General features: G+C 37.1%; 448 protein-coding genes, 1 tRNA gene, 7 pseudogenes, 4 riboswitches and 2 other annotated features (2 of these 462 running past the window's edge). Of the genes and pseudogenes, 80 read left to right on the top strand and 376 right to left on the bottom strand.

Annotation, left to right across the window (positions count from 1 at the left end; translation table 11 throughout):
* Both G8O30_RS05480 and G8O30_RS05475 read right to left on the bottom strand, forming a co-directional pair.
* Positions 1–176, bottom strand: the 5' portion of a protein-coding gene (locus G8O30_RS05480) for a DUF1659 domain-containing protein (RefSeq protein WP_239673973.1). It extends 49 nt beyond the left edge of the window; 176 of the gene's 225 nt are visible here — the first part of the coding sequence; the start codon lies at positions 174–176; its stop codon lies beyond the left edge, outside the window.
* A 54-nt stretch (positions 177–230) separates the two neighbouring features.
* Positions 231–425, bottom strand: coding sequence for a hypothetical protein (locus G8O30_RS05475; protein WP_239673972.1), 195 nt, complete (start codon positions 423–425; stop codon positions 231–233).
* Positions 426–591: 166 nt separating this feature from the next.
* On the opposite strand from G8O30_RS05475, the gene G8O30_RS05470 reads away from it, so the two are divergent.
* Positions 592–1,062 (top strand): DUF2621 domain-containing protein, encoded by a 471-nt coding sequence (locus G8O30_RS05470; RefSeq protein WP_239673971.1) that lies wholly within the window; start codon positions 592–594, stop codon positions 1,060–1,062.
* A 32-nt stretch (positions 1,063–1,094) separates the two neighbouring features.
* Here G8O30_RS05470 and G8O30_RS05465 read toward each other — a convergent pair whose 3' ends face one another.
* The 3 genes from G8O30_RS05465 to G8O30_RS05455 form a co-directional block, all read right to left on the bottom strand.
* On the bottom strand, positions 1,095–1,574 hold the full coding sequence (locus G8O30_RS05465) for a CcdC family protein (protein ID WP_239673970.1): 480 nt from the start codon (positions 1,572–1,574) through the stop codon (positions 1,095–1,097).
* 102 nt (positions 1,575–1,676) lie between these two features.
* Positions 1,677–2,036 (bottom strand): response regulator, encoded by a 360-nt coding sequence (locus tag G8O30_RS05460; protein WP_239673969.1) that lies wholly within the window; start codon positions 2,034–2,036, stop codon positions 1,677–1,679.
* Between the two features lie 137 nt (positions 2,037–2,173).
* A complete protein-coding gene (locus G8O30_RS05455; protein WP_239673968.1) occupies positions 2,174–2,881 on the bottom strand; it encodes a cytochrome c biogenesis CcdA family protein in 708 nt (235 codons plus the stop codon).
* 213 nt (positions 2,882–3,094) lie between these two features.
* Between G8O30_RS05455 and G8O30_RS05450 the strand changes: the two genes are divergently transcribed.
* Positions 3,095–3,283, top strand: coding sequence for an aspartyl-phosphate phosphatase Spo0E family protein (locus tag G8O30_RS05450; protein ID WP_239673967.1), 189 nt, complete (start codon positions 3,095–3,097; stop codon positions 3,281–3,283).
* A gap of 61 nt (positions 3,284–3,344) precedes the next feature.
* Here the strand turns inward: G8O30_RS05450 and G8O30_RS05445 are convergent, their stop codons facing one another.
* From G8O30_RS05445 to yneA, 6 genes are all read right to left on the bottom strand, one after another.
* Complete coding sequence (locus tag G8O30_RS05445; protein WP_239673966.1) at positions 3,345–3,557, bottom strand: YneF family protein; 213 nt, start codon at positions 3,555–3,557, stop codon at positions 3,345–3,347.
* Positions 3,558–3,626: 69 nt separating this feature from the next.
* On the bottom strand, positions 3,627–4,082 hold the full coding sequence (gene sirA, locus G8O30_RS05440) for a sporulation inhibitor of replication protein SirA (RefSeq protein ID WP_239673965.1): 456 nt from the start codon (positions 4,080–4,082) through the stop codon (positions 3,627–3,629).
* A gap of 244 nt (positions 4,083–4,326) precedes the next feature.
* Positions 4,327–6,333 (bottom strand): transketolase, encoded by a 2,007-nt coding sequence (gene tkt, locus G8O30_RS05435; protein ID WP_239673964.1) that lies wholly within the window; start codon positions 6,331–6,333, stop codon positions 4,327–4,329.
* Between the two features lie 117 nt (positions 6,334–6,450).
* Positions 6,451–6,684 (bottom strand): DUF896 domain-containing protein, encoded by a 234-nt coding sequence (locus tag G8O30_RS05430; protein WP_239673963.1) that lies wholly within the window; start codon positions 6,682–6,684, stop codon positions 6,451–6,453.
* A gap of 66 nt (positions 6,685–6,750) precedes the next feature.
* A complete protein-coding gene (locus tag G8O30_RS05425; protein WP_239673962.1) occupies positions 6,751–7,419 on the bottom strand; it encodes a YneB family resolvase-like protein in 669 nt (222 codons plus the stop codon).
* Positions 7,420–7,426: 7 nt separating this feature from the next.
* The gene (gene yneA / locus G8O30_RS05420) at positions 7,427–7,735 is read right to left on the bottom strand and encodes a cell division suppressor protein YneA (RefSeq protein ID WP_420844612.1); all 309 of its coding nucleotides are present in this window, start codon (positions 7,733–7,735) and stop codon (positions 7,427–7,429) included.
* Positions 7,736–7,902: 167 nt separating this feature from the next.
* Between yneA and lexA the strand changes: the two genes are divergently transcribed.
* Positions 7,903–8,523: a transcriptional repressor LexA gene (lexA, locus tag G8O30_RS05415; RefSeq protein ID WP_239674500.1), complete on the top strand. Its 621-nt coding sequence runs from the start codon at positions 7,903–7,905 to the stop codon at positions 8,521–8,523.
* Positions 8,524–8,632: 109 nt separating this feature from the next.
* Here the strand turns inward: lexA and glnA are convergent, their stop codons facing one another.
* The 4 genes from glnA to hflX form a co-directional block, all read right to left on the bottom strand.
* Entirely contained in the window at positions 8,633–9,967 is a 1,335-nt protein-coding gene (glnA, locus tag G8O30_RS05410) for a type I glutamate--ammonia ligase (protein WP_239673960.1), read from the bottom strand.
* Between the two features lie 32 nt (positions 9,968–9,999).
* Positions 10,000–10,368, bottom strand: a complete 369-nt coding sequence (locus G8O30_RS05405; protein ID WP_239674499.1) for a MerR family transcriptional regulator — start codon at positions 10,366–10,368, stop codon at positions 10,000–10,002.
* 262 nt (positions 10,369–10,630) lie between these two features.
* Positions 10,631–11,899, bottom strand: coding sequence for a methionine gamma-lyase family protein (locus G8O30_RS05400; protein ID WP_239674498.1), 1,269 nt, complete (start codon positions 11,897–11,899; stop codon positions 10,631–10,633).
* Positions 11,889–13,163 carry a GTPase HflX gene (hflX, locus tag G8O30_RS05395; protein ID WP_239673959.1) on the bottom strand — a complete coding sequence of 425 codons (1,275 nt, stop codon included), beginning with the start codon at positions 13,161–13,163 and terminating at the stop codon, positions 11,889–11,891. Before hflX ends, G8O30_RS05400 begins: the two co-directional genes overlap by 11 nt.
* A 183-nt stretch (positions 13,164–13,346) precedes the next feature.
* Between hflX and G8O30_RS05390 the strand changes: the two genes are divergently transcribed.
* Positions 13,347–13,967, top strand: coding sequence for a trimeric intracellular cation channel family protein (locus G8O30_RS05390; protein WP_239673958.1), 621 nt, complete (start codon positions 13,347–13,349; stop codon positions 13,965–13,967).
* A 12-nt stretch (positions 13,968–13,979) separates the two neighbouring features.
* Positions 13,980–14,372, top strand: coding sequence for a thiol-disulfide oxidoreductase DCC family protein (locus G8O30_RS05385; protein ID WP_239673957.1), 393 nt, complete (start codon positions 13,980–13,982; stop codon positions 14,370–14,372).
* A gap of 130 nt (positions 14,373–14,502) precedes the next feature.
* On the opposite strand, the gene G8O30_RS05380 is transcribed toward G8O30_RS05385, so the two are convergent.
* The 140 genes and pseudogenes from G8O30_RS05380 to G8O30_RS04690 form a co-directional block, all read right to left on the bottom strand.
* Complete coding sequence (locus G8O30_RS05380) at positions 14,503–15,864, bottom strand: alanine/glycine:cation symporter family protein (protein ID WP_338040670.1); 1,362 nt, start codon at positions 15,862–15,864, stop codon at positions 14,503–14,505.
* A 314-nt stretch (positions 15,865–16,178) separates the two neighbouring features.
* On the bottom strand, positions 16,179–17,141 hold the full coding sequence (gene spoVK / locus G8O30_RS05375) for a stage V sporulation protein K (RefSeq protein ID WP_239673956.1): 963 nt from the start codon (positions 17,139–17,141) through the stop codon (positions 16,179–16,181).
* A gap of 444 nt (positions 17,142–17,585) precedes the next feature.
* Positions 17,586–17,822, bottom strand: a complete 237-nt coding sequence (gene hfq / locus G8O30_RS05370; RefSeq protein ID WP_239673955.1) for an RNA chaperone Hfq — start codon at positions 17,820–17,822, stop codon at positions 17,586–17,588.
* A gap of 44 nt (positions 17,823–17,866) precedes the next feature.
* Positions 17,867–18,805, bottom strand: coding sequence for a tRNA (adenosine(37)-N6)-dimethylallyltransferase MiaA (miaA, locus tag G8O30_RS05365; RefSeq protein WP_239673954.1), 939 nt, complete (start codon positions 18,803–18,805; stop codon positions 17,867–17,869).
* 313 nt (positions 18,806–19,118) lie between these two features.
* Positions 19,119–19,373 carry a DUF2533 family protein gene (locus tag G8O30_RS05360; RefSeq protein WP_239673953.1) on the bottom strand — a complete coding sequence of 85 codons (255 nt, stop codon included), beginning with the start codon at positions 19,371–19,373 and terminating at the stop codon, positions 19,119–19,121.
* A gap of 12 nt (positions 19,374–19,385) precedes the next feature.
* Complete coding sequence (mutL, locus tag G8O30_RS05355; protein ID WP_239673952.1) at positions 19,386–21,212, bottom strand: DNA mismatch repair endonuclease MutL; 1,827 nt, start codon at positions 21,210–21,212, stop codon at positions 19,386–19,388.
* 16 nt (positions 21,213–21,228) lie between these two features.
* The gene (gene mutS, locus G8O30_RS05350; protein WP_239673951.1) at positions 21,229–23,811 is read right to left on the bottom strand and encodes a DNA mismatch repair protein MutS; all 2,583 of its coding nucleotides are present in this window, start codon (positions 23,809–23,811) and stop codon (positions 21,229–21,231) included.
* A gap of 90 nt (positions 23,812–23,901) precedes the next feature.
* The gene (locus G8O30_RS05345; RefSeq protein WP_239673950.1) at positions 23,902–25,371 is read right to left on the bottom strand and encodes an aminotransferase class V-fold PLP-dependent enzyme; all 1,470 of its coding nucleotides are present in this window, start codon (positions 25,369–25,371) and stop codon (positions 23,902–23,904) included.
* A 130-nt stretch (positions 25,372–25,501) separates the two neighbouring features.
* Complete coding sequence (locus G8O30_RS05340) at positions 25,502–25,891, bottom strand: hypothetical protein (RefSeq protein ID WP_239673949.1); 390 nt, start codon at positions 25,889–25,891, stop codon at positions 25,502–25,504.
* A gap of 63 nt (positions 25,892–25,954) precedes the next feature.
* The gene (locus G8O30_RS05335) at positions 25,955–28,120 is read right to left on the bottom strand and encodes a histidine kinase dimerization/phospho-acceptor domain-containing protein (RefSeq protein WP_239673948.1); all 2,166 of its coding nucleotides are present in this window, start codon (positions 28,118–28,120) and stop codon (positions 25,955–25,957) included.
* A gap of 12 nt (positions 28,121–28,132) precedes the next feature.
* Complete coding sequence (locus G8O30_RS05330; RefSeq protein ID WP_239673947.1) at positions 28,133–28,831, bottom strand: response regulator transcription factor; 699 nt, start codon at positions 28,829–28,831, stop codon at positions 28,133–28,135.
* Positions 28,832–28,961: 130 nt separating this feature from the next.
* Entirely contained in the window at positions 28,962–29,885 is a 924-nt protein-coding gene (locus G8O30_RS05325; RefSeq protein ID WP_239673946.1) for a hypothetical protein, read from the bottom strand.
* Between the two features lie 58 nt (positions 29,886–29,943).
* Positions 29,944–30,834 (bottom strand): homoserine kinase, encoded by an 891-nt coding sequence (gene thrB, locus G8O30_RS05320; RefSeq protein ID WP_239673945.1) that lies wholly within the window; start codon positions 30,832–30,834, stop codon positions 29,944–29,946.
* A complete protein-coding gene (thrC, locus tag G8O30_RS05315) occupies positions 30,831–31,883 on the bottom strand; it encodes a threonine synthase (RefSeq protein ID WP_239673944.1) in 1,053 nt (350 codons plus the stop codon). The genes thrB and thrC overlap by 4 nt, the downstream gene beginning before the upstream one ends.
* 1 nt (position 31,884) lies before the next feature.
* Positions 31,885–33,185: pseudogene (locus G8O30_RS05310) on the bottom strand (homoserine dehydrogenase).
* Between the two features lie 651 nt (positions 33,186–33,836).
* Positions 33,837–34,382, bottom strand: coding sequence for an outer spore coat protein CotE (gene cotE / locus G8O30_RS05305; RefSeq protein ID WP_239673943.1), 546 nt, complete (start codon positions 34,380–34,382; stop codon positions 33,837–33,839).
* A gap of 446 nt (positions 34,383–34,828) precedes the next feature.
* A complete protein-coding gene (locus tag G8O30_RS05300; RefSeq protein WP_239673942.1) occupies positions 34,829–35,260 on the bottom strand; it encodes a YlbF/YmcA family competence regulator in 432 nt (143 codons plus the stop codon).
* 2 nt (positions 35,261–35,262) lie between these two features.
* Positions 35,263–36,828 (bottom strand): tRNA (N6-isopentenyl adenosine(37)-C2)-methylthiotransferase MiaB, encoded by a 1,566-nt coding sequence (gene miaB / locus G8O30_RS05295; protein WP_239673941.1) that lies wholly within the window; start codon positions 36,826–36,828, stop codon positions 35,263–35,265.
* Positions 36,829–37,072: 244 nt separating this feature from the next.
* Positions 37,073–37,939: a 2-oxoacid:ferredoxin oxidoreductase subunit beta gene (locus G8O30_RS05290; RefSeq protein ID WP_239673940.1), complete on the bottom strand. Its 867-nt coding sequence runs from the start codon at positions 37,937–37,939 to the stop codon at positions 37,073–37,075.
* Positions 37,939–39,681 carry a 2-oxoacid:acceptor oxidoreductase subunit alpha gene (locus G8O30_RS05285; RefSeq protein WP_239674497.1) on the bottom strand — a complete coding sequence of 581 codons (1,743 nt, stop codon included), beginning with the start codon at positions 39,679–39,681 and terminating at the stop codon, positions 37,939–37,941. The genes G8O30_RS05290 and G8O30_RS05285 overlap by 1 nt, the downstream gene beginning before the upstream one ends.
* Before the next feature lie 142 nt (positions 39,682–39,823).
* Entirely contained in the window at positions 39,824–40,750 is a 927-nt protein-coding gene (locus G8O30_RS05280) for a dipeptidase (protein ID WP_239673939.1), read from the bottom strand.
* A gap of 203 nt (positions 40,751–40,953) precedes the next feature.
* A complete protein-coding gene (locus G8O30_RS05275) occupies positions 40,954–41,217 on the bottom strand; it encodes a stage V sporulation protein S (protein WP_239673938.1) in 264 nt (87 codons plus the stop codon).
* 134 nt (positions 41,218–41,351) lie between these two features.
* Entirely contained in the window at positions 41,352–42,155 is an 804-nt protein-coding gene (locus tag G8O30_RS05270) for a TIGR00282 family metallophosphoesterase (RefSeq protein WP_239673937.1), read from the bottom strand.
* A gap of 218 nt (positions 42,156–42,373) precedes the next feature.
* Positions 42,374–43,939, bottom strand: a complete 1,566-nt coding sequence (rny, locus tag G8O30_RS05265; protein WP_239673936.1) for a ribonuclease Y — start codon at positions 43,937–43,939, stop codon at positions 42,374–42,376.
* Positions 43,940–44,221: 282 nt separating this feature from the next.
* Positions 44,222–45,268, bottom strand: coding sequence for a recombinase RecA (recA, locus tag G8O30_RS05260; RefSeq protein WP_275576525.1), 1,047 nt, complete (start codon positions 45,266–45,268; stop codon positions 44,222–44,224).
* A gap of 410 nt (positions 45,269–45,678) precedes the next feature.
* Positions 45,679–46,923 carry a competence/damage-inducible protein A gene (locus G8O30_RS05255; protein ID WP_239673935.1) on the bottom strand — a complete coding sequence of 415 codons (1,245 nt, stop codon included), beginning with the start codon at positions 46,921–46,923 and terminating at the stop codon, positions 45,679–45,681.
* A 15-nt stretch (positions 46,924–46,938) separates the two neighbouring features.
* A complete protein-coding gene (pgsA, locus tag G8O30_RS05250; protein ID WP_239673934.1) occupies positions 46,939–47,526 on the bottom strand; it encodes a CDP-diacylglycerol--glycerol-3-phosphate 3-phosphatidyltransferase in 588 nt (195 codons plus the stop codon).
* A 31-nt stretch (positions 47,527–47,557) separates the two neighbouring features.
* Positions 47,558–48,445, bottom strand: coding sequence for a helix-turn-helix domain-containing protein (locus G8O30_RS05245; protein WP_239673933.1), 888 nt, complete (start codon positions 48,443–48,445; stop codon positions 47,558–47,560).
* An 18-nt stretch (positions 48,446–48,463) separates the two neighbouring features.
* The gene (locus G8O30_RS05240; RefSeq protein ID WP_239673932.1) at positions 48,464–49,255 is read right to left on the bottom strand and encodes a YmfK family protein; all 792 of its coding nucleotides are present in this window, start codon (positions 49,253–49,255) and stop codon (positions 48,464–48,466) included.
* A 173-nt stretch (positions 49,256–49,428) separates the two neighbouring features.
* Entirely contained in the window at positions 49,429–49,689 is a 261-nt protein-coding gene (locus G8O30_RS05235; protein ID WP_239673931.1) for a DUF3243 domain-containing protein, read from the bottom strand.
* Positions 49,690–49,759: 70 nt separating this feature from the next.
* Positions 49,760–50,470: an elongation factor P 5-aminopentanone reductase gene (gene ymfI, locus G8O30_RS05230; protein ID WP_239674495.1), complete on the bottom strand. Its 711-nt coding sequence runs from the start codon at positions 50,468–50,470 to the stop codon at positions 49,760–49,762.
* A 144-nt stretch (positions 50,471–50,614) separates the two neighbouring features.
* The gene (gene yfmH, locus G8O30_RS05225; protein ID WP_239673930.1) at positions 50,615–51,904 is read right to left on the bottom strand and encodes an EF-P 5-aminopentanol modification-associated protein YfmH; all 1,290 of its coding nucleotides are present in this window, start codon (positions 51,902–51,904) and stop codon (positions 50,615–50,617) included.
* Positions 51,901–53,175, bottom strand: a complete 1,275-nt coding sequence (gene yfmF / locus G8O30_RS05220) for an EF-P 5-aminopentanol modification-associated protein YfmF (protein WP_239673929.1) — start codon at positions 53,173–53,175, stop codon at positions 51,901–51,903. The genes yfmH and yfmF overlap by 4 nt, the downstream gene beginning before the upstream one ends.
* 221 nt (positions 53,176–53,396) lie before the next feature.
* On the bottom strand, positions 53,397–54,356 hold the full coding sequence (locus G8O30_RS05215) for an ABC transporter permease (RefSeq protein WP_239673928.1): 960 nt from the start codon (positions 54,354–54,356) through the stop codon (positions 53,397–53,399).
* 2 nt (positions 54,357–54,358) lie between these two features.
* Positions 54,359–55,402: an ABC transporter permease gene (locus G8O30_RS05210; RefSeq protein WP_239673927.1), complete on the bottom strand. Its 1,044-nt coding sequence runs from the start codon at positions 55,400–55,402 to the stop codon at positions 54,359–54,361.
* Positions 55,395–56,933, bottom strand: coding sequence for an ABC transporter ATP-binding protein (locus G8O30_RS05205; protein ID WP_239673926.1), 1,539 nt, complete (start codon positions 56,931–56,933; stop codon positions 55,395–55,397). Before G8O30_RS05205 ends, G8O30_RS05210 begins: the two co-directional genes overlap by 8 nt.
* A 265-nt stretch (positions 56,934–57,198) precedes the next feature.
* Entirely contained in the window at positions 57,199–58,287 is a 1,089-nt protein-coding gene (locus G8O30_RS05200; RefSeq protein ID WP_239673925.1) for a BMP family lipoprotein, read from the bottom strand.
* 45 nt (positions 58,288–58,332) lie between these two features.
* A complete protein-coding gene (locus G8O30_RS16245) occupies positions 58,333–58,674 on the bottom strand; it encodes a UTRA domain-containing protein (RefSeq protein WP_420844597.1) in 342 nt (113 codons plus the stop codon).
* Positions 58,674–59,057 (bottom strand): GntR family transcriptional regulator, encoded by a 384-nt coding sequence (locus G8O30_RS16240; RefSeq protein ID WP_420844596.1) that lies wholly within the window; start codon positions 59,055–59,057, stop codon positions 58,674–58,676. Before G8O30_RS16240 ends, G8O30_RS16245 begins: the two co-directional genes overlap by 1 nt.
* A gap of 466 nt (positions 59,058–59,523) precedes the next feature.
* On the bottom strand, positions 59,524–61,878 hold the full coding sequence (locus G8O30_RS05190; protein ID WP_239673924.1) for a DNA translocase FtsK: 2,355 nt from the start codon (positions 61,876–61,878) through the stop codon (positions 59,524–59,526).
* Between the two features lie 111 nt (positions 61,879–61,989).
* Positions 61,990–62,202, bottom strand: coding sequence for a YlzJ-like family protein (locus tag G8O30_RS05185; protein WP_239673923.1), 213 nt, complete (start codon positions 62,200–62,202; stop codon positions 61,990–61,992).
* Positions 62,199–62,933: a ClpP family protease gene (locus G8O30_RS05180; RefSeq protein WP_239673922.1), complete on the bottom strand. Its 735-nt coding sequence runs from the start codon at positions 62,931–62,933 to the stop codon at positions 62,199–62,201. The genes G8O30_RS05185 and G8O30_RS05180 overlap by 4 nt, the downstream gene beginning before the upstream one ends.
* Before the next feature lie 558 nt (positions 62,934–63,491).
* Complete coding sequence (locus G8O30_RS05175) at positions 63,492–65,204, bottom strand: ribonuclease J (protein ID WP_239673921.1); 1,713 nt, start codon at positions 65,202–65,204, stop codon at positions 63,492–63,494.
* 302 nt (positions 65,205–65,506) lie between these two features.
* Positions 65,507–66,385, bottom strand: coding sequence for a 4-hydroxy-tetrahydrodipicolinate synthase (dapA, locus tag G8O30_RS05170; protein ID WP_239673920.1), 879 nt, complete (start codon positions 66,383–66,385; stop codon positions 65,507–65,509).
* 30 nt (positions 66,386–66,415) lie between these two features.
* A pseudogene (dapG, locus tag G8O30_RS05165) lies at positions 66,416–67,635 on the bottom strand (aspartate kinase).
* 36 nt (positions 67,636–67,671) lie between these two features.
* The gene (gene asd / locus G8O30_RS05160; protein ID WP_239673919.1) at positions 67,672–68,715 is read right to left on the bottom strand and encodes an aspartate-semialdehyde dehydrogenase; all 1,044 of its coding nucleotides are present in this window, start codon (positions 68,713–68,715) and stop codon (positions 67,672–67,674) included.
* 151 nt (positions 68,716–68,866) lie between these two features.
* Positions 68,867–69,466 carry a dipicolinate synthase subunit B gene (locus tag G8O30_RS05155; RefSeq protein WP_239673918.1) on the bottom strand — a complete coding sequence of 200 codons (600 nt, stop codon included), beginning with the start codon at positions 69,464–69,466 and terminating at the stop codon, positions 68,867–68,869.
* Positions 69,463–70,356: a dipicolinic acid synthetase subunit A gene (dpaA, locus tag G8O30_RS05150; protein WP_239673917.1), complete on the bottom strand. Its 894-nt coding sequence runs from the start codon at positions 70,354–70,356 to the stop codon at positions 69,463–69,465. The genes G8O30_RS05155 and dpaA overlap by 4 nt, the downstream gene beginning before the upstream one ends.
* Positions 70,357–70,617: 261 nt before the next feature.
* The gene (locus tag G8O30_RS05145) at positions 70,618–71,850 is read right to left on the bottom strand and encodes a M16 family metallopeptidase (protein WP_239673916.1); all 1,233 of its coding nucleotides are present in this window, start codon (positions 71,848–71,850) and stop codon (positions 70,618–70,620) included.
* A 58-nt stretch (positions 71,851–71,908) separates the two neighbouring features.
* Entirely contained in the window at positions 71,909–72,859 is a 951-nt protein-coding gene (locus tag G8O30_RS05140; RefSeq protein WP_239674494.1) for a polysaccharide deacetylase family protein, read from the bottom strand.
* Positions 72,860–73,095: 236 nt separating this feature from the next.
* Positions 73,096–75,213: a polyribonucleotide nucleotidyltransferase gene (gene pnp, locus G8O30_RS05135; protein WP_239673915.1), complete on the bottom strand. Its 2,118-nt coding sequence runs from the start codon at positions 75,211–75,213 to the stop codon at positions 73,096–73,098.
* Positions 75,214–75,373: 160 nt separating this feature from the next.
* Positions 75,374–75,643, bottom strand: coding sequence for a 30S ribosomal protein S15 (gene rpsO, locus G8O30_RS05130; protein ID WP_239673914.1), 270 nt, complete (start codon positions 75,641–75,643; stop codon positions 75,374–75,376).
* A gap of 159 nt (positions 75,644–75,802) precedes the next feature.
* Entirely contained in the window at positions 75,803–76,750 is a 948-nt protein-coding gene (gene ribF, locus G8O30_RS05125) for a bifunctional riboflavin kinase/FAD synthetase (protein ID WP_239673913.1), read from the bottom strand.
* A gap of 23 nt (positions 76,751–76,773) precedes the next feature.
* On the bottom strand, positions 76,774–77,694 hold the full coding sequence (gene truB, locus G8O30_RS05120) for a tRNA pseudouridine(55) synthase TruB (RefSeq protein WP_239673912.1): 921 nt from the start codon (positions 77,692–77,694) through the stop codon (positions 76,774–76,776).
* A 163-nt stretch (positions 77,695–77,857) separates the two neighbouring features.
* Positions 77,858–78,196 carry a 30S ribosome-binding factor RbfA gene (rbfA, locus tag G8O30_RS05115; RefSeq protein WP_239673911.1) on the bottom strand — a complete coding sequence of 113 codons (339 nt, stop codon included), beginning with the start codon at positions 78,194–78,196 and terminating at the stop codon, positions 77,858–77,860.
* A 30-nt stretch (positions 78,197–78,226) separates the two neighbouring features.
* The gene (locus tag G8O30_RS05110; RefSeq protein WP_239673910.1) at positions 78,227–78,505 is read right to left on the bottom strand and encodes a DUF503 domain-containing protein; all 279 of its coding nucleotides are present in this window, start codon (positions 78,503–78,505) and stop codon (positions 78,227–78,229) included.
* Positions 78,502–80,682 carry a translation initiation factor IF-2 gene (gene infB, locus G8O30_RS05105; protein ID WP_239673909.1) on the bottom strand — a complete coding sequence of 727 codons (2,181 nt, stop codon included), beginning with the start codon at positions 80,680–80,682 and terminating at the stop codon, positions 78,502–78,504. Before infB ends, G8O30_RS05110 begins: the two co-directional genes overlap by 4 nt.
* A 13-nt stretch (positions 80,683–80,695) precedes the next feature.
* Positions 80,696–81,007: a YlxQ family RNA-binding protein gene (locus G8O30_RS05100; protein WP_239673908.1), complete on the bottom strand. Its 312-nt coding sequence runs from the start codon at positions 81,005–81,007 to the stop codon at positions 80,696–80,698.
* Positions 81,007–81,282, bottom strand: a complete 276-nt coding sequence (gene rnpM / locus G8O30_RS05095) for an RNase P modulator RnpM (protein WP_239673907.1) — start codon at positions 81,280–81,282, stop codon at positions 81,007–81,009. The genes G8O30_RS05100 and rnpM overlap by 1 nt, the downstream gene beginning before the upstream one ends.
* Positions 81,283–81,294: 12 nt before the next feature.
* Positions 81,295–82,431: a transcription termination factor NusA gene (nusA, locus tag G8O30_RS05090; protein ID WP_239673906.1), complete on the bottom strand. Its 1,137-nt coding sequence runs from the start codon at positions 82,429–82,431 to the stop codon at positions 81,295–81,297.
* Between the two features lie 108 nt (positions 82,432–82,539).
* On the bottom strand, positions 82,540–83,007 hold the full coding sequence (gene rimP, locus G8O30_RS05085) for a ribosome maturation factor RimP (protein WP_239673905.1): 468 nt from the start codon (positions 83,005–83,007) through the stop codon (positions 82,540–82,542).
* 350 nt (positions 83,008–83,357) lie between these two features.
* Positions 83,358–87,686, bottom strand: a complete 4,329-nt coding sequence (locus G8O30_RS05080; RefSeq protein ID WP_239673904.1) for a PolC-type DNA polymerase III — start codon at positions 87,684–87,686, stop codon at positions 83,358–83,360.
* A 94-nt stretch (positions 87,687–87,780) separates the two neighbouring features.
* Positions 87,781–89,481, bottom strand: coding sequence for a proline--tRNA ligase (locus G8O30_RS05075; protein WP_239673903.1), 1,701 nt, complete (start codon positions 89,479–89,481; stop codon positions 87,781–87,783).
* A 54-nt stretch (positions 89,482–89,535) separates the two neighbouring features.
* A complete protein-coding gene (gene rseP / locus G8O30_RS05070) occupies positions 89,536–90,801 on the bottom strand; it encodes an RIP metalloprotease RseP (protein ID WP_239673902.1) in 1,266 nt (421 codons plus the stop codon).
* Positions 90,802–90,816: 15 nt separating this feature from the next.
* Positions 90,817–91,959: a 1-deoxy-D-xylulose-5-phosphate reductoisomerase gene (dxr, locus tag G8O30_RS05065; RefSeq protein WP_239673901.1), complete on the bottom strand. Its 1,143-nt coding sequence runs from the start codon at positions 91,957–91,959 to the stop codon at positions 90,817–90,819.
* 87 nt (positions 91,960–92,046) lie between these two features.
* Positions 92,047–92,841, bottom strand: coding sequence for a phosphatidate cytidylyltransferase (locus tag G8O30_RS05060; protein ID WP_239673900.1), 795 nt, complete (start codon positions 92,839–92,841; stop codon positions 92,047–92,049).
* Complete coding sequence (locus tag G8O30_RS05055) at positions 92,838–93,650, bottom strand: undecaprenyl pyrophosphate synthase (protein WP_239673899.1); 813 nt, start codon at positions 93,648–93,650, stop codon at positions 92,838–92,840. The genes G8O30_RS05060 and G8O30_RS05055 overlap by 4 nt, the downstream gene beginning before the upstream one ends.
* A 280-nt stretch (positions 93,651–93,930) precedes the next feature.
* On the bottom strand, positions 93,931–94,488 hold the full coding sequence (gene frr / locus G8O30_RS05050) for a ribosome recycling factor (RefSeq protein ID WP_239674493.1): 558 nt from the start codon (positions 94,486–94,488) through the stop codon (positions 93,931–93,933).
* 2 nt (positions 94,489–94,490) lie between these two features.
* The gene (gene pyrH, locus G8O30_RS05045; RefSeq protein WP_239673898.1) at positions 94,491–95,213 is read right to left on the bottom strand and encodes a UMP kinase; all 723 of its coding nucleotides are present in this window, start codon (positions 95,211–95,213) and stop codon (positions 94,491–94,493) included.
* A 122-nt stretch (positions 95,214–95,335) separates the two neighbouring features.
* The gene (gene tsf / locus G8O30_RS05040; protein WP_239673897.1) at positions 95,336–96,217 is read right to left on the bottom strand and encodes a translation elongation factor Ts; all 882 of its coding nucleotides are present in this window, start codon (positions 96,215–96,217) and stop codon (positions 95,336–95,338) included.
* A 153-nt stretch (positions 96,218–96,370) separates the two neighbouring features.
* Positions 96,371–97,099: a 30S ribosomal protein S2 gene (gene rpsB, locus G8O30_RS05035; RefSeq protein WP_239673896.1), complete on the bottom strand. Its 729-nt coding sequence runs from the start codon at positions 97,097–97,099 to the stop codon at positions 96,371–96,373.
* 151 nt (positions 97,100–97,250) lie between these two features.
* On the bottom strand, positions 97,251–97,736 hold the full coding sequence (locus G8O30_RS05030) for a hypothetical protein (RefSeq protein ID WP_239673895.1): 486 nt from the start codon (positions 97,734–97,736) through the stop codon (positions 97,251–97,253).
* Between the two features lie 8 nt (positions 97,737–97,744).
* A complete protein-coding gene (locus tag G8O30_RS05025; RefSeq protein ID WP_239673894.1) occupies positions 97,745–98,059 on the bottom strand; it encodes a hypothetical protein in 315 nt (104 codons plus the stop codon).
* A gap of 25 nt (positions 98,060–98,084) precedes the next feature.
* A complete protein-coding gene (locus tag G8O30_RS05020) occupies positions 98,085–98,840 on the bottom strand; it encodes a FliA/WhiG family RNA polymerase sigma factor (RefSeq protein WP_239673893.1) in 756 nt (251 codons plus the stop codon).
* A 43-nt stretch (positions 98,841–98,883) separates the two neighbouring features.
* Entirely contained in the window at positions 98,884–99,192 is a 309-nt protein-coding gene (locus tag G8O30_RS05015; protein WP_239673892.1) for a hypothetical protein, read from the bottom strand.
* The gene (locus tag G8O30_RS05010) at positions 99,192–99,689 is read right to left on the bottom strand and encodes a chemotaxis protein CheD (RefSeq protein WP_239673891.1); all 498 of its coding nucleotides are present in this window, start codon (positions 99,687–99,689) and stop codon (positions 99,192–99,194) included. Before G8O30_RS05010 ends, G8O30_RS05015 begins: the two co-directional genes overlap by 1 nt.
* Entirely contained in the window at positions 99,682–100,323 is a 642-nt protein-coding gene (locus G8O30_RS05005; RefSeq protein WP_239674492.1) for a chemotaxis protein CheC, read from the bottom strand. The genes G8O30_RS05010 and G8O30_RS05005 overlap by 8 nt, the downstream gene beginning before the upstream one ends.
* A 14-nt stretch (positions 100,324–100,337) precedes the next feature.
* Positions 100,338–100,790: a chemotaxis protein CheW gene (locus tag G8O30_RS05000; protein WP_239673890.1), complete on the bottom strand. Its 453-nt coding sequence runs from the start codon at positions 100,788–100,790 to the stop codon at positions 100,338–100,340.
* Positions 100,791–100,847: 57 nt separating this feature from the next.
* Positions 100,848–102,857: a chemotaxis protein CheA gene (locus tag G8O30_RS04995; RefSeq protein ID WP_239673889.1), complete on the bottom strand. Its 2,010-nt coding sequence runs from the start codon at positions 102,855–102,857 to the stop codon at positions 100,848–100,850.
* A 15-nt stretch (positions 102,858–102,872) separates the two neighbouring features.
* The gene (locus G8O30_RS04990) at positions 102,873–103,946 is read right to left on the bottom strand and encodes a protein-glutamate methylesterase/protein-glutamine glutaminase (RefSeq protein WP_239673888.1); all 1,074 of its coding nucleotides are present in this window, start codon (positions 103,944–103,946) and stop codon (positions 102,873–102,875) included.
* A gap of 6 nt (positions 103,947–103,952) precedes the next feature.
* Entirely contained in the window at positions 103,953–104,828 is an 876-nt protein-coding gene (locus G8O30_RS04985; protein WP_239673887.1) for a MinD/ParA family protein, read from the bottom strand.
* A gap of 9 nt (positions 104,829–104,837) precedes the next feature.
* Entirely contained in the window at positions 104,838–105,971 is a 1,134-nt protein-coding gene (gene flhF, locus G8O30_RS04980) for a flagellar biosynthesis GTPase FlhF (RefSeq protein WP_239673886.1), read from the bottom strand.
* Positions 105,968–108,004 (bottom strand): flagellar biosynthesis protein FlhA, encoded by a 2,037-nt coding sequence (gene flhA, locus G8O30_RS04975; protein WP_239673885.1) that lies wholly within the window; start codon positions 108,002–108,004, stop codon positions 105,968–105,970. The genes flhF and flhA overlap by 4 nt, the downstream gene beginning before the upstream one ends.
* A gap of 24 nt (positions 108,005–108,028) precedes the next feature.
* A complete protein-coding gene (flhB, locus tag G8O30_RS04970; protein ID WP_239673884.1) occupies positions 108,029–109,114 on the bottom strand; it encodes a flagellar biosynthesis protein FlhB in 1,086 nt (361 codons plus the stop codon).
* Positions 109,111–109,890, bottom strand: coding sequence for a flagellar biosynthetic protein FliR (fliR, locus tag G8O30_RS04965; RefSeq protein ID WP_239673883.1), 780 nt, complete (start codon positions 109,888–109,890; stop codon positions 109,111–109,113). Before fliR ends, flhB begins: the two co-directional genes overlap by 4 nt.
* A 5-nt stretch (positions 109,891–109,895) precedes the next feature.
* Positions 109,896–110,165: a flagellar biosynthesis protein FliQ gene (gene fliQ, locus G8O30_RS04960; protein WP_239673882.1), complete on the bottom strand. Its 270-nt coding sequence runs from the start codon at positions 110,163–110,165 to the stop codon at positions 109,896–109,898.
* A gap of 15 nt (positions 110,166–110,180) precedes the next feature.
* Positions 110,181–110,846 (bottom strand): flagellar type III secretion system pore protein FliP, encoded by a 666-nt coding sequence (gene fliP / locus G8O30_RS04955; RefSeq protein WP_239673881.1) that lies wholly within the window; start codon positions 110,844–110,846, stop codon positions 110,181–110,183.
* A complete protein-coding gene (locus G8O30_RS04950; RefSeq protein ID WP_239673880.1) occupies positions 110,839–111,546 on the bottom strand; it encodes a flagellar biosynthetic protein FliO in 708 nt (235 codons plus the stop codon). Before G8O30_RS04950 ends, fliP begins: the two co-directional genes overlap by 8 nt.
* Before the next feature lie 19 nt (positions 111,547–111,565).
* Complete coding sequence (locus G8O30_RS04945) at positions 111,566–111,928, bottom strand: chemotaxis protein CheY (RefSeq protein ID WP_239673879.1); 363 nt, start codon at positions 111,926–111,928, stop codon at positions 111,566–111,568.
* A 25-nt stretch (positions 111,929–111,953) separates the two neighbouring features.
* Entirely contained in the window at positions 111,954–113,180 is a 1,227-nt protein-coding gene (fliY, locus tag G8O30_RS04940) for a flagellar motor switch phosphatase FliY (protein WP_239673878.1), read from the bottom strand.
* Positions 113,170–114,168, bottom strand: coding sequence for a flagellar motor switch protein FliM (fliM, locus tag G8O30_RS04935; RefSeq protein WP_239673877.1), 999 nt, complete (start codon positions 114,166–114,168; stop codon positions 113,170–113,172). The genes fliY and fliM overlap by 11 nt, the downstream gene beginning before the upstream one ends.
* Positions 114,169–114,202: 34 nt before the next feature.
* On the bottom strand, positions 114,203–114,637 hold the full coding sequence (fliL, locus tag G8O30_RS04930) for a flagellar basal body-associated protein FliL (protein ID WP_239673876.1): 435 nt from the start codon (positions 114,635–114,637) through the stop codon (positions 114,203–114,205).
* Complete coding sequence (locus G8O30_RS04925) at positions 114,627–114,851, bottom strand: flagellar FlbD family protein (RefSeq protein WP_239673875.1); 225 nt, start codon at positions 114,849–114,851, stop codon at positions 114,627–114,629. The genes fliL and G8O30_RS04925 overlap by 11 nt, the downstream gene beginning before the upstream one ends.
* A 51-nt stretch (positions 114,852–114,902) precedes the next feature.
* Positions 114,903–116,099, bottom strand: coding sequence for a flagellar hook protein FlgE (locus tag G8O30_RS04920; RefSeq protein ID WP_239673874.1), 1,197 nt, complete (start codon positions 116,097–116,099; stop codon positions 114,903–114,905).
* 76 nt (positions 116,100–116,175) lie between these two features.
* Positions 116,176–116,559, bottom strand: a complete 384-nt coding sequence (locus tag G8O30_RS04915) for a TIGR02530 family flagellar biosynthesis protein (RefSeq protein ID WP_239673873.1) — start codon at positions 116,557–116,559, stop codon at positions 116,176–116,178.
* A gap of 12 nt (positions 116,560–116,571) precedes the next feature.
* Positions 116,572–117,207: a flagellar hook assembly protein FlgD gene (gene flgD, locus G8O30_RS04910; protein ID WP_239673872.1), complete on the bottom strand. Its 636-nt coding sequence runs from the start codon at positions 117,205–117,207 to the stop codon at positions 116,572–116,574.
* Entirely contained in the window at positions 117,207–118,445 is a 1,239-nt protein-coding gene (locus G8O30_RS04905) for a flagellar hook-length control protein FliK (protein ID WP_239673871.1), read from the bottom strand. The genes flgD and G8O30_RS04905 overlap by 1 nt, the downstream gene beginning before the upstream one ends.
* Positions 118,446–118,449: 4 nt before the next feature.
* A complete protein-coding gene (locus G8O30_RS04900) occupies positions 118,450–119,037 on the bottom strand; it encodes a MotE family protein (protein ID WP_239673870.1) in 588 nt (195 codons plus the stop codon).
* 10 nt (positions 119,038–119,047) lie between these two features.
* Positions 119,048–119,494 (bottom strand): flagellar export protein FliJ, encoded by a 447-nt coding sequence (fliJ, locus tag G8O30_RS04895; RefSeq protein ID WP_239673869.1) that lies wholly within the window; start codon positions 119,492–119,494, stop codon positions 119,048–119,050.
* Between the two features lie 5 nt (positions 119,495–119,499).
* Positions 119,500–120,816: a flagellar protein export ATPase FliI gene (gene fliI, locus G8O30_RS04890; protein ID WP_239673868.1), complete on the bottom strand. Its 1,317-nt coding sequence runs from the start codon at positions 120,814–120,816 to the stop codon at positions 119,500–119,502.
* Complete coding sequence (gene fliH / locus G8O30_RS04885; RefSeq protein WP_239673867.1) at positions 120,813–121,598, bottom strand: flagellar assembly protein FliH; 786 nt, start codon at positions 121,596–121,598, stop codon at positions 120,813–120,815. Before fliH ends, fliI begins: the two co-directional genes overlap by 4 nt.
* Positions 121,591–122,604 (bottom strand): flagellar motor switch protein FliG, encoded by a 1,014-nt coding sequence (fliG, locus tag G8O30_RS04880; protein WP_239673866.1) that lies wholly within the window; start codon positions 122,602–122,604, stop codon positions 121,591–121,593. The genes fliH and fliG overlap by 8 nt, the downstream gene beginning before the upstream one ends.
* A 14-nt stretch (positions 122,605–122,618) precedes the next feature.
* Positions 122,619–124,214, bottom strand: coding sequence for a flagellar basal-body MS-ring/collar protein FliF (fliF, locus tag G8O30_RS04875; protein ID WP_239673865.1), 1,596 nt, complete (start codon positions 124,212–124,214; stop codon positions 122,619–122,621).
* A 146-nt stretch (positions 124,215–124,360) separates the two neighbouring features.
* Positions 124,361–124,672 carry a flagellar hook-basal body complex protein FliE gene (gene fliE, locus G8O30_RS04870; protein WP_239673864.1) on the bottom strand — a complete coding sequence of 104 codons (312 nt, stop codon included), beginning with the start codon at positions 124,670–124,672 and terminating at the stop codon, positions 124,361–124,363.
* A 29-nt stretch (positions 124,673–124,701) separates the two neighbouring features.
* Complete coding sequence (flgC, locus tag G8O30_RS04865) at positions 124,702–125,157, bottom strand: flagellar basal body rod protein FlgC (RefSeq protein ID WP_239673863.1); 456 nt, start codon at positions 125,155–125,157, stop codon at positions 124,702–124,704.
* Positions 125,158–125,159: 2 nt separating this feature from the next.
* The gene (gene flgB / locus G8O30_RS04860) at positions 125,160–125,552 is read right to left on the bottom strand and encodes a flagellar basal body rod protein FlgB (protein ID WP_239673862.1); all 393 of its coding nucleotides are present in this window, start codon (positions 125,550–125,552) and stop codon (positions 125,160–125,162) included.
* Between the two features lie 563 nt (positions 125,553–126,115).
* Complete coding sequence (gene codY / locus G8O30_RS04855; RefSeq protein WP_239673861.1) at positions 126,116–126,895, bottom strand: GTP-sensing pleiotropic transcriptional regulator CodY; 780 nt, start codon at positions 126,893–126,895, stop codon at positions 126,116–126,118.
* A gap of 62 nt (positions 126,896–126,957) precedes the next feature.
* The gene (gene hslU, locus G8O30_RS04850; protein ID WP_239673860.1) at positions 126,958–128,370 is read right to left on the bottom strand and encodes an ATP-dependent protease ATPase subunit HslU; all 1,413 of its coding nucleotides are present in this window, start codon (positions 128,368–128,370) and stop codon (positions 126,958–126,960) included.
* A gap of 17 nt (positions 128,371–128,387) precedes the next feature.
* Entirely contained in the window at positions 128,388–128,930 is a 543-nt protein-coding gene (gene hslV, locus G8O30_RS04845; protein WP_239673859.1) for an ATP-dependent protease subunit HslV, read from the bottom strand.
* A 12-nt stretch (positions 128,931–128,942) separates the two neighbouring features.
* The gene (gene xerC, locus G8O30_RS04840; RefSeq protein WP_239673858.1) at positions 128,943–129,839 is read right to left on the bottom strand and encodes a tyrosine recombinase XerC; all 897 of its coding nucleotides are present in this window, start codon (positions 129,837–129,839) and stop codon (positions 128,943–128,945) included.
* Between the two features lie 354 nt (positions 129,840–130,193).
* Positions 130,194–132,269 (bottom strand): type I DNA topoisomerase, encoded by a 2,076-nt coding sequence (topA, locus tag G8O30_RS04835; protein WP_239673857.1) that lies wholly within the window; start codon positions 132,267–132,269, stop codon positions 130,194–130,196.
* A 140-nt stretch (positions 132,270–132,409) separates the two neighbouring features.
* Positions 132,410–133,300 carry a DNA-processing protein DprA gene (gene dprA / locus G8O30_RS04830; protein WP_239673856.1) on the bottom strand — a complete coding sequence of 297 codons (891 nt, stop codon included), beginning with the start codon at positions 133,298–133,300 and terminating at the stop codon, positions 132,410–132,412.
* 230 nt (positions 133,301–133,530) lie between these two features.
* Positions 133,531–134,433, bottom strand: a complete 903-nt coding sequence (gene sucD, locus G8O30_RS04825) for a succinate--CoA ligase subunit alpha (RefSeq protein WP_239673855.1) — start codon at positions 134,431–134,433, stop codon at positions 133,531–133,533.
* 19 nt (positions 134,434–134,452) lie between these two features.
* The gene (sucC, locus tag G8O30_RS04820) at positions 134,453–135,613 is read right to left on the bottom strand and encodes an ADP-forming succinate--CoA ligase subunit beta (protein ID WP_239673854.1); all 1,161 of its coding nucleotides are present in this window, start codon (positions 135,611–135,613) and stop codon (positions 134,453–134,455) included.
* Positions 135,614–136,247: 634 nt separating this feature from the next.
* Complete coding sequence (locus G8O30_RS04815) at positions 136,248–136,520, bottom strand: EscU/YscU/HrcU family type III secretion system export apparatus switch protein (RefSeq protein ID WP_239673853.1); 273 nt, start codon at positions 136,518–136,520, stop codon at positions 136,248–136,250.
* Entirely contained in the window at positions 136,517–138,340 is a 1,824-nt protein-coding gene (locus tag G8O30_RS04810) for a hypothetical protein (protein WP_239673852.1), read from the bottom strand. Before G8O30_RS04810 ends, G8O30_RS04815 begins: the two co-directional genes overlap by 4 nt.
* A gap of 17 nt (positions 138,341–138,357) precedes the next feature.
* The gene (locus G8O30_RS04805) at positions 138,358–139,134 is read right to left on the bottom strand and encodes a ribonuclease HII (protein ID WP_239673851.1); all 777 of its coding nucleotides are present in this window, start codon (positions 139,132–139,134) and stop codon (positions 138,358–138,360) included.
* Positions 139,135–139,232: 98 nt separating this feature from the next.
* Entirely contained in the window at positions 139,233–140,105 is an 873-nt protein-coding gene (gene ylqF / locus G8O30_RS04800) for a ribosome biogenesis GTPase YlqF (protein ID WP_239673850.1), read from the bottom strand.
* 18 nt (positions 140,106–140,123) lie between these two features.
* On the bottom strand, positions 140,124–140,675 hold the full coding sequence (gene lepB / locus G8O30_RS04795) for a signal peptidase I (protein WP_239673849.1): 552 nt from the start codon (positions 140,673–140,675) through the stop codon (positions 140,124–140,126).
* 123 nt (positions 140,676–140,798) lie between these two features.
* Positions 140,799–141,143 carry a 50S ribosomal protein L19 gene (gene rplS / locus G8O30_RS04790; RefSeq protein WP_239673848.1) on the bottom strand — a complete coding sequence of 115 codons (345 nt, stop codon included), beginning with the start codon at positions 141,141–141,143 and terminating at the stop codon, positions 140,799–140,801.
* Between the two features lie 136 nt (positions 141,144–141,279).
* Positions 141,280–142,017 carry a tRNA (guanosine(37)-N1)-methyltransferase TrmD gene (gene trmD / locus G8O30_RS04785; RefSeq protein WP_239673847.1) on the bottom strand — a complete coding sequence of 246 codons (738 nt, stop codon included), beginning with the start codon at positions 142,015–142,017 and terminating at the stop codon, positions 141,280–141,282.
* The gene (gene rimM, locus G8O30_RS04780) at positions 142,017–142,535 is read right to left on the bottom strand and encodes a ribosome maturation factor RimM (protein ID WP_239673846.1); all 519 of its coding nucleotides are present in this window, start codon (positions 142,533–142,535) and stop codon (positions 142,017–142,019) included. The genes trmD and rimM overlap by 1 nt, the downstream gene beginning before the upstream one ends.
* A 4-nt stretch (positions 142,536–142,539) precedes the next feature.
* Positions 142,540–142,920 (bottom strand): YlqD family protein, encoded by a 381-nt coding sequence (locus G8O30_RS04775; protein ID WP_239673845.1) that lies wholly within the window; start codon positions 142,918–142,920, stop codon positions 142,540–142,542.
* Between the two features lie 339 nt (positions 142,921–143,259).
* Complete coding sequence (locus G8O30_RS04770; RefSeq protein ID WP_239673844.1) at positions 143,260–143,499, bottom strand: KH domain-containing protein; 240 nt, start codon at positions 143,497–143,499, stop codon at positions 143,260–143,262.
* Positions 143,499–143,771 (bottom strand): 30S ribosomal protein S16, encoded by a 273-nt coding sequence (rpsP, locus tag G8O30_RS04765; protein ID WP_239673843.1) that lies wholly within the window; start codon positions 143,769–143,771, stop codon positions 143,499–143,501. Before rpsP ends, G8O30_RS04770 begins: the two co-directional genes overlap by 1 nt.
* A 345-nt stretch (positions 143,772–144,116) precedes the next feature.
* Entirely contained in the window at positions 144,117–145,469 is a 1,353-nt protein-coding gene (gene ffh / locus G8O30_RS04760) for a signal recognition particle protein (protein ID WP_239673842.1), read from the bottom strand.
* A 14-nt stretch (positions 145,470–145,483) separates the two neighbouring features.
* Complete coding sequence (locus tag G8O30_RS04755; protein WP_239673841.1) at positions 145,484–145,816, bottom strand: putative DNA-binding protein; 333 nt, start codon at positions 145,814–145,816, stop codon at positions 145,484–145,486.
* Between the two features lie 401 nt (positions 145,817–146,217).
* The gene (gene ftsY / locus G8O30_RS04750; protein WP_239673840.1) at positions 146,218–147,213 is read right to left on the bottom strand and encodes a signal recognition particle-docking protein FtsY; all 996 of its coding nucleotides are present in this window, start codon (positions 147,211–147,213) and stop codon (positions 146,218–146,220) included.
* The gene (smc, locus tag G8O30_RS04745; protein WP_239673839.1) at positions 147,214–150,798 is read right to left on the bottom strand and encodes a chromosome segregation protein SMC; all 3,585 of its coding nucleotides are present in this window, start codon (positions 150,796–150,798) and stop codon (positions 147,214–147,216) included. It lies immediately after the preceding gene.
* A 32-nt stretch (positions 150,799–150,830) separates the two neighbouring features.
* Entirely contained in the window at positions 150,831–151,577 is a 747-nt protein-coding gene (rnc, locus tag G8O30_RS04740; protein ID WP_275576524.1) for a ribonuclease III, read from the bottom strand.
* A 200-nt stretch (positions 151,578–151,777) separates the two neighbouring features.
* Positions 151,778–152,011: an acyl carrier protein gene (acpP, locus tag G8O30_RS04735; RefSeq protein ID WP_239673838.1), complete on the bottom strand. Its 234-nt coding sequence runs from the start codon at positions 152,009–152,011 to the stop codon at positions 151,778–151,780.
* A 431-nt stretch (positions 152,012–152,442) separates the two neighbouring features.
* A complete protein-coding gene (fabG, locus tag G8O30_RS04730) occupies positions 152,443–153,186 on the bottom strand; it encodes a 3-oxoacyl-[acyl-carrier-protein] reductase (RefSeq protein ID WP_239673837.1) in 744 nt (247 codons plus the stop codon).
* On the bottom strand, positions 153,183–154,127 hold the full coding sequence (gene fabD, locus G8O30_RS04725) for an ACP S-malonyltransferase (protein ID WP_239673836.1): 945 nt from the start codon (positions 154,125–154,127) through the stop codon (positions 153,183–153,185). The genes fabG and fabD overlap by 4 nt, the downstream gene beginning before the upstream one ends.
* A 15-nt stretch (positions 154,128–154,142) precedes the next feature.
* Positions 154,143–155,126: a phosphate acyltransferase PlsX gene (plsX, locus tag G8O30_RS04720; RefSeq protein ID WP_239673835.1), complete on the bottom strand. Its 984-nt coding sequence runs from the start codon at positions 155,124–155,126 to the stop codon at positions 154,143–154,145.
* Positions 155,127–155,140: 14 nt separating this feature from the next.
* On the bottom strand, positions 155,141–155,704 hold the full coding sequence (gene fapR / locus G8O30_RS04715; protein WP_239674490.1) for a transcription factor FapR: 564 nt from the start codon (positions 155,702–155,704) through the stop codon (positions 155,141–155,143).
* 79 nt (positions 155,705–155,783) lie between these two features.
* A complete protein-coding gene (recG, locus tag G8O30_RS04710) occupies positions 155,784–157,817 on the bottom strand; it encodes an ATP-dependent DNA helicase RecG (protein ID WP_239673834.1) in 2,034 nt (677 codons plus the stop codon).
* A gap of 92 nt (positions 157,818–157,909) precedes the next feature.
* On the bottom strand, positions 157,910–158,788 hold the full coding sequence (sdaAA, locus tag G8O30_RS04705) for an L-serine ammonia-lyase, iron-sulfur-dependent, subunit alpha (RefSeq protein WP_239673833.1): 879 nt from the start codon (positions 158,786–158,788) through the stop codon (positions 157,910–157,912).
* A 45-nt stretch (positions 158,789–158,833) separates the two neighbouring features.
* Positions 158,834–159,496 carry an L-serine ammonia-lyase, iron-sulfur-dependent subunit beta gene (gene sdaAB, locus G8O30_RS04700; RefSeq protein WP_239673832.1) on the bottom strand — a complete coding sequence of 221 codons (663 nt, stop codon included), beginning with the start codon at positions 159,494–159,496 and terminating at the stop codon, positions 158,834–158,836.
* 90 nt (positions 159,497–159,586) lie between these two features.
* Positions 159,587–161,266, bottom strand: a complete 1,680-nt coding sequence (locus G8O30_RS04695) for a DAK2 domain-containing protein (RefSeq protein ID WP_239673831.1) — start codon at positions 161,264–161,266, stop codon at positions 159,587–159,589.
* A 16-nt stretch (positions 161,267–161,282) separates the two neighbouring features.
* Entirely contained in the window at positions 161,283–161,645 is a 363-nt protein-coding gene (locus G8O30_RS04690; RefSeq protein ID WP_239673830.1) for an Asp23/Gls24 family envelope stress response protein, read from the bottom strand.
* 283 nt (positions 161,646–161,928) lie between these two features.
* Here G8O30_RS04690 and rpmB point away from each other — a divergent pair, with 283 nt between their 5' ends.
* A complete protein-coding gene (gene rpmB, locus G8O30_RS04685; protein WP_239673829.1) occupies positions 161,929–162,117 on the top strand; it encodes a 50S ribosomal protein L28 in 189 nt (62 codons plus the stop codon).
* A 354-nt stretch (positions 162,118–162,471) separates the two neighbouring features.
* On the opposite strand, the gene spoVM is transcribed toward rpmB, so the two are convergent.
* The 17 genes and pseudogenes from spoVM to G8O30_RS04600 all read right to left on the bottom strand — a co-directional run bounded on the left by spoVM (position 162,472) and on the right by G8O30_RS04600 (position 180,189).
* A complete protein-coding gene (spoVM, locus tag G8O30_RS04680) occupies positions 162,472–162,555 on the bottom strand; it encodes a stage V sporulation protein SpoVM (protein WP_239674489.1) in 84 nt (27 codons plus the stop codon).
* 59 nt (positions 162,556–162,614) lie between these two features.
* The gene (locus tag G8O30_RS04675; protein WP_239673828.1) at positions 162,615–163,268 is read right to left on the bottom strand and encodes a thiamine diphosphokinase; all 654 of its coding nucleotides are present in this window, start codon (positions 163,266–163,268) and stop codon (positions 162,615–162,617) included.
* A gap of 3 nt (positions 163,269–163,271) precedes the next feature.
* Positions 163,272–163,940, bottom strand: a complete 669-nt coding sequence (gene rpe, locus G8O30_RS04670) for a ribulose-phosphate 3-epimerase (RefSeq protein ID WP_239673827.1) — start codon at positions 163,938–163,940, stop codon at positions 163,272–163,274.
* Between the two features lie 5 nt (positions 163,941–163,945).
* The gene (gene rsgA, locus G8O30_RS04665; protein ID WP_239673826.1) at positions 163,946–164,827 is read right to left on the bottom strand and encodes a ribosome small subunit-dependent GTPase A; all 882 of its coding nucleotides are present in this window, start codon (positions 164,825–164,827) and stop codon (positions 163,946–163,948) included.
* 15 nt (positions 164,828–164,842) lie between these two features.
* Positions 164,843–166,807, bottom strand: a complete 1,965-nt coding sequence (gene pknB / locus G8O30_RS04660) for a Stk1 family PASTA domain-containing Ser/Thr kinase (RefSeq protein WP_239673825.1) — start codon at positions 166,805–166,807, stop codon at positions 164,843–164,845.
* The gene (locus G8O30_RS04655; protein WP_239673824.1) at positions 166,794–167,561 is read right to left on the bottom strand and encodes a Stp1/IreP family PP2C-type Ser/Thr phosphatase; all 768 of its coding nucleotides are present in this window, start codon (positions 167,559–167,561) and stop codon (positions 166,794–166,796) included. Before G8O30_RS04655 ends, pknB begins: the two co-directional genes overlap by 14 nt.
* 7 nt (positions 167,562–167,568) lie before the next feature.
* Positions 167,569–168,657 carry a dual-specificity RNA methyltransferase RlmN gene (gene rlmN, locus G8O30_RS04650; protein ID WP_239673823.1) on the bottom strand — a complete coding sequence of 363 codons (1,089 nt, stop codon included), beginning with the start codon at positions 168,655–168,657 and terminating at the stop codon, positions 167,569–167,571.
* Positions 168,658–168,659: 2 nt separating this feature from the next.
* The gene (gene rsmB / locus G8O30_RS04645; protein WP_239673822.1) at positions 168,660–170,000 is read right to left on the bottom strand and encodes a 16S rRNA (cytosine(967)-C(5))-methyltransferase RsmB; all 1,341 of its coding nucleotides are present in this window, start codon (positions 169,998–170,000) and stop codon (positions 168,660–168,662) included.
* Complete coding sequence (gene fmt, locus G8O30_RS04640; RefSeq protein WP_239673821.1) at positions 169,993–170,946, bottom strand: methionyl-tRNA formyltransferase; 954 nt, start codon at positions 170,944–170,946, stop codon at positions 169,993–169,995. Before fmt ends, rsmB begins: the two co-directional genes overlap by 8 nt.
* Positions 170,946–171,428, bottom strand: coding sequence for a peptide deformylase (gene def / locus G8O30_RS04635; RefSeq protein WP_239673820.1), 483 nt, complete (start codon positions 171,426–171,428; stop codon positions 170,946–170,948). Before def (G8O30_RS04635) ends, fmt begins: the two co-directional genes overlap by 1 nt.
* A 163-nt stretch (positions 171,429–171,591) precedes the next feature.
* Positions 171,592–173,966: pseudogene (gene priA / locus G8O30_RS04630) on the bottom strand (primosomal protein N').
* Positions 173,963–175,186: a bifunctional phosphopantothenoylcysteine decarboxylase/phosphopantothenate--cysteine ligase CoaBC gene (gene coaBC, locus G8O30_RS04625; protein ID WP_420844594.1), complete on the bottom strand. Its 1,224-nt coding sequence runs from the start codon at positions 175,184–175,186 to the stop codon at positions 173,963–173,965. Before coaBC ends, priA begins: the two are co-directional and overlap by 4 nt.
* Positions 175,187–175,366: 180 nt before the next feature.
* Positions 175,367–175,582: a DNA-directed RNA polymerase subunit omega gene (gene rpoZ / locus G8O30_RS04620; protein ID WP_239673818.1), complete on the bottom strand. Its 216-nt coding sequence runs from the start codon at positions 175,580–175,582 to the stop codon at positions 175,367–175,369.
* A 1-nt stretch (position 175,583) separates the two neighbouring features.
* On the bottom strand, positions 175,584–176,198 hold the full coding sequence (gmk, locus tag G8O30_RS04615; RefSeq protein WP_239673817.1) for a guanylate kinase: 615 nt from the start codon (positions 176,196–176,198) through the stop codon (positions 175,584–175,586).
* Between the two features lie 9 nt (positions 176,199–176,207).
* Positions 176,208–176,465, bottom strand: a complete 258-nt coding sequence (gene remA, locus G8O30_RS04610; protein ID WP_239673816.1) for an extracellular matrix/biofilm regulator RemA — start codon at positions 176,463–176,465, stop codon at positions 176,208–176,210.
* A 63-nt stretch (positions 176,466–176,528) separates the two neighbouring features.
* Positions 176,529–177,401 (bottom strand): YicC/YloC family endoribonuclease, encoded by an 873-nt coding sequence (locus tag G8O30_RS04605; protein ID WP_239673815.1) that lies wholly within the window; start codon positions 177,399–177,401, stop codon positions 176,529–176,531.
* A gap of 109 nt (positions 177,402–177,510) precedes the next feature.
* Positions 177,511–180,189, bottom strand: a complete 2,679-nt coding sequence (locus G8O30_RS04600) for a calcium-translocating P-type ATPase, SERCA-type (protein WP_239673814.1) — start codon at positions 180,187–180,189, stop codon at positions 177,511–177,513.
* Between the two features lie 131 nt (positions 180,190–180,320).
* On the opposite strand from G8O30_RS04600, the gene G8O30_RS04595 reads away from it, so the two are divergent.
* A complete protein-coding gene (locus G8O30_RS04595; RefSeq protein WP_239673813.1) occupies positions 180,321–182,036 on the top strand; it encodes an Rqc2 family fibronectin-binding protein in 1,716 nt (571 codons plus the stop codon).
* Positions 182,037–182,091: 55 nt separating this feature from the next.
* A complete protein-coding gene (locus G8O30_RS04590; RefSeq protein WP_239673812.1) occupies positions 182,092–182,526 on the top strand; it encodes a hypothetical protein in 435 nt (144 codons plus the stop codon).
* Here G8O30_RS04590 and pyrE read toward each other — a convergent pair.
* From pyrE to G8O30_RS04370, 44 genes and pseudogenes are all read right to left on the bottom strand, one after another.
* Positions 182,512–183,165 carry an orotate phosphoribosyltransferase gene (pyrE, locus tag G8O30_RS04585; RefSeq protein WP_239673811.1) on the bottom strand — a complete coding sequence of 218 codons (654 nt, stop codon included), beginning with the start codon at positions 183,163–183,165 and terminating at the stop codon, positions 182,512–182,514. The two genes, G8O30_RS04590 and pyrE, sit on opposite strands and share 15 nt — an antisense overlap.
* Positions 183,149–183,877 carry an orotidine-5'-phosphate decarboxylase gene (gene pyrF, locus G8O30_RS04580; protein WP_239673810.1) on the bottom strand — a complete coding sequence of 243 codons (729 nt, stop codon included), beginning with the start codon at positions 183,875–183,877 and terminating at the stop codon, positions 183,149–183,151. Before pyrF ends, pyrE begins: the two co-directional genes overlap by 17 nt.
* Positions 183,849–184,781, bottom strand: coding sequence for a dihydroorotate dehydrogenase (locus G8O30_RS04575; RefSeq protein WP_239673809.1), 933 nt, complete (start codon positions 184,779–184,781; stop codon positions 183,849–183,851). Before G8O30_RS04575 ends, pyrF begins: the two co-directional genes overlap by 29 nt.
* Positions 184,778–185,533 (bottom strand): dihydroorotate dehydrogenase electron transfer subunit, encoded by a 756-nt coding sequence (locus tag G8O30_RS04570; protein ID WP_239673808.1) that lies wholly within the window; start codon positions 185,531–185,533, stop codon positions 184,778–184,780. The genes G8O30_RS04575 and G8O30_RS04570 overlap by 4 nt, the downstream gene beginning before the upstream one ends.
* Positions 185,533–188,727, bottom strand: coding sequence for a carbamoyl-phosphate synthase large subunit (carB, locus tag G8O30_RS04565; RefSeq protein ID WP_239673807.1), 3,195 nt, complete (start codon positions 188,725–188,727; stop codon positions 185,533–185,535). Before carB ends, G8O30_RS04570 begins: the two co-directional genes overlap by 1 nt.
* Entirely contained in the window at positions 188,714–189,811 is a 1,098-nt protein-coding gene (carA, locus tag G8O30_RS04560; RefSeq protein WP_239673806.1) for a glutamine-hydrolyzing carbamoyl-phosphate synthase small subunit, read from the bottom strand. Before carA ends, carB begins: the two co-directional genes overlap by 14 nt.
* Positions 189,805–191,091, bottom strand: a complete 1,287-nt coding sequence (locus G8O30_RS04555) for a dihydroorotase (protein ID WP_275576522.1) — start codon at positions 191,089–191,091, stop codon at positions 189,805–189,807. The genes carA and G8O30_RS04555 overlap by 7 nt, the downstream gene beginning before the upstream one ends.
* Positions 191,091–191,987: an aspartate carbamoyltransferase catalytic subunit gene (locus G8O30_RS04550; protein ID WP_239673804.1), complete on the bottom strand. Its 897-nt coding sequence runs from the start codon at positions 191,985–191,987 to the stop codon at positions 191,091–191,093. The genes G8O30_RS04555 and G8O30_RS04550 overlap by 1 nt, the downstream gene beginning before the upstream one ends.
* Positions 191,988–192,158: 171 nt before the next feature.
* The gene (locus G8O30_RS04545) at positions 192,159–193,460 is read right to left on the bottom strand and encodes a solute carrier family 23 protein (protein ID WP_239673803.1); all 1,302 of its coding nucleotides are present in this window, start codon (positions 193,458–193,460) and stop codon (positions 192,159–192,161) included.
* A 155-nt stretch (positions 193,461–193,615) separates the two neighbouring features.
* Positions 193,616–194,158 carry a bifunctional pyr operon transcriptional regulator/uracil phosphoribosyltransferase PyrR gene (gene pyrR / locus G8O30_RS04540; protein ID WP_239673802.1) on the bottom strand — a complete coding sequence of 181 codons (543 nt, stop codon included), beginning with the start codon at positions 194,156–194,158 and terminating at the stop codon, positions 193,616–193,618.
* Between the two features lie 188 nt (positions 194,159–194,346).
* Positions 194,347–195,255: an RluA family pseudouridine synthase gene (locus G8O30_RS04535; RefSeq protein WP_239673801.1), complete on the bottom strand. Its 909-nt coding sequence runs from the start codon at positions 195,253–195,255 to the stop codon at positions 194,347–194,349.
* A complete protein-coding gene (gene lspA, locus G8O30_RS04530; protein WP_239673800.1) occupies positions 195,239–195,724 on the bottom strand; it encodes a signal peptidase II in 486 nt (161 codons plus the stop codon). Before lspA ends, G8O30_RS04535 begins: the two co-directional genes overlap by 17 nt.
* Before the next feature lie 330 nt (positions 195,725–196,054).
* Entirely contained in the window at positions 196,055–198,838 is a 2,784-nt protein-coding gene (gene ileS / locus G8O30_RS04525; RefSeq protein ID WP_239673799.1) for an isoleucine--tRNA ligase, read from the bottom strand.
* Between the two features lie 101 nt (positions 198,839–198,939).
* Positions 198,940–199,153, bottom strand: a binding site (T-box leader).
* A gap of 75 nt (positions 199,154–199,228) precedes the next feature.
* On the bottom strand, positions 199,229–199,747 hold the full coding sequence (locus G8O30_RS04520; protein ID WP_239673798.1) for a DivIVA domain-containing protein: 519 nt from the start codon (positions 199,745–199,747) through the stop codon (positions 199,229–199,231).
* A gap of 108 nt (positions 199,748–199,855) precedes the next feature.
* A complete protein-coding gene (locus G8O30_RS04515) occupies positions 199,856–200,632 on the bottom strand; it encodes a YlmH family RNA-binding protein (protein WP_239673797.1) in 777 nt (258 codons plus the stop codon).
* Positions 200,633–200,809: 177 nt separating this feature from the next.
* Complete coding sequence (locus tag G8O30_RS04510) at positions 200,810–201,070, bottom strand: YggT family protein (protein WP_239673796.1); 261 nt, start codon at positions 201,068–201,070, stop codon at positions 200,810–200,812.
* On the bottom strand, positions 201,071–201,556 hold the full coding sequence (locus tag G8O30_RS04505; protein WP_239673795.1) for a cell division protein SepF: 486 nt from the start codon (positions 201,554–201,556) through the stop codon (positions 201,071–201,073).
* A 2-nt stretch (positions 201,557–201,558) separates the two neighbouring features.
* Positions 201,559–202,242, bottom strand: coding sequence for a YggS family pyridoxal phosphate-dependent enzyme (locus G8O30_RS04500; RefSeq protein WP_239673794.1), 684 nt, complete (start codon positions 202,240–202,242; stop codon positions 201,559–201,561).
* A gap of 3 nt (positions 202,243–202,245) precedes the next feature.
* Positions 202,246–203,061: a peptidoglycan editing factor PgeF gene (pgeF, locus tag G8O30_RS04495; RefSeq protein ID WP_239673793.1), complete on the bottom strand. Its 816-nt coding sequence runs from the start codon at positions 203,059–203,061 to the stop codon at positions 202,246–202,248.
* Positions 203,062–203,170: 109 nt separating this feature from the next.
* The gene (gene sigG, locus G8O30_RS04490; RefSeq protein WP_239673792.1) at positions 203,171–203,947 is read right to left on the bottom strand and encodes an RNA polymerase sporulation sigma factor SigG; all 777 of its coding nucleotides are present in this window, start codon (positions 203,945–203,947) and stop codon (positions 203,171–203,173) included.
* Positions 203,948–204,619: 672 nt separating this feature from the next.
* A complete protein-coding gene (sigE, locus tag G8O30_RS04485; protein ID WP_239673791.1) occupies positions 204,620–205,339 on the bottom strand; it encodes an RNA polymerase sporulation sigma factor SigE in 720 nt (239 codons plus the stop codon).
* 13 nt (positions 205,340–205,352) lie between these two features.
* Positions 205,353–206,300: a sigma-E processing peptidase SpoIIGA gene (spoIIGA, locus tag G8O30_RS04480; protein ID WP_239673790.1), complete on the bottom strand. Its 948-nt coding sequence runs from the start codon at positions 206,298–206,300 to the stop codon at positions 205,353–205,355.
* 335 nt (positions 206,301–206,635) lie between these two features.
* On the bottom strand, positions 206,636–207,787 hold the full coding sequence (ftsZ, locus tag G8O30_RS04475) for a cell division protein FtsZ (protein ID WP_239673789.1): 1,152 nt from the start codon (positions 207,785–207,787) through the stop codon (positions 206,636–206,638).
* A 51-nt stretch (positions 207,788–207,838) separates the two neighbouring features.
* The gene (gene ftsA / locus G8O30_RS04470) at positions 207,839–209,134 is read right to left on the bottom strand and encodes a cell division protein FtsA (RefSeq protein ID WP_239673788.1); all 1,296 of its coding nucleotides are present in this window, start codon (positions 209,132–209,134) and stop codon (positions 207,839–207,841) included.
* Between the two features lie 226 nt (positions 209,135–209,360).
* Positions 209,361–209,711 carry a small basic family protein gene (locus G8O30_RS04465; RefSeq protein ID WP_239673787.1) on the bottom strand — a complete coding sequence of 117 codons (351 nt, stop codon included), beginning with the start codon at positions 209,709–209,711 and terminating at the stop codon, positions 209,361–209,363.
* Between the two features lie 3 nt (positions 209,712–209,714).
* Positions 209,715–210,437 carry a DUF881 domain-containing protein gene (locus tag G8O30_RS04460; RefSeq protein WP_239673786.1) on the bottom strand — a complete coding sequence of 241 codons (723 nt, stop codon included), beginning with the start codon at positions 210,435–210,437 and terminating at the stop codon, positions 209,715–209,717.
* A 29-nt stretch (positions 210,438–210,466) separates the two neighbouring features.
* Positions 210,467–211,174 carry a DUF881 domain-containing protein gene (locus G8O30_RS04455; RefSeq protein ID WP_239673785.1) on the bottom strand — a complete coding sequence of 236 codons (708 nt, stop codon included), beginning with the start codon at positions 211,172–211,174 and terminating at the stop codon, positions 210,467–210,469.
* Positions 211,152–211,946: a cell division protein FtsQ/DivIB gene (locus tag G8O30_RS04450; RefSeq protein WP_239673784.1), complete on the bottom strand. Its 795-nt coding sequence runs from the start codon at positions 211,944–211,946 to the stop codon at positions 211,152–211,154. Before G8O30_RS04450 ends, G8O30_RS04455 begins: the two co-directional genes overlap by 23 nt.
* Before the next feature lie 42 nt (positions 211,947–211,988).
* Positions 211,989–212,894 carry a UDP-N-acetylmuramate dehydrogenase gene (gene murB / locus G8O30_RS04445; protein ID WP_420844611.1) on the bottom strand — a complete coding sequence of 302 codons (906 nt, stop codon included), beginning with the start codon at positions 212,892–212,894 and terminating at the stop codon, positions 211,989–211,991.
* Between the two features lie 489 nt (positions 212,895–213,383).
* Positions 213,384–214,484, bottom strand: a complete 1,101-nt coding sequence (gene spoVE / locus G8O30_RS04440) for a stage V sporulation protein E (protein WP_239673782.1) — start codon at positions 214,482–214,484, stop codon at positions 213,384–213,386.
* Positions 214,485–214,545: 61 nt separating this feature from the next.
* Entirely contained in the window at positions 214,546–215,895 is a 1,350-nt protein-coding gene (murD, locus tag G8O30_RS04435; RefSeq protein WP_239673781.1) for a UDP-N-acetylmuramoyl-L-alanine--D-glutamate ligase, read from the bottom strand.
* Between the two features lie 3 nt (positions 215,896–215,898).
* A pseudogene (mraY, locus tag G8O30_RS04430) lies at positions 215,899–216,872 on the bottom strand (phospho-N-acetylmuramoyl-pentapeptide-transferase).
* Positions 216,873–216,976: 104 nt separating this feature from the next.
* Positions 216,977–218,446: a UDP-N-acetylmuramoyl-L-alanyl-D-glutamate--2,6-diaminopimelate ligase gene (locus G8O30_RS04425; protein ID WP_239673780.1), complete on the bottom strand. Its 1,470-nt coding sequence runs from the start codon at positions 218,444–218,446 to the stop codon at positions 216,977–216,979.
* A 138-nt stretch (positions 218,447–218,584) separates the two neighbouring features.
* A complete protein-coding gene (locus G8O30_RS04420) occupies positions 218,585–220,507 on the bottom strand; it encodes a stage V sporulation protein D (protein ID WP_239673779.1) in 1,923 nt (640 codons plus the stop codon).
* A gap of 249 nt (positions 220,508–220,756) precedes the next feature.
* The gene (locus G8O30_RS04415) at positions 220,757–222,946 is read right to left on the bottom strand and encodes a penicillin-binding protein (RefSeq protein ID WP_239673778.1); all 2,190 of its coding nucleotides are present in this window, start codon (positions 222,944–222,946) and stop codon (positions 220,757–220,759) included.
* Complete coding sequence (gene ftsL, locus G8O30_RS04410; RefSeq protein WP_239673777.1) at positions 222,943–223,314, bottom strand: cell division protein FtsL; 372 nt, start codon at positions 223,312–223,314, stop codon at positions 222,943–222,945. Before ftsL ends, G8O30_RS04415 begins: the two co-directional genes overlap by 4 nt.
* Positions 223,315–223,331: 17 nt before the next feature.
* Positions 223,332–224,267, bottom strand: a complete 936-nt coding sequence (gene rsmH / locus G8O30_RS04405; RefSeq protein WP_239673776.1) for a 16S rRNA (cytosine(1402)-N(4))-methyltransferase RsmH — start codon at positions 224,265–224,267, stop codon at positions 223,332–223,334.
* A 46-nt stretch (positions 224,268–224,313) separates the two neighbouring features.
* Positions 224,314–224,745 (bottom strand): division/cell wall cluster transcriptional repressor MraZ, encoded by a 432-nt coding sequence (gene mraZ, locus G8O30_RS04400; protein ID WP_239673775.1) that lies wholly within the window; start codon positions 224,743–224,745, stop codon positions 224,314–224,316.
* A gap of 437 nt (positions 224,746–225,182) precedes the next feature.
* Positions 225,183–226,810: pseudogene (gene bshC / locus G8O30_RS04395) on the bottom strand (bacillithiol biosynthesis cysteine-adding enzyme BshC).
* A 75-nt stretch (positions 226,811–226,885) separates the two neighbouring features.
* Positions 226,886–227,272: a DUF3397 family protein gene (locus G8O30_RS04390; protein ID WP_239673774.1), complete on the bottom strand. Its 387-nt coding sequence runs from the start codon at positions 227,270–227,272 to the stop codon at positions 226,886–226,888.
* A gap of 4 nt (positions 227,273–227,276) precedes the next feature.
* Positions 227,277–228,155, bottom strand: a complete 879-nt coding sequence (locus G8O30_RS04385) for a 2-dehydropantoate 2-reductase (protein WP_239673773.1) — start codon at positions 228,153–228,155, stop codon at positions 227,277–227,279.
* Positions 228,156–228,286: 131 nt separating this feature from the next.
* The gene (locus G8O30_RS04380) at positions 228,287–229,792 is read right to left on the bottom strand and encodes an acyl-CoA carboxylase subunit beta (RefSeq protein WP_239673772.1); all 1,506 of its coding nucleotides are present in this window, start codon (positions 229,790–229,792) and stop codon (positions 228,287–228,289) included.
* A complete protein-coding gene (locus tag G8O30_RS04375; protein ID WP_239673771.1) occupies positions 229,789–230,007 on the bottom strand; it encodes an acyl-CoA carboxylase biotin carboxyl carrier protein subunit in 219 nt (72 codons plus the stop codon). The genes G8O30_RS04380 and G8O30_RS04375 overlap by 4 nt, the downstream gene beginning before the upstream one ends.
* An 11-nt stretch (positions 230,008–230,018) precedes the next feature.
* Entirely contained in the window at positions 230,019–231,344 is a 1,326-nt protein-coding gene (locus G8O30_RS04370; RefSeq protein ID WP_239673770.1) for an acetyl-CoA carboxylase biotin carboxylase subunit, read from the bottom strand.
* Positions 231,345–231,546: 202 nt separating this feature from the next.
* On the opposite strand from G8O30_RS04370, the gene G8O30_RS04365 reads away from it, so the two are divergent.
* On the top strand, positions 231,547–232,023 hold the full coding sequence (locus tag G8O30_RS04365) for an N-acetyltransferase (protein WP_239673769.1): 477 nt from the start codon (positions 231,547–231,549) through the stop codon (positions 232,021–232,023).
* A gap of 124 nt (positions 232,024–232,147) precedes the next feature.
* Here the strand turns inward: G8O30_RS04365 and G8O30_RS04360 are convergent, their stop codons facing one another.
* The 4 genes from G8O30_RS04360 to G8O30_RS04345 form a co-directional block, all read right to left on the bottom strand.
* Positions 232,148–232,717 (bottom strand): RsfA family transcriptional regulator, encoded by a 570-nt coding sequence (locus G8O30_RS04360; RefSeq protein WP_239673768.1) that lies wholly within the window; start codon positions 232,715–232,717, stop codon positions 232,148–232,150.
* A 109-nt stretch (positions 232,718–232,826) separates the two neighbouring features.
* The gene (locus G8O30_RS04355; RefSeq protein WP_239673767.1) at positions 232,827–233,576 is read right to left on the bottom strand and encodes an enoyl-CoA hydratase/isomerase family protein; all 750 of its coding nucleotides are present in this window, start codon (positions 233,574–233,576) and stop codon (positions 232,827–232,829) included.
* A gap of 95 nt (positions 233,577–233,671) precedes the next feature.
* Entirely contained in the window at positions 233,672–233,845 is a 174-nt protein-coding gene (gene rpmF, locus G8O30_RS04350) for a 50S ribosomal protein L32 (protein ID WP_239673766.1), read from the bottom strand.
* Between the two features lie 51 nt (positions 233,846–233,896).
* Positions 233,897–234,448, bottom strand: a complete 552-nt coding sequence (locus G8O30_RS04345) for a YceD family protein (protein WP_239673765.1) — start codon at positions 234,446–234,448, stop codon at positions 233,897–233,899.
* Between the two features lie 728 nt (positions 234,449–235,176).
* Here G8O30_RS04345 and G8O30_RS04340 point away from each other — a divergent pair.
* Positions 235,177–236,391, top strand: coding sequence for a nucleotidyltransferase (locus G8O30_RS04340; protein WP_239673764.1), 1,215 nt, complete (start codon positions 235,177–235,179; stop codon positions 236,389–236,391).
* A 113-nt stretch (positions 236,392–236,504) separates the two neighbouring features.
* On the opposite strand, the gene G8O30_RS04335 is transcribed toward G8O30_RS04340, so the two are convergent.
* Both G8O30_RS04335 and G8O30_RS04330 read right to left on the bottom strand, forming a co-directional pair.
* Positions 236,505–237,545 (bottom strand): SepM family pheromone-processing serine protease, encoded by a 1,041-nt coding sequence (locus G8O30_RS04335; protein WP_239673763.1) that lies wholly within the window; start codon positions 237,543–237,545, stop codon positions 236,505–236,507.
* Positions 237,542–238,330 (bottom strand): patatin-like phospholipase family protein, encoded by a 789-nt coding sequence (locus G8O30_RS04330; RefSeq protein WP_239673762.1) that lies wholly within the window; start codon positions 238,328–238,330, stop codon positions 237,542–237,544. Before G8O30_RS04330 ends, G8O30_RS04335 begins: the two co-directional genes overlap by 4 nt.
* Positions 238,331–238,517: 187 nt before the next feature.
* Here G8O30_RS04330 and ylbJ point away from each other — a divergent pair, with 187 nt between their 5' ends.
* On the top strand, positions 238,518–239,729 hold the full coding sequence (gene ylbJ / locus G8O30_RS04325; RefSeq protein WP_239674488.1) for a sporulation integral membrane protein YlbJ: 1,212 nt from the start codon (positions 238,518–238,520) through the stop codon (positions 239,727–239,729).
* Between the two features lie 79 nt (positions 239,730–239,808).
* Here the strand turns inward: ylbJ and coaD are convergent, their stop codons facing one another.
* From coaD to G8O30_RS04310, 3 genes are all read right to left on the bottom strand, one after another.
* On the bottom strand, positions 239,809–240,297 hold the full coding sequence (coaD, locus tag G8O30_RS04320; RefSeq protein ID WP_239673761.1) for a pantetheine-phosphate adenylyltransferase: 489 nt from the start codon (positions 240,295–240,297) through the stop codon (positions 239,809–239,811).
* A complete protein-coding gene (rsmD, locus tag G8O30_RS04315; protein ID WP_239673760.1) occupies positions 240,294–240,863 on the bottom strand; it encodes a 16S rRNA (guanine(966)-N(2))-methyltransferase RsmD in 570 nt (189 codons plus the stop codon). The genes coaD and rsmD overlap by 4 nt, the downstream gene beginning before the upstream one ends.
* Positions 240,864–241,443: 580 nt before the next feature.
* Positions 241,444–242,853, bottom strand: a complete 1,410-nt coding sequence (locus G8O30_RS04310) for a stalk domain-containing protein (RefSeq protein WP_239673759.1) — start codon at positions 242,851–242,853, stop codon at positions 241,444–241,446.
* Between the two features lie 142 nt (positions 242,854–242,995).
* Between G8O30_RS04310 and G8O30_RS04305 the strand changes: the two genes are divergently transcribed.
* Positions 242,996–243,382 carry a DUF7147 family protein gene (locus tag G8O30_RS04305; protein WP_239673758.1) on the top strand — a complete coding sequence of 129 codons (387 nt, stop codon included), beginning with the start codon at positions 242,996–242,998 and terminating at the stop codon, positions 243,380–243,382.
* A gap of 80 nt (positions 243,383–243,462) precedes the next feature.
* Here G8O30_RS04305 and G8O30_RS04300 read toward each other — a convergent pair whose 3' ends face one another.
* The 5 genes from G8O30_RS04300 to G8O30_RS04280 all read right to left on the bottom strand — a co-directional run bounded on the left by G8O30_RS04300 (position 243,463) and on the right by G8O30_RS04280 (position 245,380).
* A complete protein-coding gene (locus G8O30_RS04300; RefSeq protein WP_239673757.1) occupies positions 243,463–243,735 on the bottom strand; it encodes a YlbG family protein in 273 nt (90 codons plus the stop codon).
* A 77-nt stretch (positions 243,736–243,812) separates the two neighbouring features.
* Positions 243,813–244,256, bottom strand: a complete 444-nt coding sequence (locus tag G8O30_RS04295) for a YlbF/YmcA family competence regulator (RefSeq protein ID WP_239673756.1) — start codon at positions 244,254–244,256, stop codon at positions 243,813–243,815.
* A gap of 56 nt (positions 244,257–244,312) precedes the next feature.
* Positions 244,313–244,663 carry a hypothetical protein gene (locus G8O30_RS04290; RefSeq protein ID WP_239673755.1) on the bottom strand — a complete coding sequence of 117 codons (351 nt, stop codon included), beginning with the start codon at positions 244,661–244,663 and terminating at the stop codon, positions 244,313–244,315.
* Between the two features lie 42 nt (positions 244,664–244,705).
* On the bottom strand, positions 244,706–244,948 hold the full coding sequence (locus G8O30_RS04285; protein ID WP_239673754.1) for a YlbE-like family protein: 243 nt from the start codon (positions 244,946–244,948) through the stop codon (positions 244,706–244,708).
* 12 nt (positions 244,949–244,960) lie between these two features.
* On the bottom strand, positions 244,961–245,380 hold the full coding sequence (locus G8O30_RS04280; RefSeq protein WP_239673753.1) for a YlbD family protein: 420 nt from the start codon (positions 245,378–245,380) through the stop codon (positions 244,961–244,963).
* Between the two features lie 97 nt (positions 245,381–245,477).
* Between G8O30_RS04280 and G8O30_RS04275 the strand changes: the two genes are divergently transcribed.
* A complete protein-coding gene (locus tag G8O30_RS04275; RefSeq protein ID WP_239673752.1) occupies positions 245,478–245,969 on the top strand; it encodes a PaaI family thioesterase in 492 nt (163 codons plus the stop codon).
* 319 nt (positions 245,970–246,288) lie between these two features.
* On the opposite strand, the gene G8O30_RS04270 is transcribed toward G8O30_RS04275, so the two are convergent.
* A complete protein-coding gene (locus G8O30_RS04270) occupies positions 246,289–247,353 on the bottom strand; it encodes a CAP domain-containing protein (protein ID WP_239673751.1) in 1,065 nt (354 codons plus the stop codon).
* A 300-nt stretch (positions 247,354–247,653) separates the two neighbouring features.
* On the opposite strand from G8O30_RS04270, the gene G8O30_RS04265 reads away from it, so the two are divergent.
* Positions 247,654–248,013 (top strand): YugN family protein, encoded by a 360-nt coding sequence (locus G8O30_RS04265; protein WP_239673750.1) that lies wholly within the window; start codon positions 247,654–247,656, stop codon positions 248,011–248,013.
* Positions 248,014–248,239: 226 nt separating this feature from the next.
* Here G8O30_RS04265 and G8O30_RS04260 read toward each other — a convergent pair.
* Positions 248,240–249,585 (bottom strand): IS3 family transposase gene (locus G8O30_RS04260; protein WP_239671609.1). Its coding sequence is split into 2 segments (ribosomal slippage): positions 248,240–249,123 and positions 249,123–249,585, totalling 1,347 coding nucleotides; the frame shifts between segments, so codons are not numbered across the junction.
* A gap of 304 nt (positions 249,586–249,889) precedes the next feature.
* Here G8O30_RS04260 and ytvI point away from each other — a divergent pair.
* A complete protein-coding gene (gene ytvI / locus G8O30_RS04255; RefSeq protein WP_239673749.1) occupies positions 249,890–250,948 on the top strand; it encodes a sporulation integral membrane protein YtvI in 1,059 nt (352 codons plus the stop codon).
* 65 nt (positions 250,949–251,013) lie between these two features.
* Here the strand turns inward: ytvI and G8O30_RS04250 are convergent, their stop codons facing one another.
* The 7 genes from G8O30_RS04250 to cyoE all read right to left on the bottom strand — a co-directional run bounded on the left by G8O30_RS04250 (position 251,014) and on the right by cyoE (position 257,635).
* On the bottom strand, positions 251,014–251,481 hold the full coding sequence (locus G8O30_RS04250; RefSeq protein WP_239673748.1) for a DUF420 domain-containing protein: 468 nt from the start codon (positions 251,479–251,481) through the stop codon (positions 251,014–251,016).
* Positions 251,482–251,501: 20 nt separating this feature from the next.
* Positions 251,502–252,386, bottom strand: a complete 885-nt coding sequence (gene ctaG / locus G8O30_RS04245) for a cytochrome c oxidase assembly factor CtaG (RefSeq protein WP_239673747.1) — start codon at positions 252,384–252,386, stop codon at positions 251,502–251,504.
* 232 nt (positions 252,387–252,618) lie between these two features.
* Positions 252,619–252,948, bottom strand: a complete 330-nt coding sequence (gene ctaF / locus G8O30_RS04240; RefSeq protein WP_239673746.1) for a cytochrome c oxidase subunit IVB — start codon at positions 252,946–252,948, stop codon at positions 252,619–252,621.
* 3 nt (positions 252,949–252,951) lie between these two features.
* The gene (locus G8O30_RS04235) at positions 252,952–253,581 is read right to left on the bottom strand and encodes a cytochrome (ubi)quinol oxidase subunit III (RefSeq protein ID WP_239673745.1); all 630 of its coding nucleotides are present in this window, start codon (positions 253,579–253,581) and stop codon (positions 252,952–252,954) included.
* On the bottom strand, positions 253,578–255,473 hold the full coding sequence (gene ctaD / locus G8O30_RS04230; RefSeq protein ID WP_239673744.1) for a cytochrome c oxidase subunit I: 1,896 nt from the start codon (positions 255,471–255,473) through the stop codon (positions 253,578–253,580). Before ctaD ends, G8O30_RS04235 begins: the two co-directional genes overlap by 4 nt.
* A 20-nt stretch (positions 255,474–255,493) precedes the next feature.
* On the bottom strand, positions 255,494–256,570 hold the full coding sequence (gene coxB, locus G8O30_RS04225; RefSeq protein ID WP_239673743.1) for a cytochrome c oxidase subunit II: 1,077 nt from the start codon (positions 256,568–256,570) through the stop codon (positions 255,494–255,496).
* Positions 256,571–256,720: 150 nt separating this feature from the next.
* On the bottom strand, positions 256,721–257,635 hold the full coding sequence (gene cyoE / locus G8O30_RS04220) for a heme o synthase (protein WP_239673742.1): 915 nt from the start codon (positions 257,633–257,635) through the stop codon (positions 256,721–256,723).
* Positions 257,636–258,073: 438 nt separating this feature from the next.
* Here cyoE and G8O30_RS04215 point away from each other — a divergent pair, with 438 nt between their 5' ends.
* Positions 258,074–259,012: a COX15/CtaA family protein gene (locus G8O30_RS04215; protein ID WP_275576519.1), complete on the top strand. Its 939-nt coding sequence runs from the start codon at positions 258,074–258,076 to the stop codon at positions 259,010–259,012.
* Positions 259,013–259,061: 49 nt separating this feature from the next.
* On the opposite strand, the gene pyc is transcribed toward G8O30_RS04215, so the two are convergent.
* The 4 genes from pyc to glsA form a co-directional block, all read right to left on the bottom strand.
* Positions 259,062–262,502 (bottom strand): pyruvate carboxylase, encoded by a 3,441-nt coding sequence (pyc, locus tag G8O30_RS04210; RefSeq protein ID WP_239673741.1) that lies wholly within the window; start codon positions 262,500–262,502, stop codon positions 259,062–259,064.
* Positions 262,503–262,522: 20 nt separating this feature from the next.
* Entirely contained in the window at positions 262,523–263,731 is a 1,209-nt protein-coding gene (locus G8O30_RS04205; RefSeq protein ID WP_239673740.1) for an FtsW/RodA/SpoVE family cell cycle protein, read from the bottom strand.
* A gap of 173 nt (positions 263,732–263,904) precedes the next feature.
* Positions 263,905–264,186 carry an Fpa/YlaN family protein gene (locus G8O30_RS04200; protein ID WP_239673739.1) on the bottom strand — a complete coding sequence of 94 codons (282 nt, stop codon included), beginning with the start codon at positions 264,184–264,186 and terminating at the stop codon, positions 263,905–263,907.
* Between the two features lie 94 nt (positions 264,187–264,280).
* Positions 264,281–265,195, bottom strand: a complete 915-nt coding sequence (gene glsA / locus G8O30_RS04195; RefSeq protein ID WP_239673738.1) for a glutaminase A — start codon at positions 265,193–265,195, stop codon at positions 264,281–264,283.
* 99 nt (positions 265,196–265,294) lie between these two features.
* Here glsA and G8O30_RS04190 point away from each other — a divergent pair, with 99 nt between their 5' ends.
* Positions 265,295–265,795, top strand: a complete 501-nt coding sequence (locus G8O30_RS04190; RefSeq protein ID WP_239673737.1) for a peptidyl-prolyl cis-trans isomerase — start codon at positions 265,295–265,297, stop codon at positions 265,793–265,795.
* Positions 265,796–265,883: 88 nt separating this feature from the next.
* Here the strand turns inward: G8O30_RS04190 and G8O30_RS04185 are convergent, their stop codons facing one another.
* Complete coding sequence (locus G8O30_RS04185; protein WP_239673736.1) at positions 265,884–267,212, bottom strand: PhoH family protein; 1,329 nt, start codon at positions 267,210–267,212, stop codon at positions 265,884–265,886.
* 171 nt (positions 267,213–267,383) lie between these two features.
* Here G8O30_RS04185 and G8O30_RS04180 point away from each other — a divergent pair, with 171 nt between their 5' ends.
* Positions 267,384–267,998 (top strand): YhcN/YlaJ family sporulation lipoprotein, encoded by a 615-nt coding sequence (locus tag G8O30_RS04180; protein WP_239673735.1) that lies wholly within the window; start codon positions 267,384–267,386, stop codon positions 267,996–267,998.
* A 33-nt stretch (positions 267,999–268,031) separates the two neighbouring features.
* Here G8O30_RS04180 and G8O30_RS04175 read toward each other — a convergent pair whose 3' ends face one another.
* The gene (locus tag G8O30_RS04175) at positions 268,032–268,484 is read right to left on the bottom strand and encodes a pyridoxamine 5'-phosphate oxidase family protein (RefSeq protein WP_239673734.1); all 453 of its coding nucleotides are present in this window, start codon (positions 268,482–268,484) and stop codon (positions 268,032–268,034) included.
* Between the two features lie 112 nt (positions 268,485–268,596).
* Here G8O30_RS04175 and G8O30_RS04170 point away from each other — a divergent pair, with 112 nt between their 5' ends.
* The gene (locus tag G8O30_RS04170) at positions 268,597–268,797 is read left to right on the top strand and encodes a YlaI family protein (protein ID WP_239673733.1); all 201 of its coding nucleotides are present in this window, start codon (positions 268,597–268,599) and stop codon (positions 268,795–268,797) included.
* Positions 268,798–269,226 (top strand): hypothetical protein, encoded by a 429-nt coding sequence (locus tag G8O30_RS04165; protein ID WP_239673732.1) that lies wholly within the window; start codon positions 268,798–268,800, stop codon positions 269,224–269,226.
* A 252-nt stretch (positions 269,227–269,478) separates the two neighbouring features.
* On the opposite strand, the gene G8O30_RS04160 is transcribed toward G8O30_RS04165, so the two are convergent.
* Together G8O30_RS04160 and typA are read right to left on the bottom strand one after the other, a co-directional pair.
* Positions 269,479–269,784, bottom strand: a complete 306-nt coding sequence (locus G8O30_RS04160; RefSeq protein WP_239673731.1) for a YlaH-like family protein — start codon at positions 269,782–269,784, stop codon at positions 269,479–269,481.
* Positions 269,785–269,808: 24 nt separating this feature from the next.
* Positions 269,809–271,656, bottom strand: coding sequence for a translational GTPase TypA (typA, locus tag G8O30_RS04155; RefSeq protein ID WP_239673730.1), 1,848 nt, complete (start codon positions 271,654–271,656; stop codon positions 269,809–269,811).
* A gap of 104 nt (positions 271,657–271,760) precedes the next feature.
* On the opposite strand from typA, the gene G8O30_RS04150 reads away from it, so the two are divergent.
* Positions 271,761–271,946 (top strand): YlaF family protein, encoded by a 186-nt coding sequence (locus G8O30_RS04150; RefSeq protein ID WP_239673729.1) that lies wholly within the window; start codon positions 271,761–271,763, stop codon positions 271,944–271,946.
* A 106-nt stretch (positions 271,947–272,052) separates the two neighbouring features.
* Here the strand turns inward: G8O30_RS04150 and G8O30_RS04145 are convergent, their stop codons facing one another.
* Entirely contained in the window at positions 272,053–272,838 is a 786-nt protein-coding gene (locus tag G8O30_RS04145; protein ID WP_239673728.1) for an inositol monophosphatase family protein, read from the bottom strand.
* 234 nt (positions 272,839–273,072) lie between these two features.
* Positions 273,073–273,267: a hypothetical protein gene (locus G8O30_RS04140; RefSeq protein ID WP_239673727.1), complete on the bottom strand. Its 195-nt coding sequence runs from the start codon at positions 273,265–273,267 to the stop codon at positions 273,073–273,075.
* A gap of 163 nt (positions 273,268–273,430) precedes the next feature.
* Here G8O30_RS04140 and G8O30_RS04135 point away from each other — a divergent pair, with 163 nt between their 5' ends.
* The gene (locus G8O30_RS04135; RefSeq protein ID WP_239673726.1) at positions 273,431–274,036 is read left to right on the top strand and encodes a YktB family protein; all 606 of its coding nucleotides are present in this window, start codon (positions 273,431–273,433) and stop codon (positions 274,034–274,036) included.
* 239 nt (positions 274,037–274,275) lie between these two features.
* Positions 274,276–275,621 (top strand): IS3 family transposase gene (locus G8O30_RS04130; protein WP_239673725.1). Its coding sequence is split into 2 segments (ribosomal slippage): positions 274,276–274,738 and positions 274,738–275,621, totalling 1,347 coding nucleotides; the frame shifts between segments, so codons are not numbered across the junction.
* A gap of 134 nt (positions 275,622–275,755) precedes the next feature.
* Here the strand turns inward: G8O30_RS04130 and G8O30_RS04125 are convergent.
* Entirely contained in the window at positions 275,756–276,043 is a 288-nt protein-coding gene (locus tag G8O30_RS04125) for a UPF0223 family protein (RefSeq protein WP_239673724.1), read from the bottom strand.
* Positions 276,028–276,984 (bottom strand): NAD(P)H-dependent flavin oxidoreductase, encoded by a 957-nt coding sequence (locus tag G8O30_RS04120; protein WP_239673723.1) that lies wholly within the window; start codon positions 276,982–276,984, stop codon positions 276,028–276,030. Before G8O30_RS04120 ends, G8O30_RS04125 begins: the two co-directional genes overlap by 16 nt.
* Before the next feature lie 166 nt (positions 276,985–277,150).
* Here G8O30_RS04120 and G8O30_RS04115 point away from each other — a divergent pair, with 166 nt between their 5' ends.
* On the top strand, positions 277,151–278,626 hold the full coding sequence (locus G8O30_RS04115; RefSeq protein WP_239673722.1) for an aminotransferase class I/II-fold pyridoxal phosphate-dependent enzyme: 1,476 nt from the start codon (positions 277,151–277,153) through the stop codon (positions 278,624–278,626).
* A 144-nt stretch (positions 278,627–278,770) separates the two neighbouring features.
* Here G8O30_RS04115 and G8O30_RS04110 read toward each other — a convergent pair whose 3' ends face one another.
* Positions 278,771–278,905, bottom strand: coding sequence for a GapA-binding peptide SR1P (locus tag G8O30_RS04110; RefSeq protein WP_239673721.1), 135 nt, complete (start codon positions 278,903–278,905; stop codon positions 278,771–278,773).
* A 227-nt stretch (positions 278,906–279,132) separates the two neighbouring features.
* On the opposite strand from G8O30_RS04110, the gene G8O30_RS04105 reads away from it, so the two are divergent.
* The gene (locus tag G8O30_RS04105) at positions 279,133–279,498 is read left to right on the top strand and encodes a hypothetical protein (RefSeq protein ID WP_239673720.1); all 366 of its coding nucleotides are present in this window, start codon (positions 279,133–279,135) and stop codon (positions 279,496–279,498) included.
* Here the strand turns inward: G8O30_RS04105 and G8O30_RS04100 are convergent.
* The 6 genes from G8O30_RS04100 to G8O30_RS04075 all read right to left on the bottom strand — a co-directional run bounded on the left by G8O30_RS04100 (position 279,495) and on the right by G8O30_RS04075 (position 286,548).
* Complete coding sequence (locus G8O30_RS04100; protein ID WP_239673719.1) at positions 279,495–280,385, bottom strand: NAD-dependent epimerase/dehydratase family protein; 891 nt, start codon at positions 280,383–280,385, stop codon at positions 279,495–279,497. The two genes, G8O30_RS04105 and G8O30_RS04100, sit on opposite strands and share 4 nt — an antisense overlap.
* Before the next feature lie 171 nt (positions 280,386–280,556).
* Positions 280,557–281,966, bottom strand: coding sequence for a dihydrolipoyl dehydrogenase (lpdA, locus tag G8O30_RS04095; RefSeq protein WP_239673718.1), 1,410 nt, complete (start codon positions 281,964–281,966; stop codon positions 280,557–280,559).
* A gap of 4 nt (positions 281,967–281,970) precedes the next feature.
* Positions 281,971–283,281, bottom strand: a complete 1,311-nt coding sequence (locus G8O30_RS04090) for a dihydrolipoamide acetyltransferase family protein (RefSeq protein WP_239673717.1) — start codon at positions 283,279–283,281, stop codon at positions 281,971–281,973.
* An 88-nt stretch (positions 283,282–283,369) separates the two neighbouring features.
* Positions 283,370–284,347 (bottom strand): alpha-ketoacid dehydrogenase subunit beta, encoded by a 978-nt coding sequence (locus G8O30_RS04085; RefSeq protein ID WP_239673716.1) that lies wholly within the window; start codon positions 284,345–284,347, stop codon positions 283,370–283,372.
* 3 nt (positions 284,348–284,350) lie between these two features.
* Positions 284,351–285,466 carry a pyruvate dehydrogenase (acetyl-transferring) E1 component subunit alpha gene (gene pdhA / locus G8O30_RS04080; protein ID WP_239673715.1) on the bottom strand — a complete coding sequence of 372 codons (1,116 nt, stop codon included), beginning with the start codon at positions 285,464–285,466 and terminating at the stop codon, positions 284,351–284,353.
* Between the two features lie 476 nt (positions 285,467–285,942).
* Positions 285,943–286,548, bottom strand: coding sequence for a YkyA family protein (locus G8O30_RS04075; RefSeq protein ID WP_239673714.1), 606 nt, complete (start codon positions 286,546–286,548; stop codon positions 285,943–285,945).
* A 179-nt stretch (positions 286,549–286,727) separates the two neighbouring features.
* Here G8O30_RS04075 and def (G8O30_RS04070) point away from each other — a divergent pair, with 179 nt between their 5' ends.
* Positions 286,728–287,285 (top strand): peptide deformylase, encoded by a 558-nt coding sequence (gene def / locus G8O30_RS04070; RefSeq protein ID WP_239673713.1) that lies wholly within the window; start codon positions 286,728–286,730, stop codon positions 287,283–287,285.
* Between the two features lie 34 nt (positions 287,286–287,319).
* Here the strand turns inward: def (G8O30_RS04070) and G8O30_RS04065 are convergent, their stop codons facing one another.
* Positions 287,320–288,096: a Cof-type HAD-IIB family hydrolase gene (locus G8O30_RS04065; protein WP_239674486.1), complete on the bottom strand. Its 777-nt coding sequence runs from the start codon at positions 288,094–288,096 to the stop codon at positions 287,320–287,322.
* Between the two features lie 485 nt (positions 288,097–288,581).
* Between G8O30_RS04065 and G8O30_RS04060 the strand changes: the two genes are divergently transcribed.
* Complete coding sequence (locus tag G8O30_RS04060; protein WP_239673712.1) at positions 288,582–288,797, top strand: DNA-dependent RNA polymerase subunit epsilon; 216 nt, start codon at positions 288,582–288,584, stop codon at positions 288,795–288,797.
* The gene (rnjA, locus tag G8O30_RS04055) at positions 288,797–290,464 is read left to right on the top strand and encodes a ribonuclease J1 (protein WP_239673711.1); all 1,668 of its coding nucleotides are present in this window, start codon (positions 288,797–288,799) and stop codon (positions 290,462–290,464) included. Before G8O30_RS04060 ends, rnjA begins: the two co-directional genes overlap by 1 nt.
* Positions 290,465–290,505: 41 nt before the next feature.
* Here the strand turns inward: rnjA and G8O30_RS04050 are convergent, their stop codons facing one another.
* From G8O30_RS04050 to G8O30_RS04040, 3 genes are all read right to left on the bottom strand, one after another.
* On the bottom strand, positions 290,506–291,171 hold the full coding sequence (locus G8O30_RS04050) for a potassium channel family protein (RefSeq protein WP_239673710.1): 666 nt from the start codon (positions 291,169–291,171) through the stop codon (positions 290,506–290,508).
* Positions 291,172–291,309: 138 nt separating this feature from the next.
* Entirely contained in the window at positions 291,310–293,136 is a 1,827-nt protein-coding gene (locus tag G8O30_RS04045; protein ID WP_239673709.1) for an ABC transporter ATP-binding protein, read from the bottom strand.
* Positions 293,133–294,893 (bottom strand): ABC transporter ATP-binding protein, encoded by a 1,761-nt coding sequence (locus G8O30_RS04040; protein WP_239673708.1) that lies wholly within the window; start codon positions 294,891–294,893, stop codon positions 293,133–293,135. The genes G8O30_RS04045 and G8O30_RS04040 overlap by 4 nt, the downstream gene beginning before the upstream one ends.
* A 228-nt stretch (positions 294,894–295,121) precedes the next feature.
* Between G8O30_RS04040 and G8O30_RS04035 the strand changes: the two genes are divergently transcribed.
* Entirely contained in the window at positions 295,122–295,970 is an 849-nt protein-coding gene (locus G8O30_RS04035) for a mechanosensitive ion channel family protein (RefSeq protein WP_239673707.1), read from the top strand.
* Positions 295,971–296,276: 306 nt separating this feature from the next.
* Here G8O30_RS04035 and G8O30_RS04030 read toward each other — a convergent pair whose 3' ends face one another.
* From G8O30_RS04030 to G8O30_RS04010, 5 genes are all read right to left on the bottom strand, one after another.
* Complete coding sequence (locus G8O30_RS04030; protein WP_239673706.1) at positions 296,277–297,389, bottom strand: N-acetyldiaminopimelate deacetylase; 1,113 nt, start codon at positions 297,387–297,389, stop codon at positions 296,277–296,279.
* A gap of 135 nt (positions 297,390–297,524) precedes the next feature.
* Positions 297,525–298,235: a 2,3,4,5-tetrahydropyridine-2,6-dicarboxylate N-acetyltransferase gene (dapD, locus tag G8O30_RS04025; protein ID WP_239673705.1), complete on the bottom strand. Its 711-nt coding sequence runs from the start codon at positions 298,233–298,235 to the stop codon at positions 297,525–297,527.
* Between the two features lie 76 nt (positions 298,236–298,311).
* On the bottom strand, positions 298,312–299,184 hold the full coding sequence (locus tag G8O30_RS04020; protein WP_239673704.1) for a transcriptional regulator CcpC: 873 nt from the start codon (positions 299,182–299,184) through the stop codon (positions 298,312–298,314).
* Complete coding sequence (locus G8O30_RS04015) at positions 299,181–300,671, bottom strand: MDR family MFS transporter (protein ID WP_420844593.1); 1,491 nt, start codon at positions 300,669–300,671, stop codon at positions 299,181–299,183. Before G8O30_RS04015 ends, G8O30_RS04020 begins: the two co-directional genes overlap by 4 nt.
* Positions 300,672–300,919: 248 nt before the next feature.
* On the bottom strand, positions 300,920–301,174 hold the full coding sequence (locus G8O30_RS04010; RefSeq protein ID WP_239673703.1) for a YkuJ family protein: 255 nt from the start codon (positions 301,172–301,174) through the stop codon (positions 300,920–300,922).
* Positions 301,175–301,413: 239 nt separating this feature from the next.
* Between G8O30_RS04010 and G8O30_RS04005 the strand changes: the two genes are divergently transcribed.
* Positions 301,414–301,653 (top strand): glutaredoxin family protein, encoded by a 240-nt coding sequence (locus G8O30_RS04005; RefSeq protein ID WP_239673702.1) that lies wholly within the window; start codon positions 301,414–301,416, stop codon positions 301,651–301,653.
* Here the strand turns inward: G8O30_RS04005 and G8O30_RS04000 are convergent.
* From G8O30_RS04000 to G8O30_RS03980, 5 genes are all read right to left on the bottom strand, one after another.
* A complete protein-coding gene (locus tag G8O30_RS04000) occupies positions 301,633–302,199 on the bottom strand; it encodes a DUF3993 domain-containing protein (protein WP_239673701.1) in 567 nt (188 codons plus the stop codon). The genes G8O30_RS04005 and G8O30_RS04000 overlap by 21 nt on opposite strands.
* Before the next feature lie 133 nt (positions 302,200–302,332).
* Positions 302,333–302,569, bottom strand: a complete 237-nt coding sequence (locus tag G8O30_RS03995) for a hypothetical protein (protein ID WP_239673700.1) — start codon at positions 302,567–302,569, stop codon at positions 302,333–302,335.
* 46 nt (positions 302,570–302,615) lie between these two features.
* Positions 302,616–303,842, bottom strand: coding sequence for an EAL domain-containing protein (locus G8O30_RS03990; protein ID WP_239673699.1), 1,227 nt, complete (start codon positions 303,840–303,842; stop codon positions 302,616–302,618).
* A 288-nt stretch (positions 303,843–304,130) separates the two neighbouring features.
* Entirely contained in the window at positions 304,131–304,886 is a 756-nt protein-coding gene (gene fadH, locus G8O30_RS03985; RefSeq protein ID WP_239673698.1) for a 2,4-dienoyl-CoA reductase, read from the bottom strand.
* A 109-nt stretch (positions 304,887–304,995) separates the two neighbouring features.
* Positions 304,996–305,211, bottom strand: coding sequence for a hypothetical protein (locus tag G8O30_RS03980; protein ID WP_239673697.1), 216 nt, complete (start codon positions 305,209–305,211; stop codon positions 304,996–304,998).
* 148 nt (positions 305,212–305,359) lie between these two features.
* Between G8O30_RS03980 and G8O30_RS03975 the strand changes: the two genes are divergently transcribed.
* Complete coding sequence (locus G8O30_RS03975; RefSeq protein WP_239673696.1) at positions 305,360–306,220, top strand: metallophosphoesterase; 861 nt, start codon at positions 305,360–305,362, stop codon at positions 306,218–306,220.
* A 104-nt stretch (positions 306,221–306,324) separates the two neighbouring features.
* On the opposite strand, the gene G8O30_RS03970 is transcribed toward G8O30_RS03975, so the two are convergent.
* The 3 genes from G8O30_RS03970 to G8O30_RS03960 all read right to left on the bottom strand — a co-directional run bounded on the left by G8O30_RS03970 (position 306,325) and on the right by G8O30_RS03960 (position 309,267).
* Positions 306,325–308,418 carry a bifunctional diguanylate cyclase/phosphodiesterase gene (locus tag G8O30_RS03970; RefSeq protein ID WP_239673695.1) on the bottom strand — a complete coding sequence of 698 codons (2,094 nt, stop codon included), beginning with the start codon at positions 308,416–308,418 and terminating at the stop codon, positions 306,325–306,327.
* Positions 308,419–308,566: 148 nt separating this feature from the next.
* The gene (locus G8O30_RS03965; RefSeq protein ID WP_239673694.1) at positions 308,567–308,923 is read right to left on the bottom strand and encodes a fluoride efflux transporter FluC; all 357 of its coding nucleotides are present in this window, start codon (positions 308,921–308,923) and stop codon (positions 308,567–308,569) included.
* Positions 308,920–309,267, bottom strand: coding sequence for a fluoride efflux transporter FluC (locus G8O30_RS03960; RefSeq protein WP_239673693.1), 348 nt, complete (start codon positions 309,265–309,267; stop codon positions 308,920–308,922). The genes G8O30_RS03965 and G8O30_RS03960 overlap by 4 nt, the downstream gene beginning before the upstream one ends.
* A gap of 101 nt (positions 309,268–309,368) precedes the next feature.
* Here G8O30_RS03960 and G8O30_RS03955 point away from each other — a divergent pair, with 101 nt between their 5' ends.
* Positions 309,369–309,644, top strand: coding sequence for a hypothetical protein (locus G8O30_RS03955; RefSeq protein ID WP_239673692.1), 276 nt, complete (start codon positions 309,369–309,371; stop codon positions 309,642–309,644).
* Positions 309,645–309,847: 203 nt separating this feature from the next.
* Here G8O30_RS03955 and G8O30_RS03950 read toward each other — a convergent pair whose 3' ends face one another.
* Together G8O30_RS03950 and ppx are read right to left on the bottom strand one after the other, a co-directional pair.
* Complete coding sequence (locus tag G8O30_RS03950) at positions 309,848–311,938, bottom strand: RNA degradosome polyphosphate kinase (protein WP_239674484.1); 2,091 nt, start codon at positions 311,936–311,938, stop codon at positions 309,848–309,850.
* Positions 311,939–311,979: 41 nt separating this feature from the next.
* Positions 311,980–313,515, bottom strand: a complete 1,536-nt coding sequence (gene ppx, locus G8O30_RS03945; protein ID WP_239673691.1) for an exopolyphosphatase — start codon at positions 313,513–313,515, stop codon at positions 311,980–311,982.
* Between the two features lie 214 nt (positions 313,516–313,729).
* Here ppx and G8O30_RS03940 point away from each other — a divergent pair, with 214 nt between their 5' ends.
* Positions 313,730–314,194, top strand: a complete 465-nt coding sequence (locus G8O30_RS03940; RefSeq protein WP_239673690.1) for a YkyB family protein — start codon at positions 313,730–313,732, stop codon at positions 314,192–314,194.
* Between the two features lie 229 nt (positions 314,195–314,423).
* Here G8O30_RS03940 and G8O30_RS03935 read toward each other — a convergent pair whose 3' ends face one another.
* The 4 genes and pseudogenes from G8O30_RS03935 to G8O30_RS03920 all read right to left on the bottom strand — a co-directional run bounded on the left by G8O30_RS03935 (position 314,424) and on the right by G8O30_RS03920 (position 318,585).
* Entirely contained in the window at positions 314,424–315,326 is a 903-nt protein-coding gene (locus tag G8O30_RS03935) for a chemotaxis protein (protein ID WP_239673689.1), read from the bottom strand.
* Between the two features lie 150 nt (positions 315,327–315,476).
* A complete protein-coding gene (locus tag G8O30_RS03930) occupies positions 315,477–316,805 on the bottom strand; it encodes an MFS transporter (RefSeq protein ID WP_239673688.1) in 1,329 nt (442 codons plus the stop codon).
* A gap of 282 nt (positions 316,806–317,087) precedes the next feature.
* Positions 317,088–317,830: pseudogene (map, locus tag G8O30_RS03925) on the bottom strand (type I methionyl aminopeptidase).
* 227 nt (positions 317,831–318,057) lie between these two features.
* The gene (locus G8O30_RS03920) at positions 318,058–318,585 is read right to left on the bottom strand and encodes an RDD family protein (protein WP_239673687.1); all 528 of its coding nucleotides are present in this window, start codon (positions 318,583–318,585) and stop codon (positions 318,058–318,060) included.
* 144 nt (positions 318,586–318,729) lie between these two features.
* Between G8O30_RS03920 and G8O30_RS03915 the strand changes: the two genes are divergently transcribed.
* From G8O30_RS03915 to G8O30_RS03900, 4 genes are all read left to right on the top strand, one after another.
* A complete protein-coding gene (locus tag G8O30_RS03915; RefSeq protein ID WP_239673686.1) occupies positions 318,730–319,911 on the top strand; it encodes an aminotransferase A in 1,182 nt (393 codons plus the stop codon).
* Positions 319,912–320,065: 154 nt separating this feature from the next.
* Positions 320,066–320,614, top strand: a complete 549-nt coding sequence (locus tag G8O30_RS03910) for a CalY family protein (protein WP_239673685.1) — start codon at positions 320,066–320,068, stop codon at positions 320,612–320,614.
* Entirely contained in the window at positions 320,611–321,096 is a 486-nt protein-coding gene (locus tag G8O30_RS03905) for a signal peptidase I (RefSeq protein WP_239673684.1), read from the top strand. Before G8O30_RS03910 ends, G8O30_RS03905 begins: the two co-directional genes overlap by 4 nt.
* A complete protein-coding gene (locus G8O30_RS03900; RefSeq protein ID WP_239673683.1) occupies positions 321,086–321,613 on the top strand; it encodes a hypothetical protein in 528 nt (175 codons plus the stop codon). Before G8O30_RS03905 ends, G8O30_RS03900 begins: the two co-directional genes overlap by 11 nt.
* Positions 321,614–321,675: 62 nt before the next feature.
* Here the strand turns inward: G8O30_RS03900 and ptsP are convergent, their stop codons facing one another.
* The 3 genes from ptsP to G8O30_RS03885 all read right to left on the bottom strand — a co-directional run bounded on the left by ptsP (position 321,676) and on the right by G8O30_RS03885 (position 324,187).
* Entirely contained in the window at positions 321,676–323,394 is a 1,719-nt protein-coding gene (gene ptsP / locus G8O30_RS03895) for a phosphoenolpyruvate--protein phosphotransferase (RefSeq protein ID WP_239673682.1), read from the bottom strand.
* Complete coding sequence (locus G8O30_RS03890; protein ID WP_239673681.1) at positions 323,394–323,660, bottom strand: phosphocarrier protein HPr; 267 nt, start codon at positions 323,658–323,660, stop codon at positions 323,394–323,396. The genes ptsP and G8O30_RS03890 overlap by 1 nt, the downstream gene beginning before the upstream one ends.
* 269 nt (positions 323,661–323,929) lie before the next feature.
* A complete protein-coding gene (locus tag G8O30_RS03885; RefSeq protein ID WP_239673680.1) occupies positions 323,930–324,187 on the bottom strand; it encodes a hypothetical protein in 258 nt (85 codons plus the stop codon).
* Between the two features lie 148 nt (positions 324,188–324,335).
* Between G8O30_RS03885 and G8O30_RS03880 the strand changes: the two genes are divergently transcribed.
* Complete coding sequence (locus G8O30_RS03880; protein ID WP_239673679.1) at positions 324,336–324,707, top strand: PilZ domain-containing protein; 372 nt, start codon at positions 324,336–324,338, stop codon at positions 324,705–324,707.
* 55 nt (positions 324,708–324,762) lie between these two features.
* On the opposite strand, the gene G8O30_RS03875 is transcribed toward G8O30_RS03880, so the two are convergent.
* On the bottom strand, positions 324,763–324,957 hold the full coding sequence (locus G8O30_RS03875) for a hypothetical protein (RefSeq protein WP_239673678.1): 195 nt from the start codon (positions 324,955–324,957) through the stop codon (positions 324,763–324,765).
* Positions 324,958–324,968: 11 nt separating this feature from the next.
* Positions 324,969–326,189, bottom strand: coding sequence for an MFS transporter (locus tag G8O30_RS03870; RefSeq protein WP_239673677.1), 1,221 nt, complete (start codon positions 326,187–326,189; stop codon positions 324,969–324,971).
* A gap of 240 nt (positions 326,190–326,429) precedes the next feature.
* Here G8O30_RS03870 and G8O30_RS03865 point away from each other — a divergent pair, with 240 nt between their 5' ends.
* Positions 326,430–326,615: a YkvS family protein gene (locus G8O30_RS03865; RefSeq protein ID WP_239673676.1), complete on the top strand. Its 186-nt coding sequence runs from the start codon at positions 326,430–326,432 to the stop codon at positions 326,613–326,615.
* 47 nt (positions 326,616–326,662) lie between these two features.
* Here the strand turns inward: G8O30_RS03865 and G8O30_RS03860 are convergent, their stop codons facing one another.
* The 3 genes from G8O30_RS03860 to G8O30_RS03850 all read right to left on the bottom strand — a co-directional run bounded on the left by G8O30_RS03860 (position 326,663) and on the right by G8O30_RS03850 (position 328,099).
* On the bottom strand, positions 326,663–327,136 hold the full coding sequence (locus tag G8O30_RS03860; RefSeq protein WP_239673675.1) for a hypothetical protein: 474 nt from the start codon (positions 327,134–327,136) through the stop codon (positions 326,663–326,665).
* A gap of 14 nt (positions 327,137–327,150) precedes the next feature.
* On the bottom strand, positions 327,151–327,915 hold the full coding sequence (locus G8O30_RS03855; RefSeq protein WP_239673674.1) for a hypothetical protein: 765 nt from the start codon (positions 327,913–327,915) through the stop codon (positions 327,151–327,153).
* Positions 327,916–327,979: 64 nt separating this feature from the next.
* The gene (locus G8O30_RS03850) at positions 327,980–328,099 is read right to left on the bottom strand and encodes a DUF6254 family protein (protein ID WP_239673673.1); all 120 of its coding nucleotides are present in this window, start codon (positions 328,097–328,099) and stop codon (positions 327,980–327,982) included.
* 173 nt (positions 328,100–328,272) lie between these two features.
* Here G8O30_RS03850 and G8O30_RS03845 point away from each other — a divergent pair, with 173 nt between their 5' ends.
* Positions 328,273–328,947, top strand: coding sequence for a hypothetical protein (locus tag G8O30_RS03845; protein ID WP_239673672.1), 675 nt, complete (start codon positions 328,273–328,275; stop codon positions 328,945–328,947).
* A gap of 59 nt (positions 328,948–329,006) precedes the next feature.
* Here G8O30_RS03845 and G8O30_RS03840 read toward each other — a convergent pair whose 3' ends face one another.
* Positions 329,007–330,038: a YkvI family membrane protein gene (locus G8O30_RS03840; protein ID WP_239673671.1), complete on the bottom strand. Its 1,032-nt coding sequence runs from the start codon at positions 330,036–330,038 to the stop codon at positions 329,007–329,009.
* A gap of 263 nt (positions 330,039–330,301) precedes the next feature.
* On the opposite strand from G8O30_RS03840, the gene G8O30_RS03835 reads away from it, so the two are divergent.
* Positions 330,302–333,343, top strand: a complete 3,042-nt coding sequence (locus G8O30_RS03835) for an efflux RND transporter permease subunit (RefSeq protein WP_239673670.1) — start codon at positions 330,302–330,304, stop codon at positions 333,341–333,343.
* A gap of 40 nt (positions 333,344–333,383) precedes the next feature.
* Here G8O30_RS03835 and G8O30_RS03830 read toward each other — a convergent pair whose 3' ends face one another.
* The 7 genes from G8O30_RS03830 to phnD form a co-directional block, all read right to left on the bottom strand.
* Positions 333,384–335,081: a M3 family oligoendopeptidase gene (locus tag G8O30_RS03830; protein WP_239673669.1), complete on the bottom strand. Its 1,698-nt coding sequence runs from the start codon at positions 335,079–335,081 to the stop codon at positions 333,384–333,386.
* Between the two features lie 317 nt (positions 335,082–335,398).
* Positions 335,399–335,833 carry a MarR family winged helix-turn-helix transcriptional regulator gene (locus G8O30_RS03825; RefSeq protein ID WP_239673668.1) on the bottom strand — a complete coding sequence of 145 codons (435 nt, stop codon included), beginning with the start codon at positions 335,831–335,833 and terminating at the stop codon, positions 335,399–335,401.
* A 94-nt stretch (positions 335,834–335,927) separates the two neighbouring features.
* Positions 335,928–337,496, bottom strand: coding sequence for a bifunctional metallophosphatase/5'-nucleotidase (locus G8O30_RS03820; RefSeq protein ID WP_239673667.1), 1,569 nt, complete (start codon positions 337,494–337,496; stop codon positions 335,928–335,930).
* A gap of 66 nt (positions 337,497–337,562) precedes the next feature.
* Positions 337,563–338,360 carry a phosphonate ABC transporter, permease protein PhnE gene (phnE, locus tag G8O30_RS03815; protein ID WP_239673666.1) on the bottom strand — a complete coding sequence of 266 codons (798 nt, stop codon included), beginning with the start codon at positions 338,358–338,360 and terminating at the stop codon, positions 337,563–337,565.
* Positions 338,360–339,181 (bottom strand): phosphonate ABC transporter, permease protein PhnE, encoded by an 822-nt coding sequence (gene phnE, locus G8O30_RS03810; protein WP_239673665.1) that lies wholly within the window; start codon positions 339,179–339,181, stop codon positions 338,360–338,362. The genes phnE (G8O30_RS03815) and phnE (G8O30_RS03810) overlap by 1 nt, the downstream gene beginning before the upstream one ends.
* A complete protein-coding gene (gene phnC, locus G8O30_RS03805; protein ID WP_239673664.1) occupies positions 339,174–339,950 on the bottom strand; it encodes a phosphonate ABC transporter ATP-binding protein in 777 nt (258 codons plus the stop codon). Before phnC ends, phnE (G8O30_RS03810) begins: the two co-directional genes overlap by 8 nt.
* Before the next feature lie 134 nt (positions 339,951–340,084).
* Entirely contained in the window at positions 340,085–341,026 is a 942-nt protein-coding gene (gene phnD, locus G8O30_RS03800; RefSeq protein ID WP_239673663.1) for a phosphate/phosphite/phosphonate ABC transporter substrate-binding protein, read from the bottom strand.
* Positions 341,027–341,438: 412 nt separating this feature from the next.
* On the opposite strand from phnD, the gene G8O30_RS03795 reads away from it, so the two are divergent.
* Positions 341,439–342,170, top strand: coding sequence for a ZIP family metal transporter (locus tag G8O30_RS03795; protein ID WP_239673662.1), 732 nt, complete (start codon positions 341,439–341,441; stop codon positions 342,168–342,170).
* Here G8O30_RS03795 and G8O30_RS03790 read toward each other — a convergent pair.
* The 6 genes from G8O30_RS03790 to G8O30_RS03765 form a co-directional block, all read right to left on the bottom strand.
* Positions 342,153–342,395: an aspartyl-phosphate phosphatase Spo0E family protein gene (locus tag G8O30_RS03790; RefSeq protein ID WP_239673661.1), complete on the bottom strand. Its 243-nt coding sequence runs from the start codon at positions 342,393–342,395 to the stop codon at positions 342,153–342,155. The two genes, G8O30_RS03795 and G8O30_RS03790, sit on opposite strands and share 18 nt — an antisense overlap.
* Positions 342,396–343,009: 614 nt before the next feature.
* On the bottom strand, positions 343,010–343,543 hold the full coding sequence (locus G8O30_RS03785; protein ID WP_239673660.1) for a cupin domain-containing protein: 534 nt from the start codon (positions 343,541–343,543) through the stop codon (positions 343,010–343,012).
* Positions 343,544–343,555: 12 nt separating this feature from the next.
* Entirely contained in the window at positions 343,556–344,179 is a 624-nt protein-coding gene (locus tag G8O30_RS03780) for a methylthioribulose 1-phosphate dehydratase (protein WP_239673659.1), read from the bottom strand.
* Positions 344,176–344,850 carry an MtnX-like HAD-IB family phosphatase gene (locus tag G8O30_RS03775; RefSeq protein WP_239673658.1) on the bottom strand — a complete coding sequence of 225 codons (675 nt, stop codon included), beginning with the start codon at positions 344,848–344,850 and terminating at the stop codon, positions 344,176–344,178. Before G8O30_RS03775 ends, G8O30_RS03780 begins: the two co-directional genes overlap by 4 nt.
* Positions 344,841–346,037 carry a 2,3-diketo-5-methylthiopentyl-1-phosphate enolase gene (locus G8O30_RS03770; protein WP_239673657.1) on the bottom strand — a complete coding sequence of 399 codons (1,197 nt, stop codon included), beginning with the start codon at positions 346,035–346,037 and terminating at the stop codon, positions 344,841–344,843. The genes G8O30_RS03775 and G8O30_RS03770 overlap by 10 nt, the downstream gene beginning before the upstream one ends.
* A gap of 167 nt (positions 346,038–346,204) precedes the next feature.
* Positions 346,205–346,306, bottom strand: a riboswitch (SAM riboswitch).
* Positions 346,307–346,369: 63 nt separating this feature from the next.
* The gene (locus tag G8O30_RS03765; RefSeq protein ID WP_239673656.1) at positions 346,370–347,542 is read right to left on the bottom strand and encodes a pyridoxal phosphate-dependent aminotransferase; all 1,173 of its coding nucleotides are present in this window, start codon (positions 347,540–347,542) and stop codon (positions 346,370–346,372) included.
* Positions 347,543–347,667: 125 nt separating this feature from the next.
* Here G8O30_RS03765 and G8O30_RS03760 point away from each other — a divergent pair, with 125 nt between their 5' ends.
* The 3 genes from G8O30_RS03760 (at position 347,668) to mtnA (ending at position 350,999) form a co-directional block, all read left to right on the top strand.
* Positions 347,668–348,441, top strand: coding sequence for a carbon-nitrogen family hydrolase (locus tag G8O30_RS03760; RefSeq protein ID WP_239673655.1), 774 nt, complete (start codon positions 347,668–347,670; stop codon positions 348,439–348,441).
* A 73-nt stretch (positions 348,442–348,514) separates the two neighbouring features.
* A riboswitch (SAM riboswitch) is annotated at positions 348,515–348,674 on the top strand.
* 82 nt (positions 348,675–348,756) lie between these two features.
* A complete protein-coding gene (gene mtnK, locus G8O30_RS03755) occupies positions 348,757–349,947 on the top strand; it encodes an S-methyl-5-thioribose kinase (RefSeq protein WP_239673654.1) in 1,191 nt (396 codons plus the stop codon).
* Positions 349,944–350,999 carry an S-methyl-5-thioribose-1-phosphate isomerase gene (mtnA, locus tag G8O30_RS03750; RefSeq protein WP_239673653.1) on the top strand — a complete coding sequence of 352 codons (1,056 nt, stop codon included), beginning with the start codon at positions 349,944–349,946 and terminating at the stop codon, positions 350,997–350,999. Before mtnK ends, mtnA begins: the two co-directional genes overlap by 4 nt.
* A gap of 303 nt (positions 351,000–351,302) precedes the next feature.
* Here the strand turns inward: mtnA and G8O30_RS03745 are convergent, their stop codons facing one another.
* Together G8O30_RS03745 and G8O30_RS03740 are read right to left on the bottom strand one after the other, a co-directional pair.
* Positions 351,303–351,803, bottom strand: coding sequence for a methylated-DNA--[protein]-cysteine S-methyltransferase (locus tag G8O30_RS03745; RefSeq protein WP_239673652.1), 501 nt, complete (start codon positions 351,801–351,803; stop codon positions 351,303–351,305).
* Between the two features lie 10 nt (positions 351,804–351,813).
* On the bottom strand, positions 351,814–353,967 hold the full coding sequence (locus tag G8O30_RS03740) for a PAS domain-containing sensor histidine kinase (protein ID WP_239673651.1): 2,154 nt from the start codon (positions 353,965–353,967) through the stop codon (positions 351,814–351,816).
* Positions 353,968–354,258: 291 nt separating this feature from the next.
* On the opposite strand from G8O30_RS03740, the gene G8O30_RS03735 reads away from it, so the two are divergent.
* The gene (locus G8O30_RS03735; protein ID WP_239673650.1) at positions 354,259–355,995 is read left to right on the top strand and encodes a B12-binding domain-containing radical SAM protein; all 1,737 of its coding nucleotides are present in this window, start codon (positions 354,259–354,261) and stop codon (positions 355,993–355,995) included.
* A 305-nt stretch (positions 355,996–356,300) separates the two neighbouring features.
* Here the strand turns inward: G8O30_RS03735 and G8O30_RS03730 are convergent, their stop codons facing one another.
* From G8O30_RS03730 to G8O30_RS03720, 3 genes are all read right to left on the bottom strand, one after another.
* Positions 356,301–356,447: a hypothetical protein gene (locus G8O30_RS03730; protein WP_239673649.1), complete on the bottom strand. Its 147-nt coding sequence runs from the start codon at positions 356,445–356,447 to the stop codon at positions 356,301–356,303.
* Entirely contained in the window at positions 356,437–356,607 is a 171-nt protein-coding gene (locus tag G8O30_RS03725) for a hypothetical protein (protein WP_239673648.1), read from the bottom strand. Before G8O30_RS03725 ends, G8O30_RS03730 begins: the two co-directional genes overlap by 11 nt.
* A gap of 72 nt (positions 356,608–356,679) precedes the next feature.
* A complete protein-coding gene (locus G8O30_RS03720) occupies positions 356,680–358,029 on the bottom strand; it encodes a TrkH family potassium uptake protein (RefSeq protein ID WP_239673647.1) in 1,350 nt (449 codons plus the stop codon).
* Positions 358,030–358,260: 231 nt separating this feature from the next.
* Here G8O30_RS03720 and G8O30_RS03715 point away from each other — a divergent pair, with 231 nt between their 5' ends.
* Positions 358,261–358,458 carry an alpha/beta-type small acid-soluble spore protein gene (locus tag G8O30_RS03715; RefSeq protein WP_239673646.1) on the top strand — a complete coding sequence of 66 codons (198 nt, stop codon included), beginning with the start codon at positions 358,261–358,263 and terminating at the stop codon, positions 358,456–358,458.
* A 69-nt stretch (positions 358,459–358,527) separates the two neighbouring features.
* Here the strand turns inward: G8O30_RS03715 and G8O30_RS03710 are convergent, their stop codons facing one another.
* From G8O30_RS03710 to G8O30_RS03680, 7 genes are all read right to left on the bottom strand, one after another.
* Positions 358,528–359,574, bottom strand: a complete 1,047-nt coding sequence (locus tag G8O30_RS03710; RefSeq protein WP_239673645.1) for an anti-sigma-I factor RsgI family protein — start codon at positions 359,572–359,574, stop codon at positions 358,528–358,530.
* On the bottom strand, positions 359,575–360,285 hold the full coding sequence (sigI, locus tag G8O30_RS03705) for an RNA polymerase sigma-I factor (protein WP_239674483.1): 711 nt from the start codon (positions 360,283–360,285) through the stop codon (positions 359,575–359,577).
* A gap of 312 nt (positions 360,286–360,597) precedes the next feature.
* Entirely contained in the window at positions 360,598–361,359 is a 762-nt protein-coding gene (locus tag G8O30_RS03700; RefSeq protein WP_239673644.1) for a TerC family protein, read from the bottom strand.
* 199 nt (positions 361,360–361,558) lie between these two features.
* A riboswitch (yybP-ykoY riboswitch) is annotated at positions 361,559–361,654 on the bottom strand.
* A gap of 30 nt (positions 361,655–361,684) precedes the next feature.
* Positions 361,685–362,164, bottom strand: a complete 480-nt coding sequence (locus G8O30_RS03695; RefSeq protein ID WP_239673643.1) for a hypothetical protein — start codon at positions 362,162–362,164, stop codon at positions 361,685–361,687.
* 266 nt (positions 362,165–362,430) lie between these two features.
* A complete protein-coding gene (locus G8O30_RS03690) occupies positions 362,431–365,493 on the bottom strand; it encodes an efflux RND transporter permease subunit (RefSeq protein ID WP_239673642.1) in 3,063 nt (1,020 codons plus the stop codon).
* A gap of 232 nt (positions 365,494–365,725) precedes the next feature.
* Complete coding sequence (locus tag G8O30_RS03685) at positions 365,726–367,114, bottom strand: Na+/H+ antiporter NhaC family protein (protein ID WP_239673641.1); 1,389 nt, start codon at positions 367,112–367,114, stop codon at positions 365,726–365,728.
* Between the two features lie 260 nt (positions 367,115–367,374).
* Positions 367,375–368,955 (bottom strand): peptide chain release factor 3, encoded by a 1,581-nt coding sequence (locus G8O30_RS03680; protein ID WP_239673640.1) that lies wholly within the window; start codon positions 368,953–368,955, stop codon positions 367,375–367,377.
* Positions 368,956–369,226: 271 nt separating this feature from the next.
* Between G8O30_RS03680 and G8O30_RS03675 the strand changes: the two genes are divergently transcribed.
* The 3 genes from G8O30_RS03675 (at position 369,227) to G8O30_RS03665 (ending at position 372,217) form a co-directional block, all read left to right on the top strand.
* Complete coding sequence (locus tag G8O30_RS03675; RefSeq protein ID WP_239673639.1) at positions 369,227–370,009, top strand: DUF4397 domain-containing protein; 783 nt, start codon at positions 369,227–369,229, stop codon at positions 370,007–370,009.
* Complete coding sequence (locus G8O30_RS03670) at positions 370,009–370,650, top strand: class F sortase (protein ID WP_239673638.1); 642 nt, start codon at positions 370,009–370,011, stop codon at positions 370,648–370,650. The genes G8O30_RS03675 and G8O30_RS03670 overlap by 1 nt, the downstream gene beginning before the upstream one ends.
* A 346-nt stretch (positions 370,651–370,996) precedes the next feature.
* On the top strand, positions 370,997–372,217 hold the full coding sequence (locus G8O30_RS03665; RefSeq protein WP_239673637.1) for a NupC/NupG family nucleoside CNT transporter: 1,221 nt from the start codon (positions 370,997–370,999) through the stop codon (positions 372,215–372,217).
* A 124-nt stretch (positions 372,218–372,341) separates the two neighbouring features.
* Here the strand turns inward: G8O30_RS03665 and G8O30_RS03660 are convergent, their stop codons facing one another.
* The gene (locus tag G8O30_RS03660; protein WP_239673636.1) at positions 372,342–373,388 is read right to left on the bottom strand and encodes a GGDEF domain-containing protein; all 1,047 of its coding nucleotides are present in this window, start codon (positions 373,386–373,388) and stop codon (positions 372,342–372,344) included.
* Between the two features lie 83 nt (positions 373,389–373,471).
* A riboswitch (cyclic di-GMP riboswitch) is annotated at positions 373,472–373,550 on the bottom strand.
* 411 nt (positions 373,551–373,961) lie between these two features.
* Here G8O30_RS03660 and G8O30_RS03655 point away from each other — a divergent pair.
* Positions 373,962–374,447 carry a GNAT family protein gene (locus G8O30_RS03655; protein WP_239673635.1) on the top strand — a complete coding sequence of 162 codons (486 nt, stop codon included), beginning with the start codon at positions 373,962–373,964 and terminating at the stop codon, positions 374,445–374,447.
* On the opposite strand, the gene G8O30_RS03650 is transcribed toward G8O30_RS03655, so the two are convergent.
* The gene (locus tag G8O30_RS03650; RefSeq protein ID WP_239673634.1) at positions 374,444–375,673 is read right to left on the bottom strand and encodes a phospholipase D-like domain-containing protein; all 1,230 of its coding nucleotides are present in this window, start codon (positions 375,671–375,673) and stop codon (positions 374,444–374,446) included. The two genes, G8O30_RS03655 and G8O30_RS03650, sit on opposite strands and share 4 nt — an antisense overlap.
* 175 nt (positions 375,674–375,848) lie before the next feature.
* Between G8O30_RS03650 and G8O30_RS03645 the strand changes: the two genes are divergently transcribed.
* On the top strand, positions 375,849–376,325 hold the full coding sequence (locus G8O30_RS03645; protein ID WP_239673633.1) for a PCYCGC motif-containing (lipo)protein: 477 nt from the start codon (positions 375,849–375,851) through the stop codon (positions 376,323–376,325).
* Between the two features lie 197 nt (positions 376,326–376,522).
* On the opposite strand, the gene G8O30_RS03640 is transcribed toward G8O30_RS03645, so the two are convergent.
* Positions 376,523–377,479 carry a calcium/sodium antiporter gene (locus G8O30_RS03640; protein WP_239673632.1) on the bottom strand — a complete coding sequence of 319 codons (957 nt, stop codon included), beginning with the start codon at positions 377,477–377,479 and terminating at the stop codon, positions 376,523–376,525.
* 197 nt (positions 377,480–377,676) lie between these two features.
* On the opposite strand from G8O30_RS03640, the gene kynU reads away from it, so the two are divergent.
* The 3 genes from kynU to G8O30_RS03625 are packed head-to-tail and all read left to right on the top strand — an operon-like array spanning position 377,677 to position 380,571.
* Complete coding sequence (gene kynU / locus G8O30_RS03635) at positions 377,677–378,927, top strand: kynureninase (RefSeq protein WP_239673631.1); 1,251 nt, start codon at positions 377,677–377,679, stop codon at positions 378,925–378,927.
* Between the two features lie 9 nt (positions 378,928–378,936).
* Complete coding sequence (gene kynB / locus G8O30_RS03630; RefSeq protein WP_239673630.1) at positions 378,937–379,560, top strand: arylformamidase; 624 nt, start codon at positions 378,937–378,939, stop codon at positions 379,558–379,560.
* A gap of 30 nt (positions 379,561–379,590) precedes the next feature.
* Positions 379,591–380,571, top strand: coding sequence for a Gfo/Idh/MocA family protein (locus G8O30_RS03625; protein WP_239673629.1), 981 nt, complete (start codon positions 379,591–379,593; stop codon positions 380,569–380,571).
* A 165-nt stretch (positions 380,572–380,736) separates the two neighbouring features.
* Here the strand turns inward: G8O30_RS03625 and G8O30_RS03620 are convergent.
* The 4 genes from G8O30_RS03620 to G8O30_RS03605 all read right to left on the bottom strand — a co-directional run bounded on the left by G8O30_RS03620 (position 380,737) and on the right by G8O30_RS03605 (position 384,538).
* A tRNA-Val gene (locus G8O30_RS03620) sits at positions 380,737–380,809 on the bottom strand.
* Positions 380,810–380,991: 182 nt separating this feature from the next.
* Positions 380,992–382,947, bottom strand: coding sequence for a TRAP transporter permease (locus G8O30_RS03615; protein WP_239673628.1), 1,956 nt, complete (start codon positions 382,945–382,947; stop codon positions 380,992–380,994).
* Positions 382,944–383,432, bottom strand: a complete 489-nt coding sequence (locus G8O30_RS03610; protein WP_239673627.1) for a DUF1850 domain-containing protein — start codon at positions 383,430–383,432, stop codon at positions 382,944–382,946. The genes G8O30_RS03615 and G8O30_RS03610 overlap by 4 nt, the downstream gene beginning before the upstream one ends.
* Before the next feature lie 128 nt (positions 383,433–383,560).
* Complete coding sequence (locus G8O30_RS03605; protein ID WP_239673626.1) at positions 383,561–384,538, bottom strand: TAXI family TRAP transporter solute-binding subunit; 978 nt, start codon at positions 384,536–384,538, stop codon at positions 383,561–383,563.
* 294 nt (positions 384,539–384,832) lie between these two features.
* On the opposite strand from G8O30_RS03605, the gene G8O30_RS03600 reads away from it, so the two are divergent.
* From G8O30_RS03600 to G8O30_RS03590, 3 genes are all read left to right on the top strand, one after another.
* On the top strand, positions 384,833–385,555 hold the full coding sequence (locus G8O30_RS03600) for an alpha/beta hydrolase (RefSeq protein ID WP_239673625.1): 723 nt from the start codon (positions 384,833–384,835) through the stop codon (positions 385,553–385,555).
* Positions 385,556–385,622: 67 nt separating this feature from the next.
* A complete protein-coding gene (locus G8O30_RS03595; RefSeq protein ID WP_239673624.1) occupies positions 385,623–386,141 on the top strand; it encodes a YjcG family protein in 519 nt (172 codons plus the stop codon).
* Positions 386,138–386,572 (top strand): GNAT family N-acetyltransferase, encoded by a 435-nt coding sequence (locus G8O30_RS03590; protein ID WP_239673623.1) that lies wholly within the window; start codon positions 386,138–386,140, stop codon positions 386,570–386,572. The genes G8O30_RS03595 and G8O30_RS03590 overlap by 4 nt, the downstream gene beginning before the upstream one ends.
* Positions 386,573–386,664: 92 nt before the next feature.
* On the opposite strand, the gene G8O30_RS03585 is transcribed toward G8O30_RS03590, so the two are convergent.
* The 8 genes from G8O30_RS03585 to G8O30_RS03550 form a co-directional block, all read right to left on the bottom strand.
* Positions 386,665–386,943: a hypothetical protein gene (locus G8O30_RS03585; RefSeq protein ID WP_239673622.1), complete on the bottom strand. Its 279-nt coding sequence runs from the start codon at positions 386,941–386,943 to the stop codon at positions 386,665–386,667.
* 104 nt (positions 386,944–387,047) lie between these two features.
* Positions 387,048–387,305 carry a sporulation-specific transcription regulator SpoVIF gene (gene spoVIF / locus G8O30_RS03580; protein WP_239673621.1) on the bottom strand — a complete coding sequence of 86 codons (258 nt, stop codon included), beginning with the start codon at positions 387,303–387,305 and terminating at the stop codon, positions 387,048–387,050.
* A gap of 543 nt (positions 387,306–387,848) precedes the next feature.
* A complete protein-coding gene (locus G8O30_RS03575) occupies positions 387,849–387,974 on the bottom strand; it encodes a YjcZ family sporulation protein (protein WP_239673620.1) in 126 nt (41 codons plus the stop codon).
* Positions 387,975–388,082: 108 nt separating this feature from the next.
* Positions 388,083–388,439: a stage V sporulation protein AE gene (gene spoVAE / locus G8O30_RS03570; protein ID WP_239673619.1), complete on the bottom strand. Its 357-nt coding sequence runs from the start codon at positions 388,437–388,439 to the stop codon at positions 388,083–388,085.
* Positions 388,440–388,455: 16 nt separating this feature from the next.
* The gene (gene spoVAD, locus G8O30_RS03565; RefSeq protein WP_239673618.1) at positions 388,456–389,469 is read right to left on the bottom strand and encodes a stage V sporulation protein AD; all 1,014 of its coding nucleotides are present in this window, start codon (positions 389,467–389,469) and stop codon (positions 388,456–388,458) included.
* Entirely contained in the window at positions 389,466–389,939 is a 474-nt protein-coding gene (gene spoVAC, locus G8O30_RS03560) for a stage V sporulation protein AC (protein ID WP_239673617.1), read from the bottom strand. The genes spoVAD and spoVAC overlap by 4 nt, the downstream gene beginning before the upstream one ends.
* Positions 389,940–389,952: 13 nt before the next feature.
* Entirely contained in the window at positions 389,953–390,438 is a 486-nt protein-coding gene (locus tag G8O30_RS03555; protein WP_239673616.1) for a sporulation protein, read from the bottom strand.
* A 654-nt stretch (positions 390,439–391,092) separates the two neighbouring features.
* On the bottom strand, positions 391,093–391,440 hold the full coding sequence (locus G8O30_RS03550) for a DUF1360 domain-containing protein (RefSeq protein WP_239673615.1): 348 nt from the start codon (positions 391,438–391,440) through the stop codon (positions 391,093–391,095).
* Between the two features lie 134 nt (positions 391,441–391,574).
* Here G8O30_RS03550 and G8O30_RS03545 point away from each other — a divergent pair, with 134 nt between their 5' ends.
* On the top strand, positions 391,575–392,045 hold the full coding sequence (locus G8O30_RS03545) for a CotY/CotZ family spore coat protein (protein ID WP_239673614.1): 471 nt from the start codon (positions 391,575–391,577) through the stop codon (positions 392,043–392,045).
* Positions 392,046–392,090: 45 nt separating this feature from the next.
* Here the strand turns inward: G8O30_RS03545 and G8O30_RS03540 are convergent, their stop codons facing one another.
* From G8O30_RS03540 to mgtE, 5 genes are all read right to left on the bottom strand, one after another.
* Positions 392,091–392,507 carry a CotO family spore coat protein gene (locus G8O30_RS03540; RefSeq protein ID WP_239673613.1) on the bottom strand — a complete coding sequence of 139 codons (417 nt, stop codon included), beginning with the start codon at positions 392,505–392,507 and terminating at the stop codon, positions 392,091–392,093.
* Positions 392,508–392,796: 289 nt separating this feature from the next.
* On the bottom strand, positions 392,797–393,579 hold the full coding sequence (gene fabI, locus G8O30_RS03535) for an enoyl-ACP reductase FabI (protein WP_239673612.1): 783 nt from the start codon (positions 393,577–393,579) through the stop codon (positions 392,797–392,799).
* 85 nt (positions 393,580–393,664) lie between these two features.
* Complete coding sequence (locus tag G8O30_RS16095) at positions 393,665–393,928, bottom strand: DinB family protein (RefSeq protein WP_275576518.1); 264 nt, start codon at positions 393,926–393,928, stop codon at positions 393,665–393,667.
* Entirely contained in the window at positions 393,925–394,143 is a 219-nt protein-coding gene (locus G8O30_RS16090; RefSeq protein ID WP_275576517.1) for a DinB family protein, read from the bottom strand. Before G8O30_RS16090 ends, G8O30_RS16095 begins: the two co-directional genes overlap by 4 nt.
* Before the next feature lie 103 nt (positions 394,144–394,246).
* A complete protein-coding gene (gene mgtE / locus G8O30_RS03525; protein WP_239673611.1) occupies positions 394,247–395,608 on the bottom strand; it encodes a magnesium transporter in 1,362 nt (453 codons plus the stop codon).
* Positions 395,609–395,741: 133 nt separating this feature from the next.
* Between mgtE and prpE the strand changes: the two genes are divergently transcribed.
* Entirely contained in the window at positions 395,742–396,473 is a 732-nt protein-coding gene (gene prpE / locus G8O30_RS03520; protein WP_239673610.1) for a bis(5'-nucleosyl)-tetraphosphatase PrpE, read from the top strand.
* Here the strand turns inward: prpE and G8O30_RS03515 are convergent, their stop codons facing one another.
* The 4 genes from G8O30_RS03515 to G8O30_RS03500 are packed head-to-tail and all read right to left on the bottom strand — an operon-like array spanning position 396,474 to position 399,290.
* Positions 396,474–397,382, bottom strand: a complete 909-nt coding sequence (locus G8O30_RS03515) for an RluA family pseudouridine synthase (RefSeq protein WP_239673609.1) — start codon at positions 397,380–397,382, stop codon at positions 396,474–396,476.
* Positions 397,383–397,442: 60 nt separating this feature from the next.
* Positions 397,443–398,237 (bottom strand): NAD kinase, encoded by a 795-nt coding sequence (locus G8O30_RS03510; protein ID WP_239673608.1) that lies wholly within the window; start codon positions 398,235–398,237, stop codon positions 397,443–397,445.
* A gap of 37 nt (positions 398,238–398,274) precedes the next feature.
* Positions 398,275–398,895 carry a GTP diphosphokinase gene (gene yjbM, locus G8O30_RS03505; protein WP_239673607.1) on the bottom strand — a complete coding sequence of 207 codons (621 nt, stop codon included), beginning with the start codon at positions 398,893–398,895 and terminating at the stop codon, positions 398,275–398,277.
* A 26-nt stretch (positions 398,896–398,921) separates the two neighbouring features.
* Entirely contained in the window at positions 398,922–399,290 is a 369-nt protein-coding gene (locus G8O30_RS03500) for a UPF0738 family protein (protein WP_239673606.1), read from the bottom strand.
* A gap of 126 nt (positions 399,291–399,416) precedes the next feature.
* Between G8O30_RS03500 and G8O30_RS03495 the strand changes: the two genes are divergently transcribed.
* The 4 genes from G8O30_RS03495 (at position 399,417) to G8O30_RS03480 (ending at position 402,209) form a co-directional block, all read left to right on the top strand.
* On the top strand, positions 399,417–399,998 hold the full coding sequence (locus G8O30_RS03495; protein ID WP_239673605.1) for a CYTH domain-containing protein: 582 nt from the start codon (positions 399,417–399,419) through the stop codon (positions 399,996–399,998).
* 31 nt (positions 399,999–400,029) lie between these two features.
* Positions 400,030–400,650, top strand: coding sequence for a lytic transglycosylase domain-containing protein (locus tag G8O30_RS16085; RefSeq protein WP_275576516.1), 621 nt, complete (start codon positions 400,030–400,032; stop codon positions 400,648–400,650).
* Between the two features lie 349 nt (positions 400,651–400,999).
* A complete protein-coding gene (locus tag G8O30_RS03485) occupies positions 401,000–401,389 on the top strand; it encodes a globin domain-containing protein (RefSeq protein WP_239673604.1) in 390 nt (129 codons plus the stop codon).
* Entirely contained in the window at positions 401,379–402,209 is an 831-nt protein-coding gene (locus G8O30_RS03480) for a ClpXP adapter SpxH family protein (RefSeq protein WP_239673603.1), read from the top strand. Before G8O30_RS03485 ends, G8O30_RS03480 begins: the two co-directional genes overlap by 11 nt.
* A gap of 529 nt (positions 402,210–402,738) precedes the next feature.
* Here G8O30_RS03480 and pepF read toward each other — a convergent pair.
* The 11 genes and pseudogenes from pepF to G8O30_RS03425 form a co-directional block, all read right to left on the bottom strand.
* A complete protein-coding gene (pepF, locus tag G8O30_RS03475; RefSeq protein WP_239673602.1) occupies positions 402,739–404,556 on the bottom strand; it encodes an oligoendopeptidase F in 1,818 nt (605 codons plus the stop codon).
* A gap of 100 nt (positions 404,557–404,656) precedes the next feature.
* Positions 404,657–405,826, bottom strand: a complete 1,170-nt coding sequence (locus G8O30_RS03470) for a competence protein CoiA (protein ID WP_239673601.1) — start codon at positions 405,824–405,826, stop codon at positions 404,657–404,659.
* 81 nt (positions 405,827–405,907) lie between these two features.
* Entirely contained in the window at positions 405,908–407,419 is a 1,512-nt protein-coding gene (gene cls, locus G8O30_RS03465; RefSeq protein ID WP_239673600.1) for a cardiolipin synthase, read from the bottom strand.
* Positions 407,420–407,491: 72 nt separating this feature from the next.
* Positions 407,492–408,148 carry an adaptor protein MecA gene (mecA, locus tag G8O30_RS03460; RefSeq protein WP_239673599.1) on the bottom strand — a complete coding sequence of 219 codons (657 nt, stop codon included), beginning with the start codon at positions 408,146–408,148 and terminating at the stop codon, positions 407,492–407,494.
* Between the two features lie 261 nt (positions 408,149–408,409).
* The gene (gene spxA, locus G8O30_RS03455; protein WP_239673598.1) at positions 408,410–408,805 is read right to left on the bottom strand and encodes a transcriptional regulator SpxA; all 396 of its coding nucleotides are present in this window, start codon (positions 408,803–408,805) and stop codon (positions 408,410–408,412) included.
* A gap of 249 nt (positions 408,806–409,054) precedes the next feature.
* Positions 409,055–409,630: a GNAT family N-acetyltransferase gene (locus tag G8O30_RS03450; protein ID WP_239674482.1), complete on the bottom strand. Its 576-nt coding sequence runs from the start codon at positions 409,628–409,630 to the stop codon at positions 409,055–409,057.
* Positions 409,631–410,172: 542 nt separating this feature from the next.
* Positions 410,173–411,111 (bottom strand): ABC transporter ATP-binding protein, encoded by a 939-nt coding sequence (locus G8O30_RS03445; protein WP_239673597.1) that lies wholly within the window; start codon positions 411,109–411,111, stop codon positions 410,173–410,175.
* A 2-nt stretch (positions 411,112–411,113) separates the two neighbouring features.
* Positions 411,114–412,151 carry an ABC transporter ATP-binding protein gene (locus tag G8O30_RS03440; protein WP_239673596.1) on the bottom strand — a complete coding sequence of 346 codons (1,038 nt, stop codon included), beginning with the start codon at positions 412,149–412,151 and terminating at the stop codon, positions 411,114–411,116.
* A 14-nt stretch (positions 412,152–412,165) separates the two neighbouring features.
* Complete coding sequence (opp3C, locus tag G8O30_RS03435; RefSeq protein ID WP_239673595.1) at positions 412,166–413,185, bottom strand: oligopeptide ABC transporter permease; 1,020 nt, start codon at positions 413,183–413,185, stop codon at positions 412,166–412,168.
* Positions 413,182–414,114 carry an oligopeptide ABC transporter permease gene (opp3b, locus tag G8O30_RS03430; protein WP_239673594.1) on the bottom strand — a complete coding sequence of 311 codons (933 nt, stop codon included), beginning with the start codon at positions 414,112–414,114 and terminating at the stop codon, positions 413,182–413,184. The genes opp3C and opp3b overlap by 4 nt, the downstream gene beginning before the upstream one ends.
* Before the next feature lie 140 nt (positions 414,115–414,254).
* Positions 414,255–415,933 (bottom strand): annotated as a pseudogene (locus G8O30_RS03425) (peptide ABC transporter substrate-binding protein).
* A 370-nt stretch (positions 415,934–416,303) separates the two neighbouring features.
* On the opposite strand from G8O30_RS03425, the gene G8O30_RS03420 reads away from it, so the two are divergent.
* Together G8O30_RS03420 and trpS are read left to right on the top strand one after the other, a co-directional pair.
* Positions 416,304–416,648 (top strand): DUF3899 domain-containing protein, encoded by a 345-nt coding sequence (locus G8O30_RS03420; RefSeq protein WP_239673593.1) that lies wholly within the window; start codon positions 416,304–416,306, stop codon positions 416,646–416,648.
* A 36-nt stretch (positions 416,649–416,684) separates the two neighbouring features.
* Positions 416,685–416,905 (top strand) — a binding site (T-box leader).
* 58 nt (positions 416,906–416,963) lie between these two features.
* Entirely contained in the window at positions 416,964–417,950 is a 987-nt protein-coding gene (gene trpS, locus G8O30_RS03415; protein WP_239674481.1) for a tryptophan--tRNA ligase, read from the top strand.
* 138 nt (positions 417,951–418,088) lie between these two features.
* Here trpS and G8O30_RS03410 read toward each other — a convergent pair whose 3' ends face one another.
* From G8O30_RS03410 to G8O30_RS03370, 9 genes are all read right to left on the bottom strand, one after another.
* Entirely contained in the window at positions 418,089–418,853 is a 765-nt protein-coding gene (locus tag G8O30_RS03410) for a YjbA family protein (protein WP_239673592.1), read from the bottom strand.
* 395 nt (positions 418,854–419,248) lie between these two features.
* Complete coding sequence (gene opp4C / locus G8O30_RS03405) at positions 419,249–420,175, bottom strand: oligopeptide ABC transporter permease (RefSeq protein WP_239673591.1); 927 nt, start codon at positions 420,173–420,175, stop codon at positions 419,249–419,251.
* A 16-nt stretch (positions 420,176–420,191) separates the two neighbouring features.
* On the bottom strand, positions 420,192–421,154 hold the full coding sequence (opp4B, locus tag G8O30_RS03400; RefSeq protein ID WP_239673590.1) for an oligopeptide ABC transporter permease: 963 nt from the start codon (positions 421,152–421,154) through the stop codon (positions 420,192–420,194).
* A gap of 122 nt (positions 421,155–421,276) precedes the next feature.
* Entirely contained in the window at positions 421,277–423,010 is a 1,734-nt protein-coding gene (opp4A, locus tag G8O30_RS03395; protein ID WP_239673589.1) for an oligopeptide ABC transporter substrate-binding protein, read from the bottom strand.
* Positions 423,011–423,040: 30 nt separating this feature from the next.
* Positions 423,041–424,039: an ABC transporter ATP-binding protein gene (locus G8O30_RS03390; RefSeq protein WP_239673588.1), complete on the bottom strand. Its 999-nt coding sequence runs from the start codon at positions 424,037–424,039 to the stop codon at positions 423,041–423,043.
* Entirely contained in the window at positions 424,036–425,064 is a 1,029-nt protein-coding gene (locus tag G8O30_RS03385) for an ABC transporter ATP-binding protein (RefSeq protein WP_239673587.1), read from the bottom strand. Before G8O30_RS03385 ends, G8O30_RS03390 begins: the two co-directional genes overlap by 4 nt.
* A 166-nt stretch (positions 425,065–425,230) precedes the next feature.
* Positions 425,231–425,965, bottom strand: coding sequence for a DUF2268 domain-containing putative Zn-dependent protease (locus G8O30_RS03380; RefSeq protein ID WP_239673586.1), 735 nt, complete (start codon positions 425,963–425,965; stop codon positions 425,231–425,233).
* Positions 425,966–426,038: 73 nt separating this feature from the next.
* A complete protein-coding gene (fabF, locus tag G8O30_RS03375) occupies positions 426,039–427,274 on the bottom strand; it encodes a beta-ketoacyl-ACP synthase II (protein ID WP_239674480.1) in 1,236 nt (411 codons plus the stop codon).
* Between the two features lie 24 nt (positions 427,275–427,298).
* Positions 427,299–428,237, bottom strand: coding sequence for a beta-ketoacyl-ACP synthase III (locus tag G8O30_RS03370; protein WP_239673585.1), 939 nt, complete (start codon positions 428,235–428,237; stop codon positions 427,299–427,301).
* 161 nt (positions 428,238–428,398) lie between these two features.
* Here G8O30_RS03370 and G8O30_RS03365 point away from each other — a divergent pair, with 161 nt between their 5' ends.
* A complete protein-coding gene (locus G8O30_RS03365; protein WP_239673584.1) occupies positions 428,399–428,674 on the top strand; it encodes a hypothetical protein in 276 nt (91 codons plus the stop codon).
* Between the two features lie 225 nt (positions 428,675–428,899).
* Here the strand turns inward: G8O30_RS03365 and G8O30_RS03360 are convergent, their stop codons facing one another.
* From G8O30_RS03360 to G8O30_RS03350, 3 genes are all read right to left on the bottom strand, one after another.
* Positions 428,900–429,856 (bottom strand): BMP family ABC transporter substrate-binding protein, encoded by a 957-nt coding sequence (locus tag G8O30_RS03360; RefSeq protein ID WP_239673583.1) that lies wholly within the window; start codon positions 429,854–429,856, stop codon positions 428,900–428,902.
* A 180-nt stretch (positions 429,857–430,036) separates the two neighbouring features.
* Complete coding sequence (locus G8O30_RS03355) at positions 430,037–430,447, bottom strand: hypothetical protein (protein WP_239673582.1); 411 nt, start codon at positions 430,445–430,447, stop codon at positions 430,037–430,039.
* A gap of 15 nt (positions 430,448–430,462) precedes the next feature.
* A complete protein-coding gene (locus tag G8O30_RS03350; RefSeq protein WP_239673581.1) occupies positions 430,463–431,200 on the bottom strand; it encodes a hydrolase in 738 nt (245 codons plus the stop codon).
* Between the two features lie 134 nt (positions 431,201–431,334).
* Here G8O30_RS03350 and G8O30_RS03345 point away from each other — a divergent pair, with 134 nt between their 5' ends.
* Positions 431,335–431,514: a DUF2929 family protein gene (locus G8O30_RS03345; RefSeq protein WP_239673580.1), complete on the top strand. Its 180-nt coding sequence runs from the start codon at positions 431,335–431,337 to the stop codon at positions 431,512–431,514.
* Between the two features lie 84 nt (positions 431,515–431,598).
* On the opposite strand, the gene G8O30_RS03340 is transcribed toward G8O30_RS03345, so the two are convergent.
* Positions 431,599–431,778, bottom strand: coding sequence for a YjzC family protein (locus tag G8O30_RS03340; protein ID WP_239673579.1), 180 nt, complete (start codon positions 431,776–431,778; stop codon positions 431,599–431,601).
* 78 nt (positions 431,779–431,856) lie between these two features.
* Here G8O30_RS03340 and G8O30_RS03335 point away from each other — a divergent pair, with 78 nt between their 5' ends.
* Positions 431,857–432,675 carry an undecaprenyl-diphosphate phosphatase gene (locus tag G8O30_RS03335; protein ID WP_239673578.1) on the top strand — a complete coding sequence of 273 codons (819 nt, stop codon included), beginning with the start codon at positions 431,857–431,859 and terminating at the stop codon, positions 432,673–432,675.
* A 41-nt stretch (positions 432,676–432,716) separates the two neighbouring features.
* Here G8O30_RS03335 and G8O30_RS03330 read toward each other — a convergent pair whose 3' ends face one another.
* A complete protein-coding gene (locus G8O30_RS03330) occupies positions 432,717–433,025 on the bottom strand; it encodes a metal-sulfur cluster assembly factor (RefSeq protein WP_239673577.1) in 309 nt (102 codons plus the stop codon).
* Between the two features lie 152 nt (positions 433,026–433,177).
* On the opposite strand from G8O30_RS03330, the gene G8O30_RS03325 reads away from it, so the two are divergent.
* The 3 genes from G8O30_RS03325 (at position 433,178) to G8O30_RS03315 (ending at position 434,443) form a co-directional block, all read left to right on the top strand.
* A complete protein-coding gene (locus tag G8O30_RS03325; protein WP_239673576.1) occupies positions 433,178–433,990 on the top strand; it encodes a Cof-type HAD-IIB family hydrolase in 813 nt (270 codons plus the stop codon).
* A 97-nt stretch (positions 433,991–434,087) separates the two neighbouring features.
* Complete coding sequence (locus G8O30_RS03320) at positions 434,088–434,249, top strand: hypothetical protein (protein WP_239673575.1); 162 nt, start codon at positions 434,088–434,090, stop codon at positions 434,247–434,249.
* Positions 434,249–434,443, top strand: a complete 195-nt coding sequence (locus G8O30_RS03315) for a DUF3813 domain-containing protein (protein WP_239673574.1) — start codon at positions 434,249–434,251, stop codon at positions 434,441–434,443. The genes G8O30_RS03320 and G8O30_RS03315 overlap by 1 nt, the downstream gene beginning before the upstream one ends.
* Before the next feature lie 543 nt (positions 434,444–434,986).
* Here the strand turns inward: G8O30_RS03315 and G8O30_RS03310 are convergent.
* On the bottom strand, positions 434,987–435,832 hold the full coding sequence (locus G8O30_RS03310) for a YitT family protein (protein WP_239674479.1): 846 nt from the start codon (positions 435,830–435,832) through the stop codon (positions 434,987–434,989).
* 164 nt (positions 435,833–435,996) lie between these two features.
* Here G8O30_RS03310 and G8O30_RS03305 point away from each other — a divergent pair, with 164 nt between their 5' ends.
* From G8O30_RS03305 to G8O30_RS03295, 3 genes are all read left to right on the top strand, one after another.
* Entirely contained in the window at positions 435,997–436,851 is an 855-nt protein-coding gene (locus tag G8O30_RS03305) for a DegV family protein (RefSeq protein ID WP_239673573.1), read from the top strand.
* A 65-nt stretch (positions 436,852–436,916) separates the two neighbouring features.
* Positions 436,917–437,048: a DUF3941 domain-containing protein gene (locus G8O30_RS03300; protein WP_239673572.1), complete on the top strand. Its 132-nt coding sequence runs from the start codon at positions 436,917–436,919 to the stop codon at positions 437,046–437,048.
* A 55-nt stretch (positions 437,049–437,103) separates the two neighbouring features.
* On the top strand, positions 437,104–438,399 hold the full coding sequence (locus G8O30_RS03295) for an FAD-dependent oxidoreductase (protein ID WP_239673571.1): 1,296 nt from the start codon (positions 437,104–437,106) through the stop codon (positions 438,397–438,399).
* 331 nt (positions 438,400–438,730) lie between these two features.
* On the opposite strand, the gene G8O30_RS03290 is transcribed toward G8O30_RS03295, so the two are convergent.
* The 5 genes from G8O30_RS03290 to G8O30_RS03270 form a co-directional block, all read right to left on the bottom strand.
* Entirely contained in the window at positions 438,731–439,750 is a 1,020-nt protein-coding gene (locus G8O30_RS03290; protein ID WP_239673570.1) for a LacI family DNA-binding transcriptional regulator, read from the bottom strand.
* A gap of 32 nt (positions 439,751–439,782) precedes the next feature.
* A complete protein-coding gene (locus G8O30_RS03285) occupies positions 439,783–441,318 on the bottom strand; it encodes an alpha-amylase family glycosyl hydrolase (protein WP_239673569.1) in 1,536 nt (511 codons plus the stop codon).
* A 27-nt stretch (positions 441,319–441,345) separates the two neighbouring features.
* Positions 441,346–442,188, bottom strand: coding sequence for a sugar ABC transporter permease (locus G8O30_RS03280; protein ID WP_239673568.1), 843 nt, complete (start codon positions 442,186–442,188; stop codon positions 441,346–441,348).
* A gap of 1 nt (position 442,189) precedes the next feature.
* Positions 442,190–443,479, bottom strand: a complete 1,290-nt coding sequence (locus G8O30_RS03275; protein WP_239673567.1) for a carbohydrate ABC transporter permease — start codon at positions 443,477–443,479, stop codon at positions 442,190–442,192.
* A gap of 166 nt (positions 443,480–443,645) precedes the next feature.
* A complete protein-coding gene (locus G8O30_RS03270; RefSeq protein ID WP_239673566.1) occupies positions 443,646–444,935 on the bottom strand; it encodes an extracellular solute-binding protein in 1,290 nt (429 codons plus the stop codon).
* A gap of 377 nt (positions 444,936–445,312) precedes the next feature.
* Here G8O30_RS03270 and G8O30_RS03265 point away from each other — a divergent pair, with 377 nt between their 5' ends.
* The 4 genes from G8O30_RS03265 to G8O30_RS03250 all read left to right on the top strand — a co-directional run bounded on the left by G8O30_RS03265 (position 445,313) and on the right by G8O30_RS03250 (position 450,657).
* Entirely contained in the window at positions 445,313–447,082 is a 1,770-nt protein-coding gene (locus tag G8O30_RS03265; protein ID WP_239673565.1) for a glycoside hydrolase family 13 protein, read from the top strand.
* Positions 447,083–447,181: 99 nt separating this feature from the next.
* A complete protein-coding gene (locus G8O30_RS03260; protein WP_239673564.1) occupies positions 447,182–448,522 on the top strand; it encodes an MATE family efflux transporter in 1,341 nt (446 codons plus the stop codon).
* Positions 448,523–448,907: 385 nt separating this feature from the next.
* Positions 448,908–449,246, top strand: a complete 339-nt coding sequence (locus tag G8O30_RS03255) for a P-II family nitrogen regulator (RefSeq protein WP_239673563.1) — start codon at positions 448,908–448,910, stop codon at positions 449,244–449,246.
* A gap of 28 nt (positions 449,247–449,274) precedes the next feature.
* Positions 449,275–450,657, top strand: coding sequence for an ammonium transporter (locus tag G8O30_RS03250; protein WP_239673562.1), 1,383 nt, complete (start codon positions 449,275–449,277; stop codon positions 450,655–450,657).
* A 402-nt stretch (positions 450,658–451,059) separates the two neighbouring features.
* Here the strand turns inward: G8O30_RS03250 and G8O30_RS03245 are convergent, their stop codons facing one another.
* The 4 genes from G8O30_RS03245 to asnB form a co-directional block, all read right to left on the bottom strand.
* Positions 451,060–451,890 carry a phytoene/squalene synthase family protein gene (locus G8O30_RS03245; protein ID WP_239673561.1) on the bottom strand — a complete coding sequence of 277 codons (831 nt, stop codon included), beginning with the start codon at positions 451,888–451,890 and terminating at the stop codon, positions 451,060–451,062.
* Between the two features lie 6 nt (positions 451,891–451,896).
* Complete coding sequence (locus G8O30_RS03240; RefSeq protein WP_239673560.1) at positions 451,897–453,357, bottom strand: phytoene desaturase family protein; 1,461 nt, start codon at positions 453,355–453,357, stop codon at positions 451,897–451,899.
* Positions 453,354–454,859: a phytoene desaturase family protein gene (locus G8O30_RS03235; protein ID WP_239673559.1), complete on the bottom strand. Its 1,506-nt coding sequence runs from the start codon at positions 454,857–454,859 to the stop codon at positions 453,354–453,356. Before G8O30_RS03235 ends, G8O30_RS03240 begins: the two co-directional genes overlap by 4 nt.
* Positions 454,860–455,126: 267 nt before the next feature.
* Positions 455,127–456,977 carry an asparagine synthase (glutamine-hydrolyzing) gene (gene asnB / locus G8O30_RS03230; RefSeq protein ID WP_239673558.1) on the bottom strand — a complete coding sequence of 617 codons (1,851 nt, stop codon included), beginning with the start codon at positions 456,975–456,977 and terminating at the stop codon, positions 455,127–455,129.
* A 207-nt stretch (positions 456,978–457,184) separates the two neighbouring features.
* On the opposite strand from asnB, the gene G8O30_RS03225 reads away from it, so the two are divergent.
* A complete protein-coding gene (locus G8O30_RS03225) occupies positions 457,185–457,748 on the top strand; it encodes a DUF2777 family protein (protein ID WP_239673557.1) in 564 nt (187 codons plus the stop codon).
* Between the two features lie 147 nt (positions 457,749–457,895).
* On the opposite strand, the gene G8O30_RS03220 is transcribed toward G8O30_RS03225, so the two are convergent.
* Positions 457,896–460,865, bottom strand: coding sequence for a bifunctional diguanylate cyclase/phosphodiesterase (locus tag G8O30_RS03220; protein ID WP_239673556.1), 2,970 nt, complete (start codon positions 460,863–460,865; stop codon positions 457,896–457,898).
* A gap of 205 nt (positions 460,866–461,070) precedes the next feature.
* On the bottom strand, positions 461,071–461,373 hold the 3' portion of the coding sequence (locus G8O30_RS03215; RefSeq protein ID WP_239673555.1) for a YisL family protein. 63 nt of this gene lie beyond the right edge of the window; 303 of the gene's 366 nt are visible here — the last part of the coding sequence; the start codon falls outside the window, past its right edge; the stop codon is at positions 461,071–461,073.

Raw genomic sequence — 461,373 nt, 5'->3', positions numbered from 1 at the left:
AGTGGTCTAACTGTTAACGTTGCAAGTGCGTTTGCAATGGTGAAACAAGCTTCTTCTGTCACTGCTAAATCCAGGTAGGAAATTCGCTTTGTTTTAATAATCGTTTTACCCTTTTCATCTAATCCAGCATCGAAATAAAGTGTTAATGATGATCCTTTTTGTCTTTTTATTGCCATGTCTATCACCTCCTTTCGCTTCTTACATACAGATAAAATAAAAAAAAGGACACCCTAATGTAGTGTCCTTTCGTCTTTCAATGCTAAAATTCTACTGTGGAGTAGTTGAATCCTAACCAAATGCCCAGAAAAGCTTGGTGAGTGAGGACCTTCTTCCTGAAGTATTCGCAGCAAGACATCTATTTCTCTCACCATTTCTTCTAAGTTATAACTGGATTCCACTCTTGAGACAAAAGACTTTAATGTCATGAAGCTCGTCCTCCCTACAACTTCCACTTATACTGTATTCAATGTGTAAGCAATTGGAATGGACAAACCATCAAAATTATTGAATTAACCTTCTCTGAATGTGTTGTTGCTTATCTTCAAAAGATATTTGTATAATAGTAGTACAAACAATAAATTAGGTGATGAGATGAGTTTAAATGGATTCTTTTTATGGTTTATCCTTCTTTGGGTGGTAGTATTAATTAGTCTGTTTGCCATCGGTGGGTATTTTATGTTTAGAAAATTTCTTAAGAGAATGCCTAAACAAGATGGTTGGTCTGAATTAGATTGGCAAGAGCATTATATAAAAAATACTATACATCTATGGTCTAAGTCTGAAAAAGACTTGTTAGAAGAATTAGTTAGCCCGGTGCCAGAATTATTTAGAGACGTTGCAAGAGAAAGAATAGCCGGCCAAATAGGGAAGTTAGCATTGGAAGAAAATGCTTCTTCTATTACTAGAGCGCTGTTAATTAAAGGGTATATTGTGGCAACACCTAAGAGAGATCATAACTTTTTGCGAAAAAAATGTAAGGAACTACAAATTGACTTAACTCCTTACGAAGGTTTTTTTCAACAATCTCCAGAATTAGGGGTAACGTCAAAAATAGCTAAATAAAAAAAGAATGGGATATCCCATTCTTTTTTTATTTAGCTATTTAATGATTTGGATGGAATATTAGAAAAGAGCTTTTTGTATTGGATAAACATAGATATTCTCCAAGGTACAATCATGCCGAAAGCTAAGATCCAAAACATCCCACTTAATTCCCCAACGTTAATAGACTCACTAAGAATTATTTTTAACGTGATACGAAATAATAATAAGCCAATCAAAATAAACGCAAAAGCTTTAGATCTCTTTAGATAGATATCGTCCCCAACTACTTCAAATTTAGAAGATTTTATTAGAACAAAAGAAAAGAGAAGTCCAACTAGTAACGCTTCTATTATCTGGAGTGGCGATACTCGAAAAAACGGGAATATAAACATGAGAGAACCTGTGCTCATAAAAATAGGTGGTAGTATTATTCGCTTTGCATTAATCGGTCTTTCTGAAGCTTTCATGCGTATAAAAATGACTGCAGCTCCCATTACAATTGCTGCAATAGTTGATAACCATAAATACATTGTTTTCATCCTTTTTTCTAGGATCTGTACATTTTTTTAAAAAACGGTCTGAAAAACGAGAAGAGATCCAATGAAGTTGACTATTTTTTTCTTTGAAAGGAGTTAAGAAAGTACTCTTTTGATAGCTTCTAATACTCTTGATTCATCGAATGGTTTTACGATAAAATCTTTCGCTCCAGCTTCTATCGCTTCTACCACCATTTTTTGTTGGCCCATAGCGGAACACATGACAACTTTGGCAGAAGGATACTCCGTTTTAATGGTTTTTAAAGCATCAATACCTGACATAATAGGCATCGTAATATCCATCGTGACAATGTCCGGTTGAAGTTCTCGAAATAACTCTATGGCTTCTTGGCCGTTTTCTGCTTCTCCTACAATTTCATGATTACCATGAGATAACATATTGGTAAGCGTTAAACGCATAAATTTTGCATCATCCACTACTAATACTCTAGCCATTAGAGAACCTCCTTGCGCTCTTACTGAAATAGAAATGTTTTATTAAGAAAGTAAAATTAATTACCTCTATATACATCTCTCAATATACCAATATTTTCTGTTTATAATCAAGAAAAATTACGATTTTATCAAACAGGTTAAAATCCTGTAAAACCGCCAGTTAGTATAGTAAACCATGTTACAATAATTTGCATCCAATCAAAAAACAGTAAAATACCCATAAGCAGCATGATCGTTCCGCCAATTCTCATCATTTTTCTACTAGAACGTTGAATCCACTTTAACTTTGTAAGGAAAAATGAAAGAACAAAAAACGGAACAGCAAAGCCTAATACATAGGCTAACATATACCATATGCCTAAGGAAGGATTCGCAGCTGCTAAACCACTGACTGCAAGTAGAATCGGGCCTGAACAAGGAGTCCAACCAGCTGCAAATACTAAGCCTATTAAGGCACTTCCTAGATATCCTGTAGGTCTTGATGCAAAGTGAAATCTCTTTTCTTTCATTAAAAAAGAAATATTAAATACACCTAATAAAAATAAAGAAAAGAAAATAATCAAAATCGCACCTAATTGTCTAATTATATCATGATATTCACGGAACAATGAACCAATCAAGGACGTGGAAAATCCTAACGCAACGAAAATGACAGAAAACCCAACTAAAAAGAAAAATGTATGTATGATACTCTTTCGTCTAAACATTCCTTGGTCGTTTTTTAATTCATCTACACTAACACCTGTAATATAGGATAAAAATGCTGGGTAAATTGGCAAACAGCAAGGAGATATAAAACTTAAAAAACCAGCTCCGAATGCTAGCCAAATGGATAATTCATTCATGGCGTCCACCTCTTTCTATCATTATTTTACCAAAAAAACGATCCTATTATCGAAAGAATTTATGTGTCAATATCGTGAAGGTTTTTTACAAGATTTTATTCACTGGTATTTTTCATCCATTATCCTTTGATAAAGTGTAAAAGATTGGGTATAATAGATTTACAAAATTTGTAGGTGCTTTGACATAGAAATACGATGAAGGAGACTATCAACATGCGATCAAACAAAGAGTTAATGCAACAAATAGAAACGAAAAGAGCAGAACTGATAGTTGTCGCTACAAAAGAAGGTTTTAGTGCTCATCGTGCAGTAGAATTAAGTCAACAGCTCGACGTGTTAATTAATGAATTTAATAGAAGAACCTCTAAGAAGATTACAACTAAAACGGTTACGTCATTCTAATAGAACATAAACCTATTTATTGAAATAATAAAAACCCTTTCCAAAACGGAAAGGGTTTTTATTATTTCATTTGTTTATTCATTTGTGCCATCATTTGATTTATTTTCTTTTGTGAAGGCTTTTGCCCCATTTGCATCATCATTGTGCGAAGCATTTGTTCATTAATTGGTGGGTTTTGTTTTAAATAATTCATCATGTAGCGTCGAGCGATGAAAAATCCAATCACAACTCCGACCAAAATAGCAACTATTGCTACTAGTACATACCACAACATTCTTACTTCCTCCTTCAAACTGTCTGCTAACAAGTTTACTATTCCTTAAACAAATATACAAGATATGAACTAGATTTTCTCATGATAAAATGTCGTTTTTTCTTTTATTGGTTTTACCCAACCTACTTGTTCGTATTCCCAATCAACTACTAGTAAATGTTCGTCTAGTTTCCGTAATAATTCAAACAAGACTAACTCTTTGTATCTACCTCTCATTACTTTTAGTACCAACTGTCTTGGATGAAATTCTACAATTGCTTCCACTTCATGATCTTTCCCTTTTAATTCATAAGTAGGTAGTTGTGTTTGTGGTTGTATAGAAAATGAGCCATGCTGTTGTAATAAGCGTTCGATTGTAAAGAAAAATAGTGGCTTTGTTACAGCAGTAATTTGTTTTTCAATATGTGGTTTCATCCAATCAGAAGCTCTCCGATAGTGTTGAAATAAAGACAAAAACTTACTCTCTCTTCCGTAAAAAAAATAGGCAAATTCTTGTTCAATAGAATGAATATGATAGATTCTCATACTTCTTCCTCCTTATCTTCAACTAGTAACTCTAGTATAAAATAAGATGAAGAAGATTAATGTCACTTTACGATGTCAAAATCCATTCATTTTGTCGAACCGCATAAATTGATGAATGTAAACTGACTGCACAAACAAAAGGGTAGGTTTCATTTACTAATTATCAAAGAAAAAGACAGGTGAATCCATTAATGATTACACCTGTCTTTATGGTTTTAGTTCTAGGCTTTCAATTTAATATAAATTATTTTTGCAGTAATGCTTTTACTCTAGAAACAACGTTTTCTACAGTAAAGCCATACTCTTCTAAGATACGTTTTTCTGGAGCTGAAGCACCGAATGTATTGATGGCAAGAATGTCACCTTCATCTCCTGTGTAACGCTCCCATCCAAGTGGATTTGCCATTTCAATTGCAAGGCGCTTTTTCACAGATTTTGGTAGAACCGAATCTTTGTATTCTTGCGATTGCTCTTCAAAACGATCCCATGCAGGCATACTTACAACAGAGACACTAATTCCTTCAGAAGCCAATACTTTCTGAGCTTCTACAGCTAGTGGAACTTCTGATCCTGTAGCCAACAATAGAGCGTCATCGTTCTCTTTTCCAGAAGGAGAAACCACGTAAGCACCTTTCGAAACTCCATCTAAAGCTAATTCAGCAGTATGCTCTAAAGTAGGCAAGTTCTGACGTGATAATACTAATGCTGTTGGGCGGTCTGTCGAAGTAACTGCAACTTTCCATGCTGCAACCGTTTCATTAGCATCAGCAGGTCGAATAACAGATAAGTTCGGCATTGCACGAAGAGATGGTAATTGTTCAACAGGTTCATGAGTAGGTCCATCTTCTCCTACAGCAATACTATCATGTGTAAATACATATGTTACAGGTAAATTCATTAAAGCGGCTAAGCGGATAGCTGGACGTAAGTAGTCAGAGAAAACAAAGAATGTTCCGCCGAATACTTTTACTCCACCATGTAAAGCCATTCCGTTCATTGCTGCACCCATTGCGAACTCACGAACACCAAACCAAATGTTTCTACCTTGATAAGATGCAGGCATAAAATCTGCTTCGTTTTTAATCATTGTTTTGTTCGATCCAGCTAAGTCTGCAGATCCTCCGATGAAGGAAGGTAAACCTTTAGCAATTCCGTTTAGAACATCTCCACCTGAAGCACGTGTAGCAGTAGCCTTACCAACTTCAAAAGTTGGAATTTGCTTATCCCAACCTTCTGGAAGTTCTCCATTAATTGCTGATAATAGTTGATTTGCTAGTTCTGGATATTGTTCTTGGTATTGTGCGAATAGTTTGTTCCATTCCTCTTCTTTTACTGCACCCGGATCGACAATCGTTTCAGTAAATCGGTCATATACATCACTAGGCACATGGAAATCTTCATGTTCCCAACCGTATGTCTTACGAGTTAATGCTCTTTCATCCGTTCCAAGAGGAGCTCCGTGTGCAGATGAGCTGCCAGCTCGATTTGGGGAACCAAAACCAATAACTGTTTTCACTTCAATAAGTGTCGGACGTTCAACGTCTTGTTTTGCTGCATCCAGCGCTTTATTAATTTCTTCTAAACTGTTACCATCTTCCACTCGTAGTGTTTGCCATCCGTAAGCATCAAAACGTTGAAGTACATTTTCAGAGAAAGATTGACTTAAATCCCCATCTAGTGAAATATCATTAGAGTCGTACATGACAACTAAACGACCTAGTTTTAAGTGAGCTGCTAAAGAAGCTGCTTCAGCAGATACACCTTCCATTAAGTCCCCATCACCACAAATAGTATATGTAAAGTGATCAATCAGGTCATAGTTTGGTTTATTATATACTGCCGCTAAATGTCTCTCTGCCATTGCCATCCCAACTGCCATTGCGATCCCTTGTCCTAATGGACCTGTTGTTGCTTCAACGCCTGGAGTATGACCAAATTCTGGGTGACCAGGTGTTTTACTGCCCCATTGACGGAAGTTTTTTAACTCTTCCATAGATAAGTCGTAACCAGATAGATGAAGAAGGCTATAAAGAAGCGCAGAACCATGACCAGCGGATAGAACAAAACGGTCTCTATTAAACCATTTCGGATTTTTTGGATTATGGTTCATTTGTTGAGTCCATAAGGCATAAGCCATTGGCGCAGCACCCATAGGCATACCAGGGTGTCCTGAATTTGCTTTTTCAACTGCATCAATAGACAAATTCCTAATTGCATTAACTGCTACTTGATCTACTTGTGTGAATGACATGATAAATCCCCTTTCAAGATACATCTACATACCTAACTATGTAGCGATTTCCAATACTATTATACCCTTTAATATTAATAGAAAACAAAATCTCAACATGTAAAACATGTTGAGTGTTTATTGTAAGCGATTTTTCTTTTGACTTTCCACTACTTTTTTTGGAGTTACATCATCCCCATTTGGATCAATAACTTTTACATGCTCAATTGTGTCTCTCATAGTGGAACGAAAAACCTTTAGATATTCTTGTCGCAGTTCCTGTTGTTCTTTAGCTTCATCCTGACTTAATCCCGATGTCTTACTCTTCTTTGATAGTTCATTAATTCGATCTAATTTATGCTGCGGAAGCATACTAGCCCCTCCTATATTCATGTAGAATATCGTCATCGTAACGAAAAATACGTAGAAAGGCAAGATTTATGATTTTTTTTCTTGTAATGACTCCATTTTTTCTATGTATTCCAAATAACGTCTGTTTACAGTTGCCTTCGATACTGGATATCCTAATCCGCGTAATGTAGCTGCAATATCATTAAAAGACAATTTAGCTTTCCTTAATCGAACAATCTCTTCAATCGGAATGTCAATTCTTTCTCTACCTGCTTCATTACCTTTGTTGCCTAAGTTTCTAATTGGCTTATACCCGTTTTCTACCGCCTTCTTCATTCCTCTTTTAATTTTGGCATTGTGCAGCTTTCTTTGATACTCTTCTACCATCGAAACTATTTTCAATACCATTTCATCTGCATCAGATAATTGTAAATCACCCTGATTGGAAACCGTGTATAGTTTAATGTTATCTTTCATCAAAAGATGCAATAAAGCAATTTTAGCACTACCTCTACCAAGTCTTGTATCATCTTGTATTAGCAAACAATCTGCTTGTCTCAATTTAAACATTTCCATCATCTCAAATAATCCTTCACGTTCGAAATCATATCCACTAGCTTTTTCTTGAATGACTTGAATAACAGATAAATTGTGTTGTTTAGCCAATTCTTCTAATTCTGTTCTCTGCCTATTTAAAGATGATTCTTGTTCTTCATTTTTTGTACTAACTCTACAATAAATGATTGCATTACTCAAAAAACACTCATCTCCGTTCTTCACTAGTTGCGTAAACTATTTCTTTCTCCGTTACTTGAAATACGGGTACTCGTAAAATTTGACCAGCCTGTATTATATCATCCGTAATATTATTTTCTATTTTTATTAGATTAATAACTTCATGCGTTTCTCTAGAATTTTGATAAGAAGATGCAATCTCCCATAATGTATCACCTTCTGTAACGGTAATTGATTGGAAATCATGTTGATGTTTTTTATCTAGAAGCATAGGTCCTATTAAAGATAAAAAGAACAGTAAAGCTATCAGTGATATACAAGGTATATTGTTTTTCATAAAATTCATCACACTAATCCCTCCAAGAGAATGTTTGTTCGTATGTATAGTCTAAATATAATACGAACAAACATTCTCGTCAAGAACAAAATCGAACTTATGTTTGTACTAAATACGAACACGTGTTATACTAAGAGTATAATATGATACGAGACCGAGGTGCTATGATGACGAAATTAACGAAAAGGCAACAAGATATCCTTACATTTATAAAAGAAGAAGTTAAGGGTAAAGGGTATCCACCATCTGTTCGAGAAATCGGAGAAGCAGTTGGTTTAGCATCTAGTTCTACTGTTCATGGACATTTAGCTAGATTAGAAGCAAAAGGCCTAATTAGAAGAGACCCCACAAAACCAAGAGCAATCGAAGTAATTAATTTGGAAGAAGAATTAATTCCAGTTCCTAGAGTTACAAGCGTCCCATTAGTGGGTAAAGTCACTGCAGGTTCTCCTATTACTGCAATTGAAAATGTAGAAGAGTATTTTCCGTTACCTGAACGATTAGCACCTGCAGACGAAAATATCTTTATGCTTGAAATTATGGGAGAGAGTATGATTGAAGCCGGAATTTTAGATGGTGATTTTGTCATTGTTCGTCAACAGCATACAGCAAATAATGGCGATATTGTAGTTGCCATGACAGAAGATGATGAAGCTACCGTTAAAAGGTTCTTTAAGGAAAAAGACTTATTCCGTCTTCAACCAGAAAACTCTTCTATGGAGCCACTATTCTTACGCCAAGTAACGATCTTAGGAAAAGTCATCGGAGTTTACAGAGAGATATATTAATGTATAAGGTTATTCATAGCGAGGCATTGTTCTTTTGAACAGTGCTTTTTCTTTTACCTACAAAAGAGAAAGCCTCTCTGTAAACTACAGAGAGGCTTTCTACTATTTATTAATATTGCTTCATATATTGGTCGCGTTCCCAAGGGTGAACTGCTGTACGGAACATATCCCACTCAATTTCTTTTGCTTCAATAAAGTGTTCAAAGATATGCTCACCAAGTGCTGCAGTCATTGTTTCATTAGCTTTCAACTCATCTAACGCTAATGCAAGGGAACCTGGTAGATCTACAATTCCTGCTTCTTCACGCTCTTGTTTGTTCATAACATAAATATTACGATCAACTGGAGCTGGAGCCGATAATTTGTTCTTAATTCCATCAAGACCTGCAGCTAACAGAACTGCCATTGCTAAATATGGGTTAGCAGCTGGATCTACAGAACGTACTTCTACACGAGTAGAAAGACCACGTGAAGATGGAATACGAATTAATGGACTACGGTTACGTGCAGACCAAGCAACATAACATGGAGCTTCGTAACCTGGTACTAAACGCTTATAAGAGTTTACCGTTGGGTTTGTAACTGCTGTGAAGGCAGTTGCATTCTTAATAATACCCGCGATAAATTGGTAAGCTGTCTCACTTAGTTCAAGTTTACCAGTTGTATCGTAGAATGCATTTTCTTTACCTTTAAATAGAGATAAGTTAGCATGCATTCCAGAACCGTTAACACCAAATAGTGGTTTTGGCATGAATGTAGCATGTAAACCATGCTTACGAGCAATTGTTTTAACAACTAATTTAAACGTTTGAATATCGTCACATGCTTTTAAAGCATCTGCATATTTAAAGTCAATTTCGTGTTGACCTGGAGCTACTTCATGGTGAGATGCTTCAATTTCAAATCCCATTTCTTCTAGCTCAAGAACGATATCACGACGGCAGTTTTCTCCTAAATCTGTAGGTGCTAAGTCGAAATAACCACCGTTGTCATTTAGTTCTAGAGTAGGTTCGCCTTTTTCATCTAGTTTGAATAAGAAAAACTCAGGCTCTGGTCCAAGATTGAAATCAGTAAATCCTAACTCTTCCATTTCTTTTAACACTCGGCGTAAATTATTACGAGGATCTCCATCAAATGGCGTTCCGTCTGGATTATAAATATCACAGATTAAACGAGCAACTTTTCCTTTTTCTGCAGTCCAAGGGAATACAACCCATGTATCCAAATCTGGGTATAGTAACATATCAGATTCTTCAATACGAACAAATCCTTCAATAGAAGAACCGTCAAACATCATTTTGTTATCTAACGCTTTTTCTAACTGACTAACAGGGATTTCTACATTTTTAATTGTTCCTAAAATATCCGTAAACTGTAAACGAATATATTTTACGTTTTGTTCTTCAGCGAAGCGTCTAATGTCTTCACGAGTATACTTTGCCATTTGGTGGTTCCTCCTCTAATATCTGTTTAATTTTAATGAAAGAAGCGTGAAAGTTCTCCTTGTCTAATGGAATCTCGGGGATACTTTCCAGGCTGATACATTTCCTTTCGTAATAGCTTACGAAGTTCTTTATCAGATAATTCCTTTTGCTTACTTTCAGAATTTACAATTACAGGTTCTGTATTGCCAGGAATAAGTATACGCTTTATACCAGCCATATTAATTCCTTGGTCAATTAAATCTTTTATCTCCAATAAACGGTCAATGTCGTTTAAGGAGAATAATCGTCTGTTACCGTCTGTTCGCTCAGGAGTAATTAGTTCATGCTCTTCATAGTAGCGAATCTGACGTGCAGTTAAATCTGTTAACTTCATAACAGATCCCATGGAAAAAATGGCCATTGTACGTCTCAGCTGACTACTTCTCACTACTACATCCCTCCTTCGCTATGACGATAGTGTTAGTATATGATATGTAATAAATTATGTCAACTTCATGTTAGAAAATATAACATGACAATTTATTTACAACTATTTCAATCTTATCTTTATAGACAAAGACCCTATAGACTATTTAAAAATACAAGAAAGGTGCATTTAATAAATGCACCTTTCTTGTATAGTTTTAACTTTTATCTTAACTGATTTTATTACTTAAAGAGATTTAAAGTTCAATTAATTTTGTTTCCGCTAATCTATTTACTGCATGCATAACAGCCAATTTTACATGCTCATACGTTAATCCACCTTGTACGTATGCAAAATAAGGTGGTCTAAGTGGGCCATCCGCTGATAGCTCTATAGAAGCTCCTTGGATGAAAGTTCCGGCAGCCATAATGACATCATCTTCATAGCCAGGCATGTAAGCACCATATGGCGTAACATGCGAGTTAACCGGTGAAGCAAACTGGACTGCTTGGCAAAAGGCAATCATTCGATCTCTGTCATCAAACTGAACAGATTGAATTAGGTCCGTTCTTTTTGCGTCCCACTTTGGATATGTATGCAAGCCTACTGATTCTAAAAACGCTGAAGTAAACACAGCACCTTTTAATGCTTGACCCACAACATGTGGTGCCAAGAAAAATCCTTGATACATTTCTAGTAAACTATATAAAGACGCTCCCGCTTCTGCGCCAATACCAGGTGACGTCATTCTGAACGAACAAGCTTCAACTAAACTCTCTTTACCAACGATGTAACCACCAGTTTTAGCTATTCCACCACCAGGGTTTTTAATTAAAGAACCCGCCATCAAATCTGCGCCAACATGGCAAGGTTCTTCATCTTCTACAAATTCTCCGTAGCAATTATCTACAAAAACAATTACATCTTGTTTTATTTCTTTTACAAACTGAATCATTTCCTTAATTTGATCTATTGTAAAACTTGGTCTCGTTGCATATCCTTTCGAGCGTTGAATACCAATCATTTTCGTGTTTGGTCCAATAGATCTTTCAATCGCACTCCAGTCAGGCTCTCCTGTTGGTTGTAGGGAAACTGCGTTGTAGGAGATATTAAAATCCTGCAAGGAACCTACCCCGCTACCTCTAATGCCAACTATCTCTTCTAATGTATCGTATGGCTTGCCTGTTATATAAAGTAATTCATCCCCAGGTCTAAGAACCCCAAAGAGCGCAATGGAAATTGCATGCGTTCCAGAAATAATCTGGGGTCTCACCAATCCAGCTTCAGCTCCAAAAACGTTTGCATATATTTTTTCTAAGGTATCTCTTCCATGGTCGTCATATCCATAACCTGTTGTTGGAATGAAATGACCATCACTAACTTTATGTTCTTGAAAACTTTTTAATACACGATATTGATTTCTTTCTACTTGCTTGTCGATCTGCTTATGGACAGATTGAATTTTTTCTTCTACTTGATTACTAATACCTTCTAGTTGCTGACCATAGCCCCAATCATTCCACATCATGTTGATACTCCTTTTCTATCCTTGCAATCTCACCCCAGATAGGATGATTTTCTAGTGCGAACCCTTGACAATGATAACTTCTTTTCTCTTCATCATAATGTCTACTAGTTAAAATGGTTTCTTGCTTTAAAAGAGCATTTACCCTACCTTCTGAATCAGGAAGATAAAATCGGTAAGCTTTCATGGAAGAAACAACAGATTTTTCTATTCTTTTCTTTAACATTTCTCGGTCTTCTTCATTAAAAGCAGAAATCTGTATAGAGTCTATTCCTTCTGAAGGTATGAAGGAAGACAACTGTACATCTCTTTTATTATAAACCGTTAATTGAAGAGACTGCTCTACACCTAATTCCTCTAATAATTCTTCTACTGTTTTTTCATGTTGTACGTAATCTGCATTAGAGCTATCTACGACGTGAAGAATTAAATCAGCTTCTTTTACTTCTTCTAATGTAGAGCGAAACGCTGCCACTAAAGAAGTAGGTAGATCTTGAATAAAACCAACTGTATCTGTAATAAGCGTTGTATAACCACTTGGTAATACTAACTTTTTGGTCGTAGGATCTAAGGTCGCGAATAATTGGTTTTCTTCATAAACGTTCCCTTCCGATAACCTATTAAATAATGTTGATTTTCCAGCGTTTGTATACCCAACAATTGCTATTTGGTAAGTATTGTTTCGCTTTCTTCTATCGCGATATCTATCTCTATGACTCACTACCACCTGTAATTGTCTATTAATTTCATCAATCTTCTTTCTTATGTGTCTTCGGTCCGTTTCCAATTTTGTTTCTCCAGGACCTCTCGTTCCAATCCCTCCACCTAAACGAGACAATGACGTCCCCTGACCAGCCAGTCTAGGAAGCGAGTACTTTAATTGCGCTAACTCGACTTGCATTTTCCCTTCACGAGATTGTGCACGTTGAGCAAAAATATCTAATATTAACTGTGTTCGATCAATAACTCGAACTTCCAACTCTTTAGACAAATTTCTAATTTGAGAAGGAGAAAGTTCATCATTGAAAATGACAATATCAACTTCCAGCTCTTCTACCGCAGCTCTTAGTTCTTCTAATTTCCCTTTCCCTATATACGTAGCAGGGTGAACTCTATCTCGTTTTTGGATAAACGTCGTAATCACTTCACCATTTGCCGTCTCTGTTAGTCGAGCCAGCTCTTCCATTGAATAACCAAAGCGTTCGTCATTGTCATTTACTTGACAACCTACAAGAATCGCTTTCTCTAACGTCGCATCAACCAATGCGTTCCCTTCTTTCTCTTTCCAGACTATTTCACCATCATACCAAAATTATTAATAAAGCTCCATGTTTTCTAGTTAAACGTATCGTATCCATGATAAAATAAACTTTAGGAATTATCTTATCATGTAACTAACATCAGGAGACATCCCTCCAGTTGGTGTAGTGTCCAAGGAGGTCTCATCGTGACTTGGGAAGTATTTAGTATTTTAGGAACCATTGCTTTTGCTGTATCTGGTGCAATCATAGCTATGGAGGAAGAATATGATATTTTAGGAGTATATATATTAGGTATTGTAACGGCATTTGGTGGTGGAGCTATTCGCAACTTGTTAATTGGTGTACCTGTTTCAGCATTATGGGAGCAAGGTATCTATTTTCAAATTGCATTACTTTCTACAACGGCTGTCTTTTTATTTCCTAATAACTTACTAAAGCATTGGAGAAGGTGGGGTAATTTCTTTGACGCTATCGGACTCTCTGCTTTTGCAATTCAAGGCGCACTTTATGCAGATAATATGGAGCACCCACTAAGCGCTGTAATTGTAGCCGCAGTTTTAACAGGTAGCGGTGGAGGAATTGTGAGAGATTTACTAGCTGGAAGAAAACCAATCGTTTTGCGTTCTGAAATATATGCAGTGTGGGCAATTTTAGCTGGTTTATTTATTGGAACAGGTTTGGCTTCTTCCCCCTTTGAATTATATTTATTATTCGGTTTTGTAACTGCAATGAGAATTCTATCTTACACATTTAACTGGAGATTACCGAATAGGAGTCTACGAGCTGCACATACAAATCCCTCTTAAAGGAGAATCTTTATGAACAGAGTTGTTTTGTTTGATGGCGAATGTAACATGTGTAATTCTGCTGTACAGTTTATTATCAAGAGAGACTCACAAGCAAAATTTCTATTTACTTCTTTACAAAGCGAAAAAGGGAAAGAACTTTTACGTAACCACAAGTTAAGCATGGATTTAAATTCGATGGTGTATATAAAAAATAATAAGGCCTTCACTCGATCCACCGCTGTATTATTAATCGCCAGAGAATTAGATGGCTTATGGCCAATCACTAGTTGTGCATTCATTATTCCTGGATTTATTAGAGATTTCGTTTACCGTTATGTTGCAAAAAATAGGTTAAAATGGTTTGGCAAGAAAGATCTTTGTAGATTACCTACAGCCAAAGAGCGTGCTAGGTTTTTAGAGTAAAAGATATTGTCTAAGTACAAACAAAAAGGCTGGAACGAATTCGCATTCTCCGTTCCAGCCCTTTTTTATCCGATGTGTCTTTCTGATTGTTTTTCTTCTAAAGGTCTATCTCCCCAACTTTCTACACCCTTTAAACCAGGAATAGAATCTTTATAAAATTGAGGTATAACCCTTTTTTTCTTTGTTCTTGATAATCTTTTAATGCTTTAATAGCTATTGGAGAGATAAACAGAATGGATACTAAGTTTATGGAAGCAATAATGGCCATAAACAATTCTGCTAATGTCCAAACTGTTGCTAATGGGGCTAAAGCGCCATATGCAACCATTCCTAGAACTACTACACGATATGCAGTTAACACTTCTTTTCTATTATTTATATTAGTAATGTTTGTTTCACCATAGAAATAAGATCCGATAATCGTTGTAAACGCGAATAATAAAATACAAATCGCTACAAATTGTCCAGCCCAACCACCTAAATGTTCAGTAAGTGCTAACTGAAGTAATTCAATTCCTGTAGCATCTGTTTGTCCAAAAGCATCCGCCATTAAAATAATGACAGCAGTAGAAGTACAAATTAATAATGTATCTACATACACACCTAACGTTTGAATAATACCTTGTTTTGCTGGATGCGATACTGTTGCTGTTGCTGCTGCGTGAGGCGCAGAACCCATTCCTGCTTCATTTGAGAAAAGACCTCTCATTACACCCTGCATGACAGCTACACCAATTCCACCGCCTACAACCTGCTCTATCCCAAAAGCTTGCTTGAACATCGTCATAAGAACGGCAGGTATTTCTGTTACATTAAGAACCAATACTACAATGGATACCAGTAAATAAACAACCGCCATCACGGGTACAATTGTTGCAGATAATTTAGCAATTCGTTGTGTTCCTCCAAAGATTACTAATGCTGTTGCTACCGTTAAAATAACGGAACTTACAACTGGGCTAACAGAGAATGACTGATCAAATGCCAGCGCAATCGTATTGGACTGAACAGAATTAAAAATTAATCCAAAGGTAATTGCTACAAATACTCCAAATAATATTCCTAACCAACGCTTACCTAGTGCTCGTTCCATGTAGTAAGCAGGTCCACCTTTGAACCCTTGTCCATCTCTCACTTTATATATTTGAGCCAAAGTGGATTCTACAAAACTAGTTGCACCACCAAGAATTGCTACAAGCCACATCCAAATAATTGCTCCAGGTCCACCAATCGTAAGAGCCATCGCAACACCTGCCATGTTTCCTGTTCCAATTCTAGTAGCTGCTCCTATACAAAAAGATTGGAAGCTAGAAATTTCTCCCTTACCTCTATCTATAGCGGAATCTTCTGAAAATAATTTCCGAATATCTTTAAATAATCGTAATTGAAACCCTCTTACACGGATCGTAAAAAACAATCCAGCTCCAATCAGGAGAATAACTAACCACTTCGACATTAAAAAACCATTAATTTCTACAATCCATTGTGTCATATTCACACGCCCTTTTAGATGACTTTCGTGCTGTAACGCATATTCGCTGTCATGTATCGCATTATACATAGTCACGGAACACCTGTCTAGACAAATTGGCACTTTTCTAAAAATTAATGCATTTGGTAATAGTAACTAATTAGATTTAGTTCAAACTTCCTTTACTTAAGCTTTTAAAAAAAATAAAAAAAGACAGGTCACAGATCTGTCTTTTGGATAATAGTTAAATTTTATAATGCAATTCTTGATAACTCATCATAAAGGAGATTCATCTATTTGTATAGGTTAATCTATAACAATTTAGGAAATTTATACTACAAATCTCTTTTTTCTTCTGTTACCAAATTAAAATCTCTACTCCTTAACGTCATTAATTCATGGCGATCAAAACGATTTTCTACTAGTAATCTCATAGACTGTGCTCTAATTGCCTTTTCAATCACGTTTCTCACATATCTTCCATTAGAGAAGCCCGTAGGTCCAGTAGCGCTTTTGGTGTAGTAAAGATGTTCTTTCAGTTTTTTCTCCGCATCCTCACTCAATCTATATTCTTTATCCTCAAGCATTCTACTACTTATCTCCATTAACTGATCAATCGTATAATCTGGAAACTGAAAAACTACCGGAAACCTTGATTGCAAACCAGGATTTAAACTTAAGAAGTAATCCATCTCACGAGAATATCCAGCTAAAATTAAAATAAATTCATGCTGTTTATCTTCCATGTGTTTCACTAAAGTATCTATTGCTTCTTTCCCAAAATCTTTCTCGCCACCACGACTCAAGGAATACGCTTCGTCTATAAAAAGTATCCCACCCATTGCATTTTTTATTACTTGCCGAGTTTTTTGAGCAGTGTGTCCGATATATTCTCCAACAATATCTGCTCTTTCCACTTCTACAACATGCCCTTTAGATAGAACATTCATCTTTGCAAACAATTTACCAATTAACCTAGCTACTGTAGTTTTTCCTGTACCAGGATTTCCTTTAAACATCATGTGAAGAGCTTGTTTACCAGAACGAAGTCCAGCAGATTCCCTTACTTTATTTACATGTATCCAAGCATACACTTCTTTAATTAACTTCTTCATTTCTTCCATTCCTACTAATGTAGACAGCTCATCTTCTATTTCTTTTAAAGCAGCGTGTTGCACTGCGTGTTGTTTAACAACTTCATCTGAATGTTTTGGGAGTTCTTTTACTTTATTTCTTTTTTCAGACCCCAAAACAATACTTATTTGTCCATTATTTTTCATACGAAACGGTTGTTCCATCTTTCCACCTCACACCTTTAATCTGGATAGTATTTGAAGGATTGAATCCTTTAGCGTCGACTCGGTGTGACAAATCTCACCTTTCTTTGTCTGTTCTTGCGCTTTCCCGAGAAATAGTGAAAGATAGCCACTTTGTCTTATTTTATTCAAGCCATCAGAATTTCATTACATCTGAAGTATGGTAGCAAGAATATCAGTGAACATTAAGGGATCTCAAAATAAAAACAAATTTCACACTGGTCTAGTTACTTACATAATAAAAATACATGTTAGGCAAGGTGGAGTCACAATGTATGGATCCCTGTAAGAGTTGGAAGAAGAATTTTTACCAATAAATTAAAAAACAAAAAAACCGTGAAATTAATCACGGTTTTTTTGCTTCTATTCATAAGTCTTTGCAAAAATTTCAAAAGTAGCATGACATTTTTACAAAAGAACATCTTATTAAGATGAAGTATCTTCGTATTGGATAGAAACGTTTCGAGAAGGTGCAAAAGTTGAGATAGCATGCTTAAACACTAGTTGTTGTTTACCTTCAGACTCAAATAAAACAGTAAAGTTATCGAATCCTTTAATTAACCCACGGATTTGAAACCCATTTAAAAGAAAAACAGTTACCGGTGTTCCTTCTTTACGTAATTGATTTAAGAATTGATCTTGAATATTAACGCTTTGTTTCATGCGAACGCCTCCTAATCTCTCTCTACCCTTTACTTATTCTCTATCTATTTTGATTCTCCTTTAAAAATATGCAAAATTTCTTCATAAATTTCTCCGTGGGCTTTTTCATTTGTCAGATCAAACCATTGAACATCCATCTTATTTCTAAACCAAGTCAATTGTCTTTTGGCATACCTTCTGGACTGTTGTTTAATCAGTTCAATTGCTTCCTCTAGTGTATATTTCCCTTCTAGATAATCATACAACTCTTTATATCCAATAGCTTGAACGGATTGAACCTCATCCACACCAGCCTTCTTTAATGATTCCACTTCTTGTAACAGCCCTTTTGCCATCATTATATCTACACGTTGATTAATTCTTCTGTACAAAAGTTCTCTATCCATGGTAAGTCCGACAATCGGTGCATGATAAAGAGGAGCACTAACTTGATTTTGTTGTTGTTCACTAAGCGTCTTGCCTGTTTGATAAAAGATTTCTAGCGCTCGAATGACTCTACGGTGGTTGTTAGGATGAATCGCATCTTTTGCGGAAGGATCAATTCCAAGTAGCTCTTCGTAAAGTTTTTCTATCCCTTCTTGCTCACGTTTTTCTTCCAATTTTCTTCTAATCGTGTCATCTGTTTTCTCTTCTACAAATTGATAGTCATATAAAACAGCTTGTATGTATAAGCCTGTCCCACCAACAATTAACGGGAACTTATTTCTACTTTTGATCTCTGAGATTTTTTCTCTAACATCTCTTTGAAAGTCCGCAACAGAATATGACGCAGAAGGGTCTAGAAAATCAATTAAATGGTGAGGCACTCCTTCCATTTCATCTGAACTAATTTTCGCAGTCCCAATATCTAGCTGTTTGTAAATTTGCATAGAATCTCCACTAATAATTTCTGCATTAAGAGCTTTTGCTAATTTTATACTCATACTAGTTTTCCCTACAGCTGTAGGACCAATTATAATTCCAAAGTCAATTTCTTTCTTCATTTTTTCACTGCTTTCCAATTCATTAATGGTTATTATGCTATCACATTTAGTGATAAAAACGAATTCTTTGTAAGATGTTTTTTATTTTAATATGTAATTATAAAGATAGTAAAATAAATCATTTTTATTATATAAATTATTCTGAAAAAACTAATTTTTCGAATAGTTTTTAGTTGTTACTTTTTTTCAATAATATTTTTCGTGCATCCCGTTTTTTAATGTGAATAATCACCTAAATATAGACGACATCGCGTAACTAGGATTGAGTTGTAATGGATCACGCAAAAAAAACACCCGAGAAAATCTCGAGTGTTTATTTCTTCTCCACGTAATCACGGACCATTTTTTCCGTTACAACCAATCTTTGTGGCACAATTCCTTGCTTAGCTAGTTCATTAATTTTTTCTGTCCAAACATTTATGGCATCCACATTTATAGGATTACCAGCCTTACATTGTGCTATCGCTTCGTCAATTGCTTTTTCTCGTTGCGAATCTAAAAACGCAAATTGTTGAATTCTTTCATGCTGCTTTGCTGAATGAGCAGAAATTTCTTGGTGTACACTCATATTTTTTTCCTCCTATATAACTCGTTTAAACATTTTTTCTAACTCATACACGGAGAAAGATATAATAATTGGTCTTCCGTGCGGGCATGTGAATGGATCCTGAGAATCTCGTAATGTATCTAAAAGTTGTTGAATTTCATCATTTCGTAAATGATGATTGGCTTTTATAGAGGCTTTACAACTCATCATAATGGCTGTTTCTTCCCGTAGCTTTGCTATATCAACTTTTTTCGTTTGCTTCACTTGTTCTAAAATTCCTTCGACCATATCCACTTCTTCTCCCTTAGGAAACCATGTAGGATGTGCTCGTAAACAATAGCTATTATGACCAAAGTCTTCTAGATGAAGGCCGAACTTTTTTAAGATTTCTCTGTGCTCTTCCAAAGCCATCGCTTCACTTCCAGATACATCAAACGTTAGGGGGACCAGTAATTCTTGCACTTCATGGTCTACTTGGCCAATTTTATCTCGATAAAATTCGTATTTAATTCTCTCCTGAGCTGCATGTTGATCAACTAAATACAAACCTGTTTCATTTTGAGCAATGATATAGGTGCCATGCATTTGCCCAATAGGATATAGAGGCGGAATTCTTTCTTTATGATTATCCGGTTGCATTTCCATTTCCTGAACAACTAGTACATCTTCTAGAACTGGTTTTTCTTCTGGTTGATATACATCTTGTGATTCAGAAATAATATCCTTTTTCGGCGTTATTTCTACTTTTTCAACTTCAATAGGCTCTGTCTTTTGACCTTCTATTTGTTTATGATCCAATTCAAAACTAGGTTGTTCTGTTTTTGGTTGTTCTCTCGTCCGCTTTACATGAGGAGCAGTAGCAGATGGAATTAATGTTTCTTGTCGAAAAACGTCTTTGACTGATTGAGAAATTATCGCAAATAGTTCTTGCTCTTTACTAAGGCGAACTTCCATTTTAGATGGATGCACGTTTACATCTACAAGACTTGGATCCATCTCAATGTGTAGATGAGCTATGGGATATCTTCCTATTGGCAGAAGGGTATGAAATCCATCTTGTATAGCTCGGTTAATCATGCTATTTTTCACGTATCTCCCATTTACAATAGTGGATACATAATTACGTGATGCCCTACAAATTTCAGGTAAAGCTACAAATCCTTTGACTTGAAAGTCCAAAGATGAACCTTCAACATATCTCATCATTTTTGCAACGTTTAGCCCATAAATAGATGCTAGTACATGTCTAACATCCCCTTGTCCATTCGTCTGTAATAATGTCCGTTCCCCGTGACGAACTCGAAAGGATATCTCCGGGTGAGAAAGAGCTAAACGATTCATTACATCTGTAATTGTACCTAATTCTGTATGAATGGTTTTCACATATTTCAAACGTGCAGGTGTATTAAAGAATAAGTTCTCTACATGGATGTCCGTTCCTCTACGACTTGTGGTTTTATCATGTTGTTTTACAATTCCACCTTCAAGCTTCAGTAATGTACCAGCTGCATCACCAGTGCTTGTTCGAATGGTAAGATGCGAAACGGATGCAATACTAGGTAATGCTTCTCCTCTAAAACCTAAGGATTTAATACGAAACAAGTCACGTTCATCAACGATTTTACTTGTAGCATGTCTAGAAAAAGCAGTTAAGACGTCATCTTCTTGTATCCCAGATCCATTATCAATAATTCTAATGCTTTCTAATCCCGCTTCCACCAAGTCTACTTCTATGACCGTTGCTCCCGCATCAATAGAGTTTTCCACGAGTTCTTTCACTACAGAAGCGGGACGTTCTACCACCTCTCCAGCTGCTATCTTATTTGCTAAGGCGTCATCAAGCTGTCGAATAACTCCCATAGAAGTCCCCTCCTTTTCATTTCCTAGCTTTTTTCTGTAAAGCGTATAATGCATTCATTGCATCTAATGGTGTCATTTCCATTACGTTTAATGCAGTTAACTCCTTCATAATTGCATTTTCTTTACTAGAAGGTTTTTTTTCTAAAGATTTCGATTCTTCTTCTATGAATAGAGAAAGTTGTGATGGTTTTTCTTCTTTTGTCACTGCGATTTCTTTTTGGGCGTAATGTTCTTTGCCAGTTTCCAAAGAGTGGAGTATTTCTTCTGCCCGTTTAATGAGAGATTTCGGTAATTCTGCTAATTCAGCGACATGAATACCGTAACTTTTATCCGCTGCACCATCTCGAACACTGTGTAAGAAGACGACTTTTCCTTCATGCTCTGTAGCGCGTACGTGCACATTTTTTAGACCATGCAACTCGTTCTCTAAAGCAGTTAATTCATGGTAATGAGTGGAGAATAATGTCTTGGAACCAATATGCTCATGAATATGCTCCATCATTGCTTGAGCCAGCGCCATTCCATCATATGTGGAAGTTCCTCGACCAATTTCGTCAAACAGAATTAAGGAATCTTTTGTTGCATGAACAATGGCATTTCTCGCTTCTAACATTTCGACCATAAATGTACTTTGCCCTGATACTAAATCATCCGCCGCACCAATTCTAGTAAAAACTTGATCAAAAATTGGTAGCTGGGCTTCTTGCGCAGGGACATAGGAACCCATTTGAGCTAAGATGGAGATCAACGCTATTTGTCTCATATAAGTCGATTTACCAGACATATTTGGCCCAGTGATCAAGTACATGGAGCGTCCATCATGAAGTTTACAGTCGTTAGGAACATAGTTTTGAGAATTCATTACTTTCTCTACAACTGGATGACGTCCTTCTTTAATCATAAGACTGCCATCACTCGTAAACGTAGGTTTCACATAATGATATTTCTCCGCTACCGTAGCAAAACACTGTAAGACATCTAAAGTAGAAACTGTTTTCGCTAATTGTTGAAGCCTTGGAATAAACTCTTTTACTTGTTCTCTGATTTCTACAAATAAATGGTACTCTAGATCAATACTTTTTTCTTGAGCGGAAAGAATGACGGACTCTTTTTCTTTTAATTCAGGGGTAATGTATCTTTCTGCATTTGCAAGCGTCTGCTTTCGCTCATAACGATCATCGTTTAATAAAGAAATATTTGCTTTCGTAATTTCAATAAAGTACCCAAAAATTCGATTGTATCCTATTTTCAAATTCTTTATACCAGTTCGTTCGCGCTCTGTTTTCTCTAGCTCCGCTAACCAAGTTTTACCATTTGTACTAGCATCTTTATATTGATCCAGTTCATCGTTGAAGCCTTCTCGAATATACCCACCTTCTTTAATTGAGAGAGGAGGTTGCTCCACAATTGCTCTTTCTAACAGGTCCGTTAAGTCTTCACAAGGATCGATGGAAGAAACCAACTCATCCGCTACATCACTATTCAATGAATGAATAATGGAGGTAATCACTGGGATTTGTTGGAGTGATTTACGAAGTTGGACAAGGTCTCTAGCATTTACATTTCCAAATGCCACTCTTCCAGCAAGTCGTTCTAAGTCATACACTTCTTTCAATTGTTCACGCAAATCTTCTCTTTCAAAAAAGCGTTCTTTCCACAACTCAACTAGTTGAAGACGATACTCAATCGCATCCTTCGCTAACAACGGTCGATCCATCCATTGTTTTAAAAGACGACCTCCCATTGCTGTTTTAGTTTCATCCATTAGCCATAGAAGGGAACCTTTTCTTCCTTTTTCACGGATTGTCTCCGTTAACTCCAAATTTTTCTTAGAGAAATAATCAATCTTCACGAATTGCTTAGAAATAACTTGTTCAAATGGTTGCAAATGATCTAGTGATCTTTTTTGCGTTCGATATAGATAAGATAAGAGACGCTTTGCAGCTTCTTTAGCAGTTACTTGGAAAGTTGAATGTACGAGAGAGGATTCTACTAAATCATCTTCAAAGGAAACAATGATAGAGGTTCTCTCTTGTATAATCTTTGCTAAACTTTCCAAATCAGTAGAAAGTACTACTTCTTTTATTTCCAACAAAAGGAGTTCTTGCAGTAAGACTTCCTGTGTACCTTCCAATGAAAGCAAACGATTCTCTCCTGTAGTTAAGTCAGAAATTGCTACACCAAATGTGCTGCCATCACCCTTTTGAACCGCTCCCATAAAGTGATTTTCTTTATCATGAAGCCCAGATCCTTCCATAATCGTACCAGGTGTTATAAGCTGTACCACTTCACGTTTAACAACACCCTTTGTATGTTTAGGGTCCTCTACTTGTTCACAGATAGCAACTTTACACCCTTTGTCTAGGAGTCTTTCAATATAGTTTCTAGCTGAATGATATGGCACTCCACACATAGGAATTCTTTCTTTTCCACCACCATCTCGGCTAGTTAGTGTTATTTCTAGTAATTGAGATGCATCGATAGCATCTTGAAAAAACATCTCATAAAAATCACCAAGGCGGAAAAATAAAAACGCGTCTTGGTAATCTGCTTTTATTGATAAATATTGTTGAATCATCGGTGTATACTGCTGTGTCATATGATTACAACCCTTTCCGTTCTCACTTCTCAAATGTCAATTATAGCATAGTGAGCACTATTTTGGGCTGCGAAAGATTTCCTCTACTTATTACATAGTTGTTAACTCAAACCATGATTTCGTATTGATTTTTTCTTCGTTTCGATGGATGTATTCATTCGTTTTATTACAATAAAGATAATCGTTCTCTAAGTCTTCTAAATGATAAAGTATATATTTAATTGCATTACTTATATATTTCACTTCTTCATTTGTCATAGTTGGATGAAGAGAAATTCTTACCCAACCTGGCTTAGGCCGCTTATTACCATGGTCAATTTCTGACGTGATATAGTGTGACATTTCTTTAGATATCGAGAATAAATAATGACCATAAGTTCCTGCACAGGCACATCCTCCGCGCACTTGAACACCAAAAACATCATTTAATAGTTTCACCAACAAGTTATAGTGGCAATTTGGAGTAAAGACAGAGACAATTGGCAAACGATCTTTTCTAGTAGATTCTAATATAACCAAAGAATCTATTTGCTTTAAATGATGAAAGAGTAGATGTACTAATTCTTCCTCTCTTCTTTTAATGAATGTAGGATCCATTTGTTCTTTTAGTTTTACAGCGAGTGCTGCGCGAATGGCTTGTAAAATGCCAGGCGTTCCTCCGTCTTCTCTCGCTTCAATATCTTTTACGTATGATTTTTCTCCCCATGGATTAGTCCATTCAACCGTTCCTCCTCCTGGTTGGTCAGGGGTAGTATTTTTATATAAATCACTGGAGAAAACAACTACACCAGAAGCTCCAGGCCCTCCTAAAAATTTGTGAGGAGAAAAGAAGATAGCATCCAGCTTCTCCTCTTCGACAGCTGGATGCATAGTTATTGGCACATATGGTGCCGATGCAGAAAAATCGACAAAACATACACCACCATATTGATGCATCAACCTGGCCAAATCGTGATAATTCGTTTGAATTCCTGTTACATTAGAACAAGCGGTAAAAGAACCTATTTTTACTTTTCTGTTCTGGTATTTTTCTAAGGACTGTTCCAGGGAAGTTAGACATACATCACCATTCTTCGTAGCAGGGATAACCACCACTTCACATATTGTCTCTAACCAACTGGTATGATTGGAATGGTGTTCCATATGTGTGATAAAAACTATTGGTCGATCGTTTTCCGATAGTGGAACAAAAGATTGATACTTTTCGTGAATACAGAGTCCTAATATTCGTTGTAATTTACAAATTGCGCCAGTCATGCCTGTTCCAGTGAATAGTAATACGTCCTTATCCGCTGCACCTACATGTGACTTAATGATTTGTCTTGCTTCTTTATATGCTTCCGTCATGATGGTTCCAGTGATACTTGTTTCCGTGTGAGTATTTCCCATATATGCGCCGAACAAATAAGAGATTCTCTCCTCGATTGGTTCATATAATCTTCCACTTGCCGTCCAATCAGCATATAGAATTTTTTTCTTCCCATATGGACTAACGAATTCCGCCTCTCGACCAATGATTTGATTAGCTATTTGTTCATATACGCTTGTAGTATCTTTCAATGGTACACCTTCTTCCTAAAGAAAGTCTTATTCCTTATGTATGCTACTACGAACGAAAAACAGGCATGTCTCCCCCTAACAAAACAAAAAAGCTACCAAAACCTTCGACGAAAGGGCTTGGTAGCTAGCATTATTTCTTTTTATTAAAGAATACGGAGTATCCAACCCCACCAATATATAACAATAAAACTAAGTTAAACAATTTACCTGGGTACAGAATATCACTTGGCGCATTCCCCGTTACATAATGAAGGATAATACTTAGCGCCAATAATACTCCTACGATTAAGAACGTTATTTTCGAACTTGGCCACACATTAAAATTGGGATCATTATTTTTTAACTTATTTTCAATAAAGAAAGATCCAAACATTGCTACCGGAAACAGCATTAGTCCTATAGTCGACAACGTATTAGAAAATATTTGCTGCATCAAAGTAGGAAAATATTGCAAGACAACAAAACAGAAAAAGAAAAAAAATACATAGGATTGCGCAATTTTGTAGTATGTACGTATCATATACTCACCTCTCCCGTATTGTACCACAAGGGATTACAACATGGAGAGGTCGTTGTCTTTTACCTACAATGGCAAACGAACGGTTACTGTAAATAAATCACCATCTAACGTTACATCCAATGAACCATCATGTAATTCTGCGATAGATTGTGCAATCGCTAACCCTAGTCCAGAACCTTCGGTGTGTCTAGAAGTGTCCCCTCGTTTGAAACGTTGAACTAATTCATCAATATTTTCTCCAAGCTCATGGCTTGAAACATTCTTCATTGTTAAAATAAACTCCTGTCGCTCCACAGTTGCTTTTACATACACTCTAGTATTGCCTAATGCATATTTTGTTGCATTGATTAACAAATTATCTACTAATCTCCAAATCTTCTGTCCATCAACATATGCAAATGTTTCCGCTAGTGGTAAGGAAACACGTAATTCTAAATTAGCATCTTTTATTGCGTGTTCTTGTTCAGCAACAGCCTGTTGAATCAATTGCTTAAGATCTACTCTTTCTCGTTGTAATTCTACATTTCCACTAGACATCTTCGTTACTTCAAATAAATCATCTAACAGTTTCTTTAATCTTAAAGACTTCCTATCTAAAATAGAAATATAATTCGCTTTCTCTTCTTCCGTTCCTTCGCCTTTTTTCAACAAATCTGTATACGTGATGATTGCAGTTAACGGCGTACGTAAATCATGACTGACGTTAGAGATTAATTCTGTCTTTAGTCGTTCACTTTTTTGTTCATTGGCTTTAGAAGTTTGGATTCCGTTTTGAAGCTCATTTATGTTACGTGTTAATTCTTTTATGAGTTTGGTTCCTTTTAGTGGGATTGGATCTTTCACACCTTGTTGAATAATTACACCCGTTTGTTTCGTTAGTTTTCGTAGAACTCCTAATTGATATAGAACCCAAATAGTTGTAGGTAGCAGGATAAAAGCCATACACAAAAGATATACGACAAAAGCTTCGCCCCCATAACTTTGTGCTAACAACAAAGCAGTTCCAAAGCCCCAGCATGTAAAAACAAAGAGTACAATAAATACTTTTATTTCTACTAGTGACCATAATGGTAATGATCTTAAGCTATAGAAAAGGGTATATACATATGTGTCTTTCACTTTTCTATCGAAATTGTGCTTCGTATCTTCTACAATATTGCGGAAGATCGGTAAGGCAAAGAAGAGCCCTAATGATGAATAAAGTACTTTTTCACTTATCGATCTAGGTGTTAACCATAGCAATTCAAGTGGATAAAAAGCGTTAAAGAAAAACAAGTATGCAAACAACCAAAAAATTAAGAATTTAACATCTAGTTTATTGAAAACTCCACTCGTTTTTATAGGGTATAGCAACTCATGTCTTCCAAATTTCTTTACTAATATTAGCAGAGCAATGATACTGGTAAATAAGGTAATACTCAGAAGTATAAAATATGTTTTTGATTGTCTAAATTCTTCATAGTAAGGTAATAAATTATCCTTCATCATGGAATGAGAAATAGAAATACTGCCTTCAAATTTTCTTGTATTCTCTAGATTATAATAATCGTTTTCATTTTGAGCCCATTCCATCCAATAATAATCATTTGGATTTACCAATAACAATGGATAGGTAGTATTTTTGGTACTTCCATATAGTTTTTGATAATAGAGCTCTCCAGATTTAGTTCCATTAGAAAACACTCTGCCAGTGTCAATTTCCTTAAACTCATAGATGAAGTACGGGTATTGATTAAGTAAATCTTTCCTTCTATATTCTTTTTCTTTCGTTATTTTATCTATCTCTAAACTTAATTCATTTTTCATTTTTTCGATGACGACATCATCACTTGAAAAGTTTTCTTTTATAGCTTTTAACTTCTTATCTCGTTCCTCGACTAGCAGCTGTTTCGTATCTTCTTCCTTTTCCTCTGTTGCAATAGCAATCTGGTTTTCATATTGTTCTTTCACATTAGCTAATTGTGCATTCAAATCTCCATAGCGATATCGGTACTCCCTAATTTGCTCTTGCGATGGTGAAAAGTTCTCTACTAGTAAGTCTTTGTCAGGGATTGTTAAAGTGGAAGATATTAGTTCATCTATAAAATGGTTAACGTTTTCTTGAAATACATCGCTCTCGCTGTAGTCATTCTTCCAAACTAGTGAAATATTTTCCCAAAGTGTCACGGTGGAAATGGTGATTATGCTAATTAATAGTGAAAAAAGTATAGGTGCAACTAGTTTTTTCATAGGTCCTCCTTATTAACTTCGTTTTTCCATCTTATATCCCACACCCCAAACAACTTTGATGAATTCAGGATTTTTCGGATCACATTCGATTTTTTCTCTGATTTTTCTTATATGTACTGCCACGATGTTTTCAGCATTCAGGGCATTTTCTCCCCATACACGTTCATAAATTTCTGAAATAGAAAACACTCTTCCTTTATTCTTCATTAACAGCTCGGTAATCTTGTATTCTATCGGGGTTAGGTGAACAGCTTGGTCTTGTTTCATACATGTTTTAGCTTCTGAGTCTAAAGTAAGATCACCATTTTTCAACTCATTCGTAGCTACTTGATAAGATCCTAGCTGGGTAAAACGTCTTAAATGGGATTTAACCCTTGCTACTAGCTCCATTGGATGAAACGGTTTAGTCATGTAATCATCCGCTCCAACAGATAATCCCAATATCTTATCGCTATCCTCTACCTTTGCGCTTAACATAATGATAGGAATATTCTTGTCTTCACGTATTTTAAATGTTGCCGCAATTCCGTCCATTTCAGGCATCATCACATCCAGAATAATTAATTGAATAGAATCTGATTGGACAATTTGAAGTGCTTCCTTTCCATTGGACGCTTTAGAAACTTGAAACCCTTCATTTTTAAGATAAATCTCAATGCCGTCTCTAATATCTTGATCATCATCTACAACTAATATGTTGTACGTGCTCATATACCGCTCTCCTCTCTACATTCCTCATTATACAAGCCAAATCTTAACAATTGTTGAAGGAATTTATGAAGAAAGTCTTAACTTTAAGAAACATTTTTTAAACAAGAACAGCTTGAGGATCATTTAGTCCTCAAGCATCTCGCTTTTCATCTATTGATAGTGTAAATAAAAAGTTGATAAAACCTTTAGTAGTTTCCTGTAAAAAAACTTCTATATTTCCTTCTTGTATCCTAACACATCCGCTTACATCTTCTGGATCTAATCTTGGCACTTGTACATCATTTGTCATAAAGTTACCCGTATGAATAAACTTAGATCGCTGAGAATACCACTCCTCGGCTTCTTTCTTTGATAAGCTAGTATGAGTTTTATAAAAATCAACTACACGATCACCTATTGAATACTCTATTTGGCCACATGTTGAGCAGCGTTTCAAGTTACTTTCCGTTTGCAAACAAATAATTTCTATGGATGAAATAAGCAGAGTCACTCCAAGCTCTATATCACCCTTTTCGATAAGTTGCTTTTTCCCTTTTTGAAATAGTGTTAGAGCATGTTGAATAGTAGGTTTACATAATAAATTTATATTAAATCCAAGAGTTACTTCGTCCATTTCATCAGCAATTTCTATTAACTGTCTAAAAGCATTGCTTATAGGAAGGGATTGATATTGGGCATAGCTTTCCCATCTTGCTCGCAAAGAGATGGTTGTATCTCCAATAGGTATCTTCCAATTATCACTGTTTTTCGACTCCCATACTCTCGTTTTATCCATCATCCACTGTATTAAAGGGTGCGAAGATTTTAACGTTTCTCCTTTTTCGGAAAACCATTCTATAAAGTGGATTGTTCCTAATTTCTCATACTGAAGTTCTGCATGATAGAGTCTATCTTCTATACGTAAACTCCCTAATTGAATTCTTCTTATGCTTCCAAGTTTTTTAGGATTATAGTAAAACGTTGCAGATGAATCAAATTCTTTTATATATGTAAAAACAAACCATAACCACTCATTGGCATCTTCTATCGTTGTCGCATTCACGATAATTTGCACAAAAAAACCTCCGTCCTACTATTAATAAAATGGCTAGAACGGAGGTTTTTATTCTTTTTTACTTTATCACTACACCTTGTATGTCAACGGGCAAACAACGAATTTCGTATAATGGGAAATATTTTTGTACAGTTGTTGCTATGCTTTCACCTTGCCCTTTTTCTGTAATGACAAGTATACTTGGTCCTCCACCAGATAAAGCGACACCGAGCGCTCCATTAGATAGAAAACTGTGCTTTAAGTCTAACCAATGAGGGATAAAAGACTGTCGAAAAGGTTCATGAAAAACATCACTAGAGAAAACAGATTGAAGAGCTGGTAAATTATTTGTTGCTAAAGCTGCCACCAATACGTTCGCTAACGCACTTCCTTCAATACTAGTTACAAATGGAAAGTGAGATGGTAAAGCGTTTCTAGAGTCATCGGTTAATAATTCAAATGGTGGAATGGCAACAACAAAATCTATGTTTGGTGGATCTAATCTTGTATAATTCACCTTTCCTTGAACAAATGCACCTATAAAAAGTCCACCCGTCAGTGCAGGTCCCACATTATCAGGATGACCTTCTAATTCACTTGAAATCTGAATTTTTTCCTCCAATGTTAAATTTAATTGGCACATTTGATTTGCTAATTCCAATCCTGCTAGTAAGGCTGAAGAACTAGTTCCTAACCCTTTGGCTAAAGGAATGTCAGATCGTATGGAGATTCTACATGGTGGAAGCTCGACTTCATATCTTTCTGCAATTTTCAAAGCTGTTTGGACAATAAAATGTTCTTCATCGTTCGGTAAGTGTGCTAAATGCGGAGATTCCGCAACAACATGCCAGCGACTATATTTTTGTACTTCAAGCGTTAGGTATTTCCCTAACGCTATACCGACTGAATCAAAGCCAGGGCCCAAATTTGCAGAGCTTGCAGGCACTTGAATGGTTAGTTTCTTTTTCATGTGCTTGCCTCCAACCAAGCTTTCACAGCTTCTTTCGTCCCCTCGACTGTAAAGGTCTTACTTAATGAATAGTCGATAGCCGCTTCCGTGTCTTTTAAACCATTGCCAGTTAATATGGCAACTACTTGACTTCCTTTTGGTATTTCACCATTTTCGACTTGTTGGATGACACCTGCTACACTGCTACACGAGGATGGTTCTGCCAAGATACCTTCCTTCTTAGCGAGAAGTTGGTACGCTTCTATAATTTGATGATCTGTGACTGACTTAATCCAGCCATTTGAATGATCCCTAGCTACCATAGCTTGTTTACGCGAAGCAGGGTTACCAATACGTATAGCGGTTGCAATGGTTTCTGGTTGCAGTATTACTTTGTCTTGAACAATTGCTGCTGCTCCTTCTGCTTGATACCCTGCTAGTTTTGGCAAACCAGTCTGAAAGATATTATTATATTCTGTAAATCCTTTCCAGTAAGCTGTTATATTTCCTGCATTACCTACAGGAAGTGAAACGTAATCAGGTGCTTTTCCTAAGACGTCGATAATTTCAAACGCAGCTGTTTTTTGTCCTTCAATTCGGTAAGGATTTACAGAATTCACTAAAGTAATGGGATACTCTTTAGCTAAATCTTGTACGATGCGAAGAGCATCGTCAAAGTTTCCATCGACCTGAACAATCTTAGCTCCATACATCATGGCTTGTGCTAACTTACCTTTAGCAATTTTCCCCCTTGGGATCAACACGATACATTCTAAATCTGCATGTGCAGCATAAGCAGCAGCGGAAGCGGAAGTATTACCAGTAGACGCACAGATAATCTTGTTACTTCCATTTTCCATTGCTTTTGCCACAGCCATTACCATACCTCGATCTTTAAATGATCCTGTTGGGTTAGCACCTTCTAACTTTACATAGAGTTGGATGGATAAGTTTCTAGAAATGGTAGGTAGATAAACTAAAGGGGTACTCCCTTCTCCTAGTGAAATGTGTGGAGTTTTATCTGTCAGTGGTAGGTAAGAGGTGTAAGCTTCTAATAAACCACTTTTCATTTTATTCTCCCCCTTCTACTCTATAGTACGAGACTACACGATCTACATAGTCGGCATTAGATAAATCTTGTAAGACTTGTTGAAGCGATTCTTTATTGGCTTGGTGTGTGACAATGACGACATCACATAATTTTTCTGGTAGGATTGTTTGCCCTATTCGTTGAAAACTTACTTCTCGATCAGCAAAAAGCTTTGTAACTTTGGCTAAAACTCCTACTTCATCTTTCACAAACACTCGTAAAAACATAGAACAATACTGCTTGGATAAAGGCGCTATTTGCTTTCTATAACGTGGATGAACCACGCTTTTTCCGTTTACACCTAAGCGCATATTTTTCATGACACCAACTAGATCTGACACCACAGCTGTAGCCGTTGGTAAGCTTCCTGCACCTGGACCATAAAACATTGTTTCACCAACAGCTTCTCCATACACATATACGGCATTATACTCGTTGTGTACATTAGCAAGTGGATGTTGTTTAGGTAGCATAGTCGGTTCTACTGAGATAGAAACTTCGTCATCCAATCGCACTGCATGCCCAATAAGTTTCATTACATATCCTAATTGGTCTGCGTATTGTATGTCTTCTTTAGAAATGGAAGAGATTCCTTTGACTTGCACGTTTTGAAGAGCAATCTGCATAGAAAATCCTAATGTGGAGAGAATCGCCATTTTTCTAGCTGCGTCTAACCCCTCTACATCTGATGTTGGATCTGCTTCTGCAAAGCCTAAATGTTGTGCTTCTACTAATGCCTCTTCGTATGTTCTTCCTTGTGTTGTCATTTTTGTCAGCATGTAATTAGTTGTACCATTTACTATTCCCATCATTTTTTGAATTCGATCTGATGCTAATCCTTCAACAACACTGCGGAGGATAGGTATTCCACCTGCCACACTTGCTTCATAAAACAAATCACAATGGTGATCTACTGCAAGTTGTAATAATTCGGGTCCTCTTTCTGCCATCAAGTCTTTATTTGCCGTTACGACATGCTTTCCATTTCGCAACGCCTTCTCTATTATTTGATAGGTATAATCCATTCCCCCATTACCTCTATCACTATATCTATCTCTGAATCATTAACGATATCATAAGGATCTAATGTTAATGTTTTATGCTCAAACTCTATATTTCTCTCTTTTTCTAAGTCCTGTACTAATATTTTCGTAATCTTTACTGGACATCCTATCAAGTGGTGAAATTGTTCTTGTTGGCGATCAATCAGGGTGACAACACCAGTACCTACAGTCCCTAATCCTAACAATCCGATTTTGATTTCTTTATTTTCTAGGTTCATGTCATCACTCCTGTGTATTTTTATAATGTACATTTGTTTGTTTATAATGGACATTATAATCTTTATTGAGTGAATGCACAACCGAAATAAAAAGTGTAAACGGATACATTTGGAAATATTTTTTACATGTTTACTATATTGCGAAGTTTATTGTTTATATTCTCTTTTGGGATGGAGTTTTGATGCGAGAGGAGAGTTTAAGAATTTAAAGCAGAGACTACTTGTCCATTTAAGTTTATTATAGAAGCGAGACTTCGCTAACGCCAAGTTGTTGCGAAATTTTGAGTTATGGTAAGGAGACTCGTCTAAGAGCTAGCCACATAACAGATACTTCGCTAGGTTCCAGCGACTTCACGTCGCTAACGCCAAGTGGTCGCATCACGCGACCAACGACGAGTACCCACGTCACTATTTTTGAAACAATAATAAGGATACTTCGCTAAGTACCGGCCACATCACGGATACTTCGCTAATTTCAAGCGACTTCACGTCGCTAACGCCAAGTGGTCGCGTCACGCGACCAACGCCAAGTTGTTGCGAATTTTTGAGTTATGGTAAGGAGACTCGTCTAAGAGCTAGCCACATCACGTGGCTAACGACGAGTACCCACGTCACGTGGGCAACAAAAAACTAGGAGATGTCCTCTCCTAGTTACTCTTCTTCTCCACCAATTAAGAAATCAGGATCCAAGTCTTCTAATTCTTCATCTAATTCTTCTTCCCAATCGTCATCATCGCAGTCCTCACAAGCATGCGGATTTACTAGTACGCATACTTTTGTTTCTCCGATAACTTCTACAAGGAATTCTCTTTCCACGTGTACAATAATCTTTTCACCACATGGAGATATTACTGCTTCTGTACAGTTAGGGTTTTGCAATACTCTTGCTACTACTTCATCATCATGTAGTGCATCTGGATCACGGTGTTTTAACTTGATTACATCTGTATAGTGAACTGTTTCTGTTACTACACTAGTTTTCTTGTTACCCGAGTGGGAATACCATACATTGATGTCATAACATCCGCTAACTTCAACTTTCTTTCCAACTTTTTTAGCTTCAAAGGTGTGGTTAATAATCCAGCAACCTAAGATACTTGTTGGTTTATAAGGTGGGCAGATAATGTGCGTAGACTGTGTAAATTTGCGTCCTTTCGCCACGACCGCTTTCGTAATAATCTCTCTATAATCTGACATGCGAGCGTAACCTCCTCATTCTTTTTCACTTCATCCTATGCGTTTGACTAGTTCTTGGTGTCAAACTTTTCTAAAATATATAGGCATATAGGAACGAGCGATACTCCATACTATGCGGGCTTCTTATAAGGGTGTTTGACCTATTTATATGAATAATGTTGTCCATACATTCTACGTCTTTCGAACTCACCGTATGTCAGATAAAACAGGATTATTAATTCCTCTTGATAAAATAATACTCCTGCATATACATTGTGTTTTCTTTCACAAAGGAACCCTAGTCTCCGCTACAGACCTTAGTGAGCTCGCAAAAGGACATAATGTTCTTTTCCAAAAGAGACTCATCTAAGTATATGTCACATCACGTGGCTACCGATGAGATGTTAATCTTCTCGTAACAAAAAAGGCAGAGAGAACAAATGAATTGTTCCTCTGCCTTTTTACTATTAAGAACAGCTACCTGCAGGGCTATTCTTCACGTGTGAACCTGTTTCACCACGTAATAAATCCCCTTCTGTTTCTTTAATAATATTATCAGTTACTGTGTTGGAAATAGTGTTAGCTACGATTTGCAATAGATCATTAACATCTAGTTGCGACTGCTTAAACTCTTGCACTACTGGAATATCATCCAGTTCTGCTTGAAGCTTATCAATCTTTTCTTCTACCATACGTAGTGCTTCTGCTTTACCGTAATGTTGGAAGTTGACAGCTTGCTTTTGTAAGCTCTTGATGCTCGCTATTTTTTCGCGAATTTTTTTATTCTCATGAATTTGTGCCTCCGCACGTTTAAAGTAATCTACCTCATCCATTTGAGAAATCATATTCGCAAGCTCTTCTGCACGAGCAATAATATCGTCCTTTGTATACTTTACCATAGTTACTCCACCTCTACCCCTTCAAGGAATTCAGACCCGATTACTCCTTCTTCTATAAATTCCCCGTTTAGTGAGAAGGATCGAGCGTCTGTAATTTTCACTTTCACGATTTTACCAATAACTTCTTTTGGTGCTTTCACGTTTACCAATTTACTTCTACGAGTATATCCCGCTAAAATATCTGGATTATTTTTGCTTTCCCCTTCGATTAACACTTCTACAATTTGACCTTCATAACGCTTCATTGCTTCCTTGGCATACTCTCCAATTAAAGCATTTAGACGTTGAAGACGGTCTTTTTTCACTTCCATTGGCACATTATCAGTCATTTTAGCAGCAGGTGTACCTTCACGAGGAGAATAAATGAATGTGTATGCCGCTTCGAAACCAACTTCACGAACAAGACTTAACGTTTCTTCAAATTGCTCTTCTGTTTCATTTGGGAATCCCACAATAATATCTGTTGTTAATGCTACATTTGGCATCGCTTTTTTGATCTTACCAACAAGTTCTAGGAAGTGTTCACGAGAATACTTCCTCGCCATGATTTTTAAAATATCCGTTGAACCAAATTGAACTGGGAGGTGGATATGTTCAACCAAGTTCCCACCTTTGGCTAATACTTCAATTAAGTGGTCATCGAAGTCTCTTGGATGAGATGTTGTAAATCGTATTCTAGGAATATCGATTTTTCTTAATTCATCCATTAAATCTCCTAAACCATACGTTACGTCATCGAAGTCTTTTCCGTAAGCATTAACGTTTTGACCAAGTAGAGTAATCTCTTTATATCCTTGTGCAGCTAGCTGCCTTACTTCATGGATAATTTCTTCCGGTCTACGACTTCGTTCTTTTCCACGTGTGTAAGGAACGATACAATACGTACAAAACTTATCACAGCCGTACATAATGTTAACCCAACCTTTAATTTCACCACGACGAACTCTAGGAAGGTTTTCAATAATATCCCCTTCTTTAGACCACACTTCCACTACCATAGCTTTAGACATGTAAGCATCATGCAAGATGTTTGGTAAACGGTGGATATTATGCGTACCAAAGATCATATCTACATGTTGATGCGTTTTAAGAATCTTGTTTACTACTGATTCTTCCTGTGACATACATCCACAAACGCCAATTAATAAATCTGGTCTTTCACGTTTTAAAGATTTCAAATGTCCTAATTCACCAAATACTTTGTTCTCTGCGTTTTCACGAATTGCACAGGTGTTTAGTAAAATCACATCAGCATCTTCTGTAGAATTGGTAGCAGTATATCCAAGTGCCATAAAGATCCCAGCCATTACTTCTGTGTCATGCTCATTCATCTGACAGCCGTATGTACGGATATAAAACTTACGTCCTTCTCCTAAACCACGAAAGCGTTCTTCAATACCAAAGTCATTATGATAAGCAATCTTTTCTTTTCCACGTTTTTTAGCATCTTTTAAGGATGGTGGAATATAGACTGATTGAAAATATTTACTATAGTCTTTTTCTGTTTTAGTAGAAGAAGCATCTGATTTTACATTCTCTGTTTGATGCTTACGCTGTTCTTCATTCATGAATGTAACCCCTTTCGCACCGCTAAAACGATGAGTTTTACATTCTATCATTATAATGAATATTACTAGAGTTGACAAGGAATCGCTTTCAATAATTTAGGAATAAACAAGAGATTCAGTTGGTTTGTTGACAATTACTTTACTTTCATTATACCTGTATAAAAACCTGTACCCATTACAAGCTTCAGCAAGTTGCTTTTACTTGTAGTGGGTACAGGTAATCTAGAATTTTATTCGATTTAGCTTACATAAATTCTTTCATTAATGCTTGGAATTGACCTTCTTCTAGGGTCAGATCTTGCTTCACTAGAGAATCTTTATCATAACCAGGCACTAACTCTTGGTAAGAAGGTTGCTCTGTATTTTGATAGATAATCCCTGTTACTAAGCTATCATGTTCCATCAATGTAGCCATTGCTTTAGCACGATTAGAAGGATCATAGCCTTCGATGTCTGATAGCTTCGTTAAGTTCTCTTTAAACCAGTCATATGTGTTGATTTTGTTATACGTAACACATGGACTAAACACGTTAATTAGGGAGAATCCTTTGTGATTTAAACCAGCTTCGATAATGGCCGTTAGTTCTTTTAAATCAGTAGAGAAGCTTTGTGCCACAAATGTAGCGCCTGATGTAAGAGCTGTTTCCATTGGAGATAGTGCTGGTTCAATTGCGCCTTCTGGAGTCGACTTAGTCTTAAATCCTGCAGCAGATCGAGGGGACGTTTGCCCCTTTGTTAATCCATAAATTTGGTTATCCATTACAATATACGTAATGTCAATGTTTCGACGAATTGCATGAATGGTGTGTCCGAGACCAATGGCAAATCCATCACCATCACCACCAGAAGCAATAACGGTTAAGTCACGATTAGCCATTTTTACACCTTGTGCAATTGGCAATGCGCGTCCATGGATACCATGTAAGCCATAGGAATTAATGTATCCGGAAATTCTACCAGAACAACCAATACCAGAAACAACCGCTACTTGTTCTGGTTCTAATCCAACATTTGCCGAAGCACGCTGAATCGCTGCTTGTACAGAGAAATCACCACAACCTGGACACCAGTTTGGTTTTACATTATTTCGAAAGTCTTTAAATGTCGCCATTATCCCAGCTCCTTACTAAACGCCTGTAACTCATGCGGTAAAATTGGATTACCATCATATCGTAAGTAGTTTGTAATTTTATCTGCTTGCCCTACGTTCATCTTAATTAAACTAGCTAATTGTCCAGTAGCGTTATGCTCTACTACCACCACTTGCTTACTCGCAGTCATTAACGGAGCTAATTCTTCTTTCGGGAAAGGATGAAGAAGTCGAACATGAGCGTGGTTCACTTTCAGTCCTTCTTTCGTCAAACGCTCCATTGTCTCTTCAATGACACCTCTTGTAGAGTTGAATCCAACAAATAAAATGTCTGCTTCTTCATGAATTGCGTTTACATGCAGTGGACGGTCAAATTGAATAGAGTTAGTCTTACGCATACGCTTATCCATTTGCGCTTGGCGGTTAGAGGTAGATTCTGATGGCTTCCCGGTCTCATCATGTTCTACTCCAGTTACGTGATGAATCCCGTGCTTCATTCCAGGTACAACACGAGGAGAAACACCGTCTTCCGTAACCTGATAACGTTTAAAGTATTCTTTTGCTTCTAATTCTGGAAGCTCTTCGTTGTAAGACGCAAGCTTACCACGATTTATAGTAATTTTATTATAATCTAAAGGTTCTACTGTTTGTTTTCCAAGAGATAATTGTAGATCAGATAGAATGATAACAGGACATTGATACTGATCCGCTAAATTAAAAGCTTGGATGGTATCAAAGAAGGCTTCTTCTACCGTACTTGGAGCAAGAACAATCTTTGGAATTTCTCCATGCGTTCCATAAATCATCGCCATTAAATCAGACTGTTCTTGTTTCGTTGGTAAACCAGTAGATGGGCCACCACGTTGTGTGTCCACAACTACTAAAGGTTGTTCTGTCATCCCAGATAGTCCAATTGCTTCCATCATTAAAGATAAACCAGGACCAGCCGAGGCTGTAAAAGAACGAACTCCAGCGTAGTTAGAGCCAATTGCCATCGTTGCAGCTGCAATCTCATCCTCCGTCTGAATGACAGTACCACCGAATTTCGGTAGCTTCTTAATTAAATACTCCATTATCTCAGATGCTGGTGTAATTGGATAAGCAGCCATTAGTCGAACTCCTGCAGCTAAAGCTCCCATTGCAATAGCATCATTTCCAATCATGAACATACGTTGTTTTCCATCTGCTGGAGCTAATTGTTGTGATCCCGCATAGTCACCAAGAAGTTCAAGCATTTTTGAATAACCCTGTTGAATCGCTTCCATGTTTTTATCTACAACAGCTTCCCCTTTTCTACCGAAAATCTCTTCTACGACATCTCGGAACTGAGAAGGGTCTAAGTTCAATACTGCACATGTAGCACCAATAGCAACCATGTTTTTCATTAAAGATGTCCCTAATTCTTGTGCAATCTCTGTAAATGGAACGGAATATAAAACACCTTTTGAATTTTCAGGTTGTTCTGGATTAAACTTTGCGTCAGCAATCATTACACCTTGTTCATTTAGTTCGTGTGCATTTACATCCAACGTTTCTTGATCAAATGCAATTAGAATATCTAAGTCATCCGCAACAGCACGTGTTTCTCTAACACTTACACGGATTTTATTATTTGTATGTCCACCCTTAATACGGGAAGAAAAGTGACGATATCCATATAAGTAATACCCTAAGCGGTTTAGAGCGATAGCAAAGATTTCTCCAGTACTTTCAATACCTTCTCCTTGCTGGCCTCCCACTTTCCAGGAAAGTTGTTCTTTCATTCGTATGTACACCCCTTCTAATCCAACGTTCGACATCTGTCTTTCCTAAGTGTAGCATTTTTCGCACGAAATCACTACCGTCGGAAAGACACTATTCCATATTCAACTGAAAATCATTCTTAAGGAGTAGAGACCTATCTACTTAACTAGGTAGTCTTTTTAAAAAGTTTTCTCCTAAAAACCCTCTTACTAAACGTTCAGAATAGTGTTTTTGAAGCTCATTTATTAAGTTTGAATAGTCTTTATAAGAAGAGAGTCCTACCACCGTTTCTTTTATACCATCAAAATCTGATCCGAAACCAAGATTATTCTCTCCACCTAGAGAACAGACATATTCTACATGACGAAGTACATCCTGAATAGTCGCTTTTTCATTCTTCGTCAAAAAGAAAGGGACAAAAGTAATTCCCATCCAACCATCTACATCAATCATTGCTTTTATTTGATCGTCTTTTAAATTTCTTGGATGCGGACAAAGCGTTGCAACATTTGAGTGAGAGGCAATAGGGTATTCCGCCACTGTCAATACATCCCAAAATGCACGCTCTGATAAGTGACTTACATCCGTTAAGATAAGATGTTTATTTAAATGCTCTATCACTTTAAAACCTAAAGAAGTTAGACCTGCACCTCTTGGTTCCATGGCTCCGTCCGCTAGTTTGTTTACATGATTCCATGTAAGCCCAACAGCTTTAACACCTTTTCTTATCAAAAAAGTTAAGCGATCTAAATTCTCATCAATCCAATCACACCCTTCAACCGTAAGCATCGCTCCTATTTGATTAGCTGATAATTGTTGGAGATCTTTTTTTGATAGAATGGGTTTCATTCCTGCATGTTTTCCTAAGACTTCTTTTTCATAAAGTTGGAGCATCTCTAGAACTGCTTCATATTGCAAGTGAGTAGGAACAATTGGATCGACAAAAAGGGCGAATGCTTGCATTTTTGCTCCTTCGCTTACTAGTTGGTTGTATGTGAGATGGAGGTCTGGACTATTTGTAAACGATCTGGTTGGATCTTCATATAACTTCCAAAGGACATCACAGTGTGCGTCAATGATTTTCTTCATTTTTGTCATCTCCTTAGTATCAGATGATTGTGTTTATTTAGGTGTTTGACTTTTTGCGAATGATAAGTGTTACACCATTGGTAGTCTCTTACTTATTTCAAGGAGACTCATCTAAGAACGGGCCACATCACGTGGCTAACGATGAGTTGTTACTGTTCACGTAACAAAAGAACACCTTGTCCATATGAACAAGGTGTCCTTTGTTACGATCGAGGTTGGACAATTAATTTAATGGCTGTCCGCTCTTCTCCCTCTATTTGGATGTCCGTAAATGCTGGGATACACACTAAGTCTACTCCTGTAGGAGCTACAAACCCTCTTGCAATAGCAACTGCTTTTACCGCTTGATTTAATGCCCCAGCTCCGATAGCCTGAATTTCGGCTTCTTTACGTTCACGTAAAACACCAGCCAATGCTCCTGCTACTGAATTTGGGTTTGATTTAGCTGAAACTTTTAATATATCCATTTGCATGTTCCTCCTTGTCCTTAAAGGGCAATGTAAGCATGGCGGAAAAATGATTCCACTGTCATACTATTCAAGGAACAGACAAACTATGTCATGTATACGAGTACTTTCCTAAGTTATCGTCACAGTTTACCTTACGTTTCAGGAGTAAAAGGATTATCTTGATTAATTAAGATTCTCTCAATTTTTGTAGCTTTTCCTGATTTAGGATCAATTGTGATTAAACAAGCGCTTAACTGAGTAGGGCCATCTTTTGGTACTTCAAAACGAACTGGTAACTGTGTTAAAAATCTTTTAATAACAGCTTCCTTGGACATTCCTAATATTTCATTATATGGACCAGTCATTCCTACGTCCGTTAAATAAGCCGTTCCGTTTGGTAATACACGTTGATCAGCTGTTTGCACATGTGTGTGTGTACCAACGACTGCAGTAACTCTTCCGTCTAGGTACCAGCCCATTGCTAATTTTTCACTTGTTGCTTCCGCATGAAAATCAACGAAAATGATGGATGTTTTTTTCTTAGCCATTTCAATTAACTCATCTGCTTTTCTAAATGGATCGTCTAATGGAGGTAAAAAAGTAGTACCTTGAAGATTAATTACAGCAATGGTTTTCTGCATTACCGTATGGAATTGTATTCCTACCCCTGGGGTACCTTCTGGATAATTTGCCGGACGAACAAGTGCTTTCGCATCATCAATGAACTGAAAAATCTCCCGGTTATCCCAAGAATGATTTCCTAATGTCACCATATCAGCACCTGCGTGTAGGAATTGCTTATAAATCTTTTCTGTAATCCCTCTTCCAGATGCCGCATTTTCACCATTAATAATTGTCATCGCTGGCTGATATTTTTTCTTAAGCATTGGTACATATTCACTAACCATATCTCTACCTGGAGAACCGACTACGTCTCCTACAAATAATAACTTCATGTAAAAATCCTTTCTAGTTCAACTTGCGAATTTTATTATAGCATATAAAATTTTCATGCTCTTTCATTTATAAAATCTTGTTTATTCTTTCATTATTTTTCCCTTATATCAGAATGATACTCAAGCTATCACAACCTGTAGCACTAATCGCTTTTATTATGACAAATAAATAACCCGGATTAACTAAATAATAAGTTAATCCGGGTTATTCTTACCTATTACTTCGCATACTCTACTGCACGAGTTTCTCGAATGACTGTTACCTTTATATGGCCAGGATAATCAAGTTCACTTTCAATCTTCTTACGAATATCTCTTGCCAATCGGTGAGCTTGTAGATCATCGATTTGATCAGGTTTAACCATAATACGAACTTCACGTCCAGCTTGGATAGCAAAGGATTTTTCCACTCCATCATACGATTCCGAAATTTCTTCCAGTTTCTCTAAACGACGAATGTAGTTTTCTAATGTCTCACTTCTAGCTCCTGGTCTTGCTGCGGACAATGCATCGGCAGCTGCTACAAGAACAGCAATGATAGATGTTGGTTCTGTATCACCATGGTGAGAAGCAATCGAGTTGATAACAACTGGGTGTTCTTTATACTTGGTTGCCAACTCTACTCCAATTTCTACATGGCTACCTTCTACTTCATGATCGACCGCTTTACCGATATCGTGAAGTAGACCTGCACGACGTGCCAATGTTTCGTCTTCACCCAATTCAGCAGCTAGTAAGCCAGAAAGGTGAGCTACTTCCATGGAATGCTTTAATACATTTTGACCGTAACTTGTACGGAATTTTAATCGACCTAAAATTTTAATTAAATCAGGATGGAGACCGTGAACACCAACTTCAAAAGTTGTTTGTTCACCTATTTCACGGATATGCTCGTCCACTTCACGTCTCGCTTTATCCACCATTTCTTCAATGCGAGCAGGATGGATACGACCGTCTTGTACCAGTTTCTCTAATGCTAAACGAGCAGTTTCTCTACGAATAGGATCGAAACCAGATAGAATGACTGCCTCAGGTGTATCATCAATAATTAAATCGATTCCTGTAAGTGTTTCCAATGTTCGAATATTACGTCCTTCTCGTCCAATAATTCGACCTTTCATCTCATCATTAGGTAAGTTAACAACGGAAACAGTGGTCTCTGCTACATGGTCTGCTGCACAACGCTGAAGCGCAAGTGATAAGATGTCTTTTGCTTTCTTATCCGCTTCTTCTTTAGCGCGATTTTCAGAATCCTTCACCATATAGGCGATATCGGTAGCAAGTTCATTTTCTACTCGCTCCAAGATAATTCCTCGTGCTTCCTCGCGCGTCAAGTTCGAGATGCGTTCGAGTTCGGTCTTTTGCATACGTACCATCTCGTCCACTTTGCTTTCCATCTCTTCAATATGTTGTTGTCTTTCGGCTAATGCATCCTCGCGTCGTTCTAACATGAGTTCTTTTTTATTTACTGACTCATCTTTACGATCAAGGTTTTCTTCCTTCTGTAATAAGCGGTTCTCTTGCTTCTGAAGCTCATTTCGTCGCTCCTTTAGCTCTTGTTCCGTCTCAGTACGAAGGCGAAAGTTTTCATCTTTCGCTTCTAACAGCGCTTCTTTTTTCAATGCATCCGCTTCTCTTTTTGCATCTTCTACAAGTTGATTAGCAACATGCTTTGCGCCAGTAACTTTAGCATCTGATTGAGTTTTAAAAATGAAATAGCCAACAACTACACCGACGATAAGGCCAAGCAAAATGAAGATGATGATGTAGGTAATGTCGTCCATCTGTTCACCTCCTCTTGCTATTCAAATATGCCATGCTTTCAACATGTCGGCTTGTACATTGTGTTACGTTTGTCAACATACAGCACTAGGCTTTCAATTTTGTAAGAAAAAGAAATCCAAAATATACATGTTTTATTTTAATTCTCGAATTAATCATTGTCAAGGGGCTCTACTTACAACAATTAGAAATTTCAGAATGTATTACGCTTTTACATTTGAATAAAAGAAGAGAGCTGTCACGATAAAGCCGAAACTTTATGGACAACTCTCTCCTGTAATGACTTATTCTTCATCTAATAAACTGTTTAGCATTTCTTCTTGATCACCAGGATCTTCTTTCGGTTTATCTAATTGATAATGTTCACGAATCTTATACATGATGGAGTCACGAAGTTCTTTATGTTCTTTTAGATATTGCTTAGCGTTCTCTCTACCTTGCCCTAGACGCTCCTCATTATAGGAATACCAAGAACCACTTTTTTGAACAATATCCAACTCGGAACCGATATCGATAATTTCTCCTTCACGAGAAATCCCTTCTCCGTACATGATGTCTACTTCTGCAACACGGAATGGTGGTGCGACTTTATTTTTTACTACTTTTACTTTTGTTCTATTACCTACCATATCGTTACCTTGTTTAAGCGTTTCTGCACGGCGTACTTCTAAGCGAACGGATGAATAGAATTTTAAAGCTCTTCCTCCAGGAGTAGTCTCTGGATTCCCGAACATTACGCCTACTTTTTCACGAATTTGGTTAATGAAGATAGCAATAGTATTTGATTTATTAATAGCACCGGAAAGCTTTCTTAACGCTTGAGACATCAGACGAGCTTGTAACCCTACATGAGAATCACCCATCTCACCTTCAATTTCCGCTTTAGGAACTAACGCAGCAACTGAGTCAACTACGATAATATCAATAGCACCAGAGCGAACTAATGCTTCAGCAATTTCTAATGCTTGTTCACCAGTATCAGGTTGCGATAATAATAGCTCATCGATATTTACACCTAATTTTTGTGCATACACAGGGTCTAAAGCATGTTCCGCATCAATAAATGCTGCTTGTCCACCTTTCGCTTGAACTTCAGCAATAGCGTGTAGTGCAACTGTTGTTTTACCAGAGCTTTCTGGGCCATATATTTCTACCACACGTCCTCTTGGATATCCACCTACGCCAAGTGCAACGTCTAATGCTAGAGAGCCACTAGGACTCGTTGAGATTCTTCGTTCTGTTTGTTCCCCTAATTTCATGACAGATCCTTTTCCGAATTGCTTCTCAATCTGCTTTAATGCCATTTCTAATGCGGCTTGACGATCGCTCACTGTTTGTTCCTCCTCTATACGAATCACATAAAGTGTTTGTTTCTCTTAGTCTATCTTTACTATACCTTCTTTTCTGTCATTTGCCAAGCAAAAAATCGAACATTCATTCGCTTTTTTTCTTGTGTCTACTCTATCACAAAACGATAAAATACCATAGGAATTACATCAAAATCATAAAAGTAATATAAGGAAAAACAAAAAATAAGCCAAAAATCTTTTAATTCTTTTGGAACAAAAAGATTGTATGGCACATTTTTAGAGGCTGGGACAAAACCAAAAAGTGACTGCTCTTGAATTTATTCTGTAAAAGCACTAATTCTGCAGTTTTATTAACTCAAATACAACGCAAAAAAGGTACATTCGTTTATTCGGAGTGTACCTTTTCTAGTTTTGTCCCAGCCTCATCACACTTATTTAAGTTGTTCTACCTTTTTTCTTAAATGGTCTGCCATCCACTTTACTGCTCGATTCCGTATTGCTTCACGGCTACCTACTAAAGATAGTTTAACTGTCTCTACTTCTTCTTCACCCCAAGCAATTCCCATAAAAATCGTCCCTGGATCAACATTTGCATGTGCTCCTGGACCAGCAACTCCAGTAAAACTTATACCAATAGAAGTATTGAGCAATCGTCTGACAGATAACGCTAACTCCCTTGCACACCATTCGCTATATACGCCATTTGACTCAAGTGTTTCTTCATCTAGTTTTAAGAGTTTGGTCTTTACTGACTTGTCGTAACAAACTACCCCTCCTTTTAAAACACTACTTGCACCAGCCTCTGCTGCAAAAGTAGATTGAAATAACCCAGCTGTGAAACTTTCAGCAACTGCAAGGGTCAAGTTTTTGTGTCGTAACTTGTTAAGTAATGAAGACCATAACGTTTCTTGATCATATCCATAGATAAATGCACCGACTCTTTTAGCGATGGTACTTTCCATTTCATCTAATAATTTCTTATTAACGCTGCTATTTTCACCAAATGCGGTTAGACGCAGTGTTACTTCCCCATCTCCAGCTAGTGGAGCAACAGTAGGATTTGATTGTTCATCAATAATATCTTGAAGTTGATGCTCTAAATCAGCCTCTCCAATGCCATAAAACTTTAATACTCGAGATGTAAGCACACTACCATCTGATCTTTTTGATAAAAGATAAGGAATTAAGTAATTATCAACCATAGGTTTCATCTCATTAGGCGGACCAGGTAAGAGTACATATGTTTTCCCAGCTTTCTCATACACCATACCGGGAGCCATACCATAATCATTCTTTAAGACATAGGAACCTTCTAAGATTAACGCCTGCTTTTCATTATTAGGTGTCATTTCTCTATTCATTTTGGTAAACCAATCTTTGATATTCTCTAGCGCCATTTTATCTAAAACAAGTGGAGTACCCAAATGTTTTGCAATCGTTTCTTTCGTAAGATCATCTTTGGTTGGCCCTAAACCACCAGTGAAAATTAGTAGATCAGAACGATCCTCAGCTATTTGTATGACCTTTTCCAAACGATCTTTATTATCTCCAACCGCTGTATGATGATAGACAAAAATCCCCGCAGAAGCACTCTGCGAGGAAATATACGTAGCGTTGGAGTTTGTAATTTGCCCTAACAAAAGTTCTGTACCGATTGCAATAATCTCGGCCTTCATTTCGTCCAACTCCTTTTACATATCTGTTTGAGAAAATACCGCCTTGTTCTTCACAAAATAGTCCCATCCAGACCAAACAGTGAAAATTAACGCCACCCATAAAGAAATTACATCAAATGGAATACCCACATAGGCAAAAATGACGTTATGAAGTAACAAAGCAGATATTGCTATAATTTGCGTCCATGTTTTGATTTTCCCTAACATATTAGCCGCAACAACTTCACCAGATCCGGCTAAAATAAGTCGTAGGCCTGTAACAGCGAATTCTCTTGAAATAATCACTATAACAATCCAAGATGGTGCTAAGCCTAATTCTACTAATACGATTAATGCTGCAGATACAAGTAGCTTGTCTGCAAGTGGATCTAGAAACTTCCCTAAATTTGTCACTAAATTAAGCTTTCTAGCATAATAGCCATCCACCCAATCTGTTGTAGAAGCTATAATAAATAGCAAGCCTCCGATCAAGTGACTTACCGGCATTTGTGCACCTAAAAGTGAAATGGTTGTTTCTTGCCAAGGAGACGGCACTAACATAATTAATAAGAATACCGGAATTAATAAAATTCTAGAAACAGTTATTTTATTTGGTAAATTCATTTAGAAACCAACTTTCATCCTAATACTTTGCTTATTGTTCCTCTGGTACAAATTCTATAGTAATTTTTTGTTGCACTTGATCAGAAGGATTTGAAGGGAAATCTACTTTCTCACCATTAATATAAAGCTCTGCATCAAGAGTACGACCAATATTTAGGTAAACAGAATCACTTTTTAATTCTGCAGTAAACTCTCCCGGTTGCTCTCCTTGTGCAGCTAACGCTCCATAATAAAGTCTTTCGGAGTTTTCTTCCACTGTCAACCACGTTTCACCAGTTGTTGTTAGTGTAATGTTTCTCTCAGTAGCACCAGTTACCTGTAACGTTGCAGTACCACCAGAAACATTTATAGCCTCTACTGCCTGAGTAACAGTTTCCTCTACCTCTTCTTCCACTGGTTCTTCCTCTGTTGTATCCTCTTCTACCTCTTCTTCATCTGGAGTTGCAGCAATTTCTTCATTATCACCAAAATTTGTAGATTCCGTTTGTTCCGATTCATCCGTTAAAGGTTGTGAATTTTCATTTAATGAAGAGAAAATTAACCAAACAATAAAAACAACTGCGACAATAGCCACAATAGCAAGCGTTCTTGGTAAGAAATCCATTACTTTTGAAGAAGAACTATTCACTTGCGTCTTTCGTGTTTGTACACGTGATATCTTTTCTGGCAAATCGTCTTCATGTGCTGTTGGGATATCTTGTTTAAATTCTTCAAATATTTCTTCTGAAGAAAGACCAACTGCTTCAGCATATTGCTTAATGAATGCCCGAACGTAAAACTTACCTGGCATCATTTCATAATTACCTTCTTCAATGCCGATTAAATACCTTTTTTGGATTTTCGTCATACTTTGCAAATCATCCAAAGAAAAACCTTTTGATTCTCTCGCTTCTTTTAAGCGATTTCCTAATTCTGTCACCCGTAACACCTTCCACTTTTAAAAATCGAAGCCTCCAAAATCAGTTGCTGAAAATAGTTGATTTTTAGGCATATCTTCGTATGTAATTTCTTCATCTGCATCATTTCTAAGTTCTATAATATAGTCGAATTCATCTAGTGTATATTCTGTATTTTGGACAAATATATCCGGATGCTCAATCACTTTAACTGCTGGCATACGCATTACTTCACGAACTAGTTGCCAGTGTTTTTCACTAGCTCTTCTTGTAGAAACAATTCCGTCTAAAATAAAAATATTTTGTTCAGAGTACTCTGACTCAATTAGTTGATTACGCACTGTTTGTTTTAAAAGAGTGGAAGACACAAATAACCACCTTTTATTCGCACATACACTTGATGCGACAATCGATTCTGTTTTCCCTACTCTTGGCATACCTCTAATTCCAACTAGCTTGTGTCCTTCTTGTTTAAAAAGTTCTGCTAAAAAGTCCACCAGTAAACCTAGTTCATCTCGAACGAAACGAAATGTCTTTTTATCATCTGCATCTCGCTGGATATATCGTCCGTGTCTAACAGCAAGACGATCTCTTAGCTTAGGCTTTCGCAGCTTTGTTACGTTTATCGTGTCCATTGTATATAAAATAGATTCCAGCCTATCAATAGATTCGTTAGACTGAGCCAATAGTAACATACCTCGTCGCCCTTCATCCACACCATTAATTGTAATGATGTTAATGGCAAGCATCCCTAGAAGAGAAGAAATGTCTCCTAATAAACCAGGTCGGTTTCGTTGAATTTCATATTCTAAATACCATTCAGTAGGATTCATTATCGGCTCCTCCTTAAGAAATATTACCATTTCAATAAAACACCTAGGTTAATAATAAAACATTTCATATGAAGATGAAAGTAAAACGTGGAACAATGTGGAGAAATAACGAAATTTGAATCGAATTACATAACTAGCAATAAAAAAAGCCCCCACTATAGGGAGCCCTTACATTAACGGTGTGTACCGTCGTTTTGTACTAGTTTAACCATCATATTTGCAATGGCATGTTGCTCTTCTTTAGAAGCTACAGACCAAAGATCAGCTAGTACTTTTTCTTGATCGTTTTTCGCATCAACTTGTTTCGCTAGGTAATCACCAATTTCAAATGCTAAATCGTTAATAGTGTTGTCGTTCATACCTTCATTTTGCGCATGATGTAAACGGTCACCTAAGAAGTTCTTCCAATCGCCCCAGTTATCTAATACAGACATAAGTATTGCCTCCTTTTTCATTAATGGTACATGAATAGTATGGATTGGAAGATGCAACCTTATGCATTAATCATCCTTCCCAGCCACCATTTATCTTTAGTTGCTGACCTGTTATATAAGCAGAGCTTGAGGAGATTAAAAAACTTACTACTCCTGCAACATCATCCGCTACTCCCATCCTGCCTAATGGAATATCCGAAATAATCTCTTCTAATTCTTCTTCAGAAAACGTTTCATTCATTTTGGTATGTATTAATCCTGGTAAGACACTATTTATACGCACACCTGAAGAAGCCCATTCTTTCGCCATACTTTTGACAAATGTAATTTGTGCAGCTTTGACAGATGCATAAATACTTTCTAACGCAGCTCCTACATCTCCCCAAATAGAACTTACAATGATGATAGAGCTATTTTTCTTCGTTCTAAAGTTACTTGATAAATTTTTCATGATTAAAGCTGGAGCAACTACATGAACTTGCCAAAGATTATTTATCTCCTCTACAGTATAATCTTCTAGAAATCCATATAACGACTGTCCTGCACAATGAACAAATGCAGTTAATGGAGGTAGGTTGTGAGTAAGTTTTTTTATATCTTCTTCCTCCATTAAATTCGCTTTAATAAAATAAATATTCTCTCCATTATTTACTTGATCTTTCCACTTGATTAAATCAGCTTCATTGGATCGAAATTGTCCATAAACGTAAAAGCCATCTTTTAAAAGCCTCTCAGCAATAGCTTTTCCTATCCCACCACTAACTCCAGTTACCAATGCCACTTTCTCCAAAAATATCACCTCTTCCAAAACATCTTATAGGAAAACGTCTTTCTTAATCAAACTCAAAATAAAAAACGGATTTATATTAAAAAAAAGCTTATAGTAAAAGAAGGAGCACTCCTTCTCTCTATAAGCTTTCATAACTTAATCTAACGGAACAACTTGACAGTTAGTCACGCGGTTTTCTTCATAAAATGAATTTGCAACTTCTTCAATATCTTTTAAGGAAACAGACTCTAAAGTTTCTAGCACTTTGAACAAATCCATCTCATTAAATGCGTATCGTGTGAATTGGTTTGCGATATACTCAGGAGAATTTAACGACCGTAAGAAACCACCGATTTTCTTCTTCTTGGATCGTTCTACCGCTTCCTCAGATAAACCCTCCCCTTTAACAGCGGATTTTAGGACGGTAGTGATTTTCTCATGAAGCTGGTCTGGATTGTCTGTGTCCCCACCAATCGTAGCAAATCCATACCCTTCCTCTTGTGAATAATCATAAGAGAATGTGTCATCAATTAGCCCTTCGTTATACAAATCAAAATATGCTTTGGCACTCTTCCCAAACAGTACGTCTAGGTAAATGTTTGTAGAGATCTCCCTCTTCAACAACGCTTCTCCGTTTTCAACCGGCTTATTAGCTTTTACCCCAGTTAGTCCCTTAGGTGTTTGAACATTCATTTTCAACACTTTCTTCGCCTCAGCAACTGCATCTGGTTCTTCTTCAAAGAAGCGTTGAATTTTTTCTGGTTCTGCAAATGTTTTTTTATTTTGATTTTCTTTAATGAATGTCATCATCGACTCTGGATCAACAGCTCCCACCACAAAGAACAACATATTACTTGGGTGGTAGAAGGTGTTATAGCAAGTATAAAGCAATTTATCGGTTACCTTAGAAATAGATTCTACTGTACCCGCAATATCAATTCCTACTGGGTGATGATGATACATATTATCAATCATGCCAAAGTACAAACGCCAATCTGGATTATCATCATACATCGTAATCTCTTGCCCAATAATCCCTTTTTCTTTTTCTACCGTTTTCTCTGTAAAATAAGGTTCTTGCACAAAATCAAGAAGCGTCTCCATATTTTGTTCGACATTTGACGTACTTGAAAATAAATATGCTGTCCTGTTAAACGTAGTAAAAGCATTTGCTGAAGCACCTTGAACGCTAAATTGTTGGAAGACATCTCCATCTTCTTTTTCAAACAATTTATGCTCCAAAAAATGTGCGATTCCATCCGGTACTTTTAGCGGTTCTGTTTCACCTAGTGGCGTGAAATGGTTATCAATTGAACCATACTTCGTTGTAAACGTTGCATACGTTTTTTGAAAACCTTCTTTTGGTAAAATATAGACATCTAAACCATTATCTAGCTTTTCGTGATAAAGTGTCTCATTTATTTGCTCAAATTTCATTTGTTTCATGCCGTTTCCTCCTCCCCTGTTAGGAAGTAGATAGTGTCTAACTGGATTTTTTGCGCCACTTCTTCAATTTCTTTTTTCGTTACTGCTTCTACAGAAGTAAACCAATCATCTACAGAAGCATCAATCGCAGCAACTTCAATTTGGTAATATACTTCCACCAATCCTCTAGCTGTATCTAATGTCTCAAGCAGTTGATTTTTCATTACTGCTTTTGTTTGACTTAGATCTTTATCAGTAAAGTCACCAGTTTTCATAGCGTCTACTTGCTTTTGAATAATATCTACCGCTTGGTCATATTTAGAAAATTCAATACCTGACATGACCATTAATAAGCCTTTATGAGATTCCACTCTACTTGCAGCATAGTAGGCTAAACTTGCTTTTTCTCGGACATTAATAAATAGTTTTGAATGAGAGAATCCACCAAGAATCCCGTTATAGACTTGGAGCGCATAGTACTCTTTGTCCTTATAGGATATGTTCGTACGGAAACCAATATTTAATTTACCTTGCTTTACTGGCTGAGGCTCTTTTACTACATGTACATCCGAAACATTCTTTTGATATTCCGTTTCAAATCGATATGCTTCACGCTTTTGATAAGGGAATAATTTTTCTACTGATTGTTTAACAGCTTCTTCATCTAGATCTCCAACAACGTACAAATCCACATGATCCGTCTGAAGGAAAGTTTGGTAATACTCATACATGGAGGACTCAGTAAGCTGATCCACATCTTCTTTTTCCCCGTGCACATGGAGGGCATAGGCTTCCCCCTTGCACATCTCTTCCACCAATCTTGCGTTTCCATATCTCATTTTGTCATCATAAACAGCCTGAATTCGTTGCTTCGCATTTTTCTTTTCTTGAGATATGACATCTGATGTGAATGATCCATCATCTGCATTTGGTTGAAAAATTACTTCTGCTAAAAATTCTAGTGCTTTATCTAGCAATGGAGTAGAGTCTTTTAAATATTTTTCATTCGCAACTTCAATAGAGAATGTAAGAACGTGCTCCTCTCCCTTTTTCGCTACATCAACATAAAAGCTTGCTCCATATAACTCATCTAAGTAGGATCTAAAAGATGTCGTAGTAGGGTACTTCTTCGTACTACTTTGTAGGATATAAGGAAGTATTGCTCTTTTAGTAACTGTTTCTTTTGTAAGTGGTGCCCTGGATTTTAAAACGATTGTGTTGGTCTTAAATTTTTCTGATTTAACGGTATGTAGATTTAAGCCATTTAGTTGTGTTTTGTTTTCTGTATACATGATGAACCCCCTTTAAAAATTTGGACTATTTTTCAGTATTTGCTTTTCCATTAATTTATAAACGAATTTTCGTGAATAACAAAGGTTAACATAATAATATTATTGTTATTTTCATATTTTTTCATTTCTATCTAACTATTTCCTATTATATCTATTGTATGTATGGATAACAAAAAAACAGCACACTCTTTTAAAAAGGTTGTGCTGTTACTATGTCTTTATTATCTTTTCCCTTTAATATAAGGAGTTCCTAATGCTTTAGGAGCATCTGCTTTACCGATAAATCCAGCAAGAGCGATGATCGTTAAAACATATGGTGCAATTAGTAGTATCACGTTTGGAACATCTGCGATTAAAGGAATATTTTTCCCTACAAAACTCAACGATTGCGCTAAGCCGAAGAATAAAGCTGCTCCCATCGCACCAAGCGGATGCCATTTACCAAAAATTAACGCTGCTAACGCCATAAAACCTTGACCATTAATGGTTGCATGTCCGAAATCAGAAGAAATAGCTTGAGCGTATACAGCTCCTCCAACTCCAGCTAACATACCAGAAATAACTACAGCAATGTAGCGCATTTTTGTTACATTAATCCCCATCGTATCAGCAGCCATTGGATGTTCTCCTACTGATCGAAGCCTTAATCCAAATGGTGTTTTATACATAATCACATATACAAGTATTGCTACAGCGATTGCTAAAAAAGCTGGTGCATACGTGTTACGGAAGAAGATATCTCCTATTACAGGAATATCGCTAAGCACTGGAACATTCCATTTTCCGAAACTCTTTTGAATCATGTCTGTTTGTCCTTTTCCGTAAATCAGTTTAACTAAGTATAAACATAACCCGATTGCAAGAAGATTGATGGCAACCCCAGAAACAACTTGATCTGCACGGAAAGAGATTGTCGCAATCGCATGAAGAATAGCGAAAATTCCACCTGCTATCATAGCTACAAGTAACGCAACCCAAGGTGTGGCAGCTCCAAGCGTACTTGCTGCGGATAAATTGAAGACAATTGCGCTAAACGCTCCAATAACCATTAATCCTTCTAATCCAATATTTACAACACCCGAACGTTCTGAGAATGCTCCACCCAGTGCAGTAAAAATAAGTGGTGTTGCCCAAAGAAGCGTAGACGGGACGATAATCATTAAAATATCAATTATACTCATGATTAGTCCTCCTTCCTACTTAAGCGATCAAGGAATAAACGAATAACATAACTTGCCGCTACAAAGAAAATAATTAAAGCAATAATAATTTCAACAAGTTCATTAGGAACACCTGATTGTAGTGGCATGTTCAGCGCACCTACTTTTAGAGCACCGAATAAAAATGCTGCTAACACTACTCCAATTGCTGTGTTACCTCCAAGTAATGCTACAGCAATACCGTCGAACCCTACTCCTGTAAAGCCAGCTTTGATATTGGCATATTGGAAGGTTCCTAACCCCTCCATTGCTCCAGCTAATCCTGCAAAAGCTCCAGAAATAACCATAGATAAAACAATGTTTCGGTTAACGTTCATACCAGCATATTGTGAAGCATGTTGGTTAAATCCTACAGAACGTAATTCGTATCCTAGTGTTGTCTTTTCTAAAATAAACCACATTACCACTACACAGATAATGGAGATAACAAATCCCCAATGCAGACGAGAGTAATCTGTTAACTGTGCTAAAAACGGAGAAGCAAGTGAAGCCGATTCAGCAATTTTGTCTGTTTTATCGCTTTTTTCTGATAAAACAGTACGTATAATTGCATTTGCGACATGTAGCGCAATGTAGTTCATCATAATCGTGACAATTACTTCATGTACACGGAACTTAGCTTTTAAAATTCCTGGTATGAAGCCCCAAAGTGCACCTGCTAAACCAGCTGCAATCACAGCTAACGGAAGATGAATGATTTTTGGTGCATCGATAGCAACTCCAACCCATACTGCAGCTAGCCAACCAACGATTAACTGCCCTTCTACGCCTATATTAAACAACCCTGTACGGAAGGCAAATGCGACTGCTAAACCAGCCAGTACATATGGAGTCATCTGACGGATTGATTCCCCAAATGAATACACATCTCCAAAAACACCAGCAAAAAGGGAAGAAAATCCAGCAATGGGATTATACCCTGATATCAACATAATTATCGCTCCAACTACCATCCCTAACAGAACAGCAATAAGTGGAGTTAGTATGCTTTTGAGTCGGTTAGACATTACCTCCAACTCCTTTCTCACTTCTCTTAGAACCAGCCATTAATAAACCAAGCTCTTGTTCAGTCGTTTCTTTCGGATCAACCACAGCAACAATTTCACCTTCATATATAACAGCAATTCGATCTGCAACGTTCATAATTTCTTCTAATTCAAATGACACTAGTAATACTGCTTTTCCTCTATCTCTTTGATCAATCAGGCGCTGATGAATAAACTCAATAGCACCAACATCTAGACCACGAGTAGGCTGTGCAGCTATTAGTAAATCTGGATCTCTATCAATCTCTCGGCCAATAATTGCTTTTTGTTGGTTACCACCAGAAAGAGCTCTAGCTTCCGTATATTCACTTGGTGTTCTCACATCAAACTCTTTAATTAATTTGGTTGCATAATCATAAATAGTTTTAAATTGAAGTACACCTTTTGAAGAGAACGGCTTTTGATAGTATGTTTGGAGAACCATGTTTTCTCCTATTGGGAAATCTAGTACAAGTCCATGTTTATGTCGATCTTGCGGAATATGTCCTACGCCACTTTCCGTGATTTTTCTTGGAGAAAGTGATTGGACTTCTTTTCCCTTTACTAGAACAGAACCACTTTTAGATTTTCGAAGACCTGTAATCGCTTCAATTAGTTCTGTTTGTCCGTTTCCATCCACTCCAGCAATTCCGACAATTTCACCAGCTCGAACAGAAAGCGATAAATTGTTTACGGCAGCAATTCCCCTAGAGTCCTCAACGGTTAATTGATTAATTTGTAAAACTTCTTCTTTTGGAGAGGCAGTAATTTTCTCCGTAGTAAATTCTACTTCTCTTCCTACCATTAAATTAGCTAAATCGTTAGGGTTTGTATCACTAACATTAACTGTGCCTATTCCTTTACCCTTACGAATAACGGTAACACGATCACACACTTCCATAATCTCTTTTAATTTATGGGTGATCAGAATAATAGATTTTCCTTCATTTATTAAGTTTTTCATAATTTGTATTAGTTCTTGAATCTCTTGAGGAGTTAACACCGCTGTTGGTTCATCAAAAATCAAAATCTCTGCACCACGATAAAGTGTTTTTAAGATCTCTACCCTTTGTTGCATACCAACAGATATATCGGATATTTTTGCTTTAGGGTCTACAGCTAGACCATACTTTTGAGAAATTTCACCGACTTTTTGTTCGGCATCTTTCATATTTACGAAAGCACCAGCTTTTGTTGGTTCGCTACCTAAAACGATATTTTCAGTAACAGTAAATGTCTCCACCAACATAAAATGCTGATGTACCATACCAATTCCTAAATCATTTGCAACATTAGGGTTTGAGATATTAACTGTTTTCCCTTTGACTTTTATTTCTCCCTTTTCCGGTTGGTAAAGGCCAAACAACACGTTCATTAATGTTGATTTACCTGCACCATTTTCTCCAAGAAGCGCATGAATTTCTCCCTTTTTTACTTGGAGATTAATTTGATCATTTGCTACAATACCTGGAAATTCTTTTCGAATATCTAACATTTCAATAACGTATTCCAAACGGTGTCACTCCTTTGATCAAACAATAATATGAGCAATTGCCTTATTTACATAAAACACTCAATGAAGAGCAGAAACCTAAGGTGTAATGGTTTCTATGCTTCAGTAAAAGTTTTACAGTTGTCGGAGGTAAGACGACTGATATTAAGGATACTCATCTAAGGGCAAGCCACATCACGTGGCTAACGATGAGTTGTTACTGTTCACGTAACAAAAAGAGATGGCCTCGCTCTAACAGCGAGAGCTCATCTCCTAATCTTACTAATTAGTTTACTGAGAAACTTGCTAGTTCATCACGAGTTTGTGGAACTGTGATTTCACCAGATTTAATTTTTTCTGTCCACTCCGCTACTGCATCTAGAGCTTCTTTGGATACATTGTCTTGTGTTTCTGCTACACTTACACCGTTAGCATCAAGACCGTACTCGATTAACTCTCCACCTGGGAACTCACCGTTCTTCGTTTTGTTCGCTAAATCTTGAACAGCAATATCAACACGCTTAACCATTGAAGTTAATGTTACATTCTTCATTTCACCGTTAATTTCTACGTCACCTTCTGGAGCTTGGTCTTTATCAACTCCGATTACGTAAAGTTCACGCTCTGGATCTTGAACTTTTAAATCTTTTGCTTCTTTAAATACACCGTTACCTGTAGCTCCTGAAGCGTGATAAATAATATCTACTCCAGCACTATACATACCATTTGCAATAGATTGTCCTGCTTCAGGCTTATCAAACGCACCAGAATACTGTACATCTACGTTTGCATTTGGATTAACAGCTTTCACACCTGCTACAAATCCAGTTTCAAACTTTTCAATTAACGGAATCTCTACTCCACCAACGAATCCAATTTTATTAGTCTTAGTTGTTAATCCAGCGATTACCCCAACTAGGAATGAACCTTCATGCTCTTTAAACGTGATGCTAGCAACGTTTGGTTGATCTACAACTGCATCAACAATTGCAAAGTTTGATTCAGGTTGTTGCTGTGCAATCTCGTTTACCGCATCTTGCATTAAGAAACCGATTCCGTAGATTACGTCAAACTTTTCACGAGCAAGTTTATTTAAATTTGGCGCGTAATCTTGGTCACCTTGTGATTGAAGGTACTCGTAGCCACCAATTCCTTTTTCTAAACCATGCTCTGCACCAAATGCTTGTAAGCCTTCCCATGCAGATTGGTTAAATGACTTATCATCTACTCCACCAATATCTGTTACCATTGCTACTGAAAACGTGTCCTCATTGTTACCGCTATCACCAGTCTTTTCACTCGCTCCACAAGCTCCTAAAATAGTTCCTGCTGCAAGTACCAATGATAAACCTAAACCAAATTTACGCTTTTTCATTCCTTGTAACCCCCTATTGGAAATCGTTAGTAAAGAAGTATTCCGTCAAACTCTTTTTCGAACAACTTGGAATTGAAACTTATCTGCACGAAAGTAATTTACTGAATAGAGAATAGGCAATTCTTGAGAATTAAAGTGTAATTGTTTTAAAACTAGTAAAGATGTTTCTGGATCACACTCTAAGATTGGGGAGATTTTTTCGTGATAACCCATCGGTTCAATGTTAGCAACTGCATGAGTAATGACGTGATCTCCTTCTCTTTCTAATGCCGTAAACATCGAACCGTCTTTATGAGTAAAATCCTCTGGAAAATAGGAAAGAGGAATTTTATCCACACAATATACAATCGGTTCTCCATCAGCTGTCCTTACTCGCTCAACTGCCACTAGTAACTCCTCGTCTTCCAATTGGAATCTTCGGAGATCATCTTCTGTGGCCCTTGAGTAGTAGAACTTAAAAAGATCGTGCCTGGTTCCATTCCAGCTTGGCGAATCATATTCGTTACACTGTTTAGTTGTTCTATACCTGATGTTACGAGAGGCTTTACATTGACGAAAGTCCCTACACCGTGACGGCGAACAATAACGTTATCTTCTTCTAAGATTCGAAGAGCTTCACGAAGTGTTGCTCGACTAACACCAAGTTGTTTGGCTAAATCGAATTCAGAAGGCAATCTTTCTTTTTCTTTATAGACGCCATTCTCAATATCTTCTTTAAGTCGATCAATCACTTGTAAATATAAATGTCTTGCATCCGTCTTAATGCTCATAAATGTAATACCTCCGTCTGTTCATCTCCGTTCATCAGACATCTGACGAATATATTTCCTACTAATCGAAAATACTATAACACTATTTCTCTATAAAATAAATACTATTTATCTATTTTTGTCGAAAATAATTCAATTTCATTACAAAAAGGTAAAGATTTATTGACAAAAAATCCTATTGTTCTGTTTGAAATCGCTTCCTACGGTTTTCACTAGATAAATTTTGTTCCAAAAACGAACATTAACTAAAATATTTTATATTTAGTTCGTTACATATATATTTACAGTTGGCGGTTTCATTATGTCATACTAATTGTTGATAATAATTAAAAAGGTCAGACGTCTAGTCAATATCATCTAAAAAATTATATTAGAATACAAAAAAACTCCCTATCCTGGTGATAAAACCTTGATAAGGAGTAGTTCTTTAGATTCATCAACTATTGTGTATAACATAAACATTTGTTTACATTGTTTGGTCTTCTGAAGGTTTTCCTATTAAAACAGCTCTTGGCTTCGATCCTTCATATGGACCAACTACACCACGTTGTTCCATTGCATCAATCAATCTAGCTGCTCTCGTGTAACCTACTCTAAAACGTCTTTGTAGCATAGAAACGGAAGCTGTTTGCATTTCGGCTATTAACTGGACTGCTTCGTCATATAATTCATCTTCCACTTCTTCTGTTACTTCTACCGTTTCATCTGGGATCATTTCCTCTTGATATTGCGCTTTCTGTTGATCAATAACGAAATCCACTATTTCCTCTACCTCATCATCTGATAAAAAGGCGCCTTGTACACGTATAGGTTTAGATGCACCAATTGGCAAGAACAACATATCTCCCCTACCAAGTAGCTTTTCTGCCCCACCCATATCAAGTATGGTTCTAGAATCAATTTGAGAAGAAACGGCAAAGGCAATCCTTGAAGGAATATTCGCTTTGATTACCCCTGTAATTACATCCACGGAAGGTCGTTGTGTAGCGATAATTAAGTGTATTCCTGCAGCTCGTGCCATTTGAGCTAAGCGAGTGATGGCATCTTCCACCTCATTGCTAGCAACCATCATCAAGTCCGCTAGCTCATCTACAATCACCACAATAAAAGGTAATTTAGGTTGTTTTTCACCTGTTTGTTCATTATGTCTCGTTACGTGATCGTTGTATCCTTCAATATTTCTTGTTCCTGTATGAGAGAATAACTCGTATCTTCTCTCCATTTCGTTTACGACTTTCTTTAAAGCCTGTGAAGCTCGTTTTGGATCTGTTACTACTGGTGCCAATAAATGAGGAACTCCATTATAAACATTCAATTCCACCATTTTTGGATCAATCATCATTAATTTTACTTCGTGAGGCTTTGCTCTCATTAAAATAGATGTAATAATACCATTAATACAAACCGATTTTCCACTACCCGTTGCTCCTGCTACAAGTAAATGTGGCATTTTATTTAACTCAGCTAAAACCGCTTCCCCCGTGATGTCTCTACCTAAACCAATTCTCAATTTAGCTGCTGGATTATTATTTTGTTTTGATTCCAATACTTCTCTTAACGACACCATAGCTACTTCTGAGTTGGGTACTTCTATTCCTATAGCGGATTTTCCTGGGATAGGTGCTTCTATTCGAATATCTTTGGCAGCTAATGCTAACGCAAGATCGTCACTTAAACTTACAATCTTACTTACTTTTACACCAGTATTCGGTTGTACTTCGTATTTCGTCACAGCTGGTCCTAAGTGAACTTGTGTTACTTTCGCTTTAACTCCGAAACTCTCAAATGTTTCTTCAAGTTTTGCAGCATTTTTATGTATCATTTGATATTCATTACTTTGATCTGTTTGTTTCGGTCTTTTTAATAGCTTAATGGGTGGTAATTCATAGGATTGATTTTCTTCTTCGACAAAATTCATTGCGACAGGCGGTGATGGAATATCCGCCTCTTTTTTTGTTTCTGGTTTTTTCTCGATAATTTTCCCTGCATCTTCTACTTCCGTTTTATCTGTGAACATAGAAATTTTTGGAATAGTTCTCGCTTCACTAGTTTGTTTTTCGACAACCTCTTCTTTTTTACTTGAAGAAGAAGCATTTATAATAGTTGGAGGATTTTGTTTTTCTTCTTCTTTTCTTTCTTTAGCCAGTCTTTTTTCTTCTTTCTTTAACTCCCGTTTATTTGCTTGCTCTTCTTTCCATTGACGATAATCAGATTGAAAAGCTTCCCACTGTGTTTTTATCATTTCTGAAAATGATTGAGCAATTTTTCCCGCTATAGCTCCGAAAGAAATACCTGTTAAAAGAAAGACCCCGATTATGATTAAGATAAAGCACAAGATAAATGTTCCTAATGAATCAAATAAGAAGTGAGAAACTGCAAATAATACAGCACCAATCATCCCACCTCCTAAGTCTGAAGTGGTTACATCCCCTCTTAGGTCATTCCAGAACATATGCCACGTGTTCGCAATTACACTTGGACTATCAAATCTACCATTATTACTCATCAACTCAAAAAGTTTGACGTGACTTAATAGCAAAAAACTAACAGTTAGTGCGTACAAGCCAGCTAATCTTTTTGTAAACATTGGTGGTGGAGTTCTTTTCACCATCATATATAGTGCTGCTCCAATTAGAGACAAGCAAGCAACAATATACCATTCACCAAGGAAAAATCGGAATAAAAAGACAACACTCTTCCCAACTGCTCCTAGTTCTATAATGGCCATTAAACTTAGAGCAATAAGGGCCAGACCTATCACTTCATATTGTATGGTTCGTTTCACATCGTTTTGTGTCGATCTTTTTTTTCTTTTTGCCATGTCATCACCTATCACATCACTAAAATGTAAGAAAAGCAGCCTTTTCTAGGGGCTGCTTTTCGATTATTTCTAGTATACCATATGAGGGAATTCAAGGGAATCTATGTTCTACTACATCAACGTTAATGGTAGTTCACTACCAGGAGTAAAGTCCTCACGCAAATAGTCACTAGGATTACAGCTCATTACACGTACAACACGGAATGATTCTTGTCCTTTTTCCACTAATAATGGGACACCGTTTACCGTAATCAGCGATTGTTGTGCAGAGCTATAATCTGCAGGAAACACTTGCTCTAAAGGTACGTGTGTATAAAGGATCACTGTATTCTTCCCTCCGTCTCTTTTCTTCGCTCAATTAATTCATTCAATTTTTGCATAGCAGGACCTAACCCACCAACACCATCAATCAGACCGCTTGCTACAGCATCATGACCAACGACGTTCGTTCCAATATCTCTTGTTAAATTTCCTTTAGCGAACATTAATTCTTTGAAGTCTTCTTCGGTAATGTTGGAGTGTTTTTTTACAAATTTAATTACTCGCTCTTGCATTTTGTCTAAGTATTCAAAAGTTTGAGGTACACCAATAACTAATCCAGTCAAACGAATTGGATGTATCGTCATTGTTGCTGTTTCAGCAATGAAGGAATAGTCACAACTTACTGCAATTGGTACTCCAATAGAATGCCCTCCTCCTAAAACGATAGAAACTGTCGGTTTAGATAGGGACGCTAACATCTCAGAGATTGCTAAACCTGCTTCTACATCTCCTCCTACCGTATTTAGCACAACTAACAATCCTTCAATTTTTGGATTTTGTTCAATTGCAACCAATTGCGGAATGACATGTTCATATTTAGTCGTTTTATTTTGTGGTGGTAGTTGCATATGTCCTTCAATTTGACCCACAATTGTCATACAGTGAATATTAGAATCTTGAGACATTTGTGGTACATTTGTTTGTCCTAGTTGTGAGATTTTTTCCATTAAAGATGATTTTCCCTCTTCTTTTGGTTCTCCTTCTTTACCTGGCTCTTGCATAAAAAATGACATAAACTGATCCCCTTTCCAATAGATACTATTATTGTGCACCTATATAGGAAATTTATGTATACGGAAAAATAGGAGAATATAAAACCTTAGTGACTGCACTAGGATTTCCGCTGCAGGGGGACGCTTTCCACGGGGCGGCGTTAGTATGATAAGGATACTCAGTTAAAGACGGACGACATCACGTCGTCAACACTGAGTTGTTACTGTTCACGTAACAAAAGCGAAAGGCGCGCGTTCAGCCGCGGCAGAAAAGTTCAGAGGACTGAGGAGGCAGCTCTTCAGCCACCGGAGGGCTTTTGGACTTTTCCGAGCGGTTGCGCACCTGCAGCCGGACACGGCATCACTTTGCTTACGCTCCTGTGGGGTCTCAGAAACCCACCTTTCCCGTAGGAGTCGCCCCCTTCCGCTCCAATCCCAACATTTATTCTGTTAAAGCAATAACTCTGCAGTAATATTTACTTAAATACAATGTAAAAAAGCACATTCGTTTACTTCGAATGTGCCTTTTTAGTGTTGTTTAAGCATTTTTTTAGCGTAATTTTATTATAAAAAAGTGATTTATTTCTCTACAGATACCTGCTGCGCAGATCTGTTTTCCTTTGATACTTCCATGATGATTGGTAGTATCATTGGTCGACGCTTTGTTCTTTCGAATAGGAAGTTATACAGTTGGTCACGGACATTTTGTTTCATAGTCGACCAGTCCATTCCATCTTGTTGTAAGCTTTGTTCCACAATTGTTTTTACCAGTTCTTCTGATTGCGTCATCAGTTGTTCTGATTCGCGAACGTAAACAAAGCCTCTTGAGATAAGTTCAGGTCCCGAAATGATTTTTTTGTTTCGGCGATCTAATGTGACAACGACAATGAAGATTCCGTCTTGAGATAGTAATCTTCTATCTCGAAGGACGATATTTCCAATATCCCCAACACCGCTACCATCGATTAATGTGTTTCCAGCTTGAACTCTTCCAGCTGTTCTGAAAACACCATCTTTCCAAAGTAAACGGTCTCCTTTTTCTAATACATAGATATCTCGTGAAGGAATACCTAGTCCTTCTGCAATTCTTGCATGTGAACGTAAATGTCTGTCTTCACCTTGAACAGGGATAAAGATTTTTGGTTTTAAGAGATTGATCATTAGTTTTAAGTCTTCTTGGCTACCATGTCCTGTAGCGTATAATTTCTTATCCCCTGTAACAATCTCTGCTCCAGCTCTAGCAAGTGCATCGATTGTTTTCATCATCACTAACTCATTTCCAGGGTTAGGTGGTGTCATCATGACAACCGTATCACCAGTTTGAATTCGACCTAACTTATGCTGACCACGAGCCATACGTTGAAGTGCCTCTAAAGGTTCTCCAGAATGACCTGTTACAACTAAACATACTTCTTTAGGAGCGAACTCATTCACACTGTTTAAGGAAATTACTTGCTCTTGCAATTCTTCAGATAAATATCCTAAGTTACAAAGCGTTTCATAAAGTCGTAATAATGTACGCCCTACGATAGCTACTTTACGATTTGTTTTGATAGACGACTCTAAGACCTGTTGAAGTCGAACAACATTAGATGCATAGGAAGATACAATTACTCTACCCTCTGCTCTACTAAATGCTTTCACCATTGCTTGTGCAATAGTTGCCTCTGAAACAGCATGTCCAGGACGTTCAGCATCTAAGCTATCAGATAGTAAACATAGTACTCCTTTTTGTCCTAGTACAGCCATTTTACCCATTTCTGCTTCATAAGCACCCTTAGCAGATTGATCAAACTTAAAATCACCCGTATGAACAATTGCACCTTCTGATGTATGAATAGCGACACCAAAAGAACCTGGAATGGTATGAGCAGTTTGGAAGAAGCTTACTTTTACACCATCAAAGGTAAGTAATTGATCAGAATGTACTGCTCTGAAATCCGCTTCTCCTCGAAAATCTTGTTCTTTTAAACGATCTTTCGCTAAAGCAGTTGTAAGGGCAGATCCGTAAACAGGTACTCTTACTCGACGTAATAAATAAGATAAACCACCGATAGCCTCATCATGTCCATGTGTTAAAAAGATCGCTCTAACACGATCACGGTTTTCCATGACATATTGAAAATCCGGAACAACAATATCGATTCCTAACATATCTGTTTCTGGTGACTTAAGACCGACATCAATGATGAATAGTTGCTCATCTACTTCAATTACGGTCATGTTTTTTCCAATTTCCCCTAAACCACCTAAAGGGATAATTTGAATGTGTTCATGTTTCGTTTTACTCACAATTTGTTCCTCCCAAGCTGTACACATGCTTAGTATGAACCTAGGTATTTCAAACCATTTCATACTTCATTTGTCTACATTCTATTTATGTAATGTTGATTTACAAGCAATTAAGTATCTGTATCATTTTTCTTATCATACTATAATTCTTTTATATGATCTCTATTTCCTTCTATATCTTTCATTTTTTCGTTTATAAAATTGAAAACGAAAGCATGAGAGGAAATTATACGTGAAAATGTACGAAAACTGACTGCTAACTATTTAGCAGTCAGTACTACTATAGCATATTTATCCAGTAATTACGAAACAGTTACAGAAAGGAGTGAATGTAAAGCGGATCTTTCCGACTCTGTTAAAGGTACTAATGGCAGTCTCACGGGACCAACATCTAGACCACTCATTTGTAGTGCTGTTTTGATAGGTGTTGGACTTGGCGCCATAAAAATACCTTGCATCAATGGTAAAAGTTTGCGATGTAAGTCCCCAGCTTCTTTCACTTTACCATTAGAGTAAAGCTCAATCATTTCTTGCATCTGGTTACCGATTACATGAGATGCTACGGAAACAATTCCAGTCGCACCAACAGCGATAGCAGGTAATGTTAAATTGTCATCTCCACTATATACCATAAAATCATCTGATGTGCCAGAGATTAAAGCTGCCATGTTATCAAGGTCTCCACCAGCATCTTTGACCGCCACTACATTATCAATGGCAGATAATTTTATGACTGTTTCAGGTAATATGGAAACAATAGAACGACCCGGCACGTTGTATAGCATAACAGGTAGTGTTGTCGCTTCTGCTACAGCTTTAAAATGCTGATACAAACCTTCTTGGTTTGGTTTGTTGTAATATGGGGCAACGACCATGACTGCGTCTACGCCAGCATCTTCTGCTTTTTTCGTTAACTCAATGGAGGCATGTGTATTGTTAGAACCAGTGCCAGCAATGACAGGAATTCTACCTTTTACAACTTTTACTGCATGACGGAAAATAGCAACTTTTTCCTCAGAAGTTAAAGTAGGGGACTCACCAGTAGTCCCACCTACAACTAGAGAATCCGTACCATTTTCAATTAAATAATCAATTAACGTCGTCATTTTAGGAAAATCTATGTTCCCTTTTGCATCAAATGGTGTCACCATTGCAGTGGAAACTTTACCAAAATATATCATGTTTAAACCCCTTCCTAACCATTACTCTCTTTATAATTGTTCTTCATGTAATTCGAATGCATCGTGCAGTGCATTTATAGCTTCTTTTAACTCTTCTTGTTTCACTAGAACCCAAATCGTGGTATGACTATCTGCTGATTGAAGGATACGAATTCCTCTATCCGCTAAGGCATTAACGATAAGAGCTGTAATTCCAGGCACACCAGTCATTCCAGCACCAACTACTGATACCTTTGCACAGCCTTCTTCTAAACTAGGTTCATACCCTAGTTGCTTTAGTGTAAGTATTGCTTTAGGTGTCATTTCTTTTGTCACAGTATAAATTACTCCCGTTGGAGAGATGTTGATAAAATCAACAGAAATCTCTTCTTGGGCCATGGCACGAAATACTTCTGAGTGCAAGTCGTACTGAGCTTCTTTTGCTTGAACTTTAATCTGTGTTACATCAGAGACATGAGCAATACCTGTAACTGGTCTTTCACGTAAATCCGTACCGGCATGCTTAGTGTTTGTTGTAACTAACGTACCTAGACCCTTGCTGTACGTAGAGCGTATGCGGATTGGTACCTTGGCTTGCATAGCAATTTCCACAGCTCTTGGATGTATTACCTTTGCACCTTGATAAGCCATATTACAGACTTCTGTGTAAGTGACTACCCCTAATGGACGTGCTTTTTCTGCAATCCTAGGATCAGCAGTCATGATTCCTTCTACGTCTGTAAAGATATCAATAAAGTCTGCTTGCAACGCAGCTCCTAAAGCAGCAGCTGACGTATCAGACCCACCACGACCGATTGTTGTGATATCCCCATTCTTAGCTACACCTTGGAAACCAGCTACTACAACTACATCTACTGCTTCCAACTCTTCTAAAAGGCGCTCACAGCGCATGTTCATAATTTTTGCATTAGTATGTTCACTATTTGTATAGAATCCAGCTTGCCCTCCTGTTAAAGCAGTGGCTTTTATACCGGATTGTTGAAGCTCTTCTGTAAATACCAAGCTAGAAATAATCTCACCAGTGGATAACAATAGGTCCTGTTCACGCTTTGATAAAGTCGTTTTGGAGCTTCCTATTAATGACAGCAATGTATCTGTTGCATATGGCTCACCCTTACGTCCCATAGCAGAGACAACGACCACCACTTTGTATCCTTCTTTTAATGCACCCGTAATATGACCTCTAGCTTGTTCACGTGCACTTTCATCACGGACAGAAGTGCCCCGAATTTTTGAATAATAACTTTCATGTTGCCACCTCGATCGTCAGTTGTTCGTACAAATTTTTACACTAATTTTAATTTGACGAGACTCTCGGCGATTTGCACAGAATTCCAAGCTGCACCTTTTAATAAGTTATCGGATACTACCCACAAATGGAAACCATTAGGTGCATCAAGATCTTGTCGGATACGACCAACGAATACATCTGGTTTTCCTTCCGCTAGTGCCGGCATTGGGTAAAGTTGTTCAGCTGGGTTATCTTGCAATGTTACACCAGGAGCCCCTGATAACAATACACGAATATCGTCAACTGATTTAGACGTATCTTCTACTTCAATATAGACAGACTCAGAATGGCCTGTAACCACTGGAAGTCTCACACATGTTGCCGAAACATGTAATTCTGGCATATGCATGATTTTCTTCGTTTCATTAATCATCTTCATTTCTTCGTATGTGAAACCATTCTCTGTAAACACATCTATTTGTGGAATGGCATTGTAAGCGATTTGATAATGCTTTTCTGCAGATTTAACTGGAAGAATACTAGGCTCTACCGTATTTCCTTCTGCAATTTCTTTTGTTTGACGGTGTAACTCTTCAATTGCCGCTTGCCCTGCACCAGATACAGCTTGGTAAGTAGATACAACAACTTTAGTAAGACCTAGAGCTTGACGGATAGGCTCTAATGCTACAACCATCTGAATTGTAGAGCAGTTCGGGTTAGCAATAATTCCATTATGGCTCTTTAAATCTTCTTCATTTACTTCAGGGACTACTAAAGGAACTGTTTCATCCATTCTAAATGCGCTTGTATTATCTACTACTATTGCTCCTCTTTTTACCGCTTCAGGAGCTAGCGCTTTGGAAACAGAACCACCTGCACTGAACAATGCAATTTGAACACCTTCAAATGACTCTGGTGTTGCTTCTTCCACAGTATACTCTGTACCATTAAATTGAATTTTAGAACCTGCAGATCTAGCAGAAGATAATACTTTCAGTTTACTAACAGGAAAATTTTTTTCTTCTAATGTACGTAGCATTTGCTGACCTACTGCTCCTGTTGCTCCTACTACTGCTACATGGTATCCGTTTTGACTCATCTTTCATTCCCCCATTATCTCTTTCACTATGATAAAGAGGATTTGCTTTATAGAAATCCTCTTGGTCGTTAACCTATTAAACGTTATTTTATCATATGGGGCATCATTATTCCTATTAATTTCATTCACAAATTGAAACGGTTCTTTAGACTTATTCTTCGTCTAAAAAGCGCTCCACAATTACCGGTTGCAGTTGTTCTCCTTTTAATGCATGCTCAACAGTGGGAAGTAATTGTGTCATTCTAGCAACCATTGAGTTTGGCTTTGCTTGAGGTGCATCTTGACCGTAAGGAATGAAATAGATGTCCTTCGTTGCCATTAAACGCATCAAATTAACACCATTTAATCCTAGTGCATCGTTTGTAGAGATACCTAAAACAACTGGGCGGTGATTACGTAAAGTGGCTTTCGCTGCCATTAGTACAGGTGAGTCTGTTAGCGCATTTGCAAACTTACTCATGGAATTCCCTGTTAATGGGGCAATAATCATACAAGCAAGTGGCTTTTTCGGTCCAAGTGGTTCTGCTTCGACGATACTATCCACTACTTTATTCCCTGTTGCTTCTTCTATTCTTGCAATCCAGTCGTCCCCAGCTCCGAATCTTGTAGTAGTTTGTTTTACGGTATGAGTAACGATAGGAATCACATCCGCACCTGCTGCTACTAATTTTTGAATCTCTGGAAATACTGCATCATACGTACAATGAGAACCTGTTAAACCGAATCCTATTCGTTTACCTTCTAATGTCATGATTTTTTCTCCTCTCGCTTTTCTTTTAATAGTTGAGCTAATACATTAGCCAAAATTAATCCAGCCGTTTTCGGAGCAACGATTCCTGGTAATCCTGGTGCCAATAACGCCTTTATGCCACGTTTTTCTGCATATCGGAAGTCCGTTCCACCAGGTTTAGAAGCTAAATCAATAATCAAGGCATGACTAGGTAAATGAGCGATTATTTCAGGTCTAACAACTAGAGCTGGAATCGTATTAATTAGTAAGTCTGTGTGTTTTACTCTCTCTTTAAGTTCTTCCAACGAAAAACCATTTAAGCCCATTTCCACAGCTCGCGCAATATCCTCTGAGCTGCGTGTACCTACAGATACTTTCCCACCTAGGTGATGAAATGTCCGAGCGACACTCATACCCACTCTCCCAAGACCTAAAACGATTGTATTAGACCCATGTATAGTAAAGTCTGTGTGCTGAATGGCCATCATAATAGTTCCCTCTACAGTAGGGATAGAATTATAAATTGCAACATCATCACGATCAAATAATTGAATTAATTCTCTGTTACTTTCTGTCATGACTTTGTCTAAATATGGATTACTAATACCTGAAAAATAAATACAGTGTTCAGGGGTTCTTTTTACTAGCTCTTCATGTAAATAAATCACTTCATTTGAAAAGATTGAGTCAATCTTACCTTCAGGATTTGTTCCTGGGACGGGTAGAATAACAGCATCTAAGCTTTCCCATTGAACATCTTCTAACTTCTCTTTCACAGCACCTGAAAATGCATGATCTAATTGCTCAAAGCCTACTAATGATAAACGTGCATCTAACTCTGTTAGTTTACGAATAATTTCTAACTGACGAGCATCGCCACCCAGTACGGCTATTTGAACATCGGTTAACATGTAACCACCTTCCTCTCGGGTTCAAACCTAGCACGTCATTAGTCTATGAGTGTCCCTTAGAATGGGTGAAAGAAAAGCGGATTAGGAAAACATCGAAAAGACTGCACAGGGATTTCCGCTCCAATCCCTAAATATATTCATAAGAAAGCAATAAAACTGCAGTAATATGTTTTTTACTCCACTATCATTATTAAATGAATACAAACAGGCGCATTCATCTTGGAATGCACCTGTTTGTATAATCTATTAACTTTAAGTTACTTATTCACCTGGCAGACGTCCATTTGGACCTATTACCGCCATTGCAAACTCGTCTTTGAAAATTTGCTGCGCTAGACGGTTCACAGACTCTAGAGATACTTTATCAATCTCTTCCACAATTTGATCTAATGAACGGTGACGTCCTAACAATAGCTCATTCTTACCGTTTCTGCTCATTCGACTGTTGGTACTTTCTAAACTTAGCATTAAGCTACCTTTCAGTTGCTCTTTACTGTTTTTAAGTTCCTTATCCGACAATCCATCGGCTTTTAGTACGCTAAGCGTGCCCTGAATTGTTTCAAACAAATCATCAAGCTGATTCGCACCAGTACCACCGTATATAGTAACCATTCCATTATCTTGGAAAGAAGAGTGATAAGAGAATACAGAGTATGCTAAACCCCTAGACTCACGAACGTCTTGGAACAAGCGAGAAGACATACTGCCCCCTAGGACATTATTTAAAATAATTAAACTGTAAACGTCCTTATGCCCAACTTCTAAACCTTCAAAGCCCATTGTTAAATGTACTTGTTCTGTATCTTTTTTCTTCGCTACATGCTTCGGATAGAAAGAAGGCTTTATTTCTTCCTTTAGTGGAGATCCACCTTGGAAACCACCAAAAAGTTTTTCTACTTCTTTAATAAATGCTTCATTTACGTTACCTGCAATCGAGATAACTACTCTGTCAGGTGTATATAAATGGTGCATATAATCTCTTAAAGTTTGTCCATTAAAGGTAGATAGTGTTTCCTCCGTACCTAATATTGGATAGCCAAGAGAATGGTCACCGTAGGCTGCTTTTCCTAAAAGATCGTGTACAATATCATCAGGTGTATCTTCATACATCTTAATTTCTTCATATACAACATTTTTTTCTTTCTTAAGCTCTTCTTCATCAAAAGTAGAGTTAAAAAACATGTCCGCTAATGTTTCTAATGCAAAGGAAGAATATGTATCCAGAACTTTAGCATAGTAACATGTGTATTCTTTTGATGTAAAAGCATTCACTTGTCCACCAATAGAATCAAATGCTTCCGCTAATTCTCTAGCATTTTTTGTTTTTGTTCCTTTAAAAAACATATGTTCTAAGAAATGTGATACTCCATTAAGTTCCTTTGTTTCATGTCGAGAACCTGTATTAATCCATACTCCTATAGCTACTGAACGTACAGTAGGGATAGATTCCAATACAACTCGAACACCATTATTACATGTAAATGTGTTAATCAACGGTGTACCCCCTGTCTAGTTGCGTTTCTAAAAAACGAGGACTGACACTTGTCAACCCTCATTTTTTTACCAATCGCTCTTCATCTAGTAAATCAGAAATTGTTCCAATACGCAAATCTTTCTGTTTAGCTAACTGAATAATTAATGGAAGTGCTTCTACTGTTGATTCTGTTGGATGCATCAAGATGGTTCCCCCCGAATGCATTTTCTTTGACACACGTTCCATAATCTTACTAACAGGTGGCTTCTGCCAGTCAATGGTATCAATTGACCATAGTACCGTGTACATTCCAAGTTCATGAGCGACATCTACAGTAACTTGAGAGTAATCTCCACTTGGTGGTCCTAAAATGGTAGGCGTTTTTCCAGTTGTTGCTTCAATCACATCATTTGTTTTGACAATCTCCTCTCTATTTTGATCTCTTGTTAGGGAGCTCATATTAGGATGAGAAAAAGAATGATTTGCAATTTCGTGACCAGCTTCCGAGATTGTTTTCGCTAACTCTGGATTTTTCTTCGTCCAGTTTCCCTCTAAGAAAAATGTTGCTTTCACATGTTCTTCTTTTAACGTCGATAAAAGTCCCGGAATATACTCATTCCCCCATGCTACGTTAATCATTAAACTAACCATTTCTTTATCGGGGTGCCCAATATATATTGGTGCAGCCTTCAAATCTTTCAGTAATACTTGAGGAGAAACTTGTTCGAAAACAAGTAATTCTTCTTTGTACTCCCCTACTTCTTTCATCTTTTTGTATGATGATTCGACATCAACTTTTAACCCATTAATACCAGGAACTTTTTTCCAAACAGGATCTATTCTTGCATCTTTAGGTTCTACAAGTAAAGAGCTAGCCCGCTCTTTAATTTGATTTTTTAGAGTATCTTCACTAACAACAGGGACTCCTTCTTCCGTTAAGAGGGATACATAAGTTTCTACTATTGGAAGTTTCATATATGCAACTACGCCGAGTAGGAAAATGGCGCAAATCATCCAAATTGTTTTCATCGTCTTCAAGATATATCACTCTCCTCCTATTTACTTTATGAAATAGAAGGACAAGTTAGAACGAAATAACATGATCATCACTCATCATTTGGTCTACGAAATAACTTCAAAACACCAGAAGACATATTTTATGGATGTACCAACTTGTTAAGGTCCCGAATTAGTAGTTACAGACCTTCAAACAAAAAAAGCTGTCAGAAAAATAGTACTTCCCTATTTTCTGAACAGCTTCTTTATTATGCGTTATTTTCTGCTTCTTTTTGGTCTTTAAGAACTGCTTTACGAGAAAGGTTTACGCGTCCTTGGTTGTCGATTTCCGTAACTTTTACAAGTACTTCATCCCCAAGTTTTAGTACGTCTTCTACTTGTTTAATACGCTCTTCTGCAATCTCTGAGATGTGAAGTAATCCGTCTTTACCAGAGAAGATTTCTACGAATGCACCAAACTTCTCAATACGTTTTACTTTACCCAGATACAGTTGACCTACAACTGCTTCACGTACGATATCTTCAATGATCGATTTAGCTTTATCATTCATCTCTTGATTTGTAGATGCGATAAATACCGTTCCATCTTGTTCGATATCAATTTTTACGCCAGTTTCTTCAATAATCTTATTGATTTGTTTCCCACTTGGTCCAATAACATCACGAATTTTATCTGGATTAATCTTCATTGTAATGATTTTAGGAGCATATTGAGAAAGCTCATTACGAGGCTCTGCAATTGCTTCCATCATAGATTCTAGGATATGAATACGCCCGTGTTTCGCCTGAGTTAAAGCTTCTTCTAGAATTTCACGAGATAATCCATCGATCTTGATGTCCATTTGAAGTGCTGTTACACCTTTAGCCGTACCAGCTACTTTAAAGTCCATATCTCCTAGGTGATCTTCCATACCTTGAATGTCCGTTAAAATAGTGTAGTGCTCTCCAGACTTAACAAGTCCCATTGCAATACCAGCAACAGGTGCTTTAATTGGAACACCAGCATCCATCATTGCTAATGTACTTGCACAAATACTTGCTTGAGATGTAGAACCGTTTGATTCTAGTACCTCAGACACTAATCTTACTGTATATGGGAAATCCTCTTCATTAGGAATAATTGGCTCAAGTGCTCTTTCACCAAGTGCCCCGTGTCCAATTTCACGACGACCAGGACCACGAGAAGGACCAGTTTCCCCTACAGAGAATAGAGGGAAATTATAATGGTGCATGAAACGTTTCGTTTCTTCCACCCCTAAACCGTCTAGGATTTGTACATCTCCTAATGGTCCAAGCGTACACACACTTAGTGCTTGTGTTTGTCCACGAGTGAATAATCCAGAACCATGCGTACGAGATAGAAGACCAACTTGAGAAGCAAGTGGACGAATTTCGTCTTGTTTACGACCATCAGGACGAATTTTGTCTTCTGTAATTAAACGACGTACTTCTTGTTTTACCATTTTATCAAGTACTTGTTTCACTTGTTTCATTTCATCTTGGTCTACTTCATCTTTTTCTTCATAAGATGAAATAACACGGTCTTTTACTGCACGAATAGCTTCTTCACGTGCATGTTTTTCTACTACTTGAATCGCACTAATCATGTCAGCTTCACACTGTTCACGAACGGATTTTTCGATCTCTTCGTCAATTTTATATAAAGAGATTTCGCGTTTTTCTACACCTACAGCAGCTGCAATCTCTTCTTGGAAAGCGATTAGTTTTTTGATTTCTTCGTGACCATGCATGATAGCTTCTAACATAACTTCTTCTGGTACTTCATCGGCACCAGCTTCTACCATGTTAATAGCATATTTTGTTCCTGCTACAGCAAGGTGCATATCTGATTTCTCTTGTTGTTCCACAGTAGGATTGATAACAAACTCTCCATCAATTCTTCCTACTACCACTCCAGCAATCGGTCCTTCAAAAGGAATGTCTGAAATAGTTAAAGCTAGTGAGGAACCAAACATAGCTGCCATTTCGGAAGAACAGTTTTGATCAACGCTCATTACGATGTTGATTACTTGTACTTCATTACGGAATCCATCTGCAAATAAAGGACGAATTGGGCGGTCGATTAATCTACTTGCTAAGATAGCTTTTTCACTAGGACGACCTTCACGTTTAATGAAACCTCCTGGGATTTTACCGACTGCATATAAACGCTCTTCATAGTTTACTGTCAATGGGAAGAAATCCAATGGTTTCGGATCTTTAGAAGCTGTTGCTGTACTTAAGACAGCTGTATCTCCATAACGAATTAACGCAGCACCACTTGCTTGTTTGGCTAGTTGTCCAACTTCTACTACTAATGGACGACCTGCCCATTCGAAGGAGAAGGTTTGTTTGTCTTGTGACATAATTTAATACCCCTCTCTATTACTACTTGTTCTTAAATTTATGTACTGTACTATAAAAAAGTTAGTCCATCTCTATGATAAGTCAAAAATGAGAAAAATACACCTATAACGAAGATTTTTGCGTAATAAAAAAGCGGGACGAGCGCCCGCTTTAATAGTCTTATCGACGAAGACCTAGTTTATTGATTAGATCACGGTAACGAGTAACATCTTTATTACGTAGGTACGTTAAAAGGTTACGACGGTGTCCAACCATTTTTAGAAGACCACGACGAGAATGGTGATCTTTCTTATGAACACGTAAATGTTCGTTTAAACTGTTGATTTCTTCTGTAAGGATTGCAATTTGTACCTCTGGAGATCCAGTGTCACTTTCGTGTACGCGGTACTCAGCGATTAATTGATTTTTACGCTCTTGTGTGATTGCCATCCAAATCACCTCCAAAATATAAATTCCCCATCCCTCGCAGCCGTCGGTGAGTCGAGCTGCCAAGCATAGGTTCTTTTAGTACATGAGTTATCATACACTAATAAGTTGGTATTTGCAAGTAACATAGGGAAATTCTTATTCGCCATGAGAAATACATGTTTACTTACGGTCGTGAAAAAAAACAATAGCTTCTTGTTTATCCTTTTCAATCTGTTGGACTAATTCTTCAATTCCAGAAAACTTTTGTTCATTTCTAATTCTTTTTAACCAATGGAGGGTTATTTCTTCTCCATAAATAGACCTTTCAAATTGAAACAAATGCACCTCGATAGAAAGCTTCTTTTCATTTGGATCCTTAAAGGTAGGACGATAACCGATATTGCAAACCCCTTCGTAGCTTACTCCTTGAATGGTTACCTCCATAGCATAAACACCAGGGCTAGGGAGTAGATAGTCATCGGCTAGTTCAATATTTGCTGTTGGGAATCCAATCTTTCTACCACGTTTGTCACCATGAATGACAGTACCCTTCATGGTATAAGGTCTACCTAATAATTTTTCTACTAAATGAGTATCACCGACTCTAAGGGCTTCTCGTATTCTAGTAGAGCTTACTTTTTCATTGATAAAGTCTTGTTTTTGCACCACTTCAAAAGTAAACGCTTCTCTTGAGTGAAAAGAAATAGTTTCCATCGTTCCTTTCCCTAATCGACCATAGCTAAAATCAAATCCTGCAACGACATGCTTTACGTGCAAGCCAATTATATACTGGTCTATATATGATTGAGGATCTAAGCTAGCAAACTCTGACGTAAAACGAACGACAAAGATGTAGTCTACTCCCAGGTTTTCAAATAGCTTTATTTTATCCTTTAATGGGGTAATAAATTGGACATGCTTATGTTTAAAGCCAAGGACAACTGATGGATGAGGATCAAATGTCATTATGGCTGATTTACGGTCATTTTCTTTTGCATTTCTTACAGCACGTCTAATAACCTCTTGGTGTCCTAAATGAACGCCATCAAAGTACCCAAGAGCCATGGATAACTCTGGAAATTCTTCTTTCCTTAGTTGATGAGGATGATAAATGTGAATCAGTTCCAAGTCCTTCACCCCGATTAATGAAATTAGAAGGATGGAATTACTTTTCTCGGTTTCCACATTCCTTCTTTTGATGTGTGTTGCTCATACAGTGCTATTGTTTTACCTTGATAATTAAATCGTACAAGATCCTCCCCTTTAGGCCACTCTCTAAAAGCCTCTAGGACAGCTCCGTTCCTTACTTTCTCTGCTACTGTATCACTGATTTCCCATTTCGGCAAATGAGAAATTCCACGCTCTAGTGGGAGTAAATAACGAGTTAAATCTTGATTATTATCTTTTTCAGCTTTTAAATACTCTAGTGTTACACAGTCTTCTTTCGTGAATGTAGCAGATTTTGTTCTTACTAACTTTGACATGTGTGAAAGTAATCCTAGTTTCTCTCCTAGCATAACTGCTAACGTACGAATATAGGTACCTTTACTACATGCAACTTCAAATGATAGGGAAGCTGTTTTAGTGTCTTCATGAAAGGTAAGCGGAGTTAATAGAGAAAACGAATAAATAGTAACTGTACGTGTAGGCCTTTCCACCACTTCTCCTTTTCTTGCATACTCATACAGTCTCTTCCCATTGACCTTTACAGCAGAATACATTGGGGGAGTTTGGTCGATTACACCAGTTAACTCTTTTACTGCCTGTTCAATAGATTCTAGGGAGATGCTATTTGGCTGTATGTCTTGCTGTTCAACAATTTCTCCAGTTTGATCCTCCGTAGTAGTCGTATACCCGAATGTTACTTCACCAACATACGTTTTGCCAGCATCCGTTACATATTCTGCAATTCTAGTGGCTTTTCCGATGCAGATAGGAAGGACACCTTCTACTTCTGGATCTAGCGTACCTGTATGTCCTACTTTTTTTGTTCCTAAAATTTTTCTAAGTTGAAAAACACAGTCATGTGATGTCATGCCTCTTGTTTTCCATAATGGTAAAATTCCATCCATATGTAAACCCCTATTCTGATTAGTAACAGTTTTATTAAGCACTTAAGTATTCGAAAAAAAGTGATTTAATTCTATATTACCCTAATATCCTTCTCTAAGACGAGTTGATGAACGATTAAATACAACATACAAAAAGCCGGGGATATTTCTCCCGGCTTGGCTATTACTTGTTTAAATCATCAATCAAACGTTCGATACGATTACCGTATTCAATCGACTCATCAAATTCAAAAAGAAGTTCTGGCGTTTTACGCAAACGAATTCTTGTGCCTAATTCTGTTCGAATAAAGCCTTTTGCTTTCGCCAGCCCTTTTAGTGTTTCTTCACGATTATAATCAGTGCCTAGCACAGTGATATACACTTTAGCTTGTTGAAGATCTCCTGTAACTTTTACGTCTGTAACAGTCACAAAACCTACACGTGGATCTTTAATTTTTCGGCTGATAATCTCGCTTAGCTCTTTTTTCATCTGTTCTCCAACACGATTAGAACGTAAGCTCATATTTTTCACCTCTACCTTAAAAGTACATCTTCACAACCATTCATAACTCGTATATCCTCTTTCCCATTCAGGAAAAGAATCCATTAGAGCTAAACAGTAGTGAAGATTTTTCTCACATGCCTGTCGAGAAGAAGCCACTGTGACTAAAGCAATCGTTGTAAGCTGCCATTTGTCTTGATGGTCCACTTCTGCAATCGAGACATTTTGAGTTTGTTTCACCCTTGACATTACTCGTTGAAGGATGGCCCTCTTATCTTTTAACGATTGAGACAGTTCCATTCGCCATTCGCATTCAACGTAGCCAATCATTTGCGTTTAATTTCTTCCATAACGAAAGCTTCTAGCGTGTCGCCTTCTTTAACGTCATTGAAGTTTTTAATTGTAATACCACACTCATACCCACGCGCTACTTCTTTCGCGTCGTCTTTAAAACGTTTTAATGCATCGATTTCACCTTCAAATACAACGATACCATCACGAACGATACGAACGCTTGAATCACGAGTGATTTTTCCGTCCGTTACATATCCACCAGCAATTGTTCCAACTTTAGAAACTTTGAACGTTTGACGCACTTCTACTTGACCAATTACAACTTCTTCAAATTCAGGATCTAGAAGACCAGTCATAGCAGCTTCGATTTCCTCAATTACTTTATAGATGATGCGGTGTAAACGCATGTCAACGCCTTCTGCTTCTGCTGAACGCTTCGCATTAACGTCTGGACGTACGTTAAATCCAATGATGATCGCATTAGATGCAGCTGCTAATGTTACATCGTACTCAGAAATAGCTCCTACTGCGGAGTGAATGATGCGGATATTTACCCCTTCTACTTCTAGTTTCATTAGAGCAGAAGATAATGCTTCCACAGAACCTTGAACATCACCTTTTACGATGACGTTTAAGTCTTTCATTTCACCTTGTTTCATCTGTTCAAATAGATTATCTAATGTCACACGTGATTTCTCACTACGTTGAGCTTGGATCGCGTCTTTTGCACGAGACTCCCCAACAGAACGCGCAGTTTTCTCATCCTCAAACACTACAAATCGGTCACCAGCTTGAGGTACATCATTTAAACCTGTAATTTCAATAGGCGTAGATGGTCCAGCTTCTTTTACGCGTCGACCAAGGTCATTAACCATTGCACGAACACGTCCATAAGTATTACCAATTACGATAGGGTCTCCTACACGAAGAGTACCATTTTGTACTAGTAATGTTGCTACAGATCCACGACCTTTATCTAATTGCGCCTCAATAACTGTTCCGATTGCAGGACGTTTTGGATTAGCAGTTAATTCTTCTACTTCTGTTACAAGTAAGATCATTTCAATTAAATCATCTATTCCCTCACCAGTTAAAGCAGATAGGTTTACGAAGATAGTATCTCCACCCCAAGCTTCTGAAACAAGTCCATGTTCCGTTAACTCTTGCATCACACGGTCAGGGTTAGCTGTCGGCTTATCCATTTTGTTTACCGCAACAATAATTGGAACTTCTGCTGCTTTAGCATGGTTGATAGCTTCTACCGTTTGAGGCATAACACCGTCATCCGCTGCTACTACTAGAATTGTGATATCCGTTACTTTTGCTCCACGTGCACGCATTGTTGTAAACGCAGCATGTCCTGGAGTATCTAAGAACGTAATTTTTTTATTTTCATGCTTAATTTGGTATGCACCGATATGCTGTGTGATTCCTCCAGCTTCTCCAGATGTAACCTTTGTGTTACGGATAGAATCTAATAATGTTGTTTTACCATGGTCAACGTGACCCATGATTGTAACAACTGCTGGTCTTTCTTGTTTATCTTCATCTGCGTCTTCTGTGAAGTAGACATCTAAGTCCGTTTGATCAACTTTGATTTCTTCTTCTACTTCTACTCCGTACTCCGCACAGATTAACTCAATTGCATCTTTATCTAGCTCTTGGTTAATTGTCGCCATAACGCCAAGTAGGAATAATTTTTTGATTACTTCAGATGGTTCACGGTGAAGTTTTTTACCAAGTTCTGCAACTGTTAAAGATTCTGTAAAAGTAATCTTTTCCGGAAGCTCTTTTTGTTTTTTAGGAGCAGGTGGAGTAAAGGTTTGCTTTTGTTGTTTACCTTTAGCTTTTCCAGGTCCTTTTTTGTTTGCAGGCTTGTTCGCTGTATTTTTAGCATTTTTCGGTTTTGAAGCTGTATTATTTTTTGCTTTTGTTGTTACATCTTTATCAGTACTATTTGTAGTAGGTCGATCAGATGCTTTCATTTGTTCTTTATTCGTCACTAATTTTCCGTCTCCCTTTTGAGCCGCTTTTGGCGTTGATGTTTCGTTAGTTTGTGTAGAAAACTCTTTGTTTAATACATCTAACATCGAACCATCAATTGTCGCCATATGGTTACTTACGGCTATATTTGCTGCCTTCAACGTTTCGATTACTTTCTTACTAGGAACATTATATTGTTTCGCGTATTCATAAATGCGCTGTTTACTCATTTCTACACCCCCATTAAGATTCATCGAGCAACGTTTGTAGTGAACGAGCAAAGCCTCCATCTAAAATAGTTACAACAACACGTGCATCTTTTCCAATGGCATGTCCTAATTCATAGCGTGTTACTCCTCGAGCAACTGGCACATTAAACGAGCGACACTTATCCATAATTTTCTTTTCTGTATTTGGTGATGCATCATCAGATAGTATGACTAACTTTGCTCTCTGGTGTCTTACTTCTTTCACCACTAGTTCTTCACCAGAAATCACTTTACGTGCACGATTAGCTAATCCAAGTAGGTTCATCCATTTTGTACTTCTGTTCATTATTTTCCATCCCCATTGATCATCGACAGAAGTTCCTCATAAATCTCTTCTGGAATTTTTACTTGTAGTTGGTTAGCTAAGATATTTCTCTTTTTTGCAAGTTCTACTGCTTCCTTCGATTTAGAAAGATATGCACCTCGACCTGACTTCTTCCCCGTTAAGTCTACGGACACATCTCCTTCTTTTGATCGAACGATTCGAACTAGTTCTTTCTTTGGAAACATGTCACCGGTCGCAACGCATTTGCGCATCGGAACTTTCTTCTGTACTGACATGTTATTCACCTCTTATTCTGTTGCATCTTCGTCAAAATCGTATTCATATGAATCGTCATCATCTAAATCAGTGTCTTGGAATAATGGAGCATCTGGGCGAGGGTAAATACCTAATGCTCTTGCATCTGTCTCGCTCTTAATGTCAATTTTCCAACCAGTTAATTTAGCTGCTAATCTAGCATTCTGACCACGTTTACCGATAGCAAGTGATAATTGGAAGTCAGGTACAACTACAGTTGTAGACTTTTCCTCTTCATTCACTTGTACATCAAGTACTTGTGAAGGTGATAAAGCATTAGCGACAAATACGACTGGATCTTCAGACCATTTAACGATGTCGATTTTTTCTCCCTTTAATTCGTTAACAATTGCTTGTACACGAGCTCCTTTAGGACCAACACAAGCGCCAACAGGATCAACTTCTGGATTCGCTGCATAAACAGAAATCTTCGAGCGGTCTCCCGCTTCACGAGAAACAGAACGTATCTCCACTGTGCCATCAAAAATCTCTGGTACTTCAATTTCAAATAAACGCTTTAAAAGTCCAGGATGTGTTCTTGATACATAGATTTGAGGTCCTTTAGTAGTGCGTTCCACTTTTGTTAAAAATACTTTGATACGATCATGAGGCTTGTAAGATTCATTAGGCATTTGTTCACTTTGTGGTAAAATTGCTTCAATTTTACCTAAAGAAACGTAAATGAATCGGGAATCTTGACGCTCAACGATACCAGTCATAATATCTTCTTCGCGATCACTGAATTCAGAGTAGATAATACCTCTTTCCGCTTCACGAACTCTTTGCGTCACAACTTGCTTTGCCGTTTGAGCAGCAATACGACCAAAGTTCTTTGGTGTTACTTCGATTTCTACTACATCATTTAGTTCATATGATGGGTTAATTTTCTTGGCTTCTTCCTCTGATATTTCCAGACGAGAATCAAATACTTGCTCTACCACATCTTTACGAGCGAATACACGCATTGAACCGTTACCAAAATTTAAATCTACACGAACATTTTGCGCTTGGTTAAAGTTACGTTTGTAAGCTGAAACAACAGCCGCTTCAATTGCATCAATAATAACCTCACGAGAAATGCCTTTCTCTTTTTCTAACAAAGTTAGAGCATCAATAAATTCCGTGCTCATGAACCTCAAGTCCCCCTTTTGTTTCTATTAGTAAAGGCTATTTTATGCCTTTTCATTTTTCCATTTCGATAACTTTCATAAAACTGCAAAAGCAACACTTTCGCTTTATTAGAAAATTACTGCTAAGCGTGCTTTTGCCACTTTTGCTGTTGGCAAGGTAAAAAGTTTTTTACGAGTCTTAATGGTCACTTCAATCGTTAGTTCTTCTTCTGAATATGATTTAAGCGTACCCTCAAAAACCTTTTCTCCTTCAATTGGTTCGTACAATTTAACATGTACATGTTTTCCAATCGCATTTTCAAAATCGCTTGGCTTTTTCAATGGTCGCTCTGCCCCAGGGGAAGATACTTCTAAGAAGTAGTTTTCGCTAATCGGATCTAGTTCATCTAATTTTTCGCTAAGACGTTCACTTACCATCGCGCACTCTTCAATATCAACACCAGTTGGTTTATCAATGTAAACACGTAAAAACCAGTTAGAACCTTCTTTTACGTACTCTACATCCACAAGCTCCAAGCCAAAATCCTTCACTATAGGAGAAGCTAACTGTTCAACCGTCTCCGTTACTTTGCTCATGTGTACCTCCTACTATCATTCCTGCTTACGAGGAAAAATCTAACACAATACGAAAGAGTGGGTTTTTAGCCCACTCTTTGCTCGAACACTATAGATAGTATTTCCAATTTGATGATAGCACAAAAAATAATTTGTTGCAAACGCCCCCTTGGGATGCAGGAAACAAACTGTTTTGGGCTCATTTAGCAGATACGTATGACAAGTCGCCGGGAAAGCTAGCTTTCCCTAAAGACTTGGTATACGTATCTGCTACCTTTCAGCAAAGCTGAAAGGCGTGTGAAACAAGTTTCACACGAATGAGCCCAAAACGTGCAGTCACAAAGCGAAAGTGGTGCTTCTAAATCACACAATCAAAACAACGACAACTGGTTTTGCTCCGGCAAATCACCAAGGCATCCTTGTTGATCGAGGTACTCAATAACGGTTTTAGAAATCCTTGACCTCTGCTGAAGATCCTCTTTAGATAAGAACTCTCCGTCTTGACGTGCTTTTACTATATTGAAAGCAGCATTCGTACCCAATCCAGGAATAGAATTAAACGGTGGAATCAACGTATCTCCATCTATGATGAACTCACTTGCGCTCGAACGATATAGATCAATCTTTTGGAAAGAAAATGATCTTTCACACATCTCTAGCGCTAACTCTAACACTGTAAGTAAATTCTTTTCTTTTGGAGAAGCATCTAAACCTTTTGCATTAATCTCTTCTATTCTTGAACGAATGGATGTAGAACCCTTTACCATTGCATCCACGTCAAAATCTTCTGCTCTTACCGTAAAGTACGCTGCGTAATATAGTAGTGGATGGTGGACTTTAAAGTATGCAATACGTACTGCCATTAAGACATATGCAGCAGCATGGGCTTTCGGGAACATGTACTTAATTTTCTTACATGAATCAATATACCAATCAGGTACACCATTTTGGATCATCTCATCTTCCATTTCAGGTGTTAAACCTTTACCTTTACGAACAGACTCCATGATTTTGAATGCATTAGATGGTTCTAAACCCTGATAAATTAGGTATACCATGATGTCATCACGACAACCAATAACTTCAGATAGCGTACATGTTTTATTGTGTATTAATTCCTGTGCATTTCCAAGCCATACGTCTGTACCATGTGACAGACCGGAAATCTGTACTAATTCTGAAAAAGTAGAAGGCTTCGTATCTTCTAACATTTGACGTACGAATCTAGTACCAAACTCTGGAATGCCTAGTGTACCAGTTTTACACATGATTTGTTCTTTTGTGACACCCAATGACTCCGTACCACTAAATATTTTCATTACTTCCGGATCATCCGTCGGAATTGTCTTTGGGTCAATCCCAGATAAATCTTGTAGCATCCTAATTACGGTAGGATCATCGTGGCCAAGTATATCAAGTTTCAGCAAGTTATCATGAATGGAATGGAAGTCAAAATGGGTCGTTTTCCACTCAGAAGTAGAATCATCCGCAGGGAATTGTATTGGTGAGAAATCATAAATATCCATATAATCTGGAACAACTATGATACCACCTGGATGCTGTCCTGTTGTTCTCTTTACACCTGTACAACCAAGAGCTAATCTCTCTACCTCTGCATTCCGAAGCGTCAAATTTCTGTCTCCGGCATAGCCTTTCACATACCCAAAGGCAGTTTTTTCTGCTACTGTACCGATCGTACCTGCTCTAAATACATACTCCTCTCCAAAGAGGATCTTCGTATAATTATGGGCACGTGGTTGATATTCACCTGAAAAGTTCAAATCAATATCTGGTACTTTATCTCCCTTAAAGCCTAGGAATGTTTCAAACGGAATATCTTGTCCATCTTTTCGATAAACACTATTACAATCAGGACATTTTTTATCAGGTAAATCATACCCTGAACTAACGGAACCATCGTTAAAGAACTCAGATTTCTTACAGCTAGGACATACATAATGTGGTGGTAGGGGATTTACTTCCGTAATCTCCGTCATAGTTGCAACAAATGAAGATCCTACTGAACCACGGGATCCAACTAGATAGCCGTCATCTAATGATTTTTTTACAAGTTTATGTGAAATTAAATAGATAACCGCAAATCCATGTCCAATAATACTTTTTAGTTCTTTTTCTAAACGAGCTTCTACGATTTCTGGTAGTTCATCACCATAAATACTTCTCGCCATGTCGTAACTCATGGAACGAACTTCTTCGTCTGCACCTTCAATTTTAGGTGTATAAAGCTCATCACGTATTGGCTTTATAGGTTCTATTAAATCACTGACGAAATGAGTGTTATCAACTACAATCTTTTCCGCTAACTCTTCTCCTAAGAAAGAGAACTCTTCTAACATTTCATTGGTTGAACGGAAGTGAACATCTGGGAGTTCGTGGCGATTTAATGGATTCGCACCACCTTGTGACCTCACTAAGATAGTACGATGAATTTTATCCGTAGGATCCAAATAGTGAACATTACCGGTTGCCACAACTGGCTTTTCTAATTTTTCTCCAAGTTGGACTAAATTCTTAATAATTTCTTCTAACTTTTGTTCATTTGCCACTAACTCAAGCTCTAATAGGTGAGCGTAAACAGGTTTTGGGAATACCTCGATATAATCGTAAAAGCGCGCTACTTTCTCCGCTTCTTCCATACCTTTTTGCATCATGGCCTCAAATATTTCGCCACGATCACAGGCAGAGCTTACTAACAACCCATCTCTATGTTTCACTAATACAGATCTTGGAATTCTTGGTACTCGATAAAAATACTCTAAATGAGCAATCGACACTAATTTAAAAAGATTCTTTAGTCCAACCTCATTCTTCGCCATAATGATGGCATGGTAAGGTTTTGCTCGTTTATAAGCATCTCCTTCTCCCATATAATCATTAAATTGCTGATGATTCGTTATACCTTTTTCTTTCGCATCTTTTAGTAGACGCAAAAGAAGATATCCCGTTGCCTCTGCATCGTAAATGGCACGGTGATGTTGTGTTAACTCAATATCGAATTTTTTCGCTAGCGTATTTAGCCTGTGATTTTTCATAGTTGGATACAATAATCTAGCCAATTCTAATGTATCAATTACAGGTACTTCTTCTACTCCTAAATCATAACGCTCATATCCTTTTTGAAGGAAGCCCATATCAAAAGATGCATTATGAGCAACAAGAATAGTGTCTTGTGACCATTCTTTAAAGCGACTTAACACCTCTGAAACTTCTGGTGCATTTTTTACATCATCATCTGTAATTCCCGTTAAATTAATTGTTGTAGCAGATAATTTATGATGTGGATTTGCAAAAGATTCAAATCGGTCAATGACAGAGCCATTTTGTATTTTAACTGCAGCTAGCTCAATAATCGTGTCGTAAACTGCTGAAAGTCCAGTTGTTTCAACATCAAATACCACAAACGTTGCATCTTCTAAATCTATATCTCTATCGCCGTATGCAATAGGGACACCATCGTCTACCAAGTTAATTTCCACACCGTAATGCATCTTCAAACCATTTTTCTTTGCAGCACTGAATGCATCTGGGAAACCTTGTGCTCCCGCATGATCTGTGATGGTAAAGCCAGTGTGGCCCCAATCTTTTGCTCTTTTAACTAGAGAACCAATAGAAGAAACAGCATCCATTGAGCTCATTGGGGAATGAGCGTGAAGTTCAATACGTTTCTTACCTTCTTTAGCTGTGTCAACTTTAGGAGATTTTTTAATTTCATTAAGATCACGTGCGTTCATTACTAACTCACGCGCGAATGTATCCATCGTTACAGGACCACGGACTCTTAACCACATTCCTGACTTGATCATCCCGAATATAGCTTCGTCTTCCTTATCACGAGAGAACATTTTTATTTGTAGAGAATCGGTATAGTCTGTCATTTTTACCATTAATAAAGAACGACCACTTCGAAGCTCTCGAACTTCTACAGAGAATACCATTCCTTCTAGGATAACACTCTTTTCTTCCTCTACTATCTGTTCCATTAAAGAGATATTCTGCTGATCTTTTATGATTTGTCCTATCATGACAGGACCATCATAAGACCCTGGTTCTTGCTTCGCTGCTTGTTGTTCTAATTTTTGCATTTCTACAAGCGCCTGTTTTCCTCGCTCTTCATCTTCTTTGCGTTTTTCTTCCATGAATTTCTCGTATTCTTCCACTCCAGCATCTTCTTTCACCTGGACATCTAATTGAATTGGAGGAAATCCATAAGATGAATATATAGTAGACAGTAGTTCACTGTATCGGTTAGCTAGTGCTTTCGCTTCTGGTTCATTCGTTGCGGCAACTATTACTTTGTTCCCTTTAACACTAGGCATTCTAGTTTGCAACAACTTTAATAATGGTGGAGCAACACCTTGTAGAGAAGCAACGGAAGCATTCCAATAGGATAGAAGTAATTCTTCTGTGAAGCTAGGATCTTCTACAACGCATTCAAAGGAAATACTTGCAATGGGTGAAAAAGTTTGGTGTAAGCGCACTGTAAAAATCTCATAGATATTAGCAGGTAAAATTTTGGAGAATTGGAAAACAAAATGCCATTTCTTCTGTTTACGGTCTACTTGAAGTTTTACTATTGAGGCATCTTCAAAATTTGACATGTACACATCTTCCGTTAAAGAAAGTTGTTTTAATAAAAGTCGAAAGCGCTCTTTCCCTTCTAAGCGAGCTGAACTCGTCATACTTATCCCCCTTTACATCATTTACTTTTGCATACTTAAACATGGAAAAGGGAGGACCCTGTCACTATCAACGAAGATTCTCCCTTGTTTATTGTTACTTCACTTTGTCTGTAAGAATTTGAAGTATCTCATCCACAGAAGCCTCTATAACTTCTCCTGTTTGTCTCACTTTGATTTCTACCATTCCTTCACTAGCTCGTTTACCAACTGTTACTCTAGCTGGAATTCCAAATAAATCACTATCTGTGAATTTAACGCCAGCGCGTTCTTTTCGATCATCAATCAAAACATCCATACCAGCCTGTTGTAAAGTAGTATAAATCTTATCTGCTACTTCTACTTGCGTGTCATCTTTCACATTAACAGGAATCACATGAACGTTAAATGGTGCCATATGAGAAGGCCACGTTAAGCCATTTTCATCATGATATTGTTCTGCAATGGCAGCTAGTGTACGAGATACACCAATTCCATAACAACCCATGATATATGGTTGGTTTCTTCCGTTTTCATCCAGATATAAACCACCCATTGCTTCTGAATATTTTGTACCTAGTTTGAATACATGTCCAACTTCGATACCTTTTGCAAATGCAATAACGCCATTTCCATCCGGAGATACATCTCCTTCTTGGATAAAACGAAGGTCTGCATATTCTACATTCTCGATATCACGGTCAGGGTTGACGTTCTTGTAATGATATCCTTCTTCATTAGCTCCTGTCACCGCATTAACCATTGCTGCGACTGCGTTATCAGCAATAATTTTGATCCCTTCAGGTAAGGAAAGAGGTCCAATAGAACCAATGGATGTACCTATTACTGATTTCGTTTCTTCAGGAGAAGCAAACTCTACTACTGAAGCATTTAATAAGTTTTTAATCTTTATATCATTTAACTCGTGATCGCCACGAACAAGAGCAAGAACATATTCCTCATCCACTTTTACTACTAGTGATTTAATAATACTGTTTGAAGCAAGTTCATACTGTTCTTCTAATTGAGCAATCGTTTTTGCATCAGGCGTTTCAAATTTCTCTAGTGATAATTCTTCCTCATTAGAACGAGTATATTCTGTCACTACTGGTGCCATTTCTACATTGGCTGCATAGTCAGAATCAGTTGAATAAGCAATTGTATCTTCTCCAACCTCTGAAAGTACCATAAACTCATGTGTATCTTTACCACCCATTGCACCAGAGTCAGCTATAACTGCTCTAAAGTCCAATCCACAACGACGGAAAATGTTTTGATAAGCAGTAAATACTTTTTCATAATATTCATCTAAGCTTTCTTGAGAAGCATGAAATGAGTATCCATCTTTCATGATAAATTCTCTACCACGTAGAAGGCCAAAGCGTGGTCTTTGTTCATCACGGAACTTAGATTGAATTTGATATAGTGCTAAAGGAAGTCGTTTGTATGATTTCACTTCATCACGAACTAATTGAGTAATTACTTCTTCATGTGTTGCGCCAAGAGCAAAGTCACGATTATGTCTATCTTTAAGTCGGAAAAGTTCTGGACCATAAACATCCCATCTGCCAGACTCTTTCCATGTTTCAGCTGGATGAAGCGCTGGCATAAGAAGCTCTGAGGCACCTGTGTTATTCATTTCTTCACGAACTATTGTTTCAATTTTCTGAAGAACTTTCATAGCAAGTGGTAAATAACTATAAATCCCACTAGCTGTTTGTCTCATATACCCCGCTCGAAGAAGTAACTGATGACTTTTTATCTCAGCATCAGCTGGTACCTCACGAAGAGTTGGCATGAATAGCGTTGACTGTTTCATTACAAGCACCTCTAATTTAATAAACTATTCTCTTATTCTACTTACGAAAGTTGGTTACTGCAAGAAGAAATGTTGAATGTCATTCCAAGTTACAATTAACATAAGTAACATTAAAAGAGCAAATCCAACAAAATGGACTAAACCTTCTTTATGTCGATCAATAGGCTTACCTCTAACTGCTTCAACGGCGAAGAATAATAAGCGTCCTCCGTCAAGTGCCGGTATAGGAAGCAAGTTCATTATCCCTAAATTAATACTAAGAATTGCTGCCCAACGCATTAATTGATATATGCCAGATGCTGCAACAATTTCTGTCGATTTATAAATACCTACAGGTCCAGACAACATATCAATAGAAAATTGCCCTGTAACTAATAGACCTAACATACGAATGATCTGTATTGTCCAATTCTTTGTTTCTTCTAATCCATATGTAATGGACTTGAAAGCAGATTTTTCTACAGGGTTATATACCCCAATTCTTCCATACGAATCTTCTTCCGTTTCTACCTCCACCGTTTCCGGAGTTACTGCATATTGAAGCGTTTCTCCATCTCTGTTTACAGTAAACTGAAGTTCATCACCAGGGTGTTGTCTTACTTTATTCACAATCTCTTCCCATGAAGGCGTTCTCTCTCCGTCGATTGCGACAATTTCATCACCCTCTATTAGACCTGCTTCAGCAGCAGCTCCTGAAGGTTCTATTGTCCCGAGTCTAGGGGCATCAGACGGAACTCCTTGTAAGATTCCAATTATAACAAAGATAAAGAAAGCTAAGACAAAGTTCATTAAAGGCCCTGCGAAAATGGTAATAGCACGATGACCAAGAGATTTAGAAGCAAATTGTCTATTCCACGGGGCAATTTGCGTCTTAGTTGGTCCATCAATAATTAGTGCGTCTTCCGCTAAAGAGAACCTATGTAAATTTTCTTCCCCTTCTTCATACCCTTTAATAAACAGTTGGTGTTCTAAATCTGCTTCTTCAACTTCAATAGCACGAGAAGTAGGATATTTGTCTCTTCCAGATAAAATAATCTTTGTCACGAGCCCATCTGTATTTTCTACAATACCAATTCTGTGTCCAGGCTTTAGGTCTACTACCTCTGGGTCTTCACCAGCCATTCTCACATAACCACCAAGGGGCAACAACCTTATGGTATACAAAGTTTCATTCTTTTTAAATGCAAGCACTTTTGGTCCAAAACCTATTGCAAACTCACGACAAAGAATTCCAGCTCTTTTTGCAAAAACTAAATGTCCTAACTCATGAAAGAAAACTAAAGCTCCAAATATGACGATAAACGCAATTACCGTTTCCATTACAATATCCCCACCTTAGTTAAGGCTATCGACATAGCGTCTCGTCTCTACGTCAACCTCTTGAATTTGTTCTAGTGTTGGCTCATTTATCACATTGTGACGATTCATTGCTTTCTCAATCACTTCTTCAATTTGAAGGAAAGAGATCTGTTTGTTAAGAAATTGTGCTACTGCAACTTCATTAGCGGCATTTAATACGGTTGTCATCGTTCCACCGATTTTACCAGCTTCATACGCTAACTGCAAAGCATGATATCGTTCAAAGTCCATTTGTTTAAAATGAAGCGTTTGATATTCCTCGAGCCTTAATCTCTTCGTTTGAGGCAGACTCAATCTCTTTGGATACGTTAATGCATATTGAATAGGCACTCTCATATCTGGTGTACCTAATTGAGCCATTACAGAGCCGTCGTGAAACTCAACCATAGAGTGAATGATACTTTCCTTATGAAGTAAGCAATCAATCTTTTGATAAGGTAAATCAAAGAGCCAGTGCGCTTCAATAACTTCTAATCCTTTATTCATCATTGTCGCTGAATCAATTGTGATTTTCGATCCCATAGACCAGTTAGGATGATTTAAAGCGTCCTCAACTGTCACATTCGCTAATTGAGATCTATTGAGATCTCTAAAGCTTCCACCTGAAGCTGTAATAACTAACCGTTCTACATCTTTTGGATTCTCTCCGTTTAAACACTGATAGATAGCTGAATGCTCACTGTCAATTGGTAGAACGGGTACACCTTTTTCTCTTGCAGCATTCATGACAAGATGACCAGCAGTAACAAGTGTTTCCTTATTAGCTAAAGCGATCACTTTCCCTGCTTCAATAGCTTGGAGTGTCGGCTCTAGGCCAACACTACCAATCACTGCATTCACTAAAACATCCGCTGTTTCTTCGGTAGCTACCTCAATCAACCCTTCAGAACCATAAGTAAAGTGAGTCTTTGGGTATTCCATTGCTAACGTTTGTGCATCTTCTTTATTTTGGACAGATACGATTTTAGGTTGATGGTTAGCCAGCACCTCTCTTAGATACCCTATATTACGACCAACAGATAAACCAACTAATGCGAATTCCTCTTGATGCGTATTAATAACATCTATCGTCTGCGTTCCAATAGATCCGGATGCCCCCAATAAACTAATTCTTCTCATCCCATCACCTCAACAACTGACGTTTTCGATTAGCCAACTAATTTGCATAGCATGTCATGTGTAAATTAGTTATCCATTTGCTATTACTTAAATGAATTGTAAGATATGCAACAATGGTAGGACAAACAATAAACTATCAAAGCGGTCTAGAACCCCACCATGTCCAGGTAAGATGTTTCCCGAATCCTTGACATCATAATGTCGTTTTAGTGCAGATTCTACCAAATCACCAATTTGACCAAAGACAGATAAAATAATAGTCACAATAATAAACTGTACGATACCTGCATCAATAGTAGAGAATTGAATAAATAAGAACCCTACGATTAATGCACAAACAATTCCACCTACAAAACCTTCAATAGTTTTGTTTGGGCTAATATCTGGCCAAAGTTTTCGTTTCCCAATCGCTCGTCCAACAAAATAAGCTCCTGAATCTGTAGCCCATACAACAAATAACGCGAAAAACAGATACTCTAATCCTGAATCAGCAGCTCTAGTTTCAATGAAATAGTAGAAGCCAATTCCGACATATAACGTTCCTAAAGTTGCAAATGCTACATCATCAAATGTAAATCGATTCTTTGTAACTACTGTATATGTTAGAAATAACAAGACACCGAAAAGCGCTAGTTCAATTTTCATGACATATAGTTGTCCCATATACTCACTATATTGTGAAGGGAGTAAAAAAATCCATAATAATACTAATGAAATTATCCCTGGTATGGAAAGTAAGGGTATTCGTTTCATTCTTAACAATTCATATAATCCAACTGTTGCTAATAAATAGATCACTGCGGTAAATGGAGCTTTTCCATACACTACGATTGGTAAAAAGATCGCTGCAGCAATTACAGCAGTAATAATTCTTTGCTTCATGATTTTGACTCCTCGCTTGGAATACCACCATATCTCCTTGAACGTGCTTGAAACACTTCAATCGCTTCAAGTAAATGAGCATTTGAAAAATCTGGCCACAACACGTCTGTAAACCAAAATTCTGTATAGGCTAATTGCCATAACATAAAGTTACTTAACCTGATTTCGCCACTTGTACGAATTAACAAATCAGGGTCAGGTAAGTGAGATGTGTATAAGTATTCTGCATACTTTTCTTCCGTTATATCATTTGTACTTATTTTCCCTAGCTTTATGTCTTCTATTAAATCTTTCATTCCTGATAACATCTCTGCTCTACTTCCATAATTAAGAGCAAAATTTAAAACCAATCCGGTATTATGAGACGTTTTACTTATTGCATTCTCTACCGCTCGCTTGGTATGATTTGGTAATGCGCTAGAGTCACCCATCATTGTCACGCGAACATTTTCTTCAATCAGTTCCGGTAGAAATGTTCCTAAAAACTCTTCCGGTAATTTCATTAAATAATCTACTTCTAGTTTAGGTCTCTTCCAATTCTCAGTAGAAAATGCATAAAGAGTTAGTGCTTTTACACCTAAATTATTAGCTAAGCGGGTGGTTTCTCTAACTACCTTCATCCCTTCATGGTGACCAGCAATTCTTGGAAGTGCTCGTTTCTTTGCCCATCTCCCGTTTCCATCCATAATTATTGCAATATGTTCAGGGATTTCCCCTTGTTTCAATTGAACTATTTGTTCTTTTAATGATTGAACTCCTTTTTGTGAATTATTCGTTTTAGTCGCCCAATCTTTTATTTTCTTTAGCATAGACAAATCCTCCAGTAACCAAACTGCGCATCACTATCATACCAAAAAAACAATTGCTTAGCTTGTAATTACTAAAAATACTCGTATAAACAGGTAAATTTCTCTAATTTACCTATTGTCATTAATATGTATAAAAAGAATAAATAGTATGAATTACAAATCGAAAGCGAAATTAGTTTACATAATGTTATTATGGTTACTTTTATATTGCTTAAATAAAAGGAAAGGCCGCTAAAATGTTTAATATGTTAAACATTTTTAGCAGCCTCTTACTAGCTTATTATACAGAAAGAACTTCTTCTTCTTTCTCTTTAGCTAATTTATCAATTTTTGCAATGAAATCATCTGTTAGCTTTTGAACATCTTCAGAGTAACCGCGTTGATCATCTTCCGTAAGTTCACCGTTCTTTTCTAGCTTCTTCAGATCATCATTCGCATCACGACGGATGTTACGTACTGCTACTTTCGCTTCTTCTGCCTCTTTTTTCACAAGTTTCACTAATTCTTTACGACGCTCTTCCGTTAATGGAGGAATAGTTAGTCGAATGATTGAGCCATCATTTGAAGGTGTTAACCCAAGATCAGACTTTAAAATAGCCTTTTCAATATCACCTAAAATGGACTTGTCATAAGGCTGAATGCTAAGTAATCTTGCTTCTGGAACAGAGATTCCAGCCATTTGGTTGATAGGTGTCATAGCACCATAGTATTCTACTTCAATGCGATCTAGTAAAGAAGCATTAGCACGACCTGCACGAATAGAAGCTAATTCACGAGAGAACGACTGAATAGCTTTCTCCATACGCTCTTTTGTGCTTGACATTACTTGCTTTGCCATCATTATTTCCCCCTAACAATTGTACCGATATTTTCGCCCATAACTGCGCGTTTGATATTTCCGTTCTCCATAATGGAGAATACGACTAATGGGATATCATTGTCCATACATAAAGATGATGCAGTGGAATCCATAACAGCTAATCCATCTTTAAGTACATCTAAGTAGGAAAGCTCTTCATACTTAGTTGCGTTCTTATCAATCTTTGGATCAGCAGTGTATACTCCATCCACATTATTTTTAGCCATTAAGATCACTTCAGCATCAATTTCCGCTGCACGTAATGCTGCAGTTGTATCAGTTGAGAAATACGGGTTACCTGTTCCAGCAGCGAAAATTACAACGCGCTTCTTTTCCAGGTGTCGGATTGCACGACGACGAATGTATGGTTCTGCTACTTGACGCATATCAATGGAAGTTTGCACTCGAGTTGATACACCGATATTCTCCAATGAATCTTGAAGTGCCAGTGAATTCATTACTGTAGCAAGCATTCCCATGTAATCCGCTGATGCACGGTCCATACCCATCTCACTACCGACTTTACCTCGCCAAATGTTTCCGCCACCAACAACTACTGCGACTTCGACACCTAGTTCATGCAATTCTTTGATTTGATCTGATACAGATTTCACTACAGAAGGATTAATTCCGTATCCTTGATCTCCAGCTAATGCTTCACCACTAAGCTTTAGCACGACGCGTTTGTATTTTGGATTCGTCATTGTGTAACCCCCAGACGTTTTAGTCATTCATAAGGAATGCTGAAATAGTTCATTTAATTACTTAAAAATAGGGAACACTATGTGCTCCCCGTTTTGGAAAATATTTTGTAGGAATTCTACAATTATTTTTTCACTTGGCTCATTACTTCTTCAGCAAAGTTATCTTGACGCTTCTCGATACCTTCTCCTACTTCATAACGAACGAAAGTTTTAATTGTAGCACCTTTAGATTCAACGTACTGACGTACTTTTTGATCTGGGTTTTTAACGAATGCTTGGTCTACGATACAAATATCTTCGAAGAATTTGCTTAGACGGCCTTCAACCATTTTTGCTACGATGTTTTCAGGTTTACCTTCGTTTAGAGCTTGTTGTGTTAATACTTCACGCTCACGCTCTGTTTCTTCTGCAGAAACTTCGTCGCGAGATACATACTTAGGGTTTAAAGCTGCTGCATGAAGAGCGATATCTTTTGCAACAGAAGCATCAGTTGTACCTTCAAGAACTGTTAGTACTCCGATACGTCCACCCATGTGCAGGTATTCACCAAAAGCATCGTTATCTGTTTTTGTAAGAATTGTGAAACGACGTAGAGAAAGTTTTTCTCCGATTGTAGCGATAGCAGAGTTGATTGTAGCTTCAACAGTATTACCGTTAGGCATAGTTGAAGTTAAAGCAGCTTCAGAAGATTCTGGTTTTTGAGATAGTAAATGCTCAGCAAGTTCCTTAACTAACTTTTGGAAGTTTTCGTTTTTTGCAACGAAATCTGTCTCAGAGTTTACTTCAAGGATAACTGCTTCGTTACCACTGCTTAGTGTGAAAGTTGTACCTTCTGCAGCAATACGATCTGCTTTCTTAGCAGCTTTCGCAATACCTTTTTCACGTAAGAAATCGATCGCTTTATCGATGTCTCCACCTGTTTCTGTTAATGCTTTTTTGCAGTCCATCATACCTGCACCAGTTTTTTCACGTAGTTCTTTAACCAATTGAGCTGTAACCGCCATGTTGGTTGCCTCCTTCATATGAATATGTAGTCATATTAATATAGTGACTAAATGAGGGTTGTCCGATTCTCAAAAAAAAGTGATAAGGGTGTCGCTCCACTTATCACCTTTTTCCTAAAGACTGAACAATTCCTCATTCAGCTTGATTACGAATTACTCAGCAGCAGTAACTTCAGCTGTTTCAACTTCAGCTGTTTCTTCGCCTTGCTTCGATTCTAGGATTGCATCTGCAATTTTACCTGTAAGAAGTTTTACTGCACGGATAGCATCGTCATTCGCTGGGATAACGTAGTCGATTTCATCTGGATCACAGTTTGTATCAACAATACCAACGATAGGGATGTTTAATTTGCGTGCTTCTGCAACAGCGATACGCTCTTTACGAGGATCGATGATGAATAATGCATCAGGAATAGATTTCATGTCTTTAATTCCGCCTAGGAATTTAACAAGACGCTCATGTTCTTTTTTAAGTTGTACAACTTCTTTCTTTGGTAGAACTGCGAAAGTTCCATCTTCTTCCATACGCTCGATTTCTTTAAGACGAGCAATACGTTTTTGAATTGTACCAAAGTTTGTTAACGTTCCACCTAACCAACGTTGGTTGATGTAGTACATTCCAGAACGCTCAGCTTCTTCTTTAACTGATTCTTGAGCTTGTTTCTTTGTACCAACGAAAAGAATTGTTCCGTTGTTAGCAGAAAGTTCACGAACGAAGTTATAAGCTTCTTCTACTTTTTTCACTGTCTTTTGAAGATCAATGATGTAGATTCCGTTACGCTCTGTGAAGATATACTTCTTCATTTTTGGGTTCCAACGACGTGTTTGGTGTCCGAAATGTACACCAGCTTCTAGCAATTGTTTCATAGAAATTACTGACATGTGTGTTTCCTCCTAATGGTTTTAATTCTCCTCCGCTCTCATCATCTTTATAGCACACTAGAAATTTTCTAGCACCATACTATAAATCAGAGAACGTGTGTAGTTACACCGTTAGTTAATATAGCACATAAAAAAAGAGCAATCAAGAATTTCATTGCTCTTTTTGGCGAAATTTTAGTAATAACTCGATTTCTGTCGTTCCTTTATTAAATAATTTAGCAATTGCAGCTGCTGAATGACCTTCAGAATGGAGCTTTTCTACTTTTTCTTCAAAGGTTAAGGTAGGTGGCTTCTGATTTTCTATATTGTTTTTGTATGCAGAAGTCGCTTGCCTTTTACTTATTAATTCAGTAGGTAGACTGTTTAAAGAAGCATCATTTTTTCTGCTTTCTACTTCTTCTTCCCTATTCACTACTGGTTCTCTTCTCTTCACCAGAGTTAGCTGTTGAATAAACTTGTCATTCTCTTCTTTCATTTCTACTATAAAAGAAGCCATTGTTTCCTCTAACTCACGAACAGCTCTTTCCTGTGACTTCTCTGTTTCTAGTATTCTATTTTGTCTCAATGTAAGATTGATAACAGCCAGTACTAAAATTATTTGGATGATAAAAATAATACTAATGACGAATGGTAACATATTAACTCCTAACCTGAATAGTCAACTGACTTCCCTTTATAGGGGTGTTCACCCAGAGAATTCTTTCTTCTTTGCTCTGATACTTTTGGTTCTCCGTTATTATTACTAGTTTGTGGAGTATTATTTTCTAACGAATTCTTACTTTTATAAACTTGTTCTTTTTGGGAAACGACTTTTCTTTCTCGTTCTTGCTTTTTTATCGCTTCATCAGCAATGACCGATTGAGCTATTTGTCCTCTTTGTTGCATTTGTTCAGAAAGTTTACCTGCATCTATTGTTCTAGGTAAAGCAACTTGCATTTCTATAGCTTTTAGCGTCATCATATCACACCCTTTTCAAGGATTCCGTTTACAATAACTGCTTTTTCAACTTAAAAATAGCTTTTGAATGAATTTGTGAAATTCTTGAAGTAGATAGTTGAAGTATCTCCCCAATTTCAGTTAGTGTCATTTCTTCTTTGTAGAATAAACTCAATACTAATTGTTCTTTTTCTGAAAGGAGGGTAATTGAGTCTGTTAACTCTGCAAGCCTTTCATTATGCAAGATACTTTCTTCTGGAGTTAGAATTTTTTCATCTTTTAAGACAAAACTACTACCATCACGATCTTCTGTATCATTTACTTGTTCATCCATGGATAAGATATTGGCATGAAAATACTCTGTCATCGTACGATAGACATCTTCTTCCGTCGTATTCATTTCCGAAGCAATTTCTGCCGCTGTTGCAGATCTCATTAGCTTTTGTTCTAACTTTTCTACTACTAACTCCATCTTTTTTGCTTTATCTCTTGTACTTCTTGGTAACCAATCTTCTTTCCTTAACCCGTCTAGTATTGCACCTCTAATTCGAAAGGAAGCATAGGTATCAAACTTTAAATCTCTTTTTGCATCAAACTTTTGAAGTGCATCATAAAGTCCCATTAGTCCTAAACTACGGATATCTTCGCGTGAAACGTTTTTCGGAAGTCCAACACCTATTCGTTGAACATGATATTGGACTAGTGGCATATATCTCTTAACTAATATATCACCAATTTCAGGGTCTTTTGTTTGCGTCCATACTTCCCATTGTGCCTGTTCATCATGCATTGTAGGCTGCGTCATGATCCCCTCCTCACTGTTTACCAATCCATATTAAAGAACCACATTAGGATGTTTTATGTTCATCTTCATGCAATAACGACTTTACTAAATTAGCAAGTTCCTCACTCGATGAATGTTCTTCCATTCCAGTGCTTCCTACTTGTATGTCCATTTCTTCAACACTTTGTATCTCCCCTGAAAAGAAATAAGAAAGAACCATTCTAAATCCAAACATTAAGAGATAGAAAATCACAGCGGTACAGACGGATCCCATTAGTACCGATTTGGGCGATTTATCTAGAAAAGTTAGAAAAAAATAATAGGAAAAACCTGCTAATGAAAACCAAGCATTCCATAACCAACTTCCAATCATCAGAGCTCACTCGTCCCTTTATTTACCGTTCGAATAGTTAATATGGTGGAGGCAGGGTCAAAATCAATGGTACGACCACTATTTCCACCCGTATCTTCTGCTACTAAAGGAATTTTTGTTCGTTCTAAATGTAGCTTTAAAATTTCTACGTTCCTAGGACCAATTCTCATCAAATCACTCTTAGTAGTAAATTGAAACATTTGTGCTCCACCAGCCATTTTCGCTTTTATATTACTTCTACTTGCACCGAGCTTCTCTAACCCCAGTAGTAGATCATAAATAGCCGTGTCAGCAAACTTCGCTTCATTAAATACTGACCCATTCGCTAAACTAGAATCAGGCAACATTACGTGCGCTAACCCAGCAACTTTTTGACGATCATCATATAAAATAATTCCCACACAAGAGCCTAATCCAGAAGTTCTGATTGTTTGTGGTGGCTTAGCGAAATCCTTAGCAGCAATCCCTACTTTTACTACCTCTGTTACATCATTCATGTTTGTCCACCCCTAGCGCAGAAAACATGATAGCGAATGAATCTGGATCCGGTAGCAAAAAGAAGTGACCATTTAGTGAGTTATCGTTTTTATTATCATCATCTGTCAAAGTGGTATTGATGACTATTGCCATGTCACTACTTTGTGATAATTCTATTAAACCATAACTAATTATTGCCCCAACCATATCTATACTTAAGCCAGGTACACTAGGGAAAAGAGAGAGGTTTGTAAAATCAGAAAGAGAAGACAGATAAGATCCTGATAATATGTTTCCAAGTTCTTGCATTGCCGATAGCCCAATTTCAGAATAAGGTGGTGAAGAAAACGAAAAGTCTTCTTCTCCCGTCATCTGTTGAATATATCTGCTAGCTTGTTCTAATGAAAGAACAAAAAACATACTACCTGGTGCATCTCCTTCAATACGCAGAAACACACTAACCACTATATTATCAGGTCCCCCAGCCATCTCCATCATTTCATCAAACGAGACTACTTGAACGGATGGTACTTTCATATCAATTTTTCTACCAAGTAGGGTAGAAAGGGCAGTTGCTGAATGTCCTGCCCCTATATTACCTATCTCTTTTAGAACCTCCAGTTGAAAAGAGGTGATTCGACTTAGATTGTCCATCATTCACACCGCATTTACTCTTTTGTAGGTTTTAAAACTTTTGATAGATTAAGCATAATGAGTAATCTTCTTTCTAGTTTAGCGACACCATTGATATACTCAGATTCTACAGAACCAACCACATCAGGTTGCGGCTCTATTGCATTTGCAGGAATGTCTAGTACATCATTAGCTGCATCCACGATAAGCCCAACTTCAAGCTCCTCAGCAGACACGATAATTACTCTTGTATTATCTGTGTAGGAGTCATCCTCCAACCCAAATCTTTTACGAAGATCTATAATAGGTGTTACAACCCCTCTTAGATTAATTACGCCTTTTACGTAATTAGCAGCTTTTGGGACACGTGTGATGTGTTGTAACTTTTCAATCGATTTAACTTCATTCACTGGGATGGCATATTCCTTTTCATTTAATTGAAAAACAATTACCTTCACATCTTGATCCGTTAAAAGTATTTCCGTCAAAATAAACACTCCTATCTATTAATATGAAAACTAGAAATTCTAGTGTCTATAAAATAGTTATTTAATAAGTGCATTGCAATCAACTATTAGCGCTACTTGTCCGTCTCCTAGAATAGTAGCACCAGAGATAGCAAACGCTGAAGATAGGTAGTTTCCTAGTGATTTTAATACAACTTCTTGTTGACCGATAAATGAATCTACGACAAGTGCAGCCATTTTGTCACCTTTTCTAACAATTACAACTGAGAAAAATTCATCTAATTCCCCACTGTTAGGTACTTCAAAGACACTATTTAAAAACACTAGAGGTACAACTTTCCCTCTAAAATCAATCACTTGTTGATTATGTGCATTTAAAATATCTGATCGTTTTACAATCGCTGTTTCAATGATAGAGGATAGTGGAATTGCATACTTCTCCTCTTCTACTTCCACTAACATGACAGAAATAATGGAAAGTGTTAAAGGTAGTTGGATCGAAAATGTTGACCCTTTTCCTTCAATAGAATCAATTGTAATGGAGCCACCTAGTGATTCTATCGTACTTCTAACAACATCTAATCCAACACCACGTCCAGATATATCAGATATTGTTTCTGCAGTTGAAAAACCAGATGCCATAATTAATTCAAATACCTGACGATCGGACATCGTTGAAGCTATCTCTGGTGTAACAATCCCTTTAGATATAGCCTTGGCTAAAACTCTATCACGGCTGATACCATTACCATCATCTTGGATTTCAATGAAAACATGATTTCCACTATGGTAGGCTTTTAACTCGACAGTTCCTTCTTCATCCTTACCAGAAGCTCTCCTAGCTGCAGGCATTTCAATCCCGTGATCAATCGCGTTACGAATTAAATGAACAAGTGGATCCCCAATTTCATCAATTACTGTTCGATCTAGTTCAGTTTCAGCACCCGTAATTTCTAGATGTATCTTTTTATTTAAATCTCTAGCTAATTGTCTCACCATTCTTGGAAAACGATTAAAGACTGTTTCTACAGGAACCATTCGCATCGTTAAAATAATATTTTGTAGGTCTCCAGAAATACGGGACATTCTTTCCACTGTTTCATGTAGTTCGGCATGATTCAATTCTTTGGAAATCTGCTCTAACCTACCACGGTCAATTACTAACTCTTCAAACAGATTCATTAAAATATCTAATCGTTCGATATTTACTCGGATTGTTTTACTAGAAGATGTTTTTGCAGCAGTAACCTCTTGCTCTTTCACCGATCCATTTTCTTCTTTTTTTAGCGTCTCTTGCTTCTGTTCCACCTTTGTAGGAACAACGGTTTCTTCAAGATTTAGTAAGGTTACATGAATCTCTTCGACTTCTGATACTTTTCCAATCTTGCTGACTAAATCGTCTCTTGATTCTTTAGAAACAATTGTTACGGTAAAGGAAGCATCAAACTTTTCGTCTTCTAACAGTTCAACAGAAGGGGAAGATTTGATAACTTCTCCACTCTTCTCTAGGATTTCAAAAACCATAAATACTCGTGCAGCTTTTAGCATACAATCTTGCCTTAATGTAACAGTCACTTCATAACAAGAGAATCCCTGCTCTTTTGATTGAATAATAACCGTTCTTTCAAATTCATCATAAGACATAGAAGACACAGGTCGTTGTTCTAATTCCATTGTAGGAGCTGCTTCTGAAGTAGTAATCGGCATTTCTCCTGTTTCTAAAAGATGCAATTTCTCCATTACTATTTGTACATCTCTTTTCCCATCGCCACCAGATGCTATGGACTCTACCATCTCTTCTAAATCCTCTGTAGCCATAAAAACAACATCTAGCAACTCAGGTGTAACAAGTAATTTTTCGTTCCTAATAGCATCTAAAACATTTTCCATTTTGTGTGTTAAGTTTGCTAAGTCTTCATAGCCCATCGTTGCAGACATTCCTTTTAAGGTATGCGCTGAACGAAAGATTTCATTAACAATAGAGAGATTCGTAGGATTTTTTTCTAATTCTAGTAATTGCTCGTTACATGTTTGTAAATGTTCTTTACTTTCATCAATAAACACTTCTAAGTATTGATTTAAATCCATTATTTCACACCATCCTTAAGGCAATAGATTCATAATTTTTGGTCCAATTTCTTGTAAAGGGAGAACAGTATCTATATTTCCTGATGCAATCGCCATTTTCGGCATTCCAAACACTATGCATGTTTCCTGAGCTTCTGCAATCGCATTCACTTTATGCATACCACGCTTCAAATCTGTAAGTCCTTTTGTTCCATCACTGCCCATACCTGTCATAATAACAACATTCTTTTCTAATTCTGGAAAAGGTAGCAAAGACTCTAACATGACATCTACTGATGGACGATGCCCGCTTCTTGGTGGTTCGATTTGATCCAACTTAATGGCGTATGCTTCTCTTGAATTTGTTATTTTCATATGGAAGCCGCCTGGAGCTATATAGGCACACCCATTTTTTAAGATATCTCCATCTTCCGCTTCCTTTACTTCGATAGAGCAGATAGAGTTTAATCTAACGGCTAAAGACTTGGTAAACCCTGGTGGCATGTGCTGAACGATGACAATTGGTGCACTAACAGTCGAAGGGATAGATGCTAAAACTTCCTGAAGTGCTCTCGGCCCACCTGTTGATGTTCCGATACAGATCAATTTTTTTGCTTGCTTTGACATGTGCTGTGTAGATAATTGTCTTCTTGGTGTGAATGATTTACTTTCTACTTTCGGATAGGATTTAATGCTGACATTTTTCATAGAAACAGAGCTAGCTAGTTTTACCTTTTCAATAAGCTCGTCTTTTATTTTATGCAAGTCCAAAGATATGGTCCCTGATGGTTTGGCAATAAAATCAATGGCACCGTGCTGCATTGCCATCATAGTATTTTCTGCCCCTTCTTTCGTCGTACTAGAAAGCATAATTACTGGTGTAGGTACTTCTTTCATAATGAGTTGTAGTGCATCTAAACCATTAATAACCGGCATTTCTACATCCATTGTAATAACAGTGGGTTTTAATACCTTAGCTTTTTCCAAAGCATCTTTCCCATTTCTTGCTACTCCTACAACAGATATGTCTGCATCTTCTTCTAAAAAATCGGTAATTAACTTTCTCATAAATGCTGAATCGTCTACTACTAAGACACGTATGTTATCCATCAGAATCTACCTTTCTAATAACCTTTTACGCAATTTTTGAAAGAATGAAAGGGTTGATGATCTCTCTATATTGTTTTCAAATGAACGCACTGTAATCTTTTCAGCTAATTGGGAAAACGTTCTCGTAATCTCATCTTTAGGGTATTTTAGCGTAACTGGTTCTTGATTAATTACCGCCTGTCTTAACTGGGTACTTTCTAAGACAATACCTAAAGGCAATATATCTTTCTTTAAAAACTGTTTTACTGTACTTACTAGTCTGTCCATAGCTTCTTTTCCTTCATTTACAGAAAACGCACGATTACAAATTAAATAGAACGGTCTGTTTTCATAACGAAGATGTAAAAATTTCATCATTGAGTAAGCATCTGTCATGGCAGTTGGCTCTGGTGTCGTGATGACCAGAAGTTCTTCAGCTGTAGACAAAAAAGCCATTGTTTGCTCTGTAGCACCAGCTCCCATATCTAATAAAATAAAATCATAGATATAAGCGAAGTTTTCCAATTCATCAATAAGCCGTTTTCTCATATCCAATGAGAATTCAAAAATATCTGTTAATCCATTTCCACCAGACATATAATGCAGACCATTAAGGCCTTCCATTATTGCTTTTTCAATCGATATACCATACTGTAAACAATCCACAAGTGAATAGTTTGGACTTTTACCAAGTAAAAGATGTAAATTAGACATTCCAAAATCCAAATCAAGAATTAACACTTTTTTTTGATGATTAGTTGCAAGAGAAACAGCCAAATTCAAGGTTATATTTGACTTTCCTACTCCGCCTTTCCCACTGACAACCGCTATCGTACGACACGAACTTTGGTTATTTGTTTCAGACCTTTGTACTTGCGCCCTTAATTTACTTGCTTGATCCAACTTGATCACCTACCCCAAGATAAGGTCGATTAGATGCTCTTTTGTTGCTGGTTGAATGTCATCTGGAACATCTTGACCATTTGTTATATAGGAGACCCCTCTATCATACTTTAGCACTAGATTGTATATGGAACCATATATTTCTGTTTCATCCAATTTCGTAAATATAAAAGAGAATTCTGGTATTTGTGTAAAATTCGCTAGCATCGCTTCCCAGTCTCGTTGTTTGCCTGTTGCTGAAAAAGTAACATACGCGTTTACTTGACCTAGTTCTGGTAGCAACGGAAGCAGTTCTTTGAGGTAGCGACCTTCTCGGTAATTCCTTCCGGCTGTATCAATAAAGATCTGGTCCTTTTGTTGTAATTTATCTACTACTTCCAATCTATCTTTCTCTTTATAAATTACTTCTACAGGTACACTTAATAATTGAGCATATGTTTTTAATTGCTCGATTGCAGCAATTCGATAGGTGTCTGTTGTTAAAAAAGCAATCTTTTTTCGCTCTTGTAGGACCGCTTTCGCTGCTAATTTGGCAAGTGTAGTGGTTTTCCCAGCACCTGTAGGTCCTATTAATGTTGTGTACATTGAATTGGTTATTTGTTCACCAAAGGGAATAGAAGCTAATTTCTCAAGTAAATATTTTTTTGCTACGACTTGCGCTTCTTTTTCCGTTAACTTATTTTCTTTATAAGATATTATTAATACATTTGTTATCTCATCAATTAGTAGTGAGTCTAGTTCTTGTTCTGTTAATCTATTGACTACTTTTTCAATTTCTGAAGGGATATATACATTATCACTTAGCGGCCTTCTTGTTTGTCTGTTTAACTCTTTTACTAGGTTCTTTAATTCATCTAGATCTTCTTTCCATGGCTGTGCTTTTATTTTTTCCTCCGGCCTTGTCATAGTTAAAGGCTTAGGAACAACATCCTTTTTCTCAGGTAGATTGTTTCGATTTAATGAAGCGTGTTGTTCGCCGTCAATAGCTGCGACCACTTCGAGTTGTTTTTTTCGAAACAAGCCCATAAATCCACCTTTTTGAACAGTTTTTGAATGTAGTATGACTGCATGAGGCCCTAACTCTTTTTTAATGAGCACCATGGCTTCTGGCATTGTGTTAGCAGTTACTTTTTTTATTTTCATTCAACCGTCACCACCCCAACACTTTGTAGTTCAACATTTGCTTCTAATTCATTATAGGAAAGGATTGGGACTTGAGGAAAATATCTTTCCGTCATCTGTCTGACAAACATCCTAACACCTGGCGAACAGAGAACAATTGCTTGTTGGTTCATCATCCCCATCTGTTCTACTTGCTTTGCGATTGATTCTAGGATTGCTTGGGAATGCTCTGGATCGATCGATAAAAATTGACCGTGTTCTGTTTGTTGGATACCATCCGCAATAAGTTTCTCTACTTTACCAGATAATGTAACAACCTTTAAGGTATTATCCCCCTGCATATATTGATTGGTTATTTGTCTAGCTAGAGCCTGGCGAACGTACTCGGCAAGTACTTCTGTGTCAGATGATATTCGCCCATAATCCGCTAGCGTTTCAAAAATGACTGGTAAGTTTCTTATAGATACAGATTCTTTCAACAACTTCCCTAATACTTTTTGTACTTCTCCAATGGTTAACGGTGATGGTGTCACTTCTTCTACTAAAATTGGATAACTTTCTTTTAAATGGTCAATTAATTGTTTTGTTTCTTCTCTACCTAAAAGCTCATGAGCATTTGCTCTTATTGCTTCCGTAATATGAGTAGATACAACTGATGGAGGGTCCACGACAGTGAATCCAAATGTCTCCGCTGTATTTTTTGTATCTTCTGAAATCCATTTAGCTGGTAAACCAAAGGAAGGTTCAATTGTCTCAATTCCATCAATTAAGTCATCTTCTCCGTCCGGACTCATCGCTAAATAGTGATCTAATAACAACTCTCCTCTAGCCATTTCATTCCCTTTAATTTTTAGGCGGTATTCGTTCGGTTGTAGTTGAATATTATCCCTAATTCGAACTACTGGAATTACCACTCCAAGTTCCACTGCTAGTTGTCGTCTTATCATGACAATTCTATCGAGTAGGTCTCCTCCCTGGCTTGTGTCTGCTAACGGTATTAAACCGTAACCGAATTCAAATTCAATGGGATCCACGCTCAATAAGTTTACGACACTTTCTGGACTCTTCATTTCATCCGATTCCACTTCTTCTTCCATTTCCATAAGGTCTTGTTCATCTGGCGTCACTTGTCTCGAAAGCATGTAACCACCAAATATCATCAAGCCACCAACTGGTAATGTTAGTAAATTAGAAATTGGTGTCACAAGTCCAAGTAAAAGTATTGTCCCTCCAGCGACATACAGCATCATTGGATACGCAAATAACTGCTTCATGATATCTTGACCCAAATTACCATCAGAAGCTGCTCGAGTAACAACAATACCTGTTGCGGTGGAAATTAAAAGAGCTGGGATTTGAGAAACGATTCCATCTCCTACAGTTAGTAAAGAGAACTTTTGAGCTGCTTCTCCAATAGGTAAGCCTTCTGAGGTCATTCCGATGATAATGCCAAATATTAAGTTAATGAAGACGATAATAATACCTGCAATAGCGTCACCTTTGACAAATTTACTCGCTCCATCCATTGCTCCGTAAAAATCGGCTTCTCTTCCAATCTTTTCTCTTCGCTCTCTTGCGTCTGTTTCCGATATCATCCCCGCATTTAAATCGGCATCGATACTCATTTGTTTTCCTGGCATTGCATCAAGTGTAAATCTTGCTGCAACTTCCGATACACGTTCAGAACCTTTTGTAATAACAACAAACTGGATAATGACTAGTATAACGAAGACAACAATACCTACTAATACATCTCCACCAACCACAAAGTTACCAAAGGTATCTACTACTTCACCCGCATCACCTTCTGAAAGAATAGATCTCGTAGTAGATACATTTAACCCTAGCCTAAATAATGTTAGGAGTAATAGTAAAGAAGGAAATATCGAGAACTCTAGTGGTTCTGACATATTCATTGACGTTAAAAGAACTAGAAGCGCAAGAGAAATGTTAACAATAATCAGGACACTTAATAGCCATGTTGGAAATGGAATAATTAACATAGCTACGATTAAAATAACTGCTAATAATACGGATAAGTCTCTTGCTTTCATCGAACATCTCTCCTAACCTGGGAGTTATATCTTTTTTTGAAGTTTATATACATATGCTAAAATCTCTGCTACTGCTTTAAAGAACTCCTCAGGAACTGCATCCCCTATTTCTGCTTGATCGTATAGAGCTCTTGCTAGTGGACGATTTTCTACCATCGTTACACCATTTTCTTTTGCAACATACTTAATTTTTTGAGCCACAAAATCTACTCCCTTTGCTACCACAAATGGAGCATCCATTTTGGTTTCATCGTACTTTAAAGCGATGGCAAAGTGAGTGGGATTTGTAATGATGACATCTGCATTTGGCACTTCTTGCATCATTCTCCTTGTAGCCATTTCACGTTGTCTTTGTTTAATCTTAGACTTAATTAGTGGATCCCCTTCACTCTTTTTGTACTCGTCTTTAATATCTTGTTTGGACATTCTGATATTTTTCTCATGGTCATACTTTTGATAAAGATAATCTAGTAGCGACAATAATAATAAAACAATCGATGCCACAATCCCCATCTGGATAGTTAATCTTCCGACGATATGCATTGTCTGCAAAGGAGTCTTATATGCTAAGTTCACTACTTCATCAAATTGGAGTAATAGCATAAAGAAAGTGACAGAACCTATCAACGAGATTTTTAATAAGGATTTAGCTAGTTCCACCAGAGCTCTAACAGAGAAAATACGCTTTGCCCCTTTAATAGGGTCAATCTTTTCAAATTTTGGTTGAAGTGGTTTAGCTGTAAATAAAACCCCAACCTGCAAGTAATTTGAGAGCAATCCTCCTACTACAGCTACGGCTAAGATGGGTGCCATAAATAATCCCATTTGTGTTAAAACATCAATAAAGATTGCTTCCACGTTTTTTTCTGTTAACTGCATTCCGATATAATTAGTAAAACTTTCTTTAAAGAAATCTAACAGTCTATCCCCAAGTAGAAATGCTCCAAACATAAAAAATAAAAAGATTAATAGTAAACTTATGGCAGTGTTAACATCTTGGCTTTTCGCAATTTGCCCTTTTTTACGGGTATCTTCTCTTTTCTTAGGTGTAGCCTTTTCGGTTTTTTCTCCCGCAAAAAATTGAAGATCTACTCTTAATTTTTGGATCATCTTTCAGCACCTAACCAATCCATTACTCCACGCATTGTCTGAAACATGTAGTGAAATAAGTCTTGTATCACAACCATCATAATGGTCATCGAGATTACTAATACAATAAAACTAACAGCAATTTTTATAGGAAAACCAACGACAAAGATATTGAACTGAGGAACAGTTCTTGCAACAATTCCTAAAGCAACATCTACCAAAAATAAAGTAGCTACGACAGGCATGGATAGCTGTAAAGCAATAATAAAGACAGTATTAAAAGATTTGATTATCATTTCTACCAATGGTTCTTGTGCGAATTGAATCATTGCACTATCTAAAGGAATGAATTCATAACTATAAAAAATCCCATCCAAAATTAAATGGTGTCCATTTAAGCTTAATAAAAGCAGTAGTGCGAAGGTATACAGATATTGACCAATGAGAGGACTTTGAACACCTGTTTGAGGGTCAATTACATTTGCTATCGCAAATCCCATTTGAAAATCAATAAAACCACCCGCTACTTGAACTGCAGAAATAATCATATAAGCTACAAAACCTAATAACAGACCAACCATTACTTCTTTTACTACAAGAAGGATATACGCTCCATCAATGACAAATGGTTGAACATCAACCGTATATACCATCATCCAAGTTAAAAGAAAGGAAAAAGCTATGCGATGTTGCGCTGGTAAGGTTCGGTAAGAAAATATTGGCATCGTCACAAAAAAGGCAGATATCCTTGCTAACATTAGGACAAACACGGAGATGTCTGGAATCAATGATGTCATAGTAATTACCCGATAAACCTAGTTAAGTTAGAAAAAATATTTGTGGCGTAGGATAGCATGTGACTTAACATCCATGGCCCAAAAAAGATGACACCAATTAACACACCAACAATTTTAGGGACGAAAGCCAACGTTTGTTCTTGTATTTGAGTAGTTGCTTGAAAAATACTTACTACTAAACCAATAATTAAGGCGATTAGTAATAGAGGAGCACTAATAATTAAGGTAACGTAAATTCCATTCTCAGCAATACTGATGACAGTCTCAGGTGACATTAGGATTCCCCTCCTCTAAAAACTTTGCAATAGCGATTTGACGACTAAGTACCATCCATCCACTAATACAAACAACAAAATCTTAAACGGTAACGAAATCATCACAGGTGGTAACATCATCATCCCCATTGACATCAAGACACTTGCAACTACCATATCAATTACTAGGAATGGGATAAAAATCATGAATCCTATTTGAAACGCTGTTTTAATTTCGCTTAGAGCAAACGCAGGTACTAAAGTTGTTAATGGAATATCCTGAATGGTTTCTGGCCTTTCATTTCCTGCATAGGTAAGAAATAATTCTAAATCTTTTGTTCTTGTGTGTTTTGCCATAAATTCTTTAAACGGAACAGCTGCTCGATCATATGCCTCATCGATACTAATTTCTTCATTAAATAGAGGCGTTAAAGCTTCTTCATTTACTTCCGAAAAGATTGGCGCCATAATAAAGAAAGTTAAAAATAGGGCTAGCCCGATTAGTACCTGGTTCGGTGGCATCTGCTGTGTAGCCAGGGACGTACGGACAAAAGAAAGTACGATAATAATTCGTGTAAAGGAAGTCATTAGTATCAAAATGCTAGGTGCCAATGAAAGTACCGTTAAAAGTAATAGTAATTGTACGGAAGTGGAGACATTTTCAGGAGAACTTGAACTAAACAAATTAACGAAATCATTCATCTTTGTTCTCCTCCTTACTCCAATCTTCTAATCTCTTTTTCCTATCCTTTTGAATAGATTTCAATTGTGTTTGGAAAAGGGAGGAGAAATTTTCGGTTGAAGGCTTATTTGCATCTGCATGCTTCTTTCCAGTCGCTCTTTCTACTATTTTGCCTACAATATCTGAAGTAGAAGTATTTGAAAGCTTCCCTTGATACTCTTTTATTAGCAATTCTTTTTCTTGTGTATCTTCTATTTCCTTCATTAATTGTACGTTTTCTCCTACACCAACTACGTATAATTTTGTCCCAATCTTCACAAGTTGGATAGAACGATTCCCGCCAAGTGAAGTCCCTCCTAAATTCTGAATCATTTGAGTATGTTGATAGGATTGACTTTTCTTCCCGAGAAATTTAAGAACCCCATATAGTAAACCGATGACAACTAGTAAGGCAAAGATCATTCGAATAACATCACCGAATGACACAAAGCTATTGGCAGTCTCTTCTGTACTTCTTTTCTCATTATCTAATGAAACTTCCTCATTTTGTTCATTTGATGAACCACCGAAACATTCTGCAATAGAGCCAGAACTATCCTTACACTCATCCACAGATCCATCAAATGATTCTGCATGGGTCACAAGAGAGAAAGACCCATGCAGAGTGAGAATGATCATTGCGAAAAGAAGTAATTCTGTAAGTCTTCTTAGATGTCGCAAAGCACATTCACCTTTCCTATTACGATAACGTTTTTGCAATTGCTTCGATTACACGATCAGCTTGGAATGGTTTAACAATAAAGTCTTTTGCACCAGCTTGAATTGCATCAATAACCATTGCCTGTTGTCCCATTGCAGAACACATAATAATTTTTGCATTTGCATCGTATGATTTAATTTCCTTAAGAGCAGTTATCCCATCCATTTCGGGCATAGTAATATCCATTGTAACTAAATCTGGCTTATGTTCTTTGTATTTTTCTACTGCTTGTGCACCATCTGCAGCTTCAGCAACAACATTGTATCCATTTTTTGTCAAGATATCTTTGATCATCATTCGCATAAAAGCTGCGTCGTCTACGATTAAAATTGATTTTCCCATTTGTTACATCCTCCATTTACATCGATCATTTTAATTTTTTAATACGTTCTGATTGACTCACTATATCCGTAATCCGCACACCGAAGTTTTCTTCAATAACGACTACTTCACCTTTTGCTACTAATCTACTATTCACTAAAATATCAACCGGTTCCCCAGCAAGTTTATCTAATTCAATTATGGAGCCAGAGGACAACTCCAGGATTTCTTTTACAGAACGCTTTGTTCTACCTAGTTCCACTGTAACTTGAAGTGGGATGTCTAATAACATATTTAAGTTTCTAGCCTCATGTTCTTGTAAACTAGGAGCTTCAAAGCTTGTGAAAGAAGCTGGTTGAATATTAGTTACTTGTGATTGTCCATAAGATGATTGTGTTCCACCAAAATGGTGTGGTCCAGTAGCCTCGGCGACGACTGCCGTATTTCCATGTGAGTAAGGAACTTCATTTACACTAGCACTTCTAACACTTGTCGGAGATTGTTGTAAATGGTCTGAACGTGACGAATCCTTCTCTTCTATTGTAACGGATTTTTCTTCCTTTGTGTCCACTGGTTGGAATAATTCTGAAACTAATTGTTTTGCAAAAGTAAGTGGAGATAGTTGCATTATTTTAGAATCAATTAAATCTCCAACCTTTATAGAAAAAGAGGCTCTTACTAACAAATCATCTTGTTGTAAATTTGATTGACCCTTTCCATCGTCTAAATCTAGTAAATCAATGGACGGTGGAGAAATATCAACTTTTTTCTTAAAAATCGTCGACATAGATGTTGCTGCAGAACCCATCATTTGGTTCATTGCTTCCTGTACAGCACTTAGTTGAATTTCACCTAAGAGTTCTGCTGGATTCCTTCCATCTCCACCTAGCATTAAATCTGCAATAATTGCCGCGTCACTCTGTTTAATTACTAACAGATTGTTACCTGAAAAACCTTCTGTGTAACCAACATTTATTGCCACGTATGGATCTGGAAACTCTCCTCTTAAGTTTGAGCGGTCCACTACAGAGACAGTTGGAGTGGTAATTTCAACCTTTTGGTTTAAAAGTGTGGACAACGCGGTTGCAGAGCTACCAAAAGAGATGTTTCCAATCTCCCCTAGTGCATCTTGCTCCTCTGGTAGTAAATAATCATCGACGTTTAACCCTGATGATTGTGTATCAGATGAAGCTCCATTGCCGGAACTATCATCACTAGTTCCTTTTAACAAAGCATCAATCTCTTCTTGAGATAGCATTTCATCACTCATCATCGTCGTCTCCTCCCTTCAATACATCCAAAATTTGTATTCCCATATGTCTCTTTACTTTTCCTACTTGACCAGTAAATTTCGGTATTCCTCCAACTTTTACAACAAGAGGTTTATCTATAGACTGATTTAGTTCAATGACATCTCCAATATCTAGAAGTAGAAAATCTTCTATAGCTATTTCAGATGTTCCTAGTTCAGCTACTAATGGAACTTGAGACTTTTTTACTTTATTTTCTAGTAACTCTACTTCGATTGGATTTCTATCTTTTTTCTTTGTTTGCATCCAGTAATGAACTGATAACTTCGGAATGATAGGTTCTAATACTACGTGAGGTATACAAATATTAATCATCCCACTTGTATCACCTATGGTCGTATTCAACGAAATAACTACAACCGTTTCATTAGGAGAAACCATTTGTAAGAACTGAGGATTTACTTCGAATTCACTTAACATAGGATCAATATCTGAAATAGTTGACCAAGCTTCTCTGAAATATTCAAACGCTCGTTCAAACGTATTGGACATAATTCTGGTTTCGATTTCTGTTAAGTTATCCACTTTATTAATGCTCTCACCTGATCCCCCTAATATGCGATCCATCATGGCATAGGCTATATTAGGATTCACTTCCATTAGAATTCGTCCATCTAAAGGTGGAACTTCAAATGTGTTTAAGATTGTCATCTTAGGTATGGAACGAATAAATTCTTCGTACGGAATTTGATCAGCGGATGCAACTGTTATTTGGACATACGTTCTAAGATGTGCAGAAAAGAACGTTGTTAATAGACGTGCAAAGTTCTCATGAATTCTTGTCAAGCTTCTAATTTGATCTTTCGAAAAGCGTAGAGCACGCTTAAAATCATAGACCTTAACTTTCTTTTCTTGTTCCTCTTTTTTTAGTTCATCTGCTGACATCTCTCCAGTAGAAATAGCAGAGAGGAGAGCATCAATTTCACTTTGTGACAATACATCTCCAGCCACGACATCTTCACCTCCTATAGATGTTTAACGAACATTATTGTATTACTGCGGAGGTGATGTACACCCGAACAACACTACCTTCTTGCATTAACTCGGACGTCCTTGTTTGGATTACATCTTCCAATTGTTGCTTACCTTCAGCACTGCTTAAATCTTCCGCAGTTTTGGAAGATAACTCTTCAATAATAATATTCTGAACTTGAAAACTACGTTTCTCTAATTCTTCTTTTGCTTTTTTGCTATCGGATTGAATTTTAAAAGCTATTCTGATAAAATCGTTACCTTGTAAATTCGTGGTCATTTCAGGTACGTCAACAGATGCCTCTAATATTTCATCAATTGTTGGCTCTTTCGGCTCATCTCCACTTGCCTTTTGACTATTTAGGATTAGCACCAAAAAAATAGTTCCTACTATGAGAATGGAACCAACCATCCCTAACATAATAATCATCAATTTATTATTCTTCATCCTGCGCTATCCTTTCTCTAGTTAATCGCCCGAGTGTATGAATAGATTGATAAAATTCCACACATCTCTGTTCTACTTCTTTTCGGGATTCTTTCACAACAAATTTCTTTCCATTTGTTAGCGTAATCGTCGTATCAGGAAACGACTCCATCGTCTCTATATAGAGTGCGTTAATGGTAAAATTAGATCCATTTAATCTAGTAACTTGAATCATTGGTGTGACCAGGGTTAAACGCTCTAGCTTAACCCTGTCCCTCCTATTCTATTAACGTTTTAGATTCACTAATTCTTGTAGAATTTCATCAGATGTCGTAATAATTCGCGTATTCGCCTGGAATCCACGTTGTGCCGTAATCATCTCTGTAAACTCTTCAGACAAGTCTACGTTAGACATCTCTAGAGCTCCAGCAGCGATTGTTCCTCGACCTTCACCTGGAATACCTGTGTTTGCTACACCAGAGTTAATGGATTGTTGGAAATTGTTCCCGCCAGCACGTGTTAAACCAGCTGGGTTAGAGAACTTAGCAATTGCAAGGACACCCAGTGTACGAACTAAACCATTGGAGTAAACTCCGTTGATTTCTCCGCCAGCTCCGATGTTAAATGATTCAATGGAGCCTTCAAGATTACCGTCTGTGTTGATGATGGCTGTGTTTTGATTGTTACCTGCAGGGGAAGTTAAATTTGCCATGTTTAAGGCAAATGTTTCCCCACCGATAGTTATATTAGTAGTGTTTGGTGTAGCTTGCCTTGTTGTTGCATCAAAAGTAATAGTCGGCAGCGGCGTAGCTATGTTCCCTGAAGAAGATGTACCGTTAATACTCCACTCACGAGCTGCAGTATTTTTCGTAAAAGTTATATCTACCTTTAGTGGTGTTCCATCGGCTCTAACAACTTCGATTTGTTGTACATATTTACTATTTGGTGCAGCAACATCACTTAGAGTACCCTCAACTGTTGCAGTTGTGGTCCTAGTAGGTGACATAACAGCATTTACATTCACCGTTACATCTCCATAGTTGTTGGCTCTTACTCCACTCTGATCAACCGCATAAGCCTGTAACTTCAACCCATCACTATTAACCAAAGTACCTTCATTATCTAAATAGAAGTTCCCTGCACGTGTATACACATCTTGATTACCTTGACGAACAACAAAATACCCATCACCATTTAATGCTAAATCTAGAGAACGACCAGTAGTTTGTAAGCTTCCTTGTGTATCAATTGTGTCAATACTAGCAAGCGTAGACCCTAGTCCTACTTGCATGGGGTTTTTACCACCACGGGTATCTGTCGCTGCACTTGCACCGGAAATCGTTTGGTTCATTGTATCTTTAAACGTTACACGACCTTTTTTGAAACCGTACGTGTTCACGTTAGCAATGTTATTTCCGATAACGTCCAGTTTTGTTTGAAAGTTTTTCATTCCACTAATTCCAGAGTACATGGATCGTAGCATATTGATTATCCCCTTTCGTTTTACTCTGTTTCCTTCATTCCACAGAGTAGCGGCCTCCACCGAGTGGTCCAGCCTTTTATTCAATAATGATTGTTCCATTGATATTGGTGAAAATCTGACCAACCGCTTCCTCACGATTCATCGCAGTAATGACCGTTTCATTCGGTACACTAACAATTAGTGCAGCGTTTCCTACTAACACGAGTGATTCTTTTAAGCCTTTTTGTTTTGCTTCTTGTACTTTTTGCTCCATCATTGCCCATTCTCTAGAAGAGATAGAGATATCCCTTTGCGCTAATCTTTTTTCCGCATGTTTGGAAACGAGTATTGGATTTTCACCAGTTGCTTGTTCTAGGTGATCTTTAAATGACACCTTTGTTTCTCCATGCGTGATGGATGTCTTCTTATGAAAAGGAACTTGTTTTGGAATGGGAATGGAGGAGAGAATTCTCTTATCCATTCAGCTTTCATCCTATCCTTTAATTTCTGTTAATTGATTGCTTAGAATTTTTTCCTCGTTATTTAAATGAATCCATGTCTGTCCATCTTTTCGGGAAACCGACGAAACTATTGCCGAAATGGATACTCCAGCTTTTTCATAAGAAACATTTTTTCCAATTAAATAACTTGCTTGTAAAAGTGGAGATTCGTGACTATCATTAACATGGTTTACTTGAGAAATATTTCCTGGTTCTAATTTCGTTCCATCTTCTAAAAGAAACTCTACAGTATTATTTTTAAACACCACTGATTTTACCAATCCAGTTCCTTCTGTAAATGTAGGTGGTGTTTCAGGCGTTTCTCCCTCTTGCATTATGTGCCAAGTCACTTCTTTTCCAACAAACTGGTTATAGGAGATTAATTGGTTTTGTTCAGAGGTTTGTACAAACTTCTCCATAGTATTCGCCATGTTGGTCATTTGTTCTAGATTAGAAAAAGTAGCCATTTGTGCAATAAAATCTTTGTCTTCCATAGGATTGAGTGGATCTTGATTTTGTAATTGTGTCATGAGTATTTTCAAGAAATCATCTTTTCCTAAAATATCCCCGTTTGTTTTTCTCTCTTTTATTACAGAGGAATAGAGCAAATCATTATTAACTGATACCATTAACTCGTCACGTCCTCTTCAGCTGATTGGAGTTGTTCTGACAATTCATCTAAAAATGTTCTAGTAGTACTTTTGTCTTCTTGCTGATCAGATTGTTGTTCTTGCTGTTGACCACCTTGGTACGAGTCTCTTGAAGATTGTCTTAAATCTGGAGCAGAGGATTGAAACACTTCTACTTTCTCCACTTGAATGTTTTGTAGTGCAAAACTATTTTTCAAACTTGAAAGGTTCGTATCAATCATTTCTTTTGCAGCTAAACTGCTTGCTAATATCCTTGCAGTTAAAATGCCGTCTTTCTGAACTAATTCAATTTTTAGCGTTCCTAGATGTTCAGGGTATAAGTTAATTTGCAACTTAGACTGCATAGGGTTCTTCATCCAATTAGCTTTAGATAACACATTAGTAAACTCCCTAACAAAGGCTTCTGTTTGAAGTTTAGTTGTCCCTTTTGGTAAATGAAGAGCTACTTGTTCAAAGGTTGACGAAGCATTTGAAGAGATAATGCTTTGTTCCACGTTCAGCCCTTGTGAAAGGGAAGTAATTTTACTAGTTTCATTTGTAGATTGGTTGGGTAATCTCAAAAGAGCTTGCTGAAACTTGCTAGTTGCATCATTTTCTTTTCTTTGTATTTGATTCAATAACTGTTGCACGATACTTTTTAAATCATCAACTGTAGAGTTCAGTGATTGGGAGATGCGATCAGTTGTACTCGTTTGATCAGATTGACGAATAAATTTTTTCAAGATAGAAACTACTTGAACCATCTCATTTAGTTTCGTCTGAATAGGTAGTTGATTTTCTTTGTCTTTTCCTTCCGATACTAAAACCTCTAAGAATTTCGCCGTGGCATTTACCCATTCTTCTGGAGTATTTGCATTAGAGGCTTCTTCATAAAGAGTAGGAAGTGAGGTAGATGTAAGATTCTTCATTAATGATTCCATTACATTCATTATCTCTTCTACAGACATATCCATTGATAAAAGGAAACTTTCTATGTCAACACCTATATCAGAAGGGATTTCTTGATCTTCTGTTAAACTAGCAAGTAAAGCCGTCAATTCCTCAACGCTTAGTTTAATAGGTGCTTTCGTATCTCCTTCTAGCTTCCTACCAGCTTGCGCTTGCCCTAGAGCGTTTCCTAGCATAAATTCAAAGCCGCTTCCACTAGTTTTCTGATTGTTTTTCCCATTATCCACCATAACCTCTTGACTAAGTTGAAATACGGTACCTACATTCATTCTGTCACCTCCCTTCCGTTGCTAATAATTTAGTGAACCTTGCTGCATCTTGTGGCAGCATAGACTCAAGGATTTTACCTAATTGATCAGGGGAAACCTGTGAAAGTATTTTAACCGCTTCTTCCTCTTCTAGTTCCACTAGTATTGGAGCTGCTTTTTTTGCTGACATTGCTTCATACGTTTCCACAACATCTGCAAATGCACGTTTATTATCACTTTGGATCTGTCTTAACTCTTCTAGTTGATTTTCTAGTTGTTCTTTTTCTAACTCCACTTGTTTGATTGCATTATCTTTATCGAGAATTTTTGTTTCTAGTTTTGCTATTTGTGCTTCTCGTTCTTCTATTTCCGCTTGAAGATTAAGTGACCTGTTTTCCAATTCTTTTACCGCCTCTTCACCGTCACCAAATACAGATTGGAGCACAGATACCTTTTCTCCCATTTTGCTTACCTCTTGAAACACATTGACTCCACTTATTTGTAATAAGACGAGCCCAACTGCGATGACGGTTAATAAGGGAATTAGGAAAGCCATCATAAACCACTGAAACTTCGATGCTTTTCTTTCTACTTTTTCCACTGAGTTAGCCATGTAATCTCACCTACTTAAGTGCCCTGTTAGCAAAGAATTGAGTAGAAATCTCATCCATTTCTTTCGCCTCCAACGCGGCTTGATTCTGTGTGAATGCAGCAAATCCCTTATCTACTAAACATTCCACTTTTTTCACTTCCATATTTTTCTCTTTCACTTTTTCTGCATTCCAGTTCATCTTTTGACGGGCTTTCACCACTTCTTTTTGATAAAATTCAATACTTTTATCAAGATGTTGAAGGAACAACTGCTGTTGGCGCATCTCTTGCACAGAATATCCTACTAACAACTTCTGTTCTTGATCTGCTTGCAATGTTTCTTTTTTCTTCAGTAACTCATACAGTTCTTCCGCTACCTTCTCAAACTGTTTCATGGAATGTTCATAATGAGTGATGGCCTCTACTTTTTCTTGCTCTCGAACGATTTGAATTTTTTCAAAGCGGTTGACAAACTTCAATTTCATTATCCTCCTTGAGCAAGCGACTGTAGTCTCATTGTTGTAGTAGTAATAGGAACTTTGTCTTCTGTTGGTTGTTTAAGAAACTCGATGATTTTCGGATACATAATTATTGCATCATCAATGTCTTTAGATGATCCTTTCTTATATGCTCCAATGTTGATTAAATCTTCTGATTGTAAATAAGCACTTAACTTTTCCCTTACTTTGTTAGCTGATTCCGAATGTGCAGGATCTACTAGGTGATTCATCAATCTACTAACACTCTTTAAAACGTTTATAGCAGGATACTGGCCCTTATTTGCCAAGTTTCTATCTAATACAAAATGACCATCTAAAATACCACGAACAGTATCTGCAATTGGTTCATTCATGTCATCTCCATCTACTAAGACCGTGTAAAAAGAAGTAATGCTGCCAAGATGATTTGTTCCAGTTCTCTCTAATAGTCTAGGAAGGATGGCAAAAACAGATGGCGTATAGCCTTTCGTAGCTGGAGGTTCTCCAATCGCAAGTCCAACTTCCCTTTGAGCCATTGCTATCCTAGTAACAGAGTCCATCATGAACAGTACATTTAGTCCTCTATCTCTGAAATACTCAGCCACCGCTGTTGCCGTGTAAGCTGCCTTAATTCTCATCAGTGCGGGTTGATCAGATGTTGCGGCAATTACAATACTTCTTGCTAAGCCTTCAGGACCCAGATCTCGCTCAATAAATTCCCTAACTTCACGACCTCGTTCTCCTATTAAAGCAATGACATTAATATCAGCTGACGTATTTTTCGCAATCATTCCCATCAAAGTACTTTTTCCAACACCACTTCCAGCAAATATACCTAAACGTTGCCCTTTTCCTACGGTTAAAAGTCCGTCTATTGCTTTTATCCCAACCTCTAAGGTTTCATTTATTGGCGGTCTTGATAAAGGATTGGGCGGATCTTGGTCAATCGGAACAGAGGTCAATCCAATAGGTAACGGTGACTGATCCAATGGTTCTCCTAGTGAATTTAATACCTTGCCTTTTAAAGCGTGTCCAACTTTGACTTCAAGTGTCGAACCAGTCGCTTCGACTAGCGACCCTGGTGCAATATCTTGAATATTTTGGTAAGGCATTAATATGACATCATCGTCCTTAAACCCAACTACTTCCGCTCTTATCTTTTTTACAATTCCGTTACTTTTTACATGAATCCAACACATCTCACCGATAAACGTTGAAGGACCCTTTGATTCAATCATTAGACCAACCACTCGCTTTACTCGACCAAAGACCTTAATGCCGGTTACATTTTTTACATGAGGGATGAGATCTCGAGCCTTCATTCCTTCTCCTCCTGTAACAGTTGCAATAGCCTACTTTTTAACTCTGTTAACTGGTGGTCAACAGTTGCATCAATTCTGCCAGCTGGTGATTCAATGAAACATGTTGTCGTAGAGAGGTCATCATCCGCAAAAATGGTTAAAGTAGCATCTGGTGGTAACAAATGGTCAAGCTCTGACTTTACATTTATCAATAATTCGTACATTTTCGGATGAACATGTAGTTGTAACTTTTTTTGTTCTTTCCCTAGTTTAATTGCGTGTTTCACTAAAGAGATAAATTTTTCTGGTGATTCTGCTAACGTATCGTGAAGAATACTTTCAGCAACTTCCATAGATAAACGAAGGATCGTTGTTTCTGCATTTTCTAAATGTTGCTGTACTTGTATCTCGCTTTGTTGAACAATCGTTTTAGCTTGTTCTAAGAGGGACTCATATTCCATTTGTGCAGTATGTCTGCCTTCTGCCAAACCGATTTCGTACCCTTCTTTTTTTGCGATTTGGAGTTCATTTGAACGCCATTCTTGAAATTGCTCTTGTTCATCTTTTAATTGTTCATACAACTTAGCAACTTCTTCTTGTGCCTGTTGAATCATCGAATTCGATTCCATAACAGCTTGAGAAAGGATGAATTCCTTTTCTTCTGCTAGCCGTTTTAGATGTTCTTGCTTAAGAGGATTTTCCACTTCTCCTTCAGAAGAAGAATCTTGAACTTTTTTTATTCCAATTACTTTTACATTGTCATCGGAAGCACTAGCCCACCTTGATTTGATTAATCTAGACAATGATATCGTCTCCTCCACCACGCGCAATAATGATCTCACCAGATTCTTCTAATCTTCGAATAATCGCAACAATTCTTGATTGCGCTTCTTCCACATCACGCAATCTGACTGGTCCCATGAATTCCATCTCTTCTTTAAATGTATCTACCATACGTTTAGACATATTACGGAAGACGATTTCTTTTACTTCTTCGCTAGAAACCTTTAATGACAATAGTAAATCTTCATTTTCACAATCACGTATAACTCGTTGAATAGATCTGTTATCTAATGTAACAATATCCTCGAACACAAACATACGTTTCTTAATTTCTTCTGCAAGTTCTGGATCTTGAATTTCAAGAGCATCCAAGATTGTTTTCTCTGTTGCTCTATCTACTCCATTTAACACTTCTACTACTGATTCAATTCCACCAGTTTGTGTAAAGTCTTGTGTAACAGTTGCAGATAACTTTCGTTCTAAGATAGATTCCACTTCACTAATTATCTCAGGGGATGTCGAGTCCATAATTGCTATTCTGCGTGCGATATCCGCTTGTACTTCTTGCGCTAATTCAGACAATATTTGTCCTGCTTTTTGTGGGTCTAGATACGATAGAATCAACGCAATTGTTTGCGGATGTTCATTTTGAATAAAATTAAGGATTTGGCTAGCATCTGCTTTTCTAGCAAAATCAAACGGTCTCACTTGGAGAGATGATGTCAATCTATTTATGATGGCAGACGCTTGGTCCTGACCAAGTGCTTTTTCTAGAACTGTTTTTGCGTAGCCAATTCCACCTTGAGTAATATAATCTTGCGCAAGAGCTATATTATGAAATTCTTCTAATACCTCTTCCTTTGAATCTGCATCTACTTTTTTTACACTAGAAATTTCTAAAGTAAGCCTTTCAATCTCTTCTTCCGAAAGGTGCTTATATACAGAGGAAGCCACTTCAGGTCCTAAAGAGATTAGGAGGATGGCAGCTTTTTGTTTCCCTGATAGCCCTTTTTCTCTTTTAGCCATTTTTTCATGTCCCCCTAATCTTCTGCAATCCAAGTTCTTAATAGTTTTGCGAATTCATCTGGCTTATCTTTTGCCATTTTCTCTAATTGCTTTCTTCGAAGTGTTCCTTCTGTTACTTTTTCTTGATTTACATCTGCCACATTAATTGTGGAGGCAACTTCTGATAGAATCTCTTCATCTTCTTCAGCTTTTAATTTTCGAGATCTTAAAATGAAGAATAGAAGTAGAATGATAACCGCAAGTAAAATCCCACCAACTACGTAAACCCACCATGGGATAGTTGGAGTGCTATTTGCAACAAACTCCGTCTTCCCATTAAGTTTGTGAATGTTAACAGAAACCTTTGAATCTATTTCCTCTTCCGTTAAAGGTGTCCCTACATCTTTATCGATAGAAGTACGAATAATCGTTGATAAAATTTGTTCAACATTTTGCTCTAAGCCAGCAGGCATTGACGTTTCATCATCCGGATTTGGTGGTTCTAAAAGTACTTGAATTCCAAGATCTCTAATCTTGTAATCTGCACCAGCAATTTCATTTCGGATTCGATTGACTTCGCTATTAATGGTACTTTCTGTTCTTTCATAGTCACCGTTCCCATTTGCACCTTCTACATAACCTGCACCTAATGCATCTGCTGGGTCTTGTCCTTGAGGAACACCGCCTATATTAGCACCAGCTCCAGCGCCAGTGTATGTCTCCGTGATATTTTGAGCACTTATCTCAATACCACGCATATTTTCTTCATCAACAGGTTCGACTAAATCTTCAACAGAATTCTTTTTTGAGAAATCAATATCTGCCGTCACAGTCGCCATCGCTTTCCCATTCCCCATAAGCATTGTCAACATGGATTGCACCTGACGCTGAATGTCCTGTTCAATTTGTTTTTTTATCCCCATTTGGTCAGATATGGTTGCTACACCAGAATTTGAATTTTTTAAGTAGAAGTACTCAAAGTTTTGATTACTAATGACGATATTATCTGTAGACAAATTAGGGATACTTTTTGAAACTAAATGGTAAAGTGTTTCTACTTGTTGATCACTTAACCTGAAACCTGGTTGAGTGTTTAGTAAAACAGAGGCGGAAGCTTGATCAGTGGTGGTATTGACAAATACACCTTGTTCTGGAAGGCTGATCATCACTTTCGCATCATTAATACCTTCTATCCCTTTAATTAAGTTAGCCAGTTCCGTCTGCATGGCAGCTAGTTTGGAAGCATTAAATTCATTTTCTGTTTGCCCAAAACCACTACCTTGTCCGATTGTCGCAAATGTAATTTCACCTGAATTTGGTAGACCCTGTGCTGCTAGCTGAACCTTCAATGCATCTGCTTGCTCTTGTGGAACTAAAATACTTGTGCCATTTTCTCCAAGTTCATAAGGGACTGCTTGCCCAGTTAAGATTTCTGTAATAGATCCAGTTTCAGCAGGAGTTAAGTTTGTATATAAAGGCGCCATCACTGTTCTGTTTGCAAAAATACCTGTTAAAATTACTGCCAGTAAAATAGCAACTGCTCCACCTATAAAGAAACCTTTTTGCTTTTTGCTTCTACTGCCCCAATATTCTTTTGTAGTAGTTACATACTTAGATATATTCTCGTTCATTATTATCCCCCGGTTACGATGTGTCGGCGTTGTATGTCTTTAGCTAATTTAATGATTACTATTATTCGCACGACAATAGCATAGATTCCTCGTTATTCGAGAATGGTTAATAGTTGCATGGCAACCTTAACAGCGGTAACCGACTATTATACTTGCATTCTCATAATTTCTTGATACGCTTCTACTACTTTATTTCGAACTTCCATCGTGGTTTGCAACGTGATACTAGCCTTTTGAGAAGCAATCATCACATCATGTAATTGAATGTTTTCTCCATTAATCATTTTGTTTGTAATGACATCAGATTGAATTTGGTTTTGGTTTACGTTTTGAATAGCATTTTGGAGGTATGCACCGAATTGTGCTTGAGCCTCACCCGGAGAAATTTTTACACTTTCTGTTGGGTTCGACGGTCGTAAAGCATGAAGAGAAAACGAAGGTATGTTTTGAATGGACATGATTTTGTCATCCTCCTTTGATGTATTTGTTATTTACCTAATTCGAGCGCCTTCATCATCATTGATTTATTGGCATTGAATACTGTTACATTGGCTTCATATGATCTTGTTGCAGACATTAGATCTACCATTTCTCTTAATGGGTCTACATTAGGCATCTCTACATATCCTTCTTCATTTGCATCCACATGTGTAGGATCGTAAACCATCTTGAACGGCGTATCATCTTCAGAGATTTGTTTCACTTTTACCCCATCTCCATTACTTGAACCACTAGATCCGATAGCTTGATGAAGAAACGATGCAAAATTCGCACTTTTCGGTGTAAACTCTACCTGTTTCCTGCGATACGGCTGCCACTCTCCGTTTACAAATTCTCCTCTAGTTGTTTCCGCATTCGCCATATTGGAACTGATAACATCCATTCTAAGTCTTTGAGCTGATAGGGCCGAAGCAGTGATATTCATTCCATGGAACATTGTCATTGTTACTTACCTCCTCTTATAACTGATTGAAGAGAGTTAAATTTTCCATTTAACCGATCAACTAGCGAGTTGTAGTAAATTTGGTTTGTAGCTAAGTCAGCCATTTCGTTATCAATATCTACACTATTATTATTTTCGTTATAGTTCACATTTGGTCTAACTATTGTATTAAAAGCAGTTTCTTTACTGGAAAAGTCAATATGTCTATCATCTGTCTTTTTAGACGGAAATGAATTAGACATCTCTTTTTCCAAGAAACTTTTAAATTGGACATCCTTTGCTTTATAACCTGGGGTATCTACGTTAGCAATATTATCGGAAATTGCCTTTTGTTTCATAGAAGAATAAGCAAGTCCGCTTTCTAACGACGTAATTGTACCGGAAAACAATTTCAACTATACCACTCCTTGCTAATTAAATGACAAGTTTTTATCAAATGTAACATATTTAGACATTGCTGATATAAACATTTTAAACTACTAAAATCATAGTGTCTATGCGATTTCAGAAGAAATGCATAGGTCAAAAATCCTAATTATATAATAGATACTTCGTCACATTTCGACTTTTTCCGCAAATACCTATCCATACAATACCATATAGAACCCTTTTTTCCTATAATACTTTCGTAAAGGTTTTTACAGAAACCACACTCTCTATTTCCCTATACTTAATACCTATTATTACAGTTACTTCGAGTCTGAAATATGATGTAATTTGTATTATTTGTAATACAAATGGTATAAAATACTCAAATAAACTGATTTTTTTATATGAACTAAAAATTTCAATCATTACTTTTAATAAAAAAAATTTACAATAACGTAACAATGCATTAACGTATTCCATTATCCTTCATTACCATATGGAAAAATGCATCTTCTTGTATGTGCTGTTGTCCACAACACAGAAAAAGACGACCTCGTTTTCGAAGTCGTCTTTTCCATATAGTTATGGTTTAATTTGTTTTTAGTTGTTGTAATTCCATTAAGAACTTATCATTTAAGACTTTAATATAAGTCCCCTTCATACCTAGAGAACGTGATTCAATTACTCCTGCACTCTCTAGTTTTCGAAGAGCATTAACAATAACAGAACGAGTAATACCTACACGGTCTGCAATCTTTGAAGCAACAAGTAGACCTTCATGTCCTTTTAATTCTTCAAAGATGTGCTCAATTGCCTCTAACTCAGAATAAGATAAAGAGCTAATAGCCATCTGTACTACAGCTTTACTACGAGCTTCTTCCTCTATTTCTTCCGCTTTTTCACGAAGTATTTCCATCCCAACAACCGTTGCACCATATTCCGCCAAGATTAAATCATCATCTTCAAATGACTGTTCTAATCTAGCTAGAATCAGCGTACCTAGACGCTCGCCACCACCAATGATCGGTACAATTGTAGTCAAACCATTTTTAAATAAATCTCTGTTTTCTACTGGGAACGCTGTATGTTCACTAGTGATATCTAAATTTGAAGATGTCTCTTGAATAGTAAACAAGTTTTTTGTATATTCTTCTGGGAATTGACGGTCCGCTAACATTTTCTTCATTCGTTCGTTTTCAATTTGCTGATTAACAGCAAACCCTAAAAGTTTTCCTCGGCGACTAACGACAAACACGTTTGCCACGATTACTTCTGTCAGAGTTTCGGCCATTTCTTTAAAGTTAACAGGTTTTCCAGCTGCGTTTTGAAGCATGGCATTGATCTTTCTTGTTTTAGATAATAAATTCATTCCTTAGTCCTCCTAGTAGTACGTTTCAAGCACGTATCTTTCTACATATATTAATTAAACTATTATAAAATAAACTGACTTAAGTCCTTATTTTGAACGATTGCACCAAGCTTTTCTTCTACGTAAGCTGGCGTAATAACTACTTTTTCCATAGAGATATCAGGAGCTTCAAAAGATAAGTCTTCCAGCAATTTTTCTAAAATTGTGTGTAACCTTCTTGCCCCTATATTATCTGTGTTTTGATTTACATCAAATGCAATTTGAGCTAACTTACGAATAGCATCGTCAGAAAATTCAATCTGTATACCTTCTGTTTCTAATAATCCTTGATATTGTTTTAAAAGGGCATTATTAGGTTCCACTAAAATTCGATAGAAGTCTTCCACCGATAATTTCTGTAATTCAACCCTAATCGGAAAACGACCTTGTAATTCGGGAATCAAATCACTAGGTTTAGAAGTATGGAAAGCACCTGCTGCTACAAATAATACATGATCCGTTTTAATAGAGCCATACTTTGTGACAACAGTTGACCCCTCCACAATTGGTAAGATATCTCGTTGAACACCTTCCCTTGAAACATCCGCTGAAGAACCACCTTGACTCTTACTTGCTATTTTATCAATTTCATCAATAAAGATGATACCCATTTGCTCGGCACGATAAACCGCTTCTTGCGTCACTTCATCCATATCAATTAATTTTTGAGCCTCATCATTAGCCAACACTTTCCTAGCATCACGAACAGGTAATTTTCTTTTCTTCTTTTTCTTTGGCATAAAATTACCTAGAGCATCTTGCATGTTCATCCCCATTTGTTCCATACCCGAACCCTGTAAAAAATCAAACATTTGCGGAGACTGTTCTTCTAATTCTACTAAAACTAGCTCTTCCTCTAATTCACCTGCAGCTAACTTAGCAGCGATATGTTGCCTTTTTGTACGTAATGTTTGCTCTTCTATATCAGATGACGAAACAGTTGATTCTTCTTCATCTTGAGCACCAAACAGCATTTCAAATGGATTTTTATAGTTAGTAGCTTTTTTAGCTGTCGGAACTAGTAGTTCAACTAGGCGTTTATTCGCAAGCTCTTCCGCACGTTCACCCACGCCTAAAATTCTTTCTTCTTTTACTAGCCTAACAGAAGTCTCTACTAAATCTCTTACCATGGACTCCACATCTCTACCGACATATCCAACTTCGGTAAATTTCGTAGCCTCCACCTTAATGAAGGGAGCGCCAACTAATTTGGCCATTCTTCTAGCAATCTCTGTCTTTCCTACGCCTGTAGGTCCAATCATAAGGATATTTTTAGGTACTACTTCATCTCGTAGGTTCTCAGATAACTTAGATCTTCGATAGCGATTGCGCAGGGCAACGGCAACGGACCTTTTAGCATCACGCTGTCCAATAATATATTGATCTAACCTTTCAACAATTTGACGTGGTGTTAACGCTGAAGTTTGCTGTTTCATCTCTAATCACTCCCGTCTCATAATTCTTCTAAAATAATGTTGTGATTTGTGTACACACAAATATCAGCTGCTGTTGTTAGAGCAGCTTTGGCTATTTCAGAAGCTGATAGGTACTCACCCGCATATTTTTTTAACGATCTGCCAGCAGCAAGAGCATATTGTCCACCAGAGCCAATAGCTAATATTCCATCGTCAGGTTCAATTACCTCTCCAGTCCCTGAAATCAGAAGCATGCTTTCCTTATCCATCACAATCAGCATTGCTTCTAATTTCCTTAGTACTTTATCACTTCTCCATTGTTTTGCTAACTCTACACTAGCACGTTGAAGGTTTCCGTTATATTCTTGCAGCTTTGCTTCAAACATCTCAAATAAAGTAAATGCGTCTGCTACTGACCCAGCAAAACCAGCTAAAACTTTTCCATTAAAAAGTCTACGTACCTTTTTCGCAGTATGTTTCATTACTACGGCATTCCCAAAGGTCACTTGGCCATCTCCAGACATCGCGGCCTTGCCATTATGATGTATTCCGAATATGGTAGTTGCATGAAATGATCCCATAGATTTCACTCCTTAAGCACGAGGATGATGGTGCATATATGTTTCTTTCAGTCTTTCTTTTGTTACGTGTGTATACACTTGAGTTGACGTTAAGTGTGCATGACCTAACAACTCTTGTACCGTTCTTAAATCAGCACCATTATTTAATAAGTGAGTAGCAAAAGTATGTCGCAACATATGGGGATAAATCTTTCCATTTACAGTCGCTTTCTCCATCAATTGTTGGAGAGCATGTCGTATACCACGGGAGGTAATAGATTTTCCCCTATTATTGACAAAGACATAATCATGTTTTTCTTTTACTAAGTCCACTCGTCCTATATTTATGTATGTAGTTAAAGCATCATGCGCAAATGAGCCAAAGGGAACGTAACGTTCTTTTCTTCCTTTTCCACGAATCAATACAACTGATAGGTGGAAATCAATATCTTGTAGTTTTATCCCTTGACACTCACTTACACGAATACCAGTTGCATATAACAACTCTAACAATGCATAATTACGTATTCCAAGGGAAGACGGATCATTACGAGCAAATTCAAAAAGAGTATCTAGTTCTTCTTCATAGAAAAATCTTGGAAGTCGGTGCTCTTTTTTAGGTTGAAGAATTAAAGAAAATGGATTTTCGCTTAGATAAGCATCTCTAACTAGTACACGGTAAAAACTTCTTAGACTTGATAATTTTCTAGAAACAGTAGCTCTAGATAGTTTTCTTTCAACTAACTTACTTACAAAAAGCCTTGCTTCAATGTATTGTACTTGTAAAAAAGAATGTACGTTTTCTTCTTTCAAGAATTGTTCAAACTCATGGATATCATTTGTATATCCACTTACAGTATGGAGGGAGTAGTTTTTTTCAACTTGAAGATATAAGGAAAAAAGTCGAATACATTCTTCATTTCCAATCATCCTACTCATCCCCTTCCACTTTACGTTCAGCGTACCATAATTAGATTTAAGATAGCAATTAGTTTACAAAGTATTCACAAAGTTCCGATAGAATGAACTGTTAAGGGAATGTGCTAATAATATTATTTTCATAAAATACTCTAGTAGTCCATCAAGCATTGTACACTACAATTTGCCTGAAAAAAAGTTATATTATTGTTTTAGATAGAAAAATATTAATTTCTCTCACATACGACACCATATATGGAAATTATCTACTTTTTTCAAAGTATGTCTACTTATTCCTGTTACTAAACACAATTACGACCAAATAGAAAACCTTAGGGGTTTATTCCCCCTAAGGTTTTCAAAACGTTATTGCTGAGGTTGTTCTTTATAATCACAAGATGTACATTGAATTTGAATACCCTTCTTTAACTTCTTCTCCACTAACATCTCATTACACTTTGGACAAGGCCTTTCGATTGGCTTATCCCATGATAAGAAGTCACATGTTGGATACTGGTCACAACCATAGAAGATTCTCTTTTTCTTACTTTTACGCTCTATTATTTTTCCTTTTTCACACTTCGGACAAGGAACCCCAATCTCTTTTACTATAGCTTTAGTATTTCGACATTCTGGGAAGTTGCTACAAGCCATAAACTTACCGAAGCGGCCCATTTTAAAGACCATTTCATGTCCACACTTCTCACAATCTTCACCAGCAGGCTCATCTTTAATCTCGACAGATTCCATTTCTTTTTCTGCCTTCTCTAAATGTTTCTCAAACTTCTTATAGAATTCATCTATAATGCGAACCCATCTCTCATCACCGTCTTCAATACTATCTAAATCATGTTCCATTTTAGCAGTGAAGGCTACATCCAAGATGTCAGGGAAGAATTCCATAATAAGTTCTAAAACAATTTCTCCTAGCTCTGTAGGAATAAAGCGTTTATTATCTAATCCTACATATCCTCTTTTTTGAATTGTATCAAGCGTTGGAGCATAAGTGGAAGGACGACCAATACCAAGCTCTTCCATCGTTTTTACTAGACGAGCTTCCGTATATCTTGGGGGAGGCTGTGTAAAATGTTGTTTTGGTTCGATATCTTTTGAAACAACTTTATCGCCTTCTTTTAAATCTGGAAGGAAGGTATCTTTTTCTTCCTTTCCATCATCATTTCCCTCAACGTAAACTTTCATAAAACCGGCGAATTTAACTTTAGATCCCGTCGCACGGAACATAACAGCTTCGTTTGTTAAGTCTACACTCATCGTATCCATCACAGCTGGAGCCATCATACTTGCAACAAATCTTTCCCATATTAATTTATATAATCGAAGTTGATCTCTTGATAAAACTTCTTTTAGCGATTGAGGATCTCTCAGTGCACTAGTTGGACGAATCGCTTCATGCGCATCTTGCGAATTAGATGATTTCTTCACAGCAGAAGGTGTCATTTTGGTGAATTCTTTTCCATACTGTTGAGAGATATACTCTGTCACTTCTTGCTTTGCTACTTCAGAGATTCTCGTTGAGTCTGTACGCATGTATGTGATAAGACCGACTGTTCCTTCTTTCCCTAAGTCGATCCCTTCATATAATTGCTGAGCCAACATCATCGTTTTCTTTGCTCGGAAATTCAATTTTCTAGCTGCTTCTTGTTGCAAAGAAGAAGTCGTAAATGCAGGGGCAGCGTTTCTCTTTCGCTCTTTTTTAGCTACACTCGCAACAGTAAAATCATTACCTTTCATTTGCGAAAGAGCTGACTTTACTTCTTCTTCGGAAGATAAAGCCGTTTTCTTGCCATTAATTCCATAAAATTGACCAGAGAATATTTCTCTACCTTTTTGAAAGGAACCATCAATAGTCCAATATTCTTCTGGAATAAAGTTAGCAATTTCTTTTTCACGGTCTACAATCATACGAACAGCTACAGATTGAACTCGACCTGCACTTAATCCCTTTTTTACTTTTTTCCAAAGTAACGGGCTAATGTTGTAACCTACCAAGCGATCTAGAATTCTTCTCGCTTGTTGAGCATCTACTAAATCCATGTTGATTGGTCTTGGTGTTTTGAATGATTCCTTGATGGCATCTTTTGTAATTTCATTAAATACCACTCGACAGTCGGAATGAATATCCACATCTAAACTATGTGCTAAATGCCACGCAATCGCTTCTCCCTCACGATCCGGATCGGCCGCGAGATATACTTTTTTTGCTTTTTTTGCTGCAGTTTTTAATTCCTTTAAAACAGGACCTTTACCTCTTATGGTAATATACTTTGGTTCATAATCGTGTTCTACATCTACACCCATCTGACTTTTCGGTAAGTCTCGCACGTGTCCCATAGATGCTTTTACTTTATATTTTTTCCCTAAATATCGCTCAATCGTTTTTGCTTTCGCAGGAGATTCAACGATAACTAAATAATCTGACATAATGGTTCCTCCTTAGAGGTCTTTAAATTTCAATGTTTTATTGTTTGTGTAATCAAATGTAAATAGTAAAGAGGGATTAGATGTTTGTCAAGCAAACACATGGAATAAGTTCCCTTACTTCTTCTATCTTTCAACCGATATTACACGAAAGAGGCAATGTTTGTAAACGGTTTATTTTCAATCTCTCTAAAAATATCATCCGAACACGTTACCAATGTCGCACCTTCTTTGGCTAATAGTTGAGGACCTTTTGACAATGCGTGCCCCCAACAACCGGGAGTTACAAATACTTCTTTACCTTGATCTAGAGCATGTCTAACCGTACTCATCGATCCACTATTAATTTCTGCTTGAATAACAATGACACCCTTAGAAATACCCGAAATAATTCTATTTCTCTCGACAAAATGCCACTTTTGAACGAAAGTTGACGGTGGATGTTCTGTCACTACTAAAGAGTCCAATGCAATTTCTCTAAATAGACTCAAATGATTTCTTGGATACATATGAAACAAACCACCTGCTAAAACGGCAATGGTATTTCCACCCAGTTTTAACGTACTATCATGTGCGTAAAAATCTATACCTTTTGCACCACCACTTACAATAACCATTCCCCGATCTATTAATGATGGAAAAAGCTGTTCAATGATACGCTTACCTTCTTCATTACCTTTTCTAGAACCAATCACAGCAATCTTTTCCTTATTCAATAAACTGGTATTTCCTTTTGTGAAAAGCAGTAGTGGAGGGAGATACACTTGCAGTAGAGATAGTGGATAAAGAGAATTTTGCAATGAAACGACTTCAATTTTTTGGATAAAATATCGTTCCTTTAATTCATCGTATGGGAATGTATTAGAAAATTGGATAAACTGTTCAATCGTTTTTTGGAGTGAAGTGGAAGTGGACTGAATTTTAGTATTTAGAAAATGGAGGGTGGGGTCTAGTTTCAGTAGTTGCCATTTTTGTTTGAGGGAAATGAAAGGGTAATGAGCAAGAGCCCAAAGATTACGTTCGTCAATAAGCATAAATCACCTCTTATAATATAGTAGAAATCCGTCAAATTTAGACAGAAAGAATAAACGTTGAAGTAATCCAACGCTTATTCTTCTTGTGTTGCAAAATACTTTACATTAGTGTCTAGCTTCAGGTACGCAACCGCACTGTAAAGTTCATAAGTCCTCCGTTGGCTGAAGTACTGCCTACTCGGTCTTCTGAACTTTTTGCCGCGGCTTAAAACGCTCCTTACGCCTTTCTATTAATGCGTTTTACACTTCTCAAAAATACCTTTTTCGTGCAGTACTTCAATAAGCGTTTCACCCATTACAGAAGGTGTTTCCGCTACTTTAATACCACATTCGTTCATCACACGTATTTTCTCATCAGCTGTCCCTTTTCCACCTGAAATAATGGCACCTGCGTGTCCCATACGTTTTCCTGGAGGTGCAGTACGTCCGCCAATGAATCCTACTACTGGTTTCGTCATATTTGCTTTTACCCACTCAGCAGCTTCTTCTTCTGCAGTACCACCGATTTCACCAATCATGATAACAGCATACGTATCTGGATCTTCATTGAAAGCTTGAAGAACATCAATAAAGTTAGTGCCATTTACTGGGTCTCCACCAATACCTACTGCTGTAGATTGACCGATTCCAGCTTGTGATAGCTGATGTACAGCTTCATACGTTAATGTACCAGAACGAGATACTACGCCTACATGACCTTTTGTATGAATGTACCCTGGCATAATACCAATCTTACATTCTCCTGGAGTAATAACACCCGGACAGTTAGGACCAACTAGACGAGTTTTCTTTCCTTCCATATAACGCTTTACTTTTACCATATCCAGTACTGGGATATGTTCTGTAATACAGATAGCTAAATCTAGTTCAGCATCTACTGCTTCTAAAATTGCATCTGCTGCGAATGCTGCAGGTACATAGATAACAGAAGCGTTTGCGCCAGTTTTCTCCACAGCTTCTGCAACTGTGTTGAATACCGGTACTCCTTCCACTTCTGTACCACCTTTACCTGGAGTTACTCCACCAACAATTTGCGTGCCATACTCAATCATTTGTTTTGTATGGAAAAGGGCAGTAGCTCCTGTAATCCCCTGAACAATTACCTTTGTATCTTTATTAATAAATACGCTCATTCCATTCCCCTGCCTTTCGTTAGCCTACAAGCTCAACAATTTTTTGTGCACCGTCTGCCATAGACTCTGCAGCAATGATGTTTAATCCTGACTTGTTAAGAATTTCTTTTCCTAGGTCAACGTTAGTACCTTCTAGGCGAACAACTAGTGGCACAGTTAACCCTAATTGCTTAGCAGCTTCTACAACACCTGTAGCGATAATGTCACACTTCATTATTCCGCCGAAAATGTTTACAAAGATACCTTTAACACTTGGGTCAGATAGAATGATTTTGAATGCTTCTGTAACTTTCTCAGCAGTTGCACCGCCCCCAACGTCCAGGAAGTTAGCCGGTTCTCCGCCGTAATGCTTTACGATATCCATTGTTGCCATCGCAAGACCTGCACCGTTTACCATACAACCAATATTTCCATCTAATGAGATGTAGCTTAGATCATATTTAGAAGCTTCGATTTCTTTAGCATCTTCTTCTTCTAGGTCGCGATAAGCAACGATGTCTTTTTGTCTGTATAGAGCATTGGAGTCAAAGTTTAACTTCGCATCTAATGCCATTACTTGACCATCCCCTGTGATAACAAGTGGATTAATCTCAGCAATCGAACAATCTTTTTCGACAAATGCATTATATAGCCCCATCATGAATTTCACTGCTTTATTTACTAATTCTTTTGGAATGTTAATGTTAAAAGCTACACGACGAGCTTGGTATCCAGTTAATCCTACAACTGGATCAATTACTTCTTTAAAGATTTTCTCAGGAGTTGCTTCTGCAACTTCTTCGATTTCCGTTCCACCTTCTTCAGACGCCATCAGCGTAATACGAGAAGTTGCACGGTCTAATACTAAACCAATATAGTATTCTTTCTTAATGTCACAGCCCTCTTCAATTAACAGGCGCTTAACTTCTTTCCCCTCTGGACCTGTTTGATGAGTTACAAGTGTTTTCCCCAAAATTTCACTCGCATATGTACGTACTTCATCTAGATTTTTAGCAACTTTAACCCCACCAGCTTTACCACGTCCACCTGCGTGGATTTGCGCTTTGACAACGCTTACAGAAGTACCTAATTCTTTCGCTGCTTCCACCGCTTCTTCTACTGTGAACGCAACTTTTCCGTTTGGTACTGCTACCCCGAAAGCCTTGAGGATTTCTTTTCCTTGATACTCATGGATATTCATTTCCCATCCTCCTATCAAACTATGAAAAATAGACTGCGCTTTCATTGTATAAGAATGTCGAGCGGATGTCTACCGCAACCTGTGAAATATTTCACTCGTTTTACTATTCTGGAAAATTGGTATGTGAAGATTACGCAATGAATATTTACAATATATAACGCTTGGACAAAACCCAAAAGTGACTGCACGGAGATTTCCGCTGCAGCAGGACGCTTTTCACGGGGCGGCGTCAGTATGATAAGGATACTCAGTTAAAGACGGACGACATCACGTCGTCAACACTGAGTTGTTACTGTTCACGTAACAAAAGCGTAAGGCGCGCGTTTAGATTCGGTAGCAAACTTGGAGGGACCGAGGGCTTGTACGTGAGGTACTGTCTTCTGCGCATCTGGAGCTAGACATCACTCCTCGTCGCTGAAGAACGCTCCTGCGGGGTCTCAGTAACCCACCTTTCCCGTAGGAGTCGCCCCCTTCCGCTTCAATCCCAAAAATTAATAAAGTAAAAGCAATAATTCTCCATTATTTTAACTTAAATACAGCGTAAAGAAGGTACATTCTATTTTTGGGAATGTACCTTCTTTAGTTTTGTAGAAGCATCACTTACTAATTTAATAGAATTAGTTACTATTAAATTTCAGTTTTTTTTATACGTCTTATCCACCTGATAAACGAATGCAAACACCTCCGCTACTGCTTCAAATAGTTCTTCTGGTATAGATTCGTTTATCTCTAAGGTACCTAAGATAGAAAGCATCGCTGGGTCCTCTTGCACTGGGATATCAAACTCTTTTGCTTTCGCCAATATTTCCTCGGCTATCAACCCTTTTCCCTTTGCAATGACCTTCGGAGCATCATCTTTCCCCTCATTGTATCTTAACGCTACCGCTTCTTGTCTTTGTTCCTTCATACTCTAATATCCACTCCTTCATAGGAAGAAGAGCTCCACAATCGATTGGTTCTCTGTTCCACCGTTTCTTCTGACGGTAATTTCCATTTTAATGAAGATAATGTATAGGAAATAGAAGCCAATCCTCCTTCTATTTTCTCCATTAACGCAGACGCTCTTACCTCTGCTTCCTCTGCTTTATCCGTATAAATAGTAAGATTTACAATCCTTTGTTGGACGTTCATATCAATTATGGTGGAGTGTAAATTAGGAAGATCTAAGTAGAATAATATTCTACAATAATCTGGATCTATGCTCCCATCATCTAGTCTTTTTCCTTCCCACTTTAATGTTAAATCTAATGGCTTTTCTTGAAGTAAAAGGGGTAGGTTCATCGTAACATGATGCTGAGGTCCATTATCTCCCGAAAACAAAGGGCCACCTTGAATCTTTGCTATAATTGATTCTATTTGTTCTTTGGAGCTAGCGAATGAAGGATCTGAAAGTATCTTCAGTAAATTTGGTTTTAATTGTTCATCTATTAGACTAGTTACCACTGTTTGATTTCTTAATTGATTTTCTAAATCTGTCCCTAACATTTTAGAGATAATACTCAAAAGAGGGGTGGTGCTGCCTTTGTCTACTTTCGCCATGATTTGTTCTGTAGTTGTTTGTATCCATTCTTGCACATCTATAGGTAACTGTTGATGGTTTTGTTGATGTAACAATAATTTAGTAAAAAACTGCGTCAATGGTTGTTCTGTTTTATATGTTGAAGTTAGGATAGAAGTAAGTTGCTCTCTGCCGATGGAGCTAGATGAGAGTGTTTCAACGGTTAAATTTGAAATCATACGAACGGCATTTTCACCAGTTAAACTGTTTTTAGCTACTTGCTCTAGAAACATTGCTTTCCCTTCCCCATTTGGCAGTGTTCGAACGATTTGAGTAAGGAATTCTTTTTGCTCGCCGGTTAAGTTCCCTTTTTGTTGCGCAATTTTTTGTATAATATCGGATGATTCTTTTCCAAAAATCACCTGATTGATAGAATGAGCTAATGCCAGGCTTTTATTACTCTCATTAGATGAGTAATTTTTAGGATAAGTAGATTGGAGTAATTCACTAAGTTGTTGTCCTGTTTTGGACGATGGATTTAGAACTTCCTCAACGAACTTAGTCTGAAATTGTTGTACTGCTTCTTTTGTAACACCCTTAGTAGCGTCTCTTATCCCTTGTATCGTCGAAAGAAGTTGTGCCACTCTTTTGTCTGTTGAAGGTAGTTGATGAAGGGATGCTTCGAGTTCTATTAGAGTTTGTGACATTGATGAAGTGTTAATCATTGCATTAGATGCCTGTAATGTTAAAGATGTAATAGGTTTGTTAGCTTGAAGTAGATTCTTGATTGTTTGGAAGCTCTCCGAAGCCGAACCATTCTCTTTTAAGAATTGATACGCTTGTTCTAAACCCTTTTTGTTTAGCGATTGCTGCTGCCCCAACCACAAGGATACAAGTTGCTTCATTGTTTTATCGATTGGAAGTTTTAACGCTTGTAGAAGCTGATCTATATTAGTTTTTCCTTGCGATTCTGTTCCGCTTGGTAAAACTTTGAGTAATACCGAATTATCTTTCACTTCTACTTGAAACCAATTACCTTTGCCAACTTCTAAAGGAACATCCATCTTGGCCATCAATCTTTTATTCCCTATTTGGACTTCTGCGACTTGATTTGGGTGCCATTTGACTACCTTCCCGTGAACAATATCTCCAGTTTGTAATTTAGGTGAAGAGTTAAATTGACCGAGTGTACCATTGAGTTGATTTAGTTGTAGGGAAGGTGTCTGCATAGGCTTTATTTCCTTTCTTAGCTGTTTTTAATCATGGATTTTATTGGTTCAAAACTACGTCGATGGAGAGGGGTTAGTCCTCTTTCTTCTATTGCAATAAGATGATTCTTGGTGCCATATCCTGCATTTTTTTCGAATTGGTAACCAGGATAAACCTTTGACTGCTGTTCCATATATATATCTCTCTCTACTTTTGCAAGAACAGAAGCAGCAGCTATAGAAATGGACCTAGCATCTCCTTTTATGAAGGATTCATTTGGTAAATCTATATCTAAAGGCATTGCATCAATCAAGACATAATCAGGCTTTACAGCTAAGTTTTGTATAGAAGTAATCATTGATTGTTTTGTAGCCTCATATATATTCACTTCATCAATTACTTTAGCGTCTGTAAACGTCACACTGTATGCAATGGCTTCTTTTTTAATTTGACAATGGAATTGCTCGCGTTGGCTCTTTGACAATTTTTTCGAGTCCGTCAGACCATACGCTTTAAAATTACTTGGGAGAATAACAGCAGCAGTTACAACAGGACCAGCGAGCGGGCCACGTCCAACTTCATCTACACCTGCAATATACGTATAACCTTTTTCTCTTGCTAGGTTTTCAAATACCTTCATTTCTTCAAATTGAGTGACTAGCTTCGACTGTTTTTCAAGTCTTGATAAAGTCGACTTAAGAGCACTTTGTACCCCTTTTCGGTCGTCTAGTGATAATTCTTTTAGTAAAGGGTTATCTTTAGATGTAACTTGTGTTAATAGTTCTTTAATTTGAGCTATAGACTGTCGATTCATTTGTTTCTCCTTTTATATCGGTAATTTCTCTTTTATTATTAGGGGACACTTCCTATTTCAAATCTTTTCTATTCTTCAAAAAAGAAAAAGCTGACACCTTATTGGTCATCAGCTTTTTCTTCCCACTCATCAGGTCTATCTAACGAGATTGTTCCAAAAGTACCAGATCTCACTTCTCGGACAATCATTTCTGCTGTTTTGTCGTAGTCAATTTCTCCACCTTCTCGGTAAATTTTACGCTTTTCACCGATTTGATTAAATAACTCTACGACTTCTTCTGGCCATTCTTCAATACCGTATCTTTCTTCCACTGTAACAGGGTAATAAGCATGCAAAATTTCTAATGCATATTGCGAGATCTCATGAAGGTTAAGAATGCTATCTTTTATAGCTCCTGTAAGAGCTAATTTAAAGCCAATTTCTTGATCTTCAAATTTAGGCCAAAGTATTCCCGGAGTATCAAGCAAGTCCATTTCTTTCCCAACCTTTATCCACTGCTGGGCTTTAGTTACACCAGGCATATTACCAGTTTTCGCAATATTTTTTTTTGCAAGTCGATTAATTAAAGTGGATTTCCCTACATTAGGTATACCAAGAATCATTGCTCTAATGGCACGAGGCTTAACTCCTTTTGCTATTAATCGATCAAATTTGGGTTTTAAAATAACTTGACAAGCCTTAACGATTTCACGCATACCTTGTCCAGCTTGCGCATTGATAGAAATAGCCACTACGCCTCTATCTTTAAAATACGCAATCCATTGTTCTGTCACATGTTTATCCGCTAAGTCAGCTTTATTTAATACAACAAGTCTAGGCTTTTCACCAGTTATTTGGTCAATCATTGGGTTACGTGATGACATTGGTAATCTCGCATCCACTAACTCAATAATAATATCTACCAGTTTAAGTTTTTCTGTAACCTCTCTTCTTGCTTTGGCCATATGGCCGGGAAACCATTGAATAGTCATGATATCCCTCCTCACTAATTACTTTACTATCTTTATATCTTCCATCGGCCAATAGATAATATTCGTTTGTCCGATAATTTCCTCAACGTCTACGGGTCCAAAATGGCGGCTATCAATACTATTTCCTCTATTATCACCCATAACAAATACCGTATCCTCTGGAACTGATTCTAACCCAGTTTGTGCAAATAAGGTGAAATCCTCTGTAAGTTGCTGTTCCCCTAAATCTCTTTTATATTGATCTAAATAAGGTTCGTTTATCTTTTCCCCATTTATGTATAATTCATCATCACGGAACGTAATAGTATCTCCTGGAAGTCCAATAACACGTTTAATAAAGTCTCTACCATCCGGGGAATGAAATACGATGATATCAAATCGTTTTAAGGTACTTGTATCATCATTCCACTTATTCACAATCATACGATCGCCATTTGCTAAAGTAGGTACCATGGATGTTCCTTCTACTAAAATTGGAGTGAACAAGTAATAACGAACAACAAATGCTACCACTACTGCTATAACTAAGGCTTTTAGCCATCCGAATAGTTCTTTCACTGCTCTTTTCAAGGTTGATCCTCCTTAAAAATGCTACATGTTTTTATTGAGTGGAAAAGGGTATACATTCACTTTAGGTAAAAACATATAAATACACGAAAAGGAGCTTGAACAACAAGCTCCTTTTCTAATTGATTATCGAATTTCTTTAATACGAGCGGCTTTACCACGTAATTGACGTAGGTAGTAAAGTTTCGCACGGCGAACTTTACCGCGACGCACTACTTCAAGCTTCGCAATCTTAGGTGTGTGTACAGGGAATGTACGCTCAACTCCTACGCCGTAAGAGATCTTACGAACTGTAAAAGTTTCAGAGATTCCACCACCACGACGTTTAATAACAACACCTTCAAAAATCTGAATACGCTCACGGTTTCCCTCAACGATGTTTACGTGAACTTTCACTGTATCACCAGGACGGAACGCAGGTAGATCTGAACGAAGTTGGTCTTTTGTAATTTCTTCAATTAACTTGTGCATCGATTTCAACTCCTTCCAACAGATGCTCTTGCATAATAGGAACTACATGCAGCGGAACATTGTAATAAGACTTGGACATTCATCCAAGCCACAAGTAATAATATATCATGAATTCTATAGCAAAACAACTACTAGTTTAAGTATTTTTCCATTGTTGAATCCACTTTTTTTGTTTATCTGTTAAAGGATATTTCTTTAGCAAGTCCGATCTTCTTGTGAGAGTTCGCTTAAGTGCTTCTTGCTCTCTCCACTCTTCTATCTTGGCATGGTTACCACTTAATAAGACCTCTGGCACTTTATATCCTCTAAAATCCGCAGGTCTTGTGTATTGTGGGTGTTCTAATAACCCCGTAGAAAAGGAATCTTTCATATGGGATTCTTGATTACCAAGTACACCAGGTAATAAGCGAACTACACTATCAATAACCACCATAGCTCCAAGCTCTCCACCAGTTAATACATAATCACCAATAGAGATTTCATCTGTGACTAAATGTTCTCTAATACGTTCGTCATACCCCTCATAATGGCCACAAATAAAAATTAGATGCTCCTCAGTAGCAAGTTCCTCTGATTTCTTTTGCGTCAGTCTTTCCCCTTGAGGACACATGAGAATAACCCTAGGAGGCTTTGACGCCTTGTTTGATTCGCGTAATGTTTCAACCGCATCAAATATTGGTTGTGCTTTTAATACCATTCCAGCACCGCCACCGTAAGGATAGTCATCTACTGACTGATGTTTATGGTCGGAGTACTCACGGAAATTGTACACCTCATAGGAAGCATGATTATTTTCTTGGGCTTTTTTTAAAATCGATGAACCAAAGACACCCTGGAACATCTCAGGAAACAAGGACAATACATCAATTTTCATTAATCTAATAACCCTTCCATTGGATCAATAATCACTACTTTATCTTCCACATTTACTTTTAAAACTACTTGTTCTATATATGGAATGTATGCTTCTTTTCCACCTTTACGTTTTACCACCCAAACATCATTTGCTCCAGGAGTAAGTATTTCAGAAATATTTCCGATTTCTTCTCCATCTACTGTAGATACTGTACATCCAATAATTTCATGGAAGTAATACTCATTTTCAGCTAACTCTCCTAAAGAAGACTCATGAACTTTCAATATGGAATTCTTCAGAGCTTCTGCTTCCGTCATAGAAGCGACATTTTCAAGTGTCAACAGGTCAAATTGCTTATGTGTTCTGTGCGATTCTACCTTCACTTCTAATAAATCTTTTTGATTTTCTTTTTGCACATATAGAATACTACCTTTTTTATATCTCTCTTCTGGGAAATCAGTGCGTGATAAAACACGAACTTCCCCTCTAGTACCATGTGTATTTACAATCTTACCAACATTATAATAGTTTTCCATTTTGTCACCTCTGTTGAATATCAATAATAATTCCGTTCTCTACGATTACGCTATCTGGTTCCCGTAGGTGATCAATAGATTGTCCGACTTGAACCTCTATCCATGTTTCCAGTTCTTCTGACTTTATTTTAGTCCCCAATGGAACTAATTCTAATTGTTGAAGTTGAAAAACGACAGATCCATGCTCTGTAGTTTTTTCATTAAACAGTGGTTGTAAGGGCCATTTTTCTGCTCCGTGTTTTTTTCTCCATTTGCGTAATTCAAACTGCATTTGACTAATTTCCAATTCCAATTGGTACTGTATTTTTTTCAGAGCAGTTTCTTTCTCTTTCTTCATTTCTGCCGTTACGATTTCATAAACTATCACTTGTTTTTTTATCTTCACAATCATTCACCTAATATGTGACGTTTCTTTTATTGTACACCATTTAGCGATTCTCAAACTATAGGGAGCTTAAATCTATTCTAGATACCACTTTGACTTCCTCAAGTGTTTTAAGGACCTTTATTCACTCCTCTAGTACGAATTCTTAAGCACCTTTTTTTAACATGGTGCCTAATACGTAACTAGTTAGGTCAAAGAATGCTAAAAATTTATAATAAGGAGACTCATCTAAGAGCAAGCCACATCACGTGGCTAACGATGAGTTGTTACTAGTCACGTAACAAAAAAGGTTGCCCAAGAAGTCATGTAAAGATGACTTTATGGACAACCTCTTGGAAATTATTCAATGACTTGGATCCAAATCTTTTCATTCTTGGCGCTAGCTGCCGCTTGGACAACCGTTCGAATAGATTTAATCACTCGACCGTGTTTTCCAATAACTTTCCCAATATCCTTAGTGTGAATATGAAGTTCAAGTAAAAGTTGATGTTCACTCTCTTGAACAGTGACACGGACATCATCTGGATAGTCAACTAGCGGTTGAACTATGGACGTGAGCAAGTCTTGATAATTTGCCATTACTTGCTGTTTTTCACGTTGTGGAATTTCTCCATGATACCTTGCTTAGAGAAAAGGTTACGTACTGTGTCAGATGGTTTCGCACCTGTTTGTAACCATTTAAGCGCTAGCTCTTCGTTGATCTCAACGATAGCTGGCTCAGCAACTGGATTGTACGTTCCAACTGTTTCAATGAAACGTCCATCACGTGGTGAACGAGAATCTGCTACAACAATACGATAGAAAGGAGATTTTTTTGCTCCCATACGTTTTAAACGAATTTTAACTGCCATTTTTAAAGCACCTCCGAATAGTTTCACACAAGATAATATAATAGCAACCTATAAAAAGAATGTAAAGTGTTTTTTCTTAACAGATGAAAAAAATTCTGTTAAGCCATTGTTTAGTGGTGTAAAAGTGACTTACTCATTTCCCACTAGAGAAAAAACATATAAATATTTACTCTCTAGTGGGACCTTTTTTGCAGATATACACTTTACAACCTTGCATTTGCCACACAACTATCTACCGGATAGTCCAAAAGTGCAGTCACAAGAGATATCTACAAATTAATAGTTAAAAGGTACATCAAGAGGATGCAAATGAGTACTACACCGACACCACGGCATTCTTTTAGGTTAGAACGGGAATTTCATCCCACCAAATCCACCACGTTTTTTTGCTTTTTGCCCCATGGTAGACATTTGTTTCATCATTTTTTTCATTTCTTCAAACTGTTTTAATAAACGGTTTACTTCTGGAACAGTAGTACCTGATCCTTTCGCAATACGTTTACGTCTTCCAGCATTAATAATCTCTGGATTTTCCTTTTCCTTTGTCGTCATCGATTGAATGATTGCTTCGATATGACTAAGTTGTTTTTCATCCACTTTTAGATTATCAATACCTTTCATTTTATTGGCACCTGGTAACATCTTAATTAACTCATCAAGAGGACCCATTTGCTTTACTTGACCTAACTGATCTAAGAAATCATCCAGCGTAAAGCTCGCTTCTCTGAATTTCTTTTCCAGTTCTTTTGCTTTTTCTTCGTCCACATTGGCTTGTGCCTTTTCAATAAGTGAAAGTACATCCCCCATGCCTAAAATACGTTGCGCCATACGCTCTGGATGGAAAGGTTCAAGTGCATCTAACTTCTCACCCATACCAACGAATTTAATAGGTTTTTGTGTAACGGAACGAATAGATAGCGCAGCTCCACCACGAGTGTCTCCATCAAGCTTTGTTAAGACTACTCCAGTAATACCAAGCGTATCATTAAAGCTTTGTGCCACATTTACTGCATCTTGACCGGTCATGGAATCGACAACTAAGAAGATTTCTTCTGGAGAAGAAAGTTCTTTAATCTCTTCCAATTCACCCATTAACGTTTCATCAATATGCAATCGTCCAGCTGTATCAATTAAAACATAGTCTAAATGTTCTTCTTTTGCTTTTTCAATTGCTTGACGAGCGATTTCTACAGGACTAACCTGATCTCCTAAGCTAAATACAGGCATATTCAGCTGTTTCCCTAACGTTTCTAACTGCTTAATAGCAGCAGGACGATAGATATCAGCCGCAACAAGTAATGGTTTACGGTTATACTTTTTTCGTAAAAGGTTTGCTAGTTTACCAGTCGTTGTCGTTTTACCAGCACCTTGTAATCCAACCATCATAATAACAGTTGGAGGGCGTTTTGCCGTAGCAATTTGGCTTTGTTCGCCACCCATTAGTTCTGTAAGTTCTTCTTTAACGACTTTTACTACTTGTTGACCAGGAGTTAAACTTTTCATAACTTCTTGTCCAACTGAGCGTTCACTAACTTTCTTTACGAACTCTTTTACTACTTTAAAGTTAACGTCCGCTTCTAACAGAGCAAGCCGTACTTCTCGCATCATCTCTTTGACGTCAGCTTCGGAAACTTTACCTTTTCCGCGGATCTTTTGCATCGTTTGTTGCAGACGGTCGGCTAACCCTTCAAATGCCATTGATATGTCGCCCCCTAATCTACTTTCTCTAGCTCATCAACTAAGGAAACTAGTTCTTTAGAGACAGTTGGAGAAGAATCTACAAGCTGTTTCATTGTTTCCATAATTTTTGTGCGCTTTTGAAATTTTTCAAACAAGCCAAGCTTCTCTTCATACTCTTCAAGCATAGCTTCTGTCCGTCGTATATTATCATAAACTGCTTGACGACTTACTTCATATTCTTCGGCTATTTCTCCTAAAGAATGATCGTCTAAGTAGTAAAGGGACATATAACTTCGCTGCTTTTCTGTTAACAACGGATGGTAGAAATCATATAGATAATTTACCCGGGTTGTTTTCTCGAGCATGTATTCGCCCCCTTGTTAAGTGAAAAACCTTTACATGGGTCTAGTTTACACTCCGTAGATATTGTTGTCAAGCAGTTCACCCCTAGTTAATATCACAAAAGAGGCTGGGACAAAACCCGAAAGTGACTGCACTGGGATTTCCGCTGCAGGGGACGCTTTCCACGGGGCGGGTTGCTGAGCCTCCTCGTCGCTGAAGAACGCTCCTGTGGGGTCTCAGTAACCCACCTTTCCCGTAGGAGTCGCCCCCTTCCGCTCCAATCCCAAAGAGTTATTCTGTAAAAGCAGTAATTCTGCAGTCATAGTTACTTAAAAACAAAAAAGGTACACTCGTTTTTTCGAAATGTACCCTTTTTGATTTTGTCCCAGCCTCTTAATAACCCCGTCTTAGCTACTACACTACATTACTCCGAAACTTCTTCTTGCTCAATCGCTTCTGCAAATAAGCCATAAACATACTTCTCTGCATCAAACTTTTGCAAGTCGTCTACCTTTTCCCCTAGTCCTACAAACTTTACAGGTACTTGTAACTCGTTGCGAATAGCAAGTACGATTCCACCTTTAGCCGTACCATCTAGCTTTGTTAAGACGATTCCTGATACATCTGTTGCCTCTTTAAAGGTTTTAGCTTGTACCAAAGCGTTTTGACCAGTAGTTGCATCTAATACTAATAGGACTTCATGAGGAGCACCAGGGATTTCGCGCTCAATTACTCGCTTCACCTTCTCTAGTTCTTTCATTAAATTGACTTTATTTTGTAAGCGTCCAGCCGTATCACATATTAACACGTCCACGTTTCTAGCTTTAGCTGCTTTTACAGCATCATACATTACAGCAGCAGGGTCTGATCCCTCTGCTTGCTTTATAACATCTACACCAACACGATCTCCCCATACTTCAAGCTGATCAATTGCCCCAGCGCGGAAAGTATCTCCTGCAGCTAACAATACGGATTTCCCTTCTTGCTTAAAACGGTTCGAGAGTTTACCAATAGTGGTAGTTTTCCCCACTCCATTGACACCAACTACAAGAATAACGGTCATTCCAGATTCTTGCATGTTGACTTCACTATTGACCTCACCTTGACTCTCGTAAATTTCAACTAGCTTTTCAGAAATAACAGACTGCATATCAGAAGTATCTTTAATATTTCTTCTCTTTACTTCCATTTTCAACTCATCAATAAGTTCCATGACAGTGTTAAAGCCAACATCTGCACCAATAAGTATCTCTTCTAACTCTTCAAAGAAGTCCTCGTCCACTTTTCTGTAGCGAGCAACCAAGTCGTTTACTCGGGAAGAAAAACCTTCTCGAGTTTTCGAAAGACCGTCTCGAAACTTATCTGTAACAGCATCAGAATTACTTGTAAATTTCTCTTTTAACTTCTTAAAAAAGCTCATTTATTTCCCTCCAACTTTGACTGGCTCAACCCAACGTTCGGACTCTTCTAATCGAACAGATACCAATGTTGAAACGCCTGATTCTTGCATCGTAATACCATATAGGACGTCACACTCTTCCATCGTTCCCTTACGGTGGGTAATCACAATGAATTGTGTCTCTTTACTAAATTGACGTAAGTACTTGCTGAACCTCTGGACGTTAGCTTCATCTAAAGCCGCTTCCACTTCATCCAAAATACAGAAAGGTACTGGACGAATCTTTAGGATAGAAAAAAGCAAAGCAATGGCAGTAAGCGCTCTTTCTCCCCCAGATAATAAACTTAAATTTTGCAGTTTTTTTCCAGGAGGTTGGGCAATTATATCTACACCTGTCTCCAACATGTTTTGTGGATTGGTCAATTTAAGTTCTGCTCGACCACCACCAAAAAGCGCACGAAAAACATGTTCAAAATGAGATTGTATGCCTTTGAAAGTTTCTGTGAAACGGCGAGTCATTTCTTCATCCATTTCATTCATAACATCCGTTAACGTTTGTTTCGCTTCTTCTAAATCAGCTCTTTGTGTAGATAAAAATTCGTAACGCTCCGCCACTCGTTCATATTCTTCGATGGCACCAACATTTACAATTCCTAATTCTTCGATTGATCGTTTTAGAAGTTTTACTTTTTTTCTTGCATCTTCTATTGATATTGATATTTCGCCTAATTCACCTATTTCGTCCATGGTACTATCATACTCCATCAACAATTTCTCATGTCGATTATCTAATTCTACTTCTAAACGATTACAGTGAATTTCTGCATCTTTAACACTTTCCGCTAAACCTTTATGCTGGCGTTTTAACTCTTTCACATGTAGTTCAATGTCTTCTACTTCTCTAGTAAAGGAAGCTCTTGTTTCGCGTCGTGCAGCAATTAACACAATCGTTTCCTTTTTTTCTTCTGCTTTTCGTTCATACATTGTTTCCATCTCTTTTTCCGATGAACCGTTGTTATGAAGATTATCATGTAACCACGTTAATTGTTGACTTAACTTCTGCTTGGACGATTGTTGTTCGTCCAACTCTTTCGTTACACGATCAAGTGTTTGTTTGGCATTTTTCCATTGTTCTTGCTTAATAGCTAATTGTTCCTTTTGTGAAATTAAGTCCTTTGTCCATTGTTCTTTTGAGTTTGCAATGGTAGCTTTCTCTTCAGAAAGGACCTCGATCTGTTCATCAACTTTTTGAATAGATTGTTGTACTTGGTTAATGTTTTGAAGCAGTTCTTCTTGCCTTCTTTTAATGGAGCTTTGTTCTTCTAACCATTCGGATTTTTCAATATCAAATGATTGTAGACGTCTATTTAAAGTCGTTACTTCTAACTCTATTTGTTGCAAGTTATTCACTGCACTTTGTTCTTTTATACGTAGTTCTTCCCCTTTAGCTTGCAATTCTTTTAATGATTGCATTCCTAACTGGTATTCTTCTTTATGTCGTTTATATAATTCTTCTAATCCCTTTGTCTTCTCTTCCACCTCGATAAGTTTGGCAGTTAGTTCTTCTAATTCATTCTTTCTCGTTAAAAGAGAAGTTGCGTTTTGTTTTACCATTCCACCAGTCATAGAACCACCAGGGTTTACGACATCACCTTCAAGTGTTACCATTCGGAATCGATGTCCGATAATCTTCGCAAGTTCATTTGCCCCTTTTAAATCACGAGCAATAATAGTAGATCCCAAAAGATTGTCCACAATGACTTGATATTCACCCTGTGTTTTGACTAAGGACGAAGCAATACCGACATAACTCTCATGAGAAGAAAGATTTTGTACTAATCCAGCACCAATCATCCTAGGTTTCATTACAGTTAAAGGTAAAAATGTGGCTCTCCCTAGTTTACGTTGTTTTAAGAATTGAATAGCCTGTCTTGCGTGCTGTTCATTTTGCACGACAATATGTTGAGTAGCACTACCAAGAGCTGTCTCTATTGCTAATTCCATAGATTTATCTACTTGAATTAACTCTGCGACAGCACCTTCAACACCCGCTAAGACTTCTTTTCGGGCCTTAAGTACTTCTCTAACTCCATGGAAGAACCCTTGGAATTCTTCTTCCATTTCCGATAATGCTTCTTTTCGAGAACGAATTTTTTGCACATATCCATACGCTTCATACAGCTGCTTTTCTTCTTTATCAACGGTACGTTCTAACGACTCCAACTTCTGTTGTTGATCTCGGTACGTTGTAATATGCGCAGATAGTTTTTCTTTTGAGAAAGCTACTTGTTCGCTCGCCTCTTTTTGTCTAGTCTGCAACGCCTGTCGTGCATCAATATCTTTTTGGTTATCTAATTCTACTCTTGAAGATCGACTTTGAAGTTGTTCAAGCTGCCTAGTTAAATAGGTTAATTCATTTTTGGCACTAGCTTGTTGGTTTAAATAATCAATGTAGTCTGCTTTTAATGACTCTATTTGATCTTCTACACCATTTTCCAACGTCTTAAGTTTATTCTCTAACACCCAAACACGTTCTTTTAGCGACTTCATTTCCTCGTCTGCTACATTAACCAACTTTTCTGCACTTTCACGCTCTAAGTTGGATTGGGTAATTTTAGTTGACAATTCTTCGAGAGATTCTTTTATCTGTGTTTCATTTTGACTTGTGTTCTTTTGTCTTTCTGCTAAAACTTGCTTTTGACCGTCTAACTTTTCAAGCTCTTCAGACGTCTGAAGTAACAGAGCCTGTAACTCATCAATAGAGTCATCAAGTGCTGCTACATGATCTCTTTTTTCTACTAAGTGAGCCTCAGACTTGGCTAAAGTAGTTGCTAACTCTAGTTCTTGCTTCTTCCACTCATTTAAGTCCATTGTTATTCGCTTATGAGTATCTTGCAGCTCATTAATATCATGTACTAAGACTGCAACATCATATTGCTCTAACTCTTCTTTTTGAGCTAAGTAATCTTTAGCAATGGACGACTGCATTCGTAATGGTTCGATTTGTCCTTCTAATTCAAAAAGAATGTCTTGAACCCTCAATAAGTTATCTTGCGTCTCTGCTAATTTCAGTTCTGCTTTCTTTTTTCGGTTTTTATATTTCAATACGCCAGCAGCATCTTCAAAGATTGCTCTGCGTTCTTCCGGTTTACTATTTAAGATTTGATCTACTTTTCCTTGGGAAATAATAGAGAACGATTCTCTTCCCAAGCCTGAATCCATAAACAAATCTACAATATCCTTCAATCGACAAGGTTGGTGATTTAAAAGGTATTCACTGTCTCCTGAACGGAATACTCTTCTCGTTACACTTACTTCATTGTATTCAATTGGTAATGTCTGATCTTCATTATCAAGTGTTAATGTAACTTCAGCGAAATTAAGCGCCCTACGAGAATCACTACCAGCAAAGATAACATCCTCCATCTTTGCCCCGCGAAGCGATTTCGCAGATTGCTCTCCTAACACCCATCTAATGGAATCGATGACATTACTTTTTCCACTTCCGTTTGGCCCAACCACAGCAGTAACTCCAGGAACAAAATCAACAGAAGTCCTTTCCGCAAATGATTTAAAACCAACTACATCCAATCGTTTGAGGAACATAGTCCTTCCTCCTACTCTCTAAACTAAAAGTTTCATGTTATATCTTTTAACTTACCTAAGGCCATTTGTGCAGCATGTTGTTCCGCTTCTTTTTTTGAGCGACCTGATCCAACACCTAACTCTTCTCCATTAATCGTTACCATAGAAATAAATTCTCGATTATGGGCAGGACCTTTTTCTTCTAGAATTCGGTATTCTAGAGAACCATTGCCATTTTTCTGAACCGTCTCTTGAAGTTGGCTCTTGAAATCCATCACATGAGAAAAAGCACCAGCAATTATTTTTGGGAAAATAGTTTTTTCTAAGAAAGGAACAACTTGATCGATTCCTTGATCAAGATACAAAGCACCAATAAAAGCTTCGAATACGTCAGCTAATAAAGCCGGACGTGTTCTTCCTCCTGTCATTTCTTCACCTTTACCTAATAAAATTAAGTCACCAAATTTCCACTCTGTCGCAAAACCAACTAAAGATGGTTCACAAACAATAGCAGCTCTAAGTTTGGTTAATTCTCCTTCGCTCATCATTGGAAAGTGATCATATAGGTAGTGTGAAATGGTTAATTCTAATACTGCATCTCCCAAAAACTCTAGACGTTCGTTATCTTCGTGAGGTTTTTTGCGATGCTCATTCACATACGATGAATGAGTAAAAGCTTGCTTTAATAAATGTGTTTTGGAAAAAGTAATACCAATTTCCTTTTGAAATTGCTCGAACTTTTCATCCATCTGTTGTTTTTTTAATCTTCTATTTTCTCGATCTTTCATCGTCTTTCTCATCAGATCTCCACCTTCAATACCCCTAATTCTTTCTAGTTCATTAACCATCTTATCATAAAGCAAAACGATTAAGTAGAAAAGCTAAATCATTAGATTTTTCCTTTTCAGGTCACTATTTTTCATCCAATGTTTATAGTAACAATCAAAAGAACCTTGATGGATAGTACCATCAAGGTTTAATCGCTCGAGTCTAAAAACGATTATTGTTGTGCTTGTATGTAATTCACAGCATCACCAACTGTGGAGATCTTCTCTGCATCGTCATCAGAAATCTCCATATCGAACTCATCTTCAAGCTCCATTACTAGTTCAACTACATCAAGAGAATCTGCTCCTAGATCTTCTTTGAAAGAAGCTTCAAGAGTAACTTGAGTCTCTTCTACACCTAGGCGATCAACGATGATTTTCGTAACACGCTCTAATACCTCTGCCATTTAAAACACCTCCTTTCAAGTAAGAAAAGCGCAAGGCGCGCGTTCAGCCGCGGCAGAAAAGTTCGGAAGACCGAGTAGGCAGCTCTTCAGCCAACGGAGGGCTTTCGGACTTTTCCGAGCGGTTGCGCACCTGGAGCTAGACACCATTTGGTAAGGATACTCAGTTAAGAACGGACGACATCACGTCGTCAACACTGAGTTGTTACCGATCACGTAACAAAAGCGCAAGGCACGCGTTCAGCCGCGGCAGAAAAGTTGGATGGACCGAGGAGGTAGTTCTTCAACCTTCACAGGGCCAGCCGACTTTGCCTAGCATCTGCGCACCTGGAGCTAGACACCATTCCGCTCCTGCACTTCAAATCTGTTCATTTTAACTCTTATTTATAACATATCATTATTTTAAATTCAGGTACAATTCTAACTTATTCAAATTACATAACCATTCCGCCATCAACATGCAACGTTTGACCTGTCATGTATTTAGCATCCTCTGAAGCTAAGAAACTAACTACAGAAGCAATATCTTTTGGTTCGCCAAATCTCGCTAGAGGAATTTGCGCCAACATTGCTTCTTTTACTTCAGGTGTTAATTTATCTGTCATATCAGTAGAGATAAATCCTGGGGCAATTGCATTCACAGTTATCCCGCGAGGTGCTAATTCTTTTGCAGTTGTTTTCGTTAGTCCAATTACACCAGACTTAGCAGCAACATAGTTCGCTTGGCCTGCGTTACCACTTACTCCTACAATGGAAGCAACGTTTATTATACTACCAGAACGCTGTTTCATCATCGTTCGTGTAACTGCTTTCGTACAAAGGAAAACACCTTTTAAATTAATGTTTATAACTTCGTCCCACTCTTCTTCTTTCATACGCATTAATAAGTTATCACGCGTTACTCCAGCGTTGTTAACGAGGATATCAATAGAACCAAACTCTTCTACTGCTCGCTTCATCATATCTTGAACTTCTGTTGCGTTGGAAACATTGGCTTGAACAACAATTGCCTTCGTTCCTAGCGCACGAACTTCTTCCGCTACTTCCATCGCTTTTGCTTCACTACCTGCATAATTCACGACAATATTAGCACCTTGAGCGGATAACTCTAAAGCTATAGCACGTCCAATACCTCTAGAAGCACCAGTCACTACTGCTGTTTTCCCTACTAATTTCATTGAACTGCCTCCCTTTGTGCATCGATTACGGATTGAGCGGATGATAAGTCGGATACAGAAAATATTTTCACATCTTTGGAAATCTTTTTGACAAGTCCACTTAAAACATTACCCGGTCCTACTTCAACAAAGGTATCGACACCTTTTTCTAGTAGGAATTTGATACTTTCTTCAAATCGAACTGGAGAATAAAGCTGTTGAATGAGCTTATTATTAATTTCTAGCGGTTCAATCATTTCTTCAGCAGTTACATTAGAAATCACAGGAATGTTAGCAGGACTTATTTGAAGTTGGTCTAGTTCTTTCTCAAATTCTGCTGCTGCTGGCCTCATAAGAGATGAGTGGAATGGTCCACTCACCGGAAGAGGCAATGCTCTTTTAGCTCCAGCTTCTTTTGCACCAATACAAGCTGCATCTACTGCTGTTTTATCCCCTGAGATAACAATCTGACCTGGACAGTTGTAATTCGCTACCTGTACGGAATACTCCTCTGTCGAAGCGTTCTTGCAAACATTCTCTAATTTCTCTGCGTCTAACCCAAGGATTGCTGCCATAGCACCTTTCCCATTAGGTACAGCTTGTTCCATTAGTAAGCCTCGCTTATGTACTATTTGAACAGCTTCTTCTGCTGTAAACGCACCAGCTGCTACAAGTGCACTATACTCTCCTAGACTATGACCAACAAGATAACTTGGAGTAATACCATTTCTAGTTAACACATTTACCAAGGTTGTGCTTACAGCAACCAACGCAGGTTGAGCGTGAGCTGTTTCCGTTAACAAATCCTTGGGCCCTTCCCACATCACTTTTTGTAAGTCAAAAGGTAAGGATTGATTGATGGCATCTAACTGTTCTTTACTGTCCTGGTCTTCCTCATAAAGTTGCTTTCCCATTCCAACAGTTTGTGAACCTTGACCTGGAAATAAAAATGCAATAGTCATACGATAACCCTCCTATTATGAGTCTTTCATACTTTCTTCCATTCTTGTACATACATTTTGAGAGACCATTGTTCGAGCTTGTCTGATAGCATTATAAAACGCATTCGCATTGGAAGACCCATGCGCTTTTATGACCGGAGCTTTTAAACCGAATAAACCAGCTCCACCGTATTCTGTGTAGTCTAATTTATCTTTTAATGATTTTAAGTCCGATTTAATAAAACCAGCTGCTAATTTCGTCTTCATAGAACTCATTAATGTTTCTTTTAACATAGAGAAAATGGAAAGAGCTGTTCCTTCAATTGTTTTCAAAACCATATTACCCGTAAATCCGTCTGTAACTACCACATCAGCCACACCGTTTAGCAGATCACGAGACTCTACGTTTCCAATAAAGTTTAGAGAACTAGAAGATAGTAGTTTATGTGTATCTTTTGTAAGCTCATTTCCCTTCTTCTCTTCTGTACCAATGTTTAATAGCCCAACTCTAGGTTGTTGAATTCCTCTAACTTGCTCTGCATAGATAGAGCCCATATAAGCATATTGAAGTAAGTGCTCTGGCTTAGCATCTACATTTGCACCTAGATCAAGCATTAGAAACCCTTTTCCATCTAGTGTCGGTAGAGTTGGCGCAAGTGCCGGTCGATCCACACCTTCAAGTCTTCCTACTACAAATAGTCCAGCAGCCATTAGTGCACCTGTATTACCTGCAGATACACAAGCATCCGCTTCACCGCTCGTCACAGCCTGTGCCATTTTCACCATAGAAGAATCTTTTTTGCGACGAACCGCTCTTACTGGTTCATCCTCACTAGAAATGTATTCTGTCGTGTGAACAATTTTCACTCTATCTGATTCCTCTAAAAGCGGCCTAATTTGTGTTTCATCTCCAAACAGCAACACGTGTAAGTCAGACCATTCTTCTAGTGCCTTCTTTACTCCTAATACGATCTCTTTTGGTGCATGATCTCCGCCCATCGCATCTATCGCTAGTCTCATGTTTCTTCCTCCTCTTAACGAGCGGTTGCACGGAACATATCAAAATCGCCTTTAAAAACTAATTCTGTTCCTACAAAGCTCTCTACCTGTATACGCATTCTATCTTTTTTTTCAGTTGGGAACACTTTCGCTTTCGCAACCACTCTTTCTCCTAATTTCACTGATCTCGTGAAATGAATGGTTGCTTTTGCTGTTAGTGCCATTTCCTCATCCACTACTGCTACTGCTAGGGAATTAGCTTGTGCAAATATATGATGACCTCTCGCAATATGATTACGGGTGAAGACATGTTCTTCTTTTACATCAAAAATTGAAATAGCTGACTTGTCCAATTGTATATCTATGATTTCTCCAATAACGTCTTCAATTGCTAAGGATTTAACCTCATCAACCATTTTCTTTTCTGCTACATGCTTTATCCGCTCACGTAATTCGGGAATGGATAGCTCCATTCGATCTAATCGAATTGTCTGGACGCTAACTTGAAACTGTTCTGCAAGTTCTTCGTCTGTTACAAAAGGGTTAGATTCAATTGTGTCTTGTAGTTTGGCTTGCCTCTCTTTTTTTGTAGGCTTCATCATACTCACCGCCCATCTTATGACTAGGTACTAATAGTAGTATATAAAACTATTAAATAGATTGCAATAGAAATTATCTTTAATCCAGTTGATTACCTTCCGTGGCACCAGACGATTCTAAGGATTGTCGTAAGTAAATGTATTCTGGATTATCCCAGAATACAGATGATGATATTAATTTTTCAGCGTCTGAACGTGCAACTTCTAAAGCACGATAATCATGTACTAAATCAGCAACCTTAAACTCTGGTAAACCACTTTGTTTTTTCCCAAAGAAATCCCCTGCTCCTCTTAACTCTAGGTCACGTTCACTTAAAACAAATCCATCATTTGTTTCACACATAATGGACATTCTTTCTTTCCCTACTTCCGTTTTAGGGTCTGCCATTAAAATACAGTAAGACTGCTGATCTCCCCTGCCAACTCGGCCTCTTAACTGATGTAGTTGGGAAAGACCAAAGCGATCTGCATCTTGTATCACCATTAAAGTAGCATTCGGCACATTTACTCCTACTTCTACGACGGTTGTAGATACTAGAACACCTGTTTCATTCTCAGCAAATTCTTTCATCACTTGATCTTTTTGTTCAGGATGTAACCGTCCATGCATAAGACCAACTTCCGTGATACCTTTCAGTCTTTCTTTTAGTACCTCAAACATCTCAATCGCATTTTGCACATCTAGCTTTTCACTTTCTTCGATTAAAGGGCATATAACGTAAGCTTGTCTACCTTTCTTCACTTCTTTTTCAATGAAGCCTACTACCCTTTCTAGATAATTCGACTTCACCCAATAGGTTTCAATAGGCTTACGTCCTGCTGGAAGTTCATCAATAATGGATACATCCATTTCCCCAAAGACAGTGATTGCCAATGTTCGCGGAATTGGGGTAGCTGTCATAAATAGAACATCTGGGTTAAGCCCTTTTTCACGAAGAATCTTTCGTTGATTTACACCAAAGCGATGTTGTTCATCTGTAATAACCAATCCTAAGTTGGAAAAAACGACATCCTCTTGGATAAGAGCATGTGTGCCGATTAAAATGTCTATTTCTCCTTCCGCAAGACTTTCTAAAAGAAGCCTTCTAGCTTTTCCTTTAACAGAACTCGTTAAAAGTGCTACTGTAATTCCTGTTGGCTGCAAAAGATCCGCCAACGAACTAGCGTGCTGTTCTGCTAGAATCTCAGTTGGAACCATTAGTGCGCCTTGATAACCTGCAGTGTGCGCAGCTAATAAAGCAATACTCGCAACAACCGTTTTTCCAGAACCAACGTCACCTTGTAACAGTCTGTTCATCCTACCATTTGAAGTCAAATCATGTATTATTTCGTCAACTACTCTTGTTTGAGCAGCTGTTAAAGGAAACGGTAATGACTTTTTGTATGCATCAATTTTCTTTTGATCTACCGTCATTTTGTTTCCTTGTTTTTGTTCACTTTCTTTCTTCTTTAAAGCTTGCATTTTTAATTGAAACAAGAGTAACTCTTCATAAACAAAGTATCTTCTAGCTTGTTTTATTGCACCTTCGTTTTCAGGAAAATGCATGGTATGTAAAGCATCAAATTTATTTGGCAATTTATATTGCTCCCGAATAGAGGTAGGTAAGGTTTCCGGTAGAGTGTTATTTAGAAGCTGAAATGCTTGCTTCATCCACTTTCTAAACACCAGGTTTGTAATACCTACTTTCAAATGATATACGGGGGCATAATCAGTCTGCCCTTTATGAGGACCTTTCTGGTGGCTTTGAACCGTAAGAACTTGCCTGTGAGCATCCCACTTACCTGTTAAGGTAACAATATCTCCTATTGAAAAGGCCTTTTTTAGGTATGGTTGATTAAAGAAAACAGCAGCAATCAGGTGCCTTCCAGTTTGAATTCTAACAGTCGCTTTTGATTTGCCTTTTTGATAAAACATAACCCCAGGTTCTGAGTGAACTTTTCCTTCAATAGTTATTCTCTCTTCGTGACTCGCTTCTGCTACATCTACTAACCGCTGATCATCGTATCGAAATGGAAAATAATGCAGAAGGTCATGAAGTGTATGTATGCCTAAGTCTTTCAAGTGTAGGAGAGTTTCAGATCCTATTCCTTTTATTTCTTTAAGTTCGTTCATATTAACACCTACTTTCAGGTTATAACACTTGTTCTATTGTAACAAAAAAACACACGTTCTTACTATTATCGTAAGTACGTGTGTTAAAACAATTATGATTTAGCTCCGAATATCTTTTCTTCAAGGGCTTTTCCAGTAGGGGTAGCTGCTAATCCCCCTAATGCCGTTTCTTTTAAAGCAGTTGGCATTTGTTGACCAATTTTAAACATGGCATCGATTACTTCATCACATGGTATTCTACTTGTAATACCCGCTAAAGCCATGTCAGCAGCTACCATTGCATTGGCAGCTCCCATTGCATTTCTTTTAACACACGGTACTTCTACTAAACCTGCAACAGGGTCACATACTAAGCCAAGCATATTTTTTAATGTAATTGCCATTGCTTCTGCAGATTGTTGAGGAGTACCACCCGCCATCTCGACAATAGCAGCTGCGGCCATTCCAGATGCTGAACCTACTTCGGCCTGACAGCCTCCTGCAGCACCAGAGATGGAAGCATTATTTGCCACAACAAATCCAAATGCACCAGAAGTAAATAGGAAACGAATCATTTCTTCTCTAGTAGGGTTAAGTTTTGCTTTTACTGCAAATAGTGTTCCGGGCACAACGCCAGCAGATCCTGCAGTAGGTGTTGCACAAATTGTTCCCATCGCAGCATTTACTTCATTAGTTGCTACTGCTTTACTAACAGCATCTAGAATTGTTTCTCCAGTAAGGAAATTTCCTTTTTCTATATACTTTTGAAGAAGTACAGCATCCCCACCAGTTAATCCAGTTGGTGAATGTACTCCTTTTATCCCTCTTTCTACTGCTTGCTCCATAACGGTCAAATTACGGTCCATTTCCGCCATAATATCTTCACGAGATTTCCCTGTATATGCCATCTCTTGTCGGATCATTACTTCAGATATGGATATGCCTTCAGTAGTTGTTTTATCAATAAGTTCTTTTACATTACGAAAGAACATTTTCTCACTCCTTAAATGTAAGCGTTGTCAATCTTACACGTACTGTTAATCTACTACCTGTGTTACTTGAGAAATATTTGGTAATAATCGAATTTCTTCTAATACATCCTTAGAAAGGCTTTGGTCAACTTCAATCGTCATTAATGCAAATTTTCCAATCTCTTTACGAGAAACTTCCATGTGACCAATGTTTATTTCATGGTTCGCTAAAACAGTCGCTACTTTCGCTATTGCTCCAAATCGGTCTTCATGTAGAACCACAATTGCTGGGTGATTGCCAGATAGTCGTAAAGGAAAGCCATTTAGTTCTGTTACTTCGATTTTACCACCACCGATAGAAATACCCACTAACTCTAAATAATTTGTGTCATCTCCTAGCACAATTCTAGCTGTATTTGGGTGTTCAGACAAACCATCTTCTACAATGAACTCTACTTCTAAATTCGAAGCCTTCGCGATTGAGAGAGCATTAACAATTCTTTGATCGTCTGTATCATAATCTAAAAGGCCACCTACTATAGCTACATCCGTCCCATGACCGCGATAGGTCTGAGCAAACGAACCATAAAGATGTATTTTAGCCCATTTTGGTTGTTTTGCAAAAAGGCTTCGAGCTACTCTTCCAATTCTAGCTGCCCCTGCAGTATGAGAACTAGAAGGACCAATCATTACAGGACCAATAATATCAAAAACACTTTTATACTTCATGTAAGTCCCCTCTTCCTTATCACTTCAAAGCATATAATTTTATTATATAAAAAAACAGAGGGTTATTACACCCTCTGTTTTAACTATTCTTTACTCCACGGAGAAAATAAATGGATATAATGGCTGTTTTCCATCATGTACTTCTACTTCGACATCCTCAAAGGCATCTTCTACATAAGATACAAGTGCATCTACAACCTCTGCATCAGCATCTTCGCCTTTTAAAATTGTTAAAATTTCAGATTCATCATCCAACATAGTGGAAAGTAACTCTTGAGAAACAGCTAGTAAATCTGTATTCGTCTTCACGATTTTCCCTTCTGAAATACCCATGAAGTCTCCAGAAGTAATAGTTAACCCATCAATCGTTGTATCACGAACAGCATGTGTTACTTGACCTGTTTTCACATGAGCAAGAGATTCTGTCATTTGATCTTTATTTTGTTCTAGAGAACTCATTGGATTAAATGCCAACATCGCTGCCATACCTTGAGGAACTGTCTTAGTAGGTACTACTACAGCTTCTACTTCAGCAACAGATGCTGCTTGCTCAGCAGCCATAATGATATTTTTGTTATTCGGTAGAATAAATACTTTCTCAGCATGTACTTCTTCGATCGCTTTGACGATATCTTCTGTACTTGGATTCATGGTTTGTCCGCCTTCAATGACATGGCTTGCACCGATGCTTCTAAATAAATCAGCGATACCTTCCCCCATTGAAACCGTAACAATTGCATAATCCTTTTTCTTTTCTTCTTTTTTCACTGGAGTAGCCGCTTTTTGCTCATCCAACTCTAGTAGAGAAGAGTGCTGTTGTCGCATATTTTCTACTTTTATCGCAATAAAGCTACCGTAACGTTGCCCTAGGTTCATTGCAGTACCTGGCTCTTCTGCATGAATATGAACCTTTACAATTTCGTCATCAGAAACAACTAACAAAGAGTCACCCCATTGACTTAGTTCATTACGGAAAGCAACTTCATCGTAAGGATGTTGCTCTAATTTTTCTTTCTCAAATTTCACCATGAACTCTGTGCAATAGCCAAATTCGATATCTTCTGTATCCATAAACCCTTGAATACTTTTGTGGTGCTCCGCTTTTACTAACTCGTCCATGCTAGGAGCGTTAGAAATTGCATCTGGAAGCTCTTCCCCTTTTAACTCTGCTAAGAAGCCTTCATACACACACACAAGTCCCTGGCCACCACTATCTACTACCCCAACTTCTTTTAGAACAGGTAGTAAGTCTGGAGTACGGTTTAAAGATTTCTTTGACTCATCCACTACTTTCTCAAAGAAGACTACAATATCCTTTTCTGTTTTCGCAATTTCCACAGCTTGTTTCGCTGTTTCTCTTGCTACAGTTAAGATTGTACCTTCAACAGGCTTCATTACTGCTTTATAAGCTGTCTCTACACCTGCTTCTAATGCTTGGGCAAACTCCACAGAGTTGATCGTTTCCTTGTTCTCGATTGATTTACCGAATCCACGGAATAATTGAGATAAAATAACACCAGAGTTACCACGAGCTCCCATTAAAAGCCCTTTCGCTAACGCTTGCGCTACCTTCCCTACATGCGGTTGCATGTGTTGTTTCACTTCTTTTGCTCCAGATGTCATGGACAGGTTCATGTTTGTCCCTGTGTCTCCATCTGGAACTGGGAATACGTTTAACGCATCCACCATATCAGCTTTCGCCGAAAGATTGTTAGCGCCTTGCAGTACCATTTCTCCAAAACGCATTCCATCTAAAGATGTAATAGACACAAATGCTCCTCCTCACTTACGGGTTCGTCACGCGAACGCCTTGTACAAATATATTCACTGAATCAACTGATAACCCGATTGTTTTATTTAACGTATATTTGACGACCGATTGAACATTGTGTGCAATCTCCGAGATCTTTGTTCCATATCCTACGATGATATACATATCAATATGTACTTCATCACCTTCTTGGCGAACAATAACTCCTCTTGTAAAGTTTTCTTTACGAAGGATATCCGTGAGGCCATCTTTAATTTGATTTTTAGAAGCCATTCCAACGATACCGTAGCAGTCAACTGCCGCACCACCAGCAACCATCGCAATTACTTCATTTGAGATATCAATCTGTCCGAATTTCGTTTTTAGTTCAATGGACATTCGTTGGTCCCCCTTTTCTTTTCATTAGCTGGTTCTTCACAACTAATGGCAAACTTACGCAAATAGGATGCTTTTCTTATTTTACTACACGCTTGAACATTTTAAAAGCGAGTTACCATCCCTATCATTCCAGTATTTCGATTGCATGTCAAGGAAATTTTCTTGAAAGGTTTCGTCTTTTATATTGCATCAGTTTCAAAGTTGTGATAAATTATTGTAGTATGTTTCAGAAATGAAATGCGACATAATCGTCATAACTGTTTGATAGTGAGGAGGGTATACTATGGCTAAAGTATGTGCCGTTACTGGACGTAAAGCACGTTCGGGTAACACTCGCTCCCACGCAATGAACGCTAACAAGCGTACTTGGGGCGCTAACTTACAAAAAGTGCGCATTCTTGTAGATGGTAAACCAAAAAAGGTTTGGGTTTCTGCTAGAGCACTTAAATCAGGTAAAGTAGAGCGTGTATAATACACGATCGCGAACAAGCATCTGCTAGTTTAACTAGTGGGTGCTTTTTTCTATGCTTACTTTCTTCTACAAAATAATTATTTATCCTTCTTTTATAAAAAAAGTGAACACAGAGAAAAACAGGTGGATCCATGGATGATCCACCTGTTTTTTCGTAAAGAAGTGTCTTATAGATAATTTTAATAAGATCACGACCTTGTAAACATAACGCTTCCCCAAAAATAATGTTTAGGGATTGGAGCGGAAGGGGGCGACTCCTGCGGGAATAAGTGGTGTCTAGCGTAAGGTGCGCAACCGCTCGCCTTTCGCTTTTCGAAGCGGAAAGCGTCCCCCTGCAGTCACTTTTTGTTTTATTTAAGCATCTTTCTTAAACGTTCCTAGCATTGCTTTAACAAGGCCACCTAAAAACTTTGGTAATTTGATCGTATAAAATTTCATGAAACGGTCCCTCCTTATGATTTCCCGTGAGTATTCTTAGATGATCAACCAAGTACTGTTTACTCATCTTTGCTTCTTATCATCATTAATATGCCTTCATCAAACGATACAGAACCAAAGTCGTTGACAAGTTCATTACTAATGCAGAGAGTAGAACCACGTACGATAGGATGATTCGTTAAAGGATATTTCACTCCGGTTAAGGTTAGACCAAAAATTTCTCCGTTGATTGGAAGAAACGAAACATAAGGAAAACTATTTTTCTCCAAATTGTACGTACCAGGAGATAAAACAGTAATTATATTGGAACGATCAATTATTTCAATACTAGTTGGATGAAGAAGCACGTCATCTTTTGCTAACATGTATGCCGCTGAAAAAAAATGATCAAGTCTTCCACCTGTTGCACCAAAAATACGAATAACGTCAGGTTTCTGCTCTAGTGCCCAGTTTAACGCTAACTCCATATCCGTTTCATCTTTTTCTGGATTAAATTTAGCATACTTCTGTAAGTTATCCTCAATAAACTCCCATTCTACCTGATCTACTGAATCAAAATCACCAATTGCCATTGTAGGTTTTATGCCTTGATCTAAGAGACGTTTTACTCCTCTGTCCACACCCACCCATATTATTTCTTGTGCATCCCAATCTTGAAGAGGGGGGACCAAATGTTTTGGTCCCCCTGCTAATAAGTGAATAATCTTTTTCATCGTTTACCCTCTTCTTACGTGCTTCATAGCTACTGATTTTAAATTTTGCAATGCTTCAGCAGGGTCATCTTTTGCGAAAATTGCCGATCCTGCTACAAATACATCCGCTCCTGCATTAGCACAATCAATAATGGTTTCTTCATTAACTCCACCATCTACTTCAATTTCATATAAATAATTATTCTTTTCTCGTTGTTCTGCTAACCATTCAATTTTGGGTAGAACAGAAGGAATAAAAGCTTGCCCACCGAAGCCTGGATTAACCGTCATACATAGGATCATATCCACTTCATGAAGAACTGGCTCTAATATAGAAGCAGATGTTGCAGGATTTATCACCACCCCCGCTTTAACACCAAAAGAGCGTATAAGTTGTAACGTTCTATGTAAATGTGGGCATGCTTCCACATGCACCGTTATGATGTCGGCTCCTGCTTTGACAAAATCTTCAATATATTGATCTGGGTTTTGAATCATTAAATGCACATCGAAGGGAATGTCTGTGTAAGAACGAATACTTTTTACAATGGAAGGACCAAAAGAAATGTTTGGAACAAAATGTCCGTCCATTATATCAATATGTAAGTAATCTGCTCCTGCATCACTGACAATTTTCACATCGTGTCCTAAGTTAGCAAAGTTTGCCGCTAAGATGGAAGGTGCCATTTTCATCGCATTTAATACCTCGGCTTTCTATCTTGGATTTCTTGGATGAATTGCAAATAGTGGTCGTAACGGTAAGCAGGTATGGTTCCTTCTTCTACACCTGTTTTTACTGCACATTTCGGTTCATTTATATGTAGACAACCTCTAAATTTGCACTTTTCACTTGCTCTTTGAAATTCAGGCATACAAAAAGTGACATCATTCACTTCCATTTCCATCAATTCTAATGAACTGAAACCAGGTGTGTCTGCAACTGCTCCACCATTTACATCCATCAATTCTACATGACGTGTAGTATGCTTTCCTCGCCCTAAATGAGTTGAGATCCCAGCTGTCTTCAACTCTAGGTCTGGTCGTAAGGCATTCAATAATGAAGACTTTCCAACTCCCGACTGTCCAGCGAATACGGATAGTTTATCTTTTAAAAGTGGAAGTAAATTTTCTAGCCCTTCTGCTGTTTCAGATGATGTAATGACTACCTGATAGCCAATTTTCCTATAATCCTCGATAAAAGATTCTAATTCAGGCAATTTGGCTTTTGGAACTAGATCAATTTTTGTTAGACAAATAATTGGTTCAATGTCATGATACTCAATTAATACTAAAAAACGATCTAATAAACCGGGATTAAATTCCGGCTCTACACACGAAAAAACTAGTATTGCTTGATCTACATTGGCGATTGGTGGTCTTACTAATTCATTCTTTCGATCAAAGACTTCCATGATTGTACCTTCTTGATCTCTTTCGAACTCATAATGTACATAATCTCCAACAAGAGGAGAGATGTTTTTATTACGAAAAACACCTCTACCTCTACATTGAATTAATCTGTCTTCCATCTTTACATAGTAAAAACCACTTAACGCCTTCATAATTTGGCCTTTTGGCATAAATGCCTCCTTATGTTAATTGGATTTAGGGAACTCTATCACATCTTCTTCTATGACTTGTCCATCACGGAAGATTCTATATCCAGCGGTTTCGCCTTCTCTTACCGTAAACGTTAATATTCGTGTTTCTCCTTGAGTGATATAGAAAGAATCACTCGGAGTAACCATATTTCTATTCATATCTTGAATGTATATAATGACTTCTTGAGGCTTACCATCTTCTTCTGGTTCATAAGGAATAAATACCTCTTTTTGCACTTCTTTTGGCGGGACTTCCTTTGGACCTTTAGACAGTACAACTGATATCACAGAGCCTTTTTCCACTGCAGTTCCAGGTTTTGGATCCTGTGAAATAACCGTGCCCGCTTGCACTTCATCTGAATATTCCTCATTGGATAAGTCAATCGTTAATCCAGATGACTCTGCATAATCCCGTAGTGCTTGGTCATTAAATCCAGTTAAATTTTTCACCTCTACAGGTGCTTCCCCTTTACTAACAATAAGAGTGACAATAGTATCCTCTGGAATTACCATGTCACCAGATTCAGGTGTCTGTGATACGATCGTACCAATTGGATCATCAGAGAATTCTTCCTCTACTTCTACTTCAAATCCGGCACTCTCTAGTATTCGGTTAACTTGCTCCACACGATTACCAACATAATCTTTCATTTCAATCGCTTCTTTACCAGAACTTACAAATACGTCTATTTCTTCCCCTTCAAGCAACATAGTCCCAGCCTTAGGGTCGGTTTTTATAACTTTCCCATCTTCAATTTCATCGCTATTTTGTTCTATAACTTCACCAATTTCAAACCCCAATGCAGTTAATTCATCTAGCGCATCATTTAATTCCATATCCTCTGTTATTGGCACTTCTATTTCTTTTGGAGCAGTAATCATAGCAAAAGCGATACCAAGTCCAACCAATAATAAGAATAGCAATAAAGTAGGCACAATCCACTTTTTCTTTTTCGTTTTTACTTTCGGACGTTCTTCTTCTAGTTTACTAGAAACAGGATGAGGAATGGTCTTTTCATTTTTCGTATGAACCATCGTTTCATCCAAGTGATTATTTGCAGCTTCCTTGGTAATAACAGGGATTGCTTTTGTCGCATCATCATCCAAAGGTACGATAAAAGGCGATTCATCTAACCTAGAAGGATCTAAAGCAGTTTCTAAATCTTCTTCCATTTTTCCCGCTGTTTCATAACGAACAAAAGGATCTTTCGCCGTAGCTTTAAAGATAATATTTTCAATACTTTGAGGAATGTTTGCATTCCATCTACGAACAGATGGTGTTTCCGATTGCAAATGTTTTAAGGCAATTGATACCGCGGACTCACCAGAAAACGGAAGACGTCCTGTAATTAGCTCAAAGAACACAATCCCTAAAGAGTAAATATCTGATTTTTTTGTTGCCATACCACCTCTTGCCTGTTCAGGTGACAAGTAATGGACACTTCCTAATACAGAGTTTGTTTGCGTTATGGTGGTCGCACTTAAAGCGGTGGCAATACCAAAATCAGTTATTTTAGCAGTTCCGTGTTCGTCTATTAAAATGTTTTGAGGTTTTATATCTCGATGTATAATGTTATGTTCATGGGCATGATCAATCGCTGACACAATTTGTTGCATAATATGGACAGCTATTGTTAAGGAAAGTGGGTGATTTTGTTGTATGTATTCTTTTAATGTATACCCTTTTACATATTCCATTACAATGTAGTAAATTTCATCATCTTCTCCTACATCATAAATAGAGACAATATTTGAATGAGCCAAGCTTGTTGCTGCTTGTGCTTCTCTTTGGAATCTTTTTATAAACTCTTCTTCGTTAGAAGAATCAAAACGAAGAATCTTCACTGCAACATCTCGGTCTAAGATCATATCGTGTGCTAAATAGACGTTAGCCATTCCGCCGCCGCCGATCATTTTCTCTATACGATAGCGTCCACTGATACGCTTACCTATTATCATTTTCATCCAACTCCTCTAGCTCCTGCATTTGTTGGACGATACATAAGGTGATGTTATCTTCACCGCCATGATCATTAGCTAGTTGAATTAGTTCGCCTGCTACATTAGTTAAATCATTGGAAGATGATAATAAACTTTCTAATTCGTGTAGTGTCACTTTATTAGAAAGACCGTCAGAACACAAAAGAAGACTATCACCATCTTCAAAGGTAATGGTTTTAATATCTGGCAAAACAGTTCCCTCTGTTCCTAATGCCTTTATTAAAACATTTTTTCGCGGATGATATTCTGCTGCTTCTGGGGTAATCTCTCCAGCGCGTACTAGCTCATTCACTAATGAATGGTCCTCTGTTAACTGTTTAAAACCTGATTCATTTAATATATAGCAACGACTATCACCGATATTTGCAATGGTAGCAAATGAGTCTGTACATAGTGCGAAAACTAGTGTAGTGCCCATCCCCTCACATTCTTGGTTCTGCAAAGAGTGTTGATACACTTGCACGTTTACTTTCCTTGTATGTTCTTCCATCCATCTTTTTGCTTCATCAGGATTGTGAATTTCGGAAGTCTTCTCCCAAGATTCTTGAAGGAACTGCAAGGTCATCTGGCTAGCTACATCGCCAGCTCGATGACCTCCCATTCCATCAGCAACTATTGCTAACACTTGACCTGCTTGATTATGAAAAACCCCACCATTATCTTCGTTATACTGTCTTACTTTTCCCCTGTCAGTTCGAAAGATATATTTCAACCTAAGGTCACCTCGTCTCTTCTGGTTTCTCCTTCGCGCGAAGCTGTCCACAAGCAGCATCAATATCACTACCTTGTTCACGACGAATGGTTACATTCACTCCACGTTCCTTTAATGTATTCTCAAAAGCAAAGATATCATTTCTTGGTGTACGGACATAATCTCTTTCCGGTACGTAGTTAACTGGTATTAAGTTAACATGGCACTTCAACCCTTTAATAAGTGAAGCTAATTCTTCTGCATGTTCTACCTGATCGTTTACTCCTCCGAATAACCCGTATTCAAAACTCACTCTACGACCTGTTTTATCCACATAGTATCGGATGGCTTCCATTAATTCAGGAAGCTTATATGCCTTATTGATTGGCATTAAACGAGAGCGGATTTCATTGTTTGGAGCATGAAGCGATACCGCGAAATTAATCTGTAGTTCTTCGTCTGCAAATTTATAAATCTTTGGAATGATACCACTAGTGGAAACAGTGATATGACGAGCTCCGATATTCAGTGCGTCATCATGGTTAATAATTTTTAGGAATGACATCATTTCATCGTAGTTATCAAACGGCTCTCCAATTCCCATGATTACAACGGAACTTACGCGCTCATTAGTTTCATCTAGTGCCTGTTGTACTTTTACGACTTGAGCAACGATTTCTCCTGCTTCTAAATGTCGTTTTAATCCACCAAGTGTAGATGCACAGAACGTACAACCAATTCGACAACCAACTTGTGTTGTCACACAAACAGAATTCCCATATTCATGGCGCATTAAAACTGTCTCGATGGAATATCCATCGTGTAGCTCAAATAAGAATTTAATTGTTCCGTCTGAAGATGTTTGTTGAATTAGAGTGTTTAAAGTAGTTAAAGCAAATTTTTCTTCTAACTTTTGACGAAGAGATTGACTAAGGTTGGACATATCTTCAAAAGTAGTTACTCTTTTTTTGTATAACCAATCAAAAATTTGACCTGCACGGAAAGGCTTCTCTCCTTGCTCTTTTAACCAATCTTTTAGTTCATGTAACTCTAATGAGTAAATAGAAGGTTTTTTAACCTCTTCTGTTTTTGCAATTTTTTGTTTTGTAGTTTCCATTTTTATCCCTTCTTTCTCAAAGCTGCGATAAAGAATCCGTCACTGTCTATATCTTGTGGGAATAATTGTAACATGTTATCCTCCACAAATGGTTGTATAGCAGATGGTACTTGAGGGGTTTCTAAATCGAATTCTGGATGTTCTTTTAAAAATCTTACTATATTTTCATTATTCTCTTCTTTATCTACTGTACATGTACTAAATAGTAGGAGACCATTTGGTTTTACTAATTTACTAGCAACCGATAGTAACTCACTTTGAATAGAAGACAGACGATGAATATCTTCTTCTACTTTACTATATTTGATATCTGGCTTTCTCCTCATTACACCAAAACCAGAACACGGAGCATCTACTAGTACACGGTCATAGCTTTCTTTTTCAAACGTCTCTAAAGCTTTTCGACCATCCATTACATAAGATTTAATATTCTTCAGTTTTAGTCTTTCTGCATTCTCGTCTATTAACTTTTTCTTATGCTTGTGTAAGTCTAAAGATATAACTTGTCCATCTTTGTTTTTCTCAGCCATATGAGTTGTTTTTCCACCAGGTGCCGCACACATATCAAGTACTTTACTTCCATTCTCGATGTCTGCAACATGCGCAACAATCATCGAACTTTCATCTTGAATGGTGTAAAAACCTTCTGTAAACAATGGAGAATTTGCAGCATTTCCTTTTAGAACTCTAATTGCTTCAGGTACATAAGGACTTGCTTCTACCATAAAGCCTTCTTCTGTTAGTTTTTCTATTACTTCTTCTCTTGTGCTTACTATACTATTGATTCGAATTGTTTGATATGGTGCTTTAATGTTAACTTCTACCATTTCTTTTGTCTTGTCAAATCCGTATTGCTCTACCCAACGCTTAACTAGCCAAACTGGATGACTAGTAGATACTGCAAGGCGTTCTTCTTGGTCATTAATATCTTCTAGACTTTTAACACCTTCACGTTGCATGGAACGGAGAACACCGTTTACCATACCTGCAATTCCTTTATGGCCTCTTGCTTTTGCTATTTCAACCGCTTCATGAAAAATAGCTCTTTCTGGAATTTTGTCTAAATAGACCATCTGATACACGGAAAGTCGTAATAGATTTCTTACCCATGCATCTATTTTCTTTCCTTTTAAGAAAGGTGCAAGGAAATAGTCTAATGCATCACGTCTTTGAAGCGTTCCATATGTTAGCTCTGTTAAAAGTCCCGTATCTTTTTTCGAAACTTGATTTGTTTCAATCGCATGATGTAGTAATAAGTTACTATATGAAGCTTGTGATTCAACAGCGATGATAACATCTAATGCTGCATCTCGAACGGAACGTCTTTTATTTTTTTTACTCATTCGTTCCTCCTAATGTGGTTCCTACTAAATCTTCTTTATTACTTCCACGTAAAAAGTCTTCACCAGACATTTTCTTCTTACCAGAAGGTTGTAACTCTGTCACTTTAATGGCAATATGATTTCCGGTTGCCACTACAAAACCATCTTTCTCTACAGCTACAATTGTTCCAGGAGTGCTATTAGTTTCTAGTTTTGTTTTTTCTGTCCACCATACTTTAATTACTTTACCTTGCAACGTGGTAAATGCTACAGGCCAAGGATTTAATCCTCTAACGTGGTTATAGATTTCTTCACCTGTTTTATTCCAATCTATCTTTTCTTGTTCTCTTTTTATATTATATGCAAATGTCACATGCTCTTCTTCTTGAACCGTTCTAGTAGATGTTCCATTTATAATTGTAGGAAGTGTTTCTAATAATAACTGTGCTCCAGCTACACTTAATTTATCATGCAAGCTACCAACATGATCTCTTTCTTCTATAGGGACTTCCACTTGCGTAATGATATCACCTGCATCCAATTTTTCCACCATGTACATAATGGTAATTCCTGTTTTATCTTTTCCTTGGATAATGGAATAATGGATGGGAGCACCACCTCGTAGTTCCGGTAAAAGACTTGCGTGAACGTTTATGCAACCTAAAGAAGGAGTATCCAATAATTCCTTTGGTAAAATCTGCCCGAAAGCTGCTGTTACGACTAAATCAGGCTTCATATCCAGTACTGGCTGTAATTGCTCTTTTAATCTTATTTTCTCAGGTTGATAAACCGGAATTCCGTGTTTCTCCGCTGCAACTTTCACTGGTGGCGGTGTTAATTCTCTTTTTCTACCAACTGGTCGATCTGGCTGTGTCACTACGCCTACTACGTCATACCCGTTCTCTACTAGACCGTTTAGAACAGGAACAGAAAAATCAGGGGTTCCCATGAATACAATTCTTGTCATTATTCCATCTCTCCTAACTCTTCCTCATCTACGTATCGTGAAATTTTCGATGTAAACAATACACCATTTAAGTGGTCTATTTCATGCATAATGGCACGTGCCATAAAACCACTTGTCGTTAACTGATAGTGTCTACCTTTTCGATCTTGGGCCTGAATAGTACATAGAATAGGTCGTTGTACTTCACCGTAAACACCCGGAAAGCTTAAGCATCCTTCTACTTCCATCTCTTCTTCTTGGCTTAATTCCATAATTACTGGATTTATCATTTCAACTGTTCCATGTTCATCGTCAATGTCAACAATAGCAACTTGTATTGCTTTTCCGATTTGAGGTGCAGCTAGTCCGACACCATCTGCTTCAATCATCGTGTCATACATATCATCTAACAATTTGCGTAACGATTTATCAAACGTTAACACCTTTTCGCAAGGTTGCTCTAATACTTCTGCTGGGTGCGTAACAATGGGTAATACTGTCATTCTGGTCATCCTTTCAAAATGCCTTTTCATGTTATCTATCATGGTTAGGAATAGTTTAGTTTTTTGTTGTGTAAGACTAATCTTTCTATACAGCACAAGGAGACTCATCTAAGCTCAAGCCAATGAGTTGTTTCAGGTCACGTAACAATAAAAATAACCGTCATTATAATGGTTGACGGTCAATGGAAACTGTAAACCCTTCTTTTTCTTTCGGCTGCATTCTACGCAGAATTGTTTTTAATGTTTCGTTTAAATTCGCTTCCCGTTTGTATTTTATCAAACATTGGTACCGATATCTATTCTTGATTCTAGGAATGGAACAAGCCACCGGTCCAAGAATGATGGAATCCTTGGAGAGTTCCGTTCTTACATACATAGTAACATCTTCCGCTAAGGCAACCACTTTTAGTAAATCTTCGTGAGTCATGGTTATTGCCACTAAAAAATAATACGGTGGATATCCCCCCATTTTTCTAGTTTGCATCTCATGTAGATAGAAAGTTTCAAATTCTTGCGTCTTAGCTAGATCAATACTGTAGTGTTCAGGAGTATAGGTTTGCACTACTACCTCTCCTGGCAACTCATGTCTACCAGCACGTCCACTTACTTGCGTTAATAGCTGGAATGTCTTTTCGGCAGCTCGAAAATCTGGAATGTGCAACGTTGTATCTGCTGACAATACGCCAACTAACGTAATAGATGGAAAATCAAGCCCCTTAGCAATCATCTGCGTTCCTAATAAAATGTCTGCTTCTTTTCTTTCAAATTGTTTCAACAGTCTTTCGTGAGAGCCTTTTTTTGATGTCGTATCTACATCCATTCGAATGACACGAGCTTCCGGTATTAATTTCCCGATTTCTTCTTCCACTTTTTGTGTACCAGTACCAAAATAACGAATGTGTTCACTTTGACAACTAGGACAAATCGATGGAATAGCTTCCTCTTCGCCACAATAATGACATTTTAAAACGTTTTTAGATCTGTGATAAGTCAAAGAAACGTCGCAAGCAGTGCATTGTGCTACATATCCACAATCCCGACACATTATAAAAGAGGAGTGACCTCTTCTATTTAGAAACAAAACGATCTGTTCTTTCCTTTCTAACCTATCTTTCATCTTTTCAAATAGTTCCGTTGAAAACATAGACCTGTTACCGTTTTTCAATTCGTCTCTCATATCAACTATTGATACAGTAGGTAGAGGTCTTGCATTCACTCGTTCATTCATTGTTAATAAGTGATAGACACCTTTTTTAGCTCTTGCAAACGATTCTAGAGATGGAGTAGCTGATCCTAATACAACTGGGCACTTGTATTGTTCTGCTCTTCTCATCGCTACGTCTCTTGCATGATAACGGGGTTGATCATCTTGTTTGTAACTCGACTCATGTTCTTCATCGATGATGATTAATCCTAAGTTCGTAAACGGTGCAAAAATAGCTGATCGAGCACCTACTACGACACTCACTTCTTTTCTAGCTACTTTTCGCCATTCATCATATTTTTCTCCAATTGACAAACCACTGTGTAAAACAGCTACTCTGTCACCAAAACGTTGTTTGAATCGCTGTACTATTTGTGGAGTTAAAGAAATCTCTGGAACTAAAACAATCGCTTCTTTACCTTTTTTAATGTCTCTGCGATAGATTGTAGGTAGACTTCTGTTTTACCACTTCCTGTTACTCCGAATAACAAGAATGGAGTGAAGGTGTGATCTTCTATGGAGGTGAGGATTGGTGAAATAACTCTTTGTTGTTCTACTGTTAATGGAAGTGGATTAGATGGTTGAAAGCTTCGATCTGCATACGGGTCTCGATACACTTCTCGTTCTTCTAATGTAATCCATCTCTTTTCCTCCATTGATTGTAAAACAGAAAGACTCGTATTCTCCTTTAGTTCTTTTACAGGTACTTCCATCTCCGGTATAGCCTTTAATAGAGTCAAAATCTCTTGTTGTTTGTTGGCATTCTTGTTCACTTCGTCAAAAGCATTTATAAGAGAACTACTTGTCCAAACGGCCCATTTCTCTGTTTTCTTTCTTGCTTTTCCTTTAACCTCATATTCCACGTCTACTTGATCTTGCTTAACAAGAGTAGTTAACTCCGCGAGGATATTTTCTTCTTCAGCTTGTTTCCATGTAATCATCGCACGTCCTTGAAAAAGATAATCTACCTTCTCTGATTGCTGAATGGGAATAAACTTCTTTTCCACCTTCGTTTTCAATGCAGCAGGAAGCATAACTTGGAGTGCTGAAATGGTAAAGCAAAAGGTATCATCTTTTAACCAGCTAGCAAGTTCTAATAATTCTTCTGTTAGTACTGGGGTAGCATCCATCGGCTTAATAATATCTCTTAATTTCGTAACATCCGCTTGTTCTACGATTTCCATAACAAAACCTTGGATATTTCGAGGACCAAAAGGGACAATTACCCGCATCCCTACCTCAATCTGTCCAAGCCAATGGTCTGGAATCTTGTAATGAAACAATTTATCAGTTTGGCGATTTGGTACATCCACAACTACGCCTGCAATTTTCATAACATTAGATCTCTCCTGTGGGTTACATCTTTTTCCACTTCTGCCCATAATTTTTGAGCAACTTCTTTCTTAGATTGGAGAGGGAGCGATAATACTTCTCCATTTTTTTTCACTATGGTAACAATATTCGTATCCTTCGCAAAACCCGCTCCAGCAGCTGTAATGTCATTGGCTACAATCATATCTGCATTTTTTCTAACAAGTTTTTCTTTTGCATAACGCAACACATCTTGTGTTTCTGCAGCAAACCCAACAAGGTACTGACTTGTTTTTTGCTCACCTAATGTTAGAAGAATATCTTTTGTTCTCTCAAATTCAATCGTTAAGTTTCCATCTTGCTTTTTCACTTTATGTTGGTGTGTGATAGCAGGACGGTAATCTGAAACCGCCGCAGACTTCACCACAATATCGGACTCAGAGTATCTAGCCATTACTTCCTCAAACATGTCTTGTGCTGACGTAACATTAACCCACTCTATATTTGAAGACATAGTCTGTGGTTTTATGGCAGATATAAGTGTAACGTTTGCTCCCCTAGTTGCAGCTTCCTCGGCAATTGCTTCGCCCATTTTACCTGTAGAAGGATTGGTAATATATCTAACTGGGTCAATCATTTCTTTTGTCGCTCCAGAAGTAACAATGATTTTCATCCCTTTTAATGATGAAGGAATATCATCTTGTTCGAAATACGCTCTCACGATATCTGTAATTTTTTCTGGTTCTTCTAATCTACCTTTTCCGACATAACCGCACGCTAAATAACCTTCACTTGGTTCAATGAATTGAATGCCATCTTGAGCTAACTGCTGAATATTTCTTAAAACAGCAGGATGTTGATACATATGAACATTCATAGCAGGTGCTATCCAAACAGGTGCAGTGGTAGCAAGCAGGGTAGTGGAAAGCATATCGTCTGCTAGGCCATGTGCTAATTTGGCGATTGCATTTGCCGTTGCAGGTGCTACAATCACTAAATCAGCCCAGTCCGCCAAATCAATATGAGCAATTTTACTAGGGTCTTTTTCATCAAATGTATCCGTGTAAACCGGTTGTCTCGAAATTGCTTGGAAAGACAATGGCGTTACAAAAGATTGAGCTCCTTCCGTTAAAATAACACGGACCTGCGCACCTGCTTGTGTTAATTTACTTGTTAAAGCGATTGCTTTATAAGCAGCAATTCCACCAGTTACCCCTAACAAAATCTTTTTGCCGTTCATCACAATCCCCTTCTTCCCCAATTTTTTCTGTACTAGTAGCGTACTGCAATCTTTCTGTTTTTCCAACTCTAACGACTTGTCGAATAGGACATACATTTCTATGTAATGCTAGAGTTAGCGCGTAAGTATTATATATAGCCAAAAAGAGCTCCCCGGAATTTGATCCGGACAGCTCTATTAATGTTATTCTTCGTCTGACTCTTCTCTCTTACTGTCGACTGTTAAGTAACCTGATTCAATTTCTTCTAATGCTCTTCCAACAAATTTGTGTGATACAAAACCGTCTGTCGTTTCGTTTCCTTTTACTTGAAGGGAACGCGCACGTTTCGCTGCTACACTTACAAGTGAGTACTTTGAATCAATTTTATTTAATAGGGAATCAATTGATGGATATAACATATTATTTTTCCTCCAACATAGCGATGTATTGTTTTTCTACTCTAGTTCTACGACAATGTTCTGCTTTTACAATAGCGTTAATCTTGTCTACTGCCAAATCAATTTGATCGTTTACAACTACATAATCATACAGATTCATCATTGCAAGTTCTTTTCTTGCTTCATTCATACGATTACGTACTGAATCGTCCGTTTCCGTTCCACGCCCAACAATTCTACTTTGTAGTTCCGTTAAGTTCGGTGGAGCTAAGAAAATAAATAATCCTTCAGGAAACTTATCTCTTACTTGTCTAGCACCTTGCACTTCAATCTCTAAGAAAACATCTTTACCTTCTTCTAACGTATCTTTTACGTATTGAAGAGGTGTACCGTAGTAATTCCCAACGTATTCAGCATATTCAATGAATTGGTCTTGTTTAATTAGCTCTTCAAAATCTTCTTTTGATTTAAAGAAATAATCGACTCCGTCCACTTCGCCTTCTCTTGGGCTTCTAGTCGTCATGGAAATAGAATATTCAAAAGCCGTATTCTTTTGGCTAAAGATTTCCTTTCGAACGGTTCCCTTCCCTACACCAGAAGGTCCTGATAGAACAATCAGTAACCCTTTTCTCTTCATTAGTACTTCCTACCCTTCTTCTGTCAGTTCCGCTTTATCTTGTAATCTTGCTGCTACCGTCTCAGGTTGTACTGCTGATAAAATAACATGATCACTATCCATCGTAATAACTGCACGTGTTCGTCTTCCATATGTAGCATCTATAAGCTTCCCAGCATCTCTTGCATCTTGTATCAAACGCTTGATGGGTGCTGATTCAGGACTAACTATAGAAATGATGCGATAAGCCGCAACGATATTTCCAAAACCGATATTAATAAGTTTCATATCTTGCCTTCCTCTCGTTCCCATTAATCTAGTATTGCCAGCTGTTTTTACCATTACACAAGATTACTCGATATTCTGCGCTTGTTCACGCATTTTTTCTAAAATCGATTTTAAAGATACCACAACTTGTGCAATTTGTGCATGGTTTGCTTTCGATCCAATCGTATTTATTTCTCGATGTATTTCTTGGAGATAAAATTCTATTGTTCTTCCAACACTTCCCTCTTCTTCTAATACTGCCAAGAATCCAGTGAAATGAGATTTTAATCTCCCTATTTCTTCTGCAATATCTACCTTATCAGCTAAAACCGCTACTTCTTGTATCCAGCGTGGTTCTAGTTCTTCTGGTAACGCTAGTTGCTCTAGTTTATTCTTTAATCTTTCCTCATACCGAGAGACAATTGTTGGGGCTAGAGTTTCTACTTGATTCATCATCTCTATCATTTCAAACACATATTGCTTAAGTTCTCTTTTTAGATTCGCACCTTCACTTATTCTCATTTGTACTAAAGCGTCTATTGCTTCCTTAAAGACTTGAGTAAGGATAGGTTCTAAACTTTTATTACTTTCTAATCCTTCTTGGATGTAGTAGGTTTCGTTTACTCGTAATAAGTCATTATATGTAATCGAATCTTCTATTTTGTAGGTGGACTTCATTTGCTGAAGCAATAAGTATAATTGATCCATTGCATCTTGATCAACGACTATTCTGTTACCTTTACCAACTTCTTTGTTTATGGTAATTGTTACATCAAGTTTTCCTCTATGCAGTAATTCTTTGCCTATTTTCTTTAAGTTATCTTCGTATCGATTTAGCTCTTGAGGAATACGAAACGTCCACTCTAAAAAACGGTGATTAACTGCTCTAACTTCCACTGTGACAGAGTGATGATCACCAAAATAGTGAGAACGACCAAATCCAGTCATACTCTTCATGATCTTCCACTCCTTCTCTAAATAAAAAAATAGTACTTCCGTAGTTCATAGTAGGCAAAAGAAAAAAGGTAATAGACGTCGGCCTATTACCTTTTTATTATACCATAGCCTATTTCTTTTTACTTGCAAAAAATGAACCTGCAAGTAAAAACGTAGGTAAAGCGCTCATTCCGATGATTAACAACCAATCTGTTGCAATAATCGGCAACGTATGGAATATCGGTTGAAGTGCTGGTACATAAATTACTACTAACATTAATGCTATGGAGGAAATTACTGCCCAAACTAAATATTTATTTTCAAAAGGATTTCTAGAAAAAATGGAATGTTCACTTCTGCAGTCAAATACATGAATTAACTGAGCTAAAACTAATGTAGCAAAAGCAATAGTTTGAGCATACGCTAAGTCTTCTGGATTTCTATTGTATACCACCATAAAGGCTGCAAGTGTTGCTATACCGATTAGGAATCCACGAGAAATGACTTTCCAACCTAATCCTCTAGAAAATACTCCTTCTTTTGGATGTCGTGGCTTTCGCTTCATCACATCCCCTTCAGGTTGGTCCATACCAAGTGCCATAGCTGGTAATCCATCTGTTACTAAATTGACCCACAATATTTGAATTGCTACTAGAGGTAGTGGTAATCCAAGTAACATGGCAAATAGCATTACCAATATCTCCCCTACATTAGATGCTAATAAGTAACGAATGAATTTCCGAATGTTTTCATAGATGTTTCTTCCTTCTTTTATAGCTGACTTAATGGTAGCAAAGTTGTCATCTAATAAGATTAACGAAGATGCCTCTTTTGTAACATCTGTTCCTGTTATCCCCATAGCAATCCCAATATCTGCTGTTTTAATGGCCGGTGCATCATTTACCCCATCACCCGTCATTGCAACAATGTGACCGTTTTGCTGTAAGGCTTTTACAATCTTTAATTTATGTTCTGGAGATACACGAGCAAAAACCGACACATCTTCCACGATATCTTTTAACTCTTCTACGGACATGTCGTTTAACGCTTCTCCATCAAGAACTAGGTCTTTCTCTTTTAAGATTCCTAGTTGTTTTGCGATAGCTTTAGCTGTGATAACATGGTCTCCTGTAATCATGACAGTCTTAATTCCAGCTTGGCTACATTCTTTTACTGCCTGTTTTACTTCTGGTCTAGGTGGATCAATCATACCTTGCAGACCTATAAACACTAATTCCTTCTCCGCTTCTTCTTCTGTAACAATTAATGTGGAAGGTCCAAGTGGTTTAAATGCTATCGCAATTGTTCTTAATGCTTGGGAAGCTAATTCCACAATAGCATTTTGAACATCTACTTTTTTCTCTGCACTTAATCTAGCTTTTTTATTGTCCCATAAAATAGACTCTGACTTATTAATTAACACATCTGGTGCACCTTTTGTTACAACAAAACGTTGACCATTCGCATCTCGAACAACCATACTCATCATTTTTCTAGTAGAATCGAACGGAAATTCTCTTTCAATAATAAATTGTTTTAATAAAGATTCCTTCGATAAACCAGCTTTCATTCCAGCTACTAGTAAAGCACCTTCTGTAGGGTCACCATCTAAGACTAAATGGTCTTCTCTTTCTACTAAAGCAGCATGATTACAAAGCATCCCAAATGTCATTAATTGTTGAAGAGCTTTATTTGATGAAGGGGACACAATCACATCACCGTCTTCAAATTGACCAACAGGATCGTAACCTGTTCCTGTAACACCCCAAGTCTTTCCACCTGACCAAACTTTTGTTACTGTCATTTTGTTTTGTGTTAACGTTCCGGTTTTATCGGAACAAATAACAGAAGCACAGCCAAGCGTTTCAACTGCTGGAAGTTTACGCACAATAGCATTTTTACGAATCATTCGTTGAACACCTAGTGATAGTCCTACTGTTACGATTGCAGGTAGTCCTTCTGGAATTGCAGCTACTGCCAAAGATACACCAGCAACAAACATCGTAAATAACTCTTGTCCTTGTAAAATACCTAATAACACTACCAAAATAGTTAATCCTAGTGCTGCTGTAATAAGAATTTTTCCTAATTGTTCTAGACGATGTTGCAATGGAGTTTGAAGTATTTGTACTTCCTGAAGCAAATGTGCAATTTGACCCATAGCTGTGTTCATTCCCGTACCTGTTACAATTCCAATTCCATTTCCTCGCGTAACCATCGTACCCATAAATGCCATGTTTTCTAAGTCACCTAAAGTTGGACTTGCGTGCTGAAGCACTTCTGTCATCTTGGAAACGGGAAGAGATTCCCCCGTTAATGCAGACTCTTCAATCTCTAAGTTATTTGATTCTAGTAATCGTAGATCTGCACCTATACGGTCCCCCGATTGGAACTTCACTATGTCACCCGGCACTAATTCTTTGGAAGGAATCCTTGTCCAAGTTCCGTCCCTCAATGCAGTCACTTGTGGCGCTGACAATTGTTTTAGGGCATCCAATGACTTCTCCGCACGTTGTTCTTGAACAAACCCCATAATTGCGTTCACGATAACAATGGCCATAATCGCAATTGCATCAATATATTCTCCCAGTAAACCAGAAACTAATGTAGCTGCTAATAGTACAAGTACCATAAAGTCTTTAAATTGTCCTAAAAATAAAAGAATAGCAGAGGGTTTCTTTCCTTCAGCTAATTCGTTATACCCTACTTGCTTTCTGCGCTCTTTCACAAAAGAAGAAGATAGACCCTCTTCAACATTTGTTTGTAGCGCATCTGCTACATCTTTCTCCCGCATCTCATGGAATTTCATTGGTCATGCACACTCCCTCTCTAGTCTCTATACCCTTGTCCTTCAATCCATCTTATTCATGGTTGTCCTAAACTATGTTATAATTTATGAATTGAGATACGATTGATCCTAATAAAGAGAGTTGATAAACTATGGCATTTGATGGGCTATTTACTTATAGTATGACGAATGAATTGAATGAATCGATTGCAGGAGCAAGGATACATAAGATTCACCAACCTTACTCGAATGAAATGATTTTACATATAAGAGGTAAAGGAAAAACACATAAACTATTGCTGTCTGCTCACTCCATGTATGCAAGAGTTCAGTTGACGGAAGAAACATACGAAAATCCTAGCGAGCCACCAATGTTTTGTATGTTAATGCGAAAACATTTAGAAGGATATGTAATTGAAGGAATCCGCCAATACAAGCGTGATCGAATAATGATAATGGATATCAAAGGACGAAATGAAATTGGTGACCCTGCACCAAAGCAGGTTTGGATTGAGATTATGGGAAGACACTCCAACATCGTTTTGGTAGATCCAGCTAAAAATACCATCATTGATAGCATTAAACACTTGTCGTATGCAGTGAATAGTCACCGTGCGGTAATGCCTGGATTTGAATATGTACTACCTCCAGAACAAAATAAACTGGATCCATTTTATGTAGAAGAAAATGATATCTTACGTTCTATTGATTGGAACAGCGGAAAAATAGATCAGCAACTTGTAAAGAATTTTTCAGGTTTATCACCATTAGTTGCAAAAGAAGTGATTAAGCGCACCGGCCTCCCTACGAAAAGTACGCTCCCTCCTACTTTTACAAAAGTAATGGAACAAATAAAGGAAACACCTATTCCTACTTTAATAGAAGCAGAAGGAAAAGAGTTTTTCAGTATTCTTTCTCTTACTCATAAAAACGGAAGTGAGTTGACTTTCCCATCTCTTAGCAATCTACTCGACCGCTTCTATTTTGGAAAAGCAGAAAGAGAACGTGTGAAACAACATGCACTGGATGTAGAAAGGTTAATTCGAAACGAATGGGAGAAGAATAAAAATAAGCTTGTAAAGTTAGAAAAAACGCTTGATGACGCACAAGCAGCTGATAAGTATCAAAAATTAGGAGAGCTGTTAACGGCTAATTTATATATGGTGCAAAGAGGGATGGATAAAGTCGAAGTAGTAGATTATTACGATCCTGACGGAAATACTGTGGAAATATCGTTAGATCCTAGATTAACACCTTCAGAAAATGCACAACGACTGTTTTCTAAGTACCAAAAAGCAAAAAACGCCATTATTGTGGTACTTGAACAGATTGAAAAAACAAAGCATGAAGTAGACTACTTTGAACAATTAATTCAACAACTTGAATCCGCTTCGCCAAGAGACATTGAAGAAATTCGAGAAGAGTTGATGGAAGGCGGCTATATTCGAGCAAGGCAAGGAAAACAAAAGAAGCAAAAACCGACGAAGCCTGTTTTAGAAGAATATAAATCTACTACTGGAGTAACGATTTTGGCAGGTAAAAACAATAAACAAAATGACTTTTTAACCAATCGAGTTGCGAAAAGAGATGACATCTGGTTACATACAAAAGATATTCCTGGATCGCACGTGGTTATCCAATCTACTGAACCTGATGACACTACCTTAATGGAAGCTGCAAACATTGCTGCGTTTTATTCAAAAGCGAAAGAGTCAAGTTCCGTTCCTGTTGATTTTACTGCTGTGAGACACGTGAAGAAACCAAGTGGAGCAAAGCCGGGGTTTGTGATTTATGACAACCAACAAACGCTATATGTGACGCCAAATGCTGACTTAATAAGAGAATTATACGTCGGTAAGAAAATGTAGTAGTAGAGTGGAAAGAGACACGCTTTAGGGCGTGTCTCTTTTTTAGGTGGTGGCTTTGTCGATTTGCCGTCTGGTTCCCTCTCTCTTTATGGCGGCTTCTGCCGTTTGCCGCCTGGTTCCCTCTCTCTTCATGGCGGCTTCTGCCGTTTGCCGCCTGGTTCCCTCTTTCTTCATGGCGGCTTCTGCCGTTTGCCGCCTGGTTACCTCTCTCTTCATGGCGGCTTCTGCCGTTTGCCGCCTGGTTCCCTCTCTCTTCATGGCGGCTTCTGCCGTTTGCCGCCTGGTTCTCTCTCACTTCATGGCGGCTTTGGCGCTTTGCCGCCTGGTTCTCTCTCACTTCATGGCGGCTTCGGCGATTTGCCGCCTGGTTTCCTCTCGCTTCATGGCGGCTTCAGCGATTTGCCGCCTGGTTCTCTCTCACTTCATGGCGGCTTTGGCGCTTTGCCGTTTGGTTCCCTTTCATGCGACAGCGGTTTTAGCTCTTTGCTAACTGGTTCTCCCTATATACCTCATCCCAAGTCACAGGATTCTTAGACCAACTTTGCAAATGTATAAACGCTTCTTCACTTAAGCTTTCTTTCACTAAGGGATAAAGATCGGAGAATGCTAATAGAGAATGCACTGGTACTCCCCATTTCGCAAACGTCTCTTGAGCTGCCTCTAATTCATACGTCATTAAGCTCCAAACAACGACCGGTTTCCCACCAGCTTCTGTAATTGCCTCTAGCACTTTTGCCACACTTTTACCTGTCGAAATTAAATCCTCTAAAACTAGTACTCGCTTCCCTGTAACATCTGCCCCTTCAATCTGCTGACCACGTCCATGCGCTTTTTTCTCTCCGCGAACATAGGCCATAGGTAATTGCAGTTGCTCACTAACCCAAGCAGCATGAGGGATACCTGCTGTGGCACATCCTGCAATAACGTCTATTTCCTCACCAGAATTTTGTATTGCTTTAACCAGTTCATGAATAATTTGATTTCTCTCTTTTGGATATCCTAACAACTTTCTGTTATCACAGTAAATTGGAGAACGTAAGCCAGAACTCCACGTAAATGGGTTAATCGGATCTATTGCAATGGCACCACATTCTATATATATAGAAGCTAACTCAACTTTGGCATTCATCAAACACAGCCTCCCAGTCTCTTTGAATTTTTTTGTATGCTGCTAAAGGATTTGCTGCTTTCGTAATAGGTCTACCAACTACAATGTGAGACGCACCAACTTTTTTTGCTTCAAACGGTGTGACAATTCTTTTTTGATCATGGGACTCGCTATCTTTAAATCTAATACCTGGCGTGACTAGTAAGAAATCTTTAGAGACCACTTTACGGATAGCCTCGCACTCAAGGGCTGAACAAACCACGCCATCTAACCCTGCTATGTGTGCTAAATTAGCATAACGAATAACGGAATCTAGAACCTGCCCCTCAATCCCTTGCTCCTCATTCATTTGGCATTCGGATGTACTTGTTAACTGTGTTACAGCAATTAATTTTGGTCTAGCTTTTCCAGTTCCTGCACCAGCTTCTAGCCCCTCTAAAGCAGCTCTCATCATGTCAGATCCACCTGCTGCGTGAACGTTTACCATTTCTACACCGAGTTTCGCTAAATTTTTCATCGTGCGATAGATCGTTACAGGTATGTCGTGACACTTTACATCTAAGAAGACTGGATACCCTTTCTCCACTAACGACTCAATAAATGTTGCACCTTCTCGGAAAAAAAGCTCCATTCCAATCTTCACTGGGATTCTTTCCCCTTCAAATATGTCTAAAATCTTCTCCGCTTCCTCTTTAGAAGGCTTATCAACGGCTAAGTAAATACTCATGGTCATGACTCCTTCCTATACATTGTTCAACGGACGAGTATCCTAAAGAAGCCAATGCCTCTGGGAGTTGATCAATTAATTCAGAACAAATCCACGGGTTCTTAAAATGAGCAGTTCCAACAGCCACTGCATTTGCCCCTATCGATAAATAGTCAATGACATCTTGGACAGTTTCCACTCCTCCCATCGCGATAATTGGAATGGAAGTATTCCTTCTAACTTCATCTATTAATCTTATCGCAATCGGTTTAATAGCTGGTCCAGATAATCCCCCAGTTCTATTTGCTAAAATGGGTTTGCCCGTCTTTCGATCTAACTCCATGCCTAGAAGTGTATTAATCATCGTTAAGCCACTAGCTCCAGCTTCCTCTATCGCCTTAGCAATTGGCACAATAGACGTAACGTTAGGAGATAGTTTCACATAGACAGGCACGGAAGAAGCAGCTACGACGGCTTTAGTCAATTCCGCAGCAACTAAAGCATCTGTACCAAAGATAATGCCCCCATCTTTTACATTTGGACAAGAGATGTTTAATTCAATTGCATGGACGTTTGAGATCTTAGACACAACGCTTGCTACCTCTACATATTCTTCCAACGATGAACCAGCAACATTAACGATAACGGGAACATCATAGGATGCAAGACGCTTTAGTTCTTCAGACACTACTTGTTCTACCCCAGGATTTTGTAAACCAATTGCATTCAGCATCCCACTAGAACTCTCTGCAACGCGAGGAGTTGCATTACCAATTCGAGGATGTTGGGTAGTAGCTTTCGTAATAACTGCTCCAAGCTTTGATAAATCATAGAGTTCGCCAATTTCTCTTCCAAAAGAAAAACATCCAGATGCAGGCATAATAGGGTTCTTTAAAGATAACCCGGGTAATTGCACAGCTAAATTAATCACGTCAAAACCACCTCGTTTGCTAAGAAAACTGGACCATCTACACACACTTTTTTATCATGTGCTGCATGGTTAGACGAGCAGACACATGCGTAACAAATCCCTATCCCACATCCCATTCGATCTTCTAATGACAAATAAGTTACGGAATTGGAATATTTCTCTTTTACAGCACGCAACATCACAGAAGGTCCACAGGAGAATACATAGTCTGGAGTTGGTAACGTTACATCTGTTACAAACCCTTTTTGCCCTAACGAGCCATCTACCGTTGTAAGGAATGTTTCTCCTAACTTCTGAAACTCATTTAGTAGAAATGCATCTTGCTTTGAACTAAATCCTAAAATATGTTTGGTTACAAGATTACGCTTTTTGAATTCTGATGCTACTCCATACAGAGGAGGGACTCCAATCCCTCCTCCAATTACTAAAACTTCTGCATGAAGAGGTACCCGAGAGATGTCAAATCCATTTCCAAGAGGTCCCATTACATCTACTAAATCGCCTTTAGATAGTAAGGAAAGCCACTTTGTACCTTTTCCTTCCACTCGAAAGATAATAGTTAATTGACAATTGTTTTTGTCATAAGAGGCGATACTGATTGGTCTTCGAAGTACGTGCTTCTCCCCGGTTGCAACATGCAAGAATTGTCCAGGACGTTCAACCTCCTCCACCAGTTCTCCCTCTAACGTCAACTCCACTATGTTTTCTGTCCGCCATAGCTTTTGTACAACCTTCATCCACTCTTTTCTCATTACACTGTAACCCCTTTAGCTACAGGTTGTAAGGAGAAACTTCGAGAAGATAACACTCTGGTAACCGCAACTGCTGTATCTAGTGAAGTGAAGACAGGAATACCATGTTCCACTGACTCTCTTCGAATTCGGAATCCATCACTAGCTGGCTGATTTCCAGATGTTAACGTATTGATAACATAATGAACGTCACCCTGACGAATAACATCTAATACATTTTTTCGTTCGTCTTGAATTTTCCCTACTGTATTTACCTTTAGACCTTGAGCTGTAAGAGACTTTGCTGTCCCTTCTGTTGCATATAATTCAAATCCTAACTTAGCAAATTCTTTTGCAATTGCAGTTCCTTCTTCTTTGTCTTTGTTTGATAAAGTAATAAGGACACCTCCAGCTTCATGCATCTTAGAACCAGCAGCTAACAACCCTTTATATAGTGCTTTTTCAAGTGTAGAATCTTTTCCTAACACTTCCCCAGTTGATTTCATTTCCGGACCTAGCGTAATATCTACTCTTCGTAACTTACTAAAGGAGAATACTGGTACTTTCACCGAAATCTCTTCTGCTTCAGGAATTAATCCAGATTTGTATCCTAATTCGCTTAACGAAACTCCCAATGCAGCTTTTGTAGCGACGGATGCAATTGGAACTCCTGTCATTTTACTTAAGAACGGAACCGTTCTAGATGATCTAGGGTTAACTTCAATTACATACCAGTTTCCTTCACTCCTTACAAACTGGATGTTCATTACACCTCTAATAGAAAAGGCTTTTGCAAGTTTCGTGGAAATGTTCACTACTTCTTCCTTTTCCATTTCTGTTAAACTCGGTGGAGGATAAACTGCGATAGAATCGCCAGAGTGAACCCCAGCTCGTTCAATATGCTCCATGATTCCTGGTACTATCACTGTTTCACCATCACATATCACATCCACTTCAAATTCCTGACCAGTCATATAGCGATCAATTAATATCGGTCTCTCTTTGTCTACTTCCATTGCCTTTTCCATATAATTAATTAACTCTGTTTCTTCATAAACAATCTGCATCGCTCTTCCACCTAGTACATACGATGGTCTAACTAACACAGGGTAACCAATGCTCTTCGCAATTTGTATTGCTTCGTCAACTGACGTAGAAGTCTTTCCTTCTGGTTGTGGGATCGCTAACTCTTTTAACGTCGCCTCAAAACGATCTCTACTTTCAGCTCTATCAACATCATCTAAAGATGTTCCCAGTATGTTAACACCTTGTGCAGCCAAGCCTTCTGCTAAATTTAGTGCAGTTTGGCCTCCAAATTGGACAATTACCCCAATTGGTTTTTCTAAATCTACTACATGCATCACATCTTCGACGGTAAGGGGTTCAAAGTACAATTTGTCAGATATAGAGAAATCCGTGGAAACGGTCTCTGGATTTTGGTTGATCACAATAGCTTCATAACCCGCTTCTTGAATAGCCCAAATGGCATGAACTGTAGCGTAATCAAATTCTACACCCTGCCCAATTCGAATTGGACCTGATCCTAGTACAATGACCTTTGGTTTAGAGGTAACAATCGATTCGTTTTCTTGCTCATATGTGCTATAAAAATATGGCGTAGCGGAGTCAAACTCAGCAGCACAAGTGTCTACCATTTTGTAAACAGGTACTACTCCTAATTCTTGACGGTATCTTCTTACTTCTTCTTCCGTAGAATTCCACACTTTTGCTATGGTTGCATCGGAGAATCCTTTTCTTTTTGCTTTTGTTAATAATTCTTTATCCCATGGGTTAATTCTTAGGACATTTTCCAATTGAACGATTCTTTCAATTGTCTGTAAGAAATACGGATCAATCATGCTCCATTTATGGAGTTCTCTCACGGACTTGCCTCTACGTAACGCTTCCGCTAAGTAAAACAATCTTTCGTCTCCTGCTTTTCTTATTCTTTTTTCTATTTGCTCATCAGACTCTATAGACAGATTAATATTTAGTAAGTCTACTACTTTTAACTCTAATGATCGCACTGCTTTTAACAAGGATTCTTCCATACATCTTCCTATTGCCATTACTTCTCCCGTTGCCTTCATTTGTGTTCCTAACTGTCTCTTTGCTGATTGGAATTTGTCAAATGGGAATCTAGGAATCTTACAAACTACGTAGTCTAAAGCTGGCTCAAAAGAAGCGTACGTTTTGTTTGTCACAGGATTGATGATTTGATCTAATGTTAATCCGACAGCAATTTGAGCAGCAATTTTTGCTATTGGATAACCAGTTGCTTTGGATGCGAGTGCTGAAGATCTACTTACTCTTGGGTTTACTTCAATGATGTAATAATTAGAACTGTGTGGATCGAGAGCTAATTGGACATTACAACCACCCTCTATTTTCAACGCTTGAATAATGGATAACGAAGCCGTTCGCAACATTTGTACTTCGTAATCTCTTAATGTCTGACAAGGAGCAAATACGATAGAGTCTCCTGTATGAACGCCAACTGGATCAAAATTTTCCATGTGACAAACCACAATTCCCGTTCCATTTTTGTCTCTCATTACTTCAAATTCTATTTCTTTAAAACCAGCAATGCTTTTTTCGATTAAACATTGCGTTACTGGTGATAGCTGTAGTCCGGATGTGACAATTTCTATCAACTCTTCTTCTGTCTGGCAAATACCACCACCAGTGCCTCCTAATGTATAAGCAGGTCGAACGATGACAGGAAATCCAATTTGATTGGCGAACGCGCATGCCGCTTCAACCGTATGCACAATTTCGCTTTCTGGCACCGGTTGACCTAATTCTCTCATTAGAGAGCGAAAAGCATCTCGATCTTCCGCTTTCTCAATTGCGTCTAAAGAAGTACCTAACACCTCTACACCATACATACGTAGAACACCACTATTGGAGAGTTCCATCGCTAAATTCAAACCAGTTTGACCACCTAATGTAGCTAATAAAGCGTCTGGTCTTTCTTTTTGAATAATTCTTGTTAACGTATCTACATTTAATGGTTCCATGTATACAACATCTGCCATCTCTGTGTCCGTCATAATGGTCGCAGGATTGGAATTCACTAAAATGACTTTGTAGCCCAGCTCTTTTAAAGCAATACAAGCCTGAGTACCAGCATAATCAAACTCTGCAGCTTGCCCTATAATAATTGGACCAGATCCAATAACAAGAATTGTAGAAAGATCGTTACGCTTTGACATAATTTTTTGCCTCCATTTCTGTATGTACCATTAAATCAATAAACTGTTGAAATAAATCATTGGCGTCTAGTGGCCCTGGTGATGCCTCGGGATGATATTGTACAGAAAAAGCAGGATATTTTCTGTGGGCTACTCCTTCTACTGTTTGATCGTTCACAGCTTCATGTGTTATTTCTAGATCTGTATTTAAAAGTGAATTTTTATCACAAGCATAGCCATGATTTTGTGAGGTAATTGTGACTTTTCCTGTTTTTATTTCTCTTACAGGGTGATTGGCACCGCGATGCCCAAATGGTAATTTAAATGTGTCTGCTCCACATGCTAAGGATAGAAGCTGATGTCCTAAACAAATACCGAAGATAGGAACATTTCCTAGTAATTCCTTTACAGTACCTACTGCTTCTAAACAATCTTTAGGATCTCCAGGTCCATTTGATAGAAGCACTCCATCTGGGTTTAAACGGTAGATTTCTTGTGCGGTTGTGTTATGGGGTACGACTACAACGTCACATTCTCGTTTTACTAACTCTCTTAGGATTCCATGTTTCATGCCAAAATCCATCACGACCACACGTTTCCCTTTGCCTGGTGCTTGATAGGCTCGTGAGGTAGATACTTCTTCTACTACTTTTTTATTTGGTCTAAAGCTTAGTAGTTCTTCTACTACTTCTGATATAGATCGGTCAATAGAAGTAATCATCGCTTTCATTACACCTTTATCTCGTAAGTGACGAGTAAGTTGGCGTGTATCTATACCTGCTAACCCCACTACATTATGCTCCTTTAGAAAGCTAGAAAGAGATTGTTCTTTTTCATAGTGACTTGGTTCCGGTTCCCATTCTCTTACAAGTAAAGCGCGAGCAAATGGTTTCATACTTTCAAAATCGGAACGGTTAATACCATAGTTTCCTATTAAAGGGTACGTCAATAAAAGGAGCTGACCACAATAAGATGGATCTGTCAGCATTTCTTGATAGCCTGTCATTCCTGTGTGAAAAACCAATTCCCCAATTGCATCATTATCTGACCCAAACGAGTTACCTACAAAGAAAGTACCATCTTCAAGAACTAATTTTTTTAACATACCGCTACTCCTCCTTTATTCCATTTCACTTCGCCATTTACAATAGTTACGATAGGTAAACCTTTCACATTCCAGCCATGAAAAGGAGTATTTCTCCCCTTTGAAGCAAATGTAGATGCATCGATATTCTCTTCCTTCTGCAAATCAATGATCGTAATGTCCGCTATCTCACCTTCTTTAATAACTCCTTTTCCTAGCGAAAAGGCATTACTTGGTGCAACGGTTAACCAGTGTAATAATTCCTCTAATGTACAGAATCCTTCATCCGTTACTAATTTTGTATATAAAATCGAGAAGGCTGTTTCTAATCCTACAATACCAAACGGTGATCTCTCGAATCCTTCTTGCTTTTCCTCAGGAGTATGAGGTGCGTGATCAGTTGCAATAAAGTCGATGGTACCATCTAGCAAACCTTCACGTAATGCTGCTCGGTCTTCTTTAGATCTTAGTGGTGGATTCATTTTCCAATTTGCATCATTCTTTTTAATATCATCTTCGGTTAGTAAAAGATGATGAGGGCTTACTTCTGCTGTTACGTGGATGCCAGCTTTTTTTGCATCACGGATAATTCGTACGGATTCCTTCGTACTAACATGACAAACATGATAATGAACACCCGTTGCCTCTGCTAAAAGAACATCTCTTGCGATTTGAACAGACTCAGAGATGGATAATATTCCTGGAATTCCAAGTTCTCTAGACTTTTCTCCTTCATGCATAGCCCCACCTTTTACAAGGCTCATATCCTCACAATGAGCTACCACTGCTTTTCCTACTAACTTAGCTTTTTTCATTGCTTCATACATCGTACTTGCAGTTTGTAATCCAACTCCGTCATCTGTGAATGCAAATGCCCCTAATTTGGTTAACTCTTCAAAGTTTGTTAACTCTTTGCCTGCTAATCTAGTTGTTAAAGCTGCATACGGTAGCACATGACATCGTGATTCTTCCCGAATTCGTTCCTGTAAATAATGAAGTGTTTCCACATTATCAATAACTGGCTTGGTGTTTGGCATACAGGCGATAGTTGTAAAACCACCTCTAACAGCAGCTTCCGTACCTGTTTTAATGGTTTCTTTTTCTGTAAAACCCGGTTCCCGTAAATGAACATGTAAATCTATCAATCCAGGGATCACTAAGTTTCCATTAGCATCCATTACTTCTTCTCTTTCCTCTGGTGTTATGGAGGAAGAAATGACTGCTATTTTTCCTTCATCTATTTTCAAGTCACTTTTCACCCAACGATTTTCTGTCCATATCAGTCCGTTTTTTAGTATCATTATTTCCATCCCCCAAGTCTTATTTTTTCGTGTAGAGCCATTCGAACAAAAACGCCATTTTTCATTTGTGTGAAAATACGAGATTTTGGATGTTCTACTAATTGATCTGCAATTTCAACCCCTCTGTTAATTGGTGCAGGATGCATAATAATACTCTCTCTTTTTAAAAAGCTCATTCTTCTTTCTGTAAGTCCAAAGACTTCTAGATAATTTGCTTGATTTGAATGCATTTGTTCTACGTGTCTTTCTCTCTGTACTCGAAGCAACATCAAAACATCTACTACTTCACATAATTCATCCATAGAGCAATACTCTCCGTATTGCATTAAGCTTTCATCCTTCCATTCTTCAGGTGAAGCAAGTATTATTGTCGCTCCTAATCTATGTAAAATTTCCACATTAGATCTTGCTACTCTAGAATGTCTAAGATCTCCAGCTATTCCTACCTTAAGCCCTTTGAAACTTCCAAATGACTCATAAATGGTATATAAATCTAGCAAACTTTGAGTTGGGTGCTGGCCACACCCATCCCCTCCATTAATGATTGGTATTGTAACTTGATCAATCCATTCTTTGTAATAATTCTCCTGTTCATGCCTAATTACTAGTGCGTCTACACCAATTGCTTCGAAAGTCTTAACTGTGTCATATAGACTTTCTCCTTTTTGAACAGAGGAGTGTGCCACATCAAACGGAATTCTTTTATATCCTAGTTTCACTTGAGCCATTTCAAAAGAACTCTTTGTCCGTGTACTAGGTTCATAAAACAAGTTAGCTACCACATAAGGTTGCTTTCTTCGATTTTCATAGCTGCCTTCTTCCATTTGTTTTGCTAACTTTATTAACTCCATAATGTCTTGTTCATCCCATTGACACATTTTCAGAGCGTGTTTCATGGTGATTCCTCCTATCGATTTAAAGGATACTCGTTGTCATCGTTCACATAAAAAACCCTTTGACCAGTTGTCAAAGGGTTTTCGCTAGGTATAGGGGAAGAAGGCATGCAGAGTCCTTCATTCCTATAACCATCCCCTTTGACGCCTCTCTGGACATCTTTAAAGAGTTTTCTATGAAATTTTCTCTAAACTTTCCAGCGCCTCATCTGCTGATGGTCTTCCAGGAAGGATTACATTTAAAAGAATACCTACAAAAGCGGATAGCGCCATACCATGTATCTCTAATACTGGGCCAAATTTTATATAAGCACCACCAATTCCTAGTACTAGGATGACAGAGGAGATTACTAAGTTACGTTTGTCTCCAAAGTCAATGTTGTTATCTACTAACATTCTAAGTCCCGATGAAGCAATGATTCCGAATAAGAGAATGGATACTCCGCCCATGACTGGAGTTGGAATGGATTGAATCATTGCTGTTACCTTCCCAGAGAAACCGAACAACGTAGCTACGACTGCTGCTCCAAGGACAACATATACACTGTACACTCTTGTAATTGCTAGTACTCCAATATTTTCACCATATGTTGTTTTAGGAGGACCTCCAATTAAGGAAGAAATAATTGTTGCCACCCCATCACCTAAAATGGAACGGTGTAATCCTGGATTTTTCACTAAGTCTCTTCCTATTACTTTACTTAACACAAGTTGGTGGCCAATATGTTCTGATAAGGTAACAACCGCAATTGGAACCATTAAGAACACTAACTGAGGAGTCACTGCAATATCGTAAGACACACCTGGTATTAACCATTCTGGGTTCGCAATCCATGATGCTTCTTTGACAGGATCAAAATTTACTAAGCCAACAAACATGGAGTAGATGTATCCTGCAACGATCCCCATTAATATTGGTATTAAGCTAAATACTTTCTTAGCATATATACTAAATCCTACTGTAACTGATAAAGTAACAAGTGCAGCTGATAAGAACAAGGGATTATATTCTTTAGAACCGTTGGCTAACGTTTCATTCATCGCCATATCTACTGCTGTCCCTGCAAGTGCTAATCCAATAACAATGATTACTGGTCCAACAACGATCGGTGGTAACAATCTCATTAACCATCTATAACCCGCTTTTTTAATAATTAGAGCAACCACTGCATATACACACCCTGCCATAAAACTTCCTATCATAGCAGCTCCAGGTCCGCCTGCTGTTTGTGCAATAATTATCGGTGTGATGAAAGCGAAGGACGATCCTAGATAAGCTGGTACTTGAAATCTCGTAATTAGCAAAAATGCAATGGTTCCAAGTCCACTTGAAATTAGCGCCATGGATGGTGGTAAATCTACTAGAAATGGCACTAAGATCGTTGCCCCAAACATCGCAAACAAATGTTGAAAGCTTAAAGCGATAAATTGAAGTGGTGCTGGTTTATCGTGTACATCTAAGATTGGCTTGGACATAATAAGAATCCTCCCTATCCCTCTAACAAGAAAAAACCTCTCTGCCGGTTGACAAAGAGGTTTAGAAAATTGTAGATGGGCATACCTATGCCTAACTATCAATTTTACACCCGTTGTCAGCCTCACTGGACCGCCTGTTAAAAGGGTTTCTATTTTTAATTTTCGTGTATTTTTACTGTATCCATCGTATCCACTTCACGGAGTTGAACCACGATGTTTTCATGCGCAGAAGTAGGAATGTTTTTACCAACATAATCTGCCCTAATTGGAAGTTCTCTATGACCTCTATCAACTAAGACAGCTAATTGAATACTTGAAGGTCTTCCAATATCCATCAATGCATCTAATCCTGCTCTAACTGTTCTTCCGGTATAAAGTACGTCATCTACTAAAATAACTTTCTTGTCTGTAATTGGTACCGTAATGTCTGAACCTATGACCTCTGGCTCGCCAGCTTCCGTATTTTTCGTCAAGTCATCTCGATACATGGTAATATCTAATGACCCAACTCCAATGGATTGCCCTTCAATTTGTTCAATTCTTTCCGCTAACCTTTGTGCTAAATAGATACCGCGCGTTTTTATTCCTACTAATACGCAGTTTTCTATTCCTTTGTTACGCTCAATAATCTCATGAGCAATTCTTGTTAAAGCTCTTCTAATAGCGTCCTCATCCAATAGTACAGCTTTTACATTCATCCGTATCATCTCCTTTCCTATGAAACGAGAAAACCCTCTTACCAATTGGGGCAAGAGGGTTCCACGAGTAAGAGAAATAGATACACTATCCCCTCTTACTAATCCGTTTCCTTCTCAGCCTCACGGGACTGTTTTAAAGGCTTATTCAGCTAACATCAGATTAACGTAAATTGTGTAACTCGTCAACCTTATTTCTTCAATTTATCTATTAAGGTTTTCATATCTTCAGGTAAAGGAGCTTCAAATTCCATATACTCTCCTGTTCTCGGATGAACAAAACCAAGTGTACGAGCGTGTAACGCTTGACCAGGGAAATCTATTGTTTTTCTTGGCCCATATTTGGGATCACCAGCTAACGGGAAGCCAATATATTTCATGTGTACACGAATTTGATGCGTACGTCCTGTTTCTAATTGGCATTCTACTATAGTAAACTGTTCAAGTCTATCTAATACGTGAAAATGTGTAACGGCATGTTTTCCTTTATCAATTACCGTCATACTTTGTCTTTCTTCTGGATCACGGCCAATAGGGGCATCAATCGTTCCATAATCATGAGAAATGTTCCCGTGAACAAGAGCAACATATTTTCGCGTTACTGATTTTTCTACCAATTGATTAACTAAAGACTCATGCGCCAAGTCATTTTTTGCAACCATTAATAAACCAGAAGTGTCCTTATCAATACGGTGAACAATACCTGGTCTCATTACACCATTGATACCAGACAGGTCTTTACAGTGTGCCATTAGACCGTTTACCAATGTACCCGTTACATGCCCTGGTGCAGGATGAACCACCATACCTCTTGGTTTATTCACAACTAATACGTCTTGATCTTCATAGTAAATATCTAAATCCATTTCTTCTGCTTCCACGTCTAATTCCACTACTTCTGGTGGAGAAACAGTAACTACATCGTTGAGTTGAACTTTATAGTTTGTTTTTACTTGTTCGTTATTTACTAATACGTTTCCATCTTTTACCCAAGTTTGTACTTGAGAACGAGACCACTCAGATTGAACGCTTGATAACCATTTATCAATTCGTTCTCCTTTATGCTCTTCTGTAATTGTCCAATCATGCTGTTGTTCCATTTTTCTTCTCCTTTTTCGCTTGCCATTCCTCGCGAAGCATTTCAATAAATAATAAGACGACACCTACTGTTAACGCGGCATCAGCCACATTAAAAATAGGGAAATTATAAGAACCAATATACGTATTGACAAAGTCAACTACTTCTTTTCGGAAAAGTCGATCAATAAAGTTACCTATCGCACCACCTAGCATAAACCCTATACTAGTGCCTAATAGGACTTTTCCCTTCGCGTGACGATGTAGATAAAAAACTAACGCTGCCACAACTACCACCGTCACAATGTAGAAAAACCACATTTGTCCTTGTAAAATCCCCCAAGCAGCTCCGCGATTTCGATGTGAAGTTATGTAGAGTAGATTTGGAATAATCTCAATAGATTCTGCAAGTTCCATATATTGTACTACTAGCCATTTAGTTAATTGATCTAAGATAACTACTAACGCTGCTATCGCATAAAATATCCACATATTCCGTCCACTCCTACTTAACAATTGTAAACTTGTACTCATAGCATTGTAGCACAACCAAGGAATTGAAACTACTTATTGCGATAGAATGTTTAACAATAGATGATTTTTGGCTCATTTAACAAGAAAGTACTCAAGCCCTTTGAGAAAGCTAGCTCTCTCGCTGGCTTGAGTATTTTTTTGTTACCTTTCAGCTATGCTAAAAGGCGTGTGAAACTATGTTTCACACGAATGAGCCAAAAATCCTGCACATCCCAAGATAAAACTTATTAATGACTATTAAATGCAGAAAGCCGAAAAGACAAATTATCTTTTCGGCCACTTCATTACTTATCCTTCTTGGTTAAGTAAATGTGCATAATGCTCTTTTACAATCTTAGCATTGTGTAGGTTTAAATCAGGGAAATCTGGATCTTGACCCACATCTTCTGAAACTTTCCAACTTCTTGCACATGTTTCGCCTTTTGCAGGAGCAACTGCAACAGTTACTTTTTCTAGAGCTAGAGCATCACTTGGCGCCTTATCTTTTCCTTGTACCAGTGTGAAAGCAGAAATAATAAATAACTGTTCAAGACTTTCTTGGATAGAATGCAATAAATTAAATTCACTTTCATCCGCGTAAATCGTTACATGCGCTTGTAATGATTTACCGATTAATTTACTATTACGTGCTTCTTCTAGCGCTTTTAAGACATCATCACGAATATCTAAGAACGCATCAAATTTTGCTACTAATGCGGAGGCATTTTCGTACTTTACCACTTCAGGCATATCTAGAAGTTGTGGACTTTCCACAGTAACCTCTGGAATGAACTCCCAAATCTCTTGTGTCGTATGAGATAGAATTGGTGTAGTTAAAACTACTAACTTCATTAATGTTTCATACATTACGGTTTGCATAGCACGACGCTCATGACTTGTAGGAGCTTCAATATATAACACATCTTTCGAGAAATCCATGTAGAACGAACTTAACTCTTGTGTACAGAAATTATTGATTGCATGGTAGATACTTAAGAATTCGTATTTTTCATAATGATTACGAACTTTTTCTACCAATTCATTTAACTTCACCATCATAAATTGATCTACTTCACGAAGGTCTTCAAATGCTAGGGCATCTTTACTTGGTGAGAAGTCATGTAAGTTTCCTAATAGGAATCGGAATGTATTACGAATCTTGCGGTAAACTTCCGCAACTTGTTTAAAGTTAGCATCTGTTACACGTACATCAGCTTGATAATCTACTGATGCTACCCATAGACGTAAAATATCCGCACCTAGATGATCCATCACTTTAGAAGGAAGAATTACGTTACCAAGTGATTTACTCATTTTTCTTCCTTGACCATCAAGTGTGAAACCATGGCTGATGACTGTTTTATATGGTGCTTTACCAGTTAAAGCTACTCCAGTTGTTAAAGAAGAGTTAAACCAACCACGATATTGGTCAGAACCTTCGAAGTATACATCTGCAGGGTATTGTAAATCAGAACGCTCATCTAGCACCGCTTGGTGGGATGACCCAGAGTCGAACCATACATCCATAATGTCTTGCTCTTTTGTGAATTTTCCATTAGGGCTTCCAGGATGAGTAAATCCTTCTGGTAATAATTCTTTCGCATCTTTTTCAAACCATACTGTTGAACCATGCTCACGGAACAAGTTAGAAACATGTTCAATCGTTTCAGGAGTAATAATTTCTTCTCCATTTTCTGCATAGAAAACAGGGATTGGAACGCCCCATACACGTTGACGAGAGATACACCAATCTCCACGGTCCCTTACCATGTTAAATAGGCGAGTTTCTCCCCATTTAGGTAACCAGCTTGTTTCATTTACAGCTTTTAATAAATCTTCACGAATTTTATCAATGGATGCAAACCATTGAGCTGTTGCGCGGAAAATCACTGGTTTTTTTGTACGCCAATCATGTGGATACGAGTGAGTAATGAATTGTAGCTTAACTAATGCACCAAGCTCACCAAGACGTTCTGTAATGGCTTTATTTGCCTCATCATAGAATACACCTTGATATTTAGGTACTTCGTTCGTAAAACAACCTTTCTCATCAATAGGACAGAACACTTCTAAGCCATATTTTTGACCTATGATAAAGTCGTCTTCCCCGTGACCCGGTGCAATGTGTACACATCCTGTACCTGAATCAGTCGTAACATGATGACCAATCACTATTGGAGATACTCGATCATATAATGGATGCTTTGTTTGAACTCCTTCCAGTTCTGATCCTTTTACTACTTTTAGTACTTTCGCATCTTCTAACTCTGCTGCTTCTACTACTGTAGCTACTAATTCCTCTGCTACCACAAAAGTCCCTTGAGTTGATGATACAACCGCATAAGATAAGTCCTCATGAACTGCAATAGCTAAGTTGGAAGGAATTGTCCAAGGAGTTGTCGTCCAAATCATGACACTAGTTCCTTGCTCCAACACTCCTTTTCCATCTTGAACTTCAAATCCTACATAGATAGATGGAGATCGTTTATCTTGGTACTCGATTTCCGCTTCTGCTAAAGCTGATTCACTTGAAGGGGACCAATAAACTGGTTTTAATCCTTTATAAATGAATCCTCTGTTTGCCATCTCACCAAATAGTTTAATTTGGCGAGCTTCATAAGCTGGATCAAGTGTTACGTACGGATTTTCCCAATCACCACGAACGCCTAAACGCTTAAACTGTTCTCTTTGATTATTAATTTGTTCCCACGCATATTCTGCACAAAGCTTACGGAACTCAGCTGTCGTCATTTCTTTGCGCTTGACACCCTTATTTGTTAACGCTTGTTCAATTGGTAAACCATGTGTATCCCATCCAGGTACATATGGTGCATTAAACCCTGACATGGACTTATAACGAACAATAAAATCTTTAATTACTTTGTTCATCGCATGCCCCATGTGAATATCACCGTTCGCATATGGAGGACCATCATGCAGAACAAACATAGGTTTATTTTTTGTTCTATCTTGAACCTTTTGGTAAATGTCCATCTCAGACCATTTTTCTTGAATTTGAGGTTCTCTTGTTGGTAATCCCCCACGCATTGGGAAATCCGTCTTTGGCATTTGCAATGTATCTTTGTAATTCAAAGCGTTCCACTCCTTTAGTTAGTTCATAAGTATTGGTTGGTGGCAAAATGAGATTAGCTAAATCCCATTTATGAAAGTAACAAAAAAACTCCCTCATCCCAAAAAGGGACGAGAGAGCCTCCCGCGGTACCACCCTTATGGTAGCTAGACTACCACTCAAGAGTCCGTATCGTGGACAAGTCGTTTCCAGCTACTAGTTACCGTTCGCTTTCTATACTCAGAGGTGATGTTCGCTTATATCGTTCTATCGAGCTTCCACCACCCTCGATTCGCTTTAAGTACTCCATAAGTTACTGTCCTCATCATCATGTTAGCAATATTTAATTCTTTTGATGAAAATGATTATAGTCAAAACAGAAGAAAAAATCAAGATTATCTCATTACTTTCCCTTATCTAGTGGGAACTTCTTGTTCTTCTAGACGTTTTAACTCCGTTGTATCGACGTCCATTTCCATTAGTGTATCCCAATCGTCGTTTCCTAAAAGATCTAATTGTGCTTCTATAAGCATCTTAAAACGGTTTCGGAATACTTTCGACTGCTTTTTCAACTCTTCAATTTCCATTGCGATTCTGCGTGCTTTTGTAAGTGACTCATTCACGATACGATCTGCATTCTTCTCCGCTTCACGGACAATTAATTTTGCTTCTTTTTGTGAATTTCTTCTCACTTCCTCGGCTGCTTCTTGTGCAACAATAATCGATTTATTTAACGTTTCTTCGATATTTGTAAAGTGACCTAGGCGTTCTGTCATGCCATATAGTTTTTCTTCTAATTCTTTCTTTTCACGTAAAATAATTTCATAGTCTTTAATGATTTGATCTAAGAATTCATTTACTTCATCTTCATCATAGCCTCGGAATCCTCGACTAAATTCTTTGTTATGTATATCTAATGGTGTTAACGGCATAAATAGCACCTCCAGCTAATTTTGCATTCTATTGATTTTGCATCAACAAGATTTCTTTAATTATAACTTTATTTCGACAATATGTGTGAATAATCCTCTTTTTTCTGTTTATTTTTTTACACCAACTGTTACTTTAATTTTGTCTTTTTTCGTATGTCCTTCTATGGCAACTATGGTTGATCGCCCTTTTCTCCTAACAGAAATAACATCTCCCGCTTCACAAACAAATGATACTTGATCCGTCTGTTGCCAATTTACCTTTACTAGCCCAGATTGAATATATTCAGCTGCTTTTTGTCTGGAAGTGGAGTAAATGTTAGAAACAATGACATCTAGCCTCAAAGAGCTTACTGTTAGTTTTTTCTCTTGCCACTCCTCTTTAAAACTGGGGATCTCAACCAAACTACATTCACTAACATCCACTTTTGTTTTTCCAACGGCATTTAATTGCAGTCTTACATAATCACTTACTTCATGGGCGACTATGCAATACCACACCTCTTCATGAAATAGGATATCTCCAAACTTTTCTCTTTTTAACCCTACATTCATTAATGATCCTAAAATTTGTCTATGTTCTATCGTTACAAATTTAGAGGGATATGTAATCTTAAATGCTTGTAATTGGTAGTCAGATTCTACAGGTTGATAGTAGCTCGGGTAAAGTAGCGCTCTTTTTCGTTCTAGCGTCTCATTACCGCCATGAAAATCTACTTTTACTTCTCCTTTTGTTCCTACCATCATTTGGACAATTTGCATTTGTCTCGGATCCAAAAAGTCTGTTAGTTTTGGTGCATATTGTATTTCTACTTGCTCTATCCATGAGGTTACTTTATCTATAAAAGGTGCTTCTTCTGGTCGAAAATGCTGATAAATAGAACTCATATATCCCTCTACTTTCTTCATAAACACATTTTAGTGTCATGATATAATGTTACATTTATTCGTCAAACTAGTCCGTAAAATAGTAATCAGGAAGTTCGTTATGGAAATGGACGTGAAAATTATAACCAAAAGAAAAAAGAAGGAATCTGGCGTATAGGAGCCTTCTTCCTTCTTTTTTTAGAACATTCTAAATACAGCCGCTACGCCTTCCATAGCAAAGTTTAATACTAAAATTGCAACGATAGGTGAAATATCAATCATACCAAGTGGTGGTATCACTTTACGAAACGGCTCTAAATATGGCTCGCAAATTCGCGCTAAGAATTGGCCAATCGCAGTTTCACGCGCTTGGGGAAACCATGACATTAGGATATAGCCAATTAAAGCATAAGAATAAAATCGTATTAATGTTAATATAATATTTCCAATTGCATCCATCTAGTAGTTCCACCTCATATCATTTGTTGTCTCATTTTGTACCCATTCTGTAATAGAACCAGATACTTCTACGTTGTCTGGAGAACATAAGAATATATCCATACCTATACGTTGAATATCGCCATCAATTGCATATACTGTACCACTTAAGAAGTCAACAATCCTTACTGCTTGGTCATGAGAGACACGTTGTAAATTAACAACAACCACCCTTTTACTTCTAAGGTGATCCGCAATCTCTTGAGCCTCTGCATACACTCTTGGTTCTAATAAAACCATTTTTGCTCCTGTTGCTTTTTGTACACTTTGTAGGTTCACAACGTTTTCCTTTCTAGCAGTTTGCTTAGACTTTATTTGTGGAATTGGTTCTTGAACTTTTGATTCTTCTGTTGCTTGTCTTGGTTGTTTTGGTTGTTCCACTTCTGTTTCATCAAGTTCTTCTTCATCTAACCAAAAATATGACTTGAATTTCGATTTAATTCCCATTTTTACTCCTCCTCACCTACTAATGAAGTACCAATTCTTATGTATGTCGCACCTTCTTCTATCGCTATTTCAAAATCATTAGACATTCCCATTGATAGTTCTTTACATGGTGCATGAGAGAATTCCATTTCTATTATCGTATCTCTTATTTCTCTTAATTGTTTAAAGCATTCCCTTAAAGTTGATTCATCGTTAGTATTTGGAGCCATTGTCATTAATCCAATTACTTTAACTTTAGGAAACTCTCTTAGTTTTTCGATAAAAGGAATTATTTCAGTTGGACTTAACCCATGTTTAGACTCTTCTGAAGAAACATTCACTTGTACAAAGCAGTTAACTGTGTGGAAAGATCTTTTTTCTATTTCCTTAGCGATAGAAATACGATCTAAAGAGTGAATGTAGTCTACACTACCAATAACTTCTTTCACTTTTCTAGATTGCAAGGTACCAATAAAATGCCATTCGAGCTGTTTCTCCTCTTTTAACACGTTTTGCTTAGCTAGCAACCCTTCAATTCTATTTTCACCAAGATGCTGTATACCAGCTTGAACTGCCTCTAGCGTTCTTTCATTAGAAACATACTTGGTTACCGCAATAACATGAATGTCTTTTCTATCTCTATTTGCACGCGTACATGCTTCCAAAATTCTTTTGTCGATAACAGCTTTTTTATCTTTTACTTGCATCTTTTACACCTTCCATCCAATAAAACTAAGCATTCTCCCCGTTGTCCCTTGATCTCTTCTATGAGAAAAGAATAAATCATCACAACAAGTGCAAAAATTTGTACGATAGATGAATGAAGGGTTAACTCCATGATTTATTAATTGTAGCTCGTTGATACCAGATAAATCGATGTGAAAATGACTTTCACTAGTTTGTTTAATAAGGTTGTTTCTATTTTTTGCATCAAGCCACGAATCCATTGCTTGAATGACCTTCGTATCAACCTCATAACAAGCAGAACAAATACCTGGTCCAATGACAACTTCCACTTCAGAAGGCTGAATTCCTTCTTTTTCCCACTCTTTCAGTAAATTAATTCCTATACCAGCTGCTGTACCTTTCCAGCCAGCATGAGCGAGACCTATTTTATTGCTGTTTTTATGTAAAAAATATAGCGGAATACAATCTGCGTAGGCAGAGGTTAATAAAATATTCTTTTCTTTTGTCCAGTATCCATCGATGTTAGGTAAAGCAGAAGTAAGTTCTGTAGCACCTTGTCCTCTATGGGAAGACTTTACTTCTAAAATACTTGCTTCATGTACTTGCTTTGCAGAGACCCAATCCTGCAATGGAAAATTCAACTTTAAAGATAACCTTTCTCTATTTGTTTTAACTGTTTTAGAGTCATCTTCCACATGAAATGCTAAATTGTTGGATTTAAAAGCTTGTTTTCCCACTCCGCCGTTTCTAGTTGTAAAGCCTGCTGTTAATCCTTCTACGTTACGCCATGGTTGTATGACGAAAAAAGATGGATCAGCTAAGTGAAACGTTTGATTCATCGTTATCACCAACTCATTTTTACATTCAGTTTACCATACCCAAATAGAAAAAACACATGAAATCCTTATTACAACTGGATTTCATGTGTTTAAATAGCATTTCAAGTCTTCACTGAATGTTTTTATTCATTTGTTTAATAGCTGCTTTTTCTAATCGAGATACTTGTGCCTGCGAAATTCCAATTTCATCAGCGACTTCCATTTGGGTCTTCCCTTGAAAGAAACGTTTCCTAATAATTAGTTTCTCTCGTTCATTTAACCTTCTAAGGCCTTCCATTAAAGCAATCTCTTCAATCCATTGAATATCACGATTTTTTTCATCACTGAGCTGATCCATGACAAAGATAGGATCTCCTCCATCGTTATAAATAGGCTCAAACAATGAAACAGGATCTTGGATAGCATCTAAAGCAAATACAATTTCTTCATGTGACACATCAAGCTCTTTTGCAATTTCTTCTGCAGTAGGTTCCTTAGAAGTTAAAGCCATTAAACGTTCTCTTACTTGTAGTGCTTTATAAGCAATATCACGCAATGATCTAGACACTCGAATTGGGTTATTATCACGTAAGTAACGTCTTATTTCTCCAATTATCATCGGTACAGCGTAAGTAGAGAATTTTACATTTTGTCCTAAATCAAAGTTATCAATAGACTTCATTAACCCAATGCATCCAACTTGGAATAAATCATCCACAAATTCTCCTCGATTGTTAAACCTTTGTATTACACTAAGAACAAGTCGTAAATTTCCGTTTACTAACTTTTCTCGAGCATACGTCTCACCTGATTGCATTTGACGAAATAACTCACGCATTTCCTCATTTTTTAATACAGGTAACTTCGACGTATCTACTCCACAGATTTCCACTTTGTTTCTTGTCATGATGTTTCCCTCCCACTAGGAGCTGATGTTCAAGGTCAGTATCTCCTTGGGAGGAATTTTTATGCAGTATGTCCAACATCAAACAAAAATCCAAGTCATTCTAATTCGTCCTTTTTTCTTGTTATATAAGGGGTTTTAAATAGAAAAAATATCTTGGAAAATTTTATATTGAGATAGAAATAATGTGTTTTTCGTTAACACTAGTCATTAAAAGTGGCTATGAAAAAACCAAAAGAGACTGCACAGGGATTTCCGCTCCAGGGGGACGCTTTCCACGGGGTGGGTTGCTGTATTGAAAAGCGGAAGGCGCGCGTTTAGATGCGGAAGCAAACTTGGAGGGACCGAGGGCTTGTACGTGAGGTACTGTCTTCTGCGTTGGTGACGTGATGTCACCGGTATTTAGCAGAAGGTCCCACAATTCAGCCACCACAGGGCCATCTGAGTTTGCCGAGCATCTGCGCACCTGGAGCTAGACATCGCTCTCGTCGCGGTAGTTCATGCTCCTGTGGGGTCTCAGTAACCCACCTTTCCCGTAGGAGTCGCCCCCTTCCGCTCCAATACCAAAGACTTATTATGTATAGGCACTAATTCTGCAGTTTTATAATATAAAACGTTCAAAAGGTACATTCGTTATTTCGAATGTACCTTTTCACTTTGGTCTCAGCCTCTTCTTTAAACCATTTTATTAAATTCTTTTTTCAAACGCTTGATAATTCTTTTTTCTAGGCGGGAAATGTATGATTGAGAGATACCCAGTAAATCGGCTACATCTTTTTGTGTCATCTCTTCCTGTCCTTGCAAACCAAAACGCAGCTCCATGATTTGTTTCTCTCTCTCCGTTAATTGATGTAGCGCATTAAACAATAGTTTACGATCTACATTCGCCTCTAAATCTTTTGTTATTATATCTTCTTCCGTACCTAACACATCTGACAACAGTAACTCATTTCCATCCCAATCGATATTTAACGGTTCGTCAAAGGAAACTTCCGACCGGATTTTATTATTTCTTCTTAAGTACATCAAAATTTCATTTTCAATACATCTCGATGCATATGTAGCAAGCTTAATTTTTTTCTCAGGATTAAACGTATTGACCGCTTTAATTAATCCAATAGTTCCAATACTAATTAAATCTTCTATATTTATCCCTGTATTTTCGAATTTCCTAGCGATGTAAACTACCAATCTTAAATTACGTTCAATTAAAAGAGATCTTGCTGTTTTATCCCCACCTGGCAATTTACCGAGCAATAATTCTTCTTCTTCTTTAGACAAAGGTGGTGGAAGTGCTTCGCTTCCTCCAATGTAGTATATCTCGTCAGACTTAATCCCTAATTTCATTAATAATTTTGTCCAAAAATACTGTAAACGTAAGCGCAATGTTTTCATGTTAACTCCCCCTTTAAGATAATGTGGCAATCATTTCTGTTTCTGATATCACCTGTGCTTCTTGGAACATTTTCTGATGTAAAATGACATCAAATTCTTTGTCTGCAGATAATGACCTCATGGTAAACACTAATAAAACGCGTTTAGCACGCATATATTCTTTTTCAGAGAGAATTTCTACCTCATCTGCCTTAAATCCAATTAATAACTGGTTTTGTCTACCTAACGATGTTGCCGGAATCATTCTAATTTTATCTTTTAGGGAATCGGATAACTCTTCTAAGTGATGTAATTGCTCGTCTTCTTGAGATACCCAATGAACAAATTCTTTTGGAAACAACTCTTTTGAATCTTTTATAGATACAACAATAACTGGTGTACCAGAAACGGGATCACACGCTTTATTACCAGTGTCTAATAATCCAGTCCCTTTCCAATGAAATTCTCCTAACGAAAGACTCACCGTAAATTTTTGGTCATGTTGAATTTTAGTTGTTTCTAATGTACGAACTGTTCCAGTTGAGAAAAACCAAACAAGAGGTAAAACCAGAATAATAAACAACCAACTTACTGGATCACCAAATCCCTTTTGGTTCGCTAAATGATATGCTGCTTGAAATGACAATTCGAAAGTAATCAAGTAGTGAATACCTAACAAAGCACCTCCTGCTAAAAATGTTGCTAAATAAAATGTAAAAAGTCTCTTAAGGAAGGTCTTTATTCTAGAACGACCAAAAGTAGCTAGTATCATAAGAAAAGATAAAGCAATTTTACTAGGTATACTTTGCGTCCAGTCTAATGAAGGAAAAAACGAGAATAGTACAATGGAAGATCCAATAAAACCACCTAACAAAATTCTTAAAACACCTATTTTCCGCTTCAAGAATCTAGCTGTCATCCATAGTAATAGGCTGTCCATCCCAAAGTTCAATACCCAGATAGCATCAGCGTAAATGGTCAATCCTTTTCACTCCTAAATTGAGTTGCCAAATTTACTAGTAGAAAGTGTATAGGTTTATCTTATTAAAATTGTATGGGAAATGCTGTCACATTATGAGAGAGTTTTTATGAAGTTTTTTAGAAGTTCGGGCGAATTCTGTCAGACTACTATTTTGAAGGTGCTAATATTGTCGGATTAGGAGAAGTAATTAATTTTGATTGCATAGGGATTTTGTATTGAATCATAATTTCTGTTTTTGAAATTATCCATAAAAAAAAACAGGTGAATCATATCAGAATCACCTGTTTTTTTTTATAATTTCCAATTTTTCGTTCTCTGCTAGTTCTTGAATTACATTAGCGACGACGGTTTCTGTTTCGTAGGAACGCTGGAATATCTAACGCTTCTTCTTGAGAAGATGAATTAGCAGCACGCGTTGGCTGTTCCACTGGCGCTTCCTCTCTAACAGGGGCAGCTTCTTGTCTTGTTTGTGTCTGACGAGCTCCACCCATGATGGTTTGCTTTCCACCTCTAGTTGAAGACATTTGAATAGCTTCTTCGTTAAAGCCTGTTGCGATAACAGTTACGACAATCTCATCTTTTAGGTTTTCATTAATAACAGATCCGAAAATCATATTTACTTCTGCATCTGAAGCATTTGCTACGATATCTGCGGCTTCTTGAACCTCATAAAGGCTAAGGTTTGTACCACCAGTGATATTCATTAGGACACCTTGTGCTCCAGTAATTTTTGTTTCTAGTAATGGAGAGGAAACAGCTTTTTTCGCAGCTTCTTCCGCACGGTTTTCACCAGTAGCTACACCAATACCCATTAGAGCAGACCCTTTGTTAGACATGATTGTTTTCACATCAGCAAAGTCAAGGTTGATTAATCCAGGAGTAGCAATTAAATCAGAGATACCTTGTACACCTTGTCGAAGAACATTATCCGCTTCACGGAATGCTTCAAGCATTGGAGTACTCTTGTCTACGATTTCTAGTAGACGATCATTAGGAATCACGATTAGTGTATCAACAGCTTCTTTCATTGCTGCGATTCCATTTGCTGCTTGTGTTTGACGCTTTCTACCTTCGAAAGTAAATGGTCTTGTAACAACACCAACTGTAAGTGCTCCAAGTTCTTTTGCAATCTGTGCGATTACAGGTGCAGCACCAGTTCCTGTTCCTCCACCCATTCCAGCAGTGACGAATACCATATCCGCTCCGCCTAAAACTTCCTCGATTTGCTCACGACTTTCTTCAGCTGCTTTTTTCCCAACTTCAGGGTTAGCACCTGCTCCAAGACCACGAGTTAATTTTGCACCAATCTGCATTTTCACTTCTGCTTTTGATAGGTTTAACGCTTGTGCATCTGTATTTACAGCAATAAATTCTACACCTTGAACTCCATGTTCAATCATTCGGTTTACAGCGTTGTTACCGCCACCGCCGACACCAATAACTTTAATTGTAGCTAATTGATCTAGATTCGTATCAAACTCCAACATGACTGATCCTCCTATTTCGTGATCATTACACGAACAAATCTTCTTTACTAATTAATCAAAAAAGTATCCTAACAATCTCTTCATTGCTGAAGGTTTATCGTCTTTTTCTTCATCTTGCATTGTGTTCTTTTGTTTTACTGGTTTCGTATTTTTATTTGATTTGACTTCCCCACTTTCAGAGTTTGGAGAAGTATTAACTGTTAAGGAAATACCTTGAAGCTTGGCCATTTGGTGAGCAAACAAGATCGTTCCTATACTAGTTGTGTATTCTGGTTCACGCACTCCAAGATAATCTGGAACTGCAGCTCTGGTTCGGTTTTTTAATACTTCTTGAGCTAAGTCCAATACACCGGGTAAGTTTACTACCCCACCTGTTAAAACAAACCCTCCAGGTAAGTCTCTTACATTTAACCTAGCAAGTTCGTCTTGAATAAAATAAAACAACTCTTCTAATCTAGCTTCAATCATATCAGCCACTTCGACTTGATTGAATTGTTGATGTTGATCACTTCCGACTTTAGGTACACTAAAATATACTTCGTCAGAAGCATCATCAACAAAGGCATGACCGTATTTTCGTTTTATTAACTCTGCTTCATCTTGAGATGTAGATAATCCTATAGCTAGGTCACTAGTAATTCTCTCTCCTCCAATTGGAATGGAGAAGGTATGTTGTAAATGCCCACGATAGAATAGGGAGACGGTTGTAGAACCTCCACCGATATCCACTAAAGCTACGCCATGTTCCCTCTCGTCATCTGACAGTGCCATCATTCCGGCACCTAATGGTTGAAGGACGATATCTAGCGTATTTAAACCTGCTTTCTCAACTGCACGAAGCATGTTATGTAACATCGTTTTAGATGTTAATGTAAGGAAGCCTTCTACTTCTAATCTTTTACCAGTCATTCCTCGCGGATCTAATATTTCATCAATTTCATCTACTAGAAATTGTTCCGGTACAAAGTTAATAATCTCTTTTTCCGGTGGAATAGAAATAATTTGTGCACCTTCTATAACCTTACCAATATCTTCACTAGTAATCTCGTGATTTTGTTCTGGTAATAAAAGTAAACTATCAGAAGGTTGTATAGTTGCTTGTGTAGCAGGTATGGTGACAATAACATCACGAATAGTTGCTCCAACTACTCTTTCCGCTTTTTCTACAGCTTTTCGAATAGATTGAACAGTAGCTTCCATATCTACTATTAATCCCTTTTTAATTCCTTGAGAACGAACATTTCCAACACCGATAATGGTCAATGAATCTTGTACCATCTCACAGAGTATCACTTTTACGCTGGATGTACCGATGTCTAACGAAATATAATATTCTTGGTTGTTCATTCTGCGGCACCTCCTTCACGCGCATGACCATGATCAAAAGATCATTATTCCTTTTAATATCTTTACATTAACATTTACTATCTAAATTTACTATTTGTCAGATAGTAGTATAACATATTTAACCAGTTACTAGTAAAAGAAGTTTAACTGATTAAAGAAAAATTGTTATAACTATGACTTTTCTAATTAATTCGACGTTTATAGAAATTATCCTGCTATTTTAACATCATTTTTCAACTTTTGAGGACCATTTTGTAATTGCTAGCCTTCTAATTACTGCTATATTTTGAAATAGTCGAACTCCAAAAGCAAATACAGCCGCTAAATATAAGTCTACACCAAGATGTACTCCTAGAAAAGCTAAACTTGCTGCTAAGATAATGTTAAAAAAGAAACCCGAAACAAAGACTTTATCATCATATACTCCTTGTAGATGGGCCCTTATACCTCCAAAAAGTGTATCTAAAGCTGCAAGTACAGCAATAGATAAATAATTAGAATATTGGTCAGGAACACTAATATCTGCGGAAAGGCCTAGTACAATTCCTATTATTAAACCTAAAATCGGCAGCCACATACTTTATTCTCCTTTTTCTTCTACTATTTCCATATGGCGAATTCTTAATGGTTGATTGTAAGCTGGAACTGTTAAACCGCGTTTTGGTTCATCAATTCTAACCGTTAAATTATCAATAAAAAAATCATCAATGACATTTGCAACACTAATTCGATTATAAAGTTCGTTTGCTGACTTCATATCACGTGTAAGTACTATAATAGTAAAAGGAAAAGATCGTAATGAATGGTTATCCACTTTTGTCTCTCCATTTATGTCTCTTATCACAGTAGTGTTGATGACTCTTTGTCCATCAATAGAAATTTCTTTCGCTTGATATAAATTCAACTCATTCACCAGTCGATCTAGTAATTCAGGAGTAATAGAAGGTGTAGTTTGACCAAATAGAAGCTCTTCTTTCAAAGGTTCAAATGTCAACATTATACCTGGTCCAGTTACCTCAGTAAGTCCTGCTTCTTTCTCTAAACTGTCTAACGTTTTACGTAATGCTTCTTCTTTGCTATCTACTCTTTCATTTTCAAATGTTTTAATATTTGACTCTACTGAGCTAACTTCTGCAAGAAGTTGTGATTGAATTGCTCGCTGTTCCGAAATAGCTTGTCTGAGTTCCCATATATCTCTTGTATCACGGATTTCTGGACTTTGAACGGAACGAAATTGGATAGCAACCATAAAGCCTATTAGTAAAGTTATAAGAGTGAAGCGTGTGCTAATTTTTCGTTTCATTCTAACTTCCCTTTCATCACATGATTATTTTAGGACTCACGAAAAACTGCATCAAAAGTCAAATTTTGATTTTGTTCTAATTTCACCACAATCTGATCATTTACTAATTGATCTTTCACTCCGCCTACTAAGTTTAAGGCAGAAAGTAAGACATCTGCATCCCCAATTGCCGAAATGACAAAAGGAGCCGGATGTTGTACACCATCTACTGTAATGACCGGTCCAGTGCAAACGATGTAGGATTGATGTGAAATTCTTTGTCCATTTATTGCAACTGCCGAAGCACCAGCTATGTATAATTCATTAATTACTTTAAATACATGCCTTTCATGTACAATATAATTATTAACATTAGGATCACTCGGATCATATTCCGCATCTTCTAAAGTAACATTTACACCTGCACCACTAATCTTCACTTTCCCAAGATACATCCTTAGTTTCTCTGCATCTTCCACCATATTTCTGTATACTTGTGTATCCTTGGAAAACTCTTGTTCCATCTCTCGTAAAGAATCTTGTTGTAGAAATAATTCTTGTTGTAATTGTCTATTCTTCTCTTGTATCCCGATTAAATCTGCTCTTAACTGTTCTTCTTCTAGGTATTGTCTGTTCGAAACAGGTGGTGCACCACTTAGTTTTTCCCTTGCCGCACTGTAAGAAAAGGCTAATATAAAACCTAATACAAGAGAGATAATAGCAAATATTACTTGTTTACTCGCTACTCTCTTCTTCATTAGTCCCCTCCCCTTCTACTTGAGGTGTTTCATACGATTTAAAGAACGTCCCAACTTCAAGGTCTATATACCCTCTAATATCAGGATTTAACTGATTAACAATCGTTGGATAATAATTTAACTTTTCACGAAATGTTAAAATCGATGCTCTAACTTCAAAACCATCGTTCATAAACATAGTAATATTATATGGATCTGTTTCACGTGGCGTAGACGTTATTTCTGAAATAGACGATCGCACGGATGAGTCTAATTTACTTAATTCTTCTACTAATTTCTCTCTAACAGCTTTATCCTTAAAGTTTGATAATAATGGGGCGTCAATCGCTTGAATTGCGTCACTACCTTTTGTTAAAGGTTGTCCAGTTTCTAGGATGGGGACAAATTCTGATTCTTCCATAACAAATGCTACAGGTCGATATTCCGTTACTGTAATAGTTAGTGTAGAAGGTAATTTACGCTCAATTATCGCATCTTTTATTTCTGGTTGTTCTTTCAGTTGTGTAATGACAGCTTCTTTTTTCATACTCCAAATACTGTCTCCAGGTGAAATAGCGATAGCACCCAAAATTTCCTCATCTGTTAAAAAAACATTCCCATTTATGTTAATTGCTTGAACACGACTAAAAGGGGATTGCAAATACGCAACCCCAACAATTAGTATGGAAAGAATCAATACCAAAACATAAAATCGTCGGTTAGCCCTTCTTCTACGTTGAACTTTTAATTTGGGTACGCGGTCTTCTAATTGCACTATTTTTTTCTCTGACATCCCGCGATTACACTCCCTCTACCCGTTAAATTAATATGGTGATTATTCTTTTGATTCTCTACCAATAATCTCTACTTCTGTATGCATCTCCACATCATGTTCTTCCTTAATTTTTCCTTTTATATGTTGAATTAAGTTTAACACATCTTGAGCTTTAGCACCGCCTGCATTCACAATAAAATTCCCATGCATATCAGATATTCTTGCCCCACCAACTTGATGACCCTTTAACCCACTAGATTCAACAAGTTGACCTGCGTATTTTGGAAGTGGATTACGGAAAATACTTCCAGCACAAGGATGATTCCAAGGTTGTGTATCTCTACGATAATCTTTATTCTTTTTCAGTTGGTCTGTAATCTCTGTTTTATCTCCTGGCTCTAAAAGTAATTCAGCCTCTAGTACAATTCCAGGTCTTTCTTGTTGTAAAACAGATGTTCTATAAGCAAACTTCATTTCGTCGTTTGTTAGCCATTCCATTGTTCCGTCTTCAAAAAGAATGTGTACTTTCGTAACAATCTGAGACATATCAGAACCATGAGCGCCTGCATTCATGTAGACCGCTCCACCAAGAGATCCTGGAATCCCTGCTGCAAACTCAAGACCTTTTAAGCCTTTCCTACTTAATTGAGTAGCTAAGACAATAAGGGAATATCCTGCGCCAACCACCATTTTATCCCCATTTTCCTCCAGGTGATCAATTCCTTTTCCTAACTTAATCACTACTCCTTCAATTCCACCATCGTGAACTAGAAGATTAGAACCTCTTCCAATAGCTGTCCATGGTGTGTTGTGTTTTCTTACAATCTCCATTACTTTTTTTAAAGACTGCAATGAATCAGGCTCAACTAGAATATCTGCTGGTCCTCCAACCTTCATAGTAGTGTGACTTGCTAATTCTTCATTTATTTTTACAATACCTACGTTAGCATTTTGAATTTCTTTCATCCATTCTTTCACAATAACAACTCCTAATTCAGACATTCCTTTTCTTAGACATTCAATGTATACAGGTCATTATACTAAAAAAATGCACGAAACACACTTTAGATCCTATAAGAATAGAAAAAATAGCTACTTCGATGGACAAATAGGAACATTTTTCATGTGTTTAGTATATTCTTTTTTAGATTGTCTGTGTTCTTACGTAATTTTTTATTGCTAAATTAAACCAAAAAGTTACTGCACCGGGATTTCCGCTTCAGCTGGACACGGCATCACTTTGCGTACGCTCCTGTGGGGTCTCAGTAACCCACCTTTCCCGTAGGAGTCGCCCCCTTCCGCTCCAATCCCAAAAAATATTCAATAAAAGCACTAATTCTGCAATATTATTAATTCAAATGCAGCGCAAAAAAGGTACATTCGTTTTTTCCGAATGTACCTTTTTTAGTATTGTCCCAACCTCTTTCGTACTACAGTTTTAAAGATGTACGTGATTTACAATTTAGCATATCGACTAACATTCAGTAGAACACCTACAGCCATTAGCATTAATGTCAAAGAAGAACCACCGTAACTCAAGAATGGTAGAGTGATACCTGTAACTGGCATCATCCCTGTCACAACACCTACATTGATCATTACTTGAATAGCTACCATAGAGATAATACCTATTGCAATAAAGGTACCATAGAGATCGGGTGCACCTAATGCTACCCTTACCCCTCTCCAAAGCAATACCCCAAACAGCAACAAGATGAGTGTGCCTCCAATGAACCCGAGTTCCTCTGCTAATATTGCAAATATAAAATCAGTTTGTGGTTCCGGTAAGTAAAAGAACTTTTGTCTACTTTCCCCTAATCCTAGTCCAAACAATCCACCTGGTCCAATAGCATATAGAGATTGGATAATTTGAAACCCGCTACCTAATGGATCAGACCATGGATCTAAGAAAGAGGTAATCCTCTTCATTCTGTATGGTGCAGAAAGTACTAATCCAACAAAACCAGCGACTCCCAGTAACCCAAGAAATGCGAAATGCGCGATTCTAGCACCCGCTACAAAGATCATAACTACGCATGTCCCAACCATTACAGTTCCTGTCCCTAAATCGGGCTGAAGCATGATCATTCCAAAAGCAAGAAAAACTAATCCTAAAGATGGGAATAGGCCTTTCTTCACTGTAATAATATGCTTTTGATTTTCTGATAAAAACTTGGCTAAAAAGGCAATCATCGCAAGTTTCATAAATTCAGAAGGCTGTATAGAAAAGGCTCCTACTCCAATCCAACTCGTAGACCCATTCCTTGTCATCCCTACACCAGGTATCAAAACGGCTACAAGTAGAATAAAGCAAATAATCACCAATACTTTTGACCACTTTCGCCACACCCAATATTCCACGTTCATAATGAAGAACATCGCGACGATTCCAACACCAGCAAAGAGCATTTGTCTTTTAGCAAAGTAAAAAGAGTCATTAAATTTGTAATCAGCCCAAACGGCACTAGCACTGTAAACCATAATGAGGCCAATCGCCAATAGCGTAAATGTTACTAGCAATAAAATAAAGTCTGGATTCGATTTTTTAAAGGGCATAAATGCGACACCTCGAGCAACAAATTAGCGCTCGCCCTGTTTGATCTTTGCGGACAAGCCCTTATTTCAGTTTATGCACCGCATCTATGAAAATATCACCACGAATCTCAAAAGTCTTATATTGATCCCAACTTGCACAAGCTGGAGAAAGAAGAATAGTATCATTTTCTTCTGATATTTCATAAGCAACAGGGACAGCCTTAGCCACATTATCGACACGTTGAATGTGTTTTATCCCCGCTTCTTTCCCAACGCGTTCAAGTTTTTCTGCTGTTTCTCCAAACGTAATTAACCCTTTTACATTTTTAAAGTAGGGAATTAGTTCATCAAATTCATTTCCTCGATCTAATCCTCCAGCAAGTAAAACAACAGGAGTGGTGAACCCTTCTAATGCACTTTTTGTTGCTAAAATATTGGTTGCTTTGGAATCGTTGTAGAATTTTCTACCTTGAATATCTGCTACGAATTGCGTTCGATGCTTCACACCATTAAATCTTCGAAGAACAGTTCTGACAGCTTCTAAAGAACTACCCCATGTTAAGGCAGCTGCAGTAGCAGCAAGAACATTTTCTAAATTATGTGTACCAGCTAAAGCAATCTCATCTATCGCTATCACTTCTTCATTCTTAAAGTACACGAAACCTCTATCAACATAAGCACCATCTACTTTTTTCTTTCTGCTAAAAGGAACTTTTTGAGCACCTGCACTTTGAACATATCGGTCTACATGTTCTTGATCCGCATTATAAACTACCCAGTCTTCCTCTACTTGATTAGAAAGTAAAGCAATTTTAGCTTGTTCGTATTCTTCTAGAGAAGCGTGGTAATCTAAGTGTGCCTCATAAATATTTGTGATGATTGCAATTCTTGGTCTAAACGTTTGAATCCCCATGAGTTGGAAAGAAGAAAGTTCCACTACCATCGTATCTTCACTCGTAGCGTCTTTTGCCACTTCCGAAGCCACAGTACCGATATTACCGGCAATCAACGGACGCTTATTTGATTCTACTAACATCTCAAATAATAGAGTAGTTGTAGTGGTCTTGCCATTTGTACCTGTAATTCCAATGATTGGAGCTTCTGATACTTGGTAAGCCAGTTCTACTTCTGTAATTACTGGAATTCCTTTTTCAACTGCTTTTTGAATCATTGGATTGTTATATGGTATGCCAGGATTCTTTACAACTAATTCAAAACCCTCTTCTAACAGTTCCACAGGGTGATGGCCACAAATAACAGTAATTCCTTTTTCTAATAAGGATTGAGCATCATGGTTTTCGGAAAAAGGCTTAAAGTCGTTTACGGTTACAAATGCTCCTAACGAATGTAATAAGGTAGAAGCGCTAACGCCACTTTTCGCTAAACCCACAACTAAGACTTTTTTATGTGTATATTCGCTTATCATTTTCATTGTTTACACCCACACTTCAATATAAATACCTAAAGCTGCTAATAGTAAACCAACTACCCAAAAAGTCACAACTACTCTCCACTCAGACCATCCTACTAATTCATAATGATGATGAAGTGGTGCCATTCGAAACACTCTTTTTCCTGTTAACTTAAATGAAGCAACTTGAATGATAACGGATAATGTTTCTATGACAAAAACTCCACCAATTAAAATTAGTAAAATTTCCAGTTTAGTTAAAATAGCAATTGCAGCGATTGCTCCACCTAAAGCTAACGAACCTGTATCTCCCATAAAGATCTTGGCTGGATTAGCATTAAATACTAAGAAACCTAAAACAGCACCTACCACTGCAATAGAGAAAATAGCAACATCCAACTGACTTGCATTCCAGGCTAATACTGCAAAAGCACCAAATGCAACAGCAGAAGTACCAGAAACAAGACCATCTAATCCGTCTGTTAAGTTTACTGCATTTGAGAATCCAACTAGCCAAAAAATAATTAGCAGACTATACAGCCATCCAAGGTCAAATGAAATTTCCGTTAAAGGGATACTTATAGTAGTATCAAACCCTGTTTGTTTTAAAACCAAGAAAAAGATGACGGATATTATTATCTGTCCAAACAACTTTTGCTTAGAAGTTAAACCTAAGTTTCTTTTTAGTACTACCTTAATAAAGTCATCTAAAAATCCTAACAAGCCGAATCCAACTAATACCAATAATAGAATCATTGTGTGTGCACTTAAGTCTGTAAATTTCCCTGTCATAACAATGGTAGTTAAGACAATGGAAAGAATAAAAACAATGCCCCCATTGTAGGAGTACCAGATTTCTTTTGATGTGACTTAGGTCCTTCTTCTCTAATACTTTGTCCGAATTTTAATCTTCTTAAGAACGGAATAAAGAAAGGAGATAAGACAACTGTTACTAAGAATGCCATTACTAATGTGAATATCATAACTTGTTCAAGCATGTGTCTTCTCCTTTCTTTGCTTCATGTTTGTTCGTTCAATACAAATCATTTCTAATCCCTCATATCTACTTAGTATCTTATGTGACTGTCCTACTTGGAAGAAGTCATTTATTTTTTTGAGTAAAAACTACTGCTTCTTTGGAAACTTCTCGATCATCGAAGTTTGTTCTAACCCCATTTATTTCCTGATACGTTTCATGTCCTTTACCTGCAATTAAGATAATGTCTCCAGGATTAGCTAGTGAGATTGCTTTTTCAATCGCTTCTTTTCTATCTACTATGACAGAAGCATTATCCTTTGTCACACCAGGTAACATTTCCTCTAAAATTACTTCGGGGTCTTCTGTTCTTGGGTTATCAGAAGTTAAGATGACTTTAGATGAAAGGTCACTTGCAACCTTTGCCATTTTTGGCCTTTTCGTACGATCACGATCTCCACCACAACCTACAACAGTAATAATTTGTTGTTTTGCAAATGAATTAATAGTAGATAAGACATTTTCTAAGCTGTCTGGAGTATGGGCATAATCTACAATAATAGTAAAGTCTTGCCCTGCATTCACTAATTCGAATCTCCCAGGTACACCTTTCACCTCACCAAGTGAAACAATCATCTCATCTAGGTCATATCCTAATGCATAACCTGTTGCCAGAGCCGCTAAAACATTATAGATAGAGAATAACCCAACCATTTGGATAGTGACTCTTTTTGTACCTTCAGGTGAATGAAGAGTGAATTTTGTACCTGTATTAGACGTTTGAATGTTAGTTACAGAGAAGTGTGCACGTTTGTCTTCTAAACTGTATGTAAAAACAGGGACAGCTGTTGCTTGTAACATTATCTCAGCGTAGTCGTCGTCAAGATTAATAACTGCATACTTCAATGGTTTTTTATATGCGTTCCCTAGTTGGGAGAAAAGAAGAGATTTTGCATGAGCATACTCCTCCATTGTTCCATGGTAGTCTAAGTGGTCTTGGGTCAAGTTAGTGAAAACAGCAACATCAAAATCACAACCATGAACTCTACCTTGTACTAATGCATGGGAAGAAACCTCCATAGCAGCTACCGTTACATGTTCTTCTTTCATTTCTAAAAATGTCTTTTGCAACGTTACGACATCTGGAGTCGTGTGGGTGGAAGGAAGTACTTTCTCACCGATTTTACGATACATGGTTCCTAATAACCCTGTTTTCTCTCCACGATCTTTCGCAATCTTTTCAATTAAGTGAGTTACTGTCGTCTTACCATTTGTTCCAGTTACTCCCACTAAAGAAAAAGAAGAAGTTGGAGAGTTGTAAAATGTATCTGCTAGTATGCTTAAGGAACGGCTAGAGTCATTCACCATGATTACCGGTACCGTAGCATCGACTTCTCTCTCTGCTACAATAGCTACCGCTCCATTTTCAATAGCTTTTCCTACAAAGTTATGCCCATCGACTGTTAATCCATTAACACATACAAATAAGCTCCCACTTTGTACCTTTCTAGAATCATGTTCAATACTTGTTATATTAATATTGTCACCTTCAAAGCGAACACCAGGAAGGGATTGTACAAGTTCATGAATATTCATTTAAAACGTCCTTTCAAAAAATAAATCATACCAACTTCCATTTTATCGAAAAATAAGGGGAGATGCTATGAAAATCACCATCTCCCCTTGAAAATATCTCTCTTGACCTATATTAGAAAAATTGAAAACGCATTCCTACTAATTTTCTCCTAAGAATACCCTTACTGTTGATCCAGCTGCTACTTTCGTCCCTGCGGATGGACTTTGTGAAATGACCTTTTCACCCACACCTGATGCGTCTAATTTTAGATCCCAAAATTGTTGAATGATTTCTTTTTTTGTCATTCCAGTTAAATCAGGCACTTCAATAGTAGGAGGGTCAATGGGTGACGGAACTTTTTCAATTTGATCCTTCCTTGGTTTTACATTTAAAGCCATCATACTATCCTCAATAATGTTCCCAACAATTGGAGCTGCTACTACTCCACCAAATTGAACAGTTCCTTTAGGATTATCAACTGCAACATATACGACAATTTGAGGGTCATCCGCTGGTGCAAAACCAATAAATGAAACAATGTGGTTATTTTCTAAATATCTACCATTTACTGCTTTTTGGGCTGTTCCTGTCTTTCCACCTACACGATACCCTTCCACAAACGCACCTTTACCTGTACCTTGTGCAACAACACTCTCTAATGCGTAGCGAATCTCTTTAGAGGTTTCCTCTGAAATGACTTTCCTTTTTGCGACTGGTGATTTCTGCATAACTGTTTCACCAGTTCTAGGATCCGTCAATTCTTTGGCAACAAACGGTTGATACAACGTTCCACCGTTTACTGCAGCTGCTACTGCTGCAACTTGCTGAATTGGTGTAACAGCTACACCTTGACCAAATGCGGTAGTTGCTAGCTCGACAGGACCAACTCTATCTAACTTAAATAGAATACCGCTTCCTTCTCCTTGAAGGTCAATTCCTGTTTTTTCTCCAAAACCAAAGTCATGAATATAGTCAAAAAGTTTCTCTTTACCTAAACGCTGTCCTAACTCAACAAAACCCGGGTTACAAGAATTTTGCACAACTTCTAAGAATGTTTGTGTGCCGTGGCCCCCTCGCTTCCAACAATGAAGTGTAGCACCTGCCACTTCAACATAACCTGGGTCATGAAACTTTTCTTTTTCTAAATCTACTTTACCTTCTTCAAGAGCTGCAGCTAAAGTTATTATTTTAAATGTCGACCCAGGCTCATACGTCGACCAAATCGGTAGATTTCTATTATAAATATCAGGCGATACATCTCTAAAATTACTAGGATTAAATGTTGGACGGCTAGACATCCCTAATATTTCTCCTGTGTTAGGATCCATAGCAATCGCAACTGCCCCGTCAGGATTATATTTAGCAGTGGCTAAATCTAGTTCTCTTTCAATAATGGTTTGTACATTGGTGTCTATAGTTAAGCCTAAATTCAGTCCATCTTTTGGTTCTTCATAATCATCTGTCATTCCAGGCATTTTCTCTCCCTTAGCAGTCGAGTATATTTGAACACTCCCCACTTCTCCACTAAGTTCCTTATCATATTCTAATTCAAGACCCATTAAACCTTGATTATCTATACCAGCAAAGCCTAGTACATGAGAAAGGTAACTCCCATTAGGATAATATCGAGTGGAGTCTTCCGCTACATAGACCCCTTCAATGTCTAGATTTTTTATTTTTGTGGCTAGTTCGTAGGAAATCTTTCTCCCTGATTTTAATCGAATATTTGATTCTTTCTTTGTTATCTCCTTATAGATCTCTTCTTTAGACGCCCCTAATATTGTAGCAAGAGCATCCGCTGTCGAAGCTGGATCTTTCACTTGTCTTGGTACAACATAAACGGTAGGTGAACTTTGATTGGTGGCTAATTCTACACCATTTCTATCAACAATTTTTCCTCTTTCTGGTTCAAATTTTATATTCCTTCCCCAAAGATCACGCGCACCGTCCATCAGCCAGTCACCTTTCACCAATTGCACAAAACCTAGTCGAATATCAATAATAGAAAAAATTAATAATCCTGCTAATAACACAAAGGCAAGTCTTTTTCTCACTGTAACATTAGACACTCTTTTCGCCATTCGTACGTACCTCCCTTACCCATTCTTTAGAATGTATGCTTGTACCATTGTGAGTTAGAACGGTATTTTTGTGGTAAATCATATAGTAAAACTTAGAGTTACAAAAACAAACACCAAAGTGACTGCATGTAGCAATTTATAAAGCAATCAAATACCTTTAACATAAAAAAACAGGTGCATTTTATAAGAACGCACCTGTTTATCTATGTTCTCTTAATCTATTTTTAATAGAGATAAGATTATTTATATTTAGTTTAAAGGTGCATCCTCTTCCGGTTCCTTCGGTTCTCTATTTTCTTCTTTAATTATTTGTTCTTGCGTATTAAAGTTGACTACCAAAGGATCTCCTTCTTTTACTGGAGAATTAGGCTTTAAACTTTGTTTAACAGCATACCCTTGTCCCACAAAATTAAAAGGTAATTCGGCAATCTCCGCTACTTTCAACACATCTCTTTTAGACCAACCAATCATATCGGGAACAGATAAATCACCGTCTGTTCTTAGTATGACTTTGCCTCCTGCTAAAATCTTCTCTCCTTCAACAGGTAATTGATGTGTCACTTTTGAGCCATTACCTATAATAATTGTTTGAACCCCTTCTTCACCTAGTTGTTTTTGGACATCCGTTACTTTGTTTCCTTCAAAGCTAGGTAATTCAATCGTTTTCGCGGCTTTTGCAGTAGTGGGAGTAATAGTCAAATATTGTAGACTATTTTTCATTACTGGATTAAATATTTTAGAAACTGGTACAGCACCATTTTCATATTTTTCATCGTCTAAATTTGGTTGTTGCACCATCACATACATAATTAGCTCTGGGTCTTCAGCTGGAGCTGTTCCCATAAATGAAAAGATATAATTATCCCAACCTTTCATGTAACGATTAGTAGAGGGATCCCATATCTGCGCTGTACCTGTTTTACCAGCAACGGAATATCCATCTAATTGATACGCTTTCCCTGTACCAGCTTCAGAAGAAACAACCGTCTCCATGATATCTAACGTCTTTTTTGCAGTTTCTTTGGAAATTGGCGTATCAACAACAGTTGGTTTTGTTTCTTTCACCTTTTGGGTATAAGGGTCCACAATACGATCTATTAGATAAGGTTTCATCATTTTTCCGTTATTTGTAATAGCCGTCATTGCTTGTACCATCTGTAAAGCATTAACGGTTGTACCTTGTCCAAACGCAGTTGTAATTCTATCTAACTCATAATTGTATACAATTGAACCTGATGCTTCTCCAGGTAGCTCAATTCCTGTTGGAACACCAAATCTAAATTTATCTAAATATTTTCTAAATGTTTCATGTCCCATATTATTTAGTAGATTAGCCATGGCTACGTTAGAGGAACGTTGAAAACCTTCCAAATAGGTAATCTCTCCCCAACCACGTCCACCATTATGATCTCTGATTCTATCGCTACCAATCTGGTATGTACCTGATTTATACGTTGCATTACCATTAAAACTATCTTCTTCAATAGCAGAAGCTAGAGTAAAAATTTTCATTGTAGAACCTGGTTCAAAGGAGCTTTCTATTACTTCATTGTGCCACGAATTGTTTATTCCATCCCTTGTATTTGCTTCAAAAGTGGGACGCTGCGCTAATCCTACGACCTTTCCTGTCTTCGCTTCTGCCACTATTGCCATCATTTTGACTGGCTCATATTCTTGTTGTACTTGATTCATAGCATCTTCTAAAAATGTCTGAATGTGCTTATTTAATGTCATGTAAATATCTTTTCCGTCTTTTGGCTCTTCCAAAAGTTCTTCGGAATTTGGAAGGATGATATTCCATGCATCCGCTTGAAAATTATATTTCCCATCAACACCTGTTAACATGTCGTTATATGTTTGCTCAATCCCCATTTGACCTATATATTCTATCTCACCATCTTTATTTTCTTTAGGTTGTGCATACCCAATTAAGTGAGAGGAAAAGACTCCGTTAGGATAAAATCTTTTTGCATCTCTAATAAAGTTGATACCGGTTATATTAAGTTCCTCAATTTGTTTGCGTTGCTCTGGTGTTAAATCTCTTCCAGCAGATCCAAATTCAATTTGCTTCTTATCACTTGATAACCTATTGTATAGGTCTTCCCTTTCCATATCTAATATTGGAGCGAGTTTGTCAGCAGTATCCGCAGGATCTTCTACATGACGATTTTCCAAGGATTTATCTAGAACTGCTACGATTTTATAAGAATATGTATCTTCCGCAATCACTTCACCATTTTCATCATAAATGGTACCTCGTTTTGCATCTATGGTTTCCATTCTCTTATAAAGACGTTCAGCCCCTTCAGCAAGGATTCTTCCATCTACTTCTCCTGTCACTTGAATGAATATAAATCTCCCGAATAAAAGAAAAAAGAGCGCAGAGAAAAAAATTGCTAGTCCCATTGCTCCTTTATTCATACCTGGTCGTTTGTTCATGGTTTTTCCACGACCTTTACATTATTTTCATTTATTTCAAGACCACTAGCCTTTGCTTTTTCCCATATTCTTTCGTATGTACTTAATTCACTAACTTCAATCTTTAAATCAGTATTTACTTTTTCTTGTGCAGCGATTTCACTTTTCGTCTCTTGGATTGCTGCGTTTGTTTCATATACAGAAGAAGAAACCGCGACTACTTTCGTGCCAATCACGGCAAAAAACACAAGGAATAATACAAGCAGAACCCCTTCACCAGGTGTTATTCCTTTTTTCACTTTAGGTATGGAAACAGATTTAGTTAACTTTGTTTGTTGTTCGACTGGTTGTGAGTATGTATCTATATGTTTTGCCGCTGAATTTTTCACGATTAACTCCTCCTTTTTTATTTATTCTTCTCTGCAATCCTAAGCTTGGCAGATCTTGCTCTATTATTTTCTTCTAATTCGGTTTCACTCGCCGTAATGGGTTTTCTCGTAATTAGTTTAAGCTCTGGTTCATACTCTTTTGGAATCATTGGAAGACCTGGTGGTAACTCTGGGCCAGATGACTTCTCTTTAAAGGTAGATTTACAAATTCTATCTTCTAGTGAATGGAAAGTAATAACCGATATACGTCCATTCTTCTTTAAAATAGAAATTGCTTTCTCAAGAGACTCCTCAAAAACACCTAACTCATCATTTACTGCTATCCGTATTGCCTGAAAAATCCTTTTGGCAGGATGTCCACCTTTTCTTCTAGCAGGAGCTGGAATCCCCTCTTTTATTAGTTCCACTAATTCTGCGGTAGTTTTAATCGGTTCGATTTCTCTTGCCGCTTCAATCTTTCGTGCAATTTGCTTAGAAAACTTCTCTTCTCCGTATTTAAAAAAGATAGATACAAGTCTTTCATATGGCCATTGATTTACCACATCATAAGCTGATAGCATTGCATCTTGGTCCATTCTCATATCCAGTGGTGCATCATGGTGGTAACTAAATCCTCTTTCTGGTGTATCTAACTGAGGAGATGAAACACCTAGATCATATAACACACCATCCACTTCTGTTACACCCAATTTCTCTAACTCTTCTGAGATGTATCGAAAGTTTGATTTTATAATAGTAAATTTACCTTCAAATGGAGCTAACAAATTTTTCGCGTGAGCTATTGCAGCATCATCTTGGTCAAAACAATAAAGATGCCCTTCATCAGATAACTGACTTAACAAGTAGCTACTATGACCGGCTCCACCAAGCGTGCAATCTACATAAATTCCATTCGGTTTGATAGCTAGACCATCAACCGTTTCTTTTAATAGTACTGTTGTATGATTAAACATTCTTCCTAACACCTTCTTCTTCTTCTGTGATGACAAGTTGCATGGTTTATATATCAAAATCAATCATATTCTCTGCAATTTCAGCGAAAGAATCCTCTGATTCTTCAAAATAAGATTCCCATGTTGTTTTATCCCATATTTCAATACGACTTGATACTCCTATTACAACACACTCTTTGTCTAGTTTTGCATAAGACGTTAACGTTGTTGGTATATTTACTCTTCCTTGCTTGTCCAGTTCACATTCAGATGCACCAGAGAAAAAGAATCGAGTAAATGCACGTGCATCTTTTTTCGTCATGGGTAGCTTTTTCAGCTTTTCTTCAACAACTTGCCATTCATTTAGAGGGTAGCCAAATAAACACTGATCTAGTCCCCTTGTGATTACAAAGGTTTCCCCAAGTAGTTCACGGAATTTAGCTGGGATAATCAGTCGGCCTTTTGGATCTATGTTATGTTGAAATTCACCCATAAACATATCCGTTCCCCCACTTTCTACGTTTAATGTACCACATCCCCCCACTTTTCACCACTAATTTCTCGATTCTCTTTTTTGTAAGGAAAACCCTCTAGTTTATGCGATTTTTCCTTCGTCTTTTGTAGACAATTTCACTCTTTATTCTTACAATTGCTGTAAAAAGTTAGAGAATACTAGGATGTAATCACAAAAAAACACTCCCTTTGGCGAATAGTGGAGAAAAGATTTTTTTAAAAAGGGGTAAAATGGAGTAACGTTTTTCATTTAGTGTCAGATGATTGATGGTTGTTTTCTTGAACAACCAAGACACCTTACACATCATTTTCTCTCCAACAACTTTGTGTGCTATTCCAAAAAAGTTCCTTACACAAGCACAAAAAAAAGAGGCAGAAATCAACGATATAGTCCGTGATTTCAACCTCTTTTTTTTGAAACTTTTATTCACCTGACATCAGTAACAAATAATGATCTCCTTTAAATTCGAATGGTTGATCCATCAGTTTTGGGATGATAGAAAACCCATACTTATTTAAAAAGTAGGTAATATTCCAAATTCGTTCTTGATACCCTTCAAACGGATGCAGCATTCTCTCCAAGCGATTATATCTCTCTAATAATTCAGCATGGTCTCGTTCCACTTGTTTGACTGATTTATTTATCAAGAAATCTAATTGGCGATAGTGATACTCTTTGTTCTTCTTCATAATAGGAACTAAAGATGTGTGTTTGGATTGAATGCGTTCCTCGATTGCCGCAAATTCTTTATCAAACATTTCTTTCATATGATCTATCTGATGTAAAAGTTCTTGGTCTTGCAAAGCTTTAAACGCTTTTTCTCTTTTAACAGAAACCTCACCACTAATTGCTTGTTCAATAGGCATTTCCAGATCTCTCAAGCTCTGTTCCATTCTCCTATCTACCCAGGAAATGTGAAGTCTAGGGACAACAGGAGGCATAGTAAACCCTACTTCATGGAAAGCAGTCTGCAACTCTCCCCAATAGGACACTTCTCCTGGACCAGCAATAAAAGCTAGGGTTGGTAGCAGAAATTCCTGCATCAATGGTCGTGTGACAACATTATTACTGAGTTTAGAAGGAGCTATTTCTACGAGTTGTCTAAGTTCCTCTTTTGTATAAATTTTGCTACTTGAAGCAAAAGCTGCTTTATCTTTATCAAATGATAAAAGCTCTCGTTCTTGGTCTTCATATAAGAATAAATTTGTTGCGTCTTCCTTAATCTCTAATGTCTTCTGATATCCACTAGCACATAAAGTTTCCTGTTGATCTAAAACAGCGTTCGTAATTTCAGAAGATTTATCAATCAACCGATGGAAAAAAGGTACCTCTAATGCACGAATAGAAGAATCAGCTGCATCTATTAGCAACAAACCATAGTCAGCAAACCAAGTATTGATCAACGTAGAGAACCATTCGGTATACGTGTTGTTCTCCTTAAAACTAGAGCGCAAAAATTTCACCAGCTCTTTAGTATGTTGTGTTTCACCAAGTGATTCAACAAGATCTCTTAATACTTTTTCAAAATCATCCTGGCTAATTATTTCATCAGAAACCATTTTTTTAGATAGGGTATTAGGAGCTATTTGAAGTTTTTTGAGCTTTTTATCTTTTTCAACAAATAGATGATTAACCTCTAGAATATCGTGATCTTCTCCAGCTATCCAAAATACTGGAACAACTGGTATCCCTAATTTCTCTTCTTGCTGTCGAGCCAATACAATAATAGAAATAATTTTGTGTAACGTATACATTGGACCAGTAAGAATTCCAGCTTGCTGTCCTCCGACTACTACTACGCTATCAGGTTTTTTCAGTTTTTCCAAAGACTGTTGAACATTTGAGTTAAGTGATACTTCCCCATGAAAGACTTAATATGATCAGCTAAATCTTCTCGATTGTACTCTCTATTTTTCAAGTCGCCAGCACGACGTTTTAACTCTTCATCCGTCACACCATAATCAAAGAATGAGGCTAGTTTACTAGGTGTATTTACATATGTTTGATAGAAGAGATTTTTTTCTTCTACTCTGATCTTATCCAGTTGCATGTCGGGATTTCCTTTCTTTACAGGCATTCGTTTCTAAAGTATAGCACTCCAATTTAGGAAAAGAAAAAAATGTGCTTACAATCCGCTTCTAATGGAAAAAACAATTCCTGTGATAATTAGTAAAAAGTGAGCTATGGCATATACCAAAAAATGAATTCTCCATACTCTCTTCAAGATAACAGGATAAATAATATCTATTTTCGTAAGCCTTTGATGAACCGCTAGGATAACTACTAAAAGTAAGAATAATAACATGCTCCACCAAATTAAAGGATACTGAAAGATAGAGGAAAAAAGAACGGTAACACCCACCACTAGAAATACAGTTGTCATGTCTAATGCCAACGTTACAGATTTCTTGTGTTTTTTTGTTAATTGTTTTGCAATGGTAAAAACAATTATGTATACAAATAACGGCGCAATAATAAATAAAAACAAAATAAATATCACAATGTTTTCCACTAACTTACACACTCTCCTTTTCTAATCCTTTTATGGCATGGTATAACGCTTCAGTTAAAGGTCTTTCTTTACTCTTAATGGGTAGTAATATGCCATCGATTTCTGTTTTCCTATTGTGAATCAAGTCTGAAAGCATGGAAGATGTATTATCTTTGGTTGACTGAAGGATTCCAATTAAATTTCGCCACTCTTCTTGTTTGTTTAACATTGGGAAGGCTGTCATAACCTCATTAAACAATCCTTCTGTAAGGGAAGTGTAGTGCGGATTATTTAGTAAAACACCATTTTTGCATTTTAAAACGCCTGTCAAAGGGTTGATGACAGCGTTTACTATTAATTTCTTCGCCATCATCACTTCATAATCCTCGTTCCATTCCCATGGAAATTCATTTTCTAGAGGCGAGAATACCGAAAAAAGAAGGTCTTTCATTTCTCCTCTGTAATTTGCCAAATTAGTTTTCCCAATTCCATTAATGCGGACTGTATAGTCATTTTTTCTTGCTGCACCGTGCTCTACTGTTGCTAACGCGACTTTTCCGTGAGGGAGTTGCTTAATATCGGTTAAATGACTCATTCCGTTTTGAATAAATAATAGGGGTGTTTGCGGTCCGTATTGTTGAATAAGCGGTAAAACGGAAGATATATGATAGGACTTAACGGCTACAATAACTAAATCAGTTTTGTAACTACGAGGTAATAAAAGATTTGTATGTATATGTTTTGCTTTTTTTACAGTCTCTCTTCTTTCTGCAAGCAAGCCATTATGAGTTAAAGACTCATATTGTTTAGTTGAACGCACAACAAATTCTACTTTGTTAGAAAAGCTTAAAAAATATCCAAACAGTAGGCCGAGTGATCCACCGCCAATAATCGTAATGTTCATTTTGCCCTCACCTTTCCTAGATGCTAAAGCTGCTAAATAGATGATGAGTCTATTTTACCAAATTATCTGTTAAAACAAAGAAAAAAAGCTACTAAAAGTGATTTAGTCCCCCTTTAGTAGCTAACGTTTATTTAAACTGGAAAAATCATTCTCTTTTTTTCTAATCTTTTTCTATTGGAGGTTTCATAAAAAGCAAAACGCTTTATCAATGAATCTCTCAAATCATCCGGCTGGACTACATCGTCAATAATCATTTCATCTGCTACTCTTTCTAGCGACACATCTTCTCGATATTTATTTATTTCTTGTTGTACAAAGTCTATCCTCTCAGATGGATCGATAATGGATTCTATTTTTTTTGCAAAGACTGCTTGCACTGCCGCTTCCGGACCCATTACAGCAGTCTTTGCTGATGGTAGAGCTATGCAGCAATCTGGTTCAAACGCGGGACCAGCCATAGCATACAACCCAGCGCCATATGCCTTTCGGACAATAACGGATATTTTTGGTACGTTTGCAGAACTCATTGCCGCAATCCACTTAGCACCGTGACGAATGATACCTGATTTTTCTACTTGAGAACCAATCATGAATCCTGGGATATCCGCCAAAAATAACATCGGTACGGAATAGGCGTCACAAAGTTGCATGAACCTTGCTCCTTTATCAGCTGAATCGACAAACAGTACACCACCTTTTACTTTAGGTTGATTAGCAATAATTCCAACTAATCTACCATCTATTCTAGCAAAACCGGTAATGACTTCTGGAGCAAATAACTTTTTCAGCTCAAAGAAGGAATCTTCGTCCACCAAGCCATCAATGAACTGATACATGCAGAATGGAGCATGTTCATGATTTGGAATAATTTCTGAAAGCTTTCTCTCCCCGACTTTTGGTGGCAGCCCACTAGTTTTTAAGGACGCTAACAGAGTGACGTATTTCTTAGCTAGCTCAATACCTTCTTCTTCATTCTGTGCTAAAACATCGCCACACCCACTAATTGTGCAATGCATTCTAGCTCCGCCCATCTCTTCTAAACTAACTTTCTCCCCTATTACCTTTTCCGCCATCCTTGGAGACCCTAAGTACATAGAAGCATTTCCTTCTATCATAATGACAATGTCACAAAAAGCAGGAATATAAGCTCCCCCTGCAGCGGACGGACCAAACAACACACATATTTGAGGTACATATCCAGATAAATTTATTTGTTGGTGAAATATCTTCCCTGCACCTCTTCGATTGGGAAACATTTTCAATTGATCTGTAATTCTAGCTCCACCAGAATCAATTAAATAAAAGATAGGCAACTTTAATCTTTCTGCTGTCTCCTGAAGACGTATCATTTTTTCTACTGTTTTTTCTCCCCACGATCCAGCTTTCACTTTGGGGTCATTGGCAATAATACACACTTTCTGGTCACCAATTTTCCCCATTCCAGTCACAACCCCATCTGCTGGAAGTTTGTCATCTAGTAGATTAGCGTTCCACCCGTCCTCTACAAACGTCTCCCCTACTAATGCTTCAATTCTCTTTCTAACCGACCATTTTTCGGATGCACTATTGGATTGATTAGGTGACTTCCAGCCAGCCTCTTCTATCTTTTCTCTCCACTCTTTCCATTCTTGATTCATTCTGTTACCTCCAATACTAGCAGCACATCCCCCTCTTGGACGAAGTCGCCTTCTATTTTTTCAATAGATATTACTTTCCCTTGTCGTTCTGCTTGTACTGGTATCTCCATCTTCATAGATTCTAAGATAAAACATACATCGTTCACTGTAATATGATCTCCCACCGAAACTTCTACTTTATACATCGTACCAGTCATTGGTGATTTCATTTCCATTTCTCTTCCCCCTAAATAGTTTGTAACCACGCTGTATAAATGCTGTTTTCTCTTACATCTTTGTGGCATAAAATAGTTTGTAAGACATCAATATTCGTCTTTACCCCTTGAATATCCAACTCTGTTAACCATTTTTCTAATTCCGTTATGGCTTCTAACCGAGTATTAGTGAAAACAATCAATTTCGCTATTAACGGATCATAAAAAGGAGGAATCGTGGTACCTGTTTCATAAGTTCTTTCTAATCTTCTATTCTTTATTTCTCCGTAACTACAGTAACTGACTTTACCTGGTGATGGGTATCCAGTTTTAGAATCTTCCGCATATACCCTAACTTGTATTGCATGTCCTTTATGAGGAATGTCAGATTGATGACCTGTTATAGACTCTCCATTTGCTATTCTCCATTGTGTTTCTACTAAATCAATACCTGTTACCAACTCTGTAACTCCATGTTCTACTTGAAGCCTTGGGTTCATTTCCATAAAGAAGTATTCTTCATCTTTGGTAACTAAAAACTCTACAGTACCTATGCCGTAAAATTCGATAGAAGTAGCAAGTGAGATACTCGCTTCACGTAACTTTCTTAAACATGATTCAGATATACTCTTAACAGGAGCTTCTTCCACTAACTTCTGTCGCCTTCTTTGAATAGAGCACTCTCTTTCCCCTACCGTCATTACGTTACCATTTTTGTCACCGATAACTTGTACTTCTATATGCCTAGCAGATTCGATATATTTCTCTAAAATCAATTCGGATGAATGAAATAGACGTTGAGATAACTTCTCCACTTGAAGCCACTTTGCTTTTAATTCATTCAAATTTGAACATTGGACAATACCCATACCTCCTCCACCCATAACCGCTTTAATCATCAGAGGAAAGCCAATACTAGTTGCTAAGCGCTCAATATCTTCATCGCTTTCTATTTGTGTTAACACCCCAGGTATAATTGGAATTCCCAGTTGTTCAGCTTGTTCTTTCGCTTTTCGCTTATTACCTAAGAGCTCTAAAGCAGACTTCGAAGGACCAATAAATTCCATACCATTATCTCTAACCATTTGAGCGAACGAAGGATCTTCGGATAAAAACCCATATCCTGGATGGATCATATCGACATGACACTCTTTAGCAATGGAAATAATAACATCTTTGTTCATATAACTCTCATCAGCTCTATTCCCTGGCAGTAAAACAGCATGGTCCGCTTCCTTTACATACGGTAAAGGCTGGTCAATAGCGCTATAAACGCAGACGGTCTCAATTCCCCACTTTTTCGCTGTCCTAATAATCCTACTAGCACATTCTCCCCGATTTACAATTAACCATTTCACTACCTCATCACATCCTTAACGATAGTTGCAACTAACTGAAAAGTTTGATAATTTTAGTATACGAATACTCTTAATTAGATGGCATTAACCTCTGTTTCTCTTGCCACACCAAGTGAAAGCGGATACAATTTAAGTAGCCGTCAACACATTGTATTCAAGCATGTAGGGGACTATACTATAAGTTTGTAAAGGGGATAGAGTGATGAAAGTAGAACGTTTACATGTAAACTATAAAACGCTAGAAGAATTTAAAAAATTTCGTGAATATGGAATTCAAGAACTATCAATGATGGAGGACTTACAATCTAATATTATTGAAAACGATAGTATCTCTCCTTTTTACGGAATCTATTTTGGAGACAAACTAGTCGCACGTATGAGCCTCTATAAACGAGATGCTAAATACGATAAATACTTTAATCCTCCTCAAGATTATTTAGAGGTATGGAAATTAGAAGTTTTACCACAATACCAACGAAAAGGTTACGGAAAAGCTTTAGTAGATTATGCTAAGTCATTTAACCTGCCGATAAAAACTAACCCAAGAGTTCAATCACACGAATTCTGGACTTCTCTTGGCTTTACAAGCGCGGACTATCAAATGGAAAGAGATTTAGGAGAAAATCCATTGTTATGGCAACCTGCAGATAGTTCTTCTTTAACAGACGAAGCTATGTAACCATGTACGCCATTTATTCTTAATTTTTAAAAATAAAAAGCCCAGCTTTCCCCAACTTTTTGGGGTACGGCTGGGCTTTTTACTGTCCCTAATATTTTTTAGTTTACTTAAGTAATAGATTCTCTTAGCGCTGAATGTATCCATTAGAACGAATGGTTAAAGGTGTTTCTTTAGACGTAGTTCTGTTTAGCGCTTTATCCAAAAAGGCAATTAGTTCTTTATATTCATCTTCTAATTGATGATACGCCGCTAATAAAGACTTATAGGCTTCTTCCTGTTCTCTCGATTGAACCAATAGCTTCTCTACATCTTCAGAAGATCTTCCGTTTTCATCAGTAGCTTTTTCATATAACGAACGAAGATACGTTACAACTTCATTGAAATTAAAGGGAAGGTCCGCTTCCTTCGATTCTTCCTGTAATGGCTTTTCTTTATCTGGTAAGGAGTGAGAATGATGGATAGCGTGTTTTGCTTTTTTCCTTTGTTTTTTTGCTACTTCAATACCATTTTTATATTGTTTACGAATTGCCGAATTCCATCTAAATCCACAAGCAGCTGCTGTTCTTGATAGTTTTCTTCCTACTTCCTCAAATGCTTGAAGTTGAGTTCCACCTTCCCGAATACAACGTAATACTACTTCTGCTAATAGTAAATCTTCCTCTTGTGTCCAAGCATCTTGTCTTGTTGAAACCATTCTAAGTTCCCCCTTTTTCCCTTTTGTTCATACGTATGCTCATACTAGAACTCATAGACTAAAAAAGATGGGATAAAAGTTTGGTTTCATATAAATGTTTTACCACGCACTATTGTTTTTTTGAAAGAAAATGTTCTACCGCTTCCATATGCGTAGGGTTCTCCCACAACATAGAACACCTCTCTACCTCTTTTTTCATGTTAACTACTAGATGACTATGTAATCCATCCACCAAAGTAGCCTTATAGGATCGAATCACCTCTACGTGTTGTTGCTTATAATTTGCTATTATCTCATTTCGTTCTTTAGAATCTTCATAGATATGTTGTATGAAGCCAGAGTGTATTAGGTCTTCTTCTGTAATTACTTTTGTAGAGGTCAACCATTTCATGGCATATGGTTTATTGACTCTTTCAAATAATAAGTTTGCTCCTCCCCATCCTGTGGAAATACCAATCCTTCCTTGTATCCACGCTACTTTTGACCCTTTTCTCAGTATTCGAAGATCACAGGCGGCAGCAAGTTCCGCCCCACCTCCTAAAGTGTGTCCTTCTAAATCTGCAATAGTAAGGATTGGACACGTTGCTAGATCAAATAAAATAGCTGCAGCCTCAAGAAATATTGGCTTAATCTCTTCTCCTTTAGCAAATTGGTGAAAGTATTCTACATCTCCACCAGAACAAAATGCATCTTCGCCTTCGCCTTTGATGATTAACATCTTCACTGTAGGAGTGCTCTTTATTTCTGCAATCGTTTGTTTTAATCCTTGTAACACAGATAAACTTATGGCATTCCGTTTATTAGGTCTATTTATTGTAAATGTATATATATCGTCTTGTAATTCTACTCGATAGTCCATGATCCCTACTCCTTCATTTGTACTTCCAACTTACATTTTAGCACAAAAAAAAGCGTAAAGAGCCATGGTCTCTTTACGCTTTTATCAAAGAAAAATTAGTTACTTGCAACTTCTTTCCCTTTGTATGTTCCGCATGATTTACAAACGCGGTGTGATAGTTTCATTTCACCACAGTTAGGGCATGCAACCATACCAGGAACTGCTAACTTGAAATGAGTACGACGTTTACGTTTAGCTGTTTTAGATGTTCTTCTAAATGGTACTGCCATTGTTCCCACCTCCTTAATAGACCTACTGAAGGAAAATTGTATTTCCTTTTATCATTCGTTGTCTTTGTTAAATAATCCAGCAAGACCGGCTAATCGAGGATCAACTTTTGGTTCCTCTTCCTCCAAAGCCGTTTCCCGTTCTTCTTCCGTCATTACCTCCCAGTCTTGACCGGATGGTAAGGAATCAGAACGTTTTGCTTCTTCACTAAATACTTGCATCGGTATTTCTAAGAGAAGAATCTCTCGTATGATAGGAAGAAGGTCTACTGTCTCACCCTTAACTTCGTGTAGTTCCTCTTGACGATCAATCATGTCTTCATCAAACATAGAGGTCTTTAATAAGAAAGTCTCTCTTGTTTCAACATGAACGGGAACATTTACATCTACCAACGTCCGAGAACAAGGTAAAACCAAAGTTCCCTCAATGGTTAAATGAAAGGATACTGAATCCGCTGATACATCTCCGCGCCCTTTTACGTGTAGAGGGGACACATCAAGAATCTCCGGATTGAGTGCTTTCATTTCATTGGCTATGTGAATGTGTTCGTCAATGGCAATCCCTTTATCACGATATTTTTGTAACTGAACCGTGGACCATTTCATCAAGATCACTCCCAATGCAACAAAAGTAATTATAGTATTGCAGAATTAGTTTGTCAATATATTTTCTTTACATCATAGAAAAGCGTACGGCGCGCGTTCAGATGCGGCAGCAAACTTGGAGGGACCGAGGAGGCAGCTCCTCAGCCACCACAGGGCCATCTGAGTTTGCCGAGCATCTGCGCACCGGAAGCTAGACACCACGAAAAGCGTACGGCGCGCGTTCAGCCGCGGCAGGAAACTCTGGAAGACCGAGGAGGTAGTTCCTCAACCACCGGAGGGCTTTCAGAGTTTCCCAAGCGGTTGCGCACCGGAAGCTAGACACCACGAAAAGCTGAAGGCGCGCGTTTAGATGCGGCAGCAAACTTGGAGGGACCGAGGAGGCAGCTCCTCAGCCACCACAGGGCCATCTGAGTTTGCCGAGCATCTGCGCACCGGAAGCTAGACACCACGAAAACCTAAGTAATTATTAAGGATACTCGGTTAAGATCAGACCACATCACGTGGTCAACACCGAGTTGTTACCGGTCACGTAACAAAAGCTTACGCCGCGCATTCAGCCGCGGCACAGAAAATATAATCAACTTTATAAAAAGAACTGATACGCTTCATTGTAAACAAAAATGTAACGATTAAAACATCATCAATCTGTTATGTATTGGCGTAGCTTTTCATTCTTACTAAAACAAGATAACATAAAAGGAAAATAAATGTCGAGATGAGGTTGAAAAATGAAAGCTACAGGGTTAATTGTCGAATACAATCCATTTCATAATGGGCACTACTTTCATGCCCAATCATCTAGAGAAAAAACAAATGCAGATATTCTAATCGCAGTGATGAGCGGTGCGTTTTTACAACGCGGAGAACCTGCCCTATTACCGAAGTGGGAAAGAGCCAAGATGGCAATCTTAGGCGGTGTAGACATTGTTATAGAGCTACCAACGTTATTTGCTGTTCAATCCTCCCATAATTTTGCTAGAGGAAGTGTGGGCATTTTAAATGCTTTAGGAGTAAAATCTATTTGTTTTGGAAGTGAGCATGGAGAAGTACAAGACTTCACTGAACACATTAAGTTAGAAAAAGAATTTCAGCATTCTATTGATTGTAAAGTAAAAGATTTTTTGCAGGAAGGTCATTCTTTTCCAAAAGCATATGATTTAGCACTCGAATCTGTTTCAACCGAAAATCATCTTCAAATGCTAGATATCCGACAACCGAATAACCGTTTAGGTTTAGCATACATAGAAGCTATCCAAAAAATTAACCCACTTATAAAAGCGGAAACGATAAAAAGGAAGCACGCAAACTATCACGATGAAGAATTAGAACACTCCTTTATAGCATCTGCAACTGCTATTAGAAAAGCTATACTTAACGATAGCAGGGAATGGTCTCAATATGTTCCTCCTAGCTCTTACTCAGAAATAACGGCATATGTAGAAAACGAAAAACCATTAATGACTTGGGAATCACTGTATCCAATAGTTAGAAGTAAACTTATCACTACACCAATTCCTGTTTTATCAACCATTTATGGTATGGAGGAAGGATTAGAATCAAGACTCCAACATGCCGCTATACATGCAGTACATTTTCCTCACTTCATGGAACTAGTTAAAACCAAAAGATACACTTGGAATAGAATTCAACGCACGTTGGTTTATTTACTTTTACACATAGATAAACAGGAAGCAAATCATCATTTATCCAAGCTACCTACTTATGCTAGACTGTTAGCTGCATCTTCCAATGGTAGAAGATACATAAAAGAAAACAAAGAATCATTTACACTTCCAATCTTATCAACTTTCTCTCAAGGAAAAGAATCCTTACTACAAATAGATCAACGAGCGGCATATGCCTATTCATTAGGATATTTGTCCACTATGCAGGTGGCGGAAGGTGCACGAGAATTTAAGCAAATACCCTTTATCCAAAAGTAAAGAGACGTAACTAAGCACAAGTAACATCCCGTTCCCATAATGTCTTTTTACTGGTTAAACCTCAAAAAAAGCTGTTCCCATAGCGATTAATCTCACTTTAGGAACAGCTTTTTTTATTTCTTAGGTAGGTTTTCTAGTACTTGAAGTGCTTCTTCAAATGACTCTACTGGTAATAATTTAATCTTTAATCCTTCTTCCTCTATTGCTTCCGCTGCTTCTTTAGCATTACTTTTGATTTCTGGGTATTTTTCTGTTAGTTCGGGACTCACCTTATCATTTGGAGCAATAAAGTACTCTGCTCCAGCTCTTGAAGCCGCTACTACTTTATGTTTGATTCCACCTATTCTTCCGACTTTACCATCTTCGAACAGTTCACCTGTACCTGCTATTAAATTGCCGTTAGAGATGTCCTCTGGTACTAGTTGGTTATATATTTCTAGCGCGAACATTAGCCCTGCAGAAGGACCACCAACTTGATCTGTTTGAAATGTGACTTTTCGTTCAGGTTTTATTTGTTTATCTTCTACCAATGAGATACCTAAGCCAATTTTCCCTGTCTCTTCTAAAGTAGTAAGAGAAATTGTTTCAGAAAACGTTTCTTTTCCTCGCATGACTTGTAGCGAAACCTGGTCACCTTCTGACTTTTTCTGTACATAAGAGATAAACATTTCTGATGAAGATATTGTTTGGTTATCTACCTTCAGTAACAAGTCACCAGCCTTTAAGAATTCCGCTGCAGGTGCAGTTCCAATCACTCCAAGAATATAGACTCCATTGGTCACCTCTTCGTAGATATCGCCACTTTTATTGAACGCAGCTTGGATAGCATGGTTTTTGGATTGATTCATGTACTGTAATTGTCGTACATGAAACTCTTCATCCGTTTCTTCTTCTAATCTAACTTGATTTATCGGAACCATATTATTACTATTTTTCATTTTTTCTACTAAATAGGTCACCGGTGTGGCTTTCATCATGGAAACGGTTGTATAAAAGAACTGACCACGATCCTCATCCGCTTCCTGAACGGTTACTACTCCATCCAATTCATGTGCAAATCCTGGTTTAGAAATGTAGTAAGGTAGTGGATATAATACAAGAAATGCAGTGATACATAAAAGTAAAAAAATGAAGCCTGCTTTTTTGCCTTTCACTTCAAATGTTCCCCCCAATGCTCTATTGCTTCTCTAATTTTTGGCAAGTGCTTCCTTGCTTCCTCTTCCCCAACACTGATAATTTCTTGGATATTTGTAAAGGCTCTTGAGCTATACTTTCCCACTTTTGGTTTTATCATTATATCAGAATCAATTTCTCTTCTATGAGCTACTTCTAATTGCATGATGTCGATACTTTGCATAATTACATCATAAATATTATTAATTTCTGCATCTCTTTTAACATGGGAGACATCAACACTTATTACAAGGTCTGCCCCCATCTCTCTTACGACTGAAACGGGAACTCGGTCGATGACCCCACCATCTACTAATAATTTACCATCCCATTTTTCTGGAACAAATATACCAGGAATAGAGATAGACGCTCGAACAGCTTGATCAATTGGCCCTTCTCTAAAGACTACCTTTTCCCCTTTGATTAAGTCTGTGGCTACAATCGCCAAAGGGGTTTGACAATCTTCTATGTTTTTTTGATGAGAAAAAATACGAATAAATTCTTTTATTCTTGAACCAGATATGAATCCCATATTTGGTACAGTAAAGTCCATGAAGAATTTCCTTCTAAAGGAATTAGACATTTTATATAGTTGGTCCATATCATGCCCCACTGCCAACAATGCCCCCACTAATGCCCCCATACTACTGCCAGCGATAAAATGAATGGGGATACCCTCTTCTTGGAGAACTTTTACTACTCCAATATGGGCAAATCCTCTAGCACCACCTGAACCTAGAGCCAATCCAACTTTCGGATAATCCATCTTCACTCCTCCATTCCACTGTTCTTAACGTATGGTCTATTTTTGAAACCTATGAGTATATTGATACAGATAAGGACAAGCAAAACGTGGTTTTAATTATATAAAAGTTCGTGTCTATCATATTTTACCAAACTTAAGATCACAATTCATAAAACTTTGATTTTCTTTGTAGGGGGCTACATTTTTGATTACTACAAGTAAAGTACAAACAATTACACTCGCATCCGCAGTATTACTTTTGGCTGTTTCATTGATTTTATTTCCGCAAGACTCTTTCCAAGCCTCAACAAGAGGACTCCATATGTGGTGGGAGATAGTCTTTCCATCATTATTACCATTTTTTATTGTTTCAGAAATGATGATTAGCTTAGGTGTTGTTCGCTTTATTGGTATCCTGTTAGAGCCTCTAATGCGACCGTTATTTAAGGTGCCTGGAGTTGGGGGATTTGTTTGGGCAATGGGTATGGCATCTGGTTTCCCTTCCGGAGCAAAATTAACAGCTAGGTTAAGAAAGGAAGGAACCTTAACTAGAATTGAAGCAGAACGATTAGTTTCTTTTACAAACTGCTCGAATCCATTGTTTATTTTTGGTGCTGTGTCTGTCGGATTCTTTTTTAACCCAACACTCGGAATTTTACTAGCTATAGCTCACTATGCCGGAAATATCTTTGTTGGTATGTTTATGCGATTTCATGGAAGAGATGAAATTGATCATCCTATTGATAAATCTAAGTTTTCGATTAAAGAAGCGTTACGAGTCATGCATAAGACTCGGATGAATAACAATAAGCCTATTGGAAAGTTACTTGGAGAGGCTGTTTCTTCTAGCATTCAATCATTACTAATGATTGGTGGCTTTATTATTTTGTTTTCTGTATTGAATAAACTACTCTTTTTACTACACGTTACTCCTTTTTTTGCTGAAAACTTAAAGCCTATTTTTACTTTATTGGGATTAGATCCAGCTATGACAATGGCTTATATATCCGGAATCTTTGAAATAACTCTTGGAAGTCAATTAACTAGTCAGGTGGAGACAGCCACTTTACTTCAACAAGCGATTGTGACAAGCTTTATTCTTGCATTTAGTGGCTTTAGTGTCCAAGCACAAGTTGCTAGTATATTAGCAGAAACAGATATTCGATTTAAGCCTTTCTTTATGGCAAGAATTATGCACGGCGTATTTGCAAGTATCATTACGTTAGTGTTATGGAAAGTGGTATTTTCTAAATTTCAATATAACGACGTCCCATCTACTGCAATACCTGTATTTCAGCAAAATGTGCAAGAAATCGCATCGTCTGTTTATCAATGGTTTGTGACCTTTGGACCAATTATTACCATCTTCTCTCTATCTCTATACACCATTTTATTGTGGCGAAGAATAAAGAGTGTGTAAGCAGACTCTTCTAAGAGAAAGCCACATCACGTGTCTAACGATGAGTTATTACTGATCATGTAACAAAAAGAAATTCCGCTCATTCATTTGAGCGGAATTTCTCTTTTAGCGCGACAGCAACAGGAGCTGGAACTAAATCATCAATTGTTGCTTCGTATTTAGCTACCTCTTTTACAATACTAGAGCTTAAAAATGAATATTGGTTGTTCGTCATAACAAAGAACGTTTCAATATTTTCATTTAAGACTCGGTTCATAGAAGTAATTTGCATCTCATATTCAAAGTCCGAAACAGCTCGTAAACCACGTATGATTGCATCGGCTTTTACATCTATAGCATAATCCATAAGCAACCCTTGGTAACTTTCTACTCGTACAGCTGGAATATGTGAAGTAGATTGTTTAATTAGCTCTACACGTTCCTCAACTGTAAATACAGGACTTTTAGATGAATTATTTAATACGCATACATATATTTCATCAAACACTTTAGCCGCTCTTTCAATAATATCTAAATGGCCATTTGTAATAGGGTCAAACGTGCCAGGACACACCGCTCTTTTTGTCACTGAGCTTCCTCCTCATCTCGATTGCGATAGATAGAAATGGATATAATTCCGTATGTTTCTTTTCTTATACAAACTAGATTTCCTACCTGTTGTGGCAGCTCAACATCAGAATGGTGCTCACACATAACGAAACCACTTTCATTAACTAATGTATGGTGATCAATTTTTTCTAATAAGGAAATAAGCTGTTGTTTTTTATATGGTGGATCAAGGAAAATCCCATCAAAAGTTACTTCTCTTTTAACAATAGCTTTTAATGCTCGCTCAGCATCAATCTTATAAAGCTCTACCAAATCCTCCGCTTTACAAGTCTTTACATTATCCTTTATGGTTTGAAAAGCATATGTATCACGATCTACAAAAATCATTTTCTCGAAACCTCTGCTTAAAGCTTCCAAACCTAGTCCACCACTACCAGCAAATAGGTCTAGACCTATTCCACCTTCAAAGTATGGTCCAATCATATTAAAAATAGATTCTTTTACTTTATCAGTTGTCGGTCTAGTTGAAGAACCTGGTACAGCCTTTAAACGTAAACCTTTCCAGTCACCTGAAATTACTCTCATCTTGACACCTACTCTTCGACAAATTCCCTACCATCCTACCATAGGAATCGAAAAAGAAAAAGTACCCAAGTCAATAGCAAATAAATTAAATTGCTAAATAATGTATAGACTTCTGATTTACGGTGATAATGGTAGTAACAACATCATTTGGTTGGTGTTGCCAACCGCGGAGAAGACTTACGTTTCCCCATAAGTTCTTCCTCCGGTTTCTCCTCTCCCTTTACCTTCTTTCCTCTAAGGATATAGAAGGACCCCCATGGTTTCCATGGGGATTTTTTGTTACGTGACGTAACAACTCATCGTTGACCACGTGATGTGGTCCGTACTTAGATGAGTCTCCTTATTATAAAATCACCACGCAACAAACCCAAACAAACGAAAGAAAGCAGTGTGGTCCGTACTTAGATGAGTCTCCTTACTATAAGATCACCACGCAACAAACCCAAACAAACGAAAGAAAGCAGTGTGGTCCGTACTTAGATGAGTCTCCTTACTATAAAATAACTACGCAACAAACCCAAACAAACGAAAGAAAGCAACGTAATCCTCTCTTACATAAATCTCATCAAAAGATCACCAATTACAATCCAACCACCTCATAGTTTGTCTCATTCTCCTCAACAGTTATAGAAAAAAATTGTTCTAACCATCCGGTTTCGATATAAATGGTATCTCCAAGTCGAAGTAATGGGTTTTCTAACAAACCATAGTCTTCTTCGTTCAAAATAAAGATATTTTGATTTGTAAAGAATCGATACCTGTTTCCACCTCTTTCTAGGATATACGCCGATTCCTGCGAAACTTGAGTTACTTCATAACCAATTTCTTTTAAAAATTCTTCAAACGGAACAACAGGTTTATTGCGAAAGTATTGGACAGAAATACCTTCTAATTCACTTCCTTGATAAGTAAGAGGCTTATCTTTTCTTGTAAAAAAAGGAACAAGTGGTACATCCCCATTTGCGTTCACTGTAAAGAAATTAGTCTCTTGGCCAACTATGTCATGTACAAATTCATCTAATGCAACGGGATTAATGCTGTTTTTAGGAGCAGTGAAAATGCTAGAAATAAGTGCTTCATATTGTTTAGGTGTTAACGTAGCTTCCAATTCATTTTTCATATTCTTACGCTTTGAGCTAGGTAAATCTACACCTAACACGTCAGCAACAAAAATATCAGATTGCCACTTAGCATCATCTTTCCATTTACTTTGCATCCATTGACTAATTCTCTTTTCACGTAACTCTATTAAATTTTCCTCTGAAGAGACCACGAGTAACCGTTCACTTTCGAATAATTCTAACTCATTTGATACAATCAGGGAAATTGGCTTTAATTTAATGTCTTCTTTTAATAAAAGATCATCTTTTTCTTGTGGTATGTCCACTTCTTTTTCTGACCAAATTGTAAGATCAGATCCAATGTAATTGACTTGTAAAGAAGTTGGATGGAAGACAAGCGGAGATACAAAATCTCCTTGATATTCATAAAATGTGATAAGTTCTTTACTTACTTTTCCATTCGTACCTAAAGCAGCAATCCATACTCCATCTCTATATTGTCTTTGTGTAATAGAAATAGTGACTTCTTTCGTCTTTACTTCTTCTAACATTACACTCCAATCACGCAAAATTATTCCTTCTGTCTCCTTATTAGATAAAGGAATAACATACGTAAATAAAACTGGGGAATCCGTTATATTTACTGTCTCTTTGGATTCAGAATCCCACTCGCAAATCGCTTCCTCTTGCATACATTGAACGTCCAATGTATCTTCTGGCCAATTTACGGTATAGACTCCAGCTGGCACGTCTTGAGAATATTGTTCAATCGTCAATACATTATTATCATGAACAACTGAAAATTCCCATACCACTTTATTTTCAGCATATCCACCATTCACATCTTGATAACTTGTCCACTGAAGGTAACTAAAGGCTCCGATAGTAACTAATAACAATGCTGTCATGAAGAGTGACAATCGATTCATGTAATTTCTCCCTTTATTTACTTGTTATGACTAACATATCAAAAATACTTTTAATTCGTCACTACTTTCTAAACAATTTCGAGTTTTTTCTACACTCGTGATAATATAGAAGAAGAATTTAAGAAAGAAAAGAGGAAAATTAATGATTCAACGCTTTATAGAATTAGGAGAAGGGTATTCTGATTTATATGAGCTAGAGGCAATTCTTCGATCACAAAAAGACCGTGTCCAACACTTATTATTGTTTAAGACTACTATTAACGACAAAGAAAAACTTTCTGTAGGATTAATTCTTACACCTACAACTACTGGTGATTTTCAACCAATTTATTATTGTCGGGAAGGGATTTCGTTCAACAAAAGTCAAAAAACAAAGAGACACGAAATGATTGAAGGTTGGGCGAGAGAAGTAGGTAAAACACCACATATACTTGAAGTAAAACCATCTCATACATTCCACGAAAAAGAATTGTATTTTCAGCATTTAATAGGAATATTACGCATGAATAGGTACTTGATTGGGATGTAAAAGAGGGAGTCTAATCGTTCCCTGCCCCCGCAACAAAAAAGTGTCTAGAACAATAACTAGATTGTTCTAGACACTTTTTATTAAAAGCCCATTTTATAATCATACTCTTTTGCTTTGTCGGGTTTAGAGTTCTCATATTCCGTTTTAATCATTGGCTTAAAGGAAGAATCTACTTTGCGAACAAAGTTTAAATTTTCCATCTTTGCAACTAATTTTTCATGGTCTTCTGCGTTATTATAAATTACTACGTATTTTAAACGTTTAGATGTATAAATTACATTTCCGAATCGACGTAGTGATTTAGCATGCTTTAGACTATAAAGCCATACAATAATTCCTTGACGCTCAATCATCGCTTTTCTCCTCGTACATTACATTTTCTTTAGTCTAGCACACTATTATCTAAACTTTCAAACAGAAATAAAGACTCTTAGGCTGAACAGCCACAAGAGCCTCCTGTAGAACATCCACCACTACAACCGCCACTATCCCAAAACGGATTTCCTGTTGGTACTTTAATACCTTTAGAAACCGAATGACCGATTTTTACACTGATCTCATCTAGAAGTTGTTGCAAATCTGTTTCTGCTCTTCGAAATGCAGCTACACAATCATCCATATCCATTTCTCTCTTTACTTCACGGATACGTTTCATGACTTCTTTATAATCAGGGTGGTATTTCCCGAATCGAACTACTTCCTCATATCGTTCTTTATAGTACATAAATGCTTTAACTTTCTTTTGTGTTTCTTTGTTTGTCTTTAGTTCCTTATATGTCAAACGATACTCTTCTACTATATCTGATGAAAGTATCGCTTCTGCTAATGCATCGGCTGTATCTAATACTTCTAATCTTTCCATTGTAGCAAGCATGTGCCCACCTCCACTTTCCAGTTTATCATGGGATAGAGGTAGTTGTCATATGTCTGTTATTGAACACTGATAGGAAGGTCTTTTTTCATCCCAAGTGACTTACCTGTTCGTTCTTTTATTTCGACAGTTAAAATATGCTCTCCTTTAGACACGTCCTTTAGGATAAAAGCAGCTTGATGGAATTGTCCTACAACAATACCATCTATAGAAACGACTGCCTTTGCTTTCTTTCCTTTTCCTAAGCCAGACAATGTCACACCTTCTACATAACAATCTACATACACGTCTTGTTGTTGAACAAGATGATTAACAGTGAAAGTATTCGGAGACTTTGCAGAAACAGGAGATATAGAACCTATTATAAGTAACAAGCAAAAGATACTAATCGACAGTATTTTTTTCATCATACACGCTCCTTTTCTCCCTAGCGTATACGATGAACAAAGACTTTATTCACCCGATTGGTTAAACATATAGAACATATTCATCATCATATTTGCCATTTGTACGTTATTTTCAAATTTTTGTACTCGATGAGGAATAGTCTTTTGCAAATGATTAATAGAAGCTATTTCAAACTGTTCTAAAAGATCTGGCCTACGACTTAACGTTCTATACCACATTGGTTGCTCATGAATAAATTGAACGTAATCTTTATTAGATCGTATATACGTCAGCATATCAGATCGCATTCAATCTCCTCCTTAGTCTTGGCGAAAAGAAAATGGATTCTTTTTTGCAGGTTCTGTAGTACTTCTTGTTTCTGTTGATTTGTTCGTACCCTGAAACTGGCCTAAAATTCCTTGGATTGCACCAATCGCACGATTCAAAGAATCCAAGTGTTGATTCATTTGCTCGCCATCCATATTCTTTACCATAGAAGTTAGTTGGGAAACAAGACCAGATGATGAGTCCTCGCTCTTCGTCTCTGTTTTTGTTGGAGTAACTTTATCTTTTTGCGGAGAAGTAGAGTAGTCATTCCACATCGGATCATCTTCCCCGAACAATTCCCATTCATCAAATAAGGTTCTCCACGTCTTATTTCCACTATCCACCTCATTTTTTAATCCAGGATGGGACCGAACAAATTTTTTGAACTGCTCTTTTCTTTGTTCTTTCGTCACATTTATCACCCCATTACATATACCTTTTCAATATGATAATGTATGATAAGAAGAAATGATTAGTGCCTATCCAAATAGAAAAAGTGAGGATCTATAAATGAGTAAGGAAATAGTACAAGACCGTTTTAACAAACTTATAGAGCGTGCAAATCCATCAGATCTTGCTACGATAGAAAGATTATTAAAGGGTATAGAGAGACAAGTTGAGGAACCAAAACAAAGTTGGTTAAGTAGTTTGTTTGATTTACATACGGATATCTCAGAGGAATCATTGAAAATGACAATACCTATTTCAGAAATAACACATAATTCCCTAGGTATTCTTCATGGAGGAATGACAACTACATTAATTGATTCTGCTATGGGAACAATGGCTAACAAATTAGCTAAAGAAGGTTTTGCTGCTGTTACTACCCAATTAAACATTCATTTTACAGCTCCAGGAATAGGGAAAAACGTAACAGCGGACGTACATATCATTCATCACGGTCAAACGACTATGGTGCTAGGTTCTTCAGCTAAATTAGAAAACGGAAAGCAAATAGCATATGCAACAGCTAGCTTTGCGTTTATCCCAAAGAGCTGGTAAGTAACGTTTTAAATCATAACGATTTGATTCAAACTAAAAGTGACTGTACAGAGCCTTCGGAGTTTCCAGAGCAGTTGCGCATTTGCAGCTAGACACGGCATCTTCTCGTTGAAGCTCCTTAGGGGTCTCAGTAACCCACCTATGCCGTAGGAGTCGCCCCCTTCCCCTCTAATCGCGACGTTTGATTACACTAAGCACTAATTCTGCAGTAGTATTTTATTTAAAATTCCTAAGTTATTATCACCAAAAAGGTACATTCAGAATGTTGAATGTACCTTTTTATGTTTTGCGCAAGCAAATTTAATTCATATAGACTTTGTTACTCCCAGTCTTTCTCTAAGAAGTTTTGAGTATAGTATTTCTCATAGACACCCACCCCAAGATGCGTGAAATCTGGCTCTAACATGGTTTTACGGTGCCCTTCTGAATTTAACCAACCTTCCATTGCTGCTGGTGCATCTAAATAATGAGCGGCGATATTTTCACCTGCTGCATTAAAGAAAATATTTCCTTCAGCTAATCGATCACCTAAATCACCCGAATTAGGTGACTCATGATCAAAGAAATTATTTAGTGCCATATCTTCACTATGTTTAAATGCAACTTCAGACGTTTCATCATCCCACTCTAATGAATTAAGATTAAATTTATGCCTCATTGCATTTGTGATAGATAAGACCTGTTTCTCTGCTGCTTCTGCAATCTCCACCCACTCTTCTTCCGTGGGTTCTTTAACTTCTAGTAACTCTCCACGATAGAGGAGTTCGTATGGCCTTTGCCTAATTAACACATCTTTATTCATTAAGCGAACACTTGATAAGTTCCCCGCAACTTTATCAATATAAAGCTGTACATACAAGTCTCCCATCTCTACTAGCGGACGAATGTTAAGATCTTCTTCTGTTAATTCAAATTGATAAGAACCCATCTCATGGTCAATCACTAATTCCGTCGTAAGCATGGTTGAACGATAAATATCTTCAAGAGGCTGACCAATTTTGTATGGTTCCACATTAACTTTTGGTCCTAATGCATAAACGGTTACAATTTTATTCGCTTCAACACCTACTTGGAAATAAGTATTGGGATCTTGGTCATATATCCACCATTGATAGCCATAAGGAGAAGGATCCACTCTAGAGGGTTCCCCATAATCTTTTAATAAATTTGCGACAGGCTTATCCATATATTGAAAAATACCTTCAAGTTCTTTTTCAGGTTGACTATTACCTTCTTGATCAGATTCAATCTCATCTGTTGGTTCCGGATCATGAACCGTATCACTACCTGACAATGGAGATGAAGGTACACTTGTCCACTCTTGATAAACTTGGAATAATAAAAAAATAACAACAATTGCCAATAAACGAATCAATAGTTTCAATAGGTGGCCTCCTCTTACCTATAACTCATTCTATTATAACACGAATGAATGGTAGATTTCTTTACAAACTCACTATCTATTCAGAATCTATAATCTTTGATATTTTCTTATTGCTATTCTTATGTATTACTAGAGAAAATAGAACTAACACTTATTTCTATTGGATAGACTTCATTACCAATACTTTACTTACTTTCCTAGGTAAGCGCTTTTCTATATTGAATCTTTCGTATAAATAATCTATTATAATATAGAGTGTAAGACACTTATTTAGTGTTTTTTGTAAAGGAGGGGCAAGGGATGAAATTTGAAAATACAGGATTAGAGCAATTAAAATCCGAAATTGAACGATTAGACGAAGTGATGCACCATCATGGTCTAGTTCGTGCGGGTCAATGGGATTATGAACGAGTTACATATGACAGAAAGTTTGAATTAAAAGGGGATGTATATTACCTTCGCGTCTTTGGCCACGCAGTTGAAGGAGATGTTGGTGCTCATACTGCAATTATTCAACTAATGACACCATTATTAGGAAAGCATTATTACCCTCACGGAGTAGAATATGGTGAAGGTGAAAACTTCCCTTCTAGTTTAGTAAAGCAATGTGAAAAACTTCTTGCTGATATTAAAAAAGAAGTAGAACACTTTGCTCATTAAGTTAAAGAAAAAGAGGCTGGGACAGAACAAAAAAGGTACATTTCGAGAAAACGAATGTACCTTTTTTGCGTTGTATTGAAGATCATAATACTGCAGAATTAGTGCATTTAAAGAATAATTCTTAGGGATTGGAGCGGAAGGGGGCGACTCCTACGGGATAGGTGGGTTACTGAGACCCCACAGGAGCGTTCTTTGAACTGCCCCCCTGAAATTGGACACAGATTATTTAAGCAGCTTGCTCATAATTTCTTCTATAGGCAACTGGGCTTTTTCTATTTAGTTTCGATTTAATTCTTAAGTTATTGTAGTAAAAAATGTAATTTTCTAATTCATGTATGAAGTGCTCTACACTCTCAAATTGTTCTAACTGTATAAATTCTGATTTAAATATCCCAAAGAAGTTCTCTATAACTGCGTTATCGTAACAGTTTCCTTTTCTAGACATACTTTGGGTGATATTGTGATCTTTCAATAATCGACGATATTGGGGCATTCGATAATGCCACCCCTGATCTGAGTGAATTAATAAATCATCACTTGTTTTTTTACGAGTAAGGGCTTGGAGCATCATATCTTCTACTAGATCGTATGTCGGTCTTGTTTGAAGGGTATAGGAAATAATCTCACCATTAAATAAATCTAATATAGGTGAGAAATATAGTTTCTGTCCAAATAGTTTAAATTCCGTAATATCTGTCACCCATTTTTGATTGGGCTTTGAGGCATGGAAATTACGATTTAATATGTTTTCAGAAGCTTTTCCGAACCCACTGATGTACGATTGATATTTTTTCATTCTTACTATACAGCGTAACCCCAAATCACCCATGATACGATAGACTTTCTTTTTGTTTATACAGTGACCCTTTTCTTGGAGAATGTCTGTAATTCGTCTATATCCTAATCGACCTTTATGTTTTTTATAGATGAATTTAATGCGTCGTTTCCATTTTCGATCAGGATCTTTTCTTTGCCAACACTTCACAATGAAATAGTAAGTGCTTCTTGAAATTCTAGCTACTTTAACTAGGTCTTTAACGGGGAATTCATGCCTTAGTTCATATATTACCTTGGCTTTCATTTCTTTGGTGATTTTTCCTGAACTAAGGCTTTCAACTTTTTTAAATAAGCATTTTCCATTCTCAGATAATCCAGTTCTTTTTGAAGTTCTTCTATTGATGGATTTGATTGTTTATCTTGTTTGGTATTTTTTGATTTGGTCATGTCTACTAGCCTCACTTCTTCTTGAAAGGCTTGGGATCCTTGACTTTCCCACTTCCTAATCCATTTACGCACCATAGAAGGATCAGGAATTTGAAAAATAGCAGCTGCTTTCCTAATAGAATAGTCCAAGCCTTTAACGGATTTAATTACTTTTAGTTTAAAGGCTGAAGAATAGTTTGTATAGGGAAAGGAAAACGCAGTATCTCCATGATAGTGAACTAATGCCACCCAATGTCGAAGGACCGAAGGATCAATTCCTAGTTCTTTGGATAACGAGCGATAACTTACATTTTCAGTTTGATATCGATAAACAGCAAGTAACTTTTGTTCTTTAGAAAATTGGGACAAAAAAACACACCTCCAACTGTGGAATGTGTGTCCAACAATTGGGGTGCAGTTCATCTTCAGCGACGAGGAGGCTCAGCAACCCGCCCCGTGGAAAGCGTCCCCCTGCAGCGGAAATCCCAGTGCAGTCACTTTCGGGTTTTGTCCCAGCCTCTTTTTTATACACAAATAGCCACAGCAATTGAACGATACATACCTATCGAGCGGTAGCTAAGTATTTTTCAAATTCCAACGCACTGTGCTACCTTTTTACGTCAAAACATACTATAATAAAAAGAATAGATTATTTGTAGAAAGGGGTCCTCCGTTGTCTGCATATTTGACAAAAAAGAACCTAATCATTACCGTAGCTGTTCTATTAACCATTCTTCTTCTTTGGATTATACTTCCTGTTTCTGTGCCGTTAATCTCAGCTCTCGTTACCGCTTTCTTTCTAGAGCCAATTGTGCGGATACTTACAGATAAATGGACGAAAAGAAGAAACTTATCTGTAGTTATAACCTTCTTACTATTTACATTAATATTAGCTTTCTCTCTGTACTTTATTTCAACCAAATTAATTACAGAAGCAGTTAATTTTATTGATCAAGCGCCTCGATATATGAATCAACTCTCTATTCTCTGGCAAACATATGAACGTGAATTTACAAATGCTGCGGAAAACTTGCCTAAAGAAGTTGTAGACACCATTACGGGTCAAATTGACAACTTATTGGCATCCATTCAATCTAGCATTTCTAATACGTTAAATATTCAAAAAGTGACTGCTTTGTTAGCATACATACCTAACTATTTAGTTAGTATCTTAGTTTATTTAATAGCATTATTTTTATTTATGGTGGACCTTCCTAGGCTAAAAATGAGTATCTTCCAACATCTGACGGAAAAAACAGCAGACAAAGTTAATTTTATGACCTCCCGTCTTAATTATGTCATTTTTGGTTTCTTAAAAGCTCAATTCCTAGTAAGTATCATTATTTTCGTTGTATCCCTTATTGGGCTACTATTTATTGCACCGGAAATAGCCATACTAATGTCGATTATTATTTGGATTATTGATTTTATTCCATTATTAGGTTCTATCATTATTTTAGCTCCATGGTCCTTATTGGAATTAATAAATGGTAACTCTACATTAGCTGCACAACTAGCTGTTTTGGCAGTAATCCTATTGATTATTCGTCGAACAGTAGAACCAAAAGTTATGGGTTCACACATTGGATTATCTCCTCTAGCAACATTAATTGCTATGTACTTAGGTTTAAAGATTATCGGAGTGTTAGGCTTTGTTGTCGGTCCATTAATTATTATCATTTGGAACTCTGCTAAAGAAGCTGGCATTATTAAGTGGAATTTTAAAATCTAAGGAAACTCAGTGTTGACCAAATAACATAAAAAGAACAGATTTCAATTGAAATCTGTTCTTTTAATTTAATAACCAAGTATTGCTCGAAAAACGGAAGTTGTTTCTCCACCTGGAAACATCCAATATAACAGGAAATAAACTGTGACACCTGTAACAGTAGTACCAAACCAGACAATGCTAGTAAGTGGTCCAAGTTTACGGTGTCTTTCCATTCTCTTTTTATAGCCAGAGAATAACGAAAATAGACCAAGCACACCACCAATAGTGGCCAATATAATATGGAAAACTAAGAAAACAGTATAAAATAGCTTTATTCCATCTGGTCCCCCAAATTGTGTATTTCCTATTAGAATGGTTCTACTTAAGTAAGTAATAAAGAAAATTAGCGCTAGTACACCAGCAACCATCATTGTTTTTTCATGCTGTTGAAACTTTCTTTTACTAATTTGCCACCATCCGATTGCCACGGCAATACCGGATGCAAGAATAAAAAAGGTACTGATAGTCGGCAAAATTGGAATATATTCAGGCATATAACCTCTCTCCTGTCTCTCTAGGCTAGTTGATCTGGATAAACTTCATCTTTTTCTCTCTCTTTCTTTGCCCAAGCAAAGAAAACTTGTCCTAGTACAACACCATAAATAATTTCTTGCAGAACCTTCATGATTACTCCACCCGTACGCTGATCTTCTACAATTCCCATTGAGTGGAATAATTCAGGTCCAGTAATAGACAACCCATCTAGAACCCCAGCAGGTACACACAACGCCATAGCATCTAACCACATTTGAGGGTCACTGTATGTTAAATATAAACCTGAACTCGCAAATATAATTAAAGCACAAGCAGGTGTTAAAAGAATTCCATCAGCAAAGATGTAGCCGATTTTCTTCAAGCCGTGTAATTGATATTCATCTTCTAGCTTGTTTACAAGTGGCCACCACATACAAATTGCAAAGAAAAATAGTACGACAGTGTAGATAGTGTGAAGTGTTGCATCTACTTTTACAGCGTCAAAGATTAATGGAATATGGTAAAAAGAAAACATTCCATTAAATACTATTAGCGCAATCAAAGGTTTCGTAAAAAAATGAAACAATTGAGACAATATGGGGATTTGTAATAGCTGTTTCCACCACCAATTAGGGAAAGATACGATAAGCAGTGGCGGCAGTAATAAATAAAATAATCCCATTTGAGTCATATGCATGGTGAACGTTATATGACCTAATAAATCAATAGGAGAACCTTTGACAATATAGAAAAGTGCAAAAGTTAAAGTTAAGTAGATGATATGTTTTATTGATATAGGGTACCGTTCTGAATCAAGTTTGTTCTTCTTTGTTAAGTAAAACATAGTACCTAAATATGTAATAATCGTTGCTGCTAATAAGTAAGGACTCCAGAGCGCAACAAAGCCAAATATATTAATAGGCATATTGTAACCCACCTCTCTAAACTCTTACTCTATTATACCTTCCAGTAAATACGCTTTCAATGTAAGCTATTGACAACTCTATGAACTTTTAACAGAGTTTGTGAAGTTCTTCTTTCTCCCCTCTTTCTTCTAAATATGTTAGATAGAACTCAGACATACAACTATCGTCTATAGCATAAAAAAAGCCATCCATTCATGTAGAACGATCTACATGATGGATAGCTTTTTTCCTTTAAATCCAAACGATTGTCATAAACGCTAATACAGTAATAAATCCAACTAACACACCTGAGTACAAGAACAACGAGACAGCTTCATGTCCTTTATGGCTCATGTGCATGAAATAATATAATTGGAATATTACTTGGATTACTGCAAGTAATAGAATAGTCGGAATGATAAACCACTCAGACATTTCAAAGTATACTGCAGCAAACGCAACAAACGTTAAGAAAATCATTAATGCGAAGGAAATAACTTGATGCTTCATATCTTCGCGATTTTTACGACGACGATATTCATAATCAACGGTCGGGTTACCTGTTTCAACATGATTTCCCATATGTTATCCCACCATTCCCATTAAGTATACTACTGTAAAGATAAATACCCATACAACGTCGATAAAGTGCCAGTATAAAGAAGCAACATAGAACTTCGGAGCATTGTATAAGTTTAAACCACGTTTAGCATTTCTAATCATTAACGTACTAATCCATAATAATCCAAACACTACGTGGGCACCATGGAAGCCAACTAACGTGTAGAAAGCAGATCCGAAGGCACTTGATGTAAATGTATGATCATAGTGATGTACATAATGATAGAACTCATAAATTTCAAGAACCAAGAAAGCTAAGCCTAGTAAGACAGTAATAGCTAGCCATGCTTGCATGCGCTTAAAGTGGTAGTTCTTCATATGATACATCGCATAAACAGATGTTAAAGAACTAAATAAAAGTAGCATCGTAGCGATGAAAACTAACTCGATATCAAAAATATCTTTTGCAAGTTTATGTGACTCACTTGGAACACTATCTTTTAAAGCTAAATACGTTGCAAATAATGATGCAAATAGTACTGTTTCTCCACCAAGGAAGAACCAGAAACCTAAGAATTTATTCTTTGCTTCTAGCGTCGCCTTTTCAGGAGAAGAAGGCCACGTTTTAACGGTAAATTTTTCTTCTACGTTCATTGTGCCTTCCCTCCTTTATCGTCATCTTCTAGAAGGTCTTCTTTATGGATATGGTAACCATGATCATCTTTAAGTGAACGAGTTAACATAGACAATAAAGTAATTAACATACCGATAACTAACACCGGAATTGCCCACTCGTGTACTCTAGTACCATCTTCTAAACGATCTGCTTGATACATAGCTCCAAAAGCAGCAATGAACAAACCAAGAGATGTCATAAACGGAATGAATGAATTATTCGGCATATGAATATCTCCAATAGGTTCCGCTGGAGTATACTCTTTCTTACCTTCCATCTTCTCAATCCACCAAGTATCTAAACCTCTTACTAAAGGAAGCTGTTTAAAGTTATAGAACGGCGGTGGAGATGGAATTGCCCATTCCAACGTACGTCCATCTTCCCAAGGATCCATACCAACTTGAACATTATCCACTTGCGTTTTTACCACGTTAATTAACATGATAATAACTGCTATTCCCATGAATGCGGCACCAATGGAAGAAATGGCATTAAATAAATCCCATCCTTGCCCATCTAAGAACGTGTAGACACGGCGTGGCATACCCATTAATCCAAGGAAATGTTGAATAAAGAATGTTGCATGGAAACCAATTAGAAATAACCAGAAAGTAATCTTACCTAATGTTTCGTTTAGCATTGTTCCAAACATTGTTGGCCAGTAGAAGTGAGCTCCAGCAAATAATGCTAGTACTACTCCACCTACAATTACATAGTGGAAGTGAGCTACTACAAAGTAACTATCATGGAACTGGTAATCTGCAGGTGCAGCAGCATTCATGATACCTGTAACTCCCCCTGCAACGAATGAAGGAATAAATGCTAAAGCATAAAGCATTGGCGTCGTAAATTTAATACTTCCTCCCCAGATCGTAAAGATCCAGTTAAAAATCTTAATACCTGTTGGAACAGCAATCGCCATCGTCGCTACAGCAAAGATAGCATTAGCAATATCACCTAAACCTACTGTAAACATGTGGTGAGCCCAAACCATGAATCCTAAGAAACCGATTAGTACAGTTGCGAATACCATGGATGAATATCCAAACAAACGTTTACGAGCAAATACAGGTAAAATTTCAGAGAAAATACCGAAAGCTGGCAAAATCAAGATATACACTTCAGGGTGACCAAAAATCCAGAACATGTGCTCCCAGATGATTGTATTTCCTCCAGCCTCAACTACAAAGAAGTTAGAGCCAAACATACGGTCAAATAACATTAAGAATAAACCTACTGTTAATGGAGGGAACGCAAATAAAATTAATGCTGATGCAACAAATGTCGTCCAAGTAAATAGAGGCATACGCATGTATGTCATACCTGGAGCACGCATGTTAATAATTGTTACAAGGAAGTTAATCCCGGCAATTAAGGTACCAGCTCCTGAAATCTGTACTCCAAGAACATAGAAGTCAATTCCATGACCTGGAGATTCAAGTGCAAGTGATGCATATGATGTCCATCCTGCATCCGGAGCTCCACCTAAGAACCAAGATAAGTTTAAGAATACTCCTCCAAAGAAGAATAACCAGAAACCTAAAGAATTTAGGAATGGAAACGCAACATCACGTGCTCCTATTTGTAAAGGAACAACCGCGTTCATAAAAGCGAATAATAATGGCATGGCTGCCAAGAAAATCATGGTAGTCCCATGCATGGTTAATACTTCGTTATACAATCCAGCTGATAAGAAATCATTATTAGGGATTGCTAACTGAATACGAATTAATAAAGCTTCAATTCCCCCTACAACAAAGAAGAATCCACCTGCTATTAAGTAGAGAATGGCAATCTTCTTATGATCTACTGTGGTTAAGTAGTCCCATAGAGTTGCGCCGAAGCCTTTCTTTTGCGCAATCGTGCTCACGTAAAGCCCTCCTTCTTACACTATTGTTGATCCTGTACTTTCAAACTCATTAAATAAGCCGTTAACGCATCAAGCTCTTGGTCATTTAGTTCGTCATAAGAATCTGTCATTAAGTTACCTGGTTTCCATTCCTCAGGGTCTTTCAACCATTTCTTAATTGACTCTTCGTTATGTTCAAGAACTCCCGCAACGCGTTCGCGCTCAGCAAAGTTTGCTAAGTTAGGTGCAATACGTGCAGTTTCTGGCTTTTCATCTTTTGGAGACACTGCGTGACATCCGATACATGATTGATTGAAAATTTCTTGACCTTGTAATGCTAAGTCAGAAGTTGGAACTACTTCTTCAGCATTTTGCATATCTGCTACCCATTGATCAAATTCTGCTTGTGGTAGCGCTTTAACTTTAAAGTCCATTAGAGCATGAGAAGGACCACATAACTCAGCACATTTTCCATAGAAAATGTTGTCTACTTCATTTGCACTGTTGTTGTCAAACACTAACCAAAACTTGTTTACGTTATCAACGTTTGTATCCATCTTTCCTCCAACAGCAGGAATCCAGAAGGAATGTTTTACATCAGATGCTTTAATTTGGAAGTAAACACGACGATCGGTTGGAACTACCAAGTCTTGACTTGTAATGATTTCTTCGTTTGGATATTCAAACTCCCACCAATACAAGTTAGCACGAACGTTTACAACTAACTCGTCATACTTTCCCTCTTCATTCGTTTGTTCAATTGCTGAAGTATCAGCTAAATAGAACGTTAACCCTACAGTCGGAACTGTTAAAATAAGTAGTAAAATGATTGGAATAACTGTCCATACGATCTCTAACGTATGGCTCCCCTCTACTTGTTTCGGTATGTAATTCTCATCTTTTCTTCTAAAGCGAACAATCGCAATTAGATATAAAACGGTTACAACAACGATGACAAGAACCATTATAACGGTACTTAGAATCATCAAGTCGTACTGTTCTTGAGCGACTTCTCCAGCTGGTCGAAGTGTAGAGATAAACGCTTCTCCACATCCGGATAGGACTAATGCCAACATCGCAACTAACGAGAACACACGCCATTTTGATAGCCATTTCATAGCAACATCTAACCCCTCTTTCGTGTCTAATCTCTCATGTAAAGGATGGTGCAATATATGTGGATTTTCAAAACAGACTCTGTTCCATCAGGAAATGGTCCTTAGAGAACAGAGTCTAAATTGAAAGAGTTCCCCTGTTGTTCGTAAAACTTAAATCATTGTGAAGATCACCATAGAAACAAAAAGGATAGTTAAATAGTTTAAAGAGTAGACAAACATTAATGTTGCCCATTTTACATCTTCCTTAAAACGTTTATAACTTAAACCTAAGACTAACCATCCAATGTTAAGAAGGGTTGCTAGGATTTGAAAACCGATTCCAATCTCTCCCATAAAGAATGGTAATGGTAATAATAGCGCTACCCATACGATGATATGAATTTTTGTTACGTGGAATCCTTTGACTACTGGTAACATAGGTACGCCAGCAGCTCTATATTCTTCCACTCTTCTCATAGCTAAAGCATAGAAATGTGGTGGCTGCCACACAAACATTAAAAGAAATAACATCCAAGCTAACGGATGTAATCCAGGATCAATTGCTGCCCAGCCAATTAACGGCGGAACTGCCCCAGAGATAGATCCAACAACTGTATTATGAACAGTATATCGCTTAGACCATAAAGTATATAGGCCTACATAAGCAAAAGAGCCAAATAATCCAATAAGCCCTGTTGTTATATTTACTGCAAAGAGCATAGAAGCACCTAACACAGTTAAAACAATTCCAATCGTCAATACTTTTCCAGGACTAGCTTTACCTGTTACAGTTGGTCTTTCTTTTGTACGTTCCATAAGAGGATCTATATCACGATCAATATAGTTGTTTAAGCTAGCAGCTCCTCCAATGACTAATGCCGATCCCACCAAGGTTAAAAAAACGACATCTAGCGAAGACAAAAAGCTTGTTTGTGTTAATGTAATAGCAAGCCATAAGCCTGTAAACGTAGTAATTAAATTTGAGTTAATTATTCCTACTTTGATAAGTGCTAGGAAGTCTTTCATTGTAAGAATCGTCGAACCGTTGTTTTCAGATGTATGAGAAGCAATTCGGCTATTCGACATATTTAATCCTCCTTCCAATCTATCCAATTTCTAACCTACTAAAACTGTTCTTAGAGGTTTTTATTCGAAATTAGATCCACTATCTACTATACTGGATTAGACGCATTAATTCTACGAAACGAGACAAAAATCCATAATGTGTTCATAATTAAATTGAAATACATTCTAATTTGTGAAATTATGAACAAATTTAGGACGTTAATTATGAAACATTTGTGTCACGATTCCGTTTACACTGTTCAATTATCCATTTTACCGTAATAATAGAAGAGGAGAAAGAGGAAATTTGTCTACCTAAACGCTTACATCTTCATCTATATTTCTAGCAAACATAGCCGAAACTTTCAATAGTTTTTGACAAATCGGTTACAAATTCTTTCAAAATCTCCAATTTTCATGTATTTGGAGAAAGATTTCATCAGAGAGTGGTGACTGTATATGAATAATTTCAGCAAACCAAGCCCAAGTAAAATACCAATGAATATATTAAAAGTAATCTCTGTTCTGACTAGCCTTGTCATGCTTGCGGTACTTTTAGGAGGTGCCCTAGTTACCAAAACAGGTTCTGGAATGGGCTGCGGAAGGTCTTGGCCACTATGCCACGGGCAACTAATTCCCGATAGTTTTCCTATTGATACCATTATTGAATTGGCACACAGAATCGTGTCTACTAGTGCAGGAATCTTAATTATAGTAATGGCAGTTTTATCTTGGAAACTAATAGGTCATATTAGAGAAACAAAACCTTTGGCACTTATTTCATTTATATTTGTTGTTATTCAAGGCTTAATTGGAGCTGCAGCTGTTGTTTGGCCTCAAAGTGATTTTGTTTTAGCTGCCCACTTTGGGATTTCTCTTATTTCTTTAGCATCTGTCGTACTTCTAACATTATTAGTTTTTGAAGTAGATAAGAAGTTCAATGTATCAGCTATTAAGATACCTCGTAAGCTTTGGATTCATACGATTGGCGTAACCATATATAGTTACATCGTTGTATATACTGGAGCGTTAGTAAGACACACAGAAGCAAGTCTAGTTTGTTCCGGTTGGCCTTTGTGTCGTAATGGTGAGTATATCTTACCGGAAAACATGGTCGAATGGATTCAAATGGGACACAGAACGGCAGCCGGACTAATCTTTGTTTGGATTCTTTACATTTTCCTATATGTCCTTAGAAATCATCGACATGTTAAGGTATTTTTCTATGGATGGATGATTGCGTTTATATTAGTAGCATTACAAGCACTATCTGGTATGTTAGTGGTTGTAACAGGATTAAATTTATTCATTGCATTGGCGCATGCATTGTTCGTTTCATTACTATTCGCCTTACTTGCCTACCTAATCATGGTTAAATGGAGAGCGATAAAAGAGTAACAAAAAAGCGTCTGGTTGTTGTATTTTCAACCAGACGCTTTTTTATATGTCACTTTACCAATGTAAGCAGTAAATCACCTGTTTGAATACTATCTCCACCCTGAACGAAAATTTCCTCTACTACACCATCAAATGGTGCTTGAACAGTAGTTTCCATTTTCATTGCTTCTGTTAATAACAAGTGATCGCCTCGTTTAACGCTATCTCCACTCTTTACTAAGACGCTTAGTGCCGTACCAGGCATCGTTGCTCCAATATGCATGTCGTTCTTTGGATCAGCTTTTCTTTTTGATGTTAGTGTTGTTTTTACACTTTCATCTTTAATTATCACTTCACGAGGTTGGCCATTTAACTCAAAGTACACTACTCTAGTTCCATCATTACGAGCTTCTCCGATAGAAACTAGCTTGACAAATAATGTTTTTCCCTTTTCAATCTCCACTTCAATTTCTTCACCTAAATTCATACCATATAAGAAAGTAGGAGTATCTAATACAGAAACATCTCCAAATGCATCTACAGTTTCTGTAAAGTCTATGAAAACTTTTGGATAAAGAGCATACGCTAAAAGATCATGACTAGTGACTTGTCTATTTAGAGTATTAAACAGCTTTTCACGTAATTCTTGGAAATTCACTGGCTCTAATAATTCACCAGGGCGAATGGTGATAGGTTTTTTATTTTTCAAAATTACTTTCTGCAGTTCTTCTGGGAAACCACCATGCGGTTGCCCTAGATAACCTTCAAATAATTCGATGACAGAATCAGGAAAGTCCATTCTCTCTCCTCTCTCTAATACATCATCTTCTGTTAAATCATTTTGAACCATAAACAACGCCATATCACCAACTACTTTGGAAGAAGGAGTAACTTTCACGATATCACCAAATAAATGGTTTACTCGAGTGTACATATCTACAACTTCTTCCCAACGTTCTCCTAGTCCCACTGCTTTAGCCTGTTGCTGCAGGTTACTATATTGCCCTCCAGGCATCTCATGCTTATAAACATTTGCATGAGGAGAGTTCATACCACTTTCAAAATCTTTATAATAGTGACGTACATCTTCCCAATAGTTCCCCAATTTTTCTAAAGAAGGAATAGATACAGTTGGTTGTCTTTTCGTTCCTTCAAGAGCATAAGCAAGTGACGAAGCGCTAGGTTGTGATGTCAATCCTGACATCGTACTCATTGCGACATCTACAATATCTACACCCGCTTCAATAGCTTTCGCGTACGTGTATATACCATTTCCAGAAGTATCATGTGTGTGCAAGTGGATAGGAACAGAAACCGTTTCTTTTAATTCAGAGATTAAACGATAAGCAGCTTCTGGTTTCAACAAACCAGCCATATCTTTAATTGCTAGCATATGAGCACCTTGATTTTCTAACTCTTTTGCTAGTTCTTTATAGTATTGCACCGAATATTTAGTTCTGGTGTCGTCTAAGATATCGCCAGTATAACAAATTGCCGCTTCTGCTACTTTGCCTGTTTGACGGACTGCATCTATTGCTACTTCCATTCCTTTAACCCAGTTTAAGCTGTCAAAGATACGGAAAACATCAATTCCAGCATATGCTGATTTTTCCACAAATTCTTTAATTACATTGTCCGGATAATTCTTATACCCAACGGCATTAGAACCTCTTAGAAGCATTTGGAATAATACATTTGGAACTTTTTCTCTTAAAGCTATGAGTCGCTTCCATGGATCTTCTTTTAAGAATCGGTATGCTACATCAAACGTAGCTCCACCCCACATTTCAAGAGAGAATAAATCTGGCGTTAATACAGATGTCGGTTCTGCTATTTGTAAAATATCTTTCGTTCTCACACGCGTTGCTAATAAGGATTGATGAGCATCACGGAAAGTTGTGTCCGTTAATAAGACTTGCGGTTGCTCTTGTACCCATTTGACCAATCCATCTGCCCCATGCTGATCTAACAATTGTTTCGTGCCAGTTAAAGAAGAACGGTCAGTTAATGAAAGATCAGGTATTCGAGGTTTACTAAATACTGGCTTAGCTTTCTTCTCCACACCTGGGAATCCATTGATAGTAACATTTCCTATGTAACTTAACATTTTAGTTCCACGATCACGTCTGATTGGAAAAATAAACAATTCTTGTGTTTCATCAATGAAAGAAGTGTCGTATTGACCCGTTCGGAACTTTTCATGTTTCATCACGTTCTCTAAGAAAGGAATGTTCGTTTTAATACCTCTTATTCGGAATTCTTGTAAGTTTCGAATCATCTTCGCGCAAGCCTGATTAAATGTTAAGGCATGTGTAGATAACTTAACTAAAAGAGAATCATAGTGTGGGGTAATGACTGCTCCTTGGAAACCGTTTCCTGCATCTAATCGAACACCGAATCCACCACCAGAACGATACACCATAATTTTACCTGTGTCCGGCATAAATCCGTTTAATGGATCTTCTGTTGTTACTCTTGACTGAATTGCATATCCATTTGTATGGATATTCTCTTGCAAAGGAATACCAATTTCACTATTATGTATATCTTTTCCTTCTGCAATCATAATTTGCGTTTGAACGATATCAATTCCAGTTATCATCTCTGTAATTGTATGCTCTACTTGTATTCGAGGATTTACCTCAATAAAGTAAAATTTATTATCTGCTACTAAAAACTCTACTGTTCCAGCATTATAGTATGTAACGTTTTCCATTAATCGTACAGCTGCTTCACAGATTTCCATTCGTAATTCATCCGTTAAAGAAACAGACGGAGCAACTTCTACTACTTTTTGATGACGACGCTGAACAGAACAATCTCGTTCAAATAAATGTACGATGTTCCCATTATGATCACCGAGAATCTGTACTTCAATATGTTTCGGTCTCTCCACAAACTTTTCAACGTACACTTCATCGTTACCAAAAGCAGCCTTTGCTTCGGATTTAGCACGTTCGTAACTTTGAGCTAATTCACTTTCTGAACGGACAATCCTCATTCCACGTCCCCCACCACCAAGCGACGCTTTAATAATGATTGGGAATCCGTGTTTTGTCGCGAAACTCTCTACTTCTTTTAAACTATCAACTGGCCCATCACTTCCAGGGATTACAGGAATATTTGCTAAGATTGCTTGTTGTCTTGCTTTCACTTTATCTCCAAACATATCTAAATGTTTCGTGGAAGGTCCGATAAAGATTAGCCCTTCTTCTTCACATCGTTTAGCAAAGCGAATGTTTTCAGAAAGGAAGCCGTATCCAGGGTGAATTGCGTCTACACCCGCTTCTTTTGCAATTCGAATGATATCTTCAATATCTAAGTAGGCATCGATCGGTTTTTTTCCTTCACCTACTAGATAAGCTTCATCTGCTTTATAACGGTGATAGGCACCTGAATCTTCTTTTGAATAAATTGCGACAGTTTTAATGTTTAATTCTGTACAAGCTCGAAAGACACGAATGGCAATCTCGCCTCTATTTGCGACTAATATTTTATTTATTTTGGTCACGTTAGCATCTCCTCTCCGATTTAAGCAGTTTGTCTTTCTTGTTCTTGTTGGTCATACGATTTCTTTGGACGATAATGATGATCATACTTTGTGAACATGGATATATTTACTAGTAGCCCTAAAGCAGCTGACATAACAATCATGGAAGAACCTCCATAACTGATAAAAGGAAGCGTTACACCGGTTATTGGTATTAAACCAGACATGCCACCTAGGTTAATAAAACTTTGTATTCCAAACATGGCGGAAACACCAACAGCAATAAGTGTTCCAAAAGGATCTCTACACCTAACAGCGATTGTAAGTCCTCTAAAAATGATGTAGCCTAATCCAACAACAACTATGAATACTCCGAAAATTCCGAGTTCTTCGGATATTATAGCCATTATAAAGTCTGTGTGAGCTTCAGGCAAATATCCCATTTTTTGAATACTCTCTCCTAAACCTTTACCACTTAAGCCACCTGAACCAATAGCATAAAGGGATTGAACCAAGTGATATCCATCATCTTCTACATTCTCAAAAGGTTCTAAATAACCAATAAATCTTCCTACCCTCTCGTCTGTTAAAATGTCTTTCCCAGACATAATAATACCTAGAATCATAATACCAATACCAACCACGGCAACTCCTACTAGTTTAATAATGTTCTTGCCACCTACCCCTGAGGCCAGAATCATACAAAGGCCGATGGAAAAAATAATAAATGCTGTTCCCACATCGGGTTGTAAGAATATTAGGAAACATATAAGAACTAGATAGAAAATTGGCGGTAAAACGCCATTACCAAAACTTTGAATGTTCCCAGACTTTAATTTATTGTTATAAACAAATGCTGTAAATAAAATGACGCTTAATTTTGCTAATTCAGCAGGTTGCAAAGCTCTTGTACCGACAGTAAACCAACTTTGTGCATTATTTACCACATTACCTGTGAATAGAACAAATGCTAACAATGCAAAGGAACCTATTACCATTAACATTTGCAAAGGTTTTAATTGAAAAACCTTATAAGGAACAATTGCAAACACGAAAAAAGCAATTGCGCCTACTATGATATTAGTCTGCTGTTTATCATAAAAATAGGTAGCGTCATAGTTAAACTTACTTGAACTTGCCGCCCACACCATACTAGCACTATAAATCATCACTAAACCAAAAAAACATAAAACAAAGTATGTAATAACTAACGAATAATCATACGATCTTAGGATTTTTTTAAATAACATTATCGTTCCTACCTTTTTCAAATGAACAAGTTTCAACTCTCCCTAACTTCTACACCAATCAGTCAAACTCCTCTAATCTTTACAAAGACATAGTAATAAATGGGCATTAATGCAAGAAAAACTCAGGACTGTTATAACAACTTGTCTGAGTTTTTCACGTGTTCACTATAGCATTATTTTTTTAAGGATGCTTCGTGTAAAGAAGACATTTCACGCTCAAGTCGATCCATGATTTCTTTCCCGTCTTTTTCATCCACTAATCCAAGACGAACGGCAAACTCTATCTCTCTTGACAGTCCGAACATTTGGGTGTCCAAAACTTCTTCATACAGAGGACATTGAGGCATCGTTAAGTTGTCCATTTGGACTTTAATTAGCTGGGCAATTTTTTCAGCATCAGCTTGCAGTATTGAGTAAGCTTTCTCTCGATGGTTAACGATCATCTCAGACGCCATGTGTATCCCCCCATTCGACCAAATCAATGTATCTATTTAAAAATCTTACCGTTAAAGTAGGAAAAATGCAAGGGAAAACGTGTCTAATTGACCATCAGAATATCGACCAGTTATACGATTTACTTAGATTTTTTATCAAATGTAGGCCACCGATTGAATTCCCCATTTTATCCAAGGCTGGACCAAATATCCCCACACCACACCTACCTGGAACAACAGCTAGTATTCCTCCAGACACCCCACTTTTCGCAGGAACGCCTACTTCAATAGCAAACTCCCCTGATGCATTGTACATCCCACAAGTCACCATAAATGTTTTTGCTATCTGGACAGAACGTCTAGAAACAAATGAAGCACCTTCATTCATCGCCAAGATGGAACCGATTTTTGCAATATCTAAGCAATCAGCTAGTACGGAACACTGCCTAGTGTAAAGTGTCATTAACTCTTCCACATCATCATTAATAATTTCATTTTGCTTTAAATAATAAATCATGGATCTATTTAAAAAGGCAGTGTCAAATTCTGATTTTTGTATTTCTGTATCTACTTCGATTTTGTCTTTTTCAAAAAATGGAGTCAAAAACTGCTGAAATCGCTCCCATCTCTCTGTTACACCATTTCCAGGAAATAGAGAAGTAACGGCTAATGCACCTGCATTGATCATTGGATTCAGGGGTTTAGTATCAGGCCCTTCTTCTAACTTAACAATAGAATTAAATGGATCTCCAGTAGGTTCTTTCCCTACATGCTTAAACACAACTTCTTCCCCGTAAAATTCTAATACATAAAGAAGAGATAATACCTTTGATATACTCTGTAAAGTAAAAGCTTCAACAAAATCACCAGCGTACATTTCCTCACCGTCCAAGTATCTAATAGATACAGAAAGATGCTCTTGCTTTGCCGATGCTAGTGCCGGTATGTAATCTGCAACTGTTCCATTTTGGGTAACCGGCTTTGATAATTCAATGAATTTGTCTAGTTCCTTGTTTCCGTTACATCTCAAATAGGGCACCTTCTTTGTGACAGCGTTTTGTAAATACTGTATAATATATTTCATACATATTGTTAACTAGAAAGAATCTTAGTATGCAGAAGGAGGATAATGATGAATTCCATCGTTACTATATCAGGAAATGTTCATTTTCCAATTACATTAGATCCAAGTGTGTGGATCTTTGATGATCGCCGAATTGATTTAGATGAATTTTTTTCATCACAATATGAAAACGTTTCCGAGGAAGAAAAATACATAGAAGAAACAGCGAAACATTGGGAAAGAGAAATTAGAGAAGGAGCACTAAACCCGCCAACTTTAAAATCAGAAAAGAAGTTTGAGCGCCAAAAGATTTTAAATACAAGTCTTGGTATTTATTTGCTACCCTTCATTCAGAATAGTCAACCAAAACCTGATGCAACTACAGTTGTTTTGAAAACACAGGATAAAGATATAGAAATTCCACTTGCAACGATTGATCAATGGATTGCTCAATTTAGTATTGTTGGAAAGCCACTTAAAGAAGACGGACCAATCTATCTTTTAAAAGTTGATGGCACTAATAGAAACACTCCAATTAAAAATGTGCATCGTATCGAGATTAAATAAAAAAGCTTTCGCTACATTGACAAATGTGTCAGTGAGCGAAAGCTTTTTTGTTTACAAACAAATTAAGCTAATTTTATTATTCTCTTTGTTATAAAAGATCTGCTGCTAATTGAGCAAGACCTGATCTTTCTCCCTTTAATAATCTAACGTGCCCAGCAATTCCTTGATCCTTAAAGCTTTCTACAACATACGTTAATCCGTTATTATATTCGTCTAAATATGGGTGATCTATTTGTGCCGTGTCACCCATTAACACAATTTTACTTTTTTCCCCAACGCGAGTTAGAATTGTTTTCACTTCATGTTTGGTTAAGTTTTGCGCTTCATCAATAATGATAAATTGTTCAGGAATGCTTCTACCTCGAATATATGTTAATGCTTCCACTTCAATGGATCCCATCCCAGCCAAAATTGCGTCTAATTCACCAGGTTTCTTGGTGTTAAAAAGATACTCCAAATTATCAAACACAGGTTGCATCCATGGTCTAAGTTTTTCGCTTTTTTCTCCTGGTAGATACCCAATATCTTTACCTACTGGAACGATTGGACGAGCAACAAGAAGCTTCTTGTATTTATTTTCATCTTCGGTTTGCATTAAACCGGCTGCTAAAGCAAGTAACGTTTTTCCTGTTCCTGCTTTTCCTACTAGTGTAACTAAAGGTACATCTTGTCTTAATAATAATTCCATTGCCATCGTTTGTTGGACGTTTCTTGCTTTAATCCCCCAAATATGTTCTGCATTGCGATGTAACTTTGTTATTGTTTTTCCTTTTGGACTTACCATTCCAATTGCAGAAGCTGATCCACCTAATGCGTCTTTCATTAAGACAAATTGATTTGGATATAAAGGATGATTAACCACGTCGGAAACATTAATCTCGCCACTTTCATAAAACTTTCCTAGTGTTTCTTTCGGTACATAGAGTTCCAACATTCCTGTATATAAATGATCCATGTCTATGACACGATCATTCAAAAAGTCTTCTGAATGTAGCCCAATGACATCTGCTTTAACACGAACTAAAATGTCCTTGCTGACTAATATAACCCGTCTGCCATTTTGTTTTGCATCTTCTTCTAATGATAAATTTTTTGCAACCGCTAAGATTCGATTATCATTCGTTTTTTCAATAAATATTTCTTGAAGTTCTTGAAAAGAGCGGTGATTTAATTCAATTCTTAGTGTGCCACCATTATGAAGAGGTACTTTTTCATGTAATTTCCCTTTTTCTCTTAATCCATCAATAAGTTTAGAAAATTGTCTAGCATTTCGTCCAATCTCATCCATATATCGTTTCTTCGAGTCCAACTCTTCTAGTACCACTGCTGGAATGACTACTTCATTATCCTGGAATGAATAGATAGCATTTGGATCCTGCAATATTACGTTAGTATCTAGTACATAGATTTTACTCAATACGACGCCTCCTGATCCTAAAATAGTACATTCTATGTAGCAAAGGTTTGAACGGTCCGCTTAAACGTCACGGTCAAGCTAAGATGTTTTTAAAATATATGACAACATGTATAAAGATAGACGAAAGAACCACACTATTCTTAAGTAAAAGACTAGCTAGGGGGTTAAAACGTGAAAAAACTTATGATTATTTCCATTATTAGTTGCTTTATGATTATGGGCTGTCAAAAATCTGCAGCTGAAAAAGAACAACAAGCTACTGGTGATGATGTTCCAAGAACTGTAAATGTAAAAAATAGTACAATAGAGCATGTTGACCGTAAAACTGGTATGCAAATCTCTAAACACCTTGTGAATTTAGCAACTGCTACACCGAATGTGAAAGATGCTACTGCAGTAGTCTTAGGTAAACTTGCGATTGTAGGAATAGATGTTGATCAAAATCTCGAGCGTTCTGAAGTTGGTTCTATTAAATATACTGTAGCGGAAGCATTACAAAATGATCCATATGGAGCAAATGCGTTAGTCGTAGCAGATCCCGATGTTTATGGTCGTTTAAAAGAGATCAATCAAGATATTCGTGCTGGGAAGCCACTTCAAGGCATAGCAAACGAGTTAGCAGATGTTGCGGGCAGACTCATCCCTGAAATTCCTGCAGACATTATAGATCCAAATCCTCAACAAGTAAAAGAGGATAAACGAGATGCGGTAGAAGGACAAGATAAGGATTCACTTAAGAAACAACAAGAAGATCAATCCAATCAATACCTTCAGAAGAAGGATTAATACAAAAACACCCCAAAAATATTGTTGGGGTGTTTACTCTTGTTGTCTTAAAGCATTCCAAACAAGCGAATCAATCGCTTCCGCTTTTTTTGCATCATATGTTTTAGTGAATGTTGGTTCACTACTCATACTAGAACCATAAAACATAATATCACGGACTTCCGTTACCTCTAAAACACACTTCACCAAAGGAATTGGAATTCCGTCTAATTGATTTTGTTCTATTTTTACTTTTCCACTAATAGCATACGTCGTGCCATCAAAAATAACGGTAACAACAGCATTAGGCAACTTTGCAATATTTTGAACAAGTCTAGACCTAGCATCTATTGCAAAGGCCAACCTATTTTCTGATAAAGCCACTAACCATGATATAGCAGTTACATGAGGTACACCAGTCACATCTACTGTGGATATTGTTACGTACCTTTCTTTTTGTAGATGTTCATACAATAAAGGATGAAGCTGTTCTTGTACTTCTCTCATACATTACTCCCTCCTATAATCATCTAATCCAAAGGAAGACAATTTGTCCTCTTATGGTATAGTATTAGTATACAAAAAAACACGCGTATGCGCGATGGTTAGGAGTAAGAAGATGCGAGTAAAATGTATATTATGTGATAAAATTGAGACCCTTCCAGATGATAATCCTGAGGCTAAAAAATTACGAAATCGTCCCATCCATACATACATGTGTTTAGACTGCCAGAATAGGATTGCAGAAAAAACAGTAGAAAGAAAAAAAGACGGAAATTTTCGTATTTATAGAGGCCGTTTAATGCAAGAGGACTTTTAAATGATAAGAGGACTTATTGTTGGAACACTCAGTGGGTTTGTTCTAGGATTTTCGTTGAAATGGATAGAGATGTTGATGGATAAAAAAGTCTATATATTACTTCTAAATATTGACTTTATCCCAATTCTTGGAGAATACACATTTGCTGAATGGATTGAATTCGCCTTCCATTTAATCATTTCTCTTATAATCGGTATCCTTTACGTATTTATTTTGGAAAAAGGAATTTTGGGAAGTTGGCTTAACAAGTGGAGTTTGGCAGCGGTCCTTACATTCCCAACTTTATTTTTGTATTTCCCTTTATCCATGTTGGCAATAAAAGATGTCCCACCACCAACGGATTATCTTGCTTTTCTCTATTGGGTGATTGGTCATGTTTTATATGCTATTAGTTTACCTATCATCTTTAATTTGTTCCCTAAACGATAATATCTTCTTTTACTAGGTGCTCTTTGTTGCGATTTGTAACGTTAGAGCACCTTTCATTTTTTTAACATGCGCTCTTCTCGCTCTTCCCCCGCTCTTGACCACAATTTAAGATATACAGACTTATACATATGTTTTTATTGTTTAAAGGAAAATCATCTAAGAGCTAGCCACATCACGTGGCTAACGATGAGTTGTTACTGGTCACATAACAAAAAAGACACCTGGAGATGACCACCCAGGTGTCTAACATTATTATTCAGCAGCAGCTTGCTCACGCTTTAATCTGATTTTATATATAACCAAAATCGCAGCAGCAACAACCAGTCCTTCAGCTATTGGTAAAACGATCCCTAAAAACGAAAGAACGGTACATCCTGCGAATAAGAACAGGTAAATCACTAGAGATTGCAAAGGTTTTAACTTCTTTGCAAACCCTAATTTATATACCACAATACAAAGGGCAACAATGGTTAAATACAATAACATCATCCCTTGCTCTGAATTTTCATCCACTCGATAAAGAGCAGCAAAAAATGATAATCGTTCTTGTACATCCATGTTACTTCCCCTTAGATTGTTACATTATGCGTTTTGTTCTGCTAATTTCTTCTTTTTCGTAAGACGATCACGCTCATTCTTATCAAGAACTTTTTTACGTAAACGGATTGATTCTGGAGTTACCTCTAGAAGCTCATCATCGTTTAAGTATTCTAAAGCTTCTTCAAGCGTCATGATACGAGGTTTTTTAATCGTAACCGTTTGGTCTTTGTTCGCTGAACGAACGTTTGTAGCTTGTTTTGTCTTTGTAATATTAACCGTAATGTCGTTTTCACGAGTGTGTTCCCCTACTACCATACCACCGTAAATTTCCGTACCTGGTTCAACAAAGATTGTACCACGGTCTTCTACTTGCATAATACCATAAGTAGAAGATTTACCAGTTTCCATAGAAACTAGTACACCTTTCGTACGTCCACCAACTCGTCCTTCTACAACTGGCTGATAGCTATCAAATGTATGGTTAATGATACCATATCCACGAGTAAGTGTCATGAATTCAGTAGAGTAACCAATTAATCCACGAGCCGGTACCATGAAGATTAAGCGAACTTGACCGTTACCGTTGTTCACCATATCAAGCATTTCACCTTTACGTGAACCTAGTGATTCGATAATGCTTCCTGTATGCTCTTCAGGTACATCAATTTGAACACGCTCTACTGGTTCACACTTTACTCCATCTACTTCACGGATGATTACTTCAGGCTTTGATACTTGAAGCTCGTATCCTTCACGACGCATGTTTTCAATTAAGATGGATAAGTGAAGCTCTCCACGTCCTGAAACCGTCCATGCATCAGGGGATTCAGTAGATTCTACACGTAAACTTACGTCTGTTTGTAGTTGCGCTAATAAACGCTCCTCAATTTTACGAGAAGTAATCCACTTACCTTCACGACCTGCGAAAGGACTGTTATTAACAGAGAATGTCATTTGTAGAGTAGGCTCATCGATACGAAGAACTGGAAGTGCTTCTTGATGATCTACAGGACAAACTGTTTCACCAACGTTAATGTCTTCCATACCAGAAATCGCAATTAGGTCTCCAGCATGTGCTTCTTGAATTTCAATACGCTTTAATCCTAAGAAACCAAATAGTTTTGTCACACGGAAGTTTTTCACTGATCCGTCCAGTTTCATAAGGGAAACTTGTTGTCCAACAGAAATAGTTCCTCGGAATACACGTCCAATACCAATTCGTCCCACATAGTCGTTGTAGTCTAAAAGAGCAACTTGGAATTGCGTAGGCTCTTCACGGTTATCAATTGGAGCAGGAATGTGCTCAACAATTGCATCATAAATTGATTGCATGTTTTCGTCTTGATTAGCAGGATCTGGATCAACACTTGCAGTTCCGTTAATTGCAGAAGCATAAATAACAGGGAATTCTAATTGATCTTCGTTCGCATCAAGCTCGATAAATAATTCTAGTACTTCATCAATAACTTCTTCAGGACGAGCAGAATCTTTATCAATCTTGTTAACTACTACGATAGGTGTTAGGTTTTGTTCTAATGCCTTCTTAAGTACAAAACGTGTTTGAGGCATACAACCTTCATATGCATCAACAACAAGTAAAACGCCATCTACCATTTTCATGATACGTTCTACTTCTCCACCAAAATCGGCGTGTCCTGGTGTATCCAGGATATTAATTCGAGTATCTTTATACTGTATTGCAGTATTTTTTGCTAAAATAGTAATACCACGTTCTCTTTCTAAATCATTTGAATCCATTGCACGTTCTTCAACGTGTTCGTTAGAGCGGAAAATACCAGATTGCTTTAATAGTTCATCTACTAAAGTTGTTTTACCATGGTCAACGTGGGCAATAATAGCAATATTTCTTAAATCATTTCTTTTATTCAATCTATTCACTCCTAGTGATCATGCATAAGCATGGGATAGATACTTTAACTCGACTATTATATCATAGTAATGGGAGAGCACAACTACTGTTTGGGGGAACTTACATGAAAAACATCAAATGGGGCTTTATAATGTTATCCATGTTAACTGTTTTAGCTATTATGAGTATTGGTGTAGCAATAGCTGAAAGAAGTATTCTTGGTATTGTTGCAAGTATCTTACTGGTAACAATTATTATGGGTCTTGGCTTCAAAACGAAAAAGAAATTGAGAGAACGAGAGAACCAATAAGAGCAGCAAATAAACACGTCCTTCAATTGTAAGGACGTGTTTATCTTTTGTTATAAGGTCATTCAAAACTCACCGTATGACGTGACTGGTAATGATACAATCCACTTTAGCGGTTAATAATGTTCATTAATTCATCATGTAATCCCGGCCTTGCCACGACCACTGGTGAAGAATCCGTTAAGGATAAAGGTTTGCCTTCTAGATTTGTACAAATACCACCTAATTCTTTTAAGATAACCATACCCGCTGCAAAATCCCACGGAGATAATCTCATTGTGATGTACGCATCAAGCGTGTCCACTGCAATGTATGCCATTTCAAGAGCTGCAGAACCATATGATCTAGTACCACGAGCTTGCTTGACTATCGGGATTAACCGTTCATGATTTACACGCTTATTGGGAACTACCCAAGTGGTATTTAACCCAACAATTGCCTCTTTCAACTCAACAGGTTGAAGAATTGGCAACTGTTCTCCGTTATAAAAAGCTCCTTTACCATTTTCCGCATGATAAAGTTCGTCGTTCATTACATCATATATGTATCCTAACTTTCCAACACCCTCTTCATAGATGCCAATGGAAATCGCAAAATTACGTTGTTGATGGACAAAATTCATGGTTCCGTCTATTGGATCAACAATCCATACAATACCTTCTAGGGTTTGAACATCGTCGCCAAAACCCTCTTCTCCTAATAATCGATGGTTCGGAAAATGATCCTTTACCTTTTCTATAAAGAATTGTTCTGTTTCACGATCAATATTGGTAACTAAATCGTTTGCATTAGATTTTGATTCAATTGTTAGACGCTGTTGGAGTGACGTTAAAATACGACCTCGAGCTTCTACTAACCACTTTTGGACTAACTGATCAACCATACTCCAATCCATACTATGCACTCCTTCATCATTCATACCTTTAGCCTACCCAAACAAGTAAAGATATTCAAGTTTCTTACCTTTGAAATGAGTCTTTGTTTAATAGATAATGAGTATATGAAGACTCATTTAAGGGCAAACCACATCACGCGGTTAACAAGGAGTTGTTACTGTTCACGTAACAAAAAATAAGAGGTAGTCAACAACATTGACACCTCCTATAAACCATTCTCATAAATATTCTCCTTAAAGTGCCTTATACACATTCAACTCATTTCTAATGCGTTTGAGCGTTGCAATCGATGCATCTTTTTGTGTCAAATTGTTTTCTTGCATCGCTTCAAATAAAACAGCTAATTCATAATTTAATTCCAATTTTAGCGTGGCTACCTGCTGCTCAACTGACTCGGTTTTCTTAGAGGCTTGAATCATTTTCTTCATAAATTAACACCTCTTATCAGAATTTTCAGATATTATACTTTGTATACTATATGCATCGTCTAGGACACTCGTAACAAAAATAGGCTAAGCAACTCGCTATTTGTAAAGAATAACTTTATGGTACGATATATTCATACTACCCGTTTTACAGGAGGAACAAACAATGTTTACAGGATTTTCTAAAGAGGACTTTAATACGTTTAAAATAGAGGGTCTAGAGGAAAGAATGGATGCGATTAAAACTAGGATACAACCTAAATTCGCTGATATTGGGAACGAGTTAAAAGACGACCTTCAGGCACTAGCAGGGAATGAGCTTCACGTACACATTGCTAAGCATGCTAGACGAACAGTAAATCCACCTAATGACACTTGGATGGCTTTTTGTCATGATAAACGAGGGTATAAAAAACACCCACACTTCCAAATTGGTCTTTGGGATGATCACCTCTTTGTTTGGCTAGCGTTTATTTATGAATTGCCAGGGAAAGATGAAATCGCTCGTAAGTTACAAAAAGAAATAACCAACCTACACGAGCTTCCAAACGATTTTGTCTTCTCTATGGACCATATGAAAAAGGAAGCGAAGTTGTTACAAGATCTAACAAGTTCAGATCTTGAACGCTTTGAAAATGTGAAAAAAGCAGAATTTCTTGTAGGAAGACAATTAGCAGTACAAAATCCGATCCTTTCAGACCGAGAAGCGTTTTTAGAATGGGTATTAGAAACATATAGACCACTAATCCCATTCTATCGCAACGCTTTTTAACACAAAAGAGACTGGGGCAGAACAAAAAGGTACATTTCGAAAAAACGAATGTACCTTTTTTGCGTTGTATTTAAGAACATAATACTGCAGAATTAGTGCATTTATAGAATAATTCTTTGGGATTGGAGCGGAAGGGGGCGACTCCTACGGGATAGGTGGGTTACTGAGACCCCACAGGAGCGTTCTTGAACTGCACCCCAATTGTTGGACACACATTCCACAGTTGGAGGTGTGTTTTTTTGTCCCAATTTTCTAAAGAACAAAAGTTACTTGCTGTTTATCGATATCAAACTGAAAATGTAAGTTATCGCTCGTTATCCAAAGAACTAGGAATTGATCCTTCGGTCCTTCGACATTGGGTGGCATTAGTTCACTATCATGGAGATACTGCGTTTGCCTTTCCCTATACAAACTATTCTTCAGCCTTTAAACTAAAAGTAATTAAATCCGTTAAAGGCTTGGACTATTCTATTAGGAAAGCAGCTGCTATTTTTCAAATTCCTGATCCTTCTATGGTGCGTAAATGGATTAGGAAGTGGGAAAGTCAAGGATCCCAAGCCTTTCAAGAAGAAGTGAGGCTAGTAGACATGACCAAATCAAAAAATACCAATCAAGATAAACAATCAAATCCATCAATAGAAGAACTTCAAAAAGAACTGGATTATCTGAGAATGGAAAATGCTTATTTAAAAAAGTTGAAAGCCTTAGTTCAGGAAAAATCACCAAAGAAATGAAAGCCAAGGTAATATATGAACTAAGGCATGAATTCCCCGTTAAAGACCTAGTTAAAGTAGCTAGAATTTCAAGAAGCACTTACTATTTCATTGTGAAGTGTTGGCAAAGAAAAGATCCTGATCGAAAATGGAAACGACGCATTAAATTCATCTATAAAAAACATAAAGGTCGATTAGGATATAGACGAATTACAGACATTCTCCAAGAAAAGGGTCACTGTATAAACAAAAAGAAAGTCTATCGTATCATGGGTGATTTGGGGTTACGCTGTATAGTAAGAATGAAAAAATATCAATCGTACATCAGTGGGTTCGGAAAAGCTTCTGAAAACATATTAAATCGTAATTTCCATGCCTCAAAGCCCAATCAAAAATGGGTGACAGATATTACGGAATTTAAACTATTTGGACAGAAACTATATTTCTCACCTATATTAGATTTATTTAATGGTGAGATTATTTCCTATACCCTTCAAACAAGACCGACATACGATCTAGTAGAAAATATGATGCTCCAAGCCCTTACTCGTAAAAAAACAAGTGATGATTTATTAATTCACTCAGATCAGGGGTGGCATTATCGAATGCCCCAATATCGTCGATTATTGAAAGATCACAATATCACCCAAAGTATGTCTAGAAAAGGAAACTGTTACGATAACGCAGTTATAGAGAACTTCTTTGGGATATTTAAATCAGAATTTATACAGTTAGAACAATTTGAGAGTGTAGAGCACTTCATACATGAATTAGAAAACTACATTTTTTACTACAATAACTTAAGAATTAAATCTAAACTAAATAGAAAAAGCCCAGTTGCCTATAGAAGAAATTATGAGCAAGCTGCTTAAATAATCTGTGTCCAATTTCAGGGGGCAGTTCATCTTCAGCGACGAGGAGGCTCAGCAACCCGCCCCGTGGAAAGCGTCCCCCTGCAGTGGAAATCCCAGTGCAGTCACTTTCGGGTTTTGTCCCAGCCTCTTTTTTACATCTTTATTTTCTCTTTCCCATCTTTTAACTGAGATACAACTCTATAAGAAGAAAAGCCACTTGCCTCTTCAAATTCTTTGTCCAATCGTTTTTCTTCTGATTTACTTGGAACTACTTGTTTAAATGCTTTATAACGTTCCTTTAATTCTGCTGCTGGAATGCCTTTTTCATAGGCTTGTTCAATTGCCTGATAAAAATCAATAACAAGGACAATCTCATCTGTTGTCCAATCCATATCAAAAGGATATGCGTATTCCTTTTCTCCACCTACATGTCTACCCATTTTTCTTTCACTTCCTTTATTTCTTGTTTCATTCGGTTAAATAGCTCTTCAACAGTAGGTTCATCATGTATGATTCCTACACATTGCCCTGCCCATCCGAATCCGTCTTCTACTCTTCCTTCGTGGATATATGCTTTATTAGATTGTCCACTTATAAGAGTCTTTAGTTGGTCATATGTATAACCTCTTTTTTCCTTATCGATAATATCATTGGTCCAATTATTAGACAAGGCGCGTGCAGGTGCACCTAGAGTTTTCTTAATAATAACCGTACTATTTTCATCCATTTTTATTATATCTTCTTTGTAGTTTTTTGAAGCCAAAACGCACTCCTTGGTAGCAATAAACCTAGTGCCCATTTCTACCCCGTCGGCCCCTAACGCTAAAGCTGCCATTAAGCCGCGCCCGTCCGCAATACCACCAGCCGCTATAACAGGAATAGATACAGCATCCACGACCGAAGGAATTAACACCATCGTACCTATTTCATCTCTGCCAAGATGGCCTCCACCTTCATTCCCAACCACCATTACTGCAGATGCTCCTAGCTGTTCTGCTTTTATTGCTTGTCTTTTAGATGATACAAGAACTAAGGAGTGAATGCCTGTCCCCTTTACTTTGTCTAATAAAGGAGTGGGATTTCCACCTGTAATGGAGATGACTGGTACTTGATTATCCAAGGCCACAGTTAGCATCTCTTCATAACTCCTGCCATGTTGCCCAATAGCAAAATTAACACCATATGGTTTTGAGGTTCTTTGCTTTACTAGTCTTATTTCTCTTTCTAATTGTGCTGGCCCTTCCATAGACATCGCAGTTAGTTGCCCCAATCCACCTGCGTTACTAACAGCAGAGGCTAATTCATGATAAGCTAAATGAGCCAAACCACCCTGTATAACAGGAAACTCGATAGACAATAGTTCAGTTACTTTTGTTCTCATTATACTTTCTCCTCACACAGTTTATAATTTGCTATGCATCTGTATCGTTTAATGCTATAATTCATTTGTTTTTTAAAAGAATAAGAACTTGGCGTTAAGAAAACACTTCGCTTTCTTAGTACCCATTTCCTTCTATATATACTTAAAAAAAGAGGTGTAGTATGAATTGTCAAATCAACAGCAAACTCCATTATTTTCAGGACTTCTAGCACACGCTGAAAAAAATCCTACTCAATTCCATATCCCAGGTCACAAAAAGGGAACTGGTATGGACAATGAGTTCCGTTCTTTCATCGGAGATAACGCTTTATCTATTGATCTAATTAATATCGCTCCATTAGATGACCTTCATCAACCAAAAGGGATGATAAAAGAGGCTCAACAATTAGCTGCAGAAGCTTTTGGTGCAGACCATACATTCTTTTCCGTTCAAGGAACTAGTGGTGCTATTATGACGATGGTTATGGCTGTTTGTGGACCAGGCGAAAAAATTATTGTGCCAAGAAACGTCCATAAAAGCGTTATGTCTGCTATTGTCTTTTCAGGGGCTGTTCCCATTTTCATTCACCCTGAGGTAGATGCAGAGCTAGGTATCTCACATGGCATCACAGTAGACGCCGTTTCTAGAGCACTTGAGGAACATCCAGACGCAAAAGGGTTACTAGTTATTAACCCCACTTATTTCGGTGTGGCTGCGGATTTAAAACGAATTGTAGAACTTGCTCATGAGTACGAAATTCCTGTTTTAGTAGATGAAGCTCATGGCGTTCACATTCACTTCCATGACAAGCTTCCTCTATCTGCAATGCAAGCAGGAGCTGATATGGCCGCTACTTCTGTTCATAAACTTGGTGGGTCCATGACGCAAAGTTCTATTTTAAATTTAAAAGAAGGCTTAGTGTCACCTAAGAGAGTCCAATCCATATTAAGTATGCTGACTACTACCTCCACTTCTTATCTTTTGTTAGCTTCATTAGATACTGCGAGAAGACAACTTGCCATTCATGGTTATGAACTAGCGGAAAAGGCTATTCAATTAGCGGAGCAACTAAGAATTAGAATAAATGAAATAAACCACATTTCTTGTGTGGGGGAAGAAATCTTAGGCACAAAGTCAACGTATGACTTAGATCCAACGAAACTTATCATTTCCATTAAAAATCTTGGAATAACAGGTTATGATGCAGAAAAGTGGTTACGTGAAAAGTATACAATTGAAGTAGAGATGTCTGACTTAAATAACATTTTATGTATCGTAACACCTGGTGACACAATGGAAGATGGGGAAAAGTTAATACAAGCCTTACAAGAGCTTTCCGACACTTGCCAAGACCAAGTAAAGGAAACTTCCTTTGATGCGGTATTGCTACCTGATATACCTGTATTGGCTCTAAGTCCAAGAGATGCGTTCTATGCTTCTACAGAAGTAGTTCCTTTTGAAGAATCTGTAGGTCGTATCATTGCTGAGTTTGTAATGGTGTATCCACCTGGTATTCCAATCTTTATCCCAGGTGAAATCATTACTGAAGAAAATCTCCATTACATTCAAAAAAATATTGAAGTTGGTTTACCTGTCCAAGGACCGGAAGATCACACTCTAAAAACATTACGTGTCATTAAAGAGCGTCGAGCTATTCGATAATAATTAGTATCAAAACATTCTTGAATAAAATTAATCTTTATATAAAAAAACAGGTGGATTTTTAATTCTCACCTGTTTTTTTATGATTAGCATTAGATTTTTGAAAGAATTTGTACTGCAGTCACTATATATCTAGTTATCTATTTATCTACGAAAATCTCTTTCCTCATGACATTTCCCTTGGCAACAGTCTGTATGTGCTGCATATAACACCTGCGTATTTTCCCCTTCGATATGATCCACCGTATCTTCACAATGCTGACAAATGATAATGACCATGATTATCTCCCCTTATCTCGTTGTGATGTAATCGCTTTCTAATTTGATTATATGCAAGAGCAGAAGAAATATCAACAAAATTGTATAACATATTTTAATATTGTGTCATACTATTAATAACCTCTTACTAAAATATCAATTGTATGACATTTCGTTTAAAACGCCGTTTTTCGACACTTTCAATGATAAAATAACAGTAACCATTTCCTTAAACTAGGAGAGATAATATGAAAAAAACGATCCTATTTTTACTGATTATCTTAACAAGCGGTTGTGTAGGCTTCCAACAAAATACTCTACATAATCCTCAAGGTGTAAAAGCTTACTTTTTTAGCAGTGAAAAAAGTTATTCTGAAGAAACCCCCTACTACGATGCACTAATTAACCTAAAAGAAACGTATCCAGAGCCATTCCAATCTATGACAGTGTTTTATGACGACTCAAACCGTCAAGAATTTAGATCATTTAATATTTCAGAAGCACCAACGTTGCTAATTATGAAAGATAATGCAGTACTACTAAAGATTAACGGTGATCTAGAGAAGAAAACGATAGAAAAAATAGTAAAAGAGGCTCTAGAAGATGCTATTTAAACCTCCTGTTGGACATAATAGGAAATTAACTCTTCTAACATACGTTCACAATCAGAAAAATCCATCCCTAAACTATTTACTAATCCTGTGTGAATGGACCAAGAACCCCCTAATGCATAGGGAGATACATTTTCACTAGTGATGGCCGTAGTAACACGAGCCTCTTTTTTCAAAATTTCTTCTATTTTCGTAATCAATTGATCCATTGAAATATCATTTTTAGCCCCAGCATTTATTGGTCCAATAAATGTAGACTCTCCCATATGGTATAAAAACTTAGCAGCTTCCTTTGACAAAATAAAACTATATCTATTTTGTAAAGACTCTATGCCGATATCCTGATTATTTTTCACTTTCATTACATGATTTTTCAACCTGTTTGTATAGTCATCTTTCCCAACTACAATAGGAAATCTAACTGCTACACTATCAAAGTCTGTTTGGGTAAACAAATGGGCTTCAGCAGCTCTCTTCGCTTCTTGATACCCTTCATACCCTTTATAGTCCCCTCTATTTTTATAAATATATGTATAGGTATTTGGATTAAATTCGTCTTCTTTCCGCTGTATACCAAATTCATAGACAGCCATGGTAGAAGTGAAAACATAACGCTTTACTTTATCCTTTAGCGCATCACACGAATAGCGCATTTCTACTGGCGAAAAACAAGATTGATCATAGACTACATCCCATTGTCGTCCTTTAAATGCTTGGATCAAGCTAGATTTATCTTCTCGATCAATAGTTAACCTCTTTATGGTCTCACCAAACGAATCTTGTGTGCGTCCCCTAGTTGCGATAGTTACTTCTTTTCCCTCATCTATTAACAACTGTACTAACCTTTTACCAAAGAAACTTGTACCTCCTAAAACTAACACTTTTTTCATACTATCCCCTCCTTTTTAGTAATAATTATATTGATTGTCATGCTAAAAGTATAGATTCATGCTCTATCTCGTTAAAGTAAGAAGTGGAGGCTCATCTCAAGGCGGGCGATGAGTTGTTACTGGTCACACAAAAAGGGCTTGCAGAGATAAACTCTACAAGCCCAAACTACATTATTTTACAACGTGAATTGGCATACCAATTGCAATTTCAGCTGCTTCCATAGAAATCTCACCAAGAGTTGGATGAGCATGGATTGTCATAGCGATATCTTCAGCAGTCATACCTGCTTCAATCGCTAATCCAAGTTCAGCAATCATATCAGACGCGCCAGTACCAGCGATTTGAGCACCGATTACTAGTCCATCTTCTTTACGCGTTACTAATTTTAAGAAGCCATCTGTTTGGTTAAGTGCAAGAGCACGACCGTTAGCTGCGAATGGGAATTTAGCTGCAACAACTTCAATTCCTTCATCCTTCGCTTCTTTTTCTGAGTATCCTACAGAAGCTAATTCTGGCTCTGTGAAACATACTGCAGGAATTCCTAAGTAATCGATTTCTGCAGGGTGGCCACCGATTACCTCAGCAGCAATCTTACCTTCGTAAGAAGCTTTATGAGCTAGTGGTGGTCCTTCTACGATATCACCGATTGCAAAGATGTTAGAAACGTTTGTACGACACTGCTTGTCGATTTTAACTAAGCCACGCTCCGTTAATTCCACACCAGCTTGTTCAAGTCCTAGGTCATCCGTGTTAGGACGACGTCCAACTGTAACTAGAACATAATCAGCTTCTACAGTTAGCGTTTCACCTTTCGCTTCATAAGAAACGACAACACCATCAGCAGATTCTTCCACGCCTTTTGCCATTGCATTCGTAATGATGTCAACACCTTTTTTCTTCAGGTTCTTTTTCACTACTGCAGTCATTTGCTTTTCGAATCCACCTAGAATTTCATCAGTACCTTCTAGGATCGTTACTTTTGTGCCAAAGTTAGCATAAGCAGTTCCAAGTTCTGTACCGATATATCCGCCACCGATTACAACTAATTTTTCAGGGATTTCTTTAAGTGATAATGCACCAGTAGAATCAAGTACACGCTCAGAATATTTGAATCCTTTGATCTCGATTGGACGAGAACCAGTTGCTAGGATAGCGTTTTTGAATTTGTACGTTTGAGAGCTCTTTTCATCCATAACTTTTACGTTAGTAGAATCTACAAAGAAAGCTTCTCCACGAACGATTTCAACTTTATTACCTTTTAACAGACCTTCAACTCCGCCTGTTAATTTTTTTACTACGCCAGCTTTCCATTCTTGAACTTTAGAGAAATCAACAGTTACGTTCTCTGCTTTAATCCCCATGTCTTCTGAATGTTGAGCTGTTTCATAGCGGTGAGCAGCTGAGATAAGAGCTTTTGAAGGAATACATCCAACGTTTAGACAAACTCCACCTAAGTTACCTTTTTCTACGATTGTTACTTTTTGACCTAATTGTGCCGCACGGATTGCTGCTACGTATCCACCAGGACCAGCACCTACGACGAGAGTATCTGTTTCGATTGGGAAATCTCCTACTACCATTGAATTACGCCTCCATTAATAATAATTCTGGATCGTTCAATAGACGCTTAATGTGGTTAAGCGCATTCTGAGCTGTTGCTCCATCAATGATACGGTGGTCAAAGCTCAATGATAATGCTAACACAGGTGCTGCAACAATTTCACCATTTTTTACTACTGGCTTTTGTGCAATGCGTCCAATTCCTAAAATAGCTACTTCCGGATGGTTAATAACTGGAGTGAACCATTGTCCACCAGCTGAACCGATATTTGTAATTGTGCAAGATGCACCTTTCATTTCTGCAGGAGCAAGACGTCCATCACGAGCTTTACCAGCTAAATCATTAATTTCATTTGAAATGGTAAACATTGATTTACGATCTGCATTTTTTACAACAGGAACTAATAGTCCTTTATCCGTATCTGCAGCGATACCGATGTTGTAGTAATGCTTCTGAATGATTTCACCAGCTGCATCATCAATAGATGTATTTAATACTGGGTATTCACGTAGAGCACTTGTTAAAGCTTTAACAACATAAGGTAAGAATGTTAACTTAATACCTTTTTCTGCCGCAACATCTTTAAACTTCTTACGGTGATCCCATAGTTTTGTTACATCTACTTCGTCCATTAATGTAACGTGAGGAGCCGTTTGTTTAGAGTTAACCATAGCTTTTGCAATAGCTTTACGAATACCAGACATTTTCTCACGAGTCTCAGGGAACTCTCCTTCTGGTACAACTTGAGCTGCTGCTGGAGCTGTAGTCTCTTCTTTTGCAGTTGTTGTTTCTTGTGTTTGTACTTCTTCTGTTTTCGCTTCAGTAGAAGCAGTTGCTCCACCGTTTACGAATGCATCGATGTCTGATTTAAGAATACGGCCATTGTCGCCAGAACCAGTAACAGCTTTAATATCGATACCTTTTTCACGAGCATATTTACGTACAGAAGGCATAGCGATAATACGACGAGAAGAGTCTACTTCTGCTGCAGGAGCTGCATCAGTTGCTTCCGCTTTTGGAGCTTCTTCTGCTTTCGCTTCTTCTTTAGCAGGTGCTTCATCTTCATGGTCACCTTTAAATTTAAGATCTTCATATCCAGGAGCGTCAAACTTAACAAGAACATCTCCTACAACTGCAACAGTTCCTTCTTCTACAAGGATTTCCTCCACAGTACCTGCTACTGGAGATGGAATTTCAACAACTGCTTTATCATTTTGTACTTCTAAAAGCACATCATCTTCTGCTACTTTATCACCTGGTTTAATAAACCATTTTACGATTTCACCTTCGTGAATACCTTCACCGATATCCGGTAATCTAAATTGGAATGACACGTATTTCGACCTCCTATTGGTTATCTAGTAGTTACGTTCTATAAAAGGGGAGAAAGGCAGTTTAACCTGCCTTTCATTCATCTAATAATTAGAAATTAAGAACTTTCTTAGCTGTTTCGATTACATCTGTGTAGTTAGGTAACCATACTGTTTCAGCTTGAGAGAATGGGAATACTGTATCAGGAGCTGCTACACGAAGTACAGGAGCTTCTAAGCTTAATACAGCACGATCCATAATTTCTGCTACAACATTAGCTGCAATACCAGCTTGTTTTTGAGCTTCTTGAACAACGATTGCACGATTTGTCTTTTCAACAGATGCAATAATTGTTTCGATATCTAATGGTTGAATCGTACGTAAATCGATAACTTCTACAGAGTGACCTTCTTTTTCTAGTTCTTCTGCAGCTTTTAAGGATTCATGAACCATTGCTCCATAAGTTACAATTGTTAAATCTGTTCCTTCACGTTTCACATCCGCTTTACCAAGCTCAATTGTGTACTCTTCTTCAGGTACCTCTTGACGGAATGAACGGTATAACTTCATGTGCTCTAAGAATACTACTGGATCGTTGTCACGAATCGCAGCTATTAGTAGACCTTTTGCATCGTAAGGAGTGGAAGGAATAACAACTTTAAGTCCTGGTTGAGACGTTACTAAAAGCTCTAAGCTATCTGCATGAAGCTCAGGAGTATGTACACCTCCTCCGAATGGTGAACGAATTGTTACTGGTGCGTTATAAACTCCACCAGAACGGTAACGCATACGTGCTAACTGTGCATTTACAGAGTCAATTACTTCAAATACGAAACCAAAGAATTGAATTTCAGGAACTGGACGGAATCCTTCTAATCCAAGACCAACTGCTAATCCACCGATACCAGACTCAGCTAGTGGTGTATCGAATACACGGTCCTCTCCGAATTCTTTTTGAAGTCCTTCTGTCGCACGGAATACCCCACCATTTACTCCAACGTCTTCTCCAAATACAAGAACGTTTTCGTCATTACGTAGCTCAGTACGTAACGCATCCGTGATCGCTTGAATCATCGTCATTTGCGCCATGGCTTACTTCGACTCCTTCTCTTTGAAAATCTCATATTGCTCTTTAAGGTTGTACGGCATTTCTTCGTACATGATCTCCATTAAGTCCGTAACTTTTTGTTTAGGAGTAGCATCTGCTTCCTTAATAGCTTGTTTAATATCTTCTTTCGCTTGTTCAATTACTTCGTTTTCTTTCTCTTCAGACCATAGCCCTTTTGCTTCTAAGAACTTACGGAAACGTACTAATGGATCTTTCTTTTCCCACTCTGTTTCCATTTCAGAAGAACGGTAACGAGTTGGGTCATCTCCAGCCATTGTATGTGGACCATAACGGAAACATAGAGTCTCAATTAGAGTTGGTCCTTCACCAGCGATAGCGCGTTTACGAGCGTCAGAAGTTGCAACGTAAACTGCAAGTGGATCCATTCCATCTACTAAGATTCCTGGGATACCAGCTGCAACTGCTTTTTGTGCAATTGTTGTCGCTGCAGTTTGCTTCTCGCGAGGAGTAGAGATAGCGAATTGGTTATTTTGTACGAAGAAGATTGCAGGCGCTTTGAACGCTCCAGCAAAGTTAATACCTTCGTAGAAGTCACCTTGAGAAGAACCACCGTCTCCTGTATATGTAACTGCAACTGCTTCTTTCCCACGTTTCTTCAGACCAAGCGCAACACCTGCTGTTTGAATGTATTGAGCACCGATAATGATTTGAGGTGATAATACATTTAAGTCTTTCGCTGCTTGGTTACCTTTGAAGTGACCACGAGAGAATAAGAATGCTTGCGTTAGTGGAAGACCGTGCCAGATAAGCTGTGGTACATCACGGTATCCTGGTAAAATCCAGTCTGCTTGCTCTAGTGCGAAGTGAGAAGCGATTTGAGAAGCTTCTTGTCCTGCAGTTGGAGCGTAGAAACCTAAACGTCCTTGACGGTTAAGTGAAATAGAACGTTGGTCTAGAATACGTGTATAAACCATACGACGCATTAATTCTTGAAGTTGGTCATCAGAAAGATCTGGCATTAGATCTTCGTTTACTACTTCACCTTGTTCATTTAAGATTTGAACCATTTCAAATTGCTGTTCAATATGCTCGAGCGTTTTAACCGCATCGAATGGAGCCTTCTTCGCTTTAGAAGCCATTGAAGTCACCGTCCCTTTCCTTTATAAATTAAGATTCATATCACTGATAGCCTACCCTTAAGTCATTTGTTCATAACAAATTGACGAAAAAAACAAAGTACCCTACTTCAGTTTTCCCATTGTTTATGTTTTAAAACATTTGGATATAGAAGTAATTATACTCTGTATCAATAGAAATAGACGTCTCAGTAGTACAACCTAAATTATTTTCTTGTTTATCTTACACTACGTTAATTTTATTCGTCAACGGTTAAGAATAAAGCTTTCGACAATTTTCGTAAACTGTTCCACCAGAATGATACAGTAAACTGTATTAGTAACATTTCCATAACTGTATTATATCAGAGTAAAGGTTTGTAATCATGATACCAGCTTGTTGAAGGAGACATTTCAATCAGTGTGTTGTAGAAACGATTAGATACTCCTTCAAATGAAGAAAGAGATACTATCTGGCTTTTTGCGCCAGATAGTATCTCTTAGTTGTTTGAAGATGTAAATACATTTTCATATTTTTCATTCAACACTTCAGTCTTTTTTATAATTAAAGCATATTGTTTATTTACTTCATTTAAGTGTTCACTTAGCTCTTTTATAGAAACATTCTCTGCTTTCATTTTTTCGTACAGAACTTTATCCAATTGTACAGAACGGTAATATTCATTCATAACTATCGCATAAGATTTATGATAACTATTCCAATTCTCTAGAGATTCTTTTACCGCTTGATCTTCGTTCTTTGATGTTGCTTTCAAGACTTTATCCCACTTTTTTAATTGTTGATCTAAAATATCTTTTTCTTCCTGTACCAAAACTTCTCTTTCGTTTACCAATTCTATCGCCTCTAATGCGACTGATTGAATTGTTTCATGTTCTTTTGCAGATAATTTTGTTAGTTCTAAGTATAATTCATTTTCTTTAGACTCTCTCCTAGCTAACTCTGTATGGATAGATTCTAGTTTACTAGTAACATCACTCCATGAAGTCGCATATCGATTAATTGCTTGTTGATCACTTTCAAATAGCTGACAACCTGTCATTAGTATGAACAACGTAGGTATTAACAAGAAAAGTTTTTTCATCATGGTCCCTTCCCTCTAGTTACTCTATTATAGTAATATGTTATGCGTTAATAGAAACAATAGAACAAATAGGATGAAATTGACTTTACAGATGTTCCGATTAGGTTATGGTAAAATGCAAAGGATTAACCATTTTCATAGTTCATAAAGAGAAAAATTTAAGGTTCAAGGGGGTACTAGAGTTGATTACTAGTAAAGATATTATAAAAGAAGGTAGTCCAGTTCTAAGAGAAGTTGCGGAGGATGTCTTATTTCCACTTAGTGAAGAAGATAGGCAACTTGCTGAAGATCTTTTACTTTATTTACAGATGAGCCAAGATCCTGATTTAGCGACTAAATACCAGTTAAGACCTGGTATAGGTATAGCTGCACCACAAGTAAATGTTTCTAAAAGAATGTTTGCTATGAGGGTAACAGGAGAAGACGGGACATTTTATGAAGCAACGTATATTAACCCTAAAATTATCAGTCATTCAGTAGAAAAGACCTATTTAGCAACAGGAGAAGGGTGTCTATCTGTTGAAAGAGAAGTTCCAGGTTTTGTTCCCCGTTATGCAAAAGTAACAATGAAAGCCAAAACTATCCAAGGGGAAGATGTACAACTTCGTTTAAAAGGGCTGCCTGGTATTTGTGTCCAGCATGAAATTGATCATCTAAATGGCGTCATGTTTTATGATCACATATCACCAAACGATCCTTTTGCACCAGTACCGAATGCGACTCCGTTGGATAGAGACTAAAAAAAATCTGAGACAGCTGTCTCAGATTTTTTTATTATTTATCTAATAAACCAACTGTCACTAATCCATTTCTTATCCCATCTTGATCCACTGGTGTTGTTACGTGATTTGCGAATGATTTAACATAGTCAGATGCATTGCCCATAGCAATTCCTGTTCCTACTGTTTCTAGCATCTCAAGATCATTCAATGCGTCACCGAACGCATAGACATTTTCCATCTCAAAACCGGCTTTTTCAATAAATTTCTTAATACCTTCTGCTTTTGAACCACCCTTTGGCAAGACGTCTAAAGCAAGAGGATGCCATCTAATGAAGTGGAATTCTGGGAAATGAGAACGATAAAACTCATCATCTTCTTCCGTACAGAATAGCAACGTCTGCAATATATCTCTTCCTTGATAAAAATTCGGATCCACTTCTGGATAATCAAACTTTAAACTGCTCATGCTTTCTTTAATAAACGAGTGATTAGCTTCATTTGCCTTCATTGATTCGTGCGTCATGTAAACTAATGGATGATTCTTTTGGTTACAAACATCAATAAGTCTTGTTAGTTCCTCTTTGTCTAAAGGATTTGTGTATATCTCTTCTCCTTCAAACACTACATATTGACCATTAAAACTAACAAACGATTCTATAGATAACTCTTGTCGCAATAAAGGATACATAAACGGGGCTCTGCCAGTTGCAATCGCAGTATAAATACAGTTTTCTTGCAGAATACTTATAGAGTCCTTGGTGCTAGTTGGTACTTTCTTATCATGATCTAATAATGTTCCGTCGATATCAAAAAACACTATTTTCTTCATTTTCATCACTCCACTTCTTCTATCGGACAAACCATACTTTTTCTTTTCTATTTTGTCAATCATCTTATATACTTTCCAACCATTTACATAGTAAATCTGTGAATATTCCATATACTACCCATGTAGCTTAATTTGTCCGCGGAAAACGATCATCTTTATGTACGAAAAATGCCTAGATGCTTTTCCTTTATAGGAAAATCATATACAATAGACAGTAAGGAGTGAGCCACCATGTTTAGAAAGCTTAGAAAAAGGCTACTTAAACAGTGGAACGATCTTGTTTTAAAAAAACAAATTGCTTAGTAGCATTTGTAAACGCGTACTTAGCTAACCCAATAGTATGTGTTTTAAGCCCCCAAATGGAGGGCTTTTACTGCAACAAGCTGAATCTAGAACGCGATCGGTATTTCAGCTATAAATGGTCGGAGAATGAGGTCAACTCATTTAACCATATAGAACATTAGAAGAAGTTAGGAGAGAGTAAGATGGTTTATAAAGTATTTTTCCAAGAAGACAAACGTGAAGTTCCTGTTCGTGAACATACGAAAGTGTTGTATTTTGAAGCGAATAGCGAAAAAGATGTACGAATCTTTTTAAAAGATCGTCCATATAACATTGAATTAGTTCAATTGCTTACGGATGCCCACCTCCAGTACGAGCAAGAACATGAAGCATTCAACATCACGGAGAATCTTGCATAATGAAATTTGTTAAAAATGATCAAACAGCTGTTTTCGCCCTAGGTGGACTGGGTGAAATCGGAAAAAATACATATGGTGTTCAATTCCAAGATGAAATTATCTTAATTGACGCTGGTATAAAATTCCCAGAGGACGAGCTGTTAGGAATTGACTATGTCATTCCTGATTACACTTATTTAGTTAAAAACGAAGATAAAATTAAAGGGTTATTTATCACGCATGGTCATGAGGATCATATTGGTGGTATTGCTTACTTGTTACGTCAAGTTAATATTCCTATCTACGGTGGTAAGCTTGCAATTGGTCTATTAAAAAATAAATTAGACGAGCATGGACTTCTGCGTAAAGCAAAGTTAACGACCATCCAAGAAGATGATGTAATTAAGTTTAGAAAGACCTCTGTATCATTCTATCGTACTACACACAGTATCCCTGATTCCTATGGAGTGGTGGTTAAAACTCCTCCAGGAAATGTAGTACATACAGGTGATTTTAAATTTGACTTTACACCTGTAGGAGAGCCTGCAAACTTAACAAAAATGGCGGAAATAGGTAAAGAAGGTGTCCTTTGTTTACTTTCTGATAGCACAAACGCTGAAGTTCCCAATTTTACAATGTCCGAAAGAAAAGTTGGGGAAAGTATTCAAGACATTTTCCGAAAAGTTGATGGCAGGATAATATTCGCAACTTTCGCATCAAACATCCATAGGTTGCAACAAGTTGTTGAGTCTGCTGTTCAACACGGACGTAAAGTAGCCGTGTTTGGACGAAGTATGGAAGCTGCTATCTCAATAGGTTATGAGCTAGGATATATTAAGTGTCCTAAAGAAACATTTATTGAGCACAGTCAAATTAATCGCCTTCCAGCTAACCAAGTAGTAATCCTTTGTACGGGTAGCCAAGGGGAACCAATGGCGGCACTATCTCGAATTGCAAATGGTACACATAGGCAAATTCAAATTCACCCTGGTGACACAGTTGTGTTCTCTTCCTCTCCTATTCCTGGTAACACAATTAGTGTTAACCGTACGATCAACGCATTGATTCGCGCAGGTGCTGATGTAATTCACGGTTCTTTAAACGATATCCATACTTCAGGTCACGGTGGTCAAGAAGAACAAAAACTTATGTTACGTCTAATGAAGCCAAAATTCTTCATGCCAATTCACGGTGAATATCGTATGCAAAAGCAACATGCGAAGCTTGCTGTAGATTGTGGTGTAGAACCAGATAACTGTTTTGTAATGGACAATGGTGAAGTATTAGCCTTGACTTCCGAAACAGCTCAAATTGCAGGCAAAATTCCTTCAGGAAATGTGTACATTGATGGAAGTGGCATTGGCGACATCGGTAATATCGTATTACGCGACCGTCGTATACTTTCTGAAGAAGGATTAGTAATTGTCGTTGTCTCCATTAATATGGATGATTTTAAAATTGCAGCTGGTCCAGATATCATCTCTCGTGGTTTCGTTTATATGAGAGAATCAAGTGACTTGATTAACGAAGCACAGAGCTTGTTATCCAAACATTTAACAAAAATTATGGAACGCCAAACAACTCAATGGTCTGAAATTAAGAATGAAATCACTGATACTTTACAACCGTTCCTTTACGAAAAAACAAAGCGTCGTCCGATGATTTTACCTATTATTATGGAAGTATAAAAATTCCCCCGAGATTTTATCTCGGGGGCTTTTTATATGACTTATTTTTCATCCATTAAGTTTTTCTCAAAACGATTAATGTCTGAATCCGCTCCAATTACAATTAGAATATCTCCCTTTTGAATAGGATCAGTAGCCTGAGGAGAAACATTAATGTCTCTCCCTCTCTTAATGGCAACAATATTAATTCCAAATCTAGCTCGAACATCTAAATCAATAATTGTATTCCCGTTAAGCGTATCTCCTGCCACCAATTCAACAATGCTGTGTTCATCAGACAACTCTAGATAATCTAACACATTATTGGAAAGTATCTTATGCGCTATCCTTCTTCCCATATCTCTCTCTGGATGTACTACTTGATCTGCACCAATTTTTCGCAACACTTTCTCGTGATAATCATTTTGCGCTTTAACCGTTATATACCCTACTCCAATTTCTTTAAGCATTAAGGTAGTTAAGATGCTTGATTGAATATCATCTCCTATAGCAACAATGACATGATCGAAGTTTCTTAATCCAAGTTCACGTAACACCTGTTCATCTGTCGTATCTGCTACGACAGCATGGGAAGCTATATTAGCAAAATTACCTACTTTTTCTTCCGAAATATCTATCGCCATGACTTCTACGCCTTGGTCTACTAATTCCTTACATATACTTCCACCAAATCGCCCTAAACCTATTACGGCAAATTCTTTTCTCATATTCTCCCACCTTACTTATTCCTTTGTATCTTAAGTTTACCATAAACTATCATTAAAAAAATATTGCGTAAGATAGATTACATGAAATAAAGAAAAGAGCTGCTTAGTAACACAATGTTACCTCACAACTCATTTTCATTAGTTATCTTGTAATACTTTATATTGTGCTTTTACTAAATCATGATACTCTCCACCAATTTCCATTAAGCGTTGATGGTTACCTTGCTCAATAATCTCACCATGATCTAATACAAAAATGGTATCTGCTTCACGAATTGTTGATAAACGATGGGCGATAATCACAGCAGTTCTTCCCTTTAACAATGTTTTTAATGCTTGCTGTATCTTAACTTCTGATTCTGTATCTATACTTGCAGTAGCCTCATCTAAAATAATAATACGTGGATCCGCTAAAAGCGACCTTGCAAAGGATAATAACTGTCTTTCTCCAACCGATAATACATTTCCACGTTCTTCTACTTCTGTCTCATATCCATTTGGAAGACGCTCAATAAAGTCATTTGCTCCAATTGCTTCCGCTGCTTTCTTTACTTCTTCATCAGAAGCATCCGGCCTTCCAAAACGAATGTTATCCATAATAGTGCCAGAGAAGATGAAAGTGTCTTGAAGAACCACACTAATTTGGCTTCTTAACGCTTCAACTTTAATATCCTTAATTGGTATCCCATCTACAAAAACAGAGCCATCTGTCGCATCATAAAAACGACTTATTAAGTTTGCGATAGTGGATTTCCCTGAACCAGTATGGCCTACTAAAGCTACTGTTTCTCCAGCATTCATTTTTAACGAAATCCCTTTTAACGCTGGTCGATCTTCATTATAAGCAAACCAAACGTTTTCAAAAGTTACTTCCCCTTTAATGTTGGAAATAACTTTAGCATTAGGATTATCTTTCACTAACGGTTTCTCATCTAAGAATTCAAATATACGTTCAGATGAAGCCATTCCCATTAGAAGTTGATTATAAACCATACCTAATCGAGAAATCGGCTCCCAAAACATGCCTAAATAGAAGGCAAATGAAACGAATGCTCCTAGACCTAGTGAACCTTGTTGAATTAACGTTGCGCCATACCATATTAACACAGCCGATCCAATTGCATTGGTTAATTCTACCAGTGGTCTAAACATAGCATTCTTTTTAGAAGCAACTTGCCATGAATCATAACTCTCCGTATTGACTCCATCGAAGAAAGCCATGTTCTCTTGTTCCTGTGTGAATGATTGTGTTACACGAATCCCTTGAATACTCTCATTTAAATGAGAATTGAGTTTAGATTGTTTTAAACGTACCGTTTGCCATGACCTACGAATATTTTTACGTAGACTAGTAGAAATCAAAAACATTAAAGGTAAAATAACCATTACTGCTAGTGTTAACTCTGGGCTTAGTGTAAACAAAATAAAAACAATTCCTACAAGTAACACCATATCCATTAATAAGTTAATGACACCATTTGTAAACAACTCTTGCAAAGAGTTAATATCATTCATAATACGTACTAAGATGGAACCTGCTGAACGTTGATCAAAGAAACGATGTGATAAACCTTGGACATGACTGAACAAATGCTTACGTAAGTCATGTATTACTCCTTGCCCCAACATATTCATCCATCTGATTCTGTACACATTGGCTACATAATTCAGTAAATATAAACCTCCAATACCCGCCACTAAGTAGGTTAACAGTGTGAAGTCTTTGTTTTTTAAAGCAACGTCTAGCGTATACACACCTATTAAGATAGGAATAGCCAATCTAATAAAAGTAGTTAATAGAACAGTAAAAATAGAAAGTGGTAATAACTTTTTTGAATATGGCTTTAAGTAACTTAGTAATCTCCACATCTGCTTCCAGTTAAATGGTTTATCTATTGCTGCATCAATCGAATAATGGAACCTTTCTAAAACGGAAGGATGCACTTTTGTTTGTGACTGTTTCATTTAGCAACCTCCCTTCTACCTTCTTCTTCGATCATATCCTTAAATTGAATATCATAGATACGTCTATATGGTCCTGATTGGTTAATCAATGTTTCATGAGTACCCCTCTCTACAATACTACCTTTATCAAAGACTAAGATTTGGTCAGCTTGCTTAACAGAGGAGATTCTATGTGCAATGACAAAAGTCGTTCTGCCTTTCATTACTTCTTTTAATGCTTGTTGAATGGTATGTTCTGTTTCCATATCAACCGCACTTGTCGCGTCATCGAGAACTAGAATACTTGGATCCGTACAAATTGCTCGTGCGATAGCGATCCTTTGTTTCTGTCCACCTGATAAACCAAGTCCACGCTCACCTAACAACGTGTCATACCCTTTTGGTAATTCCATTATAAATTCATGTGCATCTGCTCTTTTTGCAGCCTCTATAATGTCTTCCATGCTTACGCCTGGTCTTCCGTACGCTATGTTCGATTTAATGGAGGAAGAAAATAAAAAGGATTCCTGCATAACAAATCCAATATTTTTGCGCAAAGAATTCAATGTATAAGCATCGGTTGGCTTTCCATCAATTAAGATACTACCTTCTTCGGGTTCATAATATCTTGCTAACAACTGAGTAACCGTTGTTTTACCAGATCCAGTGGCACCGATTAATCCGATGGTTTGACCAGGTAGTGCAGTGAAGGAAACATCAGACAATGCTTTTTCTTCATACCCATGATATCTGTGTGTCACATTTGTAAATTGTACATGCCCTTTTAACGATTCAACTTCTTCTGCATCTTTTGCATCTTGAATGTCTTCCTCAGCATCTAGAATTTCTAGAAGCCTCTCCCCAGAAGCTTTAGACTGAGAGAACAAGTTGATAACAAAACCTAAGTTTGTGATTGGCCATATGATATACCAAATTAAGGAATAGAATGCTACTAGCTCACCAAGCTGTAAAGAACCTTCAATTACTAAATAACCACCATAACCTAATAATAAAACGATGCTTAAGTTCCCTAACAGTTCCATTAAAGGGAAGAATTTCGCCCAAATATTCGATGTGGAAATGTAATTATCTTTATACGTACCATTCGAATCATTAAATTTACCTGTTTGATAGGACTCACGTGACAATGACTTTACCGTATTGATGCCACTAATATTCTCTTGAACGTTTGTATTTAATTGACCAAAAGATTTTCTAATAGATCTAAACGCTGGATGAACTCGCTTATCAAAACGATACACAGCGACTGCTAAAAATGGTAACGTAGCTAATGTAACGAATGTTAATGAAGGAGAATAATAGAACATTACTGCAAATGCAGATAGGATTAAAATAAAGAATCGGATTAGTTCTGAGAACCCAAAAGATAAGAAAAAACGGAATCCTTCAACATCTGCTGTTAAACGAGACATTAAATCTCCTGTTTTTGCATTATCATAGTAACGATAAGGTAAGTATTGAAGCTTTTTATATAGCTCATTTCTTAGACGATATACAGATGTAATCCCAAACATCTCACCTGTATATTGATACACAAATGTACCTATACCTTTCACAATCATAATTCCAACAAAACCAAAAGCTAAGTATGGAATTAAGTCATATTGTTCTCCTAAGACGACATCGTCTATTGTCATTTGAAGTACGATTGGATACACAACGGTAATACCAGTAACAAAAAACATGAAAATCAATGAAGTTATAAATAATTTTTTGTATGGCATATAGAATGACTGTAACCTTTTAAAAATCTCCATACTTTCTCACCCCCAAAAATACAATGTATACATAAATATAACGGCTTTCGAAATAAATTACCACAGATTTTTCAATATTTTTCTAAGAAAAGAAATTTTCAGACTTTAGGTGTAGTTGATATTTATGTTTATTCCTTTAAGAACAGGGAATAATCTAATAGTCTTTGAGTTGATACTAATATATATGTTACCTTATGTAGGTACTCGAAGTAGAAAGGATGGATAACAATGAATGATATTTTAAATTTTGACTGGCAAGGACTCCTGGTCATGATTGGACTGGGCTTATTAAAAGTTATCGGACTTTATATTGTGTTTGCCATTGTGAAAGCTGCTGGAAACAAGGTAATTGCCACTGCTTTTGAAAAGTATGAAGCAAAAGAAAACATCAGTAAAGGACGCGCGAAAACGTTAGCAAGTCTAACAAAGAATATATTTACATATGTACTGATCTTCGTCTTTTTTGTAACGGTTCTTCAAGTCTTCGGCATTCAAGTTGCTGCGATTCTTGCTGGTGCTGGTATTGTCGGTTTAGCGGTAGGGTTCGGTGCTCAAGGATTAGTTAGTGATGTTGTAACAGGGTTCTTTATTTTATTAGAAAAGCAAATGGATGTTGGGGACTATGTAACAACAGGATCTTTCTCCGGTATTGTGGAACAAGTAGGGTTAAAAACCACTCATGTTCGTGGATTTGATGGAACGTTACACTATATTCCCAATAGAGATATCACAGCTCTTTCTAACCACTCTAGAGGCAATATGCGTGCTTTAGTAGATATTGGCATCTCCTATGACGATAATATTGACCAAGCGATTGCTGTAATGCAAGAAGCATGTAATACTTTTGCAGCAAATGACAGTCGTATCGTAGAAGGGCCAAACGTGATTGGTGTGCAATCTCTTGGTGCTTCTGATGTAGTCATTCGTATTATCTCTAAAACACAGAATATGGAACAGTGGGCTGTAGAACGTGATTTACGTAAAACATTAAAAGAAACACTTGATGCAAACGGAATCGAAATCCCATTCCCACACCAAGTGTTCATTGATAAAAGCCCGTCTACAGAGAATCAATAAAAAGCAAAATCTAATAAATACGACTGCAAAGGGATTTACGCTCCAGGGAGACGCGTTCCGCGGGGCGGTGTCGAGCCTCCTCGTCGCTAAAGTACGCGCTCCTGTGGGGTCTCGACTTACCGCTTTTATCCCGCCGGAGTCGCCCCCTTCCGCTCCAATCCCTAGAGAAAATTTTAGTAACAAAAGCTCTGAATATAAAATGTTTCAAAAGCCAATTAATCAAGTTTTAAAAAAGATGTGCTATGAAAATAAGCACATCTTTTTGTTCTTTCAGCGTCTAATGAAATTCCATTTAAGAATGTACTATTATACCCTTCTCATATAATCAGTAAGCAACGACACCGCAAATGGGATTGCTTCTTCATTTGGATTTAGTTTAGCGTGGTGTAAACCAAATGGTGAATCTACTCCTAACCAAAACATGAAACCTGGGATGTCTTTTAGCATATAGCCAAAATCCTCCCCTGTCATCGCTTCTTTACATTCTATTAAAGTAGCACCTTCCCTTGCTTCTACAAAGTCCATGAATTGTCTCGTTGCATTCTCTTCATTGTTTACCTCATAGTACATACAACCGTAATCCACATCAATGGAACAATCATAAGAGATTTCTACACCTTTTAATAGAGTAGTTAATCTATTTTTCACTTTATGCATAGATTCGACTGATAGAGTTCGGATAGTCCCTTCCAATCTCGCTTCCTCGGCAATGATATTTTGAACCGTCCCAGCTGTCATTTTACCGATAGTAATAACAGCAGAATCCAGTGGATCCACATTGCGAGAAATGATGGTTTGAAGTTGCGTAATCAAGTTAGCAGCTACAACTACCATATCTTTTGTATGGTGCGGATATGCTGCATGACCACCTTTACCCGTCAAGTGAATAAATAATTCCGAGGTGTTTGCAAATAGTAATCCTGGTTTCGTCGCAATTGTACCAACAGGGTATTCGGGTGCAATATGAAGTCCCATCATTAAATCTGGTTTCCACTTCTCAACAATTTTTTCTTGCATCATTGGCTCAGCTCCACCTGGCCCTTCTTCAGCAGGTTGGAAAAAGAAGACAACATTATCATTAATCGGATTGTTTACAATATCTGTCAATATCCCCAGAGCGATCGTCATATGAAAGTCATGACCACAAGCATGCATGGCACCTTCATGCTTAGAAAAGAAAGGCAATCCTGTCTGTTCCGTAATTGGTAATCCATCAATGTCTGCACGATAACCAATTGTCTTGGAAGGATTTTTCCCATGTACCTTTACGAATATGCCAGTTTCCCATGGAACGATTTCTATTTTCTCACTAGGAAGGCTGTTTATATAGTGCAGTAAATAACGTTGCGTTTTAAATTCTTTAAACCCGAATTCCGGTATCTGATGAAGATCTCTTCTAATATCTAATAATGATTTCATGGTACCGCTCCCTAACTTGAACTATTTTTACTTTATATTACTACAATAACCAGCTGAGGATAAAACGAAAGCTGTCCACGTCAAAGTGTAAATCTGACATAGACAGCTTTTATAACTTTATACAACTGTAATTACTTACAGTTGACGAAGCTCTTGTTTAATTTCTGTTTTTGATTTTGTTTTCTCATCAATCTCTTTGATGACTTTAGCAGGAGTACCAGCAACTACTGTGTATGGTGGTACGTCGTTTACAACGATTGCTCCAGCAGCTACAACAGCACCTTTCCCAACACGAACGCCTTCAAGGATTACTGCATTTGCTCCTACCACTACATCATCTTCCACTATAACTGGTGAAGCAGAAGGTGGCTCGATAACACCTGCAAGAACGGAACCCGCACCAATGTGGCAGTTTTTACCTACAGTGGCTCTACCGCCTAATACTACGTTCATATCAATCATTGTACCTTCACCAATAACGGAACCAATATTGATAGAAGCACCCATCATGATTACTGCATTATCACCAATCTCTACTTGATCACGAATAATTGCACCTGGCTCAATGCGAGCTTTGATGTTTTTCATATCTAGCAAAGGAATTGCAGAATTACGACGGTCGTTTTCAACCACATAGTCTTCAATTTTTGAAGCATTAGTTGTTAATGCTTCTTGAATTTCAGCCCACTCACCAAATACAACTGCAGAATCTCCACTTGGGAAAACTTTTGCGTTCTCACCAAAAGAAAGTCCTTCTAATTGCCCTTTGACATATACTTTTACAGGTGTTGATTTCGTACTATTTTGAATAAAAGAAATAATTTCATTTGCATCCATCATTTTCATTGATGTGCCTCCTCATAAAATGCTATGTATTCTGAATCATACTTTAACAAAGGAAAGAGTAAATGACAAGCAATCTCTATTCTTGAAGAAAAGATTGGACTGTATGTACAAATACTTGTACTTGTGGTAACTCAAACGAACTTTCATACCCAATGAGCCACGTATCACGTTGAATAGGTTCCTGCTTCTCATCTAATAACGGTGTTTTAAATACCGATTCCTCTGCATTATGCAATGTAATAGAAGGTAAAATTGCATAACCTATTCCGTTATACGCAAGTTGTTTACACGTTTCAATTTGATCTACTACAATTGTTTGCTTGGGTGATGATTGATAGAGTCTATGCCACCAGTCTTGAATTTCTCGAAAATAGGTAGAATCGCTCTTAAACTGGATGAAGGGTCTCTCCGTAATAGACAACTCTTCTAATGATGTTAACTCTTTGTCTACTAAATAAAGAGAGTCTTTAAATAAGTGTATTTTTTGACCTTTCCAATCTGTAGTACCTCTTACAATCGCTAGGTGTACATCCCCTTCATAAATAGCTTTCATCATCTCACTACTCCATCCAGTTAAGAGAGAGATCTTTACGTGAGGATACTTATGAACAAATTGTTTAAGTGCTGAAGGAAGCCAGTACTGACCTACTATAGAAGCACAGGCAATTTTTAGTGTTCCGTGTACGCTAGATTGAAGTGTTTGCAATAATTCTTTCGCATTTTGTTCATCTTGCAAAACATTTCTTGCATGTTGAATCACAATTTCTCCTGCAGGAGTTAACGTTAACCCTTTTGGCGAACGAATAAACAAACTAGTTCCCCACTGTTTTTCTATTGTTTGTAATCTTTGAGACAAAGCAGGTTGTGACACAAATAATCTTTCTGCAGCTTTTCTCATATTACCTTCTTCCGCAAGCACTGACAGAAAAAAATGCTCTGGATGTGTCATAGTTCCTCCCTCTCTTTTCTCCTTCTAGGTAAGAAATAGATAATAATAATAGACGTTAATGCAAAAAGTAAAAGAATGTTAAAGACAGTTCCTAGAGCTACTTCTAGTCCTTCTCCAATCGCTGATAACTCAAGTGCACTAAACTCCGATGTACCTTCTCCAAACAATACATTTACCCCTTCAAAATTTGTAATACCCGCATCCTTTAAGTAGCGTAATAATTGGAAGTTAACAATACCCCCAAAAAATGCTGCTCCAATGGTATTTCCTAAATTACGCATAAATAAGTTGGTAGCTGTAGCGACACCTCTTTTTTCCCAACCAACTGAATTTTGAATAGTAACGATAAAAGCCGTTGAAGTAAACCCCATTCCTACTCCAATAAAAAAAGAACTAAAACCTGCATACAAAGGACCATAGGTTGGCTCCATAAAAAAGAAGAGTAACGTACCTATTAAAAGTGCACCTCCACCTATCATAGAAGTAGTAAAGTAACCTAAACTTAAAAGCAATCGACCTGCTATTGTTGCAGCAATAGGCCACCCAATGGAAATAGCTGTTAAAGTAAATCCTGCTACCGTTGGACTTTTCCCCATAACACCTTGAACATAAGTGGGTAAAAAAGTAGATAAACCAATCAATAATAATCCCGAGAAAAATGAAACTTGGTTTGCAATAAAAATGGAACGATTTTTCCAAAGTTCTACTGGCATCATAGGATCCTTTGCTTTTCTTTCGTGTAGAAGGAAAACACCTAATAAGACAAAAGAAAAAATTAGTAACAGCCAAGTAAGACCAGAATTCCACCCCCATCTTATCCCACCATCTACGATCACATACATAAATAGGCCAAGAGAAAGAGTTAACAATATTGCACCGAGTTTATCTAGATGGATACTTTCTTTTTTATTTGTTTCTTTTAAGAACACTAGAACAATAACTAATGATACAATCCCAATAGGAATATTAATAAAAAAGACAAACGGCCAGCCGATACTTTGTACAATTATGCCACCTATAGCCGGCCCACTAACAGCTGATATCCCCCACACACTAGACAAATAACCTTGAATTTTAGCTCTTTCCTCTGGTGAATATAGATCGCCTACTATCGTAGTAGCTATTGGAAGCACTGCACCAGCTCCAATTCCTTGTAGAAATCTAAATGCTATTAGCATCGGCATACTAGAAGAAAAGCCACAACCAATACTCCCTAATAGGAACAATACTACCCCTATGGTGAAAATCGGCTTTCTACCATATAAATCAGAAAGTTTCCCGTAAATTAAGATAGTAACTGTATTCATTAACAAATACGCAGAAAATACCCAGCTGTAATATTGAAATCCACCTAAATCACCCACAATAGATGGCATAGCAGTCGAAATAATGGTTGCTTCTACCGCTCCCATAAACATAGCCAGCATTACTGCAGCTAATATAAGTGGTCTCTTAGATGATTGGTTTTGTTGGTTCAAGTCGTTCACTCCTACTCCCGTTTCTTTTCGTAAATCGAAATAGTTTATTTTCTATATTACCACAATGAACTATTACTTTTGATAGATTTAAGCCTATCCATCTATGGGCACTTATGATAGGAACAGTAAAATAAGGAACAGTTACAATCCATCATCTTGCATTAAAAAAGAGCTAGTTTAGAAAGGAAAAACCCTTTCTAAACTAGCTCTTTAAGCAATTTACATAACGGACGTACAATTATGTAATGTATGAAAAATTATGCAGGATTAACTTCTTCCTGAACGATTTCAAAGATGTCAATCGATGCCATATCGATATCGTCAAATTGATATTTTTGAGCAGGCTTATCGTCTTCAAAAACCTCTACTTCAAATGTATCATTGTTTGGAAAATACTTAACTTGGCAAAGTGTTTTTCCGTTTACTTCAAAACGACGTTGTTGGACCTCTCCCGTTTCTTTCGCATCTTGCATTACTTTTAAACGTTGGATGATCCCCATTAATTTCGACATGCCTAAAACTCCTTTCAATTTCGCTCCACTAACAAAGGTGGGAGTTAATACGATTAGTCTTCCCTACCACTGAAAAATGCAATCACGAAATAGTGCATTTCTCTATTAGGTGAGCTACCTTCTTTGCTATTATAGAGGAAGTAGGAAGGAATGGAAAGGAAAAATACATAGCATTCGTCATTCCCCTGTTAAGTAAAGTTCACCTTCTATACATTTCATTAAAGAAAGGAAGAAAAAATTTGACTATTATTGTCTATTCACAACCAGATTGTCCACCATGTCAATTGGTGAAAATGTACCTAAATGATAGAGGAATAAAATTCACAGAAAAAAATATTCGTGAAGACCAACAAGCGTTTAAAGAAGTAACGGAAATCTATCGTGCTTCTTCTACACCTGTAGTAGCTGTAAATGGAGAAGCTGTAATAGGATTTGATTTAGAAAAATTAACATCATTACTAGAACGAAATAGTAAGTAAATAATCTTTTAAAGTGGAACGATAACTTTGTTTATGCGTTCCATTTATTTTTTCTAGAAGTAAGTCTTGAATATCTTCTTCTGTTAGTGTGCTAGACATTTTACTAATTTTATTATATTGATCGTTTGTAAGCCACACACCTACATGCTGCCCCTGAAATTGTTGTGTGATTAAGTCATCATTAGTCACTGGCTCATAAAGAATACAGTAGTCCTCGGTTTCAATAACTTCTGTTGATGAATCAAACCGAAAGTAAGGTACATAGCCAGGGGCGAAATCCGTTCCTTTTGTGAACCATCCTTCAACAGTTTCTACAATGTTGTTATGTAAAAATACATCAGACTCTTCTCTAGTAAAATGAATATCTAATGTATTGTATACTTCTTCAAGTGTTTTCTTACCTTGGTTTAAAGAAACTTGAGCGTAAAAAGCATCGTCTACTTTTTGTTCTAGTTGGCTTCTGTTACATGCAACTTCTTTGCTTTCTTCAAGACTTACTCCAATCAGACTAGTGTATAGATGAACTGCTGCAAAAATTGTATGCATGTATGACACCCCTTTTTCATAATGTCTTCATTGTAACAACCAACCAATGTCGAAAGTACATAAAGCGTTCGTCTAATTCCTTTGTTAAACGTATCTATTCGACAAAAAACCCACATTCTAAAGAATATGGGTTTTACATATCGGTGATTACCATGTAGATGATATAGAGAATAACTAGCAGCGTTGCAATCGCCATACTAAGGAAAACGGGATTTCTTATATAAGCGTGTTCTTGAACTTTTTCAGGGATGTCGTGATCTACTTCTCCCTCAAACGCCTCTTCTTGTTTTCCTACTTTCCAAGAATAATAAAATGCATACCCAGCTAGCCCAATACTAAGAAGGATAAGAATCCAAATAAATTGACTCAAAGCCTCCCTCCTTTCTTCTACTTACCTTGTGTTACAAGCAATAGAATTATGCAAAAGAAGAAAGTAATAAGTAGTCATGTTCATAAAGATACTCATAGGTTAAATCAATAAATAAGAAAGTGGATTGGCCAAGTGGAAAAGCAAACGTTCGAATCCATTCTCCTGTTTCGATATCAGAATAAAAGTCTGAGACCATTCCTGTCTTCTCACGGTTCATACGTAGTATTTGTGTAAGAAAATACGGTCTCCAGCTCCAGTTACGGCTTTTGTACTCTTCCTTTAGTATCCAAACACCTTCCTCTTTTTCAATGTTTGATGAAAGTTGAAACCCAACTTCGTTACAGGCATAAAAACGAAAAGCTTCTTTTGTAAAATGCTGTGCTAATTGGAATATCTCATTGTCTAAGGCTTCTAGATTTACTGGTTTTGACACGATATTTCTCAGTTTATCGGAAAATTTATCGGACCAATCTTGAACCGTTTCTAAACGTTTTCTCTCTTGTATTGTAAATCTCCCTAACGCTTCTTGAAGAAACAACTTCGTCAAGTCTTCTGTCACAATGGAATTCAGTTTGTCCCCTAGTAATGACCCTTGATAATACCTTCCACCATACCGCCAAGCTTCCTGTAATTGATGTTCTTGTTCGATTTTTTCAAATGCTAGTGCAGCACCAATTTTTCTGGCATGTAAGGTGATGGTATAAAGCATGTCTCTTAACGCTTCTGTAGACAATTGTTGGCGCAACAATGGTAAGTCTAATTTCATCGTATTCGGCTGAATTTGAGTTAGTCTGTCTAGTTGGCCACCTCTAATACCAACTTGGCTTATAGAAAGTCTATAACCGTAAGTTTTAAGATAATTTAATAAATGCTCCACTTTTTCAAAGTTAGATTGAAGATCGGGCTCTTGAATTTCAATAATAATTTGGTCAAATTGAATAAATGAGGAATCGTCTACTAGTTGTGTAAAAGCTTCATAATCATCATGAAGCAAAACATCAATAGTGTTTTTGAATACAAAAAAACCGCTGAAATTATGTACTTCCATTACGTGCAATGCTTTCTTTCCAATTTCCATTGATGCATCAAATCGATATTCTGTTGGGATGGTATCGTCTAAAAAAAATGCATCAAGAGCATACTTAGTCTCGTCTTGCTTAAAACAGTTAAAAACCTCGTATCCTACGATGGTTTGTGCATCTGCACTATAAATGGGTTGTAGAGTAGGGAAAACGTTTTCTAAAGAGCTTATAACGTCTAATGGATCTAACATACTTTCACCACCTACATATGATATTTTTTCTATTTTATCATAGATCAAATGGATAAGTAGTAGAACAGATTCTTATTAGGGTCACTTATACAAAAAAAGAGATCAAGACAAAACCCAAAAGTGACTGCACTGGGATTTCCGCTGCAGGGGGCGACTCCAATCCCCAAGAATTATTCTGTAAAAGCAGTAATTCTGCAGTAGCTTTAACTAAAGTTCAACGCCAAAAAGGTACATTCGTTTTTATGAATGCACCTTCCTGAGACATATTCCTTATTCTCTTAATACTTATTAAAACGGATGAGGGTTTAACCATTGGCCCCCATCCATCGTGATACATTCGCCATTAATGTATGCAGCCTGATCTGAGAACATAAATGCCGCGAGTCCTGCAATTTCTTCTGGAGTTCCTAATCTTTTTAATGGAACACTTTGCAACGTTCTTTGTGCTGCCGCTTCGGATTGGAATAGTTTATCAGCGCCTCCAGTTCTCTCTATAGGACCAGGTGCAATAGCATTTACTCTAATTCCATACTGTGAACCCCACTCTACAGCTAACGTTCTTGTTAGTGAAAGAACTCCTGCTTTAGCTGCAGCTGAATGTACAACTCCTGCCCCTGCTCCCCAAGCGTATGTAGCTACCATGTTAATAATTGCGCCTTTTTTCTTTTCTTTAATCCAATAGTTCCCTACTTCTCTTGTACAATAAAAAGTTCCATTTAAAACAATGTCAATGACAGCATTCCATCCATTTACAGATAACTTTTCTGCATGACATAAGAAGTTACCAGCAGCATTATTTACTAAATAATCAATTGTACCGTAAGTTTCGACTGTTTTGTTCACTGTATATTCAATGTCTTCTGGATTTCTTACATCCATCGTTATAGTTAGAACCTCTCCATTGATGGACTCTTTCGCTTTTTCTAACCTTTCCTCATCTCTACCTGTAATGACTACTTTTGCCCCTTTTTCAGCAAATTCCTTCGCCATCCCTAGTCCCATCCCACTAGATCCACCTGTAATTATAACGACTTTCCCCTGCATCGTCATACACCCCTTAAAATGAATGATTGTTCACTCATATTATATCATAAAATCGAACAAAAAAAGCTAATTCAAAAGAGTTCTTCTTAAGAATTAGCTTTTCGTCTATTTATTCAGGTGAATTCATAATCATTTCATGTAAGGAAGTAACACATTTTACAACTGTTTTCTTCCGATTAATTCCCTTTTCCGTAACGGTGATATCGTTTAAGGAAGCCTGAACGTATCCAGAGGTACCAGATGATTGAAAACCATAAATGGAGATTCGCATCATCCCATTTGTGGTAGGCACATAAAGTATTTCTAACACATCACCAGATTTCATGTCACGTCCCCCTTTTTATAAGAAACATTTCCTAAAAACTCTTTACACACGTTATAATTATTATCATATGCAAAAATTTTAGGAGAAGTATTGTTAGTGTATGCTCTTTTTTCCAAAAGGTCAATTATATATCATGAAAGAGGCTCTTATGTTAAATAAAAAAAATCTTTTTCTTCTTTTTATCCCTTTATTTCTTTCTATAAACGCTTTTTTTGCTCTTTACTTATTCCCTAATAACGTTGTATTAGAAGAAGTTGATGTGCAACACCCTTCTATTCCTACGTCATTTAATGGCTTTAAGCTAGCTCAAATCAGTGATTTACACTTAGGATTTTACGATTCTGATTCACAGAGAGTTCAATTACTCCAAATGATTGAAAAATCGAAACCTGATGTCGTTGTATTTACTGGCGATTTATTCGATAATCCAGATGATCCAATGATACCGATCGATACAGCAATTAACTTTTTGTCTTCCATCGAAGCACCTTTCGGAAAATATGCAGTATACGGCAACCATGATTTCGGTGTCTCTAGTAATGGCTTATATGAAGAAATAATGAACCAAGCAGGTTTTACAGTATTAATAAACTCAAGCGAACCTCTTACACTTCTCAATGGAGATAAGATTTTTATTGCTGGGTTAGATGATATTATGTTAGGACTTCCCGATGTCAATAAAACGGTGAAAAACATCCCAGAGGACGCATTTTCCATACTTTTAGCCCATGAACCTGATATTGCAGATGTTATTGCAACTACCTCCATTTCCATGCAACTTAGTGGACACAGCCACGGCGGACAAGTAAGAATTCCTTTTATTAAACCAATTATTACTCCTCCAAAAGGAACGAAATATGTGAATGGTTCATACAACATTGAAAAAGAAGATGATGAAACTTTGTTACTTTACGTGAATAGAGGAATAGGTATGACTAGATTACCAATCAGATATTTTAGTTTCCCAGAATTAACACTATTTACACTTCGAAATGCTTCCGCTCAATGACTGTAAATGAGACTTGGAGCATAGTCATCCTTAGAGTTCATGCTACTAAATACTATATAAAAAGCTGTTAAGAAGATTATTTAGAATAATCTTCTTAACAGCTTTTACTGTAATTGCTTAGATTCTTTCTTGTACTCTAATAAAAATGCCTCTGTTTCCATAGACCCTTTTGGTTTACTAAAGAAATAACCTTGTGCCTTCTGACAATGGAATTTCTTTAAGAAGTTTACTTGCTCTTCTTCTTCCACACCTTCTGCTACTACTTCCAAACCTAAATGATGAGCTAAATGAATGATTGTCTGCGTAATGGCAGCATCTTTTTCGTTTCTCATCATTTCACGAACAAAAGATTGATCTATCTTTAAAATATCTATTGGAAATCTTTTTAGATAGTGTAAGGAAGAGTATCCTGTACCAAAGTCATCAACTGATATTATTATTCCTGTTTCCTTTACTTCTTGAAGGACAGAAACCATTGTTCGAGTATCCTCCATGGCTCCTTCCGTAACTTCTATTTCAAGAGAACTAGGTTCAATAGAAAAATGCTCTAGAGCCCACTTTAAATGTCCAACAAAATCAGACTGAAAGAATTGTTTAGGAGAGATATTTATTGCCACCCTCGTATTAATTCCTTTATTATTCCAACTATTCAATTGGCGACAAGCTTCTTCAATCACCCATCTACCTATCGATAGGATTAACCCTGTTTTTTCCGCTAATGGAATAAACTGCGAAGGAGGAACCATTCCAAATTTGCCATTATTCCATCGGAGCAATGCTTCAAAGCTTTCAATGTCACCAGTAATAAGATTCACTTGTGGTTGATAATGTAAACTTAGTTCATCCATTTCTATCGCTCTACGCAAATGAGATTCTAGCATCACTGCATTAGAGAATGACTCGTTCATTTCTGTATGGAAAAATCTATAGTGCGCTCTTCCTTTATCTTTCACTTCATATAAAGCATGGTCCGCATGTTTAATTAGCGTTTCAGCGTCAGTACCATTAGTTGGATACAAACTTATTCCAATAGATGGTGATAAAAATATTTCTTGGTCATTGATAACAAAAGGTTGTTCAAATATCTCATTAACTAAATTCGCTGCTCTTTCTGCTTCCTTCATGCCAGCTGCAGGGACTAAAATAATAAACTCATCTCCGCCTTGTCTATATACTTTCATCTCTGAATGAACAAATTTTACCAATCTGTCTGCAATTTCTCTAAGTAGCGAATCACCTTTTTTATGACCAAAAGCATCATTAATGTGTTTAAAACGATCTAAATCCATATACAATAGCGCAAAAGGATGTTGCCCGTTAGAAGGTGACATATTTTTTTGCAAGTCTTCTAGAAGTGCTTTTCTGTTCCAAAGACCTGTAAGGTGGTCATGCAGAGTCATGTATTCAATTTTTTCAGCTTTTTCTACCTTTTCTGTTTCGTCTCTTAGAATCACATAAACTCCAACGACATCTCCATTAACCATAATGGGGACAGTCTTAAACTGAATGGTTTTCACCTTGGTTGGACTTACCTTGCACTTGACATCCGAAATAACCGTAATTTCCCCATTCTTTGTTCTTTCTACTGCTTTTGCAACTTCTTCTTTATCATTCGTGTCCAAATATTCATGTAAAAAATTCTTTTGAGAGTTGTCATGGAATTGTAGTATTTTTTTAGCTGAATCATTTGATTCTGTAATAACCCCATCAAAATTGATTGCAATAACACCATCATCGTTATGATCAACAAAAGATCTAAACCTCTGCTCAGAGTCTAGCAATAATTGCTTTTCTTGTATGCCTTTTGTGACTTCTCTAGTAACCGAGACAACAAAACTTCTACCTGGTTCAATGTCTGGTAGAAACGTTAACTTTGATTCATAGAATCTACTCGATTCTCTTTCCTGCATTTCATCTACGTATGATAAGTTTTGCTTTGTTTTTACAACTTTCTCATACACCGTCTGCATTTCTTTTGCAAGATCGTGTGGTAATACTTCTTGAAAAGTTTTACCAATGGAATCAGGGCTTAGTCCAGCATGAATTAAGCCATACTCGTTAACATAGGAATAGGTAAACCTATAGCCGTTATGTACTTCCATTAAAAACACCATATCAGATAAATGCTGATCTAAAATATATAGGATTATTTTCATAATTCCATCTGATTTAGCTTGCGCGTGTTGAGCTTGATCCATAAGCTTCCACCCATTCTTGTATGTGCTTTGAACAGAGATGTTCTGATTCTTCTATTCTACTAATACATCCTACCTCTTGACTATATCATATTAAAATTTTTGACGATTTTCGTCAATTTTTAGGCAAAAAGAACTACTTTATGTTAAATTATTGTATTAAAATCACAGCTAGTTGCTTTCCTCCTAAATAAAAAACGAAACTCCCTATGAGGTGTACAGTACAAATATATATCGCAACAACATATTTTCTCTCTTCAAGAAAGTGAACCATTTCCATTATTAAAGAAGAAAATGTCGTAAGTGAACCACAAATCGCCGTACCTACGAATAGGCTTGTAATAGTGGAATTGTCCATGTAGGATAGCATACCGAAAAGGGCAGATCCTATGAAATTAACTAATAATAAGCCAATTTTTATGTTTAAAACATCCATCGTTAATTTCGTTACTATTACGTGTCTGATAAACGCTCCTATTGCTCCTCCTGTTGCTATAATAAAAATCATTTGACAACCCTTCTTCCAATTGCCTTACCTAAATAGACTGCAGAGAGTCCAAAACATATATGAAAGCAAATCCAACTAAATAACTGTATGTAATGTGATTCTTGGAACCAGTAATAAGCATCTCCCATTAATGCACTCATTGTAGTAAAACTTCCACAGAAACCAGTCAAAAGAAAGGCTTTTTTCCCGTTAGACAATGTCACACTGGATAAGAATCCGAAGAATAGGCAACCAAGTATGTTAACAAACCAAGTATTAAAGAAAGACGGAGTTGTTATAAATACCGAATACCTCAATAGAGCTCCTATAGCTCCACCTAGCATTACTAATAAGGAAATATTCACTTTTTCACCTTTTTCTAGACGTTTGTACTGTCCTATTGATAGGACAGGCGCAACGAGCTAATTGTACCATACGATATACGAGATAGAGAGGAGGTACAACAATGTATCGACATTATCCTATGCATTACATGAGACACGCTCAACAAGACCAACGTTTTATTGGTTTTGGTCTCTTACCATTTCTAGCAGGTGGTTTAGGTGGATTCGCAGTAGGCTCTTTGCTTACTAACCGTCCATGTTGTGGTCCATATGGCCCTTATCCATACCCACAACCATACCCTTATCCTGTGCCGACACCTTACCCAATGTATCAACAAGGACAAATGCCAGGCTATCCAACTGTTACAGAGAATGTGAATATTTATACTGGAAGATAAGAAAAAGAACAAAAGAACTGTAAGATCCTCAGTTAAGAACGGACCACGTCTCGTGGTCCTTTTTAACTGATCTCAAATCACTTAGAATACTAATACATGAGTGAATATCAAACTAACAAAAACAGGTACATTCCTTAAGGAATGTACCTGTTTTTCCCTATGCAGTCACTTATTTGTTTGTTACGCAGTATTTACCTAATTCTCTATTCCTCATCCTCTTTCACAATATATGCTTCTCTCATCAACTCTTCTTGACTATTAAAACGTCTCTCATTCAACAGAGGTCTCACATATTGATACACACCATCAGGGTTTTGTTTTCTTGCTTTTACATTATCCTTTAACATGTAGTGACATAATTCCATAATTCTCTTTTTAATCTGTCCCTCATAAATAGGGAACAAGATTTCTACTCTCTTCTCCATGTTTCTTGTCATCATATCTGCAGAGCTTAAATAAAGCTTTCCTTCTCCACTATGATGAAAATAATAAATCCTACTATGTTCTAAGAATCTACCCACAATAGAAACAACACGAATATTGTCACTAACACCTTTAATTCCAGGCCTCAAACAACAAATACCACGAACAATTAAATCAACCTTCACTCCACATTTAGATGCTTCATACAACTTCATAATCAATTCTTTATCTGTTAAGGAATTCATCTTTGCTAAGATATACCCATCCCCATTTTGACGATGGCAGTCGATTTCTTTATTAATTAGCTGAATAAACTCATCTCTTATATCAAATGGAGCGACTACAAGATGATGAAAATGAGGTTTTTCGGTATACCCACTTAAATAATTAAAAAAGTTAGTGGCATCAATACCAAATTTTCGTTTACTTGTTAGTAAACCCATATCTGTATATAGCTTGGCTGTCTGGTCATTATAATTGCCTGTTCCTAGATGAACAAAACGCTCGATGTGTTGATTTTTCCTTCTAACAACTAAAGTAATTTTACTATGTGTTTTCAAGTACGTCATACCATATATAACATGGCAGCCAGCCATCTCAAGTTCTTTTGCCCAATGAACATTATTTTCTTCATCAAACCTCGCCTTAAGTTCCACTAATACCGTTACTTGTTTTCCATTTTCCGCTGCTTTTTTTAACGCGTCAATAACTGGCGAATCTCCACTCACTCGATATAATGTCTGTTTAATTGCTAATACATCCGGGTCCTCTGCTGCTCTTATAACAAAATCTAATACTGGCTCAAACGATTCATATGGGTGGTGTAAAAAGACATCGTCTTTTAATAATTTTTCAAATAGGTTTTCGTCTGGTAATAAATCGATAGGACGTTGTGAAATAAACGATGGATACAATAAATGTTCTCGGTAAGGTTGTACAAGTTTAATAAAGGAGAAGAGACTTGTAAGATCTAATGGTCCATCAATTTCATAGAGATCATTTTTATGGACTTCGAGTTCATCTAGTAAATAATCGATCATTTCTTCGTCCATTTCACCAGCTCTTATCTCTAAGCGAACAGCCGCTCCCCATTTTCGTTTTTTTAGCTCTTTTTCAATCTCTAACAGTAAATCCCTTGCTCCTTCTTCATGAATCGTCATGTCAGCGTTTCGTGTAATACGAAAAGGACTTACACTAACTACGTCATATCCCTTAAACATCTTCCAAACAAAATGTGCAATTACTTCTTCTAACAACACATACTCTTCACTGGAGTCGTTTGTCGGGATAGAGATAAAACGATCTAACACCGCTGGAACTTGTACTATCGCAACCTTTCGTTGAAATTGTGGTTCTTCTTCTTCGTCGTTTAAACAAACGACTAGATTAAGACTTTTATTCAGTAACATCGGAAAAGGTCGATAGGCGTCAACGGCCATTGGTGTTAACACAGGGAACACCTGCTCATCAAAATAAGACTCTAAATAGGATTCCTGCTCCTCTGTCACGGATTTCATTTTAATAATGTTTACACCTTCTGCTTGCAGTTCAGGCATGATTACCGATTTAAGAGTAGTATATTGAAGTTCAACTAACTCATGTGTTTTTGTTGATATAGATGAAAGTTGTTCTTTAGGAGTCATTCCTGCCTTATTCTCTGGTTTATTGTAGCCTGCTTTCACTTGATCTTTTAGACCAGCTACACGTACCATAAAAAATTCGTCTAAATTCGAACTAAAAATTGCCAAGAACTTAAGCCTTTCCAGTAAAGGATTCTCATCATCATCTAATGCTTCTTGTAGTACACGCTCATTAAATGCTAACCAACTTAACTCTCTATTGTTGTAAAAAATGGGGTTGGAGAACTGCATGTCTAAACTTAATTTTTCCACTATTGTTCACCTCTACCTAACTATTCGGTTCTCCATTCTATGTAAATAGCCTCAACCGTATGCTTTATTGCTTTTTCCAGCTGTTTCTTTTGTTTTTCAAATTGATATTGTTCCGCTTGGATATTACCTTGATAGTAAATATAAAGCCAAACTGTTTTCCCTTCATTTTTCACTTCTATTTTTTTCACTAAATTCCTCTTCGTTGCATTAAGAGCATATGCTATTTTTAGAATTGCTCCGAGTTCTCGAAGTTTTTTTATTTCTTCCTTTGTAATCCAAGCTTCAAAGGGATTGCAATACTGTTTTAACGTACTGTAATTTTTAAATGAAGCTAGAGCAGCAATCTTCACACGTTCTTTATGATATAGGCCATTAATAGATCTATTGGCTAAAATGTAAAAGGTATGTTGACTAGACGATTCTGAATCAATATACTCTCCTAAATAATATACCGCTGCTGCTTTTTGTATTAACGGCAAATCCCCGTTTTTCACAGTTAATGAATGTTGATCATTTAATCCATTTAACAATTCTGCACTTAATTTTTTCATATGATTGGTATGTGTTTGATTTAGGGAGAATTCTACAGCCAGTTCTTTTGCGCTTTCCTCATAAACATCTACTTCTTGTAAATCTTCTAAGTTTGCATATATTTCTTCAAAGATTATCCCTTCTCTTAACCCTTTTCGACTAACCATGATACCTGTAGAGGAACTCATTTGATATAAGGCATGAAATACCTCAATTGCTGGAATAATAATATCCGCACGGTCTTTTGATAAGCCTTCGATACTCTCAATTGCCTTATATTCGACTCCAACTAATTTTTCTCTCAACCGTTCTAAAGAATCTATATTCATTTCATATTGATGTACCCCTGCAATAGGGTAGTTTTCTTCCGCTTGATTCATTTGAGCAACGTTTCTTGCACTACCGCCAATTGCTATCAAACATTTATTACTTTCTTTTAACCACGGAAGCACCTGCAACTGCGCTTCTATAAAGGAACGTAGATTCTTTCTCTCTTCTAAAGTTACACTATCTCCTTTCAAAAACTGATTTTTTAGTGAAACAACCCCAAAAGGAAAGCTATGTGAATGTTTTAATTGTTTATTTTCGAAAAGTGTGATTTCTGTACTCCCTCCACCAATATCAATAGTAATTCCAGATTGAACTGGTGTGGTAAGTGCAACAGCAACAAAACCGTAATAAGCTTCCTCATACTCAGATAATATTTGAATATCTATTCCGGTTTTCTCTTTCACCTCAATAAGAATAGTTTCCTGGTTATTAGCTTGACGTATAGTAGCCGTTGCAACAGCCTTTACGTACTGTACATCATGATGCAGGATAATTTCCTTAAAGCCGCTAAGCGCGTTTAACAGTTTATTTATCCCAGTATCCGATAACACACTCTCTTTATCTAAATCATATCTGAGTCGAGCAACTGTTTTTACATTCTCAATCTCTTTTATCCTTCCATCTTCTTGTACGTCGTAAATAACTAAACGAATGGTATTGGAACCAATGTCAATAATAGCTATTTTAGATTTCATAACCCCTTCATCTTCCTTTCCTTGTAGGTTTATGATACATGAAAGCATCTATATTATGAAAGTTTACATATAAAATTGACAAAGTTTTAACAATCCAACCTTTTTCCCAATTTTTTTGCTACTTTTTGTCATACATCTTCCCTTTACCGCTAAAAAGTAGTATAATTAGGTAAGTCATACAGAATAGTCTGATTATTCGAAAGGAGTCGTATACTTGAGGAGACATACAAACACCCCTTTACAACCTACAATTAATAACCTCTCACAAGCTATTTTCACGGTTAATCGCCATGCAAAAACCGCAACCAATCCAACTTATTTGTATTCATTAAAGAAAGTCGCATTAGAAAGACTGATTAGTGAAGGAAAAGCTAAAAAGATTGGTTTACACTTTTCTAAAAACCCAAAATTAGCCAAACAACGTTCAGACGTTCTTGTAGAATGCGGTGAATATTTATTCCACATACCACCTAAAAAAGAGGACTTTCAAAATTTACCTCATCTCGGTAAATTAGATCAATCTTTTAGAAATCCCAAAACACGACTATCGTTAACCGATGCCAAATACTTGTTATCTACCTATACAGGCCATAAAGAAAATAAGAATCGTTTTAGTAATAATCATAATACAACTTACACAAAACCGGTTTTCAAAAAGCTAGGTGAGTCGTTTCGTTAATCCCTTCATGAAAAGAAGCTGGGACATAACTAAAAAGGTACATTCAAAAAACGAATGTACCTTTTTTTGTTTTAAAATACTGCAGAATTAGTGCTTTTACAGAATAAATATGCGGGAAGGGGGCGACTCCTACGGGAAAGGTTCTATGTCTAGCTGCAGCGAAGATCCCTGTGCAGTCACTTTTAATTTTTGTCCCAGTCTTTTGTTTTACACCAATTCAATTCTTCCATTATAAAATCAATTTATCTATCTTCAGAACCAACTTTTCAATTTCAGGTTTACTCACTTGATCATCTGCACCAACTACTTCACCCTTATGAAGTAAATCATTAGTGATTAAACTAGAGAAAATAATCACTGGTAGTTTCTGAAGTGCCACGTTTTCTTTAATCCTCTTTGTTAAATGATGACCATCCATTTGAGGCATTTCAATATCTGTGATCACCAACTGGATAATGTCTTCTATGGCATCACCGTTAGCAACTAGGCTCTCTAAATAAGCTAATGCATCTTTTCCATTTTCAAAGAAGTCTACTCTTTCATAGCCAGCTTCTCTTAACGTATCAAATAGTAATTTTCGTAATAACGGAGAATCCTCTGCTGCTACTATTCTTTTATTAGATCTTTCTCTTGTCCCTAATTTCCTCACCCGATCAACAGAAATTCCAGAGTCAGGGTTTACTTCTAGAATGATTCGTTCAAAATCAAGAAGTAGTAACATCTCTTCGTTACGTTTAATTACCCCAATAACTTGTGACGTTTTTCCTGAATATACATCAGAAGGTTTTTCTATCTGATCCCATGAAATTCGATGAATCTGAGTCACATTATTAACATGAAAAACAACCTTCTGTTGATTAAACTCTGCAACAATGTACTTGCCTAATGTACTGTTACTTTGCTCTTGGATGTTTAAAGCTTTCGATAGGTTTACAACAGGTAATACCTCTCCTCTAAGCTGAATAATTCCTTCTAGATGAGGGTGAGCTTGCGGAATAAATGTAACTGGAACAGGCTGAATAATTTCTTTTACCTTAATAACATTGATACCATATCTGTTACCACCAACTTCAAACTCAACAATCTCCAATTCATTTGTGCCACTTTCAAGAAGAATCCCTTTTTCTTTCACTAGACACTCGTCCTTCCTTATCTAATTCTTTCTTTCTATTACTATAACATGAAAAATAGGAAAAAACTTGTGGGCTAATGAATATTAAAACAAAATAAAAAGGACAAAAGTAATGAATTTACCGTTGTCCCTTTGTACAATCTTATTTCCTTATATCTGATTGACCTTCCTTTGAATCAGTATACCCACAATAGCGAACAACAATAGGCTGCCTAATGCCATTCGGCTTGCAATAGTTCCATATTCAGAGAATAAAAGAGTAATGGATCCATATACGACTGGACCTATAATTGCTGAAACCTTACCGGAGAATGCAAACAATCCAAAGAACTGACCACGTTTTTCCTCTGGTGATAATTGAATGATCAATGTTCTAGTTGTTACCCAAAGGGAACCAAGGGATACACCAAATAAAGAGCCTGCAATCCAAAACATCCATGTTTCTACGGCAAAGACTGCAAGTGTAAGAGCTACTACAAGTATGTAACCAACAAATAGTACTGCTTTTTTTGCTCCTACTTTTTTTGTGATAAATCCGAAGAGAAAAGACCCAATTATACTTGCAATGGTTGATACTAAATATAGTAATACGAATGCAGAAGAAGAAAAGTTGACAATTGCCTTAGCATAAACAGCCATCATAGCTATTGCTGTAGCAATGGCATCGTTTAAGAAAAAATAAGCAACCATGAATAAGAATATAGCTTGATGCTTTCTCATTTCTTTTAGTGTGTGAACTATTTCTTTATATCCTCCCAAGAAAGAAACATTAGTGATGTTTTCTTTCTTTTTTTCAGGTGTAAATAGAAATAATGGTATAGAGAATAGCAAAAACAACACTGCTGTAGGAATGAATGCTTCATGATTCCCTTCTTCCCCAACAAACAAATATACCGTTAAACCAACGAGTGTACCAACGTATCCAACTGCAATTCCAAATCCAGAGATCAATGGCAATTCTTTAGCGTTTCCTAAATCAGGCATCATTGCGTCATAAAAAACTAAACTAGAATGAAAGAAGAACTTGGCTATTACAAATAGAACTACGACAATTAAAAAGGTTAGCGGCAATCCTGATACTACTGTTGAATTATCTAACCCACCAACAATACCCATCATAAACGTACAGAAGACAGCTATTAATGTAAAAGGAAGAATAAAAGCTTTTTTCCTACCTGTTCGATCTATGGCCGCTCCAAACAATGGGGAAAAAATGACTAATAAGAGACTAGCAAATGCATTGGCATACGAAATAAAAGATTGTGCAATATTATTCATCACTGCATTACTGCCTACTACTTCATTTACATAGAAAGGAAAGAATATTGTATTGATATTTGAAGAAAAAATAGTATTTGCAAAATCATAGAGTGCCCATGATAGAATTGGTAAGCTAAAAAAAAGTGCCTTCCCCCTTCTTTCTAAACTACTTGACGAGTAATCTGTTGCAGGTTTGACTGATTTACGAGAGGGATTCATACATTTTCTCCTTTTCAGTGTTTTAATGATACCTTTTCGACACCTACAGGCTTAAAACCTCTCCTTTACATGATTTTTACAAGAATGATAAGAAGCAAGGACTTAACCAAAAGGGACTGCACAGGGATTTATTCTGTAAATGTCCTACTTCTGCAGTTAAATTAACTCAAAGACAACGCAAAAAAGGTACATTCGATTTTTTGAATGTACCTTTTTAGTTTTGCAGCAACCTCAAGCTATACTTTCGAGGCTTCTATACTAATTACATGTATCCACGGATTATTATTTCGTTAAGATAATTGGCTCGCCGTTTGTGACCACAATAGTATGCTCGTATTGTGCCGTTAAGCTTCCATCCGGAGTTTTAAACGTCCAGCCATCTTCCATAGTTATGATTTCTTCTGCTCCAGTTGATACGAAGGGCTCTACCGCCAAAACCATTCCATCTTTTAGTAATTCATTATCCCATGGATCGAAGTAGTTAAGGATATGATCTGGCGCTTCATGAAGAGAAGTTCCAATACCATGTCCAGTTAGTGTCTTAATGACTGTTAAATTGTTTTTCTTTGCTACTTGGTTAACTATTTTCCCAATTTGATTTTTCTTTGATCCAGCTTTTACTTTAGTCATTGCAGCCTCAAATGCTTCTTTTGCAATTTCACATAGTTTATGTTTAATTGGGTCACCTTCACCAACAACAAAAGAAACACCAGTATCTGCATAATACCCATTAAGGAAACCAGAAACGTCGATGTTTACAATATCCCCATCTTGAATTACTCTGTCACCGGGAATACCATGGGCTACTTCATCATGGACACTTATACACGTATATCCTGGGAATTCATACATTTTAATTGGAGCTGATGATGCCCCTTTTTTTCAAACATTTCTTTTGCAATTAGATCTAACTCTTTTGTTGTAATCCCAGGAACAGTAGCTTCTTTCATTGTATCTCGCACAGAAGCAACGAATGCTCCGATTTCTTTTAATCCAGCTAAATCTTTTTCGTTTTGGATAATCATATATACGTACTCCTCTCGCGTTTCATCTCACATTCTATGCATTATAACACAATTTCTGTTCTTTTTTCTTGTCAGTTTAATCCGTGAATTTTTTCGACTTTCACTAGGCTAGTTTGTGAGCTTATCGAGTGACAAACAATGAGTTGATACCTGATAAGAACCAACGTAAATAGGTACATTCAATTGTATGAATGTACCCTTTTTTTAGATTTGTCAAAGCCTTTTTCTTATTTATGTTTTTGCACTACTAATGTCGAGGCAACTAAATCATGTAGCGCTTGCTTTTTTTCTGTAAATGCAGCCATGATGTAACCGATCATAAGGATTGGTGATAATAATGATTTTACTAATAATCTTCCAAAAGATCGACCAAAACCAATTCGTTGGCCACTTAGCGTTGTTACTTTTAATCCTACTAGTTTCTTCCCTAGTGTTGCCTGCCATTTAGATGCTTCCATGACAGCATAATAAAGAATAGACATTAAGATATTTAACACAATAATAAGTCCAAGTGATGTCAATATTGCTTCAATTCCAGCAGAACTCTCCATAAATTGAGCAATTTCCTCTTCTGAACCTGACATTAAGACTTGGCTTTCTGCTCCTAAAAGAACTGTAAGAATGATAGTTGATAGTATATAACTTGGTACTGAGATAAAAATAGAGTCAATAATATACGCTAAAAACCTCTTCCAAAACCCTGCATATACGTATTCTTCTCTATACTCTTGTTCCTGTTCTAGTAATGTAGACAAACGAAACACTCCCTTCTTATCCATATGAATATAACGAAATTTCTTTGATTTGGAAAGACCCTTTATTAGTTTATTTCTTTTTAAACATACTGTATTCTTTTACACATGGTAAAATGTAAGAATTAAAGAAAAAGGATGAGCGCAATGCAAATTAATCTTTCCCCTAAAGTACAATCTATCCAAATTTCTGGAATTCGTCAATTTATGAGTGAAATTGCTTCGATAAAAGATTGCTTATCATTTACTATCGGGCAACCTGATTTCCCAACACCAGATCATGTCAGAGAAGCCGCTAAAGATGCTATCGATGCCCAATTTACTTCTTACACGGTTAATGCTGGAGACCTCCGTTTAAGAGAGGCAGCTGTAAAATTTGTAGAAGAAAAATATGGTTTAAACTATAATCCGAATAGTGAAGTAATCATAACAGTAGGGGCTAGCCAGGCCATAGATGCCACTTTACGAACACTTTTAGAAGCAGATGACGAAGTTCTCTTACCAGTTCCAATTTATCCAGGTTATGAGCCTATTATTATTCAATGTGGAGCTAAACCCGTATACATGGATACGACGAAGACACAGTTCAAAGTCACACCTGAATTGATTAAGGGAGCAATGACGAAGAAAACAAAGTGCATTATCCTTCCTTATCCTAGTAATCCTACAGGTGTTACGTTGTCTGAAGAAGAGGTGCATGCTATTGCTGAGGTGGTAAAAGATCGTTCGATTATGGTGATAGCGGATGAGATTTATAGTGAACTTACCTATGATCAAGAGCATACTTCCATTGCAACTTACTTACCAGATCAAACAGTAGTGATAAATGGGTTGTCTAAATCCCATTCTATGACAGGCTGGAGAATTGGATTACTATTTGGTCCAACATGGTTATTAAGAGAGGTATTAAAGGTACATCAATATACTGTTTCTTGTGCTTCTTCCATTTCACAAGCCGCAGCACTCCAGGCTTTGACTGTTGGCAAAAACGATGCACTTCCCATGAGAGATGCTTATAAAGAGAGAAGAAATTATATGCAATTGAGGTTAGAACAAATAGGCTTTGAAGTAATTAAACCTGGAGGTGCTTTTTACTTCTTTGTAAAAATACCAACACATGTGGATTTATCTTCTTATGATTTTTGTATTGATGTTGCACATAAGGCAAAAGTTGCGATGATTCCAGGCAGTGCTTTTTCTACTTATGGTGAAGGTTACGTACGATTATCCTATGCTTGCTCCATGGAGACTATTGAAGAAGGAATGGATAGAATAGAAGGATATTTCCAGATTAATGAAAGAAAATCATTTGAAGGTTCTAAACTTTAGTTACCAATAATGAGCAATGACAGATTTCAGTTAAAATACAAAAGAGCATCCTATTTAAAATTAGGGTGCTCTTTTTATACCAAAAAAGGAACAAAATAGAAAATTATACATAAATATATACTAAAAATTTTATAAGGAGTGTAAATTAGATCGTATGTTTACAAAAAAGAATGTAAGTTTCCCCACAGAAAAATTTCTAGGTTTTATACTTGTAACGTGTATCTTAATCGTTTTTTTACTAGTTGGACAAACCACAGCACTATTTACTGACGCTGAAACCACACCTACAAATGAAGTAGAAACGGCGGTTCTACGTTTAGAATTAAGTCCTATTACTCAATTATTTGATATACCAAACCTTATACCTGGGGACTCCATTTTACGTAGTATTACCGTAGTAAATACAGGGACAGTCCCATACACGTACGAAATAACATCTAATTCTCTTTCTAACAGTTTATTATTCACGGATGCCATTGATGGATTACAAGTAGATGTTTCTCATTCAGGGGGATCAATTTATAATGGTTCCGTTAGTGCAATGACCACTGGAAATGCTGTTTCATCCTTATTACCAGGTGAAAGCGAGACGCTAGATGTCTTCATAACATTCCCCGTTACAGCTGGTAACTCATTTCAAAATATAACCGAACAGGTAGAGTTTACTTTCACCGCAACCCAACTTCCGGGTACAAGTCGATGAGAAGGAAAAGGTATCTTAAAGATAAAATACTTTTTGGCATACTAGTTGTCCTTTTAATCCCTGCATTTATAGTAATTTTCCCTTATTTTTTTGGTTGGAAGTCTTATGTAGTAACAAGCGGAAGTATGCAACCAACAATTGGTGAACATTCTACTGTAATTGTTAAACCAAAAGAAGAAGAGGTAATTACTTTAGGAGATATTGTTTTATTTCAGTATAAGGATTCATATGTACTTCATCGTGTTGAGAGAATTTTCGTTGAAGAGAACAAAGTAAAGTATGTCACCAAAGGAGACGATAATCCAATAAAAGATAATGCAATTCTAAAAGAAAAAGATATTTTAGGAACGTACCAATATCACCTTCCATTTATTGGCGGAACTATCCTTTGGATACAAGAGAATTTTCTCATGAGTGTATTCTTAGCATTTATTTTTGTGAAGAGTTTTTTTGAGTTAGGAAAAAAGGATTATGTTAAATAAGTTAACTCTTATTTGTATACTTGCTCTAACACTATACGGGAGTCTTATCACGACAAGTACCGCATTGTACTACGACAATAAATCTTTAAGCAACTCGTTCACCACACTTAAAGATATTAAATTTTATTTCATTTTTTCTAGTAGCGGTTCAGAGGTTGCTACAGGAATAAACGAAGAGTTAAAAATAGATTTAGGAAATACAAGTTTAATTTCCACTATCACAAAGTCATATTCTTCTTCCTTTACGATTATAAATAAAGGACCAAGTACCACTTTAGAATTTCAAATAATCTCTTTAAGTAAACCTGCTTCTTCAGTAATAAATTGTACAAGCGTATTAACAGTTAATCCATCTACAATACCTGCTAATAGTACAATACCAGTTACTATAGATTTTCAGATTTTTTCACTCTTGGGTGTACTTGGTGGACAGTACGAGGGAATTGTACGTGTAAAAGATGTAAACACCGATTTAACATATGATATTCCCATAAGTTTTTCTTTAAGTTTAATCTAATAATGATAAAAAGGTGCATTCTAGGAAGAATACACCTTTTTATGTGTTCTAAATGAATATCATTACTCACCAATAACAGCTTTAACAGCTTCCATAACTTCTTCATTAGTACGTAATTGAAGAACTTTTTCCGCCAATGTTTCCATCTCTGCTTTGGATAATGATTTTAATTGTGTTCTTGCACGTAAGATAGACGTTGCACTCATAGAGAACTCATCTAATCCTAATCCAAGAAGAATTGGTAATGCTAACTCATCTCCTGCCATCTCTCCACACATTCCAGCCCACTTACCTTCTTTGTGAGCAGCATCGATCACCATCTTCACTAAACGTAAAATAGCTGGGTTGTATGGTTGATACAGATAAGAGATTTGTTCGTTCATTCGATCTGCTGCCATCGTATATTGGATAAGATCGTTTGTACCAATACTGAAGAAATCAACTTCCTTCGCAAATAAATCTGCCATAACAGCAGTAGAAGGAATCTCTACCATGATACCAACTTCAATATCTTCTGAAACTGTTACACCATCTGCTACAAGCTTGTCCTTCTCATCTAAAAGGATTGCCTTCGCATCGCGGAACTCTTGTAAATTTGAAATCATAGGGAACATGATTTTTAAGTTACCATAAGAGCTTGCACGCAATAGTGCGCGTAATTGTGTACGGAAAATATCTTGTTGATCTAAACATAAACGAATTGCACGGTACCCTAAGAAAGGATTCATTTCTTTCGGTAGGTGTAGATATGGAAGCTCTTTATCTCCTCCGATATCTAACGTTCGTACTACTACAGGTTTATCTTTAAGACCTTCTAAAACAGCTTTGTAAGCTTCAAACTGCTCATCTTCAGTAGGTAGTTCATCGCGACCCATGTATAGGAATTCTGTACGGTATAAACCGACACCTTCTCCACCATTGTCAATTACACCTTGAATATCATTAGGTGTACCGATGTTAGCTACTAGTTCTACATGATGACCATCAGCAGATACAGAAGGCTCATTAATTAATTTTGCCCACTCTGCTTTTTGTTCTTCATACTCTGCATGTTTTTGCTTATATGATGCAATTACTTCTTCTGATGGATTAATATGAACTTCTCCTGTTAAACCGTCCACAATAACAAAATCATTATGTTTGATAACAGAAGTAACTTCCTTCGTTCCAACTACTGCTGGAATTTCCATTGAACGAGCCATAATTGCTGAGTGAGAAGTACGACCACCAATGTCAGTCGTAAACCCTTTCACATACTGGCGATTTAATTGCGCGGTATCTGAAGGCGTTAAATCTTCTGCAATAATAACTACTTCTTCATTAATCATACTAGGGTTAGCTAATGGTACATCTAGAAGGTGAGCCATTACACGCTTTGTTACATCACGAATATCAGCAGCACGCTCTTTCATATACTCATTATCCATCTGTTCAAACATTGTCACAAAAAAGTCTGCTTTTTCCTTCAGAGCTGCTTCTGCGTTGATTAAATCAGTTTTAATTTGATCTTCTATAGGTGTTAAAAGCTCAGGATCATTGAGGACTAATAAGTGAGCTTCAAAAATTGCTGCTTTATCTTCGCCAAGGTCTACTTTCGCTTTATCGCGAATTGCAGAAAGCTCCTCTAACGAAACAGAGACTGCTTGACGGAAGCGCTCTACCTCTTTTGAACCATCTTCTACTTTCTTTGTTTCAAAAGATAGATCTGGTTCAATAAGTCTGAACGCTTTAGCCATGGCAATCCCATTTGAAGCAGCAATACCTTGTAATTGCTTAGTCATTACTCAGCTAAGTTTTCCTTTTTTAGCGTTTCTTCTAAAGTAGCTAATGCTTCGTCCTCGTCGCTACCTTCAGTAATAATAGTAATTTCTGCATCTTTACCAACACCTAGAGACATAACACCCATAATTGACTTAAGGTTCACTTTTTTACCTTTAAATTCTAAATGAATGTCAGAATCAAACTTGCTCGCTGTTTGAACTAATAAAGTTGCTGGACGAGCATGAATACCTGTTTCTGCTGTTACTGTAAATTGTTTTTGTGCCATTAAAATCAAACTCCTTTTGTACTATCATGTTCCTGCTTTCTTAAATTATCCAAGATTTCTTGTTCAGTCAAGAAAAGATTTTAATGAAAGCATTTACATGATGAAAGTTGTGATAAATACTTTAAAATCCTCATTTAGAATAGCAAAAACCCCTCCAAAAAACAAGGAAAGGGCTTTTTGAAAATGTACTATTGAAAGAAAACTATTCTCACTGAATTGATTCAGATAACGGAAAATTGGTATAGCAGATGAAAGTTTAGAAAATGAAATTATTGGTTAGGTTGTTCACGTTTGGCTATCTTGTATCTCAATATGTTCTCCGTTATTTTTAATTTCATCATTACTCCAGTTAATACATCGTCACTTTCTAACGAAGACTGACCTCCATTAGTTAATTCTAGTAAAGCTCTTGCCAGCCATTCAGCTGTTTGTTTTAGCTCTCTCTCCGTCCAAACAATCGGCTGCTCATTCACTAATAAAGCAAGAATAGATGAAGCTGTTTCCTTCACTTTGTCATGATTAGACATATTCTACACACTCCTGTTTTTTCTTCATATGTATGTCAGAAGAAACAATGTAGAACGTACAAGTTATCTTTTTCTTACTATTTTTAGTTTACGTATTTCTTCCTACTGAGTAAACTAAAGGTAACACACAATTAGGAGGGGAAAAACAATGAAATATAAAAGAGATGAATCCTTTCGCTTCTCTTTAATTAAACCAATTGAAGGTACATTTTCCATAAAAATCTCCAATACACAAAAAGAAACAGAAACAAAGCTAGGAAAGTTATTAATCGATAACATTAGTCCAAGTGGATTAAAATTTTCATGTCCTTTAAACATCCCAGAAGATAATCCAGATGTTGTTCTACACATAAAATTTCCTTTAGGAGATATCCAAGTGGAGACATACGGAACCATTGTGTGGAAAAAGAAAGATCATTCTGGCTACCTTTATGGTTTTGAATCAACTCCGAATCCTGAAGTGGAAAACCAAATCATAACTGAACTTAAAAAAATCGTAAAAAAAAGCCATAACAAGTAAAAAGTTATGGCTTTTTTTTACGACTTAATTGCCTAATATGTTTATGGAAGTAATCCTAACTTCTTTCCTCTTTTTCATAAAAGTAAGTCACCGATCCACCACGTTCTGCAACTCCTCTAAAGTGTTTGAAATCTGCTCGATTTACCAAAACTTTTCGAAATAAAAGAAAATCTTCTTTTGTCACCTGCAATGAATCTCTTTCTCCATTAACTAATTGATCAAATAATTTATTCATTTCTTCTATGTTCAAGTTACTCACCCTTATCCGACATGTACAGAATTTTCTTTAGCACTAATTTCATTTTCTCGATTTTTTATATACTTTACCGTCATAGTTAGTGCTAATACAATTGATATTGAACCAAAAATGATAATCATGAAAAAGAATCCAACGGCATCTAATAAGAACCCCGTGAACACAAGTACAACTTGGAACAATACACGGTCCATCATACCACGAAACGAAAAGAAACGACCATGAATCTCTTTTGGTACTTCTGTTTGGAAAATTGTCGCTGCAACTGGGAAGAACGCACCTGCGCTAATACCAAATAAACTAAATGCAATAACAGACATTATAAAGGAGTCTGCAAAAAATAAAAGTAACTGTGAGGCAGCTATAAATACTGCTGAAACAGTAATAAACCCGAGTTTATCTTTTCCTTGAGAAAATCTTTTAGCTAAAAATGCTCCTACCATAAAAGCAATACCCTCACATGTGTATAGCCACCCTTTTATTGCAGGGTTTTGTTGTATTTCACTTATTTTTAACACCATTAAATTAAAACTACCAATAAAAGAGATAGGAACTAGTGTGAGTAAAAGTGTTTGATATACTCTAGGATGTTCTTTTAAAAGAGGAAGTACCTCTTTAAAACCAGAACCTTTAGTGAATTTCTTTCCTTTTTCCACTTGTTTCTTTTCATCTAATAATTGAAGAAATGGAATACAAGCTAACAAGATTAGGTACGAAGCAAATACTAATGCATACGTCACATTTAAACTTAGACTAACGACCAAAATACCGCCTATTGCCGTCCCTACAATCCTTGCTAAAGTTCCCACATTCATATGAACACCATTCACGGTTAATAAGTCTTTTTCTTCTACTATTCTAGGAATGAGAGCTTGCAATGCTGGAAAATAAAAAGCTGCTGAAACCCCAATCCCTAACATATACACCATCATCCAAAGAACTTGCTGTTGACTAATTGCTATAAACATAAATAATACGGTAATCATCCTGATAAAAGATGACCAGAAAAGAATCGATTTTATGGAATATTGGTCAATCATTTTACCTGCTATAGGACCAAACAAAACACCAAAAAATAGCCCCACAAAAAGGATCAGTGACTTAGCAAAATCTGAAGGAACATGCATGCTTAAAAATTCTAAATTTCCTATAATTCCAACCCAAAGACCTACGTTTGCAATTGCTTCTCCACTAAGTAATATCCATATATTACGATTACGCCACATATATTCACCATTCCTTCGATTTACCCTTTATTTCGAGTTACTAAATATTTTACTCTCGGACTACTTCCTTTGTCTACGCTTATTTCTGAGAATAAGAAATAAGTTAAATGTTTCCGCTTACATGAAAATTAGCCTATTTTTCAAAAAAATGAAAAAATGACTTTACGTGTGTTTAAAAATATAGGAGAATAGTAACTAATCATTAATGCGTAGTCCCACTTGCCAAAGGAGCGATGCGAAATGAAAAAAGCAGAAATCGGTAATATTATTGAGTTTAGAGAAGGACTATTAGGTCTAGTGGAAAAAGTAAATGAGAACTCTGTTATTGTGGATTTAACCATTATGGAAAATTACAGAGATCTAGAACTTGAGGAAAAAACAGTAGTAAATCACAAAAACTATAAAATTATTCAAGGTACGTTATAGCATGAAACATAAAAACGCCAGAATCTCCTATAATTGATTCGGCGTTTTTATGTAGAGGAATCTTCCCCTTCGTAGATTCCTATGGCTAAAGCCCCATTTTTCCCACAGACACTCATTATTGCTCTTTTATCATTTCTCTTACAGAAAACTGTTACCACAATGTCTGCATACTCTTTTCTCTTAATGGTGACTTTGTTTTTTCTTCTTGTCCAAAAATAATCAATGATTATTCCACTTATTATTCCAACAACTAAACCAACTAAACCAGATAAGACTGGACCTATTCGCAAAACATATCCATAAATTGTCCCGATTAGCATAAATACAGTGCCTAAAACACCTGCTACATCCATCAAACTTTTCCCGTCCGATTGATACATCGTATCTAATAAACCTATATCATTTGACGTAACCTCTAGTGGAACTATTAATATGTTGTCCCGTGGTACTTCCATTTCCAATAATTCATTTACAAAGATTTCAACTAAATTGGAGTGTTTAAAAGTGGCGAAAATATACAAATCACACCCTACTCTCATTCATTTTCTTTATTACAAAAAGAGAAATGTTTAGGTTGATAATGATTCCTTAAATGTTCTTTTTGGGAAATTAAATAAATCTTGTTATATTCTACGGTACTTACATAAGCATCATAAGCAAAAAATACAAAAATGGAAGGCAAGAATAAACTCCATTGAACATCCATGACTATTCTAGCCCTTTCAAAATCCCCCATTAAGGTGAAAAATATTCCTTCATAAAGATGTGCTAATGTCGAAAGAGACACCCATAATATTATGCTGATAACTAAAGATGGAATTCTGTTAATGTATAGATACCCAAGCCCCGGGGTTATGAAAGACCAAATTATTGCAAGAATGGGGCTTCTTAAATCAAAATAATTGGTCTCGAATGAATTCACTGGATCTTTTTTTATTACAATGGGCTTTGCAGAAGCTAACGTGTGGATCTTATTTAATTCTACGGCTCTTCTATATGTATCCCAAATAGAGAAGACATACACAGTCACATATAAGAAAATAAACCGATAATCAAGAAGTGTGCTGGCCTCTTCAAATTGTCCAATTAAAGATAAAAAAATCGCATGGTTTAGATGCGTTAAAGAATTAATTAATACTTCCCAAAAGATTAATATTAATCCAACTGCATATTTCCCCAATAACAAGTGCCCAAACCCTGGAAAAGCCGCTGCCCACCACGTTAGGATAAGCGGTTGATGATAATGGCTAACATTAATAGAAATAGAGCTAGCTTCCACTAATTGATACCTTTCACTCATTACCATCCCCCCTATCCATTTTCATTACTATATTTCCACAAATATGAAAAAGTATGTTCTAAAATTATTTCTTATCTAATGGACTCTCGCTAAGTTGTTTAAAGCTTTCTACTTTCCCATGTGGTTTTTGGTCTTGTTTACGAACGTTCCATTTTCTTTCTTGTTCATGTTTAGATTCAGTCATTTTCTTTCCTCCTAAAATGTATTCTTACTTACAGTTTGCTTAATTACCTACTCCTATACGTAAAAGAACGCTCCAAGAACTAGGACGTAATCATTATTTTGTTTGTTTTGTAACCATATACCAACAAAATCGTCTATTATAGTAGATGGACAGATATTAAAGGAGGAAGAAATATGCAACTAAAAACATGGGTGTTAACTCCAACACTAGCTTCAATCCTTTTACTTGCAGCTTGTGGAACAAATTCCACATCAGGGGAAGTAGATGAAGTAGATACTTCTAATGGATCTGAACAAGTTGTTAATCAACAAGAAGATTCAACTGAGGAAACTACAGAAGTATCTGAAGAGGGCACGGAAACAAACCCAGAGGAAGATACAAAAATTCGTCTTCTAGAGCGTCAACTTACCTACTCAAAAGCTTCAGAAGAAATAGAGACAACAGCTTTTTTAAAGAATAGTGACAATCAGCCTTTTTCTTTATACGTTCTACCAGAGTATGAATTAACAGCCGAAGAACCATTTAAAGATGTTGTCTATTTATCTGAAGATTCTAGCGTATTCATGAGAATTGAAACACTACCAGCCGATAGTGATATTGCGTTTGTACTTGAAAATACGAAACAACAATTGGCTGTTACTAATGAAGATGTAAATGACTTCACATCAGACAAGCATTCGGAATGGTTACCTGGAAAGAATCAGTTTGTTGCAGAAAACGCTAATTCTAAAGTAATTAGTGTAGTAGATGAAGCAAAGAAGATTAAATTTACCATCTTTACAACTCCGGACGACCAATGGACAGACGCGCTGTTAAGTATGGCAGGAACAATTGAAGTGACAGAATAAACGAAAAGCAATCCAACTGATGGATTGCTTTTTCCTTTATTATAGCTACAAAAAGAAGTCTAAACTTCTTTGTTTCTCCAAAGTAATACTAAAAATAATAAGCTAACATAACCAAAAATCGGGTACAAGATAGATAAAAGCAAGGAATAATCAAAGAAACTAATAAAATAAGCTACTAGCAACAGACCAGCCTGGATAAAAAGTCTTGGTATACGCACATATGGAAGTAATTGTTTCTCCAACCCATAAAGGCTTCCTATGATAGAAGTAAACACTTCACCATAAATGACTACCATATAGAATCCATAGAAAGCCAATAAAAAACTACTCATCGCCACAGCCATTGGGATCTCATAACTTGTTACATCAGGAATAATCGAAAGTGTCATATGAGAACCAAGAAGAATCAATGTTAGAAAAACTCCTCCTAACCATCCTCCTCTTTTTATTACCTCTTCATCATCCACCTCTGTAGCTAATGGTACAAGAACCGCTTGTGCTAATATCAAATTTAGAGCTGCATAAGAAAATGGTGACAATAATGCTCTCCACCCTTCTCCTATTACAGGAACGACTAAATTTTGTTCCAAAAAAAGTGGTTGTCCAATTGCATGAACAAACAACATGATGGCAAGAAATATCATAATGGGCACAACCACAGTATTTACGTATACCAAACCTCTTGTTCCCACTATCATAACGATAAAAGCAAGTAGCATTGTTAGCCATACACCTATTTGTTTAGAGTATTGGAGTTGTTCTTGAAATACCGCACCAGCACCTGACAACATCACTGCCATGACACCAATTAACATAACAAGTAATAGAAGGTTCATAACCTGACCAAAAATATTTCCAAATATATGAGTCATAAATTGTTCATATGATGTGGCCTGAATTCTTCTTGCTAGAATCATCATTTTTGTACCAAGGTGTATGAATAAGATTCCAGCAATAGCTACGCCAATAATTCCTATGAAACCGTACTGTGTAAAGAATTCAATGATTTCTCTTCCAGTTGCAAACCCTGCTCCCACAACTGTGCCAACATATACAGCTGCAACTTGAATAGAAGTAAACCATTTTCTCATCCGTTCATCACTTCCCTTCTCCTCATCATATGTACAAGCTTGCTATTTCAGAAGAGAAAGGTTGAACTGAGAATTGTGAAACTCACACATTTTTCGACACATGTGTATTCAAAGTCGAATAATAAATCTTTCCATTAGCACATTATAACGTGCTATGTGTATTTTTTTTTCGTACAATAGTGTCGAAAAGGAAAACACAGAAAGTTACTTCTAAGGAGAAATATACTTTCTGAGCAAAATCAAAATAAAAGCGAGGAATAAAAATGAATTTCTTAACAAGATTTAGTTTGAGGAATGCAGTAGCCATTTTCATTATTTCATTTCTACTCATTTTGGCTGGCTTATACTCTTTTTCACGTCTAAAAGTGGACCTTTTACCAAACATTGAATTCCCAACATTATCTGTTGAAACCATTTATCCAGGAGCTTCACCAGAAGATGTGGATGAAAATGTAACAAGTAAATTAGAAGATCAGCTCGATGCAGTGGAAGGTGTAAAATCTATCACAAGTACTTCATTTGACAGTGTCTCCATCATTAACATGGAATTTCCATTTAGTGCTGATATTGATGAAGTAGAGCAGCAAGTGGAAAATATTCTTAAAGAAGCAAATCTTCCTGACTCTACATCAACAGAGATAAATAGGTTTTCCTTTGGTACATTCCCTATATTTAACATTTCTTTATTTGGTGTTGATGACACAAGCGTGGAAGAAGTAGTAGATACAAAACTACTTCCTGAACTAAACAAAATTAACGGCATTAATTCCATTTCAGTCGGCGGTAGAGTGGAAGAACTTCTTTCCATCTCTGTGGACCCCGATAAAGCAACTCAGTATGGATTAACGTTAGAAGAAATTAGAAAACAAATTACAGATAAATCTTTATCTTTCCCAGCTGGTACCATTACAAGTGAATCTATAGAAATTCCTGTTCGGGTTCAAGAAAAAGTAGATACCATTCAAACCTTAAGAGATTTAACTATTACGCCTGCATTTTCAAATCCAAATGCACCTGTTACATCGATAACTCTTGGAGATATTGCTGAAATAAAAGAAACATCTGAAAAGCCAGAAATTACACGTTTTAACTTAGAAGAATCTTTATCGATGGCTGTAACGAAGAAACAAGATGCAAATACAGTAGAAGTAGCGGATCAGGTGTTAGAAGTCTTGAACAAATACGATGATGAAATCCGTTATTCCATTGGATTTGATTCTGCAGAAGGTATTACGAAATCAGTTGAAACATTAGTAAAAGAAGGATTATTAGGAGCATTGTTTGCTTCGATTGCCGTGTTGTTATTCTTACGAAATGTTCGAGCGACTATTATCGCTATTATCTCCATCCCGTTATCCCTACTGGTAGCGTCTATATTCTTATATCAACTAGATATATCTTTAAATATCATGACACTGGGTGGTATGGCTGTAGCGGTTGGACGTGTTGTGGATGATAGTATTGTGGTAATTGAAAATATATTCCGGCGCGTAAGAAAATCACAAGAAGGAATGACCAATGACTTAATTGAAACATCAACGAAAGAAATTTTAAAAGCCATCACCTCTTCCACTATTACAACTGTGGTTGTTTTCTTGCCACTAGGATTTGTAGGTGGAATTACTGGTGAATTCTTCTTACCGTTTGCCCTTACGATTATTTTTGCCTTATTAACTTCACTAATCGTAGCGATCACCATTGTTCCTATATTGGCTAAGTTTTCGTTTAAGAAGGTTCCACCAGAAGAGAAAGAAGGCAAGATGGAACGTGCATTTGGTAAAGTCATTCTTTGGTCTCTTAAGAAAAAATGGATTGTTATAAGTTTATCTGTTCTTACTCTATTAGGAGGACTTGGCCTAACTTCCTCCCTTGGATTTACGTTTATCCCGAATGAAGAACAAAAATTATTAGTAGCTAGTGTTAGACTTCCATCTTCTACATCACTAGAAAGAACGAATGAAATAGCTCTAGAACTAGAACAGTATTTTGATCAAAATGATACCATTGAAGACGTAACAGCTGGTATTGGTAGTCGAGATTTCCAAACAGGACTTAAGCGAAAGAATCAAGCTAACTATTTCTTAAGTTTAAATGAAAATGCAGAAGTCGCTTCGTTCATTCCTGAATTACAGAGTCAAATGGAAGAGATTGTATTTGAAATGGAACCAGAAGCAACTCTAGGTGTCCAGGAACAGTCTACAGGTGGACCACCGTCTAATAATAATGTAAATATTGATTTATTTTCAGATGATTTGGATGCATTGCAAGAAGCGTCTATCGAAGTAGAAAACTACATGAATTCACTTAACACATTAAAATATGTTTCCAACAACTTTAGTGAAAAACAAAAACAAATTGTTGTAGATATTGATAGCAAGAAAGCAAGTGAATTAGGTATTAGTGGATTCCAAGTGTTAGGAACGATTAGTGACCAAACTCGCCCTGTTACCATTAATGACTTTAGTCTGACAGATTCAGATCGTTCGCTTCAGATTCAGTATGAACAAGATCAAATCACGTTAGATGATTTAAATAACTTACCTCTATTTACTTCACAAGGAGTATATACTGTATCAGATGTAGCTCAAGTGAAAGAAGTAGAAAGCTTTACAAGTATTCAAAAACTTGATGGGAATGTGTATGCACGTATTTCTGCTCAAATAGTCGGAGACAACATTCAAGCCGTCACACAAGAAGTAATTAATGGTGTACAAGATAACGTTACGCTTCCAAATGGTGTTTCATTCGAAGGTGGTGGCGGAAGTGATGAGACAGTGGAAACTTTCCAACAGTTAGGTTTAGCTATGTTAATTGCAATTGGATTAGTTTATATCACCATGCTAATTACATTTGGAAAAGCAAGAATTCCGTTTATTATTTTATCTTCGTTAATCTTTGTTCCAATAGGTTCACTTTTCGGTTTATTTATTGCACAAGAACCGCTTTCTGTAAGTGTAATGATTGGATTCTTAATGCTAATTGGTATCGTAACAACGAACGCGATTGTGATGGTAGACCGCGTAGGACAAAACATTGAAGAAAAAGGAATGTTTATCAGGGAGGCTTTAGTGGAAGCTGGTAAAACTCGTTTACGCCCAATCTTAATGACGGCGTTTGCGACAATTACAGCCCTATTACCATTAGCGTTTACCACTTCTTCTGGAACGTTAATTTCCAAAGGTCTTGCGATTACAGTAATCGGTGGATTAACCTCCTCCACGTTGCTAACGTTAGTCTTGTTACCAGTGTTATATGAACTGTTCTTTTTTAAAGAAAGCAAAAAACAATTAAAAGAAAAACAATAACAAAATGAGCTGTCCCTGAATCGGGACAGCTCTTCTAATTTTACAGTTTCGTATCATCAATACCATCTAATACAGCTTTAACATGCCCAAATGCTTTATCCATACTTCCATCTTCAAACGGTGATTGCAAACCTGCTTTAGCTACTAATCCTAGGAATGATTGTCTGCCACCTTCTTTACATAATTCCACATAAGCGTTCCACGCACTTTCTCGATCCTCTTCTGCTAAAGCGAAGAATTGGAATGCACATACTTGCGCTAACGTGTAATCAATATAATAAAATGGAGAGTTATAAATATGACCTTGTCGCTGCCACATTCCACCACGATTTAGATAATCAAAACCATCATAATCTTTGTGTGGAAGGTATTTTTTCTCTAAATCAGACCAGTAATTCTTTCTTTCTTCTGGAGTTGCCGTAGGATTTTCGTAAACAAAATGTTGGAACTCATCCACTGCTACACCATATGGCAAGAAGGTTACACCACTAGATAAATGACTAAATTTATACTTTTCCACATCTTCTTTAAAGAAGTTTTCCATCCATGGCCACGTTAAGAATTCCATACTCATAGAGTGGATTTCACAAGCCTCGTACGTTGGCCACACATACTCAGGAACCGTCATATTTCTACTCATATACACTTGGAAAGCGTGACCAGCTTCATGCGTTAATACATCAATATCACCTGATGTTCCATTGAAGTTAGAGAAGATGTATGGAGCACTGTAGTTTGGAATAAATGTACAGTATCCGCCGCTAGCTTTTCCCTTCTTCGCAACTAAGTCCACAAGGTTTTGATCTAACATAAAGTGAATGAATTCATTCGTTTCTGGAGATAGCTCTTCATACATTTTCTTTCCGTTCTCCACAATCCAATCAGGATTACCTTTAGGTGTAGCATTACCAGTTGTGAATTGAAGTGTTTCATCATAATGTTTTAAGGAATCTACGCCGATTCTAGCAGCTTGACGATTCTTTAGCTCTGTTACATAAGGAACGACAATTTCTTTTACTTGATCTCGATATGCTTTGACCATTTCTGCATTGTAATCGGTACGGAACATACGAGCATAGCCTAACTCTACGAAGTTCTTAAATCCTAGAGTGTGAGCAATTTCTGTTCTCACCTTTACTAACTCATCATATAGTCGGTCAAATTCAGCTTCATTTTCAGCAAAGAATGCAAATTTTGCTTCTAACGCTGATTTTCGAACATTTCGATCTAATGATTCTGTATATGGATCTAATTGAGCTAGAGTAAGCTCTTTTCCATCAAACATGATAGAAGCAGAAGCTACTAACTTCGTATATTGAGATGATAGTTTATTTTCTTGTTGCATTAAAGGGATGATTTCAGGTGAAAATGTTTTAAGTTGTGCTTCTGCTAATGCAAAAAGTTGAGTTCCGAACTCTTTTTCAAGCTCTTCTCTGTAGTTAGATTCCACTAAAGCCTTATAGTACTTAGACACAATTTCTTCTAATTGTGGAGCTAATTCATCCATATAGTCTTGCTCGGCTTGATAGAATTCATCGTTTGTATCTATAGAGTGTCGGATGTAACAAAGATTAAACATTGTATCGACGTCTTGACGAATCTGGTTAATTTCTTGCATTACTTTTTTTTGCTCTTCTGCATTTGGAGCGTTTTGAAAAGTATGTAATAATCCGGTTAACACTTGTTCTATTTCTTCTTTATTGGGTCTTACGTATTCAAACTCTGTAAAGGTCTTCATATAAATCCTCCTTAATTCTACAATCTAGTAATATATTCTAGCAAAAACGACAAATTCCTTGTTGGAAAATGAAATTATCTTTACTAACTTATTTCTATATGTGTACTTTCTTTCCTATTTTTGAAAGTTTACATTCTGTAAGCAAAATTACTGCACCTGGATTTCCGCTTCAATCCCTAATATATTTTTTTAGATACAAAATTTATGCAGAATTAAATTTAATGATTGATTACAATTTTTAAACATAACAAAAACAGGTGTATTGTTCGGTCGAAACAACACACCTGTTTTATAATTAATCTAAAGAATTAGTAAGATTAACTCTTATCCCTAGCCGAGATACCCACTTTTTTTAGGATGGTAATGGCTGCTTGCTTTTCTTCTTCCGTTATGACGGAGAAGATTTCGTCCAGTCTTTCGCTGTGTGCCGGGAAAATTTCGTCGATAAATGCTTTTCCGCTTTCCGTAATATGCGCAAATGTTACTCTACGATCATTTGGGCATGCAATTCTTTCCACGAATTCTTTTTGCTCCAGCTTATCTACTACATAGGTAATACTACCACTTGCAATCAAAATTTTACTTCCGATTTTCTGAAGTGGTTGGTCTCCTTTATGGTACAAAAGCTCTAGAACGGCAAATTCCGTTGGATTCAACCCAGCTTGTTGAATGTATTTATTCTGATATTCGTGAATTGCTTTCGTTGCTTTTGATAAAACAATAAATAGTTTTAGTGAATTTTCTGTTGTCATTAAATACTCATTCCTTCAATCTTTAAACTGTCATCATTAGTTTAAGAAAGAAGTCCTACCTTGTCAATCTTACAATCTTCCAAGAGGTGGTATTTTATTTTATGACACGCCAATTATCATTTGTTTGTGCTTTAATGAGTGGATTTCTTTTAAAATAGGTAGCTAGGATTTCAGACATATCAGTTTGAATTTCTCGTTTAATCGGCTTTCCTTTGAACATAGGATAATCTCCACCACCACCAGCCCGGTAGTTATTCATAACGACGTCAAAAGAATCTTCCTTTTGAACTAATTTTCCTTTGTAAATTAAATTCTCAATCCTGTTCCCTTCAGGATTGGAGACATTGATTGTATATTCAATACCTTCCCACATGTCGTAATTATAATGTTGAGGCTTAGGATCACAGAATGTTGGATTTACAGTAATTTGACCCTCTGGCCCTATGGTAAAGTATGATGCTGATCGCTCTAATGCATCCTTCATATCTTTCCCTGTAATCTCTATCACAGCAAGTGTGTTTGGATAAACATAGTTTGCTACTATATCCCTCATCGTAACTTTTGAAGGTAACCCTGTCGCTTCATTATTAAAGATTGCAGAATTAGATATTTCTACCCCTGCTACTTCCATTTGAACTTTGTTAATTAATTCTGTTAATGGGTGCTCTTTTAAACGTGCCTCAAAAGGATCTTGAATCAACATATTTCCATCTATATACCCAATAGGTTGATCTAACCAACTTTGTGTTTTGCTTTCATACTCGTGAACCAGTTGTTCTAACGCCAAATCACTTTTGACTTCTCTCATTGAAACTAACTTTGGCGCTATGTCTTTTACAATTCTATTACCTTGGTGTTCTTCAAAAATAACATCTACTTGCCCTACTACTTCTCCTTTAAAACCAGGCTGAACTACCGCAACCCCGTGGACAAATTGATGTATTTGTCTATGTTGATGACCTGTGAGCAGAATATCAATTCCCTGAATATCCTTACAAATTTCGAATCCCTGATTTTCAGACGATAAATTCTCTGTTTGTTCACCAGTAGATAAATCTCTTTCAAATCCTCCGTGATAGCTAACGACTAGAAGGTCTGGTTTCTCTTCCTGTCGTATCTTCTTTACCCAATGCTCTGTTGTCTCTTTTACATCTTCAAAAACTAGGTTCTCTATATGTTTAGGATTCTCCCAATTTGGAATGTAATGTGTCGTAACGCCTAGAATTGCTACAGAGATTCCATTTATTTTTTTTACTACATACGGGTTGCCGAAAATAGGTAATCCAGTTTTCTTGTTAATAATATTTGCACATAACCAAGGGAATGTAGACTCTTTTACGGCATTATGTAAAACTTCCATTCCATAATTGAATTCATGATTCCCAATAACTGCTATATCATATTCCATATAATTCATCGCCATAATAACTGGATTTGGTGAATGACGCATTTCCTTAACGTAATGGTACGTTAGGGGAGTACCTTGGATATTATCCCCATTATCTATTAATAACACGGAAGTGCGTTTTCTTAATTTTTCTACATAAGTAGACACTCTGCTTAATCCATCTGACGTCTCTGATTTTGTCCCATAATGTACAGGAACTATTTGTCCGTGAATATCGCTTGTTAACACGATGGACAGTGTGTGTTGCTTTACCACTTGCTTCCCCCTCCATAAACAAAACCGCCTCTAGAGGTAGAACTCTAAATTAGGCGGTTGTTGACTTTAAACAATACGCTTACGAATTTGAGTAGAGATGACATCAATAACCGTTACTACAACGATAATAACGAGCAAGATTAACCCCATTTGCTCCCAGTTACGATTAATGTTAGCGAAAAGAATCATCGTACCAATACCACCTGCACCAATTACACCTAGTATCGTTGAAGCACGTACGTCAACCTCAAAGCGATAGATCGCGTAAGACAAAAATTCCGGAATAATCTGAGGGATGATTCCGTGGAAAAGAATCTGAACCTTATTCGCTCCAGACGCCTCCATTGCTTCCACTATATTTTTATCAATGGACTCTAGAACCTCTGAATAAAGTTTTCCAAGCATCCCCGTTGATCCAATGGCAATAGCAAGAACTCCAGCGAAAGGACCAATTCCTACTGCCACGATGAACAGAATGGCTAGAATAATATCAGGGAATGCACGAATGGCGCTTAAAACCCATTTTCCTAAAGCTGTCAACACAGGTATCTTCGTCATGTTTTTTGCAGCTAAAAATCCTAATGGAATGGCAAGGATAGCTGCCATTAACGATCCTGCAAATGCAATATAGATTGTTTCTAACATGGAGTCCATCACAGCAGGAAAGTCTTCCCAGCTTGGTGAAAATAATCTAGGAATAATTTTCTCGAAGTTATTCGTCATACGATCAACTGCTCTAGCCCAATCAATATCTATGCCCATAAAAGTCCAAGTGTATAAAGCAACTAAGGCTACCGCAATAGCAACTCTTTTAGCAATTTTCACATTATTTTTCTTTGGTTTTGGAGGTAATTGTAACGTCATCAGATAATCGCCTCCCTAATCTTGTTGGAAATAAACTCAATGATGATTACTAAAATAAAGATGATGATGATAATTCCCATGGCATTTGGATAAGCGCGTATACTTAATTGGTTATTTAAAACTTGACCAATTCCACCTGCACCAACAAGCCCTAATACTACAGATGCTCTAATATTAATTTCGAAAACATACAAAACAAATGAAGAAAACTGTGGTAAAACTTGTGGAACCACAGAAAAAGAAATCATTTGGACGGAATTAGCCCCAGAAGCACGCATCGCGTCTAGCGGATTTGTGTCGATAGATTCAATCGTTTCACTAATTAATTTTGCTAGAATTCCTAGTGAAAAAACAATTAATGCAAGGATACCTGGTAGAACACCTAATCCAAATAAAGAAACAAACACAATCGCTAATACCATATCTGGTATTGTACGAAGTAAATTTAACAGGAATCGAACAGTATTGTATAAATATTTGTTTGTTACAATGTTATTTGCTGCTAGTAGACTTAGAGGTACACAGAGCATTGCAGCAATCGTTGTAGCAATAATAGCCATTTGAATCGTTTCTGCTAAACTTGGCCAAATCTTAGAAAACAAAGATAGGTTTGGTGGAAAGAATTCTTCTAATAACAATGGCATGTTCCCTAAACCGCTTATCAATTCAAGAAAAGAAGCATCTGTTTTGTATGAACTAAACAAGTAAAATCCTAAAACAGCAATAAATATCGCTGTCATTCTCATTTTCACTTTTGCTGGAAGCATATTAGGCGTATTTGTCTTAGACGAAAGATTCATGGATGTTGGAACATTACTCATTTCCATTTCCCCCACGTAAATCATCTTCACGGATAGAACGTCCATATATTTCTTCAAAAGTCTTTTCCGTTACCTCAGATACGGGTCCATCAAATACTACTTCTCCAGCACGCATTCCAATAATTCTATCTGCGTATTCCATCGCCATATCAATAAAATGAAGATTGACAATTGTTGTAATGTTATCTTCTTGATTGATCTTTTTCAGATATGTCATTACTTGATGGGACGTCGGTGGGTCTAATGAAGCTACAGGTTCATCTGCTAAGATATACTTAGGTTTTTGCGTTAACACACGTGCAATACTAACACGTTGCTGTTGTCCACCACTAAGCTCATCTGCACGGTTGTAAAGCTTTTCTTCAATGTTTACACGCTTTAAACTTTCGTAAGCTAGAGCACGATCTTCACGACTAAAAAGATTTAAAACCGAGCGGATAGTTCCTGTATGCCCTAGACGTCCAGCCAACACATTCTTTAACACATTTGACCTTTTTACTAAGTTATAGTTTTGGAAGATCATTCCTACTTTTGTACGAAGCGTTCTTAATCTTCTTCCTTTGTACTTTAGAATATCTTCTTGGTCTACCAATAACGCACCTTCCGTTGGTGTGACTAATCGGTTAATACTTCTTATAAAGGTAGATTTACCTGCCCCTGATAAACCTACTATAACAACAAATTCACCTTCATTAATTTGCACATTCACGTTCTTTAATCCTTTTGTGCCATTAGGATATGTTAAAGAAACATCTTTAAATTCGATCATGATTAAAAACCCCTCCAAATATCTTAGGTGTATCTAACAGTCTTCTATTATCTGGTTCTACGTTATCTATCTAATACATCATTCGTGTTGACATAGAAAAGAGAGGAGAAATATCCCCTCTCCCACCGCTTAGATTAAAGCTCGATAGAATCTTTTAATTTTTGATACGTATCACGAACTACTTGATACTCTTCATCAGTAGCTTCATCAATAGCATCCCAGCTATAAACGTCTTTCATAATCTGAATCATTTCTTCATCTTCGTTAAAGGATAAGAATGCTTCTTTAATTTTGTTTTTCATATCTTCATCAAGTTCTTTCACTACAGAAATAGTATCGTTTGGAATGTCATCTGTAGTACCGATTACTTTTAGTTTTTCCATCATATCAGGGTACTCTTCTAATAATGTTTCACGAACATCAGTGAATGTTGTAGCAACATCTGCATCACCTTCGTACACAGCAATTGCAGCATTATCATGTCCACCAGTAGATAGACCTTGAGCAAAGAATTCTGTTTGAAGTGCTTCTGCTGAGTCAATATCAAACTCACCCATTAATTGTGCAGCTGGGAATAAGAATCCAGAAGTAGAAGCAGCATCTGGATAAGCCCAGATCTTACCTTCTAAATCTGCTAAACTATCAATTCCTGAATCAGCAGCAACTACGTATTGAGCTTTATAGAATCCACTTCCATGACGAACTGACTTTAATTGAACTTCTACATCATATTGCTCATTAGCTAAAATATAAGCAAAAGCAGGAATAAATCCAATTTGAACTTGTCCAGCGCCCATAGCTTCAATTAGTGCAGTGTAGTTAGTCATAACTTGTCCTTCTACTTCTACTCCTAATTCTTCACTAAGACGTTCAGCTAAAGGTTCAACCGTGTCTGCAATTGTGTCAGAGTCTTGAGAAGGAACAAATCCCATTACTAGTTTTTCAGGTGTCTCGCTACCACCATTATCCGTTCCATTGTCGCCGGATCCAGCGTTACCATTTGAGCTTTCTGTACCGCATGCAGCTAAAGCAAAAGCTAAAACCATCACAAATAAAAGGCTTAAAAACTTTTTCATTCTACTTTGTTCCTCCCAAAAAATGTTTTGTTCACTACATGATTCATTATGCCTATTAGTCCGACAAATTTCCATAGTTTTCACGCTTTTTTTACAATTTCTTTTAATTCCCCTTTTTATGTAAAAGAAAAAACCTTTGTATGCCAAAGGTTTTCGTGAATTTCATTAGTTTGTAGTTTACAATTTATTTACACTTAACAGTATATATAACAGAAAAATTGTAAATTCCTCTTGAATTTTGTTAACAATGGGAATACATTTTAATAGTGATTTTACAAAGCTTTTTTTAGAATACCGTCATTTACTAATATACTATGTCTTTTAAAACAAATGATTTTCCCTTTTCAAATAGAGTACAATATAATTAAATAAGTACTACTAAATAATCGAGTCTTCTTTAAGGAGCGTTAAGATGGAACAAGTAATCTGGGGCAGTTCCTTGTCCGCCCTATCTACAGGACTAGGAGCTTTACTAATCTTGTTTATGAACCAAACTTTAACCCATAAATGGAGGGATGTTATTTTAGCCTTTACAGCTGGAATTATGATGGCTGCAGCAACTATGAGCCTAATTCCGGATTCTTTAAGTCAAGGTGGTTTTATCCCTTTAGCAGTTGGTGTATTCTTAGGAGTCTATACTCTTACAACATTAGAAAAGAACATTCCGCATATCGATTTGAACCATTCAAAAACAGGGATTGCATTTGACGAAAAAGCTATGCTTATTATCGCAGCTATTACACTACATAACATTCCCGAAGGTTTAGCTGTTGGTGTAAGTTACGCTTCAGATGAAGCTGGAACAGGAAATTTAATTGCTCTTGCAATAGGGTTACAAAATGCACCTGAGGGATTGTTGGTTGCGATGTTTTTAGTGAATCAACAAATCAAGAAGTGGAAGGCCTTTGTTGTGGCAACTTTGACTGGGGCCATTGAAATTGTGTCTGGACTGATTGGATTTGGACTTACTGCTTATGTTCAAAATCTTGTACCATATGGTTTAGCATTTGCAGCTGGTGCGATGTTATTTATCATTTACAAGGAACTAATACCTGAGAGTCATGGAGATGGAAACGAACGAAATGCAACGTATTCCTTCATAGTCGGTTTATTATTTATGGTTCTATTAACCCAATTGTTTTAATCTGTTAGGAATGTTTCTTCTAACTAAAAAATACATGAATTGCCTGGTCCAGTGATTGGGATTCTTGGATTCTTCATCGTATTTGTTTAGAAGGTGATCTAATTCTTGACTACAATCTACTGTGGAAGAATGAGTTAATCCTTTCGTTAAACCTAGAATAATCATTTCTTCTCTTTTCAAATGAATCATATGTAATAATCTTTTTTGACGAACGGTGGAAACCATCTTTCATTACTCCTTTACGACATGTTCTTTTTGAATACTATGCGATTATCGCAATTTGCTGTCGACCTGTAAATAGATTCGCAATACTAGACAAACAAAGTGTAAACTTCCTATATTTCGACAGTTGACATATGCATAATCCGACACAAATCCCATGTTTTGTCGATGGAGTTTTTTGGATTTTCAATAGACATTTAGTCTCGATAAGCTAATTGTTCGTTGTTTCGACGATTAAATTAAACAAGTGAAATATATGATTTAATAAAGAGGCTGGGCAAAAACCGAAATTGACTGCACAGGGATTTCCGTTGCAGGGGGACGCTTTCCACTTCGAAAAGCGAAAGGAGCGTGTTTAGCCGCGGCAGGAAAGTTCAGAAGCCTGAGGAGGCAGCTCTTCAGCCACCGGAGGGCTTTTGGACTTTCCCGAGCGGTTGCGCACCTGGATCTAGACAGCGTTCCTTTCCCGTAGGAGTCGCCCCCTTCCACTCCAATCCCCAAAAATTTTATCTGTAAAAGCACTAATTCTGCAGTAATATTAACCGAAATACAACGTAAAAAGGTACATTCGTTTATTTTGAATGTACCTTTTTTATTTTTGTCTCATCCTCTTTTTATTAGTTTACCGCTTCCTCTGGCTCATAAATTGGCACCCAACCTTCTGGTGTTACGAAGATTCGTACCGCTACTACTTGGCGGTCTTCGGAAAGTGTGAAATAATGACGTACGTTTTCAGGGACGGAGATTAAATCTCCTGGTTCTAGGTGTACCTCAAAGAATCCTCCGTCTTTAGCTTGGATAACAAAAACTCCGTGGCCACTAACAATAAAGCGAACTTCATCGTCTGTATGATGATGTTCTTGCTGGAAATTCGCTAATAGTTGCTCTAAATTTGGTGTATCGGATACAAGCGATATAACATCTTGTGCTTGATATCCTCGGCGTTCTGAGATATCTGCAATTTCTACTTTGAATGTTTCTAAGATCTCTTGTTTATCTTCATCAGACAATTTAAACTGGCCGCTTAGTCGGTCACTTAGCTTTGTTACGTCCCAGTTTTCATAAATAACTTCATTAGTATCTAGATATGCTTCTACTTCCTCTTGTACGTTAATCCACTTTTCTGCGTTTTGCACAAAAATTGTTGCCATGTTAATCTCCTCCTACAATCCTAATTTTCGAAACTCTAACTTGTATTGACATAAAAACTCTAACGCTTCTATCTGTTTCTTTGCTTCTAACACAGATCTTCCCCACGCCGTAACCCCGTGATTTCTTATCAAAACGGTGCCTGCATCTTCCTTAACGTGTTTTCCAAATTCTTTAGCTAATGTAGGGATGTCAGCATAGTTTTTTATGATAGGAATCGTTAATTCCGCATCCTCTTCCCAGAGGCCAAATGCTTTTATTAACTCTTGACCTTTAAATGTTACATATCCTTGATCTCCATAGATTTCTGAAATCACATTATTTGCTACCGTATGAACGTGAAGACTACACTTTACTTCTTGTCTTTTATACACCTCTACATGCAGCAATGTTTCAGCAGATGGTCTTTCCACCGTTTCTTGTGCTAAAGCTCCGTTCTCGTCAACTAAAACAAAATCTTGATGTGTTCGTTTTGTTTTATCTTTACCAGAAGCAGAAACTAAAAATAACGTAGGACTACTACTTACACGAATAGATATATTCCCACTTGTACCCATAAACCAATCCCTTACGGCAAACTGATCTTTCAATTCCGCTAACTCTTCCCATCTTTCTGTATATGTAGGTAACGTAATCAACTGTGTACCCCCTCTTTCACCGTTTTCAAGTGATGTAAACAATCAAGGAAAGTTTCGTAAGGTAGATACGGTATCTTATGTTCTTCACAATATTTACCGAGACTTCCTCTAGCAAACACTAAATCTACTTTATGAGCAGCCTTAATATCTGTTACAGAGTCTCCGATTAGCACGGTGAATGCTTCGGCATCTTTTTTCTGCTTTATAACAGCCGGTTTACAACACCCACATCCACCAATACACTCTTCCTCACATGGATAAGGCCAGAGAACATGCAATCTTTCCTTTTTTTCTGTAATAGAGTTACAAGAAATAGAATCTATCATATTTAGATACGGAGCTAAAATAGGTTCTATAAAGAAACCCATACCACCACTAACTACATGAAAAGGTATATTTTCTTCTTGACAATACGTAAGAAATGTACCGAATCCTTCTCTAATAACACTCTTTTCTATTGCATAATTTTTAATCTCTTCCAAAGAATCACTAGGTAAGAATGCAAACATCCTACCTACACCTTCTTCAATCGGCATCTGTTGACTTAACACTGCATCCTTTAACTCGTTCCACTCAGGTGGTGCGAATCGTTCCATAATAAGAGCAATAGTGTCTTTTAACGTAATAGTACCGTCAAAGTCGGAAAAAATTTGTACATTATTTATCCCCATAACTGTAACGCCTCTTTTAGCTCGCGATGTTTACTTGCCGCATTTTCTAAGCTTTCACCAGCAAGCGTTGCATGCAATGCTTGCTTAAAGCTTTTCACCCCTGCTAATGCACCTTGTGGATGCCCATGAATTCCCCCACCTGCATTTATGATTTGATCAACACCAAAATCTTTTACCAAAGTTGGTACTAAGCCCGGGTGGATACCCGCCGATGGAACAGCAAAGGTAGGCTTCCAGACATTTTCTTCTGATAATTTAGACACAATGTTTTGTACATCTTGAAACGGTAAAGCTACCGAACCATATGGAGATGGGAATAATGAAAAATCTGCACCCGCAGCACGAATGAATGTACCGAGCGAAATAGAATAATCTATTCCATGAGTAGAAGAACCACTCATAGCTCCTGCTACCGCAGGATGTGCCATAATCGGCAAATGCACTTCTTCGTCTTCACGGATAGCTTGCAGCAAATCTAGTCCATACGCATGAACGTTAAATAACAACACATCTGCACCGGCTTCATTAGCCCATCTTGCTTTGTTAAGTAAATCTGTTGATCTGCCGGTTAAATTCACAGCATACAAAGTTCGGTGTCCAGTCTCTTCATAAGCCTTTTTAGTAATTCTATTACCTTCTTTAATTCTAGTGACAAAGGGAGTTAATTCATTTTCAAAGAGAATCTCATCTTCCTTTACCAAATCCATACCACCATAGCATTGTGCTTCTAATTGTTGGTTTAAGTAAGCTTGATTTCTACCAATAACACCTTTAAAGATACTCATTAAAAGTGGACGATCATATACACCTAGAATGTCACGAATACCCTTTACACCATATCTTGGACCTGGAAATTGTTCAGCAAGACCACTTGAGAAAGAAATGTTTTGTAATCTAATTTGACCATCAAGTGATAGCTTTCCAAAGATGGTTGTTAGGATTGCTGGTAAATCTGGTGAAAAATTCACGGTAGGATATTCTATAATAGCTATTCCAAATAAATTGCTATCTTCTTCTACTTCTGTCACTGATACAACTCTACCTTTGTGTCGTAACAGCTGTTGTTGGTCCATTTCTGTAAGGTCCGTCCAAGAACCTACCGTCATTCCTAGTGCGATTCCTTCTGCTTTTCTTTCGGTTCCCCCAACTTTTGTGGGAAATTTATATGTTGCTTGAATGTAACTCATGCTTTCACCTCTGGATGTGATTAGTTATGGTTCATAGTTAGTTAAAAAAATTATTTGTAATAAGGATACTCATCTAAGTACGGGCCACATCACGTGGCGGGCGATGAGTTGTTACATGTCACGTAACAAAAAAACCTTCTCATCGCAAAGATAGAGAAGGTTTCTTTCTCTTATCTCCCAGCGTTGCTGCAAGAATTAGCACCGTGCCGTAAAAACGGTCGGTTGCCGGGCTTCATTGGGCTAGTCCCTCCACCTACTCTTGATAAGATTTCTATAAATTTTTATTGTTGGTTGCATTATTACAAACAACGAAGATTCTGTCAATTATTTTTTCAGAATATATCTAACCTTTTAATTCTTTCCACTGCTTCCCTTAACCTGTCCTCGTTAGCAAGTAATCCAACCCGAACATACCCTTCACCATATTCTCCAAAACCTATTCCTGGAGCTACAACAACATGTGCTTCACGCAACAATTTTTGAGAAAATTCTACTGAGGTAAAATTGTCAGGAACCTTCAACCAAGCAAAGAAAGAACCTGCTGGAGCTTCTACTTCCCACCCTATTTCATTTAGCCCACCAACTAGAACGTTTCGTCTGCTTTCATACGTATCTACTAATTCCGTTACACACGATTGGTCTTCTAGTAATGCGGTTATTGCCGCTTCCTGAACAGCTCCAAATAAGCTTACGTATAAATGGTCCTGTAAAAGTTCGACAGCTTCAATGATGGATGGGTTGCCAATCATAAAGCCAACTCTCCATCCAGCCATATTGTATGTTTTGGATAAAGTATAAACTTCTACTCCAACTTCTTTTGCACCATCTACAGAAAGAAAACTTTTAGGCTTCTTCCCTTCAAAACCAATCGCACCATAGGCAAAATCATGAATGACAGCAATCTTATGTTTTTTTGCCAATGCAACTGTTTCGTCAAAAAACTCTTTAGTCGCCGTCGCTCCAGTTGGGTTATTTGGATAATTGATAAATAATAATTTACTTCTCTCTAGGTCACTTACAGAAATAGAATCATAGTTAGGGAGAAAATTATTTTCCTCTATCAATGGCATAGGGATCATTTCAGCATTTGCTAAAGACACACCAGACCAGTAATCCGGATACCCTGGATCTGGTACCAATATACCGTCCCCTGGTTCGGTTAAACAAAGTGGTAGTTCAACAAGGCCAGCTTTTCCTCCAAATAAAATAGCTATCTCTTTTTCTGAGTCAACTTTAACTCCATACTCTCGTTCATAAAACGTAGCACACGCTTTTTTAAACTCTTTTATTCCACGAAATGGTGGATATTTATGATTAATTGGATTTTCGGATGCTTTTTTTAAGGAATCCACAATATGAGTAGGTGTAGGAAGATCTGGATTTCCTTGTCCTAAATTAATTAAATCATGACCTTGTGCTGCTAGTTCATTCACTTGCTTGACTAGGGATGCAAAAAATTGTGTAGGTAACGTACGTAATCTCTCCGCATGAGGAAAAGTTGTCATGTCCAAGTTCCACCTTTTTATCTAAAAATAATTTATTTGAATTTTTACTCGCTAAATTCTAGTTCAACATGATATAACGATAACAAACCAAAAGTCGAGATATTTTTTAGTAAAGGACGGATTTTATGAAAATTGCATTGATTCAAGCTGATCTTACATTTGGCGAACCAAAAATAAACAAAGAAAATATAGAACTAAAACTACAATCATTGGATAAAGACACAGAGATAGTAGTACTTCCTGAGTTATGGACAACTGCATATGACTTAACGAGGTTAGACGAAATAGCAGATGAACACGCGAAATGGTATTACGAGGTTCTTCAAGAATGGGCGACCACGTATACCATTACTCTTGTTGGAGGATCTACTGTGAAGAAAGTGAATGATGTGTATACAAATCATCTAGCGGTAGCTAGCCCTACAGATGGAATTATCCATACTTACGATAAAGCTCATCTGTTTCGATTGATGGACGAACATCTCTATTTGAAAGATGGACACAAAGAATCTCTATTCACTATTAATCAAACAAAAGCAGCAACACTAATTTGCTATGACATTCGCTTCCCTGAGTGGAGTAGAAAAGCTGTACGTAACGGTGCCGAAATTCTTTTCATTGTAGCGGAATGGCCACTGAAGCGCTTGGATCATTGGAGAACCTTACTTATTGCAAGAGCTATCGAAAATCAATGTTTCGTTGTGGCTTGTAATCGAGCAGGGTCTGATCCACAAAATGTGTTTGCAGGGCATTCTTTAATTATTGATCCTTGGGGCACTATCGTTTCGGAAGGGACTGAGAAAGAAGAAATAATCTACGGGACTATTGACAGTAAACAAGTTCAAGAAGTTAGGTCCATGATCCCAATCTTTGAAGATCGTCGAGAAGATATTTATTAAATTAGGATTGACACCAAAGAAAACTGTTGATAATATTACAACTAATTTGAAACAACCGAATAGTAAAATAATTCTCTTATCAAGAGTAGGCTGAGGGATTTGGCCCTTTGAAGCCCAGCAACCGACCATAATACCGTTGTGAAACGGGGCGTTTTTACGCCGAGTAACTCATTACTCGTAAGGCACGGTGCTAATTCCAACAGACGGGAAATGTATCGTCTGGCAGATAAGAGGTGAGAAGCATGTCTTCAAGCCTCTTTCAAATGCGAAGGAGGCTTTTTTGTGTCTCCTAACAGAAAAATTGGAGGAGTACCCATGACAATTCAAATAACTAATCATTACCAAGCTCTTACGGAAATAGATGCCATTCAATATGCTTTAGAAAAGAATTTATTAGAGGCCAATCAAGATTATACTTGTAAAGAAATTGGTGACGGAAACTTAAACTTAGTGTTCCACATTACCCCTACTACGGGTGGAACTGGAATAATTTTAAAGCAAGCTCTACCATATGCCAAAGTGGTGGGCGAATCATGGCCACTTACATTAGAAAGAGCCTACATTGAAGCTAGTGCCCTTCAGTGGCAAGCTACTTTTGTTCCAACACTTGTTCCAAAAGTGTTTCACATAGACAAACAATTAGCTATTACTGTTTTAGAGGATTTATCAAATCTAACGATTTTACGTACCGGTCTATTAAATGGGAATACATATCCTAAAGTAGGGAAAGATATTGGGACTTTTTTAGCCGAGACACTATATCATACGTCTGACTATGCTCTTCACCCTTTTGAAAAGAAAAAACAAGTGAAGCGATTCTCCAATCCTGAGCTTTGTAAAATTACAGAAGATCTTGTCTTTACCGATCCTTTCTTTGACTCTGAAACAAATAATTTTGAAGTTGAATTAAAAGAGCAAGTAGAGAGTATTTGGGCAAATGATCTACTAAAATTAGAAGTGGCGAAACTTAAAAAGCAGTTTCTCACAGAAACGGAAGCCCTTCTTCACGGAGACCTTCACACAGGAAGTGTATTCGTGAATGAAAATAGGACCATAGTAATTGACCCTGAATTTGCCTTCTACGGACCTATTGGATTTGATATCGGTCAAGTATTTGCTAACCTTCTGTTTGCTTATCTTCATCACCCTGAGAAAATTGATAGATTACAAACCCTACAAGAAGTGTGGGAAACGTATTACCAATCATTTACTGATCTTTGGAATAAAGGTACAGAAGATCCTTACACGAAAGTGGAAGGTTACTTACCCTTCACACTAACAAAACATTGGGAAGATGCATTGGGTTTTGCAGGTTGTGAAGCAATTAGACGAACAATTGGCTTAGCACATGTAGCAGATTTAGACTCAATTAAAAATCAAAATCAACGTATACATGCTAAATTAGTTTCATTAAAAATTGGTCAACGATTAATTTTAGAGAGAAAATCTATTACTTCCATTCAAGAGTTACTCTCTTTAATTCATCAGGAGGTTTCTACAGTATGACAACAAAAGTAAGTGTTCCCCTTTCTTTAAAATGGGAAGAGGACACATTGTATCTATTAAACCAACAATTGTTACCCGGTATCGTACAATATGAGAATTTAAAAACAGTTGAACAAGTTGCTGAAGCCATCACCTCTTTAAAAGTTAGAGGAGCTCCAGCAATAGGTTTAGCAGCTGGATTTGGCATGAGCTTAGCGGCTCTCTCTATTCAAACTGATGATATAACCGAAGCAAAAGAAACGCTAGTAGAGGCAAAGGAATTGTTAGCTAAAACTCGTCCTACTGCGGTAAATCTATTTTGGGTACTTGATAGAATAGAAAAGCAAATTCAGCAGGCTGCTTCTGTCGAGGAGTTAAAAACATTACTAATTCATGAAGCTATTCGCCTTTATGTGGAAGATGAGAGTGTCTGCCATCGAATAGGTGAAGAGGCACTAAAAGTCTTGCCGAAAGACAAACCCGTTTTGACTATTTGTAATGCAGGTTCTATTGCTACAGCTAAATACGGGACTGCCTTAGCTCCATTTCACTTAGCTGCAGAAAGAGGAGAATTCTTCTCTGTCTACGCTTGTGAAACACGACCAGTTTTCCAAGGTGGTCGGCTAACCACATGGGAATTAATGCAATCTGGTGTGGACGTGACGTTAATTACAGATAGCATGGCTGGTCATGTTATGCGAGAAAAAGAAATTGGGGCAGTAATTGTAGGAGCTGACCGGATTGCAAATAACGGAGATGTGGCCAATAAAATTGGGACATACACACTGGCGTTATGCGCAAAAGCTTTTGGAATTCCTTTTTATGTGGCCTCTCCTTTGTCTACTTTTGACCGAAACACGCTAAAGGGTGAAGATATAGTGATAGAGGAACGTTCTGCTGATGAAATTAGAACGATTAATAACACACCTGTTGCACCGTCAAATGTGAATGTATATAACCCGGCATTTGATGTAACGCCAAGCGAATTAATTACAGGCATTATTACGGAGCATGGCATTATCTATACCCCTTCTGAAGAGACATTGGAAGAATTCTTTTCGTTGCTTAAGTAATATTCAAATCAAAAGAGCCGGACATAAGTTAAAAGGTACATTCATTATTTAGAAATGAATGTACCTTTTTGCGTTGTATCTTAGTTTATAAAACTGCAGGTTTCGTGCCTTTACAGAATAAATGTTTGGGATTGAAGTGGAAGGGGGCGACTCCTACGGGAAAGGTGGGTTACTGAGACCCCACAGGAGCGCGATCTTACGCGACGAGGAGGCTCAGCAACCCGCCCCGTGGAAAGCGTCCCCCTGCAGCGGAAATCCCAGTGCAGTCACTTTTGGGTTTTGTCCCAGCCTCTATTTTCCGTTTTATACCAATTTATACTTAGCTAATACTTTTCTCTCTAGGTTCAACAAGTACTCCTTCTTATCCACTTGATTACCTGCATAGCCTGTTAAGGAATTATTTTTCCCGACAACTCGGTGACATGGAACAATGATTGGTAAAGGATTTCTTCTGTTTGCTTGTCCAACAGCACGAACAGCTTTTGGCTTTTGAATGGCAGTTGCTACTTCTAAATAACTTCTTGTTTCACCATACGGAATTTGCTCTAAAATTCCCCAAACATCTGACTGAAATTCCGTTCCCTCTGATTCAAAAGGAAAATTAAAGATGATTCGTTCTCCCCTAAAATACTCTTCTAATTGAGCAACTACTTCCTTTAATAAGGGGTCCTGGTCATTTCGGACACTATCAGTTGTCGTCTGAACAAACTCAGAACCTTCTAAATGAAGAGCAATGACAATATTGTCTTCTTGCTCTACTGCTAAGATCCCTATAGGCGAATGATACAGCGTAAATAATTTCATGAAATCCTCCTTAAACGTGTTTAGAACGTTTGAAGAAAACCTTAAAGATAGTCCCTTTGCCTACACTACTCTCCACTTCCATCCGACCATCGTGCTCTTTAATAATATTCAGTGTAACCATTAAACCAAGTCCCGTTCCCCGTTCCTTAGTTGTATAAAATGGTTCACCTAATTTCTTTATCTTGTCTTCCGGAATACCTACACCTTCATCTTTAATTTCAATACATATCTCATTATGTTCTACTAACGTACGTAAACGTAAGGAACCTCCAGAAGGCATCGCTTCAATCGCATTTTTAACAAAATTAATTAATACTTGTTTTAGTTGATTAGACTCACCCTGGATGAACAGTGGGTCCGCATGTAAGTCACAATGCATTGTAACATTGTGCATTAGAGCTTGTGCATTCATTAGATCAAACGTTTCTTTGACACGATCATTAATATTTACTCTATCAAATTTAACTGCCTGTGGTTTTGCTAAAATAAGAAACTCTGTAATAATAGTTTCAATTCTCTGTAACTCAGTAGAAATTACTTGAAAGTACATCTGATGTTGTCCCGCCATACTTTTCTCTAACAACTGAATGAACCCTTTTAATGCGGTCATCGGATTTCTTATTTCATGCGCAATTCCCGCAGCCAGTTCTCCTACTACATTTAACGTATCCGACTTTCTTAGCTGCTCCAACATATCCATTTTTTCTGTAACGTCACGTATTACAGTTAAGTGTGCTTCTTGCATTATATCTTTTTTGGTAGATAACTCAATAAATCTTTGTTGTCCTTTATCTTCAAATAAGTAAACAGTATTAGCATACCCTTCTATAAGCATGTTAGAAAAGTGTTCTTCATCTCCACTTACGTATACAGCATCTTTAGGAATTAAGTTCCTTACTGGGGTTTTAATTAACTGCTCCATATCCTTATTTAACGTCATACTTGCAACAGTATTACATTGAATAATAGATAGATTATGATCTATTAAGACCATTCCTTCAAATGTTCCTTCAAAAATATTACGAAACTTCTCCTCACTTCTTCTCAATGCTTGTTCCATTTTTGAACGCTCGGAGATATTTCGGAAAATGGTCATATTGAATCCTTCGATTGGGTGTGTCTTGGAAGTAAACTCCAATTGTTTCAACTCACCATTCGGCATTAGAAATAGTAATTCATCGCGAACTGCACCATTTCCTCTAAATGTCCTCAAAATATTATCGAAGCGCTCATCTTTTTTATACACAAATTCAGTTACATTCCTTTGTAAAATTTCATCCATTGAACATTCAAACATTCTTAAAGCAGATTTGTTTGCTCGAATAATTTGTCCGTTAGGATCCCAAAATAAAATGGCATCTAAAGCTTCATCGAATAAATCCTTAAAGAACAATTCACTAGCTTTTAATTTTTGTTCTACTAACTTTCGATCTGTAATGTCTCGAAGGATAACAACCAATTTACCCTTTACAATATTTTGACTAATAGTAAAATCAATTAAACGAATGCCAGAGGGGTATAAAACTGGTATTTCGCCTCGGACATTGGAGTTTCTAGCCAATAGATTTTTCGCTTTATCCAACTTATAATGAAACGGGGCTGGAATGAAGCTTCTTATTCCTTTTTTTCGTAATTGTTCAACAGAAACTTGAATCTTATTTAAAAAAGACTCATTTGCTTCTAACACTTCCCCTGTTTTGTCAATGATTAACATGTGATCAGCTGCCTGAGAAAAAAGCTGGCTTAAAACAGACTGCTCCATGTGACCTTTTTCTTCCAATAACCATTCAGAAGTTCTAATAGTCACCGTGTAATATGTTGTATTAGTCAGCTTTTTAATTCCTGCTGGATGATGTCGAACTGCTGTCTGCCTAATGGGTAAAGTAATTGTCCCTTGCCAACTCCCACTTGTCTCTAAGTGATAAGAATATAGTTCCCAATCATGTTCTTGGAAAAGTGGTTGAAATAGAAATGTTTCTTTCAACATATACTCTTCTTCGTTATAGAATTGGGTAAAAGCTTCGTTATACATTAAGATATTTCCACTTCGATTGATAAGAATTGTTGGTTTTTGTACAGAGTTCAGTACATCTCTTATCACGGAAACTGTCATATCAACACGTAAATTTTCATCCATGTCCAGTGTATTAACCTCATCCCTCACGATAATACCCCTCTCCACGTAACACTCTCGCACATTTTCTCTCTAACTAACTATTATTCGCACTCTATGGACAAATTCCTTCAATTTTTTTATTACTTTCTTATTTTTTTAGTCATCATTCGTCATACCTATTATTTACATTCATTGAAACGCAGCATTTATTTAGGTAAAATAAAAAAGATGTAGAAAAATAGCACTACCTAAGCTATTTTTTTATCTAACATGGCATTTTTAACTTGTGGAAATGATGAAAAGAACCTACTTGTTAGCGCATAAAAGGAGAAATGAGTAATGAAAATTGTACTTAGTACATTGAATGCTAAATACATCCATACAAATATTGCAATCAGGTACTTAAAATCATATGCTGAACCAGAGTACTCTGCTGAATTAGCTGAATTCACCATAAAAGATCCAATAATGAACATCGTTTCTGATTTATATAAAAGGAAACCAGATGTATTAGGATTCTCTTGCTATATTTGGAATATTGAAGAGACGATTGAAGTCATTAATATGATAAAAAAAGTCCTTCCTAACGTGAAGGTTATCCTTGGTGGACCAGAGGTGTCTTACGATGTGCCCTACTGGTTAGATCGACTAGAAAATGTAGATGCTATTGTTCTTGGTGAAGGGGAATGGACCTTTAAAGAGATGCTAAAGCGAATAGACAAAGAAGAGACATTTGCTGATATTCCTGGTGTCGCTTACCGTAATAAAGATGGCAAAGCGGTTATTCAAGCACAAACCCATAAGATTGATTTACGAGAGTTACCAAGCCCATTCCAGTTCGAGGAAGACCGTGCTTCATTGAGCAAACGTGTTACGTATATTGAAACAAGTCGAGGATGTCCTTTCCGTTGTCAATTTTGCTTATCTTCTATAGAAGTTGGTGTTCGTTACTTTGATCGTGAAAAAGTGAAAGAAGACATCAGATATTTAATGAAAAATGGTGCGAAGACAATTAAATTTGTTGATAGAACTTTTAATATCAGTCGTTCGTATGCGATGGAAATGTTCCAATTTTTAATTGATGAACATGTTCCTGGAACGGTGTTTCAGTTTGAAATTACTGCCGATATTATGCGTCCTGAAGTAATTAATTTCTTGAATGAAAATGCTCCTAAAGGACTATTCCGCTTTGAGATTGGTGTGCAATCAACGAATGATCATACGAATGAGCTTGTAGAGAGAAAACAAAATTGGAATAAACTAGTTCGAACAGTAACAATGGTACGAGATGGTGGAAAAATTGATCAGCATTTAGACTTAATTGCAGGCTTACCTGAAGAACCATACGATTCTTTCCGTAAAACATTTAATGATGTATTTGCACTTGGACCAGAGGAGCTTCAACTAGGTTTCTTAAAACTACTTCGTGGGACAGGCTTACGAATCCGAAGTGAACAATATGGATATACGTATATGGACCGTGCTCCTTATGAGATGTTATCAAATAACGTTCTTACCTTTGATGAAATTATTGCAATTAAACAAGTTGAAGATGTGCTTGAAAAATATTGGAACGCGCATCGAATGGACAGAACAATCGCCTTCCTAACTAATCATGTATTTGACACACCGTTTGATTTCTTCCAATCCTTTGGTGCTTATTGGGAAGAAAGAGGTTGGGAAAGAATTGGTCACCAACTAGAAGACTTATTCTTACGCTTACATTCTTTCTTACAAGAAACGGTTCCAAATCAGGTGAAGGAAATTGAATCTTATATGATCTTGGATTATGTCACGACACATCGTTTCAAACCGAGAAAACCATGGTGGGATCCAAAATTAACAAAAGAAGATCGTTCTATGATCTACAAAGAAATTCTTGCATCTGTTCCAAGTGAGCTTAATCAAATAGAAATACCTACTACAGAAAGAGAATTATTTAAACATACGCTGTTAGAAGTAGTTTCATTTAATAATGTAGAAAAGGTATTATATGCTCAATACAACCCTTCTACAGGTTATGCAGACTATGCATTGTTATCGGGTAGTTATCTCGGAAAAATGCCAACTAGTTAAAAATTTTATAAAATTGGCTGGAACACAAGTCAAATGTGACTGCACAGGGATTTCCGCTGCAGGGGGACGCTTTCCACGGGGCGGGTTGCTGAGCCTCCTCGTCGCTACAGTACGCGCTCCTGTGGGGTCTCAGTAACCCACCTTTCCCGTAGGAGTCGCCCCCTTCCGCTCCAATCCCGGACAATAATTTTGTAAAAACATCAATTGCACAATAATTAAGACTAAAATAATATTCAAAGAGTAACGCCAAAAAGGTACATTCACAAAACGAATGTACCTTTATTTAATTTTTCACAGAATCGTTTTTAGCACTCGTTCTTTTTGTTTTCTTTCTTTTGCTTGTTTTGTGACTGTAACGACTCCATCCATTTAGAAGCATTTACATCCACAAATTCTGAACCAAACTCTACAGATGTAGAAGGTTTAGTTGATTGATTTTTATTATTCTTCATGAGTAGCACCTTGTTGACCATGTTTAGAGTTTCTATTTTTGCCTTTCATCACATTTTCACCTGCAGCAAATTCAACAGAATAATCTGTCTGTGCTACGTTTTTCTTTGGTGTATGTGCATACTTATCAACTGCATTATGTTCAGCTTTTCTCTTTGGCATAAGATAGATTCTCCCTTCAATTATGGTACAAGCTTATCATTCGAATTAATTAATCAAGTTATTCTGTAAAAGTTACCCAATGATAACCCTTTCCTTTGGATAATGGTAATGGTCTCTTGTTTCTTTCCCGCCAATAATGAACAGGAATGTTAGAATTCCAATTCTACCAATAAACATAAGAATCATGATGATGAATTTTCCTGTAGTGGATAACAAAGGAGTTATTCCAACAGATGCACCACAAGTACCAAAAGCAGAAGCAACTTCAAATATAATTGCAGTTAGCGGAAAATCTTCTGTAATAATCAAAATGAATACAGCTGAAAAGAAAATAAACAATGCAATCATGGTAACAGCTAGAGCTTTTAAAGAGTCTTCAGGCACAATTTCTCGTTTTAAAATTTTTATCGTTTTATTTCCTCGTGCAAAGTGATATAAAAATAAACAATTAAGCGCAAATGTAGTTGTACGGATACCACCACCAACAGAGCTTGGAGATGCACCTATAAACATCATAGCTGCCATGAACAAAAGGGTAGGCTCTTGAAATTGAGATAAATCCATTGTTACTAAACCGCCACTTCTAGTAGTTGTGGACTGGAAGAATGCGTAGAAGAAGATTTCATGCCACTTCTTCCCTTGAAAATAAAATCCACTTTCAAGCGCAATTAACCCAATGGTACCTATTAGTAAAAGAATGCCAAATGTAATAGATGTTAATTTAGCGAACAAAGAGAAACGAAAGTATTCTTTTTTATTTTGTAAGTATTCTTTAACTTCTATTAATACTGGAAATCCAATGGCACCTAAGATTATTAATAAAATAGTGATAAATTGCACGAAATAATCGTTAGCATATGGGATTAGTGATTCTCCAGTAATATCTAAGCCTCCATTAGTTGTTGCAGAAACGGATGCAAATAATCCATGTAAGAATGCCTCAGATACGCTCTCGTAATATTGTGTAAACCAAAGACCAAGAATAATAGCACCTGCAGCTTCAATAACCACTATTAACACTAAAATTTGCTTAAGCATCCCTACCATGCCAGATAATGTACTTTGATTTTGATCTTTCATGATTAATTGACGTTCTTTCAACCCGATTTTCTTTCCTAATATTAACCAAAAGAAAGTTCCAAGTGTCATAATCCCTATCCCGCCAAATTGAAGAATAAATAGAATAAAAAAATAGCCAGTGACACTAAATGTGTCCACAATCGAAATTGTAGTTAAGCCAGTGACACTAACCGCACTCATTGCAGTAAATAAAATATCAACTGCCTTAACATCAACACCTGGCAGATGAGCTATGGGCAAAGATAATAGTAATGTGGACACGGTAACAGCAAGCCCATAATATAAAACAATTATTTGAGTAGGTGTAAATTTTCTTAAAATCAGCTTCCATTTGTCAAACATCGTGAACCTCATTTCTTTCTAACAATTGCTATTTATATTGATATTGTTTACATGTGACTCATTCTATACTAAACAAAAAATAAAAGCATTAAAATATTTAGTTCTTTACAAATAAAGGAGAAAAATCTACCTTTCCAAATCACTCAGAAGTTACCAGTATTCCTTGCTGATTACTTGTCATACTAGTAGTAGAAACAAACAAAAATTTATATTATATGGAGGAAAAAAATCATGACTAGAAGTTCAAATAAATTATTAGTTCCTGGTGTAGAGCAGTACATGGATCAAATTAAATATGAGATTGCTACAGAATTCGGCGTACAATTATCACCAGATTCAGCTGCACGTTCAAACGGTAGTGTAGGTGGAGAAATTACAAAACGTTTAGTAAAACAAGCACAAGAAAGCTTAAAATCTCCTCAACAATAAGCTTTGGATATGGGTTAATGTTACGTAAAGACGTAAAAACCACTAAGCGTTCACTTAGTGGTTTTTCCTTTAATCGTCGTCACTTTTTTCCTCATCGTCATCATCATCGTAATCTTCGTCATCATCGTCATCGTCTTTATCTTTTTTTCCTTTAAATTTCTCATGAGGTGGACCTTTTCTTTTTTCCTCTGCCTTCTCTAAACCTTTCCTTGCATGCTCTGGTAAGTCTTTCTTTTCTGTTTTACCTTTTTCATCATTTTTATTTTGCTTCATTTCATTATCTTTGTCATTCTTTTGTTCATTTTTGTATTCTTTCAATTCTTGTACTGGATTTTCAGAAATAGAAGTATTCACATTCTTTTCTTCATTTTTCTCAGCTTGATCTAATTCAACAGGCACCTTCTCTTCTTTTGCAATTGGTGTAGAGTTCTTTTCTTCTAATACATTGTGATCAGTCTTTGTTTTTTGAGATATCTCTTCCCTATTTACCATCGCAACGGTTTTAGATTGTTCTAGTGCAACTGTTCTGTCTTCTTCAGATCCTACAAATACTTTTATATCTATATTCCCTTGCTTTAAGCGATTAATGTTGGTCATAATCGATTCTTTTAACGTTGTAGAAATTCCATTTACATAAACTGGAGAGATAATGATACTTTTATCTTCTTTTATAAATCCTGCTTGTTTACTTTTTTCCATAATGCTCGATAAAACAGTTGGAACAGTTCCTAAATCTGAATCTAGCTGTTCAATTATAAATTCGCCATCCTGATTGTATGGTTTAAGTGATTTCACATACCCGTTTTCATCTACTTCTAGCTCTATACTTGGATTAATATCTAATGATATATAAGCCATTGTAGCAGCATCAGACTTAAACATTGGCAAGAAAAATAAAAGCATGATGGCTGCAGCTGCTACAAATGCACCAACTGGCATAAATGATTTGATAATACTGGATGGATTTTTTTTCTTTTTAATATTAATAGGTAGGTAAGCAATTTCGTCACCTAAAGTGATAAACTCTTCATTTCTTTCGCCATTAACAAATTCTCCGGTAGGTAGTAGCAACACAACATGATTAGAATGAATTTCTACAACAATACCTTTACTCATTTAACCTCGCCCCTTTATATACTCCATGAGGAACGTATACTGATACACAAAAATGATCGTTATTGCAATTATATACTTCCTATTTCTTTCCATAGTCTTTCTAGATACCCTAACTTTTTCTTCTAATTTCTTTAAAGGTAATCGTTTTTTTTCTGTACAATATTGCCAAAGTTCTTCATCTTTAGCGATTAATTTGGCAATAGCAATAGCGTTATTTCTAGCATCTTGATGTTTGGGTGAAATCTTCACTAATTCAGCGAAAGAGATATCAAATTCTTCAAGCTTTTTGGCATAGATAAGTATCTGTTCTTTTCTCGATACACTCTCTTGGTCAACAAAATATTGTTGAGATGATTTAATGTCATCTAATTGCCTAGTGCTTGTGTCGGATGAAACATCTAAATGTATGTGTTGTTCTTTCACCTGTTTTCTGATATAGTCTATTACTTTTCTTTTTATAATGGTATCTGCAAACGCTAATAGAGACTGACCCTTTGTTTCATCGAATAATTGTAGCGCTTCGTGAAACGCGATCATTCCAATACTGTATTCATCATCTGAATCGGTAATATATCTTTTACAAACAGAAGATATAGATTTCTTAATGAATGGTTGATACTCTGTTAACACTTCCTGTAATACTTGTTCATTTCCTTGCTGAATTAACAATACTTTTTCTTCTAATGTTTCTTTTTTCTTGAATGGAAACATTCTTAACACTCTCTCACCTCATTCGCAAATGATTATATCATGAAAAATGAGGGAAGTAGTACGGACTTCTTTACTATACATGTAACTAACCCCTACGTAGTTTAATGGACGTCTACTATAGATACGATTTACCTTTTAGTTTTATAGGGGTAAAAAGGAAAAAGAAGCTGGAACATAAACCAAAAGTAACTGCATAGGCATTTATTCTGTAAAACCACTAATTCTGCAGTAATATAAATTCAAATACAACGCAAAAAAAGGTACATTTGTTTAAAAATGTACCTTTTTTTGTTTTGTCCCATCCTCTTTCCTTTAGCTAGCTTCCGATTGGTTTTGTTTTCTTGATGTTAAATAGCCACCTACTGCAATTCCAAGAAGTACTGTCCAGAAAATCAGTTTAAAGATTGTACCGTGCACAAAGTCGTGCGGCAAAATGTGCACTTTATCATGTGCTAATGTATAAAATACTAACTTAACTCCTACCCAACCAACAATTAAGAAAGCAGCTGTTTCTAATTGAGGATACTTTTGTAGAACCTTTACAAACCATGTTGCTGCAAAACGCATAATAATTAACCCAATAATTCCTCCAAGCAACATTACGGTGAACTGCCCCGTATTGATGTCACCTACTAAGTTACCTCCAATTTCAGGTAAAGTTACGGCAAGCGCTACAGCAGCTAACATCGAGTCTATAGCAAAAGCGATATCGGCAATTTCTACTTTTAAAACGGTCATCCAGAATCCTGATTGTTTTTTCTCTGGCATATGAGCTGTTTCTTCTTCGCCTTTTTTCTTCTTTATGAGATGGGATATGGCAATATAAAGAAGGTAAGCAGCTCCAATGGCCTGAACTTGCCAAATGTTTACAAGATATGTGATAAGGAAAAGTGCCGCAATCCTAAAGACAAATGCCCCTAATAATCCATAGAATAGAGCTTTCTTTTGCTGTTCTTTCGGTAAATGCTTTACCATAACAGCCATAACTACAGCATTGTCTGCTGCTAGAATACCTTCTAGGGCTATCAAGACAAGTAACACCCATCCATATTCTAAAAGTATTTGTGCTTCCATAAATAAACCTCCAAATTCCTGTTAGTAATATTTTTCTCGTAGCGTTAAGGATTTATGTATTCTCTTAGTTAACGGAATAAATTCTCACAAAAAAAGGATGACCATCTAAGTACTCACCACATCACGCGGTCAACGATGAGTTGTTACCGGTCACGTAACAAATAAAGAGACCTCTGCCTATGAAGGCAAAGGTCTCGCTAAACATAAAATATGTCAATAACACCGATGAGAATGCACTCATGTCATGACGATGTTATTTTAGGTTTCCCTAACGCTACTCCCCTTTGACAGCTGTCAAAGATATGAAATTAGGTTTATTATATACCTAGCTTTCTTCATAATCAAGTTTATTTCTTTTCAAGAGAATAGTTCTGATTAATTGTCCAATTAACACACCTGGTAATACAAATAAAATCCCAGAAAAAATCGGTCCTAAATAGAAGCCAAAGATAGTTAGTTTAGGGGAATACATTAAACCAATGGTAACTAAATATGCACTAAACGCAAAAGGCAAATAAATATATGGCTCTTCTTTTTTTAATGCTATTTTATATGCATCCCACATTGCAAACATATACAAACATGGATAAAACATTAACCACTGTACATTAATTGTTTCCATCGCAAGTCGAGTTTCCCCAAGAAAGCTATGCATGATCGCTAAGTTAAAATCACTTTGTACATTTATAAGGAATTCTAAAATGACAAATAACAATCCTTTAATATATGAACGTGCTAATAATTGCGCAAACCCCGGTAACGCAATACTCCAAAGAACAGCTTCAAGCTTTGTTAGTTCTCTCATTCATCACCAGATATAAACGATTTTAATCGTGCACCTATTGAGCTACCGGGAATTGCGCTTACATGCACACGATGAGGATAAGGCTGAAACATAGCTTTTACTTCCATATACAAATCCTCCCACTTCTTCTTACTACTATCATGACCGATTCTCAGATAAGCTATGTATGGATTAATGCTTATTTTTACAAATTTTTATATGAGTACTCTTTTGTTCATGGAAAATATAAAGAAAGCCTCGAACCAGTATGGCCGAGACTTCTCTTATTAGTTTTTCATCCTTCTTGTTTGTGGGTCAAACCAACTATACACCATTGGAATAATATATAACGTTAGTAAGGTAGAGCTAATAAGTCCACCTATAACGGTGATGGCCATTGGTTGATTTAGCTCTGTCCCTTCTCCTATTCCTAAAGAAAGTGGTAGTAAGCCAAGTATGGTTGTTAATGCAGTCATAAATATAGGTCTAGCTCTATCTTTTACAGCCGTAACAATTGCATCTAGACTGGATTCTCCTCTATCTTTTAGCTGATTAATATAATCAACAATAACTATCGCATTATTAACAACAATTCCTGCTAAAACGATGACACCAATGATGGCTGTAATACTTATCGGAGTAGATGTTACATACAACCCTAAAGAAACACCTATTATCATCAGTGGGACTGTAAACATAATAACAAATGGATATTTAAATGATTCAAATTGAGCAGCCATAACAATGTATACCAATATTATTGCTAAAACTACCGCTAGGATCATATCGTTAATAGAATTCTCTAGGAGCTCTCGATCGCCACCGAAAGCAATGGTTGACTCGCTCGGTAAAGCAGCCTTTTCAATCGCTGCATCAACTCTAGAAGATATTTCACTTAAACTTAAAGACGGTGAATATCGTAACTCAAATTGCACCGCTTCCTCACGATTAATTCTTCTAAGTTCTACGGGTCCTTCTGCAACTTCAATAGTTGCGAGTTCATTAAGCTTGATAAAGGAGTTTGTTGGTGTTTTAATACTTAAATTTTCTAGTCCTTCCATTGTCGAAGTTACGTCTCGGTCATATTGAACATAGACATTATAAACTTCTCCATTTGTTTCTTGAATTTGTGTTGTTAGCGCTCCTCTTGTTGCATCATTTACTACTTGCGCTAGCTGTGCAGGTAAAAGCCCCACTTCTCTTGCCTTTTCAGTATTTATTTCAATGCTTATTTCATCTATTGTGTTAGATCTATCAGTAGAAAATTCTGTTACCCCATCAACATCAGCTAATTCTTTTTCTAATTTTTCAATGGAACTATCTAATCGTTCTTTACTTGTATCACGAACATCAAATGTAAGTGTTTGTGGAGATGAACCGGCAGCAGTTTGCAAATTAACTGAAACCTCCGCACTCTCATTCTCTTTTTTAGCCTCACGTTTGATTTTACTTTGAAGTTCATCCACAACTTCAAATACAGATTTCTCTCTCTCCGCTAAAGGTGCTAATTTGACCGAAATCTCCGCAATGTTTGTTGAAACAGATCCTCTTGCTGAATTCTCCTGAGTTGATCCAATTAGACTGACATAAACATCTATTTCCTCTTGGTTCTCTAAAACCTTTTCAATAGATTTCACTACTCGGTCAGTTTCTTGAAGATTTGTACCAGCTTCTAAATCTACCCTAACAGTAAAGAATCCTTCATCTGTTGCAGGTAAAAACTCTGTACCGACTTTACTTAATGCAAAAATACTTCCTCCCAGTAGTGCTAAGGTAAGTATAGTAACCATCATACGGTGATGTAGAGTCCAACGAATAGAATTTTCGAGAAACCTTAATGCCTTGGATCTGCGTCTTCTAGCTTCTTGATTACCAGGAACTTTTTTCAAGAACTTTGCAGCTAACATCGGAATCACGGTCAAAGCAACAACAAGTGATGCTAGTAAGCTAAAGGATATTGTTAATGCAAACTCTGTAAAAAGTTCACCGATTAAACCACTTACAAATAATACAGGTACAAAAACTGCCACAGTAGTTAATGTGGAAGCAGTTATCGCAGTTCCGATCTCTTTTGCACCATCAATGGCGGCAGTCTTTGAATCTTTCCCCATCTGTAAATGACGATAAATATTTTCTATAACGACGATCGCATTATCTACTAGCATACCTATCCCTAAAGCTAAAGCGCCAAGTGTCATAATATTTAATGCAAAATCTGAAAAATACATCAGAACAAACGTAACAATAACGGAGTAAGGTATAGCCACTCCAATTATTAAAGGACTTCTTACATTTCTTAGGAAGAAAAACAACACTAGCATAGCAAATATGCCACCCAGAACAAGAGAAGTAGCTATATTACTAATAGATTGAGTAATATAATCTCCTTGATCAAATAGAATGTCCGCCTGCACATCCTGATACTCTTCTCTATCTAATAATTCATTAAGCTTAGTTTGAAACTCTCTAGAAACATTGGCTGTATTGGCATCTGATTGTTGAAGAACACTAATTAATACAGAGTCTTTTTCATTTGCCCTTGTAATAGAGCTAATATCTCTTTCTTTCTTGTTTACTTGAGCAACATCATCTATGAGAACATCTTCACCTGTTTGTGGTGATTGTCCTACCACAAGCTTCCTTACATCTTCTACTGAAGTTAATAAGGATACAACCCGAGTGGTTAACTGTTTATCCTCCGTTAATACGGTGTCTCCAGGTTGTGAAATATTACTCGCTTGAAGAACATTGGTGATGTCTTGTTGCCCTAAACCATTATCTTCTAATGCTTCTTGATCTAATTCAATGACTATTTCCTCTTCTACCGTTCCGGATAAGTTAACACTCGCAACCCCAGGAACACGCGTTAATTCTAATTCAAGCGTCTCTGCAATTTGATTAATAGATTTATCCTCTGAACTTGTGGAGAGGGACAATTGAATAACAGGAAATTGTGAAGGATCAAATTTTAAAAATCGTGGTAAGTTAGATCCGTCTGGAATTGGCGTTTGATTAATTCTTTGTGTAATTTCGTCTTGTACATCATCAATACTTGTTGTCCAAGAGAACTCCATTAAAATAAAATTAGAACCTTCTTGCGATGTAGAACGGATGTTTTGAATACCAGGTAATGTACTTAAACTCTCTTCCAATGGCTTTGTTACTTTCTCTGAAACTTCCTCTGGACTTGCACCAGGATAATTAGTCACTATTACTCCCACTGGTGGATTAATATCTGGAATAAGTTTTAAGGGGATGTTTGTGAGGGAGACTCCTCCTAGAATAATTACTAATAACATCGTTACAAATGTAAATACCGGCCTTTTTACTGAAAAAGTACTTATGTTCACTAATTGCTCCTCCTGTTGTTTAATACATTATGTTTATATTAGATTTTTTATAAAGTACATGCAAATTTAACCACTATTATTAGCACACTCCTGCTTGAAAATGTTCTTTTATCCCAATTATTTATAAAACATTCTCTACTCTTTGACTACATTAACAGGTGGAAGGTGAGTTATTACTGTACACAAATCAATAAAAAATGATGCAGTACCACGATTGGTACTGCATCATTTTTTACATTGTTTGTGTGGAACTTGTATGACTTCTAGAACGCAAAAATCTGTAATCTGCAAGGAAGAAACTTATAAGTAAACAAGCTATACAGAAGAAACTAAAAGGAACGTAAGCCAACGTAGGGACCCCTAACATATTTGAAATAAAAATTCCACAAACACTCCACGGAACTAAGGGATTAATTACTGTTCCTCCATCTTCCATTACTCTCGCTAATACCCGTTTATCAATTGATTTTTCTTCAAAGGATTGTTGATACGCCTGTCCAGTTAATAAAATAGAAAGATATTGCTCTCCTACTATAAAGTTCAATCCAAAAGAAGTAGCTAAACTAGATCTAACAACGGATGATCTCTTCCTTACACTACGCATTACCCAATCTGATAACTGCTTTATTATTCCGAGTGAAATACTCAAACCTGCTAAACCGGCCACTAAAATGACCAATGAAATGGTAAACATCATGCTATTTATACCACCACGTGTTAATAAAGAATCAACAACTTCTTGACCAGTAGTACTTACATATCCATCCATGATTAAACCACCAATCATGTTTCCTTTTGACTGTAGAATTAATGTAACGATTGCCGTTAGACTGCTTAAGAATAGCGAGATAATTCCAGATTGTTTTGTAACCGTGCAAATCAATAAAACTACTAAGGGAAGTAGTACGATAATTGGATTTAGAGACATGCTTTTTATGACTGACGATACTTCAACTATTGAATTGTTTCCTGATACCTCTGAACTATTGATTGGTATCAGCAAGAATAATATAACACTTACAAAAAATGCTGGGACCGTCGTAACCATCATACTTTTAATATGCTCAAATAAATCTACACCTACCGTTGAGGATGCTAGAGAAGTAGTATCCGATAACGGTGACATCTTATCTCCAAAAAAAGCGCCAGATACAATTGCACCTACTGTAATAGGTAAAGATAATCCTAATACTTCTGCGATACTAACAAATATAACTCCCATGGTTGCTACTGTAGTAAGTGAGCTTCCTAAAAGAACACCTACAACCGAAGTAATGAGTAATACAGACACAAAGAAAAATTGTGGAGATACCCATTCTAAAACTTGGCCAAGTAAAAATGGGATAGTCCCTACTGCCATCCATGAAGCTACAGTAATACCTATTAAGATAAATAAAATAATTGCTGAAACAACCATGGACACTCCTTTAGTGATTCCTTCCATTAATTGTTTTTGGTTCATTTTCTTCCAAAGTCCTATCACAAATAACAACGCTAAATTAAACAAGACTGGTATATGAGGTACCATTTCCAATTTAATCAATGCAATCGAAAAAACAGAAAGCATAAGCACTGTTACGATTAATGAAAATTTGGCAGAAAGAACGGGGGTGTTTACCATCTTCGTTCTCCTCTCTACATAAACGCTTAAACGCTTTTTAGTGTTAAAGTATAAAGTAATAGTAAGCTAGAATTGACTCGTTGTCAATGAAAGTTTCCTATTTAGGCAAGAACGCAACTAAAATTGATCCTGTAATGAAGAAACTCAGCTGAATACGAATAACATTACGTGGTTAACGCTTTTTTTGTTACTGTTCATGTAACAAAAAAAGCTACTAAATAACTGAATTTCTTTCAGTTAAAATAGCAGCTCTTCTTCTTTTATGCTTCCGATAAATCCATTGGGTTACTCAGTTTAATATCTGGGTTTTTATCTTGGAACCATCTAAGTGCAAATTCATTTTCGTATAAGAACACCAATTGGTCATAACGATCTTTTACTAACATGCTTCGAGAACTAGAGTAGCGATCATCAATTGTTTGGTCCTCTACCCAACGTGCCACTTTATTACCCATCGGCTCCATTAATACTTCAGCATTGTACTCATTTTTCATACGGTGCTCAAATACTTCAAACTGAAGTTGACCAACAGCTCCTAAAATGTAGTCTTCTGTTCGGTATGTTTTGAATAACTGAATAGCTCCTTCTTGCACAAGTTGTTGAACACCTTTATGGAATGACTTTTGTTTCATTACATTCTTTGCCGTTACTTTCATAAACAACTCAGGTGTGAATTGTGGAAGACGCTCATATTGGATTTTATCTTTCCCACCTACTATGGTGTCTCCAATCTGATACGTTCCCGTGTCATACAACCCTACAATATCACCACTTACTGCTTCTTCCACTGTTGCTCTTTCTTCTGCAAGGAAAGATGTAGATTGCGAAAGCTTCATGGATTTACCCGTTCTTGATAAAGTAACACTCATTCCGCGTTCGAACTTACCAGAGCACACACGAACAAAAGCAATTCGATCACGGTGAGCAGGGTTCATGTTTGCCTGAATTTTGAAGACAAAACCAGAGAACTCTTCATTTTCTGGATCTATTTCTCCTGTTGTCGTTTTTCTTGGTTGAGGGGAAGGAGCATACTTTAAGTATGTTTCTAAAAATGTTTGCACACCAAAGTTTGTTAGTGCACTTCCGAAGAATACTGGTGTCAAATCTCCCGCTGCAATTCTTTCACTAGAGAAATCATTCCCTGCTTCGTTTAGTAATTCAATTTCTTCTAACGTTTGATCATATAAGCCTGACTGCTTTAATGAATGATCTCCTTCAATTTCCCCATCTTGATTTAAAGGAATAAAGCGTTGATCTTCTTCCACTCTAAATTGCTCAATTCGTTTATGATGACGATCATAAATTCCTAAGAATTCTTTTCCCATTCCGATAGGCCAGTTCATTGGATATGTTTCAATCCCCATCACTTCTTCTAATTCAGCTAATAATTCTAGTGGAGCTTTACCTTGACGATCTAATTTATTCATAAAAGTGAAGATAGGTATGCCTCGCATTTTACAAACTTTAAATAGCTTTAATGTCTGTGCTTCAATACCTTTTGCTGCATCAATGATCATTACTGCACTATCTACAGCCATTAATGTACGGTACGTATCTTCTGAAAAGTCTTGGTGACCAGGGGTATCTAATATATTTACACGATATCCATCATAATCAAACTGCATAACGGAGGACGTAACAGATATCCCACGTTGCTTTTCAATTTCCATCCAGTCAGAAGTTGCAAACTTACCAGATTTCTTCCCTTTAACAGTTCCCGCTGCTCTAATTGCTCCTCCAAATAACAGTAACTGTTCCGTTAAAGTTGTTTTTCCTGCATCTGGGTGAGAGATGATAGCAAATGTCTTACGTGATTGTACTTCTTTTTTTAATGTGGACATACTTTTCCCTACTTTCTTGTCTCTGCATACTTATTGTACATTTTCCATTACCTTCCCGCAATCTACTCTAACTTTACCAATTCTACTAACAAAATATCTTTATTCGTTTCAGTACATACTTTTCTAATTATTGGTAAACATATGTTTTGTATCTCATTAGCACATTCCAGCCACACTTTCAGTTGAAACAAAACGTGTGCAAATGTTATACATATATTACACAAACCAAATACATATGTTTGTGAAAAAACAATTCGAGGAGTGGATTATTATGAAGAAAGTCGTTGCTTCTATTTTTACAGCGGTAATGATGCTTGCTGTAATGGCAACAGGTGCCTTTGCAAATGATGATGCGATGGTACGTATTGTTCACGCATCACCTGATGCACCTGCAGTTGATATTTATGTAAATGGTGAACTTACTGTTGAGAATGCTGCATTTAAAGCAGCAACGGATTATCTTTCAGTTCCTGCTGGTGATCATGAAGTAGAAATCTTCGCAGCTGGTACTACTGAAAATCCAGTAATTTCTCAAACTTTAACAGTAGAAGCTGGTAAAGCATACACAGTAGCAGCAGCTAATACTCTTGAAAACATTGAATTAGTAGTTGCTGAAGATTCCATGAATGTAACAGAAGGTAAAACGAAAGTACGTGTTGGTCACTTATCTCCTGACGCTCCAACAGTTGACGTTGGCCTTGTAGGTGGAGATGCATTGTTTGCTGGAGCTGCATTCAAAGCAGTGACAGATTATCAAGAATTAGATCCTGGTACGTATGACCTTGAAATCCGTACTCCAGACGGTACTCAAGTGTTAGACTTATCTGGCACTACTCTTGCTGAAAACACTGTTTACTCCGTATTTGCAGTAAATACTGCTGAAAATCTTGAAGTTTTAGTACTTGAAGATGGTTCTGTAATGCCTTCTGAAATGCCGAAAACAGGTATGGGTGGAGCTTCTCAATCAACTTCTAATGCAGCTCCAATCGCAGCTGCAATTGCAGGCCTTGGTGTAGTGGCATTCTTCGCTTTCCGCAAAAAGTCTGCACAATAATGCGTAAACACATTTCTATAGCTTTTGCTATTCTCCTGCTGAGTGGCTGCTCAGCAGGAGATTTTTCAACAGAAGACACTACCACTACACCACCACCTGCAACGAAACAACAGGCACAACCTGTTAATAGTACAATAGATAAAAGTAACGAACAAGATAAAAATTCTACTGAACAAGATATGCCTATATATGAAGGAATTGAACCAGCACGTATTGTCATACCTTCTTTGGATATTGATGCACCTATAACAGAACATGGATTAAACGAAAATGCAGAAATGACCGTTCCAGATAACGGTGAAGAAGTTGGATGGTTTGAACCTGGTAAAAAACCAGGGGAAAAGGGAAATTCTATCTTAGCAGCCCATGTAGATGATTATACTGGTCCAGCAGTCTTTTTCTATTTAAAGAATTTAAAACCAGGAGATATTGTAGAAGTATACGATGTAAATGATAACAAAAAAACGTTTGAAGTAGAAAAATTGGTTGCTTATGACCGAAATGAAGCTCCAATTGCTCAAATATTCGGTCCATCCCAAACTCCAAGATTAAATTTACTTACTTGTACAGGTATTTATGATCGCTCCATCCAAGAGCATGAAGAGAGATTAGTTGTCTATACAACTTTAATTGAAGGATAACGTAAGGTTGCTAAAACATAGGTTTTTGCAACCCTTTTTTTGGAAAGTGAGTTAAAAACTACTTAAAATTCCTACGTGATATCTTTTATCATTAAATAAGCATCTTCTCCCCTAACAATATCCATTATTTACAACTATCTAAAACGTAAATTTACCTAGTCTACTACATAAACCGCTTTCAATTAGACATACTAATTTTACGGAAACCGTTTCCAAAAAAGTTAAATTGTAATCTTGATGAAACATAATTAAATAAAATGTCGAAATATGTCTTGTTATTTAGGCGCTTTCATAGTAATCTTTAGACATCAGACGTCTAGTCATAGAAAAGAAAGGTGGACATCATATGAATATTCTTTGGGGATTAGCTGGTATTGCTGTTATTTTAGGAATTGGATTCTTATTTTCATCAGCAAAGTCAAAAATCAGCCTTCGTACAGTGTTTGGTGGTTTAGCATTACAGTTAATATTTGCTTTTCTAATCTTAGGTTGGGAACGCGGATTTAGCGGTTTAAAGAAATTCACTGAGTACGTAAATAATGTTATTGGTTACGCCAATGAAGGTGTAAACTTCCTATTCGGTGGACTTTACTCAGAGCAATCCGGAATTGCATTCGTTTTTGCTTTTAATGTTCTTCCAACGGTAATTTTCTTCTCTGCATTAATCTCTGTCCTTTATTATTTAAAAGTTATGCAAGTCATCATTAAATTCTTAGGTGGCGGATTATCGTTCCTATTAGGTACTCGTAAAGCAGAATCTATGTCAGCTGCTGCGAACATTTTTGTTGGACAAACGGAAGCTCCTCTTGTCGTGCGTCCTTATTTACCAAAGATGACTCAATCAGAACTTTTCGCTGTAATGACAGGGGGACTTGCATCAGTTGCTGGTTCCGTGTTAATTGGATACTCTTTACTAGGTGTTCCTCTTGAGTACCTGCTTGCTGCATCATTCATGGCTGCACCTGCTGGACTAATTATGGCAAAATTATTTGTTCCTGAAACATCTACTGAACCAGAACCAGCAGAATTTGAAATGGAAGTTGATTCTGAATCGACGAACGTTATCGACGCTGCTGCTCGCGGTGCAAGTGTTGGTCTTCAATTAGCTCTTAATATCGGAGCAATGTTACTTGCATTTATTGCAATCGTAGCACTTTTAAATGGTATTTTAGGTGGAATTGGTGGTTGGTTCGGCTTTGAAAACCTATCACTTGAATTAATCCTTGGTTATGTATTTGCTCCATTAGCTTTTGCTATTGGTGTACCTTGGTCAGAAGCTGTACAAGCTGGTAACTTTATTGGTCAAAAAATTGTTATCAATGAATTCGTTGCTTACTCTGCATTTGCTCCGCAAATTGGAGAATTATCAGCTAAGACTGTAGCAATAATCAGCTTCGCATTGTGTGGATTCGCAAACCTATCTTCTCTTGCAATCCTACTAGGAGGATTAGGAGAACTTGCTCCAAGTCGTCGTAAAGACATCGCTCGTATGGGTGTACGTGCAGTTATTGCCGGTGCACTTGCTTCTTTACTAAGTGCGGCAATCGCAGGAATGTTTATTGGATAATAAAAAGTCCCTTGAAGAGTCATTCTTCAAGGGCTTTTTTTGATTCACTACCATGAATTAAGGATGTCTTCTATTAAAGACACCCTTGTATTTTTACATTTATATTTCCAAGCATCCGAACAAATTAACTACCTTTTACCGTTACCTCATTATATAATACTGCTTGATTTTTACCCATATTCTTCGCTTTGTATAGAAGTTGATCTGCTCTATCTACGAGTTCAGTGGGTGTCATTGTTGTAGGACCTCGCTCTACCCCAAATGACATAGAAATGATAATATCTTTGGAGCAAACTTCTGTGTTTTGAATATATCGATACATATCTTTCATAAATACATCGATTTTAATATTACCATCTACTAGAAAAGCAAATTCTTCTCCACCGTATCTATAAGCTCGACATGCGTACCGCTTCATCAATTCTGAAAATGTAACTCCTAGCGATTTTAATAATTCGTCTCCAACTACATGGCCATATTGATCATTCGTTTGTTTAAAGTAATCAATATCACCTAAAACTAAATAAAATGGTTCTTTTTTATGGTTAAATTCTCTCAAATCTTCCTGGAACGTTCTATGGTTGTATAAATTGGTTAGATAATCTATTGCGAGTAATCCAATTGCTCTTTCTTTTTCTCCTAGATGATATCGTTCCCTAATTACAATTAACGAACCAAACAAACCAATAAGCCACATAAAGCAGATATTTAAGCAAAGTATAAAAAGTTCTGTATAACTATCTGTATCATTAAGTAGGTAAACAATAATGTAACCTAGCGAGATAGCAACTGAGCTGATAAAAGCTCCTTTCATCCTCCAATAGATAGTTGCATGCATAACTAAAAAATATGCAATTGGAAAAAGAAAGGTCATGACACCACCAGTTAAAAAGAAAAGCCAAAACATAGCAAGAAAATCAAAAACTACTCCAGCACCTGCTAACTTCTTAAACCAATGTTTGGGCAAGTCTTTCTTTTGTAACACTACTTGTGTAACTGTCATGTAAATAAACCCTAGTATTAAAAGATACGTAAATGATTCTCTAATAATCGGTAAGTTTTCATAAAAAACAGGTACATAAAACAAGAAAATTGCAATAACCAAAAAAATCCAACGAAGCATGGAAAATATAAATTCCGTCTTATGGTCTGATAAATAAATTTTATTCATATATACACGCCTTTACAGAACAACTAAGTACTTTGATAAAATGAAAAAACACCCCTCGAATTAGGATGCTCTAATAACTATATATGAGCAACCCGGCTACCACCTTTCGAAGGCCCGTGGCTTTGCGTCCCCATCTTTCGCATGGGTTTGCCAGTATGTCTTGACACTCTCCTACTATTAGTCTAATCGTTTATTCTACTATTGTCTACTAAAAACCAGTAAGCTTTTACAAATATTTTATTTTTTATTTAGACTATAGAACTATAAAATTGTAATTTTTACCTTAAACACTTTTTAACATCATAGTGGTTTGTACGCTATAGATCCTCTTTGTTGTCCGTATAAGTTAAGAGATCTTTATTCACTATGGTAAGTAGTTATCAAATTTACTTTGGTTAGTTGAGCCTTATTCTCTCCTCACCACTGATACAGCTTGCCTATAAGTGAGTAAACGTTGCTTATACATGAGTGGTATGTAAATTTTCAGAATACATCTACTTTCTTCTATCACCTTTACAGGATACTTCCCTCTTGTTAGCATAATCATGGTAACATTTCAAAGGAGGAGTCGAAATGACTACACTTGTTGAAAAAGAGAAGGAAGAACTAGAATTTCAGCTCTTTCGAATGCAGCAAAATATGGAACGATTAAAAGAAAAAAATAATATTAAAGGAATTGCACAAGATAAGCAAGATAATTGGGTAATTGTTTACACCAATGAAAATCAGCATCAATGTAACGTGATGATTCAAGATTGTCAAACACCTTATCGCGGTGCATGGGACTTCTTAATTCAAGCTACATTTACAGAAAGTGGTCACATGAAGATTGGCGATATTAAAGGACCTTCAAACAAAGGTTACGGATCAATTGCCATGGATGAATTAAAGCAGATTGCTCTTGAGCGAAATGTAAAAGGCATTAAAGGTGATTTAGCAGAAAGAGACTGGGATCACATCGATCGTTTAATTCATTTCTATGAAAAACACTCCTTTGACATCGAAGTTAATGAACAAAAGAGAGAAGGAGACATCTACTGGTCCCCTTCCCACTTTTAAAAATAATACTGTATGTCTTTAGGTGTTTTTCCAAGTACTTTTACCCACCAAGGCTTTTCAGTTAAATCCTGTTCCGTTATGCGAGTAGCAAATTGCTCATTGTTCAGATAAACCTCTCTGAAGCGTTGATTGATTTCCTGGCCGTATAATAAACAATTGGACTCATCGTTTAAATATAAACTTCTAGGGTCCCAATTGGCAGTTCCCACATCTACAAAATCATGATCTATAATCATGATCTTACTATGCAAAAAGCCTTTTGTATATTCTAGCCATGTAATATTTTTATTCATTAACTTTTCCATTCGATGATAACCCGGTGGTTGTGTAAACCATGCATCTGACGTTTTAGGTACCATTACTTTTATGTTTACTCCTCTTTTGGCCGCTTGTAACATTTCTGCGGCCAAAGCATCAGAGGGCATAAAATATGGAGTAGCAATCCAGATGTCCTCTTTTGCACCTTTTATCCAAGATACCATTTTCTGTTCTAGCTCTGCGCCAGTCGTAAAAAGAAATTGATAACTAGTTTCCTTATTACTTTCGAAGGAAACTGATTTCACTTTTGAATCTTTCCATTTCGTTTCTCCCCTATCTTCTTCCCAATCCATCTTAAATTGTTGTGCCATCTCTATGTTATTTCCTACTAAACGGACATGCGTATCAGTCCAGTGTCCGAGTTTTTTATCTTTTCCAATATATTCATTACCAACATTAAAACCACCTATATAACTAATTGACTGATCTATCGCTACTATTCTGCGATGATTACGATGTTGGATGGAATGAAAGATCGAGGATGAGTGAAGAGGCCTGCTCCACTTAAAGACAACTCCTTTTTCCTTTAACGTGCTAAGTGGTGCTAAGGACATTTCTCTTGATCCCATTAAATCTCCTGTGACTTTTACTTCCACTCCTCTTAATGCAGCTTCCTCTAATGCTTTTAACAATCTCTTTGTTTGTTCATCATAACGAATGATAAAGAACTGCATATACACTCGTTCCCTTGCCTTATGGATGTCATTAATAAGAGAACTGTACAATTCTTTCCCTTCTGAAATTATTTCAACTTCTCCATTTTGTAACGTAGTCATATGTATAGGGTGCCTTTTGTCGTATTCTATTGCTTCATGTTGAACTTGTTTGTTCATAACAAATATAGCGATAGATAAAAGGATGGATATGCCTGTAGAATAAACAATCCATTTTCTATATTTCTTTAACATAGCCTCACCCCTTCCCTATTATCATAACTTTAGGATAAACGCAGCCTGTAAAACTATTCATACTTCCATTGGTGGTATTTGCAAGTTTACATAGTCACCGTAAAGCATTTCAACTACATGAAAATTTAAAATTTATGGTAGGATAAATGTAATGAGTAAAAAAGGAGACTACAGCATGAAAATAGCTAAATGGACAAAGGCCTTACCTCTAGCAGTTTTACTAGTATTATCCGCGTGCTCTACCAATGAAGCTTCACCAGAACATACAAAAGAAAATCATGGTGACTTGATTGAGATGACAGAGAATCGTACTGTTTTACCAAGCTTTTTAGAGGAAGATCCTCCAGACATTAAACGTATTTATCTTGGAGTAGCTCAATATCAAGAGGAATTAGAACAGATGCCTTGTTATTGTGGATGTGGCGATAGTGTTGGGCATACTAGCGCCTACGATTGCTTTATTAAGAGTGACCATAAAAATAAGGAAGATATTGAATGGACGGATCATGCAACAAATTGTCCTGTTTGTTTAGATATCGCTGCATATACAATTATCGAAACAGAAAAAGGAACTCCTCTTGATGAAATTCGTAAAGTAGTAGAAGAGGAATACAAAGAAGGATACGCAGAGCCAACGAAAACGAATAGTTAATATGTAGAAAACACTATACTTTTTAAACAGAAGAAGCTGTGATATAAACCAGTAGTGACTGCACAGGGATTTACGCTGCAAAGGCATTAATTCTGCAGTATTTTATATCCAAATAGAACGCAAAAAGGTACATTCGTTTTTATAAATGTACCTTTTTTAGTTTTGTACAAGCCTATCTTTCTGGTGTAATAATCAGTTTAATTTCGAATGATAATGAAGATCATATAACCAATGTAAACCAATGCAAGAAAAAGTCCTTCCATTTTCCCCACTCGATAATTCGTTCTAGAGAATACGAGTAAAACAAAAGTCAGTATGATCATTAAGATCAAATCTACGAACAGTTTTCCTTCAAAAGCTAGTGGTGAAATGGTGGAAGCTGTTCCTAGTACAAAGAAAATGTTAAAGATGTTACTTCCTACAATGTTTCCAAGAGCAATGTCACTTTCTTTTTTCAACGCAGCCGTAATGGATGTAATTAATTCTGGTAACGACGTACCTACAGCTACAATGGTTAATCCTACTAATGTTTCCGTCATCCCAAAGGAGATGGCAATTTCTGTTGCACTTGAAACTACTAATTCTCCCCCAAAGATAATGGCTGCCAATCCACCAATAGTGAAAAGTATGTTTTTCCCCCACTTAGGTGCTTCCGTTCGAACCTCCATGTCATTCGTATTTCCTCTACTATTTTTTGCCACTTCAAATATGTAATACAAAAAGATACTAAAAATTAGTAATAATATAATTCCATCACTTCTAGTTAAGGCATCAGCTTGAAATCCTTGTAAAAATGTATCAGCTACTACTACTAATAACACGATACTCCCCAATAGTGTAAATGGGATTTCTTTACGTATTGTTTCACTTTCTACTTTTAATGGGTTTAATAGAGCTGTAATTCCTACTACAAGTGTAATGTTAAATATATTGGATCCAATAACGTTCCCAAGCGCTACTCCTGCTGTTCCATCCAATGCTGCGATAATACTTACCGTTGCTTCCGGTGAGCTTGTTCCAAATGCTACTATCGTAAGCCCAACTAAAAGAGGTGGAACTTGCAGGCCACGAGCAATCTTGGAAGACCCATCCACAAAAAAGTCTGCTCCCTTAATTAATAAAACCAAACCAATAATAAACAAAAGATATGTCAATAGTATCTATCCCTTCTACTATCCTTATTTTCAGACAAATTTTTCATTCTATTGTAGAATGGAACTACATCTCTTACTGTAATGCAGGAATTATTATACAGATGTAAAATAAAAAAATCCATTCTCACCATTACTCTAGACGTACTTAAAAGTTATTGTTAAGCATTTTTATCTTTCTATACATACAGGAGGGTCCTATGGATTATCGAAAATTAGATCAACAAGACTCATTATCCATCTTTCGGAATGAATTTTATTTAAAAGAAGATCAAATTTATATGGATGGCAATTCTCTTGGTCTTCTCTCTAAACGAGCTGAAAATACACTCCTTCAATCAATTAATGATTGGAAAAACTACGGAATAGATGGCTGGACAAGTGGTGATAATCCATGGTTTTATCTATCTGAAAAGTTAGGGGAGAAGTCAGCAACACTGGTGGGAGGTAAGTCCAAGGAAGTAATTGTAACAGGTTCCATAACATCTAATTTACATCAACTAATTTCCACCTTTTATTGTCCAAGTGGAACGAAGTCAAAGATATTAGCTGATGAGTTGACTTTCCCATCTGACATTTACGCCATTAAAAGTCAGATTGAATTACGTGGCTTAAATCCAGAGACACATCTTGTACAAGTAAAAAGCAAAGACGGGATGACTCTTAATGAGGATGATATCATCCAAGCGATGACCAAAGACATTGCCCTAATTCTATTACCCTCCGTCTTATATCGAAGTGGTCAACTTTTAGATATGAAAAAATTAACGGCCGCTGCACACGAGAGAAACATCCTCATCGGTTTTGACTTAGCGCACTCCATTGGTGCTCTTCCACATAACCTGCATGATTGGGGTGTAGATTTCGCTGTATGGTGTAATTATAAATATTTAAATAGTGGTCCAGGAGGTGTTGGAGGATTGTATGTACACGAAAAACATCATTCTCTAAAACCAGGTTTGTCCGGTTGGTTTGGTTCTAAAAAGGAGAAGCAATTTGATATGGACCACACTATTACACCTTCAGAAGACGTCGGTAAGTTTCAAATAGGTACTCCTCATATTTTTAGTTGTGCACCATTACTTGGATCACTAGAAATTTTTGAGGAAGCATCTATTACGCTCATAAGAGAAAAGTCTTTAAAATTAACTAATTATTTAATGTTTCTTTTAGAAGAGTTTACTCCTGAACTAACAATTTGTAATCCCAGAGAAGACCATCGACGTGGCGGACACGTAAGCCTGCAACATGATGAAGCTGCGAGAATTTGTAAAGCTCTAAAAGCATCTGGTGTTATACCTGATTTCCGGTCTCCTAATATTATTCGCCTTGCTCCTATTGCTTTATATAACAACTTTGAAGATGTGTGGAAAGTTGCTATGATATTAAAGGAGATAATGGAAAACAAGGAATATGAAAAATATGAGGAAGGCAGAAATATCGTCGCATAAGGAGGCCATATGATAATTATTGATATTACGCAAACCTTAGATTCCAATATTGCACCGTGGCCAGGAGATACGCCATTTTCGTATAAAGTTAATTGGGAGAAAGAAGCTACTGGATCTGTCAACGTCGGGGAAATTCGCATGAGTTGTCATCTCGGTACACACATTGACGCTCCTTTTCATTATGATGATAAAGGTGCTAAAGTTCATGAGCTCCCGTTAGATGGTTTCGTTGGACAAGCCTTCGTGAAAGAAATAAATCATAAAAAAATAGAAGTAGTTGATTTACAATCAGTAGATTTCACAGGCATTACAAAACTACTTATTAGGACAAATGCTTGGAAAGAAAAAAATTCATTCCCTTCTGAAATACCAACAATAAGCCCAGATGTAGCCTCTTTTCTAAGAAAAAATGGTGTTGATTTGATAGGTGTTGACCTCCCTTCTGTCGATCAACTTGACAGTAAGGCTTTACCTACGCACCATGCCTTTCAACAGAATGGATTAAATATTCTGGAAGGAATCGTTTTAGATAATGTAAAGGAAGGAAACTATGAATTAATTGCTTTACCCTTAAAGCTAAAGGATGCAGATGGGTCGCCAGTTAGAGCCATATTAATAGATAAAAATTCATAAGTTTACACAACAACTATTGGAGGAATACAAATGATACGTTTTGGAATAATTGGTACTAATTGGATTACAGAAAGTTTGATTGAGGCAGCATCTCAACTTGATAATTTCGCTTTAACAGCGGTGTATTCAAGAAAGAAAGAAACTGCTGAGACATTTGCTGCAAAACATAACGCCGAACACACTTTTACAGACATTCATGAATTCGCAGCGAGCGATGCTTTTGATGCAGTGTATATCGCTAGCCCTAACTCTCTTCACGCAGAACAAGCTATCATTTGCATACAACATGGAAAACATGTGCTTTGCGAAAAGCCAATTGCTTCAAATGAAAAAGAAGTAACAAGAATGATAGCAGAAGCTAAAAAACACAATGTAGTCCTAATGGAAGCATTGAAATCACTTCACATGCCTAACTTCCTTGCTATCAAAGAAAACTTACATAAAATCGGAAAAGTACGAAGATATTTTGCTAGCTACTGTCAGTACTCTTCTCGCTATGACAAATATAAAAATGGGGAAGTATTGAACGCATTCCGCCCAGAGTTTTCTAATGGTTCCATAATGGATATCGGGATCTACTGTGTTGCTCCTGCCATCGCTCTTTTTGGAGAACCTAGTAACGTATCAGCTTCTAGTTATTTATTAGATTCAGGTGTAGATGGTAAAGGAAGTATGATTCTACAATACGATGAGATGGATGCAGTACTTATGTATTCTAAGATTACTAATTCCTATGTGCCTTCAGAGATTCAAGGAGAGAATGGCAGTATATTAATTGATAAGATCAGTACACCAGAGAATGTAATGATTCAGTATAAAGATGGCACGAAAGAAGATATAACTGTATCCCAGTCGGATAAGAATATGGTATATGAAGTAGAAAAGTTTATAACGTTTATCCAAGAATCTATGCCACCTACCGAGTATTATGAATACTCTTTATCCACTATTAAAGTATTGGATAAAGCTAGAAATTTAGTTGGATTACGTTATCCAGCTGATCAGCTGTAACACTTTTTTAGAAATATGAGGGGATTTGCTCCTCTTTTCTTGCATTTATACTAAGACCTAACAAAAAAACCACTACTAAAAAGTAGTGGTTTTTTTGGCGTTCCATTCGGGAACGACTTATGGAGAACTCTGGTTCCAGCAGAGTTCCGAGGGTTTGGCACCCAATGATTCCTACTGGGTTCGAACCAGCGACCTCTACCCTGTCAAGGTAGCGCTCTCCCAGCTGAGCTAAGGAATCTTTCTTTTACAGATAAATAATAGTATACCATATTTCTAGAATAGAGCAATGTTTTTGTTGAGAATAGTTTAATAACGAAATGCCATTGAAATAAACATTCTCCATTTAGGAGATTAAATAAAAGAAAGATGAATTTGCAAGTAAACAAATTCATCTTTTCTTCACCAGTTGTAGTTTATGAATTAAGCTACTTTCTCTGCTGGTGTGGAAGATTTTTTAATAAAATATTGATATACAACAAATGCAATAAAGATGATTAGTCCGATTGTGTCAGTCATTCCTTCCGGATACACTAACATCAAACCAGTCACCACTGCTACTATTCGCAAGACAGCAGAAAGTTTGTGATTCCAGAATCCAATAATACCAGCACCAATTGCAATCATTCCAGCAATTGCTGTAAATACTACCCAAACAATCTCGAGTGGTGTAGCATCAATCATTAATAGCTCTGGACTTAAAACAAACATATACGGAATAATAAATGCCGCAATGGCTAACTTGGCAGCATTTATACCAGTTTTAATCGGTTCACCTTTTGAAACCCCTGCTGCTGCAAAAGCTGCTAATGCTACAGGTGGTGTAATATCTGCAATAATACCGAAATAGAACACGAATAAATGAGCAGATAATTCAGGATATCCTAATAAAATAATGGCTGGGGCTGCAATAGTTGACGTAATAACATAGTTAGCTGTTGTGGGAGAACCCATTCCTAAGATAATCGCCGTAATCATGGTAAAGAACAATGTTAATAGAATTTGTTCATTTGCTAACTCTACTAAGCTATTAGCAAGCTTTAAACCTAAACCTGTTTTTGTCACAACCCCTACAATCATACCCGCACAAGCAGTTGCTGCTGCTACACTTAACGCAGTTCTAGCACCTTCCACTAATGCTGCAATCGTCTTCTTAATACCCATTCTAGTTGCTTTGTTTACAGCGGATACGACTAAAGTAGATAAAATAGACCATAATGCAGCCATCATTGGGCTCATACCAGTCATTAGTAAAATAATAACGATAAGGATTGGTGTTAATAGATAAAGCTTTTTTACTACTTCTTTGCGATTAGGCATTTCCTCATCTTTAAGCCCTTGAAGACCAAGCTTTCGAGCTTCAAAGTGAGTCATAATCCACACACCTGTAAAGTAAAGAAGGGCTGGTATTGCAGCTGCTTTGGCAATTTCCCAATACGTAATGCCGCCAATAAATTCCACCATTAAGAAAGCAGCAGCTCCCATAATTGGAGGCATTAATTGACCACCAGTGGAAGCAGCGGCTTCTACTCCACCAGCAAACTCTTTTTTATACCCTAAGCGTTTCATCATAGGAATAGTGAATGATCCTGATGTTACAACATTGGCAACGGAACTTCCGCTTATTGTCCCTTGCAAGGCACTGGAGAAAATGGCAACTTTAGCAGGTCCACCAGTACGTTTACCAGCAATCGCTACTGCTAAATCATTGAAATACTGTCCCACTCCTGTTTGAACAAGGAAAGAACCGAATAATAGAAATAAGAAAATAAACGTACCTGATACGTACAATGGTGTACCTAGTATACCTTCTGAAGTAAAGAACATCGTTTGTACTAATTGTTCAAGGCTTAACCCTCGATGCTTTAAAAAGCCTGGCATGTCTTGACCAAAGTAAGCAAAAGCAAGTGCTAATATGGTAATAATGGTGATTGGTAACCCCACCGCACGTCTAGTTGCCTCTAACACTAAAAGAATTGCTAAGATTCCCGCAACCATATCTAGTGAATTTAAATATCCAACACTGTTCACTATTTTATCGATGTTAATTGGCCAATAGGAACCGACGAAAATAGATGCAATTGCTAGAATTACATCATACCACGCAGGCTTTGTGGTACTTCTTAATTTCTTTGTAGCAGGAAATAAAATAAAAATTAAGGATAATGCAAAGCCCAGATGTATGGATAATAAAACTTGCCTTGGTAATACAGGTACTAAAACTGTCCAAATTTGATAGATAGAAAAAGCTAATAAACCTAAAAATGCAATATAACCATATACACCTTTTAACGTCCTAGTCGCAGACTCAGGGTCGTACTTTTCTAATATTTTTTGTTGTTCTTCTTGTGTAATTGTTTCCTCATGATTCTTTTTCATTTCATTCTCCTTTCTAACCATTGGTAAAAAGATATCTTCTCTACTTTTATTTTAATCGTAGATCCTTTCGGTGCAATGGTATGAAGTGTAATTTTTTCATTATTAACTAGTAGTTGATAATTTGCACTAACTTGATCAACTAACAAAAAAATTTCATCTAACCTAGTATCTAAATTCTCGATAATATATTTCCCATTTTCTAACTTGAATGAAGCCCCCTCAGGTGCATTGCTGGGCATACCAATACTAGTATCTTCGTATTTTACTTTTTTCAATACCAACTCAAGGTCATCCAATTGAAAGTATTCCATTACAGGGCTTTTGTGAATAGAGTGTTCATACGTAATAATAAATGAACGATGGTTTTTTATGTGGGTGCTAAAAAGTAGTTTGTCTTGTAGGCTGTAAATGGATAAGGAGGAAAATAAGGGGAATGCCCCTAGAACAAGTAGTAAACAGAAACTAGAAATCCAAACTTTCTTCATTTTAATTCTCCTTAAAGATAGAAATACCTTTTCTATCCATACTTACGAGTGTTCCCTATCTTGATAGGGAACACTCGTAAGTAAAAACAAGAGAAACAGGTCTAAAGTAGACCCATTTCTCTTTTGTTTTACTTTACGCCTTTTTCTTCAAAGTACTTCTTTGCACCAGGGTGAATGTCAATTCCAACACCATTTAAAGCATTCTCTGCTTTAATTAGTTCACCTTTTGCATGTTCAATTTTGTCCGTATTATCAAAGATAGCTTTTGTAATTTCATACACTAGATCTTCTGATAAATCAGAACGTGTTACCAACATCGCTTGAACTGCAACAGTTGCAACCTCGGAAGTTAAACCATATGTTCCATTCGGTACAACTTCTTTTGCATAATATGGATATTTTTTAATAAGTTCATCAGCTTTTGCATCTTCAACTGGAACAATTACTACATCAACAGTAGCAGCTAGACCTTCAACAGCTCCAGTAGGTGTTCCAGAAGTAATGAATGCAGCATCAATCGTTCCGTCCTGCAGACCAGTTGTAGAATCAGCAAACGATAAGTTACGCGCATCTAAGTCATCTGTAGTTAATCCATGAACCTCTAAGATCTGTTCTGCGTTAGCAAGTGTTCCTGAACCTGCTTCTCCAACAGAAACAACTTTTCCTTTCAGGTCTTCTACTGAAGTAATTCCAGACTTAGCCGTTGTAACAATTTGAATCGTTTCTGGATAAAGAGCGCCAATCGCTTGAACATTCTCTACTTTGTTTCCATCAAACATTAGCTCTCCTTTTAGAGCATATGATGCGATATCTGTTTGAGTAAAAGCAATTTCCGCTTCTTCTTTTTGAAGAGTAGCCATGTTTTCAGCAGAAGCACCAGAGGTTACAGAGTTAGTTGTGATCCCTGTAGCATCTTCAATTTGTTTTGCAAATGTTCCACCTAGTGGAAAGTATGTACCGCCTGTTCCTCCAGTAACCATGGAAATGAATTCAGGATTACCTTCGCCGCCGCTTCCATTTCCACCTTCTGAAGAACCGCAAGCTGCTAAAAAGGCCGAAAGTACAAGTAACATCGTTGTTAATAACGCAACTGTTTTCTTTTTCATTCGTATTCCCCCTTATTTATAAAATTGCATAGTTACGAATATCATTTTATCACAGGCTGTTATACAATTGTCAAATTTATCTCTCTCTGTTACTTTTACAGCTGTAATCTCTGCTAATTCAATGCCGAATCAGCAAGGTACAGTATAACAGCATTTTTACAGAAAAATTACTTATGCATAGATAATGAATAAACACTTAAATATTGGAAAACTTTACATCCAAATTCAATCACAAGACGGTTCAATTAAATTATGATACACTACTTTTGAAACCGCTTAATTTGGAGGTCTATTATGTCTTATCCGCAAGGAAGAGTAGAAGAAATTGAATTTTACAGTAAGTCATTAGAATCAACCATATCCGTACTATTATACAAACCAGCAAATTATTCACCTTTGTATAAATACCACACAGTAATCGTCCAAGATGGAAAAGACTATTTTCAATTAGGAAGATTACCGAGAATAGCTGATGAGCTGTTAGCAGAGGGTAAGATGGAAAACACTTTATTTTTTGCTATCCCTTACCCAGATGTAAAAACTCGAGAGCAGTGGTATCATCCAGACGGTTCTCTAAAAGAAAATTATATTCGTTTCATAGCCCATGAATTAACACCATATATTGATGCAAACTACCCCACTTTTCAAATTGGTAATGGAAGAATGCTTATGGGAGATTCCTTAGCTGGTACCGCGTCTCTGATGATTGCTCTACAGTACCCACATACCTTTGGAAAAGTAGCTGTTTATTCACCATATGTAAATGAAACGGTATTATCCAAAGTAGCAGAAATGTCGCAACCTGAATTATTATCTGTTTACCATGTAATTGGAGATCAAGAAGATGATTTCTTAGCTCCAAGTGGTGTTCGAAAGGATTTTTTACATCCGAATAGAGATTTACGTGAACTGATGTCAAGAAAAGGATATCAAGTTTTTTACGAAGAGTTTGAGGGTTCACATAGCTGGAAGTATTGGCAACCTGATTTAAAGAGAGCTCTAAAAATGATGCTTTAAAGCTATTTCCAATTTGGAACTAGAATTTGATATAATAAAATAACCATTGAAAACGGAGGAGATACTTATGAAATATGGAATTGTTATGTTTCCATCGAAACAACTACAAGATAAAGCTAATGCATTTAGAAAGCGCTACGATCCACACTATGCACTAATCTCTCCTCATATCACCCTTAAAGGCGCTTTTGAAGCTACAGATGCTCAGTTAAACGAATATAACGAAAAACTAAGAGAAATCGCAAAAACAACTGCACCTTTAAAACTGACCATTCAAAAAGTTAGCTCTTTCCAACCCGTAAATAATGTTATTTATTTTAAAGTTGCTCCTACTGAAGAACTTAGTACTCTTCACCAAACGATGTATGAAAATATTGGGCAAGAGCAACCAGACTATTCTTTTGTTCCGCATATTACCATCGGACAAAAACTTTCTGACGATGAGCATTCTGATGTTTATGGCTCTTTACGCATGGAAGACGTGTCTTATGAAGAAACTATTGACCGTTTTCACCTTCTTTATCAATTAGATAATGGTTCATGGACAGTTTACGAGACGTTTAGATTAGAGGGCAAAGACCTGTGACAACTATTTCAGCTAAAATTGTTCAAGATTCATTAGATTTACAAGAAGTTCTTCAAGTTAGAAGATCGGTATTTATCGAGGAACAACAGATTCCAGAATCGTTAGAAATGGATGGACTAGACTCTATTGCTGCACACGTAATCGTGAAAGAAGACGATATGCCAGTCGCTACTGGCAGGTTAAGAAATGTTCAAGGAGAAGCGAAGGTAGAAAGAGTAGCCGTTCTTAAGAGTTCACGTGGTAAGGGATTAGGTAAACTAGTAATGGACTCGTTAGAAGAATACGCTTTGCAGCAAAAATTCTCTGCAATTGTGTTGAATGCTCAGGAACATGCCATTCCTTTTTATACTACATTAGGCTATTTACCTGCATCGAATTTATATGAAGAAGCAGGAATCCCACATATGAAAATGAAAAAAGATCTAACATAAAAATAAAAGCGCTTATCGGCCTTTGTATAAGGTTCGATAAGCGCTATTTTAGTTCGTCTTCGAAGTTTGATAACATGTGATCCTCCGGTAAGTTACATTTTTACATCAATAATAGATTTTTGTCCTTTAAGTGAATCGCTGCTTTTTGGAAATTTTACTGTAGCCTTTTGATGAGGAAGCTCTAGGGAAAAGTTTTTATTTGTTGTTGGTCGTCTTTTTTTCTTTTTATGTTCCTCTAGCTTTTTTGGAAAAGATTTTATTTTCTCCGTTTTGGTTACCATTTTCACACCATTGTAAGTCTTATCTAATTCAATCGTACGATTCTGGTATTGCTGATAACTTGTTTGAGTAATTGGTAAGATATATCCCATCTATCTCCCCTCCTTATTTACCTTTACCCACTATTTATATCGGCTAATCCAATCTTTATTCCTGTACAAATACAAAAAAGAGGCGTTTTCGCCCCAAGTGTGTGTTATTTCTTATTGTTGATCATATCACTTATTGTATTCATATCCAGTTTCTTTCCATCTTTAACGATAGATTCAACAATCTTATTTTCCATGTCTTTAGGTACTGGTTTATTAGCGATTCTTGAAACTTTTTGTATGACTTCACGTACTGTTTTTTCATCTTTAAAGTTTGCATTTTGTAGGGAGTTTGCTAATTTAAGAACTTCGGCCATATTGACACCAGTTTTCTTTTCAATGTTTTTAAAAAATGGATTTTCCATTTAATCGCCCTCCTTTTTTACATAAGTCAGTGTATGTAAAAATTAGCGGATGGTGCATGACTGATGAAAAATTGTGATGGGGAGGTTTTGATATCTCTATTTACTAGTTACTCCGTTAAGGGCTTTACTTTCTTCCTTTGTTTTTTGCTTAGCGTTGTGATTTATCTGCATGGGCTTGTTTTGGGTTTGTTGCTTAGTTAGCTTTTTGGGGGCGGATACTCCGTTAAGGGCCTACTTTCTTCCTTTTTTTTGCTTAGCGTTGTGATTTATCTGCATGGGCTTGTTTTGGGCTTGTTGCTTAGTTAGCTTTTTGGGGGCGGATACTCCGTTAAGGGCCTACTTTCTTCCTTTGTTTCTTGTTTGGAGTTGTGATTTATCTGCATGGGCATGTTTTTGGTTTGTTGCTTAGTTATCGTTTTTTAGTACGGATACTCCGTTAAGGGCGGACCACTTCACGTGGTCAACACGGAGTTGTTGCGTCACGCAACAAAAAAGAGGCTAATTTCTAGCCCCTCTTCAGATTACACTATTTCTCTTTAGTTATTAGCTGCAAAAAGAAGCACCAACGATAATTAAAAGGATGAAAAGAACTACGATTAAAACAAAAGTAGAACCAACTCCACCTACTCCACCGTAACCACAGCAGTTACCGTAACCATATCCGTACATGTACTGTCACCTCTCTTTTTCTTGAGTCAGTGTTAGCATATGTGCGAAGTATCAAAAGTGTTTGGGCAAATTTTAAAAATCTCATTTGAATGACTAAAATCTAATTATTCATCCTTTAGGTTTAAATAACAAAGCACCGATAAAACCAAAGACAATAGCACTGGAAATACCCGACGATGTAACTTCAAACATTCCTGTCAAAACTCCGATATACCCGTGTTTCTCCACTTCATTCATTGCTCCATTCACAAGCGCATTCCCAAAACTTGTAATTGGAATAGTAGCTCCTGCGCCTGCAAAATAAATTAATTTTTCATATAGTCCAAATCCAGATAAAATGGCACCCGCTACCACCATTGTGCTTAACGTATGTGCTGGAGTCATTTTTCCCACATCAAACATAAGTTGACCAATCACACAAATCAGTCCACCTACGACAAAAGACCAAATAAACATAGTAAGCATATACCCACTCCTTTCTTTAAATTTCTATCGTTACTGCATGAGCTATACATGGAATAGATTCATTTTGTTGAAAAGTCACTGGAGATAATAAAGCACCCGTCGCACAAAGCAATATTTTTTTCCATGTTCCTTTTTTCATTTCATTTAAGATATAACCATACAACACTGTTGCACTGCATCCAGGGCCACTTGCACCACTTTGTACTGGCGCTTCTTCAGCACGATAGATCAGTAATCCACAATCTTTAAATGTTTCTTCTTTCACAGCGATTCCTTTTTCATGTAGTAAATGCATGGCTGTTTTCCTACCTATAGTTGCCAAGTCACCTGTAAAAATGACATCGTAATCCTCTACTGTAGTTCCTGTATTCTTTAGATGTCTCTCAATAGTATCTGCAGCAGCTGGAGCCATAGCACCACCCATATTAAATGGATCGGTTAATCCTAAATCAATCACTTTTCCTATAGTAGCCGATGTGACACAGGGAAGTTTTTCAGTAGTTTCGTTTTTCCCTACTACTGCGTATCCAGCACCTGTAACGGTCCACTGAGCTGTTGGTGGCTTTTGCCCGCCATACTCCGTTGGATAACGAAATTGCTTTTCTACAGCAGAATTATGACTACCAGCACCAGTTAAAGCATACTTTCCAGCTTCTCTATCTACAAGAAGGGCTGCCATTGCTAACCCTTCCATTGAAGTAGAACAGGCACCAAATAACCCTAAGTATGGTATTGCATTAGTTCTTGCTGCGAAACTAGATGGAGTAATTTGATTAATTAGATCACCTGACAAAAAGATGTCCATTTCGGATTCTTGTTTGTTTATTTTATCTAACGAATAATGTACTGCTGCTTCGATTAGCTCCCTATGTGCTTTTTCATAGGTTTCTTGTCCCATCCATAGATCATCGTAAAAGTGATCAAAGTGGCTAGCAAGTGGACTTTTCTTTTCAAAAGGTCCTCCTACAACACCGGTAGATAGAATGGAAGGTCTGCTCGGAAAAAACCATGTTCCTACTTGCCTGTTCATCCTATCACCCCTAATGACATAAGAATTGTTTTAATTAGAGCAACAACAAAGGCTGAAAATACACCAAATACAATTACAGAACCTGCAAGCTTAAATATGTTACCACCTACACCGAGTACAAACCCTTCCGTTCTATGCTCAATAGCAGCTGAAATAACAGCGTTCCCGAATCCAGTAACTGGTACTGCACTTCCTGCTCCACCAATTTGTCCTAAATGATCATATACACCAAAACCAGTAAGTAACATTGCTAGGAATACCATCGTTGCCACCGTAGGGTTACCAACAGTTGCCTCAGTAAAATTAAAATTGTACATATAAAAATAACTAAATACTTGTCCTAACAAACAAATCGTTCCTCCGACCAAAAAGGCTTTTATACAGTTTTTAACTACCGGCCTTTTTGTCTCATATAGTTTTTCTTTTTTTTCGTAAGCAGCTTGTTCAGCCGTCTTTGGTTTTTTCGCCATACTGGTGCACTCCTTACGTCATTTCTTTTTGTAATTTTTTTATTTCTTCATAACGTTTAATTGCTTGATCTTGGTTAATTTTTCCTGATTCAAACTTTTCTTTCAGCCTCATTGCTTCGAGAAATATTTTATAATCACTCGATACAATAAACTCTTCTTCTGGAAACTTGTCTTCTAAATGTTTACGGACTTTTTTTTCAATTTCTTTCATTTGATGTCGTTTAAAATGTTTCACTTTATAAACAACTAATGTTTCCTTTTCCCCTTCAATAATCGCTGCATCATATAGCTCTTTTTCTTTGTTAACAAGTTGCCTAACTTGATAACCTATACTATCTTCTTCGGGTCTTGCTTTTAATTCAATGGGAGCAGGTTTTGCCTTTTTTATAAGCGATAAACTGCTATGCGTTTGATTAGGTTCTACCACTTCTTTTTCATTTGTACAGCCGACCAAAATAAGTAACGCTATAGCTAGTAATACGGAAAGTCTTTTTTTCAACTCATTCACCTACCTTTTAAAGTTTCAGTATTGATAGACACCAATATTCACCTCTACCTAGTGTGTTCGTTTCTGTTTAATTTATGAGGAATTCTTATTTTATGGTTAATTACTGGTAAATCAAATAGTTATCCGTTTCCTATACCTGATCTTGGTTTATGTATCTACTGCAATATCGGTGGAGGTTCTTCTGGTATACCTGCCCTGCTTTTTTCTCTTCTGCTATACCGCTGAAGCTTCCTCTGGTATACCTGCACCTGCTTTTTTCTCTTCTGCTATACCGCTGAAGCTTCCTCTGGTATACCTGCACCTGCTTTTTTCTCTTCTGCTATACCGCTGAAGCTTCCTCCGGTATACTTGCACCTGCTTTTTTCTCTTCTGCTATACCGCTCACGCTTCCTTTACCTTTGAAACACATGACATCTAGTCAAATTAATTGTTACTTCTCTCGAGAACAAAAAAAAAACGCCCACATTCTGGCGTTTTTTAGTTACTATTCTTTGGTTTTGGCTTACCGCAACCGCAACCCTTTTTCTTAGGAGTAGATGAAGTAGTTGCTTTGGTTGGAGAAGCTGTAGATTTTTTCATACTATCTCTCCTTTCTTATCTCTCTAATACGATATGTGTAATTAAAAAGATTGCCTCCACTAGTGTCTATTCACTCCATCTTTGGACAATTGTTTCAGCTATTGCTGCAATACCAGCTACTGCAAAGATAGTAAGTAAGGGTATTCCTATCAGAGGTACATAAACATATATTCCATAGCAAATAGCTGCACTCCAAACACCAGTACACCAATAACAATGAAGCAACTCACCGATAAATCCTTTTATTCCATTTTTCTTCGGGATTATATATGTTTCTTCTTTTCCATGATCCTCGATAATCTTTACTTCATCAAAAAAAGGAGCCCTAAACCATTCCATAATTTTGTCATAAACGAAAAGATGCGTAATTCGAAAAGATGCAAACGCAAGAATAACAAAATCTAACCAATCCATAATATCCTCCTTTAATTGTAGGACATTAGTCCATTTTGCAAAACAAAGGGCTATTGTCCGAGTCCATTACTACCTTTTTGCAATATGTTATAAGTGTAAATAACCTATTAATTCCTACAAGGAGGAAAATTATTATGTCTTGTTACGACCACAAAGGTAAAAACTGCGTATGTGAAGTAGTACGTTTCATTAAAGACCTTCAAGACAATGCTGTAGATAACTGTCGCGATTGTGAAACTAGTTGTTTCTTAGAGCCACTTGGAGATCTTGGAAAAGGACGCGTAGGAGGAGCAAGAGACCGCAACAACCCTAATACTCGTGTATTTGTCCTTTACAACAAAGAAGGCGAACTATTCAAAGCTTTGGTAGACAATCATTGTGACGGGTACGAAAAATCTAAGTATTTCCGTGTAGAAGATGTATTTGATGGTTGCTGTGCAACATTACGTGTTCTTGAAAAAGTATCAAAATGCGAAGACAATGAAGAAAGCGGTCGTGGACGCGAGAAATTCGTATCAACGGACACTTGTATCACTGTAGATCTAGCTTGCTTCTGTGCTATCCAATGTATCGCTGATGTTTTCTTACCAGATGTTTGCAACTAAAAAAGGAGTAGCAAGTCGGTTTTATACCGACTTGCTTCTTGTTCCTTAAACGAAACCGATAATCTTAACGGCAGTTACTTCTCTTTTCTTTAATTTCACTAATAAATTGTCGAATTCTTTTACATAGATGTTGTCACTATCCACACTCTCTATGATCCCTTTTGCCACTCTTTCATCCGTATAAAATTCACATGGAAATGGAACCTTTTTACCAATAAAAGTTTCTAAGTAGTCTAATCTTTCCTTCGTACTCATTTCTTTAAAAGGTTTTAGTCTCTTCAATCCAAATCCTATGTTGTTATCTTTCTGTTCAACATGGTCAACAATCGTGCTTGCTTCATCACTCTTAGGTTCTGTTAAGTCCTCTACTACCAGTGCACGCACTTCTTTAGAAGAGTATAATTGTTGCATAGATGCCTTCAATGGCTCCTGTTTGTTAGATAATATAAATGGTTTTTGCATACTGCACACCTCCCTACTTTTATGTATATGCTTATGGCGAATTTTCGTTTACAGTGACTTCTCACATAACTTTTACATTTCATTAACATAGGCTTAAAGAAGAGATGTTATTGTTGAAGAGTATCGAAACATGACGAGTAAGATCGTTTTGTTTTCCATTCGTAAGTTATTGACCCCCAGTTTTTTCTTGCCTCGTTACTATGGTAGCGAGTTTTTTTATTTTTAATTAAACGCAAAGAAGGTGAATTTGTATCAAATTCACCTTCTTTGCTAGAATATTAAATTAACATCATGCTTTCACATGGTAACCGGAGTCAACATGTAAGTTCTCCCCTGTAATTCCTCTAGCCATCGAACTAAATAAGAACACAGCTGCATCTCCCACTTCTTCTTGCGTAGTAATTCTTCTTAATGGTGCGCTTTCTTCAATCTCTTTTAAGATTGAATTAAAATCACTTACACCTTTTGCAGACAGAGTTCTAATTGGACCAGCTGAAATGGAATTCACTCGCACGCCGTATTTACCCATGTCATTGGCAAGGTATTTAACACTTGCTTCTAAGGATGCTTTTGCAACACCCATGACATTGTAGTTTTCAATAACTTTTTCTCCACCAAGATACGTTAATGTTACGACGCTTGCATTTTCTGTGAATAATTCTAATTCCTTAGCGACTTTCACAACGGCAGTTAAAGAATAAGAACTAATGTTATGAGCTAATAAAAAACCATCACGTGTAGTGGAGATATAGTCGCCGTTAAGCTCTTCTTTCCTTGCAAACGCAATACAATGAGCAATTCCGTTTACTTGCCCAACTTTATTTTTAATCGTAGTAAATGCTTCATTGATCTCTTCATCGTTTGTAATATCACAAGGGAATACATAGTCCGCATTTTGACCTTCCAGGGATTCCGCTAATTCACGAACACTCTTTTCCATTCGATCTCCTGCATATGTAAAAACTAATTTTGCTCCTGCATCATGTAGAGAACGAGCAATCCCCCACGCAATACTTCTTTTGTTTGCAACACCCATTACAATAAATGTTTGTCCTTCAACAGATAATGACATGGTTATAAGCCTCCCCATATATAACTTGTTATTAGTACCTAGTCATAATTCTACAGGAAGAAACTTATTTTGAAAAGAACTATATTTATTTTGGCATTCCATCTACTAGTTCTTTTATCTGCTCTACATGTCTTAATTCATGTTCTACCATCAGTTCAAAGATTTGATTCGCAGTCATATCACCAAACCGATGATGGTGAAGGACATACTTCTCTAGATCAGGTGTATGCAATAGAACTTGAAGTGTATTTGTTCGTGAATCATTTAACGCTTCTATACAAGCATCTAAACTCATTTCATCTTCTGAAGGTTCGATAGGAGCTACCATTTTCATCGTACGATCTTTCATTTTAGAAAAATCCACTTTTGCTGCACTTCCGAATTTTTTTCTTGAACAGCTGTTTCCACCAATTTTAAAAATCTTGCTTCCGCTTCCGCGACATGAAGAACAACTTGAGCAACAGACCAATTAGATTGAGTTGGTTTCCAGTTAAGTTGCTCATACGTTAAAGGGATGATTAGTTGTATAAGTGTATCTCTAACATTGCTTAAAGAATTATTCATCGCTAAGCCTCCATGTTTTTCTTTAAGGTTAACATAATTTCTCATTAACAAGAAGAAAAGCTATTAACTTGTAATATCAGTTAATAGCTCTTGTAACAAATGTTTATAAAAAATAACTTAAAAATAATGTAGCAAAACCAAAATAGATTAGAGTGGAGATAATATCATTAATCGTTGTGATAAATGGACCAGATGCAACAGCTGGGTCGATTTTAACTTTATGCATTAATAACGGGATAACTGCTCCAGCAAGTGTTGCAATGATTAGAGAGATGAAAATTGAAAATCCTACTAACAACGCGACATAGAAATCGCCTTTCCATAAGTAAATCATGATAGTAGCTACGATCCCAGAACTAGAACCTGTAATAAGCCCCGTGCCGAGTTCTCGACCTAATATTTTTATAATAGATTGTTGTGCCATTTCCCCTTTGGCAATACCTCTAACTGCAACCGCTAATGCTTGCGTTCCCGTATTTCCAGCCATCCCAGCAATCAAAGGGATAAATGCTGCCAATACTGGTACCTGGTCTAATGTCGATTCAAATCGACCAATTAAACTAGCTGTCATCATACCTAGGAATAAAAGGATGATAAGCCAAGGTAAACGTTTTTTCGCAGAGGTTATTGGATTGTAATCTAGCGTGTCAACATCAGAGACACCCGCTAATTTGGAGTAGTCGTCAGATGCTTCTTCGTCAATTACGTCAACAATATCATCAACGGTAATGATTCCAAGAAGATGATCTTGGAAATCAACTACAGGCATTGCTAAAAAGTTATAGTCTCTCATTTTTCTTGCTACTTCTTCCTGATCTTCTCCTACAGAAACAGAAACTACTCTATCTGACATAACTTCTGCAATCATCGTATCATCATCACTAATGATTAGGTCACGTAAGGAAATAACACCTACTAAACGTTCAACCTCATCCACCACATAAATATAATAAATCGTCTCCGCATCAGGAGCTTCTCTTTTTAGAATGGCCATTGCAGACTTAACGGTTTGATTAGAAGAGATCGCTATAAATTCAGTAGTCATGATACTACCAGCAGTATACTCTTCATAATGTAATAACTCTTTAATCTCCGTCGCAGACTCTTTGTCCATGATAGTTAAATAACTTGCAACTTGGTCTTTATCTAATTCATTTAAAACGTCTACAGCATCATCGACATACATATTTGCTAACATAGATGCAGCATACTCTGGTGTCATTTCAGCCATCACGTCTTGATAATTATCCTCAGGTTGTTCTACGTTTTCAAATACTGTTGCCATTTCCTCTGGAGAGAGAAAATGATATAAGGTCACACGCTGTTCTTCTTCTAAGGATAAGAAAAAGGTTGCCTGATCATACGAGTGAAGATCTAGAAACTCTAGTCTGAACTTTTCATATTCTTTCTTCTCTAGTAGCTCAAATAATAATTCTTGGTTAAATGTATTTTTATCTTCTGTCACGACAACTCACTCCCTTCTGTTGTCTAATTACCGTACATTATTTTAATCTTAGGATAACCATCTTGCAACTGGAAGTAATCAATTACACATAATTTCTATTGAAAGATAAACACTATGGAAAAAGGAGATTAACATGAAAATTGATATTATTGGTGATATTCATGGATGTTTGCAGGAATTCAAAGAATTAACTGTTGCCTTAGACTATGACTGGTCAAGCGGATTACCCATACATAAAGACAGAACACTTGGTTTTGTAGGTGACTTGACCGATCGTGGCCCTAATTCACTTAAAGTAGTTGATATTGTTTATGAGTTAGTAAAAACCCAAAAATCTATTTACGTCCCTGGCAATCATTGTGATAAATATTATCGTTTTCTAATAGGTAGGAATGTGCAGCAAAAACATGGATTAGAAACAACGGTTGCGGAATATGAACGGTTATCAGCTAAACAACAAGAAAAAGCAAAAGAGCAATTTATTTGGTTATATGAAAACAGTCCATTATATGCCGTCTTAGATAATGCTAAGTTAGTAATTGCCCATGCAGGAATGAAAGATGCTTATATAGGTAGAACAGATAAGAAGGTAAAAACGTTTGTTTTATATGGAGATATTACAGGAGAAACACATGAAGATGGTTTTCCAGTTAGAAGAGATTGGGCAAAAGAACACACAGGAGATACATGGATTGTATATGGGCACACTCCTGTTAAAACCCCTAGATTCGTCAATAACACTGTAAATATAGACACTGGCTGCATATTTGGTAACAAACTCACTGCAATAAGATACCCAGAAATGAGTACCTTATCCGTCCCTTCTACCATGCCATATGTTGAGGAAAAATTCCGTCCTATTTAATTATGGACGGAACTTTTCTTCCACAAATTTCTTCAAATCATCTTCTAATTCACACACTACTTTCTTTACTTCACCCGACTTGATATCCAACCACTCCACACTCACACAGTGTAAAGCCTGACGATTTAAGTCGTTTTTAGCTCCTCCATAAAGTGTGTCCCCCACTAAAGGGTAACCCGCATGGGAAAAGTGAACGCGAATTTGGTGCGTTCTTCCCGTCTCTAATTGAACGTGTATGTGAGAAAAAAAAGTTGTATACCTTTTAACGTTATAATGCGTAATGGCTGTTTGACCATCTTCTCTTACTGTTCGTTCAATAATACTATCATCTTTTCTTCCAATTGGAGCTGTATAGGTTCCTTCTAGCGGTTCCACCTTCCCATGAACAATCGCTTCATATGTTCGCTTCACTTTCTTCTCTTTTTGTTGGAGACTTAATTTTTCATGAACAGGGCTATATTTTGCGATGAGGACGGCTCCTGAAGTATCTCTATCAAGTCTCGTCACAACATGAACGGTAGAAGGTAAACCTACACTTTCATAATAATAAATTAATGCTTGCGCAAGACTCCCCGTGGGGTGTTCTCTTGAAGGTATCGTATTCATCCCAGGTCCTTTATTTATAACTAAGACATATTCGTCTTCGTAAAGTATCCGTAAAGGGATGTTTTCCCCAATTAGTGTTTTACCTCGGTTTTCCGGTGGAAACATAACACGCACTTGATCACCTTCACGAACCACTTCCCTAACATTCACTTCATGCCCATTCACTTCAATTAAGCCACCTCCAAACTTTATAGAAGTAAGAGCTCTCCTTGTAATCCCACGTAAAAAAAGGAATTCCCTTAAGAGAATTCCTCCTTCGTCTTTATGAACACGATAAGATTCCTCGTAACGTTGTAATTTCATTAGACTACCACTCCACTCGTCAATCTATGTTGAGATGATAAAGTTTTTCTGATTGGTCTTTTAATCCTTAATAAAGGAGTACTGCACTCTCTTCCAAAATGGAAATGGTTTAAATCTAGCAAAACGAATCTTTTCATCTGCTACTCGGAATTGAATCGATTTTACATCTTTATGCAATAGCGAGAGGTGATCAATTGTAAGTTGAAAATCGGGTCTATTAACCGGCTTTAATGTACATGTATGATGGGCTGGTAAAATTAGTGGAGAACCGATTGTTCGGAAAACACGATTATTAATAGATGCCATTTCCGCCACCTGAATGGCTGGAATAGAAGGGTGAATAATTGCTCCACCTAATGCTTTATTGTATGCCGTACTTCCTGAAGGAGTAGACACACATAATCCATCTCCTCTAAAACGTTCAAAATGCTGTCCTCTCATATCAACATCCATCACTAACGTTCCATCTACTGATTTCACAGTCGCTTCATTCAATGCTAAATACCTTGATTCTCTGCCGCCATGCTGATATCGAACCATAACCTCCAAAAGAGGGTATTCAATAATTTGATAAGGAGTTTTTGCAATAGCAATGATCATCTTTTCTATTTCTTCTGGTACCCAATCCGCATAAAAACCAAGATGACCAGTATGCACACCAATAAAAGCAGTCTTATCTAATCTGGAACTATATCGATGAAACGCATATAGTAGTGTTCCATCTCCCCCTACTGAAATAACAATATCAGGAGTATCTTCATCATATTTTAAATCAAAGTCTTGCAAATATGTTTTTATTTTGTGCGTCAATGTATTCGATTTTGGATCTCCCTTAGACGTTACAGCAAATTTCATTTTCACCATCTCCTAGTGAACTTAGAATGAAAACCCATTACTCTTCTTTTTTCTTCGTAAAGATAGCTTGAGCTTCTTGAATCTCCTCACGAATTTCGCTCATCTCTTCATCAAGTTGGAAAGCTGCCTCCGCTGCACGTTCCAGTCTTTTTCGCATATCTTCTGGAAACTGCCCTTTGTATTTATAATTTAACGAATGTTCAATAGTTGCCCAAAAATTCATTGCTAGTGTACGAATCTGAATCTCAACAAGAATATGTTTTTCCCCATTAATGGTTTGAACTGGGTAATCGATAACCATGTGATACGAACGATATCCACTCTCTTTTTTAGAAGAAATATAGTCCCTCTCTTCTATGATGGTGAAATCTTTACGAGCTCGAATTAAATCAACCATGGACATTATATCTTCCACGAATTGACACATGATGCGCACTCCAGCAATGTCTTGCATTTCCGCTTCTAACTTGTCTAATGGAATTGCTTTTCGTTGAGCTTTATCAATAATACTAGCTGTCGGCTTCACTCTTCCTGTTACAAATTCAATCGGAGAGTGTCCCCCATCTAACTCAAATTGTGCTCGCATTCCTTTAAATTTCACTTTTAATTCATCTACCGCTTGTTTATATGGTGCTAAAAATAACTCCCAAACCTTCAATGCATTTCACCTCGTTACAAAATCTACTACAAGAAAATGGATTCGACTTTCGTGACAAGTTCCTCTCCATAATTACTGTTACCTTCAATGTTTTGCACAAGGTATTCTAATTCCTCTGTAATACTTGCTAGACCTAATTCACTATCTCCTTGCATTGCGTAGACACGAGCTTGTTTGTCCAATGCCTCTTTTAAATTTGTCCATTCATTTTCATATATGTATAGATAGATATATTCATCTTCATTTTCAGCTAAGTAGACAAAAGCTGCTTGATCAGAGTCAACGATCATTTGTCCTGTAGGTGTTAACGTTTCAATGGAAACATCACCTTCCACAGCAAAAAGTAAATTATTTTCTTCCCAAGTACTATTTTTAAGTGTAAGTGTTTTTCTCATTATGTGTTGCCCCTTCCTCATTCAATCCATCATCATTCTACCACACAATAATAGTAAGTTCTAAGCATTGAACAAATTATCCAATTCATTCATAATGGACAAGATACTACATCTCAGGAGGTTCCTATGGTAAAGGAAGTAGAAATCGAATTTAAACAACTTGTCACAGATAAACAATTCCAAGAATTAGTGAATCATTTTACTATAGACCAAGATACATTTGTGGAACAACATAATCATTACTTAGATACGAAAGAGTTTTTGTTAAAAGAGAAGAAATGCTCCGTTCGTATTCGTGAAAAAGCAGAGACATTCACGCTCACATTAAAAGTGCCAAAAGAAAATGCTGTGGAAGAAACACACCAAACGTTGTCTAAAGAGGACGCGGAGAGTGTTTTTAACCAACAATTCACACCTACTGTTGAAATGATAGGGGCATTAAGTGAATTCCATGTTACTTTAAATGATCTTTATCACTTCGGAACCCTTTCAACAGAAAGAGCATACATCCCATTCCAAGATGGAGTACTGTTCTTTGACAAAAGCAACTACCTAGGTGAAACAGATTACGAGTTGGAATACGAGGCTTCCGATTACCAAAGAGGTAAAGAAGTATTTGAAAACTTATTAAAACAGTTTAATATTATCCAAACTCCAACCGATACAAAGGTAAAGAGATTTTTTAAAAAGAAATTCCCCACTCTATAAGTGAAAAATAAAGAAAAAGGTGATCTAGTTCATGACTACACCCGCTTCCCTTCAGGCATTGGGTCAATTGCAAGCCATTAGACAGCTTCAACAATTGAATAGTTCCTCTACTTCCTTCGTAGAGAGTCCATTTTCCACTGTTTTAGCAACAACTTTAGAAAATCAACTAGGCAGTGTAGCAAATTTCATGCAACAAAATAACTCCCTGTTTCTTCAGCAATCGTTTCTTCCTACCCCAACTGTAGGAACCGTTTCTCCGAGCGGCACGAATGCCCCTGAGGATGTAAAAGAAATTATTCATGCTGCATCACAGAAATACAATGTACCTGTTCGCCTTATAGAAGCGGTGATTAAGCAAGAATCCGGTTTTAGAAAAGATGCTGTAAGTTCTGCAGGAGCTAGTGGCTACATGCAACTTATGCCTGCAACGGCAAAGTACTTGGGTGTGACAGATATATTTAATGCAGAGCAAAATATCATGGGTGGTACCAAGTACCTTAGACAAATGCTAGATAAATTTGGCCAAAACATTGAACTCGCCTTGGCAGCTTACAATGCTGGGCCTGGAAATGTAGATAAATACAATGGGATTCCTCCGTTTAAAGAAACGACTAATTATGTTAAAAAGGTAACTGCTACTTACTATGCTTGATTAGTGCGGAAAAGCTGAGATGCTGTGTCTCAGCTTTTTCTGTATTTTTGGCGGCTTTTTGGAGTTGCCGCTGGTTTCTTTTCGGATTCCTGCGGCTTCTCCTACTTGCCGTTGCTTTTTTCTCCGAATTCCTGCGGCTTCTCCGACTTGCCGCTGGTTTCTCTCCAATTAACAGCGACTTCTCCTCTATGCCTCACAATTACAACCACTAGTACATCATAATTTCATTATCTATACAAAATAAAGTCACATTGTTTGAGTTCAATAGTCCCTATTGTTACAATATAGTGAAGAAACATACCAATCATTTTCCATTTAGTATTAAAGGAGCGCCTATATGAACCAATAAATGTTGACACCATATGAACGTATCGGCGAAGAAAAACTAATAGAATTAGTAGATACATTTTATGATTTTGTCAAAGATGACGTAAATCTGGCGCCGCTATTTCCTGATGATATGGGTGAAACGAAAAGAAAACAGACCCAATTTTTAACCCAATATTTTGGCGGTCCCTCTTTATATACGAATGAGCACGGTCATCCTATGCTCCGTGCAAGGCATCTTCCACATCCTATTACACCAAAGCTTGCAACAGCGTGGTTAAAGTGTATGGAAAAAGCGATGGATGTTATTGACTTTCCATTAGATATCCGTGAAGAGTGCTTTGCTAGACTTGCCTTGACTGCTAGACATATGGTTAATACGCCTGAAGAAGGTGATGTAAATGATGAGTGATAAGCAAGTAACGGGACTAGAAATATATCTTTTCATTGATCCACTTTGTCCAGAATGTTGGGCATTAGAACCAACAATGAAAAAGTTGGTGTTAGAGTATGGAGATTACTTCACATTACGAAAGGTACTTAGTAGTAGCCTAATTAATTTGAATGCTAATTTGCAAAATCCTCAACACCTTGCAAACCATTGGGAGAGAACCGCTTCAAGAACTGGAATGAGTTGTGACGGGGATCTATGGTTAGAACATTCCCTTAAATCTCCCTCCCTAGTATCTCTAGCAATTAAAGCAGCTGAGTTACAAGGTAAAAGACTGGGAGCAAAATTTTTACGTAAGATCCAAGAAGAATTATTTTTAGAAAAACAAGATATCTCTAACCAATCTGTACTTGAGAACTGTGCAAAAAAAGTTGGTTTGGACGTACCTGTTTTCGCAGAAGACATAAACTCTCCCAGTGCAAAAAAAGCTTTTCAATGCGACATGAAGATAACTTCTGAAATGGAAGTAACAGAAAGCCCTACTTTGGTATTTTTTAATGAGAATATTGAAGATGAGGGATTAAAGATTAGTGGCTTATATGAATATGAAATCTATGTAGAGATTTTGCAAGAATTAGCTGGACAAACTCTAACCAAAAAATCTTTGCCTAATTTATTAGACTTTTTGAAGGCCTATCAATTCGTTGGTACTAATGAGGTAGCCACAGTTTTTAACTGGTCGAGGGAGAAAGCTACAAAAGAATTAAAGAAATTACACTTCCAACAACGGGTAAATCCGCTCCATGTGAAATACGGCACATTCTGGCAGTTTATTGAATAGTAATCGCTTTCATTTTGAAAGTTGGTTATATCATTGCAAAATCCTATATGGTGTAAAAGAAAAAATTCTTTCGATGATAATAATACTCTGTTAGAAAAAGAACTTCTCGTCGCAACAAGAGGGTTAAAGCTACTCACAACGGGGAAATATGAAAAGACACCGCAGGGGAACCACGGTGTCTTTTCTCTTTACGAACAAAGGGGATGGGAGAAATTTTTCACGGTCAAACAAAGGGGTATATGTTTGCTTGTGATCAACTTCACACCTGTATAGTATCATAATCCGACATTCTTTGACAAGGATTTGTGCTGTTGTTCACATTTTTGTTAAAATGAAAACGATTCTCAAATAACCATATTGACTAAAGAGGAATTACTGCCGGTGTCACTCTCTCTCCAATCCTAAAACTATTCCACATATATGCCACTATAACTATCTTTAAAAATTATTGTACTCCATCATGCACAAAACCAGGTGCATCGTTTAGGATACACCTGGTTTCAGTCTTATTCAATTTAGTAAAAAACTATTACAATTCTTCTAAAAGCTGTTCCATTTCCGCTAATTTTTCCTCAAACACTTTACAAGCATCTTCAATTGGCTTAGAAGTTGTCATATCCACTCCAGCTTTTTTCAATACTTCAATAGGATAATCAGAGCTTCCAGCTTTTAAGAACTCAACATAGCGATCCACTGCCGGTTGACCTTCTTCAAGAATTTGTTTACTTAACGCAGTTGCTGCACTGTATCCTGTAGCGTATTGGTATACATAGAAGTTATAGTAGAAGTGCGGAATTCTAGCCCATTCTAGACCGATTTCTTCATCGATTACCATATTATCTTTTCCAAAATATTTTTCATTTAAAGCATAGTACTCTTTAGTAAGAAGTTCAGCTGTTAACGCTTCTCCTTCTTGTGCTTTTTGATGAATTAATAACTCGAATTCAGCAAACATTGTTTGTCTGAATACCGTTCCTCTAAAACCTTCTAAGAAGTGATTTAATAGATACAGGCGCTTTTTAGGGTCTGTTGTCGTTTTTAATAAATGATCATTTAGTAAGGCTTCATTACAAGTAGAAGCTACTTCTGCAACGAAGATAGAATAGTTACCATATGGATATGGTTGTGATTTTCTCGTGTAATAACTGTGAACACTATGTCCAAATTCATGTGTAAGGGTAAATAAGTTATTCACGTTATCTTGCCAGTTCATTAGAATATATGGATTCGTTCCATATGTTCCAGATGAATAAGCTCCACTACGCTTTCCTTTATTCTCATAGACATCTACCCAACGGTTGTTTAAACCATCTTCAACGATAGATACATATTCTTCTCCAAGAGGTTTCATGGACTCTAACATTAACTCTTTTGCTTCATCATATGAAACTTCCATTTTCACATCTTTTACAAGTGGTGTAAATAGATCATACATGTGAAGTTCTTCTAAACCTAGGACCTTCTTACGTAGAGCAACATAACGATGCAATAGAGGTAAGTTTTTGTTTACTGTGTCTACTAATTGATCGTATACCGTCTCAGGAATATGGTTATTTGCTAAAGCAGCTGCACGTGCAGAAGGATAATTTCTAACTCTAGCATTAAAGTTATCCTTTTTCACTGTACCTGCTAATGTACTAGCAAAAGTATTTTTATATGAACCATACGTTCCATAGACCCCTTTGAAAGCATCTTCTCGAACTTGGCGATTTTCAGATTCTAGGAATCTAATATACCTACCATGTGTAATCTCTACTTCTTGACCATTTTCGTCTTTTACTACTGGGAAGGTTAGGTCTGCATTATTTAACATACCAAATGTGTTACTAGACGCTGCCATAACCTCTGAAGCTTGTGCAAGTAATGCTTCCTGCTCTGCAGATAGAACATGAGGACGTTCTTTCGCGATTTCTTCTAAAGCATGGCGATATAGTTCTAATTTAGGTTCTTCTGATAAATAAGAAGAAAGTTCCTCATCAGATAACTCTAAAATCTCCGGTACAAGATAAGATAATCCACTTGCTGCTTGCGTGTAAAGTGTCTTGATACGGTCATCCAAACCTTGATAGAAAGAATTACCTGTATCTTGATCGTATCTCATGTGAGCATATGTATATAATTTGCCTAGTCGTTGCATGACATTGTCACGATATGTTAAAACTTCTAATAAAGCTGCAGCTCCGTTTTTAATTGTACCTTTATATCCTTCCGCATCTTTTAACAATGTTTGAACTTGTTTAAACTCTTCATTCCAATCTTCATCGGATGAAAAAATATCTTCTAGTCTCCATGTTAAGTTCTCTTCTACTTCTGAACGAGTAGGTAAGGAAGATGTTTTTGTTGTCATACTATTCCCTCCATTATTTCGATATTCGAATAATTTCTTCTATATCATACCATATTTCAGAATATTCTTTCCACTCATTTGTTTCGTTCTTACCTATATTCTATTCTTTAAATTTCGCTAAAAAGGTCTTTCGTTCTTCTTCTTTCTCCAAAATTGTGTATTTCTTATACTCAGGACGAACACATAATAAATTTCCATCTTCTAGAGATAAAACACCAATTCTTAAAAGAACTTGTACGTACTCTTTCACTAATAGTCGAAACAGCTGCTTATCCTTAACTTCAACCAAAGAGTGCTTTATTACATTAAACTTCATTTTTCTTTCCAGTATCGCAACTAGGCCATCTATACTTATACATTCTATTGAAAGAAAACCTTCAGCCCATAAATACCATTGCCATTCAAAAGGAGAACAAAGCATAAGTGATTGATAAGAATTTGGTAAACCAATATAAGACGGAACATTTGACGGAGCAATCTGATGAAAATATAAAGAACTAAGCATTGGATCCTTTCGATTTTTTGTATACATCATTTTATTGATTAGCCAATGATCTCGATCAACAAGCCACTTTTCAAGATTTATCTTTTGTGAATTTAGTAATGGAGGGGAAAAGAATAGATTTGGGTGAACAGCGGAAAGAGGATAATAATGAACAGTAGCTACATATTTTGTAGCAGAAAGTATCTGTATGTGGTGTAAAAAATAAAGTCTTTTTTGACTGGGATCATAAAAGTGGATGTGCCACTTCAAGTTGGGGTGAAAACTTAGCATCATTAGTTCAAAGGAACGGAGATTAACTATCGTGTAAGGGTTAAAGGTTACAAAACGCGGAGGGCCACCTATAATCCACCAAGATGTTACGTTGTGTTTTTCATATCCTTCTTTTCTTATTTGGAAAGTGGAGAATGGTATAGAGGAACACTGAAATTCGATAGCTAAATGTTCTCGTGGTAAGTAAATATCCGCTCTTTGTGAAAGATTAGTCAATTTGTACTCAAGATTAGCTGAGGTGAAGTTTAAAAAGGCTCTATACAAATCTAGTTTTCCACTAAGGTGAAGAGCACTTTCTGATTCATGAGAATATGCACATTCTTTTAACGCTCTGTGAGAAAAATGAGGTACTTTCCTTGTTCCATGTCGATATATTACTTCTGTTTCACAATCAGAGCAATACCATTTTTCCTTTCTGAGAAGACCGTAAGAAATCTGACTTCCATTTCTATATAGGTGAAATTCTTCTCCTTTTGCATTTATTGCAGAAAACAAATAAACACCTCCCCAATATTTTGGTTAAGTGTTTATTCGACAAAAATCATAAAAGTCCTGCTATTATTCAACAAAAATGTCTTATAAAAGTGGAGAAAGAAGTCTAGACGTTGATTCTAGAACACGATAGCCTACATGTCGTTTATTAAAAAGCTCAAGGTCTAACTCTTTGCTATACGACAGGTCGTGCTGGAAATCAGATCTGAGTGTTTTAATACTTTCTGTTTCATAAAGGAACGCATTTACCTCGAAATTTAAGTGAAAGCTCCTCATATCCATATTAGCCGTACCGATGGAAGCAAAATCATCATCAATCATTAAGATCTTACTGTGCATAAAACCTCTTTCATATTCATACACCTTGCCTCCTGCCTCCATAAGTTCTGGAAAATACGATCTAGAAGCATGAAAGACGATTCGTTTGTCTGGTTTAGCGGGTACTAACAGTTTTACGTCAATACCAGATAACGCAGCTACTTTTAAAGCTGTAAAGATGTCATCATCTGGTATGAAATAAGGTGATGCAATCCACACTGACTTTTTAGCAGAAGTAATCATGGAGAAAAATAAATTCTTCATTGTACTCCATTCACTATCTGGGCCACCTGCAATCAATTGAACCCCACCTTGCGAAGCTAAAGAGTCTTTGCTATTTGATTGAAGGTAACCTGGCGTTAAAAAGCTCTCATTCGTCATATAAAACCAATCTTGGAAGAAAATTAATTGAAGATTTCTTACACCCTCACCCTTTAATAGTAAATGAGTATCTCTCCAATATCCAAAGTCTGAATTCTTACCAAGATATTCATCCCCAACATTTAAGCCACCCATAAACCCTGTATCTCCATCGATAACAATGATTTTACGGTGGTTACGATAATTAAATTTGTTGTTTAAAAAAGGTAAATATACTGGATTGAAAGCAACAACCTCTACACCTGAATGTTTTAGTCTAGTAAGATATTTTTTGGACAAACTCCAAGACCCTACTGCATCATACATAAAACGGACTTGCACACCGCTTTCTGCCTTCCTCTTTAAGATATCGCCAATTTTATTACCTAACTCATCATTTCGCACAATGTAGTATTGGAAATGAATATGGTGTTGTGCCTTTTCTAATTCTTCTATAATTGTAGAAAAAGTCTCTTTCCCATCTGTCAAAACCTTTGTTTCTGTTGCAAAAGTAATAGGTGACTGGCTTAATTTTTGAGTTAACTGGTAGAAGTTTTGATGCCTTTTGGAAGAAGGTAAATCCAGTAACTCATGAGTGGTACTTGTAAAATATTTCTTTACCCACTTTTGGTCCAATATATATTTCTGCTTAAACGTTTTTTCTTTACGATAACTTCGACCAAATAATAAGTAAAAAATAAACCCTAGCAAAGGAAAAGCTCCTAGTACAACAAGCCATGTAAGTGTCTGAGTAGGATGACGATTTTCAAAAAAGATAATAAACCCAATAATAATGACCATCATAGTTAAAGCTAAACTAACATAGTTTGTCCAATCAAATGGTAAAAAATCTCTAATTGCAAAATAAAATAATCCAATCGCTAAACCAAATAATATAACACGAAACGTATTTTTCATTACGTTGCCTCCGGGATGTAAAGCACCATTAAATTTTGAAAAAGCCGATTCCTAATAAGAAATCGGCTCTAGTTATGCAAAAAAGTTTTGAACTTGTGAAAAGACATCTTCTTTCATAACCGTTTTACCATACTCTTGTAACCAGTGTACGGTTGTGTGTGATTCTCTACCATATTCTAATAGGATACTTAGAGTATCTTCAATTAAGTCCTCTGTAAAGTCGTCCTCTGGGAATTCCACATATAAATAATATTTATTATTTGCCGCATAAAGGGATGTTTGAACAAATTCTAGTCCTGGTCGTTTGGATAATGAGATAATATCTTCAAAGTCAGCGAACTGTAACATAAACTCAAAGGATGAATCATCCTGTCCGTGGCTTTTCATTTGGAAATGCTCATCTAAGAAATCTTCAATTTGACCATCCACACCAATATCTTTTAGCTTTTCCTCTGGTACAGGTAACTCAAACCGTTGACCATCTTTCGTCATATGTGCTCGAGTAACAAGTATTTCTAAGCCTTTATCTAATGCTTGAACTTGTATCCATAGTGGGCCTTCCACTGTAAATTCCTCTTCTTGATGCACTTCATCCATCATTTCCCAAAATAATTCTTCACTCTTATCTCGGTTGTACCAAATTTCTTCTCGATCAAAACCTCTCTCTTCAATATCCATGTAAGAGACGTAAAACTTTACTGTGTTATCATTAATACGTTCGATTTCCATTGTATCCCATCTCCCTTCTAATATTTTTGGTGAAGGGAATCTCACCCTGGACCAATGTCCTTACTAGATGAATTCCATCTTGTACTTATATTTTATGATAAGTTGAAGCGAAAGGGAAATGAAAAGATTGCCCAAATTTCATAGAAAAGCGTAAGGAGTGTGCTCTGGCGCGGCAGAAAAGTTTGGTAAATCTTTAGTACTAATTAGCTTACCCAAATTTATAAAAAAACCTTCATACACTAACGTATGAAGGTTTTATCATTAGTTGACCATTTTTCTTGCTTCCATCAATTGATACGTTCTTACTTTACGAGGTAAGAAACGACGAATTTCATCTTCATTGTACCCTACTTGCAGTCTTTTTTCATCAATAATAATTGGACGACGTAAAAGACCAGGATTACCTTGAATGATCTCATACAATTGTTGAAGTGGCAAACTATCTAAATCTACGTTAAGCTTTTGGAACGTTTTAGAACGTGTAGAGATAATCTCATCTGTTCCATCTTCCGTCATACGTAAAATCTCTTTAATCTCATCTAATGACATAGACTCTGAGAAAATATTTCTTTCTGTATATGGAATATCATGTTCTTCTAACCATGCTTTCGCTTTGCGACAAGATGTGCAACTTGGTGAAGTGTACAATGTTACCATGATCATCAACACTCCTTCATTTAATGTAAGATTATGATGTAAGTTATTTGTAATTACTTTAATTTAGGAATTTCTATAATTATTATACACAATATTTCACTCTATGAATAGACGTTTTTTATTAATCATTCTTTAGATGTAGAAGATTTGTACACATTCATCTATACCCTCCTTGTAAAGTTGATAAACATCGTGTACAAGTTACATACTAAAGGTTCAAGATGAAAATTAGATGAAAAAAATAAAAAATCAGTCTAAAGATTTCAAAATATTTTCCTTATTCTTTTCGTCAATGGATAATACTTGTTCAACATCTTCATATTTCCCTTTATAGAATTCTTCATCTTTATACGTATGAATGTCCTCATAAATAGTCTTCATAGCTTCATAAATCTCTTCTTCACTTGCATTCGTTGGAGACCAATATAAGATCTCCATTGTAGTTACTTCACCAGTAGCTAATGATTTTCTTTCATAGCCAATTTTATCTGCATGCTTAAAGCCTATTCGTTTGTAAAAATACAACCTTTTAGCTGTATCTTCGTCGTTCACATCTACAGGTTCAACTTCGAGTAAAATAGGTTTGTTTTTGTCTTGAAGAAACTTCATTAGCTTCTTACCTAAACCTTGGCCTCTAGCATCCTTTGAAACAAATAAATAATCTACAAATACAAAATGTTTAAACTCTGCATACATTAATACGTGATGAGGCCCTTCCTCTTTGAAGTAAACATCTTTTTTTTCTTTTAAGAGAGACTCCATATGTTGCTTTGATTTCATTTCTTCTACCGGAAAATATTGATTTAGTTTTTCATACCAGTCCATCATAATCGCTCCTTATTTTTGTATATCCTTCTTTTTCCCTATATTCTGCAAAATTAACCTTTTTCGTGTCGATATTTCCAAGGTAATAAATTGTATGTCGAATACGTACAATTCGCATTTACAAAGCGAAAAAAAAGAGGCTGGGACAAAACCCGAAAGTGATTGCACAGGGATTTCCGCTGCAGGGGGACGCTTTCCACGGGGTGGGTTGCTGTTTCGAAAAGCGTAAGGTGCGCGTTTAGATGCGGCAACAAACTTGGAGGGACCGAGGAGGCAGTTCTTCAGCCACCACAGGGCCATCTGAGTTTGCCGAGCATCTGCGCACCTGAAGCTAGACATGCCTCCTCGTCGCTGAAGAACGCGCTCCTGTGGGGTCTCAGTAACCCACCTATCCCGTAGGAGTCGCCCCCTTCCGCTCCAATCCCTAAGAAATATTCTATAATTGCACTAATTCTGCAGTATTATAATCTTAAATACAACACAAAAAAGGTACATTCGTTTTTTCGAAATGTACCTTTTTGTTCAGTCCCAGCCTCATTTTTTTACTTATAAGCAGCTTGATACTGTTTAAATTCTGATTCTGAACACAGAACAAAGTGATCAGGCGCTACTTCTCTCATTTTTACTTCTTCCCCTTCTCCATAACCATGAGACTTAGGGTCATATGTTTTACGTACACGTTGACGTTCATAGTCTGGGTCTGGAAGTGGAATTGCTGATAATAGCGATTGAGTATACGGATGTAATGGGTTTTTGTATAAGTTCTCCGCTGTTGTAAGCTCTACTAACTTACCGAAATACATTACTCCAATTCGATCTGAAATGTATTTAACCATCGATAAATCATGGGCAATGAATAAATACGTAAGACCTTTTTCACGCTGAAGTCGTTTCATTAAGTTAACTACTTGCGCTTGGATAGATACGTCAAGTGCAGAAATCGGCTCATCCGCGATGATAAATTCAGGTTGAACAGCTAATGCTCTTGCAATCCCGATACGCTGACGTTGTCCACCAGAGAATTCATGTGGGTATCTGTTCGCGTGTTCTTTATTTAACCCTACCGTCTCTAAAAGATCATGAACCATTTTTTTGCGTTCTTCTTTCGACTTCGCAAGACCGTGAATATCAATACCTTCCGCGATAATGTCTTCCACTTTCATTCTTGGGTTTAATGATGCATAAGGATCTTGGAAGATCATTTGCATTTTACGGTTAAATTTCTTTAAATCTGCTTTAGATTTCTTGCCATGAACATTTTCACCGTCATAAATTACTTCTCCATCAGTAGCATCATAAAGGCGGATAATTGTACGACCAGTAGTGGATTTACCACAACCTGATTCACCAACTAAACCTAATGTTTCTCCCTTATAAATATCAAAAGAGATACCATCAACTGCTTTTACTTCGTTTGGTCTACCAATATTGAAATGTTGTTTTAAATTTTTAATTTCTAATAACTTTTTTTGTTCTGTCATACTTATTCCCCCTTACCTTGGAACTTATGCATGCGCATCTTTACTGCCTCAGGTGGCTCTACTTTAGGAGCATCTGGGTGTAATAACCAAGTAGCTGCATAATGTGTATCAGATACTTTGAACATAGGAGGTTGTTTCTCTAAATCAATTTGCATCGCATAAGGATTACGAGGTGCAAATGCATCTCCTTTAGGTGGAGATAATAAGTCTGGAGGTGTTCCTGGTATTGCATATAACTCTTCCTCTGTAGCATCTAGAGAAGGCATTGAACTAATAAGGCCCCATGTATAAGGGTGTTTTGGATTATAGAAGATTTCATCTACTGTTCCAACTTCTACAATTTTACCTGCATACATTACTGCTACGCGATCTGCAACGTTCGCAACTACACCCAAATCATGTGTAATAAAGATAATGGATGTATCAATTTTCTTTTGAAGGTCCTTCATTAATTCTAAAATTTGGGCTTGGATTGTTACGTCTAATGCTGTTGTTGGTTCATCAGCAATGAGAACTTTAGGATTACAAGCAAGAGCAATCGCAATAACAACACGTTGTCTCATACCACCAGAGAATTGGTGAGGATATTGCTTAAAACGCTCTTGTGCATTAGGAATACCTACTAAGTTCAATAATTCAATAGAACGTGCTTTAGCTTCTGATGATGATAATTTTTGATGCTTTAATAATGGTTCCATAATCTGCTTACCGATAGTCATCGTTGGGTTTAGAGATGTCATTGGGTCTTGGAAAATCATCGAAATATCTTTTCCACGAACAGATTGCATTTTCTTTTCAGAAATCGACGCTAAGTCTTTTCCTTCAAAAAGGATTTGACCTGATTTCACTTCGGAGTTTTGCTCTGGTAAAAGACGCATAATGCTTTTTGTCGTAACAGATTTACCAGAACCTGATTCTCCAACGATCGCTAGCGTTTCCCCTTTTTTCAATTCAAAGTCAACACCACGAATAGCTTGTACTTCTCCACCGAATGTATGGAAAGAAATATGAAGATCTTTTACTTCTAAAACGTTTGTCATTTTGTTCACCTACCTTAATCACGCATTTTTGGATCTAGTGCATCACGCACTCCGTCAGCTAATAAGTTAAATGTAATCATGATTAAACTGATTACTACAGAAGGCCACACCATTAAGTGAGGTAAGAACTGTAATGTTTTATACCCATTCTCTACTAATGACCCTAGAGAAGCATTTTCTTCTGGTAATCCTAATCCAATAAAGCTTAAGAATGCTTCGAAGAAAATAGCACTTGGGATCGTAAACATAGTGTTGATTAGAATAACACCAGCTAAGTTAGGAATTAGATGTTTGAAAATTATAGTAGAATCTTTTGCTCCAAGTGTCTTGGCAGCAAGAACAAACTCTTGGTTCTTCAATTTTAATGTTTGACCACGAACAACACGTGCCATACCTACCCAACCGGTAATAGTTAGGGCAATAATGATTGAAGTTAATCCTGGATCTAGTAATAGAATCATTAAAATTACAATTACTAAGTTTGGAATACCAACAATAACTTCAATGATACGTTGCAGAACATTATCCACTCTACCACCGTAGTAAGCAGAAATACCACCATATGCTACACCGATTACCATATCAATTAGTGCGGCAACGATAGCAATGTATAAAGAAATTTGGGTACCTTCCCAAACACGGGAGAATAAGTCACGTCCTAAACCATCTGTACCAAACCAATAGTATGCATCCACACCTTTTGTTTCATAGACGTTTTGGACTGTACCAGCTACTTCCATTTCTCCGTTAAAGATACCTAGGTTTTCAATACCAGGGATTTTTGGAGGTAAGTTGGAATGTGCTAAGTTTTGCGTTTGAGAATCATGTGGAGACATGTAAGGCCCTGCAAATGCCATGATCGTTAATAATATAACGATAACTAAACTTACAACTGCACCTGTATTTTTACGTAAACGAAGCCATGCATCTTGCCAATAATTTAAACTTGGCTTCTCAATTCTTTCATTATCTTGACCAGTCATTACTGCCGGTTTAAATAGATCTTTTGAAATTGTTTCGTTTTGTTGACTCATTTCTTTTTACCTCCCGCTAGACGAATTCGCGGATCGATAATTCCATATAAAATATCTACTACAAGAATAATGACAATTAATAAGAATGAGAATAGCAAAGTTGTTCCCATGATTATAGGATAGTCATTTACTTGGATAGATTTTACGAACTGTTCTCCTAAACCAGGAATAGAGAAGATTTTCTCAATTACTAGTGAACCAGTGATTAGTCCAATAGCTAGTGGTCCAAGAACAGTAATTAATGGAATTAACGCATTACGCAATGCATGCTTAACAGAAATTTCAAACGTGCTTGCTCCCTTTGCTCTAGCTAACATGATGTAATCAGAATTAAATACTTCTATTAATTCTGTTCTCATAAAACGAGCAGCAATGGAAATTGGGAACATTGCAAGAGCTATTGTAGGCAGAATCGAATATTCAGGCCCTCTCCAGAATGCTACAGGTAACCATCCTGCCTTAACACCTATCCAGTATTGTAATAGTGCAGCAAAAACGAATGAAGGTATTGATTTACCTAAAACCGCAATAAATGTACTACCATAATCAATCCATGTGTTCTGAAATAAGGCTCCTAAAATTCCTAGAACTATTCCGATGATTGTACCAAAGAACATTGCTTGGAAACCTAAAATTGCGGAAGGACCGATGCGATTAGCGATGAGGTCAGATACGTCGCGGTTATCAAATTGGAAAGACACGCCAAGGTCACCTTGTACTAAACCACCGATATATAATGCATATTGCTCTGGCACAGATTTATTAAGTCCATACTTTTCATTCATAATTTCTATTTGTGCATCTGATAGTTTATCTTGGTTATTATAGGGTGTCCCTGGCAGTAACTGCATGAGGAAGAATGTAAAAGAAGCGATTAGAAATAACGTAATAACCATATAAATTAAACGTTGGGCAATGTATTTTACCATCGTTGCACCTCCTGATCTTTTTAACATAAAGTAGTTTGAAAATTAAACAAAATTCGACAATTCTCTAGCATTGGAAAAGAGAGTATATACTTATATACTCTCTTTTCTTGCTTAATATAGTTGGATGAACCAAAACTATATTATTTTTCCACAGTAGCCCACTTGTATGAGAAGTCAGCTCCAAATGGATGCTCGATTAAACCTTTTACATAGTCTTGTTGAAGAACTGCAGCAGCACGTTGGTAAAGTGGACCAAATGCAGCTTCTTCAAGAAGGATGCGTTCAGCTTGAACCATTGCTTCCCAGCGTGCATTAACATCGCCAGAAAGAGTAGTCTTAGCATCTTCAACTAACTGATCATATTCAGCGTTAGAATAGTTTGAGTGGTTATGACCACCATCCGTAACAAATAGATCAACGAAAGTCATTGGATCTTGATAGTCAGGACCCCATCCAGCAACTTGGATGTCATAATCTTCTTTTGTATCACGATCTAAACGAATCTTGAATGGTACTTCTGATACAGAAATTGTTAAACCTTCAAGGTTAGTTTCAAGTTGGTTCTTAATGTAAGCATGGATGTTCTTAGAAGCTTCTGTGTCTCCACCTAGGATTTCTAAAGAAATTGCATCTTTACCTAACTCTTCTAAACCAGTTGCAAAGTATTCTTTTGCTTGCTCAACATCGTAACCTAAACCAACATCACTGTTGTTGTTGAAGAAATCTTCGTTTGTTTCTGGGTGGAAAGTGAATTCTTTTGGTACTAATTGGTTAGCTGCAATAGAACCATTAGCTAAGATATTGTTAACCATAGCTTCTTTATCAATTGCTAATGAAATAGCCTTACGGATATTTTCGTTAGCTAAATCTGTTTTTCCGTTATTATCTTGATTGTATTTAAAATAGAATACTGTTGGCTCAAGAATTTTTTCAGGTCTTCATGGTTAGCATATTGTGCAGCATACTCACCAGATAAACCAGCGCGGTCAGTTTCACCAGTTTCATAAAGGTTTACAGCAGTACCTGGCTCTTTAACAACTTCTACGTTAATTTGAGATAATTGTACTGTTTCTGCATCCCAATAAGAATCATTCTTTTTATATTTCCAAGATAAACCTGTTCCGTTCCAATCAGATAATGTGAAAGGACCGTTGTAGATCATCGTGTCGCTGTTTGTTGCATACGCCTCACCTTGAGACTCATAGTACTCTTGGTTTAGAGGGTAGAAAGTTGGGAATGTCATTAAAGACATGAAGTATGGTACTGGACGCTCAAGAGTAACCTCTAGAGTTTTATCGTCTTTCGCTACTACTCCTAAAGTATCTAGAGAAGCACCTTCAGAAACTTCTGTAGCACCTTTGATAACACCGTTCATCATGTATGCTCCATATGGAGTAGCGTTATCTGGGTTTACAGCTTGTTGCCAAGCAAATACGAAATCGTTAGCAGTTACAGGAGTTCCATTAGACCATTCAGCATCACGTAGTTTAAACGTATAAACTGTTCCGTCTTCATTTACTTCTGGTTCACCATCTGCCATACCTGGAGTTGGTTGGTTGTCTTTATCTAAACGGTAAAGACCTTCAAATACTTGGTTCATAACGTTGAACGCTACAGCGTCTTGCGCCATGATTGTGTTCATAGTAGGAATTTCTGCTGTTTCTAATACATTAAGTACTTGTGGTGCAGCTGACTCGCCGCCTTCTCCGTTACCTTCTTTAGCTGGCTCCGAAGAATCACCACCACCGTAACAAGCTGCTAGAAACATGCTTAATACTAATGATAGTGCTAGTAGGAATGAAAGTTTTGATTTTCTCATTCGATTGACCTCCCTTTTTTATTTTTCTGAAAAATTTCTACAATGATTATTATACATAATTTTTTCGGTTTGTACATTAATTTTTCAAAAAAAATTTACACAATTGAAATAATATTAATCTCTATTCAATAACATATTACCTTGAAACTAGTGTTTATTTCTGGATAATTTCCCTTGAAATCAACAAAATTGGACATTCTACAAGAGATTATGTATTTTAGAAATATAACAATGTTTTCAATTGTATAAAAACTACAACAAACTTAGCACGCATAAAAATGTGGTATTTCAGAATAATTATTCACGTTTATTCTACTATATTTTGTGCTGGTGTTTTAGAGTATACAATTGTTTATGCGAGGTGTACAATTTGAAATCTTTTCTTTATACTTTTTCGATTTCCATCTTTCTAGTATTTCTGTTAGTTTTCTTTTCAGATGGAGGATTTACCCTTTTAAATTTTGTCAATACTCTCTTTTATATAGGAGGAACTTCTGCTTTTATAGGTGTTTCCATCTACATTTTATCAAGTGGCTTTTTTGATTTAATGGCATATGGTGTAAAGAAAACATTTGCACCTAAAGCAGTGTTAGAAAATGATGATGAAAATCGATATCTCTCAGAGTTAATCACTCTCCCTTTTGGCTTTTTATTGTGGAACGGATTAGTGTTACTGATCCTAATGGGAATAGGAATTTATCTGTTGCACTCTTGATATTATGTACTAGTTTTTCTATACTATAAGTAAATATGAAGAGCGTAGATAGAGAGTAGTAATTATCCCCTCCTATAGAAGAGAGCTTGTGGTCGGTGCAAACAAGCATAGGAAGATAATGAATGGACTCTGGAGCATCTTTTGTGAACCTACACGTAGTAGCAAAAGACGTATCACCCTCGTTACGGGTAAGCTTGAGTGACTATGTTTATAGTACTTAGGGTGGTACCGCGGATGGAAACTCATTCGTCCCTAGATTTATGGGGACGAATGGGTTTTTTTCTTTGTTTACGCATCTTCTTAATAGGAGGAAACATCATGCAAAAGATTTTTTCAGGAATACAACCTAGTGGAACCATTACGTTAGGTAATTACATTGGCGCAATGAGACAGTTTGTGGAACTACAAGAACAATACGACTGTTACTTCTGTATTGTTGATCAACATGCCATAACAGTTCCTCAAGAAAAAAAGGAACTAAAGAAACAAATCAGATCACTTGCAGCTCTATACGTGGCAGTTGGATTAGATCCAGAAAAGGTAACTTTATTTATCCAATCGGAAGTACCAGCCCACGCACAAGCAGGATGGATGTTACAATGTTCCACTTATATGGGTGAATTAGAGCGAATGACACAGTTTAAGGATAAATCAGAAGGCAAAGCTTCTGTATCAGCTGGTTTGTTTACGTACCCTTCTCTTCAAGCAGCTGACATCCTTTTATATCAAACAGACCTAGTTCCTGTTGGGGAAGACCAAAAACAACATATTGAGCTTACAAGAGATCTAGCAGAGCGTTTCAATAACAAGTACAACAATATCTTTACTATTCCAGACATTCGCGTTCCTGAAGTTGGTGCTCGAATTATGTCCTTACAAGATCCTACTAAAAAAATGAGTAAGTCAGATGAAAATCAAAAAGCAGTCATTCGTCTACTGGATGATCCGAAGCAATTAGAAAAGAAAATTAAGAGTGCCGTAACGGATTCAGAAGGTGTTATCCGTTACGACAAAGAGAATAAGCCAGGAGTATCTAACTTACTGACGATCTACTCTATCCTAACAGGACGTTCTATTGACGATATTGTTCAATCTTATGAAGGAAAAGGATATGGAGACTTTAAAGGAGATTTAGCGAAAGTAGTAGTTGATTACTTTACTCCAATTCAAGAAAGATATCATGAACTAATTAATTCAGATGAACTAGATGCGATTTTAGATCGTGGTGCAGAAAAAGCTAACTTTGTAGCTAATAAGATGGTTCGAAAAATGGAAAAGGCGCTTGGGCTTGGGAGACATTAATATTTACAATACATGAATTTGTGCACAAACTTGCCGCCTGGAGGATTTATTTTAAGGATACTCAGGTAAGTACCGGCAACTTCACGTTGCCAATCCTGAGTTGTTACTAGTCACGTAACAAAAAACCACCGTTAGGCATTAATGCCATAACGGTGGTTTTTCATTTACGGACTGTGTTTCAACTTCCCAAAGTCTCTCGAAGAAAGGTTGCCCTTTAATCATTCTTTCACAAAGTAACACATGTTCTTTGCTCCATCCTGATTTAATTGCTGAATAGAATGGTGTCCACAGCTCTTCAAAAGATAGATGTTGAATGTTGCGGTACTGGTCTGGCTCCCACTCTGTAAACCAGTAGCGAAGTTCTGAAACATTTTTGCTTGTGTAAAGATGATCTAATGCCATATAAAGCAACTGTTTTAATTGACGTTCTTTTCGTGTTAATCCACGCATTTCTATTGGTGAGGGAGATAAAATATGATGCTCTTTTTTATACGCGTTTCTTGGAATTTCAAATCGTCTCGGTTCTTCTTGTTGAATCATTTCATACACCAGTTGTTCATGTCTTGGGATAATTCTGCTTTTACGAATAGGTATCTGATATCCAATCGTATCAATCGCTATAATTCGATTCCCATCTGTTAGCACACATGCGTAATCAACCGTTGTTCTCTCGTGATTTTTCCGTAAGTATGATTTTTGATAGATTTCTTCTAGTAATAATGCCGGAAGCTCTGAAAGGTCATTTTCTATATACTCGAATAGGTCTCTTGATATGTATAGTAGAGGTACTTGATCTAAGAGTTCAATGACATCTTCTCTTTTCCATTCGTGAAAATGACAAACGTTATAACCGTTTTCTTCCCCTTCAAACCAGTTTACCCATACGTCATGAAGATACTGCATGTCTGATCCCTCTCTTCCATGTTTATGTGGAACAGTATGAACAGAAATTAGTTAATTTATTCCTTTGATGGATAAATAGTGATTATGAATGGACCTAAAAAAATATGTGAATTACAAGAGAACAAGAGACTGCACAGGGATTTCCGCTGCAGGGGGACGCTTTCCACGGGGCGGGTTGCTGAGCCTCCTCGTCGCTGAAGTACGCGCTCCTGTGGGGTCTCAGTAACCCACCTTTCCCGTAGGAGTCGCCCCCTTCCGCTCCAATCCCTAAGAAAATATGGTTAATACCTTTTTAATCTGTAGTACTCTCATTTTTAATACATAGTTCTAAATCCTAAACACACAAAAACAGGTACACTCTATAAAGAATGTACCTGTCTTTACAATTCGTTTTATTAACGGAAAGATTTTGGGTTTAGTGCGTCCTTTAGACCTTCTCCGATGAAGTTGATACAAAGGATTGTTGTTGTTAATACTGCTGCTGGTGGAATCCAGATCCAGATTTTTTGTGCTAGAACATCTGGGCTTCTTGCTTCTTGCAGCATGTTACCCCAAGTTGGCGTTGTTAGTGGAACACCGAAGCCTAGGAAAGAAAGTGCCGTTTCTGCAACGATCATAGATGCTAGGATTAAGGTTCCGTTTACGATAATAGTAGAAAGCACGTTTGGAATTAGATGCTTCAAGATAACTTGGTGCGTCTTACATCCAATCGATACAGCTGCTAAAATGTACTCATTTTCTTTTTCCGCCATGATCTTACCACGTACCATACGTGCTACCCCACCCCAGCTCAGTAAACTAATTACTAAGATTAGGGAGATGATTCCCCCACCACCGAACGTTGCTTGTACAACGATTACGAATAGTAAGAATGGGAATGTCATGACAAAGTCTACGAATCTCATTAACACAGCATCCACTTTACCACCAAAGTACCCTGCCATTGAACCAACTAGTGATCCAATGATTAGAATAATTGAAGTGATCGAGAATGCTAACGTAAGGGAGATCTTTCCGCCGTGTAATAGTCTTGCAAACACATCTCTTCCTTGCTTATCAGTTCCTAGGATATATTCATCACCAGGTTGTTTACTTAATGCCATAATGTTCTGTTTAGCTGTTTCTTCCATTGGCATTGTTAATGGTTCTGCAAATATGGATAACCCAGCAATAAGTAACAATACAACCAGGGATCCCATTGCTAACTTGTTTCTTAAAAATTTCTTTCTTGCGATTGCCCATGGAGATAATCCTTTTGTCTGAGCAGGAGTACCACCAGTAGAAGGCGGTGTAGATGTTTGTATATTCACTTGAGGTTCCATCGAATTCTTTGCCTCCTTAATCTAAACGGATACGTGGATCAACCACACCGTATAGAAGATCTGATAGTAAGTTTCCTAGTAATGTAAAGACAGTTAAGATCATGGCAATCGCCATCATAACAGAATAGTCACGACCGTTTACTGCATCAATAAATAAGTAACCAATTCCTGGATAAGTAAAGATGGTTTCAATGATAATAGCTCCACCTAGTAATCCAGCAAAATCAAAACCTAATAATGTAACAATTGGAATAATAGAGTTTCTTAGAATATGAACGTTATAGATCTTAGACTCTTTCGTACCTTTTGCACGGGCTGTACGAACGTAATCTTTTCTAGCACTTTCGATAATATCGTTACGTAAATATTGTGTATAAGAAGCTGTGGAAAGTAAACCTAAAACTAAAGCTGGTAGCAACGTGTGTTTTAGCTTACTAACCCAATATCCAAATCCTGCTTCTACTCCAGAACCAACTGATCCAGTTGCTGGGAACCATTGAAGTTGGATTGAGAAGACATAAATACATACAATAGCAGCTACGAAACTAGGAATTGCTATTCCAAGGTAGTTAAATCCTGCTATCAAATTATCACCTAATGTATATGGTTTACGACCAGAGTAGCTTCCCATAATAAATGCAAAAATGTACGTAATAACTAAAGACATAACAGCTAGTAATAACGTATTGGGGATTCGAGATGCGATTAAATCGGATACTTCACGTTTGTGTCTAAATGATTCACCCAAATCACCTTGTACTAGGCCACCTACCCATCTTGCATATTGGACAGGTAATGGATCATTTAATCCAAGCTGTTCTCGCATATCAGCAATATAATGAGGATCTGAGTTAAGAGGATCAATTTTTCCTGACAGTGGATCACCTGGCATTGCTTTTGCCAAAGAGAAAATCACTACAGAAATTAAAAGTAGCATGGGGATCATGATAAGAATACGTCTAATCGTATATTGAAGCATGGCTTATTCTCCTTCTGTTTCAGTCTAGTCCATATCTCGCCTACTTTCATTTAAGCGATGGAATTTCCATAAGATGATGTGATTCAGCCATAAGGCTGAATCACCATCACAAGGTAAATCTATTATTCTGTAACAGACCATAAGTGGTAGTCAGATACACCGAATGGCGTTACTTCTACACCTTGAACGCGTTTGTTGATTGCCCAAGGGTCTACACGTTGTTCGAAGAAGATTACAGGAAGCTCTTCGTTAACAAGTTTTTGCCAGTCGTGGTAGATTGCAGTACGGTGCTCGATAACATCTTGACCTTCAGCTGGTAACGTTGTACCTTTTTTGATTAGAGCGTCAGACTCTTCGTTATACCATCTCCACATGTTCCAAGTATCCGTAGATAACCAGATACCAGCTGGATCTGGATCAGCCGCTAGACCCCATGCACCCATGAACGTTTCAACAGATGGATCATCTGCTTCGATTGTGTCATAGAATAAGTTGAACTCTTTAAGAGCTCCACCGTTAAGTTGTGCTTTAATTCCAACTTCACCCCAAGATTGGATGATGAATTGTGCACGTGCTTCTGATGTTTCTGCTCCGCTCATTGCGTCGAAGTTTACAGAGAATTGTTCTCCTTTTGGATCTTCACGGAAACCGTCTCCATCCTTATCTACATAACCAGCTTCATCAAGAAGTGATTTTGCTTTTTCCACGTCATACTCGTACGTATTGATTTCGCTATCTGGAATAGCAGCCCATGAGATGGATGGGAATGGCGCGTTAAGCGGTTTACCAAGTCCATTAGCAAATGCATCAATGAACGCTTGACGATCAAGTGCATGCGCTAATGCATGACGTAGTTTCTTTTCTTGGAATTTAGGGTTGTCAGATACAACCATACCTTTATCGTGATCATATTTACCCCAATCAAATGCGATGTAACTATAGGACATTGCATCAGCTGTTACAGGGTTTACGTTTTCTAGAGTAGAGATTGTAGCCCATTGATCTTTTGGTGCTTCAATGATATCGATTTCACCATTTTGGATTAAACCTTGTGCAAGCGCTCCGTCGATGATTTTATAAACTACACCATCAAGTTTTGCTGCACCTTGCCAGTAGTCTTCATAGCGCTCAAGTTCAACGCTCTCACCTGGAGTGATAGATTTGATTTTGAATGGTCCAACCCCAATAGGAGTTTGACGAACTTGTGCAGAAGCTGCTAAATCAGCAATAGCTACACCTTCATAGTGGTGCTTTGGCTCTGGAATTGTCCATAGATTTTCAACTAGTACAACAGATGGTTCTTTAAAGTTAACTGTGAAGCTGTAGTCATCATGAACTTCAACCCCAGAGATAGTCTCAGCAGTTCCTTCTTTATACTCATCAATACCAACGATGTTTGATACGTTTGCGAAACGAGGTCCAGTGTAGTCTTTGTGACCGATGATTTCCCAAGCGAACACCATATCTTTCGCTGTTAGCTCTACACCATCGTGCCATTTAACACCTTGTTCTAGAGTAAACTTAACAGATTTGTAGTCTTCTGCAACTTCCCAAGAAGCTAAATTAGGAACAGCTACTAGCTCGTCATCTAATTGAGTTAAGCCTTCATGCATGAATTGAAGAATATTTGCATCATCTTCCCCTTCATAGAACGCATAAGATAATACTCCAGCAAATGGTTGTGTGTAACCAAATGTTACTGTACCGCCTTCGACTGCAGCTGGCTCTTCCGTTGTACCTTGACCATCATCCGCTGGCTTTTCAGGCGTTGCAGCCGGTTCTTCACTACATGCAGCAAGGAATGCTGATAATGCTAGTACACTAGTACCTAAAGTTAATAATGATTTCTTTTTCATTGTATTTTTCCCCCAGAATGTTTTTAAAATTTAATAAAGTACACAAGCTACACTATGGCCCGGCTTCACCTCCTTTAAGGCTGGTCTTGCTGCCTTGCACTCCTCTCGTGCCTCTGGACAACGAGTATGGAATGGACAACCAGTTGGTGGATTTAATGGGCTCGGAACATCCCCTTCTAAGACAATACGTTGTTTACGTTTGCGTGGGTCTGGCTCCGGTATAGCTGAAACCAATGCTTTCGTGTAAGGATGCAAAGGTTCTTTATATAAGCTATCTTTATCAGCAAGTTCCACCAACTGACCAAGATACATTACTCCGATACGATCACTCATATGTTTTACAACACTTAAATCATGAGCAATAAATAAGAATGTTAAGTTGAATTCATCTTGTAACTCTTTTAAAAGGTTTAGTACTTGCGATTGAACGGAAACATCTAGTGCAGAAACCGGCTCATCCGCAATAATAAGTTTTGGCTTTAGCGCTAACGCACGAGCGATCCCGATACGTTGACGCTGACCACCGGAGAATTCATGAGCATATTTATAGTAAGACTCTTCTGGAAGACCTACTCTTTGTAGAAGTTCTTTCACTTCGCCTTCTAGTGATTTCATGCTCTTTTTTGTAAAGTTTCTAATAGGTTCGGATACAATGTCTCCTACCATTTGCATTGGGTTTAGAGAAGCATATGGATCTTGGAACACCATTTGAATATCTTGTCGAATTTCTCGTAACGTCTTTCCTCTTAAACTAGTAATATCTTTTCCATCAAACTCAATGGCACCTTCAGTAGGTTTAATTAGTCGCATAATTGTTCGTCCTGTTGTAGACTTACCACAACCGGACTCCCCAACTAGTCCCAAAGTTTCTCCTTCTAGTATTTCAAAAGAAACTCCATCAACGGCTTTCACATGACCTACAGTCTTTTTTAAGATTCCGCCTTTTACAGGGAAATGAGTTTTTAAATTTTTAATATTTAATAATACTCTTTTACCTTCAACTACTTTTTCTTCAAGATTTACTGTCATCGCGCTGCTGCTCCTTCCTTCTGTTGACTAGTCTCATAAAGTAAACAAGCTACATCATGATTTGCTTCAACTTCACCAAGAGCAGGTGTTACTTGTAAGCACGACTCCATTGCCTTCGGACAACGGTTAGCGAAACGGCAACCAACCTCTGGCATATTTTTTAGTGAAGGAACAATACCACCAATGGAACTTAACGTTTCTACTTCTTCGTCCATTTTTGGAATAGCTCCTAACAGTAACTCTGTATAAGGATGCTTAGGGTTATGGAATAGTGTATCTACGTCTGCACGTTCTACGATTCTGCCAGCGTACATAACTACTACTTCATCACACATTTCTGCTACAACACCTAAGTCATGAGTAATTAAAATGATGGACATTTCATTTACTTCTTGAATTTCTTTAAGTAGTTCTAGGATCTGTGCCTGTACCGTTACATCAAGCGCTGTTGTAGGCTCGTCAGCGATTAATAGTTTTGGTTGTAGTGCAATTGCGATTGCAATCATTACACGCTGTCTCATACCACCAGAAAGTTGGTGAGGATACTCATCAACGATTTTATCTGGGCGAGAAATACCTACTGATTTCAATAAAGCAATACTTTTTAATCTAGCTTCTTTTTTTGAGATGGATAGATGGTTGAATAAGACTTCCTCTATCTGATAACCAATCGTGAACACTGGATTTAAAGATGTCATTGGTTCTTGGAAGATCATAGAGATATCTTTTCCGCGAAGCTTTAACATGTCTTTTTCCGTTTTACCTGCAAGGTCTTGACCTTCAAAGTCAATTTGACCACCTTTTATTTCACCAATACCTTTTGGTAATAATCTCATTACGGATAAAGACATTACACTTTTACCGCAACCAGATTCTCCAACAATTCCTAGTATTTGGCGTTTTTTAACATTGAAGGAAACGCGATCTACTGCGTTGTAATATTTACCATCGATTTTAAAAGCTGTTTCTAGGTCTTTTACTTCTAGGAGTGTTTCGTTAGAAGTACCTTTTCTTGCAACTGTCATGAGATCACCTCAACCGCTAATTTTCTGTCAATTCGTAACATTTGAATAAAATATTATTACAGATATATTACACTTGCAACACTTTTTTGAAAATTTAAAAGTTTCTTTCTAGGAAAAAACAAGAAAAAGCCCAATATAATGGGCTTTTCCTACATAAAAAAATTTTTCAAAGAAAATGTTTAGAATCTAGTGATAACGCTATCTTTGTCGAAAAAGCATTCTTTTCCTGATACCTATCTACTAGCCAATACCCTAATTCATACCCTAAATATTTTCCATAATTACCCTTACCGAAGAGTATTTCGTCATGAATTTTACTGTTTTTCTTTTCATCTATGTTTGGAAGAATATACTTATTCCACATTTCTAACGCTTCTTCTTTAGATAACTTTGTTTTATATTGAACAAAGTTATCTCCACAATATTCTCTCACAGCATGTTCGGCTAGTCCTTCCATTACACATGAATCTAGCAAAGTAAAATTCTCTATCGTTTTTGGAAGTTTATTTAATCTCTGATAATGATGATATTCGTGAACAAACAGCGCTTCTAGTTTTTTTCCATTAATTTGTTCTGCAGGTAAGAATAAGAACACTGCCTCTTTAAATGTTGCCCCTCCTGCAACATGACTCTTGTTACTTTTTAAATATTTAGCGGAAATTGGATATATATAAATAGGACAATCTACTCCACTCCACTCACCTTTATATTTAGATTCAAAATAACGGATTTTCTCCCACCATTTTTGTTCTTCCATCTTTTCTATTATTTCTTCTAAAGAAGATACTCTTTGATCCATTCCATAAAAAGATAGCTGCTTTAATTGTTTTTGGAATGGAGTAGGTAGTTTATGTACTAAAGAAGTACGCATATATTCGTTCGTTGGAATTACGGTCACCATAGCCACTCCTCTCTTTCCTTCATAGATATGACAAAACCCGCTTTCCAATGAAAGCGGGTTTTAAAGAAAGAAGTTATATCTTTCTAAATATGATGGATGCGTTATGTCCACCAAATCCTAGAGAGTTACTTAATCCAACTTGCACATTACGTTCTTGTGCTTCATTTGGTACGTAATTCAGATCACAATCTGGATCTTGTTCTTGCAGGTTAATCGTTGGTGGAACAATGTTGTCACGGATACTTAAAATAGTGGCAATAGCTTCAACACCACCAGCAGCTCCAAGTAAGTGCCCAATCATCGACTTCGTTGAGCTAACTGCTAATTTGTAAGAATGCTCTCCAAACACAGACTTGATTGCTGCTGTTTCAAAACGATCGTTATAAGGTGTGCTTGTTCCATGAGCATTAATGTAATCTACCTCTTCTGGCTCTAATCCTGCATCCTTGATTGCCATCTTCATTGCCCTAGCTCCACCTTCACCCTCTGGAGAAGGAGCAGTGATATGGTAGGCATCTCCAGTACAACCGTATCCTACAATCTCTGCATAAATGGTAGCTCCTCTAGCTAGTGCTGTTTCATACTCTTCTAGAACTAAAATCCCAGCACCTTCTCCAATAACAAATCCGTCTCTATTTTTATCAAACGGTCTACTTGCACTATTAGGGTCGGGATTTGTGGATAAAGCCGTATTTGAGCTGAACCCAGCTAGACTCATGTTCGTGATTGGCGCTTCTGCACCACCAGTAATCATGGCATCTGCATCTCCTCGTTGAATTACCTTAAAGGCATCTCCAATAGAGTTAGTACCTGTTGCACATGCTGTTACTGTACACGAGTTAAATCCTTTCGCTCCGAGCATGATAGAAACTTGTCCAGTAGCCATATCTGGAATCATCATTGGTACAAAGAAAGGACTCACTCTCTTGTAACCACGGTTTAGAAAATTTTGATGTTGTTGTTCAAATGTTTCCATACCACCAATGCCAGAACCAATCCAAACACCAACGCGTTCTGCATTTTCCTCTGTAATTTCTAATCCTGCATCTTTTACCGCCATCATTGATGCTGCAATAGCATAATGAGTGAAACGATCCATTTTACGTGCTTCTTTACGTTCTACATATTCTTCTATAGAAAAGTCTTTTAATTCCCCAGCAACTTTTGCAGGGAAATCGTCTGGGTTTAATCTCGTAAGTGGACCTATACCACTTTCGCCGTTTTTCATTTTCGTCCAAGTTGTTTCTGCATCATTCCCTAAAGGGGTAACTGCTCCGACTCCTGTTACGACTACTCTTCGCTTCATTATGGTGAGCTCCTTTCACTAGTTACGTTATTTTTCCCATGTAAGAGCTACCGCTCCCCATGTCAATCCTCCGCCGAATCCAACAAGCACTACTTTATCATCTTTTTTAATTTTACCGTTCTTTACTTCTTCATATAAAGAAATCGGTATCGACGCTGCAGATGTATTACCATATTTATGAACTGTTTTAGACATTCTTTCTTCTGGTAGATCCAGACGTTGTCTAGCAGCCTCCATGATTCGAATATTGGCTTGATGAGGAATTAAGAAATCGACATCCTCTTTTGACCATCCAGCTTTCTCTGTTACTTTTACACAAGAATCACCCATTTGTCTAACCGCAAACTTGAATACCTCTCGCCCGTTCATAAAAATGGTGTCTTCTGGAGTTTGGTATAGATACTTTCCTCCAGTTCCATCAGAACCAAGGTCAAAAGCAAGTAATCCTTTTCCTTCTTCTGTTTTACCGATTATGACTGCTCCCGCTCCATCTCCAAATAAAACTGCAGTATTACGATCATTCCAATCAATAATCTTTGAAAGTTTTTCAACACCTACTACTAAAACATAATCATATGTCCCCATATCCACAAATTGTTTTGCAGTAGCCATTGCATACATAAATCCTGAACATGCTGCACTCACATCCATTGCAGCCGCACCGTTTGCTCCTAATTGCTCTTGAAGCATACAAGATACTGTTGGAAATGGTTGATCAGGTGTAACGGTTGCTACAAGTATTAAACCAATTTGGTCAGGAGATATGTCAGCATCTTCCATCGCTTCTTTCGCAGCTCGAAAGGCAAGGAAGGATGTATCTTGCTCATCTAACGCTATTCTTCTCTCTTCTATACCAGTTCTAGTACGAATCCATTCATCAGATGTATCCATAATTTTTTCTAAATCTTTATTCGTTACAGTATTTTCTGGAACATACATCCCAATACCTTTTATTCCTGCACCCATTCCATACACCTCTCTTTTATTGTATATGTACTATTATGACTTGGTACTAATTTTAAAGGATAAGAACTTGCTATGCAACTATTTTATTTATCTATCTCTTTAGTTAAATGTCTAACTCACAAATGAAAAGCTGCATATTGTATGCAATAGGAGGTGTTGACATGACAGAAAAAAAGAATATTTTTGATCAGCTTATGGGAGCAAAATATACACGTGGAAATCAAGAAGTAAATCAAGTTGAAGAGCCTTCCGAACATTCAGAAGAGGAACTGCTCAATCAAGTTCCTCTTCCGAAGTGGTTGGAAGATGTCGATATGGACCAGTTATTAGAACACGGCACAACCCTATATTCTAGTTATGAAGAGTTGAAGCCGTATATTAAGAAGTACGGCCCCAAAATATTGTCTTACTTAGCAGAAAAGATTGAAAAATCATAGAGGTTGGTGCGTTTGAAGTTTTGGTTGGTATCTTGGTTTCTTTTTTGTATATGCCAAGGGACCATAAAGTCCTTTTTCCTCTTTTCTATCCCTTGGAGCATGATCATTAATACAAAGGAGACTCATCTAAGGGCAAGCCACATCACGTGGCTAACGATGAGTTGTTACTGGTCACGTAACAAAAAAACTACGAAGCAAGTCATAACGCTGACCTGCTCCGTAGTTTTATTTCGGTAATTCACCTGTTTTTTTATACTTTTCTACATATTGGTTTAATTGCTCTGTAAAGTCTTCTTCTAACAGCGGGCTAAATTGTCCTAACGAAATCACTCCGTCTTGCATGTCAAAAGATAGACTCCCATGCTGCAGTTTATCTTCCATATATTGCTTAGCTACAAGGTCATATAGTTTATCAACATGTTGAATCGTACTTGTTAGCACCATTGTTTCGCTTATATCAGCTTGATCAGAAACATATCCTATGGCGTAGTTACCGTCTTCTTTTACTTTTTCAATGACAGGAATGTTAAAACCATCGCCTGCTGGATAAAAAACATCTGTATTCGTTTCCTTTGTAATAGATTGTAGATGAGTCATCGCAACTTCTTCGTCATCCCAATCTTCTGTAAAGTAAGCATGTACTTTTGTTTTAGGATTATGATATTTAGCTCCATCAATAAATCCCTCTACCTCTGGTTGCCAAGGAAAGGCAGCAATTACCGCTATTTCTTGAGAAGAAGAATGCTCGGCAGCGACCATTCCTCCAAAATACCCCATCGCATACCCTTCAAAGGATAAAGTTGTGGTGTTTTCTTCTGTTGCTTCTCCGTTAAAAGAAATAAAATGAATTTCTGGATATGTAGAAGCTATTTCATTAAATATATCAACATACTCATTTCCATGTCCGAAGATTAACGTAACGCCCTTATTATGTAGTTCTTGAACAGAGTTTTTAATATCTATTTCTTTGACAATCTCTTCTTTATAAAACACTTCAAAGCCGTAACGTGACTGTAATTTTAAGAGTCCTTTATATCCCTTTGTTCCCCATACCTGATCGTTAACCGTATTTGGTACCAACAATCCTACTTTCTGTTTTTCCTCATCTGATGAAATGACAGAGCATCCAGAAAGTATGAAAAGGAGAAAGCTAAGGACAAGATTCATCCTAGTTTTCTTCATCCGTTACTCCTTTCGTTTATTCAAATTAAACAAGCAATTAACTAGTTAATTTGGAAAGAATATCGACTTATCGGTAACACGACAAACACAATAAGTCGATGTTCCATACTACTTGAAATAAATAACCTACATGATATTGTACCTTTAACAAACTAAATAGAAAAGAAGAAAAATGTCTTTTCACTTCTTTTTATCAATTCGAATTTCTAATTCTTTACTCTCTCTTGCAGATGATAAACTCAAACAATACGTATCACCTGGTTTCAAATTCTTTATGTTGGCAACGATAAAATCACTAATTTTATCATCAAAGTTTTCTAATGAGCGTTCAATAGGTAAATCAATCTTGATTGCATTCTTATTGTTTTCTTTGTACGTTAAGAAAGAATTCTCAATTGTCCACTTGTGGTTATACGCGTTTTCCTCTTCATCCGATACCTTAAATAAAGCATTTCTCCCATAATACATCCAAAATTCGTTTTCTAATTCTTGTGTAGACGTTACTGCATGTACCTCTTCTCCTTCATTTAATAGGGAATGGATTAATTTTTTACCTACTAAAGATAACGGGTGATGAATTTCATGTACCATGTGAGTTCCTCCAATTTAAAGCACTTTTTCAAATTTCCTCATGAAATAGATCATTTTTCTCATTAGTAAGATTCTTTTCTCTGGCATGATATAATGAAACTCCGTTGTTAAACCGTTACTGGTTCTTTTTTCAAAAATGGTTTTCACATGAGCAATTTGCCCTTCATACTTACCTCTTTCTACTATATGTGCTATGAATAGTGGATTATCTCCAACAGACCAATTATTTTCAAGAATTGTACTAATTGAACCCATCGTACTTTCTACTGATTGTTGATGCGCTATACTAACCTCTTGCAACCACCTTTTAAAAAACAGACGTTGGTGTTTCTCTTGTTCCGCGTAATGTCTTAAGGATACACAAGGAGACACGATACATATGCTACGTATTTTATCGGAAAGCTCATGCAATAACTTTGGTAGTAGTAAGCTTCCCATGCCTTCTGTAATAATGTGGATGCGATGGTTTAAAATTTCTGTTTTTATCATGTATTTATACAATAAAATTACTAGTTCAGCTGCCTTATCGCTACCCCAATGTTTTCCGTACAAATTAGATGTAAAAACGGTGTATCCGGCGTCTAATAATTCTTCAAGCATTTGATTTCGTCCATAATGTTGTAGCCAAAAGCTAGATTTTTCATCTACAAAATGCTGGGTGTCACCAATTATGAGAACACCAAACCCACTAGGTTTCTCCGGATAATGGACGATGCACCATTCATTAAATAGCTGAAATGTGCGCTGTTCCATTTGCGTTCCCTCATTTACAGTAAAAGTCCATTTAGTATATGAAGGCGCTTAAAAAACGTGTCTTTTTATTATGTAATGTGGTAGGATTATGGACAGATACTATTTCTATTGATAGACGCAAAGAGGTGAACAAGGTGAAATTCTTCTTTACATTTTTTTGGACATTCTTGTTAGTTCAAATGGCTACATACGTTGTTAGCTCTATGAGTGGTTCTCCATTTAACTATGTTATTGGAAGCATCGTTGCGGTAGCAGTTACACTCCTACTTTTCATCATTTCTTCCATAATTCCTAACGAAGAAGTTCAGCATTAAAAAAAAACTGTGCTACGAAAATTAGCACAGTTTTTTTTATGACGACATTTATATTTTATCTGTGGTAAACTTCCTAAGGTATCTTTATACTTTAGGTTTATACGTCCATACACGATCATCGTTGGATGTTTCAGGGAATCGATCTCCCGCTCTAAGTTTTACTTGTTTAGGGTGTTGAACCATACTTCCAGTTTCACCAATTTCCACATACATTCCGTTGTTAGGTGCTTTTTGACCAGACTTAAATTGATGTGCTTGTCCCATTTTCCTCTCTCCTTCTCCTGTGAGATAGTATTAGGATAAGCAATCTACACATAACTATTCATGAACTTGGAGGTAACAATGGAAACAAACATAATTGAGGTTTTAAAATATTTATTATTAGGGCTTTTTCAAGGTTTTACTGAGCCTATCCCTATTTCATCTAGTGGGCATTTACAGTTCGCGCAATACTTTTTAGGAATTGAAATTGACGGGCTATCTTTTGAGTTATTCGTAAATACTGCTTCCCTGCTAGCTATTTTAGTTATTTATCGGGAGGATTTAGTAAGACTAACGGTAAATGGGATAGGATATCTTCGAACAAAAGATGTGGAAAAAAAAGATGACTTTCAGTTTATTCTATACTTAATCGTTGGAACAATCCCTGCTGCGGTAATAGGTGTATTATTTGGAGATGTTTTTGAAAGTTTATCAAGTAGAATATATCTCGTTGCCTTGTCGTTAATTGTTACAGGTATCGCATTGTTCTTAATTAGAAATTTACGCGGAAAGCGTGGAGATGCAAGTTTAACGATAAAAGATGCCATTATTATTGGTTTAGCCCAGTGTGTGGCATTAATGCCTGGAATCTCTCGCTCTGGAGCTACCATTGTTGCTGCTATGGCTCGAGGGTTAAAGCAAGAAACAGCTTTGAGATATTCTTTTCTTCTATTTATCCCAGTGAGTCTTGGCGGAACTGTTCTTTCCTTTTCAGATATTTTAGGTGACCCTGATTTTAATTCCAAGTGGTTACTATATGTCGTAGCATTTATTGGATCATTTGTCGCTTCTTATTATTCCTTGAAATGGTTTATGGGAATTATGGCTAAAGGAAATCTAATTTACTTTGCAATCTACTGTTTTATCGTAGGACCAATTATTTTCTTCCTTACTATATAAGAAAAAGGTTACCCAATTTAATTGTTGGGTAACCTTTTTTCTTATCTAATCCCTAATGCAATTTTCGCATAGCGGGACATGTTATCTTTTGTCCAAGGCGGATTCCAGACAATATTAACATCCGTTTCTTTTACTTCAGGAATGTCGTTAAATGCTGCTTTAATTTGATCGACGATAGTACCTGCTAATGGACATCCCATAGATGTTAGCGTCATTGTAACTGTCGCTACTCCTTCTTCATTTACATCCACATCGTAAACAAGTCCTAAATTGACAATATCAATATTTAATTCAGGATCAACCACTAGTTCTAGGGCACCCATTAAACTCTCTTTTAATTCTGCATCCATTCCTATCACTCCTTTATCTTTTTATATGATAACAAAGATTTCGTGTAAACAAAAGGAAACGGTTTTAGCTTAGATGTTAGACGTCTAGTAAAAAAAAGAGTACACTTTAATGGACTAGAGATCGGTAACTATTTATACAGGAGGGCGTTTTTATGGAAAAGCACTTAATATGTTTAGATTTAGACGGAACATTATTGACGGATGAAAAGGTCATTTCCCCTTACACAAAAGCAGTACTAAAAGAACTTCAACATCAAGGACATGAAATCATGATCGCCACAGGAAGACCTTTTCGAGCAAGCGAAATGTATTATAAAGAGTTAGAATTAACTACACCAATTGTCAATTTTAATGGAGCTTTTACGCACCATCCACAAGATGATTCGTGGGAAGCAATACATACTACTATTGATTTACAAACCGTTCACCAAATCGTGAAAGCATGCGAAGACTTTTCATTCCATAATATGTTAGCGGAAGTAAAAGATCATGTGTTTATTCATTATCATGATGAAAAATTACTGAGTATTTTTTCTGAGAATTCTTCCAGTTTACAGACTGGACCAATCCAAGAAATCTTAACAGAAAATCCCACATCTCTCTTAATACATGCGGATGAAGAAGATGTGCCTTCTATAAGGCAACATTTGAGCAATGTCTATGCTGAAGTAGTAGATCATCGTCGCTGGGCTGCCCCATGGCATGTCATTGAAGTTATCTCTAAAGGAATGAATAAATTTGAAGGGATTAAAAAAGTAGCTATGCATTATGACATCCCTCATGATCGAATTATTGCATTTGGTGATGAGGATAATGATTTGGAAATGCTTACGTTTGCAGGAACTGGCCTTGCAATGGGAAATGGTACGGAAGAAGTAAAAGCTGTTGCAAATGAAGTAATTGGTTCTAACGAAGAAGATGGTATTGGTAACTATTTAGCAGAACGATTTTCCATAAACATCTAAAATCTTGGCATTGTTTGGAACGGTTAACTTTAACGCTAAGATCCATACTAAGTTAGGAACAGGTTAACTGTTCAAACTTGAAGAGGCGGTGTTGATCATGGGAAAAGGTAAAGGATCAAGAAGATTTAGCATTGATTCGAAAAACGCGGTTCAATTGCACGATCAAAAGTTTCCTTATCATATGACCTATGCGGAAGCAGAAGCCATGAAGCTTAGCTCAAATGCTAACTCAATAGAAAATCTCGGAGGTGGGAACTAATGGGCAACCAATTATTCCAACAGGCAAAACAACATGTCGAAGAAGCATGTCAGTGTGCTACCGGTAACCGAGATTCTTTTGAAAAGGCTTATGCCAAAGCGCAAAACTCTCTCTCAAGTGCATTTGCCAACTCCACAGATGCTGAGAAAAAGCAGTTACAAGCATACCAGAATGAACTGGATACACTTGTATAAATCTTTTTCCTTCATGTAAGCTAATGCCAAAAGCCATCCAATGCTTAATTATTGGATGGCTTTTTGAATTTTATTAGGTAAATTCTTTTTATTTAGGAAGTTCTTTCTTCCTTCGTGAGTTTTAGACGCCCTTATTCTCTCCTCGCATGCAACTTTCTCTTCCTTCGTGAGTTTTAGACGCCCTTATTCTCTTCTAGCATGCAACTTTCTCTTCCTTCGTGAGTTTTAGACGCCTTTATTCTCTCCTCGCATGCAACTTTCTCTTCCTTCGTGAGTTTTAGACGCCTTTATTCTCTCCTAGCATGCAACTTTCTCTTCCTTCGTGAGTTTTAGACGCCTTTATTCTCTCCTCGCATGCAACTTTTTCTTCCTTCGTGAGTTTTAGACGCCTTTATTCTCTCCTCGCCACTCATTTCCTCTACCCAGGTGACTATAGAGCTCTTCTATTCTCTTCTCAACACTCATTTCCTTGCCCCAGATGAGTATAGAACGCTTCTATTCTCTCCTCAACACTCATTTCCTCACCCGAGTTGAGTTTAGGCACTAGTTATCCTTACGAAAGAATCCAAATACTCCAGTCGTCTGCACTATATTAGTAAACGCATTTGGATCTACTTCCTTAATAATTTGTTCCAAGTAATAAAGCTCATAACGAGTGATAACCGTAATCATCATTTCTTTCTCTTCTCTACTAAAAGCACCTCGTGCAGGGACAACTGTAATTCCTCGCGTTAATTTTGCATGAATAGCCTTTTGCAATGCGTCCGTTTTCTTTGTAATGATCATTGCTGTTAATTTCTCATGTCTAGTATGAATAGCATCAATTACACGTGTCGAAGCGTATAACGTTACTAGTGTGTAAAGAGCTTTCTCCCAGCCGAACACCTCTCCTGCAGTTACAATAATTACTGCATTCAGAAGAAAGAAATAGATTCCCACAGGACGATCATTTAACCTCGATAAGAACATTGCTACAATATCCATACCACCAGTAGATCCACCATACCTAAGTGTTAATCCAACTCCAATTGCAGCAATAACTCCTCCAAAAACCGCGTTAAGAAGGATATCTGGGGAAAGCTGTTGAACAGGTATAATCTCTAGGAATAAAGAACTAAAAAATACCGAAATAGCACTGTAAATAGTAAATGCTCTCCCTAACTTCATCCAAGCTAAAATAGTTACAGGTATATTTAAGAGTAATAATAAAATACCAGTAGATAAAGAAATGTCCGTAAATTTTGCTAAGATACCTGATATTAACTGAGCAAGACCAGTAAATCCGCTAGCGTAAACATTTGCAGGTATTAAGAAAAAGTTCATTGCAATCGCATTTAATATAGCTCCAATAATAACAATCACAAACGTTTTTCCGTATGTATTCCATATAGTAGACAAATAATTCTCCTCCTTCTTTCCAGTCAATCTAGGAATTATACAAGATAATTATGATATACTTCAATATATAACTTGTCCTAATTTAGGCAAAACACTTGAACTGAACTCATAATCAATAAACTATACGTTTAGCTTATCCAAAAAGGAGGATGACCATGACTTTACAATTACTTGCTGATAGTGCTTGTGACCTACCCTTATCATTTTTCAAAGATAATAACGTCACCTTATTACCATTAAGTGTACAAATTGAAGAAAATCATTATTTAGATTTGGTGACAATTCCACCAAAACAAGTTTTTGAAGAAATACGAAATGGCGCTCTTCCAAAAACTTCACAAGCTTCACCTCAAACCATGCTAGAGGAATTTACTAAATTAGCTCAAACAAATACATCAGGATTATACATAGCTTTCTCATCTGAACTATCTGGAACTTATTCTACTGCTGTCATGGTAATGGAACAAGTGAAAGAAGAGCATCCAAACTTAGACTTAACTATTATTGATACGAAGTGTGCCTCTTTAGGTCATGGCTTACTAGTCAAACACGCCGTAGAAATGCTAGAAAAAGGAAAACAAAAGGAAGAAATCATTTCTGAGATTTCCACATTAGCTCCAAAAATGGTCCATTTGTTTACCGTAGAAGACCTCGAATTCCTTGCAAGAGGTGGGCGAGTATCCAAAGCATCTGCTTTTGTAGGTGGTTTACTAAATATTAAGCCACTTTTACATGTGGAAGATGGGAAATTGGTTCCGCTAGAAAAGATTCGAGGGAAGAAAAAAGTATTAAAACGCATGGTTGAACTTGCGGTAGAAAGAGGTATCACCACTTCCACTGGACCGATAGCAATTAGCCACGGAGACGAAGAAGAAACAGCTCTTCAATTAAAAGAACTACTTCAGGGAGTGGTAACTGACCGTGAATTCTATATCAACACATTAGGCGCATCCGTAGGTTCACATGCTGGTCCTGGTACGTTAGCTCTCTTTTTCATTCCAAGTAACTAACTTCCATGCATAGTCATAGCAGAACATTCCATAATAAGAACATCTTATAAAATGGAGGTTTTGACATGTCACATACATCTGATAACGATAAAAAAGCGAAAGATAACCAAGCAAAACAAGAGCAAAAAAATCAGCAATATCAAGAAAATGCGCAACACGGTAAACATTCTTATTCCAAAAAACCCGATCATCTATAAACACATTAAACACTCTAGGGTTCCCCAGAGTGTTTTTTCATAGGAGGTACAAAAAATGACTAAAGTTGTCATCGTAGGTGCAGTTGGCGGAGGCGCTACAGTAGCTAGTCAAATAAGACGTTATGACAAAGAATGTACAATAGACATCTTTGAAAAAAACGGATATGTGGCTTTTTCCAATTGCGGAATGCCTTATGTAGTTGGTGGAGTGGTGGAAGATAGAGAAGAAATTATCCCTGATCCGGAAGATTTCTCTAAGAAATATGATGTACGATTACATCTCCATCATGAAGTCATAGATATTCAACGTGATTCAAAGGCCGTTATTGTGAAAAATAATACGACAACTTTTGAAATACCTTATGACACGCTTATTTTATCACCTGGTGGTCATGCTGTATTACCTGACATTCCAGGTAGTACTCTTCCTCACTGCTTTAGATTAAGAACTATTGAACAGATGGATCACATTCTTCAATACATAAAGGAAAACACACCAATATCCGCTGTCATTGTGGGTGGTGGAGCAATAGGTGTAGAAATGGCTGAAGCACTTCAATTACTGCAGATTGAAACCACTATCATTGAACGAAATAAACATGTTATGAGCAGACTAGACCCTTTTATATCAGAAGGTTTAGCAAAAGACTTAGAATCTAAAGGTATCTCAATCATTACGGAAGATGAAGTGATAGAAGTTACTGAGGATAATCAAGTAGCAACTAAACATAACGGCAACTTACAAGCGGATATGGTCCTTTTTTCCATTGGAATTCAACCAAATACTGATTTAGCTAAAAAAGCAAATCTCACAATCGGTGAAACTTCAGGTATCAAAGTAAATAATGTTGGGCTTACCAGTGATCCGAGCATTTATGCACTTGGAGATGCTGTGGAAGTTATCCATACCGTAACTAATCAACCTTTTAGAGTTCCATTAGCTTGGCCGGCTCACAGACAAGCATTTGTTATTGCCAATAATATAGCAGGAAACAACATTGCCTATAGCGGTTCGCAAGCAACTAATATTGTAAAAGGCTTTGATTACGTTGTCGCTTCAACGGGTGCCACATCATCCCAGCTGAAAGAAGCCAACATCCATTTCGGCAGAATAGAACATGAGTCTAAACAACATGCTGGATATTACCCTGGTGCACATCCTATTAGAATAGTAGTGTTTTTTGACAAAGCGACAATGAAGATTTTAGGAGCACAAGTTGGCGGAACCACAGGTGTCGATAAACGAATTGACGTATTGTCTGCCTTTATCTTATTAGGTGGTACAGTAGATCAGTTAGCTCAATTGGAAATTGCTTATGCTCCCCCTTCTCTTCTCCAAAAGATCCACTGAATATTGTGGGCTATAAATCACTTGATGTGTAAGAGCATTTTGAACCCAAAAAGGCTGGGACAAAACCCGAAAGTGACTGCACTGGGATTTCCGCTGCAGGGGGACGCTTTCCACGGGGCGGGTTGCTGAGCCTCCTCGTCGCTGAAGAACACTCCTGTGGGGTCTCAGTAACCCACTTATCCCGTAGGAGTCGCCCCCTTCCGCTCCAATCCCAAAGATATTTTCTGTAAAATCACTATCTCTGCAGAATTATTAACAAAAATACAAATTAAAAAGATACATTCGCTTTTTTGGAATGTACCTTTTTGATTTTTGTCCCAGTCTCTTTTTATTAAATCTTAGAGCATGATTCTCTACAAACAATATTATAAGGAACAATAATTCGTTTCGTAGGTTCTGTAGGGTTCTCTACCTTTTGAATGATACTTTTACCAGCTTGGTAACCAAGGTCAAAGATATTAATATCCACAGAAGTGATCCCTGGAGAAGCCATTTCCGCAAATAACACGTTGTTAAACGAAACAACAGAAATATCTGTTGGCACTTTTACCTTCACTTCAGACAAAGTGTTTAACACACCTAACGTCATTAAATCATCAATAACCACAAGAGCAGTAGGTGGTTCCTCTAGAGCTAATAACTCACAAACCGCCTCTTGGCCACCTTCTTTTAGAAATTCTTCATAAAGAATGTACTCTTCTTTCAACGCAATCCCGGCATCTGATAGCGCTTTCTCGTAACCTAAAAGACGTTCGACAGTTACGACTAGTTCACGATTACCTCCGATAAAAGCAATACGCTCATGACCTAATCCTAACAAATATTCTGTTACATCTTTTGCAGCTCGGAAGTTATCGTTATCAACATGTGTAATTTCTTCCACAAACTCATACGGCTTTCCAATCATCACAAATGGGAAATGGCGTTCACGTAAGTACTGTAGTACACGGTCTTCTACGCGTGAATATAGTAATACTACTCCATCCACTCGTCCACCTTGTACCATTTGAACGACACCCTCGTAAATCTCCTCATCCGTTTGGCCTGTGGTTAATTGCACTGCGTATTGTTTCTCATGTGCTGCTTCACTTATCCCACGCAATACAGTAGGGAAGAATGGATTTTGAAAGAATACATCCGTTGAACCAGGAGTAATTAAACCTAATACCTGTGTAGATTGATTTGCTAGGCTTCTTGCAATAAAGTTTGGATGGTATCCAAGTTCTCTCATTGCTTCCCTTACTTTTTCTTTTGTCTTTTCACTAATTCTAGGGTTATTTGCAATCACCCTAGAAACAGTTGACGGTGCTACATTAGCTAATTTCGCTACGTCTTTTATGGTAATCCCCATGTTCATCCCCCTTGCCAAAGCTAATTACTCCATTAACTAGCTTGTTTCTTCCCCTTTTTCTTTACAATGTATAAGAAAACCATAAAGAGTACGTATACACCTACTAGTACTATTGCATACCAATAATTAATCCCTCGATCTTCAAAAGGCTCATAAATTTGGCTTGTTTCACGTTCTAATGTAATTTTATACTCTCCATTTTGTTCTTTCACTGTATCTGTTGCTAGCAAGCCTTTCCATGAAAGGTTTCCCCCTACTGCATCTGCAGAAATAGCAACCGTTTTTGTTTCAGACGTATCATTAATTGCAATCAACATTGTTTCATCTTCGGTAAATCGCTTATAAACAGCTACACCCATTTCTTCCGTGATTAATCCCATATCTCCTCTTCTTAACGGTTCATGCGTATCACGTAACTGACTTAGTGTGCTGATATAATCAATTAGATCTTCATCGATATTAAATTGCATCATTCTTCTATTATCAGGATCATCTGCGCCATTTAGTGCAATTTCACTACCATAATAAATAATTGGTATTCCTGGAATTGTGTACATGTACGTTAGCGCTTGTTTCCACCTTGTCCCTGGAAACTGTTGCTTAGCAGTCATTTCCCACGTCATTCTTTTCATATCATGGTTATCAATGAAAACACCCATTTTGTAGGGATCTTGGTAAAACGATTTACTATAATTCCACATCGTAAATAATCGTTCCATTGACTGATCTGGCTCACTAAATACTTTTCGTAATTCCTGGTTTAAAGGAAAGTCAACAAATCCATCAATACCAGTGTCCATATATTCTGCAATGTATCTAGGGTCTTCAGACCAAACTTCTCCAATAAGATAAAAGTCTTCTTTTTCTTCTTTTACCGCTTTAGAAAACTTTTGCCAAAATGATTTAGGGACATGTTTAACCGTATCAAGTCGATAACCGTCCACGTCAAATTCATTAATCCACCACTTAGCGTTATTTAATAAATATTTTTCTACTTCAGGATTCTCTTGCGCTAAATCTGGCAAATCATAAATCCAACCATTTTCTACATCGGTTTGATTTTTATCATTAGTTATCCCTTTTTGTTCATGGAACCAAGAAGTTTTTGCAGGGTCATTCGCCCAAGGATGGTTAGGTCCAACATGATTGACCACAAAATCTAACAAAACTTTCATGTCACGCTTATGAGCTTCATTGACAAGCTCCTTAAGTTCTTCTTCGGTACCGAAGTGTTCTTCTACCCCATAGAAGTCTTCAATCCAATACCCGTGGTAACCTCCAGGCTCATTATTAAAGACTGGTGTTAGCCAGATTGCGGTAAAACCCATCTCTTTTATATAATCTAATGAATTAATAATACCCCTAAAGTCTCCACCGTGATAAGCTCTTGGATCATCTCGGTTTACTGCAATATCATTTGACTGATCCCCATTAGCAAAACGATCCACCATTAAGAAGTAAATTCGTTCGTCCTGCCACGTTCTTTCTTCTTCTTCAAGCGCTGAGACACTCGGCGCGTAAAAAAGAAGAAACGGGATCAAAAGAAGAGTAAGTACTCTTTTTTGCATCTCCGCTTCCCCCATTTTCTAAATTAATTAACCCTTTGTTCCTCCAGCCGTTAGTCCTGAAACGAAGTAACGTTGGAAAGATAAGAATAGAATTGCAATCGGAATTGCGATCAGTACGGAACCAGCAGCAAATGTTGTAAACTCTGCTCCGAACTGCTTTGCTACCATGTTGTAAAGACCTACTGCTAAGGTGTATTTACTTTCTGAACGAAGTAAGATACTAGCAACAATGAAGTCTGTGAACGGTGCAATGAAGGAGAATAGAGCGATAACTGCTATGATCGGTTTAGCAAGTGGCATAACGATTTGTATGAAAATACGCAAATGCCCTGCTCCATCTATTTTAGCTGACTCGTCTAACTCTTTCGGAATTGTATCTAAATACCCCTTCATTAACCATGTATTCATTGGAATTGCTCCACCAACGTAGAACAAGATTAAACCTAAGTGAGTGTTTAATAATCCTGTAAGTCTTGCAAGGATAAAGATAGCAATTAATGCTGCAAAGTTAGGAATCATTTGTAGAATAAGGAATGTTAATAACCCATTTTTTCTACCAACAAAACGGTACCTTGAGAATGCATATGCTGTAAAACTAACCATAATTACGGTAAAGATCATCGTAAGTGTGGAAATTTTTAAAGAGTTTGCATACCAAATCAGATAATCACTTTGTTCTCTATCAAATAACTTCTCATAATGAGCTAGTGTAGCATTTTCAGGAATTATACTTGAACCTGATAAACTTTGACCTGGATTAAAGGAAGATCCAATAATCCAAGCTAGTGGGTACAAAATTATTGCAAACATAAATGCAACGACTAAATACGACAACGTGAGACGAACGATTTTCTGCGTTTTATAACTCATATTACATCATATCCTCTTCTTGGAATGATTTAGTGCGTTTGAATTGCCATAATGCAACTGTAATAACGACTAAAGATAGTAACAGGGTAATTGCTGCTGCTTTAGAATACTGAGCGGAAGTCATCGTTAAGTTGTAAATCCACGAAATTAATATATCCGTTCCTCCAGCATTCTGGTTCGGGATAGCAGGTCCACCACCGTTAAATAAGTAAATTACGTTAAAGTTATTAAAGTTAAACGTGTACTGTGTAATCAGGATTGGTGCTGTTGCAAATAACACTAAAGGTAAAGTGATATTTTTAAACTTTTGGAATGCAGATGCACCATCTACAGTCGCTGCTTCATATAATTCTTCTGGAATAGACTGAAGTACACCAGTTACCATTGCGAAAATAAATGGGAATCCTAACCAACCTTGCATTAGAATCAATGCTATACGTGTGAACATTGGATCCGTCATCCATGGGTATTCTACGATCTCTTTTAATCCAAAGAAAGTTAAAATATCTCTATTAATTGTTCCGAAAGACTCATTGAACATTCCAGCAAAAACTAAAATGGAAACGAAAGCTGGTACTGCCCAAGGAATAATGAACACTGTACGAATAATTGCTTTTCCTTTTAAGTCTTTTTGATTTACAAGGATAGCAAGGAATACTCCTAATGCAACTTGAAGTGTTGTCGCTCCAAAAGTCCAAACAATTGTCCAACCTAGAACGGAGAAGAACGTATCTCTCCAAATTGGGATTTGGAAAATGTCAACAAAGTTTTTGAAACCTACCCAATCTACCAACGCGGCAGGCGGAGTATGGTATAAATCATAGTTAGTAAAGGCTAATAAGATAACGAATATGATCGGGAATATAACAACAAAGATTAGTAATAGCAATCCAGGTGACATAATTAAATATGGGAAACCAGAGTCAACTACGTTGCGATACTGTTCTCTTAATGTGCTAAGTTGCTCCCCTTCATCTCGCTTCAACCCATTTTTGTAAGCATCTCGAAGGTTGAATAAATAAAATCCTATAAACATAACGAGGATAATTAAAGCCAAGATACCTAAGATTAGGTAATAAACGGAATCATCTCCTACTTGTGTTCCAAGAGTAAAGATACCCCACATTCCTAAACTAATTGTATCTCCAAATACAATTAAAAATGATGCGAATAAAACTAGGAAGATAATACCTTTTAATAGTTGCTTATTATACAGTTGTCCTAGCCCTGGAATAATGGAAAGGGCTGGCGCTACTTTGCGGTGGTTGGTCGCATAGGATTTTTTCGACATCCTATATTCCCCTTTCTGTAATGAACTTTGAAGCTTCCAATTTAAAAGCTTTTTCAAGGAATAGGTAGCTCTTCCTTCAAAAAGATGTTAAATTTTGTACTTTATTTCACAATATCTAGTAAATAGAGAGCAGTACCAATTGGTACCGCTACTCTATTATAACTTATTAGTTAGAGTGGTTAGCTTGAATGTTTTGGTTGATTTGCTCAACTGCACTTTCAAGAGCTGCTTGTGGTTCCGCTTTTCCTGTTACCACTGTTTGTAGGGCATTAGCCATTGGACCCCAAACTTCAGACATTTCTGGGATGTTAGGCATTGGAATAGCATTTTGAGATTGTTGTGCTACTGCTTTAGAACCTTCGTCTTCAGCAATTGCAGGATCTTCTACTAACGCAACGTTAGTTGGTACTTCAAACGTTGTTTGGAAACGAGCTAAGCTGTTTTCATCAGTTGTCATGAATTCAACAAACTTTTGTGCCCACTCTTTGTTTTTAGAGTAGTTAGACACGTGCCATCCTTTAACTCCCATGAACGTTGTTACAGCCTCTCCGTTTGGAAGAGTTGGAAGTGGAGCAATACCGATATCGATTCCTGCATCACGGTAACCTTGGAATGCCCATGGTCCGTTCATAACTGCAGCAACTTTTCCTTCGTTGAATAGACCATCAAGAGCTGATCCACCATTTTCCCCGATGATACCGTTAGGGAATAATTTTTCTGCATACCATTTTTGAATGTACTCTGCACCAGCAACAGCACCTTCATTAGCTAGACCTACATCATCACGATCTAAAGCACCGTCGTTCTCAGCGAATACATAACCACCAGATCCACCGATGATACCGTGAGCGAAGTAGTAGTTATCCCATAGAGCTAAGAAACCATAGTTTCCATCTTTTGTGAAGCCTTTAGAGAACTCATAAAGCTCATCCATTGTAGCTGGAGCTTCAGGCATAAGAGCTTTGTTATAAATAAATACTGGTGTTTCTGAAGACTTTGGAAGTCCATATAATTTACCGTTGTAAGATTGAGCTAAAATAGACGACTCAGAGAAACGGTTTTTAACTTCATCAGTAACAGTTAGTTCAGCAATGTGACCTTCAATTGCAACTTGACCGATTTGGTCATGTGGAAGAGTCACGATATCAGGACCAATTCCAGATGGACCATCTAAACGAAGTTGATCACGCATTTTTGTAGCCATTTCAACTTCTTTTACTTCAATTTCGATTCCGTGCTCAGCTTCGAATGCTGCAGCTACGTCTTCTAACCAACCTGATTTCTTTTCATCTTCCCATACTACTAACTTTTCTGGTTTGTTCTCTTCAGCAGCTTCTCCGCCACCTTCAGAGTTTCCACCTGTTGATCCGCCTGAATCACGGTCTGGACCACAAGCTGCTAATGATCCAACAGCTAGCAACATAGCAAACAATAAAGATAAACTTTTCTTCTTCATGTTTGACCCCTCCTAAAACTTTTGGCTCTCGCCTTCTTTTTTATTGTGAAATCGATTTCTCCCTTTAATCTTCCTCTTAATCGCAAAATAGTATACGCTTACATTTCACTTTCAAAAGAAAGTTGTGAAAACGATTGCACAACCTACTTTTATTATAACTACTTATTTCAATTTGGCAATACGTTTTTTACATTTTTTTTAAAAGTTCGTATTAAAGTTGTAACATTTTATCTACTTTCATTCCAATCCCCTCTAGATAACTAGCAATTTTACCAATATGTATTGTGCATATTGCTACTTCTTCCCCAATCGAATTGACTACAAGTTACTTTACAAGTACTCTAATGGATGAAAGCGAATTCAAGGGGGAATTTTAAATGATTATTGAAGCTGTCTATCATCGACCAGGCGATCAGTACGCATACGCTTGCACAGATGAAATGTTACATATAAGATTACGAACAAAGAAAAATGATGTAGATGAAGTGGTCATGCTTGCAGGAGACCCCTACCATTGGGAAGACGGAAATTGGCAAAACCAAGAATTCTCCATGTGGAAAACTGGTACAGACACTTTCTATGACTATTGGTTAGTAACAATCTCACCACCGTATCGACGTCTTCGCTATGGTTTCTTATTAAAAGATGAAAGTGAATCATGGTTCTATGGTGATAAAGGTTTTAGTAAAGAAGTTTCCACTGATATCGGGTACTTCTTCTGTTTCCCTTTCTTAAATGGCATCGATGTTTTCAACGCTCCTGAATGGGTAAAAGATACGGTTTGGTATCAAATTTTCCCAGAACGTTTTGCGAACGGAGACACTTCCAATGATCCAGAAGGAACACTCCCATGGGGAAGTGAAGAACCTACTCCTGAGAATTTCTTTGGTGGAGATTTAAAAGGTGTAACAAAAAACATCGACTACTTAGTTGACTTAGGTATCTCCGGCATTTATTTCACACCACTATTTAAAGCATTTTCTAACCATAAGTACGATACAATTGATTACATGGAAATAGATCCTCAATTTGGGACAAATGAAGATTTAAAAGAAATGATTGAAACATGTCATAAGAACGGTATAAAAGTAATGTTTGATGCAGTATTTAATCATAGTGGGTACTTCTTCCCTCAATTCCAAGATGTCTTGGAGAAAGGAGAAGCTTCTATTTATAAAGATTGGTTCCATATTAAAGAATTCCCACTAACGACCGAACCTCTACCGTCTTATGATACGTTCGCTTTCACTCCGTTTATGCCGAAATTAAATACGGAGCACCCAGATGTGAAAGAGTATCTGTTAGAAGTAGGCCGTTATTGGATTAGAGAGTTTGACATTGATGGCTGGAGGCTAGATGTTGCCAATGAAGTAGATCATGCTTTCTGGCGAGACTTTAGAAAAGAAGTGAAAGCAACGAAGCCTGATTTATATATTCTAGGAGAAATCTGGCATGATTCTATGTCATGGTTACGTGGGGATCAATTTGATGCAGTAATGAATTATCCTTTTACCACAAACGTCCTGAACTTGTTCGCAAAAGAAAGCATCTCTGCTAAAGAATTTGTAGAAAACATGACTTCTGTTATGCATATGTATCCTGAAATGGTTAATGCTGTTAACTTTAATTTAGTTGGTAGCCATGATACGCCTCGTATACTTACCGAATGTAATGATTCGATCGAGAAAGTCAAACAGATCTTCACTATCATGCTCACGATGGTTGGTACTCCATGTATCTATTATGGAGACGAGATTGCCATGACTGGTGAACAAGATCCTGGTTGTAGAAAGTGTATGGTTTGGGAAAAAGACAAACAAAATCAAGAGATGTTCCAACATGTCCAAAAGTTAATTAGATTACGAAAAGAAGAACCTTTACTAGCTAACGATGGAGTCCTTTCGTTTTTACCAATAGAAGATGACAATCCAATTGTCGGTTTTACCAAATCGAATGGTACTGAGACGATTCTAGTATTAATTAATACGAAAGACGAATCATATGATTATTCTATCCCTTTCAATTGGTCAAATAAGGTTGTGAAAGATGTTTGGAAGCATACTGAATTTGCTGCAGACGCAAATCACCTTACTGCTACTATCGGAGCTATGAACTTTGTTATTTATAAGATTGTCGAGGAGCAATAATCGTTTTATATATTCGATAACCAAATGTTTTAAAGGTGTTCCATTATTCGGAACACCTTCTCTTTGTTCTTTGTCATCTTAAGAAGGAGATTACAATTTATGAAAAAAGTAGACGGGAAGAAATTAACTCTTTTCGCATTGACATGGCCTATATTTATCGAGATTGCGTTACATATGCTGATGGGCAATGCCGATACATTAATGCTTAGTCAGTATTCAGACTCATCGGTTGCAGCAGTTGGCCTTTCTAATCAAATATTATTTTTAGTGATTGTTATGTTCGGATTCGTAGCAACTGGTACGTCGATTTTAATATCTCAATATCTTGGAGCAAACCAAGACCGAAAAGCGAAAGAAGTAGCGGTAATCTCGCTCGGTGCCAACTTAGCGTTCGGATTGCTACTGAGTTTAGCTTTATATTTCTTACAAGAACCAATATTACGTTCCATGAATGTACCTGATGAATTATTTTTAGAAGCAAGTGATTATTTAGTCATTATAGGTGCATTTTCATTTGTTCAAGCTCTCATTATGACGGTTGGAGCTGTTGTAAGAAGCTATGGATACACTCGTGATATTATGTTTATCACAATAGGAATGAATATTGTGAATGTCATAGGTAACTATTTTGTTATTTTTGGTCCTTTTGGATTCCCTGTTCTCGGGGTAGAAGGCGTGGCGCTATCTACTACCATTAGTAGATTTATAGGGTTTATAGTAGCGATTGGAGTTCTTATTTACCGAGTTCCTGGTGCCCTCCCCTGGATAAGTGCACTAAAACAACCTTGGGAACATTTAAAAAATTTGCTCCGGATTGGTATTCCAAGTGCAGGAGAACATTTATCTTATAACGCTTCTCAAATTGTCATAACTTACTTTATCGCAGCCATGGGAACGGAGGCTTTAACAACAAAAGTTTATGCTCAAAATGTTATGATGTTTATCTTTTTATTTGCAGTAGCTGTAGGGCAGGGTACACAAATTCTAATCGGCCATATGATCGGCGGAAAGCAATATGAAGAAGCGTATGAAAGATGCTTGAAGAGTTTAAAGATAGCAATTTTTATTTCATTTGCTTCAGCCATAGTATTCTCACTCTTCGCCAAGCCTGTATTAGGAATTTTCACATCAAACGAGGCAATTTTAACTACAGGATCCATCTTAATCTACCTTACTATCTTACTGGAACCTGGACGCGCATTTAACTTAGTAGTAATTAGCTCCCTTCGAGCAGCTGGAGATGTTAAATATCCAGTCTACATCGGTATTGCATCCATGTGGGGAGTGGCTGTTGTACTCGCATACACACTCGGTGTGTGGGCCGGATTAGGACTAATCGGTGTGTGGATTGCCTTTGCAGCAGATGAATGGCTCCGAGGTATATTGATGTTACGTAGATGGAGAAAACGAGGTTGGGTGAAGATGTCCTATACTCAGTAAAGTTATCTCAGCTCGAACTAAACTTAATTCGTTTAGTTCGAGCTTTTTTTGTTATGTGTCCAGTAACAACTTAAGAAGGACCAATTGATGCGAATAACTCACAAATCAGTTTCCTTTATATGATAATTTAGACCCTTATTACCTATCTCTCTCTAACTTTCTTTTCCTTATTTTCACTTCTTGATGGAACATCCCCTATTCCCAATCAACCAAATACATAGGCTCCATAAAACATTTGTCGAAATTTCTTCATGTTATATTTTATAACATGTTAAGCGTTTACAAAGACAAACATACCAAAAAAGATGTTGAACTTTTCTGAAATTATGAATATAGTAAGTCATATAGAATCTCATGTCAGAAAACCTAACACAAGGAGGACACTATGAAAAAAATCGAAGCGATTATTCGTCCTGAAAAATTTAAAGTTGTACGTGATGCTTTAGCCCAACATGGAATAAGCGGTCTAACTGTCTCAGAAGTAGCTGGTTGTGGAAATCAAAAAAGTAAAAAAGGGTTTTTCAGAGGAACAACTTTTGAAATTCAGCTAGTTCCTAAAATTAAAATCGAAATGGTCGTATCCGCTGATCAAGTGGACTCTATCGTAGATATTTTCTTAAAAGAAGCAAGTACAGACACAATTGGAGACGGAAAGATCTTTATCTCACCAGTAGAAGAAGTCATTCGCATTAGATCAGGAGAACGAGGTCAAGAAGCCATTTAACAAACAACAAAAACGAGGAGGAATTACAATGAAATCAAAAATTTTATCTGTCTTATCCATCTTATTTTTAGGAATTGTCACTCCTACATTTGCTGCCACTAATACCGCTGAATCAGTGCAAGCATCTCTTGATTCTACTTGGGTCATGATAGCAGCTGTTTTAGTGTTTTTTATGCACGCTGGATTCGCCATGGTTGAGTCGGGCTTTACTAGATCGAAAAACACGTTAAACATTCTAATGAAAAACGTATTAACCATCGCTATCGGTTCCCTTCTCTACTTTATCGTTGGTTTTGGCATTATGTTTGGAACAAGTGGTTACGGTATTGTTGGTATTGATTCCTTTTTATTAACAGGGCGTGAAGATATTGGCTTCTTCTTGTTCCAAGCAGTATTCGCAGCAACATGTGCTACCATTATTTCTGGAGCAGTAGCCGAACGTATGAAGTTATCCTCCTATTTAATTTTAACGGTATTTATGACAGGTCTCCTATACCCAGTTGTTGGCCATTGGATTTGGGGTGGCGGATGGATTTCTCAATTAGGATTCGTTGACTTCGCTGGTTCAACAGTGGTCCATTTATCCGGTGCTGTTGGTGCTGTTTTAGCAACATACTTTTTAGGTGCACGTATCGGTAAATATGATGGAGGAAAAGTTCACGCTATACCAGGACACAATATTCCAATTGGTGCTTTAGGAGTGTTCATCCTATGGTTTGGATGGTTCGGATTTAACGGAGGAAGTACTTTAGCAGCAGATACTTCATTAGTTCCAATGATTATTGCAGCAACCCTTCTATCAGCATCAGGCGGAATTATTGCTTCTGCACTTTATTCTCAATGGAAATATAAACGTATAGATCCATCTTTAACATTAAATGGTGCTTTAGGTGGTTTAGTTGGTATTACAGCAGGTTGCGCAAACGTAAGTTTATTCGGAGCTATCGTGATCGGACTTATCTCTGGTGTAATTTTAGTAGAAGCAGTTCAATTTATTGATCGTAAAGCAAAGTTAGATGACCCCGTTGGTGCAATTGCTGTTCACGGTGTTTGTGGAATATGGGGTACTTTAGCAGTTGGTTTATTCCACACAGAAGCTGGATTACTATACGGCGGTGGCATTGAATTACTTGGTATTCAAGCACTTGGTATCATTGCAGTTATCACTTGGATGGCTTTAGGAAGTGGGATCGTGGTTTATGTTATGAAGAAAACAACCGGCATCCGAGTAACTACAGAAGAAGAATTAACTGGTTTAGACTTCAGTGAACATGGTTCTAATGCTTATGAATTAAGAGATTCTATTCTTTCAGACTTCTCTTCCTACGAATCATTTGATGGTTTTAATTCAACATTAGCAACTAGATTAAACACTCTGGGTACCTCAGAACAAGCAGGTACGTCGAAGTAAAAAGATAATATAAAGAAAAGAGTCTAGAATATAACTAATAAAAGGTACATTCAAAAAAACGAATGTACCTTTTTTGTGTAGTATTTGACTTAGTAAGAATGCAGTATTATTGCACTTACATATTAAATCTTTGGGATTGGAGCGGAAGGGGGCGACTCCTACGGGAAAGGTGGGTTACTGAGACCCCACAGGAGCGCGAACGCAAAGTGATGCCGTGTCCAGCTGCAGGTGCGCAACCGCTCTGAAAAGTCCAAAAGCCCTCCGGTGGCTGAAGAGCTGCCTCCTCGGTCTTCCAAACTTTTCTGCCGCGGCTGAACGCGCGCCTTTCGCTTTTCGTAGTGGAAAGCGTCCCCCTGTAGCGGAAATCCCTGTGCAGTCTCTTTTGCTTTTGTTTTTCACCTTTTACATTGAAGCTAAAATAGAATCCTTCGCTTCACTAGTCACATAATTCTTTTGTGTAAATACATTATACGATTCTTTACGCACTTGACTAAGAATAGCTCTATACAACAGTGCAGCACCTTTTACTGGTGTCTTAGAATGGATAGGATATAAGTCCATCATTTCTAAAGACTTTTCGTAATAATCCTCCGCTAAATCTGCTACCTCTTCCCATACCTTGACGAAAGATTCGTTCACTTCATGCTTTTTCAACTGCGTCAATGTATAACCATGTTTCTCAAGAATCTCCATCGGAATATATACACGATTACGGTTAAGATCTTCGCCCACATCTCTTAAAATATTGGTTAGTTGCATTGCATATCCAAGATAAATTGCTTGATTCTCAAGTTTATTAGCTGATTTAGGAGCTAAGATTGGTAAGAGCATTAGTCCAACTGTAGATGCCACATGATAAGAATAATCTAAGACATCCTCTACTGTCTCATACACTCTATCTTGAATATCCATTTCTTGGCCAATAATCATATCTTGAAATGCTTTCGTATTCATTTTATAACGAGAGAAGACATCTTGTAGTGCTACCCATTTAGGATCATTAGAGTTGTATTCACCAATCAAAAATCGATTGAATTCTTCTTTAAATACTTGTAACTCTTTTACTGGATGATTCCCTTCATCCACTATATCATCCACATGTCGGCAAAAAGCATATACTGCCCAAACCGCTTGTTTCTTTGCTTTTGGCAATAAGGAGAAGGCTCGGTAAAATGTTTTGGAATGATGTTTGATAATTTCTTCACATTGTTGATAGGCATCTTGTAGATCCATTACGCTTCACACCTTTCTCTTCGTACTCGGTTTTTCTAGTTGAGTTTCTATCACCTCACTTACCAACTTCGCCCCCATCATGACAATCGGAATACCTCCACCCGGATGAACGGATGCTCCGACAGCTAAAATAGAAGGATGTTGAGGGAACGGCTGCACTTGTGGGCGGAAGGCAGCAGATTGAAACAATGATGGAGCAATCCCAAAGCTCCCACCTTCGAATAACCCATCTTTCATTGCTTCTTGTGGGGTACGAATTTCCATCCACTCTATACGTTCCCGAATATCATCCAATCCATTTTGTTCTAATCTATTTAAAATAAGATCTTTAAAATCTTCTTTTTCCTTTTCCCAATCGATTTGGTTGCCAGAAGGCACAGGAACTAAGGTGTATAATACACTCTTCCCTTTGGCAGCTAATGATGAATCCACTTTAGAAGGGTTAAATAAGTAGATAGATGGATCTGTAGGAACTTGTTTCCACTGAAAGACTTCTTTCATATTTTGTTCAAAGTCTTTTGATAGATAAAATTGATGAACGGATAAATCTTCTTTTACTCCTTTTATACCCATGTATACAAGAAAACAACCAGAAGATGGTTCAAAATTTCTATCTGCTGTCCCCTCTACTAATTTTTGCGCTACAGGGAAATCACCGTTAATGATGATAAAGTCACTCTCTACCTTCTCTCCATCCTCTAGAACGATTGCATTCGGTGGTTTGACAGAATGAACGGGTGTATTCGTGAAAATAGATATACCCAACTCTCTCATTTTCACTTCTAGTTTTTCTACAAGACTAGCGTAACCACCCTTTATATAATAAATACCATGTTCATGTTCACTGTAGGACACTAGGGAATAAATAGCAGGTGTTCGGTAGGGGTTACCACCAATATATAACGTTTGAAGGGCATAAGCTTCTCGCAATTTCGGTTCATTAAAGTAGGTCTTTAATTGTTGGTACACTTGTTGATAAGCCTTCAACTTACTTAACGTTTGAATAGAAGTTGGAGTGAAAAAATCTCTTTTTCTCACAAAAGAAGTTTCTAAATATCTTGGTTTCCCTAAATCAAAACGAAATTTCATGTCTTTCATAAAACGCTTAAACCCTTTTACGTCTTGCGGAAACAATTTTTTCAGCTCTTCTTCTTGTTTAGCAGGGTCTCTATATTTGGTATAGGTTGTTCCATCTTGATAATGTATGCTGTATAGCGGATCAATTTCCAGAAGCTCTACTTCATCTTCTATCCCTATATCTTTCAAAATCTCTTTAATCGTATCAGGTAGTAATACAATTGTTGGACCTTGATCTATTTTGTCACCATCTCTCTCAACAAATCGAAGTCTTCCACCTAAACGTTCACTAGCTTCGTAGACAGAAACTTGCAGACCTTGCTTCTGTAATAGAAGCGCTGAAACGAGACCACCTATACCTCCACCGACAACAGAAACTTGCTGCATCATGATATCACCTTCTCTGTTACTCGATCCTCTTTGATTAATAAGTCTGTTGTAATTCTAGCTGATTCTAATATAGTAGGTAGGCCACTTCCCGGGTGAGTACCTCCACCAACCAACCAACATGAACCTAACTCTTCAAATTTATTGTGAGGTCTAAGAGCCATCATTTGCGTTAATTGATGCCCCAAATTAAATGTCGCTCCTTTATAGACATATAAATCTCTTTGCCAATTTACAGGACTAATAACTCTTTCTACTACAATATGCTCCTGTAAATCTTTTAATCCTAGCTTCTCCATAACTGTTTGAAGAACTAACTTTTTAAAATCATCCTGCACTTCATCCCATGCTATGTCGCTTGAATTATTCGGTACTGGAGCCAAAATATATAAAGTTGAACTGCCTTCTGGAGCTAGGGTATCATCTGTTACGGATGCATTTTGAACATAAATAGAGGGGTTTTCTGGTAATGTATAAGTTTTCGTGATTTCTTCTACATTTTTCTTATAATCTTCTGCAAACAATACAGAATGATGAGGTAATTGCGCATACTTTTTATCAATCCCCAGGTAAATCATAAATGTAGAGCAAGAATAATGCTTTTTCTCTAATTTTTCGGAAGAGAACTTCGTTAACACACCCTCATCCACTAAATTTGTCATGACATGAGCAAAATCCCCGTTAATAACCACTTCGTCCACTTCTACTGTTTCTCCATTATCGAGTAGAAGACTTTGAATATTTTTGTTTTTATCTACATGTAATTTTTTCACACCGTTAGATAAGTGAATAGATCCCCCATATTCTTTTACCACTTTCGCCATCGCTTCGGATAATTGATTCAAGCCACCAATCGGATGATAAATTCCATATTCATGCTCCATCCAAGACAAAATAGAAAATGCACCTGGACATTCCCATGGGGACATTCCTAGGTATTTTGATTGAAAGGTAAATGCAAGCTTTAATTGTTCATGTGTAAAATACTCACTTAAAACGTCGTACACACTTTTCCCTAATGAGAGTTGGGGAAGCGCACGTAGCACATTCCAAGATAAATATTGATGGAAAGAATCCATTTTATTTTGCAAGATAGGCTTCAAGCGATCCATTTTCTTTCTTGTATCATTCATAAAAGCATCATAATTTTTTTCGTCTCCAGGAAAATGAGCAGCGATTTCTCTCTTCATTTTCTTCGGATCTCTATACATATCCACTTCTTTATCAGAAAAATATAATCTATATAAGTGCTTTAATTCTTTTAAATCAATATAATCATGTAGGTTTCTGCCAGATGCTTCAAATAACTCCTCCGCAATCTCAGGCATACTTAAAAATGTAGGTCCTATGTCAAAGGTGAATCCATCTATTTTCATAGCGCCATTGCGTCCACCGATATATGCTTGTTTCTCGTAAACATCTACTTTATATCCTTTACTAGCTAGTAGCATTGCAGCAGCTAAGCCTCCAGGACCAGCACCAATGACAGCAATTTTTTTGGGCATATTTGTTCCTCCATTTCTCCAACTTTAGTCAGAGGAAATAATTATACAAAAGTTATACAGATAAGATATTTTTATTATACACACGTGTCGATTACATGACAACGCTGAACTCGCTCTCAAGACAATTTGTTTTAAAGGTTATGTAATTAGTTACTTTAATAGACTTGCTCGTCCAATTTAGCTAAAGGAAGGACACCGCTTCATCACTATAAAGATAACGAAAATAGCTAGTATGCAGATCACCCATTATGCATACTAGCCTTATTTTTATGATTCTATAACTTTAACATTATAATGTTTAAACCAGACATCAATTTGAGCTAAGTGTGCAATTAGTTGTGGTCCTGTCATTAACTGACCAAACCAAGGCACAGTAAAGGCTGAACCGTTTGTTTCTATAATGTTCTTAAGCTTTTCTTGATCAAAAATCTCATGCAATACGGATGATTTATCTTCTAAAATACTAGAAAGCCATTTTGTTACTAATTCCGTATAGCGAGGATTATGCGTCTTTGGGTACGGACTCTTTTTTCGATATAAAACTTCGTGCGGTAAAATATCTTCTAAAGCCTTTCTCAGTAAACCTTTTTCACGGTTCTCATGATTTTTAAAACTCCAAGGTACATTCCATACGTATTCCACCAAACGATGATCAGCGAAAGGTACCCTTACCTCTAAGGAAGCTCCCATACTCATTCGATCTTTTCGGTCCAGTAGAGTAGTCATAAACCAAATCATATTTAAATACGTAATTTCTCTTCTTCTTGCTTCTATAGGAGATTCACCGTCTAATCTCGGTGTTTCATTAATGGCTTGTTGATACTGGGTAGAAACTAACTCTTCCAAAGAAAGTTTCTTCGCCCACGAATCACGAAGTAACCCCTGTCTTTCTTTCGTTGATCTCATCCAAGGGAAACCATTTCTGTTGAAATCATCTTCTCTGTGAAACCACGGATACCCTCCAAAAATCTCATCCGCACATTCACCAGATAAGCCTACAACAAAATCTTTCTTAATTTCCCGACAAAACCATAGTAAAGAAGAATCTACATCTGCCATACCTGGTAAATCTCTTACTAAAACAGATTCTTGTAGATTTTCTACTAATTGATCTTGTGTGATCACGCTTCTCGTATGATTAGTTTTAAATGTGTTACTCATAATGTCAATCCAATATCCATCAGCATTCGGCTGAAAGTCATTTGCCTTAAAGAATTGATCGTTCCCTTCATAGTCAATGGAGTAAGTGTGCAATGGCCCTCGCCCTTGTTCTTGATAATAGTTAGATGCAATTGCCGTTATTGCAGAAGAGTCCACACCACCAGACAAGAACGTGCATAATGGTACATCAGTGACTAATTGTCTTGTCACTGCATCTTTTACTAAAAATTTCACATTGTCTACCGTAGTTTGGAAAGAATCTGTGTGTTCCCTGCTCTCTACATTCCAATATCTCCATGTCTTCAAGCCTTCACGAGATATACGGAGTGCATGAGCTGGTCGTAATTCTTTCATATCCTTGAAGATTCCGCTACCTGGTGGCCTTGAAGGACCCAATCCAAGCATTTCCCCTAAGCCTTGACGATCAACAGCTGCTTCCACACTAGGATGTGCAAGAATTGCTTTTATTTCGGAAGCAAAGAAAAAACCATCTTTGTTTTCTAAATAAAATAAAGGTTTTACTCCTAAACGATCTCTTCCGATAAACAACTGTTCTTTCTTAGAATCCCATACCGCAAATGCGAAAATTCCGTTAAAATGCTGGACACATTCTTCCCCCCACTCTATGTAGGATTGTAGAAGAACTTCTGTATCTGAATGACCACTAAATGAATATCCTTTAGAAAGTAAAACTTTACGAATATCTTCTGTATTATAGAGCTCCCCGTTGTAACACAATGTATAGGTGTGCCCATTTTTCATTCTTGTCATTGGTTGTGTACCACCTTCTGGATCCACTACGACTAAACGTTTGTGTCCAAAGGCAGCATGCTCAGAAAACCATGTGTTTGTTGCATCTGGTCCTCTTTTCTTTAAAGTCTTAGTCATTGCACTTACGATTGATTGCTCTTGTACGATGGGTCTTGAGAAGTTCACCCAACCTGTTATTCCACACATGAGTATCATCCTTTCGTCAATCTTTCCATACCCTGTATTAGCAATTATTGAATCGCCCACGTCTATTGCCTAAATCAGTCTATGCAATGAGGAATATGATGGTTAATCAGTGGAGAAGATGCAATCAACCACTCTACACATTGTATGGGTAATTTCATTAGGCATGACAAAACATATGTAACCTGGCTTATTAATGGAGGAATTTTTATGAATACAAAGGAACGATTAAAATTAATTGAACAACAGAGAAGGTCCATTTTAGAGGGACAAATTGAGGACATTGAGACATTTGGTCTTGCATTTGTAGATGAAAGTTCTGATGAATTTATCTCCCTGCACGAGTTAGTAGGGCAAAAAATAGAAGTTTTTCATCAAAACTCCTGGTTGTTAGGTACCATTCAATCAGATCTTAGCATCCATACGTTAAGTGACACTATATACTTACAAGAAGGTACGAAAGCAAAGTTAAAGAAACCGTTACCTTTTTCGTTAACAGAACTTTTATTTCAATTACCTGCTGATATATTTGTTCAGTTTTTAACTTCATTAAATAATTTAGGCTTTTCCATTTATGACTGTATATACAGTCACAATTTCTTATCCTATTTATCCAAAGCAAGGCAAAAGCAAGGTGTAAACTTTATGACGTTTGATAACGGAGAAGAAATCTGTGTCGTCCAACACCACTTTAGTTACTATATGAAGCAAAGAGATCGCTTCGAGTTTACGAATAGTACCGGGAGAAGGTTAGTAATTGAAAAGAAAAGCTGAAAGATTTAGTAAGGATACTCTTCTAAGTACAGACCACATCACGTGGTCAACGATGAGTTGTTACCCCTCACGTAACAAAAGCTGAAGGCGCGCGTTCAGCCGCGGCAGCAAACTTGAAGCAACAACAAAAAACCCTAAGTGATCCACTTAGGAGTTTTTTGTTAGTCGTGAAATTTCATAAGCTTTTAACCACTCAAGCAATGCATCCAGCGGCATTGGCTTTGCAACATAATACCCTTGTGCTAGAGAACAGTTTAATTCTTCTAGTAATAATTGTTGCTCCAGCGTCTCTACCCCTTCTGCAACCGTTTCTAAGTTAAGTCCTTGCGCCACTGTGATGACTGATTGAACTATTGCTAAATCTGCTGATCCACTTTCTAAACTTTGAACGAAGGACTTATCCACCTTCAACGTACTGATAGGCAAGTTTTTCAAGTAACTTAACGAAGAATATCCTGTCCCAAAATCATCTATCGCTACTTTCACACCTAATTGCTTTAATTTTCCTAGCGTTTCAATCGCTCGGTCAATATTTTGCAACATCGTACTTTCTGTTAATTCGAGATGAAATAGATTTGGTGGAACAGCATATTCATGTAAAATCGCTTTAATCTCATCTATAAATGTCACAGACTGAAATTGAATGGCTGATACATTTACAGAAACAAATAAATGGTCATATCCTACCTTTTGGAGAGATTTCCAGTTACGACATGCTTCTTTTAAGACATATTTCCCTATCGCAACAATCAATCCTGTTTCTTCTGCTAGTGGTATGAATGTTGCTGGAGAAACAGAGCCATATATCGATGAATCCCAACGTAAAAGTGCTTCACACCCCACAATTTGTTGGCTTTCTAGATGATAAATCGGTTGGTAAAAAACGGTTAGTTCTTCTTGATCAATTGCTTTTCTAAGATGATTCTTCATCTCTAAACGGTGCACTAAACGATCGTTCATTTCTAGATTAAATAAGACAGCTCTATCTCCACCAAGCTTTTTGGCTTCACTCAACGCTACATCAGCATTATGCATTAACGTGGTAACATGTTCTCCATGTTTAGGATAGAGAGAGACTCCAATACTAGCGGTGACAGTCACTTCTTGATGCAAGATTGTATACGGTTCCCTTATTACCTCTAATAAGGAGTTAGTTAGTTCGTCGTATTGTAAATCAGATATTTCATCTAAGATACAGATAGTGAATTTATCATTACCAAAACGCCCAATAAAAGCATTATACGGAATTATAGCAACCAATCTTGAAGCCAATTCTGTTACTAGTTCGTCGCCAGCACGATGTCCAAATGCATCATTAATGGTTGAAAATTGATCTACATCTATAAATAAAATAGAAAGAGAAGGTAAGCCGTTATGAATCTCTTTTGTTACTAAATCGGAAAAATATGCTCTGTTAGGTAAGTTGGTATCTTGGTCATAATAGGCTAATTGTTTTATCTTTAACTCATTTTTTCTTTGCTCTGAAACATTTCTTCCTATTCCATAAACACCAACACATTTTCCATTTACTGTTATCGGGATATTCTTTATATGGAATACATGCTTTTCGCGAGTAGCAGTTCGAATTTTTATATCATAGAATTGTTCCTGTCCTTCTATTGCTTTAGAGAAGTTATCAACGACCATCGAAATGTCTTCTGCTCCTATATATCTTAATGCTAATTTCCCAATGACTTCTTCTTTTTCAAATCCAAATATCTTTGTAAACGCTGGATTAACACTCGTGAATCTCCCTTTTAAATCCGTTGAATAGACAAAGTCTGTATTGTTATCAAATAGAGAGCGATAATATTCTTCGGACAACTTGATGGAACTTGTAAGATTCTCCACATCATTTGATGCAGCTCTTATTAAATTGGTAAAAGCGATAGATCGATAATCATTTTGTGAAAGTTTATACGTTTCCTTGGTTGCTAGCATAAGATTACTTGGTCTCTTTTGATTTTCAGATATCCCTACATAAGCTAGTGAATGCGCATACAATTGTGTCGGTGTTTGTCCAACTGATCCAATTTCGCCATACGACACCATTCCACTTGTTGGGGATAGTTGTTGCATATTTTTCACTTCTTCTTCTGTTACGTTCTGAAATGATTTCTTTCTAGCAATACAGTTAAACATTAGAATTGTTTCAGGTGGATTTTGGGCTAGTTTCTTCACTTGATGGGTAGACGCTTGAACCATATCTTCTACATCAGGAAAAGCAAAGCGAATCTCTTCTCCTTTTACAACACCTCTGTTTAACAATAGAGAGCCATCTTTTCGAACTTTTATTATAAAAAGAGCCACAGATAAACCTGAACGAGGTACGATAAAAGGGAATTCTAAACTTGACTCTGGTAGTCGATTGATAAATGTTTTTCCTAAATACCTTTCTAAAATCACAACAGGCTTTTCTCCGTTTATTTCTTTCAGTATCCTGCCAGTTGCAGAAGTAATCGTAAAAGGTGATCCTATTTTTTGCCAAGCTGCACCTATGTAAGTTTGGACATCAAGCTCCTTACCTTTTAACCAACAAAACGCAACCCCTTCTTCATCTATCGCTTCATTCGTTACGACGATAGATAGATGAAATTGAATCCCATCACTTGATACTCCACCAATAACAGGAACATGAGGAAGTTTATTTCTAATGGAAGATAACAATAAGCCTGATGAGACTTTTAGATTACTACATATAACCATTAATAAATTAGCATCCTTAGGGATACGAGATAATAAATCTTCTAATCTACTTTCTAATGACTTGATGGGTTTGGAAGATAGCATGGCAGTTTCCACAGAAGCATGTTGAAAGGAGCGTAGCACAATAACAGGCTTGTCCTCCGTAAGCATACCGTTCACTACACCACCATCACTATTACTACCAATTATACGAACATTGGGAATACATTCGTTTGCCAATTCTTTGATCGCAGTAAAGGTTTCTTTGCTTGCCTTATTCCCTATAATTTGCATGAGTATAGATGAACCAACACCTATTGGAAGGTTAAATAACTCCTGTTTGAATTGTTCTCTACCTTCGTAATAGATTACATCTGTTTGTATCAATCGTCTCACCACTCTTTGTATACAGTCTTTTTTCAAACATAGCATAAATTTGTTTATCCTCCTATAGGACTAGCAATATCTTCACTCTATTTATCGGACATTTCACGACATTTTTTGACAATTTTATTTTATTTTTTAAACAAAAGCCTATTTAGTTTAAACAACATCACTAAGCTTTCAACGATTTATTTTTGTTCACATAACAAAAAAACGTCAGTAACCCATACTGACGTTTTTCCTACAGTTCTATTTAGTACCAAATTCCTTGAGGCAAAATTGTACCTAAGTAAATAGTTACAAGTAACACTACAACTAAACCAATAAAAAATGGTCTTGCATTTTTCCCTTTCTTTAAGCGAACTAAGCTTAACTCAAAGAAAGTGATCGTTGCGATACCTGATAGAGCTTTAATCCCGTACATCATGTGGTTAGCATTCTCGTTACCAAATGGATAGATTAGTATACCGGAGATAATGATTAAGATGTACATTAAACGAAGAATCATATGAGTAATTTTAGATCCTTTTTCTGCTCCGCGAGTAAAAAGAACCAA

Source organism: Mangrovibacillus cuniculi (assembly GCF_015482585.1).
Classification (GTDB): domain Bacteria; phylum Bacillota; class Bacilli; order Bacillales; family R1DC41; genus Mangrovibacillus; species Mangrovibacillus cuniculi.
Note: the sequence above shows the minus strand (reverse complement) of the source record. Positions and strands in the feature narration are given on the sequence as shown.

What these genes read in the sequence shown, in the direction of transcription:
- dapD (WP_239673705.1), bottom strand. Translation starts at nt 298,235, where the DNA reads ATGAAAATGATGGATGCAAATGAAATTATTTCTTTTATTCAAAATAGT.
- G8O30_RS05180 (WP_239673922.1), bottom strand. Translation starts at nt 62,933, where the DNA reads ATGTCATTTTTTATGCAAGAGCCAGGTAAAGAAGGAGAACCAAAAGAA.
- G8O30_RS03315 (WP_239673574.1), top strand. Translation starts at nt 434,249, where the DNA reads ATGGGCAACCAATTATTCCAACAGGCAAAACAACATGTCGAAGAAGCA.
- G8O30_RS16090 (WP_275576517.1), bottom strand. Translation starts at nt 394,143, where the DNA reads ATGAATAATTCTTTAAGCAATGTTAGAGATACACTTATACAACTAATC.
- G8O30_RS05385 (WP_239673957.1), top strand. Translation starts at nt 13,980, where the DNA reads ATGAACAGAGTTGTTTTGTTTGATGGCGAATGTAACATGTGTAATTCT.
- G8O30_RS05030 (WP_239673895.1), bottom strand. Translation starts at nt 97,736, where the DNA reads ATGTTACCATTCGTCATTAGTATTATTTTTATCATCCAAATAATTTTA.
- fabG (WP_239673837.1), bottom strand. Translation starts at nt 153,186, where the DNA reads ATGAAATTAGTAGGGAAAACAGCAGTAGTGACTGGTGCTTCTAGAGGT.
- spoVE (WP_239673782.1), bottom strand. Translation starts at nt 214,484, where the DNA reads ATGCCCTTTAAAAAATCGAATCCAGACTTTATTTTATTGCTAGTAACA.
- G8O30_RS04385 (WP_239673773.1), bottom strand. Translation starts at nt 228,155, where the DNA reads ATGAACATTACGATTATTGGCGGTGGATCACTCGGCCTACTGTTTGGA.
- G8O30_RS05285 (WP_239674497.1), bottom strand. Translation starts at nt 39,681, where the DNA reads ATGAAAGAACAACTTTCCTGGAAAGTGGGAGGCCAGCAAGGAGAAGGT.
- pyrF (WP_239673810.1), bottom strand. Translation starts at nt 183,877, where the DNA reads ATGACCATGAGTATTTACTTAGCCGTTGATAAGCCTTCTAAAGAGGAA.
- G8O30_RS05330 (WP_239673947.1), bottom strand. Translation starts at nt 28,831, where the DNA reads ATGAGCACGTACAACATATTAGTTGTAGATGATGATCAAGATATTAGA.
- opp4B (WP_239673590.1), bottom strand. Translation starts at nt 421,154, where the DNA reads ATGCTTCAATATACGATTAGACGTATTCTTATCATGATCCCCATGCTA.
- mutL (WP_239673952.1), bottom strand. Translation starts at nt 21,212, where the DNA reads ATGGGAGTTATTCGACAGCTTGATGACGCCTTAGCAAATAAGATAGCA.
- tkt (WP_239673964.1), bottom strand. Translation starts at nt 6,333, where the DNA reads ATGTCATTCACACAAGTAGATCAAGTAGCAGTTAATGCAATTAGGAAT.
- rpmF (WP_239673766.1), bottom strand. Translation starts at nt 233,845, where the DNA reads ATGGCAGTACCATTTAGAAGAACATCTAAAACAGCTAAACGTAAACGT.
- G8O30_RS04265 (WP_239673750.1), top strand. Translation starts at nt 247,654, where the DNA reads ATGAAATTTGAAAATACAGGATTAGAGCAATTAAAATCCGAAATTGAA.
- pknB (WP_239673825.1), bottom strand. Translation starts at nt 166,807, where the DNA reads ATGATAATAGGTAAGCGTATCAGTGGACGCTATCGTATAGAGAAAATG.
- G8O30_RS03855 (WP_239673674.1), bottom strand. Translation starts at nt 327,915, where the DNA reads ATGAGTGAAAGGTATCAATTAGTGGAAGCTAGCTCTATTTCTATTAAT.
- G8O30_RS04360 (WP_239673768.1), bottom strand. Translation starts at nt 232,717, where the DNA reads ATGGTTTCAACAAGACAAGATGCTTGGACACAAGAGGAAGATTTACTA.
- G8O30_RS03285 (WP_239673569.1), bottom strand. Translation starts at nt 441,318, where the DNA reads ATGCAAAAAAGAGTACTTACTCTTCTTTTGATCCCGTTTCTTCTTTTT.
- rsmB (WP_239673822.1), bottom strand. Translation starts at nt 170,000, where the DNA reads ATGAGTAAAAAAAATAAAAGACGTTCCGTTCGAGATGCAGCATTAGAT.
- G8O30_RS05275 (WP_239673938.1), bottom strand. Translation starts at nt 41,217, where the DNA reads ATGGATATATTAAAAGTTTCAGCTAAATCAAACCCAAATTCAGTAGCA.
- G8O30_RS03450 (WP_239674482.1), bottom strand. Translation starts at nt 409,630, where the DNA reads ATGGACTGGTATGAAAAACTAAATCAATATTTTCCGGTAGAAGAAATG.
- sirA (WP_239673965.1), bottom strand. Translation starts at nt 4,082, where the DNA reads ATGAGAATCTATCATATTCATTCTATTGAACAAGAATTTGCCTATTTT.
- G8O30_RS03390 (WP_239673588.1), bottom strand. Translation starts at nt 424,039, where the DNA reads ATGACAGTAAATCTTGAAGAAAAAGTAGTTGAAGGTAAAAGAGTATTA.
- G8O30_RS04690 (WP_239673830.1), bottom strand. Translation starts at nt 161,645, where the DNA reads ATGTCCATTGAACTAAAAACGAAATTCGGACAGATTGATATCTCAAAT.
- hslV (WP_239673859.1), bottom strand. Translation starts at nt 128,930, where the DNA reads ATGGGATCATTTCATGCAACTACCATATTCGGAATACATCATAATGGC.
- frr (WP_239674493.1), bottom strand. Translation starts at nt 94,488, where the DNA reads ATGGCAAAGCAAGTAATGTCAAGCACAAAAGAGCGTATGGAGAAAGCT.
- G8O30_RS03650 (WP_239673634.1), bottom strand. Translation starts at nt 375,673, where the DNA reads ATGTTAAAGAAATATAGAAAATGGATTGTTTATTCTACAGGCATATCC.
- G8O30_RS03550 (WP_239673615.1), bottom strand. Translation starts at nt 391,440, where the DNA reads ATGGATTGGTTAGATTTTGTTATTCTTGCGTTTGCATCTTTTCGAATT.
- ylqF (WP_239673850.1), bottom strand. Translation starts at nt 140,105, where the DNA reads ATGACTATTCAATGGTTTCCCGGCCATATGGCCAAAGCAAGAAGAGAG.
- pdhA (WP_239673715.1), bottom strand. Translation starts at nt 285,466, where the DNA reads ATGGCTTCTAAAGCGAAGAAGGCTCCATTCGATGCGGTTAAAACGCTC.
- flhA (WP_239673885.1), bottom strand. Translation starts at nt 108,004, where the DNA reads ATGAAAGCAAGAGACTTATCCGTATTATTAGCAGTTATTTTAATCGTA.
- rplS (WP_239673848.1), bottom strand. Translation starts at nt 141,143, where the DNA reads ATGCACAAGTTAATTGAAGAAATTACAAAAGACCAACTTCGTTCAGAT.
- G8O30_RS04170 (WP_239673733.1), top strand. Translation starts at nt 268,597, where the DNA reads ATGCGAGTAAAATGTATATTATGTGATAAAATTGAGACCCTTCCAGAT.
- sdaAA (WP_239673833.1), bottom strand. Translation starts at nt 158,788, where the DNA reads ATGTTCTTTCGTAATGTAAAAGAACTTATTGATAAAACAACTACTGAA.
- mtnA (WP_239673653.1), top strand. Translation starts at nt 349,944, where the DNA reads ATGACAACAAAAGTAAGTGTTCCCCTTTCTTTAAAATGGGAAGAGGAC.
- G8O30_RS05300 (WP_239673942.1), bottom strand. Translation starts at nt 35,260, where the DNA reads ATGGTAAAGTATACAAAGGACGATATTATTGCTCGTGCAGAAGAGCTT.
- G8O30_RS04915 (WP_239673873.1), bottom strand. Translation starts at nt 116,559, where the DNA reads ATGGATAAGAGAATTCTCTCCTCCATTCCCATTCCAAAACAAGTTCCT.
- G8O30_RS05400 (WP_239674498.1), bottom strand. Translation starts at nt 11,899, where the DNA reads ATGTGGAATGATTGGGGCTATGGTCAGCAACTAGAAGGTATTAGTAAT.
- infB (WP_239673909.1), bottom strand. Translation starts at nt 80,682, where the DNA reads ATGAGTAAACAGCGCATTTATGAATACGCGAAACAATATAATGTTCCT.
- G8O30_RS04275 (WP_239673752.1), top strand. Translation starts at nt 245,478, where the DNA reads ATGAGTAAGGAAATAGTACAAGACCGTTTTAACAAACTTATAGAGCGT.
- G8O30_RS03785 (WP_239673660.1), bottom strand. Translation starts at nt 343,543, where the DNA reads ATGGCAACAATTTTTGTGCAAAACGCAGAAAAGTGGATTAACGTACAA.
- rbfA (WP_239673911.1), bottom strand. Translation starts at nt 78,196, where the DNA reads ATGAGCTTACGTTCTAATCGTGTTGGAGAACAGATGAAAAAAGAGCTA.
- fliP (WP_239673881.1), bottom strand. Translation starts at nt 110,846, where the DNA reads ATGAATGATTTCGTTAATTTGTTTAGTTCAAGTTCTCCTGAAAATGTC.
- G8O30_RS03645 (WP_239673633.1), top strand. Translation starts at nt 375,849, where the DNA reads ATGAAAATAGCTAAATGGACAAAGGCCTTACCTCTAGCAGTTTTACTA.
- mutS (WP_239673951.1), bottom strand. Translation starts at nt 23,811, where the DNA reads ATGACACAGCAGTATACACCGATGATTCAACAATATTTATCAATAAAA.
- G8O30_RS04045 (WP_239673709.1), bottom strand. Translation starts at nt 293,136, where the DNA reads ATGAAACAGTCACAAACAAAAGTGCATCCTTCCGTTTTAGAAAGGTTC.
- G8O30_RS03900 (WP_239673683.1), top strand. Translation starts at nt 321,086, where the DNA reads ATGTTAAATAAGTTAACTCTTATTTGTATACTTGCTCTAACACTATAC.
- spoVAE (WP_239673619.1), bottom strand. Translation starts at nt 388,439, where the DNA reads ATGCTTACTATGTTTATTTGGTCTTTTGTCGTAGGTGGACTGATTTGT.
- G8O30_RS03585 (WP_239673622.1), bottom strand. Translation starts at nt 386,943, where the DNA reads ATGGGATATATCTTACCAATTACTCAAACAAGTTATCAGCAATACCAG.
- G8O30_RS04205 (WP_239673740.1), bottom strand. Translation starts at nt 263,731, where the DNA reads ATGTTATTTAAAAAAATCCTAAGATCGTATGATTATTCGTTAGTTATT.
- G8O30_RS04365 (WP_239673769.1), top strand. Translation starts at nt 231,547, where the DNA reads ATGAAAGTAGAACGTTTACATGTAAACTATAAAACGCTAGAAGAATTT.
- phnE (WP_239673666.1), bottom strand. Translation starts at nt 338,360, where the DNA reads ATGACGTTACAATTACCTCCAAAACCAAAGAAAAATAATGTGAAAATT.
- rpe (WP_239673827.1), bottom strand. Translation starts at nt 163,940, where the DNA reads ATGAAAATGGCACCTTCCATCTTAGCGGCAAACTTTGCTAACTTAGGA.
- rnjA (WP_239673711.1), top strand. Translation starts at nt 288,797, where the DNA reads ATGAAATTTGTTAAAAATGATCAAACAGCTGTTTTCGCCCTAGGTGGA.
- rimM (WP_239673846.1), bottom strand. Translation starts at nt 142,535, where the DNA reads ATGGAAAACTATTATAATGTTGGTAAGATTGTAAATACACATGGTACT.
- G8O30_RS03225 (WP_239673557.1), top strand. Translation starts at nt 457,185, where the DNA reads ATGAATACAAAGGAACGATTAAAATTAATTGAACAACAGAGAAGGTCC.
- G8O30_RS04120 (WP_239673723.1), bottom strand. Translation starts at nt 276,984, where the DNA reads ATGAGAACAAAAGTAACTGAACTATTGTCTATCGAGTTTCCTGTTATA.
- G8O30_RS03295 (WP_239673571.1), top strand. Translation starts at nt 437,104, where the DNA reads ATGACTAAAGTTGTCATCGTAGGTGCAGTTGGCGGAGGCGCTACAGTA.
- yneA (WP_420844612.1), bottom strand. Translation starts at nt 7,735, where the DNA reads ATGAAAAACAATATACCTTGTATATCACTGATAGCTTTACTGTTCTTT.
- pyrH (WP_239673898.1), bottom strand. Translation starts at nt 95,213, where the DNA reads ATGACGAATCCAAAATACAAACGCGTCGTGCTAAAGCTTAGTGGTGAA.
- G8O30_RS03300 (WP_239673572.1), top strand. Translation starts at nt 436,917, where the DNA reads ATGTCACATACATCTGATAACGATAAAAAAGCGAAAGATAACCAAGCA.
- G8O30_RS04125 (WP_239673724.1), bottom strand. Translation starts at nt 276,043, where the DNA reads ATGGGTAGACATGTAGGTGGAGAAAAGGAATACGCATATCCTTTTGAT.
- G8O30_RS04920 (WP_239673874.1), bottom strand. Translation starts at nt 116,099, where the DNA reads ATGCTACGATCCATGTACTCTGGAATTAGTGGAATGAAAAACTTTCAA.
- fabD (WP_239673836.1), bottom strand. Translation starts at nt 154,127, where the DNA reads ATGACTATTGCATTTTTATTTCCAGGTCAAGGTTCACAAACTGTTGGA.
- G8O30_RS03515 (WP_239673609.1), bottom strand. Translation starts at nt 397,382, where the DNA reads ATGAAATTACAACGTTACGAGGAATCTTATCGTGTTCATAAAGACGAA.
- G8O30_RS04500 (WP_239673794.1), bottom strand. Translation starts at nt 202,242, where the DNA reads ATGCAAGTAAAAGATAAAAAAGCTGTTATCGACAAAAGAATTTTGGAA.
- fliE (WP_239673864.1), bottom strand. Translation starts at nt 124,672, where the DNA reads ATGTCCATTCAAAACATACCTTCGTTTTCTCTTCATGCTTTACGACCG.
- G8O30_RS05470 (WP_239673971.1), top strand. Translation starts at nt 592, where the DNA reads ATGAGTTTAAATGGATTCTTTTTATGGTTTATCCTTCTTTGGGTGGTA.
- G8O30_RS04105 (WP_239673720.1), top strand. Translation starts at nt 279,133, where the DNA reads ATGAAAAAAACGATCCTATTTTTACTGATTATCTTAACAAGCGGTTGT.
- G8O30_RS04515 (WP_239673797.1), bottom strand. Translation starts at nt 200,632, where the DNA reads ATGAGTTCTATTTATCAGCATTTTCGACCAGAAGAAGCACCTTTTATA.
- sdaAB (WP_239673832.1), bottom strand. Translation starts at nt 159,496, where the DNA reads ATGAAGTATAAAAGTGTTTTTGATATTATTGGTCCTGTAATGATTGGT.
- G8O30_RS04050 (WP_239673710.1), bottom strand. Translation starts at nt 291,171, where the DNA reads ATGAGAAAAGAATTTGCCGTAATAGGTTTAGGGCGATTTGGTGGAAGT.
- lspA (WP_239673800.1), bottom strand. Translation starts at nt 195,724, where the DNA reads ATGTGGATATTTTATGCGATAGCAGCGTTAGTAGTTATCTTAGATCAA.
- G8O30_RS04100 (WP_239673719.1), bottom strand. Translation starts at nt 280,385, where the DNA reads ATGAAAAAAGTGTTAGTTTTAGGAGGTACAAGTTTCTTTGGTAAAAGG.
- G8O30_RS05210 (WP_239673927.1), bottom strand. Translation starts at nt 55,402, where the DNA reads ATGTCTAACCGACTCAAAAGCATACTAACTCCACTTATTGCTGTTCTG.
- G8O30_RS05405 (WP_239674499.1), bottom strand. Translation starts at nt 10,368, where the DNA reads ATGGCCATTTTTTCCATGGGATCTGTTATGAAGTTAACAGATTTAACT.
- murB (WP_420844611.1), bottom strand. Translation starts at nt 212,894, where the DNA reads ATGAAAGAAATTCAAAATGCTAACGTAGGTATTGTAAAAATAAATGAA.
- kynU (WP_239673631.1), top strand. Translation starts at nt 377,677, where the DNA reads ATGGATTATCGAAAATTAGATCAACAAGACTCATTATCCATCTTTCGG.
- G8O30_RS16240 (WP_420844596.1), bottom strand. Translation starts at nt 59,057, where the DNA reads ATGAGCATTAAGACGGATGCAAGACATTTATATTTACAAGTGATTGAT.
- phnD (WP_239673663.1), bottom strand. Translation starts at nt 341,026, where the DNA reads ATGAAAAAGTTTTTAAGCCTTTTATTTGTGATGGTTTTAGCTTTTGCT.
- G8O30_RS03885 (WP_239673680.1), bottom strand. Translation starts at nt 324,187, where the DNA reads ATGTCTAATCATGACAAAGTGAAGGAAACAGCTTCATCTATTCTTGCT.
- G8O30_RS04285 (WP_239673754.1), bottom strand. Translation starts at nt 244,948, where the DNA reads ATGCGATCTGATATGCTGACGTATATACGATCTAATAAAGATTACGTT.
- murD (WP_239673781.1), bottom strand. Translation starts at nt 215,895, where the DNA reads ATGAAAATGATAAGCGAATATACACATAAAAAAGTCTTAGTTGTGGGT.
- rpmB (WP_239673829.1), top strand. Translation starts at nt 161,929, where the DNA reads ATGGCTAAAGTATGTGCCGTTACTGGACGTAAAGCACGTTCGGGTAAC.
- miaB (WP_239673941.1), bottom strand. Translation starts at nt 36,828, where the DNA reads ATGAATGAAGAACAGCGTAAGCATCAAACAGAGAATGTAAAATCAGAT.
- G8O30_RS03700 (WP_239673644.1), bottom strand. Translation starts at nt 361,359, where the DNA reads ATGGAAGCACAAATACTTTTAGAATATGGATGGGTGTTACTTGTCTTG.
- G8O30_RS04290 (WP_239673755.1), bottom strand. Translation starts at nt 244,663, where the DNA reads ATGATGAAAAAAATACTGTCGATTAGTATCTTTTGCTTGTTACTTATA.
- G8O30_RS04465 (WP_239673787.1), bottom strand. Translation starts at nt 209,711, where the DNA reads ATGTGGCTGCCGATTTTAGGTTTAATAATAGGAATTGTACTAGGCCTT.
- G8O30_RS04535 (WP_239673801.1), bottom strand. Translation starts at nt 195,255, where the DNA reads ATGGAACAACAGCATGATTGGACAATTACAGAAGAGCATAAAGGAGAA.
- phnE (WP_239673665.1), bottom strand. Translation starts at nt 339,181, where the DNA reads ATGAGTAATGTTCCAACATCCATGAATCTTTCGTCTAAGACAAATACG.
- G8O30_RS05460 (WP_239673969.1), bottom strand. Translation starts at nt 2,036, where the DNA reads ATGGCTAGAGTATTAGTAGTGGATGATGCAAAATTTATGCGTTTAACG.
- G8O30_RS03540 (WP_239673613.1), bottom strand. Translation starts at nt 392,507, where the DNA reads ATGCAAAAACCATTTATATTATCTAACAAACAGGAGCCATTGAAGGCA.
- G8O30_RS04345 (WP_239673765.1), bottom strand. Translation starts at nt 234,448, where the DNA reads ATGAAATGGTCCACGGTTCAGTTACAAAAATATCGTGATAAAGGGATT.
- dpaA (WP_239673917.1), bottom strand. Translation starts at nt 70,356, where the DNA reads ATGTTAACCGATGTTCAAATAGCCGTACTGGGTGGCGATGCTCGTCAG.
- sigG (WP_239673792.1), bottom strand. Translation starts at nt 203,947, where the DNA reads ATGACAAGAAACAAAGTGGAAATCTGTGGAGTAGATACGTCGAAGTTA.
- flgD (WP_239673872.1), bottom strand. Translation starts at nt 117,207, where the DNA reads ATGGTATCAGTTAATAATGATTTGCTCTATTCCTCTGTAATAAAAGAG.
- G8O30_RS03735 (WP_239673650.1), top strand. Translation starts at nt 354,259, where the DNA reads ATGAAAATTGTACTTAGTACATTGAATGCTAAATACATCCATACAAAT.
- G8O30_RS05215 (WP_239673928.1), bottom strand. Translation starts at nt 54,356, where the DNA reads ATGAGTATAATTGATATTTTAATGATTATCGTCCCGTCTACGCTTCTT.
- G8O30_RS05200 (WP_239673925.1), bottom strand. Translation starts at nt 58,287, where the DNA reads ATGAAAAAGCGTAAATTTGGTTTAGGTTTATCATTGGTACTTGCAGCA.
- G8O30_RS03795 (WP_239673662.1), top strand. Translation starts at nt 341,439, where the DNA reads ATGGAACAAGTAATCTGGGGCAGTTCCTTGTCCGCCCTATCTACAGGA.
- G8O30_RS04160 (WP_239673731.1), bottom strand. Translation starts at nt 269,784, where the DNA reads ATGGATGTACAAGAACGATTATCATTTTTTGCTGCTCTTTATCGAGTG.
- G8O30_RS03350 (WP_239673581.1), bottom strand. Translation starts at nt 431,200, where the DNA reads ATGGAACAGCGCACATTTCAGCTATTTAATGAATGGTGCATCGTCCAT.
- G8O30_RS04110 (WP_239673721.1), bottom strand. Translation starts at nt 278,905, where the DNA reads ATGGTCATTATCATTTGTCAGCATTGTGAAGATACGGTGGATCATATC.
- G8O30_RS04510 (WP_239673796.1), bottom strand. Translation starts at nt 201,070, where the DNA reads ATGGATGCAATTGGAAATATTATATTAACATTAATACGATTTTATTCT.
- G8O30_RS04925 (WP_239673875.1), bottom strand. Translation starts at nt 114,851, where the DNA reads ATGATTCAAGTTACTAGATTAAATGGATCTAATTTTACCATTAACGCA.
- G8O30_RS03670 (WP_239673638.1), top strand. Translation starts at nt 370,009, where the DNA reads ATGCGTAAACACATTTCTATAGCTTTTGCTATTCTCCTGCTGAGTGGC.
- G8O30_RS04165 (WP_239673732.1), top strand. Translation starts at nt 268,798, where the DNA reads ATGATAAGAGGACTTATTGTTGGAACACTCAGTGGGTTTGTTCTAGGA.
- G8O30_RS03765 (WP_239673656.1), bottom strand. Translation starts at nt 347,542, where the DNA reads ATGACAACTTTTCCTCATGCGGAGAGATTACGTACGTTACCTACACAA.
- G8O30_RS03675 (WP_239673639.1), top strand. Translation starts at nt 369,227, where the DNA reads ATGAAGAAAGTCGTTGCTTCTATTTTTACAGCGGTAATGATGCTTGCT.
- G8O30_RS05060 (WP_239673900.1), bottom strand. Translation starts at nt 92,841, where the DNA reads ATGAAGCAAAGAATTATTACTGCTGTAATTGCTGCAGCGATCTTTTTA.
- G8O30_RS03575 (WP_239673620.1), bottom strand. Translation starts at nt 387,974, where the DNA reads ATGTACGGATATGGTTACGGTAACTGCTGTGGTTACGGTGGAGTAGGT.
- G8O30_RS04075 (WP_239673714.1), bottom strand. Translation starts at nt 286,548, where the DNA reads ATGATGAAAAAACTTTTCTTGTTAATACCTACGTTGTTCATACTAATG.
- G8O30_RS03975 (WP_239673696.1), top strand. Translation starts at nt 305,360, where the DNA reads ATGTTAAATAAAAAAAATCTTTTTCTTCTTTTTATCCCTTTATTTCTT.
- carA (WP_239673806.1), bottom strand. Translation starts at nt 189,811, where the DNA reads ATGTTAAAAAAATTAGTTCTTGAAGATGGTACTTTCTTTGTAGGTAAC.
- G8O30_RS03660 (WP_239673636.1), bottom strand. Translation starts at nt 373,388, where the DNA reads ATGAATAAAATTTATTTATCAGACCATAAGACGGAATTTATATTTTCC.
- pyrE (WP_239673811.1), bottom strand. Translation starts at nt 183,165, where the DNA reads ATGAATGCCAAAGTTGAGTTAGCTTCTATATATATAGAATGTGGTGCC.
- G8O30_RS03495 (WP_239673605.1), top strand. Translation starts at nt 399,417, where the DNA reads ATGGTAAAGGAAGTAGAAATCGAATTTAAACAACTTGTCACAGATAAA.
- G8O30_RS05430 (WP_239673963.1), bottom strand. Translation starts at nt 6,684, where the DNA reads ATGCTTCCGCAGCATAAATTAGATCGAATTAATGAACTATCAAAGAAG.
- G8O30_RS03385 (WP_239673587.1), bottom strand. Translation starts at nt 425,064, where the DNA reads ATGACAGTTGCAAGAAAAGGTACTTCTAACGAAACACTCCTAGAAGTA.
- ftsY (WP_239673840.1), bottom strand. Translation starts at nt 147,213, where the DNA reads ATGAGCTTTTTTAAGAAGTTAAAAGAGAAATTTACAAGTAATTCTGAT.
- ctaG (WP_239673747.1), bottom strand. Translation starts at nt 252,386, where the DNA reads ATGCCTATTAATATATTTGGCTTTGTTGCGCTCTGGAGTCCTTACTTA.
- opp3b (WP_239673594.1), bottom strand. Translation starts at nt 414,114, where the DNA reads ATGGTAAAATACATTGCCCAACGTTTAATTTATATGGTTATTACGTTA.
- G8O30_RS04145 (WP_239673728.1), bottom strand. Translation starts at nt 272,838, where the DNA reads ATGGATTGGAGTATGGTTGATCAGTTAGTCCAAAAGTGGTTAGTAGAA.
- tsf (WP_239673897.1), bottom strand. Translation starts at nt 96,217, where the DNA reads ATGGCGGTTACAGCTCAATTGGTTAAAGAACTACGTGAAAAAACTGGT.
- G8O30_RS04190 (WP_239673737.1), top strand. Translation starts at nt 265,295, where the DNA reads ATGATGAATTCCATCGTTACTATATCAGGAAATGTTCATTTTCCAATT.
- trmD (WP_239673847.1), bottom strand. Translation starts at nt 142,017, where the DNA reads ATGAAAATTGATGTATTGTCCTTGTTTCCTGAGATGTTCCAGGGTGTC.
- mraZ (WP_239673775.1), bottom strand. Translation starts at nt 224,745, where the DNA reads ATGTTTATGGGTGAATTTCAACATAACATAGATCCAAAAGGCCGACTG.
- G8O30_RS04020 (WP_239673704.1), bottom strand. Translation starts at nt 299,184, where the DNA reads ATGACACATCCAGAGCATTTTTTTCTGTCAGTGCTTGCGGAAGAAGGT.
- G8O30_RS03870 (WP_239673677.1), bottom strand. Translation starts at nt 326,189, where the DNA reads ATGTGGCGTAATCGTAATATATGGATATTACTTAGTGGAGAAGCAATT.
- G8O30_RS03510 (WP_239673608.1), bottom strand. Translation starts at nt 398,237, where the DNA reads ATGAAATTTGCTGTAACGTCTAAGGGAGATCCAAAATCGAATACATTG.
- G8O30_RS03320 (WP_239673575.1), top strand. Translation starts at nt 434,088, where the DNA reads ATGGGAAAAGGTAAAGGATCAAGAAGATTTAGCATTGATTCGAAAAAC.
- topA (WP_239673857.1), bottom strand. Translation starts at nt 132,269, where the DNA reads ATGTCAGATTATTTAGTTATCGTTGAATCTCCTGCGAAAGCAAAAACG.
- ftsA (WP_239673788.1), bottom strand. Translation starts at nt 209,134, where the DNA reads ATGAACAACCAAGAATATTATATTTCGTTAGACATCGGTACATCCAGC.
- G8O30_RS03410 (WP_239673592.1), bottom strand. Translation starts at nt 418,853, where the DNA reads ATGCAGTATCTTCATGACGTATGGGTAAACTGGTTTGAAGGGGAAGAA.
- G8O30_RS04375 (WP_239673771.1), bottom strand. Translation starts at nt 230,007, where the DNA reads ATGGAAATGAAATCACCAATGACTGGTACGATGTATAAAGTAGAAGTT.
- G8O30_RS04770 (WP_239673844.1), bottom strand. Translation starts at nt 143,499, where the DNA reads ATGGCAAATTATCAAGACTTGCTCACGTCCATAGTTCAACCGCTAGTT.
- G8O30_RS04175 (WP_239673734.1), bottom strand. Translation starts at nt 268,484, where the DNA reads ATGAGAGAAGTACAAGAACAGCTTCATCCTTTATTGTATGAACATCTA.
- G8O30_RS04030 (WP_239673706.1), bottom strand. Translation starts at nt 297,389, where the DNA reads ATGAAATCATTATTAGATATTAGAAGAGATCTTCATCAGATACCGGAA.
- G8O30_RS04805 (WP_239673851.1), bottom strand. Translation starts at nt 139,134, where the DNA reads ATGAATCGACAGTCTATAGCTCAAATTAAAGAACTATTAACACAAGTT.
- G8O30_RS03830 (WP_239673669.1), bottom strand. Translation starts at nt 335,081, where the DNA reads ATGAAGACCTTTACAGAGTTTGAATACGTAAGACCCAATAAAGAAGAA.
- G8O30_RS04450 (WP_239673784.1), bottom strand. Translation starts at nt 211,946, where the DNA reads ATGTCAGAGAAAAAAATAGTGCAATTAGAAGACCGCGTACCCAAATTA.
- G8O30_RS04605 (WP_239673815.1), bottom strand. Translation starts at nt 177,401, where the DNA reads ATGAAGAGTATGACTGGATTTGGTCGTTCTCACTATTTTGGTGATCAT.
- G8O30_RS04215 (WP_275576519.1), top strand. Translation starts at nt 258,074, where the DNA reads ATGAATAATTTCAGCAAACCAAGCCCAAGTAAAATACCAATGAATATA.
- G8O30_RS03905 (WP_239673684.1), top strand. Translation starts at nt 320,611, where the DNA reads ATGAGAAGGAAAAGGTATCTTAAAGATAAAATACTTTTTGGCATACTA.
- G8O30_RS05450 (WP_239673967.1), top strand. Translation starts at nt 3,095, where the DNA reads ATGCGATCAAACAAAGAGTTAATGCAACAAATAGAAACGAAAAGAGCA.
- spoVK (WP_239673956.1), bottom strand. Translation starts at nt 17,141, where the DNA reads ATGGAACAACCGTTTCGTATGAAAAATAATGGACAAATAAGTATTGTT.
- flhB (WP_239673884.1), bottom strand. Translation starts at nt 109,114, where the DNA reads ATGATCCAAAAATTAAGAGTAGATCTTCAATTTTTTGCGGGAGAAAAA.
- pyrR (WP_239673802.1), bottom strand. Translation starts at nt 194,158, where the DNA reads ATGAATGTAAAAGCTGTACTATTGGATGAGGACGCTATTAGAAGAGCT.
- G8O30_RS03850 (WP_239673673.1), bottom strand. Translation starts at nt 328,099, where the DNA reads ATGACTGAATCTAAACATGAACAAGAAAGAAAATGGAACGTTCGTAAA.
- G8O30_RS03610 (WP_239673627.1), bottom strand. Translation starts at nt 383,432, where the DNA reads ATGAAGAAAGTTTGGATTTCTAGTTTCTGTTTACTACTTGTTCTAGGG.
- G8O30_RS16095 (WP_275576518.1), bottom strand. Translation starts at nt 393,928, where the DNA reads ATGAAAGATCGTACGATGAAAATGGTAGCTCCTATCGAACCTTCAGAA.
- ppx (WP_239673691.1), bottom strand. Translation starts at nt 313,515, where the DNA reads ATGAAATCTAAAATAGCTATTATTGACATTGGTTCCAATACCATTCGT.
- coxB (WP_239673743.1), bottom strand. Translation starts at nt 256,570, where the DNA reads ATGAAATGGCTATCAAAATGGCGTGTGTTCTCGTTAGTTGCGATGTTG.
- G8O30_RS04000 (WP_239673701.1), bottom strand. Translation starts at nt 302,199, where the DNA reads ATGCATACAATTTTTGCAGCAGTTCATCTATACACTAGTCTGATTGGA.
- miaA (WP_239673954.1), bottom strand. Translation starts at nt 18,805, where the DNA reads ATGAAGAAAGAAATTGACTTTGGAATTATAATTGGTCCTACAGCTGTA.
- G8O30_RS04505 (WP_239673795.1), bottom strand. Translation starts at nt 201,556, where the DNA reads ATGGGAATTAAATCGAAATTCAAGTCATATTTTTGGTTAGATGAAGAA.
- G8O30_RS03280 (WP_239673568.1), bottom strand. Translation starts at nt 442,188, where the DNA reads ATGAGTTATAAAACGCAGAAAATCGTTCGTCTCACGTTGTCGTATTTA.
- fliG (WP_239673866.1), bottom strand. Translation starts at nt 122,604, where the DNA reads ATGGCTAAAAGAGAAAAAGGGCTATCAGGGAAACAAAAAGCTGCCATC.
- G8O30_RS04420 (WP_239673779.1), bottom strand. Translation starts at nt 220,507, where the DNA reads ATGGCGAAAAGAGTGTCTAATGTTACAGTGAGAAAAAGACTTGCCTTT.
- G8O30_RS03615 (WP_239673628.1), bottom strand. Translation starts at nt 382,947, where the DNA reads ATGAAAAAGAATCATGAGGAAACAATTACACAAGAAGAACAACAAAAA.
- remA (WP_239673816.1), bottom strand. Translation starts at nt 176,465, where the DNA reads ATGAAACTTATTAATATCGGTTTTGGAAATATCGTTGCGGCTTATCGC.
- G8O30_RS03305 (WP_239673573.1), top strand. Translation starts at nt 435,997, where the DNA reads ATGACTTTACAATTACTTGCTGATAGTGCTTGTGACCTACCCTTATCA.
- thrB (WP_239673945.1), bottom strand. Translation starts at nt 30,834, where the DNA reads ATGAAAAAGAAACTAACCATTCAAGTGCCTGCAAGCTCTGCAAATTTG.
- G8O30_RS05025 (WP_239673894.1), bottom strand. Translation starts at nt 98,059, where the DNA reads ATGATGACGCTAAAAGCTATAGAAATGCAAGTTGCTTTACCTAGAACA.
- ftsZ (WP_239673789.1), bottom strand. Translation starts at nt 207,787, where the DNA reads ATGTTGGAGTTTGATACGAATCTAGATCAATTAGCTACAATTAAAGTT.
- G8O30_RS05455 (WP_239673968.1), bottom strand. Translation starts at nt 2,881, where the DNA reads ATGAATGAATTATCCATTTGGCTAGCATTCGGAGCTGGTTTTTTAAGT.
- G8O30_RS04340 (WP_239673764.1), top strand. Translation starts at nt 235,177, where the DNA reads ATGAAAGCTACAGGGTTAATTGTCGAATACAATCCATTTCATAATGGG.
- fadH (WP_239673698.1), bottom strand. Translation starts at nt 304,886, where the DNA reads ATGCAGGGGAAAGTCGTTATAATTACAGGTGGATCTAGTGGGATGGGA.
- nusA (WP_239673906.1), bottom strand. Translation starts at nt 82,431, where the DNA reads ATGAGCACGGAATTTATTGATGCTCTAACTTTGTTAGAAAAAGAGAAA.
- G8O30_RS03445 (WP_239673597.1), bottom strand. Translation starts at nt 411,111, where the DNA reads ATGACAGAACAAAAAAAGTTATTAGAAATTAAAAATTTAAAACAACAT.
- G8O30_RS04425 (WP_239673780.1), bottom strand. Translation starts at nt 218,446, where the DNA reads ATGAATATTCATGAACTTGTACAATCCCTTCCTGGTGTTCGCTTTGAA.
- cyoE (WP_239673742.1), bottom strand. Translation starts at nt 257,635, where the DNA reads ATGTCGAATAGCCGAATTGCTTCTCATACATCTGAAAACAACGGTTCG.
- G8O30_RS04135 (WP_239673726.1), top strand. Translation starts at nt 273,431, where the DNA reads ATGTTTACAGGATTTTCTAAAGAGGACTTTAATACGTTTAAAATAGAG.
- G8O30_RS04570 (WP_239673808.1), bottom strand. Translation starts at nt 185,533, where the DNA reads ATGAGAAAAGAGTGGATGAAGGTTGTACAAAAGCTATGGCGGACAGAA.
- codY (WP_239673861.1), bottom strand. Translation starts at nt 126,895, where the DNA reads ATGAATTTATTATCTAAAACAAGAAAGATCAATGCCATGCTTCAAAAC.
- rlmN (WP_239673823.1), bottom strand. Translation starts at nt 168,657, where the DNA reads ATGGAAACTACAAAACAAAAAATTGCAAAAACAGAAGAGGTTAAAAAA.
- G8O30_RS05290 (WP_239673940.1), bottom strand. Translation starts at nt 37,939, where the DNA reads ATGGCGACATTTAAAGACTTTCGAAATAATGTAAAACCAAACTGGTGT.
- G8O30_RS03330 (WP_239673577.1), bottom strand. Translation starts at nt 433,025, where the DNA reads ATGGATGCAGAATTAAAAGAGAGTTTAATGGGTGCCCTAGAACTAGTG.
- G8O30_RS03340 (WP_239673579.1), bottom strand. Translation starts at nt 431,778, where the DNA reads ATGGGACAAGCACATCAATTTAAGTCTGGTCAAAAAGCACCTAACAAC.
- smc (WP_239673839.1), bottom strand. Translation starts at nt 150,798, where the DNA reads ATGTTCCTCAAACGATTGGATGTAGTTGGTTTTAAATCATTTGCGGAA.
- G8O30_RS04995 (WP_239673889.1), bottom strand. Translation starts at nt 102,857, where the DNA reads ATGGATTTAAATCAATACTTAGAAGTGTTTATTGATGAAAGTAAAGAA.
- G8O30_RS05110 (WP_239673910.1), bottom strand. Translation starts at nt 78,505, where the DNA reads ATGATTGGCTACGTTGAATGCGAATGGCGAATGGAACTGTCTCAATCG.
- G8O30_RS04010 (WP_239673703.1), bottom strand. Translation starts at nt 301,174, where the DNA reads ATGTCGAAATTAATGGGGATCATCCAACGTTTAAAAGTAATGCAAGAT.
- pgeF (WP_239673793.1), bottom strand. Translation starts at nt 203,061, where the DNA reads ATGAATCAAACGTTTCACTTAGCTGATCCATCTTTTTTCGTCATACAA.
- rnpM (WP_239673907.1), bottom strand. Translation starts at nt 81,282, where the DNA reads ATGTCAGTACAGAAGAAAGTTCCGATGCGCAAATGCGTTGCGACCGGT.
- G8O30_RS03930 (WP_239673688.1), bottom strand. Translation starts at nt 316,805, where the DNA reads ATGAATCCCTCTCGTAAATCAGTCAAACCTGCAACAGATTACTCGTCA.
- plsX (WP_239673835.1), bottom strand. Translation starts at nt 155,126, where the DNA reads ATGAGACTAGCGATAGATGCGATGGGCGGAGATCATGCACCAAAAGAG.
- G8O30_RS03970 (WP_239673695.1), bottom strand. Translation starts at nt 308,418, where the DNA reads ATGGATCAAGCTCAACACGCGCAAGCTAAATCAGATGGAATTATGAAA.
- G8O30_RS05360 (WP_239673953.1), bottom strand. Translation starts at nt 19,373, where the DNA reads ATGAGTGTACACCAAGAAATTTCTGCTCATTCAGCAAAGCAGCATGAA.
- G8O30_RS05055 (WP_239673899.1), bottom strand. Translation starts at nt 93,650, where the DNA reads ATGCTAAAGAAAATAAAAGATTGGGCGACTAAAACGAATAATTCACAA.
- G8O30_RS05190 (WP_239673924.1), bottom strand. Translation starts at nt 61,878, where the DNA reads ATGGCAAAAAGAAAAAAAAGATCGACACAAAACGATGTGAAACGAACC.
- G8O30_RS03710 (WP_239673645.1), bottom strand. Translation starts at nt 359,574, where the DNA reads ATGAGTAAAGGTATTGTTGTAGAAATTCATTCTAATCATGTTGTGTTG.
- G8O30_RS04235 (WP_239673745.1), bottom strand. Translation starts at nt 253,581, where the DNA reads ATGAACGTAGAAGAAAAATTTACCGTTAAAACGTGGCCTTCTTCTCCT.
- opp3C (WP_239673595.1), bottom strand. Translation starts at nt 413,185, where the DNA reads ATGAGTCAACAAAACGAAACAATTTCAAAAGATCTATTTAAACCGGCA.
- fliI (WP_239673868.1), bottom strand. Translation starts at nt 120,816, where the DNA reads ATGAAGGCTCGAGATCTCATCCCTCATGTAAAAAATGTAACCGGCATT.
- G8O30_RS03360 (WP_239673583.1), bottom strand. Translation starts at nt 429,856, where the DNA reads ATGAAGAAAACTAGGATGAATCTTGTCCTTAGCTTTCTCCTTTTCATA.
- rpsP (WP_239673843.1), bottom strand. Translation starts at nt 143,771, where the DNA reads ATGGCAGTTAAAATTCGTTTAAAACGTATGGGAGCAAAAAAATCTCCT.
- sigI (WP_239674483.1), bottom strand. Translation starts at nt 360,285, where the DNA reads ATGTTTCCATTCAAGAAAAAAGAAACATTAGAAGAAAAAGTATTGTTA.
- G8O30_RS04595 (WP_239673813.1), top strand. Translation starts at nt 180,321, where the DNA reads ATGGCATTTGATGGGCTATTTACTTATAGTATGACGAATGAATTGAAT.
- ctaF (WP_239673746.1), bottom strand. Translation starts at nt 252,948, where the DNA reads ATGGGAAATCATGTTGAAACAGGTAACCCGACCGTTGATTATGAATAT.
- fliR (WP_239673883.1), bottom strand. Translation starts at nt 109,890, where the DNA reads ATGACATCATTGATTCCAGACATCTCCGTGTTTGTCCTAATGTTAGCA.
- rsmH (WP_239673776.1), bottom strand. Translation starts at nt 224,267, where the DNA reads ATGTTTAATCATACAACAGTACTATTAAAAGAAACGGTTGATGGTCTA.
- opp4C (WP_239673591.1), bottom strand. Translation starts at nt 420,175, where the DNA reads ATGGAACCTCAAGTGAATATACAAACATCTACACCGCCTTCTACTGGT.
- G8O30_RS04200 (WP_239673739.1), bottom strand. Translation starts at nt 264,186, where the DNA reads ATGGCGTCTGAGATGATCGTTAACCATCGAGAGAAAGCTTACTCAATA.
- fliL (WP_239673876.1), bottom strand. Translation starts at nt 114,637, where the DNA reads ATGAAGAATAATAAATTGATGATTATTATGTTAGGGATGGTTGGTTCC.
- G8O30_RS04310 (WP_239673759.1), bottom strand. Translation starts at nt 242,853, where the DNA reads ATGAATCGATTGTCACTCTTCATGACAGCATTGTTATTAGTTACTATC.
- hslU (WP_239673860.1), bottom strand. Translation starts at nt 128,370, where the DNA reads ATGAAACAGCAAACTTCAGCGTTAACACCACGTCAAATTGTTGAAAGG.
- G8O30_RS03790 (WP_239673661.1), bottom strand. Translation starts at nt 342,395, where the DNA reads ATGGTTTCCACCGTTCGTCAAAAAAGATTATTACATATGATTCATTTG.
- G8O30_RS04330 (WP_239673762.1), bottom strand. Translation starts at nt 238,330, where the DNA reads ATGGATTATCCGAAAGTTGGATTGGCTCTAGGTTCAGGTGGTGCTAGA.
- G8O30_RS04060 (WP_239673712.1), top strand. Translation starts at nt 288,582, where the DNA reads ATGGTTTATAAAGTATTTTTCCAAGAAGACAAACGTGAAGTTCCTGTT.
- G8O30_RS03275 (WP_239673567.1), bottom strand. Translation starts at nt 443,479, where the DNA reads ATGTCGAAAAAATCCTATGCGACCAACCACCGCAAAGTAGCGCCAGCC.
- acpP (WP_239673838.1), bottom strand. Translation starts at nt 152,011, where the DNA reads ATGGCAGAGGTATTAGAGCGTGTTACGAAAATCATCGTTGATCGCCTA.
- cotE (WP_239673943.1), bottom strand. Translation starts at nt 34,382, where the DNA reads ATGTCAGATTATAGAGAGATTATTACGAAAGCGGTCGTGGCGAAAGGA.
- G8O30_RS03845 (WP_239673672.1), top strand. Translation starts at nt 328,273, where the DNA reads ATGCAACTAAAAACATGGGTGTTAACTCCAACACTAGCTTCAATCCTT.
- G8O30_RS04305 (WP_239673758.1), top strand. Translation starts at nt 242,996, where the DNA reads ATGATTCAACGCTTTATAGAATTAGGAGAAGGGTATTCTGATTTATAT.
- thrC (WP_239673944.1), bottom strand. Translation starts at nt 31,883, where the DNA reads ATGAAAAGTGGTTTATTAGAAGCTTACACCTCTTACCTACCACTGACA.
- G8O30_RS04250 (WP_239673748.1), bottom strand. Translation starts at nt 251,481, where the DNA reads ATGCCTGAATATATTCCAATTTTGCCGACTATCAGTACCTTTTTTATT.
- G8O30_RS04990 (WP_239673888.1), bottom strand. Translation starts at nt 103,946, where the DNA reads ATGGATAACATACGTGTCTTAGTAGTAGACGATTCAGCATTTATGAGA.
- G8O30_RS04755 (WP_239673841.1), bottom strand. Translation starts at nt 145,816, where the DNA reads ATGCTCGAGAAAACAACCCGGGTAAATTATCTATATGATTTCTACCAT.
- asnB (WP_239673558.1), bottom strand. Translation starts at nt 456,977, where the DNA reads ATGTGTGGAATAACAGGTTGGGTGAACTTCTCAAGACCCATCGTACAA.
- rpoZ (WP_239673818.1), bottom strand. Translation starts at nt 175,582, where the DNA reads ATGTTATATCCATCAATTGATTCCCTATTAAATAAAATTGATTCAAAG.
- G8O30_RS05075 (WP_239673903.1), bottom strand. Translation starts at nt 89,481, where the DNA reads ATGAAACAGTCAACGCTATTCATGCCAACTCTTCGTGAGGTACCAGCT.
- G8O30_RS03950 (WP_239674484.1), bottom strand. Translation starts at nt 311,938, where the DNA reads ATGCAGTTCTCCAACCCCATTTTTTACAACAATAGAGAGTTAAGTTGG.
- G8O30_RS03890 (WP_239673681.1), bottom strand. Translation starts at nt 323,660, where the DNA reads ATGGCACAAAAACAATTTACAGTAACAGCAGAAACAGGTATTCATGCT.
- G8O30_RS03595 (WP_239673624.1), top strand. Translation starts at nt 385,623, where the DNA reads ATGAAATATGGAATTGTTATGTTTCCATCGAAACAACTACAAGATAAA.
- rsmD (WP_239673760.1), bottom strand. Translation starts at nt 240,863, where the DNA reads ATGAGAGTAATTTCAGGTGACTGGAAAGGTTTACGTTTAAAGGCTGTA.
- fmt (WP_239673821.1), bottom strand. Translation starts at nt 170,946, where the DNA reads ATGACAAGAATTGTATTCATGGGAACCCCTGATTTTTCTGTTCCTGTT.
- ffh (WP_239673842.1), bottom strand. Translation starts at nt 145,469, where the DNA reads ATGGCATTTGAAGGGTTAGCCGACCGTCTGCAACAAACGATGCAAAAG.
- G8O30_RS05255 (WP_239673935.1), bottom strand. Translation starts at nt 46,923, where the DNA reads ATGAAGGCCGAGATTATTGCAATCGGTACAGAACTTTTGTTAGGGCAA.
- G8O30_RS04295 (WP_239673756.1), bottom strand. Translation starts at nt 244,256, where the DNA reads ATGCTTGCTACAATGGAAAGATTAGAAGTATTAGATACAGCCGATGCA.
- rnc (WP_275576524.1), bottom strand. Translation starts at nt 151,577, where the DNA reads ATGAGAAAGACGATGAAAGATCGAGAAAATAGAAGATTAAAAAAACAA.
- G8O30_RS03605 (WP_239673626.1), bottom strand. Translation starts at nt 384,538, where the DNA reads ATGAAAAAGAAAACAGTTGCGTTATTAACAACGATGTTACTTGTACTT.
- rsgA (WP_239673826.1), bottom strand. Translation starts at nt 164,827, where the DNA reads ATGCCAAAAGGCCAAATTATGAAGGCGTTAAGTGGTTTTTACTATGTA.
- G8O30_RS03910 (WP_239673685.1), top strand. Translation starts at nt 320,066, where the DNA reads ATGTTTACAAAAAAGAATGTAAGTTTCCCCACAGAAAAATTTCTAGGT.
- G8O30_RS03825 (WP_239673668.1), bottom strand. Translation starts at nt 335,833, where the DNA reads ATGACAACAGAAAATTCACTAAAACTATTTATTGTTTTATCAAAAGCA.
- G8O30_RS03380 (WP_239673586.1), bottom strand. Translation starts at nt 425,965, where the DNA reads ATGGTGACCGTAATTCCAACGAACGAATATATGCGTACTTCTTTAGTA.
- xerC (WP_239673858.1), bottom strand. Translation starts at nt 129,839, where the DNA reads ATGATTGGAAATGAAGAATGTATTCGACTTTTTTCCTTATATCTTCAA.
- sucC (WP_239673854.1), bottom strand. Translation starts at nt 135,613, where the DNA reads ATGAATATCCATGAGTATCAAGGAAAAGAAATCCTCAAGGCTTTCGGG.
- G8O30_RS03260 (WP_239673564.1), top strand. Translation starts at nt 447,182, where the DNA reads ATGAAAAAAGTAGACGGGAAGAAATTAACTCTTTTCGCATTGACATGG.
- G8O30_RS04065 (WP_239674486.1), bottom strand. Translation starts at nt 288,096, where the DNA reads ATGAAGAAAATAGTGTTTTTTGATATCGACGGAACATTATTAGATCAT.
- phnC (WP_239673664.1), bottom strand. Translation starts at nt 339,950, where the DNA reads ATGATCGAATTTAAAGATGTTTCTTTAACATATCCTAATGGCACAAAA.
- dprA (WP_239673856.1), bottom strand. Translation starts at nt 133,300, where the DNA reads ATGCTTATTGACGAACGTAATCTTTGGGCTCTTGCTCATTACCCTTTC.
- G8O30_RS03370 (WP_239673585.1), bottom strand. Translation starts at nt 428,237, where the DNA reads ATGGGTGCAGGAATAAAAGGTATTGGGATGTATGTTCCAGAAAATACT.
- G8O30_RS03600 (WP_239673625.1), top strand. Translation starts at nt 384,833, where the DNA reads ATGTCTTATCCGCAAGGAAGAGTAGAAGAAATTGAATTTTACAGTAAG.
- G8O30_RS05020 (WP_239673893.1), bottom strand. Translation starts at nt 98,840, where the DNA reads ATGACGCAGCCTACAATGCATGATGAACAGGCACAATGGGAAGTATGG.
- G8O30_RS03840 (WP_239673671.1), bottom strand. Translation starts at nt 330,038, where the DNA reads ATGAGAAAATGGTTTACTTCTATTCAAGTTGCAGCTGTATATGTTGGC.
- G8O30_RS03355 (WP_239673582.1), bottom strand. Translation starts at nt 430,447, where the DNA reads ATGGTACATGAAATTCATCACCCGTTATCTTTAGTAGGTAAAAAATTA.
- G8O30_RS03990 (WP_239673699.1), bottom strand. Translation starts at nt 303,842, where the DNA reads ATGTTAGATCCATTAGACGTTATAAGCTCTTTAGAAAACGTTTTCCCT.
- spoVM (WP_239674489.1), bottom strand. Translation starts at nt 162,555, where the DNA reads ATGAAATTTTATACGATCAAATTACCAAAGTTTTTAGGTGGCCTTGTT.
- G8O30_RS03625 (WP_239673629.1), top strand. Translation starts at nt 379,591, where the DNA reads ATGATACGTTTTGGAATAATTGGTACTAATTGGATTACAGAAAGTTTG.
- G8O30_RS03325 (WP_239673576.1), top strand. Translation starts at nt 433,178, where the DNA reads ATGGAAAAGCACTTAATATGTTTAGATTTAGACGGAACATTATTGACG.
- G8O30_RS04520 (WP_239673798.1), bottom strand. Translation starts at nt 199,747, where the DNA reads ATGCCGTTAACACCATTAGATATACATAACAAAGAATTTAGTCGAGGA.
- spxA (WP_239673598.1), bottom strand. Translation starts at nt 408,805, where the DNA reads ATGGTAACATTGTACACTTCACCAAGTTGCACATCTTGTCGCAAAGCG.
- G8O30_RS03685 (WP_239673641.1), bottom strand. Translation starts at nt 367,114, where the DNA reads ATGGTAAACACCCCCGTTCTTTCTGCCAAATTTTCATTAATCGTAACA.
- G8O30_RS04085 (WP_239673716.1), bottom strand. Translation starts at nt 284,347, where the DNA reads ATGGCGCAAATGACGATGATTCAAGCGATCACGGATGCGTTACGTACT.
- G8O30_RS05240 (WP_239673932.1), bottom strand. Translation starts at nt 49,255, where the DNA reads ATGAATCCTACTGAATGGTATTTAGAATATGAAATTCAACGAAACCGA.
- truB (WP_239673912.1), bottom strand. Translation starts at nt 77,694, where the DNA reads ATGGATGGAATTTTACCATTATGGAAAACAAGAGGCATGACATCACAT.
- G8O30_RS04905 (WP_239673871.1), bottom strand. Translation starts at nt 118,445, where the DNA reads ATGAATGTAGGTACCGTATTTCAACTTAGTCAAGAGGTTATGGTGGAT.
- flhF (WP_239673886.1), bottom strand. Translation starts at nt 105,971, where the DNA reads ATGAAAATAAAAAAAGTAACTGCTAACACAATGCCAGAAGCCATGGTG.
- G8O30_RS03500 (WP_239673606.1), bottom strand. Translation starts at nt 399,290, where the DNA reads ATGAGAAAAACACTTACACTTAAAAATAGTACTTGGGAAGAAAATAAT.
- yfmH (WP_239673930.1), bottom strand. Translation starts at nt 51,904, where the DNA reads ATGAAACAAATGAAATTTGAGCAAATAAATGAGACACTTTATCACGAA.
- def (WP_239673820.1), bottom strand. Translation starts at nt 171,428, where the DNA reads ATGACAGTATTACCCATTGTTACGCACCCAGCAGAAGTATTAGAGCAA.
- gmk (WP_239673817.1), bottom strand. Translation starts at nt 176,198, where the DNA reads ATGAAGAGAAAAGGGTTACTGATTGTTCTATCAGGACCTTCTGGTGTA.
- G8O30_RS05270 (WP_239673937.1), bottom strand. Translation starts at nt 42,155, where the DNA reads ATGAAGTTATTATTTGTAGGAGACGTAGTCGGTTCTCCAGGTAGAGAT.
- lexA (WP_239674500.1), top strand. Translation starts at nt 7,903, where the DNA reads ATGACGAAATTAACGAAAAGGCAACAAGATATCCTTACATTTATAAAA.
- G8O30_RS03760 (WP_239673655.1), top strand. Translation starts at nt 347,668, where the DNA reads ATGAAAATTGCATTGATTCAAGCTGATCTTACATTTGGCGAACCAAAA.
- G8O30_RS05280 (WP_239673939.1), bottom strand. Translation starts at nt 40,750, where the DNA reads ATGAAGAAAATCATTGACGCACACTGTGATGTCCTTTGGAAGTTATAT.
- G8O30_RS05445 (WP_239673966.1), bottom strand. Translation starts at nt 3,557, where the DNA reads ATGTTGTGGTATGTACTAGTAGCAATAGTTGCTATTTTGGTCGGAGTT.
- G8O30_RS03290 (WP_239673570.1), bottom strand. Translation starts at nt 439,750, where the DNA reads ATGGGGATTACCATAAAAGACGTAGCGAAATTAGCTAATGTAGCACCG.
- G8O30_RS04140 (WP_239673727.1), bottom strand. Translation starts at nt 273,267, where the DNA reads ATGAAGAAAATGATTCAAGCCTCTAAGAAAACCGAGTCAGTTGAGCAG.
- G8O30_RS03680 (WP_239673640.1), bottom strand. Translation starts at nt 368,955, where the DNA reads ATGTCCACATTAAAAAAAGAAGTACAATCACGTAAGACATTTGCTATC.
- G8O30_RS05080 (WP_239673904.1), bottom strand. Translation starts at nt 87,686, where the DNA reads ATGACGAGTTCAGCTCGCTTAGAAGGGAAAGAGCGCTTTCGACTTTTA.
- G8O30_RS05010 (WP_239673891.1), bottom strand. Translation starts at nt 99,689, where the DNA reads ATGAATGATGTAACAGAGGTAGTAAAAGTAGGGATTGCTGCTAAGGAT.
- G8O30_RS03365 (WP_239673584.1), top strand. Translation starts at nt 428,399, where the DNA reads ATGACAGAAAAAAAGAATATTTTTGATCAGCTTATGGGAGCAAAATAT.
- fabI (WP_239673612.1), bottom strand. Translation starts at nt 393,579, where the DNA reads ATGTCATTATCTGTTGAAGGACAAACATTTATTGTAATGGGTGTTGCA.
- G8O30_RS03880 (WP_239673679.1), top strand. Translation starts at nt 324,336, where the DNA reads ATGAAATATAAAAGAGATGAATCCTTTCGCTTCTCTTTAATTAAACCA.
- G8O30_RS04150 (WP_239673729.1), top strand. Translation starts at nt 271,761, where the DNA reads ATGAAAAACATCAAATGGGGCTTTATAATGTTATCCATGTTAACTGTT.
- G8O30_RS04815 (WP_239673853.1), bottom strand. Translation starts at nt 136,520, where the DNA reads ATGAAGGAACAAAGACAAGAAGCGGTAGCGTTAAGATACAATGAGGGG.
- G8O30_RS03545 (WP_239673614.1), top strand. Translation starts at nt 391,575, where the DNA reads ATGTCTTGTTACGACCACAAAGGTAAAAACTGCGTATGTGAAGTAGTA.
- G8O30_RS03440 (WP_239673596.1), bottom strand. Translation starts at nt 412,151, where the DNA reads ATGACAAACGTTTTAGAAGTAAAAGATCTTCATATTTCTTTCCATACA.
- G8O30_RS04300 (WP_239673757.1), bottom strand. Translation starts at nt 243,735, where the DNA reads ATGATTGAGCGTCAAGGAATTATTGTATGGCTTTATAGTCTAAAGCAT.
- G8O30_RS05475 (WP_239673972.1), bottom strand. Translation starts at nt 425, where the DNA reads ATGACATTAAAGTCTTTTGTCTCAAGAGTGGAATCCAGTTATAACTTA.
- rpsB (WP_239673896.1), bottom strand. Translation starts at nt 97,099, where the DNA reads ATGTCAGTAATTTCTATGAAACAATTGCTAGAAGCTGGTGTACATTTC.
- G8O30_RS03270 (WP_239673566.1), bottom strand. Translation starts at nt 444,935, where the DNA reads ATGAAGAAGAAAAGTTTATCTTTATTGTTTGCTATGTTGCTAGCTGTT.
- G8O30_RS04810 (WP_239673852.1), bottom strand. Translation starts at nt 138,340, where the DNA reads ATGCAGACACCTTCCCTACAACTAAATCAACTCAATGGTACACTCGGT.
- G8O30_RS04900 (WP_239673870.1), bottom strand. Translation starts at nt 119,037, where the DNA reads ATGGCTAACTCAGTGGAAAAAGTAGAAAGAAAAGCATCGAAGTTTCAG.
- G8O30_RS03485 (WP_239673604.1), top strand. Translation starts at nt 401,000, where the DNA reads ATGTTGACACCATATGAACGTATCGGCGAAGAAAAACTAATAGAATTA.
- pnp (WP_239673915.1), bottom strand. Translation starts at nt 75,213, where the DNA reads ATGTCACAAGACAAACAAACCTTCTCCTTCGAATGGGCAGGTCGTCCA.
- mtnK (WP_239673654.1), top strand. Translation starts at nt 348,757, where the DNA reads ATGACAATTCAAATAACTAATCATTACCAAGCTCTTACGGAAATAGAT.
- spoVAC (WP_239673617.1), bottom strand. Translation starts at nt 389,939, where the DNA reads ATGGCGAAAAAACCAAAGACGGCTGAACAAGCTGCTTACGAAAAAAAA.
- pgsA (WP_239673934.1), bottom strand. Translation starts at nt 47,526, where the DNA reads ATGAATTTACCAAATAAAATAACTGTTTCTAGAATTTTATTAATTCCG.
- recG (WP_239673834.1), bottom strand. Translation starts at nt 157,817, where the DNA reads ATGAACGAACTTAAAGAAATAAAAGGAATAGGATCTGAAACTCTCCTA.
- G8O30_RS04355 (WP_239673767.1), bottom strand. Translation starts at nt 233,576, where the DNA reads ATGGACTATCGAGTAGAATTACAAGACGATATATATACATTTACAATA.
- yfmF (WP_239673929.1), bottom strand. Translation starts at nt 53,175, where the DNA reads ATGTATACAGAAAACAAAACACAACTAAATGGCTTAAATCTACATACC.
- G8O30_RS04040 (WP_239673708.1), bottom strand. Translation starts at nt 294,893, where the DNA reads ATGGAGATTTTTAAAAGGTTACAGTCATTCTATATGCCATACAAAAAA.
- fapR (WP_239674490.1), bottom strand. Translation starts at nt 155,704, where the DNA reads ATGAAGCCTACAAAAAAAGAGAGGCAAGCCAAACTACAAGACACAATT.
- sucD (WP_239673855.1), bottom strand. Translation starts at nt 134,433, where the DNA reads ATGAGCGTATTTATTAATAAAGATACAAAGGTAATTGTTCAGGGGATT.
- G8O30_RS03335 (WP_239673578.1), top strand. Translation starts at nt 431,857, where the DNA reads ATGGAAACAAACATAATTGAGGTTTTAAAATATTTATTATTAGGGCTT.
- G8O30_RS03725 (WP_239673648.1), bottom strand. Translation starts at nt 356,607, where the DNA reads ATGCCAAAGAGAAAAGCTGAACATAATGCAGTTGATAAGTATGCACAT.
- G8O30_RS03835 (WP_239673670.1), top strand. Translation starts at nt 330,302, where the DNA reads ATGAATTTCTTAACAAGATTTAGTTTGAGGAATGCAGTAGCCATTTTC.
- G8O30_RS03745 (WP_239673652.1), bottom strand. Translation starts at nt 351,803, where the DNA reads ATGAAATTATTTACGCTGTATCATTCGCCTATAGGGATCTTAGCAGTA.
- G8O30_RS05100 (WP_239673908.1), bottom strand. Translation starts at nt 81,007, where the DNA reads ATGAACAGAAGTACAAAATGGATGAACCTACTTGGATTAGCTAATCGT.
- rpsO (WP_239673914.1), bottom strand. Translation starts at nt 75,643, where the DNA reads ATGGCAATCACACAAGAGCGTAAAAATCAATTAATCGCTGAGTACCGC.
- G8O30_RS03655 (WP_239673635.1), top strand. Translation starts at nt 373,962, where the DNA reads ATGACTACACTTGTTGAAAAAGAGAAGGAAGAACTAGAATTTCAGCTC.
- G8O30_RS03775 (WP_239673658.1), bottom strand. Translation starts at nt 344,850, where the DNA reads ATGGGGATAAATAATGTACAAATTTTTTCCGACTTTGACGGTACTATT.
- G8O30_RS04380 (WP_239673772.1), bottom strand. Translation starts at nt 229,792, where the DNA reads ATGAATCAAGAATGGAAAGAGTGGAGAGAAAAGATAGAAGAGGCTGGC.
- G8O30_RS04545 (WP_239673803.1), bottom strand. Translation starts at nt 193,460, where the DNA reads ATGTCCAAGCCAATCTTAGATGTACACGATAAACCAGCACCACTTCAA.
- G8O30_RS04555 (WP_275576522.1), bottom strand. Translation starts at nt 191,091, where the DNA reads ATGATACTAAAAAACGGACTGATATGGACAGAAAATCGTTGGGTGAAA.
- lpdA (WP_239673718.1), bottom strand. Translation starts at nt 281,966, where the DNA reads ATGGTAGTAGGAGATTTCCCAATCGAAACAGATACTCTCGTCGTAGGT.
- ptsP (WP_239673682.1), bottom strand. Translation starts at nt 323,394, where the DNA reads ATGACTAAGCAATTACAAGGTATTGCTGCTTCAAATGGGATTGCCATG.
- G8O30_RS04035 (WP_239673707.1), top strand. Translation starts at nt 295,122, where the DNA reads ATGAATGATATTTTAAATTTTGACTGGCAAGGACTCCTGGTCATGATT.
- G8O30_RS04460 (WP_239673786.1), bottom strand. Translation starts at nt 210,437, where the DNA reads ATGAAACGAAAAATTAGCACACGCTTCACTCTTATAACTTTACTAATA.
- G8O30_RS05340 (WP_239673949.1), bottom strand. Translation starts at nt 25,891, where the DNA reads ATGATACGTACATACTACAAAATTGCGCAATCCTATGTATTTTTTTTC.
- G8O30_RS03715 (WP_239673646.1), top strand. Translation starts at nt 358,261, where the DNA reads ATGACTAGAAGTTCAAATAAATTATTAGTTCCTGGTGTAGAGCAGTAC.
- G8O30_RS03480 (WP_239673603.1), top strand. Translation starts at nt 401,379, where the DNA reads ATGATGAGTGATAAGCAAGTAACGGGACTAGAAATATATCTTTTCATT.
- pepF (WP_239673602.1), bottom strand. Translation starts at nt 404,556, where the DNA reads ATGACAACAAAAACATCTTCCTTACCTACTCGTTCAGAAGTAGAAGAG.
- G8O30_RS04415 (WP_239673778.1), bottom strand. Translation starts at nt 222,946, where the DNA reads ATGAACAAACGACCAGGTATGAATAAAGGAGCAATGGGACTAGCAATT.
- G8O30_RS05005 (WP_239674492.1), bottom strand. Translation starts at nt 100,323, where the DNA reads ATGGACAATCTAAGTCGAATCACCTCTTTTCAACTGGAGGTTCTAAAA.
- G8O30_RS03250 (WP_239673562.1), top strand. Translation starts at nt 449,275, where the DNA reads ATGAAATCAAAAATTTTATCTGTCTTATCCATCTTATTTTTAGGAATT.
- G8O30_RS03235 (WP_239673559.1), bottom strand. Translation starts at nt 454,859, where the DNA reads ATGCCCAAAAAAATTGCTGTCATTGGTGCTGGTCCTGGAGGCTTAGCT.
- G8O30_RS03245 (WP_239673561.1), bottom strand. Translation starts at nt 451,890, where the DNA reads ATGGATCTACAAGATGCCTATCAACAATGTGAAGAAATTATCAAACAT.
- G8O30_RS03730 (WP_239673649.1), bottom strand. Translation starts at nt 356,447, where the DNA reads ATGAAGAATAATAAAAATCAATCAACTAAACCTTCTACATCTGTAGAG.
- G8O30_RS04600 (WP_239673814.1), bottom strand. Translation starts at nt 180,189, where the DNA reads ATGAAATTCCATGAGATGCGGGAGAAAGATGTAGCAGATGCGCTACAA.
- G8O30_RS03955 (WP_239673692.1), top strand. Translation starts at nt 309,369, where the DNA reads ATGTATCGACATTATCCTATGCATTACATGAGACACGCTCAACAAGAC.
- cls (WP_239673600.1), bottom strand. Translation starts at nt 407,419, where the DNA reads ATGAAAAATACGTTTCGTGTTATATTATTTGGTTTAGCGATTGGATTA.
- rny (WP_239673936.1), bottom strand. Translation starts at nt 43,939, where the DNA reads ATGGACGACATTACCTACATCATCATCTTCATTTTGCTTGGCCTTATC.
- G8O30_RS03220 (WP_239673556.1), bottom strand. Translation starts at nt 460,865, where the DNA reads ATGCTATGTTTGAAAAAAGACTGTATACAAAGAGTGGTGAGACGATTG.
- glnA (WP_239673960.1), bottom strand. Translation starts at nt 9,967, where the DNA reads ATGGCAAAGTATACTCGTGAAGACATTAGACGCTTCGCTGAAGAACAA.
- G8O30_RS03695 (WP_239673643.1), bottom strand. Translation starts at nt 362,164, where the DNA reads ATGAGAGAACTAACAAAGCTTGAAGCTGTTCTTTGGAGTATTGCGTTA.
- G8O30_RS05465 (WP_239673970.1), bottom strand. Translation starts at nt 1,574, where the DNA reads ATGTATTTATGGTTATCAACTATTGCAGCAATTGTAATGGGAGCTGCA.
- mecA (WP_239673599.1), bottom strand. Translation starts at nt 408,148, where the DNA reads ATGGAAATCGAACGTATTAATGATAACACAGTAAAGTTTTACGTCTCT.
- spoVAD (WP_239673618.1), bottom strand. Translation starts at nt 389,469, where the DNA reads ATGAACAGGCAAGTAGGAACATGGTTTTTTCCGAGCAGACCTTCCATT.
- spoVIF (WP_239673621.1), bottom strand. Translation starts at nt 387,305, where the DNA reads ATGGAAAATCCATTTTTTAAAAACATTGAAAAGAAAACTGGTGTCAAT.
- G8O30_RS03965 (WP_239673694.1), bottom strand. Translation starts at nt 308,923, where the DNA reads ATGATTTTTATTATAGCAACAGGAGGAGCAATAGGAGCGTTTATCAGA.
- G8O30_RS03720 (WP_239673647.1), bottom strand. Translation starts at nt 358,029, where the DNA reads ATGTTTGACAAATGGAAGCTGATTTTAAGAAAATTTACACCTACTCAA.
- G8O30_RS03240 (WP_239673560.1), bottom strand. Translation starts at nt 453,357, where the DNA reads ATGATGCAGCAAGTTTCTGTTGTCGGTGGAGGTATAGGTGGTCTCGTT.
- G8O30_RS03265 (WP_239673565.1), top strand. Translation starts at nt 445,313, where the DNA reads ATGATTATTGAAGCTGTCTATCATCGACCAGGCGATCAGTACGCATAC.
- hfq (WP_239673955.1), bottom strand. Translation starts at nt 17,822, where the DNA reads ATGAAACAAAGCGTTAATATTCAAGATCAATTCTTAAATCAATTACGT.
- G8O30_RS03255 (WP_239673563.1), top strand. Translation starts at nt 448,908, where the DNA reads ATGAAAAAAATCGAAGCGATTATTCGTCCTGAAAAATTTAAAGTTGTA.
- prpE (WP_239673610.1), top strand. Translation starts at nt 395,742, where the DNA reads ATGAAAATTGATATTATTGGTGATATTCATGGATGTTTGCAGGAATTC.
- G8O30_RS04675 (WP_239673828.1), bottom strand. Translation starts at nt 163,268, where the DNA reads ATGAAAAAGATTATTCACTTATTAGCAGGGGGACCAAAACATTTGGTC.
- kynB (WP_239673630.1), top strand. Translation starts at nt 378,937, where the DNA reads ATGATAATTATTGATATTACGCAAACCTTAGATTCCAATATTGCACCG.
- sigE (WP_239673791.1), bottom strand. Translation starts at nt 205,339, where the DNA reads ATGAAAACATTGCGCTTACGTTTACAGTATTTTTGGACAAAATTATTA.
- G8O30_RS03865 (WP_239673676.1), top strand. Translation starts at nt 326,430, where the DNA reads ATGAAAAAAGCAGAAATCGGTAATATTATTGAGTTTAGAGAAGGACTA.
- fliY (WP_239673878.1), bottom strand. Translation starts at nt 113,180, where the DNA reads ATGATGAGTGATGAAATGCTATCTCAAGAAGAGATTGATGCTTTGTTA.
- flgC (WP_239673863.1), bottom strand. Translation starts at nt 125,157, where the DNA reads ATGACAATGTTCCATGGAATGAATATCACTGCTTCGGCCCTATCAGCT.
- G8O30_RS05235 (WP_239673931.1), bottom strand. Translation starts at nt 49,689, where the DNA reads ATGTCTGTATTAGATAACTGGGGCGATTGGAAGAACTTCTTAGGTGAC.
- G8O30_RS05015 (WP_239673892.1), bottom strand. Translation starts at nt 99,192, where the DNA reads ATGATTGGAAGTTGGTTATGGAATGCTTGGTTTTCATTAGCAGGTTTT.
- rimP (WP_239673905.1), bottom strand. Translation starts at nt 83,007, where the DNA reads ATGAGCAAAGTAACGGAGACGGTTGAACAGTTAGCTTCTCCTATAGTG.
- opp4A (WP_239673589.1), bottom strand. Translation starts at nt 423,010, where the DNA reads ATGAAAAAGAAATCATTATTAACTTTAGGTACTAGTGTACTAGCATTA.
- G8O30_RS16085 (WP_275576516.1), top strand. Translation starts at nt 400,030, where the DNA reads ATGACTACACCCGCTTCCCTTCAGGCATTGGGTCAATTGCAAGCCATT.
- dapA (WP_239673920.1), bottom strand. Translation starts at nt 66,385, where the DNA reads ATGATATATTTTGGTAAAGTTTCCACTGCAATGGTGACACCATTTGAT.
- G8O30_RS03770 (WP_239673657.1), bottom strand. Translation starts at nt 346,037, where the DNA reads ATGAGTTACATTCAAGCAACATATAAATTTCCCACAAAAGTTGGGGGA.
- carB (WP_239673807.1), bottom strand. Translation starts at nt 188,727, where the DNA reads ATGTCAAAGCGTAACGATCTTTCTACAATTCTTGTTATTGGATCTGGT.
- G8O30_RS05155 (WP_239673918.1), bottom strand. Translation starts at nt 69,466, where the DNA reads ATGACATTAGAAGGTAAACGAATAGGATTCGGTTTAACAGGTTCTCAT.
- fliF (WP_239673865.1), bottom strand. Translation starts at nt 124,214, where the DNA reads ATGAACGAGAATATATCTAAGTATGTAACTACTACAAAAGAATATTGG.
- G8O30_RS04945 (WP_239673879.1), bottom strand. Translation starts at nt 111,928, where the DNA reads ATGGGAAAATCAATTTTAATCGTAGACGACGCAGCTTTTATGCGAATG.
- asd (WP_239673919.1), bottom strand. Translation starts at nt 68,715, where the DNA reads ATGAGTCAAAACGGATACCATGTAGCAGTAGTAGGAGCAACAGGAGCA.
- rseP (WP_239673902.1), bottom strand. Translation starts at nt 90,801, where the DNA reads ATGGAAACGGTAATTGCGTTTATCGTCATATTTGGAGCTTTAGTTTTC.
- G8O30_RS04550 (WP_239673804.1), bottom strand. Translation starts at nt 191,987, where the DNA reads ATGAAACACGCTCTGAAAATGTGTCAATGGGATGAACAAGACATTATG.
- G8O30_RS05380 (WP_338040670.1), bottom strand. Translation starts at nt 15,864, where the DNA reads ATGACACAATGGATTGTAGAAATTAATGGTTTTTTAATGTCGAAGTGG.
- G8O30_RS05140 (WP_239674494.1), bottom strand. Translation starts at nt 72,859, where the DNA reads ATGAAAACAATTTGGATGATTTGCGCCATTTTCCTACTCGGCGTAGTT.
- G8O30_RS03665 (WP_239673637.1), top strand. Translation starts at nt 370,997, where the DNA reads ATGAATATTCTTTGGGGATTAGCTGGTATTGCTGTTATTTTAGGAATT.
- G8O30_RS03980 (WP_239673697.1), bottom strand. Translation starts at nt 305,211, where the DNA reads ATGAAATCTGGTGATGTGTTAGAAATACTTTATGTGCCTACCACAAAT.
- fliQ (WP_239673882.1), bottom strand. Translation starts at nt 110,165, where the DNA reads ATGTCACCTGAGACTGTCATCAGTATTGCTGAGAATGGAATTTACGTT.
- G8O30_RS04455 (WP_239673785.1), bottom strand. Translation starts at nt 211,174, where the DNA reads ATGAAGAAGAGAGTAGCGAGTAAACAAGTAATATTTGCTATTATCTCT.
- dxr (WP_239673901.1), bottom strand. Translation starts at nt 91,959, where the DNA reads ATGAGAAGAATTAGTTTATTGGGGGCATCCGGATCTATTGGAACGCAG.
- G8O30_RS05335 (WP_239673948.1), bottom strand. Translation starts at nt 28,120, where the DNA reads ATGAAAAAACTAGTTGCACCTATACTTTTTTCACTATTAATTAGCATA.
- G8O30_RS03915 (WP_239673686.1), top strand. Translation starts at nt 318,730, where the DNA reads ATGCAAATTAATCTTTCCCCTAAAGTACAATCTATCCAAATTTCTGGA.